This window comes from Rhizobium lentis (genome assembly GCF_014200175.1).
Lineage (GTDB): Bacteria > Pseudomonadota > Alphaproteobacteria > Rhizobiales > Rhizobiaceae > Rhizobium > Rhizobium mulingense.
The window spans coordinates 166,076-511,770 of sequence record NZ_JACHBD010000002.1; the positions used below are offsets into that span (position 1 = coordinate 166,076).

At 61.9% G+C, this 345,695-nt stretch carries 321 protein-coding genes, 6 tRNA genes, 5 pseudogenes and 1 riboswitch (1 of these 333 cut by a window edge); of the genes and pseudogenes, 200 read left to right on the plus strand and 132 right to left on the minus strand.

Annotated elements, in window-relative coordinates:
* Window positions 1-720, plus strand: the 3' portion of a protein-coding gene (gene truA, locus GGI60_RS06480; RefSeq protein ID WP_183914188.1) for a tRNA pseudouridine(38-40) synthase TruA. It extends 84 nt beyond the left edge of the window; 720 of the gene's 804 nt are visible here — the last part of the coding sequence; its start codon lies off the left edge, out of view; the stop codon is at window positions 718-720.
* Window positions 721-746: 26 nt separating this feature from the next.
* On the opposite strand, the gene GGI60_RS06485 is transcribed toward truA, so the two are convergent.
* From GGI60_RS06485 to dapD, 3 genes are all read right to left on the minus strand, one after another.
* On the minus strand, window positions 747-1,343 hold the full coding sequence (locus GGI60_RS06485; protein WP_183914190.1) for a hypothetical protein: 597 nt from the start codon (window positions 1,341-1,343) through the stop codon (window positions 747-749).
* Entirely contained in the window at window positions 1,330-2,523 is a 1,194-nt protein-coding gene (gene dapE / locus GGI60_RS06490; protein ID WP_183914192.1) for a succinyl-diaminopimelate desuccinylase, read from the minus strand. Before dapE ends, GGI60_RS06485 begins: the two co-directional genes overlap by 14 nt.
* Window positions 2,524-2,623: 100 nt before the next feature.
* A complete protein-coding gene (dapD, locus tag GGI60_RS06495; RefSeq protein WP_183914194.1) occupies window positions 2,624-3,484 on the minus strand; it encodes a 2,3,4,5-tetrahydropyridine-2,6-dicarboxylate N-succinyltransferase in 861 nt (286 codons plus the stop codon).
* Between the two features lie 193 nt (window positions 3,485-3,677).
* Here dapD and GGI60_RS06500 point away from each other — a divergent pair, with 193 nt between their 5' ends.
* Window positions 3,678-4,538: an LOG family protein gene (locus tag GGI60_RS06500; protein WP_010031366.1), complete on the plus strand. Its 861-nt coding sequence runs from the start codon at window positions 3,678-3,680 to the stop codon at window positions 4,536-4,538.
* Window positions 4,539-4,627: 89 nt separating this feature from the next.
* On the opposite strand, the gene GGI60_RS06505 is transcribed toward GGI60_RS06500, so the two are convergent.
* Window positions 4,628-5,245 carry an EF-hand domain-containing protein gene (locus tag GGI60_RS06505; protein WP_183914197.1) on the minus strand — a complete coding sequence of 206 codons (618 nt, stop codon included), beginning with the start codon at window positions 5,243-5,245 and terminating at the stop codon, window positions 4,628-4,630.
* Between the two features lie 113 nt (window positions 5,246-5,358).
* Window positions 5,359-6,075, minus strand: a complete 717-nt coding sequence (locus GGI60_RS06510) for a pyrimidine 5'-nucleotidase (protein ID WP_183914198.1) — start codon at window positions 6,073-6,075, stop codon at window positions 5,359-5,361.
* Window positions 6,076-6,263: 188 nt separating this feature from the next.
* On the opposite strand from GGI60_RS06510, the gene bchE reads away from it, so the two are divergent.
* From bchE to GGI60_RS06525, 3 genes are read left to right on the plus strand one after another with little or no spacing between them, the layout of a single operon-like run.
* Entirely contained in the window at window positions 6,264-7,793 is a 1,530-nt protein-coding gene (bchE, locus tag GGI60_RS06515) for a magnesium-protoporphyrin IX monomethyl ester anaerobic oxidative cyclase (RefSeq protein WP_183914200.1), read from the plus strand.
* Between the two features lie 56 nt (window positions 7,794-7,849).
* Entirely contained in the window at window positions 7,850-8,923 is a 1,074-nt protein-coding gene (locus tag GGI60_RS06520; protein ID WP_183914202.1) for a bifunctional transcriptional activator/DNA repair enzyme AdaA, read from the plus strand.
* Window positions 8,920-9,690 carry an isocitrate lyase/phosphoenolpyruvate mutase family protein gene (locus GGI60_RS06525; protein WP_183914204.1) on the plus strand — a complete coding sequence of 257 codons (771 nt, stop codon included), beginning with the start codon at window positions 8,920-8,922 and terminating at the stop codon, window positions 9,688-9,690. Before GGI60_RS06520 ends, GGI60_RS06525 begins: the two co-directional genes overlap by 4 nt.
* Window positions 9,691-9,749: 59 nt before the next feature.
* On the opposite strand, the gene GGI60_RS06530 is transcribed toward GGI60_RS06525, so the two are convergent.
* Window positions 9,750-10,898, minus strand: coding sequence for an alpha-hydroxy acid oxidase (locus GGI60_RS06530; protein WP_183914206.1), 1,149 nt, complete (start codon window positions 10,896-10,898; stop codon window positions 9,750-9,752).
* A 157-nt stretch (window positions 10,899-11,055) separates the two neighbouring features.
* Window positions 11,056-11,973, minus strand: coding sequence for a LysR family transcriptional regulator (locus GGI60_RS06535; protein ID WP_183914208.1), 918 nt, complete (start codon window positions 11,971-11,973; stop codon window positions 11,056-11,058).
* 116 nt (window positions 11,974-12,089) lie between these two features.
* Between GGI60_RS06535 and GGI60_RS06540 the strand changes: the two genes are divergently transcribed.
* Window positions 12,090-12,935: an oxidoreductase gene (locus tag GGI60_RS06540; protein ID WP_183914210.1), complete on the plus strand. Its 846-nt coding sequence runs from the start codon at window positions 12,090-12,092 to the stop codon at window positions 12,933-12,935.
* Between the two features lie 26 nt (window positions 12,936-12,961).
* Here the strand turns inward: GGI60_RS06540 and argB are convergent, their stop codons facing one another.
* Entirely contained in the window at window positions 12,962-13,849 is an 888-nt protein-coding gene (argB, locus tag GGI60_RS06545) for an acetylglutamate kinase (protein ID WP_183914212.1), read from the minus strand.
* Between the two features lie 144 nt (window positions 13,850-13,993).
* Between argB and GGI60_RS06550 the strand changes: the two are divergent.
* Both GGI60_RS06550 and GGI60_RS06555 read left to right on the plus strand, forming a co-directional pair.
* A pseudogene (locus tag GGI60_RS06550) lies at window positions 13,994-14,508 on the plus strand (sigma-70 family RNA polymerase sigma factor).
* On the plus strand, window positions 14,505-15,224 hold the full coding sequence (locus tag GGI60_RS06555; protein ID WP_183914214.1) for an anti-sigma factor domain-containing protein: 720 nt from the start codon (window positions 14,505-14,507) through the stop codon (window positions 15,222-15,224). Before GGI60_RS06550 ends, GGI60_RS06555 begins: the two are co-directional and overlap by 4 nt.
* Before the next feature lie 158 nt (window positions 15,225-15,382).
* On the opposite strand, the pseudogene GGI60_RS06560 reads toward GGI60_RS06555, so the two are convergent.
* The 8 genes and pseudogenes from GGI60_RS06560 to rpmH all read right to left on the minus strand — a co-directional run.
* Window positions 15,383-15,655 (minus strand): annotated as a pseudogene (locus tag GGI60_RS06560) (histidine kinase); the annotation flags it as partial.
* 222 nt (window positions 15,656-15,877) lie between these two features.
* A complete protein-coding gene (locus GGI60_RS06565) occupies window positions 15,878-16,153 on the minus strand; it encodes a hypothetical protein (protein WP_183914218.1) in 276 nt (91 codons plus the stop codon).
* A 200-nt stretch (window positions 16,154-16,353) separates the two neighbouring features.
* Window positions 16,354-16,578 carry a hypothetical protein gene (locus GGI60_RS06570; RefSeq protein ID WP_183914221.1) on the minus strand — a complete coding sequence of 75 codons (225 nt, stop codon included), beginning with the start codon at window positions 16,576-16,578 and terminating at the stop codon, window positions 16,354-16,356.
* A 131-nt stretch (window positions 16,579-16,709) separates the two neighbouring features.
* On the minus strand, window positions 16,710-16,919 hold the full coding sequence (locus GGI60_RS06575; RefSeq protein WP_183914223.1) for a cold-shock protein: 210 nt from the start codon (window positions 16,917-16,919) through the stop codon (window positions 16,710-16,712).
* Between the two features lie 249 nt (window positions 16,920-17,168).
* Window positions 17,169-17,822 (minus strand): ribosome biogenesis GTP-binding protein YihA/YsxC, encoded by a 654-nt coding sequence (yihA, locus tag GGI60_RS06580; protein WP_183914225.1) that lies wholly within the window; start codon window positions 17,820-17,822, stop codon window positions 17,169-17,171.
* Between the two features lie 142 nt (window positions 17,823-17,964).
* On the minus strand, window positions 17,965-19,758 hold the full coding sequence (yidC, locus tag GGI60_RS06585; RefSeq protein WP_183914227.1) for a membrane protein insertase YidC: 1,794 nt from the start codon (window positions 19,756-19,758) through the stop codon (window positions 17,965-17,967).
* Window positions 19,758-20,159 (minus strand): ribonuclease P protein component, encoded by a 402-nt coding sequence (gene rnpA / locus GGI60_RS06590; protein WP_183914228.1) that lies wholly within the window; start codon window positions 20,157-20,159, stop codon window positions 19,758-19,760. Before rnpA ends, yidC begins: the two co-directional genes overlap by 1 nt.
* Before the next feature lie 22 nt (window positions 20,160-20,181).
* Entirely contained in the window at window positions 20,182-20,316 is a 135-nt protein-coding gene (gene rpmH / locus GGI60_RS06595; RefSeq protein ID WP_008524438.1) for a 50S ribosomal protein L34, read from the minus strand.
* A gap of 419 nt (window positions 20,317-20,735) precedes the next feature.
* Here rpmH and GGI60_RS06600 point away from each other — a divergent pair, with 419 nt between their 5' ends.
* The 5 genes from GGI60_RS06600 (at window position 20,736) to GGI60_RS31900 (ending at window position 25,467) form a co-directional block, all read left to right on the plus strand.
* Entirely contained in the window at window positions 20,736-22,733 is a 1,998-nt protein-coding gene (locus GGI60_RS06600; RefSeq protein ID WP_183914230.1) for a methyl-accepting chemotaxis protein, read from the plus strand.
* 208 nt (window positions 22,734-22,941) lie between these two features.
* Window positions 22,942-24,462: an ATP-binding protein gene (locus tag GGI60_RS06605; RefSeq protein WP_183914232.1), complete on the plus strand. Its 1,521-nt coding sequence runs from the start codon at window positions 22,942-22,944 to the stop codon at window positions 24,460-24,462.
* A gap of 123 nt (window positions 24,463-24,585) precedes the next feature.
* A tRNA-Arg gene (locus GGI60_RS06610) sits at window positions 24,586-24,662 on the plus strand.
* A gap of 149 nt (window positions 24,663-24,811) precedes the next feature.
* Window positions 24,812-25,273 (plus strand): DNA methyltransferase, encoded by a 462-nt coding sequence (locus GGI60_RS31895; RefSeq protein WP_312862794.1) that lies wholly within the window; start codon window positions 24,812-24,814, stop codon window positions 25,271-25,273.
* A complete protein-coding gene (locus GGI60_RS31900) occupies window positions 25,270-25,467 on the plus strand; it encodes a hypothetical protein (protein WP_246720328.1) in 198 nt (65 codons plus the stop codon). The genes GGI60_RS31895 and GGI60_RS31900 overlap by 4 nt, the downstream gene beginning before the upstream one ends.
* Before the next feature lie 43 nt (window positions 25,468-25,510).
* Here GGI60_RS31900 and GGI60_RS06620 read toward each other — a convergent pair whose 3' ends face one another.
* Window positions 25,511-25,936 (minus strand): hypothetical protein, encoded by a 426-nt coding sequence (locus GGI60_RS06620; RefSeq protein WP_183914233.1) that lies wholly within the window; start codon window positions 25,934-25,936, stop codon window positions 25,511-25,513.
* 136 nt (window positions 25,937-26,072) lie between these two features.
* Between GGI60_RS06620 and GGI60_RS32435 the strand changes: the two genes are divergently transcribed.
* The 10 genes from GGI60_RS32435 (at window position 26,073) to GGI60_RS06665 (ending at window position 34,659) form a co-directional block, all read left to right on the plus strand.
* Window positions 26,073-26,201 carry a hypothetical protein gene (locus tag GGI60_RS32435; protein WP_281414005.1) on the plus strand — a complete coding sequence of 43 codons (129 nt, stop codon included), beginning with the start codon at window positions 26,073-26,075 and terminating at the stop codon, window positions 26,199-26,201.
* Window positions 26,201-26,788: a hypothetical protein gene (locus GGI60_RS06625; RefSeq protein WP_183914234.1), complete on the plus strand. Its 588-nt coding sequence runs from the start codon at window positions 26,201-26,203 to the stop codon at window positions 26,786-26,788. Before GGI60_RS32435 ends, GGI60_RS06625 begins: the two co-directional genes overlap by 1 nt.
* A 222-nt stretch (window positions 26,789-27,010) precedes the next feature.
* Window positions 27,011-27,331 (plus strand): hypothetical protein, encoded by a 321-nt coding sequence (locus tag GGI60_RS06630; protein ID WP_183914235.1) that lies wholly within the window; start codon window positions 27,011-27,013, stop codon window positions 27,329-27,331.
* Window positions 27,332-27,522: 191 nt separating this feature from the next.
* A complete protein-coding gene (locus GGI60_RS06635) occupies window positions 27,523-27,894 on the plus strand; it encodes a cell surface protein (RefSeq protein ID WP_183914236.1) in 372 nt (123 codons plus the stop codon).
* Between the two features lie 154 nt (window positions 27,895-28,048).
* Complete coding sequence (locus GGI60_RS06640; RefSeq protein WP_183914237.1) at window positions 28,049-28,348, plus strand: hypothetical protein; 300 nt, start codon at window positions 28,049-28,051, stop codon at window positions 28,346-28,348.
* A gap of 218 nt (window positions 28,349-28,566) precedes the next feature.
* Window positions 28,567-29,235: a class I SAM-dependent methyltransferase gene (locus GGI60_RS06645; protein WP_183914238.1), complete on the plus strand. Its 669-nt coding sequence runs from the start codon at window positions 28,567-28,569 to the stop codon at window positions 29,233-29,235.
* A 260-nt stretch (window positions 29,236-29,495) separates the two neighbouring features.
* Window positions 29,496-30,377, plus strand: coding sequence for an aldo/keto reductase (locus GGI60_RS06650; RefSeq protein WP_183914239.1), 882 nt, complete (start codon window positions 29,496-29,498; stop codon window positions 30,375-30,377).
* A 596-nt stretch (window positions 30,378-30,973) separates the two neighbouring features.
* Window positions 30,974-32,251, plus strand: a complete 1,278-nt coding sequence (locus GGI60_RS06655; RefSeq protein ID WP_183914240.1) for an alpha/beta hydrolase — start codon at window positions 30,974-30,976, stop codon at window positions 32,249-32,251.
* An 84-nt stretch (window positions 32,252-32,335) separates the two neighbouring features.
* Complete coding sequence (locus GGI60_RS06660; RefSeq protein WP_183914242.1) at window positions 32,336-33,586, plus strand: FAD-binding oxidoreductase; 1,251 nt, start codon at window positions 32,336-32,338, stop codon at window positions 33,584-33,586.
* A 35-nt stretch (window positions 33,587-33,621) separates the two neighbouring features.
* Window positions 33,622-34,659, plus strand: coding sequence for a 4-hydroxyproline epimerase (locus tag GGI60_RS06665; protein WP_183914244.1), 1,038 nt, complete (start codon window positions 33,622-33,624; stop codon window positions 34,657-34,659).
* Between the two features lie 90 nt (window positions 34,660-34,749).
* Here the strand turns inward: GGI60_RS06665 and GGI60_RS06670 are convergent, their stop codons facing one another.
* Both GGI60_RS06670 and GGI60_RS06675 read right to left on the minus strand, forming a co-directional pair.
* Window positions 34,750-35,808, minus strand: a complete 1,059-nt coding sequence (locus GGI60_RS06670) for an LLM class flavin-dependent oxidoreductase (protein ID WP_183914245.1) — start codon at window positions 35,806-35,808, stop codon at window positions 34,750-34,752.
* A 184-nt stretch (window positions 35,809-35,992) separates the two neighbouring features.
* Window positions 35,993-37,042: a LacI family DNA-binding transcriptional regulator gene (locus GGI60_RS06675; protein ID WP_183914247.1), complete on the minus strand. Its 1,050-nt coding sequence runs from the start codon at window positions 37,040-37,042 to the stop codon at window positions 35,993-35,995.
* Window positions 37,043-37,306: 264 nt separating this feature from the next.
* On the opposite strand from GGI60_RS06675, the gene GGI60_RS06680 reads away from it, so the two are divergent.
* The 11 genes from GGI60_RS06680 to GGI60_RS06730 all read left to right on the plus strand — a co-directional run bounded on the left by GGI60_RS06680 (window position 37,307) and on the right by GGI60_RS06730 (window position 50,100).
* Window positions 37,307-38,371 carry an ABC transporter ATP-binding protein gene (locus tag GGI60_RS06680; protein WP_183914249.1) on the plus strand — a complete coding sequence of 355 codons (1,065 nt, stop codon included), beginning with the start codon at window positions 37,307-37,309 and terminating at the stop codon, window positions 38,369-38,371.
* Window positions 38,372-38,431: 60 nt separating this feature from the next.
* The gene (locus GGI60_RS06685) at window positions 38,432-39,667 is read left to right on the plus strand and encodes an ABC transporter substrate-binding protein (protein ID WP_097607436.1); all 1,236 of its coding nucleotides are present in this window, start codon (window positions 38,432-38,434) and stop codon (window positions 39,665-39,667) included.
* A gap of 141 nt (window positions 39,668-39,808) precedes the next feature.
* A complete protein-coding gene (locus tag GGI60_RS06690; protein WP_097607437.1) occupies window positions 39,809-40,744 on the plus strand; it encodes a carbohydrate ABC transporter permease in 936 nt (311 codons plus the stop codon).
* A 5-nt stretch (window positions 40,745-40,749) separates the two neighbouring features.
* Window positions 40,750-41,604: a carbohydrate ABC transporter permease gene (locus GGI60_RS06695; RefSeq protein ID WP_183914250.1), complete on the plus strand. Its 855-nt coding sequence runs from the start codon at window positions 40,750-40,752 to the stop codon at window positions 41,602-41,604.
* A complete protein-coding gene (gene araD, locus GGI60_RS06700) occupies window positions 41,601-43,346 on the plus strand; it encodes an L-arabinonate dehydratase (protein WP_183914251.1) in 1,746 nt (581 codons plus the stop codon). Before GGI60_RS06695 ends, araD begins: the two co-directional genes overlap by 4 nt.
* Window positions 43,347-43,356: 10 nt before the next feature.
* Complete coding sequence (locus tag GGI60_RS06705) at window positions 43,357-44,160, plus strand: HpcH/HpaI aldolase/citrate lyase family protein (RefSeq protein ID WP_183914252.1); 804 nt, start codon at window positions 43,357-43,359, stop codon at window positions 44,158-44,160.
* A 10-nt stretch (window positions 44,161-44,170) separates the two neighbouring features.
* Window positions 44,171-45,055 (plus strand): SMP-30/gluconolactonase/LRE family protein, encoded by an 885-nt coding sequence (locus tag GGI60_RS06710; RefSeq protein ID WP_183914253.1) that lies wholly within the window; start codon window positions 44,171-44,173, stop codon window positions 45,053-45,055.
* Between the two features lie 3 nt (window positions 45,056-45,058).
* Window positions 45,059-45,823 (plus strand): SDR family NAD(P)-dependent oxidoreductase, encoded by a 765-nt coding sequence (locus GGI60_RS06715; protein ID WP_183914255.1) that lies wholly within the window; start codon window positions 45,059-45,061, stop codon window positions 45,821-45,823.
* Window positions 45,824-45,842: 19 nt separating this feature from the next.
* On the plus strand, window positions 45,843-47,858 hold the full coding sequence (locus GGI60_RS06720; protein WP_281414007.1) for an alpha-glucosidase: 2,016 nt from the start codon (window positions 45,843-45,845) through the stop codon (window positions 47,856-47,858).
* 2 nt (window positions 47,859-47,860) lie between these two features.
* Window positions 47,861-48,634 (plus strand): sulfite exporter TauE/SafE family protein, encoded by a 774-nt coding sequence (locus GGI60_RS06725; RefSeq protein WP_183914256.1) that lies wholly within the window; start codon window positions 47,861-47,863, stop codon window positions 48,632-48,634.
* On the plus strand, window positions 48,631-50,100 hold the full coding sequence (locus tag GGI60_RS06730; RefSeq protein ID WP_183914258.1) for an NAD-dependent succinate-semialdehyde dehydrogenase: 1,470 nt from the start codon (window positions 48,631-48,633) through the stop codon (window positions 50,098-50,100). Before GGI60_RS06725 ends, GGI60_RS06730 begins: the two co-directional genes overlap by 4 nt.
* Before the next feature lie 113 nt (window positions 50,101-50,213).
* On the opposite strand, the gene GGI60_RS06735 is transcribed toward GGI60_RS06730, so the two are convergent.
* The gene (locus GGI60_RS06735; protein WP_183914260.1) at window positions 50,214-51,767 is read right to left on the minus strand and encodes a winged helix-turn-helix domain-containing protein; all 1,554 of its coding nucleotides are present in this window, start codon (window positions 51,765-51,767) and stop codon (window positions 50,214-50,216) included.
* A 117-nt stretch (window positions 51,768-51,884) separates the two neighbouring features.
* Here GGI60_RS06735 and GGI60_RS06740 point away from each other — a divergent pair, with 117 nt between their 5' ends.
* Together GGI60_RS06740 and GGI60_RS06745 are read left to right on the plus strand one after the other, a co-directional pair.
* Entirely contained in the window at window positions 51,885-52,319 is a 435-nt protein-coding gene (locus GGI60_RS06740; protein WP_183914261.1) for a cupin domain-containing protein, read from the plus strand.
* A 110-nt stretch (window positions 52,320-52,429) separates the two neighbouring features.
* Window positions 52,430-52,912: a RidA family protein gene (locus GGI60_RS06745; RefSeq protein ID WP_183914263.1), complete on the plus strand. Its 483-nt coding sequence runs from the start codon at window positions 52,430-52,432 to the stop codon at window positions 52,910-52,912.
* Between the two features lie 126 nt (window positions 52,913-53,038).
* Here GGI60_RS06745 and GGI60_RS06750 read toward each other — a convergent pair whose 3' ends face one another.
* The gene (locus tag GGI60_RS06750; protein WP_183914265.1) at window positions 53,039-54,586 is read right to left on the minus strand and encodes a bifunctional diguanylate cyclase/phosphodiesterase; all 1,548 of its coding nucleotides are present in this window, start codon (window positions 54,584-54,586) and stop codon (window positions 53,039-53,041) included.
* Between the two features lie 430 nt (window positions 54,587-55,016).
* On the opposite strand from GGI60_RS06750, the gene GGI60_RS06755 reads away from it, so the two are divergent.
* The gene (locus GGI60_RS06755) at window positions 55,017-56,021 is read left to right on the plus strand and encodes an NADP-dependent oxidoreductase (protein ID WP_183914267.1); all 1,005 of its coding nucleotides are present in this window, start codon (window positions 55,017-55,019) and stop codon (window positions 56,019-56,021) included.
* Between the two features lie 26 nt (window positions 56,022-56,047).
* Here the strand turns inward: GGI60_RS06755 and GGI60_RS06760 are convergent, their stop codons facing one another.
* The 3 genes from GGI60_RS06760 to GGI60_RS06770 all read right to left on the minus strand — a co-directional run bounded on the left by GGI60_RS06760 (window position 56,048) and on the right by GGI60_RS06770 (window position 58,518).
* Window positions 56,048-56,629 carry a TetR/AcrR family transcriptional regulator gene (locus tag GGI60_RS06760; RefSeq protein ID WP_183914269.1) on the minus strand — a complete coding sequence of 194 codons (582 nt, stop codon included), beginning with the start codon at window positions 56,627-56,629 and terminating at the stop codon, window positions 56,048-56,050.
* 190 nt (window positions 56,630-56,819) lie between these two features.
* Complete coding sequence (locus GGI60_RS06765; protein ID WP_183914271.1) at window positions 56,820-57,287, minus strand: RbsD/FucU family protein; 468 nt, start codon at window positions 57,285-57,287, stop codon at window positions 56,820-56,822.
* On the minus strand, window positions 57,271-58,518 hold the full coding sequence (locus tag GGI60_RS06770) for an ROK family transcriptional regulator (protein WP_183914273.1): 1,248 nt from the start codon (window positions 58,516-58,518) through the stop codon (window positions 57,271-57,273). The genes GGI60_RS06765 and GGI60_RS06770 overlap by 17 nt, the downstream gene beginning before the upstream one ends.
* A 327-nt stretch (window positions 58,519-58,845) precedes the next feature.
* Here GGI60_RS06770 and GGI60_RS06775 point away from each other — a divergent pair, with 327 nt between their 5' ends.
* The 6 genes from GGI60_RS06775 (at window position 58,846) to GGI60_RS06800 (ending at window position 64,970) form a co-directional block, all read left to right on the plus strand.
* Window positions 58,846-59,865: a sugar ABC transporter substrate-binding protein gene (locus GGI60_RS06775; protein WP_011423843.1), complete on the plus strand. Its 1,020-nt coding sequence runs from the start codon at window positions 58,846-58,848 to the stop codon at window positions 59,863-59,865.
* Window positions 59,866-60,017: 152 nt separating this feature from the next.
* Window positions 60,018-61,082: an ABC transporter permease gene (locus GGI60_RS06780; protein WP_183914275.1), complete on the plus strand. Its 1,065-nt coding sequence runs from the start codon at window positions 60,018-60,020 to the stop codon at window positions 61,080-61,082.
* A gap of 2 nt (window positions 61,083-61,084) precedes the next feature.
* Window positions 61,085-61,867 (plus strand): ATP-binding cassette domain-containing protein, encoded by a 783-nt coding sequence (locus GGI60_RS06785; protein WP_183914277.1) that lies wholly within the window; start codon window positions 61,085-61,087, stop codon window positions 61,865-61,867.
* Complete coding sequence (locus tag GGI60_RS06790; RefSeq protein ID WP_183914279.1) at window positions 61,864-62,496, plus strand: nucleoside triphosphate hydrolase; 633 nt, start codon at window positions 61,864-61,866, stop codon at window positions 62,494-62,496. The genes GGI60_RS06785 and GGI60_RS06790 overlap by 4 nt, the downstream gene beginning before the upstream one ends.
* Before the next feature lie 81 nt (window positions 62,497-62,577).
* On the plus strand, window positions 62,578-63,618 hold the full coding sequence (gene pyrC, locus GGI60_RS06795; RefSeq protein ID WP_183914281.1) for a dihydroorotase: 1,041 nt from the start codon (window positions 62,578-62,580) through the stop codon (window positions 63,616-63,618).
* Between the two features lie 173 nt (window positions 63,619-63,791).
* The gene (locus GGI60_RS06800; RefSeq protein WP_183914283.1) at window positions 63,792-64,970 is read left to right on the plus strand and encodes a GGDEF domain-containing protein; all 1,179 of its coding nucleotides are present in this window, start codon (window positions 63,792-63,794) and stop codon (window positions 64,968-64,970) included.
* 147 nt (window positions 64,971-65,117) lie between these two features.
* Here GGI60_RS06800 and GGI60_RS06805 read toward each other — a convergent pair whose 3' ends face one another.
* On the minus strand, window positions 65,118-65,600 hold the full coding sequence (locus GGI60_RS06805; protein ID WP_183914285.1) for a DUF1772 domain-containing protein: 483 nt from the start codon (window positions 65,598-65,600) through the stop codon (window positions 65,118-65,120).
* 97 nt (window positions 65,601-65,697) lie between these two features.
* Here GGI60_RS06805 and GGI60_RS06810 point away from each other — a divergent pair, with 97 nt between their 5' ends.
* Both GGI60_RS06810 and GGI60_RS06815 read left to right on the plus strand, forming a co-directional pair.
* Window positions 65,698-66,387: an orotate phosphoribosyltransferase gene (locus tag GGI60_RS06810; RefSeq protein ID WP_183914287.1), complete on the plus strand. Its 690-nt coding sequence runs from the start codon at window positions 65,698-65,700 to the stop codon at window positions 66,385-66,387.
* Between the two features lie 63 nt (window positions 66,388-66,450).
* Window positions 66,451-67,377, plus strand: coding sequence for a carbohydrate kinase family protein (locus tag GGI60_RS06815; protein WP_106797069.1), 927 nt, complete (start codon window positions 66,451-66,453; stop codon window positions 67,375-67,377).
* A 237-nt stretch (window positions 67,378-67,614) separates the two neighbouring features.
* Here the strand turns inward: GGI60_RS06815 and otsA are convergent, their stop codons facing one another.
* The 3 genes from otsA to GGI60_RS06830 form a co-directional block, all read right to left on the minus strand.
* Window positions 67,615-69,021, minus strand: a complete 1,407-nt coding sequence (gene otsA, locus GGI60_RS06820; protein WP_106797070.1) for an alpha,alpha-trehalose-phosphate synthase (UDP-forming) — start codon at window positions 69,019-69,021, stop codon at window positions 67,615-67,617.
* 513 nt (window positions 69,022-69,534) lie between these two features.
* A complete protein-coding gene (gene pgi, locus GGI60_RS06825) occupies window positions 69,535-71,160 on the minus strand; it encodes a glucose-6-phosphate isomerase (RefSeq protein ID WP_183914289.1) in 1,626 nt (541 codons plus the stop codon).
* A gap of 138 nt (window positions 71,161-71,298) precedes the next feature.
* The gene (locus GGI60_RS06830; RefSeq protein WP_183914291.1) at window positions 71,299-72,999 is read right to left on the minus strand and encodes a long-chain fatty acid--CoA ligase; all 1,701 of its coding nucleotides are present in this window, start codon (window positions 72,997-72,999) and stop codon (window positions 71,299-71,301) included.
* A 252-nt stretch (window positions 73,000-73,251) separates the two neighbouring features.
* On the opposite strand from GGI60_RS06830, the gene GGI60_RS06835 reads away from it, so the two are divergent.
* Window positions 73,252-73,644, plus strand: a complete 393-nt coding sequence (locus tag GGI60_RS06835; protein WP_096762952.1) for a PRC-barrel domain-containing protein — start codon at window positions 73,252-73,254, stop codon at window positions 73,642-73,644.
* Window positions 73,645-73,856: 212 nt separating this feature from the next.
* Here the strand turns inward: GGI60_RS06835 and GGI60_RS06840 are convergent, their stop codons facing one another.
* From GGI60_RS06840 to GGI60_RS06865, 6 genes are all read right to left on the minus strand, one after another.
* Window positions 73,857-74,252 (minus strand): VOC family protein, encoded by a 396-nt coding sequence (locus tag GGI60_RS06840; RefSeq protein ID WP_106797073.1) that lies wholly within the window; start codon window positions 74,250-74,252, stop codon window positions 73,857-73,859.
* 44 nt (window positions 74,253-74,296) lie between these two features.
* Window positions 74,297-75,046: an ABC transporter permease gene (locus GGI60_RS06845; protein WP_183914293.1), complete on the minus strand. Its 750-nt coding sequence runs from the start codon at window positions 75,044-75,046 to the stop codon at window positions 74,297-74,299.
* Entirely contained in the window at window positions 75,043-75,987 is a 945-nt protein-coding gene (locus GGI60_RS06850) for an ABC transporter ATP-binding protein (RefSeq protein ID WP_183914295.1), read from the minus strand. The genes GGI60_RS06845 and GGI60_RS06850 overlap by 4 nt, the downstream gene beginning before the upstream one ends.
* Window positions 75,984-77,150: an ABC transporter permease gene (locus GGI60_RS06855; RefSeq protein ID WP_106797076.1), complete on the minus strand. Its 1,167-nt coding sequence runs from the start codon at window positions 77,148-77,150 to the stop codon at window positions 75,984-75,986. The genes GGI60_RS06850 and GGI60_RS06855 overlap by 4 nt, the downstream gene beginning before the upstream one ends.
* A 56-nt stretch (window positions 77,151-77,206) precedes the next feature.
* A complete protein-coding gene (locus tag GGI60_RS06860; RefSeq protein ID WP_183914297.1) occupies window positions 77,207-78,115 on the minus strand; it encodes an ABC transporter substrate-binding protein in 909 nt (302 codons plus the stop codon).
* Window positions 78,116-78,298: 183 nt separating this feature from the next.
* A complete protein-coding gene (locus tag GGI60_RS06865) occupies window positions 78,299-78,565 on the minus strand; it encodes an acetyltransferase (protein WP_246720329.1) in 267 nt (88 codons plus the stop codon).
* Here GGI60_RS06865 and GGI60_RS06870 point away from each other — a divergent pair.
* Both GGI60_RS06870 and GGI60_RS06875 read left to right on the plus strand, forming a co-directional pair.
* Window positions 78,533-79,762, plus strand: coding sequence for a LysR family transcriptional regulator (locus GGI60_RS06870; protein ID WP_183914299.1), 1,230 nt, complete (start codon window positions 78,533-78,535; stop codon window positions 79,760-79,762). The genes GGI60_RS06865 and GGI60_RS06870 overlap by 33 nt on opposite strands.
* On the plus strand, window positions 79,759-80,484 hold the full coding sequence (locus tag GGI60_RS06875) for a copper homeostasis protein CutC (RefSeq protein WP_183914301.1): 726 nt from the start codon (window positions 79,759-79,761) through the stop codon (window positions 80,482-80,484). Before GGI60_RS06870 ends, GGI60_RS06875 begins: the two co-directional genes overlap by 4 nt.
* 313 nt (window positions 80,485-80,797) lie before the next feature.
* On the opposite strand, the gene GGI60_RS06880 is transcribed toward GGI60_RS06875, so the two are convergent.
* The 7 genes from GGI60_RS06880 to GGI60_RS06910 all read right to left on the minus strand — a co-directional run bounded on the left by GGI60_RS06880 (window position 80,798) and on the right by GGI60_RS06910 (window position 88,757).
* Window positions 80,798-81,817: a zinc-binding alcohol dehydrogenase family protein gene (locus GGI60_RS06880; RefSeq protein WP_183914303.1), complete on the minus strand. Its 1,020-nt coding sequence runs from the start codon at window positions 81,815-81,817 to the stop codon at window positions 80,798-80,800.
* A 63-nt stretch (window positions 81,818-81,880) separates the two neighbouring features.
* Entirely contained in the window at window positions 81,881-82,855 is a 975-nt protein-coding gene (locus tag GGI60_RS06885) for an ABC transporter permease (RefSeq protein WP_011423867.1), read from the minus strand.
* Between the two features lie 27 nt (window positions 82,856-82,882).
* Window positions 82,883-84,436, minus strand: coding sequence for a sugar ABC transporter ATP-binding protein (locus GGI60_RS06890; RefSeq protein WP_183914305.1), 1,554 nt, complete (start codon window positions 84,434-84,436; stop codon window positions 82,883-82,885).
* A 103-nt stretch (window positions 84,437-84,539) separates the two neighbouring features.
* On the minus strand, window positions 84,540-85,529 hold the full coding sequence (locus GGI60_RS06895) for an ABC transporter substrate-binding protein (protein ID WP_183914307.1): 990 nt from the start codon (window positions 85,527-85,529) through the stop codon (window positions 84,540-84,542).
* A gap of 206 nt (window positions 85,530-85,735) precedes the next feature.
* A complete protein-coding gene (locus tag GGI60_RS06900; RefSeq protein ID WP_183914309.1) occupies window positions 85,736-86,185 on the minus strand; it encodes an RbsD/FucU family protein in 450 nt (149 codons plus the stop codon).
* Window positions 86,186-86,194: 9 nt separating this feature from the next.
* Window positions 86,195-87,214 carry an aldo/keto reductase gene (locus GGI60_RS06905; RefSeq protein ID WP_183914311.1) on the minus strand — a complete coding sequence of 340 codons (1,020 nt, stop codon included), beginning with the start codon at window positions 87,212-87,214 and terminating at the stop codon, window positions 86,195-86,197.
* A gap of 40 nt (window positions 87,215-87,254) precedes the next feature.
* A complete protein-coding gene (locus tag GGI60_RS06910) occupies window positions 87,255-88,757 on the minus strand; it encodes a UxaA family hydrolase (RefSeq protein WP_183914313.1) in 1,503 nt (500 codons plus the stop codon).
* On the opposite strand from GGI60_RS06910, the gene GGI60_RS06915 reads away from it, so the two are divergent.
* The 3 genes from GGI60_RS06915 to GGI60_RS06925 all read left to right on the plus strand — a co-directional run bounded on the left by GGI60_RS06915 (window position 88,750) and on the right by GGI60_RS06925 (window position 92,184).
* A complete protein-coding gene (locus GGI60_RS06915; RefSeq protein ID WP_183934453.1) occupies window positions 88,750-88,959 on the plus strand; it encodes a hypothetical protein in 210 nt (69 codons plus the stop codon). The two genes, GGI60_RS06910 and GGI60_RS06915, sit on opposite strands and share 8 nt — an antisense overlap.
* Window positions 88,960-88,992: 33 nt before the next feature.
* Window positions 88,993-89,892, plus strand: a complete 900-nt coding sequence (locus GGI60_RS06920) for a GntR family transcriptional regulator (protein WP_183914315.1) — start codon at window positions 88,993-88,995, stop codon at window positions 89,890-89,892.
* 345 nt (window positions 89,893-90,237) lie between these two features.
* The gene (locus tag GGI60_RS06925; RefSeq protein WP_183914317.1) at window positions 90,238-92,184 is read left to right on the plus strand and encodes an ABC transporter ATP-binding protein/permease; all 1,947 of its coding nucleotides are present in this window, start codon (window positions 90,238-90,240) and stop codon (window positions 92,182-92,184) included.
* Here GGI60_RS06925 and GGI60_RS06930 read toward each other — a convergent pair.
* From GGI60_RS06930 to GGI60_RS06950, 5 genes are all read right to left on the minus strand, one after another.
* Complete coding sequence (locus GGI60_RS06930) at window positions 92,181-93,671, minus strand: MDR family MFS transporter (protein ID WP_183914319.1); 1,491 nt, start codon at window positions 93,669-93,671, stop codon at window positions 92,181-92,183. The genes GGI60_RS06925 and GGI60_RS06930 overlap by 4 nt on opposite strands.
* 233 nt (window positions 93,672-93,904) lie before the next feature.
* Complete coding sequence (locus GGI60_RS06935; RefSeq protein WP_183914321.1) at window positions 93,905-94,273, minus strand: hypothetical protein; 369 nt, start codon at window positions 94,271-94,273, stop codon at window positions 93,905-93,907.
* A 196-nt stretch (window positions 94,274-94,469) separates the two neighbouring features.
* A complete protein-coding gene (locus GGI60_RS06940) occupies window positions 94,470-95,006 on the minus strand; it encodes a hypothetical protein (RefSeq protein ID WP_183914323.1) in 537 nt (178 codons plus the stop codon).
* A gap of 375 nt (window positions 95,007-95,381) precedes the next feature.
* Window positions 95,382-95,457, minus strand: a tRNA-Thr gene (locus GGI60_RS06945).
* A 122-nt stretch (window positions 95,458-95,579) separates the two neighbouring features.
* Complete coding sequence (locus tag GGI60_RS06950) at window positions 95,580-96,539, minus strand: nitronate monooxygenase family protein (protein WP_183914324.1); 960 nt, start codon at window positions 96,537-96,539, stop codon at window positions 95,580-95,582.
* 382 nt (window positions 96,540-96,921) lie between these two features.
* On the opposite strand from GGI60_RS06950, the gene GGI60_RS06955 reads away from it, so the two are divergent.
* Window positions 96,922-98,121, plus strand: a complete 1,200-nt coding sequence (locus GGI60_RS06955) for a regulator (RefSeq protein ID WP_183914325.1) — start codon at window positions 96,922-96,924, stop codon at window positions 98,119-98,121.
* Between the two features lie 76 nt (window positions 98,122-98,197).
* Here GGI60_RS06955 and ppk2 read toward each other — a convergent pair whose 3' ends face one another.
* The gene (gene ppk2 / locus GGI60_RS06960) at window positions 98,198-99,079 is read right to left on the minus strand and encodes a polyphosphate kinase 2 (RefSeq protein WP_183914326.1); all 882 of its coding nucleotides are present in this window, start codon (window positions 99,077-99,079) and stop codon (window positions 98,198-98,200) included.
* A 243-nt stretch (window positions 99,080-99,322) separates the two neighbouring features.
* Here ppk2 and phoR point away from each other — a divergent pair, with 243 nt between their 5' ends.
* The 7 genes from phoR to phoB all read left to right on the plus strand — a co-directional run bounded on the left by phoR (window position 99,323) and on the right by phoB (window position 107,568).
* Window positions 99,323-100,543, plus strand: a complete 1,221-nt coding sequence (gene phoR, locus GGI60_RS06965) for a phosphate regulon sensor histidine kinase PhoR (protein WP_183914327.1) — start codon at window positions 99,323-99,325, stop codon at window positions 100,541-100,543.
* Window positions 100,544-101,162: 619 nt separating this feature from the next.
* Window positions 101,163-102,197 (plus strand): substrate-binding domain-containing protein, encoded by a 1,035-nt coding sequence (locus GGI60_RS06970; RefSeq protein ID WP_183914328.1) that lies wholly within the window; start codon window positions 101,163-101,165, stop codon window positions 102,195-102,197.
* Window positions 102,198-102,363: 166 nt separating this feature from the next.
* On the plus strand, window positions 102,364-103,845 hold the full coding sequence (pstC, locus tag GGI60_RS06975; RefSeq protein ID WP_183914329.1) for a phosphate ABC transporter permease subunit PstC: 1,482 nt from the start codon (window positions 102,364-102,366) through the stop codon (window positions 103,843-103,845).
* Window positions 103,842-105,164 carry a phosphate ABC transporter permease PstA gene (gene pstA / locus GGI60_RS06980; RefSeq protein WP_183914330.1) on the plus strand — a complete coding sequence of 441 codons (1,323 nt, stop codon included), beginning with the start codon at window positions 103,842-103,844 and terminating at the stop codon, window positions 105,162-105,164. The genes pstC and pstA overlap by 4 nt, the downstream gene beginning before the upstream one ends.
* A gap of 15 nt (window positions 105,165-105,179) precedes the next feature.
* On the plus strand, window positions 105,180-105,995 hold the full coding sequence (gene pstB / locus GGI60_RS06985) for a phosphate ABC transporter ATP-binding protein PstB (protein WP_183914331.1): 816 nt from the start codon (window positions 105,180-105,182) through the stop codon (window positions 105,993-105,995).
* A 44-nt stretch (window positions 105,996-106,039) separates the two neighbouring features.
* A complete protein-coding gene (phoU, locus tag GGI60_RS06990) occupies window positions 106,040-106,753 on the plus strand; it encodes a phosphate signaling complex protein PhoU (protein WP_004672769.1) in 714 nt (237 codons plus the stop codon).
* Between the two features lie 131 nt (window positions 106,754-106,884).
* Window positions 106,885-107,568, plus strand: coding sequence for a phosphate regulon transcriptional regulator PhoB (gene phoB / locus GGI60_RS06995; RefSeq protein ID WP_183914333.1), 684 nt, complete (start codon window positions 106,885-106,887; stop codon window positions 107,566-107,568).
* A 474-nt stretch (window positions 107,569-108,042) separates the two neighbouring features.
* On the opposite strand, the gene GGI60_RS07000 is transcribed toward phoB, so the two are convergent.
* Window positions 108,043-108,576 carry a GcrA family cell cycle regulator gene (locus tag GGI60_RS07000; RefSeq protein ID WP_097579630.1) on the minus strand — a complete coding sequence of 178 codons (534 nt, stop codon included), beginning with the start codon at window positions 108,574-108,576 and terminating at the stop codon, window positions 108,043-108,045.
* 424 nt (window positions 108,577-109,000) lie between these two features.
* On the opposite strand from GGI60_RS07000, the gene GGI60_RS07005 reads away from it, so the two are divergent.
* The 4 genes and pseudogenes from GGI60_RS07005 to GGI60_RS32740 all read left to right on the plus strand — a co-directional run.
* Entirely contained in the window at window positions 109,001-110,200 is a 1,200-nt protein-coding gene (locus GGI60_RS07005) for an aspartate aminotransferase family protein (RefSeq protein WP_183914335.1), read from the plus strand.
* 37 nt (window positions 110,201-110,237) lie between these two features.
* Window positions 110,238-111,152 carry an ornithine carbamoyltransferase gene (argF, locus tag GGI60_RS07010; protein WP_039617741.1) on the plus strand — a complete coding sequence of 305 codons (915 nt, stop codon included), beginning with the start codon at window positions 110,238-110,240 and terminating at the stop codon, window positions 111,150-111,152.
* 89 nt (window positions 111,153-111,241) lie between these two features.
* Window positions 111,242-112,234, plus strand: a complete 993-nt coding sequence (locus tag GGI60_RS07015) for an Hsp33 family molecular chaperone (protein WP_183914337.1) — start codon at window positions 111,242-111,244, stop codon at window positions 112,232-112,234.
* Window positions 112,235-112,367: 133 nt separating this feature from the next.
* Window positions 112,368-112,574 (plus strand): annotated as a pseudogene (locus GGI60_RS32740) (hypothetical protein); the annotation flags it as partial.
* Between the two features lie 395 nt (window positions 112,575-112,969).
* Here the strand turns inward: GGI60_RS32740 and apaG are convergent.
* A complete protein-coding gene (apaG, locus tag GGI60_RS07020) occupies window positions 112,970-113,362 on the minus strand; it encodes a Co2+/Mg2+ efflux protein ApaG (protein ID WP_011423893.1) in 393 nt (130 codons plus the stop codon).
* 222 nt (window positions 113,363-113,584) lie between these two features.
* Entirely contained in the window at window positions 113,585-114,769 is a 1,185-nt protein-coding gene (locus GGI60_RS07025; RefSeq protein WP_183914339.1) for an O-succinylhomoserine sulfhydrylase, read from the minus strand.
* Window positions 114,770-114,813: 44 nt separating this feature from the next.
* Window positions 114,814-114,892, minus strand: a riboswitch (SAM riboswitch).
* A gap of 72 nt (window positions 114,893-114,964) precedes the next feature.
* Here GGI60_RS07025 and GGI60_RS07030 point away from each other — a divergent pair.
* Both GGI60_RS07030 and GGI60_RS07035 read left to right on the plus strand, forming a co-directional pair.
* Entirely contained in the window at window positions 114,965-116,059 is a 1,095-nt protein-coding gene (locus GGI60_RS07030; protein ID WP_183914341.1) for a 2'-deoxycytidine 5'-triphosphate deaminase, read from the plus strand.
* 58 nt (window positions 116,060-116,117) lie between these two features.
* Window positions 116,118-116,191: transfer RNA gene (locus GGI60_RS07035), tRNA-Gly, on the plus strand.
* A gap of 23 nt (window positions 116,192-116,214) precedes the next feature.
* Here the strand turns inward: GGI60_RS07035 and GGI60_RS07040 are convergent.
* Together GGI60_RS07040 and GGI60_RS07045 are read right to left on the minus strand one after the other, a co-directional pair.
* Entirely contained in the window at window positions 116,215-116,496 is a 282-nt protein-coding gene (locus GGI60_RS07040; RefSeq protein ID WP_168295188.1) for a hypothetical protein, read from the minus strand.
* A 33-nt stretch (window positions 116,497-116,529) separates the two neighbouring features.
* Window positions 116,530-116,781 carry a hypothetical protein gene (locus GGI60_RS07045; protein ID WP_183914701.1) on the minus strand — a complete coding sequence of 84 codons (252 nt, stop codon included), beginning with the start codon at window positions 116,779-116,781 and terminating at the stop codon, window positions 116,530-116,532.
* Window positions 116,782-116,855: 74 nt separating this feature from the next.
* Between GGI60_RS07045 and GGI60_RS07050 the strand changes: the two genes are divergently transcribed.
* On the plus strand, window positions 116,856-117,236 hold the full coding sequence (locus GGI60_RS07050; RefSeq protein ID WP_183914343.1) for a VOC family protein: 381 nt from the start codon (window positions 116,856-116,858) through the stop codon (window positions 117,234-117,236).
* A gap of 360 nt (window positions 117,237-117,596) precedes the next feature.
* Here the strand turns inward: GGI60_RS07050 and GGI60_RS07055 are convergent, their stop codons facing one another.
* Window positions 117,597-119,603, minus strand: a complete 2,007-nt coding sequence (locus tag GGI60_RS07055; RefSeq protein ID WP_183914345.1) for a methyl-accepting chemotaxis protein — start codon at window positions 119,601-119,603, stop codon at window positions 117,597-117,599.
* Window positions 119,604-119,960: 357 nt separating this feature from the next.
* Here GGI60_RS07055 and GGI60_RS07060 point away from each other — a divergent pair, with 357 nt between their 5' ends.
* Window positions 119,961-120,824 (plus strand): transporter substrate-binding domain-containing protein, encoded by an 864-nt coding sequence (locus GGI60_RS07060; RefSeq protein ID WP_183914347.1) that lies wholly within the window; start codon window positions 119,961-119,963, stop codon window positions 120,822-120,824.
* On the opposite strand, the gene GGI60_RS07065 is transcribed toward GGI60_RS07060, so the two are convergent.
* The 5 genes from GGI60_RS07065 to GGI60_RS07085 all read right to left on the minus strand — a co-directional run bounded on the left by GGI60_RS07065 (window position 120,825) and on the right by GGI60_RS07085 (window position 123,984).
* Window positions 120,825-121,238: a tellurite resistance TerB family protein gene (locus GGI60_RS07065; RefSeq protein ID WP_183914349.1), complete on the minus strand. Its 414-nt coding sequence runs from the start codon at window positions 121,236-121,238 to the stop codon at window positions 120,825-120,827. It abuts the gene before it with no gap.
* Between the two features lie 88 nt (window positions 121,239-121,326).
* Window positions 121,327-122,040, minus strand: a complete 714-nt coding sequence (locus GGI60_RS07070; RefSeq protein WP_183914350.1) for a thermonuclease family protein — start codon at window positions 122,038-122,040, stop codon at window positions 121,327-121,329.
* Window positions 122,041-122,051: 11 nt separating this feature from the next.
* Window positions 122,052-122,723, minus strand: a complete 672-nt coding sequence (locus GGI60_RS07075) for a helix-turn-helix transcriptional regulator (RefSeq protein ID WP_183914351.1) — start codon at window positions 122,721-122,723, stop codon at window positions 122,052-122,054.
* Between the two features lie 125 nt (window positions 122,724-122,848).
* Window positions 122,849-123,496 (minus strand): response regulator transcription factor, encoded by a 648-nt coding sequence (locus GGI60_RS07080; protein WP_183914352.1) that lies wholly within the window; start codon window positions 123,494-123,496, stop codon window positions 122,849-122,851.
* A gap of 89 nt (window positions 123,497-123,585) precedes the next feature.
* A complete protein-coding gene (locus GGI60_RS07085; protein WP_183914353.1) occupies window positions 123,586-123,984 on the minus strand; it encodes a hypothetical protein in 399 nt (132 codons plus the stop codon).
* 118 nt (window positions 123,985-124,102) lie between these two features.
* Here GGI60_RS07085 and GGI60_RS07090 point away from each other — a divergent pair, with 118 nt between their 5' ends.
* Together GGI60_RS07090 and GGI60_RS07095 are read left to right on the plus strand one after the other, a co-directional pair.
* Complete coding sequence (locus GGI60_RS07090; protein WP_183914354.1) at window positions 124,103-124,456, plus strand: DUF952 domain-containing protein; 354 nt, start codon at window positions 124,103-124,105, stop codon at window positions 124,454-124,456.
* Window positions 124,453-125,541 (plus strand): quinone-dependent dihydroorotate dehydrogenase, encoded by a 1,089-nt coding sequence (locus tag GGI60_RS07095; RefSeq protein ID WP_183914355.1) that lies wholly within the window; start codon window positions 124,453-124,455, stop codon window positions 125,539-125,541. The genes GGI60_RS07090 and GGI60_RS07095 overlap by 4 nt, the downstream gene beginning before the upstream one ends.
* Here the strand turns inward: GGI60_RS07095 and GGI60_RS07100 are convergent.
* Genes GGI60_RS07100 through GGI60_RS07110 form a run of 3 tightly spaced genes read right to left on the minus strand, consistent with a single transcriptional unit; the run spans window position 125,517 to window position 127,655 of the window.
* Window positions 125,517-126,860 carry an MATE family efflux transporter gene (locus GGI60_RS07100; RefSeq protein WP_183914357.1) on the minus strand — a complete coding sequence of 448 codons (1,344 nt, stop codon included), beginning with the start codon at window positions 126,858-126,860 and terminating at the stop codon, window positions 125,517-125,519. The two genes, GGI60_RS07095 and GGI60_RS07100, sit on opposite strands and share 25 nt — an antisense overlap.
* A gap of 8 nt (window positions 126,861-126,868) precedes the next feature.
* A complete protein-coding gene (locus GGI60_RS07105) occupies window positions 126,869-127,387 on the minus strand; it encodes a CAP domain-containing protein (RefSeq protein WP_183914359.1) in 519 nt (172 codons plus the stop codon).
* A gap of 1 nt (window position 127,388) precedes the next feature.
* Complete coding sequence (locus GGI60_RS07110) at window positions 127,389-127,655, minus strand: DUF6460 domain-containing protein (RefSeq protein WP_004675818.1); 267 nt, start codon at window positions 127,653-127,655, stop codon at window positions 127,389-127,391.
* Between the two features lie 194 nt (window positions 127,656-127,849).
* On the opposite strand from GGI60_RS07110, the gene GGI60_RS07115 reads away from it, so the two are divergent.
* The 3 genes from GGI60_RS07115 (at window position 127,850) to GGI60_RS32440 (ending at window position 129,893) form a co-directional block, all read left to right on the plus strand.
* On the plus strand, window positions 127,850-128,782 hold the full coding sequence (locus GGI60_RS07115; protein ID WP_183914361.1) for a class I SAM-dependent methyltransferase: 933 nt from the start codon (window positions 127,850-127,852) through the stop codon (window positions 128,780-128,782).
* Between the two features lie 209 nt (window positions 128,783-128,991).
* Window positions 128,992-129,627, plus strand: coding sequence for a YitT family protein (locus GGI60_RS07120; protein WP_183914363.1), 636 nt, complete (start codon window positions 128,992-128,994; stop codon window positions 129,625-129,627).
* A gap of 131 nt (window positions 129,628-129,758) precedes the next feature.
* A complete protein-coding gene (locus GGI60_RS32440) occupies window positions 129,759-129,893 on the plus strand; it encodes a hypothetical protein (protein WP_281414012.1) in 135 nt (44 codons plus the stop codon).
* Window positions 129,894-130,240: 347 nt separating this feature from the next.
* Here the strand turns inward: GGI60_RS32440 and GGI60_RS07125 are convergent, their stop codons facing one another.
* Window positions 130,241-130,702 carry a carboxymuconolactone decarboxylase family protein gene (locus GGI60_RS07125; protein ID WP_183914365.1) on the minus strand — a complete coding sequence of 154 codons (462 nt, stop codon included), beginning with the start codon at window positions 130,700-130,702 and terminating at the stop codon, window positions 130,241-130,243.
* Between the two features lie 21 nt (window positions 130,703-130,723).
* The gene (locus GGI60_RS07130) at window positions 130,724-131,224 is read right to left on the minus strand and encodes an Rrf2 family transcriptional regulator (protein ID WP_183914367.1); all 501 of its coding nucleotides are present in this window, start codon (window positions 131,222-131,224) and stop codon (window positions 130,724-130,726) included.
* A gap of 132 nt (window positions 131,225-131,356) precedes the next feature.
* Here GGI60_RS07130 and GGI60_RS07135 point away from each other — a divergent pair, with 132 nt between their 5' ends.
* From GGI60_RS07135 to pdeM, 3 genes are read left to right on the plus strand one after another with little or no spacing between them, the layout of a single operon-like run.
* Window positions 131,357-131,989, plus strand: coding sequence for a YitT family protein (locus GGI60_RS07135; RefSeq protein WP_183914369.1), 633 nt, complete (start codon window positions 131,357-131,359; stop codon window positions 131,987-131,989).
* 48 nt (window positions 131,990-132,037) lie between these two features.
* Window positions 132,038-134,548: a ligase-associated DNA damage response DEXH box helicase gene (locus tag GGI60_RS07140; protein ID WP_183914371.1), complete on the plus strand. Its 2,511-nt coding sequence runs from the start codon at window positions 132,038-132,040 to the stop codon at window positions 134,546-134,548.
* A gap of 24 nt (window positions 134,549-134,572) precedes the next feature.
* The gene (gene pdeM, locus GGI60_RS07145) at window positions 134,573-135,298 is read left to right on the plus strand and encodes a ligase-associated DNA damage response endonuclease PdeM (RefSeq protein ID WP_183914677.1); all 726 of its coding nucleotides are present in this window, start codon (window positions 134,573-134,575) and stop codon (window positions 135,296-135,298) included.
* A 236-nt stretch (window positions 135,299-135,534) separates the two neighbouring features.
* Here the strand turns inward: pdeM and GGI60_RS07150 are convergent, their stop codons facing one another.
* The 7 genes from GGI60_RS07150 to GGI60_RS07180 all read right to left on the minus strand — a co-directional run bounded on the left by GGI60_RS07150 (window position 135,535) and on the right by GGI60_RS07180 (window position 144,290).
* The gene (locus GGI60_RS07150; RefSeq protein ID WP_183839645.1) at window positions 135,535-136,116 is read right to left on the minus strand and encodes a transglycosylase SLT domain-containing protein; all 582 of its coding nucleotides are present in this window, start codon (window positions 136,114-136,116) and stop codon (window positions 135,535-135,537) included.
* Window positions 136,117-136,258: 142 nt separating this feature from the next.
* Window positions 136,259-136,816 (minus strand): dihydrofolate reductase family protein, encoded by a 558-nt coding sequence (locus tag GGI60_RS07155; RefSeq protein WP_183914373.1) that lies wholly within the window; start codon window positions 136,814-136,816, stop codon window positions 136,259-136,261.
* 191 nt (window positions 136,817-137,007) lie between these two features.
* Window positions 137,008-137,808: a TIGR02186 family protein gene (locus GGI60_RS07160; protein ID WP_183914375.1), complete on the minus strand. Its 801-nt coding sequence runs from the start codon at window positions 137,806-137,808 to the stop codon at window positions 137,008-137,010.
* Entirely contained in the window at window positions 137,808-138,731 is a 924-nt protein-coding gene (locus tag GGI60_RS07165; RefSeq protein ID WP_183914377.1) for a sulfite exporter TauE/SafE family protein, read from the minus strand. The genes GGI60_RS07160 and GGI60_RS07165 overlap by 1 nt, the downstream gene beginning before the upstream one ends.
* A 329-nt stretch (window positions 138,732-139,060) precedes the next feature.
* Complete coding sequence (locus tag GGI60_RS07170; protein WP_183914378.1) at window positions 139,061-142,804, minus strand: SEL1-like repeat protein; 3,744 nt, start codon at window positions 142,802-142,804, stop codon at window positions 139,061-139,063.
* Between the two features lie 317 nt (window positions 142,805-143,121).
* Window positions 143,122-143,487, minus strand: coding sequence for a VOC family protein (locus GGI60_RS07175; protein ID WP_183914380.1), 366 nt, complete (start codon window positions 143,485-143,487; stop codon window positions 143,122-143,124).
* Between the two features lie 113 nt (window positions 143,488-143,600).
* Window positions 143,601-144,290: a DNA-3-methyladenine glycosylase I gene (locus tag GGI60_RS07180; RefSeq protein ID WP_183914382.1), complete on the minus strand. Its 690-nt coding sequence runs from the start codon at window positions 144,288-144,290 to the stop codon at window positions 143,601-143,603.
* Between the two features lie 273 nt (window positions 144,291-144,563).
* Between GGI60_RS07180 and GGI60_RS07185 the strand changes: the two genes are divergently transcribed.
* The 4 genes from GGI60_RS07185 to GGI60_RS07200 all read left to right on the plus strand — a co-directional run bounded on the left by GGI60_RS07185 (window position 144,564) and on the right by GGI60_RS07200 (window position 150,497).
* A complete protein-coding gene (locus GGI60_RS07185; protein WP_183914384.1) occupies window positions 144,564-146,360 on the plus strand; it encodes an acyl-CoA dehydrogenase C-terminal domain-containing protein in 1,797 nt (598 codons plus the stop codon).
* 99 nt (window positions 146,361-146,459) lie between these two features.
* Window positions 146,460-147,668, plus strand: a complete 1,209-nt coding sequence (locus GGI60_RS07190; protein ID WP_183914395.1) for an acetyl-CoA C-acetyltransferase — start codon at window positions 146,460-146,462, stop codon at window positions 147,666-147,668.
* A 71-nt stretch (window positions 147,669-147,739) separates the two neighbouring features.
* Window positions 147,740-149,956 (plus strand): 3-hydroxyacyl-CoA dehydrogenase NAD-binding domain-containing protein, encoded by a 2,217-nt coding sequence (locus GGI60_RS07195; protein ID WP_183914396.1) that lies wholly within the window; start codon window positions 147,740-147,742, stop codon window positions 149,954-149,956.
* 331 nt (window positions 149,957-150,287) lie between these two features.
* The gene (locus GGI60_RS07200; protein ID WP_011423929.1) at window positions 150,288-150,497 is read left to right on the plus strand and encodes a cold-shock protein; all 210 of its coding nucleotides are present in this window, start codon (window positions 150,288-150,290) and stop codon (window positions 150,495-150,497) included.
* Window positions 150,498-150,776: 279 nt separating this feature from the next.
* Here the strand turns inward: GGI60_RS07200 and GGI60_RS07205 are convergent, their stop codons facing one another.
* Window positions 150,777-151,277: a MarR family winged helix-turn-helix transcriptional regulator gene (locus GGI60_RS07205; RefSeq protein ID WP_183914398.1), complete on the minus strand. Its 501-nt coding sequence runs from the start codon at window positions 151,275-151,277 to the stop codon at window positions 150,777-150,779.
* 58 nt (window positions 151,278-151,335) lie between these two features.
* Here GGI60_RS07205 and GGI60_RS07210 point away from each other — a divergent pair, with 58 nt between their 5' ends.
* Together GGI60_RS07210 and GGI60_RS07215 are read left to right on the plus strand one after the other, a co-directional pair.
* Window positions 151,336-151,740: a GFA family protein gene (locus GGI60_RS07210; protein WP_183914400.1), complete on the plus strand. Its 405-nt coding sequence runs from the start codon at window positions 151,336-151,338 to the stop codon at window positions 151,738-151,740.
* Between the two features lie 107 nt (window positions 151,741-151,847).
* Window positions 151,848-152,291, plus strand: a complete 444-nt coding sequence (locus GGI60_RS07215; RefSeq protein ID WP_183914402.1) for a YybH family protein — start codon at window positions 151,848-151,850, stop codon at window positions 152,289-152,291.
* Window positions 152,292-152,306: 15 nt separating this feature from the next.
* On the opposite strand, the gene GGI60_RS07220 is transcribed toward GGI60_RS07215, so the two are convergent.
* The gene (locus GGI60_RS07220) at window positions 152,307-153,509 is read right to left on the minus strand and encodes an MFS transporter (RefSeq protein WP_183914404.1); all 1,203 of its coding nucleotides are present in this window, start codon (window positions 153,507-153,509) and stop codon (window positions 152,307-152,309) included.
* 131 nt (window positions 153,510-153,640) lie between these two features.
* Between GGI60_RS07220 and GGI60_RS07225 the strand changes: the two genes are divergently transcribed.
* Window positions 153,641-154,198, plus strand: a complete 558-nt coding sequence (locus tag GGI60_RS07225) for a TetR/AcrR family transcriptional regulator (protein WP_183914679.1) — start codon at window positions 153,641-153,643, stop codon at window positions 154,196-154,198.
* Window positions 154,199-154,206: 8 nt separating this feature from the next.
* On the opposite strand, the gene GGI60_RS07230 is transcribed toward GGI60_RS07225, so the two are convergent.
* Window positions 154,207-157,710, minus strand: a complete 3,504-nt coding sequence (locus GGI60_RS07230) for a PAS domain-containing hybrid sensor histidine kinase/response regulator (protein WP_183914406.1) — start codon at window positions 157,708-157,710, stop codon at window positions 154,207-154,209.
* Window positions 157,711-157,930: 220 nt separating this feature from the next.
* Between GGI60_RS07230 and mscL the strand changes: the two genes are divergently transcribed.
* The 5 genes from mscL (at window position 157,931) to GGI60_RS07255 (ending at window position 163,496) form a co-directional block, all read left to right on the plus strand.
* Window positions 157,931-158,368 carry a large conductance mechanosensitive channel protein MscL gene (gene mscL / locus GGI60_RS07235; RefSeq protein ID WP_183914408.1) on the plus strand — a complete coding sequence of 146 codons (438 nt, stop codon included), beginning with the start codon at window positions 157,931-157,933 and terminating at the stop codon, window positions 158,366-158,368.
* Window positions 158,369-158,714: 346 nt separating this feature from the next.
* A complete protein-coding gene (locus tag GGI60_RS07240; protein WP_183914410.1) occupies window positions 158,715-159,881 on the plus strand; it encodes a pyridoxal phosphate-dependent aminotransferase in 1,167 nt (388 codons plus the stop codon).
* A 208-nt stretch (window positions 159,882-160,089) separates the two neighbouring features.
* Window positions 160,090-161,124 (plus strand): UDP-glucose 4-epimerase GalE, encoded by a 1,035-nt coding sequence (galE, locus tag GGI60_RS07245; RefSeq protein WP_183914412.1) that lies wholly within the window; start codon window positions 160,090-160,092, stop codon window positions 161,122-161,124.
* Between the two features lie 138 nt (window positions 161,125-161,262).
* Entirely contained in the window at window positions 161,263-162,315 is a 1,053-nt protein-coding gene (locus tag GGI60_RS07250; RefSeq protein WP_183914414.1) for an enoyl-CoA hydratase/isomerase family protein, read from the plus strand.
* 242 nt (window positions 162,316-162,557) lie between these two features.
* A complete protein-coding gene (locus tag GGI60_RS07255) occupies window positions 162,558-163,496 on the plus strand; it encodes an MBL fold metallo-hydrolase (protein ID WP_183914416.1) in 939 nt (312 codons plus the stop codon).
* Between the two features lie 63 nt (window positions 163,497-163,559).
* Here the strand turns inward: GGI60_RS07255 and GGI60_RS07260 are convergent, their stop codons facing one another.
* Together GGI60_RS07260 and GGI60_RS07265 are read right to left on the minus strand one after the other, a co-directional pair.
* A complete protein-coding gene (locus tag GGI60_RS07260; protein ID WP_183914418.1) occupies window positions 163,560-165,620 on the minus strand; it encodes an ATP-dependent helicase in 2,061 nt (686 codons plus the stop codon).
* Window positions 165,621-165,722: 102 nt separating this feature from the next.
* Entirely contained in the window at window positions 165,723-165,998 is a 276-nt protein-coding gene (locus GGI60_RS07265; RefSeq protein ID WP_409527249.1) for a hypothetical protein, read from the minus strand.
* A 168-nt stretch (window positions 165,999-166,166) separates the two neighbouring features.
* Between GGI60_RS07265 and GGI60_RS07270 the strand changes: the two genes are divergently transcribed.
* Together GGI60_RS07270 and GGI60_RS07275 are read left to right on the plus strand one after the other, a co-directional pair.
* Window positions 166,167-166,427: a BON domain-containing protein gene (locus tag GGI60_RS07270; protein WP_183914420.1), complete on the plus strand. Its 261-nt coding sequence runs from the start codon at window positions 166,167-166,169 to the stop codon at window positions 166,425-166,427.
* 57 nt (window positions 166,428-166,484) lie between these two features.
* Window positions 166,485-166,745 (plus strand): hypothetical protein, encoded by a 261-nt coding sequence (locus GGI60_RS07275; RefSeq protein ID WP_183914422.1) that lies wholly within the window; start codon window positions 166,485-166,487, stop codon window positions 166,743-166,745.
* A gap of 226 nt (window positions 166,746-166,971) precedes the next feature.
* On the opposite strand, the gene GGI60_RS07280 is transcribed toward GGI60_RS07275, so the two are convergent.
* Both GGI60_RS07280 and GGI60_RS07285 read right to left on the minus strand, forming a co-directional pair.
* Window positions 166,972-167,217 carry a DUF982 domain-containing protein gene (locus GGI60_RS07280; protein WP_168295872.1) on the minus strand — a complete coding sequence of 82 codons (246 nt, stop codon included), beginning with the start codon at window positions 167,215-167,217 and terminating at the stop codon, window positions 166,972-166,974.
* A 404-nt stretch (window positions 167,218-167,621) separates the two neighbouring features.
* A tRNA-Thr gene (locus tag GGI60_RS07285) sits at window positions 167,622-167,696 on the minus strand.
* Between the two features lie 155 nt (window positions 167,697-167,851).
* Here GGI60_RS07285 and GGI60_RS07290 point away from each other — a divergent pair.
* The 10 genes from GGI60_RS07290 (at window position 167,852) to GGI60_RS07335 (ending at window position 173,783) form a co-directional block, all read left to right on the plus strand.
* A complete protein-coding gene (locus GGI60_RS07290) occupies window positions 167,852-168,046 on the plus strand; it encodes a hypothetical protein (RefSeq protein ID WP_009996058.1) in 195 nt (64 codons plus the stop codon).
* A 92-nt stretch (window positions 168,047-168,138) separates the two neighbouring features.
* Window positions 168,139-169,431 (plus strand): UDP-N-acetylglucosamine 1-carboxyvinyltransferase, encoded by a 1,293-nt coding sequence (murA, locus tag GGI60_RS07295; RefSeq protein WP_038686791.1) that lies wholly within the window; start codon window positions 168,139-168,141, stop codon window positions 169,429-169,431.
* Between the two features lie 96 nt (window positions 169,432-169,527).
* Complete coding sequence (locus tag GGI60_RS07300) at window positions 169,528-169,959, plus strand: DUF2948 family protein (RefSeq protein ID WP_097582451.1); 432 nt, start codon at window positions 169,528-169,530, stop codon at window positions 169,957-169,959.
* Window positions 169,960-170,008: 49 nt separating this feature from the next.
* Window positions 170,009-171,307: a histidinol dehydrogenase gene (gene hisD, locus GGI60_RS07305; protein ID WP_183914424.1), complete on the plus strand. Its 1,299-nt coding sequence runs from the start codon at window positions 170,009-170,011 to the stop codon at window positions 171,305-171,307.
* Between the two features lie 4 nt (window positions 171,308-171,311).
* A complete protein-coding gene (locus GGI60_RS07310) occupies window positions 171,312-171,785 on the plus strand; it encodes a UPF0262 family protein (protein ID WP_183914426.1) in 474 nt (157 codons plus the stop codon).
* A complete protein-coding gene (locus GGI60_RS07315; RefSeq protein ID WP_183914427.1) occupies window positions 171,782-172,267 on the plus strand; it encodes a low molecular weight phosphatase family protein in 486 nt (161 codons plus the stop codon). Before GGI60_RS07310 ends, GGI60_RS07315 begins: the two co-directional genes overlap by 4 nt.
* Window positions 172,268-172,389: 122 nt before the next feature.
* The gene (gene infA, locus GGI60_RS07320; RefSeq protein ID WP_003545338.1) at window positions 172,390-172,608 is read left to right on the plus strand and encodes a translation initiation factor IF-1; all 219 of its coding nucleotides are present in this window, start codon (window positions 172,390-172,392) and stop codon (window positions 172,606-172,608) included.
* 54 nt (window positions 172,609-172,662) lie between these two features.
* Window positions 172,663-173,283: a Maf-like protein gene (locus GGI60_RS07325; RefSeq protein ID WP_010028866.1), complete on the plus strand. Its 621-nt coding sequence runs from the start codon at window positions 172,663-172,665 to the stop codon at window positions 173,281-173,283.
* 32 nt (window positions 173,284-173,315) lie between these two features.
* A complete protein-coding gene (gene yacG / locus GGI60_RS07330; RefSeq protein ID WP_183914429.1) occupies window positions 173,316-173,528 on the plus strand; it encodes a DNA gyrase inhibitor YacG in 213 nt (70 codons plus the stop codon).
* Between the two features lie 179 nt (window positions 173,529-173,707).
* Window positions 173,708-173,783: transfer RNA gene (locus GGI60_RS07335), tRNA-Phe, on the plus strand.
* A 1,125-nt stretch (window positions 173,784-174,908) separates the two neighbouring features.
* On the opposite strand, the gene GGI60_RS07340 is transcribed toward GGI60_RS07335, so the two are convergent.
* The 4 genes from GGI60_RS07340 to GGI60_RS07355 form a co-directional block, all read right to left on the minus strand.
* A complete protein-coding gene (locus GGI60_RS07340; RefSeq protein ID WP_183914431.1) occupies window positions 174,909-175,391 on the minus strand; it encodes a DUF302 domain-containing protein in 483 nt (160 codons plus the stop codon).
* A gap of 87 nt (window positions 175,392-175,478) precedes the next feature.
* Complete coding sequence (locus GGI60_RS07345; RefSeq protein ID WP_183914683.1) at window positions 175,479-176,678, minus strand: MFS transporter; 1,200 nt, start codon at window positions 176,676-176,678, stop codon at window positions 175,479-175,481.
* A gap of 89 nt (window positions 176,679-176,767) precedes the next feature.
* Window positions 176,768-177,229 (minus strand): cupin, encoded by a 462-nt coding sequence (locus tag GGI60_RS07350; RefSeq protein WP_246720342.1) that lies wholly within the window; start codon window positions 177,227-177,229, stop codon window positions 176,768-176,770.
* Window positions 177,230-177,461: 232 nt separating this feature from the next.
* Window positions 177,462-178,358 carry a LysR family transcriptional regulator gene (locus GGI60_RS07355; protein WP_183914433.1) on the minus strand — a complete coding sequence of 299 codons (897 nt, stop codon included), beginning with the start codon at window positions 178,356-178,358 and terminating at the stop codon, window positions 177,462-177,464.
* A gap of 182 nt (window positions 178,359-178,540) precedes the next feature.
* On the opposite strand from GGI60_RS07355, the gene GGI60_RS07360 reads away from it, so the two are divergent.
* The 9 genes from GGI60_RS07360 to GGI60_RS07400 all read left to right on the plus strand — a co-directional run bounded on the left by GGI60_RS07360 (window position 178,541) and on the right by GGI60_RS07400 (window position 186,854).
* Window positions 178,541-179,371, plus strand: coding sequence for a 3-hydroxybutyrate dehydrogenase (locus GGI60_RS07360; RefSeq protein WP_183914435.1), 831 nt, complete (start codon window positions 178,541-178,543; stop codon window positions 179,369-179,371).
* 61 nt (window positions 179,372-179,432) lie between these two features.
* Window positions 179,433-180,476 (plus strand): patatin-like phospholipase family protein, encoded by a 1,044-nt coding sequence (locus tag GGI60_RS07365; protein ID WP_183914436.1) that lies wholly within the window; start codon window positions 179,433-179,435, stop codon window positions 180,474-180,476.
* Window positions 180,477-180,692: 216 nt separating this feature from the next.
* A complete protein-coding gene (locus tag GGI60_RS07370; protein ID WP_097591476.1) occupies window positions 180,693-180,962 on the plus strand; it encodes a DUF2282 domain-containing protein in 270 nt (89 codons plus the stop codon).
* A 42-nt stretch (window positions 180,963-181,004) separates the two neighbouring features.
* The gene (locus GGI60_RS07375) at window positions 181,005-182,030 is read left to right on the plus strand and encodes a DUF692 domain-containing protein (protein WP_183914439.1); all 1,026 of its coding nucleotides are present in this window, start codon (window positions 181,005-181,007) and stop codon (window positions 182,028-182,030) included.
* Window positions 181,987-182,802, plus strand: coding sequence for a putative DNA-binding domain-containing protein (locus tag GGI60_RS07380; RefSeq protein ID WP_246720331.1), 816 nt, complete (start codon window positions 181,987-181,989; stop codon window positions 182,800-182,802). The genes GGI60_RS07375 and GGI60_RS07380 overlap by 44 nt, the downstream gene beginning before the upstream one ends.
* A 12-nt stretch (window positions 182,803-182,814) precedes the next feature.
* Window positions 182,815-183,288: a DoxX family protein gene (locus tag GGI60_RS07385; RefSeq protein WP_183914441.1), complete on the plus strand. Its 474-nt coding sequence runs from the start codon at window positions 182,815-182,817 to the stop codon at window positions 183,286-183,288.
* Window positions 183,289-183,291: 3 nt separating this feature from the next.
* On the plus strand, window positions 183,292-184,596 hold the full coding sequence (locus tag GGI60_RS07390; protein WP_183914443.1) for an NAD(P)/FAD-dependent oxidoreductase: 1,305 nt from the start codon (window positions 183,292-183,294) through the stop codon (window positions 184,594-184,596).
* Window positions 184,586-186,469 (plus strand): adenylate/guanylate cyclase domain-containing protein, encoded by a 1,884-nt coding sequence (locus GGI60_RS07395; RefSeq protein ID WP_183914445.1) that lies wholly within the window; start codon window positions 184,586-184,588, stop codon window positions 186,467-186,469. Before GGI60_RS07390 ends, GGI60_RS07395 begins: the two co-directional genes overlap by 11 nt.
* Window positions 186,459-186,854, plus strand: coding sequence for a DUF3307 domain-containing protein (locus GGI60_RS07400; protein ID WP_183914446.1), 396 nt, complete (start codon window positions 186,459-186,461; stop codon window positions 186,852-186,854). The genes GGI60_RS07395 and GGI60_RS07400 overlap by 11 nt, the downstream gene beginning before the upstream one ends.
* A gap of 287 nt (window positions 186,855-187,141) precedes the next feature.
* Here GGI60_RS07400 and GGI60_RS07405 read toward each other — a convergent pair whose 3' ends face one another.
* The 4 genes from GGI60_RS07405 to GGI60_RS07420 form a co-directional block, all read right to left on the minus strand.
* Window positions 187,142-187,420, minus strand: a complete 279-nt coding sequence (locus GGI60_RS07405) for a transposase (RefSeq protein WP_183914447.1) — start codon at window positions 187,418-187,420, stop codon at window positions 187,142-187,144.
* Between the two features lie 7 nt (window positions 187,421-187,427).
* The gene (locus GGI60_RS07410; RefSeq protein WP_183914448.1) at window positions 187,428-188,870 is read right to left on the minus strand and encodes an HlyD family type I secretion periplasmic adaptor subunit; all 1,443 of its coding nucleotides are present in this window, start codon (window positions 188,868-188,870) and stop codon (window positions 187,428-187,430) included.
* 12 nt (window positions 188,871-188,882) lie between these two features.
* A complete protein-coding gene (locus tag GGI60_RS07415; RefSeq protein WP_183914449.1) occupies window positions 188,883-190,598 on the minus strand; it encodes a type I secretion system permease/ATPase in 1,716 nt (571 codons plus the stop codon).
* A gap of 105 nt (window positions 190,599-190,703) precedes the next feature.
* Window positions 190,704-191,279, minus strand: coding sequence for a PE-PGRS family protein (locus GGI60_RS07420; protein WP_183914450.1), 576 nt, complete (start codon window positions 191,277-191,279; stop codon window positions 190,704-190,706).
* A gap of 482 nt (window positions 191,280-191,761) precedes the next feature.
* Between GGI60_RS07420 and GGI60_RS07425 the strand changes: the two genes are divergently transcribed.
* The 4 genes and pseudogenes from GGI60_RS07425 to GGI60_RS07435 all read left to right on the plus strand — a co-directional run bounded on the left by GGI60_RS07425 (window position 191,762) and on the right by GGI60_RS07435 (window position 195,124).
* The gene (locus GGI60_RS07425; RefSeq protein ID WP_183914451.1) at window positions 191,762-192,847 is read left to right on the plus strand and encodes a hypothetical protein; all 1,086 of its coding nucleotides are present in this window, start codon (window positions 191,762-191,764) and stop codon (window positions 192,845-192,847) included.
* A 740-nt stretch (window positions 192,848-193,587) separates the two neighbouring features.
* Entirely contained in the window at window positions 193,588-194,325 is a 738-nt protein-coding gene (locus tag GGI60_RS07430; protein ID WP_183914452.1) for a response regulator transcription factor, read from the plus strand.
* Window positions 194,326-194,468: 143 nt separating this feature from the next.
* Window positions 194,469-194,693 (plus strand): hypothetical protein, encoded by a 225-nt coding sequence (locus GGI60_RS31905; RefSeq protein ID WP_246720332.1) that lies wholly within the window; start codon window positions 194,469-194,471, stop codon window positions 194,691-194,693.
* A gap of 196 nt (window positions 194,694-194,889) precedes the next feature.
* Window positions 194,890-195,124, plus strand: a pseudogene (locus tag GGI60_RS07435) (hypothetical protein).
* A 14-nt stretch (window positions 195,125-195,138) separates the two neighbouring features.
* On the opposite strand, the gene GGI60_RS07440 reads toward GGI60_RS07435, so the two are convergent.
* Both GGI60_RS07440 and GGI60_RS07445 read right to left on the minus strand, forming a co-directional pair.
* A complete protein-coding gene (locus tag GGI60_RS07440; protein WP_183914453.1) occupies window positions 195,139-196,479 on the minus strand; it encodes an ATP-binding protein in 1,341 nt (446 codons plus the stop codon).
* A 187-nt stretch (window positions 196,480-196,666) separates the two neighbouring features.
* Window positions 196,667-197,068, minus strand: a complete 402-nt coding sequence (locus GGI60_RS07445; protein WP_183914455.1) for a hypothetical protein — start codon at window positions 197,066-197,068, stop codon at window positions 196,667-196,669.
* A gap of 255 nt (window positions 197,069-197,323) precedes the next feature.
* Between GGI60_RS07445 and GGI60_RS07450 the strand changes: the two genes are divergently transcribed.
* The 4 genes from GGI60_RS07450 (at window position 197,324) to GGI60_RS07465 (ending at window position 201,630) form a co-directional block, all read left to right on the plus strand.
* Window positions 197,324-198,163 (plus strand): MipA/OmpV family protein, encoded by an 840-nt coding sequence (locus GGI60_RS07450; protein WP_246720333.1) that lies wholly within the window; start codon window positions 197,324-197,326, stop codon window positions 198,161-198,163.
* Between the two features lie 157 nt (window positions 198,164-198,320).
* Complete coding sequence (locus tag GGI60_RS07455) at window positions 198,321-199,067, plus strand: response regulator (protein ID WP_183914457.1); 747 nt, start codon at window positions 198,321-198,323, stop codon at window positions 199,065-199,067.
* 482 nt (window positions 199,068-199,549) lie between these two features.
* Window positions 199,550-200,707, plus strand: coding sequence for a patatin-like phospholipase family protein (locus GGI60_RS07460; protein WP_183914691.1), 1,158 nt, complete (start codon window positions 199,550-199,552; stop codon window positions 200,705-200,707).
* 41 nt (window positions 200,708-200,748) lie between these two features.
* Window positions 200,749-201,630: a DUF3313 domain-containing protein gene (locus GGI60_RS07465; protein WP_183914459.1), complete on the plus strand. Its 882-nt coding sequence runs from the start codon at window positions 200,749-200,751 to the stop codon at window positions 201,628-201,630.
* A gap of 191 nt (window positions 201,631-201,821) precedes the next feature.
* Here GGI60_RS07465 and GGI60_RS07470 read toward each other — a convergent pair whose 3' ends face one another.
* Together GGI60_RS07470 and GGI60_RS07475 are read right to left on the minus strand one after the other, a co-directional pair.
* The gene (locus GGI60_RS07470) at window positions 201,822-204,959 is read right to left on the minus strand and encodes an efflux RND transporter permease subunit (RefSeq protein WP_183914461.1); all 3,138 of its coding nucleotides are present in this window, start codon (window positions 204,957-204,959) and stop codon (window positions 201,822-201,824) included.
* Window positions 204,956-206,041: an efflux RND transporter periplasmic adaptor subunit gene (locus tag GGI60_RS07475; RefSeq protein ID WP_183914693.1), complete on the minus strand. Its 1,086-nt coding sequence runs from the start codon at window positions 206,039-206,041 to the stop codon at window positions 204,956-204,958. Before GGI60_RS07475 ends, GGI60_RS07470 begins: the two co-directional genes overlap by 4 nt.
* A gap of 688 nt (window positions 206,042-206,729) precedes the next feature.
* Here GGI60_RS07475 and GGI60_RS07480 point away from each other — a divergent pair.
* Window positions 206,730-208,205: a S41 family peptidase gene (locus GGI60_RS07480; protein ID WP_183934452.1), complete on the plus strand. Its 1,476-nt coding sequence runs from the start codon at window positions 206,730-206,732 to the stop codon at window positions 208,203-208,205.
* Between the two features lie 151 nt (window positions 208,206-208,356).
* Window positions 208,357-208,731, plus strand: coding sequence for a hypothetical protein (locus GGI60_RS07485; RefSeq protein WP_183914465.1), 375 nt, complete (start codon window positions 208,357-208,359; stop codon window positions 208,729-208,731).
* Between the two features lie 102 nt (window positions 208,732-208,833).
* Here the strand turns inward: GGI60_RS07485 and GGI60_RS07490 are convergent, their stop codons facing one another.
* Window positions 208,834-209,208 carry a hypothetical protein gene (locus GGI60_RS07490; protein WP_183914466.1) on the minus strand — a complete coding sequence of 125 codons (375 nt, stop codon included), beginning with the start codon at window positions 209,206-209,208 and terminating at the stop codon, window positions 208,834-208,836.
* A gap of 307 nt (window positions 209,209-209,515) precedes the next feature.
* Window positions 209,516-210,109, minus strand: coding sequence for a TetR/AcrR family transcriptional regulator (locus GGI60_RS07495; RefSeq protein ID WP_183914467.1), 594 nt, complete (start codon window positions 210,107-210,109; stop codon window positions 209,516-209,518).
* Between the two features lie 169 nt (window positions 210,110-210,278).
* On the opposite strand from GGI60_RS07495, the gene GGI60_RS07500 reads away from it, so the two are divergent.
* Window positions 210,279-210,671: a RidA family protein gene (locus tag GGI60_RS07500; protein WP_183914468.1), complete on the plus strand. Its 393-nt coding sequence runs from the start codon at window positions 210,279-210,281 to the stop codon at window positions 210,669-210,671.
* A gap of 69 nt (window positions 210,672-210,740) precedes the next feature.
* Here GGI60_RS07500 and GGI60_RS07505 read toward each other — a convergent pair whose 3' ends face one another.
* The 9 genes and pseudogenes from GGI60_RS07505 to GGI60_RS07540 form a co-directional block, all read right to left on the minus strand.
* Window positions 210,741-211,679, minus strand: coding sequence for a dihydrodipicolinate synthase family protein (locus GGI60_RS07505; RefSeq protein WP_183914469.1), 939 nt, complete (start codon window positions 211,677-211,679; stop codon window positions 210,741-210,743).
* A gap of 10 nt (window positions 211,680-211,689) precedes the next feature.
* Window positions 211,690-212,643 carry an ABC transporter ATP-binding protein gene (locus GGI60_RS07510; RefSeq protein ID WP_183914470.1) on the minus strand — a complete coding sequence of 318 codons (954 nt, stop codon included), beginning with the start codon at window positions 212,641-212,643 and terminating at the stop codon, window positions 211,690-211,692.
* A complete protein-coding gene (locus GGI60_RS32745; RefSeq protein ID WP_409527251.1) occupies window positions 212,640-213,014 on the minus strand; it encodes an oligopeptide/dipeptide ABC transporter ATP-binding protein in 375 nt (124 codons plus the stop codon). Before GGI60_RS32745 ends, GGI60_RS07510 begins: the two co-directional genes overlap by 4 nt.
* 78 nt (window positions 213,015-213,092) lie before the next feature.
* A pseudogene (locus GGI60_RS32750) lies at window positions 213,093-213,566 on the minus strand (ATP-binding cassette domain-containing protein); the annotation flags it as partial.
* Between the two features lie 101 nt (window positions 213,567-213,667).
* A complete protein-coding gene (locus GGI60_RS07520) occupies window positions 213,668-214,585 on the minus strand; it encodes a dihydrodipicolinate synthase family protein (RefSeq protein WP_183914473.1) in 918 nt (305 codons plus the stop codon).
* 19 nt (window positions 214,586-214,604) lie between these two features.
* On the minus strand, window positions 214,605-215,480 hold the full coding sequence (locus GGI60_RS07525; RefSeq protein ID WP_183914475.1) for an ABC transporter permease: 876 nt from the start codon (window positions 215,478-215,480) through the stop codon (window positions 214,605-214,607).
* Window positions 215,481-215,483: 3 nt separating this feature from the next.
* Window positions 215,484-216,443, minus strand: coding sequence for an ABC transporter permease (locus GGI60_RS07530; RefSeq protein WP_183914477.1), 960 nt, complete (start codon window positions 216,441-216,443; stop codon window positions 215,484-215,486).
* Window positions 216,444-216,516: 73 nt separating this feature from the next.
* Window positions 216,517-218,103: an ABC transporter substrate-binding protein gene (locus GGI60_RS07535; protein ID WP_183914479.1), complete on the minus strand. Its 1,587-nt coding sequence runs from the start codon at window positions 218,101-218,103 to the stop codon at window positions 216,517-216,519.
* Entirely contained in the window at window positions 218,100-218,831 is a 732-nt protein-coding gene (locus GGI60_RS07540; protein ID WP_183914481.1) for a FadR/GntR family transcriptional regulator, read from the minus strand. The genes GGI60_RS07535 and GGI60_RS07540 overlap by 4 nt, the downstream gene beginning before the upstream one ends.
* Window positions 218,832-219,127: 296 nt before the next feature.
* Between GGI60_RS07540 and GGI60_RS07545 the strand changes: the two genes are divergently transcribed.
* Window positions 219,128-220,273 (plus strand): right-handed parallel beta-helix repeat-containing protein, encoded by a 1,146-nt coding sequence (locus tag GGI60_RS07545; RefSeq protein ID WP_183914483.1) that lies wholly within the window; start codon window positions 219,128-219,130, stop codon window positions 220,271-220,273.
* A gap of 78 nt (window positions 220,274-220,351) precedes the next feature.
* Complete coding sequence (locus GGI60_RS07550; RefSeq protein ID WP_183914485.1) at window positions 220,352-221,152, plus strand: Ku protein; 801 nt, start codon at window positions 220,352-220,354, stop codon at window positions 221,150-221,152.
* Between the two features lie 3 nt (window positions 221,153-221,155).
* On the opposite strand, the gene ligD is transcribed toward GGI60_RS07550, so the two are convergent.
* From ligD to GGI60_RS07570, 4 genes are all read right to left on the minus strand, one after another.
* The gene (gene ligD, locus GGI60_RS07555) at window positions 221,156-223,663 is read right to left on the minus strand and encodes a DNA ligase D (RefSeq protein WP_183914486.1); all 2,508 of its coding nucleotides are present in this window, start codon (window positions 223,661-223,663) and stop codon (window positions 221,156-221,158) included.
* A 1-nt stretch (window position 223,664) separates the two neighbouring features.
* Window positions 223,665-224,519 (minus strand): Ku protein, encoded by an 855-nt coding sequence (locus tag GGI60_RS07560; RefSeq protein WP_183914487.1) that lies wholly within the window; start codon window positions 224,517-224,519, stop codon window positions 223,665-223,667.
* 18 nt (window positions 224,520-224,537) lie between these two features.
* Window positions 224,538-224,768 (minus strand): DUF2188 domain-containing protein, encoded by a 231-nt coding sequence (locus GGI60_RS07565; protein ID WP_183914488.1) that lies wholly within the window; start codon window positions 224,766-224,768, stop codon window positions 224,538-224,540.
* A gap of 69 nt (window positions 224,769-224,837) precedes the next feature.
* A complete protein-coding gene (locus tag GGI60_RS07570; protein ID WP_097582477.1) occupies window positions 224,838-225,098 on the minus strand; it encodes a hypothetical protein in 261 nt (86 codons plus the stop codon).
* A gap of 145 nt (window positions 225,099-225,243) precedes the next feature.
* Between GGI60_RS07570 and GGI60_RS07575 the strand changes: the two genes are divergently transcribed.
* From GGI60_RS07575 to GGI60_RS07585, 3 genes are all read left to right on the plus strand, one after another.
* Window positions 225,244-225,672, plus strand: coding sequence for an OsmC family protein (locus GGI60_RS07575; RefSeq protein WP_183914489.1), 429 nt, complete (start codon window positions 225,244-225,246; stop codon window positions 225,670-225,672).
* Window positions 225,673-225,714: 42 nt separating this feature from the next.
* Window positions 225,715-227,199 carry an FAD/NAD(P)-binding protein gene (locus GGI60_RS07580; RefSeq protein WP_183914695.1) on the plus strand — a complete coding sequence of 495 codons (1,485 nt, stop codon included), beginning with the start codon at window positions 225,715-225,717 and terminating at the stop codon, window positions 227,197-227,199.
* Between the two features lie 113 nt (window positions 227,200-227,312).
* Window positions 227,313-228,218, plus strand: coding sequence for a DMT family transporter (locus GGI60_RS07585; protein ID WP_183914490.1), 906 nt, complete (start codon window positions 227,313-227,315; stop codon window positions 228,216-228,218).
* On the opposite strand, the gene GGI60_RS07590 is transcribed toward GGI60_RS07585, so the two are convergent.
* From GGI60_RS07590 to GGI60_RS07605, 4 genes are read right to left on the minus strand one after another with little or no spacing between them, the layout of a single operon-like run.
* Window positions 228,184-229,866, minus strand: a complete 1,683-nt coding sequence (locus GGI60_RS07590; RefSeq protein ID WP_210314390.1) for a VOC family protein — start codon at window positions 229,864-229,866, stop codon at window positions 228,184-228,186. The two genes, GGI60_RS07585 and GGI60_RS07590, sit on opposite strands and share 35 nt — an antisense overlap.
* Window positions 229,867-229,887: 21 nt before the next feature.
* A complete protein-coding gene (locus GGI60_RS07595; protein ID WP_183914493.1) occupies window positions 229,888-231,483 on the minus strand; it encodes a response regulator in 1,596 nt (531 codons plus the stop codon).
* Window positions 231,484-231,487: 4 nt separating this feature from the next.
* Entirely contained in the window at window positions 231,488-231,913 is a 426-nt protein-coding gene (locus GGI60_RS07600; protein WP_183914495.1) for a response regulator, read from the minus strand.
* Complete coding sequence (locus GGI60_RS07605; protein WP_183914497.1) at window positions 231,900-234,041, minus strand: sensor histidine kinase; 2,142 nt, start codon at window positions 234,039-234,041, stop codon at window positions 231,900-231,902. Before GGI60_RS07605 ends, GGI60_RS07600 begins: the two co-directional genes overlap by 14 nt.
* A 193-nt stretch (window positions 234,042-234,234) precedes the next feature.
* Here GGI60_RS07605 and GGI60_RS07610 point away from each other — a divergent pair, with 193 nt between their 5' ends.
* The 3 genes from GGI60_RS07610 to GGI60_RS07620 all read left to right on the plus strand — a co-directional run bounded on the left by GGI60_RS07610 (window position 234,235) and on the right by GGI60_RS07620 (window position 236,252).
* On the plus strand, window positions 234,235-234,612 hold the full coding sequence (locus GGI60_RS07610) for a response regulator (RefSeq protein WP_183914498.1): 378 nt from the start codon (window positions 234,235-234,237) through the stop codon (window positions 234,610-234,612).
* A 468-nt stretch (window positions 234,613-235,080) separates the two neighbouring features.
* Complete coding sequence (locus tag GGI60_RS07615) at window positions 235,081-235,785, plus strand: helix-turn-helix transcriptional regulator (protein ID WP_183914499.1); 705 nt, start codon at window positions 235,081-235,083, stop codon at window positions 235,783-235,785.
* 29 nt (window positions 235,786-235,814) lie between these two features.
* A complete protein-coding gene (locus GGI60_RS07620) occupies window positions 235,815-236,252 on the plus strand; it encodes a response regulator (protein ID WP_183914500.1) in 438 nt (145 codons plus the stop codon).
* A gap of 68 nt (window positions 236,253-236,320) precedes the next feature.
* Here the strand turns inward: GGI60_RS07620 and GGI60_RS07625 are convergent, their stop codons facing one another.
* The 4 genes from GGI60_RS07625 to ybaL form a co-directional block, all read right to left on the minus strand.
* Window positions 236,321-237,031 carry an ATP-binding protein gene (locus GGI60_RS07625; RefSeq protein ID WP_183914501.1) on the minus strand — a complete coding sequence of 237 codons (711 nt, stop codon included), beginning with the start codon at window positions 237,029-237,031 and terminating at the stop codon, window positions 236,321-236,323.
* Window positions 237,032-237,204: 173 nt separating this feature from the next.
* Window positions 237,205-239,751 carry a protein translocase subunit SecD gene (gene secD, locus GGI60_RS07630; protein ID WP_183914502.1) on the minus strand — a complete coding sequence of 849 codons (2,547 nt, stop codon included), beginning with the start codon at window positions 239,749-239,751 and terminating at the stop codon, window positions 237,205-237,207.
* A gap of 84 nt (window positions 239,752-239,835) precedes the next feature.
* A complete protein-coding gene (locus GGI60_RS07635) occupies window positions 239,836-240,216 on the minus strand; it encodes a hypothetical protein (protein WP_183914503.1) in 381 nt (126 codons plus the stop codon).
* A 35-nt stretch (window positions 240,217-240,251) separates the two neighbouring features.
* Window positions 240,252-242,078 (minus strand): YbaL family putative K(+) efflux transporter, encoded by a 1,827-nt coding sequence (ybaL, locus tag GGI60_RS07640; RefSeq protein ID WP_183914504.1) that lies wholly within the window; start codon window positions 242,076-242,078, stop codon window positions 240,252-240,254.
* Between the two features lie 79 nt (window positions 242,079-242,157).
* Here ybaL and GGI60_RS07645 point away from each other — a divergent pair, with 79 nt between their 5' ends.
* A complete protein-coding gene (locus GGI60_RS07645) occupies window positions 242,158-242,418 on the plus strand; it encodes a helix-turn-helix transcriptional regulator (RefSeq protein WP_183914506.1) in 261 nt (86 codons plus the stop codon).
* 278 nt (window positions 242,419-242,696) lie between these two features.
* On the opposite strand, the gene GGI60_RS07650 is transcribed toward GGI60_RS07645, so the two are convergent.
* A complete protein-coding gene (locus GGI60_RS07650; protein WP_183914508.1) occupies window positions 242,697-244,118 on the minus strand; it encodes an ArnT family glycosyltransferase in 1,422 nt (473 codons plus the stop codon).
* A gap of 623 nt (window positions 244,119-244,741) precedes the next feature.
* Here GGI60_RS07650 and GGI60_RS07655 point away from each other — a divergent pair.
* From GGI60_RS07655 to visR, 13 genes are all read left to right on the plus strand, one after another.
* Window positions 244,742-246,376 (plus strand): globin-coupled sensor protein, encoded by a 1,635-nt coding sequence (locus GGI60_RS07655; protein ID WP_183914510.1) that lies wholly within the window; start codon window positions 244,742-244,744, stop codon window positions 246,374-246,376.
* A gap of 63 nt (window positions 246,377-246,439) precedes the next feature.
* Entirely contained in the window at window positions 246,440-246,736 is a 297-nt protein-coding gene (locus GGI60_RS07660) for an STAS domain-containing protein (RefSeq protein ID WP_039617876.1), read from the plus strand.
* Complete coding sequence (gene cheY1, locus GGI60_RS07665) at window positions 246,733-247,098, plus strand: chemotaxis response regulator CheY1 (RefSeq protein ID WP_003545492.1); 366 nt, start codon at window positions 246,733-246,735, stop codon at window positions 247,096-247,098. The genes GGI60_RS07660 and cheY1 overlap by 4 nt, the downstream gene beginning before the upstream one ends.
* 17 nt (window positions 247,099-247,115) lie before the next feature.
* Complete coding sequence (locus GGI60_RS07670; protein WP_183914512.1) at window positions 247,116-249,401, plus strand: chemotaxis protein CheA; 2,286 nt, start codon at window positions 247,116-247,118, stop codon at window positions 249,399-249,401.
* Between the two features lie 3 nt (window positions 249,402-249,404).
* Window positions 249,405-249,872, plus strand: coding sequence for a chemotaxis protein CheW (locus GGI60_RS07675; protein ID WP_183914514.1), 468 nt, complete (start codon window positions 249,405-249,407; stop codon window positions 249,870-249,872).
* Entirely contained in the window at window positions 249,869-250,777 is a 909-nt protein-coding gene (gene cheR / locus GGI60_RS07680) for a protein-glutamate O-methyltransferase CheR (RefSeq protein WP_064681149.1), read from the plus strand. Before GGI60_RS07675 ends, cheR begins: the two co-directional genes overlap by 4 nt.
* Window positions 250,774-251,817 (plus strand): protein-glutamate O-methylesterase CheB, encoded by a 1,044-nt coding sequence (gene cheB, locus GGI60_RS07685; protein ID WP_183914516.1) that lies wholly within the window; start codon window positions 250,774-250,776, stop codon window positions 251,815-251,817. The genes cheR and cheB overlap by 4 nt, the downstream gene beginning before the upstream one ends.
* Window positions 251,818-252,207: a response regulator gene (locus tag GGI60_RS07690; RefSeq protein WP_183914518.1), complete on the plus strand. Its 390-nt coding sequence runs from the start codon at window positions 251,818-251,820 to the stop codon at window positions 252,205-252,207.
* The gene (gene cheD, locus GGI60_RS07695; RefSeq protein ID WP_183914520.1) at window positions 252,204-252,758 is read left to right on the plus strand and encodes a chemoreceptor glutamine deamidase CheD; all 555 of its coding nucleotides are present in this window, start codon (window positions 252,204-252,206) and stop codon (window positions 252,756-252,758) included. Before GGI60_RS07690 ends, cheD begins: the two co-directional genes overlap by 4 nt.
* Window positions 252,759-252,774: 16 nt before the next feature.
* Window positions 252,775-253,164, plus strand: a complete 390-nt coding sequence (locus GGI60_RS07700) for a hypothetical protein (protein ID WP_097582510.1) — start codon at window positions 252,775-252,777, stop codon at window positions 253,162-253,164.
* Between the two features lie 198 nt (window positions 253,165-253,362).
* Window positions 253,363-255,054, plus strand: coding sequence for a flagellar basal-body MS-ring/collar protein FliF (gene fliF / locus GGI60_RS07705; RefSeq protein ID WP_183914522.1), 1,692 nt, complete (start codon window positions 253,363-253,365; stop codon window positions 255,052-255,054).
* A gap of 382 nt (window positions 255,055-255,436) precedes the next feature.
* A complete protein-coding gene (gene visN, locus GGI60_RS07710) occupies window positions 255,437-256,180 on the plus strand; it encodes a transcriptional regulator VisN (protein WP_183914524.1) in 744 nt (247 codons plus the stop codon).
* 8 nt (window positions 256,181-256,188) lie between these two features.
* Entirely contained in the window at window positions 256,189-256,935 is a 747-nt protein-coding gene (visR, locus tag GGI60_RS07715) for a transcriptional regulator VisR (RefSeq protein ID WP_183914526.1), read from the plus strand.
* 58 nt (window positions 256,936-256,993) lie between these two features.
* On the opposite strand, the gene GGI60_RS07720 is transcribed toward visR, so the two are convergent.
* The 6 genes from GGI60_RS07720 to motA form a co-directional block, all read right to left on the minus strand.
* Window positions 256,994-257,434 carry a hypothetical protein gene (locus GGI60_RS07720; protein WP_183914528.1) on the minus strand — a complete coding sequence of 147 codons (441 nt, stop codon included), beginning with the start codon at window positions 257,432-257,434 and terminating at the stop codon, window positions 256,994-256,996.
* Window positions 257,435-257,439: 5 nt separating this feature from the next.
* Window positions 257,440-258,519 carry a flagellar biosynthesis protein FlhB gene (gene flhB / locus GGI60_RS07725; protein ID WP_183914531.1) on the minus strand — a complete coding sequence of 360 codons (1,080 nt, stop codon included), beginning with the start codon at window positions 258,517-258,519 and terminating at the stop codon, window positions 257,440-257,442.
* A gap of 228 nt (window positions 258,520-258,747) precedes the next feature.
* Window positions 258,748-259,788 (minus strand): flagellar motor switch protein FliG, encoded by a 1,041-nt coding sequence (gene fliG / locus GGI60_RS07730; protein ID WP_183914533.1) that lies wholly within the window; start codon window positions 259,786-259,788, stop codon window positions 258,748-258,750.
* A 27-nt stretch (window positions 259,789-259,815) separates the two neighbouring features.
* Entirely contained in the window at window positions 259,816-260,403 is a 588-nt protein-coding gene (fliN, locus tag GGI60_RS07735; RefSeq protein ID WP_183914535.1) for a flagellar motor switch protein FliN, read from the minus strand.
* 65 nt (window positions 260,404-260,468) lie between these two features.
* Window positions 260,469-261,416 carry a FliM/FliN family flagellar motor switch protein gene (locus GGI60_RS07740; protein ID WP_183914537.1) on the minus strand — a complete coding sequence of 316 codons (948 nt, stop codon included), beginning with the start codon at window positions 261,414-261,416 and terminating at the stop codon, window positions 260,469-260,471.
* Window positions 261,417-262,289, minus strand: coding sequence for a flagellar motor stator protein MotA (gene motA / locus GGI60_RS07745; RefSeq protein ID WP_183914539.1), 873 nt, complete (start codon window positions 262,287-262,289; stop codon window positions 261,417-261,419). It lies immediately after the preceding gene.
* A gap of 254 nt (window positions 262,290-262,543) precedes the next feature.
* Between motA and flgF the strand changes: the two genes are divergently transcribed.
* The 13 genes from flgF (at window position 262,544) to fliP (ending at window position 271,574) form a co-directional block, all read left to right on the plus strand.
* Window positions 262,544-263,278 carry a flagellar basal-body rod protein FlgF gene (gene flgF, locus GGI60_RS07750; protein ID WP_183914541.1) on the plus strand — a complete coding sequence of 245 codons (735 nt, stop codon included), beginning with the start codon at window positions 262,544-262,546 and terminating at the stop codon, window positions 263,276-263,278.
* A gap of 95 nt (window positions 263,279-263,373) precedes the next feature.
* A complete protein-coding gene (fliI, locus tag GGI60_RS07755) occupies window positions 263,374-264,768 on the plus strand; it encodes a flagellar protein export ATPase FliI (protein WP_183914544.1) in 1,395 nt (464 codons plus the stop codon).
* 2 nt (window positions 264,769-264,770) lie between these two features.
* The gene (locus GGI60_RS07760) at window positions 264,771-265,313 is read left to right on the plus strand and encodes a flagellar protein (RefSeq protein WP_183914546.1); all 543 of its coding nucleotides are present in this window, start codon (window positions 264,771-264,773) and stop codon (window positions 265,311-265,313) included.
* Window positions 265,314-265,487: 174 nt separating this feature from the next.
* A complete protein-coding gene (gene flgB, locus GGI60_RS07765) occupies window positions 265,488-265,880 on the plus strand; it encodes a flagellar basal body rod protein FlgB (protein WP_183914548.1) in 393 nt (130 codons plus the stop codon).
* Between the two features lie 5 nt (window positions 265,881-265,885).
* On the plus strand, window positions 265,886-266,302 hold the full coding sequence (gene flgC / locus GGI60_RS07770) for a flagellar basal body rod protein FlgC (protein WP_183914550.1): 417 nt from the start codon (window positions 265,886-265,888) through the stop codon (window positions 266,300-266,302).
* Between the two features lie 3 nt (window positions 266,303-266,305).
* The gene (locus tag GGI60_RS07775) at window positions 266,306-266,647 is read left to right on the plus strand and encodes a flagellar hook-basal body complex protein FliE (protein WP_183914552.1); all 342 of its coding nucleotides are present in this window, start codon (window positions 266,306-266,308) and stop codon (window positions 266,645-266,647) included.
* A gap of 19 nt (window positions 266,648-266,666) precedes the next feature.
* The gene (flgG, locus tag GGI60_RS07780; protein ID WP_183914554.1) at window positions 266,667-267,455 is read left to right on the plus strand and encodes a flagellar basal-body rod protein FlgG; all 789 of its coding nucleotides are present in this window, start codon (window positions 266,667-266,669) and stop codon (window positions 267,453-267,455) included.
* Between the two features lie 16 nt (window positions 267,456-267,471).
* Window positions 267,472-267,954 carry a flagellar basal body P-ring formation chaperone FlgA gene (gene flgA, locus GGI60_RS07785; RefSeq protein ID WP_183914556.1) on the plus strand — a complete coding sequence of 161 codons (483 nt, stop codon included), beginning with the start codon at window positions 267,472-267,474 and terminating at the stop codon, window positions 267,952-267,954.
* Window positions 267,951-269,072: a flagellar basal body P-ring protein FlgI gene (locus GGI60_RS07790; protein WP_183839493.1), complete on the plus strand. Its 1,122-nt coding sequence runs from the start codon at window positions 267,951-267,953 to the stop codon at window positions 269,070-269,072. Before flgA ends, GGI60_RS07790 begins: the two co-directional genes overlap by 4 nt.
* Window positions 269,069-269,608, plus strand: coding sequence for a MotE family protein (locus GGI60_RS07795; protein ID WP_183914558.1), 540 nt, complete (start codon window positions 269,069-269,071; stop codon window positions 269,606-269,608). The genes GGI60_RS07790 and GGI60_RS07795 overlap by 4 nt, the downstream gene beginning before the upstream one ends.
* Window positions 269,605-270,321 carry a flagellar basal body L-ring protein FlgH gene (gene flgH / locus GGI60_RS07800; protein ID WP_183914560.1) on the plus strand — a complete coding sequence of 239 codons (717 nt, stop codon included), beginning with the start codon at window positions 269,605-269,607 and terminating at the stop codon, window positions 270,319-270,321. The genes GGI60_RS07795 and flgH overlap by 4 nt, the downstream gene beginning before the upstream one ends.
* A 12-nt stretch (window positions 270,322-270,333) precedes the next feature.
* Window positions 270,334-270,840 carry a flagellar basal body-associated FliL family protein gene (locus GGI60_RS07805; protein ID WP_183914562.1) on the plus strand — a complete coding sequence of 169 codons (507 nt, stop codon included), beginning with the start codon at window positions 270,334-270,336 and terminating at the stop codon, window positions 270,838-270,840.
* The gene (gene fliP / locus GGI60_RS07810; protein ID WP_183914564.1) at window positions 270,837-271,574 is read left to right on the plus strand and encodes a flagellar type III secretion system pore protein FliP; all 738 of its coding nucleotides are present in this window, start codon (window positions 270,837-270,839) and stop codon (window positions 271,572-271,574) included. The genes GGI60_RS07805 and fliP overlap by 4 nt, the downstream gene beginning before the upstream one ends.
* A 77-nt stretch (window positions 271,575-271,651) precedes the next feature.
* On the opposite strand, the gene GGI60_RS07815 is transcribed toward fliP, so the two are convergent.
* Window positions 271,652-273,568 carry a glycosyltransferase family 41 protein gene (locus tag GGI60_RS07815; RefSeq protein ID WP_183914566.1) on the minus strand — a complete coding sequence of 639 codons (1,917 nt, stop codon included), beginning with the start codon at window positions 273,566-273,568 and terminating at the stop codon, window positions 271,652-271,654.
* 432 nt (window positions 273,569-274,000) lie between these two features.
* On the opposite strand from GGI60_RS07815, the gene GGI60_RS07820 reads away from it, so the two are divergent.
* The 26 genes from GGI60_RS07820 (at window position 274,001) to folD (ending at window position 299,489) form a co-directional block, all read left to right on the plus strand.
* Window positions 274,001-274,906: a flagellin gene (locus GGI60_RS07820; protein ID WP_183914568.1), complete on the plus strand. Its 906-nt coding sequence runs from the start codon at window positions 274,001-274,003 to the stop codon at window positions 274,904-274,906.
* 284 nt (window positions 274,907-275,190) lie between these two features.
* Window positions 275,191-276,099, plus strand: coding sequence for a flagellin (locus GGI60_RS07825; RefSeq protein ID WP_183914570.1), 909 nt, complete (start codon window positions 275,191-275,193; stop codon window positions 276,097-276,099).
* A 245-nt stretch (window positions 276,100-276,344) separates the two neighbouring features.
* Window positions 276,345-277,256, plus strand: coding sequence for a flagellin (locus GGI60_RS07830; RefSeq protein WP_183914573.1), 912 nt, complete (start codon window positions 276,345-276,347; stop codon window positions 277,254-277,256).
* 298 nt (window positions 277,257-277,554) lie between these two features.
* Window positions 277,555-278,517: a flagellin gene (locus GGI60_RS07835; RefSeq protein WP_183914574.1), complete on the plus strand. Its 963-nt coding sequence runs from the start codon at window positions 277,555-277,557 to the stop codon at window positions 278,515-278,517.
* 199 nt (window positions 278,518-278,716) lie between these two features.
* The gene (locus tag GGI60_RS07840; RefSeq protein ID WP_183914579.1) at window positions 278,717-279,346 is read left to right on the plus strand and encodes a hypothetical protein; all 630 of its coding nucleotides are present in this window, start codon (window positions 278,717-278,719) and stop codon (window positions 279,344-279,346) included.
* Window positions 279,343-280,671, plus strand: a complete 1,329-nt coding sequence (locus GGI60_RS07845) for a MotB family protein (protein ID WP_183914580.1) — start codon at window positions 279,343-279,345, stop codon at window positions 280,669-280,671. The genes GGI60_RS07840 and GGI60_RS07845 overlap by 4 nt, the downstream gene beginning before the upstream one ends.
* A gap of 4 nt (window positions 280,672-280,675) precedes the next feature.
* The gene (gene motC / locus GGI60_RS07850) at window positions 280,676-281,971 is read left to right on the plus strand and encodes a chemotaxis protein MotC (protein WP_183914582.1); all 1,296 of its coding nucleotides are present in this window, start codon (window positions 280,676-280,678) and stop codon (window positions 281,969-281,971) included.
* Window positions 281,968-283,407 carry a flagellar hook-length control protein FliK gene (locus GGI60_RS07855; protein WP_183914583.1) on the plus strand — a complete coding sequence of 480 codons (1,440 nt, stop codon included), beginning with the start codon at window positions 281,968-281,970 and terminating at the stop codon, window positions 283,405-283,407. The genes motC and GGI60_RS07855 overlap by 4 nt, the downstream gene beginning before the upstream one ends.
* A complete protein-coding gene (locus tag GGI60_RS07860) occupies window positions 283,328-283,912 on the plus strand; it encodes a lytic transglycosylase domain-containing protein (RefSeq protein WP_409527250.1) in 585 nt (194 codons plus the stop codon). Before GGI60_RS07855 ends, GGI60_RS07860 begins: the two co-directional genes overlap by 80 nt.
* A gap of 280 nt (window positions 283,913-284,192) precedes the next feature.
* Window positions 284,193-284,864, plus strand: coding sequence for a transcriptional activator Rem (gene rem / locus GGI60_RS07865; RefSeq protein WP_183914585.1), 672 nt, complete (start codon window positions 284,193-284,195; stop codon window positions 284,862-284,864).
* Between the two features lie 126 nt (window positions 284,865-284,990).
* Window positions 284,991-286,292, plus strand: a complete 1,302-nt coding sequence (locus tag GGI60_RS07870) for a flagellar hook protein FlgE (RefSeq protein ID WP_183914587.1) — start codon at window positions 284,991-284,993, stop codon at window positions 286,290-286,292.
* Between the two features lie 19 nt (window positions 286,293-286,311).
* Complete coding sequence (flgK, locus tag GGI60_RS07875) at window positions 286,312-287,799, plus strand: flagellar hook-associated protein FlgK (protein ID WP_183914589.1); 1,488 nt, start codon at window positions 286,312-286,314, stop codon at window positions 287,797-287,799.
* 3 nt (window positions 287,800-287,802) lie between these two features.
* Window positions 287,803-288,855, plus strand: a complete 1,053-nt coding sequence (locus GGI60_RS07880; RefSeq protein ID WP_183914591.1) for a flagellar hook-associated family protein — start codon at window positions 287,803-287,805, stop codon at window positions 288,853-288,855.
* 36 nt (window positions 288,856-288,891) lie between these two features.
* Complete coding sequence (gene flaF / locus GGI60_RS07885) at window positions 288,892-289,239, plus strand: flagellar biosynthesis regulator FlaF (RefSeq protein WP_010028573.1); 348 nt, start codon at window positions 288,892-288,894, stop codon at window positions 289,237-289,239.
* Window positions 289,236-289,685 (plus strand): flagellar biosynthesis repressor FlbT, encoded by a 450-nt coding sequence (gene flbT, locus GGI60_RS07890; protein WP_183914593.1) that lies wholly within the window; start codon window positions 289,236-289,238, stop codon window positions 289,683-289,685. Before flaF ends, flbT begins: the two co-directional genes overlap by 4 nt.
* On the plus strand, window positions 289,676-290,122 hold the full coding sequence (flgD, locus tag GGI60_RS07895) for a flagellar hook assembly protein FlgD (protein ID WP_183914595.1): 447 nt from the start codon (window positions 289,676-289,678) through the stop codon (window positions 290,120-290,122). The genes flbT and flgD overlap by 10 nt, the downstream gene beginning before the upstream one ends.
* 89 nt (window positions 290,123-290,211) lie before the next feature.
* Window positions 290,212-290,478, plus strand: coding sequence for a flagellar biosynthesis protein FliQ (gene fliQ, locus GGI60_RS07900; protein ID WP_183914597.1), 267 nt, complete (start codon window positions 290,212-290,214; stop codon window positions 290,476-290,478).
* An 89-nt stretch (window positions 290,479-290,567) separates the two neighbouring features.
* Window positions 290,568-292,655 carry a flagellar biosynthesis protein FlhA gene (flhA, locus tag GGI60_RS07905; protein WP_183914599.1) on the plus strand — a complete coding sequence of 696 codons (2,088 nt, stop codon included), beginning with the start codon at window positions 290,568-290,570 and terminating at the stop codon, window positions 292,653-292,655.
* Complete coding sequence (locus GGI60_RS07910; RefSeq protein WP_183914601.1) at window positions 292,652-293,404, plus strand: flagellar biosynthetic protein FliR; 753 nt, start codon at window positions 292,652-292,654, stop codon at window positions 293,402-293,404. Before flhA ends, GGI60_RS07910 begins: the two co-directional genes overlap by 4 nt.
* A 7-nt stretch (window positions 293,405-293,411) precedes the next feature.
* The gene (locus GGI60_RS07915; RefSeq protein WP_097582577.1) at window positions 293,412-293,825 is read left to right on the plus strand and encodes a hypothetical protein; all 414 of its coding nucleotides are present in this window, start codon (window positions 293,412-293,414) and stop codon (window positions 293,823-293,825) included.
* A 31-nt stretch (window positions 293,826-293,856) separates the two neighbouring features.
* Window positions 293,857-294,420 carry a rod-binding protein gene (locus GGI60_RS07920; RefSeq protein ID WP_183914603.1) on the plus strand — a complete coding sequence of 188 codons (564 nt, stop codon included), beginning with the start codon at window positions 293,857-293,859 and terminating at the stop codon, window positions 294,418-294,420.
* Between the two features lie 118 nt (window positions 294,421-294,538).
* Window positions 294,539-294,904 (plus strand): hypothetical protein, encoded by a 366-nt coding sequence (locus tag GGI60_RS07925; RefSeq protein WP_183914605.1) that lies wholly within the window; start codon window positions 294,539-294,541, stop codon window positions 294,902-294,904.
* On the plus strand, window positions 294,904-295,443 hold the full coding sequence (locus GGI60_RS07930; RefSeq protein WP_183914607.1) for a hypothetical protein: 540 nt from the start codon (window positions 294,904-294,906) through the stop codon (window positions 295,441-295,443). The genes GGI60_RS07925 and GGI60_RS07930 overlap by 1 nt, the downstream gene beginning before the upstream one ends.
* Before the next feature lie 292 nt (window positions 295,444-295,735).
* A complete protein-coding gene (locus GGI60_RS07935) occupies window positions 295,736-296,575 on the plus strand; it encodes a WecB/TagA/CpsF family glycosyltransferase (protein ID WP_183914609.1) in 840 nt (279 codons plus the stop codon).
* 156 nt (window positions 296,576-296,731) lie between these two features.
* A complete protein-coding gene (locus GGI60_RS07940) occupies window positions 296,732-298,468 on the plus strand; it encodes a succinoglycan biosynthesis protein exop (protein WP_183914611.1) in 1,737 nt (578 codons plus the stop codon).
* 121 nt (window positions 298,469-298,589) lie between these two features.
* Window positions 298,590-299,489: a bifunctional methylenetetrahydrofolate dehydrogenase/methenyltetrahydrofolate cyclohydrolase FolD gene (folD, locus tag GGI60_RS07945; RefSeq protein WP_183914613.1), complete on the plus strand. Its 900-nt coding sequence runs from the start codon at window positions 298,590-298,592 to the stop codon at window positions 299,487-299,489.
* A gap of 12 nt (window positions 299,490-299,501) precedes the next feature.
* On the opposite strand, the gene GGI60_RS07950 is transcribed toward folD, so the two are convergent.
* On the minus strand, window positions 299,502-300,524 hold the full coding sequence (locus GGI60_RS07950; RefSeq protein ID WP_183914615.1) for a LacI family DNA-binding transcriptional regulator: 1,023 nt from the start codon (window positions 300,522-300,524) through the stop codon (window positions 299,502-299,504).
* A gap of 298 nt (window positions 300,525-300,822) precedes the next feature.
* On the opposite strand from GGI60_RS07950, the gene GGI60_RS07955 reads away from it, so the two are divergent.
* The 6 genes from GGI60_RS07955 to GGI60_RS07980 all read left to right on the plus strand — a co-directional run bounded on the left by GGI60_RS07955 (window position 300,823) and on the right by GGI60_RS07980 (window position 307,877).
* Window positions 300,823-302,184 (plus strand): ABC transporter substrate-binding protein, encoded by a 1,362-nt coding sequence (locus GGI60_RS07955; protein ID WP_183914617.1) that lies wholly within the window; start codon window positions 300,823-300,825, stop codon window positions 302,182-302,184.
* A gap of 187 nt (window positions 302,185-302,371) precedes the next feature.
* The gene (locus GGI60_RS07960) at window positions 302,372-303,385 is read left to right on the plus strand and encodes a carbohydrate ABC transporter permease (RefSeq protein ID WP_183914618.1); all 1,014 of its coding nucleotides are present in this window, start codon (window positions 302,372-302,374) and stop codon (window positions 303,383-303,385) included.
* Between the two features lies 1 nt (window position 303,386).
* A complete protein-coding gene (locus GGI60_RS07965) occupies window positions 303,387-304,550 on the plus strand; it encodes a carbohydrate ABC transporter permease (protein WP_183914619.1) in 1,164 nt (387 codons plus the stop codon).
* A 34-nt stretch (window positions 304,551-304,584) separates the two neighbouring features.
* Window positions 304,585-306,237: an alpha-glucosidase gene (locus GGI60_RS07970; protein WP_183914620.1), complete on the plus strand. Its 1,653-nt coding sequence runs from the start codon at window positions 304,585-304,587 to the stop codon at window positions 306,235-306,237.
* Between the two features lie 21 nt (window positions 306,238-306,258).
* Window positions 306,259-307,347, plus strand: coding sequence for an ABC transporter ATP-binding protein (locus GGI60_RS07975; RefSeq protein WP_183914621.1), 1,089 nt, complete (start codon window positions 306,259-306,261; stop codon window positions 307,345-307,347).
* A gap of 176 nt (window positions 307,348-307,523) precedes the next feature.
* Window positions 307,524-307,877 (plus strand): hypothetical protein, encoded by a 354-nt coding sequence (locus GGI60_RS07980; RefSeq protein ID WP_020920408.1) that lies wholly within the window; start codon window positions 307,524-307,526, stop codon window positions 307,875-307,877.
* Between the two features lie 83 nt (window positions 307,878-307,960).
* Here GGI60_RS07980 and edd read toward each other — a convergent pair whose 3' ends face one another.
* The 5 genes from edd to GGI60_RS08005 all read right to left on the minus strand — a co-directional run bounded on the left by edd (window position 307,961) and on the right by GGI60_RS08005 (window position 314,910).
* A complete protein-coding gene (gene edd, locus GGI60_RS07985) occupies window positions 307,961-309,781 on the minus strand; it encodes a phosphogluconate dehydratase (RefSeq protein ID WP_183914622.1) in 1,821 nt (606 codons plus the stop codon).
* 67 nt (window positions 309,782-309,848) lie between these two features.
* Window positions 309,849-310,547, minus strand: coding sequence for a 6-phosphogluconolactonase (pgl, locus tag GGI60_RS07990; protein ID WP_183914623.1), 699 nt, complete (start codon window positions 310,545-310,547; stop codon window positions 309,849-309,851).
* A 10-nt stretch (window positions 310,548-310,557) separates the two neighbouring features.
* The gene (gene zwf, locus GGI60_RS07995) at window positions 310,558-312,033 is read right to left on the minus strand and encodes a glucose-6-phosphate dehydrogenase (RefSeq protein WP_183914624.1); all 1,476 of its coding nucleotides are present in this window, start codon (window positions 312,031-312,033) and stop codon (window positions 310,558-310,560) included.
* A 134-nt stretch (window positions 312,034-312,167) separates the two neighbouring features.
* Window positions 312,168-313,463, minus strand: coding sequence for an FAD-binding oxidoreductase (locus GGI60_RS08000; RefSeq protein WP_183914625.1), 1,296 nt, complete (start codon window positions 313,461-313,463; stop codon window positions 312,168-312,170).
* Window positions 313,464-313,473: 10 nt separating this feature from the next.
* A complete protein-coding gene (locus tag GGI60_RS08005; protein ID WP_183914626.1) occupies window positions 313,474-314,910 on the minus strand; it encodes a glutamine synthetase family protein in 1,437 nt (478 codons plus the stop codon).
* Window positions 314,911-314,997: 87 nt separating this feature from the next.
* On the opposite strand from GGI60_RS08005, the gene GGI60_RS08010 reads away from it, so the two are divergent.
* From GGI60_RS08010 to GGI60_RS08025, 4 genes are all read left to right on the plus strand, one after another.
* Entirely contained in the window at window positions 314,998-316,218 is a 1,221-nt protein-coding gene (locus tag GGI60_RS08010; protein ID WP_183914628.1) for an NAD(P)/FAD-dependent oxidoreductase, read from the plus strand.
* A 176-nt stretch (window positions 316,219-316,394) separates the two neighbouring features.
* On the plus strand, window positions 316,395-316,538 hold the full coding sequence (locus GGI60_RS08015) for a hypothetical protein (RefSeq protein WP_183914630.1): 144 nt from the start codon (window positions 316,395-316,397) through the stop codon (window positions 316,536-316,538).
* Window positions 316,539-316,848: 310 nt separating this feature from the next.
* Window positions 316,849-319,377 carry a methyl-accepting chemotaxis protein gene (locus GGI60_RS08020; RefSeq protein ID WP_183914632.1) on the plus strand — a complete coding sequence of 843 codons (2,529 nt, stop codon included), beginning with the start codon at window positions 316,849-316,851 and terminating at the stop codon, window positions 319,375-319,377.
* Between the two features lie 205 nt (window positions 319,378-319,582).
* A complete protein-coding gene (locus tag GGI60_RS08025) occupies window positions 319,583-321,430 on the plus strand; it encodes a methyl-accepting chemotaxis protein (protein WP_183914634.1) in 1,848 nt (615 codons plus the stop codon).
* Here the strand turns inward: GGI60_RS08025 and GGI60_RS08030 are convergent.
* Window positions 321,403-321,657, minus strand: a complete 255-nt coding sequence (locus tag GGI60_RS08030; protein ID WP_183914699.1) for a hypothetical protein — start codon at window positions 321,655-321,657, stop codon at window positions 321,403-321,405. The two genes, GGI60_RS08025 and GGI60_RS08030, sit on opposite strands and share 28 nt — an antisense overlap.
* A 90-nt stretch (window positions 321,658-321,747) precedes the next feature.
* Between GGI60_RS08030 and GGI60_RS08035 the strand changes: the two genes are divergently transcribed.
* Window positions 321,748-322,617 carry a LysR family transcriptional regulator gene (locus GGI60_RS08035; RefSeq protein ID WP_183914636.1) on the plus strand — a complete coding sequence of 290 codons (870 nt, stop codon included), beginning with the start codon at window positions 321,748-321,750 and terminating at the stop codon, window positions 322,615-322,617.
* Window positions 322,618-322,701: 84 nt separating this feature from the next.
* On the opposite strand, the gene GGI60_RS08040 is transcribed toward GGI60_RS08035, so the two are convergent.
* Together GGI60_RS08040 and aceA are read right to left on the minus strand one after the other, a co-directional pair.
* Window positions 322,702-322,938 carry a hypothetical protein gene (locus tag GGI60_RS08040; protein WP_039617955.1) on the minus strand — a complete coding sequence of 79 codons (237 nt, stop codon included), beginning with the start codon at window positions 322,936-322,938 and terminating at the stop codon, window positions 322,702-322,704.
* A 21-nt stretch (window positions 322,939-322,959) separates the two neighbouring features.
* Window positions 322,960-324,249: an isocitrate lyase gene (gene aceA, locus GGI60_RS08045; RefSeq protein WP_183914638.1), complete on the minus strand. Its 1,290-nt coding sequence runs from the start codon at window positions 324,247-324,249 to the stop codon at window positions 322,960-322,962.
* Window positions 324,250-324,442: 193 nt separating this feature from the next.
* On the opposite strand from aceA, the gene GGI60_RS08050 reads away from it, so the two are divergent.
* The 5 genes from GGI60_RS08050 to GGI60_RS08070 all read left to right on the plus strand — a co-directional run bounded on the left by GGI60_RS08050 (window position 324,443) and on the right by GGI60_RS08070 (window position 330,156).
* Complete coding sequence (locus tag GGI60_RS08050; protein ID WP_183914640.1) at window positions 324,443-325,852, plus strand: short-chain fatty acyl-CoA regulator family protein; 1,410 nt, start codon at window positions 324,443-324,445, stop codon at window positions 325,850-325,852.
* Between the two features lie 124 nt (window positions 325,853-325,976).
* Complete coding sequence (locus GGI60_RS08055; RefSeq protein ID WP_183914642.1) at window positions 325,977-327,074, plus strand: polyamine ABC transporter substrate-binding protein; 1,098 nt, start codon at window positions 325,977-325,979, stop codon at window positions 327,072-327,074.
* A gap of 204 nt (window positions 327,075-327,278) precedes the next feature.
* Complete coding sequence (locus GGI60_RS08060; RefSeq protein WP_183914644.1) at window positions 327,279-328,421, plus strand: ABC transporter ATP-binding protein; 1,143 nt, start codon at window positions 327,279-327,281, stop codon at window positions 328,419-328,421.
* A 4-nt stretch (window positions 328,422-328,425) separates the two neighbouring features.
* Entirely contained in the window at window positions 328,426-329,337 is a 912-nt protein-coding gene (locus tag GGI60_RS08065; RefSeq protein ID WP_183914646.1) for an ABC transporter permease subunit, read from the plus strand.
* Between the two features lie 3 nt (window positions 329,338-329,340).
* On the plus strand, window positions 329,341-330,156 hold the full coding sequence (locus GGI60_RS08070; RefSeq protein WP_183914648.1) for an ABC transporter permease: 816 nt from the start codon (window positions 329,341-329,343) through the stop codon (window positions 330,154-330,156).
* 1 nt (window position 330,157) lies between these two features.
* Here the strand turns inward: GGI60_RS08070 and GGI60_RS08075 are convergent, their stop codons facing one another.
* Complete coding sequence (locus tag GGI60_RS08075) at window positions 330,158-332,050, minus strand: AsmA-like C-terminal region-containing protein (protein ID WP_183914650.1); 1,893 nt, start codon at window positions 332,048-332,050, stop codon at window positions 330,158-330,160.
* 234 nt (window positions 332,051-332,284) lie between these two features.
* Here GGI60_RS08075 and GGI60_RS08080 point away from each other — a divergent pair, with 234 nt between their 5' ends.
* Entirely contained in the window at window positions 332,285-334,237 is a 1,953-nt protein-coding gene (locus GGI60_RS08080; RefSeq protein WP_183914652.1) for an acetoacetate--CoA ligase, read from the plus strand.
* Between the two features lie 367 nt (window positions 334,238-334,604).
* Here the strand turns inward: GGI60_RS08080 and GGI60_RS08085 are convergent, their stop codons facing one another.
* Window positions 334,605-338,402: a PAS domain-containing sensor histidine kinase gene (locus tag GGI60_RS08085; RefSeq protein WP_183914654.1), complete on the minus strand. Its 3,798-nt coding sequence runs from the start codon at window positions 338,400-338,402 to the stop codon at window positions 334,605-334,607.
* A gap of 211 nt (window positions 338,403-338,613) precedes the next feature.
* On the opposite strand from GGI60_RS08085, the gene GGI60_RS08090 reads away from it, so the two are divergent.
* Window positions 338,614-339,063 (plus strand): phasin, encoded by a 450-nt coding sequence (locus GGI60_RS08090; protein WP_038692241.1) that lies wholly within the window; start codon window positions 338,614-338,616, stop codon window positions 339,061-339,063.
* Window positions 339,064-339,194: 131 nt separating this feature from the next.
* Window positions 339,195-339,271 (plus strand) — tRNA-His (locus GGI60_RS08095).
* A 150-nt stretch (window positions 339,272-339,421) separates the two neighbouring features.
* Here GGI60_RS08095 and GGI60_RS08100 read toward each other — a convergent pair.
* The gene (locus GGI60_RS08100) at window positions 339,422-340,321 is read right to left on the minus strand and encodes a nucleotidyltransferase and HEPN domain-containing protein (RefSeq protein WP_183914656.1); all 900 of its coding nucleotides are present in this window, start codon (window positions 340,319-340,321) and stop codon (window positions 339,422-339,424) included.
* Window positions 340,322-340,680: 359 nt separating this feature from the next.
* On the opposite strand from GGI60_RS08100, the gene traA reads away from it, so the two are divergent.
* Window positions 340,681-345,312 (plus strand): Ti-type conjugative transfer relaxase TraA, encoded by a 4,632-nt coding sequence (gene traA / locus GGI60_RS08105; RefSeq protein WP_183914658.1) that lies wholly within the window; start codon window positions 340,681-340,683, stop codon window positions 345,310-345,312.
* Window positions 345,313-345,695: the final 383 nt, after the last annotated feature.

Genomic DNA, 345,695 nt, shown 5'->3' on the forward strand with positions numbered 1-345,695 from the left:
GGTGCGATCGAAGCCGCGGTGCTGTCGCTGACCGGCGAGACCGTTTCGGTTCGCGGCGCCGGCCGCACCGATTCCGGCGTCCACGCCATGGGACAGGTGATTCATGCCGATCTTTCGAAGGAATGGTCGCCCTACCAGTTGCAGAACGCCCTGAATGCGCATCTGAGGCTGGCCGGCGAGCGCGTCTCCATTCTCGACGTCGCGGCGGTTCCCGAATTCTTCGATGCCCGCTTCTCGGCTCTGCGCCGCCATTATCTCTACCGGATCGTCAGCCGCCGGGCGCCGCTGGCGCTCGAAGCCGGCAAGGCCTGGTGGGTGCCGAAGACACTCGACCACGAGGTCATGCACGCCGCCGCCCAGCGGCTGGTTGGCCGGCATGATTTCTCCACCTTCCGCTCCGCCCATTGCCAGGCGAGCAGCCCGGTGCGCACGCTGGACCGGCTCGATGTGACGCGCAACGGCGCGCTGATCGAGATCCGTGCCACGGCGCAGAGCTTCCTCCACAACCAGATCCGCTCCTTCGCCGGGACGCTGAAGCTCGCCGGCGAGGGCAAGTGGACGCCCGACGATGTCGAGGCGGCGCTCGAAGCGCGCGACCGCAAGGCCTGCGGCCCGGTGGCGCCGCCCGACGGGCTCTATTTCCTGCAGGTGGATTATCCTGAGGTGATCACCGATCGCCGTAGGCTGCCCGCCGACGAAAGCGACGACGATCTCTCATGATGTCCAATCTCATGCGATAACGCGGCTCAGGCGGGATAAATGCCGAGGAAGTGCTGCAGATATTCCGAAAGGATCATCGACGGCACCAGCAGCACCAGCGTCAGCGCGCCGACCATCAGCGCGTGATCGTGGCAGATCATCCGGAGGATCCGCGCCAGCACGAAGACCTGCGCCAGCATGAAGGCGAGCAGCAGCAGCGAGACGAGGCCGACGGCGCCGGGCAGGAAGAACACCAGCGCCAGCAGTAGGCCGTTGATGTAGGAGAGCGGCACGCCGAGCCAATTGACACTGACGACGACGGGGGCAAAGCGCTCGCCCATGCGGAAGGCCAGCAGCAGCAGCCCGGCAAAGACCAGCGGCACAATCCAGTTGGCGATCTCGACGAGGCCGAGCCTGACAAAAAAGGCAAAATTGACATCGGCTTCCGGCGGCAACGAGCGCAGGAAGGCCTGTCGCCACCAGAGCCAGGAAATGCCCATCGGCGGCAGGCACCAGGCGATCGCCCAGAACGAGCGGTTGACGCCACGCTCCGACAGATCGAGGAAGCGGAAGCCGCGCGGATCCATCCGGATCAGCAGCCAGAGGCCGGCCAGATAATACTGGACTTCCCTAAGACCCGGCATGGGCGAACCAGCGGGCGATGAAGGTCTCGTAGATCTCCGTCAGCGTCTCCAGATCGGCAACGGCGACGCGCTCGTCGACCATGTGCATCGTCTGGCCGACGAGGCCGAACTCGACGACCGGGCAATAGTCCTTGATGAAGCGGGCATCCGACGTGCCGCCGGTGGTCGAAAGCTTCGGGGATCGACCGATGGTGCTCTCGATGGCCGACGACAGCGAGGCGATCAGAGCATTGTTGCGGGTCAGGAAGACGTGGCTCGGCCGGTCGGCCCAGACGATATCATATTTGGCCGGCGGCCTGCCTGGACGCAGCTGGCCATTGCCTGCGGCGGCTTCGAGCCGGCGCAAGATTTCGACGCGCAGCGTTTCGACGGTCCAGCTGTCATTGAAGCGGATGTTGAAGCCTGCCGATGCCTTGGCCGGAATGACGTTCGTCGCAGGGTTGCCGACATCGACCGTCGTCACTTCGAGGTTCGATGGCTGGAAATCGTCGGTTCCGCCATCGAAGGGCGGGTCCATCAGCGCCTGCGTCAGCTGCAATAGGCCGCGCACTGGATTGTCGGCAAGGTGCGGGTAGGCGGCATGGCCCTGCACGCCATGCACTGTGATCTTCCCCGACAGCGAGCCGCGCCGGCCGATCTTGATCATGTCGCCGAGCCGGTCCGGATTGGTCGGTTCTCCCACAAGGCAGGCGTCCCACCGTTCGCCGCGCTCCGCCGCCCATTGCAGCAATTTGATCGTGCCGTTGATCGCCGGGCCTTCTTCGTCGCCGGTGATGAGGAAAGAGATCGAGCCGGCCGGCGGCCCGTTCTTTTCGATATGACGGGCGACGGCGGCGACGAAACAGGCAATGCCGCCCTTCATGTCGACAGCGCCGCGGCCGAAGAGCTCGCCCTTTGATATCTCGGCGGCAAAGGGCGGATGTGTCCAGGCGGCTTCGTCGCCGACCGGCACCACATCCGTGTGGCCCGCAAACATCAGGTGCGGGCCGTCGCTGCCAAGTCGGGCATAGAGGTTCTCGATATCGGCTGTGCCCTCTTCGCGTGCCGTCACCTTATCGACCGTAAAGCCGAGCGGCGCGAGCATGGCGTCGAGCGCCGTGAGCGCGCCGCCTTCGGCGGGTGTCACGGACGGGCAGCGAATCAACGTCTGGAGATTGGCGACGGGGTCGGTAGCGGTCATGGCGTCGAACTATCCGGCGGGAATGGCAAAGACATGGCAGGGCGGAGCCGCCTCGCGTAAAAAGACGCCGTCTGTTTAACGGATCAATGTGCCGGTGTCATCAATCTCTGAGCAGCTCGTTGATGCCGGTCTTGGAGCGGGTCTGTTCGTCGACGCGCTTGACGATGACGGCGCAGTAGAGATGCGGCGCCGGCAGGCCGTTTGCCATCGTCGCATTGGCCGAGGCCATCGAACCGGCGACGACGACGGAATAGGGCGGCACTTCGCCGTACATGACCTCGCCGGTGGCGCGGTCGACGATCTTGGTCGACTTGCCGATGTAAACGCCCATGCCGAGCACGGAACCTTCACGGATGATGCAGCCCTCGACCACTTCGGAGCGGGCGCCGATGAAGCAATTGTCCTCGATGATCGTCGGGCCGGCCTGCATCGGCTCCAGCACGCCGCCGATGCCGACGCCGCCGGAGAGATGCACATGTTTTCCGATCTGTGCGCAGGAGCCGACCGTCGCCCAGGTATCGACCATCGTGCCTTCGCCGACATAGGCGCCGAGATTGACGAAGGAGGGCATCAGGATGGCGTTCGGCGCGATATAGGCGGAGCGGCGCACGACGCAGTTGGGCACGGCGCGGAAACCGGCGGCGCGGAACTGGTTCTCGCCCCAGTTTTCGAACTTCGAGGGAACCTTGTCCCACCAGGTGGAATTGCCCGAGCCGCCCTTGACCACCTCCATGTCGTTGAGGCGGAAGGACAGCAGCACCGCCTTCTTCAGCCACTGGTTGACCGTCCAGGCGCCGTCGGCGCCGCGTGTCGCCACGCGGACCTTGCCGGCATCCAGCAGATCGAGTGCTGCTTCGACCGCATCGCGGACCTCGCCCTTCGTCGACATGTTCACATTGTCACGATTGTCGAAGGCGGCTTCGATGGTCTTTTCGAGGGATGCGAGGTCGGTGGCGCTCATGGGAATTCCTTAAACTTCGATCTTTATCGTGGAGACGGCGCAGTCTCCGGAATTGCGGTTGGCGGGATGGTTTCCTGCTCTACAGCATGCGCCCGTAGAATGGAATTATTTTTCGGGCAGGATCAATCTGGTTTCAAGGCGTTATAGCGACATATCCGGCACTAAGGCCGGCAGTACTGAAAGGCATTTCGACATGGCGAAGGGACGTAACGGCGGTTCTAGGCGCAAGGATGGCGTATGGGACCCGCTGAAAAGCAGTTCGACCGACAGGCAGCGGGCGCAAGCCGTGCCGAAGACGCCGCAGACGATGTCACCTGCCTATCGTCTTGCCTATGTCGACGAGGATTTCCTCTGCCGCGAGGAACTGCGGCCGATCCGCTTGCAACTGGAACTGCTGAAGACCGAGATGATGCTGACGGAACGCGGCATCCGCTCCACCGTCGTCATGTTCGGCGGCGCCCGCATTCCTGCCCCCGGCCAGAGCGCCTGGGCGGCGCGCAACGACATCCAGCGCGTCAATCTGGAGGCGGCGTCCGTCTATTATGACGAAGCCCGCAAATTCGCCCGGCTCTGCTCGAAATATTCGGCGAGTTTCGATTTCCAGGAATATGTCATCGTCACCGGCGGCGGCCCCGGCGTCATGGAGGCGGGCAATCGCGGCGCGGCCGACGAGGGCGCACCCTCGATCGGCCTCAACATTGTGCTGCCGCACGAGCAGGCGCCGAATGCCTATGTGACGCCGGAGCTCAGCTTCAACTTCCACTATTTCGCCATTCGCAAAATGCATTTCATGGTGCGCGCCAAGGCGATCGCGGTCTTTCCCGGTGGGTTCGGAACGCTCGACGAATTCTTCGAATGCCTGACGCTGATCCAGACTGGTCGGATGGAGCGCCTGCCGCTGATCCTGTTCGGCGAGGCCTTCTGGCGAAGCATCATCAATTTCGAGGCATTGGCCGAATTCGGCACGATCGCGCCTGACGACGTCAAGCTGATCAGCTTCGTCGACACGGCCGACGCCGCATGGAAGATTGTTCAGGATTTCTACGAGCACTAAGAATAGGGCCTAAGCGCAGGTCTCGATCGCGAAAGCTGTCCCTTTCCCCGCCGGAGCGGGGAAAGAGCGGGGCAATGGTTCGTCCAACCTTACAGGAGCGGGCGGTCCGGCATGTCGTCGATCGAGATGACGCCGTCCTTGTTGCGGTCCATGCGGGTGAACAGTTTGTCGAAGGCGGCAACCGCTTCCTGTTTGGAAATCTGGCCGTTCTCGTCAGTGTCGGCCCGGCGCATCATCATCGACGCGCGCATGAAGGTGCCGCCATGGCGCATCCAGTGATGGCCGTCATGCCCGTCGCGGGGCGGCCGCCCGGCCTCGTCATCCGGCATGTCGGCCGTCGCGTTCGCGTCTTTTTCGGCGCCGGCCTCCTGCTTGTGCTGATCCTTCATCGCCTGCAGCTGCGTCTGCCGGTACTGGCGGATTTCGCCTGGAGTCAGCGAGCCGTCATTGTTGGTATCGATCGCGGCGAAGATCTTGTCGAGTCCACTGCTCGCTTCCTCCTTGGAGACCTTGCCATCCTTGTTCGCGTCGAACTCTTTGAGCATGCGGACATAAGTGATTTCGAGGAAGGCGTCGCGGCCCGGACCGTCCATGCCGGCATGATGCGGACGCGGCCCGTTGCCGGGTGCGGCAAAACTTACCCCGGCGGCTCCGCCGAAAATGAAGACGGAGGAGAGCGCTGCCACTATCAGCTTGTTGCGGTACATCGTGTTTCCCTTTCGTAAGGTGTCCCCTCACGAAAGAGGCTATGGCAGCGGACCCAAAAGACCCAGTTAAACATCGGTAAGCTGGGTGAAACTTTGGTAAGGTGTCCGGTAGTCTAGCCGCCGGATCCGGTCACCTTGCCGAGGAATGCGACGAGATCGTCGGTGACGAAATCGATGTGATCCTCCTCGCCGCTGGTTCTTTCCCACCACTCGACGACCGTGTCTTCCAGATTGCGTGGCACCAGCAGCACGGTCTGCATGCCGAGCGCCTTCGGCACCGTCAGATTGCGCGGCAGATCCTCGAACATCGCCGCTTTGCCCGTGTCGACGCGCTTCAGCGCCGCAAACTTGTCATAGGTAGCCTGCGCCGGTTTGGGCACGTAGTCGGCGGCGACGATGTCGAAGATATCGTCGAAATGCTCGAGAATGCCGAGCGCTCCTGCCGTCATCTCGGCGTGTTTGACGCTGCCGTTGGTGAAGATGAATTTACGCCCCGGCAGCGCCTTGATCGCCTGTCCGAGTTCCGGCTGCGGCATCAGCGCCGAATAATCGATTGCATGCGCCTTTTCGAGAAAGTCGTTCGGATCGATGCCGTGATGGATCATCAGACCCTGCAACGTCGTGCCGTGCTCGAGATAATATTGCTTCTGCAGCTTGCGCGCCTCTTCCCGCTCCATCTGTAAGAGCGCGGCGACATAGGCGGTCATGTTCCTGTCGATCTGCGCGAAGAGATTGACATGATGCGGATAGAGCGTGTTGTCGAGGTCGAAAACCCAGTCAGTAACGTGGTCGAAATCGGCTTTTTCGGGGGTGCGGTCGATCTTTGTCATGGCGGTCTTATGGCATGGCTGCCGCGGGAAACCAAAGGGCTTTTGCTCGAGTGTCCGCTTTCCCGTGGCCTTCTTAAAAATGCCGCTAGATTTTCACAACTTTAAAGAGATTCCGGCTGAATATCGCCATTGATCGCTGGTGACTTTCTGCCTGCGTCAGACAGGGGGACCCGCAAGGGTAAAGTCGCATGAAGATCGTTCTGATCAATCCACCACATACCGCTATCGGTAGCCGTATTCCCGATGATCACCTTCCACCGCTCGGCCTTCTCTCGGTCGCAGGTCCTCTGATCGATGACGGTCATGATCTCAGCCTCATCGATGCAGAGTTCGGACCGATGACGATTGCGGAAATCATCGACCGGATCACGGCGAACGGTCCTGATCTGGTGCTGATCGGCCATTCCGGCTCGACTTCGGCCCATCCTACTGCGCGCGCGATCGCAGAAGCGGTCAAGCGCAGCGATCCCGCGATCCGCGTTGTCTATGGCGGCGTGTTTCCCACTTACCATTGGCGAGAGGTCCTGGCCGAGACCGAGGCATTCGACATCGTCGTGCGAGGGGAGGGCGAGGAAACGATGCGGCGCCTCGCCGGTGCCCTGGCCGCCAACCGTCCGCTTGATGCCATTGCCGGGATTGCCTATCGCGACGGCCGCGGCGAAGTCCGGGCAACCCAGCCGGCGCAGGCGATCGCCGATCTCGCTGCCTATCGCATCGGCTGGGAACTGATCGACCATGCCAGCTACAGCTATTGGGGTGGCAAGCGGGCCGTCGTTATGCAGTTCTCGCGTGGCTGTCCGCATCTGTGCAATTATTGCGGCCAGCGCGGCTTCTGGACCCGATGGCGCCACCGCTCGCCGGAACTGTTTGCCCGCGAGATCGCCAGGCTTTATCACGAACAGGGAGTCGAACTCATCAATCTTGCCGATGAGAACCCGACCTCGTCGCGCAAGGCCTGGCTCGCGTTCCTCGAAGCGATGATCGCCGAGAATGTGCCGGTGCAGATCGTCGGCTCAACGCGCGCGGATGACATCGTCCGCGACGCCGATATCCTGCATCTCTATCGCAAGGCCGGTGTCGTGCGCTGGCTGCTCGGCATGGAAAATACCGACGAGGCAACCCTGGCCCTGATCAAGAAGGGCGGAGCCAAAACGACCGACCGCGAGGCAATCCGGCTTCTGCGCCAGCACGACATCCTCTCAATGGCGACCTGGGTGGTCGGTTTCGAAGAGGAGAAGCTCAGCGATCTCTGGCGCGGCTTCCGGCAACTGCTCTCCTATGACCCCGACCAGATCCAGGCGCTCTACGTCACCCCGCATCGCTGGACACCCTTCTTCCGTATCGCCCGTGACCGACAGGTGATCGAGACCGATATCCGCAAATGGGATTACAAACATCAGGTCTTGAAGATGCGGTACCTGAACCCCTTCGTGCTGATCGCCTGCGTCAAGCTCATCGAGGTGGCGGTCCAGGCGCGGCCGAAGGCGCTGGTGCGCATCCTCTTTCATCGCGACCGCGAGCAGCGCCATTCCATGCGTTGGTACACGCAGATGGGGCGCCGGGTGTGGTTTCATGAGGTTCTCGAATTTCTTTTCCGCCGCCGCCATCTGAAGAATGGCCCGACGCTCGAGAATTTCTGGGGCGCGCCGCAGGATGACGAGGAGGAGTCGATGCTCCGACCGCAACGGCATATAAAGAGCCTCGACGCGGCGGAATAAAAATAGACGCCCGATTTTCGGCGGACGCGACAGGCGCGGGATGCTAGAAAGCGGGCATGCTGTTCGAACGCGCCGACGATGATACGCTCTATGACGCCCTGGTCGCGCGCAGCGCCGATTACGAGGGTCAGGCCTATGTCTGCGTGAAGACGACAGGCGTCTTCTGCCGTCTGACCTGCCCGGCGCGCAAGCCTAAGCGGGAAAACACCCTGTTCTTTGAGACGATCGCCGCCTGCATGCATTCCGGCTTTCGCCCCTGCCGGCGCTGCAAGCCGCTGGAGCAGCCGGGCCGTGAGCCGGTCGTCGACGCCTTGCTGGCCCGGCTGGAGGACGAGCCGGAGGTCCGCTGGAGCGAAGACGAGCTCGTTCGCCGCGGCCATGATCCTTCGACCGTGCGCCGCGCCTTCAAGCGGGCGCTCGGCATGACTTTCCACGATATCGTCCGTTACATCAGGCTCGGCGAAGCGGCCAGGCAGCTGGCCGATGGGGCACGCGTCATCGATGTCCAGATCGAAGCTGGATATGAGTCTCCGAGCGGCTTTCGCTCGGCTTTCCAGCGGCTCGTCGGCAAGGCGCCGGCGCTTTCGCAGAACCGCGAACTGCTCTTTGCCGGTTGGTTCGACACGCCGCTCGGGCCGATGATCGCGGTTGCTGACAGGACCTGTCTGCATCTTCTCGAATTTCATGATCGCAAGGCGCTGCCGGCCGAACTCGAAGCGCTGCAGAAACGCGTCCGCTCTTCGGTAGCGATCGGCCGCACCCCTGTCATCGATCAGATCGAGGCGGAAATCCGGGATTATTTCGAGGGCCGGCTCAGCGTTTTCAGGACGCCGCTGGCGCTCGGCGGCACGCCCTTCGAAAAACATGTCTGGGCAAAGCCGATGGAGATTCCGATCGGGCAGACGCGCGCCTATGGCGATCTCGCCAGGGGGATGCAAAGGCCGGAGGTGGTGCGGGCCGTCGGCCGCGCCAATGGCGCCAACCAGCTGGCCATCATCGTGCCCTGCCATCGAATCCTCGGCGCGGACGGGTCGCTGACTGGTTACGGCGGCGGGTTCTGGCGCAAGCAATGGCTGCTGCGCCATGAAGAGAAGATCAGTACACAGGCAGAGATGGAGGAAAAAGCATGAACCAGACTGAAAAGGCCCGAGCATTCGGCGCGCTGCACCAGAAGGGCAATCCGATCGTCCTCTACAATATCTGGGATGCCGGCACGGCAAAGGCGGTGGCGGAAGCCGGCGCCAAGGCGTTGGCGACCGGAAGCTGGTCGGTCGCCGCAGCCCACGGGTATGCCGACGGCGAGAAGCTGCCAATGTCAGTGCTGGTCGAGACGGCGAAATCCATCACCGATTTCGTCGACCTGCCGCTTTCCGTCGACTTCGAAGGCGCCTATTCGGCGGAGCCCGAGGGGGCGGCGGCCAACGTCGCCAGACTGGTCGAGATCGGCGCCGTCGGCATCAATTTCGAAGATCGGGTGGTGTCCGGCGAGGGGCTCTATCCCGTCGAGAGCCAGGCGGCCCGCATCCGCGCCATTCGTGATATGGCCGACGGCAAAGATATTCCCTTTTTCATCAACGCCCGCACCGATCTGTTCCTGGCCGAGAGCGATCTTGCCAAACATGCCGGTCTGGTGGACGAGGCGATTGAGCGGGGCAGGGCCTATGCGTCCGCCGGCGGCAGCGGCTTCTTCGTGCCCGGTCTGATCGATGCTGGTTTGATCGAAAAGATCTGCGCGGCATCGGCGCTGCCGGTCAATGTTATGATGCGGGCGGGCGCCCCTGATGTGAAAACGTTGGCACGGCTCGGGGTCGGCCGCATCAGCTATGGGCCGGGGCCTTACCGGTCGATGATGGAAAGGCTGAGACAGGAGGCGGCAGCGATTTACAGCCTGCTCTGAGAAGTTTGCGGGCCGCATCCGCATGAAAGGCTGCGGCCCGAAAATGACATCCCGTTTGTTCAGGAACGGAAGCGCAGATTGTGCCGTGTCAGCTGGTTGACCGAGGTGCAACCCATCAGCTTCATGTCGCGCTCGATCTCGGTGCGCATCGTCTCCAGTGCCCGTTCGACGCCGGGCTGTCCGGCAGCGGCCAGCGGGAAGAGATAGTAGCGTCCGAGCCCGACGGCCTTTGCCCCCAGCGACAAGGCCTTGAGAACATGCGTGCCCCGCTGCACGCCGCCATCCATCATCACGTCGATCCGATCGCCGACGGCATCGACGATCTCGGCCAGCTGATCGAAGGCGCTGCGGGAACCGTCGAGCTGGCGGCCGCCATGATTCGACAACACGATGCCGGTGCAGCCGATCTCGACCGCGCGTTTGGCGTCCTCGACCGACATGATGCCCTTGAGGCAGAATTGCCCGCCCCAGGCCTGCACCATCTCCGCCACGTCGTTCCACGACATCGAGGGGTCGAGCATCTCGGTGAAATAGCGGCTGATCGAGAGCGCGCCGCCATCCATCTTCACATGATTTTCGAGCTGCGGCAGCCGGAACGCCTCATGCGTCATCCAGTCGATCCCCCAGGAGGGCTTGATCGCAAACTGCATCATGCCGGCGATATTGAGCTTGAAAGGAATGGCAAAACCGGTGCGCTTGTCGCGTTCGCGGTTGCCGCCGGTGATGCTGTCGACCGTCAGCATCATCGCCTGGACACCGGCGGTCTTCGCCCGCGCCATCATTTCGTGGTTGAGACCGCGGTCCTTATGGAAATAGAACTGATAGACCTGTGGCCCGTCGCTGATCTGCCTGGCCTCCTCCAGGCTGATCGTGCCGAGCGAAGAAACGCCGAACATCGTGCCGTATTTGGCCGCTGCCGCCGCGACCGCCCGTTCCCCCTGGTGGTGAAACAGCCGCTGCAGCGCGGTCGGCGAGCAATAAACCGGCATCGCCAGCTTTTGTCCCATGACGGTCACCGACATATCGATGTCGGCCACCCCGCGCAAAACGTTGGGCACCAGATCGCAAGCTTCGAAGGCCGCGGTATTGCGCCGATACGTCACCTCGTCATCGGCGGCGCCGTCGATATAATCGAAGATCGGCCCGGGAAGCCGCCGTTTGGCCATGCGCCGGAAATCGTGAAAATTATAGCAGTCTGTAAGGCGCATCTTTTTGCTCGACCCGTTGAGTTTGGGCCGCAACCTAAAGCACGATTCGAAATCTTGCCAAGTCTAGATCGTTCGATTTGCGACCTGTCGGATGGATATTGCTGCTTGGGAGAGTTTCTGCGTCGGGCGGTGGTCAGCCAGTGTCGGGCAAACCTCCTCACCGCTGCTGCCGCACGGCACCCTCAAACCTCCGCTGCACGCTGATGGTTTGTGCGATGAAGTTGCGGACGATGGGCGAGCGCTCGTCACGACGGGTTGATAGGGCCACACGTGCTATCGGCGCATCCCCTGAGATAGCGATGTAGCGGACGCCGGGAACATTGATCTTGGTCATTTCTACCGGCACGATCGAGATGCCGAGGCCGACGGCGACCAAGCTGGCAATGGACGTGATTTGCGGCGCCGGCGGGCCGAGAAGAGGTTCAAATCCCGATCGTCGGCAGGCGGCGATAATGTCGTCAAAAAAACTGGCGCCTGCCTCGCGCGGGAAGAGGACGAAGCTCTCTTCCGCAAGCTCGTCGAGCCGCAATGCTTTTGCTTGTGACTTGTGATGTCCCGACGGCAGGGCGATAACCATCGGCTCTTCGGCCACAAGCGCAGACCGGGCTTGCGCCGGGTCAGAACTGCCCGGACGGATGAAGACGGCGTCGAGTTCGGCGGCGTCCAGCCGTTCCAGCAATCGCGCGGTGGGTGCTTCCTCCAGGCTGAGCTCGACCGCCGCATATTTCTCGCGAAAGACATTGATCGCGGAAGGCACGATGGGATTGAAAACCGCCGAGCTGGTAAATCCGACCCGCAGCCGACCCTGATGGCCGCGCGCTGCCCGCAATGCGCTTTGCTTTGCTTGTTCTGCCTGCAGCAGGATGGCTCGAACCTCAGGTAGAAAAGCCTTGCCCGCCTCCGTCAGTTCGGCGCCGCTCGGAAGTCGCCGGAAGAGCAAGGCGCCAATCTCATTTTCGAGATCGCGAATCTGGTTGCTCAACGGCGGTTGTCCGATGCCGACCCTGCGCGCCGCTCGCGTAAAGTTCAGTTCTTCAGCGACAGCAATGAAATAACGAAGGTGACGCAACTCCATGTCATTCTTTTAAGATATCGATATCGCCTTTGCAATATATTGGAAATATTCACGTCCTCCCGCCACATGATCACGGGCGCCCCCACAACAGGCGCGATCGTTAGCGGGAGTTCAACATGAGTGGATATGAAAAGCAGTTCCTGATTACCGGTGTCAGCTCGGGCTTCGGCCTCGCTTTTGCGCAAGCCGCATTGGAAAAGGGGCACAAAGTCGTGGGCACGGTGCGAACCGACGAGGCCGCGGTCCGCTTCGAGAATCTGGCGCCTGGCCGCGCCCTCACCGTTAACCTCGACGTCGCCGATGTTGCGGCGCTCGAACCGATTGTTACGGATATCGAAAGATCCGTCGGTCCTGTCGACGTGCTCATCAACAATGCGGGTTACGGGCATGAGGGGACGATGGAGGAATCGCCGATCGAGGAAATGCGGCGGCAATTCGAAGCGAATGTCTTCGGAGCTGTCGCAATGATGAAGGCTGTCCTGCCGTTCATGCGCCGGCGGCGGACAGGCCATATCATCAATATCACCTCCATGGGAGGTTTCATCACCATGCCGGGCATCGCATATTATTGCGGCAGCAAATTTGCGCTGGAAGGGATAAGCGAGGTTCTTGCAAAAGAAGTGAAAGACTTCGGTATTTCGGTCACGGCGGTGGCTCCTGGCTCGTTCCGAACCGATTGGGCGGGCCGGTCCATGGTCCGCAGCGGCAGGAGCATTGCCGATTACGATGCGCTTTTTGATCCGATCCGCAGGGCACGTGAGGAAAAGAACGGCAAACAGGCGGGGGATCCTCGTAAGGCAGCCGCAGCCGTAATGGCGCTGGTCGAGGCGGAAAAACCACCCGTCCATCTGTTGCTTGGAGCCGATGCCCTTTCGCTCGTCCGCGACAGGCTGAAAAGCTTGAGCGCGGAAATCGACGCCTGGGAAGATCTTACGCTTTCGACGGATTTTGCCGAAGCATAAGGGGCGCCCGCAAGCGCCCTGTTCGATCAGGGAACGATCAGCGTTCCGATGCCGTGCTCGGTAAAGATCTCGAGCAGGACGGAATGGGCGGTCTTGCCGTTCAGAATGACGACGCCCTGCACGCCGGCCTTGATCGCGTCGATGCAGGTCTCGACCTTGGGGATCATGCCGCCCGAGATCGTGCCGTCGGCGATCAGCGCATGCGCTTCGGCGACGGAAAGTTCCTTGATGAGCTGACCCTTCTTGTCGAGCACGCCGGGAACGTCGGTCAAAAACAGCAGTCGGGTGGCGTTCAGCGCGCCGGCAATGGCGCCGGCGAAAGTGTCGGCGTTGATATTGTAAGTCGCGCCGTCGCGGCCAGGAGCCACGGGCGCGATGACCGGGATCATCTCGGAGCGGGCGAGCAGATCGAGCAGCGTGCGGTCGACTTCGACCACTTCGCCGACAAAGCCGAGATCAAGCACCCGCTCAATGTTGGAATCCGGGTCTTTGATGGTCTTGCGTGCCTTTTCGGCGAAGACCATGTTGCCGTCCTTGCCGCAAAGGCCGATCGCCCATTCGCCCGTCTGGTTGATCAGCGCGACGATCTCCTTGTTGATCGAGCCGGCGAGCACCATTTCGACGATCTCGACCGTCTTCTGGTCGGTGACGCGAAGACCGCCTTCGAATTTCGATTCGATGCCCATCTTGGTCAGCATGGCGCCGATCTGCGGACCGCCGCCGTGAACGACGATCGGGTTGACGCCCGACTGTTTCAGAAGCGCGATGTCGCTGGCAAAGGCCTTGCCGAGCTCGGGATTGCCCATCGCATGGCCGCCGTACTTCACCACGATCGTTTTATTTTCGTAACGCTGCATGAAGGGCAGTGCCTTGGCAAGAAGCCGTGCCTGAAGTTCGCTTTCGGTTTCGTTCATGGGAACCCCGCAGAATTGATCGCGGCCTTTTATCGCAAGTTTCTGACAGAGGGAATAATCCAGAGCGCAATAGTTTTTCGTATGTGGCACGGGGCGGGAGGAGTTCGGTGCGCCGGCTGAGCCAAGCACGATATCAGGAACGGCATGCAAGGCGATGAGATCAAGCACCTGATCGGCCGCGTCACGCTGGCGACCGTATGGCCTTCGCTGCCCTATACAGCCAGACCGCACCGAAACTTTTCGCAATTTGCCTGCGTATTCTGAAGGACCGCACGGAAGCCGAGGAGCCCTGCAGGAAGTCTATGTCAATTGGGCGAGCGGCTTGGGCGGTTTCCGGCAACCTCGGAGCCATCCTCGGCATGGTTGGCCGCAATTGCCGTTGCGTGCACGCAAGCCCGTCGCCGACGAATGCGATAGCATCTGCGATCTTGCCGATACCAACCCGATCCGGAAAGACAGACGGTGAGGAAGGATGAAGGAAGGCGGATTGACACCTGCATGGAAGAGTTGGAAGCTGATCGTGCGGTCGCCGTGAAACGGGCTTATGTCAAAGGACTGAGCTATCAGGAACTGGCGGATCAGTTTGGCGTTCCGCTGAACACGATGCGGACCTGGCTCAGGCGCAGCCTCTTGAACTGAGAGAGTGCATGGAACGATGACATCGCCCGACAAAAGCAAGGGAAATCGCTCCCGCGACGAGGTCCTCGCCGGTGAATATGTATTGGGCGTCCTGTCGCTACAGGATCGCCGGGTAGTGGAAGAGCGCATGCGCCGCGACCGCACCTTTGCGGCGATCGTCAGCCGCTGGGAAACCAACCTCTCCGCCTTCAACGACGAATATGACGGCGTCGCGCCGAGCCGGGAAACCTTCAAGCAGATCGAGGCTCGGTTGTTCGGCGATGCCGGAAAGCCTGCATCCTTTTCGCAGGGGCTGTGGAATTCCGCGGTCTTCTGGCGATCGCTGGCGTTCGCCTGCATCGTCGTCGCCGTCAGTGCCGTCATCTTCGCCTCCGGCCTTGTACCGCAGCCGCAGGGGCCGGCACCGCTGGTGGCCGAACTTGCGGGTCAAAACAACACGATCAATCTCCGCGCCTCCTACGAGATCCAGAGCGGCCGGCTGAAGATCGTGCCGGTCGCCGCCGGCAAGCCGGAGGAGAAATCGCTCGAACTCTGGCTGGTGCCGGGCAGTGGCGTACCGAAATCGCTCGGCATCTTCGAGCCCGGCGAAAGCGGTGAACTCGTCATTCCCGCCGATCTGCGCAACAATGTCGCCGATGGCGCAACCCTTGCCGTCAGCCTCGAGCCTTTCGGCGGTTCGCTGACCGGACAGGTGACCGGTCCGGTGATCGCAAGCGGCGCGGTGCACCGGCCATAACGGTGCGTCGGCCGTAAATCAATTTCTCCCTGTCTGAAACTCTTCGGCGCGGCCTTCCGTAGTTCGACATGTCGGATGACGCTCAGGCATGCATGATGCCGGCTACTGCTTCTTGCGAAGGGTCGGGATCTCACTCCCTTGGGGCAGATCTATTGCGCCGCTTCGGTTTTCGGGAAGACGAGGGAGACACTGCAATTCAACACGATATCAGTCAGCGCTTTCCCTCGACCTGTGGCCGGGAGCCCTGTCAGCCGTTCGAATTCGATGTTGACGTAAATCAGCGTCTCGCAGGTGCCGCCGAACTCGAAGACGGCTACCGCGTAGGCGACATGATCGAGAAAGTATCGAAATTGGTCGCCGTCGAGGGCTTCGGTAAGATGGGCCAGGTTGCCGAAGCCCTCCGGCGATAGGGCTTCGTCTGTGTCAGTCATCAATGATTATTCGCGTATGTCGCTGCTCTTCAACAGCATGAGATGACGCGTTGCTTCAAAAACTGCGACGGCGCAAGCGCAATCAGTATCGCACGTAGTCGACAAGTGGTTTCCCGATGGAGCGACGGTCGATCTCCGCAACCTGCTTGGAATATTTCGATCGACAGGACCAATCGAGCAGCGCGGATACAAAAGATCGCGATGTGTTTTAGCGAAGCCTGTTTATGCTCGATCGTAGGTAAACGATGTCAGCAGCGTCGTGACGAAATTGCTCGCCCGTTCCTTGACGAGGACTTCCGTCCATTCATCTGTGCCGCGCAGCCGCAAATCGGTGTAAATACTGTCCACGGCCGCCTCTTCAATCCGTTTGATATGTGTCTTGAACGACGCCTCGCCCCCGCCGCGATACATATCTCTGATGACCATGCGCAAAATTTCCTGAATGGCGATCTGCCACGCCGTGTTGATCGACTGAAGTTCTTTCGCGTCCTCTGTCATTGAGGCTCCCTTTGGTATGAGTGAACTGCCGGCACGGCTCAGGCCGGTACCTGTGCCCTGCTCGTTCAACCGAACGCATTTTCTCGGGAAAATTCGGCGCCGGCACAACGCTGCGGCGACGCAAAGGACTATTTCCGGGCGGCGGATCACGATGCTTCAGTGCAATCGGCACGGCGAGTGTACTTGGCCGCAGTCTTGCGTCAGCAGGCCTTGGCGCGCTTGGCAATAAGGGCCGACGTCGCCGACGCCCGGTCGTTGCGTTCCTTGGCAAGCCGCGCCTCCCGAAGCCGCAACGTCTTCGCCTGGAGGGATTGGGCGTCGGATTCGAGTTCTTCCACCGCCTTGTTCTTTGCGAAGAACTGCGATTGGACGTTGCCGAAGGCGATCTCGGCTCGCTGGCGTGATTTGCTGTATGTTTGGGTCATGTGGGCTCCGATACGGGAGGCTCGACGCGCGAGCGAAAACAAAAAGGCCAGGCAGATCGCCTGGCCTTGAATGGATAACGTGCTTCCGGCAGTGCCAGTACATCCGTGGTCAAAGGAAAGCAGATATCGATTTAAGCGTTCTGGAGATTGCAGGCGGACATTTTGCCCGACTTGGCGTCACGCTCAAGGTCGAAGCCGATCTTCTGGCCTTCGACGAGTTCACGCATTCCGGCGCGCTCGACAGCGGAGATGTGAACGAAGGCGTCAGCGCCGCCATTGTCAGGCTGAATGAAGCCGAAGCCCTTGGTGGAATTGAACCATTTAACTGTGCCAGTGGTCATGATGAACCCTTTCATAGCAATATTGAAGAACCGCAGCGCCAAAGCGATACGGATGGTGATAGCGATTTTTGAAAGGAAGTTCGTTCAGCCGCGGTGCCAGACGCGCGATAACCAAGCCAGCAAGCAAAATTCGGTAACCACTATATAGGTGGGTTAATGCGCGCCGTCAACCGTTAGTTTTCTCTGGTGGGCACGAATAAACTTTTGGCTGTTTCGGCGACTCCGCAGCCGTAGCCCTGCCGGGGGCCTCTATTTCCAGTGGGCTATGCCGACGGTTTCAGCGATGGCCTGGCGCAGATCATCCAGCCCGTCGCCCTTTTCGGACGAGGTTGACAGCACATGGGGATAGGCGGCCGGGCGCTTGCGAATCTTTTCCGTCGTATCGGCAAGGAGTTTCGGCACGGCCGGCGCCTTGATCTTGTCGGTCTTGGTCAGCACCAACTGATAGGAGACGGCAGCCTTGTCGAGCAGATCGAGCACGTCATCGTCGTTCTTCTTGATGCCATGACGGCTGTCGATCAGCACATAGACGCGCTTCAGCGTCGCACGGCCGCGCAGATAGTCGAAAACGAGCTTTGTCCACTTGTCGACCTGTTCCTTCGGCGCCTGCGCATAGCCATAGCCGGGCATGTCGACGATTGCCATCGGCGGCAGGTCGCCGGCTTCGCCTGAATAACCGTCCGGAACGAAATAATTGAGTTCCTGCGTGCGCCCAGGGGTATTCGACGTGCGCGCCAGACCCTTCTGGCCGACCAGCGCATTGATCAGCGACGACTTGCCTACATTCGAACGGCCGGCGAAGGCCACCTCCGGCGGTCCTTCCGGCGGCAGGAAATTCAGCGACGGGACGCCACGGATGAAGATCCAGGGGTGTCCGAAGAGCGGCTTCTCGGTTTCGGTCATGCGGGGCTCGGCAATCTCTACTTTCGTTCTCTCACCGGCCTTCGTGGTTTTGAAGGCGGATGTCAAGCTTTCGGGCGGTCCGCTCCATGCTTCTCCGCCGCCCGGAAAATGAAAAGCCCCGCCGAAGCGGGGCTTGAGAGCATCATTTCGATGGCGCCGTCTTTCGTCGGAACAGGCCCTTCAGATTGTCGAAGAGCTCGATCTTGACGCCGTGACGCTTCATGATCACCGACTGCTGGATCACCGACAGCGTGTTGTTCCAGGCCCAGTAGATAACGAGGCCGGCCGGGAAGCTTGCCAGCATGAAGGTGAATACCAGCGGCATCCAGTTGAAGATCATTGCCTGCGTCGGGTCGGGCGGCGTCGGGTTCATGCGCATCTGCACGAACATGGTGATGCCCATGATCAGCGGCCAGACGCCGAGATGCAGGAAAGTCGGCGCCGTAAACGGCAGCAGGCCGAACAGGTTGACGATCGTGGTCGGATCGGGCGCCGAAAGGTCCTGGATCCAGCCGAAGAAGGGCGCGTGCCGCATCTCGATGGTGATGTAGATCACCTTGTAGAGCGAGAAGAAGATCGGGATTTGCAGCGCCACCGGCCAGCAGCCGGCGATCGGATTGATCTTCTCTTCCTTGTAGAGCTGCATCATTGCCTGCTGCAGTCCCATGCGGTCGTCGCCGAATTTCGCCTTCAGCTCCTCCATCTTCGGCTGCATGCGCTTCATATTCGCCATCGAGGCGTACTGCTTGCTGGCGAGCGGGAAGAACAGCGCCTTGACGACGATGGTGGTGCATAGGATCGCCACGCCGAAATTGCCGAAGAAGCGGAAGAAGAAATCCATCAGCTTGAACATCGGCTTGGTGATGAAATAGAACCAGCCCCAGTCGATCAGCCGGTCAAACTTCGGGATCGAATAGGAGGCCTCGTAGCCGTCGATGACCGGCACTTCCTTGGCGCCGGCGAAAACGAGGTTCTTGAGCTCGATCGATTGGCCGGGCGCCACGGTGAAGGCGTCGTCCTTGTAGTCGGCCTGATAACGCGGCTGACCGTCGGCAAAATACGAGAATTTCGCCTCATAGGCAGCGCTCTGCGGCGGAACGATCGTTGCCGCCCAGTATTTGTCGGTGATGCCCAGCCAGCCGCCGGTGGATTTCGCCGGCGACACGGCTTGTTTCTCGACGGCACTATATTTGCTTTCGATCAGGCCGTCGTCGCCGATGACGCCGATAAAGCCTTCATGCAGGACGTAGACGGATGGCGTCGTCGGCTTGTTGTAGCGCATCACGCGGCCGTAGGAGGAGAGCGAGACGGGCATCTGGCCGGCATTTGTGACCTTGTCGGCGACGGTGAACATGTAGCGTTCATCGACGGAAATCGTGCGGGTGAAGGTCAGGCCCTTGTCGTTGGTAAAGGTGAGAGTCACCGGCGTCTTTTCGGTGAGCTTGGCGCCTTCCGGCGCCGTCCACAGCGTCGAGGCGCCGGGAACGCTGCCCGTGGCATCGCTGCCGATATAGCCGAGTTCGGTGAAGTAGCCGTCCTTGGTTTCCGCCGGACTGAACAGGGTGATGATCGGGCTCGAGTCGTCGACGGTCTCGTGATAGCCCTTGAGCTTCAGGTCGTCGAGCCGGGCGCCGGCAAGATTGATCGAGCCGGAAAGGGCGGGGGTGTCGATGGCAACGCGCGGGGTTTTTGCGAGCGCCTGCTCGAGCGTCGCCGTTGCGACGGCCTGGCCGGAAGGTGCCGTACCGCTCGTCGGGGCTGGCGTCGCGCCGCCGGCGGCAGGCGGCTGGACCTGCTCGGTCTGCTGCTGCGCCTTCTGGGCTTCCTGCGCCTTGCGCTGGGCCTCGATGCGCGGATTCATATAGAGAAACTGCCAGCCGAGGACGATCAGCACCGAGAGAGCGATCGCAATGAAGTAATTGCGGTTGTTTTCCATCATACGTTCCTGGGGCGTCCGTCTCCGGAGCGCCGGTGTTTCGGCCTGGTTTCCACGCGAAGCTTCAGCTCCGCGGCCAATTCCTGGAAGGACGCCTTAAGCACGTCCCTGCGCGCGACAACCACATAGTCGTGTCCGGGCTGCATTGCAAACCCCGCATGAAGCCGCACCGCCTCTTTCAGGCGGCGGCGCATACGGTTCCGTTCGACCGCGTTGCCATGTTTTTTGGTGACTGTAAAACCGACGCGGGCTTGGCTGTCGGGTTCCCTCCGGTCGAGAACTTCGAGGAGGAAGAGGCCGCCGCGGCGTTTTTCGCCTTCTCGGACAGCGAGAAACTGCGGGCGGCTTTTCAGCCGCCCGACAGTGTATTTCTGTTCTTTGGTCGTCAACTCGCCCGCCATCTCTTCTCGGGCAACCCGGCCCTTAAGCCGAAAGACGCTTGCGGCCCTGCGCGCGGCGGGCAGCGATGACCTTGCGGCCACCCTTCGTGGACATGCGCGCACGGAAGCCGTGGCGACGCTTGCGAACAAGCTTGGATGGTTGGTAGGTACGCTTCATTTATTTAAACACCGCGGAGTGCGGCCCTTCTTGAATTTGCATAGTGCAAGGAGCGTTGTTTTTCGAACGGGCTGACCATAGAGGCCTTGGGTGACCGGACGTGCGGCGGCTTATACGGATGAAGGCCGCAAAAGTCAATTATACCGGATCATTTCACAGGCAATGCTGACCGGCGCGCGGTTTTCGCACATAAGTGTTAACAATCCTGCTTTGCTCCAGAAGGTTGTACTTTGTCGCTGCCGGGATGAAAAGCCTTAGTTTTCAGCGATTTGCGTCTCTGAATTGAGCCGGCATTATTATTTTTTTGTGGTCATAATCGTAAACATTAGAAATCCAACTTTAAGGAATTCCGCCGATAGTCCGATGATCGGCTGGGAATTTGCTTTCCAGGCAGTTTTGGGTTGCTAGGAGGCACTGCATTGAAGATCCGGGGGAAAATTAATCTGCTCGTTTGCGTGATGGGCGCGGTAGCGCTTTTGATTGGCGCAACGGCATTGTCCGCCATGCGCGAATACAGCCGCAACCTCACAGCCTACGAGCAGGCGGCCGGCCGCGCGTATGCCGGCGAGCGCCTCAACCGTTTCGTCACCGCGGTCGTCATGGAATCCCGCGGCATCTATGCGGCCAAGACAATCAAGGATACGCCGAATTTTGCCAAGGGGCTCATGGCCGCCTTGGACGAGATCGACAAGGTCATTGCCGGCTGGGCGCCGCTCGTTCCCGAAAGCGAGAAGGCCGATTTCGCCAAGCTCGTCGCCCGCGCCGCCGAATTTCGCACCTTCCGCATGGAAACGGCACGGCTTGGTACGGAAGTCGGGCCCGAGGCGGCCAGCCAGCAGGGCAACAACGAAGCCAATCGTGCCAACCGGAAGGCTTTCCAGGCGGAAATCGACGCCGTCGTCACGACCGACAAGGCAGCGCTCGAGGCGGTCGACGCCGAGATCGAAAGCTTCCGCTCCTGGGTTCTCATGCTCGTCCTCAGCATTACCGGGATCGGCATCGCGATCGGCATCGGCATGGGCTTCTATATTGGCACCAGCCATCTCAGCCGCCCGATCAAGCGTGTCACCCACGCGATCAAGGAGGTCGCAAACGGCAATTTCGACGCCGAGGTTCCCTTTGCCGGTCGCCAGGACGAAATCGGCGAGATGGCCGCCGCGGTCGCGGTCTTCAAGGAGAATGGCCTGGCCGTCAAGCGCCTGAACGCCCAGGAAGCGGCGATGCGCGCCAAGAGCGACGATCTGCAGTCCAGCATGTCGGTCGTCGTCGCCGCGGCTGCGGCCGGCGATTTCAGCCATCGCATCGACAAGGATTATCAGGACGAGAACCTCAACCAGTTCGCCGGCAACATCAACACGCTGCTGTCGAGCGTCGATGCCGGCATCGGCGAGACGCGCCGCGTCATCGCAAGTCTTGCCGAAGGTGACCTCACCCAGATGATGAACGGCCGCTTCCAGGGCGCCTTTGCCGAGCTGCAGCAGAATGTCAACAACAGCCTCGTGACGCTGCAGGCGACGATGCGTGAAGTGCGCGAGACGACGGAAGCGATGAACGGCAACACCGCCGAGCTGCGCAATGCCAGCGATGATCTGTCGAAGCGCACCGAACAGCAGGCGGCCGCCCTCGAACAGACCTCCGCCGCGCTCGATCAGATCACCGCCGTCGTCCAGAATTCCACCGAGCGGGCGCATGAAGCCACCGTCATGGTGTCCGAAGCCAAGGAAAATGCCGGCCGTTCCGGCGTTGTCGTGCGCAATGCCGTCGAGGCGATGGGCCGCATCGAACAGGCCTCGCGCGAGATCAGCCAGATCATCAACGTCATCGACGAGATCGCGTTCCAGACCAATCTTCTGGCGCTGAATGCCGGTGTCGAAGCGGCGCGCGCCGGTGAGGCCGGCAAGGGTTTTGCCGTGGTCGCCCAGGAAGTGCGCGAACTTGCCCAGCGCTCGGCAACGGCCGCCAAGGACATCAAGGCGCTGATCACCAAGTCGGGCGACGAGGTGCAGGTCGGCGTCAAGCTCGTCCAGGCGACCGGCGAGGCCCTTTCGGAAATCGGCACCCGCGTCATCGCCATCAACGATCATATCCATTCGATCGCCACCGCCGCGGTGGAGCAGTCGACCGGCCTCAAGGAAGTCAACACCGCCGTCAACCAGATGGATCAGGTGACGCAGCAGAACGCCGCGATGGTGGAGGAAACGTCCGCCGCCACCCACAGGCTTTCGGCCGAAGCCAACGGGCTCGTGCACCTCATCGCCCGCTTCAAGCTGTCGGATGGGGCGGCACCCGTGGCGCTCGTCCGCAACGAGCCGCACCGGCAGCCGGTCGCCTCCCCCGCCCGCCGGGCGATCGCCAAGGTCGCCCGCGCCTTCGGTGGCAATGCGGCCGCAGCCGAACAGAGCTGGGAAGAGTTCTGAACTCCGACCCTTCACGCGTCTTCGAGCGCCGCCTCCGGGCGGCGTTTCTTTGTGACGACATGACGCTGATCGCAAAGATTTGAAAGCGGAGCCTGTTGGTCTAATATAAGGCTCCAGAGCATGATGCCGAAAAGTGTAAGCGGTTTTCGGACGACATCATGCTCTAGCGGGTGAGGGCGGCGCATGCCGCTAGTCGGGCGAGACTCAAATGCCGGTTCGAAACCAGGGCGACGATCCTTCGGCACACATCCCGGCGGCCGGCGAGGCCGCCAAGGGACGGTGCCCGTCTGTCGGCATGTTCGGCGGATTGTCCGGTAAGCTGCTCTGGCTCACCGTCTTCTTCATCATGCTCGCCGAAATCCTGATCTTCTTCCCCTCGGTCGCCAGCATGCGCATGCGCTGGCTGCAGGACAGGCTGAACACGGCCGCCGCCGCCGCCATCGTCATCGATGGGCTGCAGCCGATCGAGCTGCCGCGCGCGCTGCAGAAGGAGACGCTGGAGGCGACCGGCACCAAGGCGATCGTGCTGCGCAAGGAAGGCACCTCGCGGCTTCTGGCGACAACCGACATGCCGACCTCCGTCGACGAATCCTATGATCTGACCGATGTGCCGCCGCTGACGGCGATCCGCGACGCACTCGACACCCTGATCTTCGGCGGCAGCCGCATTATCCGTGTCTATGGTCCTGTCGGCGAAACCAAGGTCGGCGTCGAGGTGGTGATGAAGGACCGTCCGCTGCGCACGGCGATGTTCGCCTATTCACGCAACGTGCTGCTGCTGTCGGTGCTGATCTCGCTGTTTACGGCGACACTGATCTTCTTTGCGATCAACCGCCTCCTTATCGGCCCGATCCGCCGGCTGACCGGCAGCATGCAGCAATTCTCCTCCGATCCCGAAAACCCGGCCCATGTCTATATCGGCGACGGCGGCCGCGACGAGCTGGCGGTCGCCGGCCGCAATCTCACCTCGATGCAGATGGAGCTGCAGAAGACGCTGAAGCAGCAGAAGAACCTGGCAGCGCTCGGGCTTGCCGTTTCCAAGATCAATCACGACATGCGCAATATCCTGGCTTCTGCGCAGCTGATGTCGGACCGGCTGGTTGATGTCGATGATCCGATGGTCAAGAGCTTCGCGCCGAAGCTGTTACGCACCATCGACCGGGCGGTCGGTTATACCACGGAGGTGCTGTCCTACGGCAAGGCGAGCGAATCCGCCCCGCGCCGCCGCCATGTCCGACTGCTGGAGCTGACCCAGGACGTCAGGGACATGCTGGCGATCGATCCGCACAGCGGCATCGAATTCATCGAGCAGTTCGCTGCCGATCTCGAGGTCGATGCGGATGGCGAACAGCTTTTCCGGATCATTCACAACCTCTGCCGCAACGCCCTGCAGGCGCTGACCGCGCCGGGAGAGGGCGGCCCCGGCGCCATTCGCCGCATCACCGTCTCCGCCCAGCGCGTCGGTAGCGTCGTCAGCATCACCGTGGACGATACCGGTCCCGGCATGCCGCTGAAGGCCCGCCAGAACCTGTTTGCCGCTTTCCGCGGTTCGGCCCGTTCCGGCGGCACCGGCCTCGGTCTCACCATTGCCCGCGAACTGGTGCTCGCCCATGGCGGCACCATCGCGCTTGTGGAAAAACCAACGGTCGGCACCCAGTTCCGCATCGAAATCCCCGATCGCCCGGTTTCGCTGGACGATTACCGGAACCGGACGCACGGCGAGAAGTGACGGAATTTCAGCCGGCGCGGCCGCAAACAGGCAAAGACGCGATTTTTTCAGAAATGCTCTTGCATTGTCCGAAAGGACCCTTTAGAGGATCGCCCACGCAAGCGGCACCGCCGCTTCTGCCACGCACCCGTAGCTCAGCTGGATAGAGCACCAGACTACGAATCTGGGGGTCAGGAGTTCGAATCTCTTCGGGTGCGCCATTCCTTTTTCATTATCTGCATTCCGCATGGCTCCTGAACGGTAACGACATCTGGTGTGCTCTCCGCCGGGTCGCGACCAGACGCTGCAGCTCTTCCGGTCCCTGCTGAGGAGCTGTGCCCGGTAACCGATGTGAGCGGAGGAGTTTGTCGTGACAATCTCAGACTTATTGACGGTCTACAACCGACATCAATTCCCCTTGCCGGATTTTCAGAACGGCGGTGAAATCAGGTTCACCGGCGCTTTGGTGTCGGCATTGCTTGATCGGTTTACAAAACCAGGAGACGCCGTCTTCGATCCCTTTGTCGGCTTGGGAACGACGTTCTTTGTCTGCGAGCAGAGGGGCAGGCTCCCTTATGGGATAGAAGCCGACCGGCAGCGATATGAATGGGTCAGGGAACGCATCACGGCAAAGCATCATCTCATCTGCGGCGATAGCGCCGAGCTGGCAGCCTTCGATCTTCCCGAGATGGATTTCTGCATCACATCGCCGCCATACATGCCCCATTGGCACAAATGGAACCCGCTTTATAACGGCGATCCCGATTATGACGGCTACGATATCTATTTGAAAAGATGCAGGAAATATTCGGCCGGATCTGCCAACGCATGAAGACGAACGCCTACCTAGTCGTTCAGGCCGACAATCTGACCAACGAACAAGTCTCTCCCCTTGTCTGGGATCTGGGACGAGCTTTGTCAGAGGTCATGACGCTCGAAGGGGAAATCATGGTGAATTGCTCTGAAGCAGAGGAAAGCGGCAACCGCTTCACCCAGTGCCTCGTGTTCAGGAATACGGGCGGATAACAAACTTGCCAAGACGTGGCGGCCCCAAGGCAGCGAAGCAAAACTATTGAGCGGTCGGGAAGTCTCTCTCAAAGGCTTCCCTTTCTCTCTTCCCGAACGCGGATGAGTAATAGCCACTGCAGATCAGATAAGAGCACTCATCCGGATTGCCCATTTGCCAACCCGGCAGGCAGGTTACGACTCGCTGGAATTTTTCGTTGCAAAGGCCGTGGTTTGCCAAGAGCCGCGGCTCGTTTCCGAAATACGCGCTTATGGCTTTCTGGCGAGTCCATGCAGGAACGACTTTCCAATCAGCGGCGCCGCCTTCAGCGCTGACATTGCCGGTCGCACAGAGCGACCAATTGGAAATCACGATCGGCTGATCGCAGGCAAAAGCCTGGACGGTGCTTCCCAGCAAGATCGAAACCAATGCCAGCAGCCGCTGGCCATAGACCATCGCGCCCTTCTCCCTCATGCCGAACGTTTGCATCCTGGCCTCCAACCGCGTGCAATGACCTGTCACCGTCCGACGGGATCAGGTGACATCAAAACGACTAAGATTATTTTCCTAGTTCATGGAACGTTCTTACGCTAGATTGCTCCCCATTGCAACCATGGAATGTTGAATGTCGAAGAATATTGTAGCGATTGGCGATGTGGGCGCCTGGGTCCGCCGTCCCCTTCGCAGGTATGAAAAAACGAGTTCTTCCGGCGTCTCCCGCAAGGACGTGCTGGCAGCCAAGGTGGGGGTCTGATGGCGGAATTCAACCCTCGTGACAAGAGCCGTACCAGTGCCGGCAAGACGCGGTCGCTCGTGCGCAAATATACCAAGCCGCCGAGTGGGAGTGATGACGGCAGCCTTCGCTGGCAATGGTTGACGATCCAGCTGCTGGAATCGCCGGCGTTCACCTCACTGAGCGCCAATGCCAGCCGCGCCTTCTTCCGCATCATCATCGAGCACACCGCGCACGCCGCCCTGGCAAATGGCAGGCTTGTCGTCACCCATCCGCAGTTCGTTTCCTATGGCGTCACCGGTGAATATGTGGCCGATGCCCTCGACGAGCTGGACTATAAGGGCCTGATCAAGGTCCGCCGCGGCCGGGCGGGCAGCGGTGTCGCGCATCCGAACCTCTTCACCCTGACCTTTGTCGGTGACCATGAAGGCGCTCCGCCCACGAACGATTGGCGGCGATGCACGGCGGAGAGATGCCGGAATTGGTCGGAGGTCGACCGCAAGCTTGCCGCCGACAAACGCAGGCGGGTCGGCCGAAAGAAAAAAGCGCCACTTCGGGATCCCGAAATTCCCCCGCTTCGGGATCCCGAAATTCGCCGCGCCTCGTGAGCGGTCGGGGCGAGGGAAGAGGCAATGATTTCAATGCCCCTACCAATTTCGGGATTCCGCAGTGCTATATAGATTTTGGTGGGGAACTCCTCATGAGTCCGCAAGATAAGACAATGATCTCGCGGAGCAGTAGCCTGCTGCCGGCATGCCTAGCTTCGCGCAACCTTGCTGGTGTATCCGCGAGCGTGACGATGTTTGACGCGCTTTCGACCGGAGGAATGCATGGCGATGGGAATTTTTCGGGCTCTGGGCGCGGCGGCGATGTTGGCGGTTCTTGCCGGCTGCATCGACCATGCCAATGACCCGGTGCTGCTCGCCGTCGGCGTGCCGGTCAACCCGCCGGCCGTTGCACGCGGCATCTGCATGACTGACGGCAATGCCATGTATGACGAGGCGAAGCGCCAGTATGAGCTGCGCGCGCAGCTGACGGGATATGCCCAGGCCGATGCGCTGGAAGCCGAAACGACGGCACGTGCCGCCGCCCACCGGCAATATGTCGCCTGCCTCTCCGGCCAAGGCTACCGCACATTATACGCGAATTGAGAACAGAGAATTCATATTTACTTGCCAGCGCCGTCGGTGCGCTTCGCCTGATTGCGACTTTTCACAAATTCTCGCGGTAAGGTCACGCCGGATCGCCTGCAATCACGAGTTTTGGAAGCTGCGCGTGATGGCGGAACTCCACTCGCCGCAAAGGCATTTTCTTGAGGTAAATCCACGAAGGAGGGTTTATCATGAAGATATTCAGCCTTGTCCCTTTGACCGCCGCCCTCGGCACCCTTGTCGCCCTCGCGGCAATCCCGCCGGCTGAGGCCGCGCCCGTTCCCACGCTTCGGCCGGCCATCATCTCTGAGGCGAAAGCAGTGCAATATAAGGCACATGCCGGCACCTGGCACGGCTATCGGGGCTATGCCGCGGAACGCCCCGGCACCCGCCGCCATTCCGATGGGTATTGGTATCCGCTGGCCGCCTTCGGCGTCGAGCCCGGCGCGACAGCCTCGGTCATCCGCCAGCCCGTCAACAGGCCGGCGGCTCCGACAATGTGCAACCCTACGTTTTCAGGATCGATCGGTCCCGGCAGCATGCCCTGCGATAACGGCTATTGAGCCGGCAAAGGAAAGAGGCGGCGATGAGCCGCCTTTTTCTATCTCGGGGCGCCGCTCACATGTTCGTGACCCTGTTGCGGTGCGGTAGTATGTGACAGATCCGCTTCCCAACTCCTCGGCGTAAATTCCCTCAAATCCTCCCAAGGAGACGATCATGATCACGACGTTCAAGAGCGGCCTGGCGGCGGCGGCCCTCGGCGCAATGGTCGGCCTTTCCACATTTTCGGCCGAAGCGGCTCCCCTCCAGTCGAGCGCGACGGAGCAGGGCGCGGTCAAGCAGCCGGTTGCCCAAGAAGAAACCCAGATGCAGCACGACAGGCGCACCACCGGTTCGATCGGCGAGCGCGGCCCTAAGACCATGGCTTCACCCTATATGATGAACCCGAAGAAGCCGCTGAACATGGATTGCAAGCTCGGCTTCAACCCGACCAGCAGCTCCAGCTGCAACTATTGAGGCCACGCGATCGGTGTGAGGGGCGGCTTCCGGGCCGCCCTTTTCCATCCGGGTGGTGGCCGAAATTGCGATGGATGCAGAAACATGCCGGACGCCGCTGGAAAAATCGTCGCAAACGCCGGCTTGCACAGGCGATTGACGTCTCTGCCTTGGAATTGCCATGCTGGCCGCGATGGTCGCATTGATACTCAATTGAATTTCAGACAGGTGGAACAGTCATGACCGCAAAGGCTGCATGCTTCGACTTCCTGCATTTTTTCCGCTCCTGGGTCAGCAACCCGCTTCGGGTGGCGGCCATTGCGCCGTCGGGCGATTCCCTGGCCAGGATCATGACCAGCGAAATTGCCGCACTGGATGGGCCGATCATCGAGCTCGGCCCGGGCACTGGCGTGTTCACCCGGGCGCTGCTCGCCCGCGGCATCAGCGAGGCGGATCTCACCCTGATTGAATATGGGCCTGAATTTATCGATGCGCTGCAGGCGCGTTTCCCGGCGGCGCGCGTCTTGCAGATGGATGCCGCCCACCTTGCCCAGGCCGATATTTTCGAGGACGAACCGGTCGGCGCCGTCATCAGCGGCCTGCCGCTTCTGTCGATGTCGCCGCGCAAGATCGCCTCGATCCTTGCCGGCGTCTTCACCTATATGCGGCCGGGCGGGGCGGTCTATCAGTTCACCTATGGCCCGCGCTGTCCGGTGCCGCGGCCGATCCTCGACCGCCTCGGCCTGAAGGCCGTGCGCATCGGCGGTACGGTGCGCAATCTGCCGCCGGCCTCCGTCTACCGGATTTCCCGCCGCAAGCCGCTGGAGCTTTCCCGCGAGCGCCTGCGATACCGCGGCAGCGACGTCGAAATCGACGTCGCTGCCTTTTCCGGCGAAACGGGCGCCTAAACAGCAGGCGCCGACGCAAGAGCCGCCGTCATCCGCTCCGGCGTCGCTTTGACGCCATGTTTCCCGCGCCATCCCTGTTATCCCTGTAGCACCATCCTATATTTCAAGCGTTGCAGCGCCCGCATTGCTCACCACCACCTTGCCAGCGCCAAGGACAGGGCGGGCAGTCGCGCTTCGAAAGCCGCTTTCAGCCGCTGGCCGGCAGGGTTCCGCCGTCCCGCAGACTCCAAAAAATTTCATTGACCAAGAGAGGAAAGATCATGGCCAGTCACAACGCAGCCACGTCAGGCACCTTCAAGATCGGCGGCGAGATCGAGGTCAACCGCCTCGGTTTCGGCGCCATGCGCGTCACCGGCAAGGGCATCTGGGGCGAGCCCGAAGATCACGCTGAATCGATCCGCACGCTGAAGCGCCTGCCGGAGCTTGGCGTCAATTTCATCGACACAGCCGATTCCTACGGTCCCGACGTTTCCGAATGCCTGATCAAGGAGGCGCTGCATCCCTATGGTGGCAAGTCCGTCGTCGCCACCAAGGGCGGGCTCACCCGCCACGGTCCCGACATCTGGCTGCCGGTTGGCCGTCCCGAATATCTGATCCAGCAGGCGCACAAGAGCCTGCGGAATCTCGGGCTCGAGCGGATCGATCTCTGGCAGCTTCACCGTATCGATCCGAAAGTGCCGGCCAGGGAACAGTTCGATGCGATCAGGTCGCTGCTCGACGCCGGCCTCATCCGCCATGCCGGCTTGAGCGAAGTCTCCGTCGCCGATATCGAGGCAGCCTCGAAGCACTTCAAGGTCGCCACCGTCCAGAACCGCTACAATCTCGTCGATCGCACCAGCGAGGATGTGCTCGATTATTGCGCCAAGCACAATATCGGCTTCATCCCTTGGTATCCGCTCGCCGCCGGCGATCTCGCCAAATCAGGTTCGCTGCTCGATACGATCGCCAGGAAGCATAATGCCGCGCCGAGCCAGATCGCGCTCGCCTGGGTGCTGAAGCGCAGCCCGGTGATGCTGCCGATCCCCGGCACGTCCAAGGTCAAGCACCTGGAGGAAAACGTTGCGGCCGTTGGTATCAGCCTCTCGGACGAGGAGTTCTCGGCGCTCGACGCCGAAGGCCGGAAGGCATTCAAGGCGGCGTGAGGGGCGACTGCAGCCGATGGCAGTTCCCATCAAGACCCATCCCCACATGGGGGAGGGGGCGGGACGCCGCACCGCTTCCATTACGTCGCTCATGCCAATCCGTAGAACGGGAACAGCCGGGAAGACTGTTCTTTGGTCGCCCCCAGGTGCTGCGGCTTAGTCCCTCCCATTGTGGGGGGTTGGGAAGGTGCTTGGGCTGGGCGAGCCGTGGGCGCTCAGCGCGGCCTTATTTTTCATCAGAATTTGACCACTTGGTCAAACATGCCGCAAAATGAGGCGTTGACTTGGCGATTTGAGGGCAAGCCTTGCATTCAGCGCATTGCTGCATTGCGGTATTTTCGCTATTCCCGATCAAATACGTGGGGTACATATATCTCCGTAAGCAGCGCACTCCTCCTCCCAGCGCTCTTACATCGGACTGACAACACTCCTCCTCCCAGTTGTCAGTCAGGATCAAGAGCCTGGCGCACCTCCTCCCGCGCCAGGCTCTTTTCTTTTTCCCACCAGTTTCTTCACCGCGGTTTGACTCGGCAAGCGTCGTCGGACTATTTGAACGGGCGCCCCTGTCCGGTGCGCGCACCGGTTGGAGTTTGGTCATGATCGGCACATGGCGCGCGCCCTATGCGGCCCTGACAGGTCTTCTGGTTGCAGCGCTTATGCTCGCCGGCTGCGGCGGCAGGCCGGTTGGTGTCATGCAAGCCGCCGGCACCGTGCCGCCCGGCACTTCGAAGGTCGATCTGCTGGTGGCGACGACGCGGGCTGCCGACGACAATCCCGCTGTGCTTTTCTCTGGCGAACGCGGCACTGGGCTCACCGTCAACGCCGTCGAAGTCTCTATCCCGCCGGATGCCAATCGCAAGATCGGCCAGGTGCAATGGCCGAAGCGTCTGCCGGCCGACCCCTTACGCGATTTCGTCACCGTGTCCGTCGATCCGCTCGAAGGCGAGCGGGCGGGCGAGACCTGGCTGAAGGCCCATATGCCGAAAAGCCGCCGGGTGCTGGTCTTCGTGCACGGTTTCAACAATCGTTATGAGGACGCCGTCTATCGCTTCGCCCAGATCGTCCATGATTCACATGCCGATGTCGCGCCCGTCGTCTTTACCTGGCCGTCGCGCGCCAGCATCTTCGATTACAATTACGACAAGGAAAGCACCAATTATTCCCGCGATGCGCTGGAGGAGCTGCTGACGCGCACCGCTGCCAATCCCGCCGTCAGCGACATCACCATCATGGCGCATTCGATGGGCACCTGGCTCACCGTCGAAGCGCTCAGGCAAATGGCAATCCGCAACGGCGAGGTTGCCGGCAAGATCAACAATGTCATCCTCGCCTCGCCGGATCTCGATGTCGACGTCTTCGGCCGCCAGTTCGCAAGCCTCGGCAAGGACAGGCCGCATTTCACCATCTTCGTCTCGCAGGACGACCGGGCGCTCGCCTTGTCGCGGCGCATTTCCGGCAATATTGATCGCCTCGGCCAGATCGACCCCTCGGCCGAGCCCTATCGCAGCAAGCTCGAAGCGGCCGGCATCACCGTGCTCGATCTCACCAAGCTCAAGGGCGGCGACCGGCTGAACCACGGCAAATTCGCCGAAAGCCCCGAAGTGGTGAAGCTGATCGGCGACCGGCTGATCGCCGGCCAGACAATCACCGATTCCAATGTCGGTCTCGGCGAGGCCGTCGGCGCGGTGGCGATGGGGGCGGCTCAGACCGCCGGAAGTGCGGTCAGCGTCGCCGTCAGCACGCCGATCGCCATCTTCGATCCGCGCACGCGGCGCAACTACGACGCCCAGCTGAAGCGGCTCGGCCAGTCGATGGACAACACCGTCGGTTCGGTCGGCGACAGCGTCGGCGCCGGCCTGCCCGCCACTCAGTAAAAATTTCATAGGCAATCACCGTCGTTCTGATATATCAGATTGACGAAGCGGCGGACTTGTCTGCCGTGCGGTTGGGTTGATGGCATGGCTGAAGAGACGAAGAAGAAGGTTGTTGTCGTCGGCGCGGGGGTGATCGGCGCCTCCATTGCTTTCGACTTGCAGCGACGTGGCCTTCAAGTGACGCTGGTCGACAAAGGCGAGCCGGGACGCGGCACTTCCTTCGGCAATATGGCGAGCATCGCCCTCGATTTTGCCGCCGGGTCCGGCCCTTCGACCTGGAAGAAAATGCCCGGCTGGCTGCTCGATCCCGAAGGCCCGGTCTGGCTGCGGCCCTCCTATGCGGTAAAGATGCTGCCCTGGTTCCTGCGCTTCCTTGCCTCCGGCCGCCCGTCGCGCCTCAGGGAAATCGAAGATGCCGGCATGAGCTTGTCGCAGCGCGCGCTCGGCGATTTCAGGCAGATGCTGCAGGCGATCGGCGCCTCCGAGCTGATGACGGAGGAGGGGTGTCTGGCGATCTACGAGACGGAAGCGGAATTTGCCGCCGACCGCGGCCACCTCGCCATGATGCAGCGCTACGGCCTCGAATTCGAAGTCTTGAGCAACGGCGCCATCCAATATTATGAGCCGGCCCTTTCGCCTGCCATCGCCAAGGCGGTGCTGCTGCCCGACAACAAGTCGATCCGCGATCCCTATCGACTGGTGGTCAAACTGGCCGAGGCGGCCAAAGCGGCGGGCGCGGCCTTCGTCTCCGGCGCCGTCAGCGACATCGAGCGCAAGGGTGATGGCGCCGTCATCGTCCTCCTGGATGATGGCCGCCGCCTCGAGGCCGATTCCGTCGTGCTTGCCGCCGGCGTCCACACCCGATTTCTGGCCGAAAAGCTCGGCGAGCCGATCCCACTGGAAACCGAGCGCGGCTATCACACGCAGATTATGAAGCCGGGCATCTCCATGCGCTATTCGGTGATCTGGCCGGCGCGCGCCTTCATGGTGACGCCGACGGCGGGTGGCATCCGCGTCGGCGGCAATGTCGAACTCGCTGGTCTCGATGCCGCGCCCGATTTCCGCCGCCCGCGCGTGCTGGTGCGTCACGCCCGGCGCGCGTTGCCCGGCCTGAAACTCGAGGAGGCGACGGATTGGATGGGCCATCGCCCGGCGCTACCCGATACGATCCCGATCATTTCACCCTCGTCGAAAATGCCGGGGATCTTCTATGCGACCGGCCACGGCCATCTCGGCCTGACCTATGCGGCGACGACAGCGCGGCTGATCGGCGATATGGTGACGGGCATTGAGCCGCCGGTCGACCCGACCCCGTTCCGCATCGACCGATACTGAATGAGAACCGTTACCTCGGCACCGGAGTTTTCGATATGAGATGGAAGCGCACAATCCAGCTGCTGGATGTCCACGCCGAAGGCGAGATCGGCCGTGTGGCGATCGGCGGTGTACCGAAGATCCCGGGCGATACCATCGCCGCTCAGCTGCATTGGCTGAATACCGATCCGAAGGGCGACGAGCTGCGCCGCTTCCTCTGCCTGGAGCCGCGCGGCGCCCCGATCGGCTCGGTCAATCTGCTGCTGCCGGCAAGGCATCCGGAAGCGGACGCTGCCTTCATCATCCTGCAGCCCGACCAGGCGCATGCGAGCTCCGGCTCGAACTCGATCTGCGTGACCACGGCGCTGCTCGAATCCGGCATTGTCGAGATGACGGAGCCGGAGACGATCGTGACGCTCGAAACCGCCGCCGGCCTCGTCAAGGCGACGGCGACCTGCCGCGACGGGCGCTGCGAGAAGGTCAAGCTCACCATGGTGCCCTCCTTCGTCCATGAACTCGACGTCGAGATCGACACACCGCATTGGGGCAGGATCAAAGCCGATCTCTGTTATGGCGGCATCTTCTATGCGCTGGTCGATGTCGGCCAGATCAATCTGACGATCGAGAAGGCCAATGCCGCCGGCCTCGTCCAGGCCGGCATGATTCTCAAGGATCTGATCAACCGCGACATCAAGGTCGTCCATCCGGAAATCCCGGCAATCTCAGGCGTCGCCTATGTGATGTTCCGCGATACCGAGGCCGACGGCACGGTGCGCACCTGCACCACCATGTGGCCTGGGCGGGCCGACCGTTCGCCCTGCGGCACCGGCAATTCCGCCAATCTCGCCGCACTCCATGCCCGCGGCAGGGCGAACGTCGGCGACGTCTTCACCTCGAAATCGATCATCGGCTCGCAGTTCGCGATCGGCCTGCAGGCGGTGACCGAGGTCGCCGGCCGCCCCGCCGTCATTCCCACGATCACCGGCCGCGGCTTCACTTTCGGCCTTACCCAGGTGGCGCTCGATCCTTTCGACCCGCATCCCGGCGGCTTTGCCCTGACGGATGTCTGGGGGCCGTCGGCGGGGGAGATTTAGACCGGGGTAGGCTGCGTCTTATTCCAAAGCGCACCGCATTACATCTTCGATTCGCCTCCCACCAAGGCGAGAAGGTTTCGATAGGTCTCGTCAAAGCGGCCCATGATCCAGCCGTGGCAAAACAAGACGTGCGAAAAGATCGGCCTCGGTGGTGTGCGGGTAGCCCGAAAGAATGAAAGCTTCGATTCCCTCCGCGCGATACGCCTGCAGTTTGGCCAGAACCTGGTCGGGATCGCCGACGATTGCAGCACCGCAGCCGGAGCGGGCGCGGCCGATACCTGTCCAGAGGTTGTCCTCGACATAACCCTCGTTGCCGGCCTGGTCGCGCAGTTCGGTTTGGCGCCTGACGCCGACGGACTGGCTGTCGAGCGATTTCGCCCGGATGGCTGCACCCGTGGCGTCATCCAGTTTCGACAGCAGCCGGTCGGCGGCAAGTCGTGCCTCAGATTCGGTTTCGCGGACGACGACATGCACGCGGTAGCCAAAGCGGAGCGCGCGGCCACGCGCCTGTGCCCGGCTGCGAAGATCGGCGATCGTCTCACGGACGGCCTCCATTCGGTCCGGCCACATCAGATAGATGTCGGCACCTTCTGCCGCTGCTTCGCGAGCATCCTCGGATAGACCGCCGAAATAGAATTGCGGGCAGCGTCCCGACAGCGGAGCGATCCGCGGCGGATCGACCTTCAGCTTCCAGAAGGTGCCGTCGTGATCGAGCGGCTTTCCATCAAGCAGCGTGCGCAGGATCGACATGGCCTCGATGGTGCGGGCGTAGCGCGGGCCGCTCGCAAGGGTTTCTCCGGGCATCTCGCTGGAGATGATGTTGACCGAGAGGCGGCCATGGGCGATGCGGTCGATGGTGGCGATCTGGCGGGCCAACTGCGCCGGCCAGTTTTCGCCAATGCGAACTGCCATCAGGAGTTTGATCCGGCGCGTGAGCGTCGCCATCGCCGAAGCAAAGGCTGTCGTATCAATGCCGAGCGCATAGCCGGACGGAAGCAGAATATTGTCGAAGCCGCCGCTTTCGGCCTGCAGGACGATATCGCGACAGTGTTCGAAACTCGATAGCAGCCGTGGATCGGGAAAGCCGAGGAATTCGTAGTCGTCGTCGCACAGAGCGGAAAACCAGCTGACTTCGCAGGCGGTGGTCATATGTCGGTGTCTCCGGTCTCCTCGGCGCGATCTCGCGCGGCGGTTCTCTATCGGCCCGGTTTCCGGCGCCAGTGTTTCTGGTAGCAGCCCTTGCCTGTCGAAGGAAGGAACGGCGCCTTTATCCGTTTCCTGTTTCGTAGATCAATTTTCGAAGCGGGGTTGCGCGTGCGGCAGATTGTGTTCCTCAACTGCTTTGCCGATGAAGCAGCGTGAAACGAGTATCGATTACCGTAGGCTTTCTTTCGCCACTATCGGCTATGCGCTCAAGGATCAGGCGCGCAGCCTCCGTGCCGATCAGATCTCCCGGCGGACGGATGGTGGTGAGCGAGGGATTTGAGGCGGCGCTGAAGCTGAGATCGCCGAAGCCGATCACCGAAAGCTGTCCGGGGATGTTGATTCCGAGCCGCTGGCATTCGAAGATTACGCCGAGCGCCATATGATCGTTGGAGCAGGCAATGCCATCCACCTGTGGAAATTTCCGCATGGTTTCGCCAAGCAGCATGGCGCCTACTTCGGCGCTCGACGGTGCCGGATGCTGGATGATCTCGACGGTAGCACCCGAGGTTTTGCGGGCTTCCTCTACAAATCCCTCGGCGCGGTGCGCCGCTCTTTTGTCTTCCTGCAGTCGGGCGCCGAGAAAGACGAGATTGCGGCGATTTCGTTGAACAAGGTGCGCGGCCATCGAGTGGCCGACCTGTTGGTGGTGGAAACCGACGGCCATCTCGATAGGCTCTGAGCCGAGTTCCCAGATTTCGACCACCGGCACACTGCTTTCGCGCAGGAGCCTCCTGGTCGCATTGCTGTGGCTAAGCCCCGTCAGCACGATCGCCGCCGGCGCCCAGGACAAGGCCATTCGTACGAGGTTCTCCTCCTCGCGCTCGCTGTATTCGGTGTGGCCGAGCAGCACCTGCAGCCGCTCCTTGCCCAGTTCGGCCTGCATGGTTGCAACTGTTTCGGCAAAGAAGGCATTGCGTACCGATGGCACGATGATGCTGACGGCGCGCGAAGAGGCGGCGGCGAGCCCTCCCGCCATCAGGTTCGGGACATAGTTGAGAGCCTCGATCGATTTTGCGATCGCCTCGCTGGCCGACGCCGATACGGCGTCCGGTTTGCGCAGATAGAGCGAGACGGTCGACGGCGAGACCTCGGCCCGAGCCGCGACATCCATCATCGTCACCCGCTGCATCTTGCGGCGTTTTCGGGTCGGCTTCGCGGAGCGTTGAGTATCCACCATTTATCCCGTCGGTATAGTAGCGCTATTATTTCATTGCATGATAACCCATAGGCTTGCGTTGAACAATTCCCATTGACGGGAATTGCGCTCATTTGCCTGATAAAACTCAATAAGTCGGCAAATTTGCCCTGCCGGGTCTGGCCTGTCCGAATTCACCCGCGGCAATTTTCAACGGTGAGGCTTGCAAAAGAAAATCGTAGCGCTATTATTGCTGCGGGAAATGAAGATGGGCACGGGACGCGATTCCGTCTCCGGGAGGTTTGAATGGCGGGAGTGAGCCTGCGGGCGCTGGACAAGAGTTATGGTGCCCTTCGGATCGTCAAGGGCATCGATCTTGAGATTGCCGACGGTGAGTTCGTGGTCTTCGTTGGTCCGTCGGGCTGCGGCAAATCCACGACCCTGCGCATGGTTGCCGGGCTGGAGGCGATCACCGGCGGCGAGGTCAGGATCGGCGACCGTGTGGTCAACCGGCTGGCGCCGCGTGAACGGGATATCGCCATGGTCTTTCAGGACTACGCGCTCTATCCGCACAAGACGGTTCGGGAGAATATGGGTTTCAGCCTGAAGGTGCGCGGGATCAGCGCCGGAGAAGCTGCGGTGCGGGTCGATGAGGCCGCCAACATGCTCGGCATTTCCCATCTGCTCGATCGCCGGCCTGGCCAGTTGTCCGGCGGCCAGCGCCAACGCGTCGCCATGGGCCGCGCCATCGTCCGCCGTCCGCAGGTCTTTCTCTTCGACGAGCCGCTGTCCAATCTGGATGCAAAATTGCGCGGCCAGGTCCGCACCGAAATCAAGAAGCTGCATCAGGCAATCGGCACGACAATCATCTACGTCACTCATGACCAGGTCGAGGCGATGACGCTGGCCGACCGGATCGTCATCCTGCGCGGCGGCGAGATCGAGCAGGTCGGAACGCCGGACGAGGTCTACAACCGCCCGGCCAGCGTCTTTGTCGGCGGCTTTGTCGGATCGCCCGCGATGAATTTTGCCAAGGCAAGGGCCGATGGCGGCCATCTGGTGTTTGCCAACGGAGACCGCCTGCCGCTGTCGGCAATCCAGGTCCCCGCGGTCGATGGCCGCGAATTCGTCGTCGGGATCCGTCCGGAGCATTTCACCGCAAACGCGTCGGAGGTCGCCCTGACCTGTCACGTTCAGGTCGTCGAGCCGCTCGGCTCCGATACGCTCGTCCACTTCGCCGTCGGCAACGAAACCCTGACGGCCCGGATGCCGCCGGAGACGCGGGTTAAGGCCGGCGAAACGCTGAAGATCGGCGTCGATCCCGCGAAAATCCATCTTTTTGACGCCGCGACGGAACGCGCCGTCCATTGACGACCCTGCGCGGGGGAGGATGCCAACATCGCGCGACCAAACATCAAACGGGAGGAAATCATGACTTTTTCGAAATTAACCGGTGCATTGTTCTGCGGTGCCATGCTGGCCGTCGCGATGCCGGCTTCGGCCGAGACGGCGCTCAACATCTACATCTCCAGCCAGCACCAGCCGGACGTCTGGCGCAAGGCGCTCGACAAATATGAAGCCGCCAATCCGGATGTGAAGGTCAAGATCGAGACCGGCGGCAACACGTCCGAAGCCCAGGCGCAATATCTGAACACCGTGATGTCGGCCAAGGACACCTCTCTCGACGTTCTGATCCTCGACGTCATCCGCCCGGCGCAATTTGCAGCTGCCGGTTGGACCAGCGATTTCCCCGGCAAGGACATGTCCTCCTATCTGCCGGCCTATGCGGGCGCCAACACCGTCGATGGCAAGGTGATCGCGCTGCCGGCCTTCGCGGATTCGCAGTTCCTTTACTATCGCAAGGACCTTCTGGAAAAATACGGCATCGAGCCGCCCAAGACCTGGGATGAGCTGAAAGTCGCCGCCAAGAAGATCGCCGAAGGTGAAGGAAATGCCGATCTCCAGGGTCTGTCCTTCCAGGGCAAGGCGATCGAAGGCGCGGTCTGCACCTTCCTGCTGCCGTACTGGAGTCAGGGCAAGACGCTGACCGATAACGGTCGCCTGACCTTCGATCGCGACGCGGCCATCAAATCGCTCAGTCTCTGGAAGGCTTTTGCCGACGAGGGCGTTGCCAAGAAGAACATTGCCGAAGTCGGCACCGACGACACGCGGAAGGAATTCCAGGCTGGCAACGTCATCTTCGCCGTCAACTGGTCCTATGCCTGGGCGCAGGCGCAGGGCAAGGACTCCGCGGTTGCCGGCAAGGTCGGCGTTGCCCGTCTGCCGGCCATGACCGGCGGCGAGCAGGCAACCTGCCTCGGCGGCTGGGAATGGGGCGTTTCCGCCTATTCGCAGCATCAGGACGAAGCGAAGAAGCTGGTCGAGTACCTGTCATCTGAAGAAGTTTCGAAGTTCATGGCAATCAACGGCTCGCTGCTGCCGACCTATGCTGGTCTCTACCAGGACGCCGAGGTGACGAAGAGTGCGCCGTGGTTTGCCGATGCGCTGCAGGTGGTCGAGACCGCCAAGCCGCGCCCGGTGACGCCGCGCTACAACGAAGTAAGTGAAGTCATCCGCACCACGGTCAACGCCGTTCTTGCCGGCGTGACCACGCCGGAAGACGGTGCCGATCAGATCGGCGCACGCTTGAAACGCATTCTGCGGTGAGGAGCCCTTAACTCCTTGCGCAATCCCCTCCCTTTCCTCCGGGGAGGGGAAACCTCCTCAAGGCGGACGAGCAGCATCCGGTTGCAACCGACGAGGCATCGGCCTTGTCCTTCAAACCTCTCAACGTTTCGGAACGAGACCATGGCGACGACAACCACACTCAAGGCGACGGATACGCGCGAGCATCAGCCGGCGGTCTGGACTCGGTGGCTCGATCTCAGCGACCGTGCCCTTGCCGTTTTGCTCCTCGCGCCGGCCGGCCTTCTTCTGGCATTGATCATCGTCTATCCGGTCTGTCGGCTCATCTATACGAGCTTCCTCAACCTATCGCTCACCTCGGGCCTGCCGGCGGAATTCGCCGGGCTGGAAAACTACCGCCTGATGATCGACGATCCGGTATTCTGGGAAACCACCTGGAATACGATCCTGATCACACTGATCACCGTGCCGGGCGCGCTTTTGCTGGGGCTTGCACTTGCCTTGCTCGCCAACCTCCCCTTCCGGACGCAGTGGCCCGTCCGGCTGTCGCTGCTTATTCCCTGGGCGTTGCCGCTTTCCTTTGCCGGTTTGATCTTTGCGTGGTTTTTCCACTCGGAATATGGCGTCGTCAACGATGTGCTGAACCGCCTCGGGTTCGAGGGGATCATCTGGTTCAACTCACCGGACTGGGCCTTCGCCGCCATCTGCCTGACGATCATCTGGAAGACGTCGTCCTTCATGGCGCTGATCATCCTGGCCGGTCTGCAGACCATTCCGCGCTCGCTTTACGAGGCGGCGGACGTGGACGGCGCCGGACGGCTGCGCCAGTTCTTCGAGATCACCCTACCGCTTCTGAAGCCTTCGATCGTCGTTGCGCTGATCTTCCGCACCATCACCGCGCTGCAGACCTTCGACATCCCCTACATGATGACGGGCGGCGGGCCGGGCACATCCACCGCGACGCTTGCCATGTACATCCACCAGAACACCGTGTCCTTCCTCGATCTCGGCTATGGATCGGCGCTCGCCGTCGTGATGTTCGCGCTGTCGATGTGCGTGACGGCCGTCTATCTCCGCATGATCCGGACCAAGGAGTAACATTCATGAGCACGACGACAGTCCCCGGTTCGGCGTCCTTCCTGTCCGGCAAGCCTCTGCGTGTCATCGCTGCCGGCATCCTTCTGGTGAACGGCATGTTCCCGGCGCTCTGGATCCTGTTTACATCGCTGAAGACCGAAGCCGAGCTGACGGCAAAGCCCATTACCTGGATCCCGCATGCGCCGACCGTTCAGAACTATGTGCAGGCCTTCTCCGACCAGCCGCTGCACATCTTCCTGTTCAACAGCTTCATGGTGGCGCTGCTGTCGACCGCGCTGACGCTGTTCGTCGCGGTGCTGGCGGCCTATGCGCTCGCCCGGCTTAATCTGACCTATCGCGGGCTGATCCTGTCGCTGATCATCGCCGTCTCGACATTCCCGCTGGTGACGCTGCTGGTGCCGTTGTTCGAAATCATGCGGGCGCTCAATCTCCTCAACAGCTGGACGGCGCTGATCCTGCCCTACACGGTGCTGAGTCTGCCGGTCTGCACGCTGATGCTGGTCTCCTTCTTCGAAGGCATTCCCCGCGATCTGGAAAATGCCGCGATGATCGACGGCTGCACGCGCATGGGTGCGCTGTTCAAGGTCGTGGTGCCGCTCTGCGCGCCCGGTGTCTTCACAGCCGGCATCCTCGCCTTCGTCAATGCCTGGGATGAATTCCTGCTGGCCCTGTCCTTCAACTCCAACCCGTCCTTGCGCACGCTGCCGGTCGGCATCCAGCTTTACCAGGGGGAGTTCGCCTTTCCTTGGCCGGTGATCTCGGCAGCGCTGGTCGCCGGCATCGTGCCGGTCGCAATCCTCATCGTCATCTTCCAGGAGCGCGTCGTCTCCGGCCTGACGGCGGGAGGCATCAAGGGATGAGCGAGGTGAAGAAGAGACGCGATCTTTCGGAACTGCGCAGCCAGCGCTGGTTCGCCTCGGATGATATGCGCGGTTTTGCCCACCGGCAGCGCACGCAGCAGATGGGCATGCGCCGCGACGAGTTCATGGGCCGGCCGGTGATCGGCATCATCAACACCTGGAGCGAGATGAGCCCCTGCCATGCGCATTTGCGCGATCGCGCCGAGGCGGTGAAGCGCGGCGTCTGGCAGGCGGGCGGCTATCCGGTCGAAATGCCGGCGCTCTCGGTCGGAGAGGTCATGGTGAAGCCGACCACCATGCTCTACCGCAATTTTCTCGCTATGGAATGCGAGGAACTGCTGCGATCGCATCCGGTCGATGGGGCCGTGCTGCTCGGCGGCTGCGACAAGTCTACCCCGGCCCTGCTGATGGGCGCGATTTCGATGGATATTCCGGCGATCTACTGCCCGGCAGGTCCGATGTCGAATGGGCAATGGCGTGGCATGAAGACGGGCGCCGGCACGCATACCAAGAAATATTGGGACGAACTGCGCGCCGGCAATATCACCCAGTCGGACTGGATCGACCTCGAAAGCCGTATGACGCGCTCGGCCGGCACCTGCAACACCATCGGCACCGCCTCGACGATGACATCGATCGTCGACGCCATGGGGCTGACGCTGCCGGGCGCCTCTTCCATCCCCGCCACCGATTCCGGTCATCCGCGCATGGCGTCGGCCTGTGGTGTCCGGATCGTCGAGATGGTCTGGGAAGATCTGAAACCCTCCGATATCCTGGATAGGGCGAGCTTTCTCAACGGCTTGGTTGCCTATATGGCGCTCGGCGGCTCCACCAATGCGGCCGTCCATCTGGTCGCCATGGCTCGCCGTGCCGGTGTCGATCTATCGCTCGACGACATGGCGGCGATGGCCGGCAAGGTGCCGGTGGCGGTCAACGTCTTTCCATCGGGCGAATACCTGATGGAGGATTTCTATTTCGCCGGCGGTCTTCTGGCGCTTCTCAACAAGTTTTCGCATCACCTCGATCTGACGCGACCGACGGTCAATGGCCAAACGCTCGGCGACAATATTGCCGGGGCGGACTGCTGGAACGACGACGTCATTCGTGGCGAGGACAATCCGGTGGTGCCACTATCGCGCGGCAAGACGCTGGAAGTTCTGCGCGGCAATCTGGCGCCGAACGGCGCCGTCATGAAGTCTTCCGCGGCCAGCCCGAAGTTCCTGAAGCATGTCGGCCCAGCTATCGTCTTCGACAGTCCGGGCGTCATGAACACGACACTCGACGATCCCGATCTCGATATCACTGAGGATACAGTGATCGTGCTGCGCAATGCCGGCCCGGTGGGTGCACCGGGCATGCCGGAATGGGGCAATCTGCCGATCCCCAAGAAGCTACTGAAGCAGGGTGTGCGCGACATGGTGCGCATCAGCGACGGCCGGATGAGCGGTACGCACTACGGCACCTGCATCCTGCACGTCTCTCCCGAGGCCGCCGTCGGCGGACCGCTGGCGCTCCTGGAGACCGGCGACCTCGTCGAACTCGACGTAATCGCCGGGACCATCAACATGCGGGTCGATGAGGCGGAAATTGTCCGCCGCCGCGCGGCGTGGAGACCAGCCCCGCCGCTCTACCAGCGGTCCTTCGCAGCCCTTTACCAGCAGCATGTCAGCCAGGCCGATCAGGGCTGTGATTTCGATTTCTTAAGCGGAACGGCCGTGGTGCCCGATCCGGCGATCTATTGAGGAGACGACGATGAGCCTGACCAATCATTTCAAGGCATGGCTTGCCGAAAAGGATCGGGCAGCACCGCTCGGCACATGGCTGATGGCCGCGGCTCCGGCAACGGCCGAGGCGCTCGGCTATGCCGGCTTTGACTTTCTCGTCGTCGACATGGAGCATGTGCCGGTCGAGGTTTCGGACGTGGCGGGCATCCTGCGCGCCATCGGCTGCACGCCGGCCGAGGCCGTGGTGCGCCTTGCCTGGAACGATCAGGTGCTGGTCAAGCGCGTGCTCGATGCCGGCGCGCGCACGGTCATGCTGCCCTTCGTGCAGACCGCCGAGGAGGCCCGCGCGGCGGCGTCCTACACCCGCTATCCGCCACAGGGCATTCGCGGCGTCGCTGCCGTTCATCGTGGCTCGAAATTCGGCACGATCCCGGACTATCTGAAGCGGGCGAATGGCGAAGTCTGCACCATCGTACAGCTCGAAACTCCGGAGGCGATCGAGCGGCTGCCGCAGATCTCCGCCGTCGATGGTATCGACGCGCTGTTCGTTGGTCCGGGCGATCTTTCGGCCGCCATGGGCCATATCGGCAATATCGCCCATCCGGAGGTCCAGAAGCTGATCGAGAAGGCGGCCAAGGACGCCCATGCCGCCGGCAAACCGGTCGGCATCGTCGGCCCCAATCCCGATATGGTCAAGCGCTTCCTCGGCTACGGCTACGACTTTGCGGCAATTGCTTCCGACATCGCGATGATGACCGGCCGCGCCAATGACTGGCTAGGCAGCCTGAAAGGGCAGGCGGCTCCTGTCGCGGCACCAGCCGCTGCCTATTGAGGATCATTTCGTGCGCACAGGCTTCGACCTCGTTCTCGATGCAAAAACGTCGCTCGGCGAATGCCCTTTGTGGTCGGTTGCCGAGCAGCTGCTCTATTTCGTCGATATCAAGCGCGGCCGCATCCATCGTTTCGACCCGCAGGCGCACAGCTTGACGACGCTCGAGCTCGCGGAAGAAGTCGGTTGCATCGGCCTCGCCGCAGGGGGCGGTTTCGTCGCGGGATTGAGGTCGGGGATCTGGCGGATCGATGCGGACGGCAGGCCGGTTCGCAAGCTCGCCGACAATCCGGAGGACCAGACGATCAGCCGCTTCAATGACGGCATGGTCGATCCAGTAGGCCGGTTCGTTGCCGGAACGGTGGATGAAAGCCGCGAAAAGGGAATTGCCGGACTTTACCGGTACGACCGTAACGGATTGGCGCGACTGGCCGATGGTCTGCTGACCTCGAACGGCGTCGCTTTCTCACCGGACGGACGCCGGCTTTATCACGCCGATACGCTGCGCTACACGCTCTACGCCTATGACTACGCACCGCAAACCGGCACCGCATCCAACCGGCGGGTCTTTGCCCGGTTCGGCGGCGAAACGGACAAGGGCCGCCCGGATGGCGGCGCTGTCGACCTCGATGGCTGCTATTGGACGGCCCTGTTCGAGGGCGGCCGGGTGCAGCGCTACAGCCCGGACGGCGCGCTGCTGGCCGAATATCCTGTTCCCGTCAGATGCCCGACAATGGTCAGTTTCGGCGGTGGGGACATGCGCACGCTCTTTTGCACCAGCGCCAGCGTCGGCCGCTCCGAGGCGGAGCTTGAAGCATTCCCGCTGTCCGGCGGCCTCTTTGCCATGCGCACCGATGTGGCCGGGCTGCAAAAACCTCTCTTCAACCCGGAAGTCTGATCCATGCCATCCACCTATGACACCGTTCGCTATGCATCGCTTGAAGGCCGCGCGGTGCTGATCACCGGCGGCGCGTCGGGGATCGGCGCGGAAATGGTCAGGGCTTTTGCGGCGCAGGGCGCAAATGTCTCCTTCATCGATATCGACGCGGTCGAAGGGACAAAGCTCGCCGCCGAAACAGGTGCTGCCTTTTCCCTATGCGATATCACCGATATCGCGGCACTGCGGGTTGCCATCGCCGAGATCGAGCAGGCGTGTGGCGGCATTGCTACCCTGGTCAACAATGCCGGCAAGGATGATCGTCATGCGATGAGCGATGTCGAGCCGGATAGCTGGCGCAGGGCGCTGTCGCTCAATCTCGATCACCAGTTCTTCGCCACCCAGGCGGTCAGCTCGCGCATGGCGGAAAAGGGGGCGGGATCGATCATCATGCTCGGCTCGATTTCCTGGATGCGCGGGCGTCCGGGCATGGTCGGCTATACGACCGCGAAGGCCGCGATCAACGGCATGACAAAGACGCTTGCCCGCGAACTCGGCCCTTCCGGAATCCGCGTCAATTGCATCGTGCCCGGCGCTGTTGTCACCGAGCGGCAGCTGAAGCTGTGGACCTCGCCGGAGCAGAACCAGCAGTTCATCGAACTGCAGGCGCTGAAATTCAGGCTGGATGCAAGCCATGTGGCGCGCATGGCGCTGTTTCTCGGCTCCGACGAAAGCGGCGGCTGTACGGGCGCCAATTTCGTCGTCGATGCCGGCCTGACCCAGAACTGACCGACAACCGACCAAGACGATGCAAGATCTGAAAGACATGGCGATGAAACTCGAAAAGACGGAAACCGGATTTACCGTGTCCATCAATGGCCGGACGATCCTCGATCACAGCACGAGTGCGCCTTGCATTTTTGCCGGCATCGGCGAGGAGCGCATGGATATGTATCGCGGCAACTTCGAGATCGAGGACTATGTCATTGAGCGCGGCCGACTGGCGCATGCCGAGATCGACGGAAACCGGATCGCCCTATCGGAACGGTCGGGCCAGAAGCCACGGCTGGTGTTGACGATCGAGAACGGAGCGATCGAATTTGAAGCGTCCGATCCCCTCATCAATCGCCTCTGGATCCGAATTCCCGCCGATCACGATGAACATGTCTGGGGCGGGGGCGAGCAGATGTCCTATTTCGATATGCGCGGCCGCCGCTTTCCACTCTGGACGTCCGAGCCGGGCGTTGGCCGTGACCAGACCAGCGAGATCACGTTCAAATCGAACGTCAAGGACAGGGCAGGCGGTGACTATTTCAACACCAACTACCCGCAGCCGACCTATGTTTCCTCGGCGCTTTACGCCATGCATGTGGAGACGTCAGCCTATTCCGTCTTCGATTTCCGCCGCAAGGCCTTTCACGAGATCGAGGTCTGGGCGATCCCCGAGCGGATCGAGTTCTTTGCCGCTCCGACATTCGTCGAACTGGTCGAGCTGCTGTCGGACCGCTTCGGCCGCCAACCGCCGCTTCCCGAATGGGTGTATAACGGCGCGATCATCGGTCTGAAGGACGGGGAAAATTCTTTCCGGCGCCTGCAGTCGATGCGCGACGCGGGTGTCGAGGTGTCCGCTCTGTGGTGCGAGGACTGGGTCGGCCTGCGTAAAACCTCGTTCGGCGCGCGTCTTTTCTGGGACTGGCAAGTCAACGAGGAGCGTTATCCGGACCTGCGCCGGAGGATCGCCGAACTTAGGGATGACGGCATCCGGTTCCTGGGCTACGTCAACCCTTATCTCTGTGTCGATGGACCCTTGTTCGAGATCGCCGAAAAAGCCGGCTATTTTGCTACGGATGCAGCCGGCACGACCGCACTCGTTGATTTCGGCGAGTTCGATTGCGGCGTCGTGGATTTCACCAATCCGGCCGCGGCGGAATGGTTTGCCGAGGACATCATCGGCAAGAAGATGCTCGACTACGGCCTCTCCGGCTGGATGGCCGATTTCGGCGAATATCTGCCGATCGATGTCCACCTCTCAAACGGCATCGATGCCAAGCTGATGCACAATCAGTGGCCGACGCTCTGGGCCGAGGTCAACGCCAAGGCGGTTGCCAGCCGCAGCCAGACCGGCGAGGCGCTGTTCTTCATGCGCGCCGGCTTCACCGGCGTCCAGAAACATTGCCCGTTGCTGTGGGGCGGCGACCAGTCGGTCGATTTCTCCCGTCATGACGGGTTGGTCACGGTTATCTGTGCGGCACTGTCTTCCGGCCTGCTCGGCAATGCCTACCACCACTCCGACATCGGCGGCTACACCAGTCTCTTCGGCAATGTCCGCACGCCGGAGCTTTTGATGCGCTGGGCCGAGATGGCTGCATTCACGCCCGTCATGCGCAGCCACGAGGGAAATCGTCCGCGCGAAAACGTCCAGATCGATCAGGATCCGCAGGTGCTGTCGCATTTCGCCCGGATGACGCGGATCTACAAGCACCTTGCTCCCTATCTCAAATCCCTGTCCGGCGAGGCGGTTGCGCGGGGGCTGCCGGTGCAGCGGCCGCTCTTCCTGCATTACCAGGACGATCGCGAGACCTACGCGATCCAGGACAGCTACCTCTACGGCCCTGACATGCTGGTCGCGCCGATCTGGGAGGCGGCGCAGGCAGATCGTGTCGTCTATCTGCCGCAGGGCGAGCGGTGGGTTCACGCCTGGACCGGTGAAACCTTTGCCGGCGGCGAGAAGGTGCAGATCGCCGCGCCGCTGGGCCAGCCGCCCGTCTTCTATCGCGCCGGTTGCGCCAATGAAGCGCTGTTTTCCGGTCTTCGAGGCCTGTGACCGTGAGTGTTGCCGGTCTTGCGGGGCTTCTGGTACTGGCGGGCCTTGCCGCCTACATGCAGACCCTGACGGGTTTTGCCCTCGGCCTGATCATGATGGGCGGCATCGGGCTTTCCGGGCTGATGCCGCTGCCGGAGGCCGCGGTGCTCGTCGGCTGCATGGTGCTCGTCAATGCGGCGCAGGTCCTGGCACGCGGCTGGCGCGATATCGCCTGGGCGGAATTCTGGCCGGTCGTCATCTCCAGCCTTGCCGCCCTTGCCGCCGGATACTGGCTGCTGGGCTTGATGGTTTCGAGGTCCATCGATTGGCTGAAACTTGTGCTCGGTATCGTCATCATTGCCTCCAGCCTGCAGCTTGCGCTGAAGCCCCAGCCGCTGGCGGCGCGGTCATCGACGGTATCTTTCGCGTTATTCGGTGCGATTGCCGGCCTGATGGGCGGCCTGTTTTCCACCGCCGGCCCGCCGCTGGTCTATCATCTCTACCGGCAGCCGCTGCCGGCCGTCAGCATCCGCGAAACGCTGGTCGCGGTCTTTGCCGTCAATGCCGTCATTCGGCTGTCCATGGTCGCGGCTGCCGGCGAGATACCGCACAGCGGCTTCTGGTGGGGGCTCCTCTGCATTCCCGTCGTAATGATCATGACCGCGGTTGCCAAAAGGTGGCCGCCGCCCCTGTCTGCGCTGTCTATTCGCCGCATGGCCTTCGGCCTGCTTTTCTTATCCGGCCTGTCGCTGGCCGCTCCCGCCCTTCTGACAATCATAGGAGATCATGCATCATGACCGACCGTCGCACGCTTGCCCTCAAGGACCCCGCGCTTCTCGTAGATAAGGCTTTCGTCGAGGGTGCATGGATCGCCGCACCCGACGGCAAGTCGATTGCGGTCACCGATCCCTTCGACGGGGCGCTGATTGCCAATGTGCCGGATCTCGGCCGGGCAGTTGTCGCCGAGGCGATCGATGCCGCGGCGGCCGCCCAGAAGCTATGGGCAAGGCGCACGGCCAAGGAACGGGCGCAGGTGCTCAAGCGCTGGCACGATCTCATCATCGAAAATGCCGACGATCTGGCGCTGATCCTGACGACCGAGCAGGGCAAGCCGCTGGCGGAGGCGAAGGGTGAGGTCGTCTCCAATGCCGCCTATCTCGAATGGTTCGCGGAGGAGGCAAAGCGGATCGACGGCGATATCATTCCCGGTCCCAATGCCGGCCAGCGCATCATGGTCTTGAAGCAACCGGTGGGCGTCTGCGCGGCGATCACGCCGTGGAATTTTCCGAACGGCATGATCACCCGCAAGGCCGGCCCGGCCCTTGCTGCCGGCTGCAGCATGATCCTGAAGCCTGCTTCGCAGACGCCGCTATCGGCGCTGGCGCTCGCCCTTCTGGCTGAGCGCGCCGGCGTGCCTAAGGGCGTGTTCTCGGTCGTGACAGGCGAGGCCAAGCCCATCGGTCTTGAGTTCTGCCACAATCCGAAAATTGCCAAGATCACCTTTACCGGTTCGACGGGGGTCGGCCGCTGGCTGATGAAGGAAGCGGCCGACGGCATCAAGCGCCTGTCGCTGGAACTCGGGGGCAACGCGCCTTTCATCGTATTCGACGACGCCGATCTCGATGCCGCCGTCGAAGGCGCGATGATCTCCAAGTTCCGCAATGCCGGCCAGACCTGCGTCTGCGCCAACCGCATCTACGTACAGGAGAGCGTCGCTGCGGCTTTCACCGAAAAGCTTCTTGCCAAGGTGTCCGGACTTTCGCTCGGTCGCGGTACCGAAGCCGGCGTCAGCCAGGGGCCGCTGATCGATGAGAAGGCTGTGGCGAAAATGGAAGAGCATGTCGCCGATGTGGTCGCACGAGGCGGGGTCGTGCTTTCCGGCGGCAAACGTAGCGCGCTCGGGGGCACGTTCTTCGAGCCGACGGTCGTCACCGGCGTGACGCAGGCAATGAAGGTGGCAAAGGAGGAAACCTTTGCGCCGCTGGCGCCGATCATTTCCTTCAAGGACGAGGACGACGTCATCGCCATGGCCAATGATAGCGAATTCGGCCTTGCCTCCTATTTTTACGCGAAGGACATGGCCCGCATCTGGCGTGTCGCGGAAGCGCTTGAGGCTGGCATGGTGGGCGTCAACACTGGCATGATCGCCAACGAAATGGCTCCGTTTGGCGGCATCAAGCAGTCCGGCACCGGGCGCGAAGGATCGAAATACGGGATTGAGGGCTTTCTGGAGTTGAAGTACGTGGCCCTCGGGGGGATCTGACGATTCCAATCCCGGGATGTTGTGGACACTTCTCTTGTTGCATCAGAGCACACATGCCCTTGAATCGGCAAGTTGGTGTCGGCTCTCGTTCAGAGCCGACATGCCGCGGCCCATCAACGCGCTTCAGAGTCGCTTGATCGTTCCGCTGCTTGCAACAGCTCGTTGAGGCGGGTCGCCCATTCCTTATTGCCCTCTCTGAACGGTCCAAGCGCATCGCCGGCAGCTACCGGAAGCCCGTGGGCTGCCGCGGCGAGGCGGCGAGCCTGATCGATATTCCCCACGGCCATGTGGCAGCAGGCCTGAATGCGCATGAGCGCCGGCCAGTCGGGTCGCGCCTTTAATGCCGTATGCCCGACGTCGAGCGCGCCCTCTACATCATTGGAAAAGAACAGCGCAAGCATCAACAGACTGAACCACACCCCATTCTGCGGATCGTGCGGGTTGAGTTCGAGGCCGCGAGACAAGGGCTTTCGTGCGCCGGCCGCGTCGCCCGAAAAGAGCCGGGCCATGCCGAGGATGAGATGCCCGAGGGCGAAGCCCGAACCGAGCTCGATCGACCGTTCCGCGGCGAGGATCGCCTGCTCGGCTCTGCCCGTGTAGGCCGACACGATCGCCAGCGCATAATGCGAGTACGGGTTTCGCGCGTCGAGATAGATCGCCCGCAGGGCGGCAGTTAACCCTTCCTGACCATCCGCGGCAGGATCTTCCGTCCAGCCATAGGCGATGAGGCCGGCGTTGACCCGAGCCCGCCAGATCTGCGCCTCCGGAAGCATGGGGTCGATCTCGGCGGCCTCGCGGAAAAATCGTCTTGCCAGAAGGTGGGTTGGCTGTGAGACCTTGTGGAAATTGAATGTGCCTTGCCGGACAAGGTCCCAGGCCGTGATGTTGCCGGTGTGGGGAGCGACCGCCAGCCCGTGGCGCAACAGCAGCTCGGGTTCGACTGCCGCGGCGATCCGCTCGGCGATGGCGTCTTGCACCGCGAATATCTCGGCCAGCTGAAGATCGTAGTGTTCGGACCAGACAGTCGCGCCCTTGGCCGCGTCGACGAGGTGCACCGATATTCGGATCCGATCGCCGGTATACCGAATAGCCCCATCCACCAGAAAATTGACACCGAGTTCGACCCCGACGGCGCGCGGATCCCTGGAGCTGTTCCTGTCTTTGAAACTTGCCCCGCGTGAGGCGACGCGCAGCCATCTGAACCGAGTGAGTGCTGTGATCAGGTCGTCGGCGATCCCGTCGGCCAGATATTGCTTCTCGGCATCGCCGCCCAGATTTTCGAACGGCAGGACTGCGAGCCCCAGCTTGGATCTGGCTTGCGCATGCCACTCGCTATCGATTCCTTCACTTGCGCTCTCCACCCGGCTTGAAAACCTGTAGCCGACCCGTGGGACGGTGGCGATCCATTCGGTGCCGTCCGATGCGGGGCCGAGCAGCTTGCGAAGGGCAGCAATCTGAACGGAAAGATTACTTTCCTCGACGGCCAATCCGGGCCAAGCGGCATCCATCAGTGCCGATTTTGAGACGACGCCCCCTTGCGCCGCAAGCAGAACGGCAAGCAGCGAAGCACCGCGGGCGCCGATGGCGACAGGCCGATCGTCACAAAGCAGGCTTCCGTTCTCGGCGCTGAACTCGAAGCGGCCGAATGCAATGTGCTGGGTGTTCATGGCCAGCCATGATACGCCGATTTCGGCGTTTTTCGGAACTTTTCGGCATTGCTTCAGGACTTGCGCCGGCTGAGCGCGCAGAGTCTGTTTTCATCGCGCCACGCAATGGTGAGAGCCATGAAGAACGAAGCAGCCCAGCCGAAAAATCCTTCTGCAATAACCGCAAAGGTCGTCAGCGGCAGCGACAGCCACATCGCCAAGCAAGGATCCGTCTACCGGTCGGGCGTCTCCGCAGAGAGCGTCGGATCGGCCATGCTGTGGCTCGGGACGATTTCGCTGCCCGCAGGCAGGCGAACCAGCGCCCATCGCCACGAGGGACACGAGACCGCCCTTCTCATGACCGCCGGCCAGGAGATCGAGATCTGGTCAGGGCCGGAGCTCGAATGCTGCGAAACGGTGCGCCCCGGTGACTACCTGTTCATTCCGGCCGGCGTTCCGCACGTCGCCGTCAATCGCAGCGCGGAAAACGCCGAGTTCCTCGGAGCCCGTAACGATCCCGCGGCCAACGAGAGCGTCATTCTCATGCCGGAGCTCGACGGCATCGTGCCCTAAACGCGTCGTCAATCCCTGGAGTTGCCACACTTCAGGTTCGTTCTTTCGCATATCGCTATCGCAAAACCACCGGCCGCCTTTGCGCGATCCAACCACATGGGAGGTGCATCATGGCCATCATCGAACAACGTTTAGCCGAAATGGGTCTTGAACTGCCCGAACCCTTAAAGGTTCGAGACGGCCTGAAATTGCCCTTCGCTTGGGTTCGGGTGCGCGGCACCCGCGCTTATATTTCAGGTCATGTCGCCTGCAACCCGGATGGGACATTGGCAAAACCGCTGGGCAAGGTCGGAGCCGAAGTGTCGCCGGAGCAGGGATACGCATCGGCTCGGCTTGTCGCCCTGGCCCATCTCGCAAGCCTCAAACGCGCCGTGGGAGACCTCGATCGGGTCACGGCCTGGCTGCGCGTTTTCGCGATGGTGAATGTCGCTCCAGGGTTCAATGAGACGCCGCTGGTGACAAACGGCTATTCCGATCTGATACTGGATCTCTACGGTCTCGAGGCCGGCGCGCACGCCCGCTCGTCCATCGGCATGGCCATCCCATTGAATGCGCCGGTAAACTGCGAAGCGGAAGTCGAAATCGACGGTTGATCCCTAATGGGCGCGGGGAATCGATTGTGACGGCATTCCGGGGCGCAGGTGCCGGCACCTACACAACTGCACAGGGGCGATGGGAAGCGGCAACTCACCCTCGACCTGATAGACGAACGCAGCCCATCAACGGCGCTGCCGAATCCTGCTGCCGACCTGATCCGCCGCGATCTCCTCGATTGGCGCAGGTCTGCCCAGCAGATATCCCTGGCCGATGTCGCAGCCCAGATCCTGAAGCCGCTGAAGTTGGCTCTCCTCTTCGATGCCTTCGGCCGTTATCGTCACGCCGAGGCCGGCGCCGAGGGCGATGATGGCCTTGATCACCTTGTCCTGCTTGTCATTGCTCTCGAACGAAGCGACGAAACTCCTGTCGATTTTGATCTTGTCGAACCGGTAGTTGGACAGCTGGGAGAGGCTGGAATAGCCTGTCCCAAAATCATCGAGCGCAATTCCGACCCCCGCATTCACCAGATCGTCGAGGACAATGCGTGCGGTGACGGCGTCCTGGATGATGGCGCTCTCCGTCACCTCAAGCTCGACCCTATGCGCGGGCAGGCCGACATCGCCCAATATCTTGAGAATTCTGAGGCCCAGCAACCGGTCGCTCAGCTGAATCGGTGAAAGGTTGAACGACAGTACAAGCTCGCTTGGCCAGGAAAGCGCATCGGTGCAGGCGCGGCGAAGCAGTTGGTCCGTCAATTCGACGATCAGACCGGCTTCCTCTGCCACTGGAATAAACTCGTTCGGCGGGATGAACTCGCCGGACGCCGTTTTCCAGCGCGCCAGCGCCTCGAAGCCGATAATCTTGTTTTCCTTCAGATCCACGAGCGGTTGATAATAGGGAATGATCTCAGCCTTCCGGATGGCTACGCGGAGATCCCCTTCTATCCTGACCCGTTTCGCCAGCTCGTCCTGCATCGATGGCACGAAGGGCTTCACCAGATTGCGCCCCTGCTTTTTCGCCACATACATCGCACAGTCCGAATGCCGGATGACCTGACCGGGCTCATCGCCGTCCTCCGGATAAAGTGCGAAGCCGACGCTGGCGCCGAGGTCGACGGCGACACCATTGAATGTGAACGGCTTTCCGATTGCGCTGACGATGCGGTTCCCCAAAGCGACAAGATCGGGATTTCCGATGCGCCGCGAGAGAACGACGAACTCGTCTCCGCCAAGGCGGAAAACGTTCTCCTGAGGAAAGAGCGAGGAGAGCCGCTGAGCAACCGTCTTCAGCACCGCATCACCGTGATCGTGGCCGAGGAGATCGTTGACCTTCTTGAAGCCGTCGAGATCGATGCTGAACACCGCATACGTATCTTGTGACCTTTGATCGGTCATTGCCTGCGCACATATGGAATCCAGGAATCTGCGGTTCGGCAGCTCGGTCAGCGTGTCATGACAGGCAATCCAGTCGACGTGCTTTTCGGCCTGCAGCCTGCGATCAACCTCCCTCGAAAGGTCCCGGATCCTCAGCGCGGAATAGATGAGCCCCAAAAACCCGGAGATATTCAGGGCAAGCAGTGCGTGGTCGAGCGGATAGTTGTGATGCCGCTCGATAAACTCATCCAGCTCCTCATGCCACTGGAAGCGCCAGGAGAGGCTGAAGAGAAGCAGGAAGATCGCAAGCCAGCCCAATATCTCCAACTGGGGTCTGGTCGGGCGGATGCGGGGCATATGAACGCTCCTGTTGTGTGAAGAGCCATCATGGCCAGTTCGCAGGACCGCATCGTCCTCGGCGGTAATCGAAGACCGCCACAAATCATTCGGGCGGCATTGAAAGCCCAGCTTGCGGTCGCCGACCAGCGCGCAGATAAGTTCGAAAGACCTTTGTGCGCGTCGAAGGTTAACGGTGGGTTGCCCTGACGAGGGGTGCAGGCGGTTCTATGCGCATAACGGATAGCTTTGCCGCAAATCGGACCAGGCGCGGGTTCAGAAATCGACTTGACAAGTTTGATGACGAGCATCATTAATCAACTATGATGATAAACGTCATTAAAAACTGCTGACGGAGGTAGGGCGTCCTCGATCACATGGGTCCATGCCGATTTGTGCCTGTGGCTTTATCGTTCCCTTGACACCTGACGCCGCGAGAGGAGAAGGCCCCGTGAAGGCATTCGTCGTTGACAAGTACAAGAAGAAAGGCGCTCTGCGTCTGGCCAACCTGCCGGAACCGGAATTGCTGGACAATGACGTCCTCGTGCGGATTCAGGCCACCGCCGTGAACCAGCTCGACTCCAAGGTCCGGGACGGGGAGTTCAAGCTTATTCTTCCCTATCGTCCGCCCTTCGTCCTCGGGCATGACCTCGCCGGAACGGTTGTCAAAGTCGGATCCAGGGTGAGGCGGTTCAAGGTGGGTGACGAAGTCTATGCACGGCCTCGCGATCATCGGGTCGGGACATTCGCCGAATTCATTGCCATCGATGAAGCCGATGCGGCGCTGAAGCCGAGCAACCTCAGCATGAGCCAAGCGGCGTCCATCCCGCTCGTCGGGTTGACCGCCTGGCAGGCGCTCGTCGAGGTAGGTAAGATAAAGCCCGGCCAGAAGGTCTTCATTCAGGCCGGCTCCGGCGGTGTCGGGACGTTCGCCATTCAGCTCGCCAAACATCTCGGCGCGACGGTTGCGACGACGACGAGCGCTAAAAATGCCGAGCTGGCGAGAAGTCTCGGGGCGGATGTGGTCATCGACTACAAGACGCAGGACTTCGAAAAGATCTTGTCGGGCTACGATCTGGTGCTGAACAGCCAGGATCCGAAGACGCTCGAAAAGTCGCTGGGCGTGCTGAAGCCGGGTGGCCGGCTCATTTCCATCTCCGGTCCGCCCGAACCGGCATTCGCCAGGGAGCTCGGCCTCAACCTGTTCCTGAAGCTGGTCCTGTGGTTGTTGAGCCGAGGAGTTCGCAAAAAGGCCAAGCATCTCGGCGTCGCTTATTCATTCCTGTTCATGCGCGCGGAGGGGCGGCAGCTGGGTGAGATTGCCCGCTTGATCGAGCAAGGCTTGATCCGGCCGGTTGTCGACAAGGTATTCCCGTTTGAACAGACCGGAGATGCGCTGGCCTATGTCGAGACCGGTCGTGCCAAAGGCAAGGTGGTCATCGCGGTCGCGAATTGACGCGCCGCGCCGGCGGATGCGTGGCCCTATCGCTCTCGCATCCGATTTTCAATGGCGTCCCGGCAATTCGCCAGGCAAGCGTCAAGCAGTTCGTCGGCCAGCGGGGAATCGTCCGGGCAGGCCCTCGAAAGCACGATGGCGCCAACCGCCTGAGCGAGGATGGCGATGGCTTGTGCCCGCCCGCCGGCGCTCGACGCATGATGTCGCGCAATGCCACCCTCCACCGCGCGCACCAGCTTGTCTATTCCTGCAGCGAAAACGGCCTTGGTCTTCTCGGGCTGTCGGGCGGCATCGCAACTCAGTGCCGCGGCCGTGCACCCCTGGCCACGTCCATCCCGGTGTTCGCGTGCAAGATAAAGCTCCATAACGTCGAGGACGTCATGACCGGCGTAGCGCTGCAAGGTCTCGCTCAACCCATTCTCGGTCGATTCCGCGATCAGCTCCTCCTTGGAGCGGAAGTGATTGTAGAAGCCGCCATGGGTGAGCCCCGCGCGCTCCATCAATTCCGCCACGCCCACGCCATCGAACCCACGTTCGCGAAACAGCTCTGACGCGGTGGCAACAATCCGGTCGTAGTTTTCCTGCTTCTTTTCCTTGGTGATCCGCACGTCACGGTCCTTTCGACAGCAATTTCCAGATATGATGTCGGCCGTCATTATAGCTTAGCTATTGATGATATCCATCATTAATATGGGCGGTCAACAAGGCAGCCGCACGCAGACGGCACCGCGCGTTTTTCTACGCGCGGTGCCGTCTGCAGCAACTTTGACCTATGGGCAAAAAGGAGCGAATCCCCGATCAGTAAACGAACGGATCGACCTCGGCCTGGCCGCCCGCCTTCGGATAGATCACCCCCTTGCGCAGGATGATGTTGGCATAGAGCCGGGGTTCGCTTGTCTGGATCACCGCGTGGGCGGCCCGCACCCGGCCGTAGAAATCTGCGCCGACGAGCGGCACCACCTGCCGGTGCGGCTCGTGCAGCGCACAGCAGTCGATCATTTCCTCATGCACCGGATCGAGCTTGTCGCGCTCGGCCTTGACGGTCGAGCGGAAGATTGCCTCCGGCACGAAATCGTCGATCGGCAGCACGCTGAGCACGGCGTTGAGCACCGGAATGAGGCGGTGGCCGTCGAGCCGGATCAGCCGGCGGGCATGTTCGACACCGGGATAATTGCCGTCGACAATGGCGATTTCGTCGCCGTGGCCCATGGCGCGCAGCGTGAAAAGCAATTCCGGGCTCAGAAGCGGATCAAGTCCCTTCAGCATGGTCTATCTCCTTGAAGAGTACGTTCTGGTCTGTGAGGTAACGCGAAAAGATCGGCAGGCTGGCGCCGCCGATGGCGCGCGCCTGCGCGCCGACCGCGCCCTCGATGATTTCGGGCATGACGACGCCCTGCAGGTCGAGCTTGGCGGCCTCGTCGATCGTTGCCTGCACCATGCGGCTGCGCACCCAATGGGGAAAACCGCCGTCGATGACGGCGGCGCTGAAATCGACGATCGAGGCGGCGGCGACGATCGCCTGGGCCAGCGCCTTGGCACTATCCTGGATCCATGCCTCCATCGGCTCGCCGAAATCCACCCAGTCGTCGGCCGAATACCAGAGCGGCTCGGGATCGATGCCGCGCTCGCGCAGCATGTTTTCTAGCACGAAGATCGAGGCGATTTCGAGCAGCTGCTTGGTTTCGCCGTTCCTGTCGCGCACGGGCAGCGGCCCGATCGCGCCCGCCGTGCCGGTACGGCCGGAAAAGATCGCCGAATTGAGCACGATGCCGCCGCCGATGAAGGAGCCGATGAAGAAATAGACGAAGTCGGGATAGGAGGGGCCGACCCCGAAGACGAGTTCGGCCCCGCAGGCGCTGGTCGCATCGTTCTGCAGGAAGACGGGGTGGGAGACGCGCGCGGCGATATCGGCCTGCAGATCGACCTCTCGCCAGACCTCCATGGCGCCCGGCGGCGCGCCCACCTCTTCCGCCCAGTTCCAGAGCTCGAAGGGGGCGGCGATGCCGAGGCCGGCAATGCGGCCGCGCTGTTTGTCGTCGAGCCTGCTCTCGATCTCCTCGAGCCCTGAGGTGACGAAGGCGAGGATTTCATACGGCAGCGGATAGGCATAGGTCTGGTGCAGCTGCATGCGGATGCGGCCGACGAAATCCATCAGCACCAGATCGGCGCTGCGCCGGCCTATCTTGAGTCCGAAGGAATAGACGGCGTCGGGATTGAGATGCATCGGGATCGATGGCTGGCCGACCCGGCCGCGCACCGGTGCCCCGCGCGATAGCAGCCCTTCTTTCTCCAGCACCCGCATGATGACCGAGACGGTCTGCGCCGACAGCCCGCTGCGGCGCGCGATATCGGCCTTCGACAGCGCGCCGTAGAGGCGCACCAGCGACAGCACGAGCCGTTCGTTATAGGCGCGCACCCTGACCTGGTTCGCGCCCCCTGCCGGATTGAGAATCGGCGGCGGGACCGGTGTGTGTTCCGGCCCATCCAAAGATGACATGGCCGCTCCTCCCGAGCGTTGGCCTCTTGCACGGTTCCCCCGGGAGGAAGCGATCCAGGGGGGACTATGCACCAGCTGAAAGCGGTACGGCGGCCAATCTCTGCATTTGAAAAGGCGCGGTACCGTACATCCTAATGCGATTGAGCATGCCACATCGAATTAATAATTCAATTGGATTTATTTATTGACAAGCCGATTTCTTTCGCTCTTAATTGCCAGCGTCAAGGGCACGGACGGCTTCGGAAGCGACAAGCGACCGAAGCGAAGTGTCACATCTCGAAAATTCCGGCCCGCAGGGGCGGCGCCGGCAAACTCTGGGAGGAGTTCATGAAGAAATCAGTTCTCGCTTTCGGCGCGCTCGCACTCGGCGTCGCCTTTTCCGCGCCGGCCATGGCCGCCGACGTTTCCGCCTGCCTCATCACCAAGACCGACACCAATCCCTTCTTCGTCAAGATGAAGGAAGGTGCGACGGCCAAGGCCAAGGAACTCGGCGTTTCGCTGAAGTCCTATGCCGGCAAGGTCGACGGTGACAGCGAAAGCCAGGTTGCGGCGATCGAAAGCTGCATCGCCGACGGCGCCAAGGGCATTCTGCTGACCGCCTCCGACACTAAGGGCATCGTCTCTTCGGTCAAGAAGGCGCGTGATGCCGGCGTGCTGGTCATCGCGCTCGACACGCCGCTCGAGCCGGCCGATGCCGCCGACGCCACCTTCGCCACCGACAACCTGCTCGCCGGCAAGCTGATCGGCCAGTGGGCCAAGGAAACGCTCGGCGACAAGGCCAAGGACGCCAAGGTCGGCTTCCTCGACCTCACGCCGTCGCAGCCGACGGTTGACGTCCTGCGCGACCAGGGCTTCATGATGGGCTTCGGCATCGACCCGAAGAACCCGGACAAGATCGGCGACGAAGACGACAAGCGCATCGTCGGCCACGACGTGACCAACGGCAATGAGGAAGGCGGCCGCAAGGCCATGGAAAACCTTCTGCAGAAGGATCCGAGCATCAACGTCATCCACACGATCAACGAGCCGGCCGCTGTCGGCGCCTATCAGGCGCTGAAGGCCGTCGGCATGGAAAAGAACGTGCTGATCGTCTCGGTTGACGGCGGCTGCCCGGGTGTCAAGTCGGTCAAGGAAGGCGTCATCGGCGCCACCTCGCAGCAATATCCGCTGCTGATGGCGTCGCTCGGCATCGAGGCGATCAAGAAGTTCGCCGACAGCGGTGAGAAGCCGAAGCCGACCGAAGGCAAGTCCTTCTTCGACACCGGCGTTTCGCTCGTCACCGACAAGCCGGTCTCCGGCGTCAAGTCGATCGACACCAAGGAAGGCACGGACAAGTGCTGGGGCTGAGCCCGATCTATTGAAAGAGAAAGCGGCCGGGGCTTGATCCCCGGCCGTTTTGGACGGACGATGTGCCGTCACCCCACCGGCTAAGCAACGAACGGATGACAATGGGTGGCGGCCTCCGCGCGGGTTCGGCGCGCGGATGCGGAGGAGGAACCATGACCGGAGCACAGGAATTCGAACGCGTCCTCGACGGCAGCGACAAGAACGTCGCCTCCTTCGAGCACCAGGGCGTCCCGCTGATCAAGCGTGCGCAGCATTTTCTGCACTCGACGCCGGCCGCGGTGCCGCTGATCGTGCTGGTGCTGGCGATCATCATCTTTGGGGTAGCACTCGGCGGACGGTTCTTTTCGTCCTATACCCTGACACTGATCCTGCAGCAGATCGCCATCGTCGGCATTCTGGGTGCCGCCCAGACGCTGGTCATCCTGACGGCCGGCATCGATCTTTCGATCGGCGTCATCATGGTGATCTCGGCCGTCATCATGGGCAATGTCGCCATCACCTACGGCATACCGACGCCGATTGCGGTCATCGGAGGCCTGCTGGTCGGCGGTCTCTGCGGTTTGCTGAACGGCTTCCTCGTCGCCTTCATGAAGCTGCCGCCGTTCATCGTCACGCTCGGCACCTGGAACATCGTCATGGCGACGAACTTCATCTATTCCGCCAATGAGACGATCCGCGACGCCGATGTCGACGCCCAGGCGCCGCTGCTGCATCTTTTCGCCGCAAGCTTCAGGCTCGGCACCGCTGTGCTCACCCTCGGCGTCATCGCCATGGTGCTGCTCGTCCTGCTGCTCTGGTATGTGCTCAATCACACCGCCTGGGGCCGGCATGTCTATGCGGTCGGCGACGATCCGGAAGCGGCCAAGCTTTCCGGCATCCAGACGAAGCGGGTGCTGCTCACCGTCTACACCATATCGGGCGTCATCGCCGCCTTCGCCGCCTGGGTTTCGATCGGCCGCAATGGCTCGATCTCGCCGTCCTCGGCAGTCACCGATTATAACCTGCAGGCGATCACCGCGACCGTGATCGGCGGCATCTCGCTCTTCGGCGGCCGCGGCTCCATTCTCGGCACCCTCTTCGGCGCCATGATCGTCGGCGTCGTGTCGATGGGCCTCAACATGCTCGGCGCCGACCCGCAATGGAAAGTCCTGCTGACAGGCGTGCTGATCATCGCCGCCGTCGCCATCGATCAGTGGATCAGAAAGGTTTCGGTGTAATCATGGCTGTCGAACCCATTCTCACTGCCCGCGGACTCGTCAAGCGCTATGGACGCGTGACCGCCCTCGACAATGCCGATTTCGACCTCTACCCGGGTGAAATCCTTGCCGTCATCGGCGATAACGGCGCCGGCAAGTCGTCGCTGATCAAGGCGATTTCAGGCGCCGTCACCCCCGATGAGGGAGTGATCACGCTCGAAGGCAGGCAGGTGCATTTTCGTTCGCCGATGGAAGCGCGTGAGGCCGGCATTGAGACCGTCTATCAAAACCTCGCCCTGTCGCCGGCGCTCTCGATCGCCGACAACATGTTCCTCGGCCGCGAGATCCGCAAGAAAGGCCCGCTCGGCTCGATGTTCCGCATGCTCGACCGGCCGGCGATGGAAAAGCTGGCCCGCAACAAGCTTTCCGAACTCGGCCTGATGACCATCCAGAACATCAACCAGGCGGTGGAGACGCTGTCGGGCGGCCAGCGCCAGGGTGTCGCCGTCGCCCGCGCCGCCGCCTTCGGTTCGAAGGTTATCATCATGGATGAACCGACCGCGGCTCTCGGCGTCAAGGAGAGCCGCAAGGTGCTGGAGCTGATCCTCGATGTGCGCGCCCGCGGTCTGCCGATCGTGCTGATCTCGCACAACATGCCACATGTCTTCGAAGTGGCCGACCGGATCCATATTCACCGCCTCGGCCGGCGCCTGACGGTGATCAATCCGAAGGAATACACCATGTCGGACGCCGTCGCTTTCATGACCGGCGCCAAGGCGGTGCCGACGGAGCCCGTTGCTGCATGAATGCACGCATCGACGAAATCGCCGGCGAGGTTCTTAGCCGCGCCGGCGATGCCAGACGTTACCTGATCGGCATTGCCGGGCCGCCGGGTTCGGGCAAATCGACCATGGCCGACAATCTGGCAGCGGCGCTGAAAGCCAGGGGCGAAAGTTCTGCGGTCCTGCCGATGGACGGCTTCCACATGGACAATGCCATCCTGATCGAACGCGGGCTTTTGGCCCGCAAGGGCATTCCGGAAACCTTCGATGTCCGCGGCTTCCTCGATATCGTCCGCGCCGTCAGGCCGGCCGACCAGGAGGTTCTGGTGCCGGTCTTCGACCGCTCGCGTGAACTCGCCATCGCCTCGGCCCGGCCGATCGATCCCAAGGACCGGTTCATCATCGTCGAAGGCAATTATCTGCTGTTCACGCAGGGCAAATGGGCCGAACTCGACGGCATCTTCGATTTCACCATCATGCTGGCGCCGCCGATCGAGGTGCTGGAGGAGCGGCTCTGGGCGCGTTGGCGCGGTTATAATCTGAGCGAAGAGGCCGCCAGCGCCAAGGTCTACGGCAACGACCTGCCGAACGGAAGGCTGATCCTGGAAAACCGCCGCCCGGCCGATGTGACGCTGGAAATCGCGCTGGCGTAATGCCGCGGCCCACGAATCGATTTCAATGCGCCGCACTTTAATGCTATCGAGGCCGCAGACGCATCGCTTCGGAGGCCTGCCATGCAATCGATCACCATCCGCCGTCCCGACGACTGGCACCTGCATCTGCGCGACGGCGCCATGCTGGAAGGCGTGATCGCCGATACGAGCCGCACCTTCGCCCGCGCCATCATCATGCCCAATCTGGTGCCGCCTGTTGTCACCACATCAGATGCGGCGACCTATCGCGAGCGCATTCTGAAAGCCTTGCCGGCCGGCCACCGCTTCCAGCCGCTGATGACGCTTTATCTCACTGAACATACCAGCGCTGACGATGTCGAGGCGGGGGCGGAAAGCGGCCTCATCACCGCCGTCAAGCTCTATCCGGCCGGCGCCACCACCAATTCGCATGGTGGCGTGCGCGACATGGAAAAGGCGATGCCGGTGCTGGAGCGCATGGCGAAGATCGGCCTGCCGCTTTGCGTCCACGGCGAGGTGACGACACCTGACGTCGATATTTTCGACCGCGAGGCCGTCTTCATCGATACCGTGCTCGATCCGCTGCGTCGGCGCCTGCCGGAACTGAAGGTGACGATGGAGCATGTGACGACATCGGATGGAATCGATTACATCAAGGCCGCCAAGGGCAATCTCGCCGGCTCGATCACCACCCACCATCTGATCATCAATCGCAACGCCATCCTCGTCGGTGGCATCCGCCCGCATTATTACTGCCTGCCGGTCGCCAAGCGCGAAAACCATCGGCTGGCGCTGCGCGCCGCCGCCGTCAGCGGCGACGCCCGCTTCTTCCTCGGCACCGATTCCGCCCCGCATGTCGATCCCCTGAAGGAATGCGCCTGCGGCTGCGCCGGCATCTATACCTCGATCAATACAATGAACTGCCTCGCCCATGTCTTCGAAGAGGAGGGCGCTCTCGACAGGTTGGAAGCCTTCGCTTCGCTGAATGGGCCGGCCTGGTACGGCCTGTCGCCGAACGAGGAGCGGATCACCCTGTCGAAGCAGAGCGATCCGATCGTTTTTCCCGCAAGGATAGAAACTGGCGCCGGTCCGGTGACGGTTTTCGATCCGATGTTCCCCTTGTATTGGCAGGTCGTGGTGTGAGGCATTTTCAATTTTAAATAGAATATTCATTTTAAATAGCGCCCCGGCGTTAGGCGCATAACATTTTCATTGTGCGATGCATCATTTGTTAACGGATGCATAAGACATTCTCCGCGCGGAACCCCAGTCTGCCGATCATCTGGCGCGACAACCGCTGCGGAGACTGAAGAAGCATGACGCTTGACTACAACTCCCTCTTGCTGGCGCTCGGCGTCTCCGCGGCCTGTCTTGCCGTGACCTTGATGGGCAGCTGGCTGGTGCGCCGGGCCGAAACCGTGCTGCTCACCGCCACCATCGGCCTCGTCCTCGTCGTCAGCGGGATTTTTGTCTACAGCGCCTACGTCAACCGACCGGAAGCTCTCTTCGCTATTGGCAGCTTCGTGCTGTTCCATGCCGGCTTTGCCACGATATGGGGCGCGGGGAAACAGTTCCTCACTGGCCATGTGTCGAATGCCGCCATCGCGATCCGGGCTCTGGCGGCGATTGCCGCCTCGATCCTGCCGATGCTGTCAGGCTATGACGGCCTCGCCTTCATTGCCGACAATCTCGCCATCGCCCTGTTGCTCTTCGCCACCGCCCGGCAATATTGGCTTGCTCGCGCCGAAGCGCCGGCGCCGCTCCTCGGTATTGCCGCGCTCTATACGCTGACGGCGATCTCCTTCCTGCTCTGCGCCGCGGTTCTCGTTTCCGACGGCAAGCTGGTGCTCGGCAAGGCGCCTAGCAACTGGGCCGAGGATCTGAGCCTCGCCATTTGCATCGCCGGCATGACGGGGATCGGCGCGCTGTCGCTGGCGCTGCATCAATGGCGGCTTGCCGCCCGCCATCGTCTGGAGGCGATCACTGATCCGCTGACCGGGCTGCTCAACCGACGCGCCGTCTTCGACGAATACGGCACGCGCCCGATGGGAACGACCACCGCCGTCATCGTCTTCGATATCGACCATTTCAAATCCGTCAACGACCGTTACGGTCATGCCGCCGGCGACCGCGTGATCACTGTCTTCGCCGACGAACTGACCGCCCATTGCCGCCCCGGCGACACCGCCGCCCGGCTCGGGGGCGAAGAATTTGCGCTGGTGCTGAAGGAGATCATGCCCGGCCGGGCTGAACTGACGGCTGAGCGAATCCGCCGGGCCTTCGAGGCGCGCGAAATTCCGATCGACGGCGAAGTGCTGAAATGCACGGTCAGCGTCGGGGTGGCGCCCGGCCGCTCGACGCCGCTCGATTTCGATGCCATGCTGAGCGCCGCCGACAAGGCGCTTTACGCCGCTAAACGCGGCGGCCGCAATCGCGTCGAGCTGGCCGGCCACCTGCAGGCGGTGCCCCTCGAGGCATCTCGCACGGCGTCTTGATCCCGGACTCAGCCGGCGGCCGAGTTTCCTCAATCTATCCGGCGCAGACCATGCGCAGACACGCTCGGCGACTGGCGTCTGGTCGCGTCACAGCACAACGGCAAGGTCCCAGGTGATCGGGCTCTCTCGGATATCGGCGCTTGCCTCTCAAACCAGCATCAGCGCCCGCACAAAGGTGATCGAGGTGAGAAGCGATGCAAGCGTCCGCACATGGTTCCACCACGTCCAGTCCCTAAGATAGGTCGCCCAGAGCTTGGCCGCTTGCGGCCCGCTGCCGCTCACCTTCTCCAGCGCATCGTTCATCGGCACATTGAAGATGATGGTCGAGACGAAAGAAGCCAGGAGATAGAGGGCGGCGCCGGCCAGCATCAACATGGATGCTCCGCCGCGCCAGTTGATCACCGCCAGCACTGATATGACGAGGCAGAGGATCGCCGTCGGCGCGAACAGCGCCATGAACGGCGAGCGGATGATCGTGATGTTGATCGAGTTCATCGCGGCGATGCCCTGTTCCGCCGGCAGGCGCGCAAAGGCCGTCATGATGAATGCCGAAAAGGCGAAGAAGATGCCGGCGATGAGGCCGCTGCCGATTGCGGCGGCCGTCAGGGAAAGGACGAGGATGATCTGCATGCCGAAGTTCCTTCTGTTGCAGTCATGCGCGCCTTGCGTCTGGAAACCGAGGGCTCTTACTGCTATTGCCGGAGACGCAAAGCCGAAGGAGAGCCGCATGATCCAGACCACATTTCCCGACCGCGCCCTGATGGCCGAACTGGTGGCCAAGATGCTCTGGGAGATCAAGGCGGTGCATTTCAATGCCGCTCAGCCTTACAAGCTCTCCTCCGGCATGGCGAGCCCGGTCTATATCGATTGCCGCAAGCTGCTCTCCTACCCGCGCATCCGTTCGACGGTGATGGATTTCGCGGCCAGCACGCTCCTGCGCGACGCCGGTTTCGAGCAGTTCGACTGCATCGCCGGCGGCGAGACCGCCGGCATCCCGTTCGCCGCCCTGCTCGCCGACCGCCTCGGCCTGCCGATGATCTATGTCCGCAAACAGCCGAAGGGCCATGGCCGCAATGCCCAGATCGAAGGCAATATGGTGGAAGGCTCGCGCGTGCTCGTCATCGAAGACCTGACGACGGCCGGCGGCAGCATGTTCAAGTTCATCGACGCGGTCCGCGCCGCCGGCGGCGTCGTTGATCACGGCATCGCGCTGTTCTTCTATGACATTTTCGGCCAACAGCGCTTTACCGAGGGCAAGGTGAAGCTGCATCATATCGCCACCTGGCGCAATGTCCTGGCCGTCGCCAAGGCGCAGCAGCTGTTCGATGGCAAGACGCTCGGAGAAGTCGAGGCCTTCCTCGATGCGCCGCTCGCCTGGTCGGGAAGGAATGGTGGAGTCAGTGAGCTTTCGCTCTAGCCTTTTGACAAAAGCTCGCTTAATTCGATTGAAGAACGCGTAAGTCCTTTTGGGAGGAATCCGATGATTTTGTGCTGCGGCGAAGCCTTGATCGACATGCTGCCGAGGGACACGACCCTTGGCGAAAAGGGCTTTGCCCCCTATGCCGGCGGCGCGATTTTCAACACCGCAATCGCGCTCGGCCGCCTCGGCATCCCGACCGCCTTCTTCACCGGCATTGCCGACGACATGATGGGCGAAATCCTGCTTGCGACGCTGAAGGCCGCCAATGTCGATTACAGCCCCTGCGCCATCACCCCGCGCCCCTCGACCATCGCCTTCGTCAAGCTCGTCAACGGCCAGGCGACCTATGCCTTCTACGACGAGGGTACGGCCGGCCGGATGATCACCGAGGCCGACCTGCCCGTCCTCGGCGATGATTGCGAAGCGCTGCATTTCGGTGCGATCAGCCTGATCCCGAGCCCCTGCGGTGAAACCTACGAGGCGCTGCTCGACCGTGAAGCCGAAAAGCGCGTCATCTCGCTCGATCCCAACATCCGCCCCGGCTTCATCAAGGACAAGCCGGCGCATATGGCCCGCATCAAGCGCATGGCGGCCAAATCCGACATCGTCAAATTCTCCGACGAGGACCTCGACTGGTTCGGTCTTTCGGGCGACCACGATACACTCGCCGCCCACTGGCTCGCCCAAGGCGCCAAGCTCGTCGTCATCACGAAGGGCGCCGAAGGCGCTTCCGGCTATACCAGGGACCGAAAGGTGACGGTGCCGAGCGAGCGCGTTGCCGTCGTCGACACGGTCGGCGCCGGCGATACCTTCGACGCCGGCGTGCTCGCGTCGCTGAAGAGGGATGGCCTGCTGACCAAGGCACAGGTCGCTTCGCTCGACGAACAGGCGGTGCGCAACGCCCTGACGCTCGGCGCCAAAGCCGCCGCCGTCACGGTCTCCCGCGCCGGCGCCAACCCGCCCTGGGCGCATGAGATCGGGCTTTAAGGCTTGAGCCGGCGTCGGCCCCTCATCCGGCTGCCGCCATTGACCGGAGTCGAGCCACGGGTCTCCACCCATCCTTCGGACCCCCGCAAACGGGGCGAAGGAGGATAGCCGCGACCTGTCTGTTCCTCGCCTACATCTCGTGCGGCACGTCCCCTCACCTCGCAAGCGGGGAGAGGGTTAGGGTGAGGGGCAATTTGTGAGGTGACTTTCAAGCGGTGGCGGGAGTCGATCAGAAGACTATCCCTGCGCCCCGCTCCGGTCGGAGCTCGGAACAGCCACCAGGTCCCGCAGGAAATCTTTGCACCACAGCGAGACGTCGTGCGAGAGCAGATGTTCCATCATCCTGCTCCAGCGGTCGCGGCGCTCCTCAAGTGACATTGCGAGCCCGCGGGCAATCGCATTGGCGGTGCCTTCGACATCGTAGGGATTGACCAACAGCGCCCCCTTCAGCTCCCGTGCGGCGCCGGCAAAGCGTGACAGCACCAAGACACCGGGGCGATCCGGATCCTGGGCGGCGACATATTCCTTGGCGACGAGATTCATGCCGTCGCGCAACGGGGTGACCAGCCCGATCGTCGCCAGCCGGAAAAGCCCGGCGAGCACGTTGCGGCTGATCGATCGGTTGACATAGCGGATCGGTACCCAGTCGACCGTTCCGACGGCGCCGTTGACGCGGCCGGCCTGTTCGGCGACCATCTTCTGCATATGCTCGTATTCGGGAACTTCCGATCGGGATTTCGGCGTGACCTGCAGAAAGGTCACCTTGTTCTGGTAGGCCGGATTGTTGCTGATGAAGCGCTCGAAGGCTTCCAGCCGCTGAATGATTCCCTTCGAATAATCGAGCCGATCGACCCCGATGATCATCTCCCGTCCTTCGATGCTGCGTCGGGTCTTCTGGACCATCACGTTGTTTGCCGCCTTCTCGGCGAATTCGGCGAAGGCCGCGGTCTCGATGCCGATCGGATAGGCGCCGGCCTTGAAGATCCGTCCATGCGAATCGAACAACCCGTTGCCGAGGTCGTCGCCAATGCCCTCTCTTCTCAGATAACCGGCGAAATTCTGGAGATCATAGTCCGTCTGGAAGCCGACGAGATCGTAATGCGAGAGCCCACGCATGATCTCTTCGTGGACCGGCATGGTGACGAGTATGTCGGCCGGCGGCCAGGGAATGTGCAGGAAGAAGCCGATCCGGTTCTTCAATCCCATCTGGCGCAATTCGGCGGCCAGCGGAATGAGGTGGTAATCATGAACCCAAATAATGTCGTCCGGCTCGATCAACGGCGCCAGCCGGTGCGCGAAGAAGCGGTTGACGCGGAAATAACCGGCCATTTCCTTCCGGCCATATTCGGCAAGATCCAGGCGGTAGTGGCAGATCGGCCAGAGAACGCGGTTTGCAAAGCCGCGATAATATTCCTCGACGTCGGTGTCGGTGAGGTCGGTCAGGGCAAAGGTGATGTTGCCCTTCTGCTGCAGCGACAGCGCGCCCGGTTCCCTGTCGCCGCTCGACTCTCCCGACCACCCCATCCAGATGCCGCCACGCTCCAGCAGGGCTGCCTGCAGCGCGACGGCCAGGCCGCCGGCAGCAGCGCCGCCATCCTTGCTCGGCACGGGAACACGATTGGAAACGACGATAAGACGGCTCATAAGCTTCCTTCAGTTGAGATAGAACATGAAAACGCGATGTGACGAGCGTCCTGGAGAACCGCCTGAATGTGACGGGGGCGATGCAGGGCAGGCCCAGACATCGAACGAGCCATCCAGACGAGGGGCCGCCGTACAGGGCGGGAACAATGGAACGGAGCGTCGTTCCGGGCTTGATAGGCCATGTCGTCGGAAATACCCATTGCACAGAATTTGCTTGAATCTAGGGCGATTCCGCCGGAATGGAAGAATTCTTTCTACAATTTTGCATTAGAAGAACGTTTCATCCGGTTCCGCACGACGAGCCCGTGGCGCGGCAGGGACGCACCCGGCAAGTTGAAGTTCGTTTCGGCAATGATGATGTTTGGCGCCGAGGGGCGTCGGCCGGTTAATGGGCGCGCCGGTCGCAGCCTGCCGGAGCGCCCTCTATCGACACAGGCAGGCCGCCGGAAGATCGGGCAGGGACAGTCGCCCTGCCTCAAGAGCTAAGGGGCGGCGGCGCGCCGCCCTCGATCGCTATTTTGCGAGTTTCGCCAGCGCTGCGACCAGGCCTTGCGTCGAGGAATCATGGCCTGCCGCGCTCTCCTTGCCCTCGACAACAGGCAGCAGGCCAGTCGCCAGTTCCTTGCCGAGCTCGACGCCCCACTGGTCGAAGGAGTTGATGCGGAAGAGCACGCCCTCGACGAAGACGCGATGTTCGTAAAGCGCTATCAGCCGGCCGAGCGCGTAAGGGGTCAGCTTGTCGTAGACGAAGGTGATCGACGGCCGGTTGCCCTGGAAGACGCGGTGCGGAGCGATGAAATCGGCCTTCTTGTCGTCCATGCCCTTGTCGGTCAGCTGCTTCTTGGCTTCAGCGAAGGTGCGGCCCTTCATCAACGCTTCCGACTGGGCGAGAACGTTGGAGATCAGCAGCTGGTGCTGGTGGCGGAGCTCCGGCTCGAAGGCATTGGCGGCGATCATGAACTCGGCCGGGATGATGCTCGTGCCTTGATGGATGAGCTGATAGAAGGCGTGCTGGCCGTTGGTGCCGGGTTCGCCCCAGACGACCGGGCCGGAATTGCCCTCGACCGGCGTGCCGTCGACGGTGACGCCCTTGCCGTTCGATTCCATGTCGAGCTGCTGCAGATAGGCCGGGAAGCGCGACAGGCGCTGGTCGTAGGGCAGGATGGCGCGGGTGGGATAACCCAGCACATTGCGGTGGTAGAAGCCGATCAGGCCGAGCAGCATCGGCAGATTTTCGGCAGTCGGCGCCTGACGGAAATGATTGTCGATCGCATGGGCGCCGTCGAGGAACTTGCCGAAATTCTCAGGGCCGATCGCGATCATCAGCGGCAGGCCGATGGCCGACCAGATCGAGTAGCGGCCGCCGACCCAGTCCCAGAAGCCGAAGACGCGGGCGCTGTCGATGCCGAAGGCGGCAACCTTGTCGAGCGCCGTCGAGACGGCGGCGAAGTGATGCTGGACGGCGGCTTCGCCGAGCGACTTGGCGATGAAATTGCGCGCCGTCTGCGCATTGGTCATCGTCTCAACGGTGGTGAAGGTCTTCGAGGCGACGATGAACAGCGTCGTTTCCGGCTGAACCAGCTTCAGGATATCGGCAATATGGGCGCCGTCGATATTGGAGACGAAATGGGAGCGCGGGCCGTCATGGAAGGGGGCAAGCGCCAGCGTCGCCATGACGGGGCCGAGATCGGAACCGCCGATGCCGATATTGACGACGTCGGTGATCGCCTTGCCGGTCGCGCCCTTCAGTGAGCCGGAGCGGATCTCGTCGGCGAACTTGCCCATGGCGGCGAGCACCGCGTTGACATCGGGCATGACGTCCTTGCCGTCGACCAGGACCGGCGTGTTCGAACGGTTGCGCAAGGCCGTGTGCAGGACGGCGCGCTCCTCGGTGAAGTTGATCGCCTTGCCGGAGAACATCTCATCGCGCTTCTTCTCGACGCCGCCTTCTTCGGCGAGCTTGACCAGCAGCTTCAGGATCTCGTCATTCACCGCCGTCTTTGAAAAGTCCATCAGCAGATCGTCGAGTGCGACGGAGAAGCGGGAAAAGCGCTGCGCGTCGGCGGCGAAGGCCGCCCGGAGATCGGTCGCCTTGGTGGTGGCGGCCGTGCTTTTCAGCTGTTCGACGATGGCGTTCATGGGAGGCTCCTTTGGAGGCGGAAAGGTTGCGGAAACTATTCGCTTTATCGCCCGCAAATCAAGTTCAGCCATCGCTCCGGATACAAAAAAGCCACCCGCGACAAGCGGATGGCCTTAAATTTCATGAGCTTGTCAAATTCAGCTGCGCAGGTCCTTGCGCAGGATCTTGCCGACCGGCGACTTCGGCAGCTCGGTGCGGAATTCAATGAAGCGCGGGCGCTTGTAGTTGGTGAGATTGGCGGTGCAATGGGCCTTCACCTCCGCCTCCGTCAGGTTCGGATCCTTCCTGACGACGAAGAGTTTGACCGCTTCGCCCGAATGCCCGTCAGGCACGCCGACCGCCGCGGCTTCGAGAATGCCGGCATGCATGGCGGCGACCTCCTCGATCTCGTTCGGATAGACGTTGAAGCCCGAAACCAGGATCATGTCCTTCTTGCGGTCGACGATCTTGGTATAGCCGCGTTCGTCCATGAACCCCATGTCGCCGGAGCGGAAATAGCCATCGGCCGTCATCACCCGCGCCGTTTCCTCCGGTTTCTGCCAATAACCGGCCATCACCTGCGGCCCGCGGATGCAGATCTCGCCGATTTCGCCGAGCGGCAGCGAATTGCCCTCCTCGTCGCGGATATCGAGGTCGGTGGAGGGCATCGGCAGACCGATCGAGCCAGTGAACTTGGCCGAATCGAAGCGGTTTGCCGTGGCGACAGGCGACGTCTCGGAAAGCCCGTAGCCCTCCGTTACCGGCGTGCCGGTCATCTTCAACCAGCGTTCGGCGACTGGGCGCTGCACGGCCATGCCGCCGCCAAGCGACATGATCAGCGGGGAGAAGTCGAGCTTTGCGAAATCGGCATTGTTCATCAGCGCGTTGAACAGCGTGTTGAGGCCGGGAAAGATATGCACATCAGACTTTCCGAATTCCTTGACGAGCCCGGGAATGTCGCGCGGATTGGCGATCAGGATATTGTGGGCGCCGAGCGATATGCCCATCAGCGAATTCACCGTCAGCGCGAAGATGTGGTAGAGCGGCAGCGCGCAGAGGAAATTCAGCACTTCGGGCTGTTTCTTGCGCTCGAAGGCCGATCGCAGCCAGAGCGATAGCTGCAGCTTGTTGGCGAGCAGGTTCTGATGGGTCAGCACCGCGCCCTTGGCAACGCCTGTTGTGCCGCCGGTATATTGCAGGAAGGCGACGTCGCCGCCGGTAAGCGCCACCGGCTGAAGGCTCTTTTTCGCGCCTTCGCGCAGCACCTGGCTGAAGCTCTTGTGCTGCGGGATCGACCAGGAGGGAACGAGCTTCTTCACCTTGCGCACGACGAAATTGACGATCAGCCCTTTTGGGCCAAGCATCTCCCCAAGCGAGGTGACGACGACGTGGCGCAGATCGGTCTTGTTCAGGACCTGCTCGACCGTGCGGGCGAAATTCTCCAGGACGAAGATCGCCTTGGCCCCGGAATCGCGCAGCTGGTGTTCGAGTTCGCGCGGCGTATAGAGCGGGTTGACGTTGACGACGACGAAGCCGGCTTTGAGGATGGCGTAGGTCGCGACCGGGTTCTGCAAGACGTTCGGCATCATCACGGCGACGCGGTCGCCCTTGTCGAGGCCGATGCTCTGCAGCCAGGCGGCGACCTTGCGCGTCTGGTCGTCCAGCTCGCGGTAGCTCATCGCCTTGCCCATGCTGGAAAAAACCGTGCGATCGGCGTAACGGGCGCAGGATTTTTCCAAGAGTTCGGCAAGCGAGGCATGTTCCAGCGGCGGGAGTTCGGCCGGAACCATATCGGGATAGGTGGCAAGCCAGGGCTTGTCGGCTTTTGCTCCGTTCGGATGGACGGAAATGCTGGTCATCGTGTCTCTCTCTCCCTTGCGGCCGCCGCGCCGGTGCCGAGCCGCTGTCGGCTGGCCCGCAATTGACCGGAAGCATCCTCCATCTTCCTGTCCGGCAGCTTATGCCATCGCCTGAACGGTTCAAGCTGAATGACGCTACACTAACTTTGACGTAAACGTCAACATTTGCGGATGGCTCGATCGGGAACTTTGAGTCGGTCGTGACGTTGATTCTGCATACTCACCATGAGGAAACACCAAAGGAGGTGCACAATGTTGAACGAGGAAACCGACGCCACCCGCCGCGACCCGAATGTGAAGGATACGCCATCGCTGATCGCCAGCGACCGCGTCGAAGGCACCCGCGTCTATGGCCCGGACGGCAGGCATATCGGCTCGATCGAACGCCTGATCATCGGCAAGCTCGATGGCCGCGTTGCCTATGCGGTGCTGAGCTTCGGCGGCTTCCTGGGTATCGGTGACGATCACTATCCGCTCCCTTGGGAAAAGCTGAACTACGACACCCAGCTGGACGGCTATCGCATCGACCTGACCAAGGAGCAGATCGAAGGCGCCCCGAGCTATTCGGACGATGACGACACCTGGTACAACGATAATGGCCGCCGGGTCTATGACTACTATGGCGTGCCGCCTTACTGGATGTAATCCCGTCCGATAGGCCGAACTGGAAGGGCCCCGTGCGACGCGGGGCCTTTTGGTGTGTGCTGGACGTATCTTATAGGGTGGCGAGGAACCGGAAGGTCGCGGCATCCCTCTTCTCCCCGAGAGGAGGAGAGGGAGAAGGCTGCGGCCGCCTCAATCACCAACCCGCGACAAGATCATTGGCCGATCGTAGCCGCAATCATGTTATTTCCTGGCTAGAGAAACCGCCCGTGGCGCTGCAGCACTTCGATCTTGTAGCCGTCGGGATCGCTGACGAAAAAGAACAGGCCGAAGAGCCTGCCGTCGCGATTGAGCTCGACCAGCTCGCCCGGTTTCAGCCCGAGTTTCAGCATGCGTTCGCGTTCCACCGCAACCTCGTCAACCGAGACGGCGAGATGGCCATAGGCATTGCCAAGAGCGTAGGGGTCGGTCCGACCCTTGTTGACCGTCAGCTCCAGTTCGAAGCCGGTCTCGGCATTGCTCAGATAAATCAGCGTGAAGGTTTCGAAATCGACGCGATCGGCGACCGAAAGGCCAAAAGCCTTGCGATAGAAGTCGACCGAACGCGCCTCGTCGAGAACGCGGATCATGGAGTGGATCATCTTCGCCAATTCTGCCTCCCATTCTTTCGGTCACGCCTGTGGTAGCGGTCCCCTTACGCCGCGCGCAAGCCGATTCTTCGCGTGATCGCCGCTTCGACGAGACCCATGGCGTCATAAATCAGCACCGCCATCAGGCCGACGATCAGCCCGCCCTGCAGGATGAAGGCGGTATTGTCCGAGATCAGCCCGGCGATGATCACCTCGCCGAGACCCTTTGCCGCCACCGTCGAGCCGATCGTCGCTGTGCCGATATTGATCACGGTCGCGACCTTCAGCCCCTCGAGAATCAGCGGCAGGGCAAGCGGCAACTCGACGCGCAACAGCCGCTGCGTGGCGCTCATGCCCATACCGTCGGCGGCATCGAGCACCTGCGGCGACACCTGCTTGAGACCGGCGACGGTGTTTTCGAAGATCGGCAAGAGGCCATAAAGAAACAGCGCGATCAGCGTTGGCATGGCGCCGAAGCCGGTGGCGGGAACGGCCAGCGCCAGCACAGCGACCGGCGGAAAGGTCTGCCCGGCATTGGCGATGGCGCGCGACAGCGGCAGAAAATCGGCCCCGCTGTCGCGGGTGACGAAGATGCCGCCGAGAACGGCGAGCACGGCGCTGCAGGCGATCGATCCGATAACCAGCTGCAGATGCCCGAGCGCAAGCGAGACAAGGCTGTTCTGCGTATAGACGGCGGGCGCATTGTTGCTGGTCAGCGGCGTCAGCAGAAAGGAAAGCCACTCCGTCCTGAACAGCAAGATCAGCAGGAGGGCGAGCGCCGCCAGGCGGAAGAGATTGGCGACGACGAGTTTCATGCCTTGCGGCCCAGTTGGAGCAGCCGGCTCATCGAGATCGATCCGACAGCGGCCTTGTCGCCATCCTGCACCGCCGCTTCATCGACCCCCTGCCAGATCATTTCGGCGAGCGCGTCGCGGAGGCTCAACGACTGCGGCAGGGCATAGGCAAGCCCGCCTTTGGTCGGCTCCATGCTCTCCTTCAGCGGCAGCAGCGACATCAGCTTTAGTGCCCGGTCGGAGGTGCCGGTCAGTTGCTGGACGAAGGGATCGGCCGGATCGGTGAGGATCTTTTCGGGCGTCGAGCATTGCAGCAAGCGGCCCTGGCTCATCACCGCGATCTGATTGCCGAGATGGAAGGCCTCGTCCATGTCGTGGGTGACGAGGATGATGGTGGTGCCGAACTGCTTCTGGATCGCCAGGAGGTCGTCCTGCGCCTTGCCGCGGATGACCGGATCGAGGGCGCCGAAGGGTTCGTCCATCAACAGCAGCTCCGGTTCGGCCGCCAGCGCCCGGGCGACCCCGACGCGCTGCTGCTGGCCGCCGGACAGCTGGTGCGGATATTTGTCGGCGAAAGTCGCCGGATCGAGGTTGAACAGCCCAAGCAGTTCCTCGACGCGCGCTGCGATTCGCGTCGAATCCCATTCGAGCAGCTGCGGCACGGTGGCGATATTCTGCGCCACGGTGCGGTGCGGAAACAGGCCGTGCCCCTGGATGGCATAGCCGATCCGGCGGCGAAGTTCGGTCACCTCGACGTCCATGACATTCTGGCCGCCGACGAAGATCTCGCCTTCGGTGATAGGCACCAGCCGGTTGATCATCCGCATCAGCGTCGATTTGCCGGAGCCGGAGGTGCCGACGACGACGGTGATCGAACCCTTCTCGACCTCTATCGAGACATTGTCGACGACGGTGGCGGCGCCATAGCGCTTGGTGACGTTGCGGACCTCGATCATGCTCATGCGGCAGGCCCCCGGATGCTGTCGATGACCGCATCGAGGATGACGGCCGATGAGAAAGCGAAGAAGACGGTCGGCACGGCGCCGAGCAGGACGAGATCCATGGCGGTCTGGCCGAGCCCCTGGAAGATGAAGATGCCGAAGCCGCCGCCGCCGATCAAAGCGGCGATCGTCACCATGCCGATCGCCTGCACCAGCACGATGCGGATGCCGGTGAGGATCACCGGAAAGGCAAGCGGCATGTCGATACCAACAAGGATCTGCCGGCGCGTCAGCCCCATGCCGGCTGCGGCGTCCCGCACCGAGGGATCGACGCCCTGCAGGCCGACGACGGTGTTGGCGACGATCGGCAGCAGCGAATAGAGCACTAGCGCGATCAGCGCCGGCGCCGTGCCGATGCCGCGAATGCCGGCAGCAGCGGCCAGCGGCACATGCGTGGCGAGATAGCCGAGCGGCAGCATCAGCAGGCCGAAAAGCGCAAGGCTTGGGATCGTCTGGATGAGGCTCAAGCCCTGCAGCACGATGGCGCGCAGCCGTGGCACCCAGAAGCAGAGGATCCCGAGCGGCAGGCCGAGAATGATGGCGATGGCAAGCGAGCCGAGCGCCAGCAGCAGATGCGAGATTGCTTCCGTCTCGAATTGCGGCGCCCGCGTCGAATATTCCTTCATGATCGACAGGCTGTCGAGCAGGCCGGAGGCGAGCGAGATGAAGAGCAGCGCCGTATAGGCCGCAAGTGCCGCGACCCGCATCCACGGCGCCAGTCTTATCTTGACCAGCGCATCGGAGATGACGAGCCCGATCACCGCGAACAGCACCCAGAAGCCGCCGCCCGGCGTCATGCGCGCCACGGTGCTGCCGGGCGGCGTCGCCGCGCTCGAGACGAGACCGATCGCAACGACCAGCGTGGCAAGGCAGAGTGTCGCTATGACAAGCCGCGCCAAGGCGTTGCGGATAAACAGCGTGGCGAAGGCCGTGAGAATGAGGAGGGCGGTCAGGATGAAGACGGAAGGCTGGGGAAAGAGCTGGGCCAGCAGCATCGGCTTGCCGGCGGCGATGCGGTTCGCCTTGACGTAGATGAAGGGCATCAGTGCTGTGGCCACAATGCCGCCGGCCACCAGAACCACGCCGAGCCGGTCCAGCCTGCGGACCGCTGAGGTTTCGTCCATCGATCCAACCTTATGGGGAAAGGACGCTCCGCCCGCAGCGGGCGGAGCGGGCGTGATTACTTCAGGAAGCCATTTTCCTTGAGATAGGCCTCGGCGACGGACTTTGCCGGTTCGCCGTCGACCTGGATCTTGGCGTTGAGCTTGCGCAACTCGTCGGCGCTGAGGCTCTTGAAGATCGGCGACAGGATTTCCTCGATCTTCGGATTGGCCTTCAGCACCGCTTCGCGGATGATCGGGGTAGGCGCATAGACCTGCTGCACGCCCTTGTCGTCCTCGAGAACGGTGAGTTCCGCGGCTTCGATCGCGCCGTCGGTGCCGTAGACCATGGCTGTGTTGACACCGTTCGTCTGGTCGGCCGCCGCCTTGATCGTCGCCGCGGTGTCGCCGCCGGAGAGAACGACCATTTGATCGGGCTTCAGCTGGAAGCCGTAGGTCGTCTGGAAGGCGGGAAGCGCGCCGGCCGAGTTGACGAATTCGGCAGACGCCGCAAGCTTGGCGGCGCCGCCGCCGGCAACCCACTTGCCGAAATCGGACATGGTCTTCAGCTTGTTCGGGCTGGCGACGTCGTTGCGCACGGCAAGCGCCCAGGTGTTGTTGGCGGGCGACGGCGTCAACCAGACGATCTTGTTGGCGTCGTAATCAAGCTTCTTCGCCAGCTCATATCCCTGGTCGTTGTTCTTCCAGGCAGCATCGTCGGCCTTGTTGAAGAAGAAGCCGGCATTGCCGGTATATTCGGGATAGATATCAATTTCGCCTGCGGTGATCGCCTTGCGCACCACGGGTGTGGCGCCGAGCGCGATACGGTCCTGCGTCTTGATGCCGTTTGCTTCCAGCGCCAGTGCGATGACATTGCCGAGCAGCGTGCCTTCCGTGTCGATTTTCGACGAGACCACGACGTCTGCGGCCTGAACCGCACCCGCCGCGAAGGCGGAGAGTGAGACGGCAAGTGCGAGTTTCTTCAGCATGAATATCCCCTGTTTTAACACCGTTGACGTGGCGCAAGCCCCCGGCGGAGGCGTATGCGCAGGAAATCCGCCGGCGAAGGCGACAAGGCCGCCATCATGCCGGAATTGCGTGCGTCATGGAAATAGCGTGCACGTTCGAAAAATCGATGCAAGCCCCTCCAGTATTTGCGCTCACGCCCGAGATTATGGCGGCGAACGCGGCTCGGCGCGCGGAAAGGCATTCCCTTTTCCAGGGTCGGCGCGATTTGTTTTTGTTCCCTTGCGTGTTTCCGCGATGGTTCCGGTGCTCTTCTGCGGATAACCGCCGCCCGGATTTTTATGACCGTCACGATAGCCCGGCTCTGTCGAGGCAGGGATATCTTTTTTCGCGAACACATCATATCGTCCGGTTTTTAAAGCGCTTTCCGGAGCCAGCCTTTGCATCTCGGGGCCGTGTTCATAATCCGCCATGTCCTGACCTCGGCGTCGGTCCGCGAGACCGCGCGCCGTTTCCAGTTGTCGCCCTCCACCGTGTCTGCGGCCATCCGCAATGCCGAAACCGAGCTGGCGATGAAGCTGACGGAACGCGCCTCCGGCGAGCTGGTGACGCTGATCGCCGGCGGCGGCGTGCTCGAAGGCCTGGAGCCAATCACGGTCGCGATCGGCGAACTCTGCCGATTCGCCGGCCAAGTCGGCGCCGGCGGGATCGATGAGGCCTGGGCCGCCCGCATTCCCGTCAAGATCGTCGCGATCGAGCGGTTCCTCGAGGTCGCCGACCAGGGCAGCATCAACCGCGCGGCCCGCCGCCTGCATCTCGGTCAGCCGCAGCTTTCGCTCCAGCTTGCCAATCTTGAGAAATTCCTCGGCTACCGGCTGTTCGAGCGGCAGGCGCAGGGCTCTGTCCTGACGGAGGAGGGCAGGCGCGCCTACCAGATTTTCATGGCGATCAGCCAAGCCTGGAATGATTTGAAATCGGCAGCCGACGAGCGCTACCGGCGCAGCGCCCGGTCGCTGCGCATCGGCTCGATCATCCCGACCGGATCGGAAAGCTGGGTGGCGCGCTGCCTCGGCCTGCTGGTCTCCGAATGGAACGCGCGCCGCAGCAACAATGCGATTTCGCTGGTCTCGATGACCGCCGACGATCTGCGCGAGGCACTGAAGAGCGGCCGCATCGATGTGGCAATCCTGGATTCGGTCTTCGGCCTGGAAAGCTTCCGGCATCGCGAACTCCTGCAGACCGACATGGTGGTGATCGCGCCGCCGCACAGTACGCAAACCTCGGTCACCGATCTCGTGGCCGCCCATGCGATCTGCATGCCGAGCCCGCGCACCGGCCTCGGCCACGCGGCCATGGCTTTCAGCGACGAGCGCGCAGCCAACCGGCGTTTCCGCAGCCGCGATATCACTGCGGCGGATTCGCTGCCTGTGATCGTCGATCTCGTCGCCAATCACGGCTACGTTTCTTTCCTCGGCCGCGTCAGCGCCATGCCGATTGCCAACAAGGTACGCATCGTCGATCTCGACGAGCATGTGCCGATGTCCTATCACGTCGCCTTCAACCACCGCAAAGCCGCCGCCGATGCCTGCGCCGTCATCATCGCGGCGGCGGCGAGAATAACGTCGGAGGCCGTCGCGAAAATCGACGGAGTCAGGGAGAGCGCCGCATGACGATCCTGCTGGAGGTCTGTGTCGACAGCGCCGAGGGCCTTGCCGCCGCGGTCGAAGGCGGCGCCGGCCGCATAGAGCTCTGCTCGGCGCTCGAACTCGGCGGCCTGACGCCGCTGCCGAGCCTGATGCGGATCGCCGCCCGGGCGCCGATTCCGGTCTATGCGATGATCCGCCCGCATGCCGGCCCCTTCATCTTCGGCCGCACCGACGAGGAAGCGATGCTGCTCGATATCGACGCCGTGCGCGCCGCCGGCCTCGCCGGCGTCGTCATCGGCGCCAACCGGCCGGACGGTACGCTCGACATGCCGTTGATCCACCGCCTGAAGGCGCATGCATCAGGCTTGGGATCGACGCTGCATCGCGCATTCGACCTGGTGCCGGATGCCGATCAGGCGCTGGAGCAGGCGATCGAGCTTGGCTGCGAGCGTATCCTCACCTCCGGCCGTGCGCTGAAGGCCGCGGACGGCCTCGAAACGCTGACACGCCTCTCCGCCAAGGCGGCCGGCCGCATATCCATCATGCCCGGCAGCGGCATCCGCCCGGCCAATGTCGGCGCCATATTGCAGGCGACCGGCGCCCGCGAGGTGCATGGCTCCTGCAGCTCGCCGGTGGAAAACGCCGATCCACGTGCGGTTGCTTTCGGTTTCGAGGCGAAGAGCAGCAATAGGACGGATGTCGTGGTTGTTAGGGAGATGTGCAGGGCGATCGCGGCTGCGGGTTAGCGGTTTTGGTTCCAGACGGAAAGCGTTTTGAGCTTTGAAACGCCAATGCAGTGCTTGCCGCATGGGTCCTCGGGTCAAGCCTGAGGACGACGGAGTGTGGGGGAACGCGTGCGGCAAGCAGCGCAAGGGCGTGGTGATTTTGAGGGAGTTGCCGTCTTTATTTATGCGATTTCCACGCAAAACGCCCCGCATTTTGCTGGAAATCCTCCGAACGTCCCGCCTCTTGCCGCATCGGTTTCACCGCCCTCCGTCATACTCGGGCTCGACCCGAGTATCCACGCCGAGCACTCGACGTCCGTCCACCCGTGGTAGCCTAACCCTCAACCCTGATCACCGCCTTGATCAGCCCGCTCTTCTCATGCGCCCAGCGGGCGAGATCGCGCGGCGCATCGGCAAGCGTCGTGCGATGGGTGATCAGTTTATCGACCGGCACCAGTCCCTTGGCGATAGAATCCGCCACATGCTCGAAGTCGGCGCGGGTGGCGTTGCGGCTGCCGATCAGCATCATCTCGCGTTTGTGGAATTCCGGGTCGGCGAAGCGGATATCGTCCTTGACGACGCTGACGAGAACCAGCGCGCCGCCATGGGCGACGAAGGAGAAGGCCTTTTCCATCGACGGACCGTAGCCTGTGGCGTCGAAGACCACATCGAAACCGTCGCCATCGGTTTTTTCCCGCACAATACCCGCGGTTCCTTCGTTGGCGACAATGCCTGATGTGAAGCCGAAGCGCTCGGCCGCCATTTGCAGCCGCTCGGTGCTGGTATCGAGCAGGGTCACTTCATGGCCGGCGATGCGCGAGAAGATCGCCGCCCCAAGGCCGATCGGCCCGGCGCCGATGACGAGCGCGCGCGCACCGGCGCCGGCCAGCGAGCGGCGCACCGCATGGGCGCCGATCGCCAGAAATTCCGTCGTCGCCGCCGCTTCGAGGCTGAGGCCCTTGGCGGGATAGAGATTGCCTTCGGGTACCGAGATCTCCTCGCAGAAGGCGCCGTCAGTATGGACGCCGAGCACCTTGATGTTGGTGCAGCAGTTCGGCTTTCCCTGGCGGCAGGCGACACATTGGCCGCAGGAAAGATAGGGGTTGACGATAACAGGTGTGCCGGCTGCAAGCGTTACGCCCTCACCGGCCTCGATGACCGTCGCAGAGATCTCGTGCCCCATCACCCGGGGATATTCGAGGAAAGGGTGCTTGCCCTCGAAGATATGATAATCCGTGCCGCAGATGCCGACATGGCTGACGGCAAGGCGCACCCAGCCGGGCGCCGGTGCGGCGGGAGATGGCCGCTCGACGAATTCGAGCACGCCGGGCTCGCGGCAAACAACTGCTTTCATGACAGGTCTCGCATTCCTGGAAATTGAGGAAACCGGCCTGTTCAACCGGCTTCTCTGTGTTTCTCAATTGCTCTTGCGGCGGCGCAGCTGGTCGAAGAACACGATCACGATGATCAGCAGACCGGTGATGATGCGCTGCCAGAAGGAATTGACGTTCAGAAGGTTGGCGCCGTTGTTGATGGTGGCGAGAATGAAGGCGCCGATCAGCGGGCCGTGTACCGAACCGACCGCGCCGAACAGGCTGGTGCCGCCGATGACGGAGGAGGCGATCGCCTGCAGTTCCCAGCCGTCGGCCTGCGTCGCATTGCCGATGGCGATGCGCGAGGCGAGCAGCACGCCGACGAAGGCGGCAAAGCCGGCCGAGAGGATATAGGCGAGATAGATCATGCCCTTGACGTTGACGCCGGAAAGGCGCGCAGCTTCTGCATTCGAGCCGACGGCGAAGAGATAGCGGCCCCAGCGGCTCAGATGCAGGAAGACGAAGGAGGGCACCGCCACCAGGATGACCATCCAGAACAGGCTGGGTATGCCGAGGAAATCGGCGCGGGCGAAGTTGCTGAAGCTCTCGTCGGTGATGCTGATCGTCGAACCGTTGGTGATCAGCAGGCCGATGCCGCGGAGCGAGGTCAGCGTTGCCAGCGTGATGATGAAGGGTGGCAGGCCCATATGGACGATGCCGAAACCGTGAAAGGCGCCGATTGCCACACCGATGGCGAGCGTCAGCACGATTGCTCCCCAGAGCGGCACGCCTGCCTGCAACAGCCAGGCGATGATGACGGTGCAGAAGCCGACGATCGCGCCGACCGACAGGTCGATGCCGGCGGTAATGATGACGAAGGTCTGGCCGAGCGCCAGGATCGCCGTCATTGCCCCCTGACGCAGCAGGTTGGAGATATTGAGCGGCGTCCAGAAGCTGGCGGTGACGAAGCCGAGCACGATCCAGAGGAAGATCAGCAGGCCGATCAGGGTGAGGCCGAACAGGATGTTCATTTTCCGGCGCGGCGGCGGCGCGACGATTTCGGTGGGGGTGGCAGTCATGAATTTTCTCCCTCTTCTTCTTCTGGCTCAGACGCCGATCGCTTCGCTGAGCACTTGTTCATGCGTCGCCGCATGGAAATCATGGCTCGCGACGAGCCTGCCGCCGCGGAAGACATGCAGCCGGTCGGCTAGTTCGTAGACCTCCGGCAGGTAGGAGGAGATCAGGATGATGCCGGCCCCCTCCTTCAGGAGCTTGGCGAACAGCCGATAGATCTCAGCCTTGGTGCCGACGTCGACGCCGACGGTCGGTTCGTCGAAGATGAACAGCCGGGCACCATGGCTCAGCCACTTGCCGATGACGATCTTCTGCTGATTGCCGCCCGACATGCTGGAGGCCGGAACCCGCCGGCTTGGCGTCTTGATGCTGAGATCGCGGATCTGTCTGTCGGCATTGGCCGATTCGCGCGCATGACTGATCACCGGCCCTTGGCTGAGGCGCCCGAAGACCGGCAGGTTGATGTTGAGGCCGATCGGCAGGTTGAGGCAAAGCCCCTGGTCGCGTCGGCTTTCCGGCGCCAGCGCAATGCCGAGTTCCATCGCCGTGCGTTCACTGCGGATATCGACCGGTTTGCCCATCCATTCGATTTCACCTGACCTGATCGGCTGGCGCCCGTAGAGGCCGAGCGCGAATTCGCTGCGTCCGGCGCCGATCAGCCCGTAGAGTCCGACAATCTGTCCGGCTTTGACGCTGAGCGACACGTCCTCGAAGCCGGGACCGGAAAGACCCTTGACCTCGACGATCGTCTCGCCGATCGCAATCTCTTCCTTGTGGTAGATCTGGTCGATCGAGCGGTTGATCATCAAGGCGATCAGTTCGGCATCGTTGGTCTCGCCGATCAGCCGCGTGCCGACATGGGTGCCGTCGCGCAGCACCGAGACGCGGTCGGCCAGTTCGAAGACTTCCTCCATGCGGTGACTGATATAGACGATAGTGACGCCTTCACCCTGCAGCCGGCGGATCAGCTTGAATAGCTGCGCCGATTCCTGGCGGGTCAAATAGGCCGTGGGTTCGTCAAAGATCAGAAACTGCGTGCCGCGCATCGCCGCGCGCGCCGTCGCCACCAGTTGCTGCTGGCCGATCGTCAGCGAGCTTAAAGGCGCGCCGGCCGGCAGGCCGAAACCGAGATCGTCGAGGACGGCCTGCGCCATCTTCTCCATCTGCTTCTTGCGCATCAGGCCATAGCGGTTGACTTCGTCGCCGAGGAAGAGATTGGCGGCGACCGTCAGGTGCGGGCAGAGCACGACTTCCTGATGGACGGCGTTGATGCCGCGGGCGATCGCCTCATTCGGCGTCGACAGCCCGACCGGATGGCCGCACCACAGCACCTCACCGGCCGTGCGGGTGATGACGCCGGTAAGCAATTTGATGAGGGTGGATTTGCCGGCGCCGTTTTCGCCGACAATGGCGTGGATCTCTCCGGCCAGAAAGGTCAGCGTCGCCGGTTTCAGCGCCTGCACGTGACCGTAATTCTTCTGCAGGCCTTTCAGTTCGAGGATTGGCGATCCGGTGGGGATACGATTGGCTTCTTTCAGCGTGGCGCTGTCATCATGGCGATGACTGACCTCTTCCAGTCCGATCATGGACCTCTCCTCCTCTTGTCGCGTCTGCTCCATCCTTGCTGAACCATAGCATGGATGGAAAAGGCCGCGCCGTTTTTGAGCCGGCGCGGCCTGTTCTGTCGGATTACTTGATCTTCGGGTTCAGGAGCGCGTCGATCTTAGGATCGCTCATGTTCGCCTTGGTCACGAGGTTGGCGCCGGTGTCGACATTCTCAGGAACCTTCTCGCCCTTGGAGACGGCAAGCGCGGTCTTGATGCCGTCATAGCCCATGCGATAGGGGTCCTGAACGACGAGGCCGGCGATTGCGCCGTCCTTGAGGAAGCCAACCGTCTTGTCGTCGCTGTCGAAGCCGATGACCTTGATCTTGTCGCCGAGCTTGTTTTCGGCGATCGCCTGGCCAACGCCCTGCGCCAGGATGAGGTTCGAGGCGAAGACGCCGACGAGATTCGGATTAGCCGTGATCAGGTCGGTCATCATGTTGAGGCCGGTCGTCGCCTGGCCGTCACCATACTTGTCGGCGATGACTTTCAGGCCGGGATGCTTGGTCTTGATCTGATCCAGGAAGCCTTCGCGGCGCTGCTCCAGCGAGCCGACGCCGGGAAGATTGGTGAGGATGACGATCTCGCCTTCTTCCTTGCCCGTCATCTCCTTAATGGCGGCGGCAAGACCGTCGGCGGCGATGCGGCCGCCCTGGACGTTGTCGGTCGTCAGGAACGACTTGAATGCCTTGGAGTCGGCACCCGAGTCGATGCCGATGATCGGAACCGACTTGGCGGCTTCATCGATCGGCTTGCCGAGCGCCTTGAATTCCGTCGGCGAGATGACGATGGCGGCCGGCTTGCCGGCAACGGCGTTCTCCAAAATGCTGATCTGGCCGTTGATGTCGGATTCTGCCTGAGCGCCGAGCTCCGGCACGTTGACACCGAGATCCTTACCGGCCTTGCGGGCGCCGGCCAGAACGATCTGCCAGTAGAACGACGTCGTGTCCTTGACGATGATCGGGATCGTCACATCGGCAGCGAAGGACGTGACCGGCATCGCCGTGGCGATGACGGCGGCGCCTGCCAGCGCGGTGAAGGCACGGCGGGACAGAAGGGATTTCACGATGCTCATAAGGGTTCTCCTCTCAGGATGCGTTCTCCTCCAAATAAACCGGACCGCTGAACGCAGGCGGACGATTTTTATCGATAAAAAACATTTGCAGGCAGAAGCTAGCCGAGGCGCAATCAAATTGCAAGGGCGTCTGTTGCGCTTTTTTGCATTGGAAGGCTCCTCTCAAGTTACTGATTTCATTCCAATACCACGATAGCCTAATATAGCTATCGGCCGAACTCAACCTCATGGGGATGTACGACGCCCTTCTTCAAAATCAGGTTGCCGTACAGCCGGAATTCCGTCGTCGCGACGATATAAGCGGCCTTGCGGGCCATCCCGTAGAAGGCGAAGCGCTCCACCGGCACAATGGGGAAATCGCCGGCGCGCTTCGAGACGATCTGCTGGAACTCGGCGCAGACTTCCGGCACGGCCTGCGGGTCGCCGACCACCTCCATCCGCCATGCCGTATCCGGCACGAAGGTGTCGAGCGGCATATGGGTCAGGATCGCCTCGGCCATGTCAGTGGCGCTGACGCCGTCGGCGCGAATGACCGGTGGGCCCATCGAACCGGAGGGAAAATTGGCGTCCGATATGACGATGTCGTCGCCATGCCCCATCGTCTTCAGCGCATGGAGCAGGTCGGGCCCGAGCAGCGGATGAATACCTCTCAGCATAGTGTCTCCTCAGACCCGGACCGCTTCGGCGCCGAGCGGCGGCGCGGTGAGCGTATAGGGCTCGAATTCGGCAAAGATGCCCTCGGCAAGCGGCGGCTCGACGATTTCCATGTTGCGCGTCAGGCTCGACGGCTTGGCGGTGCCGATCAGCACCGAGGCGACGATCGGGTCGCGCAGCGGAAACTGCATGGCGGCCGCCGCGAGCGGCACGCCGTGGCGCTTGGCGATCGCCTCCATGGCGCCGACCTTGGCAAGCACGTCCGCATCGGCCGGCATATAGTCGAAATGCGAGCCTGGCACCGGACCGGTGGCGAGAATGCCGGAGTTGAAGACGCCGCCGACCACGAGCGAGGTGCCCTTCTGCCGGCAGAGCGGCAGGAGTTCCTTCACTGCGGAGCGGTCGAGCAGCGTGTAGCGGCCGGCAAGCAGGATGCAGTCGAGATCGGCATGGTGCATGACGTCGAGGCAGACCGGCACTTCGTTGACGCCGAGGCCGAAGGCGGAGATCGCACCGGAAGATTTCAGTTCTTCCAGCGCCTTCACGCCGGAATCGAGCAGCTGCTTCTGGTAGACGGCGTTCTTCGCCGCGCCATGCGTATAGACGCCGATATCGTGCACATAGAGAATGTCGATGCGATTGAGGCCGAGGCGGGCATAGCTGAACTCGACCGAGCGCATGATGCCGTCATAGGAATAGTCGTAATCGGCATCGAAGGACAGCGGGTCGACATAGCTATAATCCGGCACCGTTCCGGTCGGCACCGGCCGCAGCAGCCGGCCGACCTTGGTGGAGAGCACGTAGGACTGATCCGGCTGATCGCGCAGGAAATCGCCGACGCGCCGTTCCGCAAGGCCGAGCCCGTACCAGGGGGCGACATCGAAATAGCGGATGCCGCTGTCCCAGGCTGCCTGCAGGGTTTCCATCGCCTGCTCGCGCGGGCAGGCCCGGTAAAGACCGCCCAAGGGCGCCGCCCCGTAGCTGATTTCGGTCACTTCGAGCTTGGTCCTGCCGATCCGTCTCGTCTTCATCACGCCTCCTCGCCAAGCTTTGGGGATTTTCTATTTCAGATCAGAGCGTTGCGCCGAGATGCCAGGGCACAAATTCATTGTCGCCGTAGCCGAAGAGCTCGCTCTTTGTCCTTTTGCCGGAGGCCGTCTCGATGATCAGGTCGAAGATCTCGCGGCCCTTGCCGCTGATCGTCGCATCGCCGGTGGCGATCGTGCCGCAATCGATGTCCATGTCTTCTTCCATCGCCGCATAGAGCGCCGAATTGCTGGAGAGCTTCAGCGACGGCGCCGGCCGGCAGCCGAAGCAGCTGCCGCGGCCGGTGGTGAAGGCGATCATATTCGCCCCACCGGCAACCTGGCCGGTTGCCGAGACAGGGTCATAGCCTGGTGTATCCATGAAGACGAGGCCGGGGGCGGTGACCCGCTCGGCATAACCATAGACCGCCGTCAGCGGCGAGCGCCCGCCCTTGGCGACGGCGCCGAGCGATTTTTCCAGGATGGTGGTCAACCCGCCGCGCTTGTTGCCGGGTGAGGGATTGTTGTCGAGCGAGGCGCCGTGCAGCGCCACATACTCCTCCCACCAAGCGATTTTCTCATCGAGCTTCCTCGCCACGTCGTCGCTGACGGCGCGGCTCCGCAGCAGATGTTCCGCACCATAGATTTCCGAGGTTTCCGACAGGATCGCCGTGCCGCCGGCCGCAGCCAGCAGATCGGCCGCCACACCGAGCGCCGGATTGGCGGTGATGCCCGAAAACCCGTCCGAGCCGCCGCATTGCAGGCCGATGATGATCTCGCCGATCAAGATCGGCACGCGTTTTTCCCTGCCGACATCGGCGGCGATTTCGCGCAGCATGCCCATGGCGCGCTCGACAGCGCGGCGCGAGCCGCCGGCGTCCTGGATGTTGAAATGCCGCTTCGAGGCGCCCGCACCGCTCTGGCCGTACAGCGTCAGCTGATTGACCTCGCAGCCGAGGCCGATCATCAGCACGCCGCCGAAATTCACATGCCTGGTATAGCCGGCGAGTGTCCGATGCAGCACATTCATGCCGTCGCCGGTCGAGCTCATGCCGCAGCCCTGGTCGTGCACGATCGGCACGAAACCGTCGATGCCGTCGTAGTGCGGCAAGATCGTCCGGTTCGCCTCGTCGGCGATCGCCCGGCAGACCGTGGTGGAACAGTTCACACTGGCAATGATGCCGATATAGTTGCGGGTCGCTGCCCGGCCGTCGGCGCGGCGATAGCCCATGAAGGTGCGCGCCTTGTCCTCGGCGGTTGCTGCTTCCGGCGCCGAATTGGCGGTCGCGGCCAGCCGGTCGTTCTCGAAATGCAGATTATGGCTGTGCACATGATCACCGGCCTTGACCTCGGCGGTGGTGCGGCCGATCGCCTGCCCGTATTTCACCACGGGAGACCCGAGCGGAATATCGGCGATCGCCACCTTGTGGCCGGGATCGATTTTCTGAGAGGCCACGATGCCTGCAACCGTCGAACCCGGCGCGATGGCGGCCGTCGCGACCGCGACATTGTCGCCGGCCGACAGGATGATCCAAGGCTGTTTGTCCAAACTCATCTCTCCAGAAGCATCATGCGGTTTCGAATGCACATGCGCATTGATTTTGTTTTTTATCTACAATAAACATTTTGAAGTCAACGGGAATATTGATCCTGTGGACGAGGAAGGCAATGCGCCGCAGGCGCGCGGAAATACGCTAATGGTTCGTTTGAACACGCTCCGGTCTGACTCTCATCCGCTTTTGGCGGAATGACGTTTTGGCACGCGGGCGGAAAGCGGGGGGCTGATGGCACGGCAGAACACGGTCTTCAAAGAAGCCTATAACAGGTATGCCGCGGCCCTGCGCACGGATACAGCGCTGCCCTCGGAGCCGGAGATTGCCGCCCAGCTCGGCGTCAGCCGCTCCACGGCGCGTGCCATCCTGACGCGTCTGAGCGAGGAAGGCATCATCCGCTGGAACAAGCGCCAAAAGATCGTGCTCCGCCAGCCGACAGACGGCGACCTTTTTCCTTCCGAAGAAACGGATTCCCTTCACGATATCATCGAGCGCAGCTTCATGCAGCGCATCCTTTCCGACGATGCCGCGCCCGGCATGCAGATCAACGAATTGGAGCTTGCCCGCGAGATCGGCACCGGCACCACGAGCGTGCGCGAATTCCTGATCCGCTTCTCCCGCTTCGGCCTGATCGAGAAGCGGCCGAACAGCCATTGGACGCTGAAGGGCTTCACCCGCGAATTCGCACTCGAACTCGCCGATGTCCGCGAGATGTTCGAGCTGCATTCGGCCGCCGAGTTCGGCCGGCTTCCTCGCGACAACCAGGCTTGGACCGACCTCGCCGCCATCCGCGACGAACACCACGCCATGCTCGCCGACATCAACCATCGCTTCAAGGATTTCTCCGTCCTTGACGAGCGCTTCCACCTGTTGATCCACCGCGCCTCGAAAAACCGCTTCATCGCCGATTTCTACGATGCGATCGCCATCATCTTCCATTATCACTACCAGTGGAACAAGACCGCCGCCCGCGAACGCAACGAGCGCGCCATCCACGAACATCTGGATTATATCGCCGCGCTCGAATCCGGCGACCAGGCGGCAATCGAGAAAGCATGCCGCGTCCACCTGCGCTCCGCCCGCCAGACCCTGCTGCAATCCCTGCCGCAGAATGCGACGGAGAGCGCGTGAGAGGGTAAGAGAAGGGTGACAAAAGTCGTGCCGCGCAACCCCTCATCCGACCCTTCGGGCCACCAACGGGGGTCGAGCCACAGGTCTCGACCCGTCGGACCCCGCTGGGGAGAAGAGGAAGCAAGGCGCGCCGAACTGCCCAGATGAACCGGCCTAGCCTAAAGGCACTCCGCCGGTCGCCATCGCGACGATCCAGAGCGCGGCGAACGACAGCTATGTCGTCAGCGCAGGCAGGGCGTCGTAACAGTGCCAGTGCGGCTGCGCCTCATCGCCTTGAGACCTGCGATGCCACCTCCCGCGCCGGCCTCCATGAAACCTTCTGATTTGTAAGCCGTTATCGTGCTTATGACCGACGCTAAACTCCACCCGAAATCGGTCGACGGCACCGAAGAGGACGGTGCCGAGAAGTCGCGCCCCGAGAAGGCATCGACTGTCGAGGCTCCGCCGCCAGATGCCATCGAACCCAGTTCGCAGCTCACGCCCGAGGAGGCCGAGCAGGCGCGCAAGCGATATTTGCTGAGGCGTTTCTGGATCAGCGCCCGCCGCTACTGGGGCAGCAGTGGCGACAAGCTCGCGTGGCCGTGCTCGATCGGTCTGTTGATTATGATCTGCATGAATGTCGGCTTCCAATATGGGATCAATCGCTGGAACCGCGGCATCTTCGACGCCATAGAGCGACACGACGCCGGCACAGTCTACTACCTGAGCGCGGTCTTCGTGCCGCTTGTGCTCGGAAGCGTCGCGCTTGTCACCGCGCAAGTCTATGTTCGCATGATGATCCAGCGCCGCTGGCGCTCCTGGCTGACGAAGGCGGTGATCACGCGCTGGCTGGCCAACGGTCGTTATTATCAGCTGAACCTCATCGGCGGCGACCACAAGAATCCTGAGGCGCGCATCTCGGAGGATTTGCGGATCGCTACCGAAGCGCCGGTGGACTTCATCGCCGGCGTCATCGCCGCCTTTCTCTCGGCTTCGACCTTCATCGTCGTGCTGTGGACGATCGGCGGAGCGCTCACGCTGCCGCTCGCCGGGTCGACCATCACCATTCCCGGTTTTCTCGTCGTAACTGCGGTGCTCTATGCCGTGATCACCTCAACCGTGATCGCCGTCATCGGCCGCCATTTCGTCCAGGTCTCGGAGCTCAAGAACCAGGTGGAAGCCGAGCTTCGCTATACGCTGACCCGTGTGCGCGAAAACGGTGAGAGCATTGCCTTGCTCGGCGGCGAGGACGAGGAGCGTAGCGACCTCGACAAGACATTTTCCAATGTGCTCAGGCAATGGGCGCTGCTTGCGCGCCAGCACATGCGTACGACCTTCGTCTCGCACGGATCGATGCTGATTGCTCCTGTTGTGCCGCTCCTGCTATGCGCGCCGAAATTTCTCGCAGGCGGCATGACGCTTGGCGAGGTCATGCAGGCAGCCTCCGCCTTCGCCATCGTTCAGACGGCGTTCGGATGGCTGGTCGACAACTATCCGCGTCTTGCCGACTGGAACGCCTGCGCGCGACGCATCGCCTCGCTGATGATGTCGCTCGACGGCCTCGAGCGCGCCGAGCAGAGCGACGTTCTGGGACGCATCCGGCATGGTGAAAGCAAGGGCAATGCGATCCTGAACTTGAACGATCTCGCGGTGTCTCTCGACGACGGCACCGCGGTGGTCAAGGAAACCCAGGTCGAGATCGCGCCGGGCGAGCGGGTGCTCGTGGCCGGGGAATCCGGCTCGGGCAAGAGCACGCTGGTGCGAGCCATCGCCGGTCTTTGGCCCTGGGGTCACGGCAGCGTCGATTTCCACGGCGACCGGCGCTTGTTCATGCTGCCGCAGCGGCCCTATATCCCGTCCGGGACTCTTCGGCGCGCGGTGGCCTATCCCCGTGCCGCCGAGAGCTGGACGCCGGAGGAAATCAAGGCGGCCCTTGCCAAGGTGGGGCTGGATTATCTGAGCGAGAAGATCGAGGAAGAAGCGCCGTGGGACCAGATCCTGTCGGGTGGCGAAAAGCAGCGGCTCGCTTTCGCGCGGCTGCTGTTGCACACGCCGGATATCATCGTGCTCGACGAAGCGACCTCGGCACTCGACGAGAAGAGCCAGGACAGGATGATGGAGATGGTGATCGACGAATTGCCGACGGTGACCATCATCAGCGTCGCGCATCGCGCCGAACTGGAAGCCTTTCACAGCCGCAAGATCACCTTGGAGCGGCGCGAGGGCGGCGCAAAGCTCGTCAGCGATATCGATCTCGTCCAGCGCAAGGGACGAAGAAACCTGATCCTGCGCGTCTTGGACAACCGCCGCTAATGCGAGGCCGCCTCGCTTGTCACTGCCGGCTCATCGTGCGTCTGGCGGTGGCCGACGGGGATCAGCCAGGTGGTGAAGAAGGTCAGCACCGCGACGACGACCACGCCCCAGAAGCTCCAGTGCAGGGCCGCATCGAAGATGTTGCGGATATCAGGAACGGCGGCGAGCGCCGAGAGCCCGGTCGGCTGGTTCAGCGCATTGTGCAGAGCCGCCGCCGTCTCGCCGCTCGCATGGTGGCTGATGCCGGCATTGAGGATGGCGCCGAGCACGGTGGCGCCGAGCGTATTGCCGAGGCTGCGGGCGAAGATGATCGAGGCCGTGGCGCTGCCGCGCATCGACCATTCGACGCTGTCCTGCACCAGCACGATGCTGGTCAGGCTGATCAGGCCCATGCCGAAGCCCATGAAGAAGGAGCCGGCGCCCGCCAGAACCGGCGAGCTTTCCGGCGTCAGGAACAGCAGGAAACAGGCCCCGAACGGAAACATCAGGCTGCCGACGCGCAGCGTCCGGCGAATGCCGAAAGCCTTATAGAAGCGGCCGGAGAGCATCACCGCCAAGGGCCAGCCGACGATCAGCATGGTCAGCGTGAAGCCGGCGACAATGGGCGAGCGGCCGAGCACGCCCTGCACATAGATCGGCAGGATGGTGGAAAGCCCGATCAGCGCCATGCCGGCAAGCAGCGTCGCCGCATTGCTGGTGGCGATCAGCCGGCGGCTCCAGAGTGCGATCGAAATGATCGGCTCCGGCGCCCGCTTCTCCTGGGCGAGGAAGAGCAGCCCCGCGACCACGAAGACGGCAAAAAGTGTGAGCAGGATCCAGGCGCTGGCAGCCGTTTCAGTCAGCATGACGAGCAGCGCCACGATCGAGATCGAAAACAGCACCGATCCGAGGTAATCGATCCTTGTCTGCTTGTGCGCAACGTCCTCCTTCAGGAAGACCATGAAGGCGATGATCGAGACGATGCCGATCGGCAGGTTGATCCAGAAGATCCAGGCCCAGGAAATATTGTCGACGATGATGCCGCCGGCGAGCGGCCCGACGACCGCCGAGGTCGCCCAGACGGTCGCCATCGCCCCCTGCACCCGGCCGCGTTCCTCTAGCTTGAAGAGATCGCCGATAATGGTCATCGTCACCGGCTGTATGGCGCCCGCACCCAGCCCCTGCAGCAGCCGGAACAGCACCAGCGACATCATCGACCAGGCAAAGCCGCAGAGCGCCGAGCCGGCGAGGAAGATGATAATGCCGCCGATCAGCACCGGCTTGCGCCCGAAAATATCGGAAAGCTTGCCGTAGATGACAGTTGTCGTCGACTGCGCCAGCAGGAAGGCCGAAAACACCCAGCTGTAATAGGAAAAGCCGCCGAGCTGGCCGACGATGCGCGGCATCGCAGTCGCCACGATCGTCGCCTCGATGGCAACCATGAATGTCGCGACCATGATGGTCGCGACGACAAGCACGCGGTTCGAGCGATGCGCTGCATTCGACATGACGATCCTCTTCGGGTGCTCCGCGGACGCCGGAATAACGGCAGGCTGGCTGAGATGTGGGGCGATGCGCCATGCGCGGGGTGTTTTTGTTTTACGACCTCAGCGACGAAGCGTAAAGCCATCCGACGCGTCGGCCATCATTTTTGCGTCGGTCCAGGCTGTGCACGATCCAAAGGAAAGCCCGGCGCTCTCCGCTCCGGGCCGTCATTTCAGAGGCGGGCGCCTTGCCCACCTCACCGCTGGCATGCCTCGCTGAGTGAACCGGTAGCGGCCGTGCAGCCTGGCACCTGCTGAAGATCCGGATTGACGCCGCCGGGATTAATCGTGCTGCGACCGGTGTTGAGATCGACGCCGCCAGTGCCGGTGGTGCTGCCGGTCATATCGGGATCGGTGCCGAAAGAGCCGGTGCCGGCCGAGCCCGTACCGGCGGATCCGGTACCGGCCGAACCCGGGCCCGAGCTCCCCGACCCACCGATGATAGGCGCCACGGAAAGCCGCCCATCGGAATTCGCGCCGCCGGTCGTCTGCGCCAGCGCCGAGCCGGCAAGACCGATGGAAAGGAGGGATATTGCGACGAGTTTGCAGGACATGATTTTCTCCATCCTTGTTGTCTCAAGGGGAGAACCTGCCCGGCGGCGGCATTGTTCCGTTTTCCATATATTGTATATGGCGCGCCGACGCGCGGCTATGCCTCTTTCCGTGGGCAACGCGGGCGTAAATGGCATTTGCGGCCGAATAAGACAAAGTCACGGCCTCCGCCACGGAACTCAACAAGGCGCTAGGCAGAATATTGGGGCATCATTTGATAGCTGGCTTGAAATACCGCCTCAAAGCCTCATGGAGAAACAAGAAGGAGGACATGCCGATCATTCCACCAAACAGGCAGATCAGATAATACCTTTCAAACTCGAGATGGCCAATCAACTCCACCCCGCGTCGACATTTTGTACATGCGGGGAGTTCGGCCAGGCCATAGGCCGATAACGCAACAAGAGCGAGCCCAGCAAGCGCAAAGACGAACATCTTGGTGGTTGAAATCTTTGGTTTGGATTTGCGTTCGATCTGGCGCGAATGAATGAAATAGATTGCCAGAAATGCGGACGGAATTGCCGTCGCGAGTGAGGCCAACAGCATCGAAGCGGGCGTCCGGTCTACGAGGATCGAGAAAACGTTCGCATACACGTAAGCCAAAATAGGGACGCAAAGGATCGAGGTCTCCGCGCTTTTCGGGCCAGGTTTATAAAACTCTTGGAATACAAAGATGAAGTGGGATGCCAGTGCGGAGAGCGCTGGAAAAAGTGGGAATTCCCATTGTAAAATAAGCAACCTCAACAATCTGAACCTACCTTAAAAGGGCGTGATGGGGAAATATAGCAGAGCGGATATATACCATGGCAAGCGTTGCAGGATGCTGAGTTCATAGTCGGCATGGAGGAGTATGCGCCAGCCCCCAGAGAGCCTCACCCTGAGGTGCCCCCCAGGGGCCTCGAAGGGCGAGGCGGGTGCGCCGACAGCAGCCGGATGAAAGGCGCAACCTTGTGGCGTGTCCTTCGAGGCTTCGCCTGCGGGCTGCACACCGTAGGATGAGGCCCGTCGGAGGGTGCCGCACCAAAGCCAGGAGAGCTCACCCCGAGGCGTCTCGAATGGCATCGAGACTACCGTGCTTCGGCGCACAGCACTTTTAGAAGATGTTGAAGACTGAGAAGAAAATGGTGCCGCTTACGTGACTCGAACACGTGACCCCATCATTACGAATGATGTGCTCTACCGACTGAGCTAAAGCGGCATTTGGCGACCGAAGCGAGCGGCCTGCGATTTGCATGGCGCTGATACAGGCATTGTCCGAAGATTTCAAGCACCGTGTCATGCCTTTGGCAAAAAAGAGGGTAGGGGTGTGGAAGACCGCCTTCAGAGCGAAAGCCGGGCGCGGGCGGCCTTGTATTCCGCCTCCAGCCGGTCGACGAGTTTGGCCACCGGCTCGACGGCCTTCACGGCGCCGATGCCCTGGCCGCTGCCCCATATGTCCTTCCAGGCCTTGGCGCCGCCGGTCGCCTGTTCGAAATCCATCTTCGAAGGGTCGGCGACGGGCAGGTTGTCGGGGTCCATGCCGGCAGCGACGATCGAGGGCTTGAGATAGTTGCCGTGCACGCCGGTGAAATAGTTGGAATAGACGATGTCGGCCGCCGCACCCTCGACGATCGCCTGCTTGTAGGCGTCTGCGGCGCGCGCCTCTTCTGTGGCGATGAAGGGCGAGCCGATATAGGCCATGTCGGCGCCCATCGCCTCCGCAGCGAGAATGGCGCCGCCGGTGGAAATGGCACCGGCAAGCAGCAGTGGCCCGTCGAACCATTCCCGGATTTCCTGGACGAGCGCGAAAGGCGATAGCGTGCCGGCATGGCCGCCGGCGCCGGATGCCACCGCGATTAGCCCGTCGGCGCCCTTGCGGATCGCCGAATGGGCGTGGCGGTTGTTGATGATGTCGTGCAGCACGATGCCGCCATAGGAATGCACGGCGGCATTGACCTCCGGCACTGCGCCGAGTGAGGAGATGACGATAGGCACCTTGTATTTGACGCAGAGCGAGAGGTCATGCTCCAGCCGTTTGTTCGACATGTGGACGATCTGGTTGACGGCAAAGGGTGCTGCCGGCTTGTCCGGATGGGCGGCGTCGTGGCGGGCAAGCTCCTCGGTGATCTCGGCCAGCCATTCGTCGAGGTGGCTTTCCGGCCGGGCGTTCAGCGCCGGAAAGGCGCCGACGATGCCTGCCTTGCATTGCGCCAGCGTCAATGCCGGATGCGAGATGATGAAGAGCGGCGAGCCGATCACCGGCAGTCTGAGTTTGTCCTTGAGGATCGGGGGCAGGGCCATGGTTCACCGCTCGCATTGACGTTTACGAAAACGTCAATCTCATAACAGAGAAGAAAAGCCGATAAAAGAGCGGCTGCCATGCCTTCGTCGATTTCAGCCCGATATATCAGGCGGAGAGAACGGATAATGCATGTCGCCCGGAAGTGTGTAGGGACAACGACATGCATAAAAACAAAGAGCTAAAGCGCATTGCGTGAATCAAATTTGATGCGATGCGCATTGGCGACGGCCCGCAAGCCCGTCAAGCCTGACGAATATCGCCGGAGATCAACGGCGGGCGGGCCGGCAAGGCTTGCGGTTTGCCGCGCTTGCCGCTACCGAATTTTGATGGAGAACGGCGGGGATTACGGTCCGACGCCGGGTTCAAGGTGAAGGACGTGACGTGAGCGGATTAGAAACGGCCATCAGAACAGCGCTCGAAAATGCCGATCGCGACAATCCGGAAGTTCGAGCGAGGATCTACCAGTCGGCCCGCCAGGCGCTGGAAGCGGGCCTGCGCAAGCAGGATATTACCGATGCCGACGCCGTCGCCCACCACCGCCACCGCCTGGAAACCACCATTCATGCCATCGAAGGCGAAGAGCGCGACCGGCTCCACCCCCGCCAACGGCCGCCCGAGGTACCGGTGCCGCCGGTCGTCGAAATGCCGGCGCCGCCGGTTCATCGGGGCGAGGTGACCGATATCGGCAGCCTGATCGACAGTCCGGTGGCCGCGGGTGAGGCCCGCTCTCCCGAGGTGGTCATACACCGCAGCGACGAGTCGAGCCTCGACAACGTCCATGCCGGTAATGCCGATCATCTCGCAGCCGCCCCGGCCGGCGAGGAGCGGCTGACCCGCGGCGAACGTGCGACCAGCATGGATTTCCGCCCGGAGCGAGCGGCGGGCCGTCGCAAGCCGCGCAAGTTCTTTTCCCGGCTTCTCGTCTGGTGCGTGCTCTTGGCCTTCATCGGCATCGGCGCCTGGTGGGCCTATACGTCGGGCCTGCTTTTGACGGCGGCCGAGCGCGACACCAGCGTCGCCAATCCGCCGGCGAGCACCCAGCCGGAGGATTTCACCGGCAATGACGGCAACGCCGGCAATACCGCCACCCACACCGATCAGCCGGTCACCATCGATCCGCAGAACAGTTTTTCGGCCGACTGGATCCCGGTGTTCAAGCCTGACGAGGCCGACAAGATCAAAAGCGGCCCACGGGCCCGCACTGAAAACATCACCGAGAACGACGGCCCCGCCGTGCGCCTGATTTCCGAAAGCGGCGCGGCTGACGGTAATATCTCCGTCAGCGTCCCGGCCTCGGTGCTTCAGCAGCTTGCCGGCAAATCCTCGACCATCGCGCTTACGCTGCAATCGACCACCGACGAGCCGACGCAGGTGACGGTCGAATGCAATTTCCAATCGCTCGGCAATTGCGCCCGCCATCGCTTCAGCGTCACCCGCGAAAAGTCGGATGCGCTGCTGCAGGTGAAGTTCGACCGCTCGCTCGCCCCGAATTCGCCGGGCACGCTGACGATCAACAGCGATCTCGACGGCAAGGCACGCGGCATCAACCTCTTCGCCATCCGCATCCTGCCGGGGCAGTGACCGGCTTTTTTACAGCGCCGCGTCTGAAGAGGCGCACGGCGCTGTCCGGCAATTATGGCGCCGGGCGGCAGGCGACCTATTTCAGGAACCCGGGGCCGGAGCCAATGATCTCTTCGTCGACCTCGCCGAGCGCCGTTTTGTCCTTGCCCTCATAGTCCATCCTGTTCAGCATGTGACGGATGAGCTGCAGACGCGCACGCCGCTTGTCGTTGGCGCGGATGACGGTCCACGGCGCGAAATCCGTATGGGTTTCCTTCAGCATCCGATCGCGCTTTTCGCTGTAATCGCCCCATTTCGGAAGCGCCGCGATGTCCATCGACGAAAGCTTCCAGACCTTCAGCGGATCGTGCCTGCGGTCGTGGAACCGCTTGAGCTGCATCTCCCGGCCGATATCGAGATAGAATTTGAAGAAAAAGATGCCCTCATGGGCGATGATCTTTTCGAGCTGCGGCGCCTGGTTGAGGAAACCTTCATATTGCTGCGGCGTGCAGAAACCCATGACCGGTTCGACGCCGGCACGGTTGTACCAGGAGCGGTCGAACAGCACGAACTCGCCCGCCGTCGGGAACTGCGCGACATAACGCTGGAAATACCATTGTCCCTGCTCGCGTTCGGTCGGCTTGGCGAGTGCGACGACGCGCGCAAGGCGTGGGTTCATATGCGCCGAGGAAGCCGAGATCGCGCCGCCCTTGCCGGCGGCGTCCCGCCCCTCGAACAGCGCCATCACCCGCTTGCCGGTCGCCTGCAGCCAGAACTGCACCTTGACGAGTTCCACCTGCAGTTTTTCCAGCTGCTCCAGATAGTCCTCCTCATTGAGTTTCTTCCTGTAGGGAAACGCGCCGGATTCCAGCGCATGTTCCTCCACCCAGTCCGGCAGAACCGGATCATCGACGTCGAAGACGCGCTTCTTGCCACGGATATCGAGCTCCACGGCCCTGCTTTCGAGATCCTCGCTCATATGCTCCTCCTGCGCTGGCGGCCATCTTGCTGCAGGCGAACATATTTGCCATTGAAAATCAAATCTTTCGCGGGCCGCCGGCAATATTTCTCAAGGCTTTTGCTGCGGTCTTTCGCTTCGGGCGCACCAGCCGAAAACTTCTGTCATGAATTGCCGCTATCAGGCAGAGTTCCAATATAAAGAAAAACGAATCGACGCCGCGAGGCCCACTTGCAAGACGAAATCCCGTGGAGAAAAAGCCTGTTGGCGCGCATCCGGCGCGAACGGCCGGTGCTGCTTGCGGCCATCCTCAGCGCCCTCATCGCTCTCGCCGCCGGTATGAACAAGTGGGTCGTGCTTGTTCTCCTGCTCGTGATGAGCTTGACCGCGCTGTTCAACGAGGCGCCGGTGCTCAAGCCGGAGCCGGCCGAGCCGGAGGAGACGAAGCCGGAAGCGCCGCCGAGCCGCCTGCCCGACATTTCCGCCACCCTTGCCGGGCTCGACATTCCCGTCATGGTGCTGTCGGACGATGCATCGGTGCTCTTCCAGAACCGCGCCGCCGAAAAGGCCTTCGGCGAGGTGGTCCTCGGCGCCCATATATCGGCCCGGCTGCGCTCGCCCGGCGTGCTCGACATGGTGCGCGAAACGATCGCCACCAATGCGCCGAACCAGATCGAGCATGCCGAGCGGCTGCCGTCCGAGCGCGTCTATATCATCCGCAGCGCGCCTGTCGAATTCCAGGCCGACGGGGAGCCGGAGCGGTTTTTCATCCTGTCCTTCCGCGACATATCGGAGGTCCGGCGCATTGACCGCATGCGGTCGGATTTCGTCGCCAATGCCAGCCATGAGCTGCGCACGCCGCTTGCCTCGCTACGCGGCTTCATCGAGACCATCCAGGGGCCGGCGAAGAACGATCAGAAGGCGCAGGCGCAGTTCCTGGGCATCATGCTTGATCAGGCCACCCGCATGAGCCGGCTGGTCGACGACCTCTTGTCGCTCTCGCGCCTGGAGCTGAAATCGCATATCGCGCCGGATGAGAAAGTCGATCTGGTGCCGCTGCTCGGCCATGTCCGCGACTCGCTGGTGCCGCTGGCCAGAGATGTCGGCGTCGATATCAACCTGCATCTGCCCGACGGCAAGGTCGAGGTGCTGGGAGACCGCGACGAGCTTGTTCAGGTCTTCGAGAACCTGATGGAAAATGCCTGCAAATACGGCCAGGAAGGCAAGGTCGTCGACGTCCGGCTGACGAATGGCGCCGGCGGGCCCGTCGAGGTCAGCATCATTGACAAGGGACCGGGCATCCCGGCCGAGCATGTGCCGCGTCTGACGGAACGCTTCTACCGCGTCAGCATCGAGGACAGCCGCTCGAAAAAGGGCACCGGCCTCGGCCTTGCCATCGTCAAACACATCCTCACCCGCCACCGGGCGCGGCTGATCGTGAAATCCGAAGTCGGCAGGGGCACCGATTTTACGGTGCGGTTCTGACGTATGTCACGCGAGGACTGGAGGCGCTGCTGCAAGTCTCTTCTCCCCTCGGGGGTCCTAAGGACGGGCAAGACCCCGCGGCTCGCCCAGGCTGGTACCGGCAGGCGGATGAGGGGGCCACACGGCACGTCCCTCACCTAAAACCCATTCCGCGACACCATACCCTTGACGACCGTCGAGACGACGCCTCAACGGTTGCACTGGCGCTGTAAGAAGGACCGGCTTTGCCGGCCCCCTCATCCGACCCTTCGGGCCACCTTCTCCCCGCTGGGGAGAAGAGGGAGTCGAAAAACCTGCGGCTCGACCCCATCGGTGCTGGCAGAGGGATGTAAACAAGAGGCAATACACACACCGAACGTCACTACTCGCCGCCGCTATGCAGCCGGTTTATACAACGCAAGATAGATTGCCGGCCAGAATTTGCCGCTCGCCGACACGATAGATCGGCTAGTGCAAAAATGTCTATTATAAATCAGTGGTATAGCCTGTCACAAATGTTTCATGCGTTTGACATAAAAGGACGGTGCTTACAGCGCTAAGAGAGACCCGCCGATGAAAATGGCACTGCGGGGGCCTCTTTAGGCCGCACTCACACAAGCCCAATGCGGGAGAATTTTTAATGAACACCTTCAAGCTCACCGTTGCCGCGCTCGCTGCAACTGTTGCTTTCGCTGGCGCAGCCGTCGCTCGCGACCAGATCCAGATCGCTGGTTCGTCCACCGTCCTGCCTTACGCCAAGATCGTTGCCGAATCCTTCGGCGAGACCTTCACCAACTTCAAGACACCGGTCGTCGAATCCGGTGGCACGGGCGCTGGCTTGAAGGAATTCTGCAAGGGCGTTGGCGAAGACACCATCGACATCGCCAACGCTTCGCGCCCGATCAACAAGAACGAAGCCGAAGCCTGCAAGGCTGCCGGCGTAACCGACATCCAGGAAGTCAAGATCGGTTATGACGGCATCGTCTTCGCAACCGACTCCGGCAACCCCGATGTCGCTTACGTTCCGGCCGACATCTACAAGGCCCTCGCAGCCCAGGTTGTCGTCGACGGCAAGCTCGTCGCCAACCCCTACAAGAAGTGGTCGGAAGTCAACCCGAAGCTCCCGGCTGTTGATATCGCCGCCTATATCCCGGGTGAAAAGCACGGCACGCGCGAAGTCTTCGAACAGAACGTCCTCGCCGCCGGCTGCAAGGCTTCCGGCGCCCTCGACGTCATCGCCAAGGAAATCTCCGACAAGGCTGCTCAAGGCAAGGCTTGCGTCGCAGTCCGCAAGGACGGCGCTGCAGTCGACATCGACGGCGACTATCCGGAAACCCTCGCACGCATCGCCGCCAACAAGACCGGCGTCGGCGTATTCGGCCTTTCCTTCTATGAAAACAACGCCGACAAGCTCAAGGTCGCCAGCGTGAACGGCATCGTTCCGTCCACCGAAACCATCGCCAACGGCACGTACCCGGTTTCCCGTCCGCTGTTCTTCTACGTCAAGAAGGCACATCTCGGCGCTGTTCCGGGCCTGAAGGAATATGTCAACTTCTTCGTATCCGACCAGATGATCGGTCCCGACGGCCCGCTGGCCGAGTACGGCCTCGTTGCCGCTCCGGATGCCGAGCGCGACGCCATCCGCAAGGACGTCGAAGCCGGCAAGTCCATGTAATAACGTTACCGGCGCGGTGCTCTCTGAGCCCGCGCCGGGCTTGCTAATGCTCCTGCGTGCCGGCATGTCCGGTGCAGGGTTGAATTTCTTCTCCATGATTGGAAGCCGAAGGCAGGCTGATGAAGCCGCCGGCTTTTTGGGGGCCATGGGCCTGGGGACATAACGAATGAGCACATCCGTCATACTTCTGTGCCTTGTGGTGATCGGCGCCGCCGCCTATCTCGTGGCGCGCAGCCGTGCCTCAGCACTTGCCGGGGGCAGATCCTCCGCACTGCATTCACGGCCGGCCTATTACGGCGCCTATGCGGCGATTTGGGCCGTTCTTCCAGCCCTCATCGTTCTCTGCGTCTGGCTCTCCGTCAGCCCCGGCATCATCCAGTCTTCCGTTCGCGGTGCTTTCCCCGACGACGTCAAGGCCCAGGCCGCGGTTGAGCAGGATCTGAGCTATTCGATGGTGGCGACGGTCGCCCGCGGCCTGACGATGCTGACTCCCGACGAGGTCGCCGCGGTCGCAAACGATACGGCCGCGCTGCAGGCCAAGCTCAGCGAGAAGGGCGTGCCGCTCGCCGGCCAGCCGCAGCCTTATATGGTCGAGGCCGCCAAGACGCTCAACGCCATGAGCCTGACGAGCCGCATGGCCATGACCGCGATCGTCTTCGTTCTGGCCGTCGCCGGCGCCTCCTATGCGCTGCGCGCCATCGCGCCCCGCTTCCGCGCCCGCAACCGCGTCGAGCGAGTCATGCTCTGGGCGCTGCTGCTTGCCTCCTCGATCGCCATCCTGACGACAGTCGGCATCGTGCTGTCGATGCTGTCGGAAGCCACGCGCTTCTTTGCCGTCGTTCCCGCCGGCGAATTCTTCTTCGGCACTGTCTGGGATCCGCGCTTTGCCGGCGCCGGCAGCTCCTCCTTCGGCCAGTTCGGCCTGATCCCGCTGCTGCTCGGCACGCTCTATATCGGCCTGGTCGCCATGCTGGTCGCCGTACCGGTTGGGCTCTTTGCCGCCATCTACATGGCCGAATACGCCTCGCCGAAGCTGCGCGGGGTTGCCAAGCCGCTTCTCGAAGTGCTGGCAGGCATTCCGACAATCGTCTACGGCTTCTTCGCGCTTGTCACCGTCGGTCCCTTCCTGCGCGATTTCTCCGCTCAGATCAGCGGCCTTCTGTCCGGCACTTACAGCAACTTCATCCAGGCGCAGAGCGTTCTGACGGCCGGCATCGTCATGGGCATCATGCTGATCCCCTACGTGTCCTCGCTGTCGGACGACATCATTACGGCCGTGCCGCGGGCGCTGCGTGACGGTTCGCTCGGTCTCGGCGCCACCCGCTCCGAAACCATCAAGAAGGTGGTCTTGCCGGCGGCTCTTCCGGGCATCGTCGGCGCACTGCTGATGACCGCCTCGCGCGCCATCGGCGAGACCATGATCGTCGTGCTTGCCGCCGGTGTCGCCGCCCGCATCCAGATCAATCCTTTCGAGCCGATGACGACCGTGACCGTCAAGATCGTCAACCAGCTGACAGGCGACCTTGAGTTCACCTCGCCGCAGACGCTGGTTGCCTTTGCCCTCGGCATCACCCTGTTCTGCATCACGCTTTGCCTCAATATCTACGCGCTCTACATCGTGCGCAAATACCGGGAGCAGTACGAATGACGGATATTGTTTCTCCCACATCAGGCGTCACCATCTCCAAGGCGCCTGCCCGCCGCGATATCGGCATCAAGCGCCGCTACGCCGCCGAGCGCCGGTTCCAGGCCTATGGCATCGCCGCTATCACCTTCGGTCTTGTCTTCCTGTTCATCCTGCTCTGGACGGTGATCGGCAAGGGCTACACGGCCTTTCAGCAGACGGCGATCACCCTGCCGATCGAATTCACTGAGAAGACGATCGACCCGAACAACAAGCGTGCGACCGATCCTTCGGTGCTGGTTGCCGCCAATTACCCGATTCTGCTGCGCGAGGCGATCGTCAAGCAGCTGAACATCAATGCGTCGAGCAAGCCTGATGTGCGCGAGGCGACCGCCATGCTCTCCAAGAGCGCGCCGATCCAGCTGCGCGATATGGTCGTCGCCGATCCCTCGCTGATCGGCAAGACGGTCAATGTATCGCTGCTCGCCGACGCCAATATCGACAGCGCCAACAAGGGCCAGATCGATCTCTCCGTCGATGAGAAGAACCGCAAGGTCAACGACAAGCAGGTGACCTGGATGAACCAGCTGAAGGCGAGCGGCGCTCTCCACAAGCAGTTCAACACCGGCCTGTTCGTCAACGGCAATTCCAGCCGTCCTGAGGCGGCAGGCCTCGGCGTCGCTCTCATCGGCTCGCTCTACCTGATGCTGATCGTGCTGGCGCTTTCCCTGCCAATCGGCGTTGCCGCCTCGATCTATCTCGAGGAGTTCGCGCCGAAGAACAAGCTGACAGACCTGATCGAGGTCAACATCAACAACCTCGCCGCCGTTCCCTCGATCGTCTATGGTCTGCTCGGCCTTTCCGTCTTCATCAACTTCATCGGCCTGCCGCGTTCGGCTTCGCTGGTCGGCGGCCTGGTGCTGACGCTGATGACCCTGCCGACGATCATCATCGCCACCCGCGCGGCGCTGCGCGCCGTGCCGCCGTCGATCCGCGCTGCAGCCCTCGGTCTCGGCGCCTCGAAGATGCAGATGGTGTTCCACCACGTCCTGCCACTTGCCATGCCCGGCATCCTCACCGGCACGATCATCGGCCTGGCGCATGCGCTCGGCGAAACCGCGCCGCTGCTCTTGATCGGCATGGTCGCCTTCGTCGCCAATGCGCCAGCGACACCGCTCGAGCCCTCGACGGCCTTGCCCGTGCAGGTCTATATGTGGGCGAACGAGGCCGAACGTGCCTTCGTGGAGCGTACTTCGGGTGCCATCATCGTCCTGCTCCTGTTCCTGATTGTCATGAACATGGGCGCCATCCTCTTGCGTCGTCGCTTCGAGCGCCGCTGGTAAACGGAGTTAAACGTTATGAACATGTTGACGGAAGCTGCAGTTGAAAAGGCGCTGGATCAGAAGATGAGCAACGTCCCGTATAAGATGATCGGCCAGGATGTCTCGGTTTTCTACGGCGAGAAGCGCGCGCTTTTCGATGTGAACCTGAACATCCGCGAAAACACCGTAACCGCCCTGATCGGCCCCTCGGGCTGCGGCAAGTCGACCTTCCTGCGAAGCCTCAACCGCATGAACGACACGATCGACGGCTGCCGCGTCGCCGGCAAGATCACCCTCGACGGCGACGATATCTATGATCCCGACATCGACGTCGTCGAGCTTCGCGCCCGCGTCGGCATGGTCTTCCAGAAGCCGAACCCGTTTCCGAAGACGATCTATGAAAACGTCTCCTATGGCCCGCGCATCCATGGCCTGGCCAAGTCGAAGGCCGACCTTGACCAGATTGTCGAGAGCAGCCTGCAGCGCGCCGGCCTCTGGAACGAGGTCAAGGACCGCTTGCATGAATCCGGCACAGGCCTCTCCGGCGGTCAGCAGCAGCGCCTGTGCATTGCCCGCGCCGTCGCCGTCAGCCCCGAGGTCATCCTGATGGACGAACCCTGCTCTGCGCTCGACCCGATCGCCACCGCCAAGGTCGAGGAACTGATTCACGAGCTGCGCGAAAACTACACGATCGTCATCGTCACCCACTCCATGCAGCAGGCGGCGCGCGTGTCGCAGCGCACCGCCATGTTCCACCTCGGCAACCTCGTCGAGGAGAACGACACCGACAAGATGTTCACCAACCCGGACGATCCGCGCACCCAGGACTACATCATGGGTCGCTTCGGCTGATTGCGGCAATCCGAAGCCTTCCCGTTATTCGAGGACAAAGCCCCATGGCATCGACACATATTTATTCTGCCTATGATGATGATCTGAAGTTCCTCTCCAGGCGAATTTCCGAAATGGGCGGCCTGGCCGAGCAGATGGTCGCCGAATCCGTTCGCGCCCTGGTCAACGGCGACACGGCGCTGGCGCAGAAGGTCATCTCTGACGATGTGATCCTCGATCACACCGAACGCGAAATCGGTGACAAGGCGATCGTCACCATCGCCCGCCGTCAGCCGATGGCCGCGGACCTGCGCGAAATCATGGGTTCGATCCGCATCGCCGCCGATCTCGAACGTGTCGGCGACCTCGGCAAGAACACCGCCAAGCGCGTCATCGCCGTGCAGAGCACCGGCGTTCCGCGCAAGCTCGCCCGCGGCCTCGAGCACCTGTCCGAGCTGGCGCTCGTCCAGCTCAAGGAAGTGCTCGACGTCTATACGACGCGCGCCGCCGACAAGGCGACCGCCATCCGCGAGCGCGACAACGAGATCGACGCGATGTACACGTCGCTGTTCCGCGAGCTCCTGACCTATATGATGGAGGATCCGCGCAACATCACGAGCTGCACGCATCTTCTGTTCTGCGCCAAGAACATCGAGCGCATCGGCGACCATGCCACCAATATCGCCGAAACGATCTACTACATGGCGACGGGAGCCCAGCCGGAAGGCGATCGTCCGAAGGATGACAGTGCCAACACCGTCGGTGCCGCCACGGAATAACTGTGTCGAGCCCATTGCGTGCGCGCCCGTTCGGGGCGCGCAAAGAGGTCGCAGCCAATTTCTGATTTTGCGCGGGATCCTGGCTTAAATCACTCCGGATTTAAGGATCATGCGCGAGGAGACGAACACGCATGATCCCGAGAGTTGCAGTTGTTGAAGACGAAGAGGCCCTCAGCGTGCTCCTTCGCTATAATCTCGAAGCGGAAGGCTTCGAGGTCGATACCATCCTGCGCGGCGACGAGGCCGAAATCAGGCTTCAGGAGCGCACGCCCGACCTGCTCATCCTCGACTGGATGCTGCCCGGCGTCTCCGGCATCGAACTTTGCCGGCGCCTGCGCATGCGGCCGGAAACCGAGCGTCTGCCGATCATCATGCTGACGGCGCGCGGCGAGGAGAGCGAGCGTGTCCGCGGGCTTTCCACCGGCGCCGACGATTACGTCGTCAAACCGTTCTCAACCCCCGAGCTCGTCGCCCGCGTCAAGGCGATGCTGCGCCGCGCCCGCCCCGAGGTGCTGTCCTCGGTGCTGAAGTGCGGCGATATCGAGCTCGACCGCGAAACCCACCGCGTCCATCGTAAGAGCCGCGAGGTCCGCCTCGGTCCGACCGAATTTCGCCTGCTGGAATTCCTGATGTCGTCGCCGGGCCGCGTCTTCTCCCGCTCGCAATTGCTCGACGGCGTCTGGGGCCACGATATCTATGTCGACGAACGCACCGTCGACGTCCATGTCGGCCGCCTGCGGAAGGCGCTGAATTTCTCCCACATGCAGGACGTCATCCGCACCGTCCGCGGCGCCGGTTATTCGATGGAAGCCTGAGCCTCGCAAACGTGGGCGAGGGGACGTGCCCCGCGAGGGGTTGCTGGGAACGGAGGGGTTGCCGCTTGCTCCCTCTTCTCCCCAGCGGGGAGAAGGTGGCCCGAAGGGTCGGATGAGGGGGCCACACGGTACCCCCTCCCGTCATCACCTATCCCATCACATCAACGGCGAACGCCCTGAACATGGTCGAAACCCGCATGGGCGTTGTTGGGAAAGACCGGCTTCGCCGGCCCCCTCATCCGCCCTACGGGCACCTTCTCCCCGCTGGGGAGAAGAGGAATCGAGACGTTGCGGCATGTCCCCCTTCCCCCCGCAAGCGGGGTCCGAAGGACGGGTCGAGACATGGGGCTCGACCCCGGTCGGTGGCGGCAGCCGAATGAGGGGCAGCCATCGGCGCGAACCCACGATTATATAAAAATTATACAAAAAAACGGGCCTTCCAGCCCGTTTTTGCATGTCAACAATGTCGCCCGCTCAGCTGACCCGCGCTGCCGCCCGGCGGCGCTCGTTGACCGGCTGATAGGCAAGCTTCTGATGATAGCTGCAATAGGGCGAATTGTCAGGGGATTCGCAGCCGCAGAAGTGGAAGTCGTCCTTCAGCGGATCGCCGACCGGCCATTTGCAGGTGCGTTCGGTCAGCTCCGTCAGGCCGAGGCGGCGGGAAATCGGCACGACCACATTGCCCTTCGGAACATATTCCATTTCCTCGACGGCATCTATCTCGATCTCTTCCTTCAGCATCGTTGCGCCCTGCTGGCGGGTCACGGTGCGGGTGGTGATCCGGGAGGCGTAGTTCGGCGCGCGCGGCGCCGATGTCTGGCGCTTCGGCGTGCGCGCCGCCGTCGCCGTGCCGCCGGCCTTGGCGCGGCCCGGCAGGCTCAGCCGGTGTACCTTGCCGATAACGGCGTTTCGGCTGACACCGCCGAGCTGCGCCGCGATCTGGCTGGCGCTCAGCCCTTCGGACCACAGCTTCTTGAGTTTCTCGACCCGCTCGTCTGTCCAGTTCATGCCCTGTCTCCACCTTTTGCGTTGGTGATGGCAGAATCCCTCACCGTTGTCCCGGAAGCCTCCGAAACAAGAAACGCTTGATCAATTTTGGTGACTAGTTCCGCCGCATGCAGTCTAGTAATTGAACTTTAACCTAGTGTGAGGCTGACTCCGTGACAAGAGTCGCGGGAATCCGGATGAATCGAATTCGTAGTTTTCCCCAACTTGCTGCCCCTGCGTGTCATTTCTGCAATAATGCCTGTTGAAGGCTGAAAATGCCGCTGTGCAAGCTTGCTGCATCCGCTAAGGCCGCAGTTTTGTTGACATTGCAGCGCGAAAAGGAAATAGTACCGATCGCCGCCGAAAGGCGGCATTTTTGATTTTTCGGGCCTGGTTTTCTTAGCCGGAGTCCGTACTTGACAACGCTGATCGGGAGACCCGCGCTATGGCCGAAGCCGCGCCGCTTTATGACACCTATTCTCGTGCCCCGCTGCGGTTCGAGCGAGGCGAGGGCGTGTGGCTGATCACCGAAGGCGGCGAGCGTTATCTCGATTTCGGCGCCGGTGTCGCCGTCACCTCCGTCGGCCACGGCAATCCGCATGTGGTCGCGGCGCTGAAGGAGCAGGCCGACAAGGTCTGGCACCTCTCCAACATCTATGAGATCCCCGGCCAGGAGCGGCTGGCCAAACGGCTGACGGACGCCACCTTCGCCGACAAGGTGTTCTTCACCAATTCCGGTGCCGAGGCGCTCGAATGCGCGATCAAGACGGCGCGCCGCTATCAATTTTCCAAGGGCCATCCCGAGCGCTTCCATATCATCACCTTCGAAGGCGCCTTCCATGGGCGCACGCTTGCGACGATCGCCGCCGGCGGCCAGGAGAAATATCTCGAAGGTTTCGGCCCCAAGGCTCCGGGTTTCGATCAGGTGCCGTTCGGCGACATCGAGGCTGTGCGCGCCGCCATTACCGATGCGACGGCGGCAATCCTGATCGAGCCGGTGCAGGGCGAGGGCGGCGTGCGCCCCGCCACCAGCGAATTCATGAAGGCGCTTCGCCGGATCTGCGACGAAAACGGCCTGCTGCTGATCCTCGACGAGGTCCAGACCGGCGTCGGCCGCACCGGCAAGCTCTTCGCCCATGAATGGTCCGGCATCACGCCCGATATCATGGCTGTCGCCAAGGGCATCGGCGGCGGCTTCCCGCTCGGCGCCTGCCTTGCGACCGCTGAGGCCGCTTCCGGCATGAAGGTCGGCACCCATGGTTCGACCTATGGCGGCAATCCGCTGGCCATGGCCGTCGGCAGCGCCGTGCTCGATGTCATTCTCGCCGACGGCTTCCTTGAACATGTGCGCGACGTCGCGCTGGTCTTCCGTCAGGGGCTGGCCTCGCTGAAGGACCGTTATCCCGATGTGATCGAGGATATCCGAGGCGAAGGCCTGCTGCTCGGCGTCAAGGCGACCGTCCCCTCGGCCGAACTGCTGCAGGCGATCCGCGCCGCGCATCTGCTCGGCGTGCCGGCCGGCGACAACGTCATCCGCCTTCTTCCGCCGCTCGTCGTCACCGCCGAGGAAGCCCGCGAGGGTCTCGCCCGCCTCGAACGCGCCGCCGAGAGCATCCGCGCCTCCAAGGTCAAGAAGACGGCTTGAAGGGATTGCCGCCCTCGGGCGCACGACAGGTAAGAACATGGCTCCTAAACATTTCCTCGATCTTTCGGCCGTCACATCGGCCGACCTCAGAACCATCATGAACGATGCGCTTTCCCGTAAGCAGGCCTTCAAGGCCGGCCAGGGCGACAAGCCGCTCGCCGGCAAGATGCTGGCGATGATCTTCGAGAAGCCGTCGACGCGCACCCGCGTCTCCTTCGACGTCGGCATGCGCCAGCTCGGCGGCGAAACGCTGTTTTTATCAGGCACCGAAATGCAGCTCGGCCGAGCCGAGACGATCGGCGACACCGCCAAGGTGCTGTCGCGTTATGTCGATGCGATCATGATCCGCACCACCGAGCACTCGCGCCTGCTGGAGCTTGCCGAGCATGCGACGGTGCCCGTGATCAACGCGCTGACGGATGATACCCATCCCTGCCAGATCATGGCCGACATCATGACCTTCGAAGAGCATCGCGGCCCGATCAAGGGCAAGACCATCGCCTGGACCGGCGACGGCAACAATGTGCTGCATTCGCTGGTCGAGGGGGCCGCGCGTTTCGGCTACCGCATGAACATGGCCGTACCCCTTGGTTCGGAGCCCAAGGATCACTATCTGAACTGGGCCCGCAATGAGGGCGCCGAAATCATGCTCTGCCATGATGCCGACCGTGCGGTCGAAGGCGTCGATTGCGTGGTGACCGATACCTGGGTCTCCATGAATCAGGAACATCGGGCCCGGGGTCACAACGTCTTTCAGCCTTATCAGGTCAATGCGGCCTTGATGGCCAAGGCCGGCAGCGATGCATTGTTCATGCATTGCCTGCCTGCCCATCGCGGCGAGGAAGTGACGGATGAGGTGATCGACGGCCCGCAATCCGTGGTCTTCGATGAAGCGGAAAACCGTCTTCACGCGCAGAAGTCGATTCTTGCTTGGTGCCTGGGCGCGATCTGAACCATAATCGGACGCCGCGCGCGAACAACGCGCGGCCGCGCGAGCGAAGGGCACCCTTGCTCATCGCTTGAAAACTAGGAGTGAAAGCCATGGCAGAAGCTGCAGCCGCCCTCGGCCAGTTCGATTTCGCCGGCGATGACCATGTCGTCCCCTTTCAGGTGGAGGGTCTGGATGTGCGCGGCCGCGCCGTCCAGCTCGGCCCTATGCTCGATGCGATCCTCGAGCGCCACCATTATCCCGCGCCCGTCGCCCGGCTTCTTGCCGAAGTCGTCGTGCTGACGGTGCTGCTCGGCACCTCGCTGAAATTCGACGGCAAGTTCACCGTGCAGACCAAGGGCGATGGCCCGGTCGATCTTCTCGTCGCCGATTTCTCGACGCCGGAAAATGTCCGCGCTTATGCCCGTTTCGATCAGGCGCTGCTTGCCAAGGCGGTTGAAGCCGGCGAAACCGAGCCGGAACAGCTGCTCGGCAAGGGGGTGCTCGCCTTCACCATTGACCAGGGCAAGTTCGCGCAGCCCTATCAGGGCATTGTCGCGCTCGACGGCACCTCGCTCGAGGAGATCGCCGGCGTCTATTTCCGCCAGTCGGAACAGATCCCGACGCGCGTGCGCCTGGCCGCGGCCGAACTCTTCGATCGCGACGATGCCGGTAAGCCGCGCCATCGCTGGCGGGCCGGCGGCCTCGTCGCCCAGTTTCTGCCGGAGGCACCCGAGCGCATGCGCCAGCCCGATCTCCACGGCGGCGACGGCGATAACGGCGACCGCCCGCATGGCGAGGACGACGCCTGGGTCGAAGCCCGTTCGCTGGTCGAGACCATCGATGCCGACGAGTTGACCGACCCGCTTGTCGGCACCGAGCGGCTCTTGTTCCGGCTGTTCCACGAGCGCGGCGTGCGCGTCTACGAACCGCGCGCCGTCTTCGACCGCTGCAGCTGTTCACGCGACAAGATCAAGGGCGTGCTGAAGGGATTTTCGGCCGAGGAGATCGAGGAAAGCCAGGAAAACGGCGAGATCGCCGTCACCTGCGAATTCTGCTCGACCACCTACCGTTTCGAACCGGTCGAGCTTCAGCCGGCTGAATAGGCTCGGTTGAGGACACGCACAGCGAACAACAAAAGATTAGCGATGATGCAGCACGGTGACTCGACTTTGCGTAGTCACCGTGCACCTATTCTCCAACTGGTTCGGGGTGGGGACTTCATGCGCTTTTTTTATCTCTGGCAAACTGAGTTTCCGCGCCAGCTTTAGAGGAAAGCAGATTGCTGCCCTCGGTCTGAAAGACTCCGAGAGGGCAGCGGATGAGTTGCTCGCCTGCCAACAGGCGGTCAACGATGCGGTCGCAAAATAGCCGGCGCCGTCGCAACGTAAGGATCCTTTCCCAGCAAAGCTGGGTAGCCAGGCCTCCGATCCTTTTGACCTTTAGACTAGTAGATTGATGACTGGGCAAGCCCGAGGATCCACGACCGCGGGCGTCCATGTTGGTATTGACTGGAGCGCTGCACCGGCCGCATCCACGAGCAGTGCATGCCGTATGGGTCCTCGGGTCAAGCCCGAGGACGACGGAGAGTAGGGGAAACGAGCGGCAAGAGGCGGGATCGCTGGGAATTCCAGCAAATGCGCGCGGTCTTGCGTGAGAAGCACGTAAGCAAACACTTCCAATCAAAATCGCTGTACACTTTTGATGAATTTGCTCCCGGCCTCTCGCCTCTTGCTCGTCGGTGTCCCCACCCTCCGTCGTCCTCGGGCTTGACCCGAGGACCCATGCGACAAGCACAGCGTTCGTGTTCGCACTGACGAAGCGACCGCGAACCTGCGCGCTCAGTTGAGCACGCGCAGCAGCCCAGGTGAATCCAGCGAGAAGGCAGGGATGTCGACGTCGAACAGCTCGCCTTCGTCCGTTTCCATCTGGTAATGGCCAAACATCAGCCCCGAGGGAGTGTCGAGCGGGCAGCCGGACGAATATTCGTAGGTGTCGCCGGGGCTGAGCCGCGGCTGTTCACCGACGACGCCGGGGCCGGTCACCTCGTCCACCTGGCCGTTCTGGTCGGTGATGTTCCAGTAGCGATTGACCAGACGAACGGCAACGCCGGAATTGTTGCTGATGACGATCCGGTAACCCCAGACGTAGCGATCGTCTTCCGGATCGGATTGCTCCTCCAGATAGAATGGTTCGACGACGACTTCGATATCTCTTGTGAGGGCGCGATACATGCCTTGCACCATAGTCAAGATATGTTACCCGTATCTTATAAGAGGCCCTTTCCGTCAAGAAACGGAACGTTGATCAGCGGTCAAATGGTCATGATCGAACGGTTTTCGATCGTTAAGCCTAATTGACAGCGTTAATTTTACTTCGCAACGCCGGCGCGGGTGAACTTGTTCCCGCGGATCGGCGGCCGGCTCCAGATGAAGTCCGGCCGCTGTTCCAGTCGATCAGGCCGAAACCTTGGCAAGCGCCTTTGCGAAGTCCTCGATCAGGTCGTCGGTATCCTCGATGCCGGCCGAAAGGCGAACCGTGCCCGGCGAGATGCCGAGTTCGGCGCGGGCCTCTTCCGACAGGTTCTTGTGGGTCGTCGTCGCCGGATGGGTGATCAGGCTCTTGCTGTCGCCGAGATTGTTGGAGATCTTGATGATATCGAGCGCGTTCTGCAGCGCGAAGGCCGCCTCCTTGCCGCCCTTCAGCTCGAAGGCCACAAGCGTCGAGCCGCCGGTCATCTGCCTGGCGATGATGTCGGCCTGCGGGTGATCCTTGCGGCCGGGATAGATCACCTTGGCGACCTTGCCTTGCTCCGCCAGGAAATCGGCGATATTCGCCGCATTCTCAGTCTGCTGGCGCACGCGCAGCGGCAGCGTCTCGATACCCTTCAGCAGCGTCCAGGCATTGAACGGCGACATGGCCGGGCCGGTATGACGAAAATAGTCGTGCAGGTTCTCGTCGATCCATGCCTTGTCGGCCAGCACGACGCCGCCGAGGCAGCGGCCCTGGCCGTCGATATGCTTGGTGGCGGAATAGACGACGATATGGGCGCCGAGTTCCAACGGCTTCTGGAAGAGCGGCGTGGCGAAGACGTTGTCGACGACGACCTTGGCGCCCACTTGGTTGGCGAGTTCTGACACACCGGCGATATCCACGACCTCGAGCGTCGGGTTGGTCGGGCTTTCCAGGAAGAACACCTTGGTATTCGGCCGGATCGCCTTTTCCCAGTTCCTGAGGTCGCGGCCGTCGACCAGCGTGCATTCGATGCCGTATTTCGGCGCCAGCGTTTCCACGACCCAGCGGCAGGAGCCGAAGAGGGCGCGCGCGGCAACGATATGGTCGCCGGCCTTGACCTGGCAGAGGATCGCGGCGCTGACGGCCGCCATGCCGGACGCGGTGGCGCGAGCGTCTTCCGCGCCTTCGAGCATGCACATGCGCTTTTCGAACATGTCGTTGGTCGGGCTGCCGTAGCGGGCGTAGATATAGCCATCGGTCTCGCCCTTGAAGCGGGCTTCGGCCGCCTCCGACGTGTCGTAGACAAAGCCCTGCGTGAGATAGATTGCCTCGGACGTTTCGCCATATTGCGAACGCAGCGTGCCGCCATGGACGAGTTGGGTTGCCGGGCGCCAGGTCTTGCTCATGCCATCACCTTCACATAACAAAAAAACCGGCCGCAAAAGCAGACCGGTTTCATAACCCGGTCTTTTTAGCCACTTGTTTAACGTGGCTGCAAGCCGACCGGCCAAATCACCACGGGATAATTCTGCAATACTGCTGTTAGCTGCTTGCGTCAATTCCCCGTATTTGGTTTTGTCGGCGCAAAAGATGGATGGGGCATGATGGCTCGCGAAACTGGAATTCTGGCGGACCGCGCGATCGCAGCGCTGTTTGAAACGGGGCGTCTGAACTCCGAGCGGGAGCTGGACCGCGATCAGATCCAGCCGGCAAGCCTGGACCTGCGCTTGGGGTCCAAGGCCTTTCGCGTGCGCGCCTCCTTCATGCCCGGTCCCTCGCATCTGGTGGCCGACAAGCTCGATCGCCTCAGCTTGCACGTGATCGACCTGTCTCAAGGCGCGGTGCTCGAAACCGGCTGCGTCTACATCGTGCCGTTGATGGAAAGCTTGGCGCTGCCGGCCGAGATGTCGGCCTCGGCCAATCCGAAAAGCTCGACCGGCAGGCTCGATATTTTCACCCGCGTCATCACCGATTACGCCCAGGAATTCGACAAGATCCCACCAGGTTATTCCGGCCCGCTCTATCTCGAAATCAGCCCGCGCACCTTCCCGATCGTCGTCCGCCGCGGCTCGCGCCTGTCGCAGATCCGCTTCCGCGTCGGCCAGTCCTTGCTCGGCGAGCCGGAACTCTTGAAGTTGCATGAAAGCGAGACGCTCGTCGCCAGCAAGCAGCCGAACGTCTCGGGCGGCGGCATCGCGCTGTCGATCGATCTCAGCGGCGATAAGGACGGCCTGATCGGCTATCGCGGCAAGCACCACACCGCCGTCGTCGATGTCGACGAGAAGGATCAGCACGACATCTTCGATTTCTGGGAGCCGCTCTATAGCCGCGGCCGCAATGAGCTGATCCTCGATCCCGACGAGTTCTATATTCTCGTCTCGCGTGAAGCCGTGCATGTGCCGCCGGATTATGCCGCCGAGATGACCCCCTTCGATCCGCTGGTCGGCGAATTCCGCGTCCACTATGCAGGCTTCTTCGATCCGGGCTTCGGCCATGCGCCGGCCGGCGGGCGCGGCAGCCGCGCCGTGCTCGAAGTGCGCAGCCACGAAGTGCCCTTCATCCTCGAAGACGGTCAGATCGTCGGCCGCCTGGTCTACGAGCACATGCAGGAAAAACCCGCCAGCCTCTACGGCTCCGGCCTCGGCTCCAACTACCAGGCACAGGGCCTGAAACTCTCGAAACACTTCCGCATCTGACGGGCGGCGCTCAGCCGACTTGACAGCGGCCCCCATCTGTTGGAAATCTCAGCGCATCGCGGGTGTAGCTCAATGGTAGAGCAGCAGCTTCCCAAGCTGAATACGAGGGTTCGATTCCCTTCACCCGCTCCACTTATCCTTTCGGCGACGCCCAACTAATCCCCGAAAAACCGGATCGGCTTGTATCGCCGATGCGCGATGATCAGGCTTCGGTCGGGCTGGATGATGTAGGTTTCTTCCACCTGCTGCCCGTACTGGTCGATGAAATCATGCGGGAAGCTCGAGCCGGGTGGCGATTTGGTGAGCTTGCTGCGCGGCTGGCCGTTATAGGTGATGCTGCCCGGGATCGGCTCGAGGCCGGGGCCGCTATAGTAGGAAACGCTGTTGCACCCGGCAAGAATGAGGGTGCCGATGAGGCCGAGGAGTGCGGGTTTCATGTCCATCCCTTCCGATGCGCCGAAGCGGCGATCTTACTCCTGATTGCATCGTGCTCGCCAGATGAAACGCATCTCCACCTTCAGGCCTTCGCGAAGCATCGCCTGGAAGGCCGTGATCGCTTCAGCCTTTCCATTGCCGAAACCGGCGTCGTCTGCTAGATCGGCATCGTCGAAAAAGGCAGGATCGGTTGAGGTAAGCCCGATCCCTTCCGCCGGAGCGCCAAGCGCTCTGACGAAGCTCTGCTCCGTGCCCCAGGGCACGAGAACCCGCGACGTGATCCGCATGGAAATGCGGGATCCCGGCGGCGTGCGGAGACGGCAAAAGGCAGTCCCGGGATTATTTTGAACGGAGACTGTCAATGCGCCTGAACCATCTCGATTTTCACGTACCCGATATCGCTGAGACGGCGAATTTCTTCATCCGCCATTTCGGCCTAACGCTAAAGGATATGCGCGGCAACAATGGCCTGGCGATCCTGGAGGACGATTCCGGCCTCGAAATCGTCCTCAGCCACGCCATCGCCAAGTTCGGCACCGCCGACCAGGTGGAGATAGGCCGCCAAACCTATCATATCGGCTTCATCCTGCCTGAAAGGGCTGATGTCGATACTGTCCATGCCGGACTTGCTGCCGCCGGCGCGGCGCTCTCCGGTCCGCCAGCCGCCATGCGCGGCGGCTGGCTGTTCTACTGCACGGCGCCGGGGAATATCCTCGTCGAGGTGGGCTGGCGGCCGGATTAGAGTAGACAGGAACCCGGTAAAGGCGGCACGGGGGAACAGCCGCAGCCTCTCGATTCCCTCTTCTCCCCAGCGGGGGTCCGATGGACGGGCGAGACCCGTGGCTCGCCCAGGCTGGTGCCCGCAGGGCGGATGAGGGAGCCGGCGAAGCCGGTCTTTGTACAGGGCGCTGCGGTCGGCGTGGTGGGATAGACCTTTACGAGAGGGAAGTCTGGGTAGCCCCCTCATCCGCCTGCCGGCACCTTCTCCCCCGAGGGGAGAAGAGACTTGTGGCTGCCTCTCAGTTCCTCGCCCACCGCTCGCAAGCAAGTCCTCCTCGAGGATGAGGGGCAAATCACAGGGCGCGAACCGGACAGCCGCGCTTCAGAACTCCGTCCAATCACCATCCTGGCTTTTCGGCGCGCTGCCGCCGCCGAAGGCGTTGGCGAGGGTCTGGCCGAGGGCGCGGGCCGGTGAGGTGGTCGGGCGGGCGGTGCCCTCCCGGGCGACGCGGATTGGCGGGGCCTTGGCCACCGGGCGCGCGGGCGCGCGCGGGGCCGCGGCCGGCGGCCGGGTGGAGGCGATCGGGGCGGCGGCGGCGAAGCTGCCGGTGCCGGTCAGCCGGAACTGGCCGAGCAGATTGTTGAGCGCTGTCGCCTCCGTGGCGAGGCTGTGGCTGGCGGCGGTCGACTGCTCGACCATCGCCGCATTCTGCTGCGTGCCCTGATCCATGGTGTTGACGGCGGTGTTGATCTCCTGCAACCCGATCGACTGCTCGCGCGAGGCTTCGGCAATAGCGTGGACGTGCTGGTTGATTTCCTGCACTTCGGTGACGATCGCATCGAGCGCCTTGCCGGTCTCGCCGACCAGCGACACACCGGTCTGCACATGCGTGCCGGAATTGGTGATCAGGTCCTTGATTTCCTTGGCCGCTCTGGCCGAACGCTGGGCGAGCTCGCGCACCTCCTGCGCCACGACGGCAAAGCCCTTGCCGGCTTCGCCGGCGCGGGCTGCCTCGACGCCGGCATTCAAAGCCAGCAGATTGGTCTGGAAGGCGATGTCATCGATGACGCCGATGATGTTGCCGATCGCGACCGAGGACTGTTCGATCTGCTGCATCGCGGAGACTGCCTTGCGGACGACCTCGCCGGATTTTTCGGCGCCGAGGCGCGTGCGGGTGACGAGCTGGCTTGCCTCCTCGGCGCGTCTGGCGGCGTCGCGCACCGTCGTGGTGATTTCTTCCAGTGCCGCTGCGGTTTCTTCGACCGAGGCCGACTGCTGTTCCGTCCGCCGGGAAAGCTCGTCCGCGGAAGACCGGATCTCGTTGGCGCCGGCGCCGATTGCCCGCGCATTGGCGCCGACCGCCTGCAGGGTCTCGTTGAGCTTCTCGACCGAGTGGTTGAAATCCTGGCGCAGCGCGTCGAGATGGGCGACGAAGGGCTCGTCGATATGCGAGGCGAGATCGCCGGCGGCAAGGCGGCGCAGGCCGTCGCCGAGAGCTGTGACGGCGCGGTCGAGTTCGGACGCTTCACGCGCCTTCTGCGCCTCGCGTTCGCGGCGCTCGCCGTCGCTGACGCTGCGCTCTGCCTCCGCGCGAGCCTCGATCTGACGGCGCTCGATGGCGTTGTCGCGGAAGATCGATACGGCTTGCGCCATCTGGCCCACTTCGTCGCTGCGATCGAGACCGCCGATCTCGCTGTCGGTATCACCCTCGGCAAGCCGCGTCATGCGCAGTCGCAGCTGCGTCATCGGGCCTGAAATGCCGGACTGCGCCACAATAATGCCGACGCCGATCGCGGCGAGAACGGCAATGCCGATCAGGACGAGACAGAAGGTGATCCGGCCGTTGACGGAAGCCGAGAGCGCGTCGCCGCCGTCGTTGAGCAGCGCCATTATCGCATCATCGTTGGCAATCATCTTCGGTGCCAGCGCATCGAGCTTGGCGTTGATCAGGGCGACATTTGCCTGCGCGCCGGCGCTGTCCCTGGCTTTGCTCTGTTCGGTGATCTTGCCGGCCAGGGCTTCGATTTCATCGATGCCCGCCTGGATCTCGTCGATAGCCTGTTTGCGGCCGGGCATCAGCGCCAGCGCCGCCTTCATCCGGTCACGGGCCTGCGGCAGCTTGCTCGGTGTGGCGAGCGCCGTCTGGAAGGCCGGCGTATCGGGCTTCATCTCGGCCAGTAGGCTGACCTGCAGCACCGAGGCCACCACGGAAGCGCTGGCGCGTGCGCTCTGCATCGAGGCCAGCGCCTCATGATCGATGAGGGCACTGTAGGCGGCGTCCGCACGGCGAAACTCGGCGATGACATAGATCAGCCCGGCCATCGTGATCAGCCCCAGGAGCGCCACGACCGATATGATTTTCGTGCGGATTTTCAGATGCTTCAACATGGGAAATGTCACCCGATTGGCCGGGCGTGCCGCACCGGCGCTTCGAAATCAATTGTTACAAACAAAGCGCTGACGCGTGCATCATGCGATCGGCCGGCGGGGTCCGATGACGTCGCCATAAATAAAGGCGCTATTCTTTAATTCCGCCCTAACGCGGGTGTGGAGAACGCCCATAATTTTGAAGGAGGAGCTTGCGCCGGAAACCAGGAGAGCCCGATCCTGAGATGCTCCGCAGGGACCTCGGATGGCGAGGCGGGCGTTCCGGCGTCGGATACACGCATATTCCCCACCGGGCGTGACTCTGTTACATCTCTTCACCCCCGCAACGCTTCGCGCTGAACCCGAGACCGGATCACGATGACCGAATCCAAGCTGGCATCCCTGACGCTGACGGGGCTTTTCGCGTTCGGGCTGTTGCTCTTTTCAAGCCTTGCCTCCGCTCAGCAGGCAGCGCCCTCGCTGCCGCTGCTCTTCGATGCGCGAGAACGTTTGGCGAGACCCGATCTCTCCTCGCTGGTGCGCCTGCGCTTCCTGACGTCGGTCGATTTTCCGCCCTTCAATTTCACCGATCAGAACGGCAAGCTTTCCGGCTTCAACGTCGATCTCGCCCGCGAAATCTGCAGCGAGCTGGAAATATCCGACAAGTGCCAGATCCAGGCGATTCCTTTCGTCGACCTCAAGGATGCGCTTGCCGCCTCGCAGGGCGATGCCGTCATCGCCGGCCTTGCTGTGACCCCCGAGCTGCGCCGGCAGTTCGTCTTCTCCCGGCCTTATCTGATGCTGCCGGCGCGCTTCGTGCGCAATCTCGCAGCACCGATCGACGGCAAGACGGCCGCCGCCCTTGCCGGCCGGCCGGTCGGTGTCGTCAGGGGCACGGTGCACGAGGCGATGCTCGCCGCATTTTTCCCGGCGCTGAAGGCTGAGCCCTTCGACACCAAGGACGCTCTGCTTGCCGCGCTGAAAGAGCGCAAGGTCGACGCTGGCTTTGCCGATGCGCTGCAGCTTTCCTTCTGGGTCTCTTCGCCGGCCGCGGAGAAATGCTGCGCGCTGTTCGACGGTCCCTATCTGTCCGAACATTTCCTCGGCGAGGGCATGACGATCATGCTGCGGCAGAAGGACAGCGTGCTGACGTCAGCCATCGATCACGCGCTTGCCACGCTGTCGCGCAACGGCCGTCTGCAGGAAATCTATCTGCGCTATTTCCCCTACGGGCTTTACTGATCAGCCCTTGCGGAAACGGGCAATGGCGCTGCGCTCGATCGCCGCGCAGGTGAGCTTGTCGAGGCCGAGCCGGTCGCGCAGCAGGCTGAGCAGCCGCAATTCCTCGGCCTTGACCGAAAGGTCGGCGGAAGCCACTTCGACGGCGAGCGCATAGGCCGTGTCGTAGAGTTTTGCCGGCAGCGTGTCGCGCACGGTTTCGAGAACGACGTCGAGGCCTTCAGGCCCTGCCAGCAGCGAGGCGCAGTCGCGCGCAATCGAAATCAGCTTTTCGTCATCGAAATCCTTGAAAACCGGCAGGAATCCGATGAGTTGGCCAATTCTCGTCATCTCCCGGTCGTTCATCGTGCTGTCGACGGCGGATGCCATCACCATCACGTAGATGAGGGCATCATGGGCGGAAAGCGGCTTGTTCATCTCTGATTCCTTTTTCGGTGAGCGGAGATTAGGAATTGGCGGCGGCCTTTACAAGGGATCGGCAGCGTGGCGCAGCCGCGGACATTCGTCATTTGCGACGCGGGTCGCCGCCGTAAATGCCTTTCTGCGCTTGCTTCGCCTTCTCGGCGACGACGCCAAGCGGCGAGCCGGCCTCGGCTTCGGCCCAGCCGTTTTCGGCGAGCCAGGTGCCGAGATCCTGCGTGCCGAGCCGGCAGGCGGCGGTCGCCGTCCCCTTCCATTCCGCCATGCCGAGGTCGCAGGTGAGGCTGCGGTTGCGCAAGAGCTGGCGCAGTGCCGTCTTCGCCAGCATGCCGCAGGGCCATTGCCGGCCTGCCGGCCCGCATATCCTGTCGGTCGGTGTCGGGACGATGCCGGCAAGCTGAAGCCTGCGCTCGCCAAAGGAAAGCACGCCGGCATTTTCGGCCACCGGCCGCGTCAGCTCGATCGGCTTCTTCGCGGCCGGCCCTGCGGCTTGCCCGCCGGGCGTATCCGGTGGGGGCGGCGGGTCGGCTGGCGTGGCCGTCATGCGTTCGGTCGAGGCGGGGGAGGGAGCGGCCGGTTGCGCCGCACGTGCAATGATTTCGGCATCTGCGTCCGAGATCGGCGCCAACCGGCCTCCCGTCTCGGAAGTGATTTCGGCCGCCGGGCCCATTTCTGGCGCCTCTGCGGCGGTCGTATCCTCACCGCCCGTTCCGCCGCGTAGCCTTGCTTCTGCGGCCATCAGCAGGCTGGCCACGACCGCCATTCCTGCGAGACCAGTGAAGACGGCGGCAGGGCGCATGGAATATTTTCCTATTGGCTGGCCCAGATGATACGGGCTATCCACTCGACGTCGGATAGATCGAGCGTGCGGTTTGGATGTTCGGGATTGAGCGACATCAGCTCGATCGACCGTGAGCTCTGGCGCAGAAGCACCTTGGCCATCACCTCACCGTCGCGGGTGCGCACGACGACGCGGTCATTGCGGCGCACTTGCGCGCCGGGCTCGACGATCAGCACGTCGCCGTCGCGGTAGAGCGGCATCATGCTCTCGCCCTGCACTTCCAGTGCGTAGACGACCGATTTCTGCGACGGCGCAGCCGGAAACTCGACCACGTCCCAGCCTTGCCCGGCGGGAAAGCCGCCATCGTCGAAGAAGCCGCCCGCACCAGCCTGCGCAAAGCCGAGCAGCGGAATGGCGCCGCCGTGCGGCGGCTTGGCGCGCTCGCCCGGCAATCCAGCGGAAGAATTAGCGCTCGGCCGCATGAAAGCGAGAAACTGCTCCATGTTCGCCCCTGTCGCATCGAGCACCTTGGCGATCGATTCGGTCGAGGGCCAGCGCAGACGTCCGTCGGCCGAAAGTCGTTTCGACTTGTTGAAAGAGGTCGGATCGAGTCCGGCGCGGCGCGCAAGACCGGATGGCGTCAGGTCGTGCCGCTCGGCAAGCCTGTCGATCGCCTCCCAGATCTGCTCGTGTGACAGCATATGCGCCCGATTCCGTGCAGCCTATCCGAGGCCGCGCTCCAGCCGGCCGAAAGTGTAACCGACCGTGCGGCGCGCGTAAAGGTAAGGGAGGAATAAAATCCTTTTATCGGCGGTTTCGGCCGCCCTCAGGCGACCATCGCCATGTTGATCTTGCCAAGCTGGATGACGGCCTGCGTGCGGCTGTCGACATCGAGTTTCAAGAGGATCGCCGAGACATGCGCCTTGATCGTCGCCTCGGAGACGCCAAGTTCATAGGCGATCTGCTTGTTCAGCAGCCCTTCGGCGAGCATGGTCAGCACCCGGCTCTGCTGCGGCGTCAGCGTGTGCAGACGGTGGATCAGGTCGGCAACGTCGGGGTCCTGCTCCTGGCCGTCGCGATAGCTTTCCGGTGTGGCGATATCGCCGGCGAGCACCGTCTGGATGCTGCGGCGAATATCATCGATGCCGGAGGATTTCGAGATGAAGCCGGACGCGCCGAGTTCCAGTGCCCGGCGGATCGTCGTTGCGTCGTCGCTTGCCGAGACGATGATGATCGGCAGGCTGGCGAATTCGGCGCGCAGCGCCATCAGCCCGGAAAAGCCGCTGACACCGGGCATGGCGAGGTCGAGCAGCATCAGGTCGGCATCCGGATGGGCGCCGGCTGCAGTCCGCGCGGCAGCGAAGTCGCCGGCTTCGACGATCGACTGGCGACCTTCCATGCCGATGACGGCCTGGCGCAACGCATCGCGGAAAAGCGGATGGTCGTCGGCAATGATAATGGTTTGTTCCTGCATCGAAAACTCCCTCCCAAGAGCCCGATCATGCGCATGCGGCGCCGTCCCCACTGCGCTCCATGCCTGCCTGCTGATATGACTATATCAGATCAGGTCTTCTGCGGAAGGGGATTGGCCTTTTCCTCGGCCTGGAACTCCTTCACCATCCCCATGAAACTCTTCATCATCTTTTCCATGATGCTGATCGAGCGGTCGATCTCGGCGTCGCTCGGCAGCGCCCGCTGGACGAGGCCTTCCTGTTCCAGCTTGGTCACCCGCTCCGCAAGCCGGTCGAGTTCGTCCTCATAGGCCGCCCGCTCGTCGGCGGCCATGCGGCAGACGAGAGCGCCGTCCTTGTCCTGGCAGATCGACATGGCGCCGGTCTGGCGGTCGAGCCGGACGAAATGATCGCCGCTCCGTTCCAGCTGAAAGCGGCCCGCATCGGCCTCGGCCGCGACAGCTGCCAGCGGCAGGAGAACAGCGCCAAGTGTGAGAACCAAAATCTTCATCGTCTCATCCTCCGGATTTTGCCTGGGCGGGTCCTGTTTTTGACCGCCGGGGCGTGGACATTGCCGCCTCTTTCCGGCAAAGCGCTGGTGATCGAGGACCAGCAATCGCGAGGCCATGATGACCCTGACACCGACCCTTTACAAGATCGTGACGGAAACGCTCTGGCAGCAAGCCCGACAAAGCGGTGTTTTTCATGGCGCCGGCATCGATCTCAAGGACGGCTTCATCCATTTTTCGACGGCTGACCAGGTCAAGCAGACCGCCGCCCTGCATTTTGCCGGCCAGCCCGGCCTGATGCTGGTTGCCGTTGATGGCGGCGGCTTCGGTGACAAGCTGATCTTCGAACCCTCGCGCGGCGGCGATCTCTTCCCGCATCTCTACGCCGACCTGCCGCTTGCGGCCGTGCTCTGGGAGGTGCGGCTGCCGCTCGACGAGACCGGCGCCCACATTTTCCCGGAGTTGCAGCCATGATCGATCCCTTCAAGCGTCTCGCCCGCAAGGGCCTCTTCCTGTTCGATCCGGAAACGGCGCACGGCATGTCGATCGCGGCGCTGAAATCCGGCCTGGTGCCCGCCTGCCAGATCACTCCCGATCCGCGCCTTCGCCAGACCGTCGCCGGCCTTACCTTCGAAAATCCGCTCGGCATGGCGGCAGGCTACGACAAGAATGCCGAGGTGCCGGAGGCGCTGCTGAGGCTCGGCTTCGGCTTTACCGAGATCGGCACGGTGACGCCGAAGCCGCAATCCGGCAATCCGCGTCCGCGCATCTTCCGCCTGGTCGAGGATGAAGCCGTCATCAATCGCCTCGGTTTCAACAATGAAGGCCATGAGGCTGCTTTCGAGCGGCTCTCGGTGCTGACGGGCAAAGGCATTGTCGGCGTCAATATCGGCGCCAACAAGGACAGCGAGGACCGCATCGCGGATTATGTCGCCGGCATCCGCCGTTTCTATTCGGTCGCGCGCTATTTCACCGCCAACATCTCCTCACCGAATACGCCCGGCCTGCGAGACCTGCAGGCGCGCGAAAGCCTTGCGGCGCTGCTGTCGGCCGTGCTGGCGGCGCGCGATGAACTGGCGGAGAGATCCGGCCGGAAGATCCCGGTCTTTCTGAAGATCGCCCCCGATCTGACCGAGGAGGGCATGGACGATATCGCCGCCGAGGCGCTCGCGCATCCGCTGGATGGGCTGATCGTCTCCAACACCACGCTGTCGCGCGAGGGCCTGAAAGATCAGCGCCAGGCGAAGGAGACGGGCGGTCTCTCCGGCGTGCCGCTGTTCGAAAAGTCGACCGCCGTGCTTGCCAGGATGCGCAAGCGCGTCGGCGCCGCGCTGCCGATCATCGGCGTCGGCGGCGTCTCCTCGGCGGAAACGGCGCTGGAAAAGATCAGGGCGGGTGCCGATCTCGTCCAGCTCTATTCCTGCATGGTCTATGAAGGCCCCGGCCTGCCCGGCAATATCGTTCGCGGTCTCTCCGAGCTGCTCGACCGGGAAAAGGCTGGCTCGATCCGCGAGCTGCGCGACAGCAGGGTCGATTACTGGGCGGCGCGGAAGGTCTGATCGGCCCGCGGCCTGACCAGCATCGCCAGGAAAAAGCCGCGGAACAGCAGGAAGGCGTTCATCGCCAGCCACAGGCCGTGATTGCCGAAGAGCGGCACGAAGACGGCTAGCATGGCGAGGTAGCCGGCAAAAGACATCAGCATCCGGTTGCGCATGTCGGCCGACCACGTCGCGCCGATGAAGACCCCGTCCATCAGGAAGGCGAGCGCGCCGGTGAGCCCCGTTACCGCCGCCCAGGGCAGATAGGTCGCTGCCGCCTGCCGCACCTCGGGCGAGGTCGTCAGCACCGAGATCAGCCAGGGACCGGCGAGCAGGAAGAAAGTGGAAACGAGCGCCGCCAATCCGAAGGACCAGAAGGTTGTCAGCTTCAGCCCGCGGTCGAAGGCCGGCCGATAGCGCGCGCCGACGGCCCGGCCGGTGATCTGCTCGGCGGCGTTGGCAAGCCCGTCGAGATAATAGCCTGACAGCAGGAAGAAATTCATCAGCACGGCATTGGCGGCAAGCGTCACCGCGCCGAAGCCGGTGCCGATCCGCGTCATGATCGCGAAGGCGCCGATCAGCACGAAGGTGCGGATCAGGATATCGCGGTTGAGGGCGAAAAGCTCCGCCAGGCAATGCCGGGAAAAGATCTCCGACCACGCCGGCCGCTCCGCCCTGGCAAAGCCGCTGAGCACGATAAAAAGCCCGGCGAGCGCGCCGGCCGTCTCACCGGCCATGGTTGCCCAGGCGACACCCGCCACGCCCCAGCCGAGCGACAGGCCGAGATAGATGGAAAGCAGGATATTGATGCCGTTGATCAGCGCCTGCAGCAGCAGTCCGACGCTGCCCTGTCCGCGCCCGAGCACGAAGCCGAGAATGGCGTAATTGGCGAGTGCTGCCGGCGCCGCCAGCATGCGGATGGAGAAATAGTTGCCCGTCGCCTCGGCGATCGCGCCTTCCGCGCCCATCAGCCGCAGACCCGCCGCCTTGAGCAATGGCGAAAGACAGAGCAGTGCCAGCCCGCAGCCGAGCGCCGAGATCAATGCCCGCCAGAAGACCGCCTGCTGTTCGTGCTGGTCCCGCCGGCCATACGCCTGCGCCGTCAGTCCTGTCGTCGATGCCCGCAGGAAATTGAAACTGCCCAGGATGAGATCGAAGAGCATTGCACCGATCGCGAGCCCCGCCAGCGCTTCCGGGTCACCCATATGACCGGCGACGGCGGTGCTCGTCAGCCCGAGCAGCGGCGTCGTCAGGAAGCCGAGCGTCATCGGAATGGCGATCGACAGCACCAGCCGATGCGTCACGTCGAAAGCGAAGGCGTCGTTGCTGCGCGTATCCATGACCAGCCTCATATCGAGGCGGAATCGCCTCGACTGGATAGCACCATGGCCCAATAGGGCAGGTTCCTGGAAGATGAATTGTGAGCGACGGCGACGCCGAGGCCGTCATAGCGCCCCAGCATGTTTTCCAGATGATGCGGCGAGTTGATCCAGGCCGTCACCACTTCATCGACGCTCCGCTGCCCGGAGGCGATGTTTTCTGCCGCCGGCAGCCGCACGCCGCTCGCCTTGACGCGGGCGCCGAAACTGTCGGTCATCCCCATGAGATGCGCCATCTTGCCGGCGCTCGCCATGCGTTTCGCCTGGAAGAGGGCGGCAGTGCTTGCCGCCGGATCGGCGGACAGCGGCGGCAGGCCGTTCTTGGCCCGCAGCTGGTTGACGAGCGGCAATACGCTCGCCGTCTCGTCCTCGCCATTGGAAGGGGGGCCGGCAAGGCGCGGCGTGGTGGTGCAGCCGGCGATGCCGGCGGCGAACGCCAGTCCGGAAAGACGCAGCAGGCCGCGGCGGGAAAGATCGATGGAGGTCATGTTACCGGTGATAGCTGAAAAGGCGAAGGATGAGGAAGAGCGGAATGACGATCGTCGCCCCGAGCAGGAGATAGTCGCCGACGCGCCCGAGCGCTGAAAAACCGCGGTGCCAGATTTCCAGGATGAAGTCGCGGAACCCATAGATGATATTCCACGGCGTCAGGCCGAAGACGGTCATGACGAAACCGACGATCAGCGACACGACGATGAGTTTTATCAATGTGCGGCCGAGCGAATCGCCGAGGAACCTGTTCACCTGATCGGACATGCGCCATCTCCTGTTTGCCCTTGGAATAAGGTCGCGGCGCGCCGCCCGCAAGCCCTTTCCGGGATTGGCCGCTTCGCCTGTGAAATAGGACTTGAGTTTTTTTGTGGCCGCCGCCAGATGCGGGCAGACGTATGTCGCGCAACCTGTGCAGCCGATTGCGCTAACGACATGCTTAAGCGCCAACAGGTCTATTCATGCAGCCCCACCAGCTTTCCTCCGGCGATGTCATCGCCGACCGCCGCGCCGATTATGCCAGGATGCTCGAAGAGGGCGGCGAGCCTGAGGCGGCCGCCGAGCTGATGGAGCAGGCGCTCGAACTCGCACCGGCCTGGGCTGCCGGCTGGTATCGCCTCGCCACCTATCGCGAAAAGGCGGGCAGGGCGGAAGCCGCGACCGAAGCCTATCGCAGCACGCTTGCGCTCGATCCCGAAGATATTTTCGGTTCGGCCCTCAAGCTCGCCCTACTTGGCGACGGCGCCACACCCGACCGGCCGCCGAGCCGCTATATCGAGCGCCTGTTCGACGACTATGCCGACCGTTTCGAGACCTCGCTCGTCGAAAAACTCGATTACGCTGTCCCGCAGAAGCTCGCAGCCCTCGTTTCTGCCACCGGCAGGCATTATGCATGCGCCGTCGATCTCGGCTGCGGCACCGGCCTGCTCGGCCCCGAAATCCATGGCCGCGTCGACCGCCTGGAAGGTTTCGATCTCTCGCAGAACATGCTGGCCAAGGCGGCCGAGAAAGCGATCTACGACCACCTCGCCCAAGCCGACCTGTCGCTTGCGCCCGATCTTTCCGGCCTCTTTGCCGATGGGCCACACGGCCGCGCCGACCTGGTGACGGCAGCCGACGTGCTGATGTATCTGGGCAATCTCGAAAGCGTCTTTGCCATCATCGAAGATCTCGCCGCATCAGGCGCCGATCTCGCCTTTTCCGTCGAGGATGCGGGGGAGGGCGAGAGCTTCCATCTCGCGCCGTCGTTGCGTTATGCCCATTCGGAAGCCTATGTGAGGATGCTGCTTGCCCGTCACGGCTTCGAAATCCTCGAAATCGTCAAGACCGTCATTCGCAAAGATGGCGGCAAACCGGTGGCCGGCATTCTGTTCCTTACGCGCAAGCCGGCCTGAGCGAATGTTTCTTGCGATTTTCAAATAGGACAGCATTGCTTACCTATTTCGCTTGATCGGACGCCGGAAAGCCTGATATTGCAGGGATATCCGAGAGAGCGGGGCGATAAGACGCCGAGCGCTCCGGCTCATTTCACATTCAAAAATCCACCGCGTCCGGATGTCTCCGGATGTGCTCACGAACACGTCTGCTGTTGGAGACTGGCGACATGACACAGCTCATCAATGCCCTCGGCGTCTGGAATACGAGCGCGACGCGTCACTCTCCCATCGAAGACGTGCAGGGCATATTCTCCGGTAGTCTCGTCGCAGCACTTGGCCTTTACGTGCTGGCCAGCGCTGGCCTTCTCACCGGAAGCACGGCCGGCGTCGCCTTCCTTCTGCATTACGCTTTCGGCGTCAATTTCGGCCTTGCTTTCTTCCTGCTCAACCTGCCGTTCTTCTATCTCTCATGGAAGCGTCTCGGCATGGCCTTCACGCTGAAGACCTTCATCGCCATCGGCCTGACCTCGGTGATGTCAGATATGCAATCGCGTCTCTTTTCCATTTCGAGCATCCATCCGGCCTGGGCGGCCCTTCTCGGCGGCCTGCTGCTCGGCTTCGGCGCGCTTGCGCTTTATCGCCACCGTGCCAGCCTCGGCGGCGTGGGCATTCTCGGCGTCTACCTGCAGGAGCGCTTCGGCATCCGCGCCGGCCTCGTCCAGCTTGGCATCGACTTGTGCGTGCTGGCCGCCGCCTTTTTCGTCACCACGCCGCCGGTGGTCTTCTATTCGGTCCTCGGCGCCCTCGTCCTCAACCTCTTCGTCGCCATCAACCACCGCGCCGACCGCTACATCGCCCTCTGACATTACAAATCCGTAACCCATTCTGAACAAAAGGTAACTTGCCTCCAACCGGTCCCGGCGCGACATTTCTCCCCGCGCCGGATTTGATGAGGTGAGTTATGTCAGATTTGGAAAAACTTGTGAGACGCCGCATGCAGGAAGAATACGCCAAGGGCGCTTCCGCAGAGGAAATCGCGAAGGTCGTCCGCGATCTGCTCAACAGCATCGACCTCTCGGGCGATGGGTTTGACGCCGTCGCCGCACGGGCCACGACTAATCGCGAGTAACGGATATTCAACCGGCCCGAGACTTTCGGGTCGGTTGTCAGGATGCCGTCATAAGGGCGCCCCGTAAGGCAGATGATTGAGTTGAGAAGCCCACGTCAAAATCGCAGCCGCGCCCCGGTTCCTCGCTGTTCTTGCTCCAGAAATCACCCCACACTCCGTCATCCTCGGGCTTGACCCGAGGATCCATGCCGCCCCACACCATCGGGGCCATGGATCCCAGGCTCAAGGCCTGGGATGACGGAGAGTGGGGGGCTGTTTTGCCAAACTCGCCGTTGATGCAGCGAATGAGACGTCGCACTTCCTGGTTCAACGGGTTGAGGCACCGGTCTCAACTCTTGGTACTGGCCTCAAGCCGCCTTTGTCACCGCATCGAGCGGATGCTGCGAGCGGAAGCCGACCGCCAGCCGGTTCCAGATATTTATCGCACCGATCGCCACCGTGATCTTCGTCATTTCCTCTTCGGAGAAATGCGCCTTCAGCGCTTCGTAGTCGGCATCCGGCGCGCCTGTTTTGGCGATGTTGGTGACGGCGTCGACCCAGCCGAGCAGGGCGCGTTCGCGGGCGTCATAGACTGGCGATTCCCGCCAGACGCACATCAGGTTGATCCATTGTTCGCTAAGCCCGTCGTGGCGGGCCTCCTTCACATGCATGTCGACGCAGTAAGCGCAGCCGTTGATCTGCGAGGCGCGCAGTTTGATCAGGTGAATGAAGCGGCGTTCCAGTCCGGAGGACTGGACATATTGCTCGAGCGCGGCGACGGCCTTGTAGGCATCGGGGGCGGCTTTGGCGAAGTTGAAACGCGGTTGCATGTCTTTCTCCTTTGATAGGGCTCAACGAGCCGTCTTGCGTTCATGGATTTCGAGGAACGCGCAGCCTCTAGCCGCGATCGATCCGTCGTCGAGGGCATTCAGTTCGATGCCGAGATCGGCAATGCTGGTCTTGGCGAGCTCGGCCCGATAAACCCGTTCGGCTCGGAGCATCGCCGCGCTGATGTTGCAGGGCTTGGCGAAGAAGCGGTCGGAGACCGGGTTCGGGCCGCGCTGGCGGATTTCGGCGCAACGGAAAGCCGGCGCCGGCCCCTCGATGGCGAGCAGGATGTCAAGCAGCGAAATCTCTTCCGGCGGCTTCGCCAGTCTATATCCGCCCCGCGGGCCCGGCACGGTATCGAGGATGCCGGCGCCCGACAGAGCCTGCAGATGTTTCAACAGATAGCTCGTCGACACACAGTGGAATTCCGCCAGTGCCGCGGCCGAAAGCACGCCGCCTTCGGAGAGGCCGGAAAGCATCGCAACGCTGTGAATGGCCTGTTCGACGCCATCGCTCATCTTCATGCCGGCACTCCCTTAAATCATGGATAAAAAATATCCACGATTGTCGCCTCTGTCAAGAGCTGCCCTTGCTGCTTGTCCCTTGCCTTTATTGTGCCGGTGGATAGAAACGGGAAAAGCCGACAGGGGAACATCATGGCATCCAACGCCTTCGCGGGCCTTCTGAATTCCAGCGCCGACCGCCACTCGCTGTTCGACGACGCGCAGGGCATCGTCGCCGGCAGCATGCTCGCCGTGCTCGGCGTCACGCTGCTCTCCGGCGCCGGACTGCTCGCCGGCGGCACCGCGGGCCTCGCCTTCCTCGCCCATTATGCGACCGGAATAAGCTTCGGCCTCTGCTTCTTTGCGGTGAACCTGCCCTTCTATTATCTTGCCTTCCGCCGCATGGGTCCTGCCTTCACCATCAAGACGTTTGTTGCGATCGGCCTGACCTCGATCCTGTCCGAATTCGCGCCCGCCTTCATCGGCGTGACACATGTTCATCCGGTCGCCGGGGCGCTCTTCGGAGGCCTCGTCATCGCTGCCGGCATGCTGGCGCTCTTCCGCCACCGCGCCAGCCTCGGTGGCATCGGCATCCTCGCCCTCTATATCCAGGATCGTCTCGGCTGGCGCGCCGGTCTCTTCCAGCTCGGCTTCGACTGTCTCATCCTGGCGCTCTCCTTCCTCGTCGCCAGCCCCTTCATCATCGCCTGTTCGGTGCTCGGCGCGGTCGTGCTCAATCTCACTCTCGCCGTCAATCATCGCAAGGACCGCTATATCGCGATGTGAGCGATCGGCCGCCCTTCTTTTTCGCCCGTTTTTCACTACCTTCGGGATGTGGACCAGATCGATTCCGAAGCCCGCGCCCAGCTGCCTGCCGCCTTTACCCGCTGGTTTGCGGAAAAGGGCTGGCGCCCGCGCGCCCATCAGCTGGAATTGCTTGCCCGCGCCGAGGCCGGCGAAAGCACGCTGCTGATCGCCCCCACCGGCGCCGGCAAGACGCTCGCTGGTTTTCTGCCGTCGCTCACCGATCTCACCCGCCGCGGCCGCATTCCGCCCGGCTCAGCTTTCACCGGCATTCACACGCTCTATGTCTCGCCGCTGAAGGCGCTGGCGATCGATATCGAGCGCAATCTGATGAAGCCGGTCGCGGAAATGGGCCTGCCGGTCACCGTCGAAAACCGCACCGGCGATACGCCGAACGCCAAGCGCCAGCGACAGAAGCTCAATCCGCCGGATATTCTGCTGACGACGCCCGAACAGGTCGCCCTGCTTCTCGCCAACCGCGAGGCCGAGCGCTTCTTCAAGGATCTGAAATATGTGGTGCTCGACGAATTGCATTCGCTCGTCACCTCCAAGCGGGGTCATATGCTGTCGCTCGGCCTTGCCCGCCTGCGCCGTATTGCCCCTGACCTGAAGACCATCGGCCTGTCGGCGACCGTCGCCGAGCCGATGGATCTGCAGAAATGGCTGGTCGCTCAGGAGGAGGGCAGGGAGCATCACGCCGGCCTCGTCGTCGTCGAAGGCGGCGCCAAGCCTGACATTTCGATCTTGTCCACCGAGGAGCGCATTCCCTGGGCCGGCCATTCCGCCAAATATGCCATTCCCGATGTCTACCGGCAGCTCCTCAACCATCAGACGACGCTGCTGTTCGTCAACACCCGCAGCCAGGCCGAAATGCTCTTCCAGGAACTCTGGACGATCAATGACGACAATCTGCCGATTGCCCTCCATCACGGCTCGCTCGATGTCGCCCAGCGCCGCAAGGTCGAGGCAGCGATGGCCGAAAACCGGCTGCGCGCCGTCGTCGCCACTTCGACGCTCGATCTCGGCATCGACTGGGGCGATGTCGATCTCGTCATCCATGTCGGCGCGCCGAAGGGCGCCTCGCGTCTTGCCCAGCGCATCGGTCGCGCCAATCATCGTATGGACGAGCCCTCGAAGGCGATCCTCGTGCCGGCCAACCGTTTCGAGGTCATGGAGTGCCAGGCCGCGCTCGACGCCAACTATCTCGGCGCTCAGGACACCCCGCCGGTCGGCCGCGGCGCGCTCGACGTGCTCGCCCAGCACGTGCTCGGCATGGCCTGCGCCGAACCCTTCGACATGCTGGAACTCTATGACGAGATCACCAGCGCCTCGCCCTATGCAGATCTCACCTGGGAAAACTTCGAACGGGTCGTCGATTTCGTCGCGACCGGCGGTTATGCGCTGAGGACCTACGAGCGTTACGCCCGCATCCGCAAGACCAAGGAGGGACGCTGGCGGGTCTCCAATCCTGCCGTCGCCCAGCAATATCGCCTTAACCTCGGCACCATCGTCGAAAGCCCGATGCTGAACATCCGCATGGTCAAGCGCGGCGAGGGCGGCCGGATCGGCCGCGGCGGCGCCACGCTGGGCAAGGTCGAGGAATATTTCCTCGAGCAATTGTCGCCCGGAGATACCTTCATCTTCTCCGGCAAGGTGCTGCGCTTCGAAGGCATCCGCGAAAACGAGTGCCTGGCCTCGCAGGCCTTCTCGCTCGACGCGAAGATCCCCTCCTATGCCGGCGGCAAGTTTCCGCTGTCGACCTATCTCGCCGAACAGGTGCGGGCGATGATCGCCGACCCCGACTGCTGGCGCCATCTGCCGGATCAGGTGCGCGACTGGCTGTCGTTGCAGACGGACAAGTCGATGCTGCCGAAGCGCGACGAGTTCCTGATCGAAACCTTCCCGCGCGGCAGCCGCGGCTATATGGTCGCCTATCCTTTCGAGGGCCGGCTCGCCCATCAGACGCTCGGCATGCTGCTGACGCGCCGGCTGGACCGGGCGGGCGCCAAGCCTCTCGGCTTCGTCGCCACCGATTATTCGCTCGCCATCTGGGGGCTGGAGGATATGGGCCTGATGATCGGCAACGGCCGGCTCAGCCTCTCCGACCTCTTTGACGCGGACATGCTGGGTGACGATCTCGAAGCCTGGCTCAACGAATCCTTCCTGTTGAAGCGCACCTTCCGCAATTGCGCCGTGATTGCAGGCTTGATCGAGCGCCGCCACCCCGGCAAGGAAAAGAGCGGCCGCCAGATCACCGTCTCCGCCGATCTGATCTATGACGTGCTGCGCAGCCACGAGCCGGATCACATCCTCTTGCAGGCGACGCGGCAGGATGCGGCGACAGGACTTTTGGATATAAGCCGACTTGGCGATATGCTGATGCGAATCAGGGGCCACATCACGCATCGCCCGCTCGACCATATTTCCCCGCTCGCCGTGCCGGTGATGCTGGAAATCGGACGCGAAGCGGTACCGGGCGAGGCCCACGACGCATTGCTCGCCGAAGCAGCGGACGACTTGATCGCCGAAGCGATGGCCTGAGATCTGTTTGGGAATACGACCGTGATGAACCGCCTGGCGCTCGCGCGCGACATATCCGGATTGGCCGCGGTGCCGGGCATCGAGACGTCGATCCATGGCATTGCCGCCGTCTGCGATCCGCTCGGCGCCCTCTATCTGCCCGATGCCGGCCTGCTTGTCGTCTCCGACCTGCATCTGGAAAAGGGAGCGGCCTTCGCCCGCCGCGGCATGATGCTGCCGCCCTATGATACGCTAGCGACCCTGACCGTGCTGGCCGCCGTCATCTCGCGCTATGATCCGAAGCTCGTCGTCTCGCTCGGCGACAACTTCCACGACCGCGTCGGCTCCGCGCATCTGCCGGAAAATTTCCGTGCGTTGATTGTCGGCATGTCGCGGGGCCGCGAATGGATCTGGATCAACGGCAATCACGACCCCGACGGCGTCGTCGATCTGCCCGGCGCTTGCACCGACGAGATGCACTATGCCGGCCTGACCTTCCGCCACGAGCCGAAAGGCGGCCTGCAGAGCGGCGAAATCGCCGGCCACCTGCACCCCTCCGCGACCGTGCGCCGCCGCGACAGATCCGTCCGCCGCCCGTGTTTTGCCACAGACGGCGCCCGCCTGCTGATGCCCGCCTTCGGCGTCATGAGCGGCGGCTTGGATCTCGGCCATCAGGCGATGAAGGGCCTGTTCGACAGGGCGGCGCTGGTGGCGCATCTGTTGGGGCGGGACCGGATCTATTCGGTCAGGTATGGGAATTTGAGGGGGTAGCGATTGCTATTCGGATAGGGCGTGCCGTGCCAGCCCCCTCTGGCCTGCCGGCCATCTCCCCCAACAGGTGGGGAGATCACAAGTGGCTAAACCTCCGCGTTTCTCTAGTGTTTCGCCGGTCTGTGGCGCCAGATGTTTGGGGAAGCCAGTGCGCCCAGCCAATCTCCCCACCTGTGGGGAGATTCCCGGCAGGGCAGAGGGGGCGGCCACCGCACGCCCTTAAATCACACCCTTGCTCAATCACACCCCTGCAACTGCTGCTGATAGGTCCCGGCCATCCGCGCGAACTTCTGCGCCGTCTGCTGCAATTGCCCGTTCGAGCGCCAGTCGCCGCGCTTATATCCCGTGGGACCGGAATAATAGGCGAGATAGAGATTATAGGCGTCGTTCAGCGGAATGCCGGTCTCCACGCTGTTTTGATAGTGATACCAGCCGATGAAATCGATCGCGTCGGTGAAGTTCGTCCGCCGCGCCGCCCAGTTCCCGGTCTGCGACTGATAGTGATCCCACGTTCCGTCGAGCGCCTGCGAATAGCCGTAGGCGGTCGATGGCCGGGTCCAGGGAATGAAGCCGAAGAGCTTGGTGCGCGGTGGCCGCGCATAGGGCTGGAAGCCGGATTCGGTGTACATCGTCGCCATCAGGATCGGCACGGGCACGCCGTATTTCTTTTCCGTCCGTTCGGCCGCCCTCTGCCAGCTGGAAAAAAGCCCCTCGCGCTGGTCGAAGACGGCGCAGATGTTTCTCGTCTGCTTCGGCGCCGTCGCGCAGCCGGCAAGCAGCGCCAGACCCACGGCGGTCAGAACGATACGAGTACGCATAACAGAACCTCTCGTTTCAGAGAGATTACTAACTCGTAAATGTTAAGAACCGGTTTTTAGTCGAATACGAAGCTTTTTCGAAAGGGCTGGCGCCTAGAGCGCCGAGCCACCCAAGAACCGGACAGCCGTAGCCTAAAGCCCGCTACACCTTGACCGGCTCATAGCGCAGGATCATCGCCCCGCTTTCCGTCGTCGAAGATTCAATGAGCTTCAACGGCACCAGGGCTTCGGCCGGCTTGAACAGCGGATTGCCGCCGCCGAGGATGACAGGCACCACGCAGACCCTGATTTCATCGATAAGGCCAGCTTTCAGCAGGCTGTCGGCAAGCTCGGCGCTGCCAAAGATGAAGATCGTCTTGCCGTTCTCTTGCTTCAGCCGCGTCAATTCGGGGATTGGATCGCTGACGACGCGGGCATTGTTCCAGCCGGGCTCGGTCATCGTCCGCGACACGGCGATCTTGGCGATGCCGTTCATATAGGCTTTGATCTTGTCTTCGCCTTCGGCGGTCGGCCAGTAGGAGGCCATGCCCTCATAGGTCTTGCGGCCGAAAACCAGGAGATCGCCTTCTTCGCCGAACCGCTCGGCATAGCGCTGCAGCTCGGGTCCCCAAGCAAGATTGTGGAAGTCGATATCCCACGGCTTCGTGCCTTCGAAATACCCGTCGAGCGTCATCAAGTTCCAGACGATAAGCTTTCTCATGACATCCTCCTTCTCAATTGTCGCAGTTAAACCAGTTGCATAGAAAAACTGGTTTGAAACTTAAGCGTCTGATAGCAAAATGCAAGCGGTTTTTTACAGGAGGAGCGGATGACGTGCGTTGAGGCAAGCCGGCGCTCGACCGGTGGCCGCTGTAACAAGACAATCGCTAGAGTACGGTGCCTTGCGGAAGCTCAGTCCCTGCGGAAGATCAGGCTGGCTCCCCAGCCGGTGACGACGGCGAGCAGCACCGCTGCACAGCCGTAGAGGATCGGCTGGTCATGCGCCGCATCGGTGATCGTCTGCTCGATGCCCGTCTTGATGACGCGCAGCGGCAGCGATTTCTCGGTGACGAGATTGCCGCTCTTGAAGAGATAGGCGCGCACCGTATGCACCCCGTTCGGAATATTTGCCGGCAGGCGCAAGCTGGCCTTGAACAGGTTCGATGCGACGAACCGCACGCCACTCGTGTTGCGGTCGTAAAGCGCGCCTCCCTGCTGCAGCCGCAGGAAAGCCTGGCGGAATTCGCCGAGATTGCTGCCGTCGCCGACGAAGCCGACCGGCGTCAGCGGAATGTGATCGATGCCGATTCCCTGATCGGTCAGTTCGAGCGGCGTCGTCAGATCGTCGATCATCCGCGAGCTCGACATCGAATAGGAATGCGGCACCGCCTCGAAGGTCATCGAGCGCGTATTCACCCAGATGCCGAAGACCCGTTCCTTCTTGCGCACCGTCGCATCCTGGCGCGGGCCTTCCAATACGACGACCACGTCATATTGGCCGATGGCGAGCAGCAGCTGATCGGTGTTCGACAGCGCCCCGAAGATCGTCAGATCGGCGCCGTGGAAGTCCGAGGTAATGGCGATTTCGCTGGTCGAGGTGCCGATCTCAAGCCCTTCGCGCACTGCTTCCGTCGATTGTCCAGGCAGCCATTGTGCGCCGGCGGCGGCCGGCAGCAGGCAAAGAAACGCGAGGACGGCGGCAGAAAGGCGCATCAGTTGCCAGTCCCCATCACCACCGAATAGATATCGGTCGGGGTCACCACCAGTGCGATCGCAAGACGCAGGCCGACGGCCAGAACCAGCAGGCCGAGCAGGGCGCGCAGCTGTTCGCCGCGCAGCTTCTGGCCGACGCGAACGCCGTATTGGGCGCCGATGACCCCCGCCACCATCAGAATGAAGGCCAGCACGATGTCGACGGAGAAGTTCGTCGCCGCCTGCACGATCGTCGTATAGGCGGTCACGAAGATGATCTGATAAAGCGAGGTTCCGACGACGACATTGGTCGGGATGCGCAGGAGGTAGATCATCGCGGGCACCATGATGAAGCCGCCGCCGACACCCATGACCGAGGTGAGGATGCCGATCGCAAAGCCGAGTGCGACGATCGGAATGACGCTCAGAAAGATCTTCGATTTCTTGAAGCGCACCTTGAGCGGCAGCTTGTGCACCCAGTGCTGATGGCCGGGCTTGCGCGGCGCCGGCAGCTCATTGCGGGCGGCGCGCCGCATGGCGTTGATGCTTTCGAGCAGCATCAGCCCGCCGACCGTGCCGAGGAAGATCACGTAAAGCAGCGAGATGAATAGATCGAGCTGCCCGAGGGCGCGCAGCAGCGAGAAGATCCAGATACCGACGGTGGCGCCCGAGAGGCCGCCGACCAGCAGCACGGTGCCGAGCTTGACGTCGAGTGTGCCGCGCCGGAAATGCGTGATCGCGCCCGAAATCGACGAGGCCACAACCTGGTTGGCGCCGGTCGCGACCGCGACGACCGGGGGGATATTGTAGAAAATCAGCAGCGGCGTGATGAGAAAACCGCCGCCCACGCCGAACATTCCTGACAGGAATCCGACGGCTGCCCCCATGCCGAGAATGATGAAAATGTTCACCGACAATTCTGCGATGGGCAGATAGATTGTCACAACCGACCCCGAATGATGACCGCCCCTGCCGGGCGGTTTCCGTCACGTCCCCGTTCCAATGCGCACCTTACCGCGAAATCGTTGCCAGAGGCTTTCGATCAGCCCCGGGAGCGATGGAGATCGAGAGCAGACGATTCGACGGATGCGCCAGGCGATCTGTCCCGCATAATCCGGCTTTTTTCAGATTGCGTGACAGGCGGCGGAAAAAATGGCGAATGTCTTGGTGCCGCAGGTCTTCTGTAGCGCGATTCCAGCAAAACAGTCGTGCGGTTTGCGCCCGGCTTGGCGCAAACAAGACATGGTCATGTCCGTAGCCGGCGGGAACGGTTCTAGATCGCCTTGGCCACCTGCTTGTTGCGCTCGAGCAGCGCCTTGACCGTCGCGTCGGTCACCTTGCCGTCCGGCTCCTGGCCGATCGACTTCTGGAAGTTTTTGATCGCGGTCACGGTCTTTGCGCCCATTTCGCCGTCCGGCACGCCGGCATCGAAGCCGTTATTGTTGAGGATGGCCTGGATGTTGCGGATCGCCTTCTTCATGTCGACGGAGGCCGTCTTCGCGCCGGTGCCCGCCCATTCGTCGGGGATGTCGATGCCGTTGGCGCGGTGGTCGAGCGGTTCCGGCTTCCAGAGATCGGCCTTGGCGCGGGCACGCTCGAGCTGATCGGGCTTCATCGCGTTGGCCACTTCGTCGCGCTTCTGCGCCGCATCCTTGTCGCCGGCCTTGGCGGCGATCGCAAACCACTTGTAGGATTCCTCGATGTCCGCCGGAACGCCGTTGCCCCTCGCGCAGAGGATCGCCAGGTTGAACTGGCTGTCGGTGATGCCGAGATTGGCGGCCTTGGTGAACCAGGAGGCCGCGGTCGCATAATCCTGCTGGCCGAGGGCACCGGAGGCGTAGAGCACGGCGAGATTATGCATGGCGCTGGCATTACCCTGGTTTGCCGCCTGTTCGTAGAAGGTCTTTGCCTTGGCGATGTCGCGTTCGACGCCGTTGCCCTTCTCATACATGCTGCCGAGCCGGTACTGCGCCGGCGCAAAACCCTTGTCGGCGGAAATCTGGTACCAGCCTGCGGCCTGCTTCTGATCGACGGCCATGCCGTTGCGGCCGTCCGAATAGCGCGCGCCGATCTCGAATAGCGCCAGCGCATCGCCGCCCTGCGCCGCATCGGCAAGCGACTTCGGCTGCACCGTGTCGGGAATGGTGATGGCGGCCTGCGGCGCTGCGGCCGGCGTATTCGGCACGAAGCCCGATGTTTCCTGCGTTGGGCCGGACGAAGCGGCGGGCGCAAAAGTTGCAGCTCCTTCTCCGTCAAGCGGGGCAGCCTCGGTCAGATGATCGCCGGCGGCGGGTGCGGTTGTTTCCGGCTGCGCCTGTTCGGCAGCCGGGGGCGCGCCCGTCGTTGCGGGAGCGTTCACCTCCGCAGCGCCGGTGTTGGGCTGGGCAGAGGTTGCTTCGGGCAGGGCCGGGTGCGGGTTTTCCGTTGCTCCCGTCAGCGCCGAGACCTCCGCCGGCGGCTGCTGCGCGGATTCCCCGCTCGTCAGCGTCCGGGCCAGCGGAAAGGCCATGATGGCGAGCAGCACGGCGCCGATCGCCAGCAGGATCGGCCGGCGGTAGCGCGAAAAGGCGCTGACCTTGCCGGTTTTGCCCGTCTGGTCCTTGGCAGTCGCGCCCTTCCTCTCGGCCTTGCCAGCCTGCTTCGGATTGGCGTCCACTTCCATCGCGGCTGCCTGCGCCGCCCGGCGCGCAGCGGCAATATAGTCGGCGCGATCGGTCTCGACGGGAGGTTTGCCGCGTGCGGCACTCTGGCTGGCGCGCACCCGTTCAAGGATTTTCTTGACGTCGGGCGCGCCCGAGCCCGGCTCAAGCAGTTCGTTCGCCGCATCCGTCGGCACCACGTCGGCAGGATCGATCGACGGCGCGGGGTCGATCACCGCGCGTTCGGCGGTCTTCGTCTCGGCTTTCTTGCCGGGCCGCAACCGCTTGCCGAGGCTGGCGAACAGACTGGATTTTGCCGGCGCCGGCGTCGCGGCCTCCGGCGTTCTGGTCGCCGCTTCGATGGCGATCGCGCTTGCCCCGCTCATAACCGCGGTCTGCACAGGGGTGGCAGGTTCGGCTGCGACCTCAGCCGGGCGGATGACCGGAGGGGCCATCGCTGTCGGGGCAGCTTCCGGCGTCCGGGCGGCCTCGGCCACCATCAGCGCGTAAGGGTCGACATCGAAATCGACGTCGGCGACCGGCATCGGGGCGACCGGCCGTCCGCGCTCTTCCATGCCGTCGAGACGGTCGGCGATATGCACCAGCGTCTCATGCAGCGCCTTGAAAGTCTTGTGCGTGCGCTCCTCGCTGTCACGGCTGATATCCTCGAGATGGCGCAGATCCTCGGCCAGCGCCGTCAGCGCCGACATGTCGGCGGCCGCCACGCCGCCGTGCAGGCCGCCATTGCGCGAATAGGCCTCGACGACGGCTTCCGCCGCCTGACGCGCCGCTTCGATGATATATTCGTCGCTGGTCGCCATATAATCTTCGATCGCGCCCATGCGCCGGTCGAGCTCGGCGGGGATCGCAGCGCTTTCGCGCGGCTCGCTCATCAGCGCCGAAAGATTGGCGATTTGGTCCTCGAGGTTCTTCAGCGCCCGCGGATCGGTCGGCGGTGCTGCGGTGCTCTCTTCCAGCCGGGCGGCGATGTCGCTCAGCCGTCCTTCGAGACGCCGGAAGGCGCCGTCGTCGATCGCCGCGGCCGCCGGCTGCGGATAGGCCATTTCGTCGATGCGCCGGGCGAGATAATCGAGCCGCTGCGCCAGCACGTCGTTGACGGCGCCGCTCTCGAGCGCGTCGATCTTGCGGGAGATGTCGGACAGCGGTCCGGTGAGGTCGGGCTGCGCGGCCGTCGCCTGCGTGCGCTCCAACAGATAGGAAAGATGTTCCAGCCGCTCGTCGAGCCGCGACGTCGCTTCCGCCTTGGTCAGCTCCTCGACACGTTCCGTCAGCGCCTCCAGCCGCATCGCCAGTTCATCGGCCGGCGTCGCCCGGCTGGCGGCATCATGGCTCATCACGTCGATCTGGTCGGCGAGCGCCGAAAGCCGGCTTTCCAGCCGCTGCATCAGCGTCGGATCGCTGTTCGCGGCCGCACGTCCGCTGGCCGCGATCGCCCGGCTGATCTCGTCGAGCCGCATGTCCATGGCGGCGAACTGTTCGGCCATGATCCGGTCATGCGGCTGGATCATATTGCCGAACTGCTCCATCGCCGTGGCGATGGCGATGAGCTTGTCTTCCAGCGCGCGAACCGCCGGGCTTTGGCCCATGCCGCCGATATGGCGCTTGATGTCGTCGAGCCGGTAGGCCAGCGAAACGAGCTCTTCCTGCAGCCCCTCGGTATCGAGTGCGGCAAGCCGGTTTTCGAAGCCGTCCCAGCGGGTTTCCATGTGACGCAGCGATTCCTCGCGCGCCAGCCCGTCCATCAGCGATCGCAGATCCTCGAAATCTTCACGCAGGCCGGCCGCTTCCGCGCCGCCCGAGCGTCCGGTGAGCTGGGTGATGCTCTGAGCGAGGCGGTTCATGTCGGCGCGGATGTCGTCGGCGAAGCGGCCGTCTCCGGCACTTGTTTTGATCTCGCGCAGTTCCGTGCGCAGCGCGTTCATTTCGCGGGTAACGCCTTCGGAAATGTCGCGCTTCAGGTCCTGGCGCAGGTTGACAAGCGCCTGGGCGATCTCCGTCATCGTATCGTCGCCGGCGCGGAAGGCGGGTGCCGGCTGAGCGGCGCGCGGCGCGGGTTCGCGCAGCTGCGGGGCCGGCTCGCGCCCATAAGGCCGCTCGCGGCCGGCTTCCAGCGCGCGCTGGCGCTGGCGGATTTCAGCCAGCGGATCCGGCCGCGGCTCGATCGGCGCTCTTGCCGAGCGCGCCGAATTGGCGCCGGCGTAAACGTCGCGCTCGGCCGTTGCCGTGCGCGGCCGCTGTTCGCGCCCGCTGCCCATTAGGCCTTCGATGCGCGCCTCCAGCCCTTCAATCGTGCGGTTCAGCGCATCGAGCGAGGTCCTGTCGGACTGCCGGGAAGGATTTGATCGCGATCCGTTCATCTTCTTGCTCGCTTCGACTGCTCGACCTCTCGTCAGAGCTCGATCCGTGGCTTTTCCGTCTGTGGCCAGCGTCTTCACGCGGACCGGAGCGCACCATCCATAAGAAGATCGTCAATTAGACTTTCCTCAGGCTGAACGATGTAGCGGCATTCTTGAGAAACGCGAGACGGGGAAAAGGAATGCGGATCGCTACTGCTCAACCCGCACCTTTCACGAAACGTGGTAAACAAGCCGTTAATATCGATGAGAATTTTTTAACGTTTGTGTCTCAAACACCATTTTGGCGGTAATTGCCGCTCATCCCGCCCGACGGCGCGTCAGGCCGGCCGCGGATATTGCAGTTCGATCTTCACGCCCTCGGGACCGTAAACGAAGACCTGGCCGAGGTCGGTGTCGGGAATATCGTAATATTCATAGCGATAGCCGCTCGCCTTGATGCGCTCCAGCGCCGGGGTGAATTCGTAAAGACTGAAGGCGACATGATTGAAGATGCCCGGTGGAAAGTCGGTGCTGCGCGATGTCAGGCTGAGATGAATGACCGGGCGGTCGTCCAGATAGAGCCAATGGCCGGGCGAGGGGAAGGGCGGTCGATAGCCTTCCCTGACGCCGAGAATGGCTTGCAGGAAACCGATCATGGCAGGCGCATCGCGGGTATCGATCGTGACATGGTCCAGGCGCGGCATCAGTTCCTCCCTGCCAGCTCCGACGATACGAACCTATCCTGTTCATCTCCGCCGCGGAAGTTGTTTCGCCGCAGGTTCTCCCTCTCGGACCGGAAGGAAGCGGAGCCGCAATTTCAATGCGGCCCTCCCGCATCGATCGAATAGGCGCTGATGCGCGACAGATGGATGAAGGAAAGGCCGGTCTCCTCCGCCCAGTCGTTGAAGGCCTTCTGGATCAGCGGCTGGTCCTTCTTCGCCGTGCCGGAGGCAGACAGCGGCACGCCGGCCGATCTGAGGCAGGCAAGCACATCCATCGTCGCAACGAAGCTGTCGCGGCCGATGCCCCGCAGGAAATATTGTCCGGTCATGCCGCCGAGCCGGCTGCCGCGTTTGCTCAACAGGTCGAGGAGGCCGATCTGATCTTCCCGCGGCCAATCGGCGAAGAAGACGCCGGCGCTGCCATATTCCCTCGTCAGCTCCCTGACGAAAGCGGCATTGGCGCGAACCGACTTGATCTTCGCGCCGTTGCGGATGATCCGCTCGTCCGAGGTCAGCTCATGCCAATAATCGTCGGGCGCGATATTCAGCATTGCCGGATCGAAACCGGAGAACGCCGCTTCGAAAGCCGGCCACTTCGCATCGATCACCTTCTGGACGAAGCCGCTGTAGAAGATGCGCCGGGTCATGTCGGCAAGAATGCGGTCGTCGGGCATGGCGCGCAGCCTCTCGTGATCCGGCCGATGCTTTTCCAACAAGGCCTGCAGGGCGGCCGCGCCGCCTTTCCGCTGTTCCGCACGCTGCCTTATCGCCTCGAAACTGATCATCCTGGCGCCCCTCCTTTGGCATTCCCGAACTGCGGCCCAAATTTTACGGATCGAAAGACGCTGGCACTTATACCCCGTTCCACGATGGACAAGGAAGGGGAGATGACGTCTCGTGCCTTCGGGGATTTGATCGTCCGCAGATTTGCCGTCGGCGAATTTTTTCGAGAAAGATGGCGAAGCTGCAGAATTTGACGTTTACGCAAACGTCAATATTTTGTAAGACAGTGCCCGAGGCCGGTGCGACCCGGTCAGTCGAATGGAGGAATTCGCGAAATGCCAGTCTACAAGGCCCCGGTGAACGATACGCTCTTCGTCCTGAACGACGTGCTGGGCCTCGAACGCTACAACAATCTGCCGGGTTTTGCCGATGCGACGCCTGACATGATCGAGGCAATTCTCGGCGAGGCCGGAAAAGTTGCCGAGGAGGCGCTCTTTCCGGTGAATTATTCCGGCGATCAGGAAGGCTGCCACCGCCACGACGATGCCAGCGTCACGACCCCCAAGGGCTTCAGGGAGGCCTACAAGGCCTATCGCGAAGGCGGCTGGATCGGTCTCGCGGTGCCGGGGGAATTCGGCGGGCAGGGGCTACCCTATACGCTGCATTGCGCCGTCGGCGAATATACTTCTGCCGCCAACATGTCGCTGATGATGTATCCGGGCCTGACGCAAGGCGCGATCGCCGCGATCCTCGTCCATGGCACGCAGGAGCAGAAGGACACTTACCTGCCGAAGATGGTCGACGGCTCCTGGTCGGGCACCATGAACCTGACCGAGCCGCATTGCGGCACCGATCTCGGCATGCTGCGCACCAAGGCGGTGCCGCAGTCTGACGGCAGCTACAAAATATCAGGCCAGAAGATCTTCATCTCCGCCGGCGAACACGACCTGACCGACAATATCGTCCACCTGGTGCTCGCCCGCATCGAAGGCGCGCCCGAGGGCACCAAGGGCATCTCGCTGTTCATCGTTCCGAAATTCCTGGTCGGCAAGGACGGCGCGTCCGGCGCCCGCAATGCCGTTTCCTGCGGCGCGATCGAACACAAGATGGGCATTCACGGCAACGCTACCTGCGTGATGAACTATGACGAAGCGACCGGCTTCCTGATCGGCGCCGAAAACCGCGGCCTCAATGCCATGTTCGTGATGATGAACGAGGCTCGGCTGATGGTCGGCTTGCAGGGCATCGCCATTTCCGAGATCGCCTATCAGAACGCCGCCGCCTATGCCCGCGACCGCATCCAGGGCCGCTCGCTGTCCGGCGTCAAGGCGCCGGACAAGAAGGCCGATCCGATCATCGTCCATCCGGATATCCGCCGGACGCTCATGACCATCCGCGCCTTCAACGAAGCCGGCCGCGCCTTCCTGCTGTGGACCGCGCTGAAATCCGATATCGCCCACCGCGCCACCGACGAGAAGGAGCGCCAGACGGCCGACGACATTCTCGGCCTCGTCACCCCCATCCTCAAGGGCGTGATGACCGACAAGGGCTTCGACCATGCCGTCATGGCCCAGCAGGTCTTCGGCGGCCACGGCTATATCGAAGAACACGGCATGAGCCAGTATGTGCGCGATGCCCGCATCGCCATGATCTATGAGGGCGCCAATGGCATTCAGGCGCTCGACCTGGTTGGCCGCAAGCTCGCCTTGAACGGCGGCCGCGCCGCCATGGCCCTCTTCAAGGAGATCGGCGATTTCTGCGAGGAAAACCGCGGCGACGAAAAACTTTCCTTCTTCACCAAGCATCTGAAGAAGGGCTTGAACGACGTCCAGGGCGCGACCATGTGGTTCATGCAGAACGCCATGGCCAAGCCCGACAATGCCGGCGCCGGCTCGACCGACTATATGCATCTCTTCGGCCTCGTCGTCCTCGGCTATATGTGGGCGAAGATGGCGAAAGCCGCGGAGGACGGCCTTGCATCCGGCGACGGAGCCCGTGAGGATTTCTTCAGGAATAAGCTGATCACGGCGAAATTCTTCATGGAGCGCATCATGCCGGAAACCGCGCTGCGCAAGGCCCGCATTGAAGCCGGCGCCGATACGATGATGGAACTGGCCGCGGAAGCATTTTGAGCCATTTCTCCCTCTCCCTTGTGGGGAGGGCTGGGGAGGGGCATTTTCTCCTCCTTTCAAAATTCGAGGCAGATAGATTGCCGCCAGGGAGACGAGACAATGACCGAGGTTTTCATTTACGATCACGTCCGCACGCCGCGCGGCCGCGGCAAGAAAGACGGCGCCCTGCATGAAGTGCCGTCCGTCCGCCTTGCGGCCAAAACGCTGGAAGCGATCCGCGACCGCAACGGGCTCGACACCACCACCGTCGACGACATCATCATGGGCTGCGTCGATCCGGTCATGGATGCCGGCGCCGTCATCCCCAAGGCCGCCGCCTTCGAAGCCGGATATTCCACCAGGGCGCCCGGCATGCAGATCTCCCGCTTCTGCGCCTCGGGCCTCGATGCCGTCAATTTCGGCGCCGGCAAGATCGCCCAGGGAGCCGACGATATCGTCATCGCGGGCGGTGTCGAAAGCATGTCGCGCGTCGGCCTCGGCATGTCGGGCGGCGCCTGGTTCATGGACCCGTCGGTGAACTTTCCGGCCTATTTCATGCCGCAGGGTGTCTCGGCCGATCTCATCGCCACCAAATACGGTTTCAGCAGGACCGATGTCGACGCCTACGCCGTCGAGAGCCAGAGGCGCGCTGGACATGCCTGGCAGCAGGGTTGGTTCGACAAGTCGGTCGTCCCGGTCAAGGATCAGAACGGCCTGACGATCCTCGACAAGGATGAGCACATGCGCCCGGGCACCGATATGCAGGCGCTCGCTTCCCTCAATCCGTCCTTCCAGATGCCCGGCGAGATGGGCGGTTTCGAGGCCGTCGGCATCCAGGCGCATCCTGAGATCGAGCGCATCAACTATGTCCATCACGCCGGCAATTCTTCCGGCATCGTCGATGGCGCAGGCGTCGTGCTGCTCGGCTCGAAGGCGGGTGGCGAGAGCATGGGTATCAAGCCGCGCGCCCGCATCAAGGCCTTCGCCAATATCGGATCCGATCCGGCTCTGATGCTGACCGGCCCGGTCGATGTCACCGAGAAGCTGTTGAAGCGCACAGGCATGAGCCTTGCCGATATCGACCTCTTCGAGCTGAACGAGGCCTTCGCCGCCGTGGTGTTGCGCTACATGCAGGCCTTCGACATCGATCACGCCAAGATCAACGTCAACGGCGGCGCTATCGCCATGGGCCACCCGCTCGGCGCCACCGGCGCGATGATCCTCGGCACGGTGCTCGACGAACTCGAACGCCGCGACCTCAATACCGCGCTGGTGACGCTCTGCATCGGCGCTGGCATGGGCACGGCCACGGTTATCGAACGCGTTTGATCGGATCTGAACCCTCCCCCCCCCAGGGGAGAGCTTCACCGCAAGAGAATTCAGGGAGAGGAATTCCCAAGATGAGCAATTACACGAACTTCACCGTCGAAACCGACGCCGATGACATCGCTCTCGTCACCTGGGACATGCCCGGCAAATCGATGAACGTTTTCACCGCCGAGGTGATGGAAGAGCTGAACGCCATCATCGACGCAACCACGGCTGACACCGCCGTCAAGGGCGTCGTCTTTACCTCCGGCAAATCCTCCTTCTCCGGCGGCGCCGATCTTTCGATGATCAAGTCGATGTTCAGCTCCTATCAGGAGGATAAGGCAAAAAGCCCGGAAACGGCCGTTCAAACGCTTTTCGGTCTTGTCGGTCGTATGTCCGGCCTGTTCCGCAAGCTCGAAACCTCGGGCAAGCCCTGGGTATCCGCCATCAACGGCACCTGCATGGGCGGCGCTTTCGAACTGTCGCTCGCCTGCCACGGCCGTGTCGCCTCCAATGCCAAGAGCGTCAAGATCGCGCTGCCCGAGGTCAAGGTCGGCATCTTCCCCGGCGCCGGCGGCACCCAGCGCGTGCCGCGGCTCGCCAATGCCCAGGATGCGCTGCAGATGATGACGACCGGCCAGTCGCTGACCGGCTCCCGCGCCAAGGCGATGAACCTCGTTCATCAGGTGGTCGAGCCGGATCAGTTGATCCCCGCCGCCAAACAGATGATCAAGGACGGCCTGAAGCCGGTCGCCCCCTGGGACGAGAAAGGCTTCAAGCTGCCGGGCGGCGGCATCTGGACGCCGGCCTCGGCCCAGCTCTGGCCCGCCGCACCGGCAATCCTGCGCCGTGAAACCTCCGGCAATTATCCCGCCGCGCTCGCCATCCTGAAATGCGTCTATGAAGGCCTGCAGGTGCCGTTCGACACCGGCTTGAAGATCGAACAACGTTATTTCACCGAGGTGCTGCAGACCCGCGAAGCCTTCTCGATGATCCGCTCGCTGTTCATCTCGATGCAGGAACTCGGCAAAGGCGCCCGCCGCCCCGCCGGCATCCCCAAGTCCGAACTCAAGCATGTGGGTGTCGTCGGGGCCGGCTTCATGGGCGCCTCAATTGCCTATGTCACGGCCGCTGCCGGTCTCCCGGTGACGCTGATCGACCGCGACATGGAAGCCGCCGCCAAGGGCAAGGCCGTCTGCGAAGGCCTCGTCAAGGATTCCGTCGGTAAGGGGCGGTTCACGCAGGACGAGGCCGCAGCCCTTCTTGCCCGCATCACGCCGTCCGCCGACTATGCCGGTCTCGCCACCGCCGATCTCGTCATCGAGGCGGTGTTTGAAGATCGCGAAGTGAAAAAATCGGTCATCGAGGCGGTTGAAGCCGTGTTGCCGGAAGGGGCGATCTTCGCCTCCAATACCTCGACTCTGCCGATCACGGGCCTTGCGAAGAACTCGAAGCGTCCGGCCGATTTTATCGGCATCCACTTCTTCTCACCCGTCGAAAAGATGATGCTGACCGAGGTCATCCTCGGCAAGGAGACCGGCGACAAGGCGCTCGCCGTCGCGCTCGATTATGTCGCCGCCATCAAGAAGACGCCGATCGTCGTCAACGACACCCGCGGTTTCTTCGTCAATCGCTGCGTGCTGCGCTACATGTCGGAAAGCTACGACATGCTGATCGAGGGCGTGCCGGCTGCAATGATCGAGAATGCCGCCAAGATGGCCGGCATGCCTGTCGGCCCGCTGGCGCTGAATGACGAAGTCGCGATCGACCTGTCGCTGAAGATCCTCAAGGCCACCGTTGCCGATCTCGGCGAGAAGGCGATCGACCCCAGGCACATGGAGCTGATCTCGCGCATGGTGGAAAAGGAGGGCCGCTTCGGCCGCAAGAACTCCAAGGGCTTCTACGACTACCCGCCGAAACCGGCGAAGAAGTCACTCTGGCCGGAGCTCAAGGACTTCTATCCGCAGAAGAAGGCGGATGAGGTCGATGTCGCGGCGCTGAAGCAGCGCTTCCTCGTCACCATCGCGCTCGAAGCCGCCCGCACCGTCGAAGAGGGCATCGTTACCGATCCGCGCGAAGCCGACGTCGGCTCGATCCTCGGCTTCGGCTTCGCGCCCTATACCGGCGGGGCGCTGAGCTATATCGACGGCATGGGCGTGAAGGCTTTTGTGGAGTTGGCGGAAAAGTTAGCCGGGGCTTACGGCAGCCACTTCAAGCCGACGCCGCTGTTGAAGGACATGGCCGCCAGGGGCGAGACGTTCTACGGGCGGTTCGATCCCTATGCGAAGATGGGGGCGGCGGCGTAGGGCTGTTTCTCGCTCTTCGTTTTGAGGGGAACGATCTTTACCGTTGTGCCGTGGCCGCCCCCCTGCCCGGCAGGGCAGAGGAGGCGGCCACGGCAGGCACGTCAATGAATCGTTCGATTCCGTTCTTGCCGTCCCGACACACATTTTCTTGATTGACGCCTTGCCGTGAACACAATTTGCAATTACATGTCTCCGCATCGATCTTGCTAGATGAACTTTGAAACGGCGCTCGCGTCGTTCCTGGCGACCTTCCTCCAAAATCGGTTTTCATCGCCGCTTGGGCTTTGCCCGGGCTGCAATCTTCTATGAGCGATTCGAAAAGGATATCGTCATGAACACAGGTACCGTTAAGTGGTTCAACGCAACCAAGGGCTTCGGCTTCATTCAGCCGGATGACGGCGCAGCCGACGTTTTCGTCCACATCTCCGCCGTCGAGCGCGCCGGAATGCGCGATCTCAAGGACGGCCAGAAGCTGTCCTACGATCTCGTCCGCGACAACAAGTCCGGCAAGATGTCGGCAGACCGCCTCCAGGCGGCTTGAGCCTTCAAGGCTTTGAATATCATCTCCGGACCGTGACCACGGATGTACTGGCACGGTTCGTTGAGATGGCAGGGAAGGTCGGGTTAGCCCGGCCTTTTTGCGTTTCTGGCCGGTTGTTGCTGTGCTCGCGGGCAAAAGCGACAAAAATCTTTGCGTTGTGCCGCCGCGCCCCTCTGCCCGGCAGGGCAGAGGGGCGCGCTCACGGCACGACTTTAAAGAATTTTTCGTGCCATCAACTGAAGTCGTCATTGCCGACAACAGGGCGCGCAAGACAGGGAATCAGCCGCCGGTCGCCTCACCACCCTCCAGCATCTCCATCACCCGCGCCATCACCGCCCGCGCCGCATCGAGCTCAGCCGACGTAAACACCGCGCCGAGTCCATCCGCCCATCCGGCCTGCGCCGCCTCGATCACCCCCAGCCGCGCCGCCCCTTCCGTCGTCAGCCGCACCAGCTTCGCACGCTGGTGCTGCGGATTGTCGGCATAGGCGATCAGCCCTTCGCTCTCCAGGACGTCGGCAAGCCGCTGGACGCCCTGGCGGGCGAGGCCGAGCGCGCGGGCGATCTGCGCCACCGACAGGTCGCCGCGCCTTGCGGCCGCCAGCACCTGCCAGCGCGCGCTCGTCTGTCCCGCGGGCTTTGCCAGCCGGTCGCCGGCCGCCGTCAGATGGCCGGCGAGACGAAGGGCCGTGATCGCGAAAGCGGAAAAGGCATCCCCTTCCATCGTTCGCTCCGGTCGATTCTGTTTGACAACATGTTGTCGATTCTGTATTTCGTCCATAGTGACAATATATTGTCATATGCCGATGACCGACGCAACGCCGAAGGAGGAGCGCACCATGAAGAAGACTTACAGGGGAAGCTGCCATTGCGGCAAAGTGCACTACGAGGTGGATATCGACCTCGAAGCAGGCACCGGCCGCTGCAATTGCTCGATCTGTTCCAAACGGCGCTATTGGGGCGCCAACGTCAAGCCGGAGGATTTCCGGCTGATGTGCGACGAGGCGCAGATGTCAGACTACCAGTTCAACACGATGAGCGGCCATCACCGATTCTGCCGCACCTGCGGGGTGCCCGCCTTCGGCGACGGCTATGTCGAGGCGATCGGAGGGGCCTATGTCTCGATCAACATCGCCTGCCTCGACGATATCACCCCTGAGGAACTGGCGGCCTTGCCCGTCCGTTATTCCGACGGCAGGCACGACGCCTGGTGGAACGAGCCGGCGGTGACGAGTTATCTCTGAAGCAATTCCAACGGTTTTGCCTCCGCAATTGCGCGAGCAGAATGCACGCTTGTCGGATCGTCGCACTCCCGTTCGTCCTCTGTCCATAACGGAAAAGGAGAGCGACTGTGAAAGACGAAGCGAAAGTCAGGATCGAGGAAGAGGCGATCATCGCCATGCTGATGATGCGGGCAAAGGCGCTCGGCGAAAAGAACGCCGCGGAGGTGCTTTCCTATGAGGCTGAGGATTCCGTCGAATTTTCGCTGGCGCCGCCACTCGTCTCCACCGGCAAGAACGAGGCGGGCCTGCAGGCGTGGTTCGACACGTGGGAAGGTCCGATCGGCGGCGAAGTGCGCGATGCCAAATTGACGGTGGGCGGCGATGTCGCCTTCTGGAGCGGTCTCCTGCGCATGACCGGGACCAAGACCGACGGCACCGAGGTCGACCTCTGGTTCCGCCAGACCCTCGGCCTCGTCAAGCAAGACGGACGTTGGATCGTCGCTCACCAGCACGCCTCCGTGCCCTTCGCCATGGATGGCAGCGGCCGCGCATTGCTCGACCTCGAGCCGTGAGGTGAACCTCGGATGTCAGGCAGGGTTCTCCGCCGTCTTCCGACGGCCGGCGCGCACTCCCATGATCCCGACGCCCATCAACAGCAGGATCCCGGTCGCATAGATATCGGTCGTCAGGCCATAGCCGGCCGATTTCGCCAGGAAGCCGGCAAGGATCGCCGGCAGGCTGAAGGCGAGATAGCTCTGGACGTAGAAGGCGGCAAGCAGGCCGGCGCGCTCGTCCGCTTTGGCGAGCGGCATGATGGTGCCGATCGCGCCGAGGAAATTGGTGCCGAAACCGGCGCCGGTGAAGACAGTGCCGATCAGCAGCAGCGGTACATTGGCAAGATGCACGCCGGCGACAACAGTCAGGATGCCGAGCGTCTTGGCCGACACGCCGAAACCGAGATTGGCCGATGCCGTCTTGCTGCGCCTGAGATAGACGGCGATCGCGCCGCTCACCATCAGCGCGGTCACGACAGCCCCGCCCGTCAGCGGCGCGCGGCTGCCGGTCGTGCTGGCGACCAGCGACGGCACCAGCGAAAGATAGAAGCCGGCGAGTGTCCAGTTAGCGATATTGATCGGTGTCACCAGCGAGAGCGGCTGTTTGACCTGCGGGGGAACTGCGACCCTGGGGATCAACGAGCCGAGGGCGCCCGGCCGCCTGCCGCCGGTCTCGCGGGTCAGCCAGATGGCGGCTGCCAACAGCGTGAAGGCAAAAACCAGCAGCGCATAAACGAGATGCATCGGGAAAGGGCCATATTGGATCAGCGCGCTGGTGCCGACCGCGCCGACCGCCATGCCGCAAAGCGGTGCGATCGAATTGACGATCTGCCCCTTGGCCCGGTCGACATCGACGAGAGCGGCGCCGAGCGAGGCGCCGGCAATCCCGGTCGCAATCCCCTGCACGATCCGCGCTGCGATCAGCCAGCCGGGGCCGCTGGCGACGACGAAGAGGCCCATCGCTGCGATTTCCAGCACCAGGGCCAAAAAGATCACCGGCTTGCGGCCGAGATGGTCGGAGATCGAACCGGCAATCAACAGCGCAGCCAGCAGCGCGAAGGCGTAGACGGCAAAGACGACCGTGATCAGCACCGGCGAGAGTGCGAAGTTCTCCTGATAGATCCGATAGAGCGGCGTCGGCGCCGCCGAGGCGCCGAAAAAAGTGGCGAGCGTCAGCGCATGAAAGCCGACTGAGGGACGCGGCGCATTCTCTGTGGATTTGGCTGCTGCGACCATATATAAGCCCTCTTAAAGCTAAGCCGTTGCGTTAGCTTCATGTAGGGCCGATGGATCGTAAAGGCAAATTATTTGCGTTTATGGGTCTGTCAAAGATTTTGAACCATAAGCGTCGGGAGTCGGGCGTAGGGATGGCAGTGAAAGAAAATCTCCGGCCGGGCGGCAGAAGCGCCCGGGTTCAGGCCTCGGTGCACACAGCGGTCCGCGAACTGCTGGCCGAGATGAACCGCGCCGAGGTGACCATCCCGTCGATCGCCGCCAGGGCGGGTGTGACGCCCTCGACCATCTATCGCCGCTGGGGCGATCTGCAGGAGCTGCTTGCCGATGTCGCCGTCGAGCGGCTGCGGCCGGATATGCCGCCGGTCGATGCCGGCAGCGGCAAAGCCGATCTTGAAGCCTGGGCCGAGCAATATGCCGAGGAAATGGCCTCGGGGCCGGGCCGCGAGATGATCCGCGACGTGTTGGCGGCGCAGGCAGGGGTTAATGCCTGCAAATGCGCGGACTATACGCGTCAGCAGATCGTCGTCATCGCCGAGAGGGCAAAACGTCGTGGCGAAATTTTCCCCGACGTCGACAGTGTCATGGATCAGGTGGTGGCGCCAATCATGTACCGAATCCTGTTCGCCGACGTGCCGGATACCGCGTATGTGCGCGATCTGGTTTCACGTGTCGTGCGCGCGAGCGACTAAATGGCCTTTTATTCCGCAGCCGCGCGCTTGAGCCCTGATATCTGGGTGATGTAGGCGCGCAGCGCTGCCGGCCGCACCGGCTTGTGCTGGACGGCGATATCGTGCCGCTCGGCCTCGCTGCGCACCTCCGGCGTGCGATCGGCGGTAACAAGCAACGCGGGGATATCGACGCCGAACTGCCCGCGCAGATGCAGGATCGCGGCAATGCCGGTGCCGTCGTCGAGATGATAATCGGCGATGACGAGATCCGGCGGTCCGTCATGGCCCTCGCCTGCGATCACATCAGTTAGGCGATCCACCGCCGCCACCGCGCAGCCCCAGCCGCTGAGCAGCAACCGCATGCCTTCTAGGATTTTTGGCTCATTGTCGATGCAGAGCACCTTCAGCCCCTTGAGCGGCTGTGAGGGGCGGTCGCCCGGTGCGATGGCCGCGATGGCCTGGGCCGGGCGCGAGACGTCGAGCGGCATGGCGATGCGGAATTCCGTCCCCCTGCCATGTGTCGACTGCAGCTCGACCGAATGGTTGAGGACGCGGGCGATGCGGTCGACGATCGAAAGGCCGAGCCCGAGGCCGGAGGCGGTTTTCGCCCCTTCGTCCAGCCGCGCGAATTCCTTGAACACCGTGCGGAATTTCGACGGCGGAATACCGATGCCGGAATCGATCACCTGAATGATCACCTGATTGCCGCGCCGCCGGGCCCCGACCAATACCTTGCCGGTGATCGTATATTTGATGGCGTTGGAAACGAGGTTCTGCACGAGCCGGCGCAGCAGGTTGGGGTCGGAGCGCACCCTGAGCGACGTCGGCATCACCACCAGCTTCAGCTGTTTTTCCCGGGCGATCGGCGCAAAATCGGTCTCGATCCGCTCCAAGAGATCAGAGAGGGCGACGGAGGCGAGCCGCGGCCGCATGGCGCCGGTATCGAGTCTGGAGATGTCGAGCACCGCGCCGAGAATGGTTTCGACCGATTCCAGCGCCGAATCGATGTTGCGCACGATCGGGCTGTTGTCGGATTGCGCCATGCGTTCGACCAATGCCGAGGAATAAAGCCTGGCGGCGTTGAGCGGCTGCAGGATGTCGTGGCCGGCGGCGGCGAAAAAGCGGGTCTTGCCGATATTCGCCTCGTCGGCGGCGGCTCGCGCTTCGGCGAGTTCGCGGTTGACGCGGGTCAACTCGGCCGTGCGCTCGGCGACCCGCTGCTCCAGCGTCTCGTTCGCCTGCTTCAGCGCCTGGTCGGCACTGACGCGCTGGGTGATGTCGGTGAAGGTGGCGACGATGCCCTTGTCGGGCATGGCGTTGGAGCGCACCTCGATGATCCGCTCGCCGCCGCCGAGCACCAGCGAGAACGGCTTGTCGAGCGTCAGGAAATGCCGCACCGTCTGCTGTTGATCGCGGGACGCGATGTCGCCGCGCTGGCTGAGAATGGTGACGATGTCGGCCAGGGGAAAACCGACCTGGCCGGCATTTTCCGGCAGGTCGAGCAATTGCCGGAAGCGCCGGTTCCAGATGGTCAGCCGATTGGAACTGTCGAACACGGCGATGCCCTGGTCCATCTGCGACAGCGCGGTCTGCAACATGTCCTGGTTATACTGCAGTGCCTCGCTCGCCTGGTCGAGCAGCCAGGCGGTGTCGGACGAGGCATCCTCGATCTTCTGCAGGATCAGCGACAGCACCAGGCGGGCCGAGGACGAGCCGATGGCGCTGCCGAGCAACTGTTCGCTGAAATGGATCAGCGCCATGTCGGCCGGCTGTTCGTCCTCCAGCTTGCGGCCGGAGCTCTGCTCATAGGTCGTCAGCGACCGCTGCATGCGCTCTTCGCCGAGATAGCGCGAGATCGCCGCCTTGAGGTCGCCGACGCTGATGCGGGTCTTCCAGCCGCGCGTGGCAAATTGCGAGCGCGAATGCCGCTTGACGAAGATGCCGGCCTGGATGCGTTCCAGCGGCCTGGCGTTGCGGGTGAGCGAGCCGACGATGACGAAGGCGGTGTTGACGAGCAGGCTCATCACGGTCGCATTGACCAGCGGATCGGCGTCGGGCGCCGTAAAAACCGTCGCGCCGGGGAAGATGAAGCCGAGCACGGCGCTTGCCACATAGGAATAATCGGGGCCGCCGAGCGACGGCAGGAACAGCAGGTAGATCCAGATAACGGAGCCGGACGTCAGCCCGAGGATGGCGCCGCGCGCATTCGCCCGCCGCCAGATCAGCCCGACGAACAGGGCTGGGGCAATCTGTGCGATCGCCGCGAAGGAAAGAAGGCCGATCGAGGCGAGGCCGGCGGTACTGTCGGTCGAGCGGTAATAGGCATAGCCGAACAGCAGCACGGCGAAGATGGCGCTGCGGCGGATGTTGAGCAGCGTCTTGGCGAAATCGTCGCGCTGGCTGGCGCGGCCGGCGAGTTTGCGCCTGAGGAAGATCGGCATGATGATGTCGTTCGACACCATGATCGACAGCGCCACCGAATCGACGATGACCATCGCCGTTGCGGCAGAAAAGCCGCCGATGAAGGTGATCAGCGTGATGACAGGCATCTCGCCGGCAAGCGGCAGCGACAGCATGTAGAAGTCTGCGTTGCCGGCGCCGCCGAAGGTCAGCAGTCCGCCGATCGCCACCGGCAGCACGAAGAGATTGATCGCGATGAGGTAGAAGGGGAACAGGAAGCCGGCGAGTTTCAGCTGTTTTGCCGTTCGGTTTTCCACGACCGTCACGTGAAATTGCCGCGGCAGCATGATGATCGCGAAGGCCGACAGCAGGATCAACGTGAGCCAGCGGCTGATCGGCGTATGATAATTCAGGGCCGACATGACAAGGTCATTGCTGACGGTTTTCTGCCAGAGATCGCTCGGTCCATCGAAAAGAAACCAGATGACGCAGACGCCCGCCGTCAGGAAGGCGACGAGCTTGACCACCGATTCCATCGAGACGGCCAGAATAAGGCCGTCCTGGTGTTCCGTCGCATCCGTATGTCGCGTGCCGAACATGATGGCGAAGCAGGCAAGCACCAGCGTCGCGGCGAGCGGCAGGTCGAGGAAGTAGAGATTGCCGCTGCCGATGCCGTAATCGGACGGATTGACCATGGCGCTGACGGTGCTGGAGATCGCTTTCAGCTGCAGCGCTATATAGGGAATGGTGCCGATCAGCGAGATCAGCGCGACGATCGTCGCGACCGTCGGGTTCTTGCCGTAGCGTGCGGCGACGAAATCGGCGACCGAGGTTAGCTTCTCCGCCTTGGCGAGCTCGATGATGCGGCGAAGCAGCGGCATGCCGAGCGTGAAGACCAGGATCGGGCCGATATAGATGCCGGCAAATTCCAGGCCGCGCTGGGCGGCAAGCCCGACGCTGCCGAAATAGGTCCAGGAGGTGCAGTAGATCGCCAGGCTCAGCGCATAGACCACCGGCCATCCGCCTTCCAGGGCGCCCGGGCCGCGCTTCTTGCGGTCGCCATAGCTTGCCACGGCAAACAGCAGCAGCAGATAGCCGAAGGCAGACGCGAATATAATCCAGCCTGGAAGCATTGACCCTCCGCCGGCGGAAAGCCCGCCGGGACCTCCCGCAACCCTTTCAGCTTAAGTCATTTCAGAGGCGTTGAAAATTCCCGCGCATCTAGGCCTTAAGTCAAAGACCGCCGGGGGTATTGCCAAATAATTGCGATTGCCGATTGATTATCGCAAGGAAGATGTAGCTAATGAAATCCATCGCATACTCTCTGAAATGGATCGAAGGGAGACGGATCCGATGCTCAACGAATTCAAGGCCTTTATCGCCCGCGGCAATGTCATGGATCTTGCAGTCGGCGTCATCATCGGCGGCGCCTTCGGCGGCATCGTCAAATCTCTGGTCGACGACCTGATCATGCCGATCGTCGGCGCCATTTTCGGCGGCTTCGATTTTTCCAATTACTTCCTGCCACTGTCCTCGGCCGTCAACGCGCCGACGCTTGCCGCCGCCCGCGCACAAGGCGCGGTCTTTGCCTATGGCAGCTTCCTCACCGTGCTCATCAACTTCCTGATCCTTGCCTGGATCATCTTCCTGATGGTCAAGGGCGTCAATTATCTGCGCATGCAGGTCGAGCGCCAGGAAAAGGCCGCACCGGAAGAGCTGCCCCCACCGCCGGCGGATGTTCAACTGCTGACGGAGATCCGCGATCTCCTTGCCAAGCGCCCGACGGCCTGATCGAGGCCGGAGTCGGCGGCTCCGCGCGGCGTACTGAGCCACGCCGCGGTGGACTCCGCAATGGCTCCGTCCACCCCACTTTCCGTCATGCTCGGGCTTGACCCGAGCATCCACACCGCGTCCACCACCAGCCAGCGCACGGTCCTCGGGTCAAGCCCGAGGACGACGGAGGGTGGGTAGGTTTTCCAGTCAAACTCGCCAACGGTGGGCTGGGGTAGGCCGCATTGGAGCGCCTCACCACATCGGCCCAGCCCGGCCATTCATCACGAAAATCGATATGCCATCACTCGATATCATGGGATTTGCCGGCATAAATCTTTTATGAAGGCGCAAACCGGAGATCTGCATGTCGATCATGAACAGCCTCAGCCCGCGCGCCTTGGCGGCGCCCGAAAGCGGGATCGTCGAAGTCGTCAATTATGCCCGCGGCCGGCAAGGCCTGCTGCCGCTCTGGGTGGGTGAAGGTGATCTGCCGACGCCCGATTTCATCAGCCAGGCGGCAATGGAGGCGCTTGCTTCAGGCGAAACCTTCTACACCTGGCAGCGCGGCATTCCCGAGCTTCGCCGGGCGCTGTCGGATTATTATTTCAGGCAGTTTTCCGTACGCCTGCCGGTCGAGCATTTTTATGTCACCGGCTCCGGCATGCAGGCGATTCAGATCTCCGTGCAGGCGCTGACCTCGCCCGGCGACGAGTTCGTCTATCTCACCCCGGCCTGGCCGAATATCGCTGCCGCGCTCGAAATAGCCGGTGCGCGCGCCGTCGGCGTCGAACTGCAGTTCGAAGGCGGCAGATGGGGGCTCGATCTCGACCGCATCGAAGCCGCGATCACGCCAAGGACCCGGGGTCTGTTCATCAATACGCCGTCGAATCCGACCGGCTGGACCGCAACCAGAAAAGACCTCGGCGAAATCCTCGCCCTTGCCCGCAAACATGATCTCTGGATCATGGCGGATGAAATCTACGCGCTCTATCACTTTGCCGGCGGCCGCGCGCCCTCCTTCCTCGACATCATGGAAGAGGGCGACAAGATCATCTTCGTCAATTCCTTCTCGAAGAACTGGTCGATGACCGGCTGGCGCGTCGGCTGGATCGTCGCTCCACCCGAGATGGGACAGGTGCTCGAAAACCTCATCCAATATTCGACGTCGGGTGTGGCGCAGTTCATGCAGAAGGGCGCCGTCGCGGCGCTCGATCAAGGCGACGATTTCGTGCGCGCCAACATCGCCAGGGCCGCCCGTTCCCGCGACATCCTCTGCGATGCGCTGATTGCCACCAACCGCGTCGAGACGCTGAAGCCGGACGGCGCACTCTATGCTTTCCTGAAGATCGACGGGGTTACCGACAGCCGCAGGGCCGCGATCGACATCGTCGACAAGACGGGCGTCGGTCTCGCCCCCGGAACCGCTTTCGGCGCCGGCGGCGAACTGTTCCTGCGCGCCTGTTTCCTGCGCGACCCCGGCCAGATAGCGGTCGCTGCCGAGCGTCTCTGCGATTATATCGTCAAACTCTGAGAGGGCCGGCGAAAGCGCGCGCCGGGCCGATTTTGCGCCGGAACGGCCGGATCGCTAAAACTTGAGCAAAGCTCGAAATCGGCCTCTAACCACGACTCCAAACATAAGCGTTGAAAGGGTCCCGAACGGCCCTGCGATAAGAAAATTGGAAAGAAAAACCGGCGCCTGATGCCCCTGCTTCTAAAAAGCGAAAGCAGGGGTTTGGGACATGGCGGTTTTGGTGACGGGCGGGGCCGGTTACATCGGCAGTCACATGGTTTGGGCGCTCATCGATGCGGGCGAGGATGTGGTGGTGCTCGACCGCCTCTCCACCGGCTTTCGCTGGGCCGTGGCGCCGGCGGCGCGTTTCTACCTCGGCGACATTGCCGATCCCGACATCTTGAAGAAGATCTTCATCGAAAATGACATCGAGGCGATCATCCATTTCGCCGGCTCCGCCGTCGTCCCGGTCTCGGTCGCCGATCCGCTTTCCTATTACGACAACAACTCCGGCAAGACCCGGGCGCTTCTCTCCGCCGCGATCGGGGCCGGCATCCGCAATTTCGTCTTCTCGTCGACGGCGGCCGTCTACGGTCCACAGCAGAACGACCTGCCGGTGAAGGAGAATGCCTCCCTCAATCCGGAAAATCCTTACGGTCAGTCGAAGCTGATGACCGAATTCATGCTGCGCGATGCCGCCGCCGCCTATGATTTCAACTATGTCGCGCTCCGCTATTTCAACGTCGCCGGCGCCGACCCCGATCACCGCACCGGCCAGTCGACCGCAGGCGCCACGCATCTGATCAAGGTCGCCTGCGAGGCAGCACTCGGCAAACGCGACAGCGTCCATGTCTATGGCATCGACTACCCCACCCATGACGGCACCGGCGTGCGCGACTACATCCATGTCACCGATCTTGCCGATGCCCATCTGAAAGCGCTGCATCATCTGCGCAGGGACAAAGGCTCGCTGGTTGCCAATTGCGGTTATGGCAGCGGCTATTCGGTGCTCGACGTCTTGAACATGGTCACCCGCCTGCACGGACATTCCTTCAAGATCCATATGGCGCCGCGCCGTCCCGGCGATTCGGCAAGCGTCGTCGCCGATGCTTCGCTCGCCCGCCAGGTGCTCGACTGGAAACCCCGCCACGATTCGCTGGAAATCATCGTCCAGAGCTCGCTCGATTGGGAGCTCTTCCTGTCGAACAGAAATGTCGACGACCTGCACAGCATCCATCGGGCGCTTGCTGCCGCATCCTTCTGAACGGTGCTCGACGGCAGCCTGTTCACAGGCTTGCCGGAAATGCTCTGGAGCGATGCCGCATCGTCGTCTATTCATGGTTTCAAGCCTTTCCTGGGCAGAATGTCTGACCAGGAAAGGCTGGAACAGCGGAGGTGAACCATGCAGGACAGCGAAGTCATCATCGAGCGGCGAGGCGCTGCCGGCATCATCCGGCTCAACCGGCCGCGGGCGCTGAACAGCCTGACGCTGGCGATGATCCGGGCGATCGCCGAGGCGCTTGACGGCTTTGCCCGCGATGCCGACGTGGCGATTGTCGTGGCAACAGGGGAAGGCGAACGCGGCTTCTGCGCCGGCGGCGATATCCGCGCCCTGCATGAGAGCGCCCGGGCCGGTGACGGACTCGCCGGAACCTTCTGGCGCGAGGAATTCCGCCTCAACCACCAGATCGCCGTTTACCCCAAACCCTATGTCGCGCTGATGGACGGCATCACCATGGGCGGCGGCGTCGGCCTGTCTGCGCACGGCCGCCATCGCATCGTCACCGAGCGCACCCGCCTTGCCATGCCGGAAACCGGCATCGGCTACGTCCCCGATGTCGGCGCCACCTGGTTGCTGCCGAAGGCACCCGGCGAGGCCGGGACTTGGCTCGGCCTGACCGGGCTCGATATCGGCGCGGCTGATGCAATCCATGCCGGGCTTGCCGATGTTCAAATCGCTTCCTCGCGACTAGGCGAGGTGATCGATGCGCTGTCCACGCTACCACGCGGTGGTTCGTCGATTGATGTCGATACCGCCTTGCAGGCGTTTGCGGAACCTCGGGGTGAAAGCCGGCTGCGGCAGAACGTAGCGGTGATCGACCGTGCGCTTTGTTTCGAGAGCGTCGAGGAGATCCTCGCGGCGCTCGGCCGGGAGGAAGGAGAATTCGCCGCCGAGACGCGCCGCGTACTGCTGACGCGTTCGCCGACCAGCCTGAAGCTCGCTCTGCATCTGCTGAGAGCCGGCCGCCGCAGCGCCTCGCTTGCCGAATGCCTCGGCCGCGAACTCGGCGCCTGCCTGCAGATGTTGCACAACCCGGATTTCTTCGAGGGCATCCGTGCAGCCGTCATCGACAAGGACCGCAATCCGAAATGGTCGCCGGCGTCAGTCGAGGCCGTCAAGGCGCAAACGGTCGAGAAATTCCTGAAACCGGCCGAGCCGCCGCTTTTGCTCTGACGCTGTCATCCCCTGAAGGCTGAATGCGCGGCACCACGCGGCGGGCGAGAACCTCTGCTTCCTGATGCAGCCTTTTCAACACCGAATCTTCGGCGTGACACGCCGAAACCGTAAGCCGGGCTGTGCCAAAGCCTAGCTTTGCCTCTCCTTTGATCTGATCGACCGTCAACCGCGCTTCGGCATAGTGTCCGCGACGTGACCCCTAACCGACATCTCTCGATCACGAAAAACAGGAGCGCATCATGTCGCAGGCAGAAGCAAAACCCCTAACGACCAGTCGGCAGGAGCCTGGCAGGCCGAAGCCCGAAGAGTTGGTCCCGTCGCGCTATGCGGTGCGGATCGGCGAAATTGAAGTGCTGATCATCAGCGATGGCGTGCTGCCGCTCCCGACGACGATGCTGGGACACAACGCCGACGCGGCTGACCGGGCAGTCTGGCTGGACGATATGTTCCTGCCGCGAGACGCTTTCGACTGGGCGTTGAACGTGGTCCTCGTCCGCAGCGGTGGGCAGACCATCCTCATCGACGCCGGGCTGGGCCTGGATCCGGACTTGAACTTGCCGCGCGCCGGGCAGTTGATCAAGCGATTGGAGGGCGCCGGCATCGATCTGGCATCGGTGACCGACGTGGTGCTCACCCACCTGCACATGGATCACATCGGCGGGCTGCTGGTCGATGGCGTGAAGGACCGGTTGCGCGCCGATCTCAGGATCCACGTGGCGGCTGCGGAGACCAAATTCTGGGAGGCGCCCGATTTCAGCCACGTGTCCATGCCGCCCGGCTTTCCGGATGCGCTTCGGGCAACAGCAAAGCGGTTCCTCAGCGAGTACGGCAGCCATCTCAAGCTGTTCGACGAGCGATCTGAAGTGGCGCCGGGTGTGATCGTCCAACGCACCGGCGGCCACACCCCCGGACATAGCGTGGTCCGACTGGCATCCGGCGGTGACCGCCTGACATTCGCCGGCGATGCCGTGTTCGCGGTCGGGTTCGAGCACCCCAACTGGTACAATGGTTTCGAACACGATCCTGAGGAGGCCGCTCGTGTTCGCATCGATCTTCTCAGGGAGTTGGCGGCGAATGGCGAACAGCTGGTGGCCACCCACTTGCCGTTCCCGTCGGTCGGCCGCGTGGCGGTCGACGGTGACGTTTTCCGTTGGGTGCCGGTGTTCTGGGACTATTGAGCACCTGCCAGGTCAGGACCGAACCAAAGCGCGTCGCATGGATCGGATTCCATGCGGCCGGCTCTACCGCCACATGCCGCGCATGCGGGCGCCGACATCGATGCGCACCTGCCGCGCCTGGGCTTGAGCAGCAGACTCTGACTTCACCTGCGGCCAGCTGCAGGCCTCGAAGAATTGCAGCAGCGTCGCCGGAATGAAGCGGCTGCGCGAGGCATAGACATGGCGGTCGCCCTGCGCATTCTGCCCATAGGTGAAGAAACGCTGCGGCACGACGAGGTCGAGACCGTCGCGGGCGCGCGTCATCGCCACATAGAGCAGCCGGCGCTCCTCCTCGATTTCGGCGGTGGCGCCGACGGCAAGATCGCTCGGAATGCAGCCGTCGACGACATTCAGCATGAAGACCCTCGTCCATTCCTGGCCCTTGGCCGAATGGATGGTCGACAGAATGAGATAGTCCTCGTCGAGCAGCGGCACGCCGGCCTGGTCGCTGGTCGCATCCGGCGGATCGAGCGTGAGCTCGGTGAGGAAACGCTCGCGCGAGGCATAACCGCCTGCAATCTGCTCGAGCTGCAACAGATCGGCCTGCCGCGTTGCCGCGTCCTCATGCAGCCGCTCCAGATGCGGCGCGTACCATTGCCGCGCCAGCTCGATTTCCGCTGGCCAGCCGGCCTTGCCGGATTTCATTTCCTGAAGCATCGAAACGAAAGCCACCCAATCCTCCCCACAGCGCGGCGGCGCCGGCATGGCGGCAAGCGCTGAGAGCGGGCTCGCATCCTCGGCCATCAGGTCGAGCGCCTTCTGCGCCGTCGACGGCCCGACGCCCGGCAGGATCTGCATCAGCCGGAAGCCCGCCACCCGGTCGCGCGGGTTCTGCGCGAAGCGAAGCGCGGCCAGCATGTCCTTGACATGGGCGCTGTCGAGAAATTTCAGCCCGCCGAATTTGACGAAGGGAATGTTGCGCCGGGTCAGCTCGACCTCCAGCGGCCCGCTGTGATGCGAGGCGCGGAAGAGCACCGCCTGCTGCTTGAGCTTGAGGCCCTCTTCGCGATTGTCGAGCACCTTGTCGGCGACATAACGTGCCTGATCGGCCTCATCGCGAACCGTGACGAGGCGCGGCCGCTCGGCCGATTGCCGCTCGGTCCAGAGATTCTTGGTGAAGCGCTCCGAGGCGAGATCGATGACGGCGTTGGCGGCTGTCAGGATCGGCTGCGTCGAGCGATAGTTCCGGTCGAGCGTGACGATATTGGCGGGCGGGCTGAAGGCTGCGGGAAAATCGAGGATGTTGCGCACCGTCGCTGCGCGGAAGGAATAGATCGACTGCGCATCGTCGCCGACGACGGTCAGTCCCTGGCCTTGGGGCTTCAGCGCCATCAGGATCGAGGCCTGCAGTCGGTTGGTATCCTGATATTCGTCGACCAGCACATGGTCGAAGCGGCTGCCGATATCCTCGGCGATCACGCTTTCGCCCACCATCTGCGCCCAGTAGAGCAGCAGGTCGTCGTAATCGAGCACGTTCTGGCTCTGCTTCGCCTCGACATAGCAGGCGAACAGCTCGCGCAGCTGTTTTTCCCAGGCCACGCACCAGGGAAAGGCGTCGCGCAGCACCTGATCGAGCGCCGTCTCCGAGTTGACCGCCCTGGAATAAATGGCAAGGCAGGTGCCCTTGGCCGGGAACCGGCTTTCCGTCTTGGAGAAGCCGAGATCGTGCCGGATCAGGTTCATCAGGTCGGCGCTGTCCTCGCGGTCATGGATGGTGAAATCGGCATCGAGGCCGATCTGCTGGGCATAGTCGCGTAAGAGCCGCGCGCCAATGCCGTGGAAGGTGCCGGACCAATGAAGCGCATCGGCCATGACGCCGGCATTCGAACCGAGCACATCGCGGCAGATGCGCTCGACGCGCCGCGCCATTTCGGCCGCCGCCCGGCGCGAGAAGGTCATCAGCAGGATGCGGCGGGGATCGGCGCCCTTGACGATCAGATGGGCGACCCGATGGGCCAGCGTGTTCGTTTTGCCGGAACCGGCGCCGGCGATGACCAGCAGCGGCCCGGCAATATGGCTCCCGTCGGCGAGCGTGCCGTGCTCGACGGCCATGCGCTGCTGGGGATTGAGCTTTTCGAGATACATCCAGCCGTCCGGTCGGGCTCCCGCAGAATCACTGCGAGAAGATTAGATGTTCCTTGAATGTTCGCGATTTCAGCCGCTGTCAAGCCCGGACCGGCGCAAGTCTCAATCGGGGAAATCCGGCCCCACCACGCGCCGCACCAGCTTCAGGCTGCGGTCCGGCTGAAGAATATAGGTTTCCTCCACGCGCTGGCCGGTCCCGTTGTAGAACTGGTGGTGGACGGCGCTGCCGACCGGCGATTTGGTGAGCTTCGTCCGCGGCTGGCCGCCATAGGTGATGCTGCCGGGAATGGGTTCCAGCGCCGGGCTATCGGCAGAGGAGCAGCCGGTCAGCAATGCTGCGGCAAACAAGGCGGGCATCAGCACTTTCATCGTCGTCATCCCTCTTTCGACTGCAGCAAGATATGGAAGCCGCAGCACCTTCCGCCAAGGGCAGGTCAGGCTTGGCCCGCAGAAATCCCGCGCGAATATCCCGTCGAGACCGGCGAACCGCAACGAAAGCCCCGTTGCGGCGTTAACCTGGATCTACCAACCTCAGGAGACGCCTAAGTGATTGGGTTTGCTTTATTCCTAGACCATGACGAACCCACCCGGCAGGGTCATGGCGAGGCGGCGACACGCGCTTCGGTCGAGAGCGCTCTCCATGCCACCGATGATCTGGACGCCGGGGAAATCACCGTCAGCACGCTTGGTTCCTATGTCATCCTCGAAGGTTTCGTGCGCCGGCACGGCGATGTCGAACGAGCCGTCGCGATCGCCGAAAGCGTCGTCGGCCGAGGCTATGTGCATAGCCGCCTGCTGCGGCGCTGAGGGAACCAAGTAAGCCCCCGCGTGTTGAAATGCCGGATCAAAACGCTGGAGGCCATCATGCAGTTGCTTCTTCGCCTTTGGGCAACCACCTTGATTATCTGTGGTGTCTACGCCGGCTCCGCCTATGCCTCGCTCGAAACCGGCACGAACTATTCCGCGCTTCCGAAGGACCAGATCGCGCTCAACGAATATACCGAAACGGCCGCCTGCCAGCCGGCCGAGCCGCATTATCTGCCGTCCTTCATCCGCGCGGCTGACGGCACGATCATCGGTGTCGGTTATGTCGAGGTGGAGGATGCCGGCGACGCGGGATGCTGACAAACGGGGTTGTCCGAACGAGGCTCGCCGGCGTTTCCGGTGACGAGCCTCTGACCATCATCATGATGGCTGCGTGTGTTCTATCGAAACAGCTGTCCCCGGCGCAACGTCCTTTGCGCCAAAACCCGGCATCTGCTCGATCCAGGGTTAAGTGAAAATTAAACAATGTCTCGTTCCGGCACGCTTGCCGAACAAATCGAAAAACAGCCGGACGTTCCCTGCCGCGTTAATGCAGCAGCTTCAGCTTCGCCTCTTCGGCCGCCGCCAGGAACTCGGCCCTTGCCTCTTCCACGCTCTTGCGTCCGTCGAGTGCTGCCCGACAGGTGCTGCGCGCTTTGATATAATGCAGCCCGCGCGCGCTCGGCCAGAGATCCGCCAGACATTTCAACGCATCGAACGGCCCGTTGACAGTCTTGAGGTCAGCGCCTTCGAAACCGACCTTCACCGGGTCGTTCCATTTTTCAGTTGCCATCGATGCTCCTCCGGGGTTTCGACAGAACCATGTGTGCTGCGCCATCCTGTCCTCAGGGGGGACGCCGCCATGATAGCCATTCTAGCGAGAATTTTGCGGTCAACAATGGTGAATCGTTTGTTGTCGATGAACCGAAATGCCGACTTGGCGACACGGGATCGTAGGATTCGAAGAGGGCTACGCCCGTACGCGAGGAGAGGCCCTAAATAAACCATATGTTGCAGGCCCGCATCGCTGATCCATGCTCCTCTCCTCGTAAACGGGGCGAGGGGACGTGCCGGCGTGAGGCCTGCGGGGGACCGAGAGCTTGCGACATATCCCCTTCGCCCCGTTTACGGGGAGAAGGTGGCGGCAGCCGGATGAGGGGCCAGCCAAGTGCGAGAAATGATGTCGGATAAGAAAACTGGTGCTGCCGAGTGGGATTGAACCACCGACCTCACCCTTACCAAGGGTGTGCTCTACCACTGAGCTACGGCAGCAGGACCAGGACCCGTGCGAGCCGGGCGGCTCAATCGCGGGAACGGGGCGGCTATTGCCACAGCTTGACGACAAGCGCAAGCCGCAAATTCCAACTTCGCGTGGATTGCGATGCGGGGGACTTTTGGATCGGCGCGAATTCGGTTAATTCTGTCACATGAACGACAAGACCGAAACCGGCCACCAGAGCCGCAAAGAGGCAATCGAGGCACAGGCGAAGCTGCGCCGCGAGCGCGCCGCCGAAAAGCTCAGGGAAAATCTCAGCCGACGCAAACAGCAGGTACGCGCCCGCCGTTCGGGCCAGGCCGACGAAACAAATGGGCTGCCCGCCGCAAAAATGGACGAATCGTAATGTTCCGTCCGGCACGAATTGAAGCCTCTTAAGAAATCCCCTAAACACCCTCACTCCTCTTTCAAGCCAGAACTTTCAGGAAGTAAGCGCACATGGATCGTATCAGAATCGTCGGCGGTAATGAGCTGAATGGCATCATTCAGATTTCCGGCGCCAAGAATGCCGCACTGCCGCTGATGATCGCCTCGCTTCTGACCAGCGATACGCTGACGCTGGAAAACGTGCCGCATCTGGCCGATGTCGAACTTCTGATGCGCATCCTCGGCAATCATGGCGTCGACGTCGCCGTCAACGGCCGCCGCGAGCGTCAGGAGGATTCCTACGCCCGCACGATTCATTTCACCTGCCGCACCATCGTGGATACCACCGCTTCCTATGAACTGGTCTCGAAGATGCGCGCCTCTTTCTGGGTCATCGGCCCGCTCTTGGCGCGCGAAGGCCATTGCCGGGTGTCGCTGCCGGGCGGCTGCGCCATCGGCACGCGCCCCGTCGATCTCTTCATCGAAGGCCTGACGGCGCTCGGCGCGACCATGGAGATCGATGCCGGCTACATCAACGCCAAGGCCCCCGATGGCGGCCTGATCGGCGCGCGCTACACCTTCCCGAAGGTTTCCGTCGGCGCCACCCATGTGATGATGATGGCGGCGACGCTTGCCCGCGGCACCACTGTTATCGGCAATGCCGCCCGCGAACCTGAAGTCGTCGATCTCGCCAACTGCCTGAACGCCATGGGTGCCAAGATCTCCGGCGCGGGGACTGCGACCATCACCATCGAGGGCGTCACCTCGCTCTCCGGCGCCCGCCACCGGGTCCTGCCGGATCGCATCGAGACCGGCACCTACGCCATGGCCGTCGCCATGGCCGGCGGCGACGTCGTGCTGGAAAATACCGATGTGTCGCTGCTCGAAACCGCGCTGGAAACGCTGCGCCGCGCCGGGGCGGATATCTCCGCGACCAACAACGGCATGCGCATCAAGCGCAACGGCGCCGGCATCAAGCCGGTCGATATAGTCACCGATCCCTTCCCGGGTTTCCCGACCGACCTGCAGGCGCAGTTCATGGCGCTGATGACCCGCTCCTCCGGCATCTCTCATGTCACCGAGACCATCTTCGAGAACCGCTTCATGCACGTGCAGGAGCTTGCCCGCCTCGGCGCCAGGATCACGCTCTCCGGCCAGACGGCGAAGATCGAAGGTGTCCAGCGCCTGCGCGGCGCGCCTGTTATGGCGACCGATCTGCGTGCCTCCGTTTCGCTCGTCATCGCCGGCCTTGCCGCCGAGGGCGAAACCACGGTCTCCCGCGTCTATCACCTCGACCGCGGTTTCGAGCGGCTCGAGGAGAAGCTGACCCGCTGCGGCGCCGTCGTCCAGCGCATCAGCGAGTAAGCCCTCGTTCATCCCGGTTGCGTAATCCGTCACAGCATCCTATTTCCCTTGTCTGACGCATCGCCATTCCGGCGATGCCTCCTGGGATAAGACTGGATGACCGATCTGAAGCTTGTTGCGCTCGATGATGAGGATCTTGCCATCATCTCCGCCCATATGCAGGACAGCGTCTTCAAGGTCGGTGACATCGACTGGTCGCCGCGCGAAGCGCAATTCGCCCTTGCCGCCAATCGTTTCGTCTGGGAGGGTGCCGGGCGCAAGCGCAGGGGTTTCGAGCGCCGCCGGGCCGCCTTGGTCTTCAAGCGGGTGCTTGCCGTGCGTTCGCTCGGCATCGACCGTGGTGAGCGGGACGAGGTGCTGTCGCTCCTGGCGCTGCGTTTCGAGAAGAAGGGCGAAGGGCCTGACGGCACGGTCGAGCTGGCGCTGTCGGGCAAGGCCTCGATAGCGCTCGATGTCGAATGCATCGAGGCGCAGCTTGCCGATATCGGCGGCGCCTGGGAGGCGGCTTCCAAGCCGCGCCATCCCTGACGCCCGACGTTTGAATGTTGCGGTTTCGAGTTGAGAAGGAATATCGGCCTTGGCAATCTGGCTGGATCAGGCATCGGAAGGTTTCGAGCAGCATTTCGCCGCCTTCCTGACGACGAAGCGCGAAGTCTCCGAGGATGTGAACGCCGTTGCGCGCGCCATTATCGATGACGTCAGGGCGCGTGGCGATGTGGCGCTTGCCGAATATTCGCTGAAATTCGACGGCATCGATTTCGCCACCGTGCCGATGCGCGTCACGCCTGAAGAGATCGACGCCGCCATCGAGGCGGTGCCGTCGGAAGTTCTTGGGGCGCTGAAGCTCGCGGCGCTCCGCATCGAATCCCATCATCGCCGGCAGCTGCCGAGGGACGATATTTACGAGGACGATCTCGGCGTCCGTCTCGGCTCGCGCTGGACGGCGATCGAGGCGGTCGGACTTTACGTTCCCGGCGGTACCGCGAGCTATCCGAGCTCGGTGCTGATGAACGCCGTGCCGGCCAAGGTCGCCGGCGTCGACCGGATCGTCATCGCCGTTCCCGCCACCGGCGGCGCCGTCAATCCGGCGGTGCTCGCCGCCGCCAGGCTTGCCGGCGTGACCGAGATCTACCGCGTCGGCGGCGCCCAGGCGATCGCTGCTCTCGCCTATGGCACCGAGACGATCGCCCCGGTCGCCAAGATCACCGGTCCCGGCAACGCCTATGTCGCCGCCGCCAAGCGCCACGTCTTCGGCACTGTCGGCATCGATATGATCGCCGGTCCTTCCGAGGTGCTGGTCATTGCCGACAAGGACAACAATCCCGATTGGATTGCCGCCGATCTTTTGGCGCAGGCCGAGCACGATGCCAGCGCCCAGGCGATCCTGATCACCGATGATGTCGAATTCGGCAAGCAGGTGGAGCAGGCGGTCGAACGCCAACTGAAGTCGCTGAACCGTGCGGAGACGGCGGCGGCAAGCTGGCGCGATTTCGGCGCCGTCATCCTCGTTACCGATCTGAACCAGGCCGTTCCGCTCGCAAACCGCATCGCCGCCGAGCATCTCGAGCTTGCCGTCGCCGATCCGGACCGGCTGCTCGATGGCATCCGCAATGCCGGTGCGATCTTCATCGGCGCCCATACGCCCGAAGTGATCGGCGATTATGTCGGCGGTTCGAACCATGTGCTGCCGACGGCGCGTTCGGCGCGCTTCTCCTCCGGTCTTTCGGTCCTCGATTTCGTCAAGCGCACCTCGATCCTTCGCCTCGGGCCGGATGAACTGCGCACCCTTGGCCCGGCGGCGATCGCGCTGGCGGTTTCCGAAGGCCTCGATGCCCATGCGCGATCGGTCGCGATCCGCCTTAACCTCGAAAGGTGAGGGTATGGCGGCGGGCGATTTCCGGCTTTGCGACGTCGTCCTGGACGATACGATCGGCCGTTCGACGCCCGATGTCGAGCATGAGCGCGCCGTCGCCATCTTCGATCTGATCGAGGAGAACAGCTTTGCGCCGATCGGCCATGCCGGCGGGCCTTATCGGCTAAACATCTCGCTGGTCGACTCTAAGCTGGTCTTCGCCATCGCCACGGAAGACGGCGGCAATGTCGCCACCCATATCCTGTCGCTCACGCCCTTCCGGCGGATCGTCAAGGATTACTTCATGATCTGCGAGAGCTATTATGAAGCGATCCGTTCGGCCACACCAAGCCGCATCGAGGCGATCGATATGGGCCGGCGCGGTATCCACAACGAGGGGTCGCAGACGCTGAAGGACAGGCTGACCGGCAAGATCGAGATCGATTTCGACACCGCCCGGCGGCTGTTCACGCTGGTCTGCGTGCTCTACTGGCGCGGATGACGGCAATGGAGGTCGCCGCCGACGTCGAGGAGGGGAAGAGGCCGGGCGCCATCCTCTTCATGTGCGGGCTGAACGCCATCCGCTCGCCAATGGCGGAAATCATTGCTCGTAGCATTCTGCCGTCCAATACCTATATAAGGTCGGCCGGCGTTCGCGCCGGCGAGCGCGATCCTTTCGTCGATGTGGTGCTTGAGGAGATCGGGCTTTCCCTCGGGCGCCGCCAGCCGCAGACGCTGGAAGACCTCGAGGACGATTATTTCGATCTGATCATCACGCTGTCGCCGCAGGCCCATCATGCCGCGCTGGAGCTGACGCGCTCGAATGCAATCGACGTCGTCTACTGGCCGACGATGGATCCGACGGTTGTCAGCGGAACGCGCGAGCAGATTCTCGAGAGCTATCGCGAGGTCCGCAATCATCTCACCGGTCTCATCGAAAGCCGGCTGCTGAAACGAAAAGGCATCGCCGCGCAGTCGGCGTGAAAACAAATGACGGAAAGCCCGATCAACAAGGTTCACAAACCCGCCTTGATTGTGTAGTTTCCGCCCAAATTTCAAGGCGCGCGCTGCGCTGCCTCTTCAACCCACAGGAAGAAAACCACTATATGCCGAAAGAAGAAGTCCTCGAATTCCCGGGAATCGTCACCGAACTTCTGCCGAATGCGACGTTTCGCGTGAAGCTTGAAAACGAACACGAGATTATCGCCCATACCGCCGGCCGCATGCGCAAGAACCGCATCCGCGTTCTCGCCGGCGACAAGGTGCTTGTGGAAATGACGCCCTACGATCTGACCAAGGGCCGCATCACCTACCGTTTCAAGTAAGCTTGCCCAAGGTCCTGCAAGGGTTTTCTCCCGTCTGGCGATGGTCGAGGTTCCATGGCGCTGAAATATAAGCTCATTCTCGCTTCGGGCTCGCCCCGTCGCGTTGACCTGCTCAACCAGGCAGGCATCGAGCCGTCGCGCCTGATGCCGATGGATATCGACGAGACGCCGAAGAAGTCGGAGCATCCGCGCTCGCTCGCCCGCAGGCTTTCGGCCGAGAAGGCGGAAGCCGCCCTTGCCGCCATTAAGGGCGACATCACCTGGAAGGGCAGTTATATCCTCTCCGCCGACACGGTGGTCGCCGTTGGCCGGCGCATTCTCGGCAAGGCCGAGTTTGCCGACGAGGCGTTGAGTTCGCTGCATCTTTTGTCCGGACGCAACCATCTCGTCTATACCGGCGTTTGCCTGGTGACGCCGGATCGCAAGATCCGCCAGAAGATCGTCGAGACCAAGGTCCGCTTCAAGCGGCTGTCCGGCTTCGAGATCGAAAACTATCTGGCCTCCGGCCAGTGGCGCGGCAAGGCGGGCGCCTACGGCATCCAGGGCCTGGCCGGCACTTTCGTGCAGAAGATGGTGGGCTCTTACACCAACGTCGTCGGCCTGCCGCTTTATGAAACCATTGTGCTTTTGACCGGCGAAGGCTTCGATGTGCATAGCCGGTGGCCAGAGGGCTGAGGCCGCGGCCGACGCCATAGGACGAACCGATTATGCCCGAAAACAGGAAAGCCGCCGCCAAGGTCGAACCGCTGCGTAAGACGCGCCCTTGCCCCGAATGCGGCAAGCCGTCGAATCGCGAACATTATCCCTTCTGCTCCAACCGCTGCCGCGAGGTCGATCTCTCCCGCTGGCTGACCGGCTCCTATGCCATTCCGGTTGCTGATGACGAGACCAAGGCCGATTATCCCGACGAGGAAAACTAGCGAAATCGATCGGCGAAGCTCTTATTTTTCCTCATGAATTGGCAAATCCGGGGAGACCGTCAAAAAAGAGTCATTTGACGCTTGCCATGAGCGAACAAGATGCTATAACCCGCTCGCTTCCGGGGCGAACCAAGGCCCCGCGGTTCTTTTTCAAAAGAAGCATCATCGGAAGCAGGTTAGCCCAGGTAGCTCAGTTGGTAGAGCAGCGGATTGAAAATCCGCGTGTCACTGGTTCGATTCCGGTCCTGGGCACCACTACACTCCCCAAGCAGTACCAAGCACTAAGATGGCCGTCGATCGAGATAAGTCGACCAATTTCATGTTGCGTGTATTGCGGCGGAATTCCTTACATTTCCAACGGTTGCTACAGGGAAACCGCGAAACACGCGAGATGGAATGCACACGTCCCCCCTTCGGGACGGAGAAAGCCGCTGATCAGCTCCGCCCGGGTCCAATCATCATTCTGGTCGACAAAGTCGGCGCAGCCAAACGTATGATTTGAGGCTTCCTGCGCCGGCCAACAAAACGGCGAAAACGCGCAGTTGATGCGTCGAATTCACTTGATGTCCTGTCGGCCGAGATCATTGTTATACTCAGCTCGTAGACATTATCGCCGCCTTCGGCCGCGGTCGTCCCGGAAGGCGCGGGGTCCGCCTGGGTTGACGCCGGCTGGGTAGGGCATCGAATGGAACCAACACCGGTCATTGCCGTTGTAAGCCAGGGAGTCCGACCATGAGCAACGCCCGTCAGGCGCGAACGAGATGGTGACGGTACTCCGAGGAGAACGCACATGGATCTCACAACCCTTGTCATCATCGTTGTGATACTTCTTTTGCTAGGCGGTGGCGGCTGGTACGGTCGGGGACGCTGGTACTAAACGACGGCCTACGTGGCACGCATCACTGGTTGACGAGCGCTCCGGCTGGGGGACGGCGCGCCCGGCCGCGGCCAACAATCCCTCTGTTCAGAGGTCAGTGCCGCCTTTCGTTGACTTCGCCAGCATCTCGCTCAGCGTCGCCGCCGAGAGCATGGATTCGGCCAAAAGCTTCTTGAGCTTCTGGTTCTCTTCATCCAGGGCTCTCACCTTTTTGGCATGGAGGCCGGCATTCCGGACTGCAGAGATTGCTACCGATAGAAGGTCGGCTCGCTGATGCCGTAACTGTGGCAAACATCCGCCACCGTCACGCCGGCTTGGTGTTCCTTCGGGTGCCCGCTATCTGGTCGTTACCATATTTCGCTTGCCCATCACCCCTTCAATCCTCACGAAATGCTCTGTTGAAGCTGTCGAGCAGTGGTCTGACGGCATAGAAGGCCACGCTGCTTTCGCCCGTTTCGATCGATGTCGGGTCGGGCAGGGGCCAGCTAGCTCGTCAGCCTGCTTCATTGGCCGACCGGTTCCGTCACCGCTTTAATGACGTCAGACGCCATCTTGAATTCCTTGTCGCGGCTGGTGATGCCATGGCGTCGCGCGATCCAGGCAAAATCCGTGTATGCGACGCGAACCGCCCCATCCTTCGTTTCGTAGACGAGAACGCGGACCGGCCAATCGAGGCCGGCTGTGGGATTGGCGGTGATGAATGTCGTTCCGAGTGCCGGATTGCCGAACAGAACCAGCCGTGAAGGGAGGACCTTGTTGCCGGCAGCCGTGCCGAGAGCCGCTTGATCAATATCATCGAACAGCATGATGCCCTTCTCAGCGACATTGGCCTTGATCTTACTAACAGTCTCGTCAACCGAGTAACGGCTTTTCAGAACAACGACGCCGTCGCGGGCACCTGCCTGGGCGATTGAGACGGGCGTTGCCACGATCGCGGCAGCCGATGAAAGCATGGCGGCGAAGAACAGGTTGATCATTCTTTGCATGGCATTCTCTCCTTTGGTTGGGTAAATCTTCGGCGTAGTTGTCAGGTCGGGGCGGAACAGCGTTCCGGCCGCTTCGATAGGCTGGACTTATGGTGGCGCGCTTAGCGAACTTCCGAGGAGCATTGCTGCGCCGAGTGCGGTGATCAGGACGAACACGCAGGCGTTCCAGCCGAGATGGTCATAGACCTGTCCGAGAGCCAGACTGCCGATCATGCCGCCGGTATAGTAGGATGCCAGATAGATGCCGCTGGCACCGGCCTTGTCGCTCGTCGCACGCCCGCCGATGATGCCGGTGGCAATTGCTTGCGCCAGGAACGTGCCGATTGCCACCAGCGTCAATCCCGCGAGGATGATCGGCAAATTTCTGCTGAGAAGCGCCACGAGCCCGAGGACGGCCATTGCCAGGGTCAACACCATTGCCGCTTTCGACCCGACATAGCTTGCAAGCTTCCCGGCAAACGGCGTGGTCACGATCGAAGGGAGAAAGACGAGGTAGACAAGGCCGAGCGCCATCGGCGCCACGCCCAGCGCGACAATCTGGAAGTTCACATAGGTATAGGTTCCGATGAACACGAACAGGATCAGGAAACCGATCACGAAGACGCGTCGCAGGTCCGGATCGGCAAGGTGAACGCTCCAGATGCGACTGGCAACACTGCCTCGATTGTTCGTGCGCATCATGTTCGCGGTCTTTTTGAGCGTAAACCAGACCAACGCGGCGCCGAGGAGATTAAGTCCTGCGAATATCAGAAAATTCAGCGAAAGGCCGCCGACGCCGGCGATAGCGGCAGACAGCATACGGCCAAAGAGATTGCTCGCGACATTGCCTGTGACATAGGCTGCCAGGGCTCCGACGGTCTTTCCGGCGGAAAAATGTTCAGACAGGTAGGCTGCCGTGAGCGTAAAGGCGGTCGACATGCACAGTCCCTGAAGCACCCGTAACGCCGCGAAGACAATAATGTTGTCGGCAAATGCCAGCAGCGTCGTCGGGATGGACAGAAGGGCGAGGCTGATCCAGATGCCGTTGCGCCGGTCGACACCCCCGCCAAAAAAAGCCACGAGCAGACCGGCGACTGCCATGCCGAACGTGCTGGCATTGACGGCAAAACCCATCGTGGCACGGCTCACCTGGAATCTCTCGACCAGCGAAGGCAACACCGCCTGTGCCGCGAAGAGGTCGACAAGGGTCAGGAAAGCAATGAGCGCGATCAGCCCAAATCGCCAACTATCGGTACGAAGTTTCTTGTCCGCATGAGTGGATGCGAGCGGCTGTTCGAAATTGGTCATTGCTAGGTCCCCCGAAATGCGGCGATTTCGGCAATGGCCGAAAACGCCGGAGCGTTGCTCAAAGGCTGGGTCAACGGACGAGGCAGCAATCACATCGCCGCGTTGTCGTCGTGCATCTCGGGGCTCAAAATGTCGGAGGAATAAAGCACGGCCGGAACCTTGCCGTTGTTCTTCCACCAATGGGAGAGGTGGCCGAACTCGGCGGTGACCTCGCCCCTCTTGTGCAGGATCGGCACCTTGCAGGTGCTGCGGTATTCGGTGATTGACCCGGAGGCAATCAGGATATTGGCCGGGCGCATGTCATGCGAATGCCAGGGAACAACGCCGCCCGGCTGCACGACCAGCTTTCGCATGCGCAGCATGCTGCCCTTCCAGGCATCGCCCTTGGAAGAAAGATCGATTGTTTTGAGGACACTGTCAGTGACGCCCTTCGGCATTGTGGGACCAGGTTTCATGCCATCTTGGGCAACCTGATCGGCCGGGCAGTCGCCGGCAAAGGCAAATGAGGCGGGCAGGCCGGCGGCGAACATCAGTGCGTTAAAGGCAAGCATAGCCAAAGAGACTTGGCGGGTTTTGATTGAAGGCATCATCGGTGCTTCTCCTTGTTGGGGCTCGGCAAGATCGGTGTCGAGCATGTGAGGAGAGTGGCGGACTGCCGATCGAAAGAGAAATGCCAGATGCTTTTGAAATCGATAGCCGTGGGCTATTGTCGATTGCCGGACAAGCACAGAAGGCCCGGCAAATCGCCAGGCCATGTTCAATTGAGGCGGTAAGCTACATTCATCAATGCGGTCGGCTCGGCGGGGACGCCCAGCCATACGATTTCACAGCGCCGACAAAAACGGAAACCGCCGGCGAAAAGCGGCGACCCGCGACAGTCACAAGACAGACTTCCCGGCTGACCTCCGGCTCCGCGACCGGTCGAACCTGAAGTCCGGGAATGACGGCGCTGTATTCAGGAATGAAGCAGATGCCCAAGCCGCCGGCGACAAGATTCTGGATCCAGTCTTCGCGTTCGCTGGAATAGGAAACGAGCGTCTTGACACCCTGCGCATCGCAAAGATCCGAGAGGTAATCCCAATATTCGCAGTTGACGCGACGCAGGTACACTTCTCCGTCGATCGCAGAAATGGGAATGGCGTCGTATTGGCTGAGCCTGTGGCCGGCAGGGAAGGCGAGCATGAACCTCTCGCGGAAGAGCGAAGTCACGTCGAAGCGCTCGGGAAAGTTCGTCGCCGTTGACATCAGTGCCACATCGATTTCGCCTGTCTCCAACAGTTCAGATAGTTTCGTCGGCACGCCTTCGATCAGTTGTAGTTGAATACCCTTGTGGCGCATGTTGAAGTCGGTCAGGAGACCGGTGAACCGGCGTGGACCGATCGTGCACATGATGCCAACCTTGAGATGAGCTTCGTTGAGACAGAGAAATCGCGATGCCTCCGAACGCACGCCCATGAGCTCGTCCTGAATCTGCTGGAACCGTGGCCGGAGCAGATTGCCGAGATCGGTTATATGAGTGAGATTGCGCTCTCGGCGGAACAACAAGCCACCGACCTCGTCTTCAAGCTGCTGTACGGCGCGGCTGAGCGCCGGCTGAGTAACATTGCACCTTTCGGCCGCACGCGTGAAATTGCGTGTTTCGCAGACTGCCAGAAAATAACGTATATGATGAATATCCATCGCCGCCCCCAGGGATGAACGCGATTTTATCTATGCTGCAATTCTCTACAGCGGCGGCATTCTCATCCAATGCCATGGATTTATCAATTCCATACCCGACCGGCATTTCTAAAGTGAGCGCCGATACTCCACTGTGACTGCATGACGCCAGAAAATGTCCTTGATCGCAGTGGAGAGCGCATATGCTGAACGCCTTTGATCCTGAAATCGATACTCTCATCGGCCGCAAGCCCCTGGAAGGGCGCAGCGCCATCGTCACCGGCTCCACCAGCGGGATCGGTCTTGGCATTGCGCATGCACTTGCTCGCTCAGGTGCGGCCGTGATGTTGAACGGGTTCGGCGACCCCGCCGAAATCGAGACACTGCGTGCCGACATCGCAGGCGACAACGACGTCGACGTCGCTTACGACGCCGCTGACATGACCAAGCCGGAGGCCATCCGAATGATGGTTGAGAGGGCTGTCGCGCGGTTCGGCCAGGTCGACATCGTCGTCAACAATGCCGGCATCCAGCACGTTTCGCCGATCGGAAAGTTTCCGTCGGAAAAGTGGGACGCTATCCTCGCCATCAATCTTTCCGCCGCTTTTCATCTGGTGCAGTCGACATTCGATGGCATGTGCGCCAGAGGCTACGGGCGGATCATCAATGTCGCCTCGGCTCATGGGTTGGTCGCATCGCCGTTCAAATCGGCCTATGTGGCGGCCAAGCATGGCATCGTCGGCTTCACAAAGACGATCGCGCTCGAAGGTGCGGAATTCGGCGTCACATCTAATGCGATCTGCCCCGGCTATGTCTGGACGCCGCTCGTCGAACACCAGATCGAAGATCAGGCGAAGTCGCATAAGATCGCGCGAGATGCGGTGATCCGCGAGGTGTTCCTGAAGGATCAACCGACCAAGCGATTTGCCACTGTCGAAGAAATGGGTGCGCTCGCCGTATTTCTCTGCGGCGATCTGGCCGGATCGATCACCGGGACCGCTATTCCGGTCGACGGCGGCTGGACCGCACACTGACCAATCATTTCAAACGAGAGGGAAGGCGATCGTGAACACACATGTTGGAAGTGAGCCCAGAATGCAGCCCGAATTTTCTGTTGCCGGGCGTGATCCACGGATGATCAACCTCGCGCTGCAGGGCGGCGGCGCGCACGGGGCTTTCACCTGGGGCGTGCTCGATCGGCTGCTGGATGAGCCCACCCTTTCATTTGAAGGCATCGTGGCGACGAGTGCCGGCGCGATGAATGCCGCCGTCATGGCTTACGGCCTCGCCGCGGGGGGGCGAAGCGGAGCACAGAGCGCTCTTGCCAATTTTTGGCGTCGCGTCAGCCATGCTGCCGCATCGGGCCCTTTGCAGCCGACATTGCTCGACCGCCTTGCCGGTTCCAGATCGCTGGAGTTCTCCCCGGCATTTATCATGTTCGACCTCGTCACGCGGCTGATGTCGCCCTATCAGTTCAATCCGTTCAACTTCAATCCGCTGCGCCAGGTGCTGGAGCAATCGATCGATCTGGACGCGATCCGAATGGCGCGCTGCCCGGTAAAACTCAGCATTTGTGCCACCAATGTGCGGACCGGCAAGGTGAAGGTCTTCGGGAATGACGAGCTCTCGATCGATGCGGTTATGGCGTCCGCCTGCCTGCCTTTCCTGTTCCAGGCGGTGGAAATCGAGGGCGAAGCCTACTGGGACGGTGGCTATATGGGAAATCCCGCGATATTCCCGCTGATCTATGGCTGCGATACGCCCGACGTCCTCGTGGTCCATATCAACCCGATCGAAAGAGCCGACCTGCCGCGGACCGCGGGAGAAATTCTCAACCGCATCAACGAGATCAGCTTCAACTCGTCGCTGCTGAGGGAGATGCGGGCCGTGGCCTTCGTCACGCAGCTTATCGATGCTCAGGGGACGACGCCGCCCAATCTCAAGCGTATTTTTGTGCACGGTATCTCCGACGACGACACGATGAAGAATCTAAGCGTGTCGAGCAAGCTGAACGCAGACTGGGGAGCGCTTGTGGACTTGAGGGATCGCGGTCGTGAATGCGCCGATCTCTGGCTGGTCGCCAACTACCACGACATCGGCAAACGATCGACGGTGGACATCCGCGAACGCTATCTTTGATCCTCGACAATTCTCACTCCCGGCAGTTGCCAGATACTGCCCCTTGAGCCCTCGTCTTTTCCAACGGGGGCTCTTTTTGGATGGGATCGACTGCCGAAGCATAGAGACGGCGTATCGAAACCATGCGGAGACAGCATTTCAGACGGAAGCAGACTTCTGGGAAAGTGAGTTAGTCAAGCCGATGGCGGTTTGACCCCACCAACCAGGAGACTTCTCATGAATGCTTCACGTTTTCTTATCAGCTCGGCTATTGCCGCAGCCGCCTCCATGAGCGCCGCCAGCGCCTTTGCCGGCCCGGCTGCCAAGCCGGATTTCTCATTCGAAAAATGCTTTGGCGTCGTCAAGGCCGGCCTCAACGACTGCCAGACCGCCAGCCATTCCTGCGCCGGCACGGCGACGGCCGACAATGCCAAGGATTCCTGGATTTACATCCCGGCCGGCACCTGCAGCAAAATTACCGGCGGCAGCACCGAACCGAAGGCCTGACCTCTCTCAAGCTCTCAACTGCACATTCGAAAGGAGCAACCGATGTCCAAGATATTTCCGAGCAATCCGGTGCCGAACGCCGCGGGCATCGGTCTTCGCTCCCAGCATATCGGCGAAATGCTGTCCCGCCGCCCGTCGGCGGGGTGGCTCGAAGTCCATGCGGAAAATTATATGGGCGGCTCGGCGGCCGTCGATGCGCTTGAGCGGCTGCGGGAAAGCTATCCCCTGTCGATCCACGGTGTCGGTCTGTCGCTCGGCAGCAGCTTCGGTCTTGATCGCGATCACTTGGAACGTATGCGCAAGCTCTGCCTGCGTTTCCAGCCAAGCCTGGTTTCCGAACACCTTGCCTGGAGCGTTGCCGATGGCGCCTATCTGAATGACCTTCTGCCGCTGCGCTATGATGCGCAGGCACTGGCCGTCGTCGCCACCAATGTCTTGCGGCTTCAGGATGCGCTTCAGCGGCGCGTCTTTATCGAAAACCTCTCGGCCTATATCGCCTTCGAGGATTCAACCATGACCGAGGCGGAATTTCTCGCTGAACTCGTCCGGCTCACCGGTTGCGGTCTGCTCCTCGACGTCAACAACGTTTATGTATCGGCATGCAATCTCGGCTTCGACGCCAAAGCCTTCATTGATCAGCTCCCGGCGCATGCCGTCGGCGAAATTCACCTCGCCGGCCATGCGGTCAATGAGGTCGAGGGCGATATCGTCCTGATCGACGACCATGGCTCGCGCGTTCCGCCGGCGGTCTGGTCACTCTATGCCTATGCGATCCGGAAAATCGGACATCGCCCCACGCTCATCGAATGGGATACCGATGTCCCCGCCCTGGACGTGCTGCTCGGCGAAGCCATGTGGGCCGACCTGCTCGCCCAATCGATCGCCTTCGAAGATCGGATGCAGGCCGCACGGCCCGCGCCGCAGACGGGCCGGTTCGAAGGCATGGTCCTGCCGTTGCAGCCCGCCAGCACGAAAGGACCAATGCCGGCACTTGCTGCACTTGCGACAATCAAGCCATCCGTATTTGCCAATCATCCAAGGCCGAGGAGGAGTGGCCATGCTTTCTAATTGCGCCCTTCAGTCACGGATTGCCCAGGCCATTCTGCACGACGATCGTTGTGACGTTGCTCCGGTGTTGGCCAAAGCCGCCTTCGATCCGCTGCGCCGGTTCAACATCTACCGCAACAACACTTTCGCCTCGCTGACGGCGACTTTGATCGCGGTTTTCCCGGTCACGGTGCAGCTGTTGGGCGAGAACTACTTTCGTTACGTTGCCGGCATCTTCATACGCAACAATCCGCCAAAGGAGGCGCGGCTCGTCCGCTATGGTGGCAATTTCCCTCGCTTTCTGGCCGGGTTCGAAGACATTCGTTCGATGCCCTTCATCGCCGAAACTGCCCGGCTGGAATGGATGATCGCGGAGGCGCTTGACGCGCCGGCATTGCCGGGCTGCATCTTGGAGCAGCTTGCAGACGGCGAAGCCGACACAGTGCCACAACTCTTTCTTCAGCCGTCGCTGCGTCTGCTCGTCTGTCGCTGGCCGGCACTGGAGATCTGGTCGGCGCATCAGCCCGACGGACAGATCGGGACCCTGACGGCATTATGCCGCCGACCTGAGCGCATCGCTTTATGGCGAACCAACGAGAGCGTGCGTTTTCTGCGCCTTGAAGCTCGGGATTTCGCATTCCTGCATGCACTGAGGAAGCGTGCGAGTCTGGAGGCGGCCGTTGACCGTATCCTTCCGCGAACGCCCGATTTCGATCTTTCGGCTGCCTTGAGCGGCTTGTTCGCGGAAGGTCTCGTAGCCCGCATTCATCACATCCAGCTCGCAACCAATTGAAGGATGGAAATCATGACCATGATGAACCCTGTCGCAGCGGCCCGCAAAGGCGGGATTGCCGGGCTCTATGTCTTGGCATTGAAGCGTTTGAACATGCTACCGCTCTCGCTTGCCCAACTCGCCTCCCGCCTGGCCGTCGCACATGTTTTCTGGCAGTCGTCGCAGAGCAAGCTTGCCTCCTGGCCGACAACGGTGCAGTTGTTCACGCTTGAATACAGGCTGCCAGTGATCGATCCCGGCGTGGCCGCTGGGCTCGCGACGACGGCCGAGCTGAGCGGCTCCATTTTGATGTTTCTCGGCCTGTTCTCCCGACTTGCCACCCTTATGTTGCTTGGCGTGATTTCGACGATCCAGTTCCTCGTCTATCCGCAGAACTGGCCCGATCATTTGCTCTGGACCGCGCCGCTGTTGTTGATCCTGACCCGCGGTGCCGGGGTTGTTTCGCTCGACTATCTCGCCTTGCGTTTCTTCTTGAGGGAGCGCTGAGCGATGCAGGTCGCGGATGGTTCGTCAGCGTCGGATCCGAACGCGATTCGGGCCCCGGTTCGGCGCAAAAAGGTGCTCATTCTCGGGGCTGGGTTCGGCGGTCTGGCGGCGGCCATGGGTCTCCGGCATGCCGACGTGGATGTGACGGTCATTGACCGGCGCAACTACCATCTTTTTCAGCCTCTGCTCTATCAGGTGGCGACGGCAGGACTTTCTCCTGCGCAGATTGCCATGCCGATCCGTCGCATCCTCTCTCGGCAAGCCAATGTCACGGTTCTGATGGAGCGTGTCGAGGGGATCGACAAGGACGCGCGGCTCGTTTTGACCGCCAACCGTTGCATTGCCTACGACTATCTCGTCATCGCGACCGGCGCCAGGCACGCATACTTCGGCAATGATGAATGGGCGCGGACCGCACCCGGATTGAAGACGATCGCCGATGCGACGGAAATCCGCGCCCGTATCCTGTCGGCCTTCGAACGCGCCGAGGCTGCCGAGGAGCGGGGCGACCGCGAGCGCTTTCTAACATTCGTCGTCGTCGGCGGCGGCCCCACCGGGGTTGAGCTGGCAGGCGCCATTGCCGAACTGGCGAAAAAGGTCATCGTTCGCGATTTTCGACGCATCGACTCGTCCTCCGCCCGCGTTGTCCTGGTCGAAGCCGGTGGTGTCGTCCTGCCCGCCATGCCGCCGAAACTGTCTGAGAAAGCCCGGCGGCACCTGGAGATGCTTGGCGTCGAGGTACTTCTTAAGGCGGCGGTGACGCGTTGTGATGTTCAAGGTGTTACACTTGCCGACGGGCGGGAAATTCATTCATCCTGTGTGCTGTGGGCTGCCGGCGTCATGGCTTCCAAAGCAGCCAAATGGCTAGGCGTGCCTGCCGATCGCGCCGGCCGCGTCCATGTCGACCGAAATCTTAACCCGCCGGGCAACAATGAGATCTTCGTGATTGGCGACACCGCGGCGGTGACGGGTGAAAATGGCGGGGCAGTTCCGGGCGTCGCGCCAGCCGCCAAGCAGATGGGCGAGCACGCAGCACGCGCCATCCTCGCCGAACTTGAGGGTCAGCCCGCCGGGCCGTTCCGCTATCGTGAATTTGGCCGTCTGGCGACAATCGGGCGCAAGGCGGCGGTTGCCGACTTCGGCCGAATCCGGCTGTCGGGCCTTGGTGCTTGGTTGGTGTGGAATATTGCGCATCTTTGGTTTCTTGTCGGTTTCCGCAATCGCGCCGCGGTGTTCATGGATTGGGCTCTGGCTTACGTTCGCTATGATCGCAGCGCCCGGCTGATTACCGATCGCCATGAACGCTAGGGCTTTCCCACGGGTTAAAATGGGACGCGCAGTCACGGCGTTACTGTTGCTTGCAGTGTTGTCCACGGCGGCGCTTGTCCACCTGGTCTGGTATCGCGCGGCGACCCAGAATGTCGAAACGGTTGTCGCCAGCCTCGACGCCCAAAGCACCGCCGCCGTCCGCAATGCGCTGACCTCAAATCTGGCGCTGGTTTCCAGCAGCGCCGAGATCATCAGGTCAGTTTTTTCTCAGGGCGCCGTCCGGCCAGACGACGAAGTCAAGCGTGAGTTCCTGTTTCTGTCGCTGCTGCGCGAGCAGCCGGCGATCGCCTGGATCGGGTTCGGCTTCCCGGATGGCCGTTTTTTCGGCTCACACGCAATGCCGGACGGCGAGATAGAAATGGTGGAGATTGGCGCAGCGGCGCCGGGAAAGCCGCGCCCGTTGCGCCGTGATCTCTATAAGCCAATACCCGGTGATATTTTCTTCGAGAACCGCCTGAAGTCCGAAAGCGTCTACGTCTCGGAGGGTTCGCCGTGGTATCGGCGCGGCAGCATGAGCACGGAAGCGGCCTGGACTGTCGTCAGCGTTTTGCCCAATGGCTTCGAGCCGGCGATTGTTGTTTCCAAAAGGGTTGAAGTCTTCAAACATTTCGAAGGCGTGGTGATGGTGGCGGTCAGCCTGAATCGGCTGTCGGCCACGCTTTCCGCACTCAAGGTTCCGAAGGGCAGCAAGGCCTTCGTCCTCACCAGAGACGATATGGTATTGGCGACATCAGAATCATCCGACGGTGTCGTGGCGGCTCATCTGAAGGATTTCCCTCCATCCGACGCTTTGGCCGCGGCGGTCGCCACCGCGGCGACCCGCGACGGGATCGACAGCTCTAGGACGCTGGTCGACAGCAAAAGCCTCGGTCCGGTCTTTGTGTCGTCGGGCAAGTTGCCGTTCGAAGATTGGCGACTGGTCACCGCGATACCGCGGTCGACCTTTGCCGGCGACATCGATGCCAATACCGAGCGCGTGATCTTCATCATTGGTGCCATCGCATTGCTCGCAGCAGTGACTGCGATCCTGTTTGCCAGAACGCTCTTCACTCGACCATTGTCCCGTCTTGCCGGGCAACTGCACCTGATCGAGAGGTTCGAACTCGAGGCCATTGAGCACCGGCCAGCGCTGCTCGCAGAACTCGACGACTTCTCGTTCGCGCTGAAACGAATGTCCAGTGGCCTTTCCGCCTTTGCACGCTTTATGCCGATCGAGGTCGTCCGTCCGCTGGTCGATGGCGGCATCGAGCCTCGTCCAGGCGGTGAGCTGAGGGAAATAACAGTCCTGTTTGCCGATTTACCTGGCTTCACGGAACTGACCGAAGAGCTCGGCAGCGGCGTCGAGCCGAGCCTGACCCGCTTTCTAACCTCATCGATCGCCGCCATTCATGCTGAGGGCGGTACGGTCGACAAATTCATCGGCGACGCGGTGATGGCAATCTGGAATGCGCCAAATGACGAACCCGATCATGCACTGCGTGCGTGTCGCGCTGCGGCGGCAATCCGTGACGCCATGCACGCCATGCCTCCTATCGCGCCGAAGCACGATGCCATTCGCGTGCGTATCGGCATCAATAGTGGTGTGGCGCTCGTCGGAAATATTGGCTCAGCGGAAAGGCTGAGCTACACGGCGATCGGCGACGTCGTCAATCTCGCAAGCCGGCTCGTCGGCGCCGCGAAGGAGAAGGGCGTGGAGATCGCGCTGAGCGACGAAACGTTCCGGAGGACGCGAGGCGATCTCCATGCCAGATTATTGGGAGCAGTAAACATCCGAGGAAAGACTGCACCGGTTTGCGTGCATACGATTGATCCAAGCATGAAGCGGGAGCAGGTAGCGCGACATGGCGATTGATGGCCTCCTCCTCACAACGCTCGTGTGGCTGCAGATCAAGCATTTCGTGGCCGATTACGTGCTGCAGCCTGCCTGGATGATCGGTGGCAAAGGGGATTTCAGGAGACCGGGAGGATATGTCCACGCAGGCATTCACGCCGCCGCCACCCTGCCAATCCTCTGGTTATCAATGCCACACCTGACGTGGAGTATCGCTGTTGCAGCCGGCGAGTTTCTGGTTCATTTCCTAATTGATCATCTCAAAGCCGTTCACGGCCGCCGTCATCCTTGCGCAGTGAATGCGCGTTCATTCTGGATGCTGCATGGAGGCGATCAGCTCGCTCATCATCTGACCTATTCGATGATTTTGACCGTGGTAGCTTGGCAAAATTATCTCAACGTTTGAGCAGGCGACTGAGGCGGACGACCGCGAGGTCAAGCGGTCGGCTTGGGTTTACAGGTCTGGACCATAATCCACCACCTCTTAAGCTGGCGCAAAATCTACGCAGGGGGAGGATGGGGGATGAGGCAGAAGCGTTCTTAAAGGTGGCCGCGGTGGTTATCTGCATGCTGGGTGCAGACCTTGCCTTTCTCCGTCCTTGCTTAGGAGACCGAGCCTTCCGCTCCATGGGTCGGGTTCTCATGCCGGTGCGGTCGTCGAGTAGGGCAGCCAACCGACCCTCTGTTCAGAGGTTAGTGCCGCCCTTTCGTTGACTTCGCCAGCATCTCGCTCAGCGTCGCCGCCGAGAGCAGTGATTCGGCCAAAAGCTTCTTGAGCTTCTGGTTCTCTTCCTCCAGGGCTCTCACCCTTTTGGCATGGGGTCCGGCATTTCCGGACTGTAGGGATTGCCACCGATAGAAGGTCGGCTCGCTGATGCCGTACCTGTGGCAAACATCCGCCACCGTTACGCCGGCCTGGTGTTCCTTCAGGATGCCCGTGATCTGGTCGTCGTCATATTTTCGCTTGCCCATCACTGCTTCAATCCTCACGAAATGCCCTGTTGAAGCTGTCGAGCAGTGGTCTGACGGCATAGAAGGCCACGCTGCTTTCGCCGGTTTCGATCAGCGTCTGCACGGGCATGCCGGCGACCAGTTCGACATCACTCATTTTCGTTAGCCGCTCGTCCGTTACGCGGATGGTCGCAGCAAAGTAGGGTTGGCCGCTCTGCGTGTCGATGAGACGGTCCGCCGATACATATTCGACCCGACCTTTCAGGAGTGGAACGCGCCGCTGATTGTAGGGCAGGAGATGAACCTGTGCCTCCAGCCCCGCGCGGACGAGATTGATGTCATCAGGTCTGACGTGGACAGACACGACCAGCCGATCGGAGCGAGGCAGGAGGTCGACGAGCGGTTCGCCCGCGCCGATCACCCCACCTGCTGTGTGGACGCGCAGGTTCATGATTGTGCCATCCTCGGGAGCCCGGATATCGGTCCTCGAAAGCTGGTCGTCGATGGCGCGCAGGCGCTCGCGCAGCTGCATGATCCGGCTTTCCGTATCGCGCATGCCTTGGGCGATTTCGCTCAGCCGGTCGCTCTCGAGTTTTGCGAGATCGGCCTGTGCTCCGCTGATCACCTGGTAGGCGCGAGAGATCTGCGCCGCGACTTCACCCTGCTGGCCATCAAGATCTAACTTTTCCCGCTGCAGGTTGAGAAGTCTGCTCTTCTTTTCCAGCCCCTTGGCGCTGAGAGCGGTAACCTGATCCAGTTCCTGGCTCGAAATTGCGGCGCGGCCGGCCAGCGCCGCCTTCTGCGCGTCAAGTCCGACGATTTCCTGCCGCACCTGCGCAATTTTTTCATTGGTGATCTGAATTTCCGCCTGCACGACCCGGCGACGGGCTTCGAAGATTTTCTGCTGCCCGGTCAGAATCGCTCTGACGGAAGGATATCTGTCCACGGCGGCTCTCAGATCCTCGGGATAGGTGACATGGTCGCCGCCCGCCTGCTCCGCAAGCAGGCGGGCGCGGTTTCCTTCGGCATCCCAAAGCTGCCCTTGAACGCTGTCGCGCTCCGCACGGGACTTCGTGTCGTCGAGTTCGATGACGATCTGCCCGGCCATGACACTATCGCCGTTTTTGACGAGGATGCGCCGCACGATGCCGCCTTCCAGATGCTGAATGGTTTTGCGGCTGGACTCCGGTTCGATAACGCCCGATGCGACTGCCGCACTTTTCAGCGGCGCCAGAACCGACCACATTCCCAGTCCGACGACGAAGACCAGGATCAACAGGTTCCCCATCCAGACAACGCCCCTGAGCCCCGGCATCGGCGAAGCGGGGGCGGGGCCGCGCAGTTTCTGTTTGATCACCGGCGCATAGACCGTCTCTTGCCCGGCTGCTGCTGATCGTCGAGCCAAGCGCTGTCCCGTCCTTGGTGAATTCGAAAGTCTCGCCGGCGGTGCGTCCAGTGAAACCAGGGTCATGGCGGCGTCCCCTCATGTTCCTGTTCGAGACGGCGGTTGAAGATAGGTTTCATAGATCCGTTCGCTGTCGCCGAAGGCCGCCACCGTGCCGTTACGCATGATGGCGATCTTGTTGGTGACGGGCAGGATCCCCATCCGGTGGGTGATGATAACGACGGTCATCCGCCGGGCTTTCATGCGCTCGATGGCCGCAAACAGCATCCGTTCGCCGTCATAATCGAGGCTCGAGTTCGGATCGTCGAGAATGATCAGCGACGGATTTCCATAGGCCGCCCGAGCCAGTCCCAGCTGTTGGCGCTGGGCTCTGAGGAGCAGGCTGCCATTTTCACCGATATCGGTTTCGTAGCCTTGCGGCAGCCGCATGATTGCGTCGTGCAATCCTACCAGCTTCGCGGCGTCGATCGCTTTGCCGGGATCTTCCCCGTCCAGCCGGCCGATCACATCCTTGATGGCGCCGCCGAAGAGTTCGATGTCCTGCGGCAGGTATCCGACGTGGCGCGTCCCGCCGCAGAGGCGCAGAGCCGAGATATCGACCCCGCCGAGAAGGGCACATCCGCTCGTTGCTGGCACCACGCCTGCCATGACGCGACCAAGGGTCGATTTTCCCGATCCCGACGGGCCGATAAGCGCTATGCAATCGCCCGGTGCGAGGCGCAATGTGATGCCGGTCAATATTGGCCGATCGGCGTATGGCTTGATATAGCTGACATTATCAAGAACAAGGCCATTGGGTTCCGGGAACGGCACGATGCGGCCGTCATGGTCCGGTGCGACTGTTATCAGCATCCTGTTCAAGCGATTGAAGGCATTCCGCGCAAAGGTAAAAGAGCGCCATGCACCGATTGCGCCCTCGATCGGTGCAAGCCCGCGCCCGAGCAGCAAGCTCGCAACGAAGATGATTCCGGGACTGCCGTCGTTGACGAGCACCAGCCAGGTCGCCGATCCCATCATCAGGATCTGCGCGAGCGTGCGGATCGATTTGGAGAAGCCAAGGATGATCTCCGTGCGATGCATGGCGATGTCCTGCGCCCTTCTTGCCATTTCCGCATCGCGATAGACGATCATCGCTGCGCCATCCTGCATGCCCATTGCCCGGATCACCTCGATGTTTTTGAGGGCGGTGGCAAATCGGAAATAGCTTCTCGAAAGCCCGAGATTGGCGTGGGCAAGCGGCTCCCGCGTCGCCAGTTCCGTCAGAAACGCAAACAGCAGAAGTGCAACCGCGCTCAAAAGACCGATGGTCCCAAGCAGCGGATGAACGAGAAAGAGCAGGAGCAGGAAGACCGGCGCCCAGGGAAGGTCGAAAAACAGCGAGCCGGCCGGTGAATCGAGAAACTGGCGCAATGCGGCCAGGTCCCTGTAGCACTCCGTGGCGGTGCCCGCATCGACGCGAGCGGCATATTCGAATGATGCGGTGAGCACCAGCGGCCGCAGCCTGTGATCCACCCAGCTGCCGACGCGCGAAAGCGCCGCCCTGCGCACGATATCCAGCATGGACCCGACCAACACGGCGATGGCGATGATCAGCGTCAGCATCAAAAGCGTGTCGGCGCTGCGGCTCGACAGGACCCTGTCATAGATCTGCAGAAGATAGATGGAGGGCGCCAGCAGAAAGAGATTGTAGCCGCAGCTGTAGAGGAAGACCAAGCCGAAGGCTCCGGCACAGGCTCGAAGCGCAACAACGAGCTGTGTCTGCGGGCGCGCTGTTTTTGTCGAGGTCGTTGTCATTATCAGATCTCGCTGCATTTGATACTGACAAGAGGAAGGCTGCGGATTCGGTTCAGTCACGCCTGAGGGGCGCCGGCCGAAACCGGCGGCCCTCGGGACCTTAGTTCATGAGCCGAGATGGCTGAGGTCGATATCGCCAAAGGCGTTTATGAAGTGATCGAGAGAATTGTGCACCGTCGTCGTTTCGGGATCGGTGTGAACCAGAGCCGACGATATATCGCCGCCACGAGCCATGTTTCCGTTGCCGCCGTTGCCGCCGACGCCCGCGAGGATGGTGGCATGCTGATCGGCCATCAGCTGCGTGTGTTGTGTCGCGGTCGTCGCTGCCGCCACTGAAGCCGTGTTACCGCCGCTCTCGTTTCCTTGATCGCCGTTGGAGTGAGTGTCTCCCCCCGCGCCACCGGCGCCGCTGTTCGAGATCTTCGCCAGGAAGCCGTTCTGGGCCTGGGTAAAGCCACCAGGTCCGCCATTGCCGGCGTCCCAATCTGCCTTCTGCCAGACGTGATCGCCATTGTGCAGATCGGTCGTTGCCCCGGAAACCGTTTGCACGGGCTCTACATATGCAACCGGGTTGTAGTTGATGTTTCCATCGTTGTGGCCATAACCGCCGTTGCCAGCATTCGCGTCACCGGCATCCGGATTGTTGAGATGAATCGTGTCGGATATTTGTGGAATAGGCATTGATATCACTCCTTCTACTTCGTTTCGTCCGAGTTCCTTTACGGCGGTCCCCTACGGCGTTGGTATTCAGTTCGTCGCCCCAGCCAATACAGCCGCGTGCCGAATATTGCCACGATTTAAACTGCAAACTATCTAGATATTCGGCGATGTACTTTCGGGCGTATACTTCGTGATGACGGTGCGTTGTTTTGGGATGAGTCCGTCGTGATCCGGCGCGGATGGCCTGGTCACAAACAACGGCGCCTTGCGAGCGGCTTTATTTCGAAAGAAAACCGCTTGTACCAAGGGCGGGCTTGGTGCTCTCGAACGCGGACAACAGCACGCGGCGGCCATGACGCCCAAATGGCTACAGGACTAGCCGACCAGGCGTAGACGAATTGCAGGCTCTGCTTTTCTTCCGTTCAGAGGCACAATGCCTGAACAATCGAGCTGCATACACCGGACGCGCGGCGGTCGCGGTTGGTCGCGGAACGGAGATGGTGATGACGGAATTTCGCCCCTTGTCGGAAGACTTGCCCAAAGCGGGCGCCGATCAAAACCTCGCCTTCAACGTGGCTGCGGGGCATCTGGCATTGGTGCCGACCTGGCTTCCATTGGATGTCGCTTCCGGTCCGAGCTCCAATTCAGCCGGCAGCGGCGGTGCCGGAATAAGTGAAGGTGTGATCAGCAGCAATGCGCTGGCGGTCTTCATGCCGTCCAACGCCGCTATTGCGGGGCCTCATTCGGGTGCCGAGGCGGTTCAGGGCAACGACGCCTTCATCAATCAGCATCCCACCGAAATGGCGGGGATAGGCGGGAATGGCGGAAGCGGCAATGTTGCCATCGGCGGCGGTGACGCCAATCATGCCGGTAGCGGGGGCACCGGCCTTTTCTATGGCGGACTCGTCAGCACCGAAGTCGCGCTGTTTGCCCCCGTGAATACCGCCGTGGCTGCCGGCCCCGGCGCAATGGCTCACGCCGAGCAATCGAACAACGCACTGTTCCTGCAGGGCGCGACCCAGATCGGCGGCATGGGCGGCTCGGGCGGAGATCAAAATGTCGCGGGCCACGGCCCCTTGATGAGCCCGGGAACGTCGCTCACTTTCACCGGCGACAATTATGCCGGCCACGGCGGCGATGGATATTTCGTCGGCAGCATGGTCGATGTGAGTATCGCCATCTTCTCGCCGATCAACATCGCCATCGGCGCCGCGGGCGGCTCGGCGCAGGCCCATCAGACAAACAATGTGATTTTCGATCAGGGCACCGTGCAGATCGCCGGCATCGGCGGCAATGGCGGTGGCTTCAATCTGTCGTCGGACACGATTTTTACCGGCAACCATGCCGGCGGTGGCGGCGGGGTCGGATCGTCGACCGGCAGCATGGTCGACGTCAACTTCGGCTATTTCCATCCCATGAACATCGCCGTTCCCGCCGGCGGGACGGCGGATGCCCAACAGATCGATCATGTCCTCTATGATCAGCATGCGCTTCAACTGGCCGGCATCGGGGGCCACGGTGGAGAGGGTAACCTCACGGACGCCCATTCGGCTCTCGTCGACGACATTCTGAGCTTCATGCACAGCTAATCTATCGGTAAGCTTCCGACTACATTACCGAGGCTCAACCGCACGAAACCTTCGTCCTGCGTTTTTCAAGCCTTATATCAGTCGTTCCTCCCGGCTTTCGTCTCTTGCGCCGGCATGACGCCGCGCCAACCGAGATCACGAACATTCCAGCATGGTCCCATCGCATCGTCGTTGATTTTGGCCGCCGAGACTGCGAGACCTGCCCGGCATCTGGCGCTGCCGGCACACCGAGTGCATGAGCGAACACGACCCAAACTGGTATTAAATGCATCGATAGGACCGCGTTGTTCGGTAATCATAAAGGGCTGGCAGCGATCTCAGGCTTTTGTTGCCTTGCGCGTTTGTCGTTTTGCTGCCGAGCCCGCGGCTGCTTGGATGTGCGATATGGAAAGAAAGCCGTGCCGGTCGGCAGGACGTTCTGTCCATCAGCGCTTTACCCGAATAGGTCTGCCGAAAATCTGTTGGCTTTTCAGCCCCTTAAAAGCTTTTCCGACCCGCTTGCCGTGCGTGAATTGCACGAAGGCTGGAAGCCCGCGACGACAAGTCGAACCAGCATGCCGGCATGAAATTTGCTCTTGCAGGAACGGTTATCTCTCGCAAAAATCTTATAGACTATAAGAATTATCAGGAGGGAATGGACTATTGGTATCGCTAATACACTCGCTTTTTATCATGACATGTAGTGAGAACGAGATTAATATGATTAGCTGTTGGGTTGCAAATATTCCGGGGAGCCCGCAATGTCCGACAGTTCTGGAGCCAGGCGCCGTGTGGGGCGCAATACACTGACCGTGATCATCATTGGGAACTCAACCCTTGCGCGTACAGCCGTGGTGAAGTTGCTGGAGCGCGAACTCGCCGGGTGGAACCTTATCGATCTGGTCTCGACCGAGAGTCTCGATCGGGCACTTGGAGCTGAGGTGCGTTTGATTGCACTGGATGTGGCCGGCAGAGCTGTTGAGAGCGCTAGCGTGCGTGAAGATCTCGCGGCGATTGCGGCACGTTTTCCCGATGCTCCCATCACGTTGCTCTCAGGTACGGATGACGCCATCATCGCCCGGCAGGCGCTCAAGATGGGCATCCGCGGCTTTTTCTCCACTTCGCTTCCCGTTGACATTGCGCTTGCCGGCCTTCGTCTCGTTCTGGCAGGAGGCACATTTTTCCCGCAACTGTTGGGCGCCGGTACAAACGGCGCGAACGAGCACAGTCCGGCCAGAAATGGGGCCAAAAAAAGCTTGGATGATAGGACGCAGTATTTCGCGATTGCCGGCTTCACGCCCCGGGAAGCGGAAATCCTCGCGGAGTTGCAATCCGGCTGTTCAAATAAGGTGATTGCAGGAAAACTGAATTTGTCAGGGCATACGGTGAAGATGCATTTGCAGCACATCATGCGCAAGCTGCAGGCGCAGAACCGGACCGAGGTGGTTGCCCGCCTGATTCAAAGAACCGCCGGCGGGCATGACGCTTCGCTGACCTAATTCTGCTGCGTCATAAAACGGCGGCTGTCGAAACCAGCGCTGAAGTTGAAATCCTGCGCGCCTCTGAATAACGGGCTGGAGCAACGGAACAATCACGACCCGCTCTGGTTTAAGCTAGGTCCGTATTCCTAACGGAGGCGACGATGTGGGCAGTCCTGATCGGTGCCGCTCTCATAATCGGCGGCCTTCTTTTTCTCCTACGGCCGACGCTCCGTCGAAGACCGAGTGATCCTCACCTGACACCGCAAGGCGGCGCGACGTTGGAGCCGCGACGCCAAGGCCTGAGGTTCCTCGGTTTAGCGCGAAATTGGCCGGCGCTTGCGATCATCGCGATCGGCGTGGTTCTTCTGGTTTTCGGGAGCTACTAATGCATCTCGCTCGGAAGTGTGCATCGGTTTCGGGACAACGACATGCATCAAAACAAAGAGCTAAAGCGCGTCGCATGAATCAAATTTGATGCGACGCGCTTTAGGCCCGCAACGTCCCGAAACTGCCGTTGGGGTTGAGTGTATAGTCCTGTGAAGTATCTTCTCAGCGGATTGCTGACCGTGGTAAACGTCGCTTATGGGCATCAATAACTACTTGATCGAAGGCAGTTCCGGCACTGGAAACTGAGCTGGAGCAGCGTGGTTTTCATGTCGTCCATGGTGATCGGGCCTTGGCCTGTGTTGGGGACCCCGAGCGTGCGGTGGTTCTTCGCTACCATAGGAGCAACAGACACTTTCCCGCCGGGATCGGTATCGACACGTCCGGAACGGTCCCGAGCGTCGTCGACGATATCCTTGCCCAACTGAGCTAAAGCCTGGATGGTGGTCAGCCTGTCGATCGAATCCGAGACGGCAGATTGATTTCGGCGATTAAACCGTGCGGCGTAGCATTTTCCAGCGTCAGCGTGCCGAAATGGCTGTCGACGACATCTTTCACGACAGACAGGCCCAAACCGAATCCCCCGCGGTCGTTCCGCGCAGAATCCAGTTTGTAGAACGGCTGAAGGACATCGGCATGGAATTCCGGAGGTATACCGGGTCCGTCGTCGGTGACACTGATGCTGATTGATCCATCCGGTTTGACGAGAAGGACGACATTCACGTTCTGGGCAAATTTGGTTCCGTTGTCGACGAGGTTGGCCACAGCGCGTTTGAGCGCGTGAGGTCGACATGGATAGGCGAAGCGATCAGGCCCGCGATAGGCGACTAGGTAGCCCATGTCGGTAAAATCGTTGCAGACGGTGTTTATGAGGCTTGGCAAGTCGGCTCTGAGTTGGACCTCGTTCGAGGTGTCCTTCCTGAGATAAACCAAAGTCTCCTCGACCATCAGCGTCAGGGCGTCAATGTCTGCGAGCAACGCGGTGCGCAAGGGCAGCTCGGTTGAGCGTTCGGCCCTAAGGCGCAAACGCGTCAGCGGCGTTCTCAGGTCGTGGCTGATGGCGCGCAGCGTGCGCGTGCGCGCTTCTATCATACCGTGTACACGGCTGCGCATGTCGTTCAACGACTTCGCGAGCGTGCGGACTTCCGGTGGTCCGATTTCGTCAAACGGGCGCTCGGGGCCGTCATCCGGGTCGAGGTCGCGCGCTGCCTGCGAAAACCGTTGGAGAGGCGAGGCGATCATGCGGCTGCCATACAGGGACAATAGAACGACCGGCACAAACATGGCCATGGTCGCGAGCAAATCGCTGATTTCACGATCCGTGATGCGGGAATCGGACACGGCAGGCGGCGGCAGGAAGGCTAGAGCGCGGCGCTGATCCATGCCAACGACCAGCACTGGCTGAAGGTGGCCGGTCTCGGTCGTGGCCCGAAGCTTGGCATCGACGCCCGGCGAAAAATTGTTTTCGATTTCGAAGCGAAAATCATCTTCGTCCACCTGCAGCTCGGGGCCCTGCAGTTCAGCCGCGGAGACTTCTTCGACCTGAAGCCCGGTCCTTCTCGCAGCCTCCAGGATGGTGGTCTCTTGATCTGCGGTCTCGGCAGACCGGATCATGTCGGTAACGAACTCGATGCGCATGGCAATGGCGCGCGCCTGTGAGACGCTTTCCGGCTCCTTGATCGCGAGGTTTTCGCTGATGATGCCGAGGATCGCGAAAAGCACGACGGGCGCGACGGCGAGCACGGCAATCTGCCGGTGGATGGAACCTGCAAAAAATCGCGCCAGCATCGTCAGCCCTTTTCATCGGCATGGCAGCAGCTGATAGCTGCCAGCCCTCATCCCCGCTTGCCGCTTCACAGTCCGCAACAGCCCGAGCGGGGGCAAATCTATGTTGCGATGGTATCAAGATGCCAGCCTGAATAATGTTTTTATTTGTTAACACTGTTGTCGGTGAGGAGCCGCTTGCAATTGGATCCTAACGCTGGTCCGCGAGGGTTCGAACGCGCTCCAGAAATGCGGCCCTGTCGAAAAGCGCTGCCTGCTCTGATGACGCCGCATCGATGTTCGGCAGCACAAAAGCCTGGATGTTGACCACAGGAAGGCTGGAAAGGGTTCGCACCTCGCCGATCTTTGAAGTGATGGTTACGATCACCTTGCAAAGAAGGAGTTCCAACGCGAGCTTGAGTTCCGGCATCGTGCCGACGCTCCTCACGTCGAAGCCTGTGGTTCGCAGCACTTCGCCGGCAAGATGGGATCCGCGCTGGTCCGGGATGTAGACAAGGACAGGAGGGGCGGGATTTTCTCCGGGAATCATTTCATTCCTCTTGTTGAGCCGCACTTGGCAAAGTAGGAATTTCTTTTCAAAAAGGCGTTTCATTATATTAAGAGTTGTGTCCTCGGGTGTCGCTGCGTCATCCCGATACGTTCCTTTGCGCTTGCTGAAGCACCACGCCGATGCAGGTTGCGCCTGAAGTCAGGCGAGCGTCCGCTTGTCTTGGAGCGCCAGCTCCGGTTTCGCCGATAGCGGCCGGAAACATTTCTTAACAAGACAAAATCCATCCCAAAACGGTTTGCCTGCAGGGTGCAGCCGGTCACGGGGCGGCGAGCCTTGGAAAATACTCAGGAGCGAACTTTGTCTTTAACAAAGAAGAAAATTGGTTCGATGATTTTGCCGGCGCTGGTCATGTCGCTTGTGGCGGGCAATGCTGCGGCGGCGGACCCCGGCGAATTCGGCGGTCGTGAACCGCTTGCGCCATCCAGCGAGCATTCCAGTGGGTTTCGCGGCAAGCTTCACGACTGGAATGTCGTTGTTGGAGCTGGCGCGGTTTACGGGCCGAAATTCGAGGGATCGAAAGACTTCGAGGTCATGCCGGTCCCCTTCATTTCCGCAAGCTTCTTCAACGATTACGTCCATATTGGCCCGACCGGCCTGCTGGTCGATATCTACAAGGTCGAGAATTTCAAAATCAGCGCCAAGGGCGGCATGGAATTTGGCCGCGATGAAGATGACAGCGATCATCTGAAGGGATTGGGTGATATCGATTCCGGCGCAAAAATCGGCGGCGTGATATCCTACGAGTTGGGACCGATCGAGCTCAGCGCCGGAATCGACAAGATCATCGGTGGCAGCGACGGTGTCATCGGGACATTCGGGGCGGAATATTCCCACATGGTAGGACAGTTCATCTTCTCCGCCGGCGCCTCGGCCACCTGGGCGGACAAGAATTACATGAAGTCATACTTCGGCGTCACCCCATTGCAGTCGGCAAGGTCCGGCCTTGAGGTTTATGACGCAGGCGCGGGTTTCAGGCGCATCGACCTCACGGCATCCGTCACCTACCTGGCGTCCGAGCACTGGTTCGTCCGCGGCCAGGCCGAACTAGGCATTCTCACAGGCGACGCGCGCAACAGCCCGGTGGTTCAGAAGGAAACCCAGCCTTCGGTCATGATGTTCGTCGGCTACAAATTCTGACCTCCTCCGCTCGTTAACGTGCGAGCTGAACCGCCTGCTGGCCGCTCGCGCCGGACTGTCGGCCGGCTGCAAGTTTCGACGCAATAAAACGATGTGCACACGATTTTCTGTTAAACAGGAACTGAAGCGGATGCTTTTTCAAATTCAGGCGCCGGATATGAGTAATATCGCAGTCAATTCACCCATGCAGGCATCTGTCCGAATCCTGATCGTCGAGGATGACCGCGATATTGCGGGCATGTTGATCGACCTCATTAAGGATGCGGGCTATGCCGCCGAGGCGGTGGGTTCCGCGATGGAAATGGACCGCATCCTGAAAAAGAAGGAATTCCAGCTCATCGTCCTCGACGGCATGCTGCCGGGCGAGGATGGCTTCAGCATTTGCCGACGGATCAGATCGAGCAATACCGTTCCGATCCTGATGCTGACAGCGCTGACGAAGGAAGTCGACCGAGTGATCGGCCTCGAGCTCGGTGCCGATGACTATGTCACAAAGCCCTTCAATTCCAGAGAGCTGCTGGCAAGGATCAGGGCCCTATTGCGGCGTTCTTCTTATTCCATGCAGGTCAAGCCGATTCAGGAGGCGATGACCTTCGCCGGTTGGCGCATAGATCCCGTCAGGCGCGAACTGATCGACAGCGAGGGCGTCCATGTGTCGCTGACGACCGCAGAATTCGATGTTCTGCTGGTGTTCTGCCAAAACCCGCGGCAGGTCATGAACCGCCAGGAAATCCTTGCCCGCACGCATGCAGGTTCCGCCGGCCCGGTCGAGCGCAGTATTGATGTGCATGTCAGCCGCGTCCGGCAAAAGATCGAGCCTGATTACAAGGAGCCGACCTTCATCAAGACGGTTCGGCTGGGCGGTTATATCTTCACGCCCGAGGTTTCCGTGGCGCGGGACTGATCAGCCGAGCGGAAGCTTGCTGGCGATGCCGCCGGGAAACGCTTCAAGCCTGTCTGCTCATCGCTGCTTCCAAAGCAGCCTTTCCAGCTGTTCCACAGGTACTAGGTCGGCCTGCATCATCTGTCTGATCAACGGAGCCTTCACGATTTCAGCGGCGGTCATCTCCTGACAGCGCATGGTTGTCTCCTTCTCGCCCGTCTGATTAGCCGGTGCGGGAGTCAGGCGATGTCAGAACCGCGACGAAACCAAGGCGGCCGGTAAGATTTGTTCCAGATGGGCGCGCAATCCACGTCCCGTCAGCCACTGCAGCAGCGGTGTCACAACAACTCTTAACAACTCAAAATCCAAGGCAATCGCGAATCCGGATTAATGCGATCAGACGCGATCCGGAAGGAAGCTCGCGGAGCGACGTTCCACGGCCGGCGGTGATCTTGCCGCTCTGCACCGTGGCCGAAGGCAGGGCGACAAAATTGATTCGACTGATGGCCATCCTGATGCTGACCCTATTGGCCGGCTGCCTGGCGCCGGACAGGATTAGCTACGGCCCGAAGGCGGCCGCCAACGCCAATATCGAAGGATTTGGCGATATCCGCACCTATGCGGACGTCGGCCGGCAGCTGCCCGATGCGCGAGCCTGGCTCGCAGTTCCGAGACGCAAGGACGTCAATTATCTCGTCCTGTCCGGCGGCGGCGCCGGAGGGGCCTTCAGCGTCGGTGCACTGAAGGCCTGGTCGGACAGGAAGGAGCGGCCGAAATTCGACATCGTCAGCGGCGTCAGCACCGGCGCGCTGATCGCGCCACTGGCTTTCCTCGGTCCGGCCTATGACGAAACGCTTGTCGATCTCTATACGAGCGGGGTCGCCAAGGAACTGGTGGACGCTGATTTTCTGCCGAAAGCGCTGCTTGGCCCGAGCCTGCTGAAGCAGGAGCCGCTGCGCCGGATGGTCGAGCGCCACCTGACGCAGGACGTCCTCGAAGAAATCGCCGTCGAACACCGCAAGGGCAGGCGCCTTCTTGTCCTGACCTCCAATCTCGATTCCCAGAGACCGGTGATCTGGAACATGGGTGCCATTGCCGACAGCGGACGGGCGGATGCGCTGAAGCTATTTCAGGACGTCATCATCGCCTCGGCGAGCATCCCGGGCGTTTTTCCGGCCGTGCTCATCAAGGTCAAGGCAGGCGGCCAGCAGTTTGAGGAGATGCACTCAGACGGCGGCTCATCATCCCAAATCCTGACGATCCCGGAGGGTTGGATGGCGAGCCCCCGTCAGGCCACATGGCCGAAGGATCTCAAGCTGAACATGTATGTCATCGTCAACAACGCCCTGATGCCGGAATTCTCGACGACTTCGAACAATACGCTGGCCGTCATGGCCAGGGCGAGCGCTGCCCTCATCAAGTCCCAGACCCGCAGTGCTTTGGTCGCCACCTACGTCTATGCCCAGAAGAACGGCATCCGCTTTCATGTCGCCTCGATCGACAGACAGATCCCCTACAAGATGACGGATCCCTTCAACACCAACTATATGCGCGCCGTCTACCACCTCGGCTACGCCAGGATGGCAAGCGGCAGCCTTTGGAAAGACGAGCCGCTCTTTATCGATCTCGCTGCGGCAGATCCCGATCCATCACCGCAATAGCGGCGCCTATTCCTCACACTTTCCAACGATAGGAGAACGAAATGTCACATTCTCGCGCTGATCGGGCCGTCCTTCGACGCCGTTGCCGTCCGATAGCCCCGGCGCTTCTGTCCTGCCTCGCGCTGTCGGCTGCCGCAGCTTGTACCACCGTGCCCCTGGAAGAGGCGCACACGCTGGTATCCTATGATGGCCTGATGTCGAACGATGGCAAGATCACCAAGGCGCGACTCAGGGTCGACCCGAATGATCTCGCTGCGGCTAAAACCATCTACGTCGAGTCGACGACGGTTTCGCCGAATGCGGGAGCTTCCATTAGAAAGCCTTCGGAGTCGGCTCTTGTCGCCAATGTCATCAGCCGCGCGCTCTGCGTCGGCGTCAGCGACCGTTTCCAGGTCGTCGATCGGAGGGAGAATGCCGATGTCGTCGTTCACGCCACCGTCACCCGCATCGTGCCGACGAATGCTGCTATGGCCGGCGTGTCGACGGCGACTTCGCTCGGAGCGTCGTTCGTCATCCCGGTTCCGGTGCCTCGGCTGCCGGTGGGGCTCGGAGGCCTTGCCGTAGAGGCTGAAGCGACGACAAGAGACGGCAAGCAGGCGGGTGCGATGGTCTGGGCGAAGGGTGCCAATGCCATCACAACGAGCGCACGCGTCTCGCAAGTCGGAGACGCCTATTCGCTCGCCTCTAGCTTCGGCAGCGATTTCTCAAAGATGCTCGTCACCGGCAAGACTCCCTATAAGGGACTGCCCAAGTTCCCTTCCGCTCAGAAGATCAGGTCCAGCCTCGGTGGAAGGCCGAAATATCCGGCCTGCGAACGCTTCGGGCGGTCGCCCGGTGTCAAGGATTTCGCGGCCTCGCAGATTGGCCTGCCGCCGTCCTGGACGGACAAGCGGCCGGCGGTCGTCGGCCAGTGGTCACCGTGACCCGAATCTGATCCGGCATCGCGTAACCGCCCGGTATATAGAATCTCTCGTAATCCATGACCGCCGACATGCCTGATGTCGGCGTTTGTTTGTGGCCGCTCGGCTGACGAGCTTAAGAGCCTTAACCTCCACGCAGTTTCCTTCCACGGCCTGCCGTGGGAAGGGATTTCGATGGTGGACCTGCAAGAGCTTCACTTTGCGAGGCTGATTTTTCCGCGTCGGGGCCTCTCGTCGTTCGGAATGCTCTCTTGTTCGGCGGTTGCCGACGAAGCCTTGGGCTGTTCTGTGCCAGTAACCCGCCTGAGGAAGAGGAGAAAATCGTCGACGAAGGTGAAGACGACGGGGATCACCAAGAGGCTGAGAACAGTTGACGTCGTCAGGCCGCCAATCACCACGATCGCCATCGGCTGCCGGAAGCTTGTGTCGCCACCGCTAAGGCTGAGGGCCACGGGAAGCATGCCTCCTCCCATCGCCATCGTCGTCATGACAATTGGACGGGCCCGCTTGTGGCAGGCATCGACAAGGGCATCGAGACGTGAGGCGCCTGTGCGTCGCGACATGATCGCATACTCGACCAACAGGATGGAATTCTTCGTCACCACGCCCATCAGCATCAGCAGGCCGATGATGACAGGCATGGAGAAACTTGTTCCGGTCAGCACGAGCGGCAGAAGGGCGCCGCCGAGCGACAAGGGAAGCGCCATGAGAATTGTCAGTGGCTGGAAGAAGTCGTGAAAGAGCAGCACCAAGACGGCATAAATGCAGAAGACGCCAATGGCCATGGCGATGCCAAAGCTGTCGAAAAGGTCGGATCGGCGCTCGAGTTCGCCCTGCTCGATGAGTCTCACGCCTTGGGGCAGATTGCGAAGTGCAGGCAGGGCCTGGGCTTCACGATAAATATCGCTCAGGACGCGACCGTTGAGTTCGACCGAAAGCACGACGTTGCGCGACCGGTCAATCCGGCTGATTTCGGACGGGCTGCTGCCGATGCTGACGTCGGCAACCGAGTCCAGATCGACGCTGCCTCTGCTGCCGGCGACGCGCAGGCTGGCGATATCCTCGAGCATCTTTCGGTTGCTCGGATCGAAACGCACGCGAATGTCGAGCTGGCGCTGTGGCAGGTTGAGCTTGGCAAGGGCGGAGGAATAGTCGCCGCCGGTTGCGATGCGAACAGCTTCGGAGATCGATTCCGCCGTTACGCCGAGGGCTGCCGCCCGATCGAGGTCCGGAACAATCCGGATTTCGGGAGCCTGGAGCGAAGCGCTTGATGTAACCGCCCCAATTCCCGGCAGCGTCCGAAGCTGTTCTTCGAGTGCGCCGGCAGCCTTGGCGAGCTCGCCCGCGTCGTCGCTGGCGAGCGTAATATCCAGCCTGGTGCCGTTACCCCCCGCCCCCACCTCAATCCGCGCACCGGGGAGAATGCCGAGCGCCTGCCTGATATGGTTTTCTATATCGAGCTGGGAGAGCTTTCGTTCGCCGGCCTTTTTCAGGTCCACGACCAGGGATGCACTGGTGGTATCGACCGTCGTCGCCGAATCCAGGAGATCGCCTGATGAAACCGTTCCGACGGAGGTGAACACATGCGTCACGTCGGGTAGACGAGCGATGATGTTGGCGGCCCTTCGGGCGAGCGCATCGGTTTTTTCGATGGGCGTTCCCGGCTGCAACGTGATGGTGACCCGCGTCTGTGCATCGTCCGAAGCTGGAAGGAAGCCCGAGCCGAGGAGCGGGATGGTCGCCACCGACAGGCCAAGAAAAGCAAGGACGCAGATCGTCGTCAGCAGGCGGTGATGGAGGCAGGCTTTGACGAGGGTCATGTAGCCGCGCATGATCCGCCCATCCTTGGCCGCGATGGGATGGACCTTCATGATGTATGTCGCCATCATCGGTGTCAAAAGCCGTGCTACCAGCAGCGAGGCAAGAACGGCGACCGACGCCGTCACGCCGAACTGTCGGAAGATCAGCCCCGGAATGCCGCTCATGAACGCGGTCGGCAGGAAAACGGCGACGAGAGTCAAGGTCGTGGCGATAACGGCGAGGCCGATTTCGTCCGCCGCCTCGAGGGCCGAGCTCTTCGCCGATTTTCCCGTCTGCATGTGGCGCGCGATGTTTTCGATTTCGACGATCGCATCGTCCACGAGGATGCCGACCACCAGCGAAAGCGCCAGCAGCGTTACCGTGTTGAGGCTGAAATCGGCGAGATACATGATGGCGAAGGTCGGAAGGACCGATAGCGGAAGCGCAATCGCCGACAGGAATGTCGCGCGCCAGTCGCGCAGGAACAGCCAGACCACGACGATTGCCAGAATAGCGCCTTCATAAAGCATCTGCATCGAGCCGTCATAATTCTCGATGATTGGACCGACGGTGCTGTAGGCCTGGACAATATCAACATCGGGATTGGCTCTCGCGAAGTCCTGTACCGCGGTTTCGATTGCCGCGGCGACGGCCGTATCGGAAAAGCCGTTCGAGCGTTTGATCTCGACAGCGATCACCGGCTTTCCGTCAAGATGGGCAATTGACGAGCGATCGGCAAAGCTGTCGGTTACGGTGCCGATTTCATCAAGCCGTACCCGTGCACCGCTCGGAAGCGGAATTGCGAGTGCCTTCAGTTCTTCAATCGAGGAGACTGCTCCGATCGTTCGGATCGTCTGCTTGGTCCCGCCGATGTCGCCTTGCCCGCCCGACGTGTCGGATTGCACGGACCGTAATCCCGAGGAAATAGTGGCCGCGCTGATACCCAGCGAGCTCATCAGTTGCGGATCGAGATCCACATGGACTTCGCGATCGACACCGCCGACGCGGCTGACATTGCCGACGCCTGGAATGGCAAGCAGGGCTTTCGTCATATCGTTGTCGACGAACCAGGAAAGCTCCGTCTGGTCGAGCCGGGTGGAGCGCACGGCGAAGGCAATGAGCGTCGATCCTTGAATCATAGCCCTTGATATGTTCGGAGCCTGCATTGCAGGAGGCAGATCCCCACCGGCGCTGTCGACGGCGTTGCGCACTTCGTTCAGTGCTTCCTCGCCGTCCTTTCCGATCTGGAAGGAGACGCTGATGGCGACCTTGCCGTCAGTAATCTTTGTGGTGATGTGGTCGAGAAGGCTGAGCGAAGCGAGTTTGTCTTCGATCTTGCGGGCGACTTCCGTCTCCAGTTGAGACGGTGCAGCGCCCTCCAGCGTGGCGCGGATCTCAACCGTGGGAAGATCCATATCCGGAAAGTTCTGAACCGAAAGTCGCTCGAAGGCGATGAGCCCTCCTGCAGTCAGCAGGATGAAAAGGAGGACGGCGGGAACCGGATTTCGGATGGACCATGCGGAGAAATTCACCGTGTTTCTCCTGCCACACGCACGAGTGCGCCATCCGAAAGGAAGGCGGCCCCCGTCGTCACGACCATTGCAGAGCGAGCGAGGCCGGAGACGATCTCCACTTCGCCATCGTTGCGGCGGCCGGTTTTGACGCGGACCCGCCTGACCCGCTCTTCGGCGTCGATCGTAAAGACGTAGTAGATGCCGTCGCGCGCAACCAACGCGGTCTCCGGCACGGCGACGGCGGGTGTGACCCTGAGCTTTATTCGTCCCGTCGCATAGAAGCCGATCGGCGGTTGCGAGCCTGCCGGCAGAGAAACGTAGACGAGCGTCCTGCCTGTATCGGTGCTGACGGTCGGCGCGACCAGCCGGACCGTTCCCCTCATCTGCTGGCCGGCCGGGCCGTCAATTAAAGCCGTCAAGCCTTCCTTGATAAACGGGCGGTACCGTGCAGACACCTCGGCCTGCCACTCGATGCGCTGTTGGCGCACGAGGCGGAAGAGCTCCGTGCCGGAGGTGACAACGGCGCCGAGCTGGGCAGAACGAGAGGTAACTAGTCCGTCGTCGACCGCCACGATGGTTGTTTGGGAAAGCTTGATCTTCTGGCCCTCGACCAGGGCCTGCGCAGATTCGACGCCCGCCATCGCCGTTTGCTCGGTGCTCAGATATTCGATGATCTTCTCATCAGAGAGGGCGCCGCTTCCCTTCATCCTGCGCGCGCGCTCGGCGTTGGCCTGGGCCTTGGCAAGATCAGCCTTGGATGTCGCCAGGGAGGCTTCCTCCTTTCTGAGATCCGCGCGCACGGTGTCATCGGCAAGCTGAGCCAAAGGCTGCCCCTTCGTCACGACAGATCCGACATCAACGAGGATATCGGTGATGCGCAGGCCGCCGATTTCAGCAGCGCTGATTGCCTCGTGCCAGGGCTTCATCCAGCCGCTGGCGGGAACCGTTTCAGGCCATTCTCGTTCCGCGGGTGCTTCGACGGCAACGGTCAGTGCCGCGCTGCCCTGTTGCGCGAACGCATCTCCCCGGCCGGCGAGTGATGCGCCGAGAAAAAGGCCGAGAAGTAACGGGAAACGTTGCGTCACAGCGGATCCTTTCATGATTTTCCTGCAGTGGGTGCGCCCGCATGCGCGATGGCCGGCGGCCCCGGTCGCGGTCGGCCGCGCGCGGCAACGGCAAGGCGGCCGCTGGCGGCGTTTGTCAGCCCAGATGTAGCGGATCGACCGCATGATGCGGTCAAAGATCGGCAAAGTTCGATTAAGTTAGGTTAAGCCGGGGCGTCCGGCGGCCAGCTCTGAAATGCCGAGCGGCGCGGCAAGAGCGTCATTTTCACCTGCTGAGGTTACCTCCGGCGAACGCAGACCCGACCATGGGTTCAGAGCCGCGATTGGCAAGCCCGTTGAGATCATGCGTCCTGTGCTCGCCCGGCTTAACAAATCAAAACATAACTCATGATGACAAATCCGGCCGCCTTGAAGATCATCGGCCGCATCGCCTTTGCTCGCGATCCCAATCGTTGGAGGTGAACGACATCAGAAGGAAGTCACAGCGCAATTCCCTGTAAAGACAGAAGTCGGTTCCGCGCCAACCGTCCAGGTCAGCGCGCGTCCTAACAAGCAGCCGATTAGAAGCGATCAATATGCACCTTTATCCTTACGGCCCGTGGGCTCTCCGCTCACGGGAAACGGCGCGCCGTGCTTGCGGCAAGCCTAAGCCCGCCAGCATGCAACGCGAGCCGCGAGAGTCCCGGCCGCGGCGATTTAGGGGATAGATAGATGGTCCTTTCGCTTGCCCGACGCCCGCTTACCCGCGAGTGTTCCCATGAAAACTGACCCTGTTGCCTGCCAGGTTGCGGAGCCGAAGTTTCTGCCGGATAAGCGGTCCCGTAGCAGCTCACGGCGCCTCATTGCCGCTGCGCGACTGGCAGTTGCGGTGACCGTCGGCGCAAACTGTGCGGTCGCGGCTCTTGCTTTCCGGCCTCTCGAGAACGGAGCGACAGACGAACGCAATCTTGCCGGGGCGCCCAATAGTGGCCTTACCACCTATCGACAGCTCGCGCTCTTCGGAACGGTCTTCGAGCAGGTCCGCAACCGGCATGTCAGCGCACACGCGGATTCCGAACTCATCCGCACCGCCATCGAGGGCATGTTCACCGCGCTTGACGCGCATTCTTCCTATCTCCCGCCAGAACGGTTTGACGAAATACGTCGGCAGGATGCTGGCACGTTTGGCGGATTGGGTATCGAAGTGACGGTGGAAGGAGAGCTGGTCCAGGTAGTCGCGCCGATCGAAGATAGCCCGGCCGAGCGAGCCGGAATCAAGGCGAATGACCGGATCGTCGAGGTTGACGGCCGGCCGACATCGGGAAAGACGCTGGAGCAGATGGCGGCGCTATTCGTCGGCGAGGTAGGCAGCGATGTCGAGGTGGCGATCCTTCGCGAAGGCGTAGCCAGCCCGATCAGATTCAAGCTCACGCGCGAGATCATCACTTTGGGGATGGCCCGGCTGACTTTCGAGCGAGCCGTTCCTGTCATCAGGCTGGCGTCCTTTTCCAGGCAATCCTGTGATGGAGTGGAGCAAGCGATCCGTGCGGCTGTTTCCAGAGCCGGGCCGCCGCCCGCCGGCATCATCCTCGACTTGCGCAACAATGGCGGCGGTCCCCTCGATCAGGCTCGGCGCGTTGCTGATACCTTCCTGGCCCGCGGAGCGATCTTCTATACCCGCGGGCGAGATGAACGCCGGATCAGCCGCTACGAGGCACATTCGGATGAGATCGATGCGCTCATCGCCGCGGTTCCTGTGGTCGTCCTGGTCAATGGCGGCACGGCCTCTGCCGCTGAGATCGTTGCAGGCGCCCTCCAGGATCACCGCCGGGCAACTCTCGTCGGCACCCGGACATTCGGCAAAGGTGTCGTTCAGACAGTCATCCCGGTTGGAGAGCACGCCGGAATGAGCCTCACCACGGCACGCGTCTACACGCCCTCGAACCGGTCCATCCAGGCATTGGGGATCGTGCCGGACATCGAGGTCGCACAGACCTTTCCTAAGACCTTTGCCGGCAAGGACACCGTTGCAGGTGAAGCGGGTCTTACGCGGCATCTGCCCGGTGAGCAGGGCGAGGCGGCCTTCACATCCGCGGTCTATGTGCCCGCCAGTCGCACTGATGATGAACAGCTTCAATATGCGATCAAGCTCGTCCTGAGGCAGGTTCGTCACGAGGCTTTTCCGGCCAATCCTGAAATCTATCAGGCCCGAGACCTGTGACGACGGCTTCGCTGACATGCCTGTCATCCACTTTTTAGACGATTTGCCGGGACGACGGACCAGCATCCCGCGCCGGGTGCCACAGAGTCACGGAAATCAACCTGTCCGCATACGATCACAGAAAGGACCCGTTAGGGGAAAGGAAATCTTGATGTCTGCCGCGCACTTGCCAAGAAGCCACTCCATTCAAGCATCGGTTATCCGGTTGATCGCTGCGCTTGCTGCCCTGTCGAGCGAACCTGCCAGAGCCGGCGAGCCTCTGGCAGAGGTCATCGCCGATGGCAAGCCATGGGAAATGTTCGTTGTCAAACGGCGGGCCTCGAACATTCTCGTATTCCGACCGGATGGCGGCGGAACGATCAGCGACAGCGTGGCGAGCATTCATCCGACCTGGAGAGCTGTCCCTGATGGAATTTGCATTACGCCCAAACCTGGTGACGCGGAAAGATGCCTTGATTTGGCCCGGACGAAAGATGGTGTCGCTGCGTCGCAGAACGGCAGGACGGTTTGGGTGCTGAAGCGATGACGCCCACAGCAGCTTCGCGCCATCGGATGCCTAAGCGTGTCGAGCAGCGGCAAAGCCGCAGGCATTGAGAGCCATGTCGCGTCCGAAAGTAGTGGTCACCGCCTAACCGATGCTACGCAGGATAATTGACTGCGAGCTGGAAAAGCTGCCGAACACGATGACGGCGACATAGCACCACTGCAGCATCGTGAGCGCGGTGGCGGCGTGAGACAAGAAATGGTCGGCGGTGACGCGGCGCCTCTCGCGGCCTCTTCGCCGGCGCGCTTCGATGGTGGCAAGACATGCCGGAAAAGAGAGGCCGGCAAGAACAAGATAATGTGTCGAGGTGCCGCCAGCGAGAACGAGCATAAGGGCGCAAAGGCCAAAATTGGTCACCCCGGTCATGACGATTACGACATAGGATGGGCCAGCCTGCGTCTGGCGTGGTCTGACCTTGTGGCGTATCGGGGGAACATCGCGCGGCAATCTCCGGATCATTATCAGGCTTCCTGTTGGGCGAGCGGAAGCGATTTCAACACAAGTCTTGGTGAAGGTGGATGAATTAATGTTAAGAGACATCGCGGACGCGACGGAACAATCATGACACGACGATGTGGGCAGCTCTGATCGGTGCCGCTCTCGTAATCGGCGGACTTGTTTTCTCTTTCGGCCCCCTTCACCAGGCTGGGCCGCGGCACCAGGCCTCGGATTCCTCGGATTATCGCAAGGTGGCCGACACTGCGTTATCGCGGTCGGCGCATTTCTCTTGGCCTTCGGCCCATATTCATGACAGCAGGCGGCGACCTCACGCGGACGTCTTGAGAAGGCCTGCAGCCAAAGCGCCGAAGGCTTCGATTGCCTTCGGCAGCACATGCTGCGGCTCGTCGCTGGCAGCGATCCAGAGCGCGGCATTGAGCGCCGCGCCGTTGAGCAGCCGCGCGGCGGCTTCTGGGTCCACCGGCTTGAGCACCCCCTGTGCGATCAGGCGCTCCGCTGTCTGCCGGGTTGCCTGAAGACAGCCGCTCTGGCTCGGCCATTGCGACGGGTCGCCCAACACGGCAGGTCCGTCGAGCAGCACGATGCGCTGCACCTCCGGATCGAGCGCCATCTCGATATAGGCTGCACCTTCGGCAAGCAGTCCCTGCCAACCATCCCCCGCACGGGCGCCGATTTCCTGGGCGCGCGAGGCCATTTCCATGTCGATCTGCTCGACAACCGCGGCCAGCAGCCCGCGCTTGTCTCCGAAGTTGTGGTAAAGCGCGCCCCGCGTCAGCCCGACTTCGGCAGTCAGATCGTCCATCGAGGCGGCAGCATATCCCTTCTCGGCAAAGGCCCTTCGCGCGGCGGCGATCAGCCTCCGACGATTTTCCTCCATCGTCTCGACACGGCGTTTGACCATCTCAACTCCAATTTCATATACGCAGCGTATATTAACTTGACATACCCTGCGTATGTGATGTATTCATATACGTATCGTATATCAGATGAGCCGGCAATATGGAAAGCTCCTGTTATGTCACGGCCGCGCTCTTTGGTTTCCAGTCAACAATATTGAAGTGAGATCGACAATGACCCCAAGTGAAGCAATCTTCCCCGCAAACCGGCATGCCCTTTACGAGGAACACGGCTATTCGGCCGCCATCCGATCCGGAGATCTTCTCTTCGTGTCCGGTCAGGTCGGCAGCCGTTCCGATGGATCGCCGGAGCCTGACTTCGCACGCCAGGTCGAGCTGGCGTTCGAAAACCTGAAGGCGACGCTGGACGCCGCGGGTTGCACGTTTGAGGATCTGGTTGATGTAACGACGTTCCACACCGACCCCGAAAACCAGTTCGAAACGATCATGGCCGCCAAGCAGAAGATTTTCAGCAAGGCGCCCTATCCGAACTGGACCGCGATCGGCGTCAACTGGCTGGCAGGCTTCGATTTCGAGATCAAGGTGATCGCCCGCATCCCTTCATGATGCCTGACAGGCCGACGCAAAGCTCGGTCTCGCGGAAGCACTCACCTTGCTCGGGCAAGTTCGCTCTCTCTACTGAGCGAAAAGTTCCGGGATCATCGCGCGGGCCCGCTCGCGCAGACCTTTCGCTTCCTGCTCGCCAATAAAGCGGTAAGGCCAACGCAGCCTGGTGCTGACGGGACCCCAGTTGCCGATCGCCGCGAGCAGTTTGTCGAGCGCTGCATTGGAATAGCCGTGGTCGCGTCGAAACGGGACGACGTGGCTGTCCATAAAGGCGCAGATGCGGCCTTCGATCTCCAACGCGGCGTCGATGTCGGCGTGCATCAGCTCTTTCCAGGCTTGGGCACCATGGGGACTGAGACAGGCGACGTTGGAAAACGCGCCGGCAGCAACGCCCTGTTTGATGCCGGTGGCGAGATGATGGCCGGGAATGAACAGGGAAAATTCGCCAAGATATGCGCGCGCCTGCGCATACCAGGCATCGTCGCTATCGGCGATCTTCATCCCGACCACCGACGGGCAGGGACCGCAAACGTCGCTGAGCTCGGCTGGCGACAGGACACGTTTGGCATGCGGGGGATTGTATAGAACGAGCGGGATCCCGTCGGCGGCCTCCGACGCCCGGTGCAAGAAGTCGACGGCTTCAAGATTGGTGAGCGGCCACCAGTCAGGCAGGATCACTTGGATTGCCAATGGCTTATGGGCAGTAGCGCGGCGCAGGCGATCGAGCATGATGATCGGATCCGGCTGGCAGGCGCCGATGACGAAGGCCATTCCGGCCGCCCGGCAACGCGACGCCAGCATCTCCTGAATTCGCTCGTACTCCGCTTCCGTCTGGTTGTGAAATTCACCCGCCGTGCCATTCGAATAGATGCCGTCGACCTTGGCGGCGATCAGTATGTCGATTTCCTCGCCGAGCTTTTCGAAATCGATGCTGTCGTCCTCAGCGATCGGCAGGAGCAGGCTTGCCCAGTTGCCGGCGATAGGATGGCGGCGGGTTGTCATGCTCATCTCACTTCCTTCAGTCGAGGTCATCGCGGATGCAGGCCTTGAAATGCCCGGGCGTCATTTCGCGCAGCGCCGGCACGGTCTCGCCGCAGGCCGGCAGGGCGTTCGGACAGCGCGTGCGAAAGACGCAACCGCACGGCGGATCGGCGGGGCTCGGAATATCGCCCTTCAGGATCTGGCGGTCGCGCGGCCCATCGGGGTCGGGCGAGGGGATGGCCGAGAGCAGCGCCCGCGTGTAGGGATGCAGCGGCCTCGCATAAAGCGCAGCACTTGGCGCGATTTCCATGATCCGGCCGAGATAGAGGACGATCACCCGGTCGCAGATATATTCGACCACGGCGAGATCGTGACTGATGAACAGCATGGTCAAGCCAAGTCGCTGCTGCAGGTCGCGCAGAAGATTGATCACCTGCGCCTGGATCGAGACATCGAGCGCGGAGACCGGCTCGTCCGCGACGATGAACTCCGGCGCGAGCGTCAGCGCCCGGGCGATGCCGATCCGCTGCCGCTGGCCGCCTGAGAACTCGTGAGCGTAACGATTGACGGCGTCCGGCGGCAGATCGACCTGTTCGAGCGTGGCGCGGGCGCGTTCCAATCTCTCTTTTGCCGTGCCAAGGCCCTGGATCTTCAGTCCCTCGGTCAGGATTTCGCCGATCGTCATACGCGGCGAAAGGCTCGCGAACGGATCCTGAAAGATATATTGCATCCGCGGCCGCAGGCGCCGCATTGCCGATGAAGGCAGGCTGGTGAGTTCGGTGCCGTCGAAGCGGACGCTGCCGGCGGAGGGTTCGATGAGGCGCAGCACCGATCGTCCGATCGTGGTCTTGCCGCTGCCGGATTCACCGACCAGCCCGACCACCTCGCCCTTGCCGATATCGAAGGAAATGGCCTGCAGGATGGTCAGCCTGGCGCCGCGGGAGGTATAAACTTTTCCGAGGTCGCGGACCGAGAGAAGGGGCGCGCTCATCGGATCTCCTGCCAGCGAATGCAGCGGCTCTTGTGACGCGGATTGACATCGGCAAGCGGCGGCACGGCCGCGCGACAGGCGTCGACGGCAAATTGGCATCGCGGTTGGAAAGCGCAGCCGGCCGGCATGTTCATCAGGCTCGGCACGACGCCCGGAATGGCCGCCAGCCTTTCGCCCGCCTGCTTCATCCGGCTCGCATCACCGAGTTTCGGCATCGAGGCCAGCAGGCCGATGGTATAGGGATGTCGCGGATTGCGGAAAACCTCGGCTACCGGCCCCGTCTCGACGATCCGGCCGGCATACATGACCGCCACCCGATGCGCGATTTCGGCGACGACGCCGAGATTATGGGTAACGAAGAGCATGGCCATGCCGCGTTCACGCTGCAGCCTCTGCAGCAGAGCCAGAACCTGCGCTTGGATGGTGACGTCGAGCGCCGTCGTCGGCTCGTCGGCGATCAGCAGCGTCGGGTCGCAGGCAAGGGCCATGGCGATCGTGGCGCGCTGTCGCATGCCGCCGGAGAGCTCGTGCGGATATTGACCGGCACGGCGCCTGGCATCGGGAATGCCGACGCTGTCGAGAAGCGAGACGGCCGCATCCATGGCTGCTTTCCGGTTGGCCCCGCGATGAATGCGGATCGGCTCGGAGATCTGGTCGCCGATGGTGTAGACCGGGTTGAGGCTCGACATCGGCTCCTGGAAGACCATGCCGATATCATTGCCGCGAATGGCGCGCATTTCCTGCTGGGGGAGCGAGACAAGGTTGCTGACGGTACCATCCTTGCGCTTCAGATCGATGCTGCCGGCGGCAATGACACCGATATTGCGGGTCAGCAGCCGCATGACCGAAAGGCTGGTGACCGATTTGCCCGAGCCGGACTCGCCGACGAGCGCCAGCGTCTCGCCGGCAGCGACACTCAGATCGATGCCGTTGACCGCCGTCACCTCGCCCAAGCGGATGCGAAAGACGGTCCGCAGCCCCTTGATGTCGAGGATCGTGTCGGCGCTCTGTGGCATGGCATCCATCAGGCAAGCAGGCCGGTGGCGCGGAGGATTTCCTCGATCCTCGCCGTTTCAGCTTCGTTGAGGGCTGCCCGCGGGCGCGGCATCAGCGCTGTATCAATGATGCCGAGGCTCTTCATCGCCGTCTTGAAGGCGCCGATGCCGGCAGCGCCGCCGCTGACTCGGCCCGCTCCGACCCAGACGATTTCGAAGAGCCGGCAGAGCCGCTCCTGCTCCTTGCGGGCCGCGACCCAGTCGCCGCGCTGAGCGGCATTCCAGAGCCTGACGTAACCATGCGGATCGACATTGGCGATGCCCGGCACCACGCCATTGGCGCCCATCTGCAGCGCCGTGTCGACGACGATTTCGGAGCCGGTCATCAGGAAGACATCCTTGTTGTCGGCGAGATCAAGCAGCACGTAGCGGAAATTGCCGTCGTCGCCGCTCGAATCCTTGATGCCGATGATGGTTCCCTCCTTTGCCAGCGTGACGCTGGTCTGGCGCTGCAGTTTCACATGCACGCAGACGGGAATGTCATAGGCGATCAGCGGCACGTCGACGGCATCGCGAATATAGCGGAAGTGATCGATCGTCTCGGCCTGGCTGGTCACCGTATAGAACGGCGCCGTGACGACCACCGCGTCGGCGCCGGCCGATTTGGCGATCCTGGCATGGTTGATGACCCGGTCCGTGGTGGGATCGATGACGCCGACGATCAGCGGTACGCGGCCGTTGATGACCTTCGCCGAATGCTCGATGATCTCCCGCCGGGTTTGCTCGTTGTGGAAGATCACCTCGCTGGTCGAGCCGAGCACGAACACGCCGTGGCATCCCGCCTCGATCAGGTTTTCCAGCACCCGCGTGTAGGACGGGTAATCGACGCTGTAATCCTTGTTCAGCGGGGTTATGACGGGAGGAACGACACCCTTGAATTTGCTCATTTTCGCTTTCTTTCGATCGTCAGTTTAATTCGGCGCGAGGGTCGAAGGCATCGCGAAGACCATCGCCAATGAAGTTGATTGCAAGGACGGCCAGCACCAGAAAACCGCCGGGAAACAGCCACTGCCAGGGATATTGCTCGAGCACGGCGGTGGAGCGGGCGGCATTCAGCATGTTGCCCCAGCTTGCCGCCGGCGGCGCAATGCCGAGCCCGAGGAAGGAAAGGCCGGCCTCGAGCAGGATGGCATTGGCAATCTGCAGCGTCGCGAAGACGACCAGGATGTCGATCGAGTTCGGCAGGCCATGGCGGAAGAGCAGGTGCGGCAGACCCGCTCCCATGCCTCTTGCCGCCATGACAAAATCACGCTCGCGGAGTTCCAGCAGCCGCGAGCGCACCATGCGCGCCAGCAGCGGCCAGGAGAGCAGCGAGATGACAAAGACCGTCGGCCAGATGCCGGTGCCGGCGATCGAGGCGAGCACCAGCAGGAAGATGACCGGCGGCAGCGTCATGAAGAGATCGACGAAACGCATGGTGACGGCATCCGCAAAGCGGCCCGCAAGCGCCGAGACTGCGCCGACCAGGAAACCGATGACGGCGGAAATGACGGTCGAGGTGAGGGCCACCAAAAGCGAGATCCGGCCACCGTCCATGACCCGGGCAAAGATGTCGCGGCCGACGCCGTCGGTGCCGAACCAGTGTCTGGAACCCGGCTGCGCATTCATCGCCAGCAGATCGATGTCGTTGGGTTTGAAGCTCCACCACAGCGGATAGGAAAGGATCGCCGCGATCACCAGCGCGATCATGCAGAGGCCGGCGAAGGCGGCCCGGTTGAGCAGGAAGCGATGCAGGCAGCGTACGATCGGGCCCGGACTACGGGCAGGGCTTCGTGCCGGCATCGTTTAGCCCACCTTGATCCGCGGATCGACCAGCGCATAGGCTAGATCGGTCAGAAGGTTGACGGCGATGACGCATGCGCCGATCACGAGCGTCGAACCCATGATAACAGGATAGTCGCGGCCTTCCACCGCATCGACCATCAGCAGGCCCATGCCGGGCCAGTTGAAGACGCTTTCGATGAAGATCGCCCCGCCGATCGCAAGGCCGATGGTCGAGCCGATCAGTGTGATGACGGGCAGCAGCGCATTGCGCAGCGCATGCTTGGCAATGACCCAGAATTCGAAAACGCCCTTGGCGCGCGCGGTGCGCACATAGTCCTGGTTCAGTACCTCGAGCATGGAAGCGCGCATGTAGCGCATGATCAGCGCTGTCTGCGCCACGGCCAGAAGTGTCGCGGGCAGGATGAGGTGATGGAGGAGGTCGGCGACGGAAAATTCCCGGCCGGGCGTCAGCATGCCGCCGGAGGGCATCCAGCGGAAATAGACCGAAAACAGATAAAGGCCCACCAGAGCGCTGAGGAAGGGCGGGCTGGAGATGCCAGTGACTGCGAAGACCGACAAGGACAGGTCGGCGATGGAGTTGCGGCGAACCGCGCTGACGATGCCGGTCGCGATGCCGGCGATAATCGCGATCGCGATCGCCGTTCCCATCAAGAGGACCGTCGGGCCGACACGCGAGAGCACGAGACCGAGCACCGGCTGGTCGGGCCGTTTGATCGAATAACCGAGATTTCCCGTCAGCGCTTGCCCCAGCCAAGCGACGTACTGCACCGGCAGCGGCTGATCGAGGCCGAGTGTGATGCGCAGTTCCGCAAGATCCGACGATGACATCGGTACATTGGGATCGATATAGGCGTCGATCGGATCGCCGGGGGTCAGGCGCAGCATGACGAAGATCAGCACACTCAAGGCAAGCAGCATGCCCACGCCGATCAGCAGGCGCCGGAGACTGTATCTCAGCATGAAAAACCCGTTCCTGTGCGGGCGGACAGGTTCGCCACCTAGCCGCCCTTTGCTTATCAGGATGCGCTACGCCCTATTCGGCGATCGCCCATTTTTCCGGATGCGCCCGGTAAGGGCCGCCGCCGGGGGCAGGCGTCCAGACGAAGTCCTTCAGTTTGGCAGAGGCGACGCCATAACGTTTCGCCACCCAGAGCGGACCCCAGGGCAGTTCCTTGTTCATCACCTTGCAGACCTCCTCGTAGCGGGCCTCGCGCTTTGCGGCATCCGTCTCGCCAAGCGCCGCATCGAGAGCGGCGGTCAGCACCGGCATGCGCACGCGGGCGACGTTCGGGCCGGCCGGCGGGATCTGCTTCTCGTTAAGGCCGACATTGATGCTGCCCGGGTCAGGGCCGTTTTGCAGGCCGGCATAAACCATCTGGAACTGTGCGACGTCGGGCGTCGGGTTGAGCACGATGCTGTTATAGGTCGGGGTGTCGACGGCGCGCGGCGTGACGTTGATGCCGACCTGGGCGAGCATTGCCTGGACCGCAGCCATGACATTGGCGGCAAGTGGCGTCGTGTAATAGGTCAGAAGCGTTATCGGCTTGTCGCCGTTGATCTGATCCCAGCCGGCTTCCTTCAGCAACTGCTTGGCCTTTTCCGGGTCGTAGGCATAGGTTTCGATGCCCTTCGGCACCACCTGGTCGGCGATATAGGCGCAGTTTGCCGGTTTGGCGGCGCCGCCGTACAGGCTCTGGATGATCGCGTCGCGATTGACCGCATACATCACCGCCTGACGCACCCGGACATCCTTCCAGATCGGTGAATCATGGTTGAAGCCGAGATAGTTGACGACGAAGGAGTTGCCTTCGATCACGCGGAAATTCTTGTTGTTGTCGAAGGCCTTCAGGTCGTTCGAATCGACATAGGTGAACTCGATCTCGCCGGCGCGCAGTGCGGCAATCGCCGCAGCCGGATTGGCGAAATAGCGGTTGATGATCTTTTCCAGCGTCGGCTTGCCGCCCCGGTAGTCGGTGTTGGCGGCAAGTTCGACATATTGATCGGTGACGTATTTGGTGAACTTGAACGGCCCGGTGCCGATCGGCGCGGTGGACCACCATGTATTCTTGGCGAGCTGGTCCGCCGGGATCTGTGACAGCGCGTGCTCCGGCAGCATCATCACCTTCGTCAGCGTGTCCATCAGGCTTGCCGACGGAGCCGACAGTTTGATGACCAGCGTCTTGTCGTCCTTGGCTTCGGCCGAGGAAACGGCGTTCAGGCGAGCCGCGAGAACCGAGCCGGTCTTGGCGTTCTTGGCAAGCTCGATGGTGAATTTCGCGTCCTTTGCGGTGAAGGGTTTGCCGTCATGCCATTTCGCATCGGCGAGCTTGAACGTGTAGGTCATCTGATCGGGACTGACCTCATAGGACGAGGCGAGCTGGCCGACGACTTTCTCGAGCTTCTCGTCATAGGTCACCAGCGGCTCGAAATAGACGCTGAGCCAGGTGAAGCCGCCGGTCGCGGCGAGCGGGTTGAAATTGCCCTGGAAACCGCCCGGCCCGACATCGAAGCCGCCCGACAGCGTGGCGGCCTGCGCCGGGCTGGTGAAGGCCGGAATGGTGGTCGTCGCCATCATCGCAGCCAGCGCGACGGCGGATGATAATCTGAACAGTCCTTTCATTGTGCTCCTCCCACATTGGCACTTTTCTTATTGGCGGCGATCACTCGGGAAATGCCGTCATAGTGGCGGTCCAGGCGTTTCTGCGCTTGCGCGACGTCCTTCGCCTCGATGGCATCGACGATCGCCACGTGATCCCTCCAGGTCGCGACGGGATCGACATTCTCGAGATTTACGAAATCCGAGGCCTTGTAGAAGGCGAGCCAGAACACATCGATCAGCCGGGCAAGGGTTTCGTTGTTCTGGCAGCGGAACAGCAGGGTATGAAAAAGCTGGTCTTCGTCGGCAAAGGATTGACCGCGCTCGGCATGGACCCGCATGCGGTCCACCGTGGCGCGCAGCTCGGCGATATCGTCGTCGCCGATCATCTCGACCGTCTTGCCGATCAGGCCGACTTCGAGGGTCCGGCGGATCTCGATCACTTCCTCGATCTGGCGCAAGGCGCCGCCGAGGCCATAGGCGAGATTGTCGAGCAGCGGTTCGAATGAGAAGGCTTTTACGAAGATGCCGATGCCGCGGCGCGATTCCAGTACCCCCAGCGATTCCAGTGCTTTGATGCCCTCACGCAGCGAATTGCGGCTGACGCCGAGCTGGTTCGCCAGGTGGGATTCGGCCGGAAGCATCGTGCCGGGCTTCAATCCGTTGTCGCTGATATAGGCCCGCAGGCTTTCCTGCACGGACACGTGGAGAAGAGGCGCGCGGGCGAGGGGCTTCATGGATTTCAGCGACATGCCGTTCTCATTCGGTCTGCGGAAGGTAGTCCAAACATATCCACTTGTAGGATATCCGTCAAATGGATTTACAGATCCGTCGGTGACCGCTTTGAGATCGCATGACGGCTTGCGAAGTGAAGCGGGCGCCGTCAAACTCCTGCCACATGCCCTGCATTAATTCGGCGCGACTGCGTATTTCTTAAATCGGAATTGATTTAAGGATAAGCCATGCAGCAGCTCAATGCGTTACCGCATCCCTGGCGCCTCTGAAAAGAGGTGCGTGTTGCCCAAGTAACCGAGCCGATGGAGATCCGATGCCCGCAATCCTGCGAAAGAAATCTCATGGCGTCTCCACGCGGGAGCAGGTCATCGATGGCGCGGAGGATATCGGCGTCGCCTATCAGGTGTTTTCCGATACGGTGGTCGAAGACGTCGTCGTCAAGAACTCTCCGCGCGGCTTCAAGTTTCACAATGGCAAGAACCTTGTCGTCAGGCGCTGCGAAACGGAGAACGTCAGGGGCGACGGGATCTATCTGACCAAGACGTCGAACGTGCTTCTTGAGAACAACCGGATGGGAGAAGCACCGGGCGAGGGCGCCGATTGTTGTCAGTTCGCCTATCAAAACAGCGACGACAACATCAGTTCCGATATCGTGGTCCGCGGTAACCTCTTCCTGCAGTCGCCGACAAGCACGTCGAACAAGGGCGCGCTGGTCTGTGATAAAACCCGGAGATACCGCGTCGAGTACAACTTCATCGGCGGCAAGAATTTCTCCTTTTCGTCGATCGGCGACGATGCCGTGGTGCGCAGCAACATCATGCGCGACGGCAGAATGAACGACTATTCCTTCGGCTACGGCATCGGCGACAAGGCCGATCATGCCGGCCATCACCTCTACGACAACTGGATCGAGAACAACAATCGCGGCATCAGCCTGAGCGGCTTTTCCGACCAGGAGCGGGCATTTCGTAAGGATATCGATATCCATGACAACGTCATCAGCGGATGCGACATCGCCTTCTTCGCCAATCGTCCGTGGTCGGGCAGCCTCCGGCGCAACATATTTATGCGGTGCCGGCAGGACATCCTTTTGAAAGGAACGGGCGAAGCCACCGCCGGTCAGATCGATGGCAATTATCACAATGACGGCAGCTTCCTGAACATTACGCCGCCGCCGCTTCGCTTCAACGCGGACGGCAAGGCATCCGTCGCCTCAGGGGAATGGACATCCGAACCCGATGAAATCGTCATCCAGTGGCGCGACAAGGGCGTGGATATCCCCGGCGCCAACCGGCCTTCCATTGCCGTCGAGCCCGGCATGGAATTGTCTTGCGTGCTGCTGGCCCGCAAGGGCCGCAATTGGATGCTGGCGATTGCCGAGACCGCCTATGACGATTTCACGCCGCGCGCATGGCAGGAAAAAAAGCTGCCGTGGCAGAAGCGGTATCTCACGATCTGAGCATGCCCGGGCCCGGAACCAAAGACCGGCTTTGCCGTTGATTGCCATGCCCCACCGTATCGGGGAAACGGGACAGCCATGGCACGCCAGACATTCTGGAAAGGTTATCTCAAGCTCTCGCTTGTCACCGCCGCCGTCTCGCTGACGCCGGCGACGACCGAGAGCAACAAGGTGCGTTTCCACGTCCTCAATCGCCAGACGAAAAACCGTGTCGAAAGCCGCTATGTCGACAGCGTGACCCACAAGCCGGTGGCCGACAGGGATCAGGTGAAAGGTTATCCGCGGGGCGAGGACGACTATGTCCTTCTCGAAGACGAAGAGATCGAGGAGGTCGGGCTGGAAAGCACCCGCACCATCGATATCGACAGTTTCGTGCCGCGCGGCTCGATCGACTGGATCTGGTATGACAAGCCGCATTTCCTGGCACCCGAGGACAAGGTCGGCGTGGAAGCCTTCTGCGTCATTCGCGAGGCGATGAAGGCGAACGACGTCGTCGGTATTGCCCGTCTGGTTCTCTATCGTCGCGAGCGCGCCGTGCTGCTGGAGCCGCAAGGCAAGGGCATCATCCTCTGGACCCTGCGTTATGGCGACGAGGTGCGCGAACCCCTGGCCAAAATCGACGACAAGGCAAAGGTCGACAGCAAGCTTTTGACGCTGATGAAACAGCTGGTGAAGGAAGAGACGAAGGACTGGAGCCCGACCATGGTGCAGGATCCGATCCAGAAGCGCCTGAAATCGATGATCCGCGGCAAAAAGAAGAGCTTGAAGCAGGCCGCGCCCGCCAAAAAGCCGCCACCGGTGAAATCGACAGGCAACGTCATCAACATCATGGATGCGCTGAAGAAGAGCTTGGCGGAAGGCAACAGGAAGCCGCGATAATTCCTATCGCTTCTTTTCCAACGGTTTCGCCGCCGCGAAAAATCCATCCCAGGGATCTCCGGGCAAGGCGTCGAGCCGCGTCGGCGTATTGTCGACGGTAAAATAGGCCGGCCCGATGTCGGCGGTGAGTTCACTCCATTCCAGCGGCATGGAGACTGCCGTACCCGGTCTTGCCCGCGTCGAATAGGCCGCAACCGCCGTATTGCCGCGGCCGTTGCGCAGATAATCGATGAAGATCCTCCCCTTGCGCTTCGCCTTCGTCGCCGTCGCCAGATAACGGTCGGGATTGTCGGCCGACATGCTGTCGGCCAGCCGTTTGGCAAATGCCTTTACCTGCACCCAGCCGGCTTTCGGCGTGAGCGGCGTCACCACATGCAGGCCCTTGCCGCCTGACGTCTTGACGAAGGCGGCGAGACCTTCGGCTTCCAGCCGTGCCTTCAATTCGTAAGCGGCGGCTATCACATCTTCCCACGCCACCTCTTCGCCGGGATCGAGGTCCATGGTGATCATGTCGGGCTTTTCCCAATTGTCGGTCGTCGTGCCCCACGGGTGGATTTCTAGCACGGCCGACTGCACCAGTGCCACGACACCGTCGAAATCGGTGATCCGCAGCAGCTTTTCACCCTGCTTGTCCTTCGGATCGATGATCTGATCGATATGCGGGTTCATGCCCTTCCAGGCGTGTTTCTGAAAAAATCGCTGACGGCCCTTGATCCCGTCCGGCAGACGCAAGAGCGCCAATGGGCGGTTGACGACATAAGGCGCCATGAAGCGCCAGACCTGGGCATAATAATCCGCCAGCCCCTCCTTGGTAACACCCTCGTCCGGCCAGTAGATGCGGTCGGGGTGGGTGAGCGTCACAGCGGCTTTCGGCAGTGGGCGGGCTGCGGTCTGTTCTGTCTCGCGCGTGACCTCTTTGGCGAGCTTGTCCTCGCGCAGTCCGCGGAAGGCTGCATGACGCAGATTGCCGTCGGCCGACCAGGCGCGGAACTCGACTTCGCCGACGAGCTGCGGCTTGACATAGATCAGCCCACGCCGCTCCTCGGCGGTGAGCTTGTCGTCGAATGAGTTCTCATTCTGCGCAAGGCGTGACAGTTTCTCATAGAGCATCTGCGCGGTTGCCACCGTATAGCCGGTGCCGACCCGCCCGACATGCTTGAGCTCGCCACCCTGGTAGTAACCCATTGCCAGTGAGCCGATCGCATTCTCCATCGATGTCGACGGCACAAAGCCGCCGATAACGAATTCCTGCCGCTGCGAACACTTCGATTTGATCCAATCGCCGTTGCGTCCCGAGGTGTATTTACTGTCGCGCAGCTTGGAGATCACGCCTTCGAGGCTGAGCCGACAGGCATGATCGAGCACCAGGCCGCCGCGTTCGTTGAAATGCGCGCTGTAACGCAGCCTGTCATTATCGGCAGGCAGCAGGCTTTCCAGCAGATGCTTGCGATCAATGAGCGTGGCATCAACCAGTTTGTGACCGTCGAGATGGAGGAGATCGAAAGCATAGAAGACGAAGCGGTCGTTGCGACCCTCGCTCAGATCGCGCTGGAGCGCTGAGAAATCCGAAGCACCGCTATCGCGCTCGACGACAATTTCGCCATCGATCACCGCCGACTGCACCGCCAGGGCGGCAAAGGCGTCAAGCACATCCTTGCCGAATTTTGCCGTCCAGTCGAGGCCGCTGCGGGTCAACATACGGACCTTGCCGTCTTCCACCCTGACCTGCAGCCGATAGCCGTCGAACTTGATCTCGTGGATCCAGCGATCGCCCGCCGGCGGCTTCGGTTTCAGCTTGGCGAGCGCCGGTTCGATGAAGTCGGGCATTACGCCCCTGCGCGCGCCTTCAGGCCATTCGCGGTCGCGAGATACTGACGGCTTCGGCTTTTGTGCCGGCTTCCTGGCGGCAACCGCCTTGCCGTTTCCGGATTTGGACTTCCAGGTCGCATCGGGGTTCTCCGCCACCTCCTCGAGTTGCCGACCGGTCTTGGCCGATTCAGGCCGTTCCTCGAGAATGTCGCCGTCATGGCGCGCCTCGGCGTCATCCCCCTTGATCAGCAGCCAGTTTTCGCGCTTCTCGCCGGGCCGGCCGTGCATGCGCACGAGATGCCAGCGTCCCTTCAGCTTCTCGCCGTCGAGCTCGAATTCCAGATGGCCTTTCCGGTAGGCCTTGTGAACGTCGCCGAGCGGCGTCCAAGTGCCGCGGTCCCAGACGATGACGGTGCCGCCGCCATACTGCCCTTTCGGTATGATACCTTCAAAATCGCCATAGGACAGGGGGTGGTCTTCGACATGCACGGCCAGGCGCTTCTCCTCCGGGTTGAGGCTCGGCCCCTTCGTCACCGCCCAGCTCTTGAGCACCCCATCCATTTCGAGCCGGAAGTCATAATGCAGCCTTGTCGCATCATGCTTCTGGATGACGAAACTGTTGCCTGTGCTGCGGCCCTTGCGCCCGCGGGGCTCCGGGGTGAGTTTGAAATTGCGCTTCGCCTGATAGGTCTCGAGTGCCATCTCAGCCTGCCTTCTTCCCTTGGCTGTCGCTGCGCGCCGGCGCCTTCTTCGTTGCCGGCCTCTTCTTCCCCGCGCTCTTGCCGCTCAATTTCGCACTCTGGCGCAGCGCTTCCATCAGATCGACCACCTTGCGTTCCGGCTCCGGTTTCTTCTTCGGCGGCGCCCGGCCCTCGATCTTTGCCTTGACCAATTCGACGAGGGCAGCTTCGTAACGGTCCTCGTACTCACTCGGATCGAAGCTGCCATGTTTGGTTTCGATGATATGCCCGGCGAGCTCAAGCATTTCCTTGTCGAATTTGATATCGGGAATGTCCTTGAAGATGGTGTCGGCCGAGCGCACTTCATAATCGAAGTTCAGCATGGTCGCGAAGATGTGGGTGTCATGCGGCCGGATCAGCAGCGTTCGGTTGCGCCGGAAAAGCACGGCTTCGGCCAGCGCCGCCACCTTGGCGTCCCTCATGGCCCGGATGATCAGCGACAGCGCTTCTTCATCATGCTCATCGACGGGGGCGAGATAATAGGGACGGTCGAAATAGAGCTTGTCGATATCGTCATAGGCGATGAAGGCCTTGACATCGAGCACCTTGTCGCTCTCCGGCATGATCCCGTCAATCTCGTCGCCTTCGATGACAATGTAATCACCGTTCTCCATCCGATAGCCCTTGACCTGGTCGTCGCGCTCCACCGGCTTGCCGGTCTCGCTGTCGACGAACTGCCGTTCGACGCGATGGCCGGTCCTGCGATTGATGATGTTGAACGAAACGCGGTCGGAGGAGGAAACGGCGGTATAGAGCCCGACGGAGCAAGCAAGGTCGCCTACCTTCAGATGACCTTTCCAGCTTGCCCGCGCGGCCATTCCATCCTCCGTGACAAATCAGAGCCGACCGCTGCTTTTGTCGGTTTCGAGCTCCTGGAATGCCCAGCCGCCGTCAGGTGAGGGGTAGGCGAGAAGTGCGTCGCCATCGCCGATCTTCTGGCGCGACGCGGCGTCCTTGGCGCGGGCGATCGCTTCGTCAGCCGTCGCGTAGGTCTCCGACAGCGTGTCGCCGAGCTTGTAGGCCCAGCCATTGTCATGCGGGACGACCTGATAGGTGATATCGGCCATTTCGGATCTCCTCTTCTTCGAACGCCTTTTACGCAAGTCGGGCCTCAGGACCGCTGCGCAGCTTGGGTTCTAGTTCCGATTTGGTTTGCGCCTTTCATCGAGGGCGATGATTTTCTCGAGCGAAGCGATATCCTCGCTGGTGACGACGGGAACCGGATCGGCCGCAATCGCCTCCAGCACCTCCTGCGAGATAGCACCGTTGCGGATCGCCCATTCCAACGTTTCGCGTGTTTCCCGCTCGGCCTTCAGTTGTGCATAGAGCGCAACGATCAGCCGGTCGCGGGCATCCATCCGCCGGTCTTGACGATCCATCTTGCGGACATGCGGCATCCAAATCCACCCTTGTTGCTGATTTCGCTCAGGTGTAATCAACTGATGGCGGATGGAAAGGTTCCGCTATCGGAGACCACCGGCGCCGTTGCCGGCCGGTGCGGATTGTCCTATCTCTGCGAAGCTGTTGTCAGAGGATTCCTTCATGGCTGATCTCAAGGCTCGCCCTCGTCCGACCGGCGCCAACGCCACTCTCGGCCGCACCGGTTTCCCGCATGTCACGTCTACCACGAAGGGCGAGATCGATATCGTCACCGCGCCGTCGCAGCCGGGCTTCAGCCCGCTCGATCTGCTCTATGCCTCGCTCTCCGCCTGCCTCGTGCTCAGCGCCCGCATCGCCGCCAGCCAGATCGGCGTTCTCGACAGGATCAGCGAGATCGCTGCCGACGTCACCGGCGAAAAGGCGACGGAAGGGCTTTCACGCGTTGCGAAGTTCAACATCGTCTTCTCGATCAAGGGCGATGTCGACGAGGAGACACGCAGCAAGATCGTCCGGGCCGCCGAAGAGGAAATCTGCACGGTCAGCAACACCATCCGCGGCAATCCCGAATTCTCGACGACGATATCGAGCTGATATGCACACATAGACAATCGCAAACGGAGGATTGCGCGGGCAATATCCGGCTTCTATGCTCAAGCCATCGAAGCAACGGTCTCGGCCATCATGCAGCCCAAGCCTCTGCCGACGTCCGGAACACCTGTCGTCGCCATCATCGGCGGTGGCGTCTCCGGCGCGGGCGTCGCCTATCATCTCGCCCGGGCGGTGGACGGCGCCCATGCCGCCATCGTCGTCTTCGAGCCGCGCGCCGAGCTCGGTCGCGGCCTGGCCTATGACACGGACGACCCGGCCCACCGCATCAATGTTCCGGCCGCAAAGATGAGCCTGCAGCCTGACGACCAGGGCGAATTCCAGACCTGGATCGACGCCCGCGACGCCGTCGCCTGCGACCCCGAGGCAAGGCGCTCCGACGGCCAGATCTTTCCCCGGCGTCGGCTCTTCGGCGACTATGTTGCCTCCCTGCTGAAACCGCTCATGGACGACGGCAGCGTGCGCCATTGTCGTGCGGCCGTGACCCATGTCGAGCGCCATGCCGGCCGCTGGTCGATCCGCGACGACAAGGGCGGCCTGACCGAGGCCGATATCGTCGCGATCGCCACCAGCCACCCGCCGCCGGTCGCTCCCGGACGGCTTACAACCCTTCTGGCCGCCCATCCCCGTTTCGTAGCCGACACGACGAAGCCGGGCGCGCTCGACGTCATCCGTCCCCACGACCGGGTGCTGGTCATCGGCAATGGCCTGACCGCCGCCGATGTCATTGCCTCGCTTGCCGAACGCGGACATGATGGTCCGGTGACGGCAATCTCGCGCCGTGGCCTGCGCTCGCGCGGGCATGCGCCGGTGCCGCAGCCTCTCTATGGCGATTTCGTTGCCGATGCGGCTCATTCCGCCGTTTCGCTGCTGGCGGGGATCCGCGCCGCCATAGACGCGGCGAAGGCGCAGGGCATAAGCTGGCATGGGGTGATCGATCAGGTGCGGGCGCAGGGATTTGATCTCTGGCAGGCGTTGCCGATGGCCGAACGGCGCCGTGTCGTCCGCCATCTGCGTGCCTATTGGGATGTGCATCGCTTCCGCATCGCGCCGCAGGTGGAAGCCGTGCTCGACGCGGCGATCACTGCCGGTCGTCTCGAAATCCTCGCCGGCTCGGTCGCCGATGCGCGCATCGAAGGCGAACGCATTCCGTGCACCCTGCAGCCGCGCCACCGCCGCCCGCCGTTGGAGCGCAGCTACGACGCCGTCGTCGTCACGACCGGGCCGGCCCATGGCGGCATTCTCGAAACCCAGCCCTGGCTCTCGGCGCTCGCGGCAAGCGGCCACCTGTCGCTCGATCCCACAGGCCTCGGCCTTGCCTGCACCGTGCGCTCGGAGGCGATCGGCCCGTCGGGGGCCGCGGACCCTTCGCTCTTGATCTCCGGTCCCTTGGCGCGCGGCACCTTCGGCGAGCTGATGGGGCTGCCGCAGGTGACCGAGCATGCTTTCTTCGTCGCGACCGAAATCGCCGCGAAGCTGCGACTGGCTGCGTCGAATACGCATCCTGCCTGATTTTCCATTTCGATGTCGCTCATCGACTGTCCCCGGCGGTCGACTTCTGCTACGCACTCGGCAATCAGTGGCCCGCTGCCGGTGTTCGGGCGGCAATCGGAAATATCGAGATCATGTCGCAGACCGCTTCCACCCTTTCCGAAGCCTCGCCTTCCAATCGTCTCGCTCTTGCGGCGCTCGTTCTCGGCGGGGCGGCGATCGGCGGCTCGCCGATCTTCGTGCGGCTTTCCGAGGTCGGGCCGATGGCCACCGCGTTCTGGCGCGTAGCGTTGGCGCTGATCCCGATCTTCATCGTCTCGCTGCTGAAGAAGAATGCTGGACCCAGACCGCAAAGCCTTGCCGACCACGGCATGCTGGTTCTTCCGGGCGTCATGCTGGCGCTTGACCTTGCCGCCTGGCACCTTTCTCTCACCATGACTTCGGTCGCCAACGCGACGCTGCTTGCCAATCTCGCGCCTGTTTTCGTCACGTTGATCGCCGTCCTGTTTTTCAGGGCGAGAACCAGCGGCGTCTTCCTGTTGGGGCTGCTTCTGGCGCTTGCTGGGGTCGTTATTCTGAAAGGTGGTCCGGCAGGGCTCGGCAATGGCGATTTGAGCGGCGATGGCGCCGCGATGATCGCCGCCTTCTTCTATGCCTGCTATATCCTGGCGATCGGCAGGCTGCGCAGCCGGTTCGATACGATCCGCATCATGCTGTGGAGCACGGCATCGGCTGCCGTCTGCATCTTTCCGATAGCCTTCTTCTTCGAAGGCCAGATGCTGCCGGCGACCCTTTACGGCTGGTCGATCCTCTTCGGCCTCGCCTTCATCAGCCATGCCGGCGGCCAGGTGGCGATCACCTATGCGCTGGCTTATCTGCCGCCCGCCTTTTCATCGCTGACGCTGCTGCTTCAGCCGGTCGTCGCCGCAGTCCTCGCCTGGGCGCTGCTCGACGAGGCGATCGGGACGATGCAGGCGCTGGGCGCCGCAGTGGTGCTCGCCGGCATTATGGTTGCCCGAATGGCTCGCTCGTCGGCTTGACCGCTTGTTGCTCCAGCGGCGCGGGATCTTCGCCCATTCTCTGGAGCAGCCACTTCTGGATGATCGGCACATCGGCATCGCCGAGGTCGTGGCCGCCGGGGATGACGTCGGAATCGACGGTGGCGCCCGAACTCTTCAGCCTTTCCTCCAGCTCGCTCGCATATTTGCCGTAGGCATCCGTCTTGCCGCTGATGACGAGCAGGTCCGTGCCCTTGAGGTCGGCATGCGGGTAGTCGCTGAGTACAGGCATGGAGCGCAGCAGCACCGCCTTGTGAACGAGGTTCGGGTGCAGGTAGAGCAGCGAGTTTAGGAGGTTGGCGCCATTGGAATAGCCGACATAGACGATCTTCTTGGGATCGAGGCCGTAGGATTTGACGGCGCCTTCGATGAAGGCCGCAAAGGCTTCGGCCTCGGTCCTGATGTCGTTCTGGTCGAAGGAGAAGGGGGTGATGCGCTTGTACCAGCGCGGAAAACCCTCTTCGGTCGCACGGCCCCGCACGCCCATCAGGGTTGCGCGCGGTGCCGCCTTGTTGAGGAGCGGCATCAGCGTCGTCTCATTGCCGCCCGAGCCGTGCAGGAGCACGAAGACACTGCCATCGGGATTCGGCGGTGTATAGAAGCGATGGACGAACGGCAGCTCGCGGTAATTGATGCGCGGCTGGCCGGGCATCGAAAATTGCGGCAGAATCACCTTGAGATCGTTGAGATTGGTGATCGCTTCCGGCGGCGCGAAGAGCTTGGTGCCGAGGGCCGCATGCTCTTCGTCAACAGTCATGCCGGGCTTGTCGGTTGCAAGCTCCACCAGCGTGCCGCCGGGCTCGCGGGCATAGAGCGAGCGGAAATACTTGCGGTCGTGCATGTTGGTCGGCGATGCATCGGTCTTCTCCAGCGCCTTGGATACCGAACGCAGCGCCTCCTCGTCGGCAGCCCGGAAGGCGACATGATCGACGGTGCCGGTTCCCGGCGCGCCAGACCAGAAGCCGCGCGCATCGCGCACATCGATGACGTCGCCCGATTGCGATACTAACCTGTCGATCGTGCCGCGGTTGGCCTGGAAGCGGTAGCCGAAATGGCGCTCGAGGAAGCTGCGGCTCTCGGCCGGCTTTTCCGTCAGCATCGTTGCGCCGCGCACCCGCTTGACGGCATGCTCGACCGGGATCGAGGCGCCGTCCCAGACGGTCGGCGATGTGAGGTCCTTTGCACCCGCGAGCTTGAGGATGATATTGTCGGGGTCTTTCAGCCTGAGGACAGGCTCACCGAATTCATCGGCGGGTCCCTCCGAACGCAGGCCGAAGCTCATGGCGCGCGTCAGCCAGTAGCCGATGCTCGCCGGATCGATCGCCAGCGAAATTTCGCTGATCTGGCCGTAACCCGCCCGGCCGGGCGCGCCATCCTCCCAGACGAGGAAGCTGACGAGCGAACCCGGCGTACCTGCCGAATCGCCGTAGAAGAGATGGAGCTGCGTCGCATCCTCGTAGCCGGCCGTCTGCTTGACGAGGCGCATGCCGAGAAAGCCGGCGTAAAAGTCCACGTTTGCCTGCACCTTTCGGGTGATGGCTGTAACGTGATGTATGCCTGATACCATCGAGGGCAGTCCTGATTGAAGCGGCGTCGTCAGGAGCGCGAGTATGAGAGCTGCGAAAGTCATACCGTTGCCAATGACCACCGCTTAGTTTTGTTCCGCACAAAGCGCAAGCGAATCGCCGCGCTGCAGCAGTTCCAAATGATCGACATCATCGAGCGCCTCTTTCAGTTGCTGCAGGGTCGGCGGCTTCACCATATAGGCGCGCGCGCCGAGGTTTCTGGCCCGCTGCATGTCGGTCTCATCGCTTGAGGTGCTGAGAATGCAGACGGGAATCCGTTTCAGACGGGCGTCGGCCGACAGTGCGTTCAGCACCTCGAAGCCGTCCATGATCGGCATATTGATGTCGAGCAGCATCAGGTCGATCTGCGGCAGGTCGGCGATGTCGGCGCGCTCTTCGAGCAGCCGCATCGCCTCGCGTCCGTTGGTGGCGACATGCAGGTTGAAGGTTACTTTCTCCCGCCGCATCAGCTTGATCTTCAGAATCTGGATGTCGGCCGGGCTGTCTTCGACGAGCAGCACTTCGGCAAGCCTGCCGGAACCTCCGCTTGGCTGCTCTGCAGGCTTTGCGCTGGGCGGAACGGCCGACACGGTGGGCGCCGCGGGCCGCGCCGCAGCGAGCGGAATTTCGACGATGAAGGTGGCGCCGGGCCCCTTCTCCGGTTCGCACCAGATCGCGCCGCCGTGCAGCTGCGCGATCCGGCGGCAGATGGCAAGGCCGAGCCCGGTTCCCTCGATGCCGCGGCCGACCAGCCGCTTGAACGGCTGGAAGATCAGCTCGCGGTGCTTGGGATCGATGCCCGGCCCGTTGTCACGCACCATCAGGCAGCAGGTATCTCCCTGCGCTTCGCCCGAGATCGTCACCTCCGGAGCTTTTTGATCGCAATAGCGGATGGCATTCGACACTAGGTTCTGCAGTAGCTGGGTCAGCAGCGTCGCATCGCCCATGACCTCCGGCAGCGCCCCGCGAATGATCGCGGCGCCGCGGCTCTCTATCTGCTGACGCAGATTGTCCTCCACCTGGTTGAGCACATCGGATAGCGCGACCGGCGTCAGCTCCGGCCCGCCATAGGCTTCGAGCTTGGTGAAACCCGAGACCTTGACGATCAGGTCTTCCATATGGTCGGCGGCGCTCAGCACATAATCGAGCAGTTCCCGGTCTTCGGCCGGAAGTGCCGCGGAACCGTGCAGGATGCGGCTGAAGGATTTTATCGTTCGCAGCGGCTCCTTCAGATCATGGGCCATGGCGCGCGTGAAGATCTCGAGCGATTGCCGCTTCCGCTCCAACTGCGCTTCCAGCATGCCGTGCATGATGGCGTTCTGGATGCAGCGATGCAACGTTTCGGGCGAAAGCGAATCTTTGGTGAGATAGTCGCGCGCGCCGGCTTTCATCACTTCGACGGCGACGGTCTCGCTGCCCTGTCCGGTCAGCATGATGACATTGGCGGCAGGATCGTCCTCCAGTAGATCGGCAAGCACGCCGAGCCCGTCGCGCCCCGGCAGCGAATAGTCGAGCAGGATGCAGTCCGGCCGCTTGCGCCCGTTCAGCGCAAGTCCCTCTTGGCCGGTTTCCGCCTCGACGACGGTGTAAATGGTGCTGGAGATGCGGCCCAATATGCGACGATAGACCTCGCGATCATCGATATTGTCGTCAATGATGAGAATGCAGCAGTCTTCCGCCAAACCGTCAATCCTCGAGCGGCAGGATCGCGATTTCGAACCAGTATTCCTTCAGCCGCTGGATCGCGGCGAACAGGCCGTCGAGATCGACCGGCTTCTGCACATAGGTATTGGCGCCGAGCGCATAGCAGCCTTCGATGTCGCGCTCGTCGTCGGAGGTCGTCAGGATCACCACCGGAATCTTGCGCCAGCCGCCGTTCGACTTGATCGCCTCGAGCGTCTTGCGGCCGTCAAGGCCGGGCATGTTGAGATCGAGCAGGATCAGCCCGGGTTTCGGCACCATCGTCGCGAGCATGTCGAGCGCTTCCTGCCCGGAGGCTGCCCAGCGGATCGAGTTGCGCAGGTTGGTGCGCTTGAAGGCGCGCATCGTCGCTTCGAAATCGTCTTCGCTGTCTTCGACGATGAGGATCGGTTGCGTGTCACGCTGCTGCATTCTGCCCCTCGCGCCTTTTTCCCAGGGTGAAATAGAATGTCGTGCCGACGCCGACTTCGGATTCCAGCCAGATATCACCATTGTGCCGCGCGATGATCTTGCGGACGAAGGTGAGGCCTGCTCCGGTCCCGTCGTCGGAATCCTGCGACTTTTCGAGACGTTTGAAAATGCGGAAAATGTCCTCATGGAATTCCTGGGGTATGCCTTTGCCGTTATCCCTAACGAAAAACACGTTGCGGGCAACCGTGCCGTCCTGACCGACATAGCGTTCGAGATAGCCGATCGAGACCAGCGGCGCCGGCTTGTCGTTGTATTTGATCGCGTTGGTGATCAGATTACGGAACACTTCGGTCAGCCGCGGCGCGTCGCAGACCACGTCCGGCAGCCGGCCGTCGATGACGACCTTGGCATGCCGCTCCTCCAGCAGGAGCTCCATCGTCGCGACCACATCCTTGACGATCAGACCGATGTCGGCGCGTTTGACCGCCAACTGCTGTCGCCCGAGCCGGGAGAAGTAAAGCAGGTCGTTGACGAGCTTCTCCATGCGTTGGCTGAGACGCACCAGGCGGTTTAGCCGGCGCACGCCGTCATCGTCGAGCTTGTCCTGATAGTCCTCGAGGAGAAAGCGGGAATGGTTGTGCAGGCCGCGTAGCGGCTCCTTCAGATCATGCGAGGCTATATAGGCGAATTCATCGAGGTCGTGGTTGCTGCGCTCGAGTTCGGCGGTATAGGCCTCGAGTTGGGCAAGCGTGGTTTTCATCCGCTCTTCCTGCCGGGCGCGCTCGCTGATGTCGCGAACGATGCCGACGAAGGTCTTCGTCTCACCGCTTCGGACGACGCTGATGGACACCTCGATCGGAAAGACGATGCCGTTCTTGCGCCGCCCGGAGACCATGCGCGTCGTGCCGATGATGCGCTCCTCGCCGGTCTGCCGGTAATGGGCGAGATAGCCGTCGTGCTCGGAATGATAGGGCTCCGGCATCAGCATCTTGATGTTCCGGCCGATCGTCTCCTGCGGGGAATAGCCGAACATGCTTTCGGCCGCCGGATTGAAACTCTTGATCGTCCCACGTTCGTCAATGACGATGACGGCATCGGGCGTGCTGCGCACCAATGCGCCGAAGCGGATGCGTTCCGCCTCGAGATTGTGGTGGTTGCGCAGGAAATAGAAGACGAGGATCGCGATCAGCCAGAGCGTGGCGGCGGTGATCGTGCGGTTGGCGATCTCCTGCCAGAAGCCCGCTTCGTCGTGCCGGACGGCGAGGAAGCCGAGCATCAGCAGCACGGTGCAGGCAAAGGCGAAGAAGAGCGGCGCATTCCTGTTGCCGAACCAGAGGGCCGTCAACACCAGCGGCACGTAGAGAATGCCGTTGGCAAGGCCAAGCGGCGTATAGAGATCGACAAGAAGGCCGGTGAAGCAGACCGCCGCCGGGATCCAGAGCGGGATCTGCGCCCGGTTCGCCGGCTGCAGCCACCAGGAGCGGGCAAGAAGGCCCGAGCCGAAGAACACTAGGCCGATCGCCGTATGCAGCGCCATCGCCGCATAGGGGCCCCAGCGGTAGCCCTGTTCGGCATCGGTGACATAGCCGGCGAGCGCGATCATGCCGAGCGTGATGACGACGTAGCTGGTCAGCTCCTGTACCACCTGGCTTTTCGACGTCTCGAAGTGGAGGGAGAGCAGCAGCGAAAAATTGGCGATCAGGAAGATCAATGCGGTGTTGGGGCCCATGCCGCCGCCGATCTCGGCGATGAAGTCGGGCGGAACCAACAGGTGCGAGATCAGCATATCGACATTGTGGGAACGCCGGCCGAGCATGGCGATTTCCACGAGCCGGGCCGCCGCGATCGTCGCTGCAAACCCCGCCATGACCGTTGCCGCCATGCGAAAGCCGCGGCCGGCCAGCGTCGAGGCGGCAAGCCCGACGCCGGAAAGCACGAAACAGAGGGCGGTGTTGAATGCCATCGACGGGAAGCCGGGGATCAGCGAGATGACGATCGCGATCTGCGACAACCAGCCGGCCAGTGCACTGGCGCCGAGAAGCAACATCAGGCAGCCGACAGCAATCGCGAAGGCGCGGTAGCGCCGCCTTCGCTGATCCTGCAGGTCCACGTTGCCCTTATCCTGCACCCGTGTATCCTCCTTCGGTTCGCGCGGCCATTTTTTCCGAAATCGAGGAATACTCAATAGGCAGGCGAAGCCGTCGCCGCGCTTTTTGCGAAATGATTTTTCGATAAGACAGATCGAATTTTCGTGAAATCGCGATATCGTGAGATCGAAGGACGGTGAGGTTCATCGAACAATATCCAAATCATGGTGCTGGATGCCTACCATCGTGTACGTCGACGACAGCAGGGATGATCTCTTCTATCTCGACTATATCCGCAAGAAGCAGCAGATAGACGTCGATCTGTTCTGTTTTTCGACCGCCGAGACGGCGCTCGAGGCGCTGAAGCAGCGCGTGGCCGAAGGCTGGGCTCCGCCGGAGCTGTTGATCGCCGATCTCTACATGCCGCTCGACGGCGGCATCGGTCTGGTGAGCAGGCTGCGCGGCGACGATCGGTTCAGCACGATGCGTCTTGCGATCTGCAGCGGATCGGATGCCGATGAGGATCGCGCCCGCGCGCTTGAAGCCGGTGCCGATTTTTACCTCGAGAAGCCGCTTGACCTCGCCGCGATCGTTCTCAATCTTGAAGTGTAGGAAACGACAAAAACCGGATGGTGCGTTTCCTCGCGTTCGTCCGGGCGATATGACAAACCGCAATTGACAAGGCCGAGTGTGCATCCCAAGATGCAACCGAAACGAAGCGGACGGAATTAAAAATAGGCGCTGAGAGAACCGAATGGACCCGCGTTCGCCGCCACGAACTTCAGCCAACCCCTTAGCTGAATGGGCTTATCGGCTCTCTCGCGCTTACGTCTGGCACTGCCTTCTCGCATTCATGGATGTTGGACGCGTGAAGATTTACGATACCCAGGTAAGAAGTACTGCCCCTCAGTATAACCTGCCCGCGCATCACCTGTAGTTGAGATAACTGATGATTTCTGCTTTGCGTACCGAAAGTCCCCGTTTCGATATCTCTCATCAACCGTCTCGCAATTTTTGTAGCTCTTCGCGTTTAGGACGTATATCCCAAGATTTGGGGATCGGGGGAGAGGAAGATTGGGAATGAGCAATGCCGCGGCAACTCCCTTTCATGCCGGGCCGGAGCTGAGCCGGGCGATCAACCGCACCGATTTTTTCCGTCTGCTGAAAGCGGCGGCACGGCATTATCACTTCGACAATTTCGCGCTTGCCCGCATTTCCGAAGCTTCGGCTCCTTTCGGTGAACGCGATGTCGTCATCACCAATGTCCACGAGCGCCGCGTCGGCCTGTTCATCGCCACATTAAAAGAGGCGCTCGGGACGGTCCGGGCAAAGAGCGCCCAGTTTCTGGCAACGCCGGTCCATGGCAGAAGTGCCGAGCCGGATACCTATCCCTCCGATCGCCTGTTCAACGCGTTCCGCAGCGGCGTCTTCCTTTTCATTCCGCTGTTCACGCCGGAAGGGCGGCGATATTGCCTGGTGCTGAGCGGCGAGCGTGAAGAGCCGGATCAGGGCGAGATCGCCGACCTGCTTCTCGACGCCATGCGGATTTTCGATAAGCTCTACGAGGAAATCCTGACGCATGAAATGTCCGGGCGGCTGACCCAGCGCGAATCGGAAATTGTCAAATGGACGAGCGAGGGCAAGACCTCGGCGGAGATCGCGATCATACTTGGTCTTTCCGAGCACACGGTCAATTCGCATATCACCGCGGCCGCGCGCAAACTTGACGCGGTGAATCGCGTCCACATGGTGGCGATCGCCCTGAGAAACGGTTTGGTGTCGTGACAATGGACTTCGGGACTGGGGAAAATGAGATGACCAGCGAAACGGTCCGAAAGAATGCGGTAAAGGTTCTCTTTGTCGACGACGAGTTCATTGAATTCCGCGCGCTCAAGAAGAAGATCGCCGATCTCTCCGAACCGCTGGTCGAAGTCGAATATTCGCCGTCGATCGGCGACGCGCTGGAAAAGATCCGCGCGGCGCGCTTCGATCTCGTCCTGCTCGACAACCGCCTTCTGCCCAATGCGGATTTCCGCGAAACCGTGCCCGAGCTGCGCGGCATCGGCTATACCGGCCCGATCGGCGTTGTCTCGACCGATATATCGGGCGGCTATTTCCAGGAGTTTCCCGATTACGGCGTCGACTTCCGCATCGGCAAGGATGAAATCGACGCCCAGACGCTGCAGCACATCATCCGCGAATATGTGACCTATGACGTCCCGGATTTCTGGAAGGACGATTACAGTATCTAATGTATCTCGCCCGGACGTGTGTAGCGGTTCCGGGACAACGACATGCATAAAAACAAAGGGCTTTAGCCTCAGGCAATCGGGAGGCGGATGGTGAAGCGGCTGCCGCTTTCGTCCGATTGTTCGAGGCCGATATCCCCGCCAAGCGCCTTAAGAAGCTCCTGCGCCGTCGTCAGGCCCAGGCCGGCGCCGGGGGCTGTACCCGCCTTCGGCAATTTCCAGAACGGCTCGAAGATTCGCTCCCGATAAGCGGGATCGATGCCCGTTCCGTTGTCGGAAATCCGGATCAACAAGTTCTCCCCCTCCTGCTCCGCCGTGATCGCCACACGCGGCGGCGATGAACTGCGATAGGTGAGGGCGTTGGAAATGAGCTGCCGCAGCACCAGGCTGAACAGGGCAGGGTCGGTGCGGATGGAGGGCAGGCCCCGGCAGGCAAGCGTCGCGTCGCGCGCCCCAGTTTCATCGACCAGCTCGGGCCAGATGTGTTCGGCCAGCGCCTGTAGGTTGACCTCTTCGGGCGTGACCTGCGGCGCCCCGGCGGCAAGGCTCATCAATGCCTTGGTGAGCCGCTGCGCGGCCTGCGCCTTTTCCACGATCGTCCTGAGGCTCTGAAGCTGTTGGCCGTCAAGCGTCTCCTCGAGATCGTCCAGCAGCAGTTCGGCATACATGGCGATATGGCGAAGCGGCGATTGCAGATCGTGCGAGGCGGTTGCGAGAAAACGCTTGATGCGCTCTTCGTTTTCGCCGGTGGTCTCAAGCGGTCTCGTCGGGTTGGGTGACATCTGGCGGTTTCCCCGATCTCTGCTGCGTCCGTCGCGAGCCTTTCTCAGACGCGCGACGAATGCTGTAATATCTTGAATTGTTGCATAATTTTATCCTGGCAATAGGCAACAATAAAAACAGGGCGCCGGCTCTGCAACCGGCGCCCTGTTCAAGGATGCGTTAACGACCCGTTTCAGCTCGCCGACTTGCGCGAGCGGCCCTCTTCCGGCGGGATGATATCGACGCCAGCGTCAGTTGCCGGCGCCTTGGCATGGCGGCGGCGCCAGTCGCCGAGGAAGAGCAGGATGGGGGCGGCAATGAAGATCGACGAGGCGCCGGCCACCAGAATGCCGAACACCATCGGGATCGCGAAGCTCGAGACGGCGCTGCCGCCCCAGATCGCCATCGGCACCAGTGCGAGGAAGGCTGTCGCGTTGGTGTAAAGGCTTCGCGCCAGGGTCTCGTTGATCGACTTGTCGATGATCTCGCGCAGCGGCATCGACTTGTAGAGCCGCATATTTTCGCGCATGCGGTCATAGACGACGACCTTGTCGTTCACCGAATAGCCGACCAGCGTCAGGATGGCGGCGATGGCCGTCAGATTGAAGTCGAGGCCGGTGATCGCGAAGAAGCCGATCGCCTTGGTGACGTCGAGCACCAGCGTAACGATGGCGCCGACGGCGAACGGCCATTCGAACCGCACCCAGATATAGATCAGCATCGCCAAGCTTGCGATCACCACCGACAAAATGCCGGCCGAGGCAAGCTCGCCGCTGACCTTCGGACCGATGACGTCGGTGCCTTCGACAGTGGCGGTCGGATCGATCTTGGCGACTTCGGCCTTCAGCTTGGTGACCGCAGCGGTCTGCGCCTCTTCGCCGCCCTCCTGGCGCTGCGCACGAACGAGAATGCTGTTATTGCCGCCGAAGGACTGCAGCGTGATTTCGCCGAGGCCGAGACTGTCCAGGCCTTCTCGAAACTTCGCCAGATCGGCCGTCCCTTGGGTCTTGACGGACATCTGGATGCCGCCGCGGAAGTCGACGCCATAGTTGAGGCCGGGATGAATGAACAGCACGACGGAGGCGATAGAAAGCAGCGCCGAAACGGTAACGCCGAAGAAGCGCGCCTTCATGAACTGGATATGCTTGTCGTAAGGGCTGAACGGGATCAGCGGCCGGATGTTCAGCACCTTCATCTTGCTGCGGCGGGTGATCTCGATCATCGCGACGCGCACGAAGGCGACCGAGGTGAACATCGAGATGATCAGGCCGAGCGCCATGGTCACGGCAAAGCCGCGCACCGGTCCCGAGCCGAACCAGAACAGGATGGCGGCCGCGATCAGGGCCGTCATGTTGCCGTCGATGATGGTCGAATAGGCGCGGCGGAAGCCGGTGTCGATGGCGGCGAAGGCGCTCCGGCCCTTGCGCGTTTCTTCGCGGATGCGCTCGTTGATCAGAACGTTGGCGTCGACCGCCAGACCGATGCCGAGAACGACGCCGGCGATGCCCGGCAGCGTCAGCGTTGCGCCGACCAGCGTCAGCGCCGAGAAGGTCAGGATCGTGTGGATCAGCAGCGCCACGTTCGCCAGGATTCCCCAGGTGCCGTAGAGCACAAAGATGAAGGCTGCGACGAGGACAAAGCCGACGATGCCGGAATAGATGCCCATCCTGATGGCGTCGGCGCCGAGGTCGGCGCCGACGGTACGCTCTTCGATGACCGTCAGCTTGGCGGGCAGGGCGCCGGCTCGCAGCATGGCGGCAAGCGTCGTGGCGCTGTCGGCCGAGAAGTTGCCGGAGATCTGGCCGGAGCCGCCGGTGATCGGTTCGCGGATGACGGGTGCGCTCAGCACCTTGTCGTCGAGCACAATGGCGAAAGGATTGCCGACATTCTGCCGGGTGATTTCGGCAAAGCGGGTGGCGCCGGCGCTGTCGAAGCGGAAGCTGACGATCGGCTCATGCGTGTTCGGATCGAAGCTGACGCGGGCATCCGAAAGACGGTCGCCGGATATTTCGACACGGTCGAGCACCGGATAGGACCGGCCTTCGTCGTCCTGCATCATCGTCACGCCGGGGCCGGGCTGGTTGTTCGGCGACAGCATGTGGAACGACATCTTGGCCGTGGAGCCGAGAAGTTGGCGCAACCGCGTCGGATCTTGCGCGCCGGGCAGCTGCACGAGCACGCGATTGGCGCCGATACGCTGGATGGTCGGCTCGGAGACGCCGACCTGGTCGACGCGCTGGCGGATGACTTCCAGGCTCTGCTGGACGGCATTATCGACATTGGCGGAGATGCCGGCCGGCGAGAAGCCGACGGTGATGGTGGCGCCGTTGGCGGTGACGGCGAGATCCGCCTGGCCGGCGCTGAGGCCGGTGCTGATCGGATTGGCGAGCGTCTTGAGTTCGGTGACGGCCGCATCGCTCTGCGCGGCATCGGCAAGCGTCACGACGATCTGGTTCTGGCTGCGCAGGACGGCCTTCGGCTGGATGCCCTTTTCGCGCAGCACGCGGCGCGCGTCCTGAAGCAGCGATTGCAGCCGCTCCTTGGTCAGATCGGCTTCGTCAACTTCCAGGACGAGGTGGGAACCGCCGCGAAGGTCGAGGCCGAGCGACACCTGCTCATGCGGAAGCCAAGCCGGGAGGCGTTGGAGGGTGGATTGCGGCAGGATGTTCGGCAGAGCGATCAATAGGCCGATCACGATGATCACCGAATAGGTGAACACCAGCCAGGGTGAATTGCGCATGTTGTATTCCTTAGATAATCGAGGGCCGGCGCTCGGGCGCTGGCGGCATGTCGTCAATGCTCGGAAGCGCCGCTCGGCGCAATGTCAGGCGGCGGCCGGCGGTGCGCGCGGCTGATGGGCCCTGAAAACTGAAGCATGAAGCGGAGCTTCGAATGCCGGGAGAGGAGAGGCCCTGTCCCAGCCGGCGAAATCGAGGGCCGGGCCAGCGGCAAGGGCAGGCGACCCTGCGTCGAAGGCGGCCTGTTTCGGCGCAAGCTTGCGCTCGGCGGCAAGCACCCCGCGCACGGCATCGCGCGCGCTCAGCTGCGGCGGCTGCGGATCGCGGCCGGACGAGGAAAGCGTGTTGACGGCGGTCGCCGGCGCGATGACGAGATTGCCACCGAAAAGCAGCCCGATATAGGCAAGGACTGCGAAGAGCAGGGAAGCAGCGATACGGTTCGTCAGACGGCGCTGGTCCAGCTCCATCTCCTCCGTCCCGGCGATGTCACTTCCGTATCGGCTCAAAAGCGCGCCAATCTTTCATTTCTTTCCGGCGGAGGGTCATCCGTCGGGGCAATTGTATCAGGCCCATGATCGTCTTCATAGGCCACACTCTCATGATGCACTTGGGCGAGCCGGTCAACCATGCCCAGTGCGATTTCGCGTTCGCCCATGATAACGGTGTCGGCGCCATATTGCTTCAGCGCATCGACTTCGGCGTCGGAATGGGCGCGGGCGACGATGAGAATGGATGGATTGGCGCTGCGCGCCTGCTCGGCGATGCGGCAGGCTTCGAAGGCGTTCGGAATGGCGATGGCAATGCTGCGCGCCGCCGGCAGATTGGCGAGATCGAGCGTCTCCGTGGCCGCTGCATTGCCCAGGAAAGCTTCGATACCCTGGGCTTTAAGCTCGCCGATACGCTTGTCGGAATCCTCGATGACGAGGAAGGGCGTGCCCGCCGATTTCAGGTTCTGCCCGACGATTCTGCCGACCCGCCCGTAACCGACGACAATGGCATGGCCGTGGAGGCCGCTCGGATGCACCTCGTCGTCTTCAGTCGGCACCGCTTCTTCAGCGGGTACCACAGCGGGCTCGGCTGCGCTCTCCTGACGTTTTGCCCCTTCGAGCCACGGGCGCATGCGGTCGCAGAGGAAGAACAGCAGCGGATTGAGGATGATCGAGATGATGGCGCCGGCCAGAATCAGGTCGCGGCCTTCCTCCGGCAACAGTCCGAGGTCGACGCCGAGGGCGGCGAGGATGAAGGAGAATTCGCCGATCTGGCCGAGGCTCGCCGAAATGGTCAGCGCCGTGGCGAGCGGCCTCTTGAAGACGAGCACGATCAGCAGGGCGGCGACTGATTTGCCGATGACGATGATGAAAATGGTGGCGAGGATCGGCAGCGGACTGTCGATCAGGATATTCGGATCGAACAGCATGCCGACCGAGACGAAGAAGAGCACGGCGAAGGCATCGCGCAGCGGCAGGCTTTCCTGGGCGGCGCGATGGCTGAGCTCGCTTTCGGCCAGCACCATGCCGGCGAAGAAGGCGCCGAGCGCCAGCGACACGCCGAAGAGCTTGGCCGCGCCGAAGGCGACGCCGAGCGCAATCGCCAGCACGCCGAGCCGGAAGAGCTCGCGCGAGCCGGTATGGGCAATGCGATGCATCATCCAGGGAATGAGCTTGCGGCCGAAGACCAGCATCAGCGCCACGAACAGCGCCACCTTCACCAACGTCATGGCGATCATGCCGCCGATGCCGAGATCGAGGCCGAACAGGCGGTTCAGCCCCGCCGAAAGCGGCTCGGCGGGAGCATGACCTTCGTCGCCGATGCCGGCTGCCGCCGGGATCAGCACCAGCGCCAGCACCATGGCGAGGTCCTCGACGATCAGCCAGCCGACGGCGATCCGGCCGCGCTCCGTCTCCACCAGCCGCCGCTCCTGCAGCGCCTTCAACAGCACAACGGTGGAGGCAACCGAAAGCGCCAGGCCGAACACCAGGCTGCCGCCGGTCGGCCACCCCATGAGGGCGCCGAGCCCCCAGCCGAGCAATGTCGCAAAGCCGATCTGTGCGATCGCGCCGGGCAGCGCGATGCCGCGCACCGATATCAGGTCTTTCAGCGAGAAATGCAGTCCGACGCCGAACATCAGCAGGATAACGCCGATTTCGGCAAGCTCCGGCGCAAGGTTCTGGTCGGCCACGTAACCCGGCGTATGCGGTCCGACCAGCACGCCGGCGACCAGATAACCGACGAGCGGCGGCATGCGCAGCCGATGGGCAAGTGCGCCGAAGATGAAAGCCAGCACGAGGCCGCCGACGATTGTCGAGATCAAGGGCGTATCGTGCGGCATTACCGTCTCCCGCTCTGGAAATCCTGCGCTCAATATGACATATATGGTCTATATCGACCAATATGGGTGAGTTGGAATCATGGGTCAAGGTGCAAGGGCGACAATTCTCACGCCCGCTCTCTGCCGCGCGGCGCGCGGCCTGCTCGACTGGACCCAGACGGAGCTGGCCGACAGGGCCGCCGTCTCGCGCAGCACCATCCGCGATTACGAGGGAGGCCACCACGACATTCACCGCGCGACGGAGGCGCAGCTGCGCCTCGCCTTCGAAGGGGGTGGCGTCAGGTTCGTCGAAATCGAAGGCGCGGGCACCGGCCTCTGCCTCCCCGATCGGCCGGGGTAGAGCCTTTCCTGGTTAGATTGAAGCATTCTGCCGGAGCAGGTTTTCGTCAGGGCAGAGGCGATTGGCGACGGGCATACCCTCAGGTACGTCCGAGCCGATCGCCTCTGATCCTGGCGGAAAGGTGCCCGGCCCTTCGGGTTGGCTAAAACGGGCCGGCTGATCGACCGGCCGGCTTCGCCGTAGGACTGGGCTACGACGCGCGCCGGCCGGTCGACCATCCGACTCCGTTTGAGCCGACAGAATGCTTCAATCTAACCAGGAAAGGCTCTAAACCGGACTCACGGCGCCAGGCAGGTGGCCGAGACTTTGTAGATATAGAGCGTCTTGCCCTTGTAGTAGCCTGCGGTCGGCTGCCAGCTCTTCAGCACCTCGGGCGTTTCGGCCGCGCAGGCGAAGGGACCGTCTGTCAGGAAAAGCACCTTGCCGGCGGTCTCGGCGGGCAGCGCGAATTCCTGCTCGTAATAGCTCTCCGGAAGGCCGGCCGGCGCCCGCGCATAGATCCTGTAGGAGGCATCGCGCAGCGTATAGAAAAGATCGGCGACCATGTCGCGGTTGTTGGTGACGATGATGTCGGTGCCGGCCTGATCGGCGAGCTCTGCGGCCTCGCGGCTGACCTCGGCGCGGCCGAGATAACGCTTCATCAATTCGTCGCCGTTCGGCAGCAGCAGCTGCTGCGGAAAGATCGTCGCCAGCGGAAACAGCAGGCTCGCGACGCCGTTGATGGTGAGCGACAGCCTCAGCCCCTTCGGCCAAATCCGGTAAAGCAGCCAGACGGCGAGGATCGTCCCCGCGACATAGGCGGTCACGGCCCAGTTGGCATAGGCCTTGGCGACCGTCGCCTGAAGGGTGATGAGCGCCACCACCGGCATCGACAGCCAGACCAGCATCTTCTCGCGGTCGTCGCTCCGGCCCTTGATCATGCGATAGACCGCCCAGAGGATCGCGAAGAAGATGATCGGCCCGACGACGCCGAACTGCGCGGCGAAGAATTCAAGTCCGCGGCGGAAATTGATGCCGAGGTCGCTCCAACGGGCGATATCCTGCGTATGGCGCACCGTCGTATTGTCGTGCTGCAGGTTCCACCAGAGGTTCGGCAAGGCAACGACCGCCGCGACCGCGACGGCGATGATGAAATCCCGGATGGCGATCCGCGCCGCCGGAATGAGGAGCAGGGCAAGTGCGCCGCCCGGAACGACGAACAGCACTGCATATTTCGTCAGGAAGGCGAGGCCGACCCCGAGGCCCATGACGAGCGCCAGCCCGACCGAGCGCCGCTGCGTCAGGCCGAAATAGGCAAGCAGGGCGATAGCGATGAAGAACAGCAGGATGACGTCGGTCGAGAAGAACACCGAGGAAAGCGCCACGCCGGGCAGCGTGATATAGGTGGCGCCCGTCCAGCCTTCGATCTCCGGCCCCACGAAACGCTTCGCGACTTTCATCAGCACCAGTGCCGCCGCCATGTGGATCAATGGCCCGAGCAGCCTGATGAAGTAGATGGCGTCGGAGCCCGAAAACTCGGTCATCGTCCGGATCACCCAGGCTATCATCGGCGGCTTGGAATAATAGCCGAGATCGAGATTCTGCGACCAGAACCAGTACTGCGCCTCGTCGACGAAAAGGTCCGTCGCATCAAAATAGAGCGTGACCACGCGCCAGAGCGTGAAGCCGAGAACGATGAGAAGACCAGATCTGGGGGACATGAACGTGAGTGTTCCGCTGACATGAAATGCGCGAGTGCGATTACACCAAAGGCGCCGGACTGCCAACGGGGAAGGGGCTTAGAACACCCGCAGCATGCGGATGTCGCGGCTTGCCGCGAGGGAATCGAGCCGGGCGATGGCTGCAAGCACGCTCATTGCGATCAAGCAGGAACCCAATCCGAGAACAATCATTGCTCTGTCCTTGTCGACGTCATGTCTTGGTTGTCGACCGGCATATACCACGGAGCTTGCGTGTGCCTTGTAGCAGCCGTGCAACTCTCCGGCAGTATTTCTCGCGAACTGCCTTGAACTGCTTCAAAAGCCGGCTAGCGGACAGGCTTATTAACCTTCGGGCAAGGAATTAACCATAAACATTGGGTTACACGTCGGAATGGGAAGATGCACTCGTTCCCACCAGGCATGACGCCGTACCGCCGTACCGGGTCGATCCGGTATCCATCTCTTCAGACAGCTCCGAAACATGGCTGATCAGGGGGTTTTGAGCCGCCGTTGTACCCGGAGGCTGAGGACCATCTCCACGCTTTGCGTTCATCGGATGCAGCGACAGTTTTAGCCGGGCATTCGCCCGGAACGTGGGTTGGGGACAGGCGTTGAGGCAGGACATGCCATCAGATCAGGCTCGTGGCGCGCAGGCAGGCAGCTTGCGCGACCGCCTGCGTTTTGCCGGTCTCGATGCCGATCAGTGCGAGCTGGTGCGCCGCAACCGGCCGGCCCTCGAAGCCTATCTGAAGGCAGGCCTGCGTGACCTTTTCCACCGGTTCCAGTCATTCCCCGACGCCTCGCGCAACTTCGAGACCGAGCGCCAGATCGAACGCCTGCATGATCTGCAGTCCTCGCATTGGGACGTGCTGACGGATGCCCGCTTCGACAGCCTCTATGCCGAGCGTGTCAAGGTTCTCTCCGATACCGAAAACAAGATGGGTCTCGACCCGCGCTGGCACGTCGCCGGTCATGGCGTCATGCTGGAGCACGTCCTTTCCGGCCTCGCCGAGGAGATCGCCGGCCGGCCGCTGCTGCCGTCGGCCAAGCGCCGCACCCGCGAAATCTCCGAACTGATGACGGCGATCGTCCGCATCGTCATGGTCGATGTGGAAATCGCCGTATCGCTCCGCTTCAATGCGCAGCGCGCCGCCCAGCACCGCGCGCTTGCCGATCAGCGCGCCAATCATGAGGCCGAGATCGTCAGGATCTTCGGCGATGTCATTGAAGGCCTGGCCGCCCGCGATCTGACGCGGCGCGCTCCCGTCGACGCCGACGGCGCCTATGCCGGGATCGCCGCTGCGCTGAACGGCGCCTTGGATGGTCTCCAGGCCGAATTCGCCGACATCACCGGACGCACCGTCAAGGCGGAAGCGGCAACGGCTTCGCTTGCCGACCTGTCGCGGCAGTTCGCCGGCACGGCGTCCGGCCAGGCCGACCGGCTGCAGCTTTCCGCCGCCGCCCTTGCCGCCCTTGCCGGCAGTGTGCGTGACGGCGCCGCCGACAGCCGCGCCGCCGAACAGGCGGCCGCCTCGACGCGCGCTGCCGTCGAGGAAAGCGGCGAGGTCGTCGGCCGCGCGATCAGCGCCATGGCCGATATCGAACGGTCGGCCGAAAAGATCGGCCAGATTATCGGCGCGATCGACGAGATCGCCTTCCAGACCAATCTTCTGGCGCTGAATGCCGGCATCGAGGCTGCTCGTGCCGGTGATTCCGGCCGCGGTTTTGCCGTGGTCGCTCAGGAGGTCCGGGCGCTGGCACAGCGCTCGGCGGAAGCCGCCCGCGAGATCAAGACGCTGGTGACGACGACCAAGGCGCAGGTCGACGCTGGCGTGCAGATGGTCGGTCGCACGCAGGATTCAATCGGCAGCATCGTGCGCCAGGTCACCGACATCAATGCCGCCATCTCAGGCATCGCCATAAGGACCGGCGAACATGCTGCAAGCCTCGACGGCGTTATCGCGGACGTCAAAGGCCTGGGCGCCGAGGTGGCCGAAAACGCCGGCCTTGCGGAACGTTCGACGCAAGGCGCCGACGATCTCCACGCCGTCATTCTCGAGCTCGGCCGTACGGTGCGCGAATTCCGCATCGCCCGCGAAAACGACCAGGCCGGCCGGCCGGCGCCGGCCCGCGTGGCGCCGTCGCGCGTCATCGACGCCGCCGCCCGCGCCGCCGCGGTCGAGGACGAATATGAAAATGACGATTTTGGCCTTCCCCAGTCGCTCGCAAGCGTCGGAGGTGGGCGGAATGTTTACTAACCTATCGGATTATCGCCTCAGCTCATCTTTTCGGGCCGGGGACGAGGGGACAAGGACAAGCTGATGGTAGCAAAGAAGAGTGGCAAGACGCTGAATCTGACAGCGGTGCTCGACCTCAACGAGGCTTCCGCCTTGCGTGAAAAACTCCTTTCGTTCAGGGGCAGCGGTCTTTCGATCGACGCATCCGGCGTTGAGCGGATCGGTGCTCTTTGCGCACAGGTCCTGATGTCCGCCGAGAAGACCTGGGCACAGGACAAGCAGCCGTTCACCTTCTCCCAGGTGTCCGATGCATTTCAAAAAACCATGCAGCTGGTTGGCGTCAATTTTGACCACCTGCTTGCCAAGGAGATTCGGCAATGAAGAAAAAAGTACTGACCGTGGATGATTCCCGCACCATCCGAAACATGCTGCTCGTGACGCTGAACAATGCCGGCTTCGAGACCATCCAGGCGGAAGACGGCATCGAGGGTCTCGAGGTTCTCGAAGAGTCCAATCCTGATGTCATCGTCACCGACATCAACATGCCGCGCCTCGATGGTTTCGGCTTCATCGAAGGTGTCCGCCGCAACGAGAAATATCGGGCGATTCCGATCCTGGTTCTGACGACCGAGAGCGACGCGGAAAAGAAGAACCGCGCCCGCCAGGCCGGCGCCACGGGCTGGATCGTCAAGCCTTTCGACCCGGCCAAGCTGATCGATGCAATTGAGCGTGTAACCGCTTAAACCCAGGATTTGCTCCTATGGATATGAACGAAATCAAAGAGATCTTTTTCCAGGAGTGCGAGGAACAGCTCGCCGAGCTGGAATCCGGTCTTCTGAAAATGAACGATGGCGATCGCGATCCGGAAACCGTCAATGCGGTGTTCCGTGCCGTGCATTCGATCAAGGGGGGCGCCGGCGCCTTCGGCCTTGATGATCTGGTTGCCTTCGCCCATGTGTTCGAGACCACTCTCGATTGCGTTCGTTCCAATAAGCTCGAGCCGACCCAGGACGTCCTGAAGGTGATGCTGAAGTCGGCCGACGTGCTCGCCGACCTGACCAATGCCGCGCGCGACGGTGGCAGCGTCGATGAAAGCCGCAGCCGCGGCCTCGTCAAGGAGTTGGAAGCGCTGGCCAACGGTGAATTGCCGTCTCCCTCGGCCGCCGCTGAGGCGCCTGCGCCGAAGGCCGCGGCAAAAGCGGCCCCGGCTGCTCCGGCGCCGACCGCCAAACCCACCGATGACAGCGGCTTCCAGCCGATTCCCTTTTCCTTCGACGATTTCGGCAGCGACGATACGGCCTCCGACCTGCCGGCCTATGAAGTCACCTTCAAGCCGCGTTACGAGCTCTATTCCAAGGGCAATGACGCCACCCTTCTGCTGCGCGATCTCTCGCGTCTCGGGGAGATGACTATCTATTGTAATATGGATGAGCTGCCGGGTCTCGAGGAGCTCGATCCGGAAGGCGCCTATTTCTTCTGGAACGTCACGATCAAGACGGACAAGGGCGAAGACGCCATCCGCACCGTCTTCGAATTCGCCGAATGGGATTGCGACCTGACTGTCAAGCCGGTCGAGGCAGCAGGCGCCGGCGCGGCCGGCAATGAGGAACTGCCGATGGTGCCGGTTCCCTTCGATTTGTCGATCCTCGACGAGACGGACGCCACGGCGCAGGTTTCCGCCGCGCGGTCCGCAGATGCGACAGCCGCCGTTGCCGCTGCCGAGACCGCGTCCAACGTCACGCAGATGGCGGCCGCAGCCGCCCGCGTCGAGAAGAAGGAATCGGCCGCTGCCGCGGCCGCCGCGGCAAATGCCGCCGCCCAGAACAATACCGCCGGCGCCGGCCAGACGATCCGCGTCGATCTCGACCGCGTCGACCGCCTCATCAACCTCGTCGGCGAACTGGTCATCAACCAGGCGATGCTGTCGCAGAGCGTCATCGAGAACGACACGACCGGCACCTCCTCGATCAACATGGGCCTCGAAGAGCTGCAGCAGCTCACCCGCGAGATCCAGGACTCGGTGATGGCGATCCGCGCCCAGCCGGTGAAGCCGGTCTTCCAGCGCATGTCGCGCATCGTCCGCGAAATCGCCGACATGACCGGCAAGTCGATCCGCCTGATCACCGAAGGTGAAAACACCGAAGTCGACAAGACGGTTATCGACAAGCTGGCCGAGCCGCTGACCCACATGATCCGCAATGCCGTCGACCATGGCATCGAGACGCCGGAAAAGCGCGCGGCCGCCGGCAAGAACACCGAAGGCACCGTGCGCCTCACTGCCAAGCATCGTTCCGGCCGCATCTTGATCGAGCTTGCCGACGACGGCGCCGGCATCAACCGCGAGAAAGTTCGCCAGAAGGCGATCGACAACGACCTGATCCCGGCCGATGCCAACCTGTCGGATGAGGAGATCGACAACCTGATCTTCCTGCCGGGCTTCTCGACCGCCGACAAGATCTCCGACATCTCCGGCCGCGGTGTCGGCATGGACGTGGTCAAGCGCTCGATCCAGGCGCTCGGCGGCCGCATCAACATCACGTCCAAGCCGGGCCATGGCTCGGTCTTCACCATGAGCCTGCCGCTGACGCTCGCCGTCCTCGACGGCATGGTGGTCACCGTTGCCGGCCAGACGCTGGTCGTGCCGCTCACCGCGATCGTCGAAACCCTGCAGCCGGAAGCTGCCGCGATCCATTCCTTCGGCGCCAACCACCGGCTGATCTCGATTCGCAACTCTTTCTGCCCTCTGGTCGATGTCGGCCGCATCCTGAACTTCCGCGCCACCCAGGCCAATCCCGTCGAAGGCGTGGCGCTTCTGGTGGAATCCGAAGGCGGCGGCCAGCGCGCCTTGATGGTCGATGCCATCCAGGGGCAGCGTCAGGTGGTCATCAAGAGCCTGGAAGCCAACTACACCCACGTGCCGGGCATCGCCGCCGCCACCATTCTCGGTGACGGGCGCGTGGCGCTCATCCTCGATGTCGACGCGGTGGTCGGCGCCTCGCGCGGCCAGTCGCTCAAAGCGGAAATGTCGTTAGCAGCTGTAGGGTAAGGAATGTCGTACGCTGTAAAAAGTCTGAACCAGGGGGATCGCGAGCTGATCGCGTTCCGCATCGGAGATCAGGAATTTTGCGTGAACATCATGTCGGTTCGCGAAATCCGGGGCTGGACCCCCGCGACCGCGATACCGCATTCACCTGCCTATATGCTGGGGGTCATCAACCTGCGTGGCGCGGTGCTGCCGATCATCGATCTTGCCGCTCGGCTCGGCATGAAGCCCGCCGATCCCACAGCCCGTCACGTCATCATCGTCGCACAGGTCCGTCGCAAAGTCGTCGGCCTGCTGGTCGACGCCGTCTCCGACATTCTGACCGTCACCGACGAGATCGTCCAGCCGACGCCGGAAATCTCCTCCGACCTCGAGCGCCAATTTGCCCGAGGCATTCTCGCCATCGACAAGCGCATGATCTGCCTGATCGAGCTTGAAGCCCTCTTTTCCGAGACCGAAAGCGAAGCCGCATGAGTGCAATGGGTGCAAAGGATCAGAGGCAAGGAGCCGACGAGGTGCTGGCGAGCGGAGAATATCCGCTGACACGCCGCGACCTCACGGAAATCGCCGCCATGATCTACTCGGATGCCGGCATCTTCCTCAACGAGACGAAGGCTTCGCTCGTCTATTCGCGTTTGTCGAAGCATATCCGCAATCTCGGCCTTTCCGGCTTCCGGGAATATTGCGAACTCGTCGCTTCGCCGGCGGGTGCGGCTGAGCGCCGCGAAATGCTGTCGCATCTGACGACCAATTTCACTCGCTTCTTCCGCGAAAACCATCATTTCGAGCATCTGCGCGACCATGTGCTGCCGGAGCTTCTGCAGCGGGCGAGAGCGGGCGGCAGGGTGCGCATCTGGTCGGCCGCTTCCTCCGACGGGCAGGAACCCTATTCGATCGCGCTCACCGTGCTATCGCTGATGCCGAATGTCGCCGACTACGACTTTAAAATCCTGGCGACCGACATCGACCCAAAGATCCTGGCGATCGCCCGCGCCGGCGCCTATGACGAAACCGCGCTCGAAACCGTGTCGCCCGCCATGCGCAAGCAATGGTTCAGCGAAGTCGAGGTGCAGGGCCGCCGGAAATTCCAGGTCGACGACCGCGTCAAGCGGCTGATCACCTATAACGAGCTGAACCTGATGGCGCAGTGGCCGTTCAAGGGCAAGTTCGATGTCATCTTCTGCCGCAACGTCGTCATCTATTTCGACGAGCCGACGCAGATGAAGATCTGGCAGCGTTTCGCCGGTCTGCTGCCGGAAGGCGGCCATCTCTATATCGGCCATTCCGAGCGCGTGTCCGGCGAGGCGAAACACGTCTTCGACAATATCGGCATCACGACCTATCGCTACACGACCAAGGGTCTCGGGAGGAAGGCATGAGCGCGCCGGCAAGGGTTCTTGTGGTTGACGACTCGCCGACGATGCGCGGTCTGATCACCGCCGTCCTGAGTTCGGACCCCGAAGTCAACGTCATCGGCCAGGCCGGGGACGCGCTGGAAGCGCGCGAGGCGATCAAGCGGCTGAACCCCGACGTCGTGACGCTCGACATCGAGATGCCGAACATGAACGGCCTCGATTTTCTCGAAAAGATCATGACGCTGCGCCCGATGCCGGTCATCATGGTGTCCACGATGACCCATCGCGGCGCCGAGGCGACGCTTGCGGCACTTGAGATCGGAGCTTTCGATTGCGTCGGCAAGCCGGGTCCTGGCGAACCGAGGCCCTTCGGCGACCTCGCCGAGAAGGTCAAGGCGGCCGCCCGCACGCAGCGCCAGTTCTCCCAACCGGCGGCTGCCGTCGCGCCGCCGCCCTCCTTCACCGATTTTCGGGTCGGCCGCAAGATCGTCGCGATCGGCTCGTCGACCGGCGGCGTCGAGGCGCTGATTGCCGTGCTGCAGAAGTTCCCGGCCAATTGCCCGCCGACGGTCATCACCCAGCACATGCCGCCGACCTTCACCAGGAGCTTCGCCGAACGGCTGAACCGCCTCTGCGCGCCGGTGGTGCAGGAAGCGACCGACGGCGCCCGCCTCGAGATCGGCAAGATCTATCTGGCGCCCGGAGGCGAACGTCATCTTCAGGTCACCGGCGCTTCGGCGCCGTGCTGCCGCCTCGTCGACCGCCCCCCGGTCAACGGTCACCGCCCCTCGGTGGACGTGCTCTTTGATTCGGTTGCGGAACTGGCCGGCCGCAACGCCGTTGGCGTGATTCTGACCGGAATGGGCCGCGACGGCGCCGCCGGATTGTTGAAAATGCGTCACGCCGGCGCCAGAACCCTCGGCCAGAACGAAAAAACCTGTGTCGTTTACGGAATGCCAAGGGTTGCGCACGAACTTGGCGCCGTTGAGCAGCAGCTGCCACTGTCTGCCATCGGTGAGGAAATATTGAAAATGACAGCCGCCCGAAAGGAAGGGACCGAATAAATGTCGATCGCGGAGAAAATCAAAGTTCTGATCGTCGATGATCAGGTAACGAGTCGGTTGCTGCTCAGCGACGCGCTGACACAGCTCGGTTTCAAGCAGATCACTTCGGCCGGCGACGGCGAACAGGGCATGAAGATCATGACCGAGCAGCCGCACCATCTGGTGATCTCGGACTTCAACATGCCGAAGATGGATGGCATCGGTTTCCTTCAGGCCGTGCGCACCAACCCGAATACCAAGAAGGCGGCTTTCATCATCCTCACGGCCCAGGGCGATCGCGCGCTGGTGCAGAAGGCCGCCCAGCTCGGCGCCAACAACGTGCTCGCCAAGCCGTTCACGATCGAGAAGATGAGAGCGGCCATCGAAGCCGTGTTTGGAGCCTTGAAATGATCACTGAGGGGGCAGCCCGCCGCGTGCACATCATTCAAGGCGAGTATAAGGTTCTGAGCGATCCGAATGCGGTCCTCTCGACCATTCTCGGCTCGTGCGTGGCTGCGTGCCTCAGAGATCCTGTCGCCGGCGTCGGCGGCATGAACCACTTTCTGCTGCCCGGTTCGGCGACGTCGCCGACATCAGGCGGCGATGCCACGCGCTACGGCGTGCATCTGATGGAACTGCTGATCAACGGCCTCCTGAAGCAGGGCGCGAGGCGCGACCGACTGGAGGCAAAGGTCTTCGGCGGCGCAAAGACGATCTCGACCTTCTCCAACGTCGGTGAGCAGAATGCGGCCTTCGCCATGCAGTTCCTGAGGGATGAAGGCATCCCTGTGGTCGGCTCCTCCACCGGTGGAGAGCATGGGCGCAAGCTCGAATATTGGCCGGTCTCCGGTCGTGCCCGGCAATACCCATTGACCGGCGCCGAAACCCAGAGAACCGTCGCTCTGGAGCAGCGTCCCGCCGCTCCGCAGAAGCCCGCCGAAACCAGTATCGAATTTTTTTGATGGCGAGGATTTTGATATGACATTTACTCCGGTAATGGAGCCGCCCGCGCCTGTGGAAGCGCTGAGCGACATCCTGATGCGCATCGTGTCCGAACTGCACGATGTCGCCTATTTGATCGAACGCATCGAGCCGCAGCTTCTCGACCTCGGCGGCGCCGAAGTTCTGAATTCGCCTGACGCCATGAAGGTCATGCAGGGTATCGATCTGGCGGTGCAGAAATCGCGCGGCCTCGCCGAATTCATCGACACCATCACCGGCGAAATCCCACTCGGCTGGACCGTCGACGTCGCAACCGCGCTCAGCCTCGTCAAGCTGGCGGAGATGCAGAAGGCACTGGGCGGCGCCACCCGCCACGGCCATTCCCAGCCGCTCAGCAAGGCGGCCGGCGACTTCGATTTCTTCTAACGCGCGCGTCCTTCAGCGCCGCTTCTCCCGCCTTGGGCGTTCGTTTCACCGACGTCGTTCTCGCAAAATCGCTGCATGACGGGCTTGTGCCTTTCGCTCTCGCGCGCTCTCCACGAAACGCTCGCACAAGTTTCGCCGATTATTCGTCAGATGAGGCAATAAGCCTGCTTTGTCTTTGACGGATCGTGCGAGAACAGAATGAATCTGTTAAATCAATTAGTTCAGATCTTTAAGAACTTTGCTGCCCTGGGCCGGACGCGCCTGATGATTCTGGGTGGCGTCGGCGCCGTTTCCATCGCCATCATCCTTGCGGCTGCCCTTTTCGTCAACAAACCGGCACAGGAAACGCTCTACGTCGGTCTCGACGCTCCCGATCTTAACCAGATCAGCATGGCGCTTGCCGAAGCCAACATCAATTTCCAGGTCGGCACGGATGGCGCCAGCATCACCGTTCCGGCGGGCATGACGGGCAAGGCCCGCCTGATGCTTGCCGAGCGCGGCCTGCCGAATAGCGCCAATGCCGGTTACGAACTCTTCGACAATGTCGGCTCGCTCGGCCTCACCTCTTTCATGCAGGAAGTGACGCGGGTTCGCGCACTGGAAGGCGAAATCGCCCGCACCATACAGTCGATCTCAGGCATAACAGCCGCGCGCGTCCACATCGTCATGCCGGAGGTCGGGAACTTCCGCAAGGCGGAACAGAAACCGACGGCCTCCGTGATGATTCGCGCCAGTGCGGCCACCGGGCGCGGCGCTGCGACTTCGATCCGCCATCTCGTCGCCTCGGCCGTGCCGGGGCTCGACGTCGATGACGTGACGATCCTCGATTCCGCCGGCCAACTGCTCGCGTCCGGCGACGAGGCGAGCAACAGCTCGCTGAACCGCTCGCTTAACATCGTCCAGAACGTTCAGCAGGAAGTCGAATCCAACATCGACAAGGCCCTGGCTCCGTTCCTCGGCATGGACAACTTCCGCTCCAGCGTCACCGCCGACTTGAACACCGACGCCCAGCAGATCCAGGAAACGACCTACGATCCAGAATCCAAAGTCGAACGCTCGGTGCGCTCGACGAAGGAAGCTCAGCAGTCGCAGCAGAAGCAGTCCGACAACGCGACGACGGTCGAACAGAACATTCCGCAGGCAGCCCCCGACGCCGGCGGCGCCAGTGGCCCGGAATCGCAAGACAAGTCCGACAAGCGCGAAGAGCAGACCAATTACGAAATCAACAGCAAGACGACGGCGACGACCCGCAACAGCTATAAAGTCGAAAAGCTGTCCATCGCCGTGGTCGTCAACAAGGGCCGCATCGCCAAGATGGTCGGCGAGCCTGCCGATCAGGCCAAGGTCGACGCCTATCTCGCCGAAATGCAGAAGATCGTCGCTTCGGCCGCCGGCATCGACGCCAAGCGCGGCGACGTCGTCACCGTCACGGCCATGGACTTCCTCGAAAATCAGCTGCTCGAAGACGCCACCGGCGGTGTCCGGGTCATGGACATGCTGAGCCGCAATCTCGCCGGCATCATCAACTCGCTCGCCTTCGTCGCGGTCGCCTTCGTGGTGGTCTGGATGGGCCTGCGTCCGTTGGTCCGCAGCGTCAGCGGCAACGGTGCAGGCGCGGTTCTCGGCGACGCCACGCCGGAAGCGGCGGGGCTGGAGCTCCCGGACTTCGCGCCGGCGGCAGGGGCGCCCGGAGGCGCTCTCATGGACGGCTTCGGATCCGACTTCGGCTTCGACAGCACCGAGGATCTGCTCAGCCTCGGCGACGACGACGGCAACTTCAACCGCCGTGTCAAGGAAGGCCCGGAACGAAAGCTCGCCCGCATGGTCGAGATCAACGAGGAGCGCGCCGCGAAAATCCTCCGGAAATGGGCAATCGACGAGGCAGCATGAGGAAGGGCCGGGAAACCGGCCTTTTTCATGTTCGTGCCAGGCTTTCCCGTAAGGGGCTTGCCGGTCCCGGCAAAGGTCGGTAGGACGCGTTCAGCGAGGTGGATAAAGCTGCGGAGCCCACTCGCGTAAAACGCGAATCAAGTTGCGGTACAGCTAGAATCACCGTAGCCTCGACCATGTCTCGAGAGCATGATCGGCATTCGAATCAGGGCATGTACGGCGGCAAAAGTAAATCCCTAGAAGTCGGAGATGGTACTTTACATCGGCTGGCTTACCCTTGGGTGATTCGAAATGGGATTCCCGCGAGACATGAATTGAATCCTTTACAGAAAAACTGTCGTTGCACCGGGTGTGATCGTTTCTCAGCCGCAGGACGTTGCCAATGGATATGAACATATTTCAGGCGAGCAAAGGCGAGAGACAGATGAATTTCGCAAGCGCAGTGGCGCCGGCTCTGTTGCCGCGCGATGAGCTGATCCAGCGGCTGCACAGCGTCGCTGGGACTGGCAGGTTGCAGTCCGGTTTGCGCGCCCTAACGGAATATGTCGGCGCTTCGCACTATCTGCTGGCGCGTTGTGATCTCATCCAGGAAAGCGGCCTCGATTTCGTCGTCTCCTCGGATTGGCCCTTCGACCTCGTCAAGGACATCGCCAACAATCTCGTCAGCGGCTATGCCCGCTCCACCGAGCTGGAAAAATGCATGCAGGTCTTCCAGCCGAATTTTGCGCTGCTGCCTGAGAGCGCCGGCGTGCCGGAGGGCGCCAGCCGCCAATATTGTTCATTGACCTTCAATGTCGGCCGCTCGCGGTTGGCCTTGATGTTCCTGTTCGGCGAAGGGTTCATCCTGTCGCCCGAGCGGCTGCGGGATGTGGGCCTGCTTGCCGGTTATGTCGCGAGCTTCCTGCGCTGCGGCGGCGCCAGGGTCGACCGCGATTTCGAACTGACCGACCGCGAGCTGGAATGCCTGTTCTGGATCGCCGAGGGCAAGACCAGCGACGAGATCGCGATGATCCTCGGAATCTCCCGCAACACGATCAACAACTATATCACCAGCGTGATGCGCAAGACGGCGACCAAGACCAGGTCGGAGGCGATTGCCTTCGCGGTCCGCAACAATCTCGTATAGGGGAATTCATGGGGCATCCATCAAGCAGGCTGATGAATGGCGCCGATCCGCTGCGCATGGTGCGGGTGAACAGGATTTCCAGCCGGTCCGATCTTTTTCCGCGGCTGATCGCGATGCAGAAACTCGCCGATGCTCAAGGCTTCGCGATCTATCGCGTCAGCGGCTCCGGCCTGCCGGCAAAGCAGCGCCTCGTCTGCGAACTCGAGAACTGGGGATCTTCCAATGCCGGTTTCGGCAAGGCCTTCACGGATGCCTATGGCGATATCCTTCTCGATCATATCGAAAAGTCGCTGCTGCCGCTTTCATGGGCCGGTGCTCACGACCGGGCGGCCCCCGGCCCCGCCGACTTCGCGCCGTTCATGACGCGTCTGAAGGACGGCATCCTGCCTTTTTCAGGTCTTGCCTTTCCGGTGCGGCTCGGCGCCGTCGGCAATGGCTTCATCCTGTTTACCGGTGATGATATCGATCCTTCGAGCGACATGATCGTCGAGCTGCACGGCCGCTGCTGCCATATCATGATGGACCTGCTCTCGCTCGACGAACGCCGCACGGGCGCCGCCGAGGCGCTGAGCGAGCGCGAAATCGCCTGTCTTCAGCTTGCCGGCGATGGTCGCATCAGCGAAGAGATCGCCGAAAAGCTCGGCCTGTCCGTGCACACGGTCAACGCCTATCTCGGCTCGGCGACGATCAAGCTCGATTCCGTCAACCGCATCCAGGCGATCGCCAAGGCGATCCGGCTCGGCTACATCAGCTGAGGCAACCCCCGCCGCCTTTCACGAAAGACGGCGCAAAGGCTTGATTGATTGGGGGCGATCAGCTGGCGAATGCGCGCGGTGGTTTCACGCTGTAGCGGGCTTGCCGAAGGCTCCTTTCCAGGAAGACGGTATTCTCGTCGGGGTCGGGAGAGGGATTCTGGAAGGCGATGTGATTGATTTCGATGCCGGCATGGTCCTCGGCAAGGGTGAGCTGGGCATAGACGGTGACGCCGCGCGGCTTGATTTCCAGGTCGAGAACGACTTCCGGCTTGCCGCCCCATTCCAGGGTATAGTTTCCGCCCAGGCCGAAATTGACCGTGCCCGGATGAAAGAAAAGCTCCGCGGCCGAAGCGACGAGATCGGCCAGATTGCCGTAATACTCGAAGCGCAGCAGTGAAATAAGGTCAGAGGCATCCAGAAGGCGCAGTTCAGTGGCGACCGGGCTGATCGCGTCTGCGAGGATCTTTTCACGCTGGGCAGAGTGAGGGCATTTTTTCATTCGGCTTATCTTACCCGTTTGTTCTTGGCGTCTGCGGCGTAGACCCTGTGTATGAGCTCCGCAACGGCCTTATAGAAGACTGACGGTATGACACTATCGACCGAGACTTGCGCAAACATGGAGCGTGCAAGTGGCGGATCTTCGAACACCGGGATGCCGTTCTGCTCGGCGATCTCTCTGATCTTCAGCGCAATGAGGTCCTGGCCCTTCGCCAGCACCACCGGAGCGTCGTTCTCCTCACGCGCGTAACGCAGCGCCACGGCGTAGTGCGTCGGGTTGGCGATGACGAGCGTTGCGCGGTGCACGTTGGCGATCATGCGCCGGCGCGCGCGGTCGCGCATCAGCGAGCGCTGGCGGCTTTTGACGAAGGGATCACCCTGCGCCTGCTTGTTTTCTTCCTTCACTTCGTGGCGCGTCATCTTGAGTTCGGTGAACCAGTGATGGCGCGTCCAGAAAAGATCGGCGATCGCCACGATCGCGGTGGCGACCAGCATGACGACGATGATCTTGCGCATCGCCGTCATCATCCTGACGAGGATGGTCTGCGGATCGGAGAACATCGCGTCGATCGAGCCGAAATATTCGCTCCTCAGCACGAAGAACAGAATCACCCCGACGACAACAACCTTGAACAGCGACTTTCCGAACTCGACGAGGCCGGGCAGGCTGAAGAGCCGTGACCAGCCCTTGATCGGTGAAATGCGCGAGGCCTGCGGCCTGATGCGTTCCAGCACAGGTGTCGGTAGGTTCTGGAAGATCGACGAGGCGATGCCGAAGACCATGAGCAGGATGAAGGCAGGCGCCAGCAGCGCAGCGAATGCCCAGCCGAGCCGCACGAAGAGCGCCAGGACATCCGGCCCCGTTTCGATCTTCCATTGATCGGGCTGCTCGAAGATATCGCGCAGCATTTCGCTCATGCGCCCAACGCTTTCGGGAAGGAAGAACACCAGATAAATGAAGGTGGCAAGGATGGTCGCGAAGATCGACAGCTCGCGCGAAAACGGCACATTGCCCTTTTCCGCGGCATCGCTTTGCTTTTTCGCGGTCGGGGCTTCTGTTTTGCTGTCCTTGTCATCGTCTGCCAAGTCGCGGCCCTCCGTCAAAGAAACAGGCCGCAGCGAATGCATGCCACCCAAGGGCAGCGGTTTTGGGATGACGACATGCATCAAAACAAAGAGCTGTAGCGCGTCGTGAAAACCGGGTTTTCTGCGACACGCTATAGAGCGCGGCCTATCGATGAAGGGTAGTCGCCTGTTGCACGGCGATCAACCGCCGCCTTTTAGGCGGCCGGATTTGTCAACAGTCTCGCAAGATCAGGCCGCTGCCGAAGCGTCGCCTTCCTTCTCCTTGAGCTCGATCTGGCCTGAGTTGGCCAGGCGAATCGCTTCCTGTGCCACGGCGCGCCGGGCAATGGCGATCTCGCGCGGATTGACCCCGCCCATGCCGCTCTGCAGATCCGATTCGATCATGCGGCGCTGGCGCGGGCTGATGGCGGAGAGAACCGATTCGCGGATCTCGGCCGGCGAGCCGCGCAGCGCGACGGTGAGCACGTCGGTCGAAATGTCGTTAAGCAGCAGCACGCGGCTGCGCTGCGGCATATACATCAGGTCCTCGAAGAGGAAGATCTTCGGCCGGACCTTGTTGACCGATTCGCGGCTGATCGATTCGAGCGAGGTGAGCAGCGTGTCGACCTGCGGTTTGTCGAGCTCGTTCATGAGATCGGCGACCTTCGTCGAGCCGGCTGCGTTGCGTTCCGCCTCGACTTCGGCAAGCAGCGTCATCACCTGGTTTTCGATGATCTGCGCAGCCTTCGGGCTGACGGCCTTCATGTTGACCGTGCGGTTCATGATGTCGGCGCGACGGTTGTCGGGAAGCTGCAGGAGCACCTTGGCGCCGAAGGAGGAGGGCATCATCGAAAGGATGTAGGCGACGGTCTGCGGATGTTCGCGCAGCAGGAACTGCGCGACGAATGCCGGCTCCGCCTCGCTGAGGCGATCCCAGATCGAGGTCTCGTAGGCCTGGAAGGCCGTGCGGCGGCCGAGCAGGCTGTCAACCTCGTCCGGCGTCAGGCCTTCTTCCAGAATGGCCTCGATCGCCTTGGCATTGTCCATCAGTCCGGCGCCCTCGGTGAAGAGGTCCTCGAACTCGGAGACGAGCGACAGCAGTTCGTCCGGCGGAATGGCGCGCAGCGACTGGGCAGATGCGATAATAGTCTGCAGCTCGGCCTGGGTGAAATATTTCAACAGCCGGCCGGCAACGCCCTTTCCCATGGCGAGAAGGACCGCCGCCGCCTTTTCAGCCTGGGTCAACGGTTTCCCGGCTAGCGCGCCGCCGAAATCGTCAAAGTCCATCATGGTCTAACCTCTCCGTCCCCACAGGGATCAGGCTTTTTTTGTACTCAAAACTTCTATCAGTTTCACGCCGAACCGGGTGTCGTCATTATCAAGCACCGTGATCTCGCCGCGTGCAATCCTGCGGCCGTTCACCATGATCTCGACAGGTTCGCCGATTTTCTTGTCGAGAGCGATCGTCGCTCCTTCGTTGAGATTCATCAGGCCGGAAACCTGCATCCGGCTGGTGCCGAGCATGATCTGGACGTCGACCGGAATGTCCATGATCAGTTCAAAGTTCGAAGTCAGCGCGCTGCCGAGCGGCGCCGGCGCCGCCTCGAACGAAGAGCTGCCGCCGAAATCCATGCCTGCAGCCGGGCTGGCATTGCCAGCGCCGAAATCGCCGCCGAAATCGTCGCCGCCGAAAGGGGAATCCGAAATCTCGCCGCCAAAGGCCGCCAGATCCGTTCCTGCTCCGAAGGCATCATTCTCCAGGTCGCCGCCAAACTGCGACAGGTCGCCATCGGCATCCTGCTTCAGCACGCCGCGCAGATCGTCGATCGCCTGGTCGAGATCCGCTTCGCTGCCAGGCACATCCAGGGAGAGGTCGCTGTTCTGCTGTGTTTTCTTCGTAGCCATGAAATCACTATTCCAGTTGAAACTTGCCTCAAACTGCCTTTGCAGCCCAAAAGCCAGAGAACCGATTATTTCATCAAATGACGGATGAGTTCGTCATCCGAGTTCACCGTATCCTTGACGCGTACCATGTAATTTTCGCCTGAACGGCCAAACTCGCAGATATATAATTCCTTGCTGTTGGCGCTGACCTCGACGCGTACCTCGCCGGTGTCGCGGAAGGGGATGACGTCGCCGACCATCAGCTTCGATATCGTGCGCAGCGTCAGGTCCTGCAGCCTGATTCTGGCCTCAAGCGTGACATGCGACCGGCGGACCTGATCGCCGAGCTGTTCGGTCCATTCCGGAGAGGCGCCACCGGCCTGACGCTTCGGCTTCGGCGGCGTTACCTTGGTCTTCAGCAGCGCCGTTTGCGGAACGATCAACGAGAATTCCGAAACGATGCCGGCGAGCGTGATCGACATGCTGATGGCGGCGGCGAATTCATCCGGCTTGTCTTCCGCCGGCCGGGGGCGCGTGTCATGGGCGTGCGGGGCCGAAAGGCTCGGTTCGAAACCGCCCGGCGCGTTGACCGCCGAGCGCAGCACCTTGGCGATCTTGTCGAAGACCATGACCGCCAGATCGAGTTCGATGATCGAGAGCAGCCGGTCGGCCGGTTCCTCGATCGTATCGGCGGTGGCGCCGAGCAGGTGTTCCATTAGCGTGATGACGAAACCATTGCCGCAGGCAAGCGTGACGTTCTGCGACCAGTTGCGCAGCATCATGTCGACGAGCGTCACGTTCGCGCTGAGATCATCGATCAGGTGGTTCTTGTATCCGATCTCGCAGCCGAGATAGTTGACCGTTACGTCGAGACCGGTTTCGCTTTTGATGACATCGGGAAAGAATTCGCTGTAAACCTCTCCGAAGGAGCTGCAGATCTTGGAAACCCTGCCTCTGTCGCCGAGCCCGCCGGTCAGCTTGGCGAGAAGCGCAGGATCCATTGCCGGGTTGTGGTGCGAAGCATTGCTCGTCATTTAAGCCGCCTTGTTCTCGCCGCCTGGGTTCATCATTTCCTGTTCGACGGCGTCAATGGACGGACGCTCGTAGGCCGAGATCGTCTTGCGGCCGTATTCGAGAGCGACCTGCGGTACCGAGCCGTTCATATAGGCAAGCAGGGTCTGCTTCACGATGACGTAGAGGCGATGCTGCTTGTTGCGGACGACCTTGATCTGGGAGACCAGCGGCGAGCAAAGGCAGTAGGACAACAGAATGCCGAGGAAGGTGCCGACCAGCGCCGAGCCGATCAGGTGGCCGAGCACTTCGGGCGAATCGTTGATGTGGGCCATCGCCTTGATGACGCCGAGAACGGCCGCGACGATACCGATCGCCGGGAAAGAGTCGCCCATGATCTGGATCGCGTGGTAGGGCTTCATCTTGTCGTGCATGATGGTGTTGAGCTCTTCATCCATCAGCGCCTCGATTTCGTGGCTGCGCGCGTTGCCGATGATGATCAGGCGGACGTAATCGCAGATGAAGGCCGTCAGTTCCTTGTTCTTCAAAACCGTGGGCGCTTGCTGGAAGATCGCCGATTCGCCCGGATTATCGATATGGGCTTCGATTTCGTTTCGCGACTTGGTGCGCAGGTCGCGCATCAGCGAATAGAGCACGCCCAGCGTGTCGAGATAATTGCGCTCCTTCGGCACGGCGTGCTTGAAAGCTTCCCCGAGCGCTTTGCCGGAATCCTTCACCACCTTCATCGGGTTTGCCATGATGAAGCTGCCGAGACCCGCGCCGCCGATGATGACGAATTCGAAGGGCTGGAACAGAGCCTCCACGTGGCCGCCCATCGCCATGAAGCTGCCGACGATACAGCCGCAGGTCACTATAAATCCGATAATGATGTTCATCGTCAGCCCAATCTGAACGTTGCTTTTCTTTGAGACGGATAGGGTTTCTGCCTTGCGTGAGGCTGATGAAAAGGCCGCATGCCGGCATTTCAGCGTGCCAGCTTCGCGCAAGCATCTGCCGTCAATCTGAAGGAGACGAATGGGCGTTCGCGCCCGTTTCTGAGATGCCGCCTCAGCGAAATTCCGGCCGAAACCAGATCAGACGGCGCCCGGCTTTTCGTTCCGTTCATCGCCAATGCTTGGAGCTTTCCGACATGCAATCCGGTCTTTACGTTTCTCTGTCGTCGCAGATGGCGCTCGAAAAGCGCCTGAACACCATCGCGGACAACATGGCCAACGTGAACACGACCGGTTTTCGCGCCACCGAGGTGAAGTTCGACGAGATGGTGGCGGCCACCAAGAACAAGCTGAACACGAAGGTTGCCTTCGTCTCCCAGGGCAATGATTATCTCAACGAGCAGAACGGCGAACTGCAACACACCGGCAACATGCTCGATTTCGCCGTCAAGGGCGATGCCTGGTTTGCACTCGACACGCCGGCCGGGCGTGTGCTGACGCGGGACGGCCGCTTCACCCTGAAAGAAACCGGCGAGCTCGTCTCGATCCGGGGATATCCGGTTCTCGACGCTGGCGGCGCGCCGATCCAGCTCGATACGAAAGCCGGCGAGCCGGCGGTCGGCGCCGACGGCGTCATCTATCAGTCAGGCCGGCAGGTCGGATCGCTCGGGCTGTTCGAGGCCGATATCAGCAAGGGTTATCTGCGCTACGAAAACAGCGGCATCATGACCACCGATCAGCCGCGCGCCGTGGTGGACCACTTCAATGTCGGCGTCGAGCAGGGTTATCTGGAAAACTCCAACGTCAATGCCATGCGCGAGATCACCCAGCTGATCGAAGTCAACCGCGCCTTTGAAAGCATCTCGTCGCTGATGCGCGACAGCGAGGATTCGTTCAAGCAAGCCGTCCAGACGCTCGGGGGCAGCCGCTAATGCCTTTCGCCCAAAAGTGTGCGGCGGTTTGGGGAGGACGACATGCATAAGAACAAAGACCGAAAATGCGTCGCGTTTTCGGGTGGGATTGAAGCATGAGCACGCTGCTGTCCGAGTACGGCCTTTCCCCGAAGCTGGCGTATCTGGCGGGTCTCGTCGAGCAATATGCATCGCCCGAGTTCGCGGTTGCCCATGGCGGCCGCGTGCAGACCATTGCCGCCGGCCACTACACCGTTCGCGGTCTTTCCCGCCATGTTCGTCTCGGCGAGTTCGTGGCGCATAAATCCGCCTCCGGCGTCCATCTCGGCGAGGTCGTTCGTGTCGAGCCGGAGCTGATCTACGTCTGCCCGATCGAACCCGGCGAGCCGATCGGCATCCATGATACCGTCATCCGCAAGGGTGCCTTCCGTATTTCGCCGTCCGACAGCTGGTGCGGGCGCACACTCAACTCGCTCTGCGAGCCGATCGACGGGCTGGGTCCGATCGTCGAGGGCCTCGATCGCCGCTCCATCTCCAACACCGCGCCGCCGTCGATGACCCGCCAGCGCGTCGGGACCGGCTTCAAGACCGGCGTGCGCGCGATCGATATCTTCTCGCCGCTCTGCCTCGGGCAGCGCCTCGGCATTTTCGCCGGATCCGGCGTCGGCAAGTCGACGCTTTTGTCCATGCTCGCCCGCGCCGATGCCTTCGACAAGGTCGTCATCGCGCTCGTCGGCGAACGCGGCCGCGAGGTGCGCGAATTCATCGAGGATACACTCGGCAGCAATATGAAGAAGGCGATCGCCGTCGTCGCGACCAGCGACGAGAGCCCGATGCTGCGCAAGATGGCACCGCTGACAGCAATCACCATTGCCGAGCACTTCCGCGACAAGGGCGAGAACGTCCTCTTCATCGTCGACAGTGTTACCCGTTTCGCCCACGCGATCCGCGAGGTGGCAACCGCCTCCGGTGAGCCGCCGATCGCGCGCGGCTATCCCGCCTCGGTCTTCACCGAACTGCCGCGCCTGCTCGAACGCGCCGGTCCAGGCCCCGAGGATGCAGGCACGATCACCGCGATCATCTCGATCCTCGTCGACGGCGACAATCATAACGACCCGATCGCCGACTCGACGCGCGGCATCCTCGACGGCCATATCGTCCTGCAGCGCAGCCTCGCCGAAGAAGGGCGTTATCCGCCAATCGATCCGCTCGCCTCGATCTCGCGTCTTGCCCGTAAGGCTTGGACGCCGGACCAGGAAAAGCTCGTGTCGCGGCTGAAAGTGTTGATCCACCGCTTTGAGGAGACGCGAGACCTGCGCCTGATCGGCGGTTACCGCCAGGGCGCCGATCCCGATCTCGACATGGCGGTGAAGCAGGTCCCCATCATTTACGACGTCCTGAAACAGGCGCCGGGCGATCGTGAGTCGGTCGACGCCTTTGCTGATCTCGCCGGCGCGCTGAAGGCCGCAGCCGGCATGGGCAATCAGGGCGCACCCATCCAAAGGAGATAGGCGTGGCTGAATTCGACGACGAACGCATCGCTTCGCTGAAGCAGCGCAGGAAGGGCGCCATGCTGGATCGGTTTCTCACCTACACCGGCCTGGCGCTTGCCGGCGCTTCGGCCTTTTTCCCCTGGTACGTCTTCTTCAACGCCGACAAGTTCGGCATCAATGTCGCCGCCAGCAGCAATTCGCGCGAACTGCCGGATTGGCCGGCCCGCAACGTATTCAGCGTCTCGCCGCTGGCCATGGTCAACAAGAACGAGGCGGCCAAGAAGGTTCCGACGGTCGATCCGCTGACAACGGCAACGGTCTCCGATCTCGGCAAGGCGCGTGAAGGCGGCGACATGCTGGAAGATCAGCCTTTCCCTGGCAAGTCTTCCTTCCGTCTGCTGCATGTCTCCAACGGCCGGGCGCTGATCGAGGATCCCTCGGGCATGTATGTCGTGCGCATCGGCTCGGTCCTGCCCGACGAAAGCCGTCTTGCGACGCTGGAGCAGCGGGACGGCAAGTGGGTGATCATCACCTCCAAGGGTGAGATCTACAAGAACGACTGAACCGCTTCAAAGGCCGAAGGCAACAGGGGCTCCGCCACAGACCGGCGGGAGCCCTTTCTCTTATGCGGCCCCCTCTTGTGCGACCTCGTCGAAAGCGCCTCCAAGCCCGATTTCCGGTAAGTCCCACGCAAGATTACCGCACTAGGTTCGGGCTAGTAAAAACGGAGAGTTCTCATGCAACCGATCCAACTTTTCGACTTGGCTTCGCGACAGGCGGAATGGCTGACGATCCGTCAGCAGGTTGTTGCCGGCAATATCGCGAATGCCAATACCCCGAAATTTCGCGCCAAGGACGTCACGCCGTTTGACGCCGTCCTGGACAGGTCCGACATCACCATGGCGCGCACCAATCCGGCGCATCTGAGCGGCAACGATTTCAGCGTCAGCGGCGATATCGACGTCAAGGACGCCGCGCTCGACCAGGAGATCGGCATTCAGGAATCCGGCAACACCGTCGGACTGGCCGAGGAGCTTTCAAAGTCGGGCGACATCAAACGCCAGTACGATCTGAACACCTCGCTGGTCAGCTCCTTCAACCGCATGATGCTGATGACCGTCAGGAAGTAATTGTCATGGATCCGCTTTCCGCCGCTATGAAAATTGCCGGTTCGGGGCTCGAGGCGCAATCGACGCGTCTACGCATCGTCTCGGAAAACATCGCCAACGCCCGTTCGACCGGCGACACGCCCGGCGCCGACCCCTATCGTCGCAAGACGATTACCTTCGGCCAGCAGATGGACCGCGCGAGCGGCGTCGAGATGGTCAACGTCAAGAAGGTCGGCGTCGACGAAGGTGATTTCAGCACCGAATTCGACCCCAGCAACCCGGCTGCGGACCGGAAGGGCGTCGTCAAGCTGCCGAACGTCAACATCCTGGTCGAGATGGCAGACATGCGTGAAGCCAACCGCTCCTACGACGCCAACCTGCAGACCATCAAGCAGACCCGCGACCTCATTTCGTCCACGATCGATCTTCTGAAGAGCCAATAATAAATGATCAGCAGCGTCCAGAATGTCAGCAACCTTTCGATGACTCGTGCGCTCGGCGCCGTCGACACCGAAAATTCCGCCTCAGCGTCAGCAACGACCATGCCGGGCACCGCGGGTGCGGCCAACGGTATGAGCTTCGCATCCGTCATGGGCAACATGGCGACCGAGGCTGTCAACAGCCTGAAGGGCGCCGAAAGCATGTCCTTTGCCGGCATCAAGGGCACGGCGACGACCCGCGAAGTCGTCGATTCCATGCTCCAGGCCGAGCAGACGCTGCAGACTGCGATTGCCATCCGCGACAAGATCGTCTCGGCCTTTCTCGAAGTCACAAAGATGCAGATGTAACTGATTTGAGGACGAACACATGAGAGCGCTCGCCATTGCAGCAACGGGCATGGATGCCCAGCAGACCAACCTGGAAGTTATCGCGAACAACATCGCCAACATCAACACCACAGGCTTCAAGCGCGCCCGCGCCGAGTTCACGGATCTGCTCTATCAGACCGAACGCGCCAAGGGCGTCGCCAACCGCGCCAACCAGGCCGTCGTTCCCGAAGGCGCCAATATCGGTCTCGGCGTTCAGACGTCTGCGGTCCGCAATCTGCATCTCCAGGGCGAACTCACCCAGACCGGCAACGATCTCGACATCGCACTGATCGGCAAGGGCTTCTTTCAGATCCAGTCGACCGACGGCACCACGCTCTATACCCGCGCCGGCGCCTTCAACAAGAACGACCAGGGCCAGCTCGTCACGATCGATGGCTATGAAGTCCTTCCCGGCATCACCATTCCGCAGGGGTCGACCGAACTGACCATCAGCCGCTCCGGCGAAGTGTCGGTCAAGCTGCCCGGGCAGACCAATACGACCGTGCTTGGCCAGTTGACGCTTGCCGACTTCGTCAACGAGGCGGGCCTCCAGCCGATCGGCGACAACCTTTTCCAGGAAACGGCCGCCTCCGGCGAGGCCGTCGTCGGCAATCCCGACGAGGAGGGGTTCGCCTACATGAAGCAGGGCTATCTGGAGTCCTCGAACGTCGATCCGGTGAAGGAAATCACCGAGCTGATATCGGCCCAGCGCGCTTACGAAATGAACTCCAAGGTGATCACTACCGCTGATGAAATGGCCTCCATCGTCAGCAAGAACCTGAAGTAAAGGGAAGGGCCGAAACATGATGTTTTGCCGGGCAGGACACATCTCGGGATGGATGGCGGCAGCCATGATCGCAGTCGCGGGCATCGTCATGCCCGCAGGCGCCGACGCCGGCATGGGCTATGCCGTCGTCCCGACGACAATCATCTACCCCGGGGATACATTATCGGCGAGCCAGCTTCAGGAGGTCGAGGTCACCAACCCCAACCTTGCCGGCGATTTCGCCAAATCGATCTCCCAGGTCGAAGGCCTGGTCTCCAAGCGCACGCTGCTGCCGGGCCGCACGATCGCGGTTTCGGGTCTGCGCGAACCCTATACGGTGACGCGCGGCTCTTCGATCCGCCTGGTCTTCTCTCTGGGCGCGATGACAATCTCGGCCGCCGGCACGCCGCTCGAAGACGGCGCCACCGGGCAGCTCATCCGCGCGCGCAATATGGATTCCGGCGTCATCGTCAGCGGCACGGTGCTTGCCGACGGCACGGTCCATGTGAGGGCAAAATGAGATTGTTGTTCCGTTTCCTGACCCTTGCCGCGGTTCTCGCCATGAGCCTGGCCGACGTCGCTCCCGCCTGGGCGCTGACGTCGCGCATCAAGGATATCGCCTCCCTCCAGGCCGGCCGCGACAATCAGCTGATCGGTTATGGCCTCATCGTCGGTCTGCAGGGCACCGGCGACGGCTTCCGGTCGTCGCCCTTCACCGAGCAGTCGATGCGGGCGATGCTGCAGAATCTCGGCATTTCGACGCAGGGCGGCCAGTCCAGCGCCAAGAACACCGCCGCCGTGATGGTCACCGCCAACCTCCCGCCGTTCGCAAGCCCCGGCAGCCGTATCGACGTGACGGTCAGCTCGCTCGGCGACGCGACGTCGCTGCGCGGCGGCACGCTCGTCATGACCTCGCTTTCCGGAGCCGACGGCCAGATCTACGCCGTCGCGCAGGGCGCCGTCATCGTCTCCGGCTTTCAGGCCCAAGGCCAGGCGGCGACCGTGACCGAAGGTGTGACCACCGCCGGCCGCGTGCCGGGCGGCGCCATTATCGAACGTGAGTTGCCCTCCCGCTTCAAGGATTCGGTCAATCTCGTGCTGCAGCTGCGCAATCCCGACTTCTCGACGGCGATCCGCATCGCCGACATCGTGAACGGTTATGCCTCGGCCCGCTTCGGCGGCCCGGTCGCCGAAGCCAAGGATTCGCAGGAAGTGGTGATCCAGAAGCCGCGCCAGGCCGATCTCACCCGGCTGATGGCCGATGTCGAAAACCTCATCGTCGAAACCGATACGCCGGCCAAGGTTGTGATCAACGAGCGCACCGGAACAATCGTCATCGGCTCCGATGTCCGCGTCTCGCCGGTCGCCGTCAGCTACGGCACGCTGACGGTCCAGGTCACCGAAACGCCGCAGATCATCCAGCCTGAACCTTTCTCGCGCGGCCGGACCGCGGTCCAGCCGCAGACCGATATCGCGGCTGAGCAGACCGGCGGACGCGTCGCCATCATCGACGGTCCCGACCTCAGGACCCTTGTCGCCGGCCTCAACAATATCGGTGTGAAACCGGATGGCATCATCGCCATTCTCCAGGGCATCAAATCGGCGGGCGCCCTGCAGGCGGAGCTTGTGCTGCAATGAAGACGATCCTGAACACCGACCTGACGGTCTTGCAATTGCTGCGCCGGCTGGCGCTCCCGGCAGCAGGCCTCATCCTTCTGTCGATCCCCGGCGCCTTCGCGCAGCAGCACCCGGAGGGAGACATCACGTCTGAGGACGAGATCAAGCAATTCTGCACCAACATTGCCGATCCCGCCCGCGACCAGCGTTACCTCCTGCAGAAGCAGGAACTGGAAAGGCTTCGCGCCGACATCGACGCCCGCATGGCGGAGATGGACAAGCGCAAGGCCGAATATCAGGATTGGCTGAAGCGGCGCGACGATTTCCTGAAGCAGGCGGAAGCCGGTCTCACCGAAATCTACAGGAAGATGAAGCCGGACGCGGCGGCGCTCCAGCTGCAGGATATGAAGATCGAGGTGGCCTCCGCCGTGATCATGCGGCTCGGCCCGCGCCAGTCGAGCCTCATCCTCAACGAGATGGACCCGCAGAAAGCAGCCTCCATCGCCAGCGTCATCGCCAGTGCGTCCGATCCCAATACGTCGAAGGATCCTTCATGAACATGCGTTTCCCGGCCGCGATCGCCGCTCTCGCACTCCTTGCAGGCTGCCAGTCTCCGACGGCGGTCAGCGAGATCGGCCGCGCGCCCGCCATGAGCCCGATCGGCAGCGGCCTTGCCTATGGCCAGACGCCGCAGATGGCGCTCTATCCGAAGCAGCCGCGCGCCGTCGCGCAGGGTTATTCGCTGTGGAGCGATTCGCAGGCCGCCCTGTTCAAGGACGCACGCGCGCTCAACGTCGGCGACATTCTGACCGTCGACATCCAGATCAACGACAAGGCCTCCTTCGACAACGAGACCAACCGCAGCCGCACGAATTCGAGCGGCATGAACTGGGACATCAACGCCCAGATTTTCGGCTGGACGCCTGAATCCAAGACCGACCTGACCTACGGCTCCGACACCAGCACTGACGGCAAGGGCAAGATCGAGCGCACCGACAAGATCACCCTTCTGGTCGCGGCCGTCGTCACCGGCATTCTCGAAAACGGTAACCTCGTCATATCAGGCTCGCAGGAGGTGCGCCTGAACCAGGAGCTGCGCATCCTGAACGTCGCCGGTATCGTGCGTCCGCAGGACGTCAACGCCGAAAACCAGATCTCCTATGACAAGATCGCCGAAGCCCGCATCTCCTATGGCGGCCGCGGCCGCCTGATGGAAGTGCAGCAGCCTCCGCGCGGCCAGCAGGCCGTCGACCTTTTCTCGCCGCTTTGAGGCCGAACGACGATGGCAGACGCAGACTTAAGCGCAGGTCAACCGAAGAAGAAATCCGGCCCGCTGATGACGATCATCGGCGTCGCCATCCTGACCTTGCTCGGCGCCGGCGGCGGCTGGGCGGTCGGCACGATCGTCGCGCCCGAGATCAAGGGCGCCAAGGAGGCCGAACAGGCCAAGGAGGCCGAAGCTAAGAAGAAGGCCGAGGAAGGCCTGGCGCGCATCTCGACCGAGGCCAACAACGTCGTCCAGCTCGAACCGATCACCTCGAACCTCGCCTACCCCTCGGAAAACTGGGTGCGGCTGGAAGTCGCGCTGCTGTTCAACGGGCCGCCTGACGTCAAGGTTTCGGAGGATATTCATCAGGATATCCTCGCTTATATCAGGACCGTTTCGCTGCAGCAGATCGAGGGCCCGCGAGGCTTCCAATATCTCAAGGATGACATTCAGGAACGTGTTGACCTTCGCTCGCAAGGGCGGGTATCGAAGGTCATGTTCAGGACATTTGTCATCGAATGATTCGATTAATAATTTTCCTTGCCGCCATGATGGCGGTACCGGAACTGGCGGTGGCACAGCAGCTGCCGACTGACTTGTTGAATGTGCCGGTCGATGGCTCCGTCGCCGCCTGGATCATCCGCACCTTCGGCCTGCTGACCATTCTTTCGGTCGCGCCGGGCATCCTGATCATGGTGACGAGCTTCCCGCGCTTCATCATCGCTTTCTCGATCCTGCGCTCCGGCATGGGCCTCTCCTCGACGCCCTCCAACATGATCCTGCTGTCGCTGTCGCTGTTCATGACCTTCTACGTCATGTCTCCGACCTTCGATCAGGCCTGGCAGAACGGCGTGCAGCCGCTGCTTGCCAATCAGATCAACGAGACCGAGGCGGTCCAGCGTATCGGCGAACCATTCCGTACCTTCATGGCGGCCAATACCCGTGACAAGGATCTGGCGCTCTTCGTCGATCTGGCGCGCGAACGCGGCCAGACTATCCAGACATCGGATCCGATCGACTACCGGGTGCTGATTCCAGCCTTCATGATTTCCGAGATCCGCCGCGGCTTCGAGATCGGCTTTCTCGTCGTGCTGCCGTTCCTCGTCATCGACCTCATCGTCGCGACCATCACCATGGCGATGGGCATGATGATGCTGCCGCCGACCTCGATCTCGCTGCCGTTCAAGATTCTCTTTTTCGTGCTGATCGACGGCTGGAACCTCCTCGTTGGCAGCCTGGTGCGCTCGTTCAGCTGATACGCCGCCGCCCATCATTGGCCACAAGAAAACCCCGCCGGAGCGGTCCGGCGGGGTTTTCCATGCAAGTCGAACCCTTACTCGGAAGCGAAAGGGGCGGTGCGTGGCGGCAGCGCCGGAATGTCCATGTGCTCTGGGGCGAGATGCTGTTTGGCACGGTCGGCCATGATTTCGTAGGCCTGCTCCAGATGATTGCAGAAACGTTCGGCGTCGAAGAGTGGCGCGATATAACGCTTCTCCTTCAGGCGCGCCTTGTATTCGGCGATCCGCCCGGGATTCTGCGCCAGCTCGACGGCAAGATCCTCGTAGGCCTGCAGGTCGCCGGCAACGAGCTCGGGCAGATCGATTGCTCTCAGCAGACTCTCGCTGACGCGTGAGGCGAAATTGGTACCCTTGACGGTCAGAACCGGCAGGCCGCCCCAGAGCTGCTCCGAGGTGGTCGTGTGGCCGTTGACGGGGAAAGTGTCGATGCCGAGGTCGGCCGCCTGCTGGCGGTCTATATGTTGTTCATAGGGTGCGCGCGGGCAGAAGATGATCCGCTTGGGCGAGATGCCTGCCGTCTGGAAGTGCTTCAACAGGTTCGCCTGGTTGCGCGGCGTATTCGCCATCAGCCAGAGCACACTGTTCGGCGCCCGCTTGAGGATCCGGCACCAGCTGTTGATCGTCTCCGGCGTGATTTTGCGGTTGCCGTTGAAAGAGGCAAATATGAAGGCCTCTTCCGGCAGGCCGAGCTGCTCGCGGGTGACCGGACGCGGCTTCGGACGATGCATCGGGTCGTTCGGCTGGTAGCTCTCCGGCAGCCGGCAGAATTTCTCGTGATAGAACGGCTTTGCGACTTCGGGCAGGACGGAATGGTCGCCGATGACGTAGTCGAGGTCGATGTTGACCGTGCTGCCGGGAAAACCGAGCCAGCCGACATGGACGGGTGCAAGCGGCAGGTTGAAGGCTGCTGCGCGGCTGCCTGACGTATGGCCCTTCAGATCGACCATGATGTCGATATTATGCTCGCGCACGACTGCCAGCACCGCCTGGTCGGAGAAGCCGTGAATGTCGACGATCCTGCCCCAGCGGCTGCGATCGGTCTCATTGTGCTTCAGATATTCCGGCCCGGTATGGCAGAAGAGCGTCACCTCGAACCGGTCCTTGTCATGCAGCTCGAGGATGCGCTGCAACAGCTTCATCGTCGCGTGGCGATCCCAGAAGTCCGACGACATGTAGCCGATCCGGATCTTGTTTGACCATGTGTGCGGCTGGTTGCGGCGGAAAGCTATCCGTTCCTGGTTGAGCGGCGTGGTGCCAATCGTTGCATACCTGTTGAAATCCTCGTTGCCGCACCAGTGCAGATGATAGAAGGGGTTGTCCTTGCGCAGAATCTCGAGATCGCCCTTTGCCAGGGCCCCGTCGATCACCGCCCGATGCTTGGCTGCCTCTTCGAAATCGTTGAATTCGCGGGCGAAAACAAGATGGAGAAAGCGGAAGGCGTGATTGCCCGGAAAACGCTTGAAGAGATTGCGCGCAAGCGTCTGGTTGGTTGCGTCGTTGAGATCGTCGCTGAGCAGCAGGGCCGCCAGGCGCATGTGATCGGGATTCATGCTTTCCGACAGCACCGTCTTGAACGGGCGGATGATATCCCGCTGCTGGCGCTTCAGATAGATCGCGGTGATGATGAAGGCGAGTTCGGCATCTTCCTGCGCCCTGCTGAGATTGCGCATGGCGATCAGCAGCGCTTCGTCCTCGTTGCCGGTCTCGTAATAGAGCTTGGCAGCCTGTTTCTGATATTCGTAGGCGTTCGGTCCTTCGCAATTGCCGGCCAGGCCATAGGCTTTCGCGGCATCGGCTTTGAAGCCGAGCTGCACGAGGTTCTTGGCCAGCAGCGCGTAGGTCTTGGCGTCCTGCTGGATATCCATGAGCTGGTTGAGCGTCGCCAAGGACTGTGTGTAGCGGCCCGCCTGATAGTCTCTGGATGCCGCAGAGAACGAAACTTTGCTGTTCAAAACCCAACTCCGTGAAGGAAATGTTCTGGCATGGCTGTCGATCGCCCGGCGTAGGCACGGACCGTCCTCCCCGAAAACGGTCGGATGATCCGATGGTGCTATCCCGGCACCTGCCACATTGCCATCCGAAGCTTGCTTGAAACCGGTGCGTCTGATGAAGACGCTTCCTTTCGGGAGAGGAAAACGGTTTCTTTCCCGGTATGTTAGCATGCGAAGAAACAGATTCAGCCGGTATTAACTATGCGATGGAAGGCGCCGGCACGACACCTAGATTTTTAAGAAGTTGGCAAGCAATGGCTGCGAGATTGCCCTGGACATGACGGGTTTGGGCCGAACAAACAGGCGCCAAGTAGCATGAAGCTGGTCCGTCATCGCCGGTACTACAGTCCGGTATGTCCTCCTTTTTGTATCTAGTTTCCAGGGGACAGATTTATGACAAGCATTAACACCAATTCTTCCGCAATGGCTGCTCTGCAGACGCTGCGCAGCGTCAACCAGAACCTCAACAGCACGCAGAACCACGTTTCTTCTGGTTACCGCGTTGAAAAGGCTTCGGACAACGCTGCTTACTGGTCGATCGCAACGACCATGCGTTCGGACAACAAGGCTCTCTCGGCTGTTTCCGACGCTCTCGGCATGGGTGCCGCCAAGGTCGATACCGCTTACACCGCAATGGACAGCGCCATCGACGTCGTCGGCGACATCAAGGCCAAGCTGGTCGCCGCCACTGAAAACGGCGTCGACAAGGCCAAGGTCCAGGAAGAAATCAGCCAGCTGCAGGAGCAGCTGAAGAGCATCGCACAGTCGGCCTCCTTCAACGGCGAAAACTGGGTTGCCGGCGCTGACGGCACCAAGAGCGTTGTTTCCTCGTTCGTCCGCGACGGCTCCAACGCCGTTTCGGTCACCACGACCGACTATGTTCTCGACGACGGCTCCGCAGGCAACGTTCTGTTCGGCATGAGCAACGGCACGGTCGAAACCTCCACGGGCATCCTCGGCACCTCGAATGGCGCGACCGGTTCGATCTACGCGATGGACATCACCAACTTCACCGCCGGCCAGATCCAGACGGCTCTGACCAATGTTGAGGCGGCTCTGAAGTCGATGACCAGCGCCGGCGCTGCTCTCGGCTCGCTCTCCAAGCGCATCGACAGCCAGGACGACTTCGTCTCCGCGCTCAGCGACTCGATCGACTCGGGTATCGGCCGCCTCGTCGATGCCAACATGGAAGAAGAATCTTCCAAGCTCAGCGCCCTGCAGACCCAGCAGCAGCTGGCGATCCAGTCGCTGTCGATCGCGAATTCCTCTTCGCAGAACATCCTGTCGCTCTTCCGCTAAAAGCGGTCGGCACCAGGTTTCCAAAGTTTCGCGGCCGGGTCGTCCCCGGCCGCGAAATGTTTTAATATAAGGTTAATAAAAATCCTTCTAAGTCTCAGATATTTTTACGCTATTTCCATTTCCGATTTAGTTTTCCTTAACCATCTTGCTGTTTTCTAGGCCCCATCGAAACGGCGAGTTAACCTTAACGACAATGGTTAACAGGCATGATGCTGATCGCTGTGGGCCGGCCGAAAATCCGGAATGTCCCTTCTTAAAATCTGCCAACAAGGGGCAAGCAAACTATGACGAGCATCAACACCAATAACGCTGCAATGGCAGCCCTCCAGACTCTCCGTGGCATCAACCAGGGTCTCCAGACGACCCAGGCTCACGTTTCGTCCGGCTATCGCGTTGGCCAGGCTTCCGACAATGCTGCTTACTGGTCGATCGCAACGACCATGCGTTCGGACAATAAGGCTCTCTCGGCTGTTTCCGACGCTCTCGGTCTCGGCGCCGCCAAGGTCGACACCGCTTACTCCGCCATGGACAGCGCCATCGACGTCGTCGGCGACATCAAGGCCAAGCTGGTTGCCGCCACTGAAAACGGCGTCGACAAGGCCAAGGTCCAGGAAGAAATCAGCCAGCTGCAGCAGCAGCTCCTGAGCGTCGCTCAGTCGGCTTCTTTTTCCGGTGAAAACTGGGTTGCCGGCGCTGACGGCACCAAGAGTGTCGTTGCGTCCTTCGTCCGTGACGGCTCCAACGCCGTTTCGGTCGTGATGACCGACTACATTCTCGACGACGGCTCCGCAGGCAACGTTCTGTTCGGCATGAGCAACGGTGCGGTCGAAACCTCCACGGGCATCCTCGGCACCTCGAATGGTGCGACCGGTTCCGTCTACGCGATGGACATCACCAACTTCACCCTCGGCCAGATCCAGACCGCTCTGACCAACGTTGAATCGGCCCTGAAGTCCATGACCAGCGCCGGTGCTGCTCTCGGTTCGATCTCCAAGCGCATCGAGCTTCAGGAAAACTTCGTGTCGGCTCTCAGCGACTCGATCGACTCTGGTGTTGGCCGTCTCGTCGATGCCAACATGGAAGAAGAATCCTCCAAGCTCAGCGCTCTGCAGACCCAGCAGCAGCTGGCCGTCCAGTCGCTGTCGATCGCGAACTCCTCGTCGCAGACCATCCTGTCGCTGTTCCGCGGCTAATAGCCCTCGGAAACATCGGCCCGCCGGTCTCCGGCGGCGCCACACAATCGAGCCGCGCTTCGATGGAGCGCGGCTTTTTTATTTCCGTTAACGATCGATTAACCATAATGCTGTTTTCTCTGGTCAACGAGACGGCGGGTTAACCAAATTTAAAAACCGGTTAACAGGCATGAGGCTGGTCCCCGTTCCCGGTAGCTATCCGGAATGTCCCTTTTTTCCATTTGCCAACAAGGGGCAATCATTTCATGACCAGCATTTTGACGAACGTTGCGGCGATGGCCGCTCTTCAGACACTCCGCGGAATCAATGACGGCCTCGAGGCTACGCAGAACCGCGTATCGTCGGGTTATCGCGTCGAAAAAGCGTCCGACAATGCCGCCTACTGGTCAATCGCAACGACCATGCGTTCGGACAACAAGGCGCTTTCCGCCGTCTCCGATGCGCTCGGCCTCGGCGCCGCCAAGGTCGACACCGCTTACTCCGCCATGGACAGCGCCATCGACGTGATCAGCGAAATCAAGGCGAAGATCGTCGCGGCAACAGAAAAGGGCGTCGACAAGACCAAGGTCCAGGAAGAAATCGGCCAGCTGCAGCAGCAGCTCCTGAGCATCGCGCAATCGGCTTCCTTCTCCGGTGAAAACTGGGTTGCCGGCGCTGACGGCACCAAGAGCGTGGTTTCCACCTTCGTGCGCGACGGCAACGGCAATGTCTCGGTCAAGACGACGGACTACATCCTGGACACGAGCTCCACGGGTAACGTTCTCTTTGGCATGACCTCGACTGGCACGATCGAGACGAGTTCCGGCATCATCGGCACGTCCTACGGCACCATCGGCTCGATCTACTCGATGGATATCAGCACCTTCGGTTCGGCTGAGATCTCCATGGCACTGACTTCGATCGAGGCCGGTCTGGAAGCGATGACCAAGGCGGCCTCCCAGCTTGGTTCGATTTCCACCCGTATCGAACTGCAGGAAAACTTCGTCGGAGCGCTCAGCGATTCGATCGACTCGGGCGTCGGCCGTCTCGTGGATGCCGACATGGAAGAGGAGTCGAGCAAGCTGACAGCGTTGCAAACCCAGCAACAGCTGGCGATCCAGTCGCTATCGATCGCCAACTCCAGCGCGCAGAATATCCTCACGCTGTTCCGCAGCTAAATCAGCCGCTGAAGCTGGACCGAATCTTGCGCCGCCGTTCGGCCGCAAGCAGCAAATCTTCCGGACCGCGCCCGAAACGGCGCGGTTATTTCTTTAATATCAACTGCTTGACTTGCGAGACGATCCGCTTGCCGAGCTCGCAGCGTCGCTCTTGCCGAACAGGTTGATATCGAGTTAACTTCACCTTGAGTTGATTTGCTTTTGCGACACCCGGTGAAATTTCGCCGGAGGCATGAGGCCACTTCAGTCGCCGCCGGCAACCCGGCCTGCCCTTTTATCTTATTCCGAGACCCTGTCGATGACCGTTAAGATTACCAGCGCGGCCGCGGTGAATGCACTTGCAGTGCTGCGCAGCATCAACAAAGAAGCCAGCCAGACCCAGCAACAAGTGTCTTCGGGATATCGGATCGAGACGGCCGCCGATGATGCCTCTTACTGGTCGGTCGCAACCGTCATGCGCTCGGACAGCACCAATCTCGGCACGATCGGCGACGCGCTCGGTCTCGGCGCCGCCAAGGTGGATGCGACCTATACGGCGATGACTTCGGCGATCGATCTCGTCACCCAGATCCGCGCCAAGCTCGTTGCGGCAAGAGAACCCGGCACCGACAAGGACAAGATCAACGCCGAGATCAGCGAATACAAGGAGCAGTTGAAGACTGTCGTCGAATCGACGTCCTTTGCCGGCGAAAACTGGTTGCTGAACAGTGACAAGGCAGCGCCACCGACTTGGTCGGTCATTTCGGGCTTCGTTCGCGCCTCGACCGGTGAATACCAGGCTCAGAGCATCGACTTCCCCTCGTCGCAGACCATCCTCATCGACAAGAACAATGCGAGCGGCGGCCTGTTCACCAAGGCAATCGATGCCCAGGCGATCAACAATAGGGGCACGGGACCCCGGAACTATTACCTGCTGGACGCCGATTCGACGACGCCGGCAACGGGAACGGAAGTCGCGATCGACAAGAACACCACCGACGCCCAACTCGCCGACATGCTTGATGTGACCGACTCTCTGCTCTCCTCGCTGACGACGACATCAGCCTCGATTGGCGTGATGAAGGCGCGTATCGACGATCAGATCGATTACACCGCCGATCTGTCCGATTCGATCGATAAGAGCGTCGGTGCGCTCGTCGACACCGATATGGACGAGGCTTCGATCCGCCAGAAGGCGATCGAAACGCAGAAGCAGATGGCCGTCGAAGCGATCTCGATCCTCAACACGGCAGCAAGCAAGATCCTCATTCTGCTGGAATAGAGCTGGGCGCGATTACCGATGGCAGTGGCGCCATTCATCCTCGCGCAAGTTTGACTTCCTAGTTTCCGGCATGAAGGCATCGTCCGAAATCGTGCCGGCGCAAGGTCAGGCCCTTGTTCGCTGCGAAGGACATGTCGCGCGCAAGGTCATTTTGACGGGGGCAGCATGCCGCGTGTCTCCCGGATGCTGGATGGTTTCTATGAGCATTTCGCTTTCTCGGTATTTGAAGGATTTCGGCGAACCGAAACCGTCAGCGCCGATTATCGATCTCGACAATTTGGCGGGAGATGTTTTTCCAGAGCCGCCGAGCGAACCGCCGGTCGACGTCGAGGCGGAGCGTCGCGATGCCTATGCGCAAGGCCATGCCGCGGCGACCGCTGATTTGACCGAGAAATACGAAAGCGAGGCGCGCGCTCTGGCCGAGGTCCATGCGCGCGAGGTCGAAGACCTCAAGATTCGTTATGAAGTGGAGGCGGCGGCGGTCATTGCATCCCGCGTCCGCGATATCGCCGAAGAAGTTGCTCAGCTCGTCAGCGCCGGCGCGGCCACGGCCATTGCGCCCGTCATAACGGAAGCGCTTGCGGCCAAGGCTGCCGAAAGTCTCGCCGCTTTGCTGCGGGACGCGATTCTCGAAGGGGCGGCCGGACCGATCGCCGTCAGGGGGCCGACCAGCCTCTTCGACATATTAAAGGCCGAGCTCGGCAAACATGCTGCGGCGGTTCGGCACATCGAGGCCGACGATGTCGATCTAGCCGTCGAAATCGGTGAATCCGTCATCGTCACCCGTATGTCCGCCTGGGCGGCCAGCTTGAAGAAAGTTCTCGAATGAGCGACGGCGAAAACCATCACCACGGCAGAAACGAGATCATTATCGTCAAGCGGCACGGCGGCGGTGATCACGACGGTGCCCACGGCGGTGCGTGGAAAATTGCCTATGCCGACTTCATGACGGCGATGATGGCTTTCTTCCTGGTCATGTGGCTGGTCAACGCCGCCAATGAGGAGACCAAGGCGGCGGTTGCGACCTATTTCAATCCGATCAAGCTTGCCGACGAAAAGCCAACCGAGAAAGGCCTGAAGAAGCCTGTCGATCATGCCGAGGGCGAGGAGAAGAAGGAAAAGTCGAAACAGAAGGAAGATAATCCGACCGAGGGCAAGTCCGCCGCCGATGGTGACGACCAGACATCGACTTCAGGCGACCAGACCAATTATTCCGAGGCCGATTTCTTCGAGAATCCCTATTCGGTTCTCGCCGAGATCGCTCAGGAGGTCGGCCAGCAGGCCAATGTCAGTGCCAAGGGCGATGGCGGCGCGGCCGATTCCGGCCCTGCCACCGGCGCCGATGGCGGGCAAGCCTATCGCGATCCCTTCGATCCGGATTTCTGGACGAAGCAGGTCGAGGTGACAACGGCCGGAAAACCCTTGCCGCCCGGCAAGAGCCAGGAGCAGGCGACCGAGAGCGAGACGACGGAGATCGCCAAGACCGAGGATATGAAGCCGGTGCCTTTGGCAGCCGATCAGAAGCCCGGTAAGGAACCCAAGGAGACCAAGGAAACGACAGGCGCCGCCGAGGCCAAGGACGGCAAGGCGACGGATGGGAAGGCGCCTGAGGAGAAGAAGGCGGAAGCCCGCAAGGACGCCGAGCATCAGAAGGAAACCGACAAGAGCGCAACTGAGGCAGAGCAGCAGAAGAAGGAAGCTGAACAGCTTCAGGCGCAGATTGCGCAACAGATCGGTGGTGTTGCCGGCAAGCTCGCTGAAGGTCTGACAGTGACGGCAGCCGAAGGCGGTCTGCTGGTCAGCATCTCCGACCAGAACGACGATTCGATGTTCAATGTCGGTTCGGCTGTTCCGCGCCAGGAGATGGTGCTCGCCATGGAAAAGATTGGGACGGTCCTGAAGGAGAGGGGTGGCGCGGTCGCCATCCGCGGCCACACGGACGGGCGCCAATACAGGGGCGGGCAGAACGAGAACTGGCGGCTTTCGATGGATCGCGCCCAGAGCGCCTACTACATGCTCGTGCGCGGCGGACTGGACGAGACGCGCGTCTCCCAGGTCTCCGGTTTCGCCGATCGTCGGCTGAAGCTCCCCGCCGACCCGTTCAACGCGGCCAACCGCCGGATCGAGATCCTGGTGCAGGCGGAAAAGGGATAGTCGTATGGCGCGTCGGCAGCATCGCTACCTCGGATTTATGGCCCTCGGCCTGGCGATGCTTTCGCCTGCCGCTGGAAAAGCGCAGGATCCGGACGATCTCGCGCCCTACAAGATGCTGCGTTCGCTGCAGTTCGTGCAGGATTCCGTCGTCGCCGGCGATCATTCGGCCGGCGAAATGCAGCGCTTCATGCTGGGCACCATCGACGAGCGGCTGCGAACGGCCGATACAAAGATTTTCGATGACGACCGCAATGTCGATGCGGCGCTGATCTATACGATGAGCGGCGGCAATCCCCAGACGCTCGAATATTTGATCGCCCATGACGTCGACGGCTATTTCGACAACCGCGTTACCGATGTGCTGCGCAAATATCTGACCGGCAAGGGGCTGCTCGTCGCCAAGACGCTGGAGGAAACCGCCAGGGAATATCGCGACAAGAAGATCGGTCCATACCTGGCGCTGATCGGCGGCAACGTGCTGATCGCCACGAAACCGACAGATGCGCTTGATCTCTACGACCAGGCGCGTCTTGCCGCGCCGGGCACGATCGTCGAGGAGGCGGCCTTGCGCCGTTCCCTCGCCATCTGCGTCGACAAGGGAATGCTCGACAAGGGGCTCGCCTATTCGCAGCGTTATGCCAGACGCTTCCTGCATTCGCCCTATGCCAGCCAGTTCGCCGATCTTTTCGTCAAGCTCGTCGTCGCCAATGATCGCGACGTGAAACCGCAGGATGTCGTCGATATCCTCTCCTTCATGGATGCCCCGCGCCAGCGCGAGGTCTATCTGCGAATCGCCCGCGCTGCCGCGATAGCGGGCAAACCCGAGCTGGCGCGCATGGCGGTCGAACATGTGCAATTGCTTGGCGCGGGCACCGACAATGCCTTCGGTCCGCTGGCGGATTTTTACGGCGGCATGGCCGGCCTTCCCACAGAGGATATCGATCAGGCGGCAAAGAACGTCAGCGGCATCAACGGCGAAATGCTTTCGCCGCGGGATCAGGCGCTGCAGGCGGCGGCGCGATCCGTCGCCGAGCAGATTCTGCGCGCGCCGGATCCGGCAAGCCTGACGCAAGCATCCGATCCTAATACTTCTCATCAAGAAATCACTTCTGACAAGGCTGCGGCGATAGCCATGCAAGCGGGAGCGCCAGGCGCGCATCCCGGGCCTGTTCCGGGAGGTGTGGCATCGACTGGCCAGAACCAGGATACCGACCCCTCATTCAACGCATTTGTGACGACCAGCCGATCCAAGCTCGACGCGATCGATGGTCTTCTGGCGCAGGAAGGCAACGAACAATGATGGATTTGAGCGTCTCGGGCGGAGCCTCTGGTGCTGAGGCGGCCGCGGCCGCGAAATCCGCCAAAGCGGCTGGTAAGGGTGATGCCGCTGGTCAGAAGGGCGACTTCTCCGATGTGCTTGCCAAGGCGAGCGGGAGCGCCGCCAACGACGCGCCCGACGGTGCGGAGCTGGATCAGGGCCCGGTTGCCGATGGCGACGCGGCGAAGGTGGCGCGGACGATCCGCAGCCGCGCCAAACCGTTGATCGATCTCAGCGACGCCGCGCTGAAGGCGCAGGCCGAGGTGCAGCCGGAAACGATCGCCAATGGTGAAAAGGCCGCCGCAAAGCCGGCAAAGGATCAGCGCAAATTGCCGGCCGATCTCGGCAAGCTCGATGCCAAGGATGCGTCTGCCGACGAAGCAGGGGAGGTGGCCAAAGGCGTCAAGCACGCCAAGAGTGACCTCTCGAAAACCGATGCGAATGCGGACGGCGAGGACGATGACGGCGGCATTTCGGACGTACTCGGCCTTCTGAAGCAGGAGCCCGCCGACGCGACGGCCGTCTTGCCGGCCGGAGCCGCGGCTCATCTCGCCGCCGCCAAGGCCGGGGAGGCCGGGCCTGTCGACAAGAAGACCGCAGCTGACGCCAAAACGAGCGGCCACGCATCCGACGCCCTGGCGGCCGTCAGCGGCAATGTCGAAGACGTCAAGGCGGATGAGATCGGGGTTCCAGGGGCGGAGAACGCCGACGCCGCCGAGGGCAGAACCTTCCGGCTCAGCCGCGCCGACGGCCGCGGGGTATCGATGGATGTTCACATCGGTGCGGATCAGGCCGGGCCGAAGGACGGCTCGAAGAAAGCCGAAATAGAAAACGTCTCGGTCCTCGAATCGCGCCGCTATATCGGCTTGGCGCAGAATAACAATTCCGCCGCCGTCACCGCCGCCCTCTCCGGCGATTCCGAATGGGCGCGCGCCATGGAGCCGAGTTCAGCGCTATCCAACGCGGCGGAATGGACGAGCACCGGCAAAGTGGTCAATACGCTGAAGATCCAGATGAACCCGATCGATCTTGGCCTGGTGACTGCAACCATGCGCCTGTCCGGCGACGCCCTGAACGTCGACCTCAAGGTCGATACGGGCGCAGCCTATAGGCAGCTGAAGGAAGATCACGGCAAGATCCTCGAAGCGCTGCGCAGTCAGGGTTATGCGGTCGATAACATCACCATCAGCATGGCCCCCGTCGAGCGTGGCGACGCCGGCAACCAGGCGGGCAGCCAGGGGCAGGCCTCCCAGCAGCAGTCGCTTCCCGAGCAGGGGCAGGGCGGAGCGGCGCGCGAGCGCCACAATCAGACGGCGCAACGGACGGATGGAGGCTTCAATGGCGCAGGCGAGACCGGTATTGAAGATGTTCCTGTTGGCCGGGCTGGCATGGGCGGCGCTGGCGGCGTTTACCTCTGAGGCAGCCGCTTCCACCGGTGCCTGCGAACAAGAAATCCAGTCGGCTGCCGCCAAATACGGCATCCCGGTCGGCATCCTCTATTCGGTCGGCCTGACGGAGACGGGTCGTAAAGGCTCACTCTATCCTTATGCCATGAACGTCGAAGGCAGGGCGATTTTTCCGCCCTCTGAACAGGATGCGATGAGGCAGTTCGATGTCGCCCGCAGAAGCGGGGCGAAGCTCATCGACATCGGGTGCATGCAGATCAATCATTATTATCACGGCGAGAATTTCGCTTCCGCCGAAGATATGTTCGATCCACATCGCAACGTCGAATATGCGGCGAAGTTTCTCCGCAACCTGCATGACCGTCATGAAACCTGGACGATGGCGGTCGCCAGATACCATGCAGGGCCTAATAACAACCCGGCGCAGAAGCAATATGTCTGCCGCGTCATCGCTAATTTGGTGGCCACTGGCTACGGTAAGTGGACTCCCAATGCGAGTAACTTCTGTCAAAATTGATTCAATCAAAAGTAGAAGAGCCGCAATGTGACGAAACTGTGTCATAATGTGGCGGGAATCCGGCGCTAAACCGATGTGCAAGTCACATTTAACCTCTCGTTAACTTTTCCACGAAACTTTTGTGTGGATATCTAGATGCAGCCACTATATGTAGATCAAATCGCCACACGGATCTTAATCAATTATTAGTTTCTGCCATTAACTTTAACGAGTTGTCGCCGATTCGCGCGATTCGTACCCATAGATCATCGAAGTGCCACACTGATTCGGAGGCGGACGAATGATCGTAGTGGTTGATGAGCGTGAGCTCGTGAAAGACGGATACACATCCCTGTTTGGCCGGGAGGGCATTCCCTCTACCGGCTTTGATCCATCGGAATTCGGCGAGTGGGTGCAGACCGCCGCCGATTCGGATATTGCGGCGGTCGAGGCCTTCTTGATCGGTCAGGGCCAGCGCAGCTTTGAACTGCCCCGGGCGATCCGGGACCGCTCGATGGCGCCGGTGATCGCGGTCAGCGACCAGCCCTCGCTCGAAAACACCCTTGCGCTTTTCGATTGCGGCGTCGACGACGTGGTGCGCAAACCGGTCCATCCGCGCGAAATCCTCGCAAGGGCGGCCGCAATCCGGCGCCGGCTGAAGGCAATCGCCAACTACACCGATATCGGCGGCATCCGCGTCTTCTCGGATGGTCGAGACCCCGAGATCAACGGCGAGGTCTTTGCGCTGCCCCGGCGCGAGCGCCGCATCCTCGAATATTTGATCGCCAATCGCGGCCGCCGGGTCACCAAGACCCAGATCTTCAACGCCATTTACGGCATCTTCGATGAAGAGGTCGAGGAGAACGTCGTCGAGAGCCACATCTCGAAGCTGCGCAAGAAGCTGCGCAAGAAGCTCGGCGTCGATCCGGTCGATTCCAAACGCTTCCTTGGCTATTGCATCGATTGGACCTGATTTTTCCGGCCGGCTGGCGGCGCCCGGCGGAACCTCGAGACTGGCCTCGCTGCTCCCCATGACAGACAGCTTCACGCAAGGCCCGGCAAATACTCTCGAGCTTAACGGGTAAAACGAGGTTTTCAGATGAGCATTTTCGGCAGCATGAAGACGGCAGTATCGGGGATGAACGCGCAGGCGAACCGCCTCAGCACCGTCGCCGACAACATCGCCAACGTCAACACCACCGGCTACAAGGCCGTGTCGACGAGCTTCTCGTCGCTGGTCCTGCCCTCCTCGGGCGGCAACTATAATTCCGGCGGCGTTCAGACCTCCGTCCGCCAGGCCGTCTCCGATCAGGGCGACATTTCTTACACGACCTCAACAACCGATCTTGCGATTTCGGGCGACGGCTTCTTCATCGTCCAAGGTCCCGATGGCACGCCGGTTCTGACCCGCGCCGGCGACTTCCAAAAGGACGACGAAGGCAACCTCGTCAACGCGGCTGGCTTCCAGCTGATGGGCTATTCCTACGATTCCGGCTCTCCCGCCGTCGTCGTCAACGGTTTCGACGGCCTGGTTCCCGTCAACGTCAACCAGGATGGCCTGACCGCCATTGCCTCGACATCGGGTGTCTTCAAAGGCAATCTCGATTCGAACGCAAAGATTCCAGTCGCTCCCGCGACGCTGCCGAGTGCGAACGCCGCCACCACGACGACCGACACCAAGAAGGTCTCGATGGTCGCCTATGACCGTCTTGGCAACAAGGTGATGTACGACTTTTATTTCACCAAGCAATCGGTGGCTGCCGCACCGCCACCCGCACCTCCCGCCACCGCTGCGACCTGGGAAGTGGCGATGTTCCGCAACGCCAACGCGGCGGTGGGTGGCACGACCTCTTTCCCCTATAGCGCAGGCGGCGCAGTCGGCACCGGAACGCTCACCTTCGACTCGAACGGCAAGATGACCTCGAGCGGCGCCGTCAACATCACAGATGGCGTGACGGGCCAAACGATCGCCATGGATTTCTCCGGGTTGACGCAGCTCGGGGCCGACTTCTCCGGCACCGGCACGCCGAACGGCCAGGCGGCGACCCCGGTCAAGGACGTCACGATCGATGGCGACGGCATCGTCTACGCCAAGTACGAAGATGGCAGCACCAAGCCCCTCTATCGTATTCCGCTCGCCAATGTCGCAAGCCCGGACAAGCTGACGCTGATGAGCGGCAACGTCTACAGCGCCAACGGCCAGTCGGGCGTCACCGTCACCGGCTTCCCACAGACCAACGGCCTCGGCACGATCAAGTCGGGCGCGCTCGAAGGTTCGAATGTCGATCTCGCCGGCGAACTGACCGAGATGATCGAATCGCAGCGCAGCTATACGGCCAATTCGAAAGTGTTCCAGACGGGTTCCGACATCATGGACGTACTCGTCAACCTCAAGAGATAAGTAAGGTAACGGCTAAGCCATGTCGCTCACGTCCGCACTTAATACCGCGCAGAGCATATTCAACAATACCGGCACGCAGAGCAGTGTAGTATCGAACAATATCTCCAATGCCGGCAACAAAGATTACGTGCGCCGGCAGGCAATGCTTACCACCTCCCTGAACGGCGCCCAGGTTGTGCAGATCAACCGGGCACAGGAAGATGCCCTGCTGCGCCAGTACCTCAAGACGTCCTCTCAGGACAGCGCCCAACAGACCTTGCTGGGCGGTCTCGAGGACCTCAAGTCCATCATGGGTGGCAATGACTACGAAACGTCGCCATCCACCTATCTCGGGGTGTTCCAGGAGAAGCTCCAAGCCTTCCGCACGACGCCCGGCAGCACAGTCGCCGCCCAGGGCGCCATTACCGCCGCCCAGGACGTCGCCAACTCGCTGAACAATGCCTCGCAATCCGTCCAGGATGTTCGCGCCAACGCCGACAAAGAAATCGCCACCGCCGTCGATACGCTGAACACGCTGCTCAGCCAGTTCGAAAAGGCCAACAATGCGGTCAAGACCGCCACGGCCTCCGGCACGGATGCATCCGGCGCCCTCGATGAGCGCGAGAAAGTCCTGAAGCAGATTTCGCAGATCGTCGGCATCAGCGCGACGACGCGCGACAACAACGACATGGTGCTGAGCACGCCCGACGGGACGATCCTCTTCGAGACGGTCCCACGCAAGGTGACGTTCAAGTCCCAGGATGTCTATACCGCCTCCACCGTCGGCAATTCCGTTTATATCGACGGCGTCGCGCTGCCGCTCGGCAAGGGCTCGACCACGACGGGGCAGGGGAGCCTCCAGTCGCTTCTCCAGATCCGCGACGAGATCGCCCCCAACTTCCAGAAGCAGCTCGACGAAATCGCCCGCGGCCTTGTCTCGCTCTTCAAGGAGCAGAATACCGCTGCGCCCCCGGCCTATGTGCCCGGTCTCTTCACCTGGAGCGGCGGCACGGTCGATACCGGCGCCACCGCGGTTGCCGGCATGGCCTCGACCATCAGCGTCAGCACCCGCGTGATCACCTCGCAAGGCGGCGACCCGATGCGCCTGCGCGATGGCGGCGTCAACGCCACCGGCGTCGTCCTGAACACGTCAGGCGTCAGCGGTTACACGGCTGAACTCGACCGACTCTATACCGCGATGAGCGCCGACATCGATTTCGATCCGGCAGCCGGAGCGCCTGTCGGTTTCGACGCGACGACGGGCATCGATTCCAACGTCAGCATCATGGAATACGCCACGAATTCCCTCGGCTGGCTCGAGCAGTATCGCAGCAACGCCACGACGGCGGCCGAAAATACCTCGGCGGCACTGTCGCGCTCCGACGAAGCCTATTCCAATGAGACCGGCGTCAACCTCGACGAGGAGCTGACGCTGCTCCTCGACATCGAGCAGTCCTACAAGGCGGCGACCAAAATCCTGAACGCCGTCGATGAAATGTTGAAGTCATTGCTGGATATCGCGAGTTAAGCCATGAAGAGCTCATTTATTTCAAGTTCGGCCATTCAGAATGCGATGCGGTTGACGATCCGTCAGGCGCAGAACCAGATGACCAAGGCGACGATGGAAGCAACGACGGGCGTCTATGCGGATATCGGTGTCTCGCTCGGTGGCAATGCGGCCCGAAGCGTCGACTTCACCCGAGAGACAGACCGGATCGATTCGATCAAATCAAGCAATTCGCTTGTCAGCGCACGCATGGAATCCTCGCAGCTCGGTCTCTCCAAGATGAAGGACGTCGGCGATGGTCTCGTATCGAAGCTGACGGCACTCCAGGGCAGCAAGGACCCCGGCAGCATCACCGTCGCCATTCAGTCGGCGACCAGCGCGTTGTCCACCCTGATGGATACGGCCAATACCATGGTGAACGGCGAATATCTGTTCTCCGGCATCAATACCGACGTGCAGCCGCTGACCGACAAGACGACCGCCACGAGTGCGGCCATCGTTACGGCGCTGAACAGCTACGCCGCGGCTCTTGTCCCGCCGAAGGCCGTCAGCGATCTTACCGGCACCGAAATGCAGACCTTCATCACGACGACGGTCGAGCCGATGTTCAGCCAGGCCAATTGGACCAATGCGGCGACCGGATGGTCGCAGGCATCAAGCCAGAACATGACGAGCCGCATCAGCAACTCGGAAGTGATCGAATCCTCGACCAATGCCAATTCCGAAGGCATGCGGTATTTTGCGCTCGCCTCGGTCATGACCTCCGCGCTGCTCGGCCAGAACCTCAGCACGGATGCAATGACGACTGTCTCCAAGCAGGCAATCAGCTACACGGCCAAGGCGACCAGCGGCCTGGTGACGCAGGCAAGCCAGCTTGGCCTCTCCCAGGAGCGTGTCAAGAAGTCCAATGACGCGCTCGACGCCCAGTCGAACATCATCAAGAACAAGCTGGTCGATCTCCAGGGCGTCGACCCCTACGAGGCCTCGACCCTCGTCAAGACCTTGGAAACACAGCTTGAAACCGCTTACACAATTGTTTCGAAGATCCAGCAGTTGAGTCTCGTGAACTACCTTTGATGAGCAAAGGCGCGCAGTATAAAGAAGGATGCATGAATGTATCAGTTCTCATATGCCGAAGTCATGCAGGACTCGGTGGCCGACGCGAAAGAGCGGGAATGGCAGGTTCTTGACCGGTCCATAGAACTGCTGTCGTTGGCGCGCGACAAGGAAAAATACGGTCGGGAAGCCATTGAAGCCCTGTTTTATACGCGCCGGGTGTGGATCAGCTTCATCGAGGATCTGAAGCATCCGGACAACCAGCTGGATGTTCAGCTCAGGGCCAATCTCATCTCGATCGCAATCTGGATTTTGAAGGAATGCGACAGGATCAGAAAACGTCTGTCTAATAACTACCAGGGCATCATCGACGTTACCACCATCATCAGGGATGGACTTAAATGAAAAGTACACTTCGCATTTCTCTGAAAGCCGGGGAAAGAATCTTCATCAACGGCGCCGTCCTGCGTGTCGACCGCAAGGTCGCGCTGGAATTCCTGAATGATGTGACGTTCCTTCTCGAAAATCACGTCCTTCAGCCGGAAGGCGCGACGACGCCTCTGCGCCAGCTCTATTTCATCGCGCAGATGATCCTCATCAACCCCGAGGGCAAGGACCACTCGACGGCGATGTTCCGCAAGTCGATCACCATGCTGCTCACCTGCTTCAAGAACGAGGAAGTCCTCGCCGAGCTGAAGCGGATCGACGCGCTTGTGTCGACGGGGCGCGCCTTCGATGCGTTGAAGGCGATCCGCGGCCTCTATGCGATCGAAGACAATATCCTCAACAACCACGAGCTGCCGCCGACGATGGTCGAGCAGATTCGCAGGGAGATCGCACCATGGCGGTAGATGCAACGTCGAGCGTGAGCACTTCGACGACGAGTTCGACGAATTCGGCCCAGAAAAAAGCGACGTTGAATTACGACAATTTTCTTCAGCTGCTCATCGCGCAGATGAAGAACCAGGATCCGACCGATCCGATGGATGCCAGCGAGCAGATGTCGCAGCTGGCAAGCTTCTCGCAGGTTGAGCAGACGATCCAGACGAACACCAAACTCGATACGCTTCTGTCGAGCTCGAGCCTCACCCAGGCGAGCAGCTACGTCGGTAAATATATGGAAAGCGCCGACGGCACCGTCAAAGGCACCATTGAATCCGTCAAGGTTTATTCCGATGGCATCATTGCGACGACCACGGATGGCGGTAAGATACTCGTGCAGGCGGGAATCACCGTTGCTGACAAGGCGCCGCCGACGACCACGACCAGCGACAGCAGCGATACCTGATGCCGCGGCGCCGACGCGGCGGGTGATACAAATCAACAGCGGCCCGGCCAGGGCGGGGCTGCTTCGAGGCGATATGAGGTTGCCTTCAGATGAATGAAGCTGATGCATTGGATCTGTTCCAAGCCGCGATCTGGACCGTCCTGATTGCCGCCGGTCCCGCCGTCATCGCCGCGATGGTGGTGGGTTTGGTCATTGCCCTGATCCAGGCACTGACCCAGGTGCAGGAAGCGACGCTGACCTTCGTGCCGAAGATCGTCGCGGTGCTCATCACCGTCGGGATCACAGCACCCTTCGTCGGCTCGCAGATCTCGATTTTCACCAATCTGGTCTTCTCCCGCATTCAATCCGGCTTCTGAGCCACCTTCGCGCAAGCTTCGCCATTTAACTCTCGATCCCAACTGGGCGGACTCAATTCCGCCTCCTCTCATGAAGAGACGGAATCGTCATGGCGCAACCACCCGCACTCCCCCTTCCGAAAGTCGTCCCGAGCCTGCGCGATGTCGGTTTTGCCCTTGGCATCATCGGCATCATCTGCATTCTCTTCCTGCCGATCCCGCCTTTCCTGATCGATATGGGGCTGGCCTTCTCGATCGCCTTCTCGGTGCTGATCCTGATGGTCGCGCTGTGGATCCAGAAGCCGCTCGACTTCTCGTCCTTCCCGACCATCCTGCTGATCGCGACGATGACCCGGCTGGCGCTCAACATCGCCACCACTCGCGTCATCCTGTCCCACGGCAACGAAGGCCACGATGCGGCCGGCGGCGTTATTGCCGGCTTCGCAAGCCTTGTCATGTCCGGCGACTTCGTCATCGGTCTGATCGTCTTCCTGATCCTCATCACCATCAACTTCATCGTCATCACCAAGGGCGCCACGCGTATCGCCGAAGTCGGTGCGCGTTTCACCCTCGATGCCATCCCCGGCAAGCAGATGTCGATCGATGCCGATCTTTCGGCTGGCATCATCGATGAAAGGGAAGCCCAGCGCCGGCGCAAGGAACTCGAGGAGGAAAGCTCCTTCTTCGGTGCGATGGACGGTGCCTCGAAATTCGTGCGCGGCGATGCCGTCGCCGGCCTCATCATCACCTGCATCAATATCTTCGGCGGCATCATCATCGGTTACTTCCGCCACGGCATGCCGATCGGCGAAGCGGCCGACGTCTTCGTCAAGCTCTCCGTCGGCGACGGTCTCGTCTCGCAGATGCCGGCCCTTATCGTCTCGCTCGCCGCCGGCCTTCTCGTTTCCCGCGGCGGCACCCTCGGTTCCACCGACCAGGCGGTCGTCAATCAGTTGAGCGGTTATCCCCGCGCACTCTCCGTCTCAGCCGTGCTGATGTTCGTTCTCGGCCTGATGCCGGGCTTGCCGACCATTCCCTTCACCGTTCTCGGCGGTCTCCTCGCCTTCGGCGCCTGGTTCATCCCGCGACAGGTCGAGGCTGAAAACAAGCTGCGCCGCGAACAGGAGGAAAAGAAGGTCGTCCAGAACAAGGAGCTGGAGAAGGATTCGGTCAAGTCGGTGCTCCGCACCTCCGAGATCGAGCTCGCGCTCGGCAAGATGGTCTCCACACGCCTGCTCGGCGCCCATCAGGAACTGGCTTTCCGCGTCGGCAAGATGCGCAAGAAATTCGCCACCCAATACGGTTTCGTCGTGCCGGAGATCAAGGTCACCGACGACATCGCGATCGCAGAGAAGTCCTATCAGATCCGCATCCACGGCACGACGGTCGCCTCCAATCTGCTGCGTGTCGGCGAAGTCTTGGTTGTCACCGGCGCCGGCCGGCGCCCGAGCATCCCCGGCGACGAAATCCGCGAACCGGCTTTCGGCATGCCTGCTGTCTCGATCCTCGAAAACTTCGCCGACGATCTGAAACGCGAGGGCTTCCAGCCGATCGACAACGTCTCCGTCGTGCTCACCCACATGAGTGAGGTCATTCGCAACAACCTGCCGCAGCTCCTATCCTATAAGGACGTCAAGGTGCTGATCGACCGCCTCGATCCGGAATATAAGAAGCTCGCCGACGAGATCTGCTCCTCGCACATGTCCTATTCGGGCCTGCAGGCGGTGCTCAAACTCTTGCTTGCCGAGCGCGTTTCCATCCGCAACCTGCACCTCATTCTCGAGGCGGTGGCCGAGCTCGCGCCGCATGTCAGGAAGACCGAGCAGATCGTCGAGCATGTCCGCATCCGCATGGCCCAGCAGCTCTGCGGCGATCTTGCCGACAACGGCGTGCTGCGTGTGCTCAGACTCGGCAGTAAATGGGATCTCGCCTTCCACCAGGCGCTGAAACGCGATGCCAAGGGCGAGGTGATCGAGTTCGACATCGATCCCAGAAGCCTGGAGGAGTTCAGCGAGCAGGCCAGCAAAGTTATCCGTGAGTTCATGGATCGCGGCCTGCCATTCGCCCTTGTCACGTCGCCGGAAACGCGCTCCTATGTGCGCATGATCATCGAACGGCTGTTCGCCACGCTCCCGGTCCTGTCGCATGTCGAGTTGGCCAAGGGGATCGAGATAAAGATTTTGGGCTCGATTTCATGATAACAGACCCGCAAGGGACCGTTCTCGCGCTGTTCCTGGTCTTCTGCCGGATCGGTGGCTGTGTGCTGGCTCTTCCGGGTTTTTCCTCGGCGCGCGTGCCCGAGCAGCTGCGCGTCTTCATCGCCGCTGCGCTGTCGATCGCGCTCATGCCGCTGCTCTGGGACACGGTCTATCCGGCTGTCCACACGGGAGCCGGAACCTACATCGGCCTGATTTTCAGCGAATCACTGGTCGGCGTGATGTACGGCATGCTGGCGAGAATCTATACGCTCGGCATGCAGTTCGCCGCGACGATCATCGCCATGATGGTCGGTTATACCCAGCCGGGCTCCGTCGATGTCATCGAAGACGCGCCGGAGACCAGCCTTTCCGGCTTCATCACCTTTGCCGGCATCATGATTCTCTTCATCATGGATTTCCATCACATCGTCTTCCGCGCGCTGGTCGATTCCTACACGACCATGCCCTTCGGCGGATTGACGCAGATGCGCGCGACCCTGATCTCCTTTACCGACACGCTGGAGCAGACCACCTACATCATGCTGCGGCTGTCGAGCCCCTTTCTGATCTACGGCATGATCTTCAACGTCTCGATCGGCTTCATTAACAAGCTGGCGCCGCAGATCCCGGTCTATTTCATTTCCACACCCTATCTGCTGATGGGCGGGCTCTTCCTGTTCTATGTCTCGGTCGCGGCGCTGGTCAGCCAGTTCGGCCAGGCCTTCAGTTCGATCTATATCGGGCGATGAGGCTGATATGATCGAGAAGAGCCGCTCCCAAAAACTCAAGCGTCTGCTGTCGGTGCAGCGGCATATCGAGAGGATGGCGGAGAACGACCTGGCCGAAACCAGCCGTCAGCGCATCGAGGTCAATGCGGCGATGGACGACGTCATTCTCGCTCTCGGTTCGATGGACCCGGTCCACCACGCCTTTTCGCAGAATTATGCCGACCGATTCGGCAGGCTGACGATCAAGGATCAGCAGCTGACCGGCATGCAGCAGATCCACGAGATGCGGCTGACGCGCGAGCGCGCCAAGGCCGATCGCCTGGAAGAGGGCATGAAGGAGGCCTTGGACGCCGAGCGTCGCGAGGCCGATGACAATGCGGTTTACGATGTCATCGATCAGCAATTCGCAACGCCAGCCTCCAGCAAGCTTCAAAAACCATAATCGTTACGATCTTAATTTAGAGGATTGTAACGTGGCTATTTCGCCCCCCAGTGATCTGGTTCTGGACGTTGTCAAAGCTGCCGACCCCATGGAGGTTCAGGTAGCCCAGGAAAAACTGAAGGCAAATCGTGCGGCCTTTGCCGCAACGAGCCTCGCCGAGAACGGCAAGGGCTTCTCCAATACGGTCGACGTTCTCGATCATATCGGCCAGAAGAGCGGCCTCTCCAACATTCAGAACCGCACCAAGGCCGAGGAGGTTCCGGAAAGCTACCGGAAGTTCGAGGCCATGGTGCTGCAGAACTTCGTCAAGTCGATGCTGCCGAGCGAAAGTGAAGACGTTTACGGCAAGGGCGCGACCGGCGATATCTGGAAGGGCATGATGGCCGAACAGCTCGGCAACACCATGGCCAAGGGCGACGGCATCGGCATTGCCAAGCAGATGTACAGCGAGCAGTTGCGCCGGCAGGAAGGCAAGATCGTCAATGCCGCCACCGATGATCGTGACCGCAACACCGCGCTCAGCATGATCGATGACTTCCAGCGCAAGACCTTCGGCACGCCGACGGCGGACGCCAAGGCCGACAGAACAGGATGATCTCAGGCCCGTTGGCCTGAAAATCTGTTCTAAATTAAATCGTTAGAGCATGATGTCGCCCGAAAACCGCGCACACTTTTCGGCATCATGCTCTAAGAGACGCATAATCGAGGATACAATGGAAATAATTTCGAACGAATACAGGATCAAATCCGTTCTCGGACGCCTCGAAATGATCATCGACAATGAGAATACCCGGATCGGCAGCGATCCGCAGTTCGATCTCAAGGTCTCCAACGCGCATAAGAGCCGCTGCCTCTACGAGCTGTCGATGCTCTTCCGCGATACCGATCCGGCCGAGCTTGCCGCTGCCCATCTCGATCAGCTGCACGGGCTGAAGAAGAAGCTGGTTCTCAACGCCCGGCGCGTCGAGGCGCATCTCGAAGCGGTTCGCGCCGTCGCCGACCTCCTGAAGAATGCCGTTCAGGACGCCGACGCCGACGGCACCTATTCTCAGGAACAATTCGCCGCGCGTGGAAACTGATGATCAAGCTCGTCCTTACCGGCATCTGGGTTTGCGCGATCACCTTGGCCTCGGTCTATTTTTCGGTGTATCTGGCGACGGCGCCGGCGCCCGCGGTATCCGATTCCAGGCAGAGCGCGCTCGAACTGGTGAAGGGTGAAACGATCACTGTGCCGGTCATCGGCAACGGCGCGATCACCGGTTATTTCCTCGGCCGTATTTCCTTCATGATGAACAAGGACATGCTGAAGGGCGTGACCTTGCCGCTGACCGAGATGACGACCGACGAACTTTTCAGTCTGCTTGTCGGCAACAAGATGGTCGATCTCGCGCATATCAAATCCTTCGACCCGAAGGCCTTCCGCGAGGAGATCAAGAAGGGCATGAACGAGCGCCTCGGCGGGGAGTATGTCGCCGACGTGATGCTGGAGCAGCTCGATTATCTCTCCAAGGAAGAGGTCAAGGAAAATTCGGCCGGTCAACCGAAGAAGCTCGGTACACCGGTCAAGCTCATCGAAGGTGCACCAGCTGAGGGAGCACCGGCCCAGGCCGCCCATTGAAACAACGGACTGTCGATACAGCAACGGCGCCTTCGGGCGCCGTTTGCCGTTGGGCTGCTTTTGGTTAATAAACTACTTATACGAGCATCAAAATCCAAGGAATTTTCCTAAGGGTTGTTTGAAACCGTCCTGTTATATCAGGTGGCACAGCTTGGCATGCGCCGTTTCCGCGATCGGGGCGACGTCGTTCCATGCGTGACGCGACCGGTCCTTTCGAGACCTCCGGGGTGCGGAATATGAGCTTGTTTTCCGGGATGTTGGGCGCATGACGCACCCTCGGCAGGAGGTAAGAATGAATTTGATTGCAAACTTCGCGGTGCTTGCGTCGCGGCGGACAATCTTCGATCTGCCGGTCTGTGATCTCGGCTGGGACGATGCCCTCGTTTTTATCAACGAGCTGGCCTCCATTCCCGTTGGTCAGACCGTGGTTTGCTTCGTCAACGCTCATAATATGCTGACAGCTTTGCGCGACGACGAGTATTATCGGATCATGTCGCACAATCTGGTGCTGCCTGACGGCATCGGTCTCAACATTGCGTCGCAGATTGCCCATGGCTCGCCGTTTCCCGCCAATCTGAACGGCACCGATTTCGTCCCGGCCTTTCTTACCTTCATGGAGACTCCGCGCCGCATCGGCCTGATCGGCGGCGCGCGCTCGGTCGTCGAGGCGGCGGCGGAAAATTTTCGCAGGCACACACCCTGGCATGAATTTGTCGTCATTTCCGACGGCTTTTTCGACAAGGTCGACTCCACTGATGTCACCGAGGAGATCGAGCGCCAGAAGCTCGACATTCTGATCGTCGGCATGGGGACGCCGTTGCAGGAGAAATGGGTCTACGACAAGATCCGCGCCGATCATGCGCGGCTGGTGCTGACGGTGGGCGCGCTCTTCGACTTCGTCTCCGGCGCCGTTCCGCGGGCGCCGAAGACGGTGCGAATGATGCGTCTCGAATGGGCCTATCGGCTGATACAGGAGCCTGCGCGGCTCTGGCGGCGCTACATCATCGGCATTCCGGTCTTCCTCTTCCATGTCCTGCGCTACCGCTTCCGTCGTCGCGAAAGAATTCTCAGCCAACCGGAAGAGCAGCGCAGCGTCTCGCAGCCGATTGCGGATCGCAGGAAGGCGAGCTGAACCGGCAGCGTCCGGTTCAAATTTGACACGTCCGACCGCAATTCTTGCCAGTCACGGTTAACCATTTCTTTGCCATGAATATTTAGGGTAGCTTAATCATCTGCATCGCGTGCGGATGATTGAACTCGGCCATCATGTGCATGAGAAGTGGCGCAAATGTACGATATAAGGGCGAGAAACAGCTTCCAGGATCGCGCAGCCGCGGGGCCGCGCCCCTTTGACGTCGCCTATCGCCGGCGGTCGAAGGGTGCCGATATCGCGCCCCCCGAGGCCGAATTGCTGCGCGCGATCGGCCGCGCGCTGGAAGAGCAGCGCGAAATGGCGGCGCGTCCGGCGCCGCTGGTCGACCGCATCGAAACCATCCTCGGCAACCGGCTTCGGGCGGCCAACGATGCCGGCCGCCCTCGTCTACCGGCGCCGGCCGGTCAGGAGGAGCCGAACGCTGCGGTCGAAGGGCCCGCGCTCCCGCCCGAACCGCTGGCCGTTATCCGTGAGGAACCCGTCAGATCGCAGCCGGCAACGCCCAGCCACCGCGCCGGCCGCTTCGCCCTTGTCATGACGGTCGTCGCCGCCACGGTCCTCGGCGCAGGCTTGCCGGCCCTGATGCCGGTCTCGCCCGCCCTCTACCGTGCCGAGACGACGCTTTCGGTAAGGACGGATGCGGCAAGCCGCGCCGCCTTCACCCAGGCTGCGGCGAAAGGCCTGTTGTCGGCGCGCATGATGGCGTCGACGGTCGCTGCGCTAAAACTCGATCACGATCCGGAATTCGCCGGCTCCAGTGCCAATGCGCTCGGCGTTGCGCTCGATCTCCTCTCGGCCAGCGGTGCTGCCGCCGATCCGGCCTCGCGCGCCGAGGCGGCGCTGAAACATGCGGTCGAGATCATGCCCGATGTCGCCGCCGGTACGATCCTTGTCAGGGTGACGACCGGCGACAGCGGCAAATCCATGCGCATCGCCGCACAGCTTGGCGAAGCGGTGTCCGCAGGCAGCGGTCCCGGCCGGAGCGCCGAAACCGACACTGTGCTGCGCAAGACCTACGACGAGGCGAAGGCGGAGCTTGCCGCCTTCACGGCCAAAAGCGGCGAGGGCAACGTCAAGGTGGCGATCGATCTTCGCCGTCAGATCGACGGACTCGATGCCGATCTGAAACAGGCCGACCAGAATATCCTCGAAGCCAAGGCGCGCGCTGACGCGCTGAAGGCGGCGAAACTCGCGGGCGTGCTGGATGGATCGTTCCCCTCCGATATGCTCTCGCCGGCGCTGCAGGATTGGCGTGACAAATATGCCGTCGCCAGGACGACGCTGGCGCAGCTTTCGGCCGAGCTTGGCCCGCGCCATCCGCGCCTGCTGCAGCAACAGGCCGAAACGGATCGACTCAAGGACAACATGGGCAAGGAGCTTGCCCGTCTGGCCCAGCTCGCCAATGCCGCCGCTAAGGCTGCGGTCGATGCGCGCAAGGGCCTGAGCGATCGCCGCAACACGCTGATCGCCCAGAGCCGGGATACCGGCGTCGATCTGCCCCGGCTGACCGAGCTGCGCGAAAAGGCGAATGCCGCGCGCTCGCGCCTGGAGGCGGCGCCGACATCGAGGGGCGATGACGGCCATTTGACCGTCCTGAAACCGCCGCTTGCGGCCGCGGTGCCGAGAACGAATGATCGGATCGGCCGCGTGCTGGCCGGGGCGGCGACGGGCCTTGCGCTCGGCCTTGGCCTCATCCTCCTGCTGTTCTGGCGCAAATCCGCCGCGGCTTCCGCAAGCGAGGAAATGCCGGCGCCGCCGTCGCTCGCCTCTCCGCCGCCGGTCGACGAGATGGAGGTTCTGCGCTCCGAGATCTCCGGCCTGCGCGACCGGCTTCGACTTCACGTGATGGAAGCACAGCAGGCGCTGCGCTGAACCCAACATTTCCTTGCAAGTTTGATATTGCCTTGCCGCTTTCCGACAGGATAGGGCGTTAGCGGGCATTTGACGCTCGTCAACTATCAATAGATTGGCGCGAAACAGGGCGGAGAGACGCGTGGTGACAGTAATCGACGGCAAGAACGTAGCTGCATCAGTCATTCAGACGGTCAAGAGTGCGACGGCGGCGCTGGAAAAGAGCAGCGGCGTCACCACCGGCCTGGCCGTCATCATCGTCGGCGACGATCCGGCAAGCCACGCCTATGTCGGCTCCAAGAGCCGCATGGCCAAGGAATGCGGTTTCAAGTCCGTCCAGCACACGCTGCCGGCCGAGACCAGGCAGGAGGAGCTGGCAGCGCTCGTTGCCACCCTCAACGCTGATCCGACCATCCACGGCATCCTGGTGCAGCTGCCCCTGCCGAAGCCGCTCGCCAGCGAGCCGATCATCCAGTCGATCCTGCCGGAAAAGGATGTCGATGGCTTGAGCGTCGTCAACGCCGGCAAGCTCGCCACCGGCGACCTGAAGACCGGACTGGTCTCCTGCACGCCGGCCGGCGCAATGGTCTTCGTCCGCCGCACCCATGGCGAGGATCTCTCGGGCCTCAATGCCGTCGTCATCGGCCGCTCCAACCTGTTCGGCAAGCCGATGGCGCAATTGTTGCTCAACGCCAATGCGACGGTGACGATCGCGCACTCCAGAACCAAGAATCTCGCCGAAGTCTGCCGCAATGCCGATATTCTGGTGGCCGCCGTCGGCCGTCCGGAGATGGTCAAGGCCGATTGGGTCAAGCCGGGTGCGACGGTCATCGATGTCGGCATTAACCGTGTGCCGGCTCCCGACAGGGGCGAGGGCAAGACCCGGCTCGTCGGCGACGTCGCCTTCGCCGAGGTCTCCACCGTTGCCGACACCATCACCCCGGTTCCCGGCGGGGTCGGGCCGATGACCATCGCCATGCTGATGGCCAATACGGTCATCGCCGCTCATCGGGCTGCAGGGCAGACGCCGCCGCAGTTTTGAAACGGACTAGTGTTAACTGGGGGCGGGACCGGTCGAGGCCCTGACGATCAGTTCGGTCTTCCAGAGTTCCTGCTCGGGGAAGGGGCCGGTCTGTTTCACGGTGCCGATCAGCCGCTGGGCGATGCGGGCGCCGGCGGCCCTGAGCGAGGAGCGTGTGGTCGTCAGCGGCACGGAGAAACTTTCCGGCTTCAAGAGCGGCAGCACGTCGTCATGGGCGATCAGCGAAATGTCCTCGCCGAGCCGCAATCCCGCCTGGTTGACCGCGCGAATCGCCCCCAGCGCCATGACCGTGCTGGAGCATAGGATCGCCGTCGGCCGCTGCGGCAGTTGCAGGAAGCGTTCCATCGCCAGAAGGCCCTGCTCGTCGGTCATCAGCGCGTGGCTCATGCAATCCTCCTCGAGCGTCAGGCCACGTTCGGCAAGGGCCGAGATGACGCCGTTCCTTCTGCGGATGGCGAAATCGAGATGCGTCGGCCCGTTCATCAAGGCAAAACGCGTGTGGCCGAGCTGCAGCAAGAGACGTGTCGCGTCGTAGAAGGCCCCTTCATTGTCGATGTCGAGATACGGATAATCCGGCTCCGCGCCGAAGGAGCGGCCGTGCACGACATAGGGCATGGAGAGCGATTTCAGCATGGGAAGCCGCGGATCGTGGCCGCGCATATAGGCGACGAACAGTGCGTCGACATTGCCGCTGATCGCAAGCCGGCGGAGTGCCGCCACCTCGTCGTCAGGATCGGCCGGCATGATGACGAAATGGAAATCATGACGCACGGCTTCCTCGCCGAGCCCGGCCAGGAATTCGCCGAAATGCACGTCGGACTGGTGGCCGGGCGCCGTCGGCATGACCAGGCCGATCGAGCCTGCCTTGCCGGTCGCAAGCCGCTGGGCAGCCTTGTTCGGCCGGTATCCGGTTTCCTTGACGGCCTGGAGCACCCGCTCCCGGGTCGCTTCGTTGACCTCGGGATAGCCGTTGAGCGCCCGGCTCACGGTCGTCTGCGACAGCCCGAGCAATTCCGATAGCTGTTTGAGATTCACCTGTTATGCTTCCTCCCGGCCCCGCCCGTCGGCCGCTCTAAAAGGCCTGCCGCCTCCCAATGGCATCCAAAGCGCTTTCAATTATGTAGCATCTCGTGCGCTTGACTCAAGAAAAATCGCTCCATATTCGCCGCTGGGCGCCGTTGCGCTGCGATATCCCGCGCGTTTATGGCGAGTTTTCGCGAATTGACTTGACTTCATTCCACTGAAAGTGAAATGAGTTGGGTGTCAAAGCGCTTTGAAATTTCTTTTTTCAGGGAATTCGGCGCAGTTGGGATTGTGATGGGAGGTTGATCACATGAAAAAATCATTTTTGATGGGCGTTGCCGTTGCGGCGCTGTTTGCCGGTGCTGCGTCCGCGGCCGATCTGAAATTTGCCCCGGGACAGGATTCCAAGTTCAACTGGAAGAGCTATGACGAATTCAAGGCCGCGCACGCCGATCTGAAGGGGCAGCCGCTGTCGATCTTCGGGCCGTGGCGCGGAGAGGACGAGGCGTTCTTCAGGAGCGTTCTCGCCTATTTCACCGAAGCGACCGGCGTCGACGCGAAATACTCTTCTTCCGAAAACTACGAACAGCAGATCGTCATCGACACGCAGGCGGGCTCGCCGCCGAACATCGCCATCCTGCCGCAGCCGGGCCTTCTGGCCGATCTCGCCGGCAAGGGCTTCCTGACGCCGCTCGGCGACGACAATTCCAAGTGGATCAAGGACAATTACGGCGCCGGCGACAGCTGGGTCGGTTACGGCACCTACAAGGGCAAGGACGGCAAGGAAGCCTTCTACGCCTTCCCTTACAAGGCCGACGTCAAGTCGCTCGTCTGGTACGTTCCGGAGAATTTCGAGGAAGCCGGTTACAAGATCCCGACCACCATGGAAGAGCTGCATGCCCTGACCGATCAGATCGTCAAGGACGGCGGCGTACCCTGGTGCATCGGTCTCGGTTCCGGCGGTGCCACCGGCTGGCCGGCGACCGACTGGGTCGAGGACCTTATGCTGCGCATGCAGCCACCCGAAGCCTATGACAAGTGGACCACCAATGAGCTGAAGTTCACCGATCCGGCCGTCGTTGCCGCGATCGATGAATTCGGCAAGTTCGCCAAGAACGAGAAATATGTCGATGGTGGTGTCGCGGCCGTGGCCTCGACCGACTTCCGCGACAGCCCGAAGGGTCTCTTCGCCGTTCCGCCGAAGTGCTACATGCATCACCAGGCCTCCTTCATCCCATCCTTCTTCCCCGAGGGGACGAAGCTTGGCCAAGACGCCGATTTCTTCTACATGCCGACCTATGCCGCGCATCCGGAACTCGGGAAGCCAGTTCTCGGCGCAGGCACGCTCGTTTCGATAACCAAGGAATCGAAGGCCGCCCGTGCCTTCATCGATTTCCTGAAGACCCCGATCGCGCACGAGGTATGGATGGCGCAGTCGAGTTTCCTGACGCCATACAAGGCCGTCAGCACTGATGCGTACGCCAATCCGCAGATGAAGAAGGAAGGAGAGATTCTGACGTCCGCCACCACCTTCCGCTTCGACGGTTCCGACCTGATGCCGGGCAAGATCGGCGCCGGCGCCTTCTGGACGGGCATGGTCGATTTCGTCGGCGGCAAGTCTGCCGAAGAGGCCGCCGGCGAAATCCAGAGCGCCTGGGACGGCATCAAGTAATCGTTCAAGATGATGCCGCCGGTTTGCCGGCGGCATGGCCTGCATGACTGGCCGGGTTCGCAAAGAGCCCGGCCATCGCGGGATATATTGTGACTGGGCAATGTAAGCATATTGACGGTGACCGGGCTTGACCCGTCAGAATGAAAACCGGTCGGAATAAGATCAGGGGAAGCAGGGGAGGGACGTAATGCTGTCGCAGATAGTGTCCGCTTTGGGCGTCGTGGCATTTGCCGTTTTTGCATGCTCGGCCTATTTCTATTTTTCCAACAAGCTTCTGGATCTGGCCCTGCCGGTGAAGGACGGCGACATTCGCGCCGCATCGCGTAATCTCAATCGCCGCGCGGTTATCCGGCCATGGCTTTTTCTCGGCCCGGCGCTCTTGCTGCTTTTCGTCTACCTCGTCTATCCCGTCGTTGCGACCTTCGTTCTCTCCTTTTATGATCGCACCGGCCTGCAGTTCGTCGGTCTTGCCAATTACAAATGGGCGATCGGCGACCGCGAATTCCGCCAGTCGATCTTCAACAACATCCTCTGGCTCGCCGTCGTGCCGGCAGCCTGCACCTTTTTCGGCCTCGTAATCGCCGTGATGACCGACCGCATCTGGTGGGGCAATATCGCCAAGAGCATCGTCTTCATGCCGATGGCGATCTCTTTCGTCGGCGCCTCGGTCATCTGGAAATTCATCTATGAATATCGCGGCGGTAACGACGTCCAGATCGGCCTGCTGAACGCCATCGTCCAGTTGTTCGGTGGCGCGCCCGAAGTCTGGATCTCGGTTCCCTTCTGGAACAATTTCTTCCTGATGGTTATCCTGATCTGGATCCAGACCGGTTTCGCCATGGTCATCCTGTCGGCAGCGCTGCGCGGTATTCCCGAGGAGACGATCGAGGCCGCCGTCATCGACGGCGCCAATGGCTGGCAGATCTTCTGGCGCATCATGGTGCCGCAGGTCTGGGGCACCATCGCCGTCGTCTGGACGACGATCACCATCCTCGTCCTCAAGGTCTTCGACATCGTGCTGACCATGACCAACGGCCAGTGGCAGACGATGGTGCTGGCAAATCTGATGTTCGACTGGATGTTCCGCGGTGGCGGCGATTCCGGCCGAAGTGCGGTCATCGCTATCATCATCATGCTCGCCGTGACACCGATCATGATCTGGAACGTGCGCCGCGCCAACCGCGAACTGAAGGGCCATTGAGATGACCGCTGTCGGAAGCTATTTCAAGATCGGCCCCGCCCGTCTCTTTGTTCACCTTGCCGTTCTGCTGATCGTTATCATCTGGCTCATCCCGACGCTCGGCATCTTTGTCAGCGCCCTGCGTGATAGGGATCAGATCGTCGTCTCCGGCTGGTGGACGGCCTTTGTCGGCTCGACACAGACGGTCGCCGTCCGCCTGGGCACGCCTGACCAGCAGCGGCAGGAAGGCGCCAACTACGTCATCACAGGCAATGTGCTGGAAGGGCAGACCGGCCGCTCGGTAAAAGCCTTCGGCAACCGCGTGCAGCAGCCGGCCGCTTTTGAAGCCGGCGAGACCGCCGATCTCGGCGATGGCGAGAGCCTGCAGATCAACAGCGACGGCAGCTATCGCTACATGAAGAACACGGCCTTTTCGCCTGACGAGCGGCCGCGGCGCATCTACGCGTCCGTCTCAGCGCCGCCGGAATTCACGTTGGAGAACTACAAGACGGTTCTAACCGGCGAGGGCATCGGCCAGTCCTTCATCAATTCGCTGACCGTGACGATCCCGGCGACGATCATCCCGATCCTGATTGCCGCTTTTGCCGCCTATGCCTTGAGCTGGATGGACTTTCCCGGCCGCGCGCTGCTGATTGCGCTCGTCGTCGGCCTCATCGTCGTGCCGCTGCAGATGTCGCTGATTCCGCTGCTTCGCCTCTACAACGAGATCGGCAATATGCTCGGCCAGCCGTCGAAGACCTATCCCGGCATCTGGTTCGCACACACCGCCTTCGGCATGCCGCTCGCCATCTTTCTCCTGCGGGCCTATATCGCCGGCCTGCCGAAGGAGATCATCGAATCCGCCCGCGTCGACGGCGCAAGCGACTTCGAGATCTTCGTTCGCATCGTTTTGCCTTTGTCCTTCCCGGCACTCGCCTCCTTCGCCATCTTCCAGTTCCTGTGGGTATGGAACGACCTGCTCGTCGCCATGGTCTTCCTCGGCACCGACCAGGATCACCTCGTGCTGACCGGCAGGCTGAACGCGCTGCTCGGCTCGCGCGGCGGCAATTGGGAGATTTTGACGGCGTCGGCCTTCGTCACTATCGTCGTGCCGCTGCTCGTTTTCTTCGGACTGCAGCGTTATCTGGTGCGTGGTCTGCTGGCGGGTTCGGTCAAGGGCGGCTGACCATTCCCAAACGTGACTTCAGACAGGATATCTCATGAACGTGGCTTCCCAATCGATCTTGACCGCCGACAAGGACTGGTGGCGCGGCGCGGTGATCTATCAGATCTATCCGCGCTCCTACCAGGATTCGAACGGCGACGGCATCGGCGACCTGAAGGGCATCACCGCCCGACTGCCGCATGTGGCAAGCCTCGGCGTCGATGCGATCTGGATCTCTCCCTTCTTCACCTCGCCGATGCGCGATTTCGGTTACGACGTTTCCGATTACGAGAATGTCGATTCGATTTTCGGCACCCTGGTGGATTTCGATACCATGATCGCGGAGGCCCATCGCCTCGGCATCCGCGTAATGATCGACCTCGTCATCTCCCACAGCTCGGACCAGCACCCGTGGTTCGTGCAGAGCCGTTCCAGCAAGACCAACGCCAAGGCTGATTGGTATGTCTGGGCCGACGCCAAGCCGGACGGCACGCCGCCGAACAACTGGCTGTCGATCTTCGGCGGCTCGGCATGGGCGTGGGATCCGACGCGCATGCAATATTACCTGCACAATTTCCTGACTTCGCAGCCGGACATGAACCTGCATAACCCGGAAGTGCAGGATCGCCTGCTCGATGTCGTGCGCTTCTGGCTCAATCGCGGCGTTGACGGCTTCCGCCTCGACACGATCAATTTCTATTTCCACGACCCGCTCTTGCGCGACAATCCCGCGCTTGCTCCCGAGCGCCGCAACGCCTCGACGGCGCCGGCGGTCAATCCCTATAACTTCCAGGAGCATGTCTACGACAAGAACCGGCCGGAGAACCTAGCCTTCCTGAAGCGCTTCCGCGCCGTTCTCGAGGAATATCCGGCGATCGCCGCTGTCGGCGAGGTGGGTGACAGCCAGCGCGGCCTCGAAATCGTCGGCGAATACACGTCCGGTAATGACAAGATGCACATGTGCTACGCCTTCGAGTTCCTGGCGCCCGATCCGCTGACGCCGGAGCGCGTCGAGGAGGTGATGGAGGATTTCGAGGCCGCAGCCCCCGACGGTTGGGCCTGCTGGGCCTTTTCCAATCACGACGTCATGCGCCATGTCAGCCGCTGGGGTGGACTGGTCGCCGATCACGACGCCTTCGCCAAGCTGTATGCCTCGCTGCTGATGACGCTGCGCGGTTCCGTCTGCCTCTATCAGGGCGAGGAGCTTGCGCTGACCGAAGCCGATCTCGCCTATCAGGATCTCCAGGATCCCTATGGCATCCAGTTCTGGCCGGAGTTCAAAGGCCGTGACGGCTGCCGCACGCCGATGGTCTGGGACAGCCACGTCGCCCAGGGCGGCTTTTCGACAGTCAAGCCCTGGCTGCCGGTGCCGGTCGAACATATCCTGCGGGCCGTCAACGTCCAGCAGGGCGACGAGGCTTCCGTGCTCGAGCACTATCGACGCTTCATCGCCTTCCGCAAGCTGCACCCAGCTTTTGCCAAGGGCGAAATCGAATTCGAGGAGACAGAGGGCGATGTCCTGGTCTTCACCCGCGAGTACAGTGACGAGAAGCTGCTCTGCATTTTCAACATGTGCCCGGCCGAGGCTAGCGTCACTCTGCCTGCGGGAGAATGGCAGGCGTTGACGGGGCACGGCTTTATCAGCAACAACTATGGCGACAAGATCGATATTCCGGCCTGGGGGGCGTATTTCGCCCGTCTCGCTTAAGGATCAGGAGGGGAGAGAGACATGACTGGACTGACGCTGAAGGATATTCGCAAATCCTACGGTTCCGTGGACGTTCTCCACGGCATCGACCTCGATATCAAACAGGGCGAATTCATCGTCTTCGTCGGTCCGTCCGGCTGCGGCAAATCCACGCTTCTGCGCATGATCGCCGGCCTCGAGGCGATTACCGGCGGCGAGATGTATATCGACGGCCAACTCGTTAATGACGTGCCGCCGTCGAAGCGCGGCATCGCCATGGTCTTCCAGTCCTACGCGCTCTATCCCCATATGACCGTCTACGACAACATGGCCTTCGGCATGAAGATCGCCGGCGAAAGCAAGCAGGAGATCGATCGGCGCGTGCGTGCGGCGGCCGAGAGCTTGCAACTGAGCAAATATCTCGACCGCCTGCCGAAGGCGCTTTCGGGCGGCCAGCGCCAGCGCGTGGCGATCGGCCGGGCCATCTGCCGCGACCCCAAGGTCTTCCTGTTCGACGAGCCGCTGTCCAACCTCGATGCTGCGCTGCGCGTCGCGACCCGCATCGAGATCGCCCGCCTGAACGAGCAAATGGCCGATACGACGATGATCTACGTCACCCACGACCAGGTCGAGGCGATGACGCTTGCCGACCGCATCGTCGTGCTTTCCGCCGGCAATATCGAGCAGGTTGGCGCGCCGCTGGAACTCTACGAGCGCCCGGCCAACCTCTTCGTGGCAAAATTCATCGGCTCGCCGGCCATGAACATCATCCCCGCGACGATATCAGGCCCCGGCAACCAGACGACCGTGACGCTGACCGGCGGCATGTCGGTCACGCTCGATGTGGCGACCGAAGCATCCGAGAAGGGCAAGCAGGCGAGCTTCGGTGTTCGACCGGAGGATTTGAGGATCGCCGACGGCGCCGATTATGTCTTCGAGGGCGAAGTCTCGATCGTCGAAGCGCTCGGCGAAGTGACGCTGCTTTATATCGAAGGCCTGGTCCCCGGCGAGCCGATCGTCGTCAAGCTGCCCGGCATTTACGATGTCCATAAGGGCCAGAGGATGCGCTTTGCCGCCGACCGGCAGAAGCTGCATCTCTTCGATGCAAGCGGCCATACCTACCGGAAATGAGGTCGCCATTTTTGGGCTGATAATCCCCAGAATTATACTTGGCGGACCGGATTCTCACTTTCTGTTAAAGATCGGCTGCTACTTTTTCCTCGTCAATTTATGAGGGGGATAAGCAAGTGGCCGCTTCCAATCCGTCACAGCCAAGATCTCATTTCCTGAGCAAGGAAGAATCCTTCATGTATGACCGCGAGGCGCGGTTCAAAATGGAGGACACGATGAATGCCGCGCGCATCGAATATACGGAAAAGGGCGTCATGCACGCGGCTTCGCGCCGCTGTGACATCGTCCGGATCTCGATGAGCAGCGCGACGCTCGCAATCCTGACCCAGTTCAGCCTGCCGAAGCAGTTTTATCTGGATATTCCGGATGCCCGCATCACCAAGGTCGGCTGCCTGCTGATGAAGGTCAACGCCAACAACACGATCGAAGTTCGCTTCCTGCGCCTGCTGACGCAGAAGGAGCTGAACAAGATTTTCGTCTACAGCACACACCCGGCGCACAAGGATTACGTCCTCGATATCCGCGCCTGACGGATAGATCGGGCTGCCAATAGCAAAACCCGCGGGACGCTTCGCGCACTCCGCGGGTTTTTGCTTATTTGCGTTGGTTAGGTTCAGTGGAAGAGAACGCTCGCACCCTGATCCGAAGCTCCGACGGCGCGGCGGAACGGCGCGAATAGCTCGCGGCCCATGCCGAATTCATTGTCGGAGAGATCGACGGTTACCGGCTCGCGCTCGGCCATGTCGGCAGCATCGACCAGCACTTCCAGCGTGCCCTTGATCGCGTCCAGGCGGATGATGTCGCCATCCTTGATGCGGGCGATCGGGCCGCCGTCGACCGCTTCAGGCGTGACGTGGATTGCCGCCGGTACCTTTCCGGATGCTCCGGACATGCGACCGTCAGTCAGAAGCGCCACGCGGAAGCCGCGATCCTGCAGCACGCCGAGCGGCGGCGTCAGCTTGTGCAGCTCCGGCATGCCGTTCGCCTTCGGGCCCTGGAAGCGCACGACGGCGACGAAATCGCGGTTGAGCTTGCCTTCCTTGAAGGCGTCCTGCAGTTCCTGCTGGCTGTGGAAGATGATCGCCGGCGCCTCGATGATGTGGCGCTCCGGCTTGACGGCGGAGATCTTGATGACTGCCTTGCCGAGATTGCCGCGCAGCATCTTCAGCCCGCCATTCGCCTGGAACGGTGTTTCGATGCTGGAGAGCACCTTCGGATCATGGCTCTTCTCCGGCGACGGCTCGCGCAGAACGGTGCTGTTTTCGCCGAGGCGGGCATCGACCGTATAGGCCTGGAGACCCTGGCCGAAGACGGTGCGCACGTCGTCATGCACCAGGCCATGCTTCAGGAGTTCCTTGATCAGGAAACCCATGCCGCCGGCCGCCTGGAAATGGTTCACGTCGGCAAGCCCGTTCGGATAGACGCGGGCAAGCAGCGGAACGATTTCCGAAAGCTCGGCGATGTCCTGCCAGGTGAGCTGGATGCCGGCTGCCCGCGCCATGGCAACGAGGTGCAGCGTGTGGTTGGTCGATCCGCCGGTCGCATGCAGGCCGACGACGCCGTTAACGACCGAACGCTCGTCGATCATCTCGCCGGCCGGCGTGAATTCGTTGCCGAGCGCGGTGATCGCCAGCGCCCGCTTGGCGGCTTCGCGCGTCAGCGCTTCGCGCAACGGCGTGCCGGGATTGATGAAGGAGGAGCCGGGCATGTGGAAGCCCATGATCTCCATCAGCATCTGGTTGGAGTTGGCCGTGCCGTAGAAGGTGCAGGTGCCGGGGCCGTGATAGGATTTCGATTCCGCCTCCAGGAGTTCGGCGCGGCCGACCTTGCCCTCGGCAAAGAGCTGGCGCACCCGCGACTTCTCGTCGTTCGGCAGGCCTGTGGTCATCGGCCCGGCCGGCACGAAGATCGACGGCAGATGCCCGAAGGAGAGTGCCGCGATGACGAGGCCGGGAACGATCTTGTCGCAGACGCCGAGGAAGAGGGCGGCATCGAACATATTGTGCGACAGGCCGACGCCCGCGGCCATGGCGATCAGGTCGCGCGAAAAGAGCGACAGCTCCATCCCCGGCTGCCCCTGGGTGACGCCGTCGCACATGGCAGGCACGCCGCCGGCCACCTGGGCGACGCCACCTGCTTCAGCGGCCGCCTCACGGATGATTGCGGGATAGGTCTCGAACGGCTGGTGGGCCGAGAGCATGTCATTATACGCGGTGATGATGCCGAGATTGGGAATGCGGTCGCCAGCAAGCGCGTCCTTCTCGGCGGGGGAACAGACCGCAAAGCCATGGGCGAGGTTGGCGCAGCCGAGCACCGAGCGGTGCACGCCCTGGGAGGCGGCGGCGCGCAGCCGCTCCAGATAGCGCTCGCGGGTCGGCTTCGAGCGTTCGACGATGCGGTTGGTGATCGCAGCAATGCGTGCGTGAGCGGACATGGAAGATCCCTGCCTTGTTCTGGTTCGTCTCAATGTGTTCACCGGCTCCGGCGGCCGTCAGGCCGTATCAGGGAGCCCAGTAGATCTCGACCGGGGAAGTGGCCCGGCGCAGAACGGCTCGGATCGGCATGTCTGCCTCGTCACCGCTGCCTTCCGCCTTGGCGAGAACGTCTTTTTTTCCTTCGCCCTCGATATGGAGAACCAGCAGTGCGGCATCCCGAAGACTGGAGAAGGTGAAAGTCAGGCGCGGCTCGCCGGCTCCTTCTGCCTCCATGGTGATGACGCCGCGCGGCGTCGAGGCATCGAGCGCCTCGGCAAGATTGCTGCCGCCGGGAAAGAACGAGGCCGTGTGGCCGTCGCCGCCCATGCCGAGGATGACCACATCGAAGGGGATGCCGATCTCGGCGCTTTTTTTCGTCGCCAGCCTTGCGGCGTCCTCGACCGAGGCTGCCGGCTGGTAAAGCGGCACGAACCGCGCCGCCTTCGCCTTGTCCTGCAAGAGATTGGCATCGACCAGCAGATGGTTCGAGCGGGTATTGTCGGCCGGCACGAAGCGTTCGTCAACCAGTGTGATCGTCACCTTGTCCCAGGCGATGTCGCGTGTCGACAGCGCCTGGAAGAAGGCCTTTGGCGTCGAGCCGCCGGAAACGGCGATGGAGGCGGCGCCGCGGGCGGCGATCGCCGCCGAAAGCGTATGGGCGACCTTGTCGGCGAGGCTGCCGGCGAGATCTGCGGGGCTGGCGAAGGAATGCAGGGTCGATGCCATCGATGTCGTCCTAGATATCGTCATGCCAGGTGCGGCCGTCGCGCTCGATCAGCGCGATGGCCTGGCTCGGGCCCCAGGTGCCGGCCGTATAGCCCTGCACCTGCTGGCCGGTTGTCTCCCAGCCTTTCAGGATCGGGTCGACCCATTTCCATGCGGCTTCGACTTCATCGCGGCGCATGAACAATGTCTGGTTGGAGCGGATCACGTCCATCAGCAGGCGTTCGTAGGCGTCGGGATTGCGGACGTTGAAGGCCTGGGCAAAGCTCATGTCGAGCGAGACGTTGCGCAGGCGCATGCCGCCCGGGCCCGGATCCTTGATCATCAGCGACTGCTTGACGCCCTCGTCCGGCTGCAGGCGGATGATCAGCTGGTTCTGGCTGATGCGGCCGGCGGCCTGATCGAAGATCGCATGCGGGATCGACTTGAAGGTGATGACGATCTCGGACATGCGCCCGGCAAGCCGCTTGCCGGTTCTGATGTAGAAGGGAACGCCGGCCCAGCGCCAGTTGTTGATCTCCGCCTTGATGGCGACGAAGGTCTCGGTGTTGGAGACGCCGCCTTCGAGCTCTTCGAGATAGCCCTTCACCGGGCCGCTGCCCGAGGCGCCGGCGCGATACTGGCCGCGCACCGTCGCCTGCTCGACATTGGAGGCATCGAGCGGCTTCAGCGCCCGCAGCACCTTCAGCTTCTCGTCGCGAACGGCTTCCGAATCCATCGACGAGGGCACTTCCATCGCCGTCAGGCAGAGCAGTTGCAGAATGTGGTTCTGCACCATGTCGCGCAGCGCGCCCGCCGTATCGTAATAGCCGGCGCGGCCTTCGAGGCCGACCGCTTCGGCCACGGTGATCTGCACGTGATCGATGTAGTTGGCATTCCACAGCGGCTCGTAGAGCGCATTGGCAAAGCGCAGCGCCATCAGGTTCTGCACCGTTTCCTTGCCGAGATAGTGATCGATGCGGAAAATCTGCTCTTCCTTGAAGGCGCGGCCGATCATGTCGTTGAGCTGCAGCGCCGAGGCGAGGTCGCGGCCGATCGGCTTCTCGACGACGATGCGGGTCGATTTGGTGATCAGCTTGTGGTCGTGGATCTTTTGCGAAATGTCGCCGAAGATGCCGGGTGCGACCGCCAGATAGAAGGCGCGCACCCGATCCTTGCTCTCGTCGAGCAGCCTCTTCAGCTGATCCCAGCCGTTGTCGGAGCGGGCATCGACCGAGACGTAATAGAGGCGGGCGCAGAACTTCTCGACTTCGTTCTCGTCATATTCGCCCTTCTTCAGGTGTTCCTTCAGGGCATCGCGGGCGAATTTGCGGTATTCCTCGTCGGTCAGGGGGCTGCGCGAAGCGCCGATCACACGGGTCGGTTCGCCGAACTGGCCTTCGATCTGGCGGTGATAGAGGGCGGGCAGCAATTTGCGTTCGGCAAGGTCGCCGCTGCCGCCGAAGACGACGTAATCAAAAGGCTCAACGGGAATGATCTGGCTGCTCATGAGCTTGTCTCTCAATCATGCTGGTTGGCGGCCCTTTTAATCTAATCGATTTAAAAAAGCCAGTGTGCAGTGCAATGAATCTGTCAGGCACCGGTTTTAGAGCGAATTTCGGCGAGAGGAAATCCGCAATCGGACTAAAACTTGTCGCGAAGCGCAAACCACGACAAGGCGAGGAAAAGCAGCGGCGCCCGCATGCGTGCTCCACCGGGAAAGGCGGGAATATCGAGCGATCTGAACAGATCCAGATCGCCGGATTTCCCAAGCACCGTTTCCGCATAGAGCTTGCCACAGTAGTTTGACAGCATGACGCCATGGCCGGAATAACCGCCGATCGAGGTAACGCCCGGCATCACCTCGCGCACGAAGAGCTGGCGCGGCAGGGTGATGCCGACACTGCCGCCCCAGGCATGGGTGATTTCGATGTCTTTCAGATCGGGATAGATTTCGCCGATCTGCCGGCGGATATGCTGCGAAATGTCTCGCGGATTGTCGGCCGTATAGGCCTCGCGTCCGCCGAACAGCAGGCGGCCTTCAAATTTACGGAAGTAGCGCACGACGAAGCGCGAATCGGCAACGGCCTCACCGCCCGGCAGCACATCGGGATAGCCGTCGAGCGGAACGGTGGCGCCGATGAAGGAACGGATCGGCATGACATGGCTTGCAGTTACCGGCTCCAGATTGCCGATATGGCCGTTGCAGGCGATCAGCGCCCGGTCGGCGGTGATCGTTCCCTTTTCGGTTTCGATCGTCACCTTGCCGCCGCTTTGGCGGATCGCCGTCGCCTTGGTCATCTCGAAGATATCAGCACCCGCGTTGGCGGCGACACGGGCGAGCCCGATGAGCAGCTTCAGCGGATGGATATGGCCGGTGCCGAGATCGCGCACGCCGCAGTGGAAGCGCTTCGAGCCGAGCCTTTCCTGCGTCTCTCTCTTGTCCATAAATCTGATGTGAGGATAGTCGTAGCGCTGCGCGGCGATCTCGGCGTTCTCGCGATAGTCGCGTTCGTAACTCGCCTTGTGGGCGACATTGAGCTGGCCGGGTACGAAGTCGATCTCTATCTCGTGCTCGCTTGCAAAATCGAGGAGATGGCGCTTGGCCGCCTCGGCAACCTCGAACAGCGCCTTCGAGCGTTGATAGCCGATTTTTTCCTCGAGCTCTTCCGGCCACCATCGCTGACCCGTGCCGAGCTGGCCGCCATTGCGCCCGGACGCTCCGTCGCCGAAGCGACAGGCTTCGATCAGGACGACCGAAACGCCTGACTTGGCGAGGTGATAGGCGGCCTGCAGGCCGGTATAACCACCGCCGATGATGGCGACGTCGCATGTTCTCGAGCCGTCGAGGGCGGCATAGGTGGGCCGCTCGCCGACCGTTGCCTGATACCAGGATAAGCCCGGGGAGATCGGACTCTGCCACATCTCTTGTGGTGCCATGACGATCCCCTCACACGTTGAGCAGAAGGAATTCCCGCTCCCATGGGCTGATCACCTGCATGAAGGTCTCGAATTCGCCGCGCTTAACGCCGGCATAAAGGCCGATGAACTGCTTGCCGAATACCTCTTCGAAGGCGGGCTCATCCTCCATCAGCGCCACGGCTTCCAAGAGGCCGCGCGGCAGGTCGATCGAGCCCTCATTGGCCGAATCCTCCGTCGGCGCCGTCGGCTCGATCTGCTTCATGATGCCGAGCAGGCCGGAAGCGAGCGAGGCGGCAAGCGCCAGATATGGATTGGCGTCCGAACTCGGCAGCCGGTTTTCGACGCGCCTGGCCTGCGGATCGGACACCGGGACGCGGAAGGCGGTAGTCCTGTTGTCGTAGCCCCAGGCATTGTTGACAGGGCAGGACATGTCCGGCTGCAGGCGGCGGTAGGAATTCACGTAAGGGGCAAGCATTGCCATCGCGCTCGGCACGAATTTCTGCATGCCGCCGATAAAATGGAAGAATTCCTTGGAGGCCGATCCATCCGCATTGGAAAAGACGTTCTTGCCCGTCTCGATATTGACCACCGACTGATGGATATGCATCGCCGACCCCGGCTGGCCCTGCATCGGCTTGGCCATGAATGTGGCGTAGATGTCATGTTTCAGCGCCGCCTCGCGGATCGTGCGCTTGAACAGGAAGACCTGATCGGCAAGCTCGATCGGATTGCCGTGGCGCAGATTGATTTCGAGCTGGGCCGGCCCCTCTTCATGGATCAGTGTGTCGATCTCCAACCCCTGCTTCTCCGAGAAATGGTAGATGTCGTCGATCAACTCGTCGAATTCGTTGATGCCGGCGATCGAATAACCCTGGCCGCCGAGGATCGAGCGGCCGGAGCGGCCTTTCGGCGGGTGCAGCGGATAGTCGGGATCGTCATTCTTGGCGACCAGGTAGAATTCGATCTCGGGCGCGACGATCGGCTTCCAGCCGCGGTCGTGATAGAGGCTCATGATCCGCTTCAAGACGTTGCGTGGCGTATAGGGCACTTCGCCGCCGTCCGAATCGACGATGTCGCAGATCACCTGCGCCGTCGGATCGGTTTCCCAGGGCACAACCGAAAGTGTCGAGAGATCCGGCATAAGCTTCAGGTCGCTGTCGCGCGGCTCGTAGCGGAAGCTTTCCGTCTCCTCGGGATATTCGCCGGAAATCGTGTGCCGGTAGATCGCCGAAGGCAGCGCCAGCGAGGTGTTGGAGGTGAATTTCGAGCTCGGCATCATCTTGCCGCGCGGAACGCCAGCAAGGTCGGGCGTGATGCATTCGATGTCTTCGATGCCCCTGGCCCTCAGCCATTGCGCCGCTTCCTTCCAGTTCGCAACGCCGCGCAGGGATCCGGGATCCGGAGGAGTTTTCGTCGAGGCGGGTACGGTTCTGGCAGGCTTCAGCGTCGTCTTTTTTGGGGGCATGACACACCGGTTTGGTTGATCGTGGCGCCATCATAGCCGGACTTTGCCAATTGGCGAGGGGGCGAGAACGTTGACTTTCGCCCTTCGATGGAAAAAGAAGACACCGATTTGATTAGGGAAACGGGTTTGCAGCGCAAAAGCGACATCATCGTCATCGGCGCCGGGGCGGCGGGCATGATGGCGGCCATCCGCGCGGGAAAACGCGGTCGCTCGGTTGTCGTTCTCGATCATGCGCGAGCGCCCGGCGAGAAGATCCGCATATCCGGTGGCGGCCGCTGCAATTTCACCAATATCCATGCCGGGCCGAAGAATTTTCTGTCCGCCAATCCGCATTTCTGCAAGTCGGCGCTTGCCCGTTTCACGCCTGCCGATTTCATCGCCATGGTCGAGCGGCACGGCATTGCCTGGCATGAAAAGACGCTCGGCCAGCTGTTCTGCGATGACAGCGCCAAGGATATCATCCGCATGCTCTTGGACGAGATGTGCGCCGCCGGTGCGGCACTCGATCTCGCTACCGAGATAACAGGCGTCGAAAGGACCGATGCGGGCTTCCGCGTCTCGACCGGGCAGGGCGCCTATGAAGCCTCATCGCTGATCGTCGCGACCGGCGGCAAATCGATCCCGAAGATGGGCGCCACCGGCTTTGCCTATCGCCTCGCCGAGCAGTTCGGCCTCGCCGTGCTCGAAACCCGCCCGGCCTTGGTGCCGTTGACGCTCGATCCCGGTCTGCTCGCAAGCATTGCGCCGCTTGCCGGCATTTCCGCTCCGGCCGAAATCCGCCATGGCAAGACCGCTTTCCGCGAAGCGCTGCTGTTTACCCATCGGGGCTTGAGCGGACCTGCCATCCTGCAGATCTCCTCCTATTGGCGCGAAGGCGACGAAATCGTCGTTGCCATCGAACCGGATATCGACATCGCCGCACAGCTGAAGGTTGCAAAGCAGCTGAACGGCCGCCAGTCGGCCCAGACCGCGCTTGGCGAGATCCTGCCGAAGCGGCTGGCGCAGTTTCTCGTCGAGCGCGAAAAGATCTCCGGCAATATGGCCGACCTACCCGACAAGACGCTGCTCAGCCTTGCCGCTAGCGTCCAGAACTTTGCAATCAAGCCTTCCGGCTCTGAAGGCTATCGCACCGCCGAAGTGACACTTGGCGGCATCGACACGGCCGCGCTCGATTCACGCAGCATGGAGGCCAAGGCCGTGCCCGGCCTCTATTTCATCGGCGAATGCGTCGACGTCACGGGTTGGCTCGGCGGCTATAATTTCCAATGGGCTTGGGCCTCTGGATTTGCTGCGGGCGAATGCGCCTGAAGCTTTCGATTTCTGCATATCGGCGGAACCCGTATATTAGAACTACCGATTCAAGACTTCTTAAGAGAGGTGCGCCATCCTGTCTCAATTGGCGGCTTGCAAAGCTCTTCCTAAATTAAGCTTTACCGGCAAGCCGTTTTGTTGGATTGTTGTGTCAGAAGAGTGAGGTTTCGAGCATGACCAGACACCCACGACGCGCCCGCGCCATCGCAATCACCCAGGCAAAGGCTGACGCCGCGATGGCCGTCCTGCGATATTTGATGCTCGCAGCCGGCGCCACAGCCGCCACCTTCGCCCTGTTGCTCGCGCACTTCCTCTGATCGGTACTCGCATCCGTAAGTAATCTTGCCGCCTTCGCGCGCGACGTCGCGAGCCTGTTGTGCATAAATTGCAACTATTTCACCGTCTTGGCTGAACCAGACGTTACCGCTTATCCGAAAATTAATATCTAATCTGACACAATTGCCCGCGATTATTTGGGCATCTCCAACTTGTTTGGACATGAACCGGCAATGACTGCCGCCTGGCTTCCGGGTTCCCCGATGTAAAGAGAATAGCTCAATGTGCACTCGGCTGGCGCGCCTGATGGCTGCCTGCGGGAGGAGTAGTGTATGAAAGGCCCGGAACGCCATGTTGATTGACAAGATTCTTTCCCGCTTCAAGATCAAGACGAAGGTTCTGATCTTCGTTCTGCCTTTCGTTGTGACCATTTCGGCGGTGGGTCTGACGGGCCTCTATGCTTCCGGACTTCTCCAGGGCCGTATGGAAATCTCCAACAGCGTGCTGCAGTCGCTGAGCGGGTTCAAGGATCTCTACGGTTCGATGGACGACTTCCTGCGCATCACAAGCCAGCAGGCGCGCGACAAGCTGCTCACCGATCTGAAGACCCAGCAAGGCGTCCTCGACCAGACGCTGAACCAGGTGGGCAAAGAAGCTGCCGGCCGCGACAGCCTTGCGGAAGCCTCGAGCCGCACCAAGGACATTTCAGGTGTCGTCGACAAGCTCTGGGCGCTGCACGAGCAGGAAGAGGCGCTGCATGAGCAGATCGACGCGGCGCAGAAGAGCCTGATCAGCACCCGCTTCACGGTCTCCTACCAGGCCGAGGAATTGCAGACGGCGCTGCAGCGCGACGAGAGCGCCGCCACCGTCACCCTTCGCACCGCCGACCGCCTGCTGAAGGGCGGCGATTTCCTCGGCACCGTCGCCAGCGGCTTTGGCAAGCCGCAGACGCCGCAGGACAAAATCGCCTTCATCAACGAGCAGATGCCGGAGATCATCAAGGCCCAGCGCCTGATCGCCATTTCGGTTCCGACCAACCAGAAGAATGTCATCGACGCCCTGGCGGCGACCATCGACAGCATCAAGGCGATTGCCCAGATGCCCGCTCCGACCGACGAGAACGTCGCCGAACTCGGCCGTCTCGTCTCCCGCTTCCGCCAGACCTCGACCTACACGCAGCTGACCGCAACGCAGAAGATGCGCGAGGCGACCCAGCGCTTCGCCGAGCTCGAGGGCCGCATCGCCCAGACCAACTCCGTCCTTCAGGACACACGACGCCTGGAAAATTCCGTCTATGCGCTGCAGATCGTGCTGTCCGATTTCCTCTCCAACTCGAGCAAGGACAACCTCGTGCGCCTGCAGCAGCAGGCCGGCACGCTCGGCAAGGACATGCAGGTGCTGACCACCAGTGCCAAGGGCATGGGCTTTGCCGAAGGCATTTCCGGCGCGATCCAGCCGGCGCTCGACGCCATTTCCGGCGGCGGCTCCAAGATCGTCGATACGATCGGCGAGCGCGTCACTGCCTATGCCGCCGCCCGCCAGGAACTCGACCAGATCTGGACGAAGCTGACCGATTTCGCCGAGCTGCAGAAACAGACGGCCGGCACCGAGCGCACCCAGGCAAACAGCATCTCGGTGCTCACCACCGGACTCGGTATCCTGCTGTCGATCCTCGGCGGCATCGCCCTGGTGCTGACGCTGCAGCGCCCGATCAGCCAGATTACGGCCGCCATGCGGCGCATCGCCGAAGGGTCGCTGGATACCAGCATCTCCGGCGAGCAGCGCTACGACGAGATCGGCGACATGGCCCGCGCCCTCGGCATCTTCAAGGAGAATGCCATCTCGAAGATCCGCATCGAGGAGCAGAGCGACGAGGAACGCGCGGCTGCCGAACACGAGCGCCAGCGCAACGACGCCGAAAAGCGCGAGATGGACCGGCAAATCGAATTCGCCGTCAACGCGCTTGCCGCCGGCCTCGAACGCATGTCGCAGGGCGATATCTCGACGACGATCGAAACGCCCTTCATCGGCCGCCTCGAACAGCTGCGTCAGGACTTCAACGGTTCGATGCTGCGCCTGCAGGCGACGATGAGCCAGATCCGCGACAATGTCGAGCTGATCCAGGGCAACGGCAACCAGATGGCCCAGTCGGCCGAGGATCTCTCCAAGCGCACCGAACAACAGGCGGCGTCGCTCGAGGAGACCGCGGCTGCCGTCGATCAGATCACCGTCACGGTGCGCTCGTCGGCCGAACGCGCCAAGGATGCCGACCAGATCGTCCGTCAGGCCAAGCGCAGCGCCGACGACTCCGCGGTCGTCGTCAGCAACGCGATTGACGCCATGGGCCGCATCGAGGATGCTGCGCGCCAGATCGAGCAGATCATCGGCGTCATCGACGAGATCGCCTTCCAGACCAACTTGCTGGCGCTCAACGCCGGCATCGAGGCGGCGCGCGCCGGCGAGGCCGGCAAGGGGTTCGCCGTCGTCGCCATGGAAGTCCGGGAGCTCGCCCAGCGCTCCGCTGCCGCGGCGCAGGAGATCAAGGGACTGATCAACAAGTCGACCAACGAGGTCAGCTCCGGCTCGCAATTCGTGCAGGAGACCGGCACGGTGCTTGCCAAGATCAGCGCCCAGATCGTCACGATCAGCCAGCATGTCGAGATGATCGCTCGCGCCAGCCACGACCAGTCCAACGCGCTGCAGAGCGTCAACTCGACCGTCAACCAGATGGACCAGATGACCCAGAAGAACGCCGCCATGGTCGAGGAGACGACCGCCGCCAGCCGCGAACTGGCCGACGAGGCCGATGCGCTACGCCGTCTCATCCAGCAGTTCAAGATCGACGGGGTGGGCGAAGCGCCGGCCTACCGCGCCGCCTGATCAACGCTTGATTTCTATTGTTTCGACGGCCCCGGTTTTCCGGGGCCGTTTGTGTATTGGTAAGGCGCGATCGGTCGGCTTGGCAGGCCGATCGGAATGTCCGAAATCGGGGCGGTTGGTTATCCCGGCCAATCCAGATTTACGGAAAAATTTCCTTAACGCTTTTCCTCTAATTTAGCCCTTGTTGTGCCGCTGGGGGTCTTTGATGCCGCGCCTTTTCTCTACGTCGATCGTCCGCCAGATCGTTGTGATCACGCTGTTTCTGCTGGCGATCAGCACGGCCGCCATCGTCGGCGCGACCTATTACAATCTGAGCCGCCATGTGATGGACGGCGCCGTCTCCGACGCGAGGGACGCCGCCCGCGCCATGGCCGTCCTCTACGGCGCGGCCGATCAGGCCGCCAAGGTCGAGGTCGAGGACAACCGGCTCACCGCTGTCACCGAAGAGGCCATTCCGGCCCTTGCGGATCACTCGCTGGTCGACCACACCGCCCAGTCGATCGCCGGCGTTGCGACGATCTTCCAGAAGCAGGGCGGCGACTACGTCCGCATATCCACCAACGTCAAGAAGGAAAACGGCGACCGCGCCGTCGGTACCAAGCTCGCAGCCGAGCACCCGGCCCAGCCGGTTCTCGCTCGGGGCGAGGCCTATTTCGGCCCGGCCGAGCTGTTCGGCCGCAAGTTCATGACCGGTTATTTCCCGATCAAGAACGCATCGAACGCCAATGTCGGCATTCTCTTCATCGGCATTCCGATGGAGTTCTATTTTCAGCGCATGAACGAGCTGCTGATCCTGGTTCTCGGCATCGGCGCCGTCGTCATGCTGCTCGTCGGCGTTCTAGCTTTCTATGCGATCCGCCAGTCGGTGAAGCCTTTGCAGGCGCTGACCGCCAGCGTCCACTCGATCTCCTCGGGCGATCTCGACGAGGCAATCCCCTGTCTTGAGAAGAAAAACGAGTTCGGCGAGATCGGCCGCGCCCTCTCGCTCTTCCGCGACAGCGCCCGCGCCAGGCGCGACCTGGAAACTGAGGCGGCCGAACAGCGCGCCTTGAGCGATGCCGAACGCACCAGGAACGATGCCGACAAGCGCTCGCTCGACAGCCAGATCGACTTTGCGGTCAACCAGCTTGCGGCCGGCCTCGGCCGCCTGTCCCAGGGCGACGTCTCGCAGACGATCGGCACACCTTTCGTCGGCCGGCTGGAGCAGCTGCGCGTCGATTTCAACACCTCGCTTCTGGGGCTTCAGGATACGCTCTCCGGCATCCGCGACAGCGCCTCGACGATCCAGCGCAACAGCGGCGCCGTCTCGGCTTCCGCCGATGAACTTTCGAAACGCACGGAAGCGCAGGCGGCAAACCTCGAGGAGACCGCCGCCGCGGTCGAGGAGATCACCGTCACGGTTCGCTCTTCCGCCGAGCGCGCCCGTGAAGCCAACAGTGTCGTCGCCGCCACCAAGAAGACCGCCGACAATTCCGGCACCGTCGTCCGCGATGCCGTCGCTGCCATGGAACGTATCGAAGAGGCCTCGCAGCGGATCGAGCAGATCATCGAGGTGATCGACGATATCGCCTTCCAGACCAATCTTCTGGCGCTCAATGCCGGCATTGAGGCGGCGCGGGCCGGCGAGGCGGGCAAGGGCTTTGCCGTCGTCGCCCAGGAGGTCCGCGAGCTCGCCCAGCGTTCGGCCGATGCGGCGCGCGAGATCAAGTCGCTGATCGAGACATCGAGCCGGGAAGTGACGGCCGGCTCCGAGCTGGTCCAGAAGACCGGCAGCGTCCTTGCCTCGATCAGCCAGGAGATCATCGCGATCAGCGGCCATGTCGAGACCATCGCCACCGCCAGCCGCGATCAGTCGGCGGCGCTGCAGGAGGTCAACGGTTCCGTGAACGCCATGGACCAGATGACCCAGAAGAATGCCTCGATGGTTGCCGAGACGACGCAGGCAAGCCGCCTGCTTGCCGGCGAAGCCGATACGCTGATGGCGCTCATCGAGCGTTTCCGCATCGGCGCAGAACCGGCGGCCGCTCACCTCGGCGCAAGAAAAGTCGCCTGAGGAGCATGGCCCTGACAGCCGCAGGATTGCGCCGCAAGGCTGCGGCGTTTTCCGTTCGCTGCGACCCGCTTTAAAATGAGGTCGATCGAAGTCAGCCAGGCGGCGAAGCGGATGATGTTGCTGTCTCCGTACTCGGCATAAAACCGGTCTTCATCCGCCTTGGAACCGCTTGGCTTAGAGTAATGCCGGTATCCGTAGACGCCGGCGATGGTGATCATGTCGATCATGGCGATGTCCTTTCTCATGTCAGACGTCACCTCATTTAGGCGTCAAAATTCGCTTCATAAACAGGAGAAATCCCGCTATGTTTTTCATCAATGAAAAACGCGAATTGGGATTCCTATCAGCTTTTCCTGCAGGTCGCCCGGCTCGGCGGTCTGACGGGAGCGAGCGCTGCCAGCGGGCTCAGCCCCGCCACCGTCGGTCGGCGCATGCTCGAGCTTGAGCAGGAGGTCGGCCGCGCCCTGTTTTCGCGCAGTCAGACCGGTTATCGGCTGACGCAGGATGGCCAGGCGCTGCTCGATCATCTTCAGGAGATGGAAGCCGCCGCCCGCAAGGTCGAAGCCTGGCGGCAATCCGGTGAGGGCGGCACAACTGTCAGGATCACCGCCGGCACCTGGGTCGCCTGGCTGCTGACGGAGAATTTCGCCGCAATCCGCATGCCGGGCGATGCCTTCGCCATCGCGCTCAGCATCGGCGAGGCGCGGGCGAGCCTTGCCTATCGTGAGAGCGATATCGGCATTCGCGCCTTCGAGCCGGCGGAAGCCAACCTGGCCGCCCGCGCGCTCGGGGAGGTGGCCTATGCCGTCTATGCCAGACGCAACGCCGCCGAGACCGACGAGCGCTGGATTGCCGTCGGCGAGGAGGAAGCGATCTCGGCCTATCTGCGCTGGCCGCACGCCTATGCCGCATCCGGGATCGTCGCCACTGTCAACCGGCCGCGTTCGCTGCCGGATCTGGTGCGCGCCGGCGCCGGCAAGACCGTGCTTCCCTGTTTCGTCGGCGACCTTCATCCGGAATTGCAGCGCCAGGGCGGCGAACTGCCGGAACTGCGTCACCGCCAGTGGATCGTCATGAATGCCGAGGACCGTCATCGCCCCGAAATCCGCACGGTCGCCGACCGAATGACCAAGCTCATCCGAAGCTATGCCGATCTCTTCGCCGGAAAGCGGCCGAGCCGCGGTTGACGTTTACGATGAAGCGCCCGCGCATTCCGGGACACGCGGGCGTTTAGATGAAGGCGGCGACCCGAGGTCGCCTGGCTATGCTTGTCAATGCCGGTTGGTGACGACGACCGGAATGAGCAGGTCGCCCCAGTTGCCGTCGCCGCCGTGATGACGGGCCGAGCGCACCAGCTCGACCGAGACGCCGGCCTCGACGGCTTTCATGACCGACTGGTTCAGCCGGTGCAGGTCATTGGCGAGCATGCGGATCGTCGTCTGCTGATCCTCGCTCATGCTGGACGTCTGCTCTTCGGCCCGTTCCCGGACGCGTGAAATGGATGCCATGGTTCTGTCCTCCTGTTCAGGTTATTCCGCAGCCGGTTTGAACTGCGCATGTTCGGTTGAATCGTGCATGGCGGTGGTCGACGACCGGCCGCCGGTGATGGCGAGCGACACGGCGTCGAAATAGCCGGTGCCGACCTCGCGCTGATGTTTGGTGGCGGTATAGCCGTAGTCCTCTGCGGCGAATTCTGCCTCCTGCAGCTCGGAATAGGCCGACATCTGCCGCTGCCGGTAACCGCGCGCCAGTTCGTACATGCCGTAGTTCAGCTGGTGGAAGCCGGCGAGCGTGATGAACTGGAACTTGTAGCCCATCGCGCCGAGTTCGCGCTGGAACTTGGCGATCGTCGCCTCATCGAGGTTCTTCTTCCAGTTGAACGAAGGCGAGCAATTATAGGCAAGCAGTTTGCCGGGATGGACCTTGTGCACTCCCTCGGCAAAACGGCGCGCCTGCTCGAGATCCGGCTTGGAAGTCTCGCACCAGATCAGATCGCAATGCGGCGCATAGGCGACGGCCCGGGCGATGCACGGCTCGATGCCGTTTCGGACCTGGTAGAAGCCCTCGACCGTTCGCCCGGCATCATAATCGACGAAGGGCTGGTCGCGCTCGTCGATGTCGGAGGTCAGCAGCTTTGCCGCTTCCGCGTCGGTGCGGGCGATCACCAGCGTTGCCACGCCCATGACGTCGGCGGCAAGCCGTGCGGCGTCGAGATTGCGGATATGGGCGGCCGTCGGGATCAGCACCTTGCCGCCGAGATGGCCGCATTTCTTTTCCGAGGCGAGCTGGTCCTCGAAATGGACGCCGGCGGCACCCGCCTCGATATAGGCCTTCATGATCTCGAAGGCGTTGAGCGGCCCGCCGAAGCCGGCTTCGGCATCGGCGACGATCGGCGCGAACCAGGTTTCGACGGAAAGCCCGTTGCCTTCCGCCGTCTCGATCTGATCGGCGCGCTGCAGGGTGCGGTTGATGCGTTTGGCAAGCTCAGGCCCGGCATTGGCGGGATAGAGCGACTGGTCGGGATACATCGCCGATGCCGTATTGGCGTCGGCCGCCACCTGCCAGCCGGAGAGGTAGATAGCCTTCAGCCCGGCGCGCACCATCTGCATGGCCTGGTTGCCGGAAAGGGCGCCGAGCGCATTGACGAAATCCTCCTGGCGCAGCAGCCGCCACAATCGGTCCGCCCCCATTTCGGCGAGCGTGTGGGTTAGCGCCACCGAGCCTCTGAGCCGCTGCACGTCGGCGGCCGAGTAAGGCCTTTCGATGCCGTCGAAGCGGCCCGCCGGTGCATTGGCAACAAGTTTGTAAAAATCGGTCATGCTGATCTCCTCACTAAAAATCCGATATCAGGGATGTTGATGACAAGTTTGACAATATCGCGCGGAATGACCAGAAAAACCTTTGATTTCCTGGGCGGAAAGAGGTTAAGATGACGAAGATTGACAGAGCGGCGCTGTGAATTTGTAAAGTTTTGTAAACGTTGGCGCCGCTTGCCTGTCAAAGGGTGTGACAATGGCGGAACGGAAGATATTCGCAGGCCCGAAATTGCGGCGCATCCGCAATGCGCTGGCGCTGACGCAGACCGCCATGGCCGAGGCGCTCGAAATATCGCCCTCTTACCTGAACCTGATCGAGCGCAACCAGCGGCCATTGACGGTGCAGCTGCTCTTAAAGCTGGCGGCCGTCTACAGGGTCGATCTGGAGGAATTGCGCGGTCAAACCGGCGGCAGCCTCGGCCAGCTCAAGGAGGTCTTTGCCGATCCGCTGCTTGCAGGCGAATTGCCCGGCGACCAGGAACTGGTGGAAGTGGCCGAGGCCGCACCCAATGCCGCGGCCGGCATGATCAAGCTCTATCGCGCCTATCGTGAACAGGCCGCCCGGCTGTCGGACCTGACGGCGCTAATGGCGGCCGAAGGGCACGCACCCGTCGCCGTCGGCCGGTTGCCGCTCGACGAGCTGCGCGAGACGCTGGAGCGCAGATCGGCCTATTTCGGACGGATCGAGACGGCGGCGGAAACCTTTGCCGCGACGCTTCCCGGCGGCGCCGAGCTTGCCGCCGGGCTGAAGGACTGGCTGCGCGCCGAGCGCGGCATTGCGGTGCGCGTCCTGCCGGTGCATGTCATGCCGGATCTGCGCCGCCGTTTCGACCGGCATTCGATGCGGCTTTTCATTTCCGAGCGCCTGTCGCCGGCCGACCGTACGCATGAGATCGCTGTCGAGGCGGCCAACCTCGCTTTGCTGCCGGCCATCAATGCCGAGCTCGAGGATCTCGCGCTCTCCTCCGCCGAGGCGCGCCGCATTGCTCGCTTCGAGCTGGCCCGCATCGCGGCCCTGGCGCTCGCCATGCCCTATGAGGCCTTCCTGGCGGCGGCCAAGACGACGCGCTACGACATCGACATTCTGCGCGCCCGCTTCGGCGTCTCATTTGGCCATGCCGCGACGCGTCTGGCCATGCTGCAGCGGCCGGGGGCGGCAGCCATCCCCTTCTTCATGATGGAGATCGATGCCGCCGGCCACCGGCTGCGACGAGGCGGCGCCCAGGGTTTTCCGCAGGCCCGTTTCGGCGGCGGCTGTCCGAAGCTCAATATCCACGCCGCCTTCCTGCAGCCGGGCCAGATTCTTGCCGAGACGGTGGTCATGCCGGATGGAGCATCCTTCCTGACGGTCGCCCGCACGCTGGAGGGGCCGAGCGTCGAATTCGGCGAAAGGATCAGGCGCACGGCGATCCTGATCGGCTGCGATGCCGCCCTTGCAGACGGCTTGGTCTACGGGCAGATGACGGCGGTCGATCCGGTCGCGATCGGCCCGGCCTGTCGCCTTTGCGAGCGGCGCGGCTGCCTTTCCCGCGCCGAGCCGCCGGTGACGAGACCGCTTGGGCTCGACGAGATGGTGGCAGGCCTCAGCGCCTTCGACTTCCAGTGATTGTGAAATCGTTGAGGGCGCAGTTTTTGCGCTTGTGGGCTTGGAAATTCCTTCTTAGTCTGCGGCCAAACCAGAGGGAAAAGACGTCCGGGGATGCGGACGCTTTGAACAAACAGGAGAAGTCATGAGGTCAACCATCGCAAGTGTGACGGCCGCCGCCATCGCCGCGCTTTTTGCCGCCGCTCCGGCCTTTGCCCAGGAGCGTGTCGTCAACGTCTACAACTGGTCAGATTATATCGACGACAGCATCCTGACCGACTTCACCAAGGAAACCGGCATCAAGGTCGTCTACGACACATTCGATTCGAACGAGACGGTAGAAACCAAGCTGCTTGCCGGCGGCACCGGCTATGACGTGGTCGTTCCCACCGCCGACTTCCTGCAACGCCAGATCCAGGCCGGCGTCTTCCAGAAGCTCGACAAGTCGAAGCTGCCGAACCTTTCCAACATGTGGGACGTGATCCAGCAGCGCACCGCTGCATACGATCCGGGCAATGAATATGCCGTCGATTACATGTGGGGAACCGACGGCATCGGCTACAATGTCAAAAAGGTGGCTGAAATCCTGGGTCCCGATGCCAAACCCGGCCTCGAAGTGATCTTCGATCCAAAGGTCGCCCAAAAGTTCAAGGACTGCGGCATCTACGTGCTCGACACGCCGAAGGACGTCATGACCACGGCGCTGCGCTATCTCGGCCTCGATCCGAACTCGACCAAGGCCGAGGATTTCAAGAAGGTCGAGGAATTGCTGACGGCGGTCCGCCCCTATATCCGCAAGTTCCATTCGTCCGAATATATCAACGCCCTTGCCAACGGCGATATCTGCATCGCCTTCGGCTATTCCGGCGACATGCTGCAGGCCCGCGACCGCGCGGCCGAAGCCAAGAACGGCGTCGAGGTCAACTACTCGATCCCCGTACAGGGCGCCCAGATGTGGTTCGACATGATGGCGATCCCCGCCGATGCCAAGCATGTGGCCGAAGCGCATGAGTTCCTGAACTACATGATGAAGCCCGAGGTCATCGCCAAGGCGAGCGATCACACCTTCTATGCCAACGGCAACAAGGCTTCGCAGCAGTTCGTCAGCAAGGACGTGCTGAACGATCCGGCGGTCTATCCGACCGAAGAGGTGATGAAGAACCTGTTCACCGTCAAGCCGTGGGACCCGAAGACCCAGCGCACGGCGACGCGGATCTGGACGAAGGTCGTCACCGGCCAGTAAGTCAATGCCAGGCCCGGACGGCAACGTCCGGGCCTTTCAATTGCGGCCTAGAACAGGATGATTTTAGGCCGGTCGGCCTAAAATCTGAATCCTGTTCCAGATTGAAGAGTTAGAGCATGATGTTCGTCCGAAAACCGCTCACACTTTTCGGCATCATGCTCTAGGTGGAGGCCGGCCCAATACGCATATTTTTCGGGGAATAATATGAAATCCTTAGGCAATATCCGCCGCGCTTTCGCGCCTTGGACCGATCCGTCCGCAAAACCGTTCATTGCCTTCAAGAACGTCACCAAGCGCTTCGGTGATTTTACCGCTGTCAACGACCTGTCGTTGAACATCTATCACCGCGAGTTCTTCGCGCTGCTCGGCGCGTCCGGCTGCGGCAAGTCGACGCTCCTGCGCATGCTCGCCGGCTTCGAGCAGCCGACATCCGGCGAAATCGTTCTCGATGGCACCGATCTCGCCGGCACGCCGCCCTACCGGCGGCCGGTCAATATGATGTTCCAGTCCTACGCGCTTTTCCCGCACATGACCGTCGAGAAGAACATCGCCTTCGGCCTGAAGCAGGACGGCATGCCGAAGGACGAAATGGCCGAGCGCGTTGCGCAGATGCTGAAGCTCGTCAAGCTGGAGCAGTTTGCGTCGCGCAAGCCGAACCAGCTCTCCGGCGGCCAGCGTCAGCGCGTGGCGCTCGCCCGGTCGCTCGCCAAGCGCCCGAAAGTGCTGCTGCTCGACGAACCCCTCGGCGCGCTCGACAAGAAGCTGCGCGAGGAAACCCAGTTCGAGCTGATGGACCTGCAGCAAAGCCTCGGCCTCACCTTCGTCGTCGTCACCCACGACCAGGAAGAGGCGATGACCATGGCGGACCGTATTGCCGTCATGAGCCACGGCAAGGTCGTGCAGGTGGCGACGCCGGCCGAAATCTACGAGGCGCCGAATTCCCGCTTCGTGGCGGATTTCATCGGCGACGTGAACATCTTCGACGGCAAGGTGACGACATCGGGGAGCGGCGCAACCGAGATCGCCGTCGACAGCGGTTTCACCATCCGTATCGCTGCCGCAGGTGCCCCGGCGATCGGCAGCACGGCCGGTTTTGCCATCCGCCCCGAGAAGATCCGCGTCAGCCGCGCGGCGCCCGCGAACGCGTCGGTCAACGCGGCCAGGGGCGAGATCTGGGATATCGGCTATCTCGGCGACATGACCGTCTTCCACATCAAGCTACCGAGCGGCAAATTTGTCAGAGCCTCTTTCCTCAACGCGCAGCGCTCCGTCGAAGACCCCTTCACCTATGATCAGGACGTCTGGGTCTCCTTCGATGAAGACGGCGGCGTGCTGCTGAAGGATTGAGATCATGGGAACGCTGGCATCACCCTTCTATAACCGCCTCGTCATCGTCATTCCCTACGCCTGGCTGCTGCTCTTCTTTCTGGCGCCGTTCTTCATCGTCTTCCGCATCTCGCTGTCAACGACGGCGATCGCCATACCGCCCTATGAGCCGGTCTTCTCCTTTGCCGACGGCTGGGGCGGTTTCTGGAGCAAGGTCGCGACCTTCTCCCTCGACAATTACGGCTATCTCACCGACGACCCACTCTACTTCAACGCCTATCTGTCGAGCGTGATCATCGCGGCGGTCTCGACATTCCTGATGCTGCTGATCGCCTATCCGATCGCCTACGGCATGGCGCAGGCGCCGCGCACGATCCGCCCGACGCTGCTGATGCTCGTCATCCTGCCATTCTGGACGAGCTTCCTGATCCGCGTCTATGCCTGGATTGCCATTCTGAAGCCGGAAGGCCTGCTGAACCAACTCCTCCTGTCGCTGCATTTGATCGACACGCCGCTGATCATTCTCAACACACCCACGGCCGTCTATATCGGTATCGTCTATTCCTACCTGCCCTTCATGGTGCTGCCGCTCTACTCGGCGCTCGAAAAGATGGACGGCACGCTGATCGAGGCGGCCCAGGATCTCGGCTGCACGCCAATCCGGGCCTTCTGGCGCGTCACTTTCCCGCTGTCGATCCCCGGTGTGGTGGCCGGCTGCATGCTGGTCTTCATCCCCGCCGTCGGCGAGTTCGTCATCCCCGATCTTCTCGGCGGGTCGCAGACGCTGATGATCGGCAAGACGCTCTGGAACGAGTTCAATGCCAATCGCGACTGGCCGGTCTCCTCGGCGGTCGCAACCATCCTGCTCATGATCCTGGTGATCCCGATCGTCTTCTTTCAGAATGCACAGGCCAAGGCCGAAGAGCGGGGGAGATAGACCATGCTGCGATGGACCCGTTTCAACGTCATCTCCGTCGTGCTCGGCTTTGCCTTCCTCTATCTGCCGATCGTGCTGCTGGTGATCTTTTCCTTCAACGAGTCGAAGCTCGTTACCGTCTGGGGCGGCTTCTCGACCAAATGGTACGTCTCGCTGCTGTCGAACCAGTCCCTGCTAGACGCCGCCTGGGTGACGATCCGTGTCGGTCTGCTGTCGGCCACCTTCGCCACCGTGCTCGGCACGATGGCGGCGCTGACGCTGGTGCGTTACACCCGCTTTCGCGGCCGCATGCTTTTCTCGGGCATGGTCTATGCGCCGCTCGTCATGCCCGAGGTCATCACCGGCCTGTCGCTGCTGCTGCTTTTCGTGGCGATCGGCTTCGACCGCGGCTTCTGGACGATCACGCTGGCGCATACGACGCTGACCATGTGCTTTGTCGCCGTCGTCGTGCAGTCACGGCTTCTAAGCTTCGATCAGTCGATCGAGGAAGCGGCGCAGGATCTGGGGGCGCCGCCGGTGCGCACCTTCTTCGAAATCACCCTGCCGATCATCTCGCCGGCAGTGTTTTCGGGTTGGATCCTGGCGTTCACCCTGTCGCTGGATGACCTCGTGATCGCAAGCTTCACCTCCGGCCCGGGCGCAACCACGCTGCCGATGAAGATATACAGTCAAGTTCGTTTGGGGGTGACGCCGGAGATCAATGCCGTCTGCACCATTCTGATCGCCGTCGTCGCGGTCGGCGTCGTCTGCGCCTCGATCATCACCAAGCGCCGCGAAATCCAGCGTGATCGAGACGAGCGCGCGGCCGCCGGGGCCTGATTTACTGCGCGTGAGGCGTATTGCCGAACAGCGGAACCGGCGAAATGACCGGATTTGGCCATGAGCCGCCGATGAAGAACGGCAGAAGCGGCAGCTCGGCCGCCTTGGCCGGATCGGTTGCCTCCAGCGAGCCTGAAAGCGCCAGCCCGTTCGACTGGTAGGTGACGACGCCGGAAAGTGTCAGTGTCTGTGCAGGTCCGGCGATATGGGCGTCGTGGATCTCGGCCGAACCATTGGCGAAATCGGCCTGAAGATCCAGCCGGCTGAAGGCGAAGGCGCCGTTCGCCGCCGCGCTCAGCGGAAAGAACGGCTTTTCGGCGGCCTGGGTCCGCAGCGCTGCGGCGTCGATGCCGGGGATTGTGCCCTCTTTCGTCCAGAAGTGCAGCCTGCCGGTGACGTCGGCAAGGCCGGTCGTCCAGATCGCTTTTGGCGACTGCAGGTCGAGATCGAGCGATCCCGTCGCAAGCGGCAGCGGCCCTTTGAGCTGCAGGCGCTCGGCAAGAGCGGCGAAGTCGGCATCGCGGATCGACAGCTGCAGTTTGCCGCCGCCGTCGAAATCACGCTGCGTCGCTTCCAGATGCGCGGTCAGCTCGCCGCCTTCGAAGGCGCTGTCGCCGATATCGAATTTCGCCTCGCCGCCAGTCACGATCATGCTGGCGCCGACATCGGAAAGCTCGAAGAGACCCATCTGCGCGCGCCGCGCCGAAAGCCTGACGTCGATGTCAAGCAGCTGAAGCGGTTCGCGCATGCCTTTGGAGATTTCCTCTGCCTCGCCGGCGGCGAGCCTGAGCGCAAAGGCATCGAGGAAAGGTTTGAGGTTCATCTGGTCGAAGGCAAGCGTGCCGCCGATCTTCGGCCGTCTGCCGGGCACGGTCGAAAGGTCCATCACGCCGGTAGCGCTTGCCTCGTTCAGCGACAGGCTGAGATCGTTGAAGCGCAGCCCGCTGCCCGACGACATGATGTCGGATTCCAGCGATGCGCTCTTCAGCGTCCCGATGCCGGGGATCGATTTGCCCGACCATGTGAGAAGCGCCGGCACATCGGGAATGCTGGCGGCGATATTACCGGAAACGGCCGAAAGGCGGGCGATGCTGGCAATTCCCTGGAAACGCGCTGTCAGCAGGTTTGACGTCAGCGATGTCCGCGTCTCGGCGCTCTTGCCGGCAAAGGCGAGCAGCGGCTGGCGGGAGGCGAAATCGACCTTCAGGTCCTCGCCGTTGATGCGGGCGATGACGACCGCCGAGATCGCGCCTGAGAGCCGCGGCCAGGCGATGTCGGCCGTGACGCTGTCGAAATAGAAGGTCTTGGCGCTCCCGATGTCGGTGACGGCAAGCGTACCGTCCTCGACGGTCACCGCGCCGATCTCGGCATCGAGAGCCGGATCGAGCACCTCGGTTCCGTTTTCATAGCGCACGCCGCTGATCGCACGGGCGAGCAGGCCGGCATAACTCCAGTCGATCAGGCCTTCTTCGTCACGAGTCAGCGCCAGGTTGGGACGCAGCAGATGGAATTCGTGGAAACTCGTCCGGCCTCTCAGCGCATCGATGAGGCTGAAATCGGCCGACAGGCTTTCGATGCTGCCGAGCAGCTTGTCGCCGCTTTCGCGCGGCTGGCGGATCGTGACCTCGTTCAGCGTGATGCGTGGCGTCGGCCAGAATTCGAGAACCGGATCGCCTTCGATCTCGGCCTGATAGCCCGTCCATTTAGACAGTGCGTCCTCGATGCCGGAGCGCACGAAACCGGTGGTGATGAGATAGGGCGCGGCTACCCTCAGCGCCACGAAAAGCCCAAGCGCGATCAGCAGCAGCACGGTCGAAACACGCGCGAAGGCCGGCAGCCAGCGCGAAACGGGTCCGATCTTCCTGCGCCACCTGCGATGTCTTGACGTACCCATGATCTCCGCCGGGCATTCAGCCGGTTAAGCCGTTAAGCGCTGATTTCGCCGGATATAGGAAATATCGGGCAGATGCAAATCCCACCAACGCCGCGTGTGCGCGGGTATTTTGAATCGACGTTGAGATCGTTTGCGCTTTCCGGCCTGTTTCACCGGGCGTCGGATGCACTCCGGTTCCGCCCTTTATAATGCAATGCAGCATGATATAAAGACAAGATTGGGGAGGAGGATTGAATGCAGGACAACAGACCACTTTGGGTGCCATCGGACGTAGCCGTCGCTAAAAGCCCTATCCATGCCTTCATGGCGCGCTGCAATGCAGACTTCGGGCTATCGCTTTCGGGCTTTGAGGACCTGCATGCATGGTCTGTCGCCGAGCGGGAGAAATTCTGGTCGACCGTCTGGGATTTCTGCGGCGTGAAGGGAAAACGTGGCGCGGAAGTGCTGATCGACGGCGACAGCATGCTCGGCGCCCGCTTCTTTCCCGACGCGACGCTGAACTTCGCCGAAAACCTGCTGCCCGGCCGCGGCGAGGGCGACGCCATCCTCTTCCGCGGCGAGGATAAGGTTGCGGATCGCTGGTCGTGGGATCGGCTGCGCGCGCTGGTCTCGAGGCTGCAGCAGGCCTTCAAGGCGCAGGGTATCGGCGAAGGCGACCGGATCGCCGCCATGATGCCGAACATGCCGGAGACCGTCGCCGCCATGCTGGCGGCCGCTTCGATCGGCGCCATCTGGTCGTCCTGCTCCCCCGATTTCGGCGAACAGGGCGTGCTCGACCGTTTCGGCCAGATCGGCCCGAGGCTGTTCATCGCCTGCGATGCCTATTGGTATTCGGGTAAGCTGCAGGACGTCGGCGCCAAGGTCGCCGCGGTGGCGAAAAGCCTGGGCGTGCCGACGATCGTCGTCCACTATGCCGGCGATGCCGAGGCGGTGGCGCTCGCAACGCCTGGCGCTTCGACGCTTGAAGCCTTCATTGCGCCCTATGAGGCGAGCGAGATTGAATTCGCCCAACTCGCCTTCGCCCATCCGCTCTACATCCTCTTTTCCTCCGGCACGACGGGCGTGCCGAAATGCATCGTCCATTCGGCCGGCGGCACGCTGTTGCAGCACCTGAAGGAGCAGCGGCTGCATTGCGGCCTCGAGGCCGGCGAGAAGCTCTTCTACTTCACCACCTGCGGCTGGATGATGTGGAACTGGCTGGTCAGCGGTCTTGCCAGCGGCGCCACCCTCTGCTTGTTCGACGGATCGCCCTTTGCCCCCGACGGCAACGTGCTGTTCGACTATGCCGAGGCCGAGAAATTCGCAATCTTCGGCACTTCGGCGAAATATATCGATGCGGTGCGCAAAAGCGGGCTGACGCCGCGCCAAAGCCACGATCTCTCCAGCCTGCGGCTGATGACGTCGACCGGCTCGCCGCTGTCGCCCGAAGGATTTACCTTCGTCTATGAGGGCATCAAGGCAGATGTGCAACTCGCCTCGATCTCCGGCGGCACCGATATCGTCTCCTGTTTCGTGCTCGGCAATCCGCTGCAGCCGGTCTGGCGTGGCGAGATCCAGGGGCCGGGCCTCGGCCTTGCTGTCGACGTCTGGAACGATGACGGCAAGCCGGTGCGCGGCGAAAAGGGCGAACTCGTCTGCACCAAGGCATTCCCCTCGATGCCTGTGATGTTCTGGAACGATCCTGACGGTGCCAAATATCGCGCCGCCTATTTCGACCGGTTCGACAACGTCTGGTGCCACGGCGATTTCGCCGAATGGACGGAACATGGCGGCTTGATCATCCACGGCCGCTCGGATGCGACGCTCAATCCCGGCGGCGTGCGCATCGGCACGGCCGAAATCTACAATCAGGTCGAGCAGATGGAAGAGGTGGCCGAGGCGCTGTGCATCGGCCAGGAATGGGAGGACGACGTGCGCGTCATCCTTTTCGTTCGCCTGGCAGCGGGCGTGACGCTGACCGAGGATCTGATCAAGGCGATCAAGACACGGATACGCACCGGCGCCTCGCCGCGCCATGTGCCGGCGAAGGTCATCGCGGTTGCCGATATTCCCCGCACCAAGTCAGGCAAGATCGTCGAGCTTGCGGTGCGCGAGGTCGTGCATGGCCGGCCGGTGAAAAACCAGGAAGCGCTCGCCAATCCCGAGGCGCTGCGGCTCTTTGCAGGCTTAAGCGAACTGAGGGACTGATAAGGAATCGTAAACCACAAGCTTTCACCATTCAGCAATCCCTTGTCATGGAAACCTTTCGTTAAGAAAGGTTCGTCAAAGGTGAAATAACTTAGGGGCCGCACATGAACGAGGCGGCCTGAAGCGCTACAGCGCCCGCGTCTTCGACGCGTAAGGACGCTGTAGCACTTTAAGTTGCTGCATAATCTGCCCTCAAATCGATTCCGATTTAAGGAATTATGCAGCAGAGCTTACGAAACATGACGTTCATCGCCTGAGCTCTTGTTGAACAGCACTAAATTCAAAGGCAGCCTCTGGGCTGCCCTTTTTTTACGACATGCCGCGCAGAAATTTGCAGCGGGTGTCGGCTCAACTCTGCTGAAAGGGATCAGCCGGCCAGCACCCGTTGCGACGGGAAGGTGATCTCGACGAGTGTGCCCTCGTTGGGCGCCGAATTGATCGAGAATGTCGCCCGATTGGCATCGACCATCGCCTTGGTCAGCGGCAGGCCGAGGCCGGTGCCATCGCCACGATGGCGCGACTGGGTCGAGGAGACCTGCCGGAAGGGCTTCATCGCATGGTCGAGTTCGGCGCGCGTCATGCCGATGCCGGTATCGCGAACCCGCAACACCACGCTGCCATTCGCCTCGTAGGAGGTGGATACGACGATCTGCCCGCCCGACGGGGTGAAGCGGATGGCGTTCGATAGGATGTTGAGCGCGATCTGTTTGATCGAGCGCAGATCGGCAACGACATCGGGCACCGCATGCGACAGCGCCGTGCGGATGATGACGCGCTGGCCATTCGCCTGCGGCTGGACCAGGGCGACGGCCTCCGAGACCGCCTCGTTGAGGCCGACGGCGGCAAAATCGAGATCCATCTCGCCCGCCTCGATCTTCGAAATGTCGAGCAGGTCGTTGACGATGTCGAGGACGTGCCGGCCGGAGCGGCCGATATCGTTGGCATATTCGATATAGCGGGGATGGCCAATCGGACCGAAACGCTCGCCGGCCATCATATCGGAAAAGCCGATAATGGCGTTAAGCGGCGTGCGGATTTCGTGGCTGACGCGGGCGAGGAAATCGGTCTTGTGGGCATTGGCGGTTTCGGCGGCCCCCTTGGCGTTGCGCAGCTCTTCCTCGGTGCGCTTCCATTGGGTGATATCGCGGATGACGGCGCAATAGCCATTCGAAGAGGTGAGCCGGCCCATCGTCATGAACAGCGGCACGAAGCCGCCGGCGGCCTCGCGGCCGATCACCTCGCGCCCGTCGTTCAGGACGCTTGCGACGCCATGGCCGGAGAGGCCGTTCAGATAGTCGACAACGGCTTTCTGGCTCTCATGGGCAAACAGCATGACGAAGGGTTTGCCGCGCGTCTCCTGTTCGTCATAATTGAAAAGCGCGCTTGCCGACCGGTTCATCGAGCGGATGTCGCCGTCCGTTCCGATGACGACGACACCGTCGGTCGCCGTTTCCAGGATCGAGCGCAACTCCTCCACTTCGACCTGAAGCTTGGCCACCTTCTCGACCATCCGCTCGGGGCGGGCTTCGGACCGGCCGGCGTCAGCGCGGGCGTCTTCCTTGCCTTCCAACGGCATCAGCGCCAGCATCAGGGCGTTGGCATCTTCCCAGCGCACCGATTGCAGCCGCGCGGTGACCGGCGTCAGCGTGTCGTCGGCCTTGACCAGCATCATGGTGCCGGAGCCCGTGGCATTTTCCTCGAGTTCGCGGCGCTGCAGCAGCGCTTCGATGCCGCCCACGTCGCGCAGCGCATCGAGGGAGGCATAGCCCGTCAGCCGCATGAATTCGGGATTGGCATGTATCAGCGCGTCGCCGACATGGATGAGCACCGCGACAGGCAGCTGGTCGACCGTTCCGGCCGACAGCCCGTCGGTCATCTTGACCCGCGGCGGGATGAAGCTTGTGAGAACCTCGATCTGGCTTACCGTCTCCTCGAGCCCTTCCGTCGCCTCGTCCTCTTCTATGGAGGCGGGCTCTTCAGGCTCTTCTCGCAGCGCCTCGGCCGCGTTCTCGAAGATCGCTTCCTGCGGCGCCGGCTCCTCGGCCGAAGCCATGCCGGCCGTATCGGCGAGCGGTGCTTCTTCCTTGAAAGTTTCCGGTTCCAAGCTCGCTTCGAAAGCCGCTGTCTCCGTGGCGCCGGCGTCCGTCGACCGCGGAGCGGCAGGCTCTTCCTTGCGGGCGCCGAAGGCTTCCAGGCGCTTGGCGATTTCCCGGAAATTCGCCTGTTCGGCGGCCGTCAGTGCGGCGCCGGTGCTGTGAAGCTGAACGACCTTGTCGGTGAAACGACGATTGGGTGTTTCGACGATGCGAAGCGCCGGCGGTTCGTCTGCAGCATTTTCCCGGGCGGGTGTCTCGACACTCGTCTCTTCGCCGGTAATCGCTTCCGGGACCGTCTCTTCGGCCTGCGGCGCGGCTACTGCCGGCGTCTCAATCCCGTTCTCGTCCGCCACTGGCGGTTCCGCCGTAACTTCCTCGGACGGTGCTTGCATGTCAGGCACCGGTTCGACGACAGGCTCGGCGATCGGGCCGAGGCTTGCCGCACCATGGCCGACGCCATCCGGGCCGAGCGTCAGGCCAAGCGCCAGCGGATCCTCATGCGCGTCGGAGAGCCTGACGACGCCGAAGCCGCGGAAACCGTCGAAGTCGCGGTTGCGGGTATAGGTCGGCAGTGCCGCGAGATCGACCGGAACGACGAGGCTGGTGCCCTCGACCGGCCAGAGGATCGTCTTGCCCGACCATGTGTCGCGGCGCGCGAGCGCCTCGGACAGCTTGCCGTCCGGATCAAGGTTGAAAAGAGCGGCGATATCGCTGAAGGCGGAGCCGATGATGGCGGATGCATGCGGACCGACGGCCTCGGCAAATTCGTGGCTGACCTCGTTGAACCGGCCTTCCGCATCAATTTTCCAGACGAAGCGCGTGGCGCGGCTGTTCGGCCGGAAGACGAAGCCGGGTTCCGGTGCAAGCGCCGGGGTAGGGGACGTATCGGAAATCGCAGGCGCGGCAGCGGCCGGCGCTTCATTGGCCGTGGCCGGGGTCTCTTCGGCAGGCGTCTGGCTGGCTTCGGCCGGTTCTGCCGTCCCGTTCGTTTCCGCAGTCTCATCAGCCGAATGGGCCGAAGCCTCGTCGACGAGCGCGGCAGGCGCGTCAGCCTCATCCGCACTGCTGTCGATTACGCCCTCGTCGTTTTTCGGCGCCGCGTCTTCACCCCGGTGCATCTCCGCAGTCGTCTCGTCGGCGGATACGGCGGCCGCCTCTGCCGGCTGTTCGCTTTCGACGGCGACCTCTTCGAGGGTCTCCTCGACCTCTTCGATATCAGACATCGCGTCGACGATTTCGGTGAAGCCGGGTGCTGCGACCGGCTCTTCCGGGGGAAGTTCGGCCGGCGGCACGCTTGCTTCCCTCGCGGGTGAGTCAGCCGCCCGCGACGGTGCATCGACAGCGTCGAGCACGGGTGCATCGACTGGATCGAGCACGGGTGCATCGACCGGGTCGAGATGACCGATCGCGGTCTCCACGGCAAACAGCAGATTGAGCGGCGGTTCGTCGCTAAGCTTGCCGACCGCGGCCGGGAGATAACCCCGGCCGGTGGCAACCGGGCGCTTGACCAATCGATCGGGATGCGCGCCGGCAAGATTGATCAGGGTCTTGGCGGTCTCGCCGGAGATGGCAAGCGAGGCAAAGCCCGGCGAGGCGGCGATGACCTCGCCATTGGCGCCAATGACGGCCATATGCGTGTCGGGATCGTCGAGCCCCTGCAGCATCTGGGCGGCCGAGGCGTCTGATGCAAGCGGCCTTGCCGAGACCGGCACCGAAAACAAAATGGCCTTTTCGCCCTGTGAAAGGCGGATGAGTTCGGCCGCCGCCTGCATCTGCGCGCGCTGGAAGCCTTTGGCGACGCGGATCATCAGGCTGCGGTTGTCGCCAATATCGGCGAGCTGGCGCGCCGCTGTCTCCAACTGGCGGAAGGTAATGTCGGTTCGGTCGACGCCTTGGTCGAGCAGATCATAGACCGCCGAATGACCGAAAAGCTCGGCACCCGCCCCGTTCGCCCAGAGCAGCCGGGCAAGATCGGCCGAAAACAGCACCATCGCCTCGCCGCGTGAAAAGCGTTCCCGCACCCGTGCATGCACGGCGATATCGATGAACGGATATTGGACTGCGGGCATGATCGAACCTTGTCGCTGTCGGCCTTCTAAATTAACGGCTTATTAATAACTGCAGGCCGCATGCCGGTCCAGAACAGCAGGGTAGTTTCGGCCCACAGGGTTAACGTCTTGTGCGCTGCACAATAATTGTTGCAATGCACAATGAAATGCCCTATATAGACGTCATTCGATGATCACAGGCAGCGACTGCCTCAACCCAAAGGAATGCGACATGGCTACCATAAAGACCGATGACGTTTTTTCAATCGCTTCTTTCGACCCGTCCAAGCTCGCGGAATCCTTCCGCGAATTCGCTGAAAAGGGCGCACAGCAGTCGAAAGACGCCTATGCCAAGCTGAAGACCGCCGGCGAAGAAGCTGGCAAGACGCTCGAAGCCACCGTCCAGACGGCCCAAGCCGGCACCGTCGAGATCGGCCTCAAGGCCATCGACGTCCTGCGCGTCAATGCTGAGAGCTCGCTCTCGCACATGGAAGCACTACTCGGAGTCAAGTCGGTCGCCGAATTCGTTGAGCTGCAGACTTCGTTCCTGCGCAAGCAGGCCGAACTCGCCGTCGACCAGGCGAAGTCGATGCAGGAAACCACCAAGCAGGTTGCCGAAAAGCTCGCAAAGCCCTCCAAGGACGCCGCCGAAAAGGCCATGGCCTCCTTCAAGGTTGCCTGATCGATCTTAACCGGTCGGAAACAAAAAGGCTGGACCTCGCGTCCAGCCTTTTTGTATATTGACGAGGAATGGGGCTTGAATTCATCGCGAAGTCCTCGTATGTGACCCCCATCGCGCCCGGCGCGGTATATGCGGTTGTAGCTCAGTTGGTTAGAGCGCAGGTTTGTGGCACCTGAGGTCGGAGGTTCGAGACCCCCCAACCGTACCATCTCCACCTATATCAGCTTTGCAGATCGAGGTATGCTTGGATAAGCGCATGCGTTCGGGGCAAGGCCGTTCGTAAGACCTGTCAATGGCTTTCTGTAGCCCGGGTGAGGCCGGAGGTGAACAGCGTAACGGCTCTTGACGCGGTTGCTGCCTATTCTGCTAAGGATCTTAATTGCCCCTCGCAAACCGATTTGACGATTTCGATGAGTAAAGCAGTTCGCGCGGTCAGCCATCCAAGAGCCTCCTCGCTGATCTCAAAGTGCTTTGAATAGCGCGCCTTCACATAGGCTTCGTTCAGGGTGTTGAACCACGCGCGCTCGCGATGTTGATCGCGAGGAAACGCCTGGGCCAGACGCCTATCTTGTTCCTCAGCGAGCGAACGAAGGAATTTGATGTTGTGGGATGGCGGACCATAATTCGTCAGCGTCAGCAAGACACAGGAATATGCTTGCTCGAGCGATTGATGCATTAGGAAGGCGGCTTCGTTGAAATCTCGTTCCCGCAGATAAAACATTAGCCCCTTGTGGAACTTCAATGCGGCCCCATACCTATGATCGAAATGCTCCTTTGCCACCCGCAACCGATCTGCTGGCGAGAGCGGCTTCGGTTCCGCAAGCGGCTCATTGTCCAGCTCGTAGAGAACGACCCCCTCCTTGCGAATGTCTGAGAAGAAGTATTGCCCTTCCTTGAGGTAGCTGTTCACCTCGCGCCTGGAATGGACGATGAAGCTCACCGGCGTCTCGATAGTCTTGTCGTGGATCAGCCGGTCGGCGGCTTTGTACCAATACTCAGCGAACTCGCAGAGCTTGCGGTTGTTGACGATGATCAGGAGATCGAAGTCGGACCGATATCCTTTCATCGTGAAGGGTTCATCCACCCATCCGCCTTTGGCGTAGGAGCCGAACAGGATGATCTTCAGGATCCGACCGCGTTTTTTGAATTCTGCCGTACCGTCCTTCAGAGCATCCTCAAATTCCTCATGTAGGATTTCCAGAACGCGGCCGAGCTCACGCTGTTTGCGAAGCGGCATATGATCGAGCGACGACTTCATGAGTAATCCGATAGGCGAAAGATCCTATACCGTCCACCGGGATTCTTTAAACAGCCGATGTAAGACCCTTATGTCTCATCCGATTGCCATCTCCCGCGAGGATTTTGAAAAGCTTCAAGCTTGAGCACGAGGATCATCCGCCCCGTGTCAATTGAAACACGTCCACTACGACCTGTGGAACAAAACCCAATTATACTACCTTGAATAAGATAGTTAGATTGCCTATTTATCGCAGTCAAGAAGGCCCGGCGCGAAAACGATCTGAAATGAATCCGAGGGCACGTCTCTCACTGGCTGACACGTTTGAAGAGCGACCAACGCGGCTCGTTTGCTGCAACTGCGCCGATCAGAGGACAATCATGGCGATCATGTTCATCAAAGCGCAGGTGATCAGCAGGGGAGCGGGACGTAGCATTATATCGGCCGCCGCCTATCGCCATCGCACGACGATGATGGACGAGCAGGCCGGCAGGTCGTTCAGCTATCGGAGGGGAGCTTCCGACCTCGTCCATGAAGAGCTGGCGCTGCCCGACCAGGTCCCGGCCTGGCTGAAGATGGCGATGGACGGCCGATCGGTCGCCAAGGCAAGCGAGGCGCTGTGGAATGCCGTCGATGCCTTTGAGAAACGGGCGGATGCGCAGCTGGCGCGCGAGCTGATCATCGCGCTGCCGGAGGAACTGACACGAGCCGAGAACATCGCGCTGGTGCGCGAATTCGTCCGCGACCATTTCACCGAGCAGGGGATGGTCGCCGACTGGGCCTATCACGACAAGGACGGCAACCCGCACGTCCACCTGATGACGACGTTGCGGCCGCTGACCGAGGAGGGCTTCGGGCACAAGAATGTTCCGGTGCTTGGCGAGGATGGCAAGCCGTTGCGTATCACCACACCCGACCGGCCGAACGGCAGGATCGTTTACAAGCTCTGGGCCGGCGACAAGGAGACTCTGAAAGCCTGGAAGGTCGCCTGGGCGGACACGGCCAACTGGCATCTGGCGCTGGCCGGCCACGAGATCCGGCTCGATGGCCGGTCTTATGCCGAACAGGGTTTGGACGGCATCGCGCAGAAGCATCTCGGACCCGAGAAGGCGGCGCTGGCAAGGAAGGGCAAGGAGGTCTACTTCGCACCCGCCGATCTCGCCCGCCGCCAGGAGATGGCCGACCGGCTGGTTGCCGATCCCGAGCTTCTGTTGACGCGGCTCGGCAATGAGCGCTCGACCTTCGACGAACGCGACGTCGCCAGGGCGCTGCATCGTTATGTCGACGATCCCGCCGACTTCGCCAACATCCGCACGCGGCTGATGGCGTCGAACCAGTTGGTCATGCTGAAGCCGCAGGAGATCGAGGCAGAGACCGGCAAGGCGACGGAGCCCGCCGTCTTCACCATTCGAGATATGCTGCGCATCGAATATGAGATGGCGCAGTCGGCGAAGGTTTTGTCGGAGCGCCGTGGCTTCGCCGTTTCCGAGCGGTATGTGAACGCGGCGATCGAGAGCGTCGAGACGTCGGATCCGCAACAGCGCTTCCGGCTCGATCCGGAACAGGTCGATGCGATCCGTCATGTCACTGCTGATGACGGCATTGCTGCCATCGTCGGTCTGGCCGGCGCCGGCAAATCGACGCTGCTTGCCGCCGCACGGGTCGCCTGGGAAAGCCAAGGCCGCCGGGTGATGGGTGCCGCCCTTGCCGGCAAAGCGGCGGAGGGTCTCGAGGATAGTTCCGGCATCCGGTCACGCACACTCGCCTCCTGGGAACTGGCCTGGGCGAATGGGCGCGACACGCTGCACCGCGGCGACGTGGTGGTGATCGACGAGGCCGGCATGGTGTCGTCGCAGCAGATGGCCCGCATCCTGAAGATCATAGAACAGGCGGAGGCGAAGGTCGTGCTGGTCGGCGATGCGATGCAGCTGCAGCCGATCCAGGCGGGTGCTGCGTTTCGGGCGATCAGCGAACGCGTCGGTTTCGCTGAGCTTGCCGGCGTGCGCCGCCAGCGCCACGAATGGGCGCGCGATGCCTCGCGTCTGTTTGCGCGCGGCGAAATCGACAAGGGGCTCGATGCTTATGCCCGGCATGGCCATCTGGTCGAGGCGCAGACGCGCCAGCAGATCGTCGAGCGCATCGTTGCCGATTGGGCGGAGGCGCGCAGAGAGGCAATTGGTCGATCTGTTGCCGAGGGCAGGGCCGGCAGTCTTCGCGGCGACGAGCTGCTCGTGCTCGCCCACACCAACGCCGACGTCAAGCGCCTGAACGAGGCGCTGCGGTCAGTGATGACGGGTGAGGGAGCGCTCGGCGAGAGCCGCAGCTTCCGGAGCGAGCGGGGCACACGGGAATTTGCCGCCGGCGACCGCATCATCTTTCTGGAAAATGCCCGCTTCATCGAGCCGCGCGCCGGGCGTCTCGGCCCGCAATATGTCAAGAACGGCATGCTCGGCACGATCGTTTCGACAGGCGATGAGAAAGGCGAAGTTCTGCTGTCGGTGCGTCTCGACAACGGCAGCAAGGTCGTGTTCGGCGAGGACAGCTATCGCAATGTCGATCATGGCTATGCCGCGACGATTCACAAATCGCAGGGCGCGACTGTCGAGCGAGCCTTCGTGCTGGCGACCGGCATGATGGACCGACACCTGACCTATGTGTCGATGACGAGGCACCGCGACCGCGCCGATCTCTACGCGGCGAAGGAGGATTTTGCGGTAAAGCCGGAATGGGGACGCAAGGCACGTGTCGATCATGCCTCCGGTGTCACCGGCGAGCTTGTCGAAACCGGAGAGGCCAAATTCCGGCCCGATGATGAGGATGCCGACGACAGCCCCTATGCCGACGTCAGGACCGACGACGGGGTCGTGCATCGGCTTTGGGGCGTGAGCCTGCCGAAGGCGCTCGAGGATGCCCACATCCTAGAAGGCGACACCGTCACGCTCAGAAAGGACGGTATCGAGAGGGTCAAGGTCCAGATTCCCATTGTCGACCAGAAGACAGGACATAGGCGCTACCAGGAGAGGGAAGTCGACCGCAACGTCTGGACGGCCAACCGGATCGAGACCGCCACGGAGCGCCAGGAGCGCATCGTGCGGGAAAGCCATCGGCCGGATGTGTTCGAGCAGCTGGTCGAGCGATTGTCGCGATCCGGCGCCAAGACGACGACGCTCGATTTTGAAAGCGAGGACAGTTACCGCGCCCAGGCGCAAGATTTTGCCCGGCGCCGGGGGATCGAGCATCTCTCTTTGGCTGCCGCCGAGATCGAGGAGAGCCTGTCGCGGCGCTGGGCCTGGATTGCCGCAAAGCGGGAGCAGGTGGAAAAGCTCTGGGAGCGGGCAAGCGTGGCGCTCGGCTTTGCGATCGAGCGGGAACGGCGGGTCGCCTATAATGAAGAGCGGAACCAGACGATCGCCGAGGCGGCTTCCAGTGATACGCGCTATCTGATGCCACCCGCCACCGCCTTTGCCAGGAGCATCGACGAGGATGCGCGGCTAGCGCAGCTGTCATCCACGGCCTGGAAGGACCGGGAGGCGCTCCTGCGGCCGCTGCTCGAGACGATCTATCGGGATCCGGATGCCGCACTTGTCGCCCTGAACACCCTGGCATCGAATACCAGCATCGCCCCGCGCGAGCTCGCCAGCGAACTCGCTGCAGCCCCGGATCGGCTTGGCCGTCTGCGTGGTTCCGATCTTATGGTCGAAGGACGGACGGCGCGTGACGAGCGCAAAGTCGCAATGGCCGCTTTGCAAGAATTGCTGCCGTTGGCCCGCGCCCATGCGACCGGGTTCTGCCGGAACGCCGAACGCTTTGAGCTGCGAGAGCAGGCACGGCGCGCCTCCATGTCCTTGTCGGTTCCGGCGCTCTCCGACAAAGCTATGGCGCGCCTGACGGAGATCGAGGCGGTGCGCACACAGGGCGGTGACGACGCCTACAGGACGGCTTTTGCGCTTGCCGCTCAGGACCGCACCGTCGTGCGGGAGATCAAGGCCGTCAGCCAAGCGCTGAGCGCCCGCTTCGGCTGGAGTGCGTTCACCTCGAAGGCGGATGCGGTTGCCGAACGCAACATGGTCGAGCGCATGCCGGAAGATCTGACGGCCGGTTGGGGCGAGGAACTGCCCCGTCTGTTCGAAGCCGTAAAGCGTTTTGCCGAGGCGCAGCATCTTGCCGAGCGCCAGGACCGCTCGAAGGTCGTCGCGGCGGCCAGTGCCGCTCCGGCCAAGGAACCAGCGAACGAGAATGTGACCGTGCTGCCCATGCTTGCCGCCGTCACTGAGTTCAGGACGCCGGTGGATGAGGAGGCGCGGTCGCGCGTTCTCTCCGCTTCCCTCTACCGTCATGAGCGTGCGGCACTGGCGAACACGGCTAAGACGATCTGGCGTGACCCGGCTGGAGCCGTCGGCAAGATCGAGGAACTGCTTGCAAAAGGCTTTGCTGCCGATCGTATCGCCGCCGCGGTAACCAACGATCCAGCAGCCTATGGCGCGTTGCGCGGTTCGGGCCGCCTGATGGAGCGGATGCTGGCTGCTGGCCGCGAGCGGAAAGAGGCAGTGCAGGCTGTGCCGGAAGCGGCCGCGCTCCTGCGCTCGCTTGGCGCCAATTATGTCAACGCCCTCGATGCCGAGCGTCAGTCTATCATTGATAAACGCCGCCGCATGGCAGTCGCCATTCCCGGCCTTTCGAAGGCAGCCGAAGAAGCGCTCCTGCGTCTAACGTCGCAGGCGAAGACGAACGCGCGCAAACGGGACACCGCGACCGCAACACTCGATCCGGGCATCCGCCAGGAGTTCGCGGACGTCAGCAAGGCGCTGGACGAGCGCTTCGGGCGCAATGCCCTCATCAAGGGTGACAAGGATCTTGTAAATTGCGTGCCGCCGGCACAGCGCCGAGCTTTCGAGGCGATGCAAGAGCGGTTTAAGGTCTTGCAGCAGACTGTCCGCCAACAAAGCAGCCAGCAAATCGTTGCGCAACGGCGTCAGCACGCTATCAACCGTGGCCGCGGGATTGATCTTTAAGGCTCTGACTGGGCGGCTGCTGTAATAGTGGCAAGCAGGCGTTCTCCCAGGAATGAGGAGTGCCCAGATATTTCCGGCGTCGCCTCTCAGTAAGGCGAGATGTTCTTCACATACGGTCTTAACTAGCATTGCAACGCGCCTCGGTTGCCCGGGTACGGCCTACACAGCGCCCGGCATTCGCTTCAACACAGGAAAAGGTTAGGCGTCCTGCGGCCTTCAGTTCTAACGGAAAACAGCATGACCTTGCCCCCAAGTTTTATCCAGTTTTGAGTTCGCTCCAGCGGTTGTTGAAGTGCTCCCCAATTTTGGGCCAGCGGGAGCTGGAATTTCCGGGATTATTGGCTCAGCTCGGCGGGGGTGCCGATGAGCCGTTCATAAGCGAA

Excerpts from the sequence above, each read along its gene's own strand:
- GGI60_RS06485 (WP_183914190.1), bottom strand. The coding sequence starts at position 1,343 with ATGCCGGGTCTTAGGGAAGTCCAGTATTATCTGGCCGGCCTCTGGCTG.
- dapE (WP_183914192.1), bottom strand. The coding sequence starts at position 2,523 with ATGACCGCTACCGACCCCGTCGCCAATCTCCAGACGTTGATTCGCTGC.
- dapD (WP_183914194.1), bottom strand. The coding sequence starts at position 3,484 with ATGAGCGCCACCGACCTCGCATCCCTCGAAAAGACCATCGAAGCCGCC.
- GGI60_RS06500 (WP_010031366.1), top strand. The coding sequence starts at position 3,678 with ATGGCGAAGGGACGTAACGGCGGTTCTAGGCGCAAGGATGGCGTATGG.
- GGI60_RS06505 (WP_183914197.1), bottom strand. The coding sequence starts at position 5,245 with ATGTACCGCAACAAGCTGATAGTGGCAGCGCTCTCCTCCGTCTTCATT.
- GGI60_RS06510 (WP_183914198.1), bottom strand. The coding sequence starts at position 6,075 with ATGACAAAGATCGACCGCACCCCCGAAAAAGCCGATTTCGACCACGTT.
- bchE (WP_183914200.1), top strand. The coding sequence starts at position 6,264 with ATGAAGATCGTTCTGATCAATCCACCACATACCGCTATCGGTAGCCGT.
- GGI60_RS06520 (WP_183914202.1), top strand. The coding sequence starts at position 7,850 with ATGCTGTTCGAACGCGCCGACGATGATACGCTCTATGACGCCCTGGTC.
- GGI60_RS06525 (WP_183914204.1), top strand. The coding sequence starts at position 8,920 with ATGAACCAGACTGAAAAGGCCCGAGCATTCGGCGCGCTGCACCAGAAG.
- GGI60_RS06530 (WP_183914206.1), bottom strand. The coding sequence starts at position 10,898 with ATGCGCCTTACAGACTGCTATAATTTTCACGATTTCCGGCGCATGGCC.
- GGI60_RS06535 (WP_183914208.1), bottom strand. The coding sequence starts at position 11,973 with ATGGAGTTGCGTCACCTTCGTTATTTCATTGCTGTCGCTGAAGAACTG.
- GGI60_RS06540 (WP_183914210.1), top strand. The coding sequence starts at position 12,090 with ATGAGTGGATATGAAAAGCAGTTCCTGATTACCGGTGTCAGCTCGGGC.
- argB (WP_183914212.1), bottom strand. The coding sequence starts at position 13,849 with ATGAACGAAACCGAAAGCGAACTTCAGGCACGGCTTCTTGCCAAGGCA.
- GGI60_RS06555 (WP_183914214.1), top strand. The coding sequence starts at position 14,505 with ATGACATCGCCCGACAAAAGCAAGGGAAATCGCTCCCGCGACGAGGTC.
- GGI60_RS06565 (WP_183914218.1), bottom strand. The coding sequence starts at position 16,153 with ATGACAGAGGACGCGAAAGAACTTCAGTCGATCAACACGGCGTGGCAG.
- GGI60_RS06570 (WP_183914221.1), bottom strand. The coding sequence starts at position 16,578 with ATGACCCAAACATACAGCAAATCACGCCAGCGAGCCGAGATCGCCTTC.
- GGI60_RS06575 (WP_183914223.1), bottom strand. The coding sequence starts at position 16,919 with ATGACCACTGGCACAGTTAAATGGTTCAATTCCACCAAGGGCTTCGGC.
- yihA (WP_183914225.1), bottom strand. The coding sequence starts at position 17,822 with ATGACCGAAACCGAGAAGCCGCTCTTCGGACACCCCTGGATCTTCATC.
- yidC (WP_183914227.1), bottom strand. The coding sequence starts at position 19,758 with ATGGAAAACAACCGCAATTACTTCATTGCGATCGCTCTCTCGGTGCTG.
- rnpA (WP_183914228.1), bottom strand. The coding sequence starts at position 20,159 with ATGGCGGGCGAGTTGACGACCAAAGAACAGAAATACACTGTCGGGCGG.
- rpmH (WP_008524438.1), bottom strand. The coding sequence starts at position 20,316 with ATGAAGCGTACCTACCAACCATCCAAGCTTGTTCGCAAGCGTCGCCAC.
- GGI60_RS06605 (WP_183914232.1), top strand. The coding sequence starts at position 22,942 with ATGCCGGTTCGAAACCAGGGCGACGATCCTTCGGCACACATCCCGGCG.
- GGI60_RS31900 (WP_246720328.1), top strand. The coding sequence starts at position 25,270 with ATGAAGACGAACGCCTACCTAGTCGTTCAGGCCGACAATCTGACCAAC.
- GGI60_RS06620 (WP_183914233.1), bottom strand. The coding sequence starts at position 25,936 with ATGCAAACGTTCGGCATGAGGGAGAAGGGCGCGATGGTCTATGGCCAG.
- GGI60_RS32435 (WP_281414005.1), top strand. The coding sequence starts at position 26,073 with ATGTCGAAGAATATTGTAGCGATTGGCGATGTGGGCGCCTGGGTCCGC.
- GGI60_RS06625 (WP_183914234.1), top strand. The coding sequence starts at position 26,201 with ATGGCGGAATTCAACCCTCGTGACAAGAGCCGTACCAGTGCCGGCAAG.
- GGI60_RS06630 (WP_183914235.1), top strand. The coding sequence starts at position 27,011 with ATGGCGATGGGAATTTTTCGGGCTCTGGGCGCGGCGGCGATGTTGGCG.
- GGI60_RS06635 (WP_183914236.1), top strand. The coding sequence starts at position 27,523 with ATGAAGATATTCAGCCTTGTCCCTTTGACCGCCGCCCTCGGCACCCTT.
- GGI60_RS06640 (WP_183914237.1), top strand. The coding sequence starts at position 28,049 with ATGATCACGACGTTCAAGAGCGGCCTGGCGGCGGCGGCCCTCGGCGCA.
- GGI60_RS06645 (WP_183914238.1), top strand. The coding sequence starts at position 28,567 with ATGACCGCAAAGGCTGCATGCTTCGACTTCCTGCATTTTTTCCGCTCC.
- GGI60_RS06650 (WP_183914239.1), top strand. The coding sequence starts at position 29,496 with ATGGCCAGTCACAACGCAGCCACGTCAGGCACCTTCAAGATCGGCGGC.
- GGI60_RS06655 (WP_183914240.1), top strand. The coding sequence starts at position 30,974 with ATGATCGGCACATGGCGCGCGCCCTATGCGGCCCTGACAGGTCTTCTG.
- GGI60_RS06660 (WP_183914242.1), top strand. The coding sequence starts at position 32,336 with ATGGCTGAAGAGACGAAGAAGAAGGTTGTTGTCGTCGGCGCGGGGGTG.
- GGI60_RS06665 (WP_183914244.1), top strand. The coding sequence starts at position 33,622 with ATGAGATGGAAGCGCACAATCCAGCTGCTGGATGTCCACGCCGAAGGC.
- GGI60_RS06670 (WP_183914245.1), bottom strand. The coding sequence starts at position 35,808 with ATGACCACCGCCTGCGAAGTCAGCTGGTTTTCCGCTCTGTGCGACGAC.
- GGI60_RS06675 (WP_183914247.1), bottom strand. The coding sequence starts at position 37,042 with ATGGTGGATACTCAACGCTCCGCGAAGCCGACCCGAAAACGCCGCAAG.
- GGI60_RS06680 (WP_183914249.1), top strand. The coding sequence starts at position 37,307 with ATGGCGGGAGTGAGCCTGCGGGCGCTGGACAAGAGTTATGGTGCCCTT.
- GGI60_RS06685 (WP_097607436.1), top strand. The coding sequence starts at position 38,432 with ATGACTTTTTCGAAATTAACCGGTGCATTGTTCTGCGGTGCCATGCTG.
- GGI60_RS06690 (WP_097607437.1), top strand. The coding sequence starts at position 39,809 with ATGGCGACGACAACCACACTCAAGGCGACGGATACGCGCGAGCATCAG.
- GGI60_RS06695 (WP_183914250.1), top strand. The coding sequence starts at position 40,750 with ATGAGCACGACGACAGTCCCCGGTTCGGCGTCCTTCCTGTCCGGCAAG.
- araD (WP_183914251.1), top strand. The coding sequence starts at position 41,601 with ATGAGCGAGGTGAAGAAGAGACGCGATCTTTCGGAACTGCGCAGCCAG.
- GGI60_RS06705 (WP_183914252.1), top strand. The coding sequence starts at position 43,357 with ATGAGCCTGACCAATCATTTCAAGGCATGGCTTGCCGAAAAGGATCGG.
- GGI60_RS06715 (WP_183914255.1), top strand. The coding sequence starts at position 45,059 with ATGCCATCCACCTATGACACCGTTCGCTATGCATCGCTTGAAGGCCGC.
- GGI60_RS06720 (WP_281414007.1), top strand. The coding sequence starts at position 45,843 with ATGCAAGATCTGAAAGACATGGCGATGAAACTCGAAAAGACGGAAACC.
- GGI60_RS06730 (WP_183914258.1), top strand. The coding sequence starts at position 48,631 with ATGACCGACCGTCGCACGCTTGCCCTCAAGGACCCCGCGCTTCTCGTA.
- GGI60_RS06735 (WP_183914260.1), bottom strand. The coding sequence starts at position 51,767 with ATGAACACCCAGCACATTGCATTCGGCCGCTTCGAGTTCAGCGCCGAG.
- GGI60_RS06740 (WP_183914261.1), top strand. The coding sequence starts at position 51,885 with ATGAAGAACGAAGCAGCCCAGCCGAAAAATCCTTCTGCAATAACCGCA.
- GGI60_RS06745 (WP_183914263.1), top strand. The coding sequence starts at position 52,430 with ATGGCCATCATCGAACAACGTTTAGCCGAAATGGGTCTTGAACTGCCC.
- GGI60_RS06750 (WP_183914265.1), bottom strand. The coding sequence starts at position 54,586 with ATGCCCCGCATCCGCCCGACCAGACCCCAGTTGGAGATATTGGGCTGG.
- GGI60_RS06765 (WP_183914271.1), bottom strand. The coding sequence starts at position 57,287 with ATGCTGAAGGGACTTGATCCGCTTCTGAGCCCGGAATTGCTTTTCACG.
- GGI60_RS06770 (WP_183914273.1), bottom strand. The coding sequence starts at position 58,518 with ATGTCATCTTTGGATGGGCCGGAACACACACCGGTCCCGCCGCCGATT.
- GGI60_RS06775 (WP_011423843.1), top strand. The coding sequence starts at position 58,846 with ATGAAGAAATCAGTTCTCGCTTTCGGCGCGCTCGCACTCGGCGTCGCC.
- GGI60_RS06780 (WP_183914275.1), top strand. The coding sequence starts at position 60,018 with ATGACCGGAGCACAGGAATTCGAACGCGTCCTCGACGGCAGCGACAAG.
- GGI60_RS06785 (WP_183914277.1), top strand. The coding sequence starts at position 61,085 with ATGGCTGTCGAACCCATTCTCACTGCCCGCGGACTCGTCAAGCGCTAT.
- GGI60_RS06790 (WP_183914279.1), top strand. The coding sequence starts at position 61,864 with ATGAATGCACGCATCGACGAAATCGCCGGCGAGGTTCTTAGCCGCGCC.
- pyrC (WP_183914281.1), top strand. The coding sequence starts at position 62,578 with ATGCAATCGATCACCATCCGCCGTCCCGACGACTGGCACCTGCATCTG.
- GGI60_RS06800 (WP_183914283.1), top strand. The coding sequence starts at position 63,792 with ATGACGCTTGACTACAACTCCCTCTTGCTGGCGCTCGGCGTCTCCGCG.
- GGI60_RS06805 (WP_183914285.1), bottom strand. The coding sequence starts at position 65,600 with ATGCAGATCATCCTCGTCCTTTCCCTGACGGCCGCCGCAATCGGCAGC.
- GGI60_RS06810 (WP_183914287.1), top strand. The coding sequence starts at position 65,698 with ATGATCCAGACCACATTTCCCGACCGCGCCCTGATGGCCGAACTGGTG.
- GGI60_RS06815 (WP_106797069.1), top strand. The coding sequence starts at position 66,451 with ATGATTTTGTGCTGCGGCGAAGCCTTGATCGACATGCTGCCGAGGGAC.
- otsA (WP_106797070.1), bottom strand. The coding sequence starts at position 69,021 with ATGAGCCGTCTTATCGTCGTTTCCAATCGTGTTCCCGTGCCGAGCAAG.
- pgi (WP_183914289.1), bottom strand. The coding sequence starts at position 71,160 with ATGAACGCCATCGTCGAACAGCTGAAAAGCACGGCCGCCACCACCAAG.
- GGI60_RS06830 (WP_183914291.1), bottom strand. The coding sequence starts at position 72,999 with ATGACCAGCATTTCCGTCCATCCGAACGGAGCAAAAGCCGACAAGCCC.
- GGI60_RS06835 (WP_096762952.1), top strand. The coding sequence starts at position 73,252 with ATGTTGAACGAGGAAACCGACGCCACCCGCCGCGACCCGAATGTGAAG.
- GGI60_RS06845 (WP_183914293.1), bottom strand. The coding sequence starts at position 75,046 with ATGAAACTCGTCGTCGCCAATCTCTTCCGCCTGGCGGCGCTCGCCCTC.
- GGI60_RS06850 (WP_183914295.1), bottom strand. The coding sequence starts at position 75,987 with ATGAGCATGATCGAGGTCCGCAACGTCACCAAGCGCTATGGCGCCGCC.
- GGI60_RS06855 (WP_106797076.1), bottom strand. The coding sequence starts at position 77,150 with ATGGACGAAACCTCAGCGGTCCGCAGGCTGGACCGGCTCGGCGTGGTT.
- GGI60_RS06860 (WP_183914297.1), bottom strand. The coding sequence starts at position 78,115 with ATGCTGAAGAAACTCGCACTTGCCGTCTCACTCTCCGCCTTCGCGGCG.
- GGI60_RS06865 (WP_246720329.1), bottom strand. The coding sequence starts at position 78,565 with ATGGCGGATTATGAACACGGCCCCGAGATGCAAAGGCTGGCTCCGGAA.
- GGI60_RS06875 (WP_183914301.1), top strand. The coding sequence starts at position 79,759 with ATGACGATCCTGCTGGAGGTCTGTGTCGACAGCGCCGAGGGCCTTGCC.
- GGI60_RS06880 (WP_183914303.1), bottom strand. The coding sequence starts at position 81,817 with ATGAAAGCAGTTGTTTGCCGCGAGCCCGGCGTGCTCGAATTCGTCGAG.
- GGI60_RS06885 (WP_011423867.1), bottom strand. The coding sequence starts at position 82,855 with ATGACTGCCACCCCCACCGAAATCGTCGCGCCGCCGCCGCGCCGGAAA.
- GGI60_RS06890 (WP_183914305.1), bottom strand. The coding sequence starts at position 84,436 with ATGATCGGACTGGAAGAGGTCAGTCATCGCCATGATGACAGCGCCACG.
- GGI60_RS06895 (WP_183914307.1), bottom strand. The coding sequence starts at position 85,529 with ATGAGCATCGTGAAATCCCTTCTGTCCCGCCGTGCCTTCACCGCGCTG.
- GGI60_RS06900 (WP_183914309.1), bottom strand. The coding sequence starts at position 86,185 with ATGCTGAGAGGTATTCATCCGCTGCTCGGGCCCGACCTGCTCCATGCG.
- GGI60_RS06905 (WP_183914311.1), bottom strand. The coding sequence starts at position 87,214 with ATGAAGACGAGACGGATCGGCAGGACCAAGCTCGAAGTGACCGAAATC.
- GGI60_RS06920 (WP_183914315.1), top strand. The coding sequence starts at position 88,993 with ATGGCACGGCAGAACACGGTCTTCAAAGAAGCCTATAACAGGTATGCC.
- GGI60_RS06925 (WP_183914317.1), top strand. The coding sequence starts at position 90,238 with ATGACCGACGCTAAACTCCACCCGAAATCGGTCGACGGCACCGAAGAG.
- GGI60_RS06930 (WP_183914319.1), bottom strand. The coding sequence starts at position 93,671 with ATGTCGAATGCAGCGCATCGCTCGAACCGCGTGCTTGTCGTCGCGACC.
- GGI60_RS06935 (WP_183914321.1), bottom strand. The coding sequence starts at position 94,273 with ATGGAGAAAATCATGTCCTGCAAACTCGTCGCAATATCCCTCCTTTCC.
- GGI60_RS06950 (WP_183914324.1), bottom strand. The coding sequence starts at position 96,539 with ATGGCCCTGCCCCCGATCCTCAAGGACAAACTCAGACTGCCGGTGATC.
- ppk2 (WP_183914326.1), bottom strand. The coding sequence starts at position 99,079 with ATGAGCGAGGATCTCGAAAGCAGGGCCGTGGAGCTCGATATCCGTGGC.
- GGI60_RS06970 (WP_183914328.1), top strand. The coding sequence starts at position 101,163 with ATGAACACCTTCAAGCTCACCGTTGCCGCGCTCGCTGCAACTGTTGCT.
- pstC (WP_183914329.1), top strand. The coding sequence starts at position 102,364 with ATGAGCACATCCGTCATACTTCTGTGCCTTGTGGTGATCGGCGCCGCC.
- pstA (WP_183914330.1), top strand. The coding sequence starts at position 103,842 with ATGACGGATATTGTTTCTCCCACATCAGGCGTCACCATCTCCAAGGCG.
- pstB (WP_183914331.1), top strand. The coding sequence starts at position 105,180 with ATGAACATGTTGACGGAAGCTGCAGTTGAAAAGGCGCTGGATCAGAAG.
- phoU (WP_004672769.1), top strand. The coding sequence starts at position 106,040 with ATGGCATCGACACATATTTATTCTGCCTATGATGATGATCTGAAGTTC.
- phoB (WP_183914333.1), top strand. The coding sequence starts at position 106,885 with ATGATCCCGAGAGTTGCAGTTGTTGAAGACGAAGAGGCCCTCAGCGTG.
- GGI60_RS07000 (WP_097579630.1), bottom strand. The coding sequence starts at position 108,576 with ATGAACTGGACAGACGAGCGGGTCGAGAAACTCAAGAAGCTGTGGTCC.
- GGI60_RS07005 (WP_183914335.1), top strand. The coding sequence starts at position 109,001 with ATGGCCGAAGCCGCGCCGCTTTATGACACCTATTCTCGTGCCCCGCTG.
- argF (WP_039617741.1), top strand. The coding sequence starts at position 110,238 with ATGGCTCCTAAACATTTCCTCGATCTTTCGGCCGTCACATCGGCCGAC.
- GGI60_RS07015 (WP_183914337.1), top strand. The coding sequence starts at position 111,242 with ATGGCAGAAGCTGCAGCCGCCCTCGGCCAGTTCGATTTCGCCGGCGAT.
- apaG (WP_011423893.1), bottom strand. The coding sequence starts at position 113,362 with ATGTATCGCGCCCTCACAAGAGATATCGAAGTCGTCGTCGAACCATTC.
- GGI60_RS07025 (WP_183914339.1), bottom strand. The coding sequence starts at position 114,769 with ATGAGCAAGACCTGGCGCCCGGCAACCCAACTCGTCCATGGCGGCACG.
- GGI60_RS07030 (WP_183914341.1), top strand. The coding sequence starts at position 114,965 with ATGATGGCTCGCGAAACTGGAATTCTGGCGGACCGCGCGATCGCAGCG.
- GGI60_RS07040 (WP_168295188.1), bottom strand. The coding sequence starts at position 116,496 with ATGAAACCCGCACTCCTCGGCCTCATCGGCACCCTCATTCTTGCCGGG.
- GGI60_RS07045 (WP_183914701.1), bottom strand. The coding sequence starts at position 116,781 with ATGCGGATCACGTCGCGGGTTCTCGTGCCCTGGGGCACGGAGCAGAGC.
- GGI60_RS07050 (WP_183914343.1), top strand. The coding sequence starts at position 116,856 with ATGCGCCTGAACCATCTCGATTTTCACGTACCCGATATCGCTGAGACG.
- GGI60_RS07055 (WP_183914345.1), bottom strand. The coding sequence starts at position 119,603 with ATGTTGAAGCATCTGAAAATCCGCACGAAAATCATATCGGTCGTGGCG.
- GGI60_RS07060 (WP_183914347.1), top strand. The coding sequence starts at position 119,961 with ATGACCGAATCCAAGCTGGCATCCCTGACGCTGACGGGGCTTTTCGCG.
- GGI60_RS07065 (WP_183914349.1), bottom strand. The coding sequence starts at position 121,238 with ATGAACAAGCCGCTTTCCGCCCATGATGCCCTCATCTACGTGATGGTG.
- GGI60_RS07070 (WP_183914350.1), bottom strand. The coding sequence starts at position 122,040 with ATGCGCCCTGCCGCCGTCTTCACTGGTCTCGCAGGAATGGCGGTCGTG.
- GGI60_RS07075 (WP_183914351.1), bottom strand. The coding sequence starts at position 122,723 with ATGCTGTCACACGAGCAGATCTGGGAGGCGATCGACAGGCTTGCCGAG.
- GGI60_RS07080 (WP_183914352.1), bottom strand. The coding sequence starts at position 123,496 with ATGCAGGAACAAACCATTATCATTGCCGACGACCATCCGCTTTTCCGC.
- GGI60_RS07085 (WP_183914353.1), bottom strand. The coding sequence starts at position 123,984 with ATGAAGATTTTGGTTCTCACACTTGGCGCTGTTCTCCTGCCGCTGGCA.
- GGI60_RS07090 (WP_183914354.1), top strand. The coding sequence starts at position 124,103 with ATGACCCTGACACCGACCCTTTACAAGATCGTGACGGAAACGCTCTGG.
- GGI60_RS07095 (WP_183914355.1), top strand. The coding sequence starts at position 124,453 with ATGATCGATCCCTTCAAGCGTCTCGCCCGCAAGGGCCTCTTCCTGTTC.
- GGI60_RS07100 (WP_183914357.1), bottom strand. The coding sequence starts at position 126,860 with ATGGATACGCGCAGCAACGACGCCTTCGCTTTCGACGTGACGCATCGG.
- GGI60_RS07105 (WP_183914359.1), bottom strand. The coding sequence starts at position 127,387 with ATGACCTCCATCGATCTTTCCCGCCGCGGCCTGCTGCGTCTTTCCGGA.
- GGI60_RS07110 (WP_004675818.1), bottom strand. The coding sequence starts at position 127,655 with ATGTCCGATCAGGTGAACAGGTTCCTCGGCGATTCGCTCGGCCGCACA.
- GGI60_RS07115 (WP_183914361.1), top strand. The coding sequence starts at position 127,850 with ATGCAGCCCCACCAGCTTTCCTCCGGCGATGTCATCGCCGACCGCCGC.
- GGI60_RS07120 (WP_183914363.1), top strand. The coding sequence starts at position 128,992 with ATGACACAGCTCATCAATGCCCTCGGCGTCTGGAATACGAGCGCGACG.
- GGI60_RS32440 (WP_281414012.1), top strand. The coding sequence starts at position 129,759 with ATGCAGGAAGAATACGCCAAGGGCGCTTCCGCAGAGGAAATCGCGAAG.
- GGI60_RS07125 (WP_183914365.1), bottom strand. The coding sequence starts at position 130,702 with ATGCAACCGCGTTTCAACTTCGCCAAAGCCGCCCCCGATGCCTACAAG.
- GGI60_RS07130 (WP_183914367.1), bottom strand. The coding sequence starts at position 131,224 with ATGAAGATGAGCGATGGCGTCGAACAGGCCATTCACAGCGTTGCGATG.
- GGI60_RS07135 (WP_183914369.1), top strand. The coding sequence starts at position 131,357 with ATGGCATCCAACGCCTTCGCGGGCCTTCTGAATTCCAGCGCCGACCGC.
- pdeM (WP_183914677.1), top strand. The coding sequence starts at position 134,573 with ATGAACCGCCTGGCGCTCGCGCGCGACATATCCGGATTGGCCGCGGTG.
- GGI60_RS07150 (WP_183839645.1), bottom strand. The coding sequence starts at position 136,116 with ATGCGTACTCGTATCGTTCTGACCGCCGTGGGTCTGGCGCTGCTTGCC.
- GGI60_RS07155 (WP_183914373.1), bottom strand. The coding sequence starts at position 136,816 with ATGAGAAAGCTTATCGTCTGGAACTTGATGACGCTCGACGGGTATTTC.
- GGI60_RS07160 (WP_183914375.1), bottom strand. The coding sequence starts at position 137,808 with ATGCGCCTTTCTGCCGCCGTCCTCGCGTTTCTTTGCCTGCTGCCGGCC.
- GGI60_RS07170 (WP_183914378.1), bottom strand. The coding sequence starts at position 142,804 with ATGAACGGATCGCGATCAAATCCTTCCCGGCAGTCCGACAGGACCTCG.
- GGI60_RS07175 (WP_183914380.1), bottom strand. The coding sequence starts at position 143,487 with ATGCCGCGCCTGGACCATGTCACGATCGATACCCGCGATGCGCCTGCC.
- GGI60_RS07180 (WP_183914382.1), bottom strand. The coding sequence starts at position 144,290 with ATGATCAGTTTCGAGGCGATAAGGCAGCGTGCGGAACAGCGGAAAGGC.
- GGI60_RS07185 (WP_183914384.1), top strand. The coding sequence starts at position 144,564 with ATGCCAGTCTACAAGGCCCCGGTGAACGATACGCTCTTCGTCCTGAAC.
- GGI60_RS07190 (WP_183914395.1), top strand. The coding sequence starts at position 146,460 with ATGACCGAGGTTTTCATTTACGATCACGTCCGCACGCCGCGCGGCCGC.
- GGI60_RS07195 (WP_183914396.1), top strand. The coding sequence starts at position 147,740 with ATGAGCAATTACACGAACTTCACCGTCGAAACCGACGCCGATGACATC.
- GGI60_RS07200 (WP_011423929.1), top strand. The coding sequence starts at position 150,288 with ATGAACACAGGTACCGTTAAGTGGTTCAACGCAACCAAGGGCTTCGGC.
- GGI60_RS07205 (WP_183914398.1), bottom strand. The coding sequence starts at position 151,277 with ATGGACGAAATACAGAATCGACAACATGTTGTCAAACAGAATCGACCG.
- GGI60_RS07210 (WP_183914400.1), top strand. The coding sequence starts at position 151,336 with ATGAAGAAGACTTACAGGGGAAGCTGCCATTGCGGCAAAGTGCACTAC.
- GGI60_RS07220 (WP_183914404.1), bottom strand. The coding sequence starts at position 153,509 with ATGGTCGCAGCAGCCAAATCCACAGAGAATGCGCCGCGTCCCTCAGTC.
- GGI60_RS07225 (WP_183914679.1), top strand. The coding sequence starts at position 153,641 with ATGGCAGTGAAAGAAAATCTCCGGCCGGGCGGCAGAAGCGCCCGGGTT.
- GGI60_RS07230 (WP_183914406.1), bottom strand. The coding sequence starts at position 157,710 with ATGCTTCCAGGCTGGATTATATTCGCGTCTGCCTTCGGCTATCTGCTG.
- mscL (WP_183914408.1), top strand. The coding sequence starts at position 157,931 with ATGCTCAACGAATTCAAGGCCTTTATCGCCCGCGGCAATGTCATGGAT.
- GGI60_RS07240 (WP_183914410.1), top strand. The coding sequence starts at position 158,715 with ATGTCGATCATGAACAGCCTCAGCCCGCGCGCCTTGGCGGCGCCCGAA.
- galE (WP_183914412.1), top strand. The coding sequence starts at position 160,090 with ATGGCGGTTTTGGTGACGGGCGGGGCCGGTTACATCGGCAGTCACATG.
- GGI60_RS07250 (WP_183914414.1), top strand. The coding sequence starts at position 161,263 with ATGCAGGACAGCGAAGTCATCATCGAGCGGCGAGGCGCTGCCGGCATC.
- GGI60_RS07255 (WP_183914416.1), top strand. The coding sequence starts at position 162,558 with ATGTCGCAGGCAGAAGCAAAACCCCTAACGACCAGTCGGCAGGAGCCT.
- GGI60_RS07260 (WP_183914418.1), bottom strand. The coding sequence starts at position 165,620 with ATGTATCTCGAAAAGCTCAATCCCCAGCAGCGCATGGCCGTCGAGCAC.
- GGI60_RS07265 (WP_409527249.1), bottom strand. The coding sequence starts at position 165,998 with ATGACGACGATGAAAGTGCTGATGCCCGCCTTGTTTGCCGCAGCATTG.
- GGI60_RS07275 (WP_183914422.1), top strand. The coding sequence starts at position 166,485 with ATGCAGTTGCTTCTTCGCCTTTGGGCAACCACCTTGATTATCTGTGGT.
- GGI60_RS07280 (WP_168295872.1), bottom strand. The coding sequence starts at position 167,217 with ATGGCAACTGAAAAATGGAACGACCCGGTGAAGGTCGGTTTCGAAGGC.
- GGI60_RS07290 (WP_009996058.1), top strand. The coding sequence starts at position 167,852 with ATGAACGACAAGACCGAAACCGGCCACCAGAGCCGCAAAGAGGCAATC.
- murA (WP_038686791.1), top strand. The coding sequence starts at position 168,139 with ATGGATCGTATCAGAATCGTCGGCGGTAATGAGCTGAATGGCATCATT.
- GGI60_RS07300 (WP_097582451.1), top strand. The coding sequence starts at position 169,528 with ATGACCGATCTGAAGCTTGTTGCGCTCGATGATGAGGATCTTGCCATC.
- GGI60_RS07310 (WP_183914426.1), top strand. The coding sequence starts at position 171,312 with ATGGCGGCGGGCGATTTCCGGCTTTGCGACGTCGTCCTGGACGATACG.
- GGI60_RS07315 (WP_183914427.1), top strand. The coding sequence starts at position 171,782 with ATGACGGCAATGGAGGTCGCCGCCGACGTCGAGGAGGGGAAGAGGCCG.
- infA (WP_003545338.1), top strand. The coding sequence starts at position 172,390 with ATGCCGAAAGAAGAAGTCCTCGAATTCCCGGGAATCGTCACCGAACTT.
- GGI60_RS07325 (WP_010028866.1), top strand. The coding sequence starts at position 172,663 with ATGGCGCTGAAATATAAGCTCATTCTCGCTTCGGGCTCGCCCCGTCGC.
- yacG (WP_183914429.1), top strand. The coding sequence starts at position 173,316 with ATGCCCGAAAACAGGAAAGCCGCCGCCAAGGTCGAACCGCTGCGTAAG.
- GGI60_RS07340 (WP_183914431.1), bottom strand. The coding sequence starts at position 175,391 with ATGCAAAGAATGATCAACCTGTTCTTCGCCGCCATGCTTTCATCGGCT.
- GGI60_RS07345 (WP_183914683.1), bottom strand. The coding sequence starts at position 176,678 with ATGACCAATTTCGAACAGCCGCTCGCATCCACTCATGCGGACAAGAAA.
- GGI60_RS07350 (WP_246720342.1), bottom strand. The coding sequence starts at position 177,229 with ATGCTTGCCTTTAACGCACTGATGTTCGCCGCCGGCCTGCCCGCCTCA.
- GGI60_RS07355 (WP_183914433.1), bottom strand. The coding sequence starts at position 178,358 with ATGGATATTCATCATATACGTTATTTTCTGGCAGTCTGCGAAACACGC.
- GGI60_RS07360 (WP_183914435.1), top strand. The coding sequence starts at position 178,541 with ATGCTGAACGCCTTTGATCCTGAAATCGATACTCTCATCGGCCGCAAG.
- GGI60_RS07365 (WP_183914436.1), top strand. The coding sequence starts at position 179,433 with ATGCAGCCCGAATTTTCTGTTGCCGGGCGTGATCCACGGATGATCAAC.
- GGI60_RS07370 (WP_097591476.1), top strand. The coding sequence starts at position 180,693 with ATGAATGCTTCACGTTTTCTTATCAGCTCGGCTATTGCCGCAGCCGCC.
- GGI60_RS07375 (WP_183914439.1), top strand. The coding sequence starts at position 181,005 with ATGTCCAAGATATTTCCGAGCAATCCGGTGCCGAACGCCGCGGGCATC.
- GGI60_RS07385 (WP_183914441.1), top strand. The coding sequence starts at position 182,815 with ATGACCATGATGAACCCTGTCGCAGCGGCCCGCAAAGGCGGGATTGCC.
- GGI60_RS07390 (WP_183914443.1), top strand. The coding sequence starts at position 183,292 with ATGCAGGTCGCGGATGGTTCGTCAGCGTCGGATCCGAACGCGATTCGG.
- GGI60_RS07395 (WP_183914445.1), top strand. The coding sequence starts at position 184,586 with ATGAACGCTAGGGCTTTCCCACGGGTTAAAATGGGACGCGCAGTCACG.
- GGI60_RS07400 (WP_183914446.1), top strand. The coding sequence starts at position 186,459 with ATGGCGATTGATGGCCTCCTCCTCACAACGCTCGTGTGGCTGCAGATC.
- GGI60_RS07405 (WP_183914447.1), bottom strand. The coding sequence starts at position 187,420 with ATGGGCAAGCGAAAATATGACGACGACCAGATCACGGGCATCCTGAAG.
- GGI60_RS07410 (WP_183914448.1), bottom strand. The coding sequence starts at position 188,870 with ATGACCCTGGTTTCACTGGACGCACCGCCGGCGAGACTTTCGAATTCA.
- GGI60_RS07415 (WP_183914449.1), bottom strand. The coding sequence starts at position 190,598 with ATGACAACGACCTCGACAAAAACAGCGCGCCCGCAGACACAGCTCGTT.
- GGI60_RS07420 (WP_183914450.1), bottom strand. The coding sequence starts at position 191,279 with ATGCCTATTCCACAAATATCCGACACGATTCATCTCAACAATCCGGAT.
- GGI60_RS07425 (WP_183914451.1), top strand. The coding sequence starts at position 191,762 with ATGACGGAATTTCGCCCCTTGTCGGAAGACTTGCCCAAAGCGGGCGCC.
- GGI60_RS07430 (WP_183914452.1), top strand. The coding sequence starts at position 193,588 with ATGTCCGACAGTTCTGGAGCCAGGCGCCGTGTGGGGCGCAATACACTG.
- GGI60_RS31905 (WP_246720332.1), top strand. The coding sequence starts at position 194,469 with ATGTGGGCAGTCCTGATCGGTGCCGCTCTCATAATCGGCGGCCTTCTT.
- GGI60_RS07440 (WP_183914453.1), bottom strand. The coding sequence starts at position 196,479 with ATGCTGGCGCGATTTTTTGCAGGTTCCATCCACCGGCAGATTGCCGTG.
- GGI60_RS07445 (WP_183914455.1), bottom strand. The coding sequence starts at position 197,068 with ATGAAACGCCTTTTTGAAAAGAAATTCCTACTTTGCCAAGTGCGGCTC.
- GGI60_RS07455 (WP_183914457.1), top strand. The coding sequence starts at position 198,321 with ATGAGTAATATCGCAGTCAATTCACCCATGCAGGCATCTGTCCGAATC.
- GGI60_RS07460 (WP_183914691.1), top strand. The coding sequence starts at position 199,550 with ATGGCCATCCTGATGCTGACCCTATTGGCCGGCTGCCTGGCGCCGGAC.
- GGI60_RS07465 (WP_183914459.1), top strand. The coding sequence starts at position 200,749 with ATGTCACATTCTCGCGCTGATCGGGCCGTCCTTCGACGCCGTTGCCGT.
- GGI60_RS07475 (WP_183914693.1), bottom strand. The coding sequence starts at position 206,041 with ATGAAAGGATCCGCTGTGACGCAACGTTTCCCGTTACTTCTCGGCCTT.
- GGI60_RS07485 (WP_183914465.1), top strand. The coding sequence starts at position 208,357 with ATGTCTGCCGCGCACTTGCCAAGAAGCCACTCCATTCAAGCATCGGTT.
- GGI60_RS07490 (WP_183914466.1), bottom strand. The coding sequence starts at position 209,208 with ATGATCCGGAGATTGCCGCGCGATGTTCCCCCGATACGCCACAAGGTC.
- GGI60_RS07495 (WP_183914467.1), bottom strand. The coding sequence starts at position 210,109 with ATGGTCAAACGCCGTGTCGAGACGATGGAGGAAAATCGTCGGAGGCTG.
- GGI60_RS07500 (WP_183914468.1), top strand. The coding sequence starts at position 210,279 with ATGACCCCAAGTGAAGCAATCTTCCCCGCAAACCGGCATGCCCTTTAC.
- GGI60_RS07505 (WP_183914469.1), bottom strand. The coding sequence starts at position 211,679 with ATGAGCATGACAACCCGCCGCCATCCTATCGCCGGCAACTGGGCAAGC.
- GGI60_RS07510 (WP_183914470.1), bottom strand. The coding sequence starts at position 212,643 with ATGAGCGCGCCCCTTCTCTCGGTCCGCGACCTCGGAAAAGTTTATACC.
- GGI60_RS32745 (WP_409527251.1), bottom strand. The coding sequence starts at position 213,014 with ATGGCCATGCTCTTCGTTACCCATAATCTCGGCGTCGTCGCCGAAATC.
- GGI60_RS07520 (WP_183914473.1), bottom strand. The coding sequence starts at position 214,585 with ATGAGCAAATTCAAGGGTGTCGTTCCTCCCGTCATAACCCCGCTGAAC.
- GGI60_RS07525 (WP_183914475.1), bottom strand. The coding sequence starts at position 215,480 with ATGCCGGCACGAAGCCCTGCCCGTAGTCCGGGCCCGATCGTACGCTGC.
- GGI60_RS07530 (WP_183914477.1), bottom strand. The coding sequence starts at position 216,443 with ATGCTGAGATACAGTCTCCGGCGCCTGCTGATCGGCGTGGGCATGCTG.
- GGI60_RS07535 (WP_183914479.1), bottom strand. The coding sequence starts at position 218,103 with ATGAAAGGACTGTTCAGATTATCATCCGCCGTCGCGCTGGCTGCGATG.
- GGI60_RS07540 (WP_183914481.1), bottom strand. The coding sequence starts at position 218,831 with ATGTCGCTGAAATCCATGAAGCCCCTCGCCCGCGCGCCTCTTCTCCAC.
- GGI60_RS07545 (WP_183914483.1), top strand. The coding sequence starts at position 219,128 with ATGCCCGCAATCCTGCGAAAGAAATCTCATGGCGTCTCCACGCGGGAG.
- GGI60_RS07550 (WP_183914485.1), top strand. The coding sequence starts at position 220,352 with ATGGCACGCCAGACATTCTGGAAAGGTTATCTCAAGCTCTCGCTTGTC.
- ligD (WP_183914486.1), bottom strand. The coding sequence starts at position 223,663 with ATGGCACTCGAGACCTATCAGGCGAAGCGCAATTTCAAACTCACCCCG.
- GGI60_RS07560 (WP_183914487.1), bottom strand. The coding sequence starts at position 224,519 with ATGGCCGCGCGGGCAAGCTGGAAAGGTCATCTGAAGGTAGGCGACCTT.
- GGI60_RS07565 (WP_183914488.1), bottom strand. The coding sequence starts at position 224,768 with ATGGCCGATATCACCTATCAGGTCGTCCCGCATGACAATGGCTGGGCC.
- GGI60_RS07570 (WP_097582477.1), bottom strand. The coding sequence starts at position 225,098 with ATGCCGCATGTCCGCAAGATGGATCGTCAAGACCGGCGGATGGATGCC.
- GGI60_RS07575 (WP_183914489.1), top strand. The coding sequence starts at position 225,244 with ATGGCTGATCTCAAGGCTCGCCCTCGTCCGACCGGCGCCAACGCCACT.
- GGI60_RS07585 (WP_183914490.1), top strand. The coding sequence starts at position 227,313 with ATGTCGCAGACCGCTTCCACCCTTTCCGAAGCCTCGCCTTCCAATCGT.
- GGI60_RS07590 (WP_210314390.1), bottom strand. The coding sequence starts at position 229,866 with ATGACTTTCGCAGCTCTCATACTCGCGCTCCTGACGACGCCGCTTCAA.
- GGI60_RS07600 (WP_183914495.1), bottom strand. The coding sequence starts at position 231,913 with ATGCAGCAGCGTGACACGCAACCGATCCTCATCGTCGAAGACAGCGAA.
- GGI60_RS07610 (WP_183914498.1), top strand. The coding sequence starts at position 234,235 with ATGCCTACCATCGTGTACGTCGACGACAGCAGGGATGATCTCTTCTAT.
- GGI60_RS07615 (WP_183914499.1), top strand. The coding sequence starts at position 235,081 with ATGAGCAATGCCGCGGCAACTCCCTTTCATGCCGGGCCGGAGCTGAGC.
- GGI60_RS07620 (WP_183914500.1), top strand. The coding sequence starts at position 235,815 with ATGACCAGCGAAACGGTCCGAAAGAATGCGGTAAAGGTTCTCTTTGTC.
- GGI60_RS07625 (WP_183914501.1), bottom strand. The coding sequence starts at position 237,031 with ATGTCACCCAACCCGACGAGACCGCTTGAGACCACCGGCGAAAACGAA.
- secD (WP_183914502.1), bottom strand. The coding sequence starts at position 239,751 with ATGCGCAATTCACCCTGGCTGGTGTTCACCTATTCGGTGATCATCGTG.
- GGI60_RS07635 (WP_183914503.1), bottom strand. The coding sequence starts at position 240,216 with ATGGAGCTGGACCAGCGCCGTCTGACGAACCGTATCGCTGCTTCCCTG.
- ybaL (WP_183914504.1), bottom strand. The coding sequence starts at position 242,078 with ATGCCGCACGATACGCCCTTGATCTCGACAATCGTCGGCGGCCTCGTG.
- GGI60_RS07645 (WP_183914506.1), top strand. The coding sequence starts at position 242,158 with ATGGGTCAAGGTGCAAGGGCGACAATTCTCACGCCCGCTCTCTGCCGC.
- GGI60_RS07650 (WP_183914508.1), bottom strand. The coding sequence starts at position 244,118 with ATGTCCCCCAGATCTGGTCTTCTCATCGTTCTCGGCTTCACGCTCTGG.
- GGI60_RS07655 (WP_183914510.1), top strand. The coding sequence starts at position 244,742 with ATGCCATCAGATCAGGCTCGTGGCGCGCAGGCAGGCAGCTTGCGCGAC.
- GGI60_RS07660 (WP_039617876.1), top strand. The coding sequence starts at position 246,440 with ATGGTAGCAAAGAAGAGTGGCAAGACGCTGAATCTGACAGCGGTGCTC.
- cheY1 (WP_003545492.1), top strand. The coding sequence starts at position 246,733 with ATGAAGAAAAAAGTACTGACCGTGGATGATTCCCGCACCATCCGAAAC.
- GGI60_RS07670 (WP_183914512.1), top strand. The coding sequence starts at position 247,116 with ATGGATATGAACGAAATCAAAGAGATCTTTTTCCAGGAGTGCGAGGAA.
- GGI60_RS07675 (WP_183914514.1), top strand. The coding sequence starts at position 249,405 with ATGTCGTACGCTGTAAAAAGTCTGAACCAGGGGGATCGCGAGCTGATC.
- cheR (WP_064681149.1), top strand. The coding sequence starts at position 249,869 with ATGAGTGCAATGGGTGCAAAGGATCAGAGGCAAGGAGCCGACGAGGTG.
- cheB (WP_183914516.1), top strand. The coding sequence starts at position 250,774 with ATGAGCGCGCCGGCAAGGGTTCTTGTGGTTGACGACTCGCCGACGATG.
- GGI60_RS07690 (WP_183914518.1), top strand. The coding sequence starts at position 251,818 with ATGTCGATCGCGGAGAAAATCAAAGTTCTGATCGTCGATGATCAGGTA.
- cheD (WP_183914520.1), top strand. The coding sequence starts at position 252,204 with ATGATCACTGAGGGGGCAGCCCGCCGCGTGCACATCATTCAAGGCGAG.
- GGI60_RS07700 (WP_097582510.1), top strand. The coding sequence starts at position 252,775 with ATGACATTTACTCCGGTAATGGAGCCGCCCGCGCCTGTGGAAGCGCTG.
- fliF (WP_183914522.1), top strand. The coding sequence starts at position 253,363 with ATGAATCTGTTAAATCAATTAGTTCAGATCTTTAAGAACTTTGCTGCC.
- visN (WP_183914524.1), top strand. The coding sequence starts at position 255,437 with ATGGATATGAACATATTTCAGGCGAGCAAAGGCGAGAGACAGATGAAT.
- visR (WP_183914526.1), top strand. The coding sequence starts at position 256,189 with ATGGGGCATCCATCAAGCAGGCTGATGAATGGCGCCGATCCGCTGCGC.
- GGI60_RS07720 (WP_183914528.1), bottom strand. The coding sequence starts at position 257,434 with ATGAAAAAATGCCCTCACTCTGCCCAGCGTGAAAAGATCCTCGCAGAC.
- fliG (WP_183914533.1), bottom strand. The coding sequence starts at position 259,788 with ATGATGGACTTTGACGATTTCGGCGGCGCGCTAGCCGGGAAACCGTTG.
- fliN (WP_183914535.1), bottom strand. The coding sequence starts at position 260,403 with ATGGCTACGAAGAAAACACAGCAGAACAGCGACCTCTCCCTGGATGTG.
- GGI60_RS07740 (WP_183914537.1), bottom strand. The coding sequence starts at position 261,416 with ATGACGAGCAATGCTTCGCACCACAACCCGGCAATGGATCCTGCGCTT.
- motA (WP_183914539.1), bottom strand. The coding sequence starts at position 262,289 with ATGAACATCATTATCGGATTTATAGTGACCTGCGGCTGTATCGTCGGC.
- flgF (WP_183914541.1), top strand. The coding sequence starts at position 262,544 with ATGCAATCCGGTCTTTACGTTTCTCTGTCGTCGCAGATGGCGCTCGAA.
- fliI (WP_183914544.1), top strand. The coding sequence starts at position 263,374 with ATGAGCACGCTGCTGTCCGAGTACGGCCTTTCCCCGAAGCTGGCGTAT.
- flgB (WP_183914548.1), top strand. The coding sequence starts at position 265,488 with ATGCAACCGATCCAACTTTTCGACTTGGCTTCGCGACAGGCGGAATGG.
- flgC (WP_183914550.1), top strand. The coding sequence starts at position 265,886 with ATGGATCCGCTTTCCGCCGCTATGAAAATTGCCGGTTCGGGGCTCGAG.
- GGI60_RS07775 (WP_183914552.1), top strand. The coding sequence starts at position 266,306 with ATGATCAGCAGCGTCCAGAATGTCAGCAACCTTTCGATGACTCGTGCG.
- flgG (WP_183914554.1), top strand. The coding sequence starts at position 266,667 with ATGAGAGCGCTCGCCATTGCAGCAACGGGCATGGATGCCCAGCAGACC.
- flgA (WP_183914556.1), top strand. The coding sequence starts at position 267,472 with ATGATGTTTTGCCGGGCAGGACACATCTCGGGATGGATGGCGGCAGCC.
- GGI60_RS07790 (WP_183839493.1), top strand. The coding sequence starts at position 267,951 with ATGAGATTGTTGTTCCGTTTCCTGACCCTTGCCGCGGTTCTCGCCATG.
- GGI60_RS07795 (WP_183914558.1), top strand. The coding sequence starts at position 269,069 with ATGAAGACGATCCTGAACACCGACCTGACGGTCTTGCAATTGCTGCGC.
- flgH (WP_183914560.1), top strand. The coding sequence starts at position 269,605 with ATGAACATGCGTTTCCCGGCCGCGATCGCCGCTCTCGCACTCCTTGCA.
- GGI60_RS07805 (WP_183914562.1), top strand. The coding sequence starts at position 270,334 with ATGGCAGACGCAGACTTAAGCGCAGGTCAACCGAAGAAGAAATCCGGC.
- fliP (WP_183914564.1), top strand. The coding sequence starts at position 270,837 with ATGATTCGATTAATAATTTTCCTTGCCGCCATGATGGCGGTACCGGAA.
- GGI60_RS07820 (WP_183914568.1), top strand. The coding sequence starts at position 274,001 with ATGACAAGCATTAACACCAATTCTTCCGCAATGGCTGCTCTGCAGACG.
- GGI60_RS07825 (WP_183914570.1), top strand. The coding sequence starts at position 275,191 with ATGACGAGCATCAACACCAATAACGCTGCAATGGCAGCCCTCCAGACT.
- GGI60_RS07830 (WP_183914573.1), top strand. The coding sequence starts at position 276,345 with ATGACCAGCATTTTGACGAACGTTGCGGCGATGGCCGCTCTTCAGACA.
- GGI60_RS07835 (WP_183914574.1), top strand. The coding sequence starts at position 277,555 with ATGACCGTTAAGATTACCAGCGCGGCCGCGGTGAATGCACTTGCAGTG.
- GGI60_RS07840 (WP_183914579.1), top strand. The coding sequence starts at position 278,717 with ATGAGCATTTCGCTTTCTCGGTATTTGAAGGATTTCGGCGAACCGAAA.
- GGI60_RS07845 (WP_183914580.1), top strand. The coding sequence starts at position 279,343 with ATGAGCGACGGCGAAAACCATCACCACGGCAGAAACGAGATCATTATC.
- motC (WP_183914582.1), top strand. The coding sequence starts at position 280,676 with ATGGCGCGTCGGCAGCATCGCTACCTCGGATTTATGGCCCTCGGCCTG.
- GGI60_RS07855 (WP_183914583.1), top strand. The coding sequence starts at position 281,968 with ATGATGGATTTGAGCGTCTCGGGCGGAGCCTCTGGTGCTGAGGCGGCC.
- GGI60_RS07860 (WP_409527250.1), top strand. The coding sequence starts at position 283,328 with ATGGCGCAGGCGAGACCGGTATTGAAGATGTTCCTGTTGGCCGGGCTG.
- rem (WP_183914585.1), top strand. The coding sequence starts at position 284,193 with ATGATCGTAGTGGTTGATGAGCGTGAGCTCGTGAAAGACGGATACACA.
- GGI60_RS07870 (WP_183914587.1), top strand. The coding sequence starts at position 284,991 with ATGAGCATTTTCGGCAGCATGAAGACGGCAGTATCGGGGATGAACGCG.
- flgK (WP_183914589.1), top strand. The coding sequence starts at position 286,312 with ATGTCGCTCACGTCCGCACTTAATACCGCGCAGAGCATATTCAACAAT.
- GGI60_RS07880 (WP_183914591.1), top strand. The coding sequence starts at position 287,803 with ATGAAGAGCTCATTTATTTCAAGTTCGGCCATTCAGAATGCGATGCGG.
- flaF (WP_010028573.1), top strand. The coding sequence starts at position 288,892 with ATGTATCAGTTCTCATATGCCGAAGTCATGCAGGACTCGGTGGCCGAC.
- flbT (WP_183914593.1), top strand. The coding sequence starts at position 289,236 with ATGAAAAGTACACTTCGCATTTCTCTGAAAGCCGGGGAAAGAATCTTC.
- flgD (WP_183914595.1), top strand. The coding sequence starts at position 289,676 with ATGGCGGTAGATGCAACGTCGAGCGTGAGCACTTCGACGACGAGTTCG.
- fliQ (WP_183914597.1), top strand. The coding sequence starts at position 290,212 with ATGAATGAAGCTGATGCATTGGATCTGTTCCAAGCCGCGATCTGGACC.
- flhA (WP_183914599.1), top strand. The coding sequence starts at position 290,568 with ATGGCGCAACCACCCGCACTCCCCCTTCCGAAAGTCGTCCCGAGCCTG.
- GGI60_RS07910 (WP_183914601.1), top strand. The coding sequence starts at position 292,652 with ATGATAACAGACCCGCAAGGGACCGTTCTCGCGCTGTTCCTGGTCTTC.
- GGI60_RS07915 (WP_097582577.1), top strand. The coding sequence starts at position 293,412 with ATGATCGAGAAGAGCCGCTCCCAAAAACTCAAGCGTCTGCTGTCGGTG.
- GGI60_RS07925 (WP_183914605.1), top strand. The coding sequence starts at position 294,539 with ATGGAAATAATTTCGAACGAATACAGGATCAAATCCGTTCTCGGACGC.
- GGI60_RS07930 (WP_183914607.1), top strand. The coding sequence starts at position 294,904 with ATGATCAAGCTCGTCCTTACCGGCATCTGGGTTTGCGCGATCACCTTG.
- GGI60_RS07935 (WP_183914609.1), top strand. The coding sequence starts at position 295,736 with ATGAATTTGATTGCAAACTTCGCGGTGCTTGCGTCGCGGCGGACAATC.
- GGI60_RS07940 (WP_183914611.1), top strand. The coding sequence starts at position 296,732 with ATGTACGATATAAGGGCGAGAAACAGCTTCCAGGATCGCGCAGCCGCG.
- GGI60_RS07955 (WP_183914617.1), top strand. The coding sequence starts at position 300,823 with ATGAAAAAATCATTTTTGATGGGCGTTGCCGTTGCGGCGCTGTTTGCC.
- GGI60_RS07960 (WP_183914618.1), top strand. The coding sequence starts at position 302,372 with ATGCTGTCGCAGATAGTGTCCGCTTTGGGCGTCGTGGCATTTGCCGTT.
- GGI60_RS07965 (WP_183914619.1), top strand. The coding sequence starts at position 303,387 with ATGACCGCTGTCGGAAGCTATTTCAAGATCGGCCCCGCCCGTCTCTTT.
- GGI60_RS07970 (WP_183914620.1), top strand. The coding sequence starts at position 304,585 with ATGAACGTGGCTTCCCAATCGATCTTGACCGCCGACAAGGACTGGTGG.
- GGI60_RS07975 (WP_183914621.1), top strand. The coding sequence starts at position 306,259 with ATGACTGGACTGACGCTGAAGGATATTCGCAAATCCTACGGTTCCGTG.
- GGI60_RS07980 (WP_020920408.1), top strand. The coding sequence starts at position 307,524 with ATGTATGACCGCGAGGCGCGGTTCAAAATGGAGGACACGATGAATGCC.
- edd (WP_183914622.1), bottom strand. The coding sequence starts at position 309,781 with ATGTCCGCTCACGCACGCATTGCTGCGATCACCAACCGCATCGTCGAA.
- pgl (WP_183914623.1), bottom strand. The coding sequence starts at position 310,547 with ATGGCATCGACCCTGCATTCCTTCGCCAGCCCCGCAGATCTCGCCGGC.
- zwf (WP_183914624.1), bottom strand. The coding sequence starts at position 312,033 with ATGAGCAGCCAGATCATTCCCGTTGAGCCTTTTGATTACGTCGTCTTC.
- GGI60_RS08000 (WP_183914625.1), bottom strand. The coding sequence starts at position 313,463 with ATGGCACCACAAGAGATGTGGCAGAGTCCGATCTCCCCGGGCTTATCC.
- GGI60_RS08005 (WP_183914626.1), bottom strand. The coding sequence starts at position 314,910 with ATGCCCCCAAAAAAGACGACGCTGAAGCCTGCCAGAACCGTACCCGCC.
- GGI60_RS08010 (WP_183914628.1), top strand. The coding sequence starts at position 314,998 with ATGGAAAAAGAAGACACCGATTTGATTAGGGAAACGGGTTTGCAGCGC.
- GGI60_RS08015 (WP_183914630.1), top strand. The coding sequence starts at position 316,395 with ATGACCAGACACCCACGACGCGCCCGCGCCATCGCAATCACCCAGGCA.
- GGI60_RS08020 (WP_183914632.1), top strand. The coding sequence starts at position 316,849 with ATGTTGATTGACAAGATTCTTTCCCGCTTCAAGATCAAGACGAAGGTT.
- GGI60_RS08025 (WP_183914634.1), top strand. The coding sequence starts at position 319,583 with ATGCCGCGCCTTTTCTCTACGTCGATCGTCCGCCAGATCGTTGTGATC.
- GGI60_RS08030 (WP_183914699.1), bottom strand. The coding sequence starts at position 321,657 with ATGATCGACATGATCACCATCGCCGGCGTCTACGGATACCGGCATTAC.
- GGI60_RS08035 (WP_183914636.1), top strand. The coding sequence starts at position 321,748 with ATGAAAAACGCGAATTGGGATTCCTATCAGCTTTTCCTGCAGGTCGCC.
- GGI60_RS08040 (WP_039617955.1), bottom strand. The coding sequence starts at position 322,938 with ATGGCATCCATTTCACGCGTCCGGGAACGGGCCGAAGAGCAGACGTCC.
- aceA (WP_183914638.1), bottom strand. The coding sequence starts at position 324,249 with ATGACCGATTTTTACAAACTTGTTGCCAATGCACCGGCGGGCCGCTTC.
- GGI60_RS08050 (WP_183914640.1), top strand. The coding sequence starts at position 324,443 with ATGGCGGAACGGAAGATATTCGCAGGCCCGAAATTGCGGCGCATCCGC.
- GGI60_RS08055 (WP_183914642.1), top strand. The coding sequence starts at position 325,977 with ATGAGGTCAACCATCGCAAGTGTGACGGCCGCCGCCATCGCCGCGCTT.
- GGI60_RS08060 (WP_183914644.1), top strand. The coding sequence starts at position 327,279 with ATGAAATCCTTAGGCAATATCCGCCGCGCTTTCGCGCCTTGGACCGAT.
- GGI60_RS08065 (WP_183914646.1), top strand. The coding sequence starts at position 328,426 with ATGGGAACGCTGGCATCACCCTTCTATAACCGCCTCGTCATCGTCATT.
- GGI60_RS08070 (WP_183914648.1), top strand. The coding sequence starts at position 329,341 with ATGCTGCGATGGACCCGTTTCAACGTCATCTCCGTCGTGCTCGGCTTT.
- GGI60_RS08075 (WP_183914650.1), bottom strand. The coding sequence starts at position 332,050 with ATGGGTACGTCAAGACATCGCAGGTGGCGCAGGAAGATCGGACCCGTT.
- GGI60_RS08080 (WP_183914652.1), top strand. The coding sequence starts at position 332,285 with ATGCAGGACAACAGACCACTTTGGGTGCCATCGGACGTAGCCGTCGCT.
- GGI60_RS08085 (WP_183914654.1), bottom strand. The coding sequence starts at position 338,402 with ATGCCCGCAGTCCAATATCCGTTCATCGATATCGCCGTGCATGCACGG.
- GGI60_RS08090 (WP_038692241.1), top strand. The coding sequence starts at position 338,614 with ATGGCTACCATAAAGACCGATGACGTTTTTTCAATCGCTTCTTTCGAC.
- GGI60_RS08100 (WP_183914656.1), bottom strand. The coding sequence starts at position 340,321 with ATGAAGTCGTCGCTCGATCATATGCCGCTTCGCAAACAGCGTGAGCTC.
- traA (WP_183914658.1), top strand. The coding sequence starts at position 340,681 with ATGGCGATCATGTTCATCAAAGCGCAGGTGATCAGCAGGGGAGCGGGA.